Origin of the sequence: Streptomyces sp. CB02400 (assembly GCF_001905725.1) — a bacterium.
In the GTDB taxonomy this organism is placed as follows: Bacteria; Actinomycetota; Actinomycetes; order Streptomycetales; family Streptomycetaceae; genus Streptomyces; species Streptomyces atrovirens.
In genome coordinates this window covers 164247-625619 of the sequence record NZ_LIWB01000002.1, presented here as the reverse complement: position 1 = coordinate 625619, position 461373 = coordinate 164247, and the positions used below count along the sequence as shown (strand labels likewise).

Below are 461373 nucleotides of genomic sequence, written 5' to 3'. Positions count from 1 at the left end.
CACCGCCGAGGACTGCCTGGACGTCGTGTACTCCGACTCCCGCGCCGGCCTGTACAAGAAGCTGGTCATCGGCCGGGACGGCACGCTGCTCGGCGGCATCCTGGTCGGCGACGCGGAGGCGTACGGCACGCTGAAGGCCTTCACCGGCTCCGTCCCGCCGGTCTCGCCCGAGTCGCTGGTGCTGCCGGCCGGCGCCGGGGCGCCCGTGCAGCTCGGCCCGTCCGCGCTGCCGGACGACGCGATCATCTGCTCCTGCAACAACGTCCGCAAGGGCACGATCCGCGAGGCCGTCACCGAGCACCAGTGCACCACCGTGCCCGAGGTGAAGAAGTGCACCAAGGCCGGTACGACCTGCGGCAGTTGCGTCAAGGTCCTCGGCCAGCTCATCAACGCCGAGCTGGAGGCGAGCGGCGTCGAGGTCGACAAGGGCCTGTGCGCCTGCTTCTCCCAGACCCGCGAGGAGCTGTACGAGATCGTCCTCGCCCTGCGCGTCACCTCCTTCCGGGACCTGCTCGACCGCCACGGCCGGGAAGCGGCGCGCGGCGGCGACGGCTGCGAGGTCTGCAAGCCGACGGTCGGCTCGATCATCGCCTCCCTCGCCCCGACGATCGGCGCCAGCACCCACGTCCTGGACGGCGAGCAGGCGGCCCTCCAGGACACCAACGACCACTTCCTGGCCAACCTGCAGAAGAACGGCTCGTACTCGGTGGTGCCGCGCATCCCCGGCGGGGAGATCGCCCCGGAGAAGCTGATCGTGATCGGCGAGATCGCCCGCGACTTCGGCCTCTACACGAAGATCACCGGCGGCCAGCGCATCGACATGTTCGGCGCGCGGGTCGAACAACTCCCGTTGATCTGGGCCCGGTTGGTCGACGCCGGCTTCGAGTCGGGGCACGCCTACGGCAAGTCGCTGCGCACGGTGAAGTCCTGCGTCGGACAGACCTGGTGCCGCTACGGCGTCCAGGACTCCGTCCGCATGGCGATCGACCTGGAGCTGCGCTACCGGGGGCTGCGCTCCCCGCACAAGCTCAAGTCCGCGGTCTCCGGCTGCCAGCGCGAGTGCGCGGAGGCCCAGTCGAAGGACTTCGGCGTCATCGCCACCGCGGGCGGCTGGAACCTCTACGTCGGCGGCAACGGCGGCGCCACCCCGCGCCACGCCGACCTGCTCGCGCAGGACCTCTCGGACGCCGAACTGATCCGCCTGATCGACCGGTTCCTGATGTTCTACATCCGCACCGCCGACCGCCTGGAGCGCACCAGCGTGTGGCTGGACCGCGTCCCCGGCGGCCTGGACCACGTACGGGACGTCGTCGTCCACGACTCGCTCGGTATCTGCGACGAACTGGAGGCCCTGATGGCCGCCCATGTCTCGCACTACCGCGACGAGTGGGCCGAGACCATCAACGACCCGGAGAAGCTGGCCCGCTTCGTGTCCTTCGTGAACGCCCCCGACACCCCCGACCCGGTGGTCGCGTTCGTCCCCGAGCGCGACCAGATGAAGCCCGACCTGCCGCTGCTGAACATCGGCCTGCGCCCTGCCGACGACATCCTGGAAGGAACCGCGACGCGATGACCCTGGCCCTCGAGACCACCGATCTGAAGGTCCAGCTCCGCCTCACCGACGACTGGTTCACGGTCTGCGACCTGAGCGCGCTGCTCCCCGGCCGCGGGGTGGCCGCCCTCCTCCCCGACGGCCGCCAGGTCGCCGTCTTCGCCGACCGCACCGGCCGCCTGTACGCCATCGACAACCGCGACCCCTTCACCGGCGCGGCGGTCCTCTCCCGCGGCCTGACCGGCACCCACCAGGGCCGCCCCTTCGTCGCCTCCCCCCTCCTGAAGCAGCGCTTCGACCTGGAGTCGGGCCAGTGCCTGGACGACGAGGCGGTACGGGTGAGGGCGTACGAGGTGAAGGCCGCCTGACCATCTTTCTTGACTGACCGTTTCAGAAAAGCCTAGGCTGCCTCGCGTGGCCAGGACCAAGGAGTTCGATCCGGACGCCGCGCTGCGGGCAGCCCTGGAGCTGTTCTGGCAGCGCGGCTACGAGGCGACGTCGATGTCCGACCTCGTCACCCGCCTCGGCATCGGACGCGCCAGCCTCTACGCGACCTTCGGCAGCAAGCGCGAGCTGTACCTGAAAGCGCTGGAACACTACGAGCAGGGACTGCTCCCGCAGATGCTGGAGGACCTGTCCCGGCCGGGCCCGGCACTGCCGGGCGTGCGGGCGCTCGTACGGCGCTACGCCGCCGAGGCGATCGAGGACGACCTGCGCGTACGCGGCTGTTTCGTCACCAACACGGCGGCCGAGCTGGCCCCGCACGACGCGACGGCCGCACGGCGGGTCGAGCGCAACTGGGACCAGCTCGAGACCGTACTGCACGCGGCGCTCGTCCGCGCCCGGGCCCAGGACGAACTGCCCGCCGACCGCGATCCGCTCGCCCTCGCCCGCATGCTGCTCGTGCTGCTGCAGGGCCTGCGGGTGGTCGGCAAGGCGTCCGCGGACCCGGCCAGGATCAGGGACGCGGCGGAACAGGCGCTGGCACTGCTCGGCGACTGAACCACCCGACGGGCCACCGGACGGCGGCCTTCGATCCCTGATCTCATAATGAACCGATCGGTCAAGAATTAGGGGAGATCATGACCAGCCGTTTCACCGACCGCACCGCCCTGGTCACCGGCGCCGGCTCCGGCATCGGACGGGCCGTCGCCCTCGCCTTCGCCGCGGAGGGCGCGCACGTCGTCGCCGCCGGACGGCGGCCGGAGCCGCTGGAGGAGACGGTGGCCCTGATCGAGCGGGCCGGCGGCAAGGCGCTGGCCGTCACCGCCGACGTCTCCCGCGCCGCGGACCTCCAAGCCGTCGTGGACGCCGCCGTGGACCACTTCGGCTCGCTGGACATCGCGGTCAACAACGCGGGCGTCTTCCGGGGCGGGCAGCCCCTGGCCGAACTGACCGACGACGACTGGCAGAGCCAGCTCGACATCAACGTCACCGGCGTGTTCCACGCCCTGCGCGCGGAGATCCGCCAGATGCGCACCCAGCCGGCCGGCGGCGTGATCGTGAACATCGCCTCCACCTTCGGCTCGCACAAGCGCACCCCGGGAGCCACCGCCTACGCCGCCACCAAGGCGGCCGTCTCCGTGCTCACCCGGGGCGCCGCCCTGGACCACATCGCGGAGGGGATCCGCATCAACGCCGTCAGCCCCGGCGCCACGGCGACGACCATGTCACTGCGACCGGGCGAGACGGAGGCCGGACGGGCGGAGCGCATGGGGCACGAAGTACCGCTCGGCCGTGTATCGGCGGTCGAGGAGGTCGCGGCGGCGGTGCTGTACCTGGCCTCGGACGACGCGGCGTCGGTGGTGGGCACCGACCTCGTGGTGGACGGCGGCCAGACGGCCTGACCCCCGCACCGGGAGCGGGCACGCGGCTGTCGGATTCCTGTCGGCCCGTGTCATCCATTCCGCGCGGCGGGTTCTTGGGGTTGCATCGGTCCTGCCCCATCGTCTCGAGCCCCATCCCATCCGTAACGGAGGCCCGAACCATGACCCGGAAGCACCCGCAGCACCCCCAGCCCTCCCGGCGCACCCTGCTCGGCGGAGCCGCCGCCACCGCGCTGGCGGTGGCGGCCGGCACCGGCACGGCGCAGGCCGCCGGCCGCCGGCCCGCCTGGCCGACCGAGTTCCCGCTGCCGGACGGCTGGCTGCCCGAGGGCATCACCATCGGCAGCTCTCCGTACGCCTACATGGGCTCCCGCGCCGACGGAGCGGTCCTCCGCACCGACCTGCGCACCGGAAAGGGCGTAGTCCTCCACGAGGGCACCCCCGGCCTCGTGGCCATCGGCCTCAAGCTGGGCCGGGACGGCCTGCTGTACGTCGCCGGCGGCGGGGGCGGCACCGCGCGCATCGTCGACGCCCGCACCGGCGAGCTGGTGCGGACGCACCGACTCACCGCCGACACCGGTCACTTCGTCAACGACGCCGTGCTCTTCCGGGACCGCGCCTGGTTCACCGACTCCCGCGACGCGGTCCTGTACGGCGTCCCCCGCGGCCGGAGCGGCAGCGTCCGCGCCCTGCCGCTCACCGGCGACTGGGAGCAACTGCCCGGCGTCAACAACGCCAACGGCATCGTGAGCACGCCCGACGGGCACGATGTGATCGTGGTCAAGAGCACGCCGGGCGAGCTGTACCGCGTGAGCCTCAGAACCGGACGCGCCATCCGCATCGCCCTGTCCGGCGCGGAGAACGTGGCCAACGGCGACGGCCTGGTCCGCATCGGCCGCACCCTGTACGTCGTACAGAACCGCTCGAACGTCGTCACGGTCTTCGACCTGGACGCCGACTCCACGAAGGCGACCCTGCGCCGCTCGATCACCGACCCCCGCTTCGACGTCCCCGCCACCGCCGCCCGCTTCGGCGACCGCCTCTACCTGGTCAACGCCCGCTTCACCAGCCCGCAGACCCCGGAGACGACGTTCACGGCGGTGGCGGTGCCCCTGTAGACCCCTGGGATGGTCATCCGTCGGTACGCCCCCGGCCATGAGGCGTCCACTCCGCGCCCCTAGGTTCCCTGACCGCACGCCCCCGTCGCCGACCGGTGGCGGGACGGTCACGGCACCCTTGGAGTGGCAGTGGAACGTCGTACCTTCCTTCGTGCGACCGCCGTCGGCGGCACCTCCTCCGTGCTCGGCGGGACCCTGTGGCGCGGCGCGGCGTACGCCGCGCCCGCCCAGCCCGGCAGCGGCCCGTACGGTCCGCTCGGGGCGGCGGACGCCAACGGCATCAGCCTGCCCGCCGGTTTCACCAGCCGGGTCGTCGCCCGTTCCGGCCGGACGGTCACCGGCACCTCGTACACCTGGCACAACGCCCCCGACGGCGGCGCCTGTTACGCGGACGGGTCGGGCTGGATCTACGTCTCCAACTCGGAGATCAACCCCTCCGGCGGGGCGAGCGCGCTGAAGTTCTCGGCCACCGGCGCCATCACGGGCGCGTACCGCGTCCTGGCCGGCACCCGGCAGAACTGCGCGGGCGGGAAGACCCCGTGGAACACCTGGCTGTCCTGCGAGGAGGTGGACCGCGGGTACGTCTACGAGACCGACCCCTGGGGTGTGAAGGCGGCCGTCCGCCGTGACGCGATGGGCCGCTTCAAGCACGAGGCGGCGGCGGCCGACCCGGTGCGCAGGGTCGTGTACCTGACGGAGGACGTCACGGACGGCTGCTTCTACCGCTTCCGGCCCACCACCTGGGGCGACCTGTCCTCGGGCACCCTGGAGGTGCTGGTCGCCGGCAGCGGCACCAGCGGCCCGGTGAGCTGGGCACGGGTCCCGGACCCGTCCGGCGCCACCGCCACCCGCAACCAGGTCTCCGGCGCCAAGCGCTTCAACGGCGGCGAGGGCTGCTACTACGCCGACGACACCTGCTGGTTCACCACCAAGGGCGACAACCGCGTCTGGCAGTACGACGCGTCCGCCCAGACCATCGAACTCGCCTACGACGACTCACTGGTGACGGGCGGCGGCGCTCCCCTGACGGGCGTCGACAACGTCACCGGCGCCGCTTCCGGCGACCTCTTCGTGGCCGAGGACGGCGGCACCATGGAGATCTGCGTCATCACGCCGGCCGACGTGGTGGCCCCGTTCCTCCGCATCGGCGGCCAGTCGGGCTCCGAGATCACCGGCCCGGCCTTCTCCCCCGACGGCACCCGCCTGTACTTCTCCAGCCAGCGCGGCACGAGCGGGAGTTCGTCGGGCGGGATCACGTACGAGGTGCGGGGCCCCTTCCGGTCGTAGCGGCGACGGCGACGGCGACGGCTGCGTCCGGCCGTCCGCCGATCAGCCGGCCCGCACGGGAACGATGGCGCTCGGCAGCGGCCCCGCCACCGCCTGCGGGTCCACCCCCAGGCCGAACTCCCGCTCCACCGCCTCCAGAGCGGCGGCGGGGTCGCTGAACTCGTCGTCGATCTCCTCCTCGTCCTCCTCGAAGAAACCGGCCCGCTCCAGCACCCGGTTGAGCCGGTGCGGCTCCGGCCCGGAGGCGGGCTCGAACCTCCACGAGTCGAACAGAGCGAGGGCCTCCCCGTCCCGGACATGAACCACGCGGGTGGTGCCGTCGAGGAGTTTCCACACCGACACCGCTTCCGTGCCCGCCGAGAGCCTCTTGAGCACCGGCCTCCGGAACACGACGCCGGTCTGCGGGAACGCGTCGAACAACGTGGAAGCCATGCCGTCCCACCCCTCCTGCCGCTAAGGATCACCGGTAGCGGAGAGCTACCCTCCAGTCACGTCACGTTCGCATCACAAGCTTTTCATAAGCCCCACACGGCACGAGCCTCCCAGTAGCTTCGTCACCCTCGTACCAAGCACGCGCAATCGCCCGATCTGGGGGACTCTTCACCATGCACCCGTTCCGCACCTCCGCCGCCGCGGTCCTCGCCGCACTCGCCCTGGCCGCCGTACCGGCCACCGCCGAGGCGCACGGCGGCAACACCCCGTTCGAGAACTGTTCCGAGGCGTACGAGAACGGGCACGCCAACATCCCCGAGACCAGCGACCACTACGGCGAGCACCTGGACCGCGACGGCGACGGCATCGGCTGCGACAAGCCGCCCGCGGACTTCGAGCCCTACGAGGAGACCGAGAGCGACACCGGCACCGAGAACACGGGGAACACCGGCTCCGGCAGCAAGGAGCAGGGCGGCGGCACCGACCTCGCCGAGACCGGCGGCAGCAACGCCACGCCGTACATCGCGGCCGGTGGTGCGGCCGTCGTCCTCCTGGGCGGCGGCGTGATGATCGCGGCCCGCAAGCGCCGCGACGACACCCGCTGACGCCGTTCCGCGCGAAGACCGGCTCCCCTGCTCACAGGGACAGCAGCAGGGAGTCGGCCTTCCCCCGCCGGCGGCGCACATGCCCGCGCCGCCCGGCGAGGACCGCCATCAGCGTCCACGCCACGAGCCCGCCGATCAGACCGCTCAGCCGCCCCGCGGCGTCCACCCTGTCCACCTGCTCCATGGGCGCCACACCCTCCGGGTCGCGGAGGACATCGAGCCGGTCCCCCACTTCCAGGCCGAAGTTGTCACCGTTGTAGGTGAGCCGCTCCTCCAGTTCCTCCCCGTCCGCCGTACGCAGCGTGAACCGGTGGTTGTCGCCGCCCGTCTCGTCCACGCTGTCCGCCACGATCACCACGCTCTCCCGCACCCCTCGCACCTCCAACGCCGCCTCGGGCGCGTACTGGACGGCCCCGACGAGGATGAACAGCCCCGGCACGAAGGACAGCAGGGCGATCCACCCCGCGCGATGGAGCAGCATCAGGAGCGTGACGAACCCCAGACACAGCGGAACCCCCACGGCGATGGGCACCCACACCCACCGCAACGCCAGGTAGGACGCCCCCGCGGTGACGGCCGCGGCGGCCCACCCGAAGAGCACCACCCCGACCGTGCGCCGGAACGACTGCCAGGGGTCGACGGCGTACCCGCCCATGGCGCTCAGCGGTCTGATGGTGCTCCTGCGTATCCGAAACGGCACCGCGTCCCCCGTGTTCCCCGCCGTGGCGGCTGTGCAAGTCCGGCACGGGACACTACATCGGGACCCACCATCGGTGGAGGAACGGACCCTCCGTCGTCGAGCCTGTCATCGATCACCTCGGATCCGATGGGATCGACACCGCCCCGGTGTGGTCCCGCGTGCCGGTCTCGTTCCAGGCAGCCGGGCGGCGCCGACACGTCCTGGCGCGGGGCCCCGTCAGCCCGGGGCGAGGCGGCTGAGGTGCTCCCAGGACCGGTAAAGATCCGCTTGGGCCCGGTCCATCTCCAGGACGTGGTCGAAGGACCGGCTCCCGACTATCAGCCGTCGCGGCGGGTCCGGCAACGCGGCCAGCTCCATGACGACCGGGGCAGCGGTGTCCGGCTCCGGGGCGACGGCATCGCCCCACGTCGCCTCCATCTCGGCGCGCAGGGGCTGATACCGCGCCAGGGGTTCGGTGTGCGTGGTGCCCGCCGTGAACAGGCCGGTGTTGTAGCCGCCCATCTGCACGATGGTGACCTTGACGCCGAACCCCTCGACCTCCATCGCCAGCGCCTCGCTGACCGAGTCCAGCGCGGCCTTGCCCGCACCGTAGAAGCCGACGGTGGCCATGCCGCCGCCGCTGCCCATCGAGGTGACCTGGAGGAGTCGTCCCCCGCCTTGGGCACGCAGGTGGGGAAGGACCGCCTGAGCCACCCACACGGCGCCGAAGAAGTTCACGTCCATATGCGCCCGGATCTGCTCCTCCGTGGCTTCCTCCACCATGCCGTAGAGCATTCCGCCGGCGTTGTTGACGACGACGTCCAGCCTGCCGAACGCGGCTGCCGCCCGCTCCACCCCGTCGAACACGCCCTGGCGGTCGGCTACGTCCAACGGAAGCGGGGCCAGATGGTCGGGGTACTTCCCGGTCAGTTCCGCCAGAGGCCCGACGTTGCGGGCGGCAGCCACCACGCGGTCGCCGTCTGCCAGGGCGGCCTCGGTGAAAGCCCTGCCCAGGCCACGGGAGGCACCGGTGATGAGCCAGACTCTCGCGTCCGTCATGGTGTCCCACTCCCAGTAAATGAAACGGCTCGTCTCGTTTCATTTCAAGCGTAGAGCATCACCCCGACTTCACCAATACGGATCGTCTCGTTTCGTTTCATGGGTAGGCTGGACGCATGTCCAACGAGAAGGGGCCGGACCACTCCCGGCGCAAGGAACGGTCCCGGCAGGCGATCCTCGCGGCAACCCGCTCCCTGGTCGCAGAGGAGGCGTACGAGAAGGTCACGGTCGAAGCCATCGCCGCCCGTGCCGGCGTCGGCAAGCAGACGATCTATCGACGGTGGCCGTCGAAGAGTGCGGTCGTCTTCGCCGCCCTTCTGGCTCTGAGCGAGGATGCGGACGGGCAGTCGGTCACGCTGCCGGACACGGGTGACCTCGAGGCCGACCTCAAGCTCGTCATGCGAGCCACGGCGGAGGAGTTCGCCGACCCGTCCTTCGACAGGCTGATCCGCGCCCTCAACACCGAGATCGCCAACGACGCCGCGCTGGCAGCCGAGTACCGCGAGAAGCTGGCCCGGCCGCTGGACGAGGCGAAGAAGGCGCGCCTGCGCAGCGCCCAGGATGTGGGCCAGCTCGACTCCGGCGCCGACCTCGACCTGGCCCTCGAAATGCTCTACGCCCCCCTCTTCCAGCGGTGGCTGCACCGCAGCGGTCCGCTGACCACCGCATACGCCGACTCGCTCGTCGACGCGACCCTCAGAGCTTTCGGCCCCCGAACGGGTGGGGGTCCGCACCCGCAGAGCTCGGCTCGGTCGGCTCCCCGCTCCTGAGCGCCCGTCATCGAGCGTTCCGGCACGCGGACACAGGTGGTGGCTCCGGGACCGGACGGCGCCGGGCTGCCCGGCCAGGACAGCGTGTGACGGCCGTGTCCACCAGGGATCCCGTCGGGAGAGCCGACGGCTGGACGCCCCCCGGCACCGCAGAAGAGCGGGCTCCCCCGCACGGGCGCCGCCCCGCTCCCCGCGGGACGACGCGACGGACGCCACTACCCGCCTGGGGTACGCCGGTGGACGAACGGGTAAGGGGCGGTCACGGGAACGAGGGGGCGCGGCATGGTGCGGACGGGCAGCGGTGGTGTCGTGGTGCTCACCGCGCTTCCGCTGGAGTTCAGGGCCGTGAGCGCGCACGTCGACGACGTCGTGCCCCGGACCCACCCGGCGGGCACGGTGTTCGACGTGGGCGCCTTCGCCGGCACCCCCTGGCAGGTCGCTCTCGCGGAGATCGGCGAGGGCAACCAGTCGGCCGCCGTCATCACCGAACGGGCCCGCGAGTGGCTGGAGCCGGAGGCGGTGTTCTTCGTCGGGGTCGCCGGAAGTCTCAAGAAGGACGTGGCGCTGGGCGATGTCGTCGTCGCCACCCGGGTGTACGCCTATCACGGCGGCAAGGAGACCGACGACGGCCGGCTCGCCCGGCCCCGCGTCTGGGACGCCCCGCACGCCCTGGAGCAACAGGCCCGCGCCGCTCTGCGCGACGATCGGTGGATCTCCCTGGTACGCGGTACCGCGGACGTACGCCGGCAGGTCGAGGACCTGCGGAGGGACGCGGCCCGGCTGCCCTTCTCCCGCGCCCCCCGCCCGGCGACCGTGCCGAAGGTCCACTTCAAGCCCGTCGCGGCCGGCGAGGTGGTGCTCGGCTCCGACCGGTCGGCCCTGGCCCAGCGCCTCAGGACCGTCTACGGCGATGCCGTCGCCGTGGAGATGGAGAGCGCCGGCGTCTCCCAGGCCGCCCATCTCTCGGGCAGTCTCCCAGTGCTGAGCATCCGTGGGATCAGCGACCACGCCGACGGCGGGAAGGCCAAGGCCGACGCCGCCGGCTCCCAGGAGCGGGCGGCGGCACACGCGGCGGCGGCGCTGGAGGCGGTCCTGGGCCGGATGCGACCGGCGGCCTTCGCGAACACGGGGCAGACGGTCCGAGACGTGGTGCGCCGACCGGACCTCGCTCCGGGGCTGTTCAGGGATACGTCGGCGCTCTCCCCTGCGGAACTGGACTCCGTACGCCACCTGTATCCCACCGAACGCGGCGAGGAGCTGCTGCTGGTGTGGCAGCCCGAGAGGTCGCTCAGCCTGCTGACGGCCCGGGTGGCCACCGCGGTGGTCACCACGTGGGGCGTAAGGTTCCAGCCGCCGCTGCCCGTACCGTTCGGCGTGGCGCACACCGAGCTGTGGTCCTGTGACTTCTCCGTGGAAGCCGAGCTCCGGCACCTCGGGCCCTTGCCGATCGAGGCACACCGGCTGACGGTCCGCAAGGGCAACGGCAAGAGCCTGGTCGCCGCCGACGGCGACCAGGCCTCCGTCAGAGGGCTGCTGCGCTTCCTCGAAGCGCTACGGGACGCCCTCACCCCGACGGGCGCGTGGTCGCCCCGGCACTGACCGGCGCCACCGTCACCAACGCGCCGAGAATCTCCCCGTCTTCTGGGCCTCCAGGTACTTGAAGCAGGCGTAGAAGACGACGAGCCGCTGCCGCTGCTCGCTGCTGTGCTCGTTGACGGTCGCCTCACGCAGGTACTTGTCCATCTTCTCCAGCCCCGTGGGCGTCGCCCCCGCGACGTACTCGGCTATCGCGTCCAGCGCCTCGTCGTCCTCCTTGTACCGCCACTCGGTGATGATGGAGACGAACGGATAGCTGACCGCCATCTCGCCCGCCGCTTCCCCCAGCACCTTCTTGAACTCGCTCCAGCTCATCGGCCCTCCCCCTGAGTGGCATACCGGCTGACCTCTTTCTGCCCGGTAACACACCGAAATAAGCGATATCGGAAGGGGGTTGAGCGCCGTGACATGCCGAAGGGCGGGCCCCCCGCACAGGGGCCCGCCCTTCTTCGTGATCCGGAGCCGCCGCCGATCGGTGAGGGTGGTCGGGTGACAGACGGCGGCTCCGGGGTCCAGGTGCCCCGCAGGGCTCAGCGGTGGTCGCTGCCCGTCGACGTGACGGCCGCGCGGCCGGCTTCCAGGCGGGCGACCGGGATGCGGAACGGGGAGCAGGAGACGTAGTCCAGGCCGACCTCGTGGAAGAAGTGGACCGACTCCGGGTCGCCGCCGTGCTCGCCGCAGACGCCGAGCTTCAGGTCGGGGCGGGTGGCGCGGCCGGCCTTCGCGGCGGCGGCGACCAGCGAGCCGACGCCGTCCTTGTCGATCGTCTCGAACGGTGACACCCCGAAGATGCCCTTCTCCAGGTACGCCGTGAAGAACGAGGCCTCCACGTCGTCGCGGGAGAAGCCCCACACCGTCTGGGTGAGGTCGTTCGTGCCGAAGGAGAAGAACTCCGCCGCCTCGGCGATCTGACCGGCGGTCAGCGCGGCGCGCGGCAGCTCGATCATCGTGCCGATGGCGAGCTTGAGCGAGGTGCCGGTGGCCTGCTCGACCTCGGCGATGACCTGGTCGGCCTCCTCGCGGACGATCTCCAGCTCCTGGACCGTGCCGACGAGCGGGATCATGATCTCCGCGCGCGGGTCGCACTTGGCCGCCCGGCGCTCGGCCGCCGCCTCCGCGATGGCCCGCACCTGCATGGTGAACAGGCCGGGGATGACCAGGCCGAGGCGGACACCGCGCAGGCCCAGCATCGGGTTCTGCTCGTGCAGCCGGTGCACGGCCTGGAGCAGGCGCAGCTCGTTCTCGTGCGGCTCCTGCCGGGACTCGGCGAGGGCCACGCGGACCGACAGCTCGGTGATGTCGGGCAGGAACTCGTGCAGCGGCGGGTCGAGCAGGCGGATGGTGACCGGGAGACCGTCCATCGCCTCGAAGAGTTCCACGAAGTCCCGCTTCTGGAGCGGGAGCAGGGCCTTGAGGGACTCCTCGCGCTCGGCCTCGGTGTCGGCGAGGATCAGGCGTTCGACCAGTTCGCGGCGGTCGCCGAGGAACATGTGCTCGGTGCGGCACAGGCCGATGCCCTGGGCGCCGAAGCGGCGGGCGCGCAGCGCGTCCTCGGCGTTGTCGGCGTTGGCGCGCACCCGCAGCCGGCGCTTGCGGTCGGCGAAGGCCATCATCCGGTGCACGGCCTCGACCAGCTCGTCGGCGTCGTCGGCACCCGGGTGCATCCGTCCCTCGAAGTACTCCACGACCGGGGAGGGGACGACCGGGACCTCGCCCAGGTAGACCTTGCCGGAGGAGCCGTCGATGGAGACGACGTCGCCCTCCTCGACGACCTGCCCGCCGGGGACCGTCATCCGGCGGCGCTTGGTGTCGACCTCCAGCTCCTCGGCGCCGCAGACACAGGTCTTGCCCATGCCGCGCGCGACCACGGCCGCGTGGGAGGTCTTGCCGCCGCGCGAGGTGAGGATGCCCTCGGCGGCGATCATGCCGTCCAGGTCGTCGGGGTTGGTCTCGCGGCGGATCAGGATGACCTTCTCGCCGGAACGTGACCACTTCACGGCGGTGTACGAGTCGAAGACCGCCTTGCCGACCGCCGCACCCGGCGAGGCCGCGATGCCCCGCCCGACCTGCTCGACCTTGGCGTCCTCGTCGAAGCGGGGGAACATGAGCTGGGCGAGCTGGGCGCCGTTGACGCGGGTGAGGGCCTCGGCCTCGTCGATCAGGCCCTGGTCGACGAGCTGCGTGGCGATGCGGAAGGCCGCGCCCGCCGTGCGCTTGCCGACGCGGGTCTGGAGCATCCAGAGCTGGCCGCGCTCGATGGTGAACTCGATGTCGCAGAGATCCTTGTAGTGGTTCTCCAGGGTCTCCATGATCTGCATGAGCTGGTCGTACGACTTCTTGTCGATCGACTCCAGCTCCGCGAGCGGCACGGTGTTGCGGATGCCCGCGACCACGTCCTCGCCCTGCGCGTTCTGGAGGTAGTCGCCGTAGACGCCCTGGTGGCCGCTGGCGGGGTCCCTCGTGAACGCGACACCCGTGCCGGAGTCGGGGCCGAGGTTGCCGAAGACCATGGAGCAGACGTTGACGGCCGTGCCGAGGTCGTGCGGGATGCGCTCCTGGCGGCGGTAGAGCTTGGCGCGGTCGCCGTTCCAGGAGTCGAAGACCGCCTTGATGGCGAGGTCCATCTGCTCGCGCGGGTCCTGCGGGAAGTCCCGCCCTGCCTCGGTCTTGACGATCTTCTTGAACTTGGTGACGAGCTTCTTGAGGTCGGCCGCCTCCAGCTCGGTGTCGACGGTGACCTTCTTGGCCGCCTTCGCCGCCTCCAGCGCGTCCTCGAACAGCTCGCCGTCGACGCCGAGGACGGTCTTGCCGAACATCTGGATGAGGCGCCGGTAGGAGTCCCACGCGAACCGGTCGTCGCCGGCCTGCTTGGCCAGGCCCTGCACGGACTTGTCGGAGAGGCCGATGTTGAGGACGGTGTCCATCATGCCCGGCATGGAGAACTTCGCCCCGGAGCGGACCGACACGAGGAGGGGGTTGTCGGCCTGGCCGAGCTTCTTGCCCATCGTCGCTTCGAGGGCGTCGAGGTGCGCACTCACCTCGTCACGCAGTGCCGCCGGCTCCTCGCCACTGTCGAGGTAGGTCTTGCACGCCTCGGTGGTGATGGTGAAGCCGGGCGGGACGGGAAGGCCCAGGTTGGTCATCTCGGCGAGGTTGGCGCCCTTGCCGCCGAGCAGGTCCTTCAGGTCTTTGTTGCCCTCGGTGAAGTCGTAAACGAACTTCGCTACGTGGGGATCTTTGTTTTCCGACACGGGTCTCGACTCCTCGAGGACGCGGTGGCTGCCCTGACGGCGAGAATGTACCCAGATCAAAGGCTTCTGGGTACGTCCACTTGTGCGTCATGCGCCTGTAACCAGTCGTCCGCCAGCGGATCGAAAGTCAAAGCTTGGCAAGCCGCGACGGCCGAATGTTTTCACTTCTTGAACGCATCAGCCTTCCCGCCAGGCCCTGAGCGCTCACATGAGCGGCAATCTTCACGTCTGATTTCGCTCGATGAACGATCAAGAGATGGCACTGAGTGCCACCCTTTGAGAAGTGCAGTCGCTCAAGATCCGCTCATCTGAGCGCAACCCTTATCAAGGGTGGCGAGAATCACGCTGCCACAGCGGACCGGGTTCCACCATGCGGACCAGGTGAACACACCGTTCCCGCCGCCCGTACGGAAGGACGGCGGACCCGGACCCCCACGCCGGGTCCGCCTCCCACCGGGCTCGGTACGGAAGGAACCTCCGGGTTGCCTGTCTTCACACACCTGCGCGACGCGCGCGTCCGCACACGCCTGCGCGACGCGCGAGACGCGCACCCCGTCACCGCCCGCACCCTCCGCCGGGCGGTCCACGTCCTCGCCGCCGCCCTCGTCGTCGGCGCCCTCCTGATGCCGAACACCGCTCCGGGGCTCCGGCCCGACCGGTTCACCCGGATACCGGCGGAGGCGATCATCGGGGCCGTCCTGCTGCTCGCCCTGCCCCGCCGGCCGCGGATCGTCGTGGCGGCGCTGTACGGGGCGGGCATCGGCGTCCTGACCGTGCTGAACCTGCTGGACATCGGGTTCACCGAGTATCTGGGCCGCGGCTTCAACGTCGTACTCGACTGGGGGCTGCTCGACGACGCCCAGGCCTATGTCGCGGACTCGATGGGCTCCACGGCCGCGACCGCCGCCGCCGTCGGCGCGGTCGTCCTCGCCCTGCTCCTGGTGACCGTCATGGCGCTGGCCACCGTCCGGCTCGGCGACCTGCTGGCCCGGCACCGCGTCCGCGCCACTCGGGGCGCGCTGATCGCGGGGACGGTGTGGGTCACCTGTGCCGCGCTCGGGGTGCAGATCTCCGGTGTGCCGGTCGCCTCCGACCGCGCGGCGGGCGCCCTGAAGGGACAGACCCGGCGCGTGGTGGACACCCTGCGCGACGAGGCGGCGTTCGCGCAGGAGGCGCGGGCGGACACCTTCGGCGCCACTCCCCCCGACCAGCTCGTCCCGGACCTGCGCGGCAAGGACGTCGTCTTCGCCTTCATCGAGAGCTACGGCCGCACCGCCGTCGAGGACCCGCTGATCGCCCCCGGCGTCACCCGCGTCCTCGACACCCGCACCGCCGCGCTCGCGAAGGCCGGCTACCACGCCCGCAGCGGCTGGCTCACCTCGGCGACGTACGGCGGCAGTAGCTGGCTCGGCCACTCCACCGCCCTGTCCGGCCTGTGGATCGACAACCAGCAGCGCTACCGCACCGTCACCTCCGGCGACCACCTCACCCTCACCAAGGCGTTCCGGAAGACCGGCGCCTGGGACACCGTCGGCGTCATGCCGGGTGTGCGGAAGGCCTGGCCGGAGGCGAAGTGGTACGGCCTCGACAAGGTCTACGACGCCTTCGACCTCGGCTACGAGGGGCCGAGGTTCAGCTGGTCGACCATGCCGGACCAGTACGCCCTGGAGGCCTTTCAGCGACTGGAGCACGGCCGAAAGCGCGACCGGCCGCTGATGTCGGAGGTCATCCTCACCTCCAGCCATCAGCCCTGGGCACCGATCCCCGAGCTGGTCGGCTGGGACGAACTCGGCGACGGCTCGGTCTTCGGCGCGATCCGGGAGGCGGGCAGGAAGTCGTCCGACGTCATCGCCGACTCCACCGAGTCCCGGCGGGAGTACGGCAGGTCGATCGAGTACTCGCTCACCTGCCTCACCCAGTGGCTGGAGCGCTACGGCACCGACGACACCGTTCTCGTCTTCCTCGGCGACCACCAGCCCATCGCCCGCGTCAGCGGCAACGGTGCGAGCCGGGACGTACCGGTGTCGGTCGTCGCCAAGGACCCGAAGGTGCTGGAGAAGATCGACGCCTGGAACTGGACGGAAGGGCTCCGGCCGGCGAAGGACGCGCCGGTGTGGCGGATGAGCTCGTTCCGCGACCGCTTCCTGACGGCCTACGGCTCCACCCCGCACCCCACCGAGGGCTGATCAGCCGCCGGAGGTGTCCAGTTCCGCTTCCTCGCCGACGCCCGCGCAGTCGTACGGGTCCTTCAGCCAGCCGTCCGGCAGCACCACCCGGTTGTTGCCGGACGTACGGCCGCGGGGACCGTCGGCGCCGGCCGGCCAGGACTGGCCGAGGTCCAGCTCGTCGAGCCCGGCCCGCAGCTCCTCCAGCGAGGAGGTGATCGCGAGCCGCTTGCGCATCTCGGAGCCGACCGCGAAGCCCTTCAGGTACCAGGCCACGTGCTTGCGGAAGTCGATCACCCCGCGCGACTCGTCGCCGATCCACTCCCCCAGCAGCGTGGCGTGCCGGACCATGACGTCGGCGACCTCGCGCAGGGTGGGCCGTACGAAGGCGTCGGTGCGTCCCTCGAAGGCGGCCACCAGATCCGCGAACAGCCACGGCCGGCCGAGGCAGCCACGCCCCACGACCACCCCGTCGCAGCCGGTCTCGCGCACCATCCGCAGCGCGTCCTCGGCCGACCAGATGTCTCCGTTGCCGAGCACCGGGATCTCCGGGACGTGCTCCTTCAGCCGGGCGATGGCGTCCCAGTCGGCGGTGCCGCCGTAGTGCTGGGCGGCGGTACGGCCGTGCAGCGCGATGGCGGTCACGCCCTCCTCGACGGCGATCCGGCCGGCGTCCAGGTAGGTCAGGTGGTCGTCGTCGATGCCCTTGCGCATCTTCATCGTCACCGGCAGGTCCCCGGCCCCGCTGACCGCCTCGCGCAGGATGGACCGCAGCAGGTTCCGCTTGTACGGGAGGGCCGAGCCGCCGCCCTTGCGGGTCACCTTGGGGACCGGGCAGCCGAAGTTGAGGTCGATGTGATCGGCGAGGCCCTCCTCCGCGATCATGCGGACGGCCTTGCCGACGGTCGCCGGGTCGACGCCGTAGAGCTGGATGGAGCGCGGCTTCTCGGTCTCGTCGAAGCGGATGAGCTGCATGGTCTTGTCGTTGCGCTCGACCAGCGCCCGGGTGGTGATCATCTCGCTGACGAACAGGCCCTTGCCGCCGGTGAACTCCCGGCACAGGGTGCGGAAGGGCGCGTTGGTGATCCCGGCCATGGGGGCGAGCACGACGGGCGGCTGGACCGTGTGCGGGCCGATCTGAAGGGTCGGGTTCATCGGGGGCGTGAGCGTGGGCATTCCCCCATTGTCCCGCATGGCACGGGCGGCCGGTCGCGGACTGTACGACGGCGGCCGGCGGGCTTCCCGGACCCTGCCCCTCGTTGGTCCAGACCTCTTGACGAAAGGTCTGGACCAAAGTCATTGTCATGACTGCGACACCGTGCCCCACTCATGATCACCTCACCGCCCCCACCGGGAGGCCCCATGAACCGCCGGATCCACCACAGGCTGCGTCTGCTCGCGGCCGCCCTCACCACCGCCGTCCTCGCCCCGCTCACCGCCACCGCCGCACCGGCCGCCGCCGCACCCGCCGCCGAGACCTGTGCGGTGAAGTCGAAACCCGCCGGAAAGGTCCTCCAGGGCTACTGGGAGAACTGGGACGGCGCCGCCAACGGCGTCCACCCGCCCTTCGGCTGGACCCCGATCACCGACTCCCGCATCGCCGCCCACGGCTACAACGTGATCAACGCGGCGTTCCCGGTCATCCTCTCCGACGGAACCGCCCTGTGGGAGGACGGCATGGACCGGGGCGTGAAGGTCGCCACCCCGGCGGAGATGTGCGCGGCCAAGGCGTCCGGGCAGACGATCCTGCTCTCCATCGGCGGCGCGACGGCCGGCATCGACCTCAACTCCACCGCTGTCGCCGACCGCTTCGTCGAGACGATCGTCCCGGTCCTGAAGGAGTACAACTTCGACGGCATCGACATCGACATCGAGACCGGCCTGGTGGGCAGCGGCAACATCAACCAGTTGTCCACGTCCCAGGCCAACCTGATCCGCATCATCGACGGCATCCTCGCCCGCATGCCGTCGAACTTCGGCCTGACCATGGCCCCGGAGACCGCCTACGTCACCGGCGGCAGCGTGGTCTACGGCTCGATCTGGGGCGCCTACCTGCCGATCGTCAAGAAGTACGCGGACAACGGCCGCCTGTGGTGGCTGAACATGCAGTACTACAACGGCAGCATGTACGGCTGCTCCCGCGACGCCTACTCCGCGGGCACGGTGCAGGGCTTCGTCGCCCAGACCGACTGCCTCGACAGGGGGCTGGTCGTCCAGGGCACGACGATCCGGGTCCCGTACGACAAGCAGGTGCCGGGCCTGCCCGCGCAGCCGGGCGCCGGCGGCGGCCACATGTCCCCGTCCCTGGTCGCCCAGGCCTGGAACCACTACGGCGGCGGCCTCAAGGGCCTGATGACCTGGTCGATCAACTGGGACGGCTCGAGGAACTGGACCTTCGGCGACAACGTCAAGGCGCTGCAGGGCCGCTGACGCGGAACGCACATCGCCCACCCACCGGGTCGGTGGGTGGGCGAAGGCCGGGTGTCCGGGGGGCGGAGCCCCCTGGTGCGGCTAGGCGCCGATCAGGCGGGAGGCGAGGTACCCCTCGATCTGGTCGAGCGAGACACGCTCCTGCTTCATGGTGTCGCGCTCACGCACGGTCACCGCGTTGTCGTCCAGCGTGTCGAAGTCGACGGTGACACAGAACGGCGTACCGATCTCGTCCTGGCGACGGTAACGGCGCCCGATCGCACCGGCGTCGTCGAACTCGATGTTCCAGTGCTGGCGCAGGGCCTGCGCGAGACCCTTCGCCTTCGGCGACAGCTCCGCGTTGCGGGACAGCGGAAGCACCGCGACCTTCACCGGCGCGAGGCGGTGGTCGAGCCGCAGCACGGTCCGCTTCTCCATCTTGCCCTTGGCGTTGGGCGCCTCGTCCTCGACGTACGCGTCGAGCAGGAAGGCGAGCATCGCCCGGCCGACACCGGCCGCCGGCTCGATGACGTACGGAGTCCAGCGCTCGCCGGCCTCCTGGTCGTAGTAGGCGAGGTCCTGGCCGGAGGCCTTGGAGTGGGCGGTGAGGTCGTAGTCGGTGCGGTTGGCGACGCCCTCCAGCTCGCCCCACTCGCTGCCGCCGAACTGGAAGCGGTACTCGATGTCAGCGGTGCGCTTGGAGTAGTGGGAGAGCTTCTCCTGCGGGTGCTCGTACCACCGCATGTTCTCCTCGCGCATGCCGAGGCCGGTGTACCAGTTCCAGCGCTGCTCCATCCAGTACTCCTGCCACTTCTCGTCCTCGCCCGGCTTGACGAAGAACTCCATCTCCATCTGCTCGAACTCGCGGGTGCGGAAGATGAAGTTGCCGGGCGTGATCTCGTTGCGGAAGGACTTGCCCATCTGGGCGATGCCGAACGGCGGCTTCTTGCGCGAGGCGGTGTGCACCAGGGCGAAGTTGGTGAAGATGCCCTGGGCGGTCTCGGGGCGCAGGTAGGCGATGGAGCCGGAGTCCTGCGTCGGGCCGAGGTGGGTGGAGAGCAGACCCGAGAACTGCTTGGGCTCGGTGAAGGTGCCCTTGTTGCCGCAGTTGGGGCAGTTGAGGTCGGCGAGGCCGTTCTCCGGGGCGTGGCCCTTCTTCTCCTCGTACGCCTCCTCCAGGTGGTCCGCGCGGAACCGCTTGTGGCAGGAGGTGCACTCGGTCAGCGGGTCCGTGAAGGTGGCGACGTGGCCGGAGGCGACCCACACGTCCGGGGCCAGGATCACGGACGAGTCGATACCGACCACGTCCTCGCGCGAGGTGACCATGTAGCGCCACCACTGGCGCTTCAGGTTCTCCTTGAGCTCGACACCCAGCGGTCCATAGTCCCAGGCGGCACGCTGGCCGCCGTAGATCTCACTGCAGGGGAATACGAAGCCACGGCGCTTGCTCAGGCTGACGATGGTGTCGATCTTGTCGGCGGCCACGGTGCTCTCTTCATTACGACGACGGGCGACGAAGCGAGATTGCTTCCAGCGAAGCCCTCAGGCTACCGGCGCGGCCTGCCCCGCGACCAATTCGGTGCCCCCTACAGCGCCCTCACGTGCTTTGTTGACAACGGTTTCCATATTTGTTGAAAATGAGTGTCATGAACGTACGACGACACTACATATCCACGGCCGCTCTGGCCGCGGTCACCGCCCTCGGTCTCGGCACCCTGACCGCCTGTTCCTCCGACAGCGCCGCCGCGGGCAACACCGACAAGTTCGACGTCGTCGCGTCGTTCTACCCGATGGCCTTCCTCGCCGAGCAGATCGGCGGCGAGCACGTCAGCGTCACCAGTCTCACCGAGCCCGGCCAGGAACCGCACGACCTGGAGATCAGCGCCAAGCAGACCGCGCAGCTCGAGGAGTCCGACGCGGCGCTCTACCTCAAGGGCCTCCAGCCCACCGTCGACGAGGCCATCGGCCAGTCCCCGGTGGAGACGAAGATCGACGCGGCGACCCTGACCTCCCTGGAGGAGCACGGCACCGAGGTCGGCGGCCACGAGGAGGAGCACTCCGAGGAGGAGCACGCCGAGGAGGGGCACGCCGAAGAGGAACACGGCCACGAGCACGAGCACGAGGGCGGCAAGGACCCCCACATCTGGCTCGACCCGGTCAAGTACGCCGAGGTCGCCGAGGGCGTCGGCAAGGCCTTCGAGAAGGCCGACCCCGACCACGCCGCCGACTACAAGAAGAACACCGCGGCCCTGGTCGGCAAGCTGAACGACCTCGACGAGAAGTTCAAGACCGGCCTCGCGGACAAGAAGACCGACGTCTTCATCACCACCCACGCCGCCTTCGGCTACCTCGCCGAGCGCTACGGCCTGACCGAGGAGGCCATCAGCGGCCTGGACCCCGAGACCGAGCCCAGCGGGGCCCGCGTGAAGGAACTCCAGGCGATGGCGAAGGCCGACGGCGTCACCACCGTCTTCTACGAGACGCTCGTCAGCGACAAGACCGCCAAGACCCTCGCCGGCGACACCGGACTGAAGACGGACGTCCTCGACCCGATCGAGGGCATCACCGACGCCTCCCGCGGCGACGACTACTTCCAGGTCATGGAAGCCAACCTCAAGGCCCTCCAGACGGCCCTGGGAACCAAGTGACCGACGAACCACCGGAGGACGGCATGACGACCGAGCCCGTCATTTCCCTGCGCGGCGTCCGCGCCGAGCTGGGCTCGCGCCCCGTCCTGCGCGGCATCGACCTCACCGTGCACCGCGGTGAGGTCGTCGCCCTGCTCGGCGCCAACGGCTCCGGCAAGTCGACGGCCGTACGCAGCGTCATCGGCCAAGTGCCCGTCAGCACCGGGGAGATCGAGCTGTTCGGCACCCCGCGGCACCGGTTCCGCGACTGGGCGCGCGTGGGCTACGTCCCGCAGCGCACCACCGCCGCCGGCGGCGTGCCCGCCACGGTCACCGAGGTCGTCTCCTCCGGCCGCCTGGCCCGCACCCGCTTCGGCCTCTTCCGCAGGACCGACCACGAGGCCGTACGCAACGCCCTGGACCTGGTCGGCATGGCGGACCGCGCGAAGGACTCCGTCGACGCCCTCTCCGGCGGCCAGCACCAGCGGGTCCTGATCGCCCGCGCGCTCGCCGCCGCCCCCGACCTGCTGATCATGGACGAGCCGATGGCGGGCGTCGACCTGGCCAGCCAGGAGATCCTCGCCGAGACGCTGCGGCACCAGGTCTCCGAGGGCGCCACGGTCCTCCTCGTCCTGCACGAACTGGGCCCCCTGGAGCCCCTGATCGACCGGGCGGTCGTGCTCCGCGACGGCTGCGTCCTGCACGACGGCCCGCCCCCCAAGGCCGTCGGCCAGCACGCCCTGCCCGGCCACGACCACGTCCACCCGCACGCCCCCGCGGGCGCCGAACCGATCCGCACAGGACTGCTGAGCTGAATCCGATGGACATCCTCGACTACGCCTTCATGCAGCGGGCGCTGCTCGCCGCCGTCCTGGTCGGCATCACCGCCCCCGCCGTCGGCATCTACCTCGTCCAGCGCCGCCAGGCCCTCATGGGCGACGGCATCGGCCACGTCGCCATGACCGGTGTCGGCCTCGGCTTCCTGCTCAGCTGGTCCCCGGTGTGGATGGCGACGCTCGTCTCCGTCCTCGGCGCCGTCTTCATGGAACTGGTCCGCTGGTACGCCAGGACCCGCGGCGACATCGCCCTCGCGATGCTCTTCTACGGCGGTATGGCCGGCGGCGTCATGTTCATCAACCTCGCCCCCGGCGGCTCCACCACCAACCTCTCCTCGTTCCTCTTCGGCTCCCTGTCCACGGTCTCCGAGTCCGACGTGACCGCGATCTGTCTGCTGGCCGCGTTCGTGGTCCTGGTCACCGTCGGCCTGCGCCGACAGCTCTTCGCCGTCAGCCAGGACGAGGAGTTCGCGCGGGTGACGGGCCTCCCGGTGCGGTTCCTGAACCTGCTCACGGCGGTCACGGCCGCGGTCACGGTCTCCGTCGCCATGCGCGTGGTCGGCCTGCTGCTGGTGAGCGCGCTCATGGTGGTCCCCGTAGCGGCGGCCCAGCAGCTCACCCGCAGCTTCGCCGCCACCTTCGCCATCGCCGTCGCGATCGGCGTGAGCGTGACCATCGGCGGCACGGTCACCTCGTACTACCAGGACGTGCCGCCCGGCGCGACGATCGTGCTGCTGACCATCGGCGCGTTCATCGCGCTGACCGCGCTGGCCGCCCCGCTGGCCCGCCGCCGCGCCCGGGCGCTGGCCGCCGCACAACCCGGCGGCGACCCCGCGGAGTGCGCGCTTCCGGCCAGCCGCAAGGTGGCCGACGAGGTCGGCGCCTGACTCGCCGCTGCCCGGGCTGGCACAATGGCCCGGGCAGACGGGGCCAGATGTGAGGAGGCAATCCGGTGACGACCGCAGGACCGCCCGTGAAGGGCCGCTCCACCCGGCAGCGTGCCGCTGTGGCGGCGTGCCTTCAGGAGGTCGACGAGTTCCGCAGCGCGCAGGAACTCCACGACATGCTCAAGCACAAGGGCGACTCGGTCGGGCTCACCACGGTCTACCGCACCCTTCAGTCCCTCGCCGACGCCGGCGAGGTCGACGTCCTGCGCACCGCCGACGGCGAGTCCGTCTACCGCCGCTGCTCCACCGGCGACCACCACCACCACCTGGTCTGCCGCAACTGCGGCAAGGCGGTCGAGGTGGAGGGCCCGGCGGTGGAGAAGTGGGCAGAAGCCATCGCAGCGGAACACGGCTACGTCAACGTGGCCCACACGGTGGAGATCTTCGGCACGTGCGCGGACTGCGCGGCGGTGTAACGCAGCCGCGGGCAGTCGTGCCTCCCCCAGTGCCTTAAAGGCCTGGGAGGTGCCCCCAGGGCGGCACGGGTGGGCGCGACGGCACCCCGCAAGCGCCGGGCTGCGCGAACACCCCCCGCCCGGCCACACCACCGGGCACCCGTCACACACGGGCCAGATGCCGATCGAGCAGCTCCCGCAACCGCTCCACCCCCCGCTCCCCACGAACCCCCTGCTTCACCAGCACCACCGCACAATTCCCCGCCCGGTCGGGGCTGCGCAGTACGAAAACCCGCCCGGACTCCGCGTAACTGCCGAAGTTGGCCCACCCCATGCGCAGATCACTGTGCTCGCTGACCATGCGCACACCCCCGGAGCCGACGGTGATCCGAATCAGACCGTGATGCCTGTTCGCCTCGAGCATGCGGCCGGCCGAGGTACCAGGGCTCAGGAACACCGCCACCGTCCATGCCGTGAGGCCCACACCCCACCCCACCCCCGCCGCCTCGCCGTTCAGGACGCCGAGGACGACGAGCACGATCCCCGCCGACACGACGCAGGCGAGGAAGGCGGGGTGGTTCAGCAGACGCGTGACGCCGCCGCGCTTGCGGATCACCAGCCGCACGGCGTCCGCCATGTCCTCCCGGAGCTGTACGAACTCCAGCTCGACGGTCTCCTCGTCCAGCGTCACGGCCTGTTCCGTCACGGCCCCTCCCCGGTCCTTCGGTGACGAGCCGTGATCGTAACGCCGGCTACTCCTGCCTGCCCTCCATGGCCAGCAGCTCCTCGTTCGGGATCGCCCCACCGAACCGCCGGTCACGGGAGGCGAACTCCAGGCACGCCCGCCACAGGTCACGCCGGTCGAAGTCCGGCCACAGGACGTCCTGGAAGACCATCTCGGCGTACGCGCTCTGCCACAGCAGGTAGTTCGACGTCCGCTGCTCCCCGCTCGGCCGCAGGAACAGGTCCACGTCCGGCATGTCCGGGTAGTACATGTACCTCTGGAGGGTCTTCTCGTTGACCTTCGACGGATCGAGCCGACCGGCCCGCACGTCCTCCGCGAGCGCCTGCGCGGCGTCCGCGATCTCCGCCCGCCCGCCATAGTTCATGCAGAAGTACAGCGTCAGTCGGTCGTTGTCCTTCGTCTGCTCCTGGGCGACCTGGAGCTCCTTGGCCACCGACTTCCACAGCTTGGGCATCCGCCCGACCCACCGCACCCGGATCCCCAGCTCGTCGAGCGTGTCGCGCGTCTTGCGGATGAAGTCCCGGTTGAAGTTCATCAGGAAGCGCACCTCGTCCGGCGACCGCTTCCAGTTCTCGGTGGAGAAGGCGTACAGCGAGATCGCGCCGACCCCCATCTCGATCCCGCCCTGGAGCACGTCCAGCACCCGCTCGGCGCCGACCTTGTGCCCCTCGGTACGCGGCAGCCCCCGCTCCTTCGCCCACCGCCCGTTGCCGTCCATGACGATCGCCACATGCTTGGGGACCAGTTCCCCGGGGATCTTCGGGGGCCGCGCGCCGGACGGGTGCGGTTCCGGCGTCCTGTACTCCTGGCGCTGACGCCCCAGGAACCCGCGTACCACCATGTGTCTCTCGTCTCCTCGTGCTTACTTCTCTACGTATCGGAGCGAGCGCAGCCCGCGCTCCAGATGCCAGTGCAGGTAGGCGGACACCAGCCCGCTCCCCTCCCGGACGTACCGCGCCTCGCACGCGTCCGCGGTCTCCCAGTCTCCCGTAAGCAGCGCTCCGAGGAGTCCCAGGGCCTGCGGCGAGGGTACGACGCTGCCGGGCACCCGGCAGTCGGCGCAGACGACACCGCCGGACGCGACCGAGAAGAACCGGTTCGGTCCGGGCATGCCGCACTTCGCGCAGTCGGTGAAGCTGGGCGCGTACCCGTTGACGGCGAGGGAGCGCAGCAGGAACGCGTCGAGCACCAGATGCGGCGCGTGCTCGCCCCTCGCCAGCGTCCGCAGGGCCCCGACCAGCAGCAGGTACTGCTGCACCGCCGGCTCGCCCTCGTGATCGGTGAACCGCTCGGCGGTCTCCAGCATGGCCGTCCCGGCCGTGTACCGCGCGTAATCCGTCACGATCCCGCCACCGTACGGCGCGATCGTCTCGCTCTGCGTGCACAGCGGCAGACCGCGCCCGATCAGCTCGCTCCCCTTCGAGAAGAACTGCACGTCCACGTGCGAGAACGGTTCGAGACGCGCACCGAACTTCGACTTCGTCCGGCGCACGCCCCTCGCCACCGCGCGTACCCGCCCGTGACCGCGCGTGAGCAGTGTGATGATCCGGTCCGCCTCACCCAGCTTCTGGGTGCGCAGCACGATGCCGTCGTCGCGGAACAGACTCATGGCATCCATTGTCGCCCACGTTCAGGGCACCTCACCGCGACTCCGGGCATTGGCGTACGCCGTCGCCGCGCGCAGCCGCTCGGCGGGGGTCGCGTGCCGTACGACACCCGGGTCGGCGTCCCACTCCCGGCCGCCGCCGTACGGTCTCAGCTGGACGTAGGGCCCCTCATGCCCCATGACCACGCCGATCCGCTCGGTCCTGGTGTCCACGACATACGCGCCGACGGGCGGCTTCACCGCATCACCGCCGCCGCGATCCGCCGCGCCGTCTCCACCGAACACCGCCCCAATTCGATGAGTGGACAGGGCGCCTCCCGCGCGAGACTCACCGGGTCCAGCCCCAGTGACGGCAGGGAAATTCCGGCCTTCGCGAGTGCCGCCCGCAATTCCTTCACCACTTCCTCCGCTTCTTCGACGCAGAGCGCCGAGTGTCGTGCCTTCACCGTGCTCCCCTTTCCTTTCGGCTTTCACTCTTCGTACCCCAAGGGTGACATTCCGTGTCTACACTCGGGAGAGGCCCGCGCTCTACAAGTGCGTGTCAGCACAAGGGGGTTGGTTATGGCCAACGGTTCACGTCAGGCGGCGTGGGAGTTCTTCGGCACGGAACTGAAGCGCCGGCGCGAGGACGCGGGGTTCACGCAGGTGGAACTGGGTGCGCGGGTGTTCGTTTCGGGCGGCTACATCGGCCAGTTCGAACAGGCGATTCGCAAGCCACAATTGGATGTGGCCCAGCGGATCGACGACGCGCTGCAAACCGACGGTATTTTCGAGCGGCTGTGGCGCAAGCTCATCAAGGACCAGACCTATACGGAGTACTTCGCGCACGCGGCGGAACTTGAGCGACTGGCGACGGAAATCTGCGAGTACGCGCCTGCTGTGGTCCCAGGGCTCCTGCAAACACGGGAGTACGCGCAGGCGATGTTCCTGGCGGGAAATCCGTTCGCCGCCGACGAGTACATCGAGGAACTCATCAAGGGGCGCATGGAGCGGACGCGCGTCCTCAAGGACGCCACACGGCCCGTGTATTGGGTGGTACTGCACGAGACGGTGCTGCGCGTCCCCGTGGGCGGTCCGGCAATCATGGCGCACCAGTTGGACCACATCGCGGCCATGGCACGAGAGCGCAAGGTGCTGCTCCAGGTGCTCCCGTTCTCCGCAGGGGCACACCCGGCCATGGGCAAGATGATGTGGCTCATGGAGTTCGAGGACGCACCACCAACCGTCTATACAGAGGGCGTGTTTTCGGGCAGCCTGCTGGACGAACCGGCGCTGGTGAAGCGAGTCCGGGCGTCTTACGATCACATCAGGGCCGCCGCGCTGTCGTCGGAGGCGTCCCTGCCCCTGATCGAGTCGGCTGCGGAGGACTACAGACGATGCGCGAGTTCGACCTGAGCAACGCCCGCTGGCGCAAGAGCAGCTACAGCGGCGGCGACGGCGGCGAGGCCTGCGTCGAAGTCGCCGCCGGACTCCCCGGCGTCGTCCCCGTCCGGGACAGCAAGGTGGACGGCGGTCCGGTGATCGTCGTCGGGGCGGTGGCCTGGACGGAGTTCATGGGCGGCATCGGTCGCTGACCGGCCCTGACCGTAAGCGAATTGATGTGGACGGCCTCTCGCCGTCCGGCGTATCGTGCGTCCGCGCGCGATCTTCCGCGGGTGTCTGCCGTCTTACCGCCCGTGGGGGGCCATCGTCATGCTCACATCCAAGGATGGGCTCAGCCCGCATCCACCGCTGCCCAGCGGCATGCCGCCGCTCGCTTCACGTGGCCTCCTCATCGCCGTGGTGGCGGCGTTCGCGGCCGCCGCGCTCGGCGACCTGTTCGCCGTGTACACCGGTGTCCGGCTCCGCGCGGTGGTCGACGGCGACGTGACCGCCACGACCGCGTCGAGCCTGGAGTCCGCGTACTCGCTGTACGAGAGGGCGGGACAGGTCCAGGTGGCCACAAGCCTGCTCTGCGCGGTGCTCTTCATCACCTGGTTCTTCCAGATGCGCCGCCGCACCGAGCTCCTGGCACCGAACTGGTTCCGCAAGGGACCCGGATGGGCGATCGGCGCCTGGTTCATCCCCGTGGCCAACCTGTGGCTGCCGTACCGCATCGCGTCCGACATGTGGAATGCCTGCGCACCGCTGCCGACCGAGGGGAAATCGCACCGGTTGCCGATGTGGCCGGTGAACCTGTGGTGGGGCCTGTTCGTCGGGACGACCCTGCTCGGCCGGTTCACCGCCGCACGCCTCGACATGACCGACTCGCTCTCCGGGCTCAGCGACGCCGTGACGCTGTACCTGGCCGTCGACCTCCTGTACGCCGCCACCGCCGGGGCCGCCGTGGTGTTCGTGGTACGACTGACAGCTCTGGAACGACTGAGGGTGACCGAGGGACCGTACTGGACGCCGGTCAAGGCGTGACCGCTGTCGGCGTGGGGACGCTCTGCAACGACGTGGCCTGGCCCAGGTCGGCCGCCGTGTACGAGGAGGGCGTCGCGGAGAGCCGCGCCAAGTACCCGCTCACCGCCGGGATGCCGCGCAACGTGATGCCGTGTGCCGCCTGGCCGTACGAGCCCCGCGAGGCACCTGTACGCATCACCGGCCGGGGACCGTCCGACATCCTCCTGGTCCAGAACGAACGGGACGTCGCCACCCCGCTCAGCGGCGCGCGGAAGCTCCGCGAGGCGTTCGGCCGGCGGGCGGTCATGGTCACCGTGAACTCCACCGGCCACGACGCCTACCTCGCCAACGGCAACGAGTGCGGCGACCGCACGGTCTCCCACTACCTGGCCACCGGCGAGCGCCCCGCCCGGGACGTGTACTGCCGCTAGCGACAGGTGTTCAAGCGTTCCCCGGGGCCGTTCGTCCGACCGGACGATGAACTGCCGATGACGCTGTTGGCGTGACGTTTCACCCCGTGCGCAACCGGGGCTCCCGCAGTCGGTCTCCTGTCCTGCAGTACCGACACCTCTCGGTGAGGAGACCGACATGACCGCGACCGCGTTCACGCTGGAGGGCGACTACCTGCTGGCCCCGCCGCGCCCGAACGACCGGATCGGCACCGGCATCGACCCGCGCGACCGGCGTCGGCTGGAGCTCCACGCCGCCCTGACCGCCGCCGGTATCCCGCCCCGGCCCGAGGACCGTGAGGCCATCGAGAGTCTGAGCGCCCTGTCCGGCAGCATCAACAGCACCATCCAGCGCTGGCTGCACCACACGCTCTGAACCCCGGCCGGCTCACGCCCTCCCCGGTGCCACCAGCCCCGACTCGTACGCCACGATGACCAGTTGGGCCCGGTCCCGCACCCCGAGCTTGCCCATGGTCCGGCTGACGTGGGTCTTCGCGGTGAGCGGGCTCAGGCCCAGCGAGTCGGCGATCTCGGCGTTGTTCAGGCCGCGCGCGACCAGCGTGAGCACCTCGCGCTCGCGGTCGGAGAGGCACTCGGGGCCTGCGGCGGCCGGCGCGGACGGGCTGCGCAGGAAGCGTTCGATCAGGCGTGCCGTGGGGCCCGGTGACAGCAGGGCCTCGCCGGCCGCGACCGTGCGGATGGCGTCGAGGAGTTCGGCCGGCCGGGTGTCCTTCACCAGGAAGCCGGACGCGCCGGCGCGCAGCGCGTCCACGATGTTCTCGTCGGTGTCGTAGGTGGTGAGGACGAGGACCTTGACCCCCGCGAGGTCGTCGTCGGCGGCGATCAGGCGGGTCGCCTCGATGCCGTCGAGGTCGGGCATGCGGATGTCCATGACGACGAGGTCGGCGCGCTCGGTGCGGGCCAGTTCCGCCGCCTGCCGGCCGGTGGCGGCCTGGCCGACGACCTCCATGTCGGGCGCCGACTCGACGAGCATCGCGAACGCCTCCCGTACGAGGGTCTGGTCGTCGGCGAGCAGCACGCGGATGGTCATCCGGTTCCCGTTCCTTCCCGAGTCGTCGCGGGCGTCAGCGGCAGGGTCGCCGTCACCTGGAAGCCGCCGTCCGCCCGTGGTCCGGCGTCGAGTGTGCCACCCACGCTGCGGGCCCGTTCCCGCATTCCGACGAGACCGAAGCCGGGGGTGGTGCCGGGGGTGGGGCCGGTGCCGTCGTCGGTGACGGACAGGCGCAGGGCGCCGTCCTCCTCGCACAGGTCGACGCGGACCGCCGGTTCGGGTCCGGCGTGCCGGACCGCGTTGGTCAGCGCCTCCTGGACGAGACGGTAGGCGGCGGCGCCGACGGCGGGCGGTACGGGACCGGCGACCCGGACGGCCGGTTCGACGCGGGCGCCCGCGAGGCGCGCGGCCTCCACCAGGTCGGGTACGCCGTCGAGTCCGGCCAGCGGGCCGCGGGTGTCCGAGGGGCCGCCGCCGTTGTCGCGCAGCACCTCCAGGGTCGTACGGAGTTCGCCGCGGGCCGTCCGGCAGGTCTCGGCGATGTCGTCGAGGGCCTTGGCGACGGTCTCGCGGTCGAGGCGTTCGGGGTCGGCGGCCAGGACGTGCGCGGCGACGGAGGTCTGCACGCCGATGAGGGTGATGCTGTGGGCGAGCAGGTCGTGCAGGTCGCGGGCGATGCGCAGGCGTTCCTCGGCGACCCGGCGGCGGGCCTCCTCCTCGCGTGTGCGTTCGGCCCGTTCGGCACGTTCGACGATGGCGGTGACGTACTGGCGGTAGAAGCGGACGTCGACGCCCAGGAAGAGCACGGCGACGACCCAGCCGGTGATGCGGAGCAGTTCCACGAAGCCGTCGGGGTTGGTGAGGGCGTTCATGGTGAGGGTCGTGCCGATGACCAGGGCGCCGATGGTGAGCGTGCGGCGCGGTGTGCTGGTCGCGGCGACCGTGTAGAGGGCGACCATGGAGCCGGCGACGGGCGCGCCGTGGTTGTTGTCGAGGGCGTGGTACGGCACGACCGGCACCAGGGCCAGCAGGAGCACCAGCAGCGGCCGGCGACGGCGCCACGCGAGCGGTACGTGGGCGGCGAGCAGCAGTGTCCAGCCGAGCGCGTCGGGGCGGCGGCCGTGGTCGACGAGCAACGCGACGGCCGTGGCGAGCACGGCGGTGCACACGGCGAGGATCGCGTCGTTGCGGACGGCGTGCGGGGCGGTCAGGGGGTCGCGGTTGATCGCGGCCATGATCCGCTCGCCTCGGCGGGGGCGTTCCGTCGCCTGCGCTGTCTTCGTGTGCACGGGGTACATCCTCCGGGAGGAGGGCGCCCCTCCGGGAGGGAGGGGCGCCCTTGTCATCGGCACGCGGGTGGCTACACCGGTTCCGGCTGCCGTTCGCGCGGGACGGGCTCCGGGGCCCGGGAGAGCCTGCCGGGCCACCACATCCGGCGGCGCAGCAGCACGCTCGCGGTGGTGACGAGGTAGGTGCGGACGAGGAAGGTGTCGAGGAGGACGCCGACCGCGATGACGAAGCCGAGTTCGACCATCCCCACCAGCGGAAGGGTGGTGAGCACGGCGAAGGTCGCGGCGAGGACGACGCCGGCGGAGGCGATCACGCCGCCCGTGGTGCGCAGCGCGGTGAGTGCGGCGGCCTCGGGTTCGGCGCCGTTCAGGGACTCCTCGCGCATGCGGTGCATGAGGAAGATGCCGTAGTCGACGCCGAGGGCGACCAGGAACACGAAGGACAGCAGTCCGAGTCCGGGGTCGGTGCCGGCGAAGCCGAGCAGCGGTTCGAAGACCAGTCCGCCGATGCCGAGGGCGGCGCCCCAGACGGCGACGACCGCGGCGAGCAGCAGCAGTGGTGCGACGAGGCTGCGGAGCAGGACCATGAGGATCACGAACACGGCGGCGAGGACGAGCGGCACGATCACCTTGCGGTCGCGGGACTCGCTGTCGGCGAGGTCGAGCTGCTGGGCGCTGAGGCCGCCGACGTAGGCGCCGTGGTCGTCGTCGAGGGTGTCGCGCAGGGCTTCGATGGTGCGGGTCTCGCCGGCCGTCTCGGGGGCGGCGGTGGCGAACACGGAGATCTCGGTCCAGCCTTCGCCGCTGCGTCCGGCGGTGGCGTCGGCGACCCCCTCGGTGGTGCGGGCCTCCGCCAGGACGGCGTCCGTCCGGTCGGTGGGTGCCATCACGGTGAGGGGGCGGCTGCTGCGCTCGGGGTACTCCTCGGCCAGGGTCCGCATCGCGGAGATGGACTCGGGCCGGTCGGTGAAGGAGTCCTCCTGCTTGAGGTCGCCGGTGAGGTTGAGGGTGCCGAGGGCGAGGGCGCCGAGGAGGAGCCCGCCGCCCGCGAGGACGGCGGCGGGGCGCCGGGCGGCGGAGGTGCCCATGGCGGCGAACAGCGACCGGCGGGCCTTGGGGGCGCTGCCGAAGGCGGGGATCAGCGGCCAGAACACGCGGCGGCCGAGCAGGACGAGGACCGCGGGCAGCAGGGTCGTCATGGCGACGAGTGCGGCGAGCACGCCGATCATGCCGACCGGGCCCATGCCGCTGCTGCTGTTGAGGTCGGCGGCGAGCAGGCACAGCAGTCCGGCGGCGACGGTGCCGGAGGAGGCGAGGATCGCCGGTCCGCAGCCGCGCAGGGCGGCGCTCATGGCGTCGTACGGCCGCTCGTGGCGGCGCAGTTCCTCGCGGTAGCGGGAGACGAGCAGCAGCGCGTAGTCGGTGCCGGCGCCGAGGACGAGGACGGTCATGATGCCGCCGCTCTGACCGGTGACGGTGACGTCGAAGAGTTCGTGCAGGCCGTATCCGGCGGCCATCGCGACACCGGCGGCGGCACCCGCGACGGTGAGCGGGACCAGCCACAGGAACGGGCTGCGGTAGATCAGCACGAGCAGCACGGTGACGACGCCGAGGGTGGCGAACAGCAGGGTGCCGTCGATGGTCTCGAAGACCTTGCTCATGTCGGTGCCGAGGGCGCCGGGCCCGCCGACCTCGACGCCCAGTCCGCCGGTACCGTCGGCGATCTCGCGCACCCCGTCGACGAAGGCGTTCCGGGCCTCCTCGTCCTGGCCCGGCTCGGTGCTGGAGACGGGGTACATGAGGGTGCTGCCGTCCGCGGAGGGGACGCCCCGGGGGGTGCCCGTCAGCTCGTACGCGCCCTCGACCTCGGCGACCTGCGCGGCGGCGGTCTCCCGGTCGGCGGTGCTCAGTCCGCCGTCCCGGTGGTAGACGAGCACGAGGTCGGTGGACTCGCCGCCGGGCAGCCGGTCCTGGATGCGGGCCACCTGGGTGGAGTCGGCGCTGTCGGGCAGGTAGTCGACGGCCCGGTTCTGCTGGACCTCGCTGAACTTGCCGGCGAGCGGCCCGACGAGCACGAGCGCGGCCAGCCACAGCCCGACCACCGCCCAGGGCACGAGTCGCCGTCGCCGTGCTTGTGTCCTTGCGTCCCCCATGAGACGGGGCTCCCCTCCGGTCGGGTGTCTGGGTCGGTTCCCAGACTCCCGGCGGAAGGGGCGCGGGGCGTCGGACGTGGGATCGAGTTGCGGGGTACTGCGGAGGGCGGCACGGGGGCGCGGTTACTCCCCCGGGAGTAACCGCCCGGAGGCTACGCCCGGTCGACCATCCAGGTGCCGTCCTCCTCGTCGTCGACCCGTACCTCCAGTTCGCGGATGCTCATGCCCGCCTCCCACAGTTCCCGGAAGCGTTTCATCCGGTCCTGGACGTGGTCGCGTCGCGCGATGAGCCGGGTCCTGACGTTGACGTCGCGCAGGTCCTGCTCGATCTCGAAGGAGACCTCCTCGTCGTAGACGATGAAGTCGTCGGTGGTGCCGCGCTGGAGGTGCGGCGGCAGTTCGGGCAGCACCGCCACCCGGACCTCGATGCGCAGCGCCTGCTGTTCGTCGCACAGCCGCAGCAGCCGGTCGTCGAGTTCGCGCGCGCTCGCCAGCAGGAACAGCCGCCGTACCGGCACCCCGTGTTCCTCGATCGCCTCCCGCTGGGCGTCGAGGTAGCGGCTGGCGGGCTCGCTGTTCCAGAACTCGCGGTCGACGGAGGTGCTGATGGCGTCGACGGAGCGCTCCGCGGCGTGGGTGAGGCTGAGCATCCAGTCGTGGTTCTCGCCGTGGCACTCCACGCTCATGCTGGTGAGCGCCGCCATGTGGCCGACCACCCGCTGCATCTCCAGGCGGACGAACGTGTAGAGGATCGACGGTCCGGGTGCGAGGGCCTCGGCGAAGCGCTTGGCCAGTTCCGGTACGCCGTCGGTGCGGACGCGGTCGAGCGGCGGGTAGGACTCGGGGGCCGGGTCCTGCTGGGCGAGGCGGGTCTCGACGAGCTGCCGGATGTCCTCGGTGTGCCGGGCCAGGCCGGTCCGCAGGTCGTCGTCGTGCCGCTCCAGGCCGTCCCGCACGGTGGCGGCGGTCTCGGCGAGGACGCTCTGCGTCCGCAGGGCCTGTTCGACCTGTTCGTCGGGGGTCCGGTCCTGGGCGAAGAGGTACTGGAGGACCACCGTGGCGGCGGCGCAGAGTGCCGCGGCGGAGAGCTGCCGGAGCGCTCCGCCCCCGAGGCTCAGCAGTGCGGCGACGCCCCAGGCGACGAGGCCGACGGTGAGGCCGGTCAGGAGTCTGCGCGTCCACTCGGTCCGGTCGGGCGACTGTGCCCGGGAACGTGCGCCCGCGCCGGGCGGGGGTGCCGTCTCCTCGGGCTGGGGTGACTGTGCCGTGCTCATCTCGCTTCTCCCCCCGTTGGGATGCGCGTCGGATCGGGGTGCGGGGATGTGCGTGGGGCCGAAACCGCGGGGTCAGGGAATCAACTCGGCCTCCCGGTGGGGAATCGCGTGCAGGGCGAGCTGGTCCCGGATGCGCTGCACCAGGGTGCGCCACTGCCGGGTGAAGCCGGGGCGGTCCTCCAGCGCCTCCCAGAGCGGGGCGAGTCCGTGCGCGACGCGGGCCCGTGGCATCCACAGGTGCAGCAGGTGGTCGACGGCGGGCCGCAGCGCCGTGACGACGGCGGGGTGGCTCTCGCCGGTCCGTGGCCGCGGCCGGGCGGAGGGTTCCGCGGCGCCCAGCCGGATGCCGTCCAGGATGCGGACGACGGTGGTGAGCAGCCAGTCGTGCAGGGCGAGGTCGTCGCAGAGCCCGGCGATCTCACCGGCGGGCGTGCCGGCGGGGACGCGGAGCCGTACGGTGCGCAGCTCGTCCTCGGCGAGGGTGAACCGCTCGATCGACGGCCCCTCGTCGCGCTCGGCGGGCAGGGCGACCCAGCGCAGCCGGGTGGGGCGGGACTTCAGGGGCGGGCGGTGGTCGAGCAGGGGGTGGCGCAGCAGGCGGGTGAGGAGTCCGTCGGCGATCAGCCCGACGTCGAGTTCGCCGTGCCGCCCGCCGTTCAGCAGGCCCTGGGCGACCGCCTCGTACGGCAGTTTCCCGAACGGCTCGACCGTCGCGGGCCGTACGAGGTAGTGGCCCCAGGGGCGCCGGTGGTCGGGGCCGGAGGCGGGGACACGGAAGTAGGCGGAGCTCTGCAGGACGCGCCCCTCGGTGAGGGAGGCGCGGGCTGCGACGGTGCCGACGGCGCGGATCCTGGCACCGTTGGCGCTGGGCAGGGGGCAGTCGACGCCGGTGAGGGTGTCCGGGGAGCGGCCGTAGAGGTTGGGGCGCTCGGAGAGCAGGACGCGTTCGTCGGCGCGCAGTCCGAGGAGCTGGGCGGCGGCGCGGCTGTCGAGGGCCTGCAGGGCGGGCAGCAGGCAGGTGCGGACCTCGCCGCAGGCGAGCACGACGGGCGGCTGCGTCTCCCCCGGCGTCGTGCCCCCCGGCCTCATGTCCCCCGGCGTCATGTCACTGCCCCGCGTAAAAAACGTAGGAGATGCGGTCGGCCACCGAGTCGGGGACTGCCGCGTTCTCGCGGGCGGAGCGTTCGGCGGTCTGGGCCAGTGCTCCGGGGTCGACCTCGATCTGGTCGAGGATCACGCGGACGGCGTGCTCGACGGGTAAGAACCGGCTGGGCAACACCGAGCAGGTCCGGTAGGCGGCGAACGGGTCCGCGCGGGGGTTGAGCCGCAGCAGCGGGGGCAGTTCGTCCCAGTCGTCGGGGAAGCCGGACGCGGTGTGCGGCTGGGGTACGAGGACGGCCTCGCCCTCGTTGCGCAGCAGCCCGAGGCGGGCGAGCTGCCACACCGCGGCGAGGAAGGGGCAGGACCAGGTGCGGTGTCCGTCGGGGCCGTCGTCCCAGAGTTCGACGTCCAGGAAGACGGAGTGGCGGCGGGCGGCGGTCTCCTTCGGCTGCTGCCAGGCGGTGGCCTTCTTCATGGCCTGCGGGGCGCGTGCGACGGGGCTGCGCTCGCCGTTGGCCAGCCAGCCGGTCTGCGTGGCCGGGGGGCGCAGACCGTAGCTGCCGGGCGGTGGTTCCTCGACGATCCGTCCGGCCACGGCCTCCGCGACCGGCACCTTGCCGGCGACGGCGCAGCCGGACTCGCGGGCCAGGTAGTCGACGACGAGCCCGGCCCGCTCGGCCTCCTCCAGGAGCATGGGGACGACTTCGGCGGGGGCGGAGAAGCGGGTGAAGTAGTCGTCGATCAGGAAACAGGTGCTGATCCGGGGGCGTTTGCCGCCGGCCGCGGCGGCGGTGGCGCGGGCCGCCTCCGCCCAGGGGCGTACGCGTTCGAAGTGCCGCCGCAGGTGCCCGGGGCCGGCCTCGAAGTCCTCCATGTAGAGGTGGCCGAGTTCCAGGGAGAGGTGGGACAGGGGCACCGCCTGGGTGCGTGGTTCGGCGGCCGTCTCGCGGAACACCGCTTCCGTCATGGCCGCCCCCAGCAGTCGTCGTCGGTGAGCCGTCGCGCGATCTCCTCCAGCGCCTCCAGTGTCTCCTTGTTGGCGATCTGTGTGGAGAGGACGTCCTCTTCGGTGATGAGCTGTTCGCGCCACTGCAGGATGGGTTCCAGGGGTACGACGCCGAGCACCACGCTGTCGCCGATGCGGTGTTCCGCGGCGAGCCGGCGCAGCGCCTCGTCGCAGGACTGCATCCAGGCGGCCTGGGCGGGCGAGCCCTGGGACCACAGCGGCGAGTCCGGATCGGGTACGGCGGCCCGGACGAAGCGGACGGCGCCCCGCAGCGCCTCCTCGTCGTGGCCGCGTTCGACGCCGCCCTTGATGATGCCGTGGTCCGTGTGGACGAGTCCGGCGGCGGCGATCACGTGCTGCCGGGTCCAGCGGTGGAAGACCAGCCAGCGGAACGGGACGTAGCGCATCCGGGGGTGGGCGGTCGCGGCGAGGGCCATGTCGACGGCGTAGCTGCGGCCGGCGCTGAGGTCGACGACGATCAGGTCGAACTCGCCGTGCAGCCGCAGCAGGAGGTCGACGCACCGTTCGAGGGCGTCCTCGCCGATGGCGAACTCGCCGCCGCCGGCGTCGCCGGGGAGCAGCACCAGGCGGCCGGCCTGGTTCGGGCGGGCGCGCAGTTGGGGGTGCTCGGTCTGCCGCCAGACGTCGATCCTGGCCGGTTCGGTGACCGTGCCCTCCAGGTAGGAGTGCAGGCCGCGTTCCTCGGTGCCGCGCATCGCGCCGGGTACGTCGAAGACGGCGGCGGCGGTGGGCGAGCCGAAGTCGAAGTCGACGTAGGCCACGTGGTCGCCGGCGAGGGCACGCTGGTAGGCCAGGTTGGCGCTGGTCACCGAACGGCCGGTGCCTCCTTTGTCGGAAGCGGCGAAGACGAGCACGGCTCACACCTCCTGGGCGGCCGCGCCTCGGGCCTGGGCCAGGGTGTCGAGTTCCCGGAGCACGGGCAGGGCCAGGGCGAACGCGGTCGCGGGCCGGTCGTCGACCAGGCTCCGGGCGTGGTCCAGGCGGCTTTCTATGCTCCGCATGGCCCGGCCCCGGCTTCCGTCGGGGCTCGCGGAGGCCTCCAGCTGTTCCTTGCCGAAGAGGTGGGTGGCCTCGCTGAGCAGGTCGCGGGCGAGCTGGGCGAGTTCGGGGCTGCGGATGGGCTGTTGTTCGTAGAGGTTGCGGGCGGCGACCAGGCACTCGGTGACGCGCTCGGTGATGCTCCAGGAGAGGCGCTCGCTGACGCGCGAGTCCGGGTAGACGGCCCGCGCGTGGTCCCAGAGGCCCGCTCCCTCGCCGTCCTCGATCCGCCGGTTCCACAGGTGCTCGAACGCCTGCTCGCCCAGGCGGAGCAGCCGGTCCTGTGCGTCGATGTTCCGGGAGAGTTCCGCGAGCTGGATGATCCGCTTGAGGAGCTGGGCCGAGAAGTCGGTCATCCGCCACTGCAGTGGGGAGCCGGACCGTTCGGAGCCGGCGAGCGGCATGGTGACGCCCGGGTTGTGCAGCTCGATGGCCGGGTCGTTCCTGGTCATGCGGCTGGTGACGCGGCCCCGGTCGGCCAGGCGCTCCATGATGGCGACGGTGCGGGTGAGGTCGTCGTCGGTGGCCTTCCGGCGGACCAGGTCGTGCACGAGGATGGCCGCGACGGTCAGGGAGAAGTACTCCGACTCCAGTCGCAGTCCGGTGGTCTGCCAGGGCAGGTCCTCCAGGGGCCAGCGCTCGCTGCCGAACCGGGCGATGGCCGACCAGTACTGCTGGCTGAGCTCCCAGCGCAGGCGTAACGCCTCGGCGAGTTTCTGCTGGTCGGCGTCGAGCAGTCCCAGGGTGAGGGTGCGGTCGGAGAACAGGTCCTGGATGCCGTCCAGGGCGATGACGGTGAAGTACACGTACGGCAGCCGGTCGGCGATGCCGTCGGGCTGGCCGGGGACCTGGACGTTCAGGTCGGTGATGGTCGGCGCGTCCTTGACCACGCCCCAGGCCCAGCCGCACTCGAAGAGCTGGCTCTCGTCGCGGATGCTCTCGTCGACCTGGATGCCGCGGCTGAGGCTTTCGATGATCGTGGCGCGCAGCGGGCGGAAGCGGCGGGAGAACTGCTGGAGGGCGGCCCGGTCGGACTGTCTGTCCTGGCCGATGACCTGGATGAGCCGCTGTCCCTGTTCGGACTCGGCGTCGAAGACGTTGACGGTGAAGGAGCGCAGCAGGCTGATCATCGCGGCGGTCAGCCGGGTGTTGGTGGCCTCCCTCAGCTCGGCGAGGGCCTTGCGCACGTCGGGACGGGTGGTGCTGGGCTCGTAGACCTTGAGGAATCCGAGCGTGGCGAGGCAGAGCGTGACGGACATGGAGTAGGAGTCGACCACGCCGAGCTGGTACTGCTCGTGGGTGAGTTTCTGCTGGGGTTCGGCCGGCCTGAAGTAGTGTCCGCCGGCGAAGGTGGGGCTGTCGTCGGGGCCGGTGTGGCTGCGCATGAACTGGGAGAGCGCGGTGATCAGGTTGGGCGGGATCTCCAGCCGGCTGCCGACCCCCTCCAGTGCGCGCAGCACGTCCCGTTCGGTGGTGTCGGGCTGGTCGAGGCGGAACGCGGGGACCTCGGTGGCGGGATAGAGCAGACAGAGCAGCCGCTCGGCGTCGGCGACGCTGCTCAGCCCGTCGGTGTCCTCCCAGACGAGCTTCCCGTCGTCGAACGAATGGCGGGCCATGGCCCGCCAGATGTCCAGCAGATGCTGCCGTGGCTTGATCTGCATCCCCGCACCCCTCGTACAGATCTCGTTGCCCTGTGTTCAGACATGGTCCCCGTTCCTACGGGGTGGCAATCGCCGAATTCCGCCGCCCCAGGGCGAGAATCATTCCCTCGTGACCCGGCCGCACCATGTGGTCCATGTCGTGGATTTCCAGTTCGGCGGCGAAGGGTTCCAGGCTCTCCCGGATCCGGTCCGCGTTGACCCGGTAGGCGGGGTACTTGTGTGCGCCGACCTGGTATCCGATGGATTCCTTCATGAACGCGGCGGCGAAGGGCGCGCCCTCGTTCAGCGCGTCCATGAAGCACTCCACTCCCCGTCGGAACTCGTCGGGGCACTCGGACATCGAGTCGGCGACGAAGAACATCGTGCCGATGTCCCAGCGCCGCTGTCCGTCGAGGTCCAGCAGGTTGGCGCGTTCCACCCGGACGATCTCGCCGAACCGGCTCCGCGGCTCGACGTCCCGGTAGGCGGGAGCCTCACCCAGTACGTCCCAGAACGCGTCCCACGCCGTGTCGTACCCCCCGCCGGACGCCTGTTTCTCCAGGTATTCGACATTCGGAGTCGCGTATTCCAGAAGGAGGACCTTCTCGCACCAGGGCAGCATGGAAAGGGCCGGATAGAGATTCGCGCCGGCGCCCACGTCGACTCCCCGGACCGATGCCGGAACGCCCTGCGCGTAGCAGCGGCTGAAATAGTCGCGCATGAGCCGCACGATCAGCAGATCGACCTCGAGCGGGGTGCGGTAATTGAGGTCGACGTACACCTCCGGATCGAACTGCGCCCATGGCGCGTCGGCGTTGCGATCCATCATCACCCTGCCAAGTTCCATTCAGTGTCGGACAAGACCGTGTGCCCAGCGCACGAGTCCCCAGTGGACGTCGGCGGACGAAGAAGCGGCTCCGGTGCTCGCACGGTAAGCCCGGTCGGCACGCGGAGACAGCCAGGAACACGCCAGTCCGCCGTGACCGGGCGCACATCAGGCGCACGCCAGCACAGTCCTGTCACACCTGAACTCGCCCTTGCACGTGGCGAGTTGGACGCTCACTCTAGCCAGAAGCAGCCACCGGCCGCCACCGGGGTCCCCATTCCCTCCTTCGTGTGAACGGCGGCCACGGCTGCCGTGTTGACGTCTCACGTCCCGACTGGGGGTGGCATGACCGCCGAACCGCTTGAGCGCGCCCTGGACCACGAGCAGCGCCTCACCCGGCCGACACCTCTACCGGAACCACCGCCCCCGCTGCTGCGGCCGGCACGGGAGTCCGACCTGCCCGAACTCCAGCGGCTCGACGGGGAGGTCTTCCGGGAGGTCGCCTATCCGGCGTTCCTGCTGCGGCAGCTCCACGACCTGTACGCCGGTCCCGCCGGTCATCTCCTCGTCCTCGACGACGGTGACGGCCGGCTTCGCGGCTACGTCCTGGCGGCCACCGCGGCGTTCCACCGGGACAGCTGGATACTCGGTCTGTGCGTGGCCGAGGACCGGCGCCGGCACGGGCTGGGCCGGGAGCTGATGGTGGAGGTCCTGGAGCGGCTGCGCCGGTGCGGGACCGAACGGGTCCGGCTGACCGTGGAGCCCGCCAACGACGCCGCGATCCTGCTCTACCGTTCCCTGGGCTTCCGTCCGGAGCCGCCCGACGGGGGAATGCGCCGGGACTACTTCGGTCCGGGTGAGGACCGCGAGGTGATGTGCCTCGTGCTGTGATGCCTCGTGCTGTGATGCGCCCCGTGCCGTCCCGGCGCCGCATCAGGACGGCGTGCGTGCCGCCGCCAGCAGGCGGGTCACGTCGTCCGAGCAGATGGTGAGGGCCGCGCCCACGGTGGCCAGGGCGTCGCGTTCGGCGGGGATGTAGGGGCCGTCGGCGAGGGCGATACGGGCGCCCTGGAGGAGGATCGACTCGCGGCCCGGCGCGGCGAGGTGCGGGGCGAGGGGGTCCAGGGCCTCGTGCAGCTCGATCGCCAGGCCCGCCGTGCAGGGCTCCCCGGTGAAGCGGCCGGTGTCCGCCTCCAGCGCCTCGACGAGCGCGGCGAGCTGCTCCTCCGTGCAGTCGTCGAAGCCGGCGGCGCGCACCCCGGCCGCGGCCGTCTCCAGGGAGGCGCGCGAGCAGGTGCCGCCGGCGGCCAGCACCGCGAGGGCGACGGTGTGGACGGCGTCGCGGAGCATCGCGGAGAAGCGGGTGGTGGTGGGGTGGTCCAGGACGTCGGTGCCGAAGTGGCGGCGGCAGGCCGCGCATTCGACGACCGGTCCGGTCCCGCCGCGCGGCAGCACGGGCACGCCGAGGAGGGCGAAGCGGCGGTGTCCGGTCAGCCGCTGGTAGTTGCGGTCGCCGCCGCAGCCGGGGCAGAAGAACTCCCCGTCACCGACGGCCGTCCACGCGGTGCGGGTGCCCAGCAGGCGCGACAGTCTGGTGGCAGCGGCACGGCCGTTGGGTCCCCGTCCTGGCAGCACGTCGCACCTCCATAACCGCCACAGCGTCGTCGCCGCGCTTGCGTGATGTTAGCCACATCAAGGAGGTGGAGTCAGTACCCAGGACGAGACCTTTCCGTGACCATCACAGATATATGGCCGGTATATGACGGGGCCCCGCCCGCCGATCTCCGGCGAGCGGGGCCTCAAACCGCCGATTCGGCTGGTCAGCGCGATGCGCGGTTGACGGCCGAGACGACCGCCTTCAGCGAGGCCCGCGTGGTGTTCGCGTCGATTCCGATGCCCCACAGCACCTTGTCGCCGATCGCGCACTCGATGTAGGAGGCGGCCTGCGCGGAGGCGCCCTCGCTCATCGTGTGCTCCTGGTAGTCCAGCAGCCGTACGTCGATGCCGATGCCCTGCAGCGCGTGGAAGAACGCCGAGATCGGGCCGTTGCCGCTGCCGACCAGGGTGGTCTCCGTGCCGTCGACCGTGGCCTCGACGGTGAGGGTGTCGATGCCGTCGCGGTCGGTCGTGGTCTGCCCGTTGGCGACCTGGATGCGGCCCCAGGGGTTCTCCGGGTTGGGCAGGTACTCGTCCTGGAAGACGTCCCAGATGGCGGTCGGCGTGATCTCGCCGCCCTCGGCGTCCGTCTTCGCCTGGATGATCTTCGAGAACTCGATCTGCATCCGGCGCGGCAGGTCCAGCTTGTGGTCGTTCTTCAGGACGTACGCGATACCGCCCTTGCCGGACTGCGAGTTGACCCGGATGACGGCCTCGTAGGAGCGGCCGACGTCCTTGGGGTCGATCGGCAGGTACGGGACCGCCCACTCGATGTCGTCGACGGTGACGCCCTTGGCCTTCGCGTCGGCCTCCATGGCGTCGAAGCCCTTCTTGATGGCGTCCTGGTGGGAGCCGGAGAAGGACGTGTAGACCAGGTCGCCCACGTACGGGTGGCGTGGGTGGACCTCCATCTGGTTGCAGTACTCCCACGTACGACGGATCTCGTCGATGTCGGAGAAGTCGATCCGCGGGTCGACGCCCTGGGAGAACAGGTTCATGCCCAGGGTGACCAGGTCGACGTTGCCGGTGCGCTCGCCCTGCCCGAACAGACAGCCCTCGACGCGGTCGGCGCCGGCCATCAGCGCCAGCTCGGCCGCCGCCACCGCCGTACCGCGGTCGTTGTGCGGGTGGACCGACAGGCAGACGTACTCGCGGCGGGACAGCTTGCGGCCCATCCACTCGAAGCGGTCGGCGTGCGTGGACGGGGTGGAGCGCTCGACGGTGGCGGGCAGGTTGAGGAGGATCTCGCGGCCGGGGCCGGGCTGGTAGGTGTCCATCACCGCCTCGCAGACCTCCAGGGCGAAGTCCAGCTCGGTGTCGGTGAAGATCTCCGGGCTGTACTGGTAGCCGAACTCCGTCTCCGGGCCCAGCAGCTTCTCGGCGTACTCCATCACCAGGCGGGTGCCGTCGACGGCGATCTGCTTGATGTCGTCCTTGGAGCCGCGGAAGACCACGCGGCGGAAGACGGGCGCGGTGGCGTTGTACAGGTGGACGGTGGCCCGCTTGGCGCCCTTCAGGGACTCCACCGTGCGCTCGATCAGGTCCTCGCGGGCCTGGGTCAGTACGGAGATGGTGACGTCGTCCGGGATGGCGTCCGGGTCCTCGATGATCGAGCGGACGAAGTCGAAGTCGGTCTGGCCGGAGGCCGGGAAGCCGACCTCGATCTCCTTGTAGCCCATCTTGACCAGCAGGTCGAACATGGCGCGCTTGCGGGCGGGCGACATGGGGTCGATCAGGGCCTGGTTGCCGTCGCGCAGGTCGGTGGAGAGCCAGCGGGGGGCGGTGGTGATCCGCTTGTCCGGCCAGGTGCGGTCGGGGATGTCGACCTGCTCGTAGCGGCCGTACTTGTGGATCGGCATGGGGCTGGGCTGCTGGCGGTTCGCCATGATGCTTCGGGCTCCTCGGTGTGTCCTGATGGACGGCCGACGGCGCAGCGCCGAACTCCGCGGGGAGGGGGTCGGCCTCTACTGCGGACCCTCACCGCGGCAGCTAAGGAGAAGCAGCCCGAAACGCATGATGCGGAGCATGCTAGCCGAGCTTTCCCTGACGCGGGCCGCATGTATCAGTATGCGGGATCGCCACACCCGAAAGGGGTGCGGGGAACTGCGCGATCCGCCACAAACCACCCGCACGGATAACACAGGGCTACCCCCACAGCGGCTGAATCACGGCATTTCACCCAATCAAGGTTGCCCCTAGTGACAGCAGGCCAACGCAGTGTCATCGTGCCGGACATGACCAAGAACGGGGGCTTCGAGCCCGTCTTCTGCACGATCATCCCGCCGCACGTCCTCGACCGTCTCGCGCAGTCCGACGACCCCGCGCTCTCCGGGCGCGCGCGCCGCACCATCCAGCGCGACGCCCACGAGCGCACCCGGCGCCACCTCACCACCGTCGCCGGCGCCCCGGCCGTCGCCCTGCTCGCCGAGGCCGAGCCCGGCAAGCCGCAGCGCACCGTGTACGACGCCCGGCACGGCACCGACCTGCCGGGGACCAAGGTGCGCGGCGAGGGCGACGAGCCCGGCCAGGACGCCACCGTCAACCGCGCCTACGCCGGTCTCGGCGCCACGTTCGAGCTGCTGCTGAAGGCGTACGCCCGCGACTCCATCGACGGCAACGGGCTGCCGATGGACGCGACCGTGCACTACGACGAGGAGTACAACAACGCCTTCTGGAACGGCGAGCAGATGGTGTTCGGCGACGGCGACGGCGAGATCTTCCTCGACTTCACCATCCCCGTCGACGTCATCGGCCACGAACTCGTCCACGGCGTCACGCAGTACACCGCGAACCTGACCTACTTCGGCCAGCCGGGCGCGCTCAACGAGTCGGTGTCGGACGTCTTCGGCGCGCTCATCAAGCAGTACACGCTCGGCCAGACCGCCGACGAGGCCGACTGGCTGATCGGGGCCGGGCTGCTCGCCCCGCGCGTCACGGGCAAGGCGCTGCGCTCCATGAAGGAGCCGGGCACGGCGTACGACGACGACGTCCTCGGCAAGGACCCGCAGCCCGCGACGATGGACGACTACGTCCGCACCGGCCGGGACAACGGCGGGGTGCACATCAACTCGGGCATCCCGAACCACGCCTTCTACCTGGCGGCCACCACCCTCGGCGGGCACGCCTGGGAACGGGCGGGGCAGGTCTGGTACGACGTGCTGACCGGCGGGGAGCTGGAGCAGGACGCGAAGTTCACGGACTTCGCGACGCTGACGGTGAAGGCGGCGCGCGCCCGGTACGGGGAGGGCGAGGAACTCCAGGCGGTGTCGAAGGCCTGGGAGCGGGTGGGGGTGCGGACGCTGTAGTTCCGTACTAGACACGGACCCATGCGTATTCAGGTGCGGCGCACGGGCGGGTTCGCGGGGATCGAGCGGCGGGCCGAGGTGGACACCTCGGGCCGGGCCGACGCCCACGAGTGGCACGCCCTGGCCGAACGGGTCATGGCCACCGGCCGGGGCACACCTCCGGCCGGGGTGCCGGACGGTTTCAGCTACCGGATCACGGTGGACGGGAGGTCGGTGTACTGCGCGGATCCCCGGCTGACGGACGAGCAGCGGGAGCTGATCAGGAAGGTGCTGAAGGAAGGTGCGTAACTTGCTTGTGCCGCACGGACGTTGACTTGGCCTGGCTCGGGTGCGGATGATCCGGGCCATGGCGACGACGAACCCGATCCCCCGTTTCCCGGCCGGTTTCCTGTGGGGCGTGTCGACCTCGGCGCACCAGATCGAGGGAGCGGTGGAGGCGCGCGAGCCGTCCGTGTGGGACGTGTTCTCGGCCGAACCGGGGCGGGTGCGGGACGGCTCGACGGCGGCGGTGGCCTGCGACCACGTCCACCGCCATCGCGAGGACGTGGCGCTGCTGGCCGGCCTGGGCGTGGACGCGTACCGCTTCTCGGTCTCCTGGCCGAGGGTGCGGGCGCGGGGTGGCCTGGACTTCTACGACCGGCTGGTCGACGAGCTGTGCGCGGCGGGCGTACGGCCGGTGCCGACGCTGTTCCACTGGGACCTGCCGGCCGAGCTGGACTGGCTGGAGCGCGGTACGGCACAGCGGTTCGCGGAGTACGTGGCGGAGGTCGCCGGGCGGATCGGCGACCGGGTGACGAAGTGGATCACCCTCAACGAGCCCGCCGAGCACACCCTGCTGGGGCACGCGCTGGGCGTGCACGCCCCCGGCCGGAAGCTGCTGTTCGACGCGCTTCCGGTGGCCCACCACCAGCTCCTCGCGCACGGGCTCGCGGTACGGGCGCTACGGGCGGCCGGGGCGGACGACATCGGCATCGCGAACTCCCACGGCCCGACCTGGCCCGCCTCCGAGGACGAGGCGGACATGGCGGCGGCCGACTTCTACGACCTCCTGCTGAACCGCCTCTTCGCCGACCCGCTGCTGCTCGGCCGCTACCCGGAGGGCATCGGCGAGCTGATGCCGGGCGACGTCGAGGCGGACCTGAAGGTCATCGCGGAGCCGCTGGACTGGTACGGGATCAACTACTACGCGCCGACGAGCGTGGGCGCCCCGCAGGGCACGGAGATCGACTTCGGCGGGGTCCGGATGCCGGCCGAGCTCCCCTTCTCGGTGAGGGAGATCAAGGGTCACCCGGTGACGGACTTCGGCTGGCCGGTGGTCCCGGAGGCCCTGACGGAACTCCTCACCACCTTCCGCGCCCGGTACGGCGACCGCCTCCCGCCGGTGGTCATCACCGAGAACGGCTGCGCGTACGACGGCCTGGACGACCGGGACCGCGTCACCTACCTCGACGGCCACATCCGCGCGCTGCACCGGGCGGTGGAGGCGGGCGTGGACGTACGCGGCTACTTCGTGTGGTCCCTGATGGACAACTTCGAGTGGGCGGAGGGCTACGCCCGCCGCTTCGGCCTGGTCCACGTCGACTTCGACACACTGGAACGGACCCCGAAGGCGTCGTACGCCTGGTTCAGGGAACTGCTGCGCGAGCAGCGCCGGTGATCAGAAGCCCAGGCGCCGCAACTGCTTCGGGTCCCGCTGCCAGTCCTTGGCGACCTTCACGTGCAGGTCCAGGAACACCGGGGTGCCGAGGAGTGCCTCGATCTGTTTGCGGGACTTGATGCCGACGTCCTTCAGGCGCTTGCCCTTGGGGCCGATGACGATGCCCTTCTGGCTGGGGCGCTCGATGAAGAGGTTGGCGTGGATGTCGAGGAGGGGCTTGTCGGCGGGGCGGTCCTCGCGCGGGAGCATCTCCTCGACGACCACGGCGATGGAGTGCGGGAGCTCGTCGCGGACGCCCTCCAGGGCCGCCTCGCGGATCAGCTCCGCGACCATGACCTGCTCGGGTTCGTCGGTGAGGTCGCCCTCGGGGTAGAGGGCGGGGCCCTCCGGCATCAGGGGGATCAGGAGGTCGGCCAGCAGGTCGACCTGCTTGTTCGCGGTCGCCGAGACCGGGATGATCTCGGCCCAGGTGATGCCCAGCTCCCGGCCGAGCTGGTCGACGGCGATCAGCTGCTCGGCCAGCGCCTTGCCGTCCACCAGGTCGGTCTTGGTGACGATCGCGATCTTCGGGGTCTTCTTGATCCCGGCCAGTTCCTTGGCGATGAAGCGGTCGCCGGGGCCGATCTTCTGGTCGGCGGGGATGCAGAAACCGATCGCGTCGACCTCGGCCCAGGTGGTGCGGACCACGTCGTTCAGCCGCTCGCCGAGCAGGGTGCGCGGCTTGTGCAGTCCGGGGGTGTCCACCAGGATGAGCTGCGCGTCCTCGCGGTGCACGATCCCGCGCACGGTGTGCCGGGTGGTCTGCGGCCGGTTCGAGGTGATCGCCACCTTCTGCCCGACCAGAGCGTTCGTGAGGGTGGACTTGCCCGCGTTGGGGCGGCCCACGAAGCAGGCGAAGCCGGCCCGGTGGACAGCTTCGGCGGGCTGCTCGGATGACTGGGTACGAACACTCATGGCGCCCATTGTCCCTGATCCGGGAGACCTCGCCGTACCACCGTCCGGGACGGGGGCCGGACCGGGCCCCCGTGAGGGCCCGGTCCGCCCGCCCGGCGGGATCAGTCGAAGACGAACGGGCCCGGTGCCTGTGGCGCGGTCGCCGTGCAGGTGATGGTGATGAAGCCGAACGCCGTCACCTTCAGCGTGCCGCCGAACGCCTCCAGGCTGTCGCCGGAGGCCACGGTCCCGGTGAGCGGGCCGACCTCGAGCGCGTCGCCGGTCGCCATGGCCGGGTTCTCGGTGCCGCTGAAGGTGACCGTGCCACCGCCGGCCTTCACCAGGGTGAGCCTCGAGACCAGTGAGTCCTGGCCGATCGCGAGGGGCGCGGTCACCGCGGAGGTGGTGATGGTGACGGTGGCGGACGTGCCGCTCTGGGTCGCCGTGAGGGTGGCGTCGCCGCCGCCCCAGCTTCCGCAGTCGGCGTTGACGGTCGCCGACCCGGGGGCGACGGCGGCGGCGGTGGGGGCGAAGGCCAGGCCGCAGACGGCGAGAGCGCCTGCCGCCAGGGACACACCTGTTCCGAATCGCTTGCCTCTCATGGGTTTCCGGTCCCTTTCCGTGTGGGGGGAACTGCTCGGCAGCGTGGGTCCGGACCCGCCGCGATCATGTCGGCTGACGTGCCGTCAGTACCGGCGGGTTCCATTGATGCGCGAGAGGCGGCGTGCGACAAGGTGGGATTCCGGCCTACTTACCGCCGGTAACGGGTGGGTGCGCCGCGTGGTATCAGCCCGCGGTGACCGTCTCCCGGACCGCGCCGTCCGTACCGGCCACCAGGACCGGGGTCGAGGGGCCGCCGAGGTCCCGTACGGCCGCGCGGTCCTCGGGCGACGCCGACTCCGCCTCCGTCACCACGGCCGCCGCCTCCAGCGACTTCGCGCCGGACGCCACGGCCATCGCCACCGCCGTCTGCAGGGCGCTGAGCTTCAGGGAGTCCAGGGCCACGGTCCCGGCGACATACGTCCGGCCGGTCTCGTCGCGTACGGCGGCCCCCTCGGGCACACCGTTGCGGGCCCGGGCGGAACGGGCCAGGGTGACGATCTTGCGGTCCTCGGGATTGAGGTCGGTGCTTTCAGTCATGGGGTGAGCATAAGGAAGGGGGGTGGAGGCCACCTGGTGGCGGGGGCGGACCCCTCACGACTCCGTACGGCGAGCGGACGGCGCTTCGGCGAGGGAGCGGAGGAAGGAGTCCCATACGGCAGGGGTGACGGCGACGATGTCGCCGCATCGGCATTTCGAGCCACGGACGCGGACCTCGACGCCCGTACAGGCCCTCCAGTTCGTCGCCTCCCTCCGCGATGCGCTCCGCGAGACGTCGCAGCACCACGTCGACCCCGTCCTTCAGCGACAGGTCCTCCAGCTCCCAGAAACGCTCCAGGTACTGCCGGGCCTCCTCCGCGGAGGTCGAGGCGGTGGTCAGCCCCCGGGAGTCCTCGATGAACAGAGCGTCCTCCATCCCCTCGGCCTGGAACTCGAACAGCGTGAACGGTCCCTGGACACCGGGATGCGCGCCGATGCTGAACGGCAGGATCCGAATCGCGACGTGCGGACGCGCGGACAGCTCGGCCAGGCGCTCCAGCTGAGCCCGCATCACCCCGCGGCCCCCGGTCACGCGGCGCACCACCGACTCGTCCAGGACGAAGGAGAACTCTCGCTCCTCCCCCTCCAGCACCTCCTGACGCGCGAGGCGCGATTCGACGATGCGGTCGACGCTCCCCTCGGGCATGTCCTTGCCGTACGTGCCGATCACGGCCCGCATGTACTCCTCGGTCTGCAGCAGACTCGGCAGGAGCAGCGACCCGAACTGGCGGTGGGCGGACGCCGCCGACTGCCCCGGGCCATGTCCAGCAGCTCTTCGAGTTTGCGCCGGTCCGTGATCCCGTAGGCCGTGGCGAGCGGGCGCGGGTCGTTGACCGAGATGCCGACCTCTCCCGCCTCGATCCGGATGAGCTCGGACGGACTCCACTCCATCCGGCCGGCGACCTCACCTTGCGTCAGGCCGGCGGCCATGCGGGCCTTGCGAAGTTCAGTGCGCAGCCGCAGGCGCAGCAATGCCGCACTCTTCACGGGCATGTTTGCAGCACCCCCCAGGAGCCGATCACCGATGCCGGACCGTCAGGAGGAGCAGGAAGGAGAGCGCCGCCTCGAGCGGGTCAAGCGCACGTGGGGGAAGCGGGTGGCCCTGGCCCTCCCGCTGATCAACCTCCTCATCGCGATCCACAAGATCGTCGACGAGTGGGTCCTCCCGTTCGTGTGACAGCAGTCAGCCCCGACCTGAGCGGCCGGGGCCGAGAGCGGCGGACGCCCTAGGAAGACGCTTCCGCTCCGAGTTTCCCTGGCAGGCGGCCCGGAGCGGTGGCGTCGTAGCGCACCGTGAGTACCTTCTGCCGCCGCGCCCCGGCATTGGCGAGGGGCCGGTCGGGCCAATTCGGTGTGCGCCGGGAGCACTTCCGCGTACGTCACGCCCGGTCGAGTCTCAGCCGCTCCGCCCTCGGCAGTCCCGCCACGACCAGGTCGTAGGAGTCCTCGACCAGCTCCCGGACCAGACTGTCCGAAAGCGTCCCGCCGACCGTCACCGTGTTCCAGTGGCGCTTGTTCATGTGCCAGCCCGGGACGATCAGGTCCGGGTGCTCGGCGCGGAGCCGGATCGCGTCGTCCGGGTCGCACTTGAGGTTGACCTTGAGGGGCCGCGCCTCCAGGTCCGTCAGGGCGAAGAGCTTGCCCCGGACCTTGAAGACGGAGGTCTCCGGGTTGAAGGGGAACTCCTCCACCGCCGCGTTGAAGGACAGGCACAGGGCGCGCAGCTGCTGCGGGGTCACTCCGGCTTCTCCTCCCCGTCGGCGGGCGGGTCCGCCGGATCCGCCGGGGCCACCGGCTCCACCAGCACCGTCACGATCTTGTTCCGGCGTCCGGCCGCCGCCTCGGCCGTGAGCCGCAGCTCGCGGGCGTCGGGGAGGGCGACCAGGGACGAGGCGCCCGCGATCGGCACCCGGCCGAGGTGCTTGGCGAGCAGCCCGCCGACGGTCTCCACGTCCTCGTCGTCGAACTCCTCCAGGCCGTACAGCTCGCCCAGGTCGCCGATGTCGAGACGGGCGGTGACCCGGTAGCGGTCCTCGCCCAGCTCCTCCACGGGCGGCAGTTCACGGTCGTACTCGTCGGTGATCTCGCCGACGATCTCCTCGAGGATGTCCTCGATGGTGACGATGCCGGCGGTGCCGCCGTACTCGTCGACGGCGACGGCGACGTGGTTGCGTTCCTTCTGCATCTCGCGCAGCAGGTCGCCGGCGTTCTTGGTGTCGGGCACGAAGAACGCGGGCCGCATCGCCGTGGACACCAGTTCGCTCTCGGCGTCCCGGCTGATGTGCGTCTTGCGGGCCAGGTCCTTGAGGTAGACGATCCCGACGATGTCGTCCTCGCTCTCGCCGGTCACCGGGATGCGGGAGAAACCGGAGCGCAGGGCGAGGGTGAGGGCCTGGCGGATGGTCTTGTACCGCTCGATCACCACGAGGTCGGTGCGCGGCACCATCACCTCGCGCACGAGCGTGTCGCCCAGTTCGAAGACCGAGTGCACCATGCGGCGCTCCTCGTCCTCGATCAGCGACTCCGCCTCCGCGAGGTCCACCATCGCGCGCAGCTCCGCCTCGGAGGCGAACGGTCCGCGACGGAAGCCCTTGCCGGGGGTGAGCGCGTTGCCGATGAGGATCAGCAGGTTCGGTACCGGTCCCATGACCCGCGCGAGCGGCACCAGGACGTACGCGGCGGCCGTGGCGGTGTTCAGCGGGTGCTGGCGGCCGATGGTGCGCGGGGAGACCCCGACGGCGACGTACGACACCAGGACCATGATCGCGATGGCGATCAGCAGTGCCTCGGCGGTCCCGTCGAACTCGCGCAGGCAGCCGTAGGTGATCAGGGAGGCGGCGGCCATCTCGCAGGCGACGCGGACCAGCAGCGCCACGTTGAGGTAGCGGGTGGGGTCGCCGGCGATCTGCGCGAGTTTGGCGCCGCCCCGGCGGCCGGAGCGTACGGCCTCCTCGGCGCGGAAGCTGGAGACGCGCGCGATGCCGGCCTCCGCGGAGGCGGCCAGCCACGCGACGACGACCAGGGCGATCGCGCCGAGGACGAGTGTCGGACTCATGACACGGTCGGGGCCGGGGACGGGCCGGTGAGGCCCTTCTCCGCGCGCCAGCCGTCCACGATGGCGGCCTGCAGGCCGAACATCTCGGCCTTCTCGTCCGGTTCCTCGTGGTCGTAGCCCAGCAGGTGCAGCACACCGTGGACGGTGAGCAGTTGGAGCTCCTCGTCCATGGTGTGCCGCGTCTCCGCTTCCTGCCCCTGCCTGGTGGCGACCTCGGGGCAGAGCACGATGTCGCCGAGCAGCCCCTGCGGAGGCTCGTCGTCGTCCTTGGACGGGGGCCGCAGCTCGTCCATCGGGAACGACATGACGTCCGTCGGGCCGGGCAGGTCCATCCACTGGATGTGCAGCTGCTCCATGGCGCCGGCGTCCACGACGATCACCGAGAGTTCGGAGAGCGGGTGGATACGCATCCGCGCGAGCGCGTAGCGGGCGATGTCGAGGATCGCCTGCTCGTCGACCTCGGTTCCGGACTCGTTGTTGACGTCGATCGACATCTGGTGCTCGGTCTACTTCCCCTTGTGCCCGGACTTGCCCCGGCCGCCCTTGTGGGTGCCGTTCTCGGTGCCGTGCTGGCTGTCGTACTGCTCGTACGCGTCGACGATACGGCCCACCAGCTTGTGCCGGACGACATCGTGGGACGACAGCCGGGAGAAGTGGACGTCGTCCAGGCCTTCCAGGATGTCCTGCACCTGCCGCAGACCGGACTTGGTGCCGTTCGGCAGGTCGACCTGCGTCACGTCACCCGTGATCACTATCTTCGAGTCGAACCCGAGGCGGGTGAGGAACATCTTCATCTGCTCGGGGCTGGTGTTCTGGGCCTCGTCGAGAATGATGAACGCGTCGTTGAGCGTGCGTCCGCGCATGTACGCGAGCGGCGCGACCTCGATCGTGCCCGCCGCCATCAGCCGGGGGATCGAGTCGGGGTCGAGCATGTCGTGCAGCGCGTCGTAGAGCGGGCGCAGGTACGGGTCGATCTTCTCGTAGAGCGTGCCCGGGAGGAATCCGAGCCGCTCGCCGGCCTCGACCGCGGGGCGGGTCAGGATGATGCGGTTGACCTGCTTGGACTGCAGGGCCTGCACCGCCTTGGCCATGGCGAGGTACGTCTTGCCGGTGCCGGCCGGGCCGATGCCGAAGACGATGGTGTGCTTGTCGATCGCGTCGACGTAGCGCTTCTGGTTGAGCGTCTTGGGGCGGATCGTGCGGCCGCGCGAGGACAGGATGTTCTGCGTGAGCACCTGGGCCGGGGTCTCCTGGCCGTCGCTCTCCCCGTTGTCGCTCGCCTTGAGCATGGCGATCGAGCGTTCCACTGCGTCCTCCGTCATCGGCTGCCCGGTGCGGAGCACCAGCATCATCTCGTCGAACACGCGCGAAATGAGGGCGACCTCGTTCGCGTCGCCGACCGCGCTGATCTCATTGCCCCGGACATGGATGTCGGCCCCCGGGAAGGCCTTCTCGATCACGCGCAGGAGGGCGTCTCCGGACCCCAGCACGGTCACCATGGGGTGCTGGGCGGGGACGGTGAACTGCACTCTCGCCTGCCCCTGCGCGGGGGTGTGAGCTGTGGGTGTCTGAGTCATGGGCCGGCTCTGAAGGCCTGCGGATCCTCCTAGTCACGGCCGCCTGGCTGAGGGCGACCTCGCGATTCCCAGGGTACGACGGAGGGGTGACAACCCTGTAGGCCTTTTAACGGACCGAGCCGGTTCGGTGACCCGGGCCCGTGGCCCGCGCCCCAGCCGACCGAGCCGGGACCGTGCCCTGGACCCACAGCCCGCCTCCCAGCCGACCGAGCCGGGACAACGCCTCGGGCCCATGGCCACTTCCCAGCCGACCGAGCCGGGAGGGCACCCCGGGCCCATGGCCCACTTCCCAGCCGACCGAGCCGGAACCGTGCCCCAGGCCCACAGCCCGCCTCCCAACCCACCGAGCCGGGACGGCACCCCGGGCCCATGGCCCACTTCCCAGCCGACCGAGCCGGGTGGTGGGCGGGCACAGGCCGGGGGTCCAGGGGGCGGGAGCCCCCTGGCGGGGGCGTGGGGGCGGAGCCCCCGGAGCGGGTCGTGGGGGCGGAGCCCCGACAACGGGGGTGCGGGGGCGGACCCCCGGCGGCAAAAGCGTGGGGGCGGGCCCCCGTTTCAGGCCGACCGGCGGAAGCCGATCGTCGGCACCGCCCGCCGCAGCGGCCACGGCCGCACCAGTTCCCCCGAAATCAGCCCCGCCAGGAACTCGTACCGCCCCAGAGCCGAGGGGTCCTGCCCCTCGACCGACCGCACCCGCCGCCACCACGCCCCGATCTCCGTCCACCCCGGCGCCGACAGCGACCCCCCGAACTCCTGGACGGACAGCGCCGCCGTGAGCCCCGCGAAGGCGAGCCGGTCGGCCAGCGGCCACCCCGCCAGCGACCCCGTGACGAACCCGGCGACGAACACGTCCCCCGCCCCGGTCGGATCGAGCGCCTCCACCTCGATCGCCGGCACCGACGCCGTCTCCCCCGTACGCCGGTCCACCGCGTACGCGCCCTCCGCGCCGAGGGTGACGACCGCGACCGGCACTTGCTCGGTGAGGGCGTGCGCCGCCGCGCGGGGGCAGTCCGTGCCGGTGTACCGCATCGCCTCCTCCGCGTTCGGCAGGAACGCCTCGCAGTGCCGCAGGTCGGGCAGCGCGGCCAGGTCCCACGCCCCGGTGTCGTCCCAGCCGACGTCACCGAAGACGCGCGCCCCCTTGCGCGCGGCCTGCGCGATCCACGGCGCGCTGCGGCCCGGCGTGAGGGAGGCGACGGCGGCACGCGCACGGGGCGGGCAGTCGGGGGCCGGCTCCTCGGGGGGAGGTTCGTGGCCGTGGGAGACCATCGTGCGCTCACCGTCGTACGCCATGGAGACGGTGACCGGCGAGTGCCAGCCGGGGACCGTGCGCGAGAGCGAGAGGTCGATGCCCTCGCCCTGCTCCAGCGCGTCCCAGCAGTACTCGCCGTAGTGGTCGTCGCCGAAGGCCGCCGCGAGGGAGGTGCGCAGGCCCAGGCGGGCCAGGGCGGTGGCCATGTTGGCGACGCCGCCGGGGCTCGACCCCATCCCGCGTGCCCAGGACTCGGTCCCGCGCACCGGGGCGGAGCCGAGCCCGGTGAAGACGATGTCGAGGAAGACGGTGCCGGTGAGGTAGACGTCCCAGGGCGGGTCGTCCGGTGCGCGCAGGGCGGCGAGGGGATCGACCTGGGACGAGCAGTGCGATCCCTCGATGCGTGCCTTCCGGGTGGACGCCATCACGGTGCGCTCCCTGACGTGGTGCGGTTCCAGCCAGTGTGCACCACGCCACCGACAGCGTGATGGCCGTCACTCCATGTTCACCCCTGGAAGGATCACCAGCGCGGCACGGCCGGTGTGACCCACTCCGGGTCGGCGACGCGCATGGCGGCCGCGTCGTCGCGGTCCCGCAGGGAGCCGTCGTCGTCGAGCCACCGCTGGTGGAGCACTTCCAGCCGGTCGCGGTCGAGCTCGACGCCGAGGCCGGGCGCGTCGGAGACCTTCACGGTGCCGTTCTCGAAGGTGAGGCGTTCGGTGAGGACGTCCTCCGACTGCCAGGGGTAGTGGGAGTCGCAGGCGTGGTGCAGGTTGGGCACGGTGGCCGCCACGTGGGTCATCGCGGCGAGGCTGATGCCCAGGTGGGTGTTGGAGTGCATGGAGACGCCGACGCCGAAGGTGCGGCAGATGGCGGCGAGCTGCTGGGTGTTGCGCAGTCCGCCCCAGTAGTGGTGGTCGGAGAGGACGACCTGGACGGCGTCCCGGGTGAACGCCTCCTTGATCTCGGCGAACGTCGTCACGCACATGTTGGTGGCGAGCGGCACGCCGGTACGGGCGGCGACCTCGGCCATGGCGGAGGTGCCGAGCGCGGGGTCCTCCAGGTATTCGAGGACGTCCCCGAGTTCCTCGGCCACCTTCAGCGAGGTCTCCACGGACCAGGCGCCGTTGGGGTCGAGGCGCAGGGGGTGTCCGGGGAACGCGGCGGCGAGGGCGCGTACGGCCGCGATCTCCTCGTCGGGCGGGAAGACGCCGCCCTTGAGCTTGAAGGAGGTGAAGCCGTACCGCTCCGTGAAGGTCCGGGCCTGTTCGACGACGCCGGCCGGGTCGACGGCGGCACCCCAGTCGTCCTTCTCCGCCGGCACGCCCTCGGGGTGGTCGGCCCACTTGTAGAAGAGGTACGCGCTGTACTCGACGGCGTCGCGGACCTTGCCCCCGAGCAGGGCGTGCACGGGCAGGCCGAGGCTCTTGCCGAGGGCGTCGAGGCAGGCGACCTCGAAGGCGGAGAGCACGGACAGGCGCAGCTTGTCGGCGGTCTGCACGCCGCGCAGTCCGCCGACGTCGACCTGCCCGGAGACCTGGGAGGCGTCGACGGCCACCTCGTCGGCCTCGGTGAACAGCCGGTTCAGGTCACCCACCTGGCGGCCGACGAGCCGGTCCGCGAGGGGCCGCGCCAGGTCCAGGTACTTGGTGTCGCCGTAGGTCTCGCCGAGGCCGGTGGTGCCGTCGGCGGTGACCACCTCGACGATCAGGCGGGGGGTGTACGGCTGGTGGACGCCCTGCGTGTTGAGCAGGGGCGGGTCGGCGACGAGGATCGGTGTGAGGCGGACCTCGGTGACGGTCAGGTCGCGGGAGGTCGGCGTGGTCACAGGGCGGCTCCTACGAGGTCGAGTCCGGCGGTGAGCAGGGTGCGCAGGTCGGCGAGGTCGCCGGGCGTGGGGTCGGTGAGGGGGGCGCGCACGGGGCCCACGGGACGTCCGCGCAGCCGGGCCGCCGCCTTCACCAGCGACACCGCGTATCCGGGGACGCGGTCGCGCAGTTCGACGAACGGCACGTAGAAGTCGCGCAGCAGCTTGTCGACGGTGCCGTGGTCGCCGTCGCGCAGCGCGGTGAAGCAGGCGTTCGCGATCTCGGGGGCGAAGGCGTGGACGGCGGAGGAGTAGGCGGGGACGCCGACGGTGGCGTAGGCGCGGGCCTGGATCTCGGCGGTGGCGGCGCCGTTGAAGAAGAGGAAGCCCTCGGGGGCGGCGAGGGTGAGGCGCTGGAGCCGGTCGAGGTCGCTGTGGCCGTCCTTGAGGCCGATGACGTTCGGCAGGGCGGCGATCCGCCTGAGCGAGTCGGCGGTGTAGGCGACCTGGCCGCGCTGGTAGGTGATCAGCGGCAGCCGGGTGCGGGCGGCGACGGCTTCGAGCTGGGCGACGAGGCCGTCCTGCGGGGCGGCGACGAGGTAGTGCGGCAGGACGAGGAGGGCGTCGGCGCCGGCCTCCTCGGCGATGCGGGCGAAGCGGGTGGCCTGCGCCCAGCCGTAGCCGACGCCGGCGACGACCGGCGCCCGGCCCGCGCTCTCCTCGACGGTGATGGTGACGACCTGCCGGTACTCGTCCTCGTCCAGGGAGAAGAACTCGCCGGTGCCGCAGGCGGGGAAGACGGCGCCGGGGGCGGTGGCGATCCGTTCGGCGACGTAGGCGCGGAAGCCGTCCGGGTCGAGGGAGCCGTCCTCGTGGAAGGCGGTGAGCGGGAAGGACAGCACCCCGTTCGCCATCCCGTCCTTCAGGCGTCGCGCCACGGCGGCCGTACCGCTCTGGTCCGTATCGGGACTCACCCTCACTCATCTCCCCATGTAGACGTTATCCATGTATGAAAATGAAGGTTAAGTAGGCGAACGACAACCGTCAATGGCCCGGCACGGACCTCCTCCCGCCGGACTGCGACCGGACTACGATCGGCGCATGTCGGAGACAGGGGGCGTGCGCGAGGTCAAGTCCGCCGCGCGCACGATGGAGGTACTGGAACTGCTCGCCGCGCGCGGCGACCGTCCGGCACGCCTCCAGGAGCTGGCGGACGCGCTGAAGGTGCCGCGCAGCTCGATGTACGCGCTGCTGCAGACCCTGATCGCGCGCGGCTGGGTCCGCACCGACGTCACCGGCTCGCTGTACGGCATCGGCATCCGCGCCCTGCTCACCGGCACCAGCTACCTCGACTCGGACCCGCGCGTGCGGGCCGTACGCCCGTATCTGGACGAGGCGTCCGACGCGCTGGGCGAGACGATCCACATGGGGCGGCTGGACGGCCACGACGTGGCGTATCTGGCGACCCGCGAGTCGCACGAGTACCTGAGGACGATCAGCAGGGTGGGGCGGCGGCTGCCCGCGCACGTGGGCGCGCTCGGCAAGGCGCTGCTGGCGGAGCGGCCGGACGAGGAGCTGCCCGAGGGGCCGTACGAGGCGGCCACACCGAACACGCACACCTCGCGGGAGTCGCTGGCCGCCGATCTGGCCGGGGTGCGGGAGCGCGGTTACTCCGTGGACCGCGAGGAGGGCGTGCCCGGGATCGTCGGCTTCGGCTTCGCCCTGCGGTACGCCTCCCCCGCGCAGGACGCCATCAGCTGCTCGGTGCCCGTGGCCCGGCTGACGCCGGAGCGGGAGGAGCGGATCGTCGCCGTGATGCGGGAGATCCGGACGAAGGTGGAGACGACGATTCCCGCAGGTGGCGGGGCCATTCACTGGCGATAGCGGACGCTGCTACCCGGCTTCGCCGAACCCCAAACGCAAGAGTGGTTTAGATCACACCTCGCGCGCTCCCGTTGCCCTCCCCCCGCTTGATACAAATTGCCCGCGCGCTCCTGTCAGTCGACGGTCGTCGCCCCCTCCTCCCCACGGTCCCCGCACCGTCCCTTCCGCACGCCCTGGGAACGCCCGTGTTCGCCCCCCGCACCGCCCCCTGGCCCCTCGTCGCCCTTTTCACGGCCGGGTACCTCGCCCCGTATCTGCTGCCGACCACCGTCGGCCGGCTGGAACGCGGGCTCGAACTCTCCGCCACCCAGGCGGGAGCCCTCGGCAGCGCGCTGCTGCTGAGCTCGGCAACCGCCGGGTTCCTGCTGGCGTCGCGCGTGGAGCGGGTCGGGGCGCGGACCCTGGCCCGGCTGGGCCTGCTGCTGGCCGCCGTCGGCTACGGCGGGGCCGCCCTCACCACCGCCGTACCGGCCGTCGTCGCCGGCGCGGTGATCGGCGGGTTCGGCTCGGGTACGGCCACGACGGTCGCCGCCACCCGGATCGCCGCGGAACGCGACCCGCACCGGGCGTCCGCCCTCGGGCTGCTCAGCGTCTCCGCGCTCGCGGGGATGGTGTACCTGACGGTGCCGCGGCTGCCGGGACACGGACTCACCCTGGCCGCCATCGCCCTGACCGCGCTGGCCGTGTGGCCGCTGACGTCCCGGCTGCCGGCCGGCACGCCCGGTCCGCGCCGCACCGGGCCCGACGACACCGCCGCCGCCCGGCTGCCGCACCGGCGTTCGGGCGTGGTCCTCGCCGGCACCATGCTGCTGTGGTCGCTCGCGCAGAACGCGCTGTGGGGCGTGAGCGGACGCATCGGGGTCGGCCAGGCGCACCTGTCCGAGCCGACCGTGGGTGTCGTCTTCGCGGTGGCGCTGGGCGCCGGGCTGCTGGGCGTCCTGGGCGCGGGCGCGCTGGGGTCGCGGCTGGGGCGGGCGCTGCCCATCGGCGGCGGCACGGTCCTCATCGCCGGCTGCATCGCGCTCAGCGCCTCCGCGACCGGTCTGGGCAGCTTCGCCACCGGTGAGATCGCCTGGAACGCGATCTACCCGGTGGTGCTGTCGTACCTGATCGGGCTGGCGGCCTCGCTGGATCCGCGCGGGCGGTGGGCGGTGCTGGTCGGTTCGGCGTCGTCGCTGGGGACCGCCGCGGGGCCGCTGACCGGCAGCGTGCTGTCCGCGCAGGCCGGGTTCCCGGTGATGGGTGCGGTGCTCGGGGCCGGTCTGCTGCTGGTCGCGCTGCCGATGACCGCGGTCGCGCTGCACACGGGGGGACGTCCGCTGCTGCCGGGTGCGGTCCGCCGCCGTGGTGGTCACCCGGCGGCGGTGGTCGCGGCGGCGCCGGGCACCCCGACGGGCACGGTCCCCGAGGTCGGCGCCCCGGAACAGCCGGTCGTCGAAATCCCCCTCGACGGCACCCCGGCCCCGGCCCAGCGCACCTACGACACGGCAGCGGCAACCCGGGCGCCCGGCACCCGCTGACTTCGACCGGCCGGGGGTGGGTTCCACTCGCCGGCGCTTACCGGGCGCCGCTGCGCCCACCCGTGCCGCCCCAGCGGCACGACTGCCCGCAGCTTGAGGGGCACCGCCCCCAGCGGCACGACTGCCCGCAGTGACGCGGTCAGGCGAAGTCGTATGCCTCTACCTCGGCGAGGTACCGGGCCCGTAGGTCCTCGTCGTCCTCCAGGAAGGAGGCCAGGAAGGAGTTGCGGGCCAGCTCGCGCAGGCGTTCCGGGCCGAGGCCCAGGGTCTCGCGCACCGCGTCGAAGTTGTCCCCGGCGTAGCCACCGAAGTACGCCGGGTCGTCGGAGTTGACCGTGCACATCAGACCGGCGTCGAGCATCGCGTGCAGCGGGTGGTCGGCGAGGGTGTCCACGGTGCGCAGCCGGACGTTGGACAGCGGACACAGCGTCAGCGGCACGCGTTCCCGCACCAGCCGCTCCACCAGCACCGGATCCTCCACACACCGCAACCCGTGGTCGACCCGTTCCACGCCAAGAACGTCCAGTGCCTCGGTGATGTACTCCGGCGGCCCCTCCTCCCCCGCGTGAGCGACCCGCCGCAGCCCCAGCGCGGCAGCGGCCTCGTACACCTCCCGGAACTTCACCGGCGGATGCCCGACCTCCGCCGAGTCCAGCCCGACCCCGGTGATCCGGTCCAGGTACGGCTTCGCGGCGTCCAGCGTCGCCAGCGCCGACTCGGCGGACTCGTCCCGCAGGAAACACATGATCAGCCGGGTCGAGACACCGTGCGTCTCCTCGCTCCGGCCCAGCGCCCGCCACAGCCCCTCGACCACCGTGCCCATGCCGACCCCCCGCGCCATGTGCGCCTGCGGGTCGAAGAAGATCTCCGCGTGCCGCACACCCTGCGCGGCGGCGCGGGCGAGGTAGGCGTCGGCGAGGTCCTCGAAGTCCCGCTCGGTGCGCAGGACGGCCATGAGCTCGTAGTACAGGTTCAGGAAGGACTGCAGGTCCTCGAAGCGGTACGCCTCACGGAGCGCGTCGGTGTCGGCGTAGGGCAGCTCGACACCGTTGCGCGCGGCAAGGGCGAAGGCCAGCTCGGGCTCAAGGGTGCCTTCGATATGAAGGTGCAGTTCGGCTTTCGGTACGGGCATCGAAATATCGTACGGCGTTTTCACCGACGCTTCGGAAGCGCCACCCGCTCCAGATCGCGCGCCACGGTCAGCTCGCCCTCGTACCCGGCCGCCCGCGCCTGCCGCCCGAACTCCTCCGGGTCGGTGTAGCGCTGACTGAAGTGGGTGAGGACGAGGTGCCGTACGCCCGCCTCGCGCGCCACCCGGGCGGCCTGCCCTGCGGTCAGATGGCCGAAGTCGACGGCGAGCTCCTCGTCCTCGTCGAGGAACGTCGACTCGATGACCAGCATGTCGCAGCCCTCGGCGAGCGCGTACACCCCGTCGCACAGCCGGGTGTCCATGACGAACGCGAACCGCTGCCCGCGCCGCACCTCGCTGACCTCCTCCAGCGGAACCCCGTCGAGCACGCCCTCGCGCTGGATGCGGCCGACGTCCGGGCCCTTGATGCCGTGCGCGGCCAGCCGCTCGGGCAGCATGCGCCGGCCGTCGGGTTCGACCAGGCGGTAGCCGTACGCCTCGACGGGATGGGACAGCTTCCGCGCCTCCAGCGTGTAACCGGGGGTGCGGTCGAGGGGGCCGTCCCTGTCGACCGGGGCCTCGGTGAGGGCGACGGTCTCGCGGTAGGCGGTGGCGTAGCGCAGCCGGTCGAAGAAGCGCTGCCCGGAACGCGGGTAGTGGGCGGTGATCTCGTGCGGCACCTTGTCGAGGTTGACGCGCTGGATCACCCCGGCGAGACCGAGGGAGTGGTCGCCGTGGAAGTGGGTGACGCAGATCCGGTTCAGGTCGTGGGCGGCGACCCCGGCGCGCAGCATCTGTCGCTGGGTGCCCTCGCCGGGGTCGAACAGGATGCCCTCGCCGTCCCAGCGCAGCAGGTAGCCGTTGTGGTTGCGGTGCCGGGTGGGGACCTGGCTGGCGGTGCCGAGCACCACCAGTTCGCGTACGGACAAGGCGGCTTATCCGGGGGGCCACTCGAGACCGCGACCGCCCAGGACGTGGGCGTGCGCGTGCCAGACGGTCTGGCCGGCGCCGCTGCCGGTGTTGAAGACGATGCGGTAGCTCTCCAGCTTTTCCTCGTCGGCGACGGCCTGCGTCTCCCGCAGCACGTCCGCGGCGAGCTCGGGCGCGGCGGCGGCGAGGGCGGCGGCGTCCCGGTGATGCGCCTTCGGAATCACCAGCACATGGGTGGGCGCCTGGGGGTTTATGTCACGGAACGCGACGGTGGTCTCGGTCTCCCGCACGATCGTCGCCGGAATGCTCCCGTCAACGATCTTGCAGAACAGACAGTCGTCCTGAGGCTCCCCAGCCATACACCCTCCTCAAGCCAGCTGATCAAGTACGAAGCATCGTACCCGCGCCCACTCCCGCGGACAGTCGTGCCGCAGGACGGGGGCCGGTCCCGCTCACCGGCGCTCACCGGGCGCCGTCGCGCCCACCCGTGCCGCTGGGGGCACCTCCCAGGCCCTCAAGGCACTGGGGGAGGCACGACTGCCCGCGGGAACTCCGTAGCTGCGGGCAGTCGTGCCGCTGGGGCGGCACGGGTGGGCGCAGCGGCGCCCCGTAAGCGCCGGGCCGCGCGCACACCCCCGCTCACGACAGCGCCGGCGGCACCTTCGCCGGCGTCGACTCCAGCGTCTCCAACGCCAGCCTCACCGCCGCGTCCAACTGCACGTCCCGCCCCGCCGCATGATCCTGCGGCCGCTGCACGACCTCCACGTCCGGATCGACCCCGTGGTTCTCCACGTCCCACCCGTACCCCTCCAGCCAGAAGGCGTACTTCGGCTGGGTGACAAGCGTCCCGTCCACCAGCCGGTACCGGCTGTCGATGCCGATCACGCCTCCCCACGTACGGGTACCGACCACAGGCCCGATCCCCAGCGCACGGATCGCCGCATTGACGATGTCCCCGTCGGACCCGGAGAACTCGTTGGCGACAGCCACCACCGGCCCCCGGGGCGCATCCCTCGGATAGCTCTCCGCCCGCATCCCCCGGGGCAGATCCCATCCCACGACCCGCCGGGCCAGCTTCTCCACCACGAGCTGCGACGTGTGCCCGCCCCGGTTCTCCCGCACATCCACGACGAGCCCCTCCCGCAGCACCTCCACCCGCAGGTCGCGATGGATCTGCGCCCACCCGGGCGCCTGCATGTCGGGAACATGGACGTACCCCAGCCGCCCGCCGGACTTCTCCAGCACGTACGCCCGCCGGTCCGCGACCCACGCGTGGTACCGCAGCGGCTCCTCGTCGGCGAGCGGCACCACCACCGCGTGCCGCGGCTCGCCGCCCCCCGCGGGCGACACCGTCAGTTCCACCGGCTTCCCCGCCGTCCCCACCAGCAGCGGCGCCGGCCCGGTCACCGGATCGACCGGCTGCCCGGCGACGGCGACGATCGCGTCCCCCACCCGTACGGCGACCCCCGGCGCGGCGAGCGGCGACCGGGCGTCCGGGTCGGACGTCTCCGTGGGCAGGATCCGGTCGACCCGCCAACTGCCGTCCTCGTGACGGGAGATGTCCGCCCCGAGCAGCCCCTGCCGCGCCCCGTCGCCGTAGCCGCCGCGCGGGATGACGTAGGCGTGCGAGGTGCCGAGTTCGCCGTGCACCTCCCACAGCAGGTCCACCAGGTCGTCGTGGGTGGCGAGCCGGTCGAGCACGGGCCGGTACCGGTCCAGGACCCCGTCCCAGTCCACACCGTTCATGTCGGGACGCCAGAAGTTGTCCCGCATGATGCGGCCGTTCTCGTCGAACATCTGCCGCCACTCGACGGCCGGGTCGACGAACTGGCGTACGCGGTCCAGGTCGACGGTGATGTTGGTGTCGCTGTCGTCGTCGCCGGAGGCGCGCCGGTCGCTGGGTACGACCTTCAGCCGCCTGTCCGTCCACAGCAGCACCCGCTTGCCGTCGCCGCTGACCTCGAAGTGGTCGGCGTCCACGGCCAGGTGCTCGATGCGCTGCTGAGCGAGGTCGTAGCGTTCCAGGTCGGTCTTGGGGTCCGGGTCGTCGGGCGTGGCGCGGGACGCGCCGAGCACGCCGCGCACCGGGTGCCGCAGCCACAGCACGCCGTCCTTGGCGGCGCGCAGGTTGGTGTAGCGGGCGGCCTCCACCGGGAACGGCACGATGCGGTCGGCGAGGCCGTCGAGGTCGATGCGGGTGGTGGGGGTGCCCTCGCTGTCGGGTGTCTCGTCCCGGTCCGGTGTCTCGAAGGGCCTGCCGTGCCGCTGCGGGCCGAACGGCGACGGGGTGGTCGCCGCGAGGGTGATCAGGTACGGCCGTACGCCCTCGACGAAGGCCAGGTCGAAGACGTGTTCGTCGTAGACCGGGTCGAAGGAGCGGGTCGACAGGAACGCGAGGTGCTTGCCGTCGAGGGTGAAGGCGGGCGCGTAGTCCTGGAAGCGCAGCGGGGTCGCCTCGGTGACCGACAGGTCGGTGGTGTTGGCGAGCTTGAGCTGGCTGAGCGGGCGCGGTCCCGGGTGGGACCAGGCGAGCCAGGAGGAGTCGGGCGAGAAGACCAGCCCGGAGACGTCACCGTCCTCGCTGCGGTCGACCTCGCGGACCTCGCCGGTCTCCCGCTCGACGAGGAGGACCCGGCCGTCGTGGGAGGCGACGGCGGCGCGGCTGCCGTCGGGGGCCATGGCGAGCCCCACGACGCGGCCCAGTCGCCCGGCGGCGATCCGGCGCGGGGTGGCGCCCGGGGCGAGTCCGGTGGCGGGGGCGAACTCCAGGGCGTCGTCGCCCTCGGCGTCGGTCACCCACACCACCCACTCCTCACCGTCCGCACGGAAGGTGCGGGGCCGCCGGGCCCGTACGCCCGGGGTCGCGGCGAGCGCGCGGGCGGGGCCGGCGCGGTGGGTGACCCAGTGGACGGTGCCGCGCACGCAGACGGCGCTGCCGCGCGCGGTGTGGTCGGGGGCCGCGGCGCCGAACCAGCGGGCGGCGTTCACCGGGAACGGCTGGAGGTCGACGCGCTGTCCGCCGAGCCGGATGTCGAGGCGGCGCGGCCCGTCCCCGTCTAGGCCGTCCAGCAGCCACAGTTCACCGGCGCTGGAGTAGACGACGCGGGTGCCGTCGCCGGCGGCGTGCCGGGCGTAGAAGCCGTCGAGGGGGGTGTGCCTGCGGAGGTCCGACCCGTCGGCGAGGGAGGAGTACAGGGCGCCGGTGCCCTCGTGGTCGGAGAGGAACGCGATCCTGTCCCCCACCCACAGCGGGCACTCGATGTTCCCGTCGAGGTCCTCGTGCAGCCGTACGAACTCGCCGTCGCCCTCACGGTCGATCCACAGCTTGCCCGCCGTACCGCCCCGGTAGCGCTTCCACCAGGCGGCCTCGCGGCTCATCGGCGCGGACAGCAGCACGGTGTGCGGGCCCTGGGCGACGTCGCCGACGGGGCCGTAGGGCAGGGTGGTGGCGGGGCCGCCGTCCAGGGGGACGGCGCGGGCCCAGGTGCGGCGGAAACTGGCCTGGCCCTGGGAGCTGGTCACCAGGACCCGGCCGTCCGCCGTCCAGCCGCGCGTCCGGGTGGTGGTGCTGCCCCAGTGGGTGAGGCGTCTGGCGGGGCCGCCGTCGACGGGCGCGATGTGCACCTCGGGGGCGCCGTCGCGGGTGGAGGTCCAGGCGACGGTGGTGCCGTCGGGCGAGATACGGGGCTGGGTCACGGGCACGTTGTCGGCGCTGACCCGCCAGGCCCGGCCGCCGTCGAGCGGGGCGAGCCACACGTCGTCCTCTGCGGTGAAGGCGACCAACTCGCCGTGCAGATGCGGGAACCGGAGATAAGCGGCGGATGCGACCGATGCGGGCTGTGTCACCCGATCACCCTATGCACGGGGGAGCTGCCTGGACAGAGGTTTGGATCACTTGCCCTCGACGGGGCGACAGGAGGGGTACTGCTCGCACCACACGGTCGTCGTGACGGTCACGGTGACGGTGGGGTCGGGGCCGGGGTTCTGTCCGCGCCGAGTGGGTTCGCCCACGCGCGGGGGGCTGGTGGAGTCGCAGTCGCCCAGGCCGTCGACCCGGAACAGCTGCTTCCCGTCGACCTTCGCGATGAGGTTGCCGCGTACGCAGGCGCCGTTGACGGCGTGGGTGACCTTGCCGGTGACGGTGATCTCCTTGCCGTCCTGGGTCTCGCCCTTGCAGTCGACGGAGGCGACGGTGTCCCGGCCCTTCTCGTCCCCGAAGGAGCCGGTGCAGCTGAGCCAGCGCACGTCGGCCTTCTGCCGGTTGAGTTCCTCGGTCACGGTCTCGTCGGTCGTGAACGCGACGGCCGCGGAGCCGAGTCCGCCGCCCTCGCACGCGGTGACCCCGGCTACGGCGGCCACGGCGAAGCCGACGGCGAGCACCTGTCGTCGCCACCGGCGTGGAACCCTTTTCATCGCCCCCATGAACGGCAGCCTGCCACCGTCGCGGGCGGGGCGGTAGGGCGCATATGGTCACTTGTCTCTTCGCCCCCGCCGCCCCTACCCGCCCCATCCCGGGGGCGCTGCCCCCGGAACCCCCGCTCCTCAAACGCCGGAGGGGCTGACCTCCAGCCCCTCCGGCGTTTGAGGAGCGGGGTCTGGGGCGGAGCCCCAGGTTCGGGACGGGAAGGGGCGGCGGGGGCGAAAACCCTCAGGTCAGGACCAACGCCCCGTACGCCCGAGCAGCAGCGCCGCCGCGGCCGTACCGGCCGTGGACGTACGCAACACACTCCGCCCCAGCCGATAGGCCCGCGCACCGGCCGCCTCGAAGAGGGCCAACTCCTCCGGGGAGACACCACCCTCGGGCCCGACGACCAGAACAATGTCACCGGAGGTGGGAAGTTCGGCGGTCGCCAGGAATTCCGTACCGCTCTCATGCAGCACAGCCGCGAACTCCGCTTCGGCGAGAAGTGAGGCAACCTGCTTACTCGTCGCCGCGTCCGCCACCCGCGGAAACCGCACCCGACGCGACTGCTTCCCCGCCTCCCGCGCCGTCGCCCGCCACTTGCCGAGGGACTTCAGCCCGCGCTCCCCCTTCCACTGCGTGATGCAACGCGCCGCCGCCCACGGCACGACCACGTCGACGCCGACCTCGGTCATCGTCTCCACGGCCACCTCGCCCCGGTCCCCCTTGGGCAGGGCCTGCACGACGGTGAGCCGGGGCAACTCCTCGGGCTCCTCCACGACTTCACCGAGCCGCACGATCAGCCGGTCCTTGCCCTCGGCGGCATCCACCTCGCCCTCGGCCCAGCGGCCGGCCCCGTCGGTGAGGACGACGCCCTCGCCGGCCCGCAGCCGCTTCACGGAGACGGCGTGCCGTCCCTCGGGTCCGTCGAGCACGTAGCGGCCGGAGCCGTCCGTGTCGAAGTGGTCGACGACGAACACCGGCGCGGTCATCGGGCACCTCCCGCCGACAACGCCGTCCGGGCGGTGGCCAGTTCGGCGGCCAGCACCTCCACCAGTTGCCCGGCGGGCAGCTCGCGGGCCATCCGGTGCCCCTGCCCCGCCCACAACGCCAGGCCCTGCGCGTCGCCGGCCTTTGCGGCGGCCTTGCGCAGGGGCGCGGTGAGGTGGTGGACGTCCGGGTAGGCGGCGGGCGCGTACGGGCCGTGCTCGCGCAGGAAACGGTTGACCAGGGCGCGGGCCGGGCGGCCGGAGAAGGCGCGGGTCAGCTCGGTGCGGGCGTACAGGGGGTCGGTGAGGGCCCGCTTGTGCAGGGCGTGCGCGCCGGACTCGTGGGCGGCGACGAAGGCCGTGCCGAGCTGGGCCGCGGCGGCACCGGCCGCGAGGACGGCGGCGATCTGGCCGCCGCGCATGATGCCGCCGGCGGCGACGACCGGGATGCCGACCGACTCCCGGACCTGGGCGACGAGGGAGAGCAGTCCGACGCCGGAGCCGTCCGTCTCCGGGACGTCGCGGTGGGTGCCCTGGTGGCCGCCGGCCTCCACGCCCTGTGCGATCACCGCGTCCGCGCCGGCCCGTTCCACGGCCCGGGCCTCCTCCGCGGTCGTGGCGGTGACCAGCGTGAACGTACCGACGCGGCGCAGGGAGTCCAGGACCTCGCGGGCCGGCACACCGAAGTGGAACGACACCACCGGCACCGGGTTGTCCAGCAGCACGGCGAGTTTGGCGTCGTAGCCGTCGTCGCGGCCGCTGTCGGGGTCGCCGAGCTGGGTCTCGTACCAGGAGGCCTCGCCGGCCAGCTGGTGGGCGTAGACGCCGACGGCGGCCGGGTCGGCCGTCTCCGGCTGCGGCAGGAAGAGGTTGACGCCGAAGGGCCGGGAGGTCAGTCCCCGTAGCTGCTTGATCTCCTGGTACATCCCGTCCGCGGTCTTGTACCCGGCGGCCAGGAAACCGAGCCCGCCCGCCTCGGACACGGCCGCGGCGAGCTGCGGCACGGCGACACCGCCCGCCATGGGTGCCTGCACGATCGGGTGCGGGCAGATATCGGTCAGTACGGAGGACATGACGGCATGTTGTCACGTCCCCCGACCAACACCGAATCTGCCCTTCCCCTTGGCATAAGCCACTTTTCGGCAGGGCGGCGGAGAGGGCGTCAGCGTCTGTTGAACACGTGCCTCAACGCCCGTTGAAAGCGTCCTTCAACCGCGAGAACAGCCCTTGCCGCCCCGGCTGACTGTGCCTGCCCGGGGGGGCGCCCCCGGGCCCCCGGCAGCAGACCACCGCCCGCCCGGCACCAGCCGGTCAGCGCCCGTTGAAGGCATCCTTCAGCCTGGAGAACAACCCTTGCTGACCCGGCTGGAACTGCCCCGTGGGCCGTTCCTCGCCCCGCAGCTTGGCCAGCTCCCGGAGCAGGCGTTCCTGTTCCGGGTCGAGCTTGGTCGGGGTCTGGACCTCGACGTGGACGATGAGGTCGCCCCGGCCGCCGCCGCGCAGGTGGGTGACGCCCCGGCCGTGGAGCGGGATCGACTGGCCGGACTGGGTGCCGGGCCGGATGTCGACCTCCTCCATGCCGTCCAGCGTCTCCAGCGGCACCTTCGTGCCGAGGGCCGCCGCGGTCATCGGGATGGTGACCGTGCAGTGCAGGTCGTCGCCGCGCCGCTGGAAGGTGGTGTGCGGGAGCTCGTGGATCTCGACGTACAGGTCGCCGGCGGGGCCGCCGCCGGGGCCGACCTCGCCCTCGCCCGCGAGCTGGATCCGGGTGCCGTTGTCGACACCGGCCGGGATCTTCACCGTGAGGGTGCGCCGGGAACGGATCCGGCCGTCGCCCGCGCACTCCGGGCACGGGGTGGGGACGACCGTGCCGAAGCCCTGGCACTGCGGGCAGGGGCGGGACGTCATGACCTGGCCCAGGAAGGACCGCGTGACCTGCGAGACCTCACCGCGGCCCCGGCACATGTCACAGGTCTGGGCCGTGGTGCCCGGAGCCGCGCCCTCGCCGCTGCACGTCGTGCAGACGACGGCCGTGTCGACCTGGATGTCCTTGGTCGTGCCGAACGCGGCCTCGTCGAGTTCGACGTCGATGCGGATCATCGCGTCCTGGCCCCGGCGGGTGCGCGAGCGCGGCCCGCGCTGCGACGCCGTACCGAAGAACGCGTCCATGATGTCGGAGAAGTTGCCGAAGCCACCGGCCCCGAAGCCGCCCGCGCCACCGCCGCCGGCCTGCGAGAGGGGGTCGCCGCCGAGGTCGTAGACCTGCTTCTTCTGCGGGTCCGACAGCACCTCGTAGGCGGCGTTGATCTCCTTGAACCGCTCCTGCGTCTTGGGATCAGGATTGACGTCCGGATGCAGCTCGCGGGCGAGCCGCCGGAAGGCCTTCTTGATCTCCTCCTGCGACGCGTCGCGGCGCACGCCGAGTACGGCGTAGTAGTCCGTGGCCACTACGACTCCGCCAGGATCTGTCCGACGTACCGTGCCACTGCGCGTACCGCTCCCATCGTTCCGGGGTAATCCATGCGGGTCGGTCCGACCACGCCGAGCTTGGCGAGAGCCTCGCCGCCCGAACCGTAGCCGACCGACACGACGGACGTGGAGTTGAGTCCCTCATGGGCGTTCTCATGACCGATACGGACGGTCACGCCCGGGTCCTTCGCCTCGCCGAGCAGCTTGAGGAGCACGACCTGCTCCTCCAGCGCCTCCAGGACGGGCCGGATCACGAGGGGGAAGTCATGTCCGAAGCGGGTGAGATTGGCGGTGCCGCCGATCATCAGCCGCTCCTCGTTCTCCTCGACGAGCGTCTCCAGGAGGGTGGAGAGCACCGTCGAGACCGTACCGCGGTCGTCCGCCTCGAAGGCCTCGGGGAGGTCCTCGACCAGGCTCGGCACATCGCTGAACCGGCGGCCGGCGACCCTGCTGTTGAGCCGCGCCCGCAGGTCCGCGAGCGACGACTCGCCGAACGGCGCCGGGCAGTCGACCATGCGCTGCTCGACCCGCCCGGTGTCCGTGATCAGCACCAGCATCAGCCGCGCGGGGGCGAGGGACAGCAGTTCCACGTGCCGCACCGTGGAGCGGGTCAGCGACGGGTACTGCACGACGGCGACCTGCCGGGTGAGCTGCGCGAGCAGCCGTACGGTCCTGGCCACCACGTCGTCGAGGTCGACGGCGCCCTCGAGGAAGTTCTGGATGGCCCGCCGCTCGGGCGGACTCATGGGCTTGACGCCGGCCAGCTTGTCGACGAACAGCCGGTAGCCCTTGTCGGTGGGGATGCGCCCGGCGCTGGTGTGCGGCTGGGCGATGAAGCCCTCGTCCTCCAGGGCCGCCATGTCGTTGCGCACGGTGGCCGGGGAAACGCCGAGGTTGTGCCGCTCCGTGAGGGCCTTGGAGCCGACGGGCTCCTCGGTGCCCACGTAGTCCTGGACGATGGCGCGCAGCACCTGGAGCCTGCGTTCACTGAGCATCGCGCACACCTCCAGAAGCCTTCCGCGCGGTACCTTCCCTGTCCGCCTGGCACTCTTCGCACGCGAGTGCCAGACTTCCCCGCCCAGTGTACGGCCGGGGGGTACGCACCGGGCAAGGCCGGTCCCCGCGCCGTCGCGCCGGACGGCGTCGTCCCCGATAGCGTCCCGTCATGACCGTGACTTGGGAAGAGTCGGGATGGGAGCAAGTGGCCGCCGGGGTGGGGCGGTGCCGGCTGCCGGGGTGGGACTGCACGGCGGGGCTCGTCGTGGGCGCGGAGGGCGTGCTGCTCGTCGACGCGGGCTCCGGGCTGGGCGAGGGCGCGCGGTTGCGGGCGGAGGCGCAGGCGCTCACCGGTCGCCGTGTGACGCATCTCGCGCTCACCCACCCCCACTTCGACCACATCCTCGGGGCGGGGGTGTTCGCGGGCGCGGAGGTGTTCGGCGCGGTGGGCATGGACACCGTACTGACGGGGCGCGGGCGTGAGGAGCTGCGCGCGGACGCGGTGCGGTGGGGGCTGGACGCGCGGGCGGCGGAGGAGGCCGTGGACGCGCTGGTGCCGCCGCGGCACGCGGTGTCCGGCGAGTGGACGCTCGACCTCGGCCCGGTCGGCGGCCGGCAGGTGCTGCTGGCGAACGTGGGCCCCGGGCACACCGCCCACGACCTCGCGGTCCTCGTCCCCGGCGACCCGGAGGTGGTCTTCTGCGGCGACCTGGTCGAGGAGTCGGGCGAACCGCAGGCCGGCCCCGACGCCGTACCGTCGCACTGGCCGGCCGCGCTGGACCGGCTCCTCGACCTGGGCGGCGAGGACGCGTTGTACGTCCCCGGTCACGGAGCGGTGGTGGACGCGGCGTTCGTACGGGCCCAGCGCGACGCCCTGGCGGCCCGTTTCGGCGTGTCGGACTGAACCCGGCGGGCGCGCTCCTCGTATCGTCATCAGAATGCGCCAGTACTCCGCCGATCTGACCCCTCCGTGGAAGAGACCGCAGCCGGTTCCCGAGGTCGCGGCCGAGCCCGGCCTGGTGGTGGAGGAGCCCGGCACCGGCTTCTGCGGCGCGGTGATCCGCTGCGAGGCGGGCACGGTGACGCTGGAGGACCGCTTCGGGAAGCACCGGGTGTTCCCGCTGGAGCCGCGGGGCTTCCTGCTGGAGGGGCGCGTGGTGACGCTGGTGCGGCCGGCCGCCGGTCCTCGGCGGCCCGCCCGTACGGCGTCCGGTTCCGTCGCCGTCCCCGGCGCGCGGGCGCGGGTGGCCCGCGCGGGGCGCATCTACGTCGAGGGGCGGCACGACGCGGAGCTGGTGGAGAAGGTGTGGGGCGACGATCTTCGCATCGAGGGGGTGGTCGTCGAGTACCTGGAGGGTGTCGACGACCTGCCGTCGATCGTCGAGTCCTTCGCGCCGGGTCCGGACGCGCGGCTGGGGGTCCTGGTGGACCACCTGGTCCCGGGCTCGAAGGAGTGGCGGATCGCCGAGTCGGTGACGAGTGAGCACGCGCTGGTGGTGGGTCACCCGTACATCGACGTCTGGGAGGCGGTGAAGCCGGCGTCGGTGGGGATCGAGGCGTGGCCGCGGGTGCCGCGGGGGCAGGACTGGAAGACGGGGGTGTGCGCGGCGCTGGGATGGCGGGTGGCGAACACCGGGGAGGCGTGGCAGCGGATCCTCGGCTCGGTGCGGTCGTACAAGGACCTGGAGCCGCAGCTCCTGGGCCGCGTGGAGGAACTGATCGACTTCGTCACGGCCTGATCTCCTCGCCCCCGCCGCCCTTACCCGTCCCATCCCGGGGGCGCTGCCCCCGGACCCCCGCTCCTCAAGAAAATCAGCCCCTCCGGCGTTTGAGGAGCGGGGTCTGGGGCGGAGCCCCGGGTTCGGGACGGGAAGGGGCGGCGGGGGCGCGGAAAGGTCAGTCGACCAGATCCCGCACCACCGCGTCGGCCAGCAACCGCCCCCGCAGGGTGAGGGCGGCACGGCCCTCCTCGTACGGGCCACGCTGAAGCAGCCCGTCCGTCAGGGCCCGGCGAGCGGCCGCAAGCCCCTCCTCACGGAGGAGCGAGAGAGGAACCCCCTCCTCGAGCCGAAGCTCCAGCAGGATCCGCTCCACCCGCCGGTCCTCGTCCGACAGCAGCTCCCGTCCCGCCCCCGGCGACCGCCCCTCCGCCAGCGCCGCCGCGTACGCGCCCGGGTGCTTGACGTTCCACCAGCGCACCCCGCCCACGTGGGAGTGGGCGCCGGGGCCCGCGCCCCACCAGTCGGCGCCGCGCCAGTACAGCTCGTTGTGCAGGCAGCGGCCGGCCTCCGACGTGGCCCAGTTCGACACCTCGTACCAGTCGAAACCCGCCCCCGACAGCATCTCCTCGGCGATCAGGTAGCGGTCCGCGTGGACGTCGTCGTCCGTCATCGGGACCTCGCCGCGACGGATGCGGCGGGCGAGCTGTGTGCCCTCCTCGACGATCAGCGCGTACGCCGAGACATGGTCGGGACCGGCGCCGATCGCCGCGTCCAGGGACGCCCGCCAGTCGTCGTCGGACTCCCCCGGCGTGCCGTAGATCAGATCGAGGTTGACGTGCTCGAAGCCCGCCGCGCGGGCCTCCGCGACGCATGCCTCGGGGCGGCCGGGGGTGTGCGTGCGGTCGAGGACCTTCAGTACGTGCCGCCGGGCGCTCTGCATGCCGAAGGAGATCCGGTTGAAGCCGCCCGCGCGGAGGGTCGCCAGGTAGGCCGGGTCGACCGACTCCGGGTTCGCCTCCGTCGTCACCTCGGCGTCCGCCGCCAGCCCGAACTCCTCCCGGATCGCCCCCAGCATCCGTACGAGATCGTCGGCGGCCAGCAGGGTCGGCGTACCGCCCCCGACGAAGACCGTACGGACCGGCCGCGGGTCGTCCCCCAGCACCTTCCGCGCCAGGCGGACCTCGTCGATCAGGGTCTCGGCGTAGTTGTCGCGGGAGGCCAGTACGCCGCCGCTGCCGCGCAGCTCGGTCGCGGTGTACGTGTTGAAGTCGCAGTAGCCGCAGCGGGTCGCGCAGTACGGGACGTGCAGGTAGAACCCGAGGGGGCGGTCGGCGGCCCCGGCGAGCGCGGACGCGGGCAGCGCGCCGTCGGCGGGGACGGGCTCGCCGTCGGGGAGTGCGGAAGGCATGTGCTCCATTGTCCCGCACCGGCCGTGTCATTCCGCTTGGAGCACCAGCAGGGCGAGATCGTCGGCGGGCGGCCGGGCCCCGAACTCGTGCACGAGCTGCGTGATCCGTTCCGCTATCAACTCGGCGTCCATCCCCGCGCACCCCGACAGGGCCATGGCGAGCCCGTCGCCGTCGTCGAACTGGCGGGAGCCGGAGCGCCGCTCGGTGACTCCGTCGGTGACGCAGAGCAGGGTGTCGCCGGAGTACATCTCGAAGGTCTCGCCGGCGTAGGTGGCGTCCTCGACGACCCCGAGCAGGGTCTGCGGCTGGGCGACCGTACGGACCGAGCCGTCGGGGGCGAGCAGCAGGGGCAGGGGGTGTCCGGCGGAGGCGAGGGTGCAGCGGACGCCGCCGTCGAAGGGGACGAGTTCGCCGTAGAGGAGGGAGAGGAAACGGGTCTGGGGGCCGTCGCCGGGGGCGGTCGGGCGGGCACCGGCGGCCACCAGTGCGCGGGCGGCGGCGTCGGCGGCCTCGGTGGCGTCGTCGAGGAGGAGCTGGTTGAGGCGGTCGAGGACGTCGGCGACGCGGTAGCCCTCGCGGGCGAGCAGGCGCAGCCAGGGCCGGGCGAGTCCGATGACGACGGCGGCTTCCGGTCCCTTGCCCTGGACGTCGCCGACGGCGAAGCACCAGCGGCCCTGGCCGGCCGGGAAGAGGTCGTAGAAGTCGCCGCTGGGTCCGCCCTTGTCGCAGGGTTCGTAGACGAGGGCGCTGCGCACGCCGGGGATCTCGGCGACGGCGCCGGGCAGCAGTCCGCGCTGCAGCACGGCGCTGATGGTGGCCTGACGGGAGTACTGCCGGGCGGCCCCGATGGCGAGGGCGACGCGCCGGCCGAGGTCCTCGACCAGCCCGGTGATCTCGTCGGGGAACCGGTCGATCCCGCCCCGCCCGATCACCAGCGTGCCGAGCGGACGCCCACCGGCGACGAGCCGGTAGGCGAGGGCGGTGCCGGGGGCACCGCCGGCGGAGACGTCGACCGCATCCGCAGACCTGCCGGCCCCCTGGCCCGGCCCGTCGAGCGTCTCGCCCGGCCCGCCACCGGACGACCCACCCGGCACCGCGACCGACCCACCCGGCCCCGTACGCCGCCCGTCGAACACATCTCCCGGTCCGGAGGCCGCGTCGGCTGGCCCGTAGACCGCGTCGCCCGGCCCGTCGAGCGCCCCGCCCGGCCACGGATAGGGCGCGGGTCCCGGGTGTAACGGGTCGCCGGGGTGGGGCGGGTTCTGTTCCAGGGCGCGGCTCAGGTCCTCGATGTGGCCTTCACTGGCGTGCCAGACGCGGGCGAGGCGGGAGCCGTCGGTCCGGCTCCCCTCGCTCCAGCCGCCGCCGTGGCCGGTGGTCTCGTCCTCCAGCCACACCGCGCACCAGTCGGCGAGCCGCGGCACGATCAGCTGGCCGGTGAGCGAGGTGACCAGGTCCTCGTCCAGTTGCCCGGCGAGCAGGTCGGAGGCCTCGGCGAGGAAGGACAGGGCGCCGCGCCCCAGCCAGGTCCCGTCCCGCCCGTGCCGGCGGGCGAGCCAGTCGTCGCCGTACGAGCCGCCGCGCCAGGTGTCACGGGCGGGACCGGGCGTCTCCCGGTGGCCGGGCGAGGTCCGGGAGACCAGCGTGTCCAGTGGACCGGGACCCTTCTGTTCCGTCCGGGGCGGTTCCGGCGCGAGGATCTCCGCCACCCGCAGATCCCGCGCCAGCGTGCGCTCCCCGGCGTACGCCTCGATCTGGTCGCCCGCCGCGCACCCCCCTGCGGCCAGGCGCGCCCACACCGTCTTCGTGCCCGGACGGTAGGTGATGCCCCAGGCCTCGGAGAGCGCGGCGACGAGGCGCAGGCCGCGCCCGTACTCGGGGGTGTCGTACGGCGACCCCTCCGGTTCGTTGCCGCGCGGCGCTCGGGAGGGGTGCTGGTCGGCTACCTCGACGACGAGCGCGCCGGTCTCCTCCTCCAGCCTGCACGCCACCCGCACCTCGGTACCGGCGTGCACGACGGCGTTGGTGACGAGTTCGCTGGCGATCAGCGTGGCGTCGTCGCCGACGCGGCCGGTGAGGTGTTCGGCGCCGGGCAGGACGAGTTCCGCCCACTCGGTGAGCGCCTTGCGCAGCAGGGCGCGCGCGGCGCCCGGTGCGAGGGGGCTCCCGGGCAGGGTCGCGTCCACCCACGCGCACTCCCGCGCGCCGGAGGCGCACGAGGCGGTCTCCCGTTGGGTCGGAATGGCCCCCATGGGCAGCTCCCCGGGCAGTTCGTACGAATAGAACCTCGATCGTTGCCGACAGGGTGACAGACCGGACCCGCCTATAAGCGCCGAGTCACCGAAGTGGACCGCCAAGGGTGAGAACAGCGTCAGGTGTGCGGTCAGGAACGAACAGGAATCCGTTCCCTTCCGGTCATCGTGAAAACGTGAGAAGAGGGGCGGGGTCCCGCGCCGCACCGGCCCGGGACCCCGCCCCCGCAGTCACGCCGTGATGGTCACGCCTCGCGCGCGCCCTCGTACATCTCCTCGATGAGGTGCTTGTACTCGCGCTCCACCACCGGGCGCTTCAGCTTCAGGCTCGGGGTGATCTCGCCGTGCTCGACGTCGAGGTCGCGGGGCAGGAGACGGAACTTCTTGATGGTCTGCCAGCGCTGCAGGCCCTCGTTGAGCTGCTTGACGTAGCCGTCGACCATCTCGACCGTGGCGGGCGCGGCGACGATGTCCGCGTACGCCTTGCCCTCCATGCCGTTCTCGGCCGCCCAGGCCGTGAGGGCGGCCTCGTCGAGGGCGATGAGGGCGGTGCAGTAGTTCCGGTCGGCGCCGTGGACGAGGATGTTGGAGACGTAGGGGCAGACCGCCTTGAACTGGCCCTCGACCTCGGCGGGGGCGATGTACTTGCCGCCGGAGGTCTTGATCAGGTCCTTCTTGCGGTCGGTGATGCGGAGGTAGCCGTCGGGCGAGAGCTCGCCGATGTCGCCGGTGTGGAACCAGCCGTCCTCCTCCAGGACCTCGGCGGTCTTCTCGGGCAGGTTGTGGTAGCCCTGCATGATGCCGGGGCCGCGCAGCAGGATCTCGCCGTCGTCGGCGATGCGCACCTCGGTGCCGGGCAGCGGCTTGCCGACGGTGCCGGTGCGGTAGGCCTCGCCGGGGTTGACGAAGGAGGCGGCGGAGGACTCGGTGAGGCCGTAGCCCTCCAGGATGTGGACGCCGGCGCCGGAGAAGAAGTAGCCGATCTCGGGGGCGAGGGCGGCGGAGCCGGAGACGCAGGCGCGCAGGTTGCCGCCGAAGGCCTCGCGGATCTTGGCGTAGACGAGCTTGTCGGCGATGTTGTGCTTCGCCGAGAGGCCGAAGGGCGCGCTCGCGGTGCCGGTGCGGCGGAAGTTGTCCTGGGTGACCTTGGCGTACTCGCGGGCGACCCCGGCGGCCCACTGGAAGATCTTGTACTTGGCGCCGCCGCCGGCCTTCGCCTTGGCGGCCACGCCGTTGTAGACCTTCTCGAAGATGCGGGGCACGGCCGCCATGTAGGTCGGCCGGACCACCGGAAGGTTCTCGATGATCTTGTCGACGCGGCCGTCGACGGCGGTGACGTGTCCGGCCTCGATCTGCCCGGAGATGAGCACCTTGCCGAAGACGTGGGCGAGCGGCAGCCACAGGTACTGCACGTCGTCGGCGCTGATCAGGCCGGTGGCGGGGATGGCCTTGGCCATGTACGACCAGCAGTCGTGCGGCAGGCGTACGCCCTTGGGGCGGCCGGTGGTGCCGGAGGTGTAGATCAGGGTGGCGAGCTGGTCCTTGGTGATCGCGGCGACGCGTTCCTTGATCAGCTCCGGTTCCTTCTGGAGCCGGGCGGCGCCGAGCTTCTCCAGGTCGGTGAGGGTGATCACGAAGTCGTCGGTGTCGGCGCCGGCCGGGTCGACGACCACGACGCGGGTGAGTTCGGGCAGCTCGGCGCGCTTCTCGACCGCCTTGGCCGCCTGCTCCGCGTTCTCCGCGACGAGTACCCGGCTCTGGGAGTCGGACAGGATGTAGGCGGACTCGTCGGCGTTGGTCTGCGGGTAGACCGTGGTGGTGGCGGCGCCGGCGCAGAGGATGCCGAGGTCGGCGAGGATCCACTCGACCCGGGTGGAGGAGGCGAGCGCGACCCGCTGCTCGGGCTCGACGCCCAGCTCGATCAGGCCGGCCGCGATGGCGTGGACCCGCTCGGCGGTGCCCGCCCAGGTGAGGGACTTCCAGTCGTCCGGGCCCTCGCCGGAGGCCGCCGGGACCGGGTAGCGGTAGGCCTCGGCGTCCGGTGTGGCCGCCACACGCTCCAGGAAGAGGGTCGCCACGCTCGGCGGACGGTTCTCGATCAGTGTCTGTGTGTCGCTCACGACATCCTCCGGGGCCCGCGACGGTGCGGCTGGCTCAGTGCGGCTGGGTTTCCTCGCGCGTTGTTTAACTGGCGAGTAACTATCGAGTGGGGATCAGAGTAAAGGCCGACCGGCGATGGCGTAAGGGCCTGCGGCCTGTCATTTCGTACAGAGGACTACCCGGCGAACGCGCAGGGCCCGCCACGCTTTCACGTGACGGGCCCCCGTTCCGCCCGGTTCGCGGAGTGACCCGCGGTAACCTCCGGGCGCTTACCGGCCGCTTCCCCGGTTACCGCCCCGGCTACTTCTTGCCCTTGGCCGATCCCGCGCTGTCGTCACTGGAGAGGACGGCGATGAAGGCCTCCTGCGGAACCTCCACGGAACCCACCATCTTCATCCGCTTCTTGCCTTCCTTCTGCTTCTCCAGCAGCTTCCGCTTACGGGAGATGTCACCGCCGTAGCACTTGGCGAGGACGTCCTTGCGGATGGCGCGGATGGTCTCGCGGGCGATGACGCGGGAGCCGATGGCGGCCTGCACCGGCACCTCGAAGGCCTGCCGCGGGATGAGCTCCTTGAGCTTGGCGACGAGCCGTACACCGTACGCGTACGCCTGGTCCTTGTGGGTGATCGCGGAGAACGCGTCCACCTTGTCGCCGTGCAGCAGGATGTCGACCTTGACCAGGCTGGAGGTCTGCTCGCCGGTGGGCTCGTAGTCCAGGGAGGCGTAGCCGCGGGTCTTGGACTTCAGCTGGTCGAAGAAGTCGAAGACGATCTCCGCGAGCGGGAGGGTGTAGCGGATCTCGACGCGGTCCTCGGAGAGGTAGTCCATGCCGAGCAGGACACCGCGCCGGGTCTGGCAGAGCTCCATGATCGAGCCGATGAACTCACTGGGCGCCAGGATGGTGGCGCGCACGACCGGCTCGTACACCTCGCCGATCTTCCCCTCGGGGAACTCGCTCGGGTTGGTGACGGTGTGCTCGCTGCCGTCCTCCATGACCACCCGGTAGACCACGTTCGGCGCGGTCGCGATCAGGTCGAGGCCGAACTCGCGCTCCAGGCGCTCGCGGATCACGTCGAGGTGCAGCAGGCCGAGGAAGCCGACGCGGAAACCGAAGCCGAGGGCGGCGGAGGTCTCCGGCTCGTAGACCAGGGCGGCGTCGTTGAGCTGGAGCTTGTCGAGGGCCTCGCGCAGCTCCGGGTAGTCCGAGCCGTCCAGGGGGTAGAGGCCCGAGAACACCATCGGCTTGGGGTCCTTGTAGCCGCCGAGCGCCTCCTCGGCGCCCTTGTGCTGGCTGGTGACGGTGTCACCGACCTTCGACTGGCGGACGTCCTTCACACCGGTGATGAGGTAGCCCACCTCGCCGACGCCGAGGCCGTCGGCGGGCAGCATCTCCGGGGAGTTGGTACCGATCTCCAGCAGCTCGTGCGTGGCGCCGGTGGACATCATCCGGATCCGCTCGCGCTTGTTGAGCTGGCCGTCGATGACACGGACGTACGTCACGACACCGCGGTAGGAGTCGTAGACCGAGTCGAAGATCATCGCGCGGGCGGGGGCGTCCTTGACGCCGACCGGGGCGGGGATCTCGGCGACCACCTTGTCCAGCAGCGCCTCGACGCCGAGACCGGTCTTCGCGGAGACCTTGAGCACGTCGTCGGGGTCGCAGCCGACCAGGTTCGCCAGCTCCTCGGCGAACTTCTCCGGCTGCGCGGCCGGCAGGTCGATCTTGTTCAGTACGGGGATGATCGTGAGGTCGTTCTCCATCGCCAGGTACAGGTTGGCGAGGGTCTGGGCCTCGATGCCCTGGGCGGCGTCGACCAGCAGGATCGTGCCCTCGCAGGCGGCGAGCGAGCGGGAGACCTCGTACGTGAAGTCGACGTGCCCCGGTGTGTCGATCATGTTGAGGATGTGCGTGTTGCCCTCGTCGTGGGAGGGGGCCCACGGCAGACGCACCGCCTGGGACTTGATCGTGATGCCGCGCTCGCGCTCGATGTCCATGCGGTCGAGGTACTGAGCGCGCATCTGCCGCTGCTCGACCACTCCGGTCAGCTGGAGCATCCGGTCGGCGAGCGTGGACTTGCCGTGGTCGATGTGCGCGATGATGCAGAAATTGCGGATCAGCGCCGGGTCGGTACGGCTCGGCTCGGGCACATGGCTAGGGATCGCGGGCACGCAGGGTCCTGATTCTTGAGGCGTCCGCATACGTGTGCTTGTGCGTCTGCGGTCTCGGGTCGGATCGATACGTAGCTTCCATGGTCCCACGGGTGGCGACCGGGGACGGGTTTGGGCCACTGAATGGGCCGCTGGTAGTGTGGGGGGCTGTGTCTCATGCCCTCTCAGCGCGAGGCACACCCCAAGAAATCACCGGTGCGGGCCCCGAGCGGTCCCGTGCCAGAACCTGTAGAGGCTCATTCGTGGCGAACATCAAGTCCCAGATCAAGCGGAACAAGACCAACGAGAAGGCCCGGCTGCGCAACAAGGCCGTCAAGTCCTCTCTGAAGACCGCGATCCGCAAGGCCCGCGAGGCCGCCGCCGCGGGTGACGTCGAGAAGGCCACCGAGTACCAGCGCGTCGCCGCGCGTCAGCTCGACAAGGCCGTCTCCAAGGGCGTCATCCACAAGAACCAGGCCGCCAACAAGAAGTCGGCGCTGGCTCAGAAGGTCGCGGCCGTCAAGGGCTGAACCACCCTTTTGATCTGACCGTCGGCGGGACCCCGGGCGGGCCCTCTCTCATCCGCCCCCGGCCGGCACCCCGAGCTCGTACGCGGCCTGCGTTCGCCACGCGGGTACGGGCTCACACGCTTCAACCGAAGGCCCCGCCCCACGCCCTTCCCCGGGTGGTGGGCGGGGCCTTCGGCCGTGTCTAGGCCCAGAAGTCGTTCATCGCGTCGATGTCGGCGACGCACTCGTCGAGGTCCGTCATCCTGTCCCCGACGATCCGGAAGACGATGCATCCGTCCACGTCCAGGTGCCTGCCCTTGCGGTCCGCCGTGAGGTGGTGCAGGGACACGGCGTGCCCCCGGCCGTCGACGAGGATCTGCCGCAGCTCGACGGTGAACGTCCCGTCGGTCTCCGTACCGAGTCGCCGGTACATGTCGAGGATCTCGTCCCGGCCCTTGAAGTCACCGGCCAGCACACCGGTCCCCGGCACATGATGTGTGGCGTCCGCCGCCAGCATTCCGCGCAGGGCCTCCATGTCCCCGCCGATGAAGGCCTCGTAGCCCTTTCGGACCAGCTGTGCGTTCGGATGTTCAGCCATCGCGCTCGCCACCTCTCCACACCTGAGCGGCCTACGGCTGACACATCCGATTCTCCTCCTCGGGGACCGAGGGGCGACTCGATCACCGCCCGTGCGTACGGGCTACGCCCGTCCCCGCGAGCGGGCCGCGCGGGCGATCGTGACGACCGCCTTCTCCAGGGCGTACTCCGGGTCGTCCCCGCCGCCCTTCACACCCGCGTCCGCCTCGGCGACCGCGCGCAGCGCGACGGCCACGCCGTCCGGGGTCCAGCCGCGCATCTGCTGCCGCACCTGGTTGATCTTCCAGGGCGGCATGCCGAGATCGGCGGGGCGTGCGCCCGGCGACGACTGGAGCTTGCCGATCGCCCGTACGCCCTGGGCCAGCGCGCTGACGATCTTCACCGGCGGTTCTCCGGTGGCGATCGACCAACGCAGCGCCTCCAGGGCCTCCACGACCCGGCCCTCGACGGCCCGATCCGCAATGGTGAAGTTCGACGCCTCTGACCGCCCGGAGTAATACCGCCCGACGGTCGCCTCGTCGATCGTCCCCTCGATGTCGGCAACGAGCTGGGAAACGGCCGAAGCCAGCTCCCGCAGATCACTGCCCAGAGCGTCCACGAGCGCCTGGCACGCCTCCGGGGTGGCCGATCTCCCGGCGGTGCGGAACTCTCCCCGCACGAAGGCCAGCCGGTCCGTGGCTTTCGTCATCTTCGGGCACGCCACCTCCCGCGCCCCCGCCTTGCGCGCCGCGTCGAGCAGCCCCTTGCCCTTGGCGCCGCCCGCGTGCAGCAGGACGAGCGTGATCTCCTCGGCCGGCGAGCCGAGGTACGCCTTCACGTCCTTGACGGTGTCGGCGGACAGGTCCTGCGCATTGCGTACGACGACGACCTTGCGCTCCGCGAAGAGCGACGGGCTGGTCAGCTCGGCGAGGGTGCCGGGCTGGAGCTGGTCCGGTGTCAGGTCGCGTACGTCCGTGTCGGAGTCGGCGGCCCTCGCGGCGGCCACCACCTCCCGCACGGCACGGTCGAGCAGCAGGTCCTCCTGGCCCACGGCGAGCGTCACCGGGGCGAGAAGGTCGTCGGATGCGGTCTTCCTGGCCATCGCGACAAGCATCCCACGCGCCACTGACACCGCCGCCCGGTCGGCGGTCACCGGGCTACGACTCCTCGGCCGGCGGCTGCCGGGCTACGGCTCCTCCCGCCAGCCGTCCCACTCGGCCACGAACTCGTTCAGCTCCCCGGGGTCCAGCCGGGCCGAGGCGTCCCGCAGGACGACGAGCCACTGCGCGTCCTCCGCGTCGTCCTCCCCCGCCAGGGCGTCCCGCACCAGCCGGGGCTCCTCGTCCACGCCGAACCGTTCCCCGAGGGCCTCGGCCACCTCCTCCGCGGCATCACGGTCGGGCAGCACCAGCACATGTCGCACATCACTCACACGGGCCATTGTCCGGTACCGGGGTCAGCCGCCCGTCCCGGTACCGGGTCGGCCACCCGTCCCAGTGCCGGGGTCAGCCGCCCGTCCCCGTGCCGCGCACCGTCGGCACCGTGTCCAGCGCGATCCCGAACCGGTCCCGGTAGAGCGCGAGCACCTCCTCGTCCGTCCCGGTCTCGTGCTCCTGTCGCGTGCCGTCCGGCGCGGTGACCGTGAACCGCCGGCCGCTGAGCGTGATCCTGCCCCCGTCCGGGGTGATCCGCGAGCACACCGGCGACCGCGTGAAGTGGGAGGCCGGTGAGGTGCTGTGCCACCACGCCCCGGCCGTGAAGTCGGCGAGCGCCCTCGGCCGGACCTCCAGGCGGTACACCGGCCGCCCGTTCCGGCTCACGTCCAGGTCCGCCGCCTCCACCCTGTCGTACCCGCCGCGCACCCCGGCCGCGTCGGCGCCCGCCTCGGCGATCCGGAACGTGCCCCCGGGATCCTCCTGCTCCCCGCGCTCCCCGAAGGCGAGCGGCAGGTGGAAGTGGGCGCCGAAGCCGACGTCGGCCAGCCAGTCGCCGCCGTCCACCGTCCGTACCCGCAGCGCGAGATGGTCGTACGGGATGCCGAGCCGGCCCCCGTCGCCGTACACCCGCGCCGCGAGCAGCTGGACGTCGTAACCGAGGGCGGCGAGCAACGCCCCGAAGACGCCGTTGAGTTCGTAGCAGAACCCGCCCCGCCGCGCCTCCACCACCTTGTCCAGCAGCCGCTTCCCGTCCAGCACGATCTCCTCGCCGAGATGGATGGACAGGTTCTCGAACGGCACGGTCTCCAGATGCCGCAGGTGCAGCTCGCGCAGCGCGTCCACGGTGGGCCAGGCGGGCTGTTCGACGCCCAGGCGACGCAGGTAGGCGTCGACTTCCGCGGTGTTCATGTCCCCGGTCATGCCCTCAGTGTCGCGCCACCCACGACTCCTTGCCCCCTGTTCCCGCCGGTGGTGCGGGTACGCTCTCCGGTCCCCGAGTGGCGGAGGAACCAGCCCGTGCACGACTACCAGCGGATCGCCGACCGGATCGCCGCCGACATTCTGAGCGGCCGGCTCAAGCCCGGGCAGCGGCTGCCCCCGCAGCGGTCCTTCGCGCGCCGACGCGGGATCGCCGCGTCGACGGCCGGCCGCGTCTACGCCGAACTCGTCCGGCGCGGGCTGGTGGTGGGCGAGGTCGGCCGCGGCACGTTCGTGCGCGCCGCGCCCGTGCCGTCCGGCCGGGCACTCGCCGAACCCGCCACCACCGCGCCGGTCAATCTGGAGCTCAACTACCCGACGGCGCCGGACCAGGCCGCCCTCCTCGCGCCCGCCCTGGCACCGCTGCTGCGTCCGGACGTACTGTCCGAGGCGACCCGTACCGCTCCGGCCGCCGGCACGCCGGCCGCTCGCGAGGCGGCCGGCGGGCTGCTGGCGACGGCCGGGTGGCGGCCCTCCCCCGGTCAGGTCCTCTTCAGCGGCAACGCCCGCCAGGCGATCGCCGGCGCCTTGGCCGCGCTGGTCCGGCCGGGCGGCCGGGTGGGGATCGACGCCCTGACCTATCCCCTGGTCAAGGAGATCGCGGCCCGGCTCGGCGTCACCCTGGTCCCGCTCGCCGGTGACGCCGACGGCATCCGTCCCGACTCCGTCGCCGCGGCCCACCGCACGGCGCCGCTCTCCGCGCTGTACCTGCAGCCGACCCTGCACAATCCGACGTCGGCGACCATGCCGGAGACCCGTCGTCGCCGGCTCGCCGCGGACCTGCGTCCATGGGGTCTGCCGGTCATCGAGGACCGCATCTGGTCCTTCCTCTCGGACGGCACCGAGCCCTTCGCGGCCTTCGCCCCCGAACTCACCTACGTGGTCGACGGGTTGTCCAAACGGGTCGCGCCGGGCCTCACCGTCGGCTTCCTCGTCGTACCCGAGGGACGGACCGGGCAGGCGGGCGAGGCGCTGCGCTCCGGCGGCTGGACGGCGGGGCGTTTCGCGCTCGAAGCGGCCCTGCGGTGGATGACGGACGGGACCGTCGACCGGCTGACGACGGCCAAGCGCGCCGACGCCTCGCGACGCCAGCGGCTGGTCACCGAGCACCTGCGGGGTTTCGCCGTCCAGGCCGATCCTCGGACGTACTACGCGTGGTGGCGCCTGCCCGCGCCGTGGCGGGCGGACACCTTCACCGCGGCCGCGGCCGCCCGCGGCATCGCGGTGACACCCGGACCGTCCTTCGCGGTGCCGGCCGGGCCGTCCTTCGCGGTGCCGGCGACCGGGCCCGCGCCGGCCCGGTCGCCGGACCCCGCCACGTCCGGCGCCGCCGACTGCGTCAGGCTCGGGCTGGCGTCGGCTCCGCTGGAGGCGCTGGAGCAGGCCCTGCGGACGCTCGCCTCCCTCGCGCACGGCACACCGCAAGGGATCACGGACCTCCCGTCCTGAGTCCGGTCACGGCATCACATTGCACCGAGGGCAATGTTTTGATTGCACCGAGTAGTGGCGCGCTTCTAGGGTCGGCCGCATGGCATCCCGTCTCGCACACCGGGCCGAGGGGAACGCCGGCGCATCCGCGCTGCCCCTCGTCCTCGTCCACGGCCACCCCTTCGACCACACCATGTGGGCCCCGCAGATCGCCGCCTTCTCGCCCGGGCGCCGGGTGATCGCGCCCGACCTGCGCGGCTACGGCGCGTCGCCCGTCACCCCGGGCGTCACGGCGCTGTCCGTGTTCGCGGACGACATCGAGGAACTGCTCGACTCCCTGGACGTGGAGGGGTGCGTCCTCGGCGGACTGTCGATGGGCGGGCAGATCGTCATGGAGTGCTACGCCCGGTTCCCGGAGCGCGTCCGCGGTCTGCTGCTCGCGGACACCTTCGCCGCACCCGAGACCCCGGAAGGGCACCGGGCCCGCAACGACATGGCGGACCGGCTGCTGCGCGAGGGCATGCGGGGCTACGCCGACGAGGTGCTGTACAAGATGGTCGCGCCCCACGCGCCCCCGGCCGTCGCGGCGCACGTCCACCGCATGATGACCGGCACCGACCCGCGGGGCGCCGCGGCGGCCCTGCGCGGCCGTGCCGAGCGGCCCGACTACCGCCCGCTGCTGAGCAGGGTCACGGTGCCCGCGCTGGTCGTCGTCGGCGCCGAGGACGAGTACACCCCCGTCAGCGACGCCGAGTCGCTGCACGCCCTCCTCCCCGACTCCACCCTCGTCGTCGTCGACGGAGCGGCCCACCTGCCCAACCTGGAACGCCCCGACGCGTTCGACGCGGCCCTGGCGGACTTCCTGCGGCGACTCGACACAGCGGCCGGCCGAACGAACCCGTCGGACCGGCCGGGCGGAAGGAGCGCACGCCCGTCGTGACCGCCGCCTCTGGTCATCACACTCGGCCCGGGTCGGTGAACCAGGCGGCCCCGAAGATGGAGTACACCGCGTCGTACCGGGCATCGTCGGCGGCGAGCCACTTGAGCACCTCGCCGTGCTCGATCCGGACACCGAGCGGCGCCCAGCGCTCACCGGCCAACTGCACCATGCGCGGCGACAGGTCCACGCCGGTGGGCTTGACGCCCTGCTGCGCGAGGCGGGCGAGGGCGCGTTCCGCGACCGGGTCCGGGCCGGCCTGGTCGATGTGCGCGCGGTGCGCGTGGATGTCCCAGCCGGGCCCCGAGTTCCCTTCCTCGTGCCCGAGGTGGACGGCGTCGTCCGGGTCCTCGATCGGCTCGCGGCAGGCCCGGCACACGGGCACGGGCGCGTTCACCGGGTGGTCCCGTTCAGCGTCTCGTAGTGGTCGCACAGGGCGTTGAGGGCGCGGGCCAGACGCCGGGCGTAGCCGGCGGCGCCGCCATATCGGGGGGGGGACGGCTGCGTCTCCAGCCTGCTGCGGGCCTCCCATACGCACCCGAGCGCGGTGTAGCGGTGGACGCTGTCCGGCTCCAGCTTCCGGGCCGCCGCCTCCACCTCGGGGACCAGCAGCTCAAGGTGACCGCGCACGAGGACGGTCAGCGTCTGAAGCTCGTCACCGGTCGGCGGCAGGGCTTCGGGGACGGCGTCGGGGTCCAGCAGCCGGTTCACGACCTCGCGCATCGTGGTGAGGCCGACCGGCGTGGTCTGCGTGTCCGGGCGGGTGGCGTTCACCGGACCACCGCCTGGCGGGCGCGGCAGCGGGGGCACCGGCAGGGCGGGAATCCGAAGGAGCCGGGGGCGAGCGCGGCCGGGTCCTCCCCGAACCCGACGACGACCAGCTCGCCGCGGTCCTCGACGACGGTCCCCTGCGCGTTCACGGTGTAGACCTGGATCGTCATCTTGACGCCGGTCCCCAGGGTGACGCCGGGCTTCGGTGGGGTTGTAGCGTTCATGGTGTTGACGCTCCTCAGCAGCGTTGGCCACGCCCCGGGACCGTTCGCGCGGTCGCCGGGGTCCTGGCTTAAGACCGTAGGAGCGCCGCCACTCAACCGCCGACCGTAATCCGGTCGCTACGCTCAGGCAGCGAGAATTCCGATACGTGATGCCAGGTCAGCGGCACGACGCCGACGCGCGGCCTGAGTTGACTCCACCTCCTCCAAGAGGATCACGCGGGCGTAGCCGTTGTAGCGGATCGTCTCGGGAGCGGCCTCAAAAGCTTTCTCCAGCGACGCGAGAGCCGTGTCCAGTTGGTTGTCCAGCCGGTAGCCGCGGGCCTCTTCGATGCGGTGCCGGGCCCGGCGCGGGCGGGACTTGATAACGCTCCGGTCGGCCCGCGCGGCCTGCCGTACGGACTCGCCGCCCTGATGAAGCTCCACCGCCACCGTGACGGCGTGCGCGCCCATGACGGCCCGGCTGAAACTGGTGACCGGGTGGTAGTAGTCGGCAGAAAGCCGCTTGGCCATGTCGTTGGCCTGGTCCCAGTGCCGCCACGCCGTTCCGGTCTCCCGGCGGCGGGCCGCGGTGTAGCCGAGCTCGAACTCCAGCGCGCCAGCGATGGCGAGTACGTCTTCGTCGGCGTCGGAGAGCAAGGGCTTGAGGTAGGCCACGGCTTCACGGTTCACAGCGTCGGCGGCTTCGAAGTGGCGCGGCCCACTGTCGCGGTGGGCTTGTGCGAGCAGCCAGGAGGCGACACCGATGGCGTGCGGGTCCTCGCTCTCCTGCGCGGCGACCATGCCTCGCTCTGCGACCCGCCACAGCAGGGAGCTGTCCGGCTGGTAGGCGATGAAGAACTGGCTCAGGCTGTAGACCTCTGCAAGCAGCGCCTGCGCCCGGCGGCGGTCCGACGCTGAGTCGGCGTGCCGGACAAGAGCCTGCGCGTCCCGGATCAGGTCCGGCAGCAGCTTGCCGAGCACCTCACGGTGGTTCTTCGAGGCGTGCCGCTCCCGCCAGGCCGCATGCAAGCGTGCTTCCAGGTGCGCGACCGGTGGAGGCTCCACACTGTCGGCGAGCGGGAAGGAGTCGACGGCGGCCTTCACCGCGGCCAGGCGCGGATGCCCGGGCCCGACGAACAGGTCAACGTTCCCGTCCGGCCTGCCAGTCAGGTCCGCCAGGTCGCGCACCCGCAGCGCTTCAGCGATGCGCATCACCATGTCAAGCCCCGGCGCCTTCTGCTGCCCGTTCTCGATCTTCCGTAGAGTGTGCGGCGAGATACCGACAAGGTCGGCCATCTGCGCCTGCGTCATGCCGCGCCGTTCACGAAGGATCTGCACTCGCTGCCCGAACCTCAGCGGGTCGGCGTACGGATCCGGGGTAGCGTCTGAAGACATCACGGCCTTGCCCCTCCCAGCAGCTTCGTCACTGCCAGAGTAGGGGGCGAGGCCGGTCCTGGGTGAGCACCTTGTGCGGCTCCCCTCTTCTGCGCATGACGAGAGGTCCCCCGCCGCCCGAAGGAGGCGGGAGCCTGTAGGCGTCTATAGACGGAACAGTTGGGGAAACCGGGGCGGGAGACATCAGTGTCGCGCCACCCGCAGTTCCCTGCTCCCGTTCTCGCCGACGGTCACCGCCAGTGCCCCGTCCCTGTCCGTGCGCAGTACCGTCGCTCCGCCGGTACGGAGGGCGGCGACCGTGTTCGGGGCGGGGTGCCCGTACGTGTTGTCCTCCCCCGTGCTGATCAGCGCCAGCCGTGGGGCCGCGCGGCGTATGAGGTCCGGATCTTGGTATGCCGAGCCGTGATGGGCGACTTTGAGGACGTCCACGTCGGTCAGGCTCCCGGCCGCCGGTGATCTCGCCAGGGCACGCTGGGACGGGGGTTCCAGGTCCCCGAGGAGCAGCAGGCGCAGGCCGGCCGTGCGGACCAGCATGGCGACGCTGGCGTCGTTCGGGCCTTCCGACGCGGAGTGGGCTCTCGGTGGGGGCCACACCACCTCCCAGGACAGCTCTCCCGTGCGCCGCGCCTCACCGGCGGCTGCGTGCGTCACCGGGATGTGCCGGGCGGCGGCGAGTCTTCGGACGAACGCGGCCTGGTCGGCGGGTTCTTCGAAGGACGTCGTCTCGACGGCGCCCACCGCGCGTCCGCGCAGTACGCCGGGCAGGCCCGCCACGTGGTCGGCGTGGAAGTGGGTCAGGACCACGAGGGGGATGCTGGTGATGCCGAGGGAGCGCAGGCAGTGGTCGACGAGGGCCGGGTCGGGGCCGGCGTCCACGACCACGCCGGCGTTCTCGCCCGCCGCCAGTACCAGTGCGTCGCCCTGGCCGACATCGCACATCACCATCCGCCAGCCCGGCGGGGGCCAGCCCGTGATCGTCCGGGTGAGGGGCCGTGGCTGTACCACCACCAGTACCAGCAGGAGTGCGCAGGCGGCGCACCACCAGGGGTGTCTCAGCAGCCGCCGGCCCACGAGCAGCGCGAGCACGGTGAGGGCGCCGAGTGCCGCCGCGCCGGTCCAGCCACCGGGCCAGTCCACTCCCGCGCCGGGCAGTGCCGCCCCGGTTCTGGCGACCTGTGCGAGCCACTCCGCGGGCCAGCTCGCGCACCAGGCCAGTGCCTTCGCCACCGGCATCGCCACCGGCGCCGTGGCCAGGGCCAGGAAGCCCAGCACCGTGGCCGGCGCGAGCGCGAACTCCGCGAGCAGGTTGCACGGGATCGCCACCAGGCTCACCCGCGCCGCCAGCACGGCGACCACCGGCGCGCACACGGCCTGCGCGGCACCCGCGGCGGCCAGTGCCTCCGCGAGGCGGGGCGGCACCCCGCGCCGCCGCAGTCCCGCGCTCCAGCGCGGCGCGAGCGTGAGCAGCGCGCCGGTGGCCAGCACGGAGAGCAGGAAGCCGTAACTGCGGGCCAGCCACGGGTCGTACAGCACCAGGAGCAGGACGGCCGTCGCCAGCGCCGGGACCAGTGATCTGCGGCGGCCGGTGGCGAGCGCGAGCAGGGCGACGGATCCGCAGGCGGCGGCCCGCAGCACGCTGGGGTCGGGCCGGCACACGACGACGAAGGCGAGGGAGAGTGCCGCGCCGAGGAGCGCGGTGGCCCGCAGGGGGATGCCGAGGCGGGGTGCGAGTCCGCGTCGCTCGGCCCGCTGGGCCAGGCCGGGCGGGCCGAGGAGCAGGGCGAGGAGGATGGTGAAGTTGGCGCCGGAGACGGCGAGCGTGTGGGTGAGGTCGGTCTCCCGGAACGCCTCGTCCAGTTCCGGGGTGATCCTCGCGGTGTCGCCCACGACCAGGCCGGGCAGCAGCGCCCGCGCGTCCGCCGGCAGTCCGTCGGTCGCCTCCCGCAGTCCGGCCCGCAGCCGTCCCGCCAGCCGTTGCGGGCCCGACGGCCGGCCCACGGTCTCCGGGCCGTCGCGGCCCTTCACCCGCAGCACGGCCGCGAACCGGTCGCCGCCCGCCCTCGCCGGGGCGAGCCGTGCCTCGACGCGGAGGCGGGTGGAGGGCAGGAGGGCGAGCCAGGGGGAGCGGTTCTCGGCGTCCGGTGCGGTGCGCCCGGACGAGCCCGGGTCGACGATCAGCAGTACGGGCGTGCGGGTCGCCTCCGCCGTGCCGTCGGCCCGCTCCACCCGTCGTACGTCGGCCTCGATCAGTACGGATGCCGGGGCCATGTGGTTGCCGCTGACCCTGGGTCGGGTGAGCCGGGGGTCGGAGGTGATCTCGACCTCGGCGGTCACCGGGGCGTACTCCCGCGCCAGTGCGGGCACGGGGCCCCGTCGCAGGTCCGCGCCGTGCAGCCCCGCCGATCCGGCGGCCGCCGCGACGCAGAGCAGGACGGCGGCGGTGGCGTGGGCGGTGGCCCGTCCCCGCCCGGTCAGGCGGCTGCGCGCCACGAGGAGAGCGCCGGCCGTCAGCAGGGAGACGATCACCGCGCCCGCCGCCCGGCCGGGCGGGGCGTGCAGCATCACGGCGGCCGTGGCCCAGGCGGCCAGTGCGGGCGGGACCAGTCGCAGGTCCGTCGGTCCCTCCTGCCTCGGGTGCGCGGCTCCGAGCCGCCTCCCGGAGGCGGCGTGGACGTGCTGCCGGGCGGTGGGCTCGGCGTTCGGCTCGGTGCTCATGGCCGTACGAGGTTCCGCAGGTCCGCGAAACGACGGTCGCCGATGCCGTTCACCTCGCGGAGTTCGTCCACCGCGCGGAAGCCGCCGTTGCGGGTGCGGTAGTCGAGGATGTGCTGGGCCAGCACGGGGCCCACTCCGGGGAGAGCGTCGAGCTGGTCGAGGGTGGCGGTGTTGAGGGACACCGGTGCGGTGGGACCGGCTCCCGCCGCCGTACCCGTACCGCCGCCGGGTGCCGCCGCGGCCGGTACCGGGCCGCCTACGACCACCTGCTCGCCGTCGACGAGGAAACGGGCGCGGTTCAGGGTGTCGGTCCTGGTGCCGGGCCGTACACCGCCGGCCGCTCGCAGCGCGTCCTCGACGCGTGAACCGGCGGGCAGGCGGTGGATTCCCGGGTCCCGCACCTTGCCGCTGACGTCGACGACGATCTCGGGGCCAGCCGAGGCGCCCGCCTTCGCCGTGTGACCGGCTGATCGGCCTCCCTCGCCGTCCGTGCTCCGCTCCCCGTGAGGCACTGCCGCCCGTACCACCTCCGGCGCCCGTACCGGCTGGGTGCGCCCGGCCCAGAAGTGCTGCACCGCGAATCCCACGGCCAGCACCAGCAGTGCCGACAGCGCGATCACGCTCCGCCGTTCCAGCCCGCAGCGTGTCTGCACCCACAGCGGCAGGCGCTCTCGTAACGCGAGCCCCACCCGCTGCCGGCCCGAGGCCCTCTCGTGCTCTCCTGGCTCCGCGAAGTCGGCGTCGTCGTCCGCCGGACCCGCGTCGCCGCCCTGCCGGGCCGACGGGTGCGCCCCGGTCACCGGCCGGTCCCGGGCGGCCCGCCGGTCCACGGTCACGGCACGTCCCGGCCCTGCCGACCGGCCCGCGTCCGCCACCCGGTCGACAATCCTCGCGCCTCCCACGGCCACCGGCCGGATCACCCCGGACTGCCGGCCCACCACCGCCATCGGGTGGTCCCCGGCCGCCGAACGCCCCGCGTCGGCCGGGGCGTCCTCGACCGCCGGGCGTCCCCCCGGCGCTGAAGGATCCCGTGCCGACGCGCGGCCCGCGGTCGACGCACGGTCGGCGCCGCTGCTCCCCCGGCCCACGGTCACCGTCCGGTCCGCCGTGCCCGGAGCGTCGGACCGGGTGATGCGGCGTGTGCCGGACCGCGTCCAGCTCGGGGGGCGCCTGCCGTGCGCGGACCTGTCGTCGAACAGTGACTCCGCGCGGCGCCGGAGTTCGTCCGCCGTCGCTTCGCGGTTCCGGCCGCGGGGCCCGGTCGGCCTGCGGTGGCGGGCGCGGCCGTCGGAGGCGGGTGGGCGGCCCGGGCCGCTGGTCGCCGTCGCTGTGCGTGAGCGTGATCGAAGTGCCATGCCAGGAGGATCCGGCAGATCGGCCCACTCGCGATGATCTTGCTCGATTTCCGGGGACTACCGCCCGGTTGTGGACAACTCCGTCACCCGTACGAGCACACCGGCCTCACCGGGCCGAGACCACGACCCCCAGCAGTCCGGGCCCCGTGTGCGCCCCGATCACCGCGCCCACCTCGCTGACATGCAGGTCGGCCAGTCCCGGCAGCCGGGTCCGCAGCCGGTCGGCGAGGGCCGACGCGCGCTCCTGCGCGGCGAGATGGTGGACGGCGACGTCGACCTCCGCCCCGCCCGCCCGTTCGGCCGCGATCTCCTCCAGGCGGGCGATCGCCTTCGACGCCGTACGCACCTTCTCCAGCGGTTCGATACGGCCGCCCGCGAGCTGCAGCAGCGGCTTGACCGCGAGGGCCGAGCCCAGCAGGGCCTGCGCGGCGCCGATCCGGCCGCCCCGGCGCAGGTAGTCGAGCGTGTCGACGTAGAAGTAGGCGGACGTGTCCGCCGCCCGCTTCTCCGCGGCCGTGACCGCCTCGTCCACCGTGCCGCCCGCCTCCGCGGTCTCCGCAGCCGCCAGCGCGCAGAACCCGAGCGCCATCGCGATCATGCCGGTGTCCACCACCCGTACCGGCACCGGAGCCTGCCGGGCCGCGACGACCGCCGCGTCGTAGGTGCCGGAGAGCTCGGCGGAGAGGTGGAGGGAGACGATGCCGGTCGCGCCGGACTCGGCGACCCTGCGGTAGGTCTCGGCGAACACCTCGGGGCCGGGCCGTGAGGTCGTGACCGGGCGCCGCTTCTGCAAAGCCTGGGCGAGGGAGCGGGTGGAGATCTCGGTGCCCTCTTCGAGCGCGCGGTCGCCGAGGACCACGGTCAGGGGTACCGCCGTGATGCGGTGCCGCTCCATCGTCCGGGCCGGCAGGTAGGCCGTTGAATCGGTGACGATCGCGACATGGCGGGACATGAGCTGGAGGTTACCTGCCGTGGTGCCCGTGCGGCAGCCCGGCCTCGCGGGGCGGGTCCGACGGTGGCCGGATCAGGGGGTGCTCACGTGGTGCTTTCGGGGCGGGGCTTCTTCTGCCAGGAGTAGGTGGGACGCGGTGCCGGCGGGGTGATGGCGGGCCGGGCGGTCCGCTGTTCCGGTTCCTTCGCCGAGGCGGGCTCCGGGGCGTCGGCGGCGGGGGTCTCGGGCCAGGGCGGGGGTGCCGGGTGCTGCTCCGTGGTGGTCCAGTGGCGCAGGGCCCCGGCCTCCATGTCGATCTGCTCGCTCAGCGAGTCCAGGTCGTCGGAGGCGAAACGGCGGGCGCGGTCGCGGGCCGCCCAGCGCAGGGAGTCCGCGGCGCTCGTGATGCGCTCGGTGCGCTCGCGCAGCTCGGGCAGCCGGGCGGCGAGGGTGGTGCGGTCCGGTTCGGACTCCAGGCGCCTGAGTTCGCCGTCCAGTTCGTGGCCGTGCGCGCTGAGCCGCTGGAAGAGGCCGAGGGACTCCTTGAGGGACTCGTCCTCGGCGACGGCGGCCTCCAGGGCGTCCTGGGTGGCCCGCATGGAGGTGCGCAGTCCCAGCCGGAGCTGGGCGATCTCGCCGGCCGGGCCGGGCTGCGCGAAGGCCTTGGCCCGCAGGGTGTGGTCCTCGACCGTGCGGCGGGCCTGGGTGATGTGGCGGTCCGCGCTGCGCTTGGCGGCGCCGACGACCTTCACCGTGGCATAGGCGCCGAGCACGACGAAGAGCACGAAGAGCAGGGCGACCACTGCGAACACCGCTTCCACGAAGCTCCTCCTCCGGGCCCCTTCGGCCTGTCCCGGCGCACTTCGCGCCGCTCTTCAACGGTAAACGCAGCGGGCAGGTCCGGAGTTCCTGAAGAACCCCGAACCTGCCCGTAGGGGACCACCCGGACCACCCGGACCACCCGGATCACCCGGACGGCCCGGACCACCGGGCTCCCTGAGGCCCGTCCGGCGGATCACCGGACGGGCCCCGAAACGCTCACCTCACGCCGGGACGATGTTCACCAGCTTCGGCGCCCGGACGATCACCTTGCGGATCCCGGCCCCGTCCAGTGCCGCGACGACCCGCTCGTCGGCCAGCGCGACCTTCTCCAGCTCGTCCTCGGCGATGCCCGGGGACACCTCCAGCCGCGCCTTGACCTTGCCCTTGATCTGCACGACACAGGTCACGGTCTCGTCGACCACGTACACCGGGTCGGCGACCGGGAAGTCCCGGTGCACCACCGAGTCCGTGTGCCCCAGCTTGCGCCACAGCTCCTCGGCGATGTGCGGGGCCAGCGGGGCGACCAGCAGCACCAGGGACTCCGCGACGGGGCGCGGCAGCGCGTCTCCCCGCTTGGTCAGGTGGTTGTTCAGCTCGGTGACCTTGGCGATGGCGGTGTTGAAGCGCATGCCCTCCAGGTCGCCGCGCACGCCGTCGATCGCCTTGTGCAGGGCACGCAGGGTGTCCTCGTCGACGTCGTCGGTGTCGACGACGGTGACTTCACCGCTCGCCTCGTCGACGATGTTGCGCCACAGCCGCTGCAGCAGCCGGAACTGGCCGACCACCGCGCGGGTGTCCCACGGCCGGGAGACGTCCAGCGGGCCCATGGCCATCTCGTACAGGCGCAGCGTGTCGGCCCCGTACTCGGCGCAGATCTCGTCCGGAGTGACGGCGTTCTTCAGGGACTTGCCCATCTTGCCCAGCAGCCGGGAGACCCGCTCGCCCTGGTACCAGTAGCCGCCGTCGCGCTCCTCCACCTCGGCGGCCGGTACGGCGATGCCCCGGCTGTCGCGGTAGACGTAGGCCTGGATCATGCCCTGGTTGAACAGCTTGTGGAACGGCTCCGCCGACGACACGTGCCCCAGGTCGAACAGCACCTTGGACCAGAAGCGGGCGTACAGCAGGTGCAGTACGGCGTGTTCGGCGCCGCCGACGTACAGGTCGACGCCGCCGTGCGGCATGCCCTCGCGCGGGCCCATCCAGTACTGCTCGATGGCCGGGTCGACCAGCTTCTCGCTGTTGTGCGGGTCCAGGTAGCGCAGCTCGTACCAGCAGGAACCGGCCCAGTTGGGCATGGTGTTGGTCTCGCGGCGGTACTTCTTCGGCCCGTCGCCCAGGTCCAGGGTGACGTTGACCCAGTCCTCGTTGCGCGACAGCGGCGTCTCGGGCCGGGTGTCGGCGTCGTCCGGGTCGAAGGTGCGCGGGCTGTAGTCATCGACCTCGGGCAGCTCCAGCGGCAGCATCGACTCGGGCAGGGCGTGGGCGACGCCGTCCTCGTCGTAGACGATCGGGAAGGGCTCGCCCCAGTAGCGCTGCCGGCTGAACAGCCAGTCGCGCAGGCGGAAGTTGACGGTGCCCTCGCCGTGGCCCGACCGCTCCAGCCACTCGATGATGCGCGCCTTGGCCTCGGCGACGCCCAGGCCGTCCAGGGAGACCTCGTCGTTCGACGAATCGATGATCTTCGCGTCGTACGAGGAGAAGGCGTTCTCCCACGTGGAGGTGTCCGTGCCTCGGCCGTCGGTCGGCTCGACGATGCAGCGGACGGGCAGCTCGAAGGCGCGCGCGAACTCGAAGTCGCGCTGGTCGCCCGCCGGGACGGCCATGATCGCGCCGGTGCCGTAGCCCATCAGGACGTAGTCGGCGATGAAGACGGGGACCCGCTCGCCGTTGACCGGGTTGGTGGCGTACGCGCCGATGAAGACGCCGGTCTTGTCCTTGGCCTCGGCCTGCCGCTCGACGTCGGACTTGGAGGCGGCCTGCGCGCGGTAGGCGGCGACGGCCTCCGCGGGCGTGGCGTGCCCGCCGGTCCACACCTCGTGGGTGCCCTCGGGCCATTCCTGGGGCGTGAACTTCTCGACCAGCGGGTGCTCGGGCGCCAGCACCATGTAGGTGGCGCCGAACAGGGTGTCGGGGCGGGTGGTGAAGACGGTGATGTTCTCGCCGTCGATCGGGAAGCCGACGCGGGCGCCCTCGGAGCGACCGATCCAGTTGCGCTGCTGCAGCTTGATGGCCTCGGGCCAGTCCAGGGCGTCCAGGTCGTCCAGGAGGCGGTCGGCATAAGCCGTGATCCGCATGTTCCACTGGCGCAGCTTGGCCTTGAAGACGGGGAAGTTGCCGCGCTCGGAGCGTCCCTCGGCGGTGACCTCCTCGTTGGCCAGCACGGTGCCCAGGCCGGGGCACCAGTTGACCGGCGCGTCGGAGGCGTAGGCCAGGCGGTACTCGCCCAGGACGTCGGCGCGCTCGGTCTCGGTCAGCTCGCTCCAGGAGCGGTCGCCGGGGACGCCGCGCTCACCGGACTCGAACTTCTCGACCAGCTCGGAGATCGGGCGGGCCCGCTTCGCCTCGTCGTCGTACCAGGAGTTGAAGATCTGCAGGAAGATCCACTGGGTCCACTTGTAGTAGTCCGGGTCGATCGTGGCGAACGAGCGGCGCTTGTCGTGGCCCAGGCCCAGCCGGCGCAGCTGGGACTTCATGTTCTCCATGTTGGCCTCGGTCGACACGCGCGGGTGCGTGCCGGTCTGCACCGCGTACTGCTCGGCGGGCAGGCCGAAGGCGTCGAAGCCCAGGGTGTGCAGGACGTTGTGCCCGGTCATGCGCTGGAAGCGGGCGAAGACGTCGGTGGCGATGTAGCCCAGCGGGTGTCCGACGTGCAGCCCCGCACCGGAGGGGTACGGGAACATGTCCATGATGAACTTCTTGGGCCTGGCGGCCGTCTCCGGATCACCCGACAGGTCGCCGCTCGGGTTGGGCGCGGCGTAGGTGCCGTCGGCGTCCCAGAAGTCCTGCCAGCGTGCCTCGATCTCGGCCGCCAGGGCGGCCGTGTAGCGGTGCGGCGCGGCCTCCGCGGCTGCGGTGGCAGCGGGGTTCGTCTCGCTCATGATCCTCAATGCTCCATCGATCGTCTCTGCCTGCTGCTGCGAACTTCCCGGAAATGAAAAATCCCCTCGCACAGGAGGGGACGCCGCGCCGATTCCGACCTGCCGGCCACCGGCGGTCGGGACTGATCAGCGCGGCTCGCTAAGCAGAAGGCGTACGGCACGCATGGCGCCAGGGTACCGCAGCCACCGATCCGGCCGCGACGCGCTTCCACGACACGCTGACCCAAGGTCAAAGGTTACTTCGCGTAACGACCGCTAAAGGACATCGCAACGGCCTCATTGTCTTTTGATAACAGCGCAATAACTCAAACCTCGTACTCATCGGTATGACGGCCCTTAGAGTGCGGCAGCGGGACCGCTTTACCGAACCTTCGGAGTCGCCCCATGAACCCTCGTCCAGACAGCAGCCCACCCCCCGCTCGGGGCCGGTCGGCTGCGGCTCCGTCGTGCCCGCTCCGCGTCGGAACGCCGGGAGGCAGGTCGTGAGGCCGGACGACAGCACGGCGGACGACTGGCTCGCCGAGTTCCTCAGTTTCGGTGTGGGCGTCCTGTCCCTGGTCTGCCTGAGCTGCTCGGTGATCTGGGGGCTCGTCGCCCAGGACCGCATCCTGCTCGGCCCCCGTCAGCGGATCCTGGCGCAGGCGGTGCACCGGACGACAGCGGTCGCCTCGATCGTCTTCCTGCTGGTGCACATCGGCATCAAGCTGGGCCAGGAGCACACCACGTGGATCGCCGCGGTGATCCCCTTCGGACTGCTCCTCACCGACGACGAGGCCGTCACCGGCAGGGCCTTCCTCATCGGGCTCGGCACCCTCGCCGGCCTGCTGATGATCTTCGTGGGCATCACCGGTGTGCTGCGCAACCGCTTCGCCTCCCCGGCACCGGTCGCGGCCCGCTGGCGGGCGATGCACATGCTGGCCTATCCGGCCTGGTGCGCCGCGCTGGTGCACGGCCTCTACGCGGGTCGAGCGGCGAAGCCGATCTTCATGATCCTCTACGGGCTGTCCGTGGTCGGCGTCATGGCGGCCCTCGCCGTGCGCGCCTCCCCGCCCCGTGTGAAGCGCAGAATCTCCGACCGGCTCACCGCGCTGCTCGGCGCCGCCGACCAGCAGCGGGCCCGCGAGGAGCGGTTGGAGGAGAGCAGGTCCCGGGCGGCCGGATCCCCCCTGCCGGGATACGGCGGGGGGCGCGGCTCCGCGTGGGGCGACGGGCGTCCGCGCGGGGACGGCGACCGGCGGAGCGAGGGCCCGCGCGGCGGGCGCCCGCTGTACGAGACCGCCGAGCGCGTGCCCGCCCCGGAACCGGCGAACGGCTTCGCGGCCGCCTACCGCGCGGTGTCGGCGCCCGGCCGGCCGCCGGTCGGACAGGCCCCCCTCACCGACGCGACCTCCCGCATGGAACTGCCGCTGGACATGCAGCCCACGGAGGCCATCCCGCGCGTGGACGGCCCCTCCAGCACCTCGGGCAACTGGCCGATCCCGTCCCCGCCGCCGGTCGGCGAGGCCCCGCCGTCGGCGTACGACCCGCTCCAGGACACCGGATACAACATCCCGGCCTATGACAATTCGGCCGCCTCCGGGTTCGGTTCACGTGACGTGCACGACACCGGTGAGACGAACGGCCTCTACGGCACGTACAACCCGAGTGACACGTACAACAGCGGTCCCGCCCCCGCACCGAACCCCGGTGCGTCGTCGTCCTACGACTTCGACGCACCGGGTTCGGGTGAATCCTGGAACACGACGAACACGCCGAACACGCCGTCCGGAGGTTTCAATTGAGCCCTCCCCCAACAACAGCAATGGAAGAGTTGCGCGTGCTTGGTCCTCGCGACGCACGGCAGTCGGGCCACCCGGCCACGTGGTCCGTCTGTCGTCTTCGGGGTGACACCCCGTTTCCCGCCCTGCCACGCAGGAGCCCGATTTCTCTCCCGGCCGAAGCCGGAGGCACCCTCGGAGGTCGCTGGTGAACGAGGCCCTGCCCGACGTACCCGAAGTCCGCGTGGTCGGGCTTCCCCAGCTCACGTCGGGCTTCGACCTTGTCGACCGGCTCGATCTGCCCATGCACCTCAAGGTGCACGGGCCGCTCGAGCCCCTGGGCGGTGAGCAGCTCGCGCAGCTCGCCGAACGCATCAATCTCAGGGGCCGCGGCGGCGCGGGGTTCCCCTTCCACAAGAAGCTGCGCTCGGTCGCCGAAACGGCGATCAAGCGCGGCGTGCGGCCGGTCGTCGTCGTCAACGGCAGCGAGGACGAGCCGGCCTGCCGCAAGGACACGGTGCTGATCAACCGTGCCCCGCATCTCATCCTGGACGGCGCGCTGCTGTGCGCCGAGGCCATGGGTGCCCGCACGCTCGTGGTGGGGGTCACCCGGGAGTCCACCCAGCGCTCCATGGAGGCCGCGCTCGCCGAGCGCGGCCTGAACAACGGCCGCCGCTCCGCGCTGCGCGCCCGCGTGCAGCGCAACCCGGTCCGCATGGTCACGGGCGCGGCGGCCTCCCTGATCCGCTCGATCGACGGCGGCCCGGCGATCCCGCCGGGCCGCAAGACCAGCGCCTCGAAGAACGGCGTCGGCGGCGCGCCCACGCTGCTGTCCAACGCCGAGACCTTCGCCCAGCTCGCCATCGCCGCCCGCATCGGCCCGGAGCGCTACGGCAACACCGGTCTGTACGACGAACCGGGCACCGTGATGCTCACGGTGTCGGGGGCGGTGGCCCGCCCGATGGTGATCGAGGCACCGACGGGTGTGCCGCTGCGCTACATCCTCCAGCTCGCCGGGGCTCCCCCGGTGCCGCAGGGTGTGCTGACGGGCGGCTACCACGGCAAGTGGATCGACGCGGCGACCGTCAACGAGGCGATCGTCTCCCGCAACTCCCTGGATGCCGTGGGCGGTGCGCTCGGCGCCGGGGCGATCCTGCCGATCAGTCAGGACACCTGCCCGCTGGGCGAGTCGCTGCGGGTCGCCCAGTGGCTGGCGGAGGAGAGCGCCGGCCAGTGCGGCCCCTGCTACCTGGGGCTGCCGGCCGCCGCGCGCGGCCTCGAGGACATCCTCAACGGCGGCGGTCCCGCCGCCCTGGAGGCGGTCAAGCAGGTCGCCAAGAACGTGAAGCGGCGCGGGGCGTGTTCGCACCCGGACGGCTCCGCGATGTTCCTGGAGTCGACCATCAAGGCGTTCACCGACGACCTCGCCGCGCATGTCCTCGGCAACGGCTGCGGACGCCCCGTGGCGGGCGTCCTGCCGCTCTTCGAGGGGGGCAGGGCCCCTACGGGCATCCCGGGCGGCGGAGGCGAGGAGAACGGGCCCAGCCGCCAGAAGATCTACGTCGACTGGACGCTGTGCCGGGGCCACGGCCTGTGCGCGGACATCCTCCCGGAGGTGTTCCAGCTCGGCGCGGACGGCTTCCCGACGGTGGCTCAGGCGCAGGTGCCGCGTTTCGCGGAGGCGAAGGCGCTGCGGGCGGTGCGCCGCTGTCCGGCGCTGGCCCTGCGCATCGAGGACGAGTCGCCCCAGGCGAAGGCGCCGTCCCGCAATCTGCCGGTGCTGTCGCAGGGGCGCGGCCGGCGCGCCCTGGGCCGCTGAGACGGGTCCCGGGCCGCTGCGGCGGTCCGGGACAACCAGCGAGGTCCGGAACAACCAGCGAGGGTGGACCATCCGTTCGGATGGTCCACCCTCGACTTCTGTGGAGCTAAGGAGAATTGAACTCCTGACCTCCTGCATGCCATGCAGGCGCTCTACCAACTGAGCTATAGCCCCTTGCTTTCACGCGGCGGAGCCGCGTGTCGTCTGCGTCGCCCGGTTTCCCCGGCGGCGACGCCAACTTTACACGGTCGACCCGGGCCAACACCAAATCGGTTTCGCTTCGCTCACCTATGTCCCGAATTTCCCTCACCGAGGGTTACGCGGTCACGAACGAATAGAAGCGCTTGAGCGTGCAGTGCTCCTCCAGGAGCCGGCCGTAGATCGGCTCCCCCTCGAGTTCGCGGTACGTCTCGATGGGGTCGCCTTTTATGATCAGCGCCCGCGCGCATTCCTCGCACCAGTACTGGTAGTCGGGGTTGAGCGGCTCCATGTCCCGGACGATCGGCGTCCCGCTGCCGCACCAGTCGCACTTCCGCCTGTGTGCACCCATCGGTCAGCTCCAGCTGTGGCCGCAGGCCGTGCACACGTAGGAGATCCCGCCGTTGTCGCCGAGCACCTGGGCGACGTGCGCGGAGCCGCAGGAAGGGCAGCTGAGGCGGGTAGAGGTCCGTCGCGTCGACACCGCTCCGAGGAGGTGGTCGACCTCCTCGAGGATGCTCGCAGGCATCACAACTCCCTCCCGTCGGGCCGCGCCCCCTTCCGGCCGTTTGATTCTGCCACGACCGGGCCGACACGGTCAGCGACGCCGTGGTACCGGTCGGGACACGGCTCGACGCCTCGCAGAGGTATACGCCCGCGAGAGCCGTCCTGCTCAACGGCGGACAACAAAAGATCCCGTCTCCCTGGAGGGAGGCGGGATCTTCGTCATGTGGAGCTAAGGAGAATTGAACTCCTGACCTCCTGCATGCCATGCAGGCGCTCTACCAACTGAGCTATAGCCCCTGGTCGCCGCTGATGCGGCTTCCTGGTGTTCCCTCCCGCTCGGCGGGGCGAACAAGAAGAACTCTAGCCTGTGACCTGCCGGAAAGTGAAATCCGGGTCCCGGGGCGTCCCGGGGCCGGATCGAAGCACTCTCAGTCGTCGTCGCCGAGCACCGGTTCCGGCAGGGTGCCGGCGTTGTGCTCGAGCAGCCGCCAGCCGCGGGCGCCCTCGCCGAGGACGGACCAGCAGCAGTTGGTGAGACCGCCCAGGCTCTCCCAGTTGTGCGGGTCGAGTCCGAGCAGCCGGCCGATGGTGGTGCGGATGGTGCCGCCGTGGCTGACCACGACGAGCGTGCCGTCCTCCGGGAGCTTGTCGACGTGCCGCAGCACCACGGGGGCGGCGCGGTCGGCGACCTCGGTCTCCAGTTCGCCCCCGCCCCGGCGGACCGGCTCACCGCGCTTCCACGCGGTGTACTCGTCGCCGTACCTGGCGATGATCTCGTCGTGCGTCAGGCCCTGCCAGACGCCCGCGTAGGTCTCCCGCAGGGCCTCGTCGAGGGTGACGTCCAGGCCGGTGAGCGCGGCGAGCTCGGCGGCGGTGGCCGCGGCCCGCCTCAGGTCGGAGGCGACGATCGCGTCGGGCTTGAGCCCCGCGAGGAGGCGGGCGGACCGGCGGGCCTGGGCGACGCCGGTCTCGGTGAGGTCCACGTCAGTGGAGCCCTGGAAACGGCGCTCCACGTTCCAGGACGTCTGGCCGTGCCGCCACAGGATGACGCGGCGGCCCCGGCGCGCGGACCCGCTCACCTCACCGGTGGCGCTCACCGCCAGTCACCGCCGGGCTGCGCCGCCTCCTCGGCCTCCCGGAGCTTCGCGTGCTCGGCGGCCTTGCCGCGGGTGGCCTTGGCGTCCTCGGGCAGCTCCAGCTCGGGGCAGTCCTTCCACAGCCGCTCCAGGGCGTAGAAGACGCGCTCCTCGCTGTGCTGGACGTGGACGACGATGTCGACGTAGTCGAGCAGCACCCAGCGGGCCTCGCGGTCGCCCTCGCGGCGGACCGGCTTGGCGCCGAGCTCCTTGCTGAGCCGCTCCTCGATCTCGTCGACGATGGACTTGACCTGACGGTCGTTGGGCGCGGAGGCCAGCAGGAAGGCGTCGGTGATGGACAGCACGTCACTGACGTCGTAGGCGACGATGTCGTGCGCGAGCTTGTCGGCGGCCGCCTGGGCGGCGGTGGTGACGAGCTCGAGGGAACGGTCGGTTGCGGTCACTGCGAGGCTTTCGGTCGGTGGACACTTGCTGTCAAGGGTCTCACGGACCGCCGGGCGCACCCTCCGTAATTACGGAGGGTGCGCCCGGAGCGCGCTACGAGCCGGGGTCGTAGTCCTGGCCGAGGACGACCGAGACGCGGGCGTTCGCGGAGACCTCGCCCTTGGTGACGGAGCCGGCGGGCAGCCCCAGGGTCTTGGCGACCTCGGTGGCGTTCTCCTTCTCGGCTGCGTCGGCGTAGACGACCTTCGAGGTGGTCTCGGCGGCGCCGGCGGTGCCGGCGTCCCGGAAGGTGAAGCCGCCGTTGAGGAGCACCACGCGGGCCTTCTCGGTGTTGTCCTTCGTCCCGGTGGCGTTGCGCACGGAGACGCTGACGGCGGCGTCCTTGTCGGGGCTCTTGGCGGTGCCGCCGAGGACGTCCTTGACGACGCTGTCGCTCGCCTCCGCGGTGAGCGTGCCGTCGTCCTGCACGGGCAGCAGCGCGCTCTTGTGGTCGCCGCCCTTGGCGCGGTCGGAGAGCCGGGCGAGGAAGGAGCCGAGGTCCTTGTCGGTGAGCGGCGGCTCGATGATCTGCCCGAGGGTCTGGATGGTGGTCGTGGCGGCGTCCGGGTCGGAGGTCATCTTGCGCAGGACACCGTGCAGGACCTGCCCGAACCGCTCCAGCTGGGCGTTCTGGGCCTCGCCGGAGCCGCGGTGGGTGGCGTAGGCGACGGCCATCTTGCCGCTGAGGGTCTGGTCCTTCCCCTTCTTGACCAGGGGCGCCTCGCCCTTCTTCTCGGCGTCCGGGTCGGGCACGTCGGTGTCGGTGTCGATCTCGATGTTGCCGACGAGGTCGACGAGGGTGAGCAGGAAGGGGGTGTCCAGCCGCCAGGTGCCCTCGATGTCGGTGCCGAGGACGGTGTCGAGGGCGGTCCTGGTGCCCTCGGAGCCGTCGTCCTCGACCGACTTGGCGAGCGTGGTGGTGGTGCCGTCGTCGGCGGTCAGGGTGAGGGAGTTGGGCAGCAGCACGGTGGTGCCCTGCTCGGTGGTGGTGTTGTCGACGAGCAGGGCGGTGGCGGTGCCGCCGTTGGTGGTGTCGTGCAGGTGTACGACGATGACGTCCCGCTTCTGCGCGCCCGCGGCCGTCGTGGTGCCCGTGCCGGAACCGGAGTCGGACAGGCCCGGCAGCTTCCCGGCGTACCAGAGGTAGCCGACGCCACCGGCCGCGACCAGGGCGAACACCACGACGAGGGCGATGATCCGGCTGCGGGCGCGGCGCTTGGCCTCCTCCCGGCGCTCGGTGCGGTTCTCCGTGAACTTCATCCAGTCGATGACGTCCTCGGAGTCGCCGTCGGGCTCCTCGACGAAGGCGAACTGCTCGGTGCGGTACTCCGGTGCGGGCCCGTCGGGGTCCTGCTCGTCGTCGGCCGGGCCGGGCTGCTGCGGGATGTGCGCGGTCTGCTCGGTGACGCGGGGCTGCTGCCCGGTGTGCGCGGACTGCGCGGTCTGCCCGTAGGGGTCGTACGGGGCGCCCTGGCCGCCCTGGCCGCCCTGGCCGCCCTGCTGGGTGCCGTAGGGGTCGTAGGAGTCGTAGGACGGCGCCTGCGGCTGCTGCGGGGCCCCGGTCCCGGTCCCGTAGGGGTCGTACGAGGGCTGCTGGTGTCCGCCCGTCTGGTACGGGTCGTAGCCGTAGCCCTGCTGCTGGTAACCGTCGTACTGCTGGGCCTGCCGGCCCTGCTGGTCCGTGGCCTGGCGGTAGACAGGCCGGCCGTACTCGTCGTAGCCGACGAGCTCGTACGGGGCGCCGCCCCCGTCGGCCCCGTATCCCGCGTCGTATCGGTCGTTCACCGGTGCCCCTCTCGGCTCACTCGCCGCGGTACAGCTCGCGCTTGTCGATGTAGCGCACGACTCCGTCCGGCACCAGGTACCAGACGGGTTCTCCCTTGGCGACTCTCGCACGGCAGTCCGTGGAGGAGATGGCGAGGGCGGGGACCTCGACGAGCGAGACACCGCCCTCGGGCAGGCCCGCGTCGGTCAGGTGGTGGCCGGGCCGGGTCACGCCGATGAAGTGCGCCAGGGAGAACAGTTCCTCGCTGTCGCGCCAGGTGAGGATCTGGGCGAGGGCGTCGGCGCCGGTGATGAAGAACAGGTCGCTGTCCGGGTTGAGCGCGCGCAGGTCGCGCAGGGTGTCCGTGGTGTAGGTGGGGCCGCCGCGGTCGATGTCGATGCGGCTCACCGAGAACTGCGGGTTCTCGGCGGTCGCGATGACCGTCATCAGATAGCGGTCCTCGGCGGCGGACACCGCGCGGTGGCTCTTCTGCCACGGCTGGCCGGTGGGGACGAACACCACCTCGTCGAGGCGGAACTGCGCGGCGACCTCACTGGCCGCCACCAGGTGCCCGTGGTGGATCGGGTCGAAGGTGCCGCCCATCACGCCGAGACGGCGCCTGCCCTGCCGCGCCGGGCCGCTGCCGGGGCCGGTAGGCATGTCCTGCTCTCCCATGCGTGCAGACCCTACCGGCCCGGCCTGAGCACCCCGTCCGTCAGGGCGGCCGGCGGGGGCTCAGCGGTCGCGGTTGAAGCGGGTGGTGATCCACAGCAGGAGCAGCAGGACGAACAGGGCGCCGCCGCCGGTGAGGTAGGGGTTGAGGCTCTCGTGGTTGCCGCTGTGCTCTCCGCCCTCGGCGGCAAGGGTGGCGAACTGGGCAGCGGTGCTGTGGATGCTCATCTTCGGCAGGACCTATCGCGTGTGGGCGGGATAAAGACGTCGGCTCATCGTATGCGGGCGCCTTCGCGTCGATCACGCCGACTCCGCCGTTGCGGGCCCGGTGGCGGGCGGAAGGAACCTTCCCCGCCGCTCAGTCGTCCTTCCGGCTGTAGCCGCGCAACAGGAACCACGCGGTGAGCGCACAGCCCACCACCATCACGATCAGAAGCACCCGGAGCAAGATCCCCGCACCTCCTCGGCCGTCCCGTCCGTCCGTCACTGCCCGTCCACGGTAACTCCGCCTAGGCTGGGCTTCGCCTCGGGGGAGCGAAGGGCCGTACAAGGGTCCGCGAAGGGTCACTCAGACGCACATGGGGGATACATGTCCGACGGCCATCAGCACAACGGGCACGAGAGCGTGCCGAGCAGGCAGCGCAGGCGCTTCCCCGGGATCTCCACGCGGGCGTACGAGCATCCGGCGGACCGTTCCGCGCTGGTGGCGCTGCGCAAGCTGACCGGTTTCGACACGGTCTTCAAGGCGCTGAGCGGCCTGCTGCCCGAGCGCAGTCTGCGGCTGCTGTTCCTGTCCGACTCGGTGCGGGTCTCGGACCGGCAGTTCGCGCATCTCAACGACATGCTGCGGGACGCCTGCTACATCCTGGACCTGGAGAAGGTCCCGCCGATGTACGTCAAGCAGGACCCGAATCCGAACGCGATGTGCATCGGCCTGGACGAGCCGATCATCGTGGTGACCACGGGTCTGGTGGAACTGCTCGACGAGGAGGAGATGCGGGCGGTCGTCGGGCACGAGGTCGGGCACGCGCTGTCCGGGCACTCGGTGTACCGGACGATCCTGCTGTTCCTGACGTCGCTGGCGGTCCGGGTCGCGTGGATCCCGCTCGGCAATGTCGCGATCATGGCGATCGTGACGGCGCTGCGGGAGTGGTTCCGCAAGTCGGAGCTGTCCGCGGACCGCGCGGGGCTGCTGGTCGGGCAGGATCTGCGGGCCTCGATGCGCGGCCTGATGAAGATCGCGGGCGGCAACCACCTGCACGAGATGAACGTGGACGCGTTCCTGGAGCAGGCCGAGGAGTACGAGTCCGGGGGCGACCTGCGCGACTCCGTACTGAAGATCCTCAACGTGCTGCCCCGCTCGCACCCGTTCACCACGGTGCGGGCGGCCGAGCTGAAGAAGTGGGCGGCCACCCGCGACTACCAGCGGATCATGGACGGTCACTACCCGCGCCGCGACGAGGACAAGGACGCCTCGGTACGGGACTCCTGGCGGGAGTCGGCGAGCAGCTACGCGGACGAGGTGCGCAACTCCAAGGACCCGCTGATGAAGCTGGTCAGCGACATCGCGGGCGGCGCCGGAGACCTGGGCGGCCGGGTCCGCCGCGGCTTCGGCGGCTTCACGTCCTCGGAGCCGAGGCCACCGAAGCAGGGACCCCAGGGTCCGGGTACGCCGTCGGACACGGAGGACGACGGGCCGCCGCGCGACGGCGCGTAGGCCCGGCCGCGGGCCGACGGGCCACGGCGGTCGGCGCCCCGCCACTGACGACGCCGATCGCCCCCGCCGCCCCTTCCCGTCCCGAAACCGGGGCTCCGCCCCGGACCCCGCTCCTCAAACGCCGGAGAGGCTGAATGTCAGCCTCTCCGGCGTTTGAGGAGCGGAGGTTCCGGGGGCAGCGCCCCCGGGGGACGGGAACGGGAAGGGGCGGCGGGGGCGAAGAAACTCCCAGGCCCGAGGCAGCCGCACCGCGCTCACAGCTTCGGCTGGGCACCCGGCGCGAGGGTGCCGCACAGGGCCGGGGCGCTGCCTGTGGCGTACGGGTCGGTGCCGGCGGGGGCGGCCTCCTTCGCCGTCTGGCCCGCCAGCAGTGGGCGCAGCCGGGCGGCGGAGTCCTCGGCGCAGGAGAGCGGGCCGGCCTGGACCTGGGCGACGACGAGTTCCGCCTGGTGCAGGCGCAGGTCGTCGCGGTCGAAGCGGAAGTGCAGTTCGCGCCGGACGGTGAACAGGGACGCCTCGGCGTCCGGGCCCGTGCCGGCCGGGCGCAGCGCGTAGACGAACGTGTGGTCCGTGGTGACCTCGAGGGTGGAGGAGTCGGTCTCGGTGGCCTGCATGGTGCCCTGGACCCGGATCTCGCGGTCGGCCAGCCGCACGCGGGCGGGGTCGAAGCGGACCAGCCAGCCGGTGGGCGCGTGCCGTCCGTCGGCGGTGGGCCGGTCGAAGCTCTGGTCGAACTGGTCGAGCTGCCCGGAGTCGAGCAGCGCCCGCACGGGCCGGGTCTCGCCGCCGGTGAGCACGCCCGGGTCGAGGGCGGACCGCACGAGGTAGTCCTTGGCGGTGAGCAGCGCGGTCACCACCTGGCCGTCGGAGAAGTGCGCGGTGCGCCGGGACGCCGGGAGCGGCACCCCCTCGGCGCCGGGCCGGAACTGCGCCGCCGGACTGTGCGCGTACAGCCGTTCGACGTCGGCGGTGCCGGGGACCTCGCCCTGCGGGGCGAGCGGGACGACGGTCATCCGCAGCGGCTCGGCGGGGTCGTCGGCGGCGGGGTTGCGGTAGGGGTGGCGCAGTCCCATGTAGACGGCGGTGCCGAAGGCCACGGCGATCAGCAGGACCAGGACCAGCGCCTGCCGGGACAGGCCGCCGCGGCTCCGCGGCGGGCGGCGGCGCACGGCGGGCGCGTGGTCGGTGATGCGCTGCTCGGCGGAGTACTCCTGGAGCCGGGCAGCGCGGACGAAGGACTCGTCGAAGACGACGGACCTGTACTCGTCCTCGCCACCTCCGGGGGCTCCCTCGGGCGTCCCCTCGGGTGGGTCCGAAGGCCCTCCCATATCTTCAGGGTAGGTCCGGGAAGGTCCCGGTAAACGCCCGGCCGGGGCGCAAGTTCTGACAGGTTCTCATCAGGCCGGCTGCCGGTCTCAGGGGCCGCCGCGCGGGATCACCGGGACGGTCGGCTGGGAGTAGTCGGCCGACGCGGAGGGCGCCGCGGAGTGCGCCGCCGCGCCGCCCTGCTCCACGCCGGTGGTGGTGGGCGACGGAGCCGGGTCCTGGCGGCCCCCGGAGGCGCCCCGGTAGACGGCCGAGAAGGCGAGCGCGACCATGCCGATGCCCATCACCAGGGCGAGCATCCAGGCGACGGGACGGTGCCAGCGCACCTGCCTGCCGTACGGGCCCGGGGAGCCGTAGTCGTCCTCCAGGACGTCCTCGTCGTCGTCCGGGTCGTCGTAGCCGGAATCGCCCCGGTAGCCGCCGTACCCGTCGTCGTACCGATCACCGCGCGTGCGGGCCCGGTGGGCCTCGGCCTCGGAGGCCTCGGCTCTGGCCTGCGCGGCGGCCAGGAGGCGTTCGACGGCGGTCGGCTCGTGGACCTCGGCCGCCCGCACGAAGGCCTCGTCGAAGACCACGGAGGCGAACTCTTCGTCCGACACCCCGCGGTCGTGGTCGTCGTCGGGCTCCCAGCCGTCAGGGAACGGCGTGCCCCCCACGTCCTCCGGCACAGAACCAGAGTAGACCTGGGGGGTCATTTTGGGCAGACGGTATGGAAATTCATCCGTCTGCTGAGACGGTCCCGCCGCCTCTCGCCCTCCGTTCGCGGGTCAGCGCCGTACGTGACCGTCGCCGGTGACGATGTACTTCGTGCTGGTCAGCTCGGGCAGGCCCATCGGCCCCCGGGCGTGCAGCTTCTGCGTCGAGATGCCGATCTCCGCGCCGAAGCCGAACTGGCCGCCGTCGGTGAACCGGGTGGAGGCGTTCACCGCGACCGTGGTGGAGTCCACCAACTGGGTGAAGCGGCGGGCGGCCTGCTGCGAGGTGGTGACGATGGCCTCGGTGTGGCCGGAGGTCCACAGCCGGATGTGCTCGACGGCCCGGTCGAGGGAGTCGACGACGGCGGCGGCGATGTCGTGGGAGAGGTACTCGGTCTCCCAGTCCTCCGTGGTGGCCTCCACGACGGTGGCGCGGGAGTCCTTGGCGTACGCCATCACGCGTTCGTCGGCGTGCACGGTCACCCCGGCGTCGGCGAGGGCGTCCAGGGCGCACGGCAGGAACTCGGCGGCGATGTCCTGGTGGACCAGGAGGGTCTCGGCGGCGTTGCAGACGCCGACCCGCTGGGCCTTGGAGTTGACCAGGATGTCGACGGCCGTGTCGAGGTCGGCCGCCGCGTCGACGTAGACGTGGCAGTTGCCGGTGCCGGTCTCGATGACCGGGACGACCGACTCCTGGACGACCGTGTTGATCAGGGAGGCGCCGCCGCGCGGGATGAGCACGTCGACCAGGCCGCGGGCGCGCATCAGCTCGCGCACGCTGTCCCGGCTCTCGCCGGGCACGAGCTGGACGGCGTCGGCGGGCAGCCCGGCCCCGTGCACGGCGTCGCGCAGGACGCGCACGAGTGCGGTGTTCGACCGGTACGCGGAGGACGAGCCGCGCAGCAGGACCGCGTTGCCGGACTTCAGGCAGAGGGCGGCGGCGTCGACCGTGACGTTCGGCCGGCCCTCGTAGATGATGCCGACGACGCCGAGCGGCACCCGGACCTGGCGCAGGTCGATGCCGTTGGGCAGGGTGGAGCCGCGGACGACCTCGCCGACCGGGTCGGGCAGCGCGGCCACGTCCCGCACGTCGGCGGCGATCGCGCGCACCCGCTCGGGGGTGAGGGTGAGCCGGTCGATCATGCCCTCGCTGACGCCGGCCTCGCGGGCCCTGGCCACGTCCTGGGCGTTGGCCTCGACGATTTCACTCGTACGGACTTCCAGCGCGTCGGCGATGGCGAGCAGCGCGTCGTCCTTGGTGGCCCGCGGCAGCGGCGCGAGGGTGGCGGCGGCCCCCTTGGCCCGGTAGGCGGCCTGGCTGACCGGGGACATCGAGTCGTACGGCGAGAGCGTGGTCATGGGGGAAGGGTAGTGCGGGCGGCGGGCGCGATCGGCGGTCATCCCGAACCATGAGACACAGGTTCAAAACGGGTGGACGCCGGCAGGGGTCGCCAGGGCCGGCCCGTGGCCCGCCGCGACGCGCTGGTGGTAGGTGGCCCGGTCGATGACCTCCAGGCCGACGATCTCCCAGGGCGGCAGGCCGGCGGTCCGGCGGTGTTCGCCCCACAGGCGCAGCGCCACGGCGGCCGCGTCGTGCAGGTCGCGGGCCTCCTCCCAGTAGCGGATCTCCGCGTGGTCGTCGGCGTAGCGGCTGGTCAGCAGGAAGGGGTGGTCGTGGGCGAGCTGTTCCAGCGCCCGCCGGACCTCCGTGACCGGGGCCGGCCGGCCGGAGACGCTGAGGGTGACGTGCCACAGGCGCGGCAGGTCCCGGGGGTCGCCGCCCTGGAACCGGTCACCGGCCGCGACGCTGCTCAGGGCGCGCTCGTCGCCGGCCGCACGGGAGCCGGCACCGCGAGACGATGTCGTCCCCGGGCGCACTCGTCTCACGACGGCCTCCTTCACGCGCGGACCCACCCGGTGGTCGGGCGGATGTGTCCTCGCAACAAAGTTGAGCAGGCCGCCGGGGCTCGCGGGGCACTTTTGCGGAACGTCCACCACCGAGGGCGGACGTTTCGGCGCATTACGGATGCAGGACCACCAGATCGTCCCTGTGTACGACCTCACGTTCGTACTCCGGCCCGAGATCCCGGGCGAGTTCGTGGGTCGAGCGGCCGATCAGCAGGGGGATCTCCTTGGCGTCGAAGTTGACCAGCCCCCGGGCCACCGCCCGCCCCTCGCCGTCCCGCAGCTCCACCGGGTCGCCCGCGCTGAACTCGCCCTCGACGCCCGCGATCCCGGCCGGCAGCAGCGACTTGCGGCCCTGGACGACGGCGCGGACCGCGCCGTCGTCCAGGGTGAGCGAGCCCTGCGGGGTGGAGGCGTGCTGGAGCCACAGCAGCCGGTCGGCGGAGCGACGCCCTGTGGGGTGGAAGTAGGTGCCGGTGTCACCGCCGGTGAGGGCGTCGGCGGCGTGCACCGCGTTGGTCAGCACCACCTGGATGCCGGCGGCGGCGGCGATCGAGGCGGCCTCGATCTTGGTGACCATGCCGCCGGTGCCGACGCCCGCCTTGCCGGCGCTGCCGATCTCGACGTGGGCGAGGTCCTCGGGACCCCTGACCTCGGCGACGCGGGAGGTGCCGGGGCGGCTGGGGTCGCCGTCGTAGACGCCGTCCACGTCGGAGAGCAGGACCAGCAGGTCGGCGTGGACCAGGTGGGCGACGAGGGCGGCGAGCCGGTCGTTGTCGCCGAAGCGGATCTCGTCGGTGGCGACGGTGTCGTTCTCGTTGACGATCGGGAACGCGCCCATCGCCAGCAGCTTGTCGAGGGTGCGGGAGGCGTTGCGGTGGTGGGCGCGGCGGCTCATGTCGTCGCTGGTCAGCAGCACCTGGCCGACCCGGACGCCGTAGCGCGCGAAGGAGGCGGTGTAGCGGGCGACCAGCAGCCCCTGGCCGACGCTGGCGGCGGCCTGCTGCCGGGCCAGGTCCCGGGGGCGGCGGCGCAGGCCCAGCGGGGCGAGCCCGGCGGCGATGGCGCCGGAGGAGACGAGGACGACCTCCCGTTCCCCGCCGCTTCGCACCTTCGCCAGCACGTCGACGAGCGCGTCCACGCGGTCCGCGTCCAGACCGCCCGCAGCGGTGGTCAGCGACGAGGAGCCGACCTTGACGACGATCCTGCGTGCCTCGCCCACGGCCTGCCTTGCCCCTGCCACCTTGCCGCCCGTCCCTCACATCGTCCGATCGCCCGTCAGGCAATCTACGCGAAGCGGATCGCTCGGCGCTCGGTCGTTCCAGCCTCCGGACACGCGCATCGTGACCGTTCACTCACGCACCGCGCCGAGTGAAAAGGTTGCGCCGGGCACCCATAGAAATCAAACGTTCCGCAAACGTATTTTGAATGGTGTGTCACACAACGTTCGCCGCAAGAAACGCATCCTCCTCAGATCGGGGAAGAGCCCCTACGACGTCCTGTCCGTGGAGGAGGCCCTCCACCGTGACGTCATCGCCACCAACTCCGGCAACCTGATCTTCAGCGATGCCGCGCACAAGATCCTCGAGACGCCCCACACCGAGGTGGTCTCGAACGAGATGCGGACCGAGGTGGCCGCGGCGGCGCGTATCAACGAGGAGTACGACGCCTTCGTCGTCCCGCTCGCCAACGCCTTCCGCCCGTCCTTCGAGCCGGGCCTGAAGCGGCTCACGCGGCTGATCGGCCGGCTGAAGATCCCCGTGGTCGTCCTCGGGGTCGGCGCGCAGACCGGGCTGAGCTACAACCCGGACCGGCTGAAGCCGATGGAGCCGTCCGTGCGCGCCTTCGTCTCCGCGGTGCTCGACCACAGCGCCTCGATCGGCGTGCGGGGCGAGTTCACCGAGAAGTACCTCAAGGACATGGGCTTCCGCGACGTCGAGGTGATCGGCTGCCCGTCGCTGTTCATGTACGGCAAGGAACTCGTCGTGCAGAAGCGGACGCAGGCGCTGACCGCCGACTCGCGCATAGCGATCAACGGCTCGCACAGCGCCGTGCGCAGGCTCGGCATGGGCCGGATCATCTCGCGCACCCACTCCCGCTACCCGAACCTGCGGTTCATAGGCCAGAACCTCAGCGACGCCAAGCAGTTGCACTGGCGGGACCTGTCCGACCCGAACGGGAAGGTCACGGCGATGCCGACGCATCCCGACCACCCGATGTACCGGGAGGACAAGGCCCGCGTCTACGTCGACCCGGTCACCTGGATCGACGACCTGCGGGACTTCGACTACTCCTTCGGCTCCCGCATCCACGGCAACATCGCCGCGCTGCTGGCCGGTACGCCCGCGACCGTGCTGTGCGCGGACTCGCGGACGCTGGAGCTGTGCCGCTACTTCGAGATCCCGCACCGCCGGATCGACAAGCTGCCCGAGGACGTCGACCCGGCGCGGCTGTACGAGGAGACGGACCTCAGCGCGCTGACGGGCAACCACCACGAGCGGTTCGAGCGGTTCACGGCGTTCCTGGACCGCAACGGCCTGGAGAACACCTTCTCGCACGGCGACGGTGGCGCGGCCTTCGAGAAGAAGCTGCGCTCGCTGGACTTCCCGGCGGGCGTGCGCCCCTGGATCGACACCGACCTCGCCTCCCTCGCCTCCCGCATGGGCTGGCTGAACAACCGGGTGGGCGAACTGACCGAGGAGAACACCCGGTTGCGGCGGGACCTGGACCGGGCGAAGTCCGGTGCGCGCGGGTACGCGGCCGGTCCTGCGACCACGTCGGTGTACCGCCGGGCCCGCCGCGTGGTGGGTGCCCCCCTGCGCCGGGCGCTGCAGGGAGGCCGGAACTAGGGTTCCGGGGGCCATAGCACCCCTGGTCACTCCATACGACGAGGACACCCGCGTGTCGTCCGGAGGTGGGCGCGCGTTAACCCGGGCGCCCGTTCTGCGTCGACCCTGGAGTGACCGCAGTGCCCGAACCCTCGTCCCCCCGGCGGCGGACCGCCGCCCAGTTGCTCGTCCTCGCCGCCGTGACGGCCGCCTTCGCCGCGCAGGCCGTCGCCGCGCTGCGCCCCCATGTGCCGCTGCTGCTCGTCTCGACCGCCGTGTCCCTGGCGGTCGAGTGCGTGCTGTACCGGTGGCAGCCCGGCATGGTGTCGCTGTTCGCCAAGTCGCACGCGGACATCACCGTCCGCCACGTGCTGCGCGATCTGCTGCTGGTGGTGGGCCTGCTGCGGCTCGGCGAGCAGCACCGGGAGACGCAGTACGCCCCGCTGGTCGCCGGGCTGCTCGCCTTCTACGCGCTGCACTGCACGGTCCAGGCGGTGTCCGTGCTGGTCCGCCGCACCCGCACGCTGCCGGTGCTGACCCGCAACATCGACGCCTCGGCGCTGCGCCTGTCCCCCGCCCCGGCCTCGCTGCTGCGCCGCCCCGGTCACCGGCTGCTGGTGTTCGGCCTGCCGGCCACGGCCGGGCTGACGGCGACGGCGGTCACCGACGACGCCCGGTACGCGGCGGCCGGTGTCGCGCTGGCGCTGCTGCTCACGGCCGTGGGCCTGTGCGCGCTGCTGCTGCGGCTGCTGCCGGGGCGGCGGCCGGCGGGCGAGCAGGAGGTGCTCGACTGGTTCGACGCGTGGCTGGCCGAGTACCGGCCGACGGTCGGCCTGTACTTCTCCGGCGGCCCGTCCTCCGCCTACCAGGCCAACATGTGGCTGGAGCCGCTGGCCGGGCTCGGCGGGCGGCCGGTGATCGTGCTGCGGGAGCGTTTCATGGTGCAGAGGATCGCGGCGACCGACATCCCGGTCGTGTGCCTGCCGAAGGTGTCCACGCTGATGCGGCTTGAGCAGTCCACGCTCCAGGTGCTCATCCACCCGTCGAACTCCGGGAAGACCTCGCAGGTGCTGCGGATCCCCACGATTCTGCACACCTTCGTCAACCACGGGGAGAGCGACAAGCTGTCGTCCTGCAACCCGTACGCGAAGGCGTACGACGAGGTGTGGGTGGCCGGTCCGGCGGCGCGCGAACGGTACGCGCTGGCCGAGGTGGGGGTCGAGGACAAGGACGTGGTGGAGATCGGCCGCCCGCAGCTGGACGCCGTACGCCCGTACGCGGGTCCGCCCACGGGTGCGTACACGACCGTGCTGTACGCGCCGACCTGGGAGGGCTGGGACGGCAACCCGGGCAACACGTCGGTGGTCGCGGCCGGTGAGAACCTGGTGCGGGCGCTGCTCGCCGACCCGGGGGTGCGGCTGCTGTACAAGCCGCATCCGCTGACCGGCTCGGTGGATCCGCGGGCGGGCGCCGCCGACCGGCGCGTGCGGGAGCTGATCCGGGCGGCGAACCGGGAGCGGTCCGGGGCGCGTCCCGCGCCGTCGGAAGAACTGGCCCGGCGCACCGCGGAGCTGGACCGGCTCACCACGGCGGTGTTCCGGGCGGGCGCCGATCAGGTCGAGCGGATGCTGGCGCAGTCCGCGCCGGAGCCGGGCCGGGCGCAGGCGGTGGCGCGGGCGACGGCGGCCTGGGAGGAGGCGTACTGGGCGTCGCTGCCGGAGTGGGAGCACCAGGTCGTCACGGACGCCCGGCCCGAGCTGTACTCCTGCTTCGACGTCGCCGACCTGCTGATCAGTGATGTGTCGAGCGTGATCAGCGACTTCCTGGCGAGCGAGAAGCCGTACGCGGTGGCGAACACCAGCGGGCTGCCCGAGGAGGCGTTCCGTGCGGCGTTCCCGACGGTGGCGGCGGCGACGGTGCTGACGCCGGACGCGGCGGGGGTGCCGGCGCTGCTGGAGGCGGTCCGTGATCCGGGCAAGGACGGGTTCGTGGGCGCCCGTGCGGAACTGAAGCGGCGGCTGTTGGGGCCGGCCGTGCCGACGTCCCAGCAGCGGTTCGCGGCGGCGGTGGAGGCTCTGTGCGCGGCGGCGCGGGAGCACAGGGCGCGGGCGGCTCGCCGCCTCACCGCGGAGGTTCCCGGCCAGCGTCGCGGCACGCTCATCCCGTAGGGGTTTGCCGCCCCCGCCGCCCCTTCCCGTCCCATCCCGGGGGCGCTGCCTCCGGACCCCCGCTCCTCAAACGCCGGAGAGGCTGATTTTCAGCCTCTCCGGCGTTTGAGGAGCGGGGTCTGGGGCGGAGCCCCAGGTCGGGACGGGAAGGGGCGGCGGGGGCGAATGAAGATTCAGGCCGCCGCCGGGGTCAGCAGGCGGCGGGCCTTGCGGGCGGCTCGGCGCAGTACGGAGCCCGTGCCGCCCGCGCGGTGGCCGGGGACCGCGCGGGCCTCGCGCGGGGTGGCCAGGTACACGGAGTCGGGGATGCCGGCCGCGCGGTCGCGGAAGTGCGGGTAGGCGAGGTAGACGCGGCGGCCCCGGCGCTCCAGCAGGGCCTGCGGCTGCTGCTTCTCCCGGACGAACCGGAGGACGTCCGTGAGGAGTTCCAGCCGCTGCCCGGCCACCAGGTGCAGCCGCAGCCGCTCCTCGACCTTGAGCAGCCGGGCGACGCCCTCGGTCCAGTGGACGTCCATCAGCGGCCGCGCCAGCTCCAGTTTGCGCCGCCGGACGTCGTCGGTGTCCTTGAGGAACCGGGGGCCGAACTGGGGCAGCAGGGTGACGGTGAAGGGCCGCACCATGAGCAGGTCGCGGCGGGGACCCTCGGGGACGAGGCCGGCGATCAGGTTCATCAGGGCGCGGGCGGAGTCGAACCGCAGGGTGTAGCCGCCGCTCCTGGTGACGTGCTTGCCGTCGTCGCGGCCCACCAGGTAGTAGCAGGTGTAGTCGGCGATCACGGAGACGCCGTCGGCCCGCAGATAGGCCTCCATGGTGAACAGCGCGTCCTCGCCGGTGAACAGGGACTCGTCGAACCGCATGCCGTGCCGGTCGAGTAACGCGCGACGGAACAGCTTCTGCGCGCTGAGCGTGAACTTGATGTTGGACGAGTAGACGTCCGTACGCTCCAGTGTCTTGCCCCACATGGACTTCGGCGCGCCCCGGTCGACGCCCTCGATCCGGCCCAGTACGACATCGGTGCCGGCCCGGTCGGCCATGGAGACCATCCGCTCCAGGGCCTCGGGGCCCAGCCGGTCGTCGGCGTCCAGGAAGAAGACGTAGCGCCCGGTGGCCTTGCCCAGGCCCACGTTGCGCGGGCCGCTGGGGCCGCCCGAGTTCTCCTGCCTCAGCACGGTGACGTGCATGGGCGCGCGGGCCGCGAACTCCTCCAGGCACTCCCCCGTGCCGTCGGTCGAGCCGTCGTCGACCGCGATGACCTCGATGCGCTCCGGGTCGATGGTCTGTGCCTCCACTGAGGCGAGGCACTCGACCAGGTACGGCATCGCTTCGTACGCCCCGATGACCACGGTGACATCAGGCTGCGCCATGGTCACATTTCCCCCTGTTCACTTGGATAGCCCCCTGTATCGCCTCATTCGCTACTTGTCAGACGGGTGTTCGAGGCGAGGGGTTGCCCCGGACACCTGTTTTAGTGGTCCACGTCACAGGATCGCCGTCGCCCCCTCGGGTATGCGAAAGGGCTCGGCCCCCGAGGATCAACTCCTCGGGGGCCGAGCCCTGTTGAGCCCGCCGGGCCGGTCAGACGGCGTCGACGCCGTCCGCCTCACCGGCCGCCGACGCCCGCGGTACGGGCACCGCGTCCGCCAGCTCCACGTCGGGGCCGCCGGTGGTGATCCGGGACTCCTGGCCGAGGTTGCGCGTCTCGGCCTTCAGCGCGAGCTGTCCGACCGCGGTGTTGAACTGGTCGATGGACTTCGGCTCGTCCGGGCCGAGCAGATAGCGCTTGAGCTCCGCCCGGTCCCCGGCCAGCGGGTCGGCGGCCGGGTCGCGGACCGCGTCGAGCAGCCCGCCGAGCTCCTTCGCACTGTTGGACAGGATCACCGCGGCGCGCACCGCCGTGTTCTGCCGCTTGAACTCCTCCACACCCAGCTCGGCGGAGTCCGTGACGGCGTACGGCTTGCCGCTGGCGATGAAGTCGGAGACCACGCTGGAGATGTCGGAGACCATCGCGTCGGAGACGTTGAAGCAGTCGTACAGGCGCGGCTCGGCACCCGTGATGACGCGGTGCTCCCAGTCGGGGAAGGAGCGCCAGTACGCGGTGTTCCACTCGGCGCGCAGCCGGGCGGTCTCCTCGTGCCGGGCCACGTCGACCACCCCGTCGCGGGAGACCTCGGCCTCGTCGCCCTTCTCGGTGCCGCCGGTCAGCTCGGCCAGCCGGGCCTCGATGCGCGCCAGCTCGGCCTTGGCCTCGCTCTGGGCGGCCGTGTCGGCGGTGAAGCGCGGATCGGCGGCGCGCGCGGCGGCGGCCTTCTCGATCAGCGCGGTGATCCGCTGGTGGGCGGCCTTCGCCTTCGCGCTGCGGGTGCCGGTGAAGGGGTGCGGCTTGTACAGGACCCGCACCGCCGGGTCGGCCTTGACCAGCTTCTTCACGATGTTCTCGCCGGCCAGCAGGATCGAGGTGTTGCCGGGGTTGTCGTCCCAGCCCTCCCAGGTGGGGGCGTACAGGACCGTGGGCATGCGGTCGCCGGGGACGCCCTGCCAGGTCTGGATCGGGGCCAGCTGCGGGCGGCCGACCTCGACGATGTCGTCGTCGCGGACACCGACGTCGGCGATGGCGTAGCGGTCGCGGCCCGCGCGGCCGGCCGTCCACACCTCGTCGTAGACCTTGCTGAACGGGTTGACGCTGGCGAGCTTGTCGCTGTCGCCGTGGCCGATGAAGACGTGCTTCATGGTGGGCACGCGCAGCATGTGGATGTTCTTGCCGACGTTCGCCGCGTACAGCGCGACCCGCACCGTGGACAGGTCCATGTTCATCAGGTGCACCCCTCCGGGCACGCAGACGACGGGGACCGTGGTGGGCGCCAGGTTCTGCAGGATGACCCGCTCGCGCAGCAGGACCAGCGGACGGGTGTCCAGCTGCTCCATGGTCTCCAGCCACATGTTGACCTGGTAGGCGGAGTCCTTGGAGCCGGAGAAGTACAGCACGGTCTCCGGGCGGTACTCGCGCAGCCAGCCGTCGACCGCGTCCAGCACCTTCTCCGGGCTCGGCGGGGTCTTCCGGCCGCGCACGTAGGGCAGCAGGGCGAGGACGTACAGGACGCCCGCGGCGACCGTGACGCCGATGCCGGTGTAGCCGACGGCGGCCGACTCCAGGGAGGCGCCGACCAGTATGCCGACGACCGCCGCGAGGTCGAGGTGGAGCATCTTCTCCGCGGCGCGGTTCAGCAGCGCCTGCGGCGGCGCGTCCGGGATGCGGATGCGGGAGGCAAGGTCGACGTTGCGGGTGGCGACCGGCATCCGGCGGCGGTTGCGGATCAGCGTGGTGAGCGCGCCGTGCGGGGCCTGAAGACCGTAGAAGGCGATGAAGCAGGCGATCGCCCCGTAGTAGATCAGGTTGTCCGCGAGGGACAGGCGGGCCAGCAGCAGGATCAGCAGCAGCTGTCGGATCAGGAAGCGGATCGACAGGCCGGCCCGCACCTTGCTGAGGCGGCTGACCAGGTAGCTGCCCTTGCGGTGCAGATAGTGGTCCGCCAGGTACGTCACTGCGGCCGCCGCCGCGAAGGCGGGGATGCTCGGGACGAGCGCGGCCAGCATGAGGCAGGGGAAGCCCAGCAACATGAGGACCGCCGCGGCCAGCTCGGCCGCGCTGCCCACCCGGGCGACGCGAATAGCGGTGGATATCACGGATAACCTGCTCTTGGAGGGGGGAGTGCCGGTTTTGTGCCTGTGCGCAATTCGGGAGGTACGGATTCAGGCCCCCGCGAACTCCCGTCGACTGACTACGTGAACAGGAGGCCGTGGAGGCCTGAATTACGGAAGACTATTTAGCGGCAATTATTACATGCCGTCCTGACGGTCCAACACCGAGGCCAGCGCCTGCTCGAACCCGGTGGCCCGCGCCGCGCCCGCCGTCGGGTCCTGCTGCCGTACGTCGATGACATGGCCGGTGAGCTCGGACAACAGCACGTCCAGCGAGGTCCGGGCGACCGCCTCGGAGGAGAGCAGGCTGCCCGCCGGCTCCTGCCCGAAAGCCTTGGTGCGCATCGGCGTGGCGGTGCGCTCCGGGTTGATGCAGTTCACCCGGACGCCGTCACCGGCCCACTCGTCGGACAGGGCCTGGGTGAGGTTCACCATCGCGGCCTTGGTCGAGGAGTACAGGCTGTACTCGGCGCGCCCGCGGGTGTAGCTGCTGGAGGTGTACAGCAGCAGCTGTCCCTTGGTCTCGGACAGGTACTTGTACGAGGAGCGCGCGATCTGCACCGGGGCCAGGTAGTTGACCTTCAGCGCCTCCTCGATGGTGGCGTTGTCGGTCTCGGCGAGCTTGCCGATGCGCAGCACGCCCGCGGTGTTGACGACGTAGTCGATGCGGCCGGTCTCGCCGTACGCCTTGGACAGCGCGTCGTCGACCTCCTCCGGGTTCTCCACGTGGGTGCCGGTGGTGGAGCGGCCCAGCGCGTAGACGGTGGCGCCGTAGGACTCGGCCAGCTCGGCGATGTCCTTGCCGATGCCGTACGAACCGCCGAAGACCACCATGGTCCTGCCGGTGAGCAGCTCGCGGTAGGCCTCCTCGGAGACCTGCTCGGGCGTGGCGGTGGAGGCGAGCTGGAAGAGCTTGTCGGCGATGAAGACGTCGACGGGCTGGGTGACCTTCATGTTGTACTCGTCGCCCGCCACGACGTGGATCGGCACGTCCGGCAGGTACTTGAGCACGACCGAGCAGTCGTCCGTGGCCTGGAAGTTGGGGTCGCCGGCGGCGACCTCGTAGGCACGGCGGATGGTGGACAGCTTGAAGGCCTGCGGGGTCTGGCCGCGGCGCAGCCGGGAGCGGTCCGGGATCTCCGTGATGAACTCGCCGTCCTCGCCGTGCGTGCGCGTGACGATGATGGTGTCGGCGGACGGGATGGCCACGTCGACGGCCTGGTAGCGCTCCAGCGCGCTCACGCAGTCGTCGATGACGCGCTGCGACAGCAGGGGGCGCACGGCGTCGTGGAAGAGGACGTTGCGGTCCTCGCCCTCGGCCAGGCCCTCGCCGAGCGCGGCGATGGCCCGCTCCGTGGTCTCGTTCCGCGTCGAGCCGCCCTCGATGACCTTGGTGACCTTCGTGAACCCGGCCTTGGCGACGATCTTCTCGATGTCGGGCACGTATCCCGGCGCCATCAGCACGATGACGTCGTCGATGGAGTCGGCCTTCTCGAAGGTGGTCAGGGTGTGCTCGATGACTGCCTTGCCGGCGATCTTCAGCAGCTGCTTGGGGATCGAGAGACCCACCCGCTGACCGGTACCGCCGGCCAGGATCACTGCGGTGGTACGGGGCTTGGCTATGTGCTGGGACACAGGTGACCTACCTTGGGGCGACAGGGAACTTCGAAATGGTCCCACTTGGGGTTACCGCAGTGCAAGGTGAGCGACCTCTGCCGCATATGTGCGCGCCACCTGTCATTCACCTAGGACTCCTGGCACCCGGTGGGGGTTCCAGGGACGCACGGTGAATTCTTGTGAGTAACTCCACAGGAGTTATGTCATTGCTGTGCGTGACAGGCGTGACACCACCCGGTCGGCTCAGCGCAGGCGCAGCCGTTTCAGGCAGCGGTGGCCGAGGACCTTCACGAGTTCCTTCGACGATGTCCGGTGAACAGTACGCCCTTTGTCGGTGCCGTTCGTCGCGGCGACCGTGGTGAGCATCCCGAACAGGGCCTGCGCGGCCACCTCGGGAGCGAGCCGCGGCTCACCCGCCTGCCCTCCGGACGCCGGTACGCGGGACAGCGACTCCGGGTCGCCGAGGATCCGTACGCCCAGGGAGCCGATCCGCGCGGCCGCCTCGGCGCCGATCCCGGCGGCGGCCTCCAGGGCCCATTGCGGGGTACGGATCTTCACGTCCTGCGGGGTGGGACTGCACGCGTTCTTCATATGTGCGATCGCACCGTGCCGCACCAGCCTCGAATACAGCTCTTCCGGAAGCTCATTGCCGCGGAATTCCTTATTGAGGTTCCGCAGCATTTCGGTCTCGGCGAGGGTGAGGGAACGGTTCGCGGTCTCCGGGACCGGTCGCAGCAGTCCCCCGGGCAGTCCGAGGAGCGCCTCGAAGGTGCGCATCAGCGCGTCCCGGTCGCGGTCGTCGACCACGACGACGGTCACCCGGTCGGGACCGGTCGCCCCGGCCCACCGCTCGACCAGCCGGTCGTGCCGGTGCCGGCGCCAGAAGCTGGGGGTGGGCCTGTCGTACGGGGCCCGGCGGAGCATGTGCTCCAGCCACGGCTCGTAGCCCAGCCGCAGCCCGTTCTGCACGTACTGCTGCCACTGCGAGGGCATGATCCGCGCCAGGGGCCGCAGGGTGACCAGGACGTGCACGCGGTCGCCGCCGAGCTGCTCGACGATCCGGGCGATCGTCGCGTCGTCCTCGGCGTCGGCGAAGAACTCGCTGCTGATCACGGAGGTGCGCCGCCCGGTGGCCGCCACCTGGTCCAGCAGCCGCCGCCAGTGCTTCTCGGTGGGGACGGTGTCCCCCATCATCGCGGGCCGGGCGCAGGCGGCGAGGACGGCCTCGATCGGGTGCCGGCTGTGCGCCGGGAAGTCGACGCCGTGCCGCGCCATCTCCTCCTTCGCGGCGAACAGCGCGCCCTGGACGGCGGTGGTGCCGGTCTTGTGCGGCCCGATGTGCAGCAGCCGGGTACCGGCGGGGAGGGCGGGGGTGCGGAGCTCTTCTCTCGTACGGTCGGTGTCCATGCCGAGGCACGGTAGGACGCCTCACTGAGGATCCGGTGAGAGAAACCTGGGACCCTCCTGAGTCGGTATGCAACCGCGGGCAATCGTGCCGCCCCCGCCCCCCGCCCACCGCGGGCAGTCGTGCCGCTGGGGCGGCACGGGTGGGCGCGGACGGCACCCCGCAAGCGCCGGGCAGCGCGACCCACCCCCGCCCCGCACCAGCACAGGGCACCCCGCAAACGCGCCGGGCCGCGCGACCCGCCCCCGCCCGGCTCAGACCAGGCGCACGCCCGGCCGACCGGCCTCGACCCGCAGCCTGGCCAGCGTGCTGGGCGTGGCCCGAGGCTTCACCACGGTGTCCACCACCCGCACCCGCGCGTCGATACCGTCACGCCGGATGTCGAACAGGTGGTACCCCCGGTGGGCGTCGAGCAGCTTCCAGTGCGGATTGTCCGCACGCCGCGGATCCCACTGCGCACGGAACGCGGCATGATCCTGGTCACCGTTGCTGGAGATGGACGTACCGACGAACTCCGCGCCCACGACCGCCGACCCCGGATCGGCGAAGTCCGCCTTGAGATCGCTGATCATCGTCAGATGACGGTCACCGGTGAGGACGACGGGGTTGCTCACCCGCCGGAACTCCCGCAGCAGCGCGTTGCGTTCGGCCTGGTAACCGTCCCAGGCGTCGTAGTACCAGAGCTTGCCCTCCCCGATCCGGAGATCGGTCTCGGCCATCATGATCTGGGAGGCGATCAGGTTCCAGCGGGCGGGCGAGTGCCGCAGCCCGTCGACCAGCCAGCGCTTCTGCGCGGCCCCGAGCATGGTCAGCGACGGGTCCTGGGCGCCTTCCTGGCTGGTGGCCTGGTCGCTGCGGTACTGGCGGGTGTCCAGCACGTTGAGCCGGGCCAGCCGGCCGAACTCCAGCCGGCGGTACATCCGGATGTGCGGGCCGTCGGGTACGGCGGTGGCGCGGACCGGCATGTGCTCGTAGTACGCCTGGTAGGCGGCCGTCAGCCGGGCGGTGAACGGGTCGTGCGCCTGCTTGTCGGGGTCCTGCGGGATCTCGCCGGCGAAGTCGTTGTCGACCTCGTGGTCGTCGAAGGTGACCACGAAGGGCGCGTTCGCGTGCATCGCCGCGAGGTCCGGGTCGGAGCGGTACTGGGCGTACCGGTTGCGGTACTGGGTGAGGCTGTACGGCTCACCGGTGCCCTCGTGGCGTCGTACGCCGGTCGCCGAGGGCGTGGACTCGTAGATGTAGTCGCCGACGAACACCACGACGTCCGGGTCCTGGTCCAGCATGTCGGCGTACGGGGTGAAGTAGCCCTGCTGCCAGTTCTGGCAGGAGGCGAGCGCGACCTTCAGCCGGCCGCCGGAGCTGTGCGGGGCGGGCGCGGTACGGGTGCGGCCGACGCGCGAGAGCTGCCCGCCGGCGCGGAAGCGGAACCAGTACGTGGTGTCCGGGCGCAGCCCGCGTACGTCCACGTGGACGCTGTGCCCGTACGTGGGCCGGGCCTGGGCGGTGCCCCGGCGGACTACCTTCCGGAAGCGGGCGTCCAGGGCGATCTGCCACTCCACGGCCACGGTGCGGCCGGGCATGCCGCCGCCGTTCAGCGGGTCCGGGGCGAGCCGGGTCCACAGGACGATCCCGTCGGGCAGCGGGTCGCCCGAGGCGACGCCCAGGCTGAACACGCCGTCGGGCAGCTTTGTTTCGGCCGTGTGCGCGGTGGCCGGCAGCCACAGCTGGGCGGATGCGGCGGCGCCGAGCACGGCGGCACCGGCGGTCAGGACGCGGCGGCGGTCGGGCTGAACTGCTCCGGACATCGGGCGAACTCCCCTGCCTCGTACGACACTCGGACACTGGGAAGCTCGCGGTCCGGGCGGTCCGTCCGCTGAACACCGTGGTTCGCGTGCATGACAAGCAGGGGGACAACAGGAAACCCGCCGCGGCACGGGAACGTCCCGTGGCCACGGCGGGTCCGCCGGGTGAGCGGCGGGCGACGTCCGCCGGAGCCCGTACGGGTCAGTCGGCGAAGGCGGTGCCCAGCCTCGCCCCGGTCGCCACCGTGCCGAGGGTGCCCGCGCCGAAGGTCCCGGCGCTCCCCGCGACGGCCGTCGGGGTGGAGCGGAAGTACCACACCGACCCGGCGCCGGAGTTCTCCCCCGGCGCGCCGACGACGAGGTCGGCGAGTCCGTCGCCGTTGGTGTCGCCGAGGTAGGTGGCGCCGCCGAACCTGTCGTTCTTCTCGGCGGTGCCGGGCACGTCCGCGGTGTTCTGGGTGACCGTCAGGCCACCGGCGCCGGTGAGCCCGTTCGCGGTGCCGCGCAGCACGACGACGGCGCCGGCCGCGGACACGCTGCCGAGGTCCTCGCCGGGCACTCCGGTGACGACGTCCTGGTAGCCGTCGCCGTCGACGTCCCCGATGTGGACGTCGGTGCCGAAGGCGTCGTCGTCCTCGGCGGTGCCGGGCACTCCGGGGCGGTCCTGGTTGAGGAAGACGGCCTTCACCCCGTCGGGGCCCTCGGGGGTGCCGGGGATCCAGGCGACCCGGCCGCCCTTGACGTACGGGTTGTCGAGGTCGCTGTCGTATCCGTCCACGGCCCGGCCGACCACGATGTCGTCGTACCCGTCGGCGTTCACGTCCCCGACGTCGAGGTTCTCGCCGCCCTGGAGGCCCGCGCCGTCGATGTCGTAGACGAGGGTGAAGGGGTTGAGCGCGGTGCGGTCGCCCAGCCAGTACACGACCCGGCGGGCGTCGTACTCGTCGCCGTCGTTCTCGGTGGCGACGATGTCGGTGAGGCCGTCGCCGTTGATGTCACCGGCGGCGAGGTCGAGGATCCGGCTGTCGTACACGTCCCTGACGGTCTGTTCGCCGCCCGCACCGGCACCGTCCCGGCCGAAGGGGCCCTTGAGGATCCGCAGGTCGTGCAGGTTCTCGACCGTCACGACGTCCGGGTCGCCGTCGCCGTCGACGTCCCCGACGGTCAGGTGGCCGAAGGCTCCGAGGCCCTCGTACGCGTTTCCCCCCGAGGCGAGCGCGGCGCCGCCGGACAGCCCCTGGGGGCCGCCCCACACCACCTCCACCAGCCCGGAGTCCTCGCCGCCGTCGGCGGTGTCCTCGCGGCCGACGCCGACGACGAGATCGGCGTAGCCGTCCCCGTCGAGGTCGGCGGTGGTGAGCGCGCTGCCGAACTCGTCGCCCGTCTCCACGCTGCCGGGAATACCGGCGGTGTTCTGGTGGAACACCTGCTTGGTCGCGGTGCGCAGCCCGTTCGCCGACCCGTACACCACGGCGACGTAGCCGGCGCCCTTCTTGCCGGCGACGGTCGCGGTGGGCGCGGCGACGGCGAGGTCGGCGTAGCCGTCGCCGTTGAAGTCGTCGCGCGGCTGCGCGGCGCCGGCGGCCGGGCCCTCGGCGGGCGCCGCGTACGCGCCGGGCACCGCGAGGGTGCCGGCGACGACGAGTGCCACACCGGTCGCGAGCGCGATCCGGGCGGGGCGGGTGAGGTTCCTGTGGCGTGGGGAAGGCGCGGCCATGGCGGGCGTCCTGTCGTAGAACCGGTCGGGTTGCCGTTCAGTACGACCGGCCGGAACACCCGTTGGTTGCCCGGGTGTTCACCACGACCTCACCCGCCGTCACCGCACCGGCTAGAACGGCTCGAAGTCGTCGTACTCCTGCTCGGACTCGTCCCGTTCGGCCTGCTTGTCGCGGCGTCGCTGGGCGGCCGGGCGGGGCGCCTCGAAGCGGTGGTCCTCGCCGCGCCGGCCGAGCATCTCCGCGCCGGCCGTGACGGTCGGCTCCCAGTCGAAGACGACCGCGTTCTCCTCGGGGCCGATGGCGACGCCGTCACCGTTACGGGCGCCGGCCTTCATCAACTCGGTCTCGACACCGAGGCGGTTGAGCCGGTCGGCGAGGTAGCCGACGGCCTCGTCGTTGTTGAAGTCGGTCTGGCGGACCCAGCGTTCGGGCTTCTCGCCGCGCACGCGGAACAGCAGCTCACCGTCGACGTCCTCGCGGGTGACGGTGAAGCCGGCGTCGTCCACGGCCTTGGGCCGGATGACGATCCGGGTCGCCTCCTCCTTGGGCCTGGCCGCCCGCGCCTGGGCCACCAGCTCGGCGAGCGCGAACGACAGCTCCCTCAGCCCCGTGTGGGCGACGGCCGACACCTCGAAGACGCGGTAGCCGCGCGCCTCCAGGTCGGGGCGCACCATCTCGGCGAGGTCCTTGCCGTCGGGGACGTCGATCTTGTTGAGGACGACGATGCGGGGACGGTCGTCGAGACCGCCGTACTGCCGCAGCTCCTCCTCGATGATGTCGAGGTCGGAGACGGGGTCGCGGTCGGACTCCAGCGTGGCGGTGTCCAGCACGTGCACGAGCACGCTGCACCGCTCGACGTGCCGCAGGAACTCCAGGCCGAGCCCCTTGCCCTGGCTGGCGCCGGGGATGAGGCCGGGCACGTCGGCGATGGTGTAGACGGTCGACCCGGCGGTGACGACACCGAGGTTCGGGACGAGGGTGGTGAAGGGGTAGTCGGCGATCTTCGGCTTGGCGGCGCTGAGCACGGAGATCAGCGACGACTTGCCGGCGCTCGGGTACCCGACCAGCGCCACGTCGGCGACGGTCTTCAGCTCCAGGACGACGTCCCGCAGGTCCCCCGGCTCACCGAGCAGCGCGAACCCGGGCGCCTTGCGGCGCGCGGAGGCGAGTGCGGCGTTGCCGAGCCCGCCGCGTCCGCCCTGGGAGGCGACGTACGACGTCCCGTGCCCGACCAGGTCCGCGAGCACGTTGCCCGCCTTGTCCAGGACGACGGTCCCGTCCGGCACGGGGAGGACCAGGTCCTGCCCGTCCTTGCCGCTGCGGTTGCCGCCCTCGCCGGGCTTGCCGTTGGTGGCCTTGCGGTGCGGGGAGTGGTGGTAGTCGAGGAGGGTGGTCACGGACTGGTCGACGGTGAGGATCACATCGCCGCCGCGTCCGCCGTTCCCGCCGTCGGGCCCGCCGAGCGGCTTGAACTTCTCACGGTGGACGGAGGCACAGCCGTGGCCTCCGTTACCCGCGGCGACGTGCAGCTCGACGCGGTCCACGAAGGTGGTCATGGTGGGGTGCCTCCAGAGACGTATCAGGGGTTTCTTGTGTTAACACGCGAAAGGCGGACCCGCCTTCCCGCCCGGGAAGTGAGGTCCGCCTCGCGAAAGCTTCCGATCAGGCGACCGGAACGATGTTCACGACCTTGCGGCCACGGTGGGTGCCGAACTGCACCGCACCGGCCTGCAGGGCGAACAGCGTGTCGTCGCCGCCACGGCCGACGCCGGCGCCCGGGTGGAAGTGGGTGCCGCGCTGGCGGACCAGGATCTCACCCGCGTTGACGGCCTGACCGCCGAAGCGCTTCACGCCGAGCCGCTGGGCGTTCGAGTCGCGACCGTTCCGGGTGGACGATGCGCCCTTCTTGTGTGCCATGTCTCCTCAGTCCCTTACTTCGCAGCCGCGGGGATCTCAGTGACCTTGATCGCCGTGTACTGCTGGCGGTGGCCCTGACGACGGCGGTAGCCGGTCTTGTTCTTGTAGCGCAGAATGTCGATCTTCTGGCCCTTGTGGTGGTCCACGACCTCGGCCTGGACCTTGATGCCGGCCAGCACCCACGGGTCGCTGGTCACAGCGTCGCCGTCGACGACGAGCAGGGTCGAGAGCTCGACCGTGTCGCCCACGTTGGCGGTGGAAATCTTGTCAACCTCAACGATGTCGCCGACAGCAACCTTGTGCTGGCGACCACCGCTGCGCACGATGGCGTACACGCGGATCTCACTCTCACTCGAAGAACGGCATCCCCGCAGGCCAGCCGTCCGGCCAAGAACACGGACGACCTCTCCCGGACACCGGAGCACCCGGAAGGAAGAGGTTTACGGGGACGTGGCGGCCCCGATGGACACGCCGACGGTCAAGGTTACGGGGCCGTGGCCGAACGGGTCAAACCGGCCCCCCGCGGGAGGCCGGCCCGACCCGGACGGTTCAGCGGCCGAGGCCCTCCCGGTAGGCCACGCACGCCTCGTAGGAGGGGAGGAGGCCCTGGTCGCGGGCCTCGGCCAGGGTGGGGGCCTGCTCGTCCTTGGCGGACAGGAGCGGAGTGAGGTCGGCGGGCCAGTCGATGCCGATGGCCGGGTCGAGGGGGTGGATGCCGTGCTCCCGCTCGGGGGCGTACCCCTCGGAGCAGAGGTAGACCACGGTGGCGTCGTCGGTGAGCGCCATGAAGCCGTGGCCGAGGCCCTCGGAGAGGTAGACCGCGTGGTGGTCCCGGTCGTCCAGGCGGACCGCCTCCCACTGTCCGAAGGTGGGCGAGCCGGTCCGGATGTCCACGATCACGTCGAGGACCGCGCCGCGCACGCACTTGACGTACTTGGCCTGGCCGGGCGGCACGTCGGCGAAGTGGATGCCGCGCAGGGTGCCCCGGCTGGAGACGGACATGTTGGCCTGGGCGAGCGTGAGCGGGTGGCCCGCCGCCTCGGTGAAGACCGGGGCCTTGAACCACTCGTGGAAGCTGCCCCGGCCGTCGGGGAAGATCTTCGGCTCGTGCACCCAGGCACCGGAGAGGGAAAGGGGTCGCATCGAAGGTGTCCTCAGCTCTTCTTCTGCTCGTTCGTCAGTGCGCGCTTGACCCGGCCGGCGGCCCGGCGCCACAGCGGGCGGGACTGGGCGGGCTTCTTCGGGGTCTTCTTCCCGGCGGACCCGGCCGGCGGGGTGTGCCGGTCGATCACCCGGGCGGTGCCGTCGGCGGCGACCACCACGTCGACCGGAAGGCGGGTCCACTTCGCCTCGCCGCGGCCGGCCGACGGCACGCCGATCCGGACGGCCCAGCGCTTCCCGGTGAGCTGCTCCAGCGGCAGCGTGGCGGTCACGGTACGGCCGTCGGTCACGGCGTCGGCCGGGTACTTGCCCACGTTCTTGCGCTCGAAGCGGAGCCGCACCGGGTCCCCGGCGTCCGCCGTGCCGTGCAGCGCCAGCGGGAGCCGCACGACGGAGCCCTCGACCACGGCCCGGGCCGGGTCCATCAGGGCCACCGCCTCGCGCTCCAGCTTGTTCGTGTGCTGGTCGACGTCGAGGGAGAGGTTGCCCGGCCCGTCGGTCCAGTACGGCAGCACCAGCCGCCTCGGCTCACCGGTGAGCGCGGCCAGCCGCCCGGCGTCCACGTCCTCGCCGCGCACCGCGCCGAGCCGGGTCTCCTTGCTCCAGCCGCAGGACTTGATGCGCAGGTGCAGGTCCCAGAGGCCCTTGTCCAGGGGCTTGCCCGCGGCCGCCGTCTCCGGGTCGAGGACGGCGCGCGTGGTGATCCGCTGCCGGAAGGAGCCGTCCCCCGCGTCCAGGCGGTGCAGTTCGCACTCGACCGGGAGGTAGTACTGCGTGGCGGTCTCGCGGTGGCGGACCACCAGGTCCACGTCGCTCTTGTCGACCGGGGCGGCCAGGGAGATGTCCTGGCCGGCCAGCGCCGCGAGCGCCTTCTCGGAGAGCGGCAGGCCGAGCAGGTCGCGCCCGCCCTCCCGGCGGAAGGTCATCGGCTCGCCGTCGACCTGGTACTCGGAGGTGAAGCCGACGTTCAGGACGCCGTCCTCCCAGGCCAGGGAGTCCAGGGTGCCGGTGGGCTTGATCCCGGCCTCCCAGCGGGCGAGGGCGCGGACGTCCTCGTAGAGGTCGGCGGCGATCAGTCCGGCCACCACCCGCTGGGTGGGGGCGACCCGCTTGAACACGCCCGGCCCGAAGCGCTCGGTGACCACCCCGCGGATCTCGCGGTACAGCTCCTCGGCGTAGTCCTCGGGGAGCTTGAGCAGCCGGCTGCCGCGCAGCCGCTCGACCATCTCGTTGCGCAGCCAGCGGCTGAACAGCTTGTCGCGCAGCGGGCCGGGCTCGGTGAGCTCCTCGACCACGTCGAGGGCCTCGCGGAGGTTCTTGAAGTAGCCGACCGGGTCGAAGCGCTGGAAGCCGGCGTTGGAGCCGTCGTCGCGGGTGATGTGGTAGTAGCACAGGTAGTCGCCCAGGACGGCGACGCTCTTCGCCCGCAGGTACGCCTCGACGACGAAGACGTGGTCCTCCAGCCGGCGGCGGCCCTCCTTGAAGCGCATGCCGTGCTGCTGGAGGAACTCCCGCCGGAACATCTTGTGCGGGGTGAGGCTGTCGATCAGCGGCGCGTTCTCCACCGTCGCGCGCGGCCGGTTGACCCGGAACAGCTCCTGCGGGACCGGGCGGCCGATGCCCGCCATCTTGCCCACGACCACGTCGGCCTCGTTCGCCTTGCCGTAGTCGTACATCCGCTCGAGGGCCTCGTCGCCGAGCCAGTCGTCGTGGTCGACGAACATGACGTACTCGCCGCGGGCGGCGTCGATGCCGGTGTTGCGGGGCTTTCCGGACCAGCCGGAGGACTCCTGGTGGACGACGTGGAAGTGGGGGTGCTCGGCCGCGAGCTGGTCCAGCCGGGCGGGGGTCTCGTCGGTGGAGCCGTCGTCGACGAAGAAGACCTCGAACTCGTCGGGGGTGAGGCTCTGCCGGAGCAGACCGTTGATGCAGTCCTCGACGTACTTGCCCGGGTTGTAGACCGCGATGACGACGCTGACCTTGACTGTCACGCCGGGTTCTCCTTCTCGTGGACCCGGTGGATCTCCGGGAACGCCTCGGTGAGGGCCGCGCGCCAGTCGCGCAGCGGCTCGATGCCGGCCGCGGCGAAGCGCTCGTGGCCGAGCACGCTGTAGGCCGGGCGGGGGGCGGGGCGGACGAACGCCTCGCTGGTGGTGGGGCGGACCCGGTCCGGGTCGGTGCCGAGCAGGCGGAAGATCTCGCGGGTGAAGCCGTACCAGGTGGTCTCGCCGGAGCTGGTGCCGTGGTAGACGCCCGCCGGGGCGGTGCCGGCCAGGGCGCCGCGCCCCAGCTCGACCAGCAGGCCGGCCAGGTCGGCGCTCCAGGTGGGCTGGCCGCGCTGGTCGTCGACGACGTCGAGGGTGTCCTTGAGACCTTCCAGCTTGATCATCGTACGGACGAAATTGCCTCCGCCCGCTCCGTACAGCCAGGCGGTGCGCACGACGTAGCCGCTGTCGGGGAGGTTCTTCAGGACGGCCTGCTCGCCGGCCAGCTTGGTGCGGCCGTAGGCGCTGCGCGGGGCGGTGGGGGCGTCCTCGGCGTACGGCGTCGTGGCGTCGCCCGCGAAGACGTAGTCGGTGGAGACGTGGAGCAGGACGGCGCCGGTGCGGGCGCAGGCGGCGGCGAGGTGGGCCGGGCCGTCGCCGTTGATCGCGAGCGCCTCGGCCTCACGGGTCTCGGCGTCGTCCACGGCGGTCCAGGCGGCGCAGTTGACGACCACGGCCGGCCGGTGGTGTTCGAGCGCCCGCCGCACGGCGCCGGCGTCCGTGAGGTCCAGCGCCGCCCGGTCCAGGGCGGTGGCCTGCTCCCCCGCCGCGGCCAGCCGGGCCAGCACGTCCTGGCCGAGCATCCCGCCCGCCCCGGCGACCAGCCAGCCGGTCGGCGTGTTCCCCTGTTCCTCTGTCGGGTTCATCCCTCTTCCTGTCCTCCGTGCCGAATGGCGCGGGCCCCGGGCGGGATCCGGGGCGCGCGGGAAATGCCTGAACGGGCCCGGGACGTTCCCGGGCCCGCGCGAGACGGGTGACGCGTCAGCTCAGCGCCGCGCGCTCCTTCAGCGGCTCCCACCAGGTGCGGTTGTCGCGGTACCACTGGACGGTTTCGGCGAGGCCCTGCTCGAAGCTCTTGCGGGGCTCGTAGCCCAGTTCCTCGCGGATCTTCGTGCAGTCGACGGAGTAGCGGCGGTCGTGGCCCTTGCGGTCCTGGACGTACTCGACGCTGGTCTCCCAGTCGGCGCCGCACGCCTTCAGGAGCAGCCCGGTGAGCTCCTTGTTGGAGAGCTCGGTGCCGCCGCCGATGTTGTAGATCTCGCCCGCGCGGCCCTTGGTGCGGACCAGCTCGATGCCCTGGACGTGGTCGTCGATGTGCAGCCAGTCGCGGACGTTGCCGCCGTCGCCGTACAGCGGGACCTTCTTGCCGTCGAGGAGGTTGGTGACGAAGAGGGGGATGACCTTCTCGGGGAAGTGGTGGTGCCCGTAGTTGTTGGAGCAGCGGGTGACGCGGACGTCCAGGCCGTGGGTGCGGTGGTAGGACAGCGCGATCAGGTCGCTGGACGCCTTCGCCGAGGAGTAGGGCGAGTTGGGCTCCAGCGGGTGGGTCTCGGGCCAGGAGCCCTCGTCGATCGAGCCGTAGACCTCGTCGGTGGAGATGTGCACGAAGGTCTTGACGCCGGCCCGGTGCGCGGCGTCGACGAGCGTGTGGGTGCCGACCACGTTCGTACGGACGAACTCCGCGCCGCCGTCGATGGACCGGTCGACGTGGGACTCGGCGGCGAAGTGCACCACCTGGTCGTGCTCGGCCATCAGCTTGCCGACCAGCTCCGGGTCGCAGATGTCGCCCTGCACGAAGGCGAACCCGGGGTGCTCGCGCACCTCGTCGAGGTTGGCCGGGTTGCCCGCGTACGTCAGCTTGTCCAGGACGGTGACCGCGACGTCACCGGGGCCCTGGGGGCCGAGCAGCGTACGGACGTAGTGCGAGCCGATGAAGCCGGCACCGCCGGTCACCAGGATCCTGGTAGTCATGAGGAGATCTGCACCTTGCTGTGATCACCGAGCACGAGCCGGTGGGCCTTGGGGTTACGGGGAGCGGGCGTGACCTCGACGTCGCGCCCGATGAGGGAGGCCTCCACCCGGCGCACGCCGGTCACGGACGCACCCCGCAGGACGATGGAGTACTCGATTTCGCTGTCCTCGATCCGGCAGCCCTCGGACACCGAGGTGAAGGGGCCGATGTACGCGTCGTTGACCACCGTACCGGCGCCGATGACCGCGGGCCCGACGATCCGGCTGCCGCTGACCCGGGCGCCTTCCTCGATGCGCACCCGGCCGATGATCTCACTGGCCTCGTCCACCGTGCCCGCGTGGTGGGGCTCCAGGGTCTCCAGGACGGACCGGTTGACCTCCAGCATGTCGGTGACGTTGCCGGTGTCCTTCCAGTAGCCGGAGATCGTGGTGGAGCGGACGTCCCGCTTCTGGTCGATCAGCCACTGGATGGCATGCGTGATCTCCAGTTCGCCGCGCCAGGACGGCTCGATGGAGCGGACGGCCTCGTGGATGGCCGGGGTGAACAGGTAGACGCCGACGAGGGCCAGATCGCTCTTCGGCTGCTTCGGCTTCTCCTCCAGGCCCACCACGCGGCCGTCGGCGCCGAGTTCGGCGACACCGAAGGAGGTGGGGTTGGGGACCTTGGTCAGCAGGATCTGCGCGTCGGGCCGTTCGGTGCGGAACTCCTCCACCAGGCCGGTGATGCCGCCGACGATGAAGTTGTCGCCGAGGTACATCACGAAGTCGTCGTCGCCGAGGAAGTCCTGGGCGATGAGCACGGCGTGCGCGAGTCCCAGGGGCGCTTCCTGCGGGATGTAGGTGACCTCGGTGCCGAACCGGGATCCGTCCCCCACCGCCTCACGGATCTCGTCCGCGGTGTCGCCGACGATGATCCCGACCTCGGTGATCCCGGCGTCGGCGATCGCCTCCAGGCCGTAGAAGAGCACGGGCTTGTTGGCGACCGGTACGAGTTGCTTGGCGGAGGTGTGGGTGATCGGACGGAGGCGGGTCCCCGCTCCCCCGGAAAGGACGAGAGCCTTCACGTGTGGCGCCCCAATACTATGGACCTTGATAGGGACGGAAAGTCCCTACTTGTCTGATTTCGCAGTCAATCTGTGGGCACATCATAACCACGCGACAGGAACAACGATTCACCGGCCATTCACGTATTCGAACCCCCGGTGGCCGCCTAATGGCAAAAATGATCCGCCCCCGGGTGGGATCGGGGGCGGATCACAATCACCGAACGATTCGGATATCAGTCCTCCGTCGACGCGGTCACCGACGACGACGGCTGCTGGGACGCCGCCGCGGTCTTCTTCGACGCCGCCTTCTTCGCGGTCGTCTTGGCGGTGGTCGTCTTGGTGGCGGCCGACTTGGTGGTCTTCGCCGCCGCCTTCTTGGCCGTCGTCTTCTTGGCGGCGGTCTTCTTGGCCGCCGTCTTCTTCGTGGCGGCCTTCTTCGCCGTGGCCTTCTTGGCCGCCTTGCGGGCGGTCTTCTTGGCCGGGGCGGCCTCGGCCTCGGCCTCCTCGACGGGCGCCGCCTCCGTCGCCGCCGACGGGACGACCACGACGGCCGTCTCCTCGGACGCGGTCGACGTGCTCGGCTTGCGCACCGCGCGGCGGCGCGGGCGGGCCGGGGCCCCGGTCTCGGCCGGCGCCTCGGCGGGTGCCTCGGACGGGGCCTCCTCGGGCTTCGGCCCGGGCGCCTCGGCGACCGGGGCCGCGGGCTCCGCGACCGTCACCACCGTGGCCTCCGCCCCCGCCGGGGAACCGGCCGGCGCGGACACCTTGCGGGTGGCCCGGCGACGCGTACGGCCCTTGGGCGCGGCCTCCTCCGCGGCCGGCTCGGCCGGCTCGGGGACCACCGCGTCCTCGACGGCCGCGGGCTCGGCCAGCGCCTCGGCGGCCGGCTCCGGCCGCACCGGACGCGCGGCCTCCTCGGCGGCCGTCACGTCCTGCGCCGTCGGGACCCCGGCCTCGGCCTTCTCGCTCTCCTCGGCCTTGTACCGGCCGGCCCGGTCCTTGGCGGTCTCCCGCTTCGGCGCGCCCGCCGGAGCGGACACCCGCCGGCTCGCCCGGCGGCGCGTACGCCCACGGGTGGCCGCGGCCTCCGCCTCGGCGGCGCTGCTGTACAGCTCCTCGTCCGGCACGAACTCGGGAGCGGGGAGCGCGACCGGCTCGGCGGCCTCGGCGGCGACCTCGGCCGCCGTCTCCGTCTCCGCCTCCTGCTCGGCCGTCTCCACGCCCGCGACCGCCTCGTGCTCGTGCGGCTGGTCCGCCGCACCGGCCCGCGCCCGCTTCCGGCGCTTGCCGCCAGCACCGGCGGCTGCGGGCTGGTCCAGGTGCACGATGACACCGCGCCCGTTGCAGTGGACGCAGGTCTCCGAGAACGACTCCAGCAGGCCCTGGCCGACCCGCTTGCGGGTCATCTGGACCAGGCCCAGCGAGGTCACCTCGGCGACCTGGTGCTTCGTACGGTCGCGGCCCAGGCACTCGAGGAGGCGCCGCAGCACCAGGTCCCGGTTGGACTCGAGGACCATGTCGATGAAGTCGATCACGATGATGCCGCCGAGGTCGCGCAGCCTGAGCTGGCGCACGATCTCCTCGGCCGCCTCCAGGTTGTTCCTGGTGACCGTCTCCTCCAGGTTGCCGCCCTGGCCGGTGAACTTGCCGGTGTTGACGTCGACGACGACCATCGCCTCGGTCCGGTCGATCACCAGCGAACCGCCGCTGGGCAGCCACACCTTGCGGTCCAGCGCCTTGGCGAGCTGCTCGTCGATCCGGTACGTGGCGAAGACGTCGACCTCGCTGGTCCACCTGGACAGCCGCCCGGCCAGGTCCGGCGCCACGTGCGACACGTACCCGTGGATGGTCTCCCAGGCGTCGTCACCGCTGACGACGACCTTGGAGAAGTCCTCGTTGAAGATGTCCCGCACGACCCGGACGGTCATGTCCGGCTCGCCGTACAGCAGCGTCGGCGCGCTGCCGCCGTTCTTGGACTTCTTCTTGATCTCCTCCCACTGCGCCTGGAGCCGCTCGACGTCCCGGCGCAGCTCGTCCTCGCTCGCGCCCTCGGCGGCGGTGCGCACGATGACGCCCGCGTCCTCGGGGACGATCTTCTTGAGGATGGTCTTCAGCCGGGCCCGCTCGGTGTCGGGCAGCTTGCGGCTGATGCCGGTCATCGAGCCCTCGGGGACGTACACGAGGTAGCGGCCCGGGAGGGAGACCTGGCTGGTGAGGCGGGCGCCCTTGTGTCCGATCGGGTCCTTGGTGACCTGCACCAGGACCGACTGGCCGGACTTCAGCGCGGACTCGATGCGGCGCGGGCCGCCCGACATGCCGAGCGCCTCGAAGTTGACCTCACCGGCGTACAGCACGGCGTTGCGGCCCTTGCCGATGTCGATGAAGGCGGCCTCCATCGACGGCAGCACGTTCTGCACCTTGCCGAGGTAGACGTTGCCGACGTACGAGGTCGCCTGCTCCTTGTTGACGTAGTGCTCGACGAGCACGTCGTCCTCCAGGACGCCGATCTGCGTGCGGTCGCCGTGCTGGCGCACCACCATCACGCGCTCGACGGCCTCGCGGCGGGCCAGGAACTCGGCCTCGGTGATGATCGGCACCCGGCGGCGGCCCTGCTCACGGCCCTCGCGACGGCGCTGCTTCTTCGCCTCCAGGCGCGTGGAGCCCTTGATGGACTGCACCTCGTCCGACGGCTCGGCCTTCGGACGCGGCTCGCGGACCTTGACGACGGTGCGCTCGGGGTCGTCGGCGGTCGCCTCGGCCTCGCCACCGCCGTCACCGGCGCGGCGACGACGGCGACGACGGCGCCGGCTGCTGCTGGACCCGGAGTCCTCGCGGTCCTCGGCCTGCTCGGCCGTCTCCTCGGCGTCCTCCTCGACCTGCTCGGCGGTGTCCTCGGCGTCCTGGACGGCCTGCTCGGCGGAGACGTCCGTCGGCTCGCCGCCCTCGATGTCGGCCTCGGCGGAGTCACCACGCCGACGACGACGGCCGCCGCGGCGACGGCGACGGCGCGAACCGGCGGCCTCGCTGTCGTCCTGGTCGTCGGCCTCGGCGTGGTCCTCGGCCTCCTCGGCCTCCTCGGCCTCCTCCGCCTCGTCCTCGGCGAGGGTCACGGGAGCGGCCTCGGGCTCCTCGCCCCGGCGCCGGCGACGGCGGCGGGCGGCGGGCTGCTCCTCGGCCGGCTCCTCGGTCCGCTCCGGCTCCACCGCCGGTTCGGCGACCTCGGCGGCCGCTTCGGCGGCGGCCCGCTCCGGGGTCTGGAAGCGGGGCTCGGTGAACACCGGCGGCTGGAACACGGCGACGGCCGGACGCGCGGGGCGCCGCGACGGGGTCTCCGCCTCGCCGGACCCGGCGGGCTCGGCGAAACCGGCGGCGGCCTTACGGACCACCCGGCGCCGGCGCCGCGGAGCGGTCGCCTCGTCGGTGACGGGCTCGGGGGCCTGCGCGGGCTCGGGGGCCTCGGTCACCGGGGCCTCCTCGGCGGCGGGCGCGTCGGCACGCCGCGTGGCGCGGCGCCGGGTCCGGCGCGGAGCGGCGTCCTCCGTCGCGGCTTCCCCGGCCTCGGGGGCCTCGGGTGCCTCGGTCGTGGCTTCAGCGGTCTCGGTGGACGCCTCCGGGGAGGTCACACTGCGCGTGGCGCGACGCCGGGAACGGCGCGGAGCGGCGTCCTCCGTCGCGGCTTCCCGGGCCTCGGGAGTGGTCTCCGGGGCCGCAGGGGCGGTCTCCGGGGCCACGGGGGCGGTCTCCGGGGTTTCGGCGGTCGCCGTCGGCGAGGTCACGCTGCGGGTCGCGCGGCGCCGGGTGCGGCGCGGGGCCGCTTCCTCGGCGGTGTCCGCGGCGACGGCGGGCTGCTCGGGGGCCGGGGCGGTCTCGGGCGCGGCGGGCGTCGCCGGTACGACGGTCTCGGCGGCCTCCGCCGACTCGGGTGCCCCGGTCGGCGCGGCCGCGCGGCGGACCACACGGCGACGCCGGGGCGCGGCGGCCGGTGCCTCGACGGGCTCGGCCTCCTTCTCCGCCTCGGCCTCGGTCTCGACGCCCTCCTGCTCCACGAGCTCATCGGGCTCGGGGGCCTCCGCGGCCGGTATGGCCGGCGCGACGGTCTCGGCCGTCGTGTCGGCCGCCCCGGCGGGCGGGCCCGCCGGGCGGGACGCGGCACGGCGCCGCCGCCTCGGCGGCAGGGTGTCGCTGGGGGTGTTCAGTTCGGAGCCCTCGGTGGGCTCGATCGGTTCGAGCATGCGGGCGTTTCTCCCGTCAGGCTCCCGGGCGCCGCACCTGGTCCGGCGATGCCGGTGACGTCCGCGGCTCGCGCGGTGCGCGATCGCCGCCGTCCGGGGCGCGGGCGCCGCACGGGAGCACTCTGTGTCCTGTCTCGCCGGTTCCGTACGCCGAATGCGTACGGCCTGGCGAAAGTCTTCTGGTCGGTGCGCTGCCCGACCCAGGTGGCTCCCGAGTTCGAGGGCGGCGCTTACGACGTCCGTCCCTTCGCGGGACCTTCCTTACGCCGGCGCCGTCGCGGCGGCAGTGGCGCCGGCCGGTTGCGGCTCGGTCGCTGCTGCCTCGCGGTCGGGCGCGAGCGGGTCGGTCACCGTGCCGGTCTCTTCATCGAGCAGCCCCTGCGCCAGCCTGGTCACCGCTGCGGGGACCGGCGGCGCCAGGTCGGCCACGGCGCGGAGACCGGACAGGACGTCGTCGGGTCGTACGGCAGGCGTCACGTGCCGAACAACCAGCCGCAGTATCGCACAGGGCCGGTCGGTCGGCCTATCAGCCTGTGACAAGTCGGTTTCCGTGGCCTCCAGGCCCACGACCGCCGAGCGGGCGTCGAAGGTACGGACGCCGTTCTTGGTCCGGCGCTGGACCTCGACGGTCCCGGCCGCGTTGAAGACGTCCACCGCGCGGCGGGCGTCCTCGGGGCCGACGCCGTCCAGCCGCAGCTCCCACACGGAAGCCGTCAGCCGGTCGGCGAGACCCGAGGTGCGGGCCTCGACCGCCTCGGTGATGTCGAGCCCCGCGGGCATCGACTCGTCGAGGAGGGCCCGGAGCCGCTCCGGGTCACGCGACTCGGTGAGCGCGATCTCCAGATACTCCGCCTCACTGCCCGTGCCGGTGGGTGCGGCATTGGCGTACGACACCTTCGGGTGCGGTGTGAACCCCGCCGAGTACGCCATCGGCACCTCGGCGCGGCGCAGCGCACGCTCGAAGGCGCGCTGGAAGTCACGGTGGCTGGTGAACCGGAGGCGGCCGCGCTTGGTGTAGCGCAGTCGGATGCGCTGCACCGCGGGTGCGGGCGGCGGGCCTTCGGGCTGTCGCTTGCCCAGGGGAACTACTCCTTGTGTACGGCGGTCGGACCGAGGCACACCCCCGCGTCGGCGGGGAGCCCGTTCCGGTTGACGCTTGCCCAGCGTCATACAGTCCGAATCACCCCCGCGTCGGCGGGGACACTTCACTCGGTCCTCTTTTCTAGAGTACGCGTTACCGGCGCCACAGGTTCCCGCCGGTGCGTGAGCTGCGGTTCCTTCGGTTCCGCGGCCGGTTCGCCGAGCAGCGTCCGGCGGAAGTCGGCGCGTGCCTGCCGTACCGACGCGCGGGCGGCGGCGAGGGCCTGCCGGGTGGCCCGGCCCACCGCGCGGGCGGCGTCCCCGACGGGCCGCAGCACCGTGTCGCGCACCACGTGCCCCACCGGTGTCAGCACACTCCGGTACACCCACCGCACCGGCTCCACGAACACCCACCGGAAGAGCCTCCCGAGGAACCGCCCCACGGCGAGCGAGATGTGCCCGGCGACCCGCCAGGCATGCCCGAGGGCGTCCCCGACCTCCCGCGCGACGACCGCGAGCACACGCCCGACGGGCACCAGCACCCACCGCCACACCGCGAGCGCGGGCAGCACCAGCAGGATCCGGGTGATCCAGTACAGGCCCGTGCCGACCCCGGTGACGACCGTCGCCCCCAGCCACACCAGACCCTTCCCGCCCCAGGCAATCGCCCGCCCCACCGGCGTGAGAACCCACCGGTACAGCCACAGCGCGGGCACGACGACGAGGTATCGCCCCAGCCACACCGCACCCGCCCACGCCCCGGCGCCGATCGGTGTCAGCACGCGCGCGTACAGCCATGTGGCCCCATGACCGAGGGGAGTCAGCACATGGCGGTAGAACGCGATGGCCGGAAGGACCAGCAGCACCTTCCCGAGCCACACCAGTCCCTTGCCGGACGGCACGAGGACGTACCGCCACAGCCCCACGAACGGCCACACGAACACCGCACGTCCCACCCACAGCAGTGCCCGCCCGAGAGGCCGCAGCAGCGTGTCGTTCAGGAACCGTCCGGCGACGACCAGCGCGTCCCACGCCATCCGCACCGGCACGACCACCACCAGCGCCACGATCCGCACGGGGATGCGGATCGCCACGACGAGACACCCCTCACCCGCGGGCGCGGCGGCCGGCGGACCGGCCGGCTTCTCGAGATCCATACCTACGGAGACGCAGGCGCGGCCCGCCCGGATCCCACCCTCATGATGTTGTTTACCTCATATGCTGAACGCCGATCGGACATAAGAATTCCGCGACTTATGTAAAGCGATTTTCCCTACGGCCGTTCACTCATTCGCCACGCATCCAAGCGAAACAGCCACCGTTAGTCGCTATATGACGAAGGCAAGCATGTCCGGGCTCATCAGGTCCGACGGGGGGAATTCGTGGAAATCCGACCTCGCCTGTCGTTGGATCGGCGAGGCCGGCTGACATGAATGACGAACGCTACGACCCTCTCGTCTACGCGGAGCCCATGGAATCGTCCGTACCGCACTGGGACCCGGCACCACACTGGGACCCAGCCGAGGAACTCGCCTATCTGCTCCAGGAAGCCCGCGGTGAGGAATCCTCCGGCGTCACCATGCCGGGGCCCCGTGAGGAGACCTCGGTCACCACTCCCCCGGCCGGCAGCCCCATGGGCAACCTGCAGGAGATCACGGCGGAACTGCCACCCCTGCGCGCGTCACCGCACGGCCACCGCAAACCCTCGCGCAGGCGCCCCGACGCGCTGCGCCTCGCCAGCTACGCCATCGCCGCCCTGGCAGCGGTCACCGTGTCGATGGTGAGCGTCTTCAGCGGCGTCGTCACCTACGAACCCCTGCTCCTCGTCACCACGGCCCACAGCAGCGGCAGTTCCTCGGCCTGGTGGCCCGTGCTGGTCTACGGCCCCTGGCTGGCGGGCTCGCTGTCCATCCTCCGCGCGGCACTGCACCAACGGCGCGCCCTGCACTCGTGGTTCGTCGTCCTCCTCTTCTCGTTCGTCGCCATCATGCTCTGCGTGGCCCAGGCCCCCCGGACGATCACCGACACGGCCGCCGCGGCGCTCCCGGGCGTGGCCGCCCTGGCCTGCTTCCAGCAGCTCGTCCGCCAGATCACCCTGACCCGGCCGCCCCGCCGGGCCACCCCCCGCCACCGGCTGCGGTCCACCACGGACCACCCCGCACCGCTCACCGATCCCGGCAAACAGGAACGTTTCCGGGCCCCTGCCCACTCCTACCGGCGTGACACGCCATCCACCCGGCACCCCGGACAGCACACCCCGTAAGCCCCCTGCTGTCGGCGGCCCGCGAGGCGGTCCGTTCCGTCGACTCGGTGAAGCCCGGTGGCTGCGTCGACTTCAGCACGGGCCAGCGGCTCGTGGACGCCGTCGTGGACGTGCCGTGCTCGGGCGCGCACGACGGCAGGATCTTCGCGCAGAGAACACTCGGCACGGGCCCCTACCCGGACGGCACGGCCGCCCGGGAGGAAGCCGCCGCCGCCTGCCGCGCCGCCTATGACACCGCCCCCGGGCGATGGGGCTCCGAGGCGGACCGGGCCGGAGACCACTGGTACATGTGGCCGAAGCAGGAGGAGTGGGAACAAGGCGGAGGACACGCCAGCTGCTTCGTCGTCACCACCAGGGGCGCCGCCTGAAGCAGGTGCCGGAAGTCCGTGACCGGGCGGCCCGGAGCAGGGCCGCCCGGTCACCCGGAAGCGGGGGCGGCCTCGTCACCCGGGCGAGGAGGGCGAGGTCGTGCCCCATCGGCCGCGCACGGCACGGCGGCCACCTCTCCCTCACCCGCCTCCAGGGCCTCGATCCCCCGATCGAGTGCCCCGCTCACGTCAGTGGGCGTGACCGCTCGGTGCCGGCGCGGAGTTCTTGACCGTGAGCGGCAGCAGCTTCTTCCCGGTCGGGCCGATCTGGATGGACGTGTCCATCTGCGGGCACACGCCGCAGTCGAAGCACGGGGTCCAGCGGCAGTCCTCGACCTCCGTCTCGTCGAGGGCGTCCTGCCAGTCCTCCCAGAGCCAGTCCTTGTCCAGGCCGGAGTCGAGGTGGTCCCAGGGGAGGACCTCCTCGTAGGTGCGCTCGCGGGTGGTGTACCAGTCGACGTCCACGCCGAACTGCGCGAGGGACTTGTCGGCGCAGTCCATCCAGCGGTCGTACGAGAAGTGCTCGCGCCAGCCGTCGAAGCGGCCGCCGTCCTCGTAGACCGCGCGGATGACCGCGCCGATGCGGCGGTCGCCGCGCGAGAGCAGGCCCTCGACGATGCCGGGCTTGCCGTCGTGGTAGCGGAAGCCGATCGAGCGGCCGTACTTCTTGTCGCCGCGGATCTTGTCGCGGAGCTTGGCGAGGCGCTCGTCCGTCTGCTCGGCGGAGAGCTGCGGGGCCCACTGGAAGGGGGTGTGCGGCTTGGGGACGAAGCCGCCGATGGAGACCGTGCAGCGGATGTCGTTGGAGCCGGAGACCTCCCGGCCCTTGGCGATCACGCGGGTGGCCATGTCGGCGATCTGGAGGACGTCGTCGTCGGTCTCGGTGGGCAGGCCGCACATGAAGTACAGCTTCACCTGGCGCCAGCCGTTGCCGTAGGCCGTGGCGACGGTCCGGATGAGGTCGTCCTCGGAGACCATCTTGTTGATGACCTTGCGGATGCGCTCCGAGCCGCCCTCGGGGGCGAAGGTGAGGCCGGAGCGGCGGCCGTTGCGGGTCAGCTCGTTCGCCAGGTCGATGTTGAAGGCATCGACACGGGTGGAGGGGAGGGACAGGCCGACCTTGTCCTCCTCGTAGCGGTCGGCGAGGCCCTTGGCGATGTCGCCGATCTCCGAGTGGTCCGCGGAGGAGAGGGACAGCAGGCCCACCTCCTCGAAGCCCGTCGCCTTCAGACCCTTGTCGACCATCTCGCCGATGCCGGTGATGGAGCGCTCCCGGACCGGGCGGGTGATCATGCCGGCCTGGCAGAAACGGCAGCCGCGGGTGCAGCCGCGGAAGATCTCCACGGACATGCGCTCGTGGACGGTCTCGGCGAGCGGGACGAGGGGCTGCTTGGGGTAGGGCCACTCGTCGAGGTCCATCACCGTGTGCTTGGAGACGCGCCACGGGACGCCCGACTTGTTCGGTACGACACGGGCGATACGGCCGTCGGGGAGGTACTCGACGTCGTAGAAGCCGGGGACGTACACCCCGCCGGTCCTCGCCAGGCGGAAGAGGAGTTCCTCGCGGCCGCCGGGGCGGCCCTCCTCCTTCCAGGCGCGGACGATCCGCGTGACCTCCAGGACGGCCTGCTCGCCGTCGCCGATGACCGCGCAGTCGATGAAGTCGGCGATCGGCTCGGGGTTGAAGGCGGCGTGGCCGCCGGCCATGACGATCGGGTCGTCGAGGCCGCGGTCCCTGGCCTCCAGGGGGATGCCGGCCAGGTCCAGGGCGGTGAGCATGTTGGTGTAGCCGAGCTCGGTGGAGAAGCTCAGGCCGAACACGTCGAAGGCCTTCACCGGGCGGTGGCTGTCGACCGTGAACTGCGGGACGCGGTGCTCCCGCATCAGCGCTTCCAGGTCCGGCCAGACGCTGTAGGTGCGCTCGGCGAGGACGCCGTCCTGTTCGTTGAGGACCTCGTAGAGGATCATGACGCCCTGGTTGGGCAGTCCGACCTCGTAGGCGTCGGGGTACATGAGCGCCCAGCGGACGTCGCAGCTCTCCCACGGCTTGACCGTGGAGTTGAGCTCTCCGCCGACGTACTGGATCGGCTTCTGCACATGCGGGAGCAGAGCTTCGAGCTGCGGGAACACAGACTCGGCGGCTTCGGCAGGCATCTCGCGAACCTTTGTGTGCTGAGTGGGGTGACCATTCAGCGTAACGCGGCCGGAGGGGTACTCCCTACGTTGTCCAGGGCCGAAGGTCCTCGGTGATCGACGTCCAGGCTTCGGGGAGGGCGGCCTCGGCGCGCTCCGCGCGGTGTTCCTCGCGGGCGTGGAGGACGCCGTAGGTGAAGGCGCTCTCGCCCGCCGCGTGGGTGACGGCGGCGAGCTCGCGGAGGGTCTGGCGGGCCATGACGCTGTCCTGGTGGTCGCCGAGCAGGCTCTGGAGCGCCTTCATGTCCTTGACGAGGTCGTTCGCCGGTTTGCCGAGTGCGGGGGCGGCGGCCTCGGCGGCGTAGCGGGTGCGTTTGGTCTTCTTGCGGGCGTCGTGCAGGGCGAGGTCGCGGTCGGTGCCGGGCGGGAGGTCGAGGGCGCGGGTGACGAGGCCGGCGAGCTTGTCGAGATCCTTGCGTACGGCCTTGGTGAGGGCCTTCTCCGGCTTGGTTCCGGCCTTCTTGCGCAGGGGCGGGTCGGCGAGCAGGGCGTCCAGGGTGTCGAGGAGGGTGAGGTACCGGCGGGAGTCGAGGATGCCGGTGAGGCGGCCGTGGGCTCCGGCGTGGCGGGCCTCGGCCCAGGTGGTGAGCCGGTGGCCGACGGGGCCTGCGACGAGGGTGTCGGGCAGCTCGGCGAGGGAGGAGCGGAGGCGTTCGGCGAGCACCTCCTGGTCGCGGTCCAGGCCCAGTTCGGCGGCCAGCCACTTCAGGTCGACGCCGACGGGGTCGGTCACCTCGCGGTCGAGGACGGTGCGGAAGGAGCGGAAGGTGCTGCGCAGGCGGCGGGTGGCGACTCTCATGCGGTGCACGGAGTCGGGGACGTCCTGGCGTACGGCGGGGTCGAGCTCGACGAGGGCGTCGCGCTGGGCGCGGACGTAGGCGAGGACGTGGTCGCCGGCGGTGACGGGTTTCCCGGCCGGCCGTGGCCTGTGTTTCCGCTTCGGGGCGGCCTCGGGTGCCGTGGCGGGTGTGCGTGTGGTCGCCGCGGTCGTGGTTCTGTCCGGTGCCGTGTCGGCCAGTGCCCTGGCCAGTTTCGAGGCGGAGGCCGAGGGGCGTACGCCGGCCTTGCGCAGGCGTTTCTCCACCTTGTCGAGGAAGGCGGGGTCGCCGTCGTCGGCGAGTTCGACCTCGATCTCGGTCCACCGGGCGGTGCCGCCGGTGCCGGTGAGGCGTTCGGCGTGGACGGTGTCGACGCTGACCTCGGCGAGCAGCCGGCCGTCGGCGTCGACGAGGTGGCGTACGTCGCGGTCGGAGCGCAGCCGGACGACGGGCAGCAGTTCGCTGTCGCGGACGCGGGAGCGGACGAGGGCGGCGAGCTCGTCCGGGAGGGTGTCGGAGAGCGGGGCGCGGATCTCGTCGCGCACCCCGGGGGCGACGGGGAACTTCAGGTGCCAGCCGGCGTCGGAGCCGCCGGTGCGGCGGCGCAGGGTGACCAAGGAGGCGGCGAGGCGTTCGTCGGCTGTGTCGTGGTAGGTGGCGTCGAGGTGGGTGACGCCCTTGTCGAGGACGGTCGCCACGCCGGGGACGCGGGTCAGGTCGGGCAGTCCGCTGTCGTCGGACTCGTACTTTCGCTCGATCTCGCGCTTGGTGTCCGCCATGAAGCGAATCTAGTCGCCGCGGGTGCGGAGCGGCAGTGGACCGCCGCTCCGCGCCCATGGCGGGTCACGCGGACATCGGCCGTTGTATCCGGATGGACTGCAGCAGGCCCACGGCCAGCCAGACGGCGAACATGGAGGAGCCGCCGTAGGAGACGAACGGCAGGGGCAGACCGGTGACGGGCATGATGCCGAGGGTCATGCCGATGTTCTCGAAGGACTGGAAGGCGAACCAGGCGACGATGCCGGCGGCGACGATCGTGCCGTACAGGTCGGTGGTGTCGCGGGCGATGCGGCAGGCACGCCAGAGGATGATGCCGAGCAGGCCGATGATCAGCGCGCCGCCGACGAAGCCGAGCTCCTCACCGGCGACGGTGAAGACGAAGTCGGTCTGCTGTTCGGGCACGAACTGGCCGGTGGTCTGGGAGCCCTGGAAGAGGCCGGAGCCGGTCAGTCCGCCGGAGCCGATGGCGATGCGGGCCTGGTTGGTGTTGTAGCCGACGCCGGCGGGGTCGAGCTCGGGGTTGGCGAAGGCGGCGAAGCGGTTGATCTGGTACTCGTCGAGGATCCCGAGCTGCCAGACGGTGATCGCGCCGGCCGCTCCGGCGCCGAGCAGGCCGAAGATCCAGCGGTTGGAGGCGCCGGAGGCGAGCAGCACACCGAGCACGATGATGACCATGACCATGACCGACCCGAGGTCGGGCATGAGCATCACGATCAGCATGGGGACGACGGCCAGCCCGAGGGCCTGGAGGACCGTGCGGTGATCGGGGTAGGGCTTGTCGCCGGCGTCGACGCGGGCGGCGAGCAGCATCGCCATGCCCAGGATGATCGTGATCTTCACGAACTCGGAGGGCTGGAGGGAGAAGCCGCCGGGGAGCTTGATCCAGGAGTGGGCGCCGTTGATGGTGGAGCCCAGCGGGGTGAGCACCAGCAGGATCAGGAAGACGGAGGCGCCGTACAGCAGGGGCACGGCCGTGCGCAGGGCGCGCTGGCCGAGCCAGACGGCGGCGATCATCAGGGCCACCCCGATGCCGGTGTTGAGCCAGTGCCGGACCAGGAAGTAGTAGGGGTCGCCCTGGTTGAGTTCGGTGCGGTTGCGGGTGGCCGAGTAGACCAGGAGCGAGCCCAGCAGGGAGAGGGCGAGCGCCGAGAACAGTATCGGCCAGTCGAGGCGCCGGGCCAGGGAGTCACGGGCGAAGACCCGTGTCCAGCCGGCCCGCTCCGGTCCGTATCCGGAGACCTGGAAGCTGTTGACTCCGCCGGTCATGCCGCTGCCCTCCGGAGTCCCTTTCCGGTGCCGGTGCCGCCGCGTCGTCGCCGGTGGCGACGGCGGGTCTGGCGGTTGCCCATCTCCGGTGAGGGCACCGTGCCCGCCTGCTGCGGGTCGGCGGGGTCGTCGCCCTGCGGGGTGGTGGCCTGGGCGTCGGGCGAGGGGGTCACCCGGTCCTTGACGGGGTCCTTGGAGATCTTGGGGGACTTGATGGTGCCGTCCGTGCGGACCTTCGGGAGGCTCTTCTGCGGCGTGGACAGCAGCGCCTTCTTCTTGTCGATCTCGCCGTCCTCGGAGACGCCGTACAGGGCGTTGTAGATGTTGCGCACGGCGGGGCCCGAGGCGCCGGAGCCGGTACCACCCTGGGAGATCGTCATGACGATCGAGTAGTCCTTGGTGTACGTGGCGAACCACGAGGTGGTCTGCTTGCCGTAGACCTCGGCGGTACCGGTCTTGGCGTGCATCGGGATCTCGTCCTGCGGCCAGCCCCCGAACCGCCACGCGGCCGTACCGCGGGTGGCGACTCCTTCGAGGGCTTCGTCTATCTGGGCGAGCGTCTTCTTCGACGTCGGCAGCTTGCCGTGCGCCTTGGGCTCGATCTCCGTGACGGTCTTGCCGTCGGGGCTGATGACGGCCTTGCCGACGGTGGGGTCGTAGAGGGTGCCGCCGTTGGAGATGGCCGCGTAGATGGTGGCCATCTGGATGGGGGTGACGAGCGTGTCGCCCTGGCCGATGGAGTAGTTGACGGAGTCACCCGCGCGCAGCCGGTTGCCTTCGAGGCAGTTCTCGTAGGCGATCTTCTCGGCGTAGGTGCCGTCCTTCTTCCCGTACTTGCACCAGGCGTCCTTGTTGGCCGTCCAGTAGTCCAGCTTCCACTGGCGGTCGGGGACGCGGCCGGTGACCTCGTTGGGCAGGTCGATGCCGGTCTCCTCGCCGAGGCCGAACTGGTGGGCGGTCTTGTAGAACCAGTCGTTGGCGTTCTTCTTCGGCTTGTTGCCGCCGTCGCGCTTCCACTCCTCGTGGGCGAGGGCGTAGAAGACGGTGTCGCAGGACACCTCCAGGGCGCGGCCGAGGCTGATCGGGCCGTGGTTCTGGGACTCGAAGTTCTTGAAGACCTGTCCGCCGATGGAGTACGAGCTGGAGCAGTTGTAGGGGCCTTCGAAGGAGTAGCCGGCCTGTATGGCGGCGGCCGTCGGGATGACCTTGAAGATGGAGCCGGGTGCCGACTGGCCCTGGGTGGCGCGGTTGAGCAGCGGGTAGTTGGACTTCTTGCCGGTGAGGTTCGCGTAGTCCTTGGCGGAGATGCCGCCGACCCAGGCGTTGGGGTCGTAGGTCGGGTTGGAGGCCATGGCGACGACGCGACCGGTCTTGGCCTCCATGACGACGACGGCGCCGGAGTCGGCCTCGTAGTTGCGGTTGGTGTTGCGGTCGTGCTGCTTGCGGGCTTCCTTCATCGCCTCGTTCAGCTCGTACTCGGCGATGCGCTGGACGCGGGAGTCGATGCTGGTGACGAGGTTGGCGCCGGGCTGGGCGGGGTCGGCCTCGGCCTCGCCGATGACGCGGCCGAGGTTGTCGACCTCGTAGCGGGTGACGCCGGCCTTGCCGCGCAGCTGCTTGTCGTACTGGCGCTCCAGGCCTGAGCGGCCGACCATGTCGGAGCGCAGGTAGGGCGAGCTGGTGTCCTGGGCCTTCGTGATCTCCTCGTCGGTGACGGGCGAGAGGTAGCCGAGGACCTGGGCGGTGTTGGCCTTGCCGGGGCTCGGGTAGCGGCGCAGGGCCTGCGGTTCGGCGGTGATGCCGGGGAAGTCCTCGGCGCGCTCGCGGATCTGCAGGGCCTGTTTGGCCGTGGCCTCGTCGGTGATGGGGATGGGCTGGTACGGCGAGCCGTTCCAGCAGGGCTGGGGGGTCTCGGCGTCGCAGAGGCGGACCTTCTGCTGGACCTCCTCGGCGTCCATGCCGAGGACGCCGGCGAGTTTGGTGAGGACCGCCTTGCCGTCGTCCTTCATCTTCAGCAGGTCGGTGCGGGAGGCGGAGACGACCAGGCGGGTCTCGTTGTCGGCGAGGGGCACTCCGCGGGCGTCCAGGATGGAGCCGCGGACCGCGGGCTGGACGACCTGCTGGACGTGGTTGCCGGAGGCCTCCTTGGCGTACTGGTCGCCCTCGCGGATCTGGAGGTACCACAGGCGCCCGCCGAGGGTGCCGAGGAGGGAGAGGACTAGGACCTGGATGACGACGAGCCGGATCTGGACCCGTGGGCTGCGGCCGGTCTCGGGGATGTTGGTCACGCGGCTTCCTCCTCCCTCGGAGCGCGTACGACTGTGCGGGTACGAGTGATGAACGGCCGGGCCATGGGCCCGCGTTCCGTCGCCCTTTCACTCGTTCCGGTGAAGTTCTGGGAGGTCACAGGCGCTTGACCCCCTTGATGCGTCCGGCGCGGGCCACCCGGGCGCGGGCCGCCTTGACCCGCAGTCCGCCCCGCTGCCCTCCGATGCGCAGTCCGGTGCCGCCGGAGAGCCAGCCGGAGGCGATGTCGCCGGACTTGGCGGGGTTGGTCTCGGCGAGCGGGTCGTTCTCGGCGCGCCGGGCCAGGGCCATGACGCCGGGGACGACGAACGGCGCGAGCAGCAGGTCGTACAGGGCGGCGGTGAACAGCAGTCCGCCGAGGCCGACATGGCGGGCGGCGGTGTCGCCGACGAGGGCGCCGACACCGGCGTAGAGCAGGGTGGAGCCGACGGCGGCGGCGACGACCACGACCATCGGGCCGGTCGCCGACTTCACCTGCCCGCTCTCGGGTTTGACGAGTCCGGCGAGGTAGCCGATGACGCACAGCACGAGGGCGTAGCGCCCGGCGGCGTGGTCGGCGGGCGGGGCGAGGTCGGCGAGGAGTCCGGCGGCGAAGCCGATGAGGGCGCCGCCGACGTGGCCGTAGACCAGGGCGAGACCGAGGACGGTGAGCAGCAGCAGGTCGGGGACGGCGCCCGGGAGGTGGAGGCGGGCGAGGACGCTCACCTGGATCACCAGGGCGACGACGATCAGCGAGCTGGAGAGCAGGATCCGGTTGGCGCGCATGGGGTGACAGCTCCTACTGCTCTTGCTGGTTGAGGCCGTCGGCGGGGGCGGAGGGCGTGACGGTCACCGTCACGGTCGGCGTGGGGGTCGGCTTCGGCTTCTTGGGCAGCACCGTGTCGCGCGGGTCCTTCTCGGGGGCCTGGACGACGACGCCGACGACGTCGAGCTTGCTGAAGCTGACGAACGGCGTGACGGAGAGGGTGCGGGTGAGGTCGCCGCCGGAGGGGTCGACGCGGGAGACGACGCCGACGGGGACGCCGGGCACGAACGGCTTGTCGGCCTGCGAGCCGAAGGTGACCAGGCGGTCGCCCTTCTTGATCTCGGCCTTGCCGTTGAGGAGTTCGACGCGCAGCGGGCGGTCGCCCTGGCCGGAGGCGAAGCCGAGTTCGTCGGTGGACTCCATGCGGGTGCCGACGGTGAAGTCGGGGTCGGTGGCGAGCAGCACGGTGGCGGTGCCCGGACCGACGGTGGTGACGCGGCCGACGAGTCCGTCGCCGTTGAGGACGGTCATGTCGCGCTCGATGCCGTCGTCGGCCCCGGCGTCGATGGTGATGGTCCAGGAGAAGCCCTGGGCCGCTCCTATGGCGATGACCTGGGCGCCCTTGATGCCGTACTGGCCCTGGCCGGAGACCTTCAGCAGCTTGTCGAGCTGCTTGAGGCGGCTGCGGCTGCGGTCGTCGCTGCCGAGTTCGGCCTTGAGCGCGGCGTTCTCCCGCTCCAGTTCGGCGAGCCGGTCGTGCCGGTCGCCGGACTCGCGGACGGCGGTGACCGCGTTGCCGATCGGGTCGACCGCGCCGGACACGCCGTTCTCGATCGGGCCGAAGACGGTCGCCGCGGCCTGCCGGGCACCGTCGACCGGTGAATCCTCCCCGCCGCGGATGTCCACCGTGATCAGTGCGAACGCGATGGCGATCAGCAGCACCAGGAGCAGCCGGCTCTCTCGTGTGTCCCTCACGTGCGGCGGCCGTGCCTTCCTCGTCGAGAACGGGTATGAGGTGGGGGTCTGTTCAGGTGTGTCGAAGACGCTTCGAGGGGTGTGTCGAAGGATGCTTCGGGGGTGTGTTCGAGGCGTTGTGTGGCGTTGTGGGGGAGTTTATGCCTCTATATCAACGATCCGCCGTACGGAAGAAGGTCGTCCCGTACGGCGGTATCGAGGAGGTGCGTCATCTGCGCGGCTGGGCGTCGAGCACCTGCTGAAGCGCCTCGAACTCCTCGACGCACTTGCCGGAACCGAGCGCCACGCTGTCCAGCGGGTCCTCGGCGATGTGGATCGGCATGCCCGTCTCCCGGCGCAGCCGCTCGTCGAGGCCGCGCAGCAGCGCGCCGCCGCCGGTCAGAACGATTCCCCGGTCCATGATGTCGCCGGACAGCTCCGGCGGGCACTTGTCGAGGGTCGTCTTGACGGCGTCCACGATGGCGTTGACCGGTTCCTCGATCGCCTTGCGCACTTCGGCGGCGGAGATGACGACGGTCTTCGGCAGTCCGGAGACGAGGTCCCGGCCACGGATCTCGGTGTGCTCGTCGGTGTCCAGGTCGTACGCCGAACCGATCGTGATCTTGATCTGTTCGGCCGTCCGTTCACCCAGCAGGAGGGAGTACTCCTTCTTGATGTGCTGGATGATCGCGTTGTCCAGCTCGTCGCCCGCGACGCGGATGGACTGGGCGGTGACGATGCCGCCGAGGGAGATGACCGCGACCTCCGTGGTGCCGCCGCCGATGTCCACCACCATGTTGCCGGTGGCCTCGTGGACCGGCAGCCCGGAGCCGATGGCGGCGGCCATGGGCTCCTCGATGATGTGCACCTGACGGGCGCCGGCCTGCGACGACGCCTCGATGACGGCGCGGCGCTCGACACCCGTGATGCCCGAGGGCACACAGACGACGACCCGCGGACGAGCCAGGTACCGCCGCTTGTGGATCTTCAGGATGAAGTAGCGGAGCATCCGCTCGGTGATCTCGAAGTCGGCGATGACGCCGTCCTTCAGCGGGCGCACGGCGACGATGTTGCCGGGGGTGCGCCCGATCATCTTCTTCGCCTCGGCACCGACCGCGAGGATGCCACCGGTGTTGGTGTTGATCGCGACGACGGACGGCTCGTTGAGTACGATCCCACGACCCCTGACGTACACCAGCGTGTTGGCGGTCCCGAGGTCGACAGCCATGTCACGGCCGATGAACGACATTGAGTTCCCCATCAGGATTCGACTGGCCTTCCCACGAGCTTTTGAGGGCTTCTCAGGTCGGCGAGGTGGGTACGGTGACGTGAAGGCTTCCATCGTAGACGCGCCTTCGCGAACACCGCGCGAGGGTCTTCGCCATTGTCATCAGATGGCGCGCCCCGCTGCTTGTGGAGACGGTCCATCGGGGGCATCCGTTCCCCCGATCGCCGCGCATATGCCAAAAAAGGTCCGGGGGCAAAGCCCCCAGACCGTCCGACAGGCGGCCAAACGCGCCGGCCGCCGCCGCGATGTGATCGTTATGCGCGGGATTCGCGCACGTCCGAGTGCGCGGGTTACGCGCGACCCGGGAAGAAGATCTTCACCTCGCGCTCGGCGGACTCCTCGGAGTCGGAGGCGTGGATCAGGTTCTCCCGGACGATCACACCGAAGTCGCCGCGGATCGAGCCCGGCGCGGCGGCGATCGGGTCGGTGGGACCGGCCAGTTGGCGCACGCCCTCGATGACCCGCTCACCCTCGACGATCATCGCCACGACCGGCCCGGAGGCCATGAACTCCACCAGCGGCTCGTAGAACGGCTTGCCCTTGTGCTCGCCGTAGTGCTGCTCCAGCGTGTCCTGGTCCAGGGCCCGCAGCTCCAGCGCGGTGATCTTCCAGCCGGCCTTGCGCTCGATACGGCTGATGATCTCGCCGGTCAGGCCACGACGTACGGCGTCGGGCTTGAGGAGGACGAGGGTGCGCTGGGTCACGACGGAGCTCCTTGTGCGGGAAGTGGTGCGGGAGGACGAGATTACCGGGCGTGTCGGGACACCTGTCACGCAGCGTCAGGCCGGCCCGCCTGCGCGGCGAAACGGGCCTTCGCTTCGTCCACCTTTCGCCCGAAGTGCACCGATGCCCACCACAGCAGCGCGAAGAGCGCGCCCATGAAGAACATCATCGGGACGAAGACACCGGAGGCGATCAGGGCGATCTGCAGCGCCCAGCCGAGGGCCACCCCGCCGGGCCGGGTGATCACCCCGCACAGGGCCACGGACAGGAACATCGCGATGCCGCAGACCGTCCACACCGTGCCGGTGGACAGGTCCGGGTCCTTCATCGCGACCAGCCCGGCGAAACCGATGATGAAGAACTCGCCGATCAGCGTCGAAGCGCAGAGCGTACGCACGGGATCTCAGCCCCTCCCCAGGAGCAGTCGGGCCTCGCCGACGGTGATGACGGAACCGGTGACGAGCACACCGCCGCCCGCGAACTCGCCCTCCTCCTCGGCCAGCGTGATCGCGGCCTCCAGGGCGTCCGGCAGCCGCGGCTCGACCTGGACGCGGTCCTCGCCGAACACCTCGACGGCGATGCCCGCCAGCTCGTCGGCGTCCATCGCGCGGTGGCTGGAGTTCTGGGTGACGACGACCTCGGCGAAGACCGGCTCGAACGCCTCCAGCAGTCCGCGCACGTTCTTGTCGCCGCTCGCGCCGACCACGCCGATGAGCCGGCTGAACTGGAACGCCTCCCCGATCGCGGCGGCCGCCGCCCGCGCGCCCGCCGGGTTGTGGGCGGCGTCCAGGACGACGGTCGGCGAACGCCGTACGACCTCCAGCCGGCCCGGGGAGGCGACGGCGGCGAACGCCTTGCGCACGGTGTCGATGTCGAGCGGCTGGGCGTGCTGGGCGCCGACGCCGAAGAACGCCTCCACGGCGGCGAGCGCCACGGCCGCGTTGTGGGCCTGGTGTTCACCGTGCAGCGGCAGGTACACCTCGGGGTACTCGCCACCGAGTCCGCGCAGCGTCACCAGCTGGCCGCCGACGGCGACCTGCCGGGCCACGACCCCGAACTCCAGACCCTCACGGGCCACCGTCGCGTCCACCTCGACGGCCTTCTTCAGCAGCACCTGCGCGGCGTCCACCGGCTGCTGCGCCATGATCACCGTCGCGTCCCGCTTGACGATGCCGGACTTCTCGCCGGCGATCTCGGCGGGCGTGGTGCCGAGCCGGTCGGTGTGGTCGAGGTCGATCGGCGTCACCACGGCGACGCCGGCGTCGATCACGTTCGTCGCGTCCCAGCTGCCGCCCATGCCGACCTCGACGACCGCCACGTCCACGGGCGCGTCGGCGAAGGCGGCGTACGCCATGCCGGTGAGCACCTCGAAGAAGGACAGCCGGTACTCCTGCCGGGCGTCGACCATCTCGACGTACGGCTTGACGTCCTGGTACGTCTCGATGAACCGCTCGGCGGAGACGGGCGCCCCGTCGAGGCTGATCCGCTCGGTGATCGACTGGACGTGCGGGGAGGTGTAACGGCCGGTGCGCAGCTCGAAGGCGCCGAGCAGGGCCTCGATCATGCGGGCGGTGGAGGTCTTGCCGTTGGTGCCGGTGATGTGGATCGAGGGGTACGAGCGCTGGGGCTCGCCCAGGACGTCCATCAGCGCGGCGATGCGGGCGACCGAGGGCTCCAGCTTGGTCTCGCCCCAGCGGGTGGCGAGCTCCGCCTCGACCTCGCGCAGGGCCTTGTCGACCTCGGGGTCCGCGGGGCGGGCGGGCACGTCCGCCTGGGGCGGGCCGCCCTGGGTGCGCAGGGTGCGGCTGCCGGCCTCGATCACCGCGAGGTCGGGGTCGCGGTCGGTCTCCGCGGCGACGATCTCGTCGAAGCCGTCGACGGACTCGGGCTGCTCGCTGTCATCAGGGGGGAGCTCACTCACGGGGACCAGTCTACGTATCCCGGCCCGCACCCCCTCTCGTGCCGCCGCAGCCCGCTGCCCGCAGCCTGTGGGCAGTCGTGCAACCGCAGCAGCCTGCGGGCAGCCGTGCGACCACCGCAGCAACCTGCGGGCAGTCGTGCCGCTGGGGCGGCACGACTGCCCGCAGCTGCGGGGGTGGGCGCCGCCCGAACCGTGCGGCTGCCCGCAGCTGCGTCGGCTGTTGCGGTTACGCCGAGGGGAGGCGGTCGAGTTGGGACTGGATTCGGGTGATGTCCTCCTCCGACTTCGCAAGGCGCGTGCGGATCTTGTCGACCACGTGGTCCGGGGCCTTCGACAGGAACGCCTCGTTGCCGAGCTTCGCCGTCGCCTGGGACTTCTCCTTCTCGGCGGCGGCGAGGTCCTTGGCCAGGCGCTTCCGCTCGGCGGCGACATCGATCACACCGGACAGGTCCAGCGCGACCTCCACGCCCGCGACCGGCAGGGTCGCCGTCGCGGTGAAGGCATCGCCCTCCGGCTGGAGGCGCAGCAGCTGGCGGATGGCCGGCTCGTGCGGGGCCAGCGCCGTACCGTCGAGGGTCAGCCGCGCCGGGACCCGCTGGCCGGGCTGCAGGCCCTGGTCGGCGCGGAAGCGGCGGACCTCGGTGATGACGGACTGCAGCGTCCCGATCTCCCGCTCGGCGTCCGCGTCCCGGAAGCCACTGTCGGACGGCCACTCGGCGATGACGACCGACTCGCCCCCCGTCAGCGTCGTCCACAGCGTCTCCGTGACGAACGGAACCACCGGGTGCAGCAGCCGCAGCGTGACGTCCAGCACCTCGCCGAGGACCCGCTTGCTGACCTCGGCCGGCTCCCCGCCCGCCTGGAACGTCGTCTTGGACAGCTCGACGTACCAGTCGAACACCTCGTCCCACGCGAAGTGGAACAGCGCGTCCGACAGCTTGGCGAACTGGAAGTCGTCGTAGTACGCGTCGACTTCGGCGACGACCGAGTTCAGCCGGGACAGGATCCAGCGGTCGGTCGGCGACATCTTCGACGCGTCCGGCAGCGGGCCGTCCACCGTCGCGCCGTTCATCAGCGCGAAACGCGTCGCGTTCCAGATCTTGTTGGCGAAGTTGCGCGAGCCCTGGACCCAGTCCTCGCCGATCGGGACGTCGACACCGGGGTTGGCGCCGCGCGCGAGGGTGAAGCGAAGCGCGTCGCTGCCGTACTTGTCCATCCAGTCCAGCGGGTTGACCGCGTTGCCGAAGGACTTCGACATCTTCTTGCCGAACTGGTCGCGGACCATGCCGTGCAGGGCGATGGTGTGGAACGGCGGGGTGCCGTCCATCGCGTACAGACCGAACATCATCATCCGGGCGACCCAGAAGAAGAGGATGTCGTAGCCGGTGACCAGGACGGAGTTCGGGTAGAACTTCGCGAGCGACTCCGTCTGTTCGGGCCAGCCGAGCGTGGAGAACGGCCACAGGCCCGAGGAGAACCAGGTGTCGAGGACGTCGGTGTCCTGGTGCCAGCCCTCGCCGGTCGGCGCCTCCTCGTCCGGTCCGACGCAGACGACCTCGCCGTTCGGCCCGTACCAGACCGGGATGCGGTGGCCCCACCACAACTGCCGCGAGATGCACCAGTCGTGGAGGTTGTCGACCCAGTCGAAGTAGCGCTTCTCCATCTCCTGCGGATGGATCTTGACCTTGCCGTCGCGGACGGCGTCACCGGCCGCCTTCGCCAGCGGGCCGACCTTGACCCACCACTGCATGGACAGCCGCGGCTCGATGGTGGTCTTGCAGCGCGAGCAGTGGCCGACCGAGTGGACGTACGGCCGCTTCTCGGCGACGATCCGGCCCTCGGCGCGCAGCGCGGCGACGATGGTCGAGCGGGCCTCCAGCCGGTCCAGGCCCTGGAAGGGGCCGTGGGCGGTGATGACCGCGTGCTCGTCCATCACGGCGATGGACGGCAGGCCGTGCCGCTGGCCGATCTCGAAGTCGTTCGGGTCGTGCGCCGGGGTGACCTTGACGGCACCCGTACCGAACTCGGGGTCGACGTGCTCGTCCGCGACGACCGGGATGGAGCGGTCGGTCAGCGGCAGCTTGATGAGCTTGCCGACGAGGTGCTTGTAGCGCTCGTCCTCGGGGTGGACGGCGACGGCCGTGTCACCGAGCATCGTCTCGGCACGGGTCGTGGCGACGACGATCGTCTCGTCCCCCTCGCCGTACTTCATGGAGACGAGCTCGCCGTCGTCGTCCTGGTACTCGACCTCGATGTCGGAGATCGCGGTCAGACAGCGCGGGCACCAGTTGATGATGCGCTCGGCGCGGTAGATCAGCTCGTCGTCGTAGAGCCGCTTGAAGATGGTCTGGACGGCCTGGGACAGGCCCTCGTCCATGGTGAAGCGCTCACGCGACCAGGCGACGCCGTCACCGAGGCGGCGCATCTGCCCGGAGATCTGCCCGCCGGACTCGCCCTTCCACTGCCAGACCCGCTCGACGAACGCCTCACGGCCGAGGTCGTGGCGGGACTTGCCCTCCTTGGCGAGCTCCCGCTCGACGACGTTCTGCGTGGCGATGCCGGCGTGGTCCATGCCGGGCTGCCACAGCGTCTCGAAGCCCTGCATGCGCTTGCGGCGGGTCAGGGCGTCGATGAGCGTGTGCTCGAACGCGTGCCCGAGGTGCAGGCTGCCGGTGACGTTCGGCGGCGGGATGACGACGGTGTACGGAGGCTTCTCGCTCTTGGCGTCCGCCTCGAAGTAACCGCGCTCTACCCAGCGCTCGTACAGCGGCCCCTCTACATCGGCCGGCGCGTACTGGGTCGGCAGTTCGGTCGTGGGCGCTGGTGGCTCCTGCTGAGCGTTCTCGGTCACGGGGCTCAGTTTAGAGGCGTCACGGGCCTGTCCCGAAACGCGATTCCTCTGTAACGGTGCGACCCCCGCCGGCCTGAACGCATCACTCCTGAGTCAGGATGTCAGCAACGCATAAGCATCTGGAGGGGGAACCCCGTAATGAGCTACAACCAGCCGGGCCCGTACGGCGGGCAGCAGCCCCAGCAGCCCGGACCGTACGGCCAGCCGGGACCTTACGGCCAGCCGCCGCAGGCTCCGCAGCCCGGCTACGGCTACCCCCAGCAGGCCCCGCCGCCCGGCCAGCCCGGATACGGCTACCCGCAGCAGCCCGGCCAGCCCGGCGTCCCGCCGCAGCAGCCCCCGTACGGCCAGCAGCCGCCCTACGGCCAGCCCCAGTACGGCATGCCGCCCCAGCCCCCGACCTCGGGCGGCGGCGGCAAGAAGGCCGGGATCATCATCGGCGCGGTGGCGGTCGTCGCGGCCATCGGCGTGGGCGCGTACTTCGTGATCGGCGGGGGCGGCGGCGCGGGCGGCCTGGAGGACGACGGGGCGCACAAGCTGACGACGCCGGCGACGGTGCTCGGTGGCGAGTACAAGAAGGGCGACGCCGCGGAGAGCGACGGCTTCGACGAGAACGACATCAAGGAAGCCGAGAAGAACGGCGTCAAGAACGCCAAGAACGTCGACGCGGTCTACCAGGCTGGGGACGAGAGCAATCCGCTCGCCACGAAGATGGTCCAGTTCATGGGTGTCTACGGCGAGGTCGACGATCCGGAGAAGGTCGTCGACGCCATGTTCGGGGAGATGGAGAAGAACGCCTCCGAAGACAAGGAGACCGAGGGCGAGCTCGTCGGCAGCCCGAAGGCCTTCGAGCCGAGCGCTCTGGACGGCGCCGTCCTGAAGTGCCAAGAGATCAAGATCAAGAACAGTGAGGCCACACCGGGTGACGTGGCCTCCGGACCCTCAGAGATCAGCATGCCGGTGTGCATCTGGGGTGACCACAGCACGGTGGGCGTCATCATCAACACGGTGGTGGCCGACGTCATGGCGGGCAAGACCGCCGACCTGGAGAAGACCGCCGAGCTGACCGCCAAGTTCCGCAAGGAAGTCCGCGTCAAGGCCTGACCCGCACCACATCGGCATCTGGAGGGGCAGCTCCGGGGCGGTCGAGCCGAGCGGTCTCGACGGCGCCGTCATGCGGTGCCGGACGGCCTCGGTCTCCGAGGACGACGACAAGCTCGAGACGCCGGTGTGCGGGTGGGCCGACCACAGCACCTACGGCGTGGTCAACGGGCTGGACCTGGCCGCCGCGGAGAAGGGCGGCAGCGGCGGTCTCTCCACGGACGACGTCGCCTCGTTCGCCGCCGAACTGCGCTCCGCGGCGCGGGTCAAGGCCTGAACCGTACGGCAACGCGAAGGGGCCCCGGATCGACCCGGGGCCCCTTCGCGTTGCCGCCGTGGTGGCGGCTACGCCGTCTTCTGCTCCCCCGAGCCCCGGCCGCGGGCGTCGCGCGGGATCAGGGTCGGGTTGACGTTGGAGAGGACCACGTCGGCCGTGATGACCACGCGGGCGACGTCCTTGCGGGACGGGACCTCGTACATCACGCCCTGGAGGACCTCCTCCATGATGGCGCGCAGGCCGCGCGCTCCGGTCTGGCGGAGGATGGCCTGGTCGGCGATGGCCTCCAGTGCCTCGCGCTCGAAGTCCAATTCCACGCCGTCGAGTTCGAACAGGCGCTGGTACTGCTTCACCAGCGCGTTGCGCGGCTCGACGAGGATCTGGAGCAGCGCCTCGCGGTCGAGGTTGTGGACGCTGGTGATGACCGGGAGCCGGCCGATGAACTCGGGGATCATGCCGAACTTGACCAGGTCCTCCGGCATGACCTCCTCGAACTGGTCCTTGGACTCCCGCTCCTGCTTGGAGATGATCGTCGCGCCGAAGCCGATGCCCTTGGCTCCCGCCCGGCCCTCGATGATCTTCTCCAGTCCGGCGAAGGCGCCGCCCACGATGAACAGCACGTTCGTCGTGTCGATCTGGATGAACTCCTGGTGCGGGTGCTTGCGGCCGCCCTGCGGCGGGACGGAGGCCGTGGTGCCCTCCAGGATCTTCAGCAGGGCCTGCTGGACGCCCTCGCCCGACACGTCGCGCGTGATCGAGGGGTTTTCACTCTTGCGGGCGACTTTGTCGATCTCGTCGATGTAGATGATCCCGGTCTCGGCCTTCTTGACGTCGTAGTCGGCCGCCTGGATCAGCTTCAGCAGGATGTTCTCGACGTCCTCGCCGACGTATCCCGCCTCCGTGAGCGCCGTGGCGTCGGCGATCGCGAACGGGACGTTCAGCATGCGGGCGAGGGTCTGGGCCAGCAGGGTCTTCCCGGAGCCCGTGGGGCCCAGCAGGAGGATGTTGGACTTCGCCAGCTCGATGGCGTCCTCGCGGCCCTGCGCGCCGCCGTTCTCGCCGGCCTGGACGCGCTTGTAGTGGTTGTACACGGCGACGGAGAGGGCCTTCTTGGCCGCCTCCTGCCCCACCACGTACCCCTCGAGGAACTCGTAGATCTCGCGAGGCTTGGGCAGCTCCTCCCAGCGGACCTCACTGGTCTCGGCGAGCTCTTCCTCGATGATCTCGTTGCAGAGATCGATGCACTCGTCGCAGATGTACACACCGGGCCCTGCGATGAGCTTCTTGACCTGCTTCTGGCTCTTGCCGCAGAACGAGCACTTGAGCAGATCGCCGCCGTCACCGATGCGTGCCACGGTGTGCTTCCCCTTCGCCTGGGAGACGCGGACGCGGGCGTCCGGCGACTCCTGGTGCTGCCTTATGTCCGACGGTACCTTGCCTGGCCCCCCGTTCGGGCCCCCCTTGGCACGGTTCACTTTGACGTGGACCGTGCCAAACCGTGCCAAGGGGCGGCAGACGTCACACTCCCGCCCCGCGTCAGCGCAGGCTGGTGTTGTCCATCTTCCGGGTGGTGATGATCTGGTCGATCAGGCCGTACTCCAGCGCGTCCTCGGCCGTGAGGATCTTGTCGCGCTCGATGTCCTCGCGGATCTTGTCGAGCGGCCGGGTGGAGTGCTTGGCCAGCATCTCCTCCAGCTGGCTCCGCATCCGGAGGATCTCGTTGGCGGCGATCTCCAGGTCGGAGACCTGACCGCGGCCGGTCTCGCTGTACGGCTGGTGGATCAGCACGCGCGCGTTCGGCAGCGCCATGCGCTTGCCGGGCGTACCGGCGGCCAGCAGGACCGCGGCGGCGGAGGCCGCCTGGCCCATGCAGACCGTCTGGATGTCCGGCTTCACGTACTGCATCGTGTCGTAGATCGCCGTGAGCGCGGTGAAGGAGCCGCCGGGGCTGTTGATGTAGACCGAGATGTCCCGGTCGGGGTCCATCGACTCCAGGCACAGGAGCTGCGCCATGACGTCGTTGGCGGAGGCGTCGTCGATCTGCACGCCGAGGAAGATCACCCGCTCCTCGAAGAGCTTCGCGTACGGGTCGTACTCGCGGATGCCCTGGGAGGTGCGCTCGACGAAGCGCGGGATGACGTAGCGGGACTCGGCCGAGGGGCCGGTGTACCGGCCCTCGGAGGCGGCGGGCGTGCGGTCGTACAGGCCGCTGCCGGGGAAGCTGTTCACGGTGTCTCCTGAAAGGGGCTGAGGCGGTCGGCTGGGGCTGCTGGGGCTGTTCACCGGGCCCGGGGGCCCGGTGGGGCGTCCACGGGGCCGCGAGGGCTCCGCGAGGCCGCTCAGGCCCCGGTGCCGCCGCCGCCCGGCATGCCGGCGGCCGTGGCGATCACGTCGTCGATGAGGCCGTACTCCTTGGCCTCGAAGGCGTCGAACCAGCGGTCACGGTCGGAGTCGCGGGTGATCTGCTCGACCGTCTGGCCGGTGTGCTGGGACGTCAGCTCGGCCATGCGCTTCTTGGTGTGCAGCAGCCGCTCGGCGTGGATCTTGATGTCCGAGGCCGAGCCGGCGAGACCGGCGGACGGCTGGTGGATCAGGATCTCGGCGTTCGGCAGCGCGAACCGCTTGCCGGGGGTGCCGGCGCTCAGCAGGAACTGGCCCATGGAGGCCGCCAGGCCCATGGCGATCGTCACCACGTCGTTCTTGATGTACTGCATGGTGTCGTAGATCGCCATGCCGGCCGTGATGGAGCCGCCGGGGCTGTTGATGTACAGGTAGATGTCCTTGTCCGGGTCGGAGGCAAGGAGCAGCAGCTGTGCGGTGATCTTGTTGGCAATGTCGTCGTCGACCGGCTGGCCGAGGAAGATGATCCGCTCGCCGAGCAGCCGGTTGTAGACCTGGTCGCCGAGGCCACCACCGATGGAGGGCTCGCCGGCGGCTGAGGGCATCAGATTCGTCACGTATCCACCTGCTCGTCTTGCGACGGCGCCGGGCCGTCTCACGTATCCCTGTGGGACTGGAGCCGTAATCGGTGACTCGCGTCCCCTGGTATTCATGGACCCTAACGCGGTGGCTCCGTCGGGGAATCCCGGTAACGGGGGTGTTCGCCGGGGGCGTAGAGGGGCGTACTTCGCGGTGTGCTCCGCGGGGAGCGCCGTTCGCCTTTCCGGCGGGGGCCACTGGTTCGTGGGCGGCTGCGGCCCGGTGGGGGCTGGTCGCGCAGTTCCCCGCGCCCCTGGGTGGGCTGCCCCGCCGCCCGACAGCAGGGCCCCGGAGTGACGCACACCCCGGTAGCCGACAGCAGAGCCTCGGAGTGACGCACACCCCGGTAGCCGACAGCAGAGCCTCGGAGTGACGCACACCCCGACAACCAGACACCAAGGCCCTGAGCGACACCCACCCCGACAACCAGACACCAAGGCCCTGAGCGACACGCACCCCGACGACCAGACACCAGGGCCCCGGAGTGTTGTACACCCCGGGGCCCTGGTGATCATGTCAGAGGTGACGTGAGGGTCAGCCCTCGGTCTTCTCCTCGGTGGCCTCGGCCGGCTCGGCGGCGGTCTCGGCGGTGTCCGCCTCGTCCGTCTCCTCCTCGTCCTCGAGGTCGACGATCTCGCCGTTGGTGTCCTTGACCGTGGCCTTCTCGACCACGGAGGCCAGGGCCTTGCCGCGGGCGACCTCGCCGACGAGGAGCGGGACCTGGCCCTGCTCGACGACGGCCTGGGCGAACTGGTCGGGGGACATGCCGGAGGAGGCCGCGCGCCGCATGAGGTGCTCGGTGAGCTCCTCCTGGTTGACGTTGAGCTTCTCCTGCTTGACGAGCTCGTCGAGCACGAACTGGGTCTTGATGCCCTTGACCGCGGCCTCGCGGGTCTCGGCCTCGAACTCCTCCTCGGTCTTGCCCTGGATCTCCAGGTACTTCGCGAGGTCGAGGCCCATCTGGCCGAGCTGGTGGTGCTCGAGGTTGTGCTTGCGGGTGTTGATCTCGTCCTCGAGCAGCTTCTCGGGGACCGGGACCTCGACCAGCTCGAGCAGCTTCTCCAGGACGCGCTCCTGGGCCTGCGTGGCCTGGTCGTACTGCTTCATGTTCTCCAGGCGCTTGCGGCTGTCCGCCTTCAGCTCCTCGAGGGTGTCGAACTCGGACGCGAGCTGGGCGAACTCGTCGTCCAGCTCCGGCAGCTCACGGGCGGCGACCTGGGACACCTTGACGGTGACCTCGGACTCCTTGCCGGCCGCCGAGCCGCCCTTGAGCTCGGAGGTGAAGGTGGCCTCGCCACCGGCCTCCAGGCCCTTCACGGCGTCGTCGATGCCGTCCAGCAGCTCGCCGGAGCCGATGGTGTACGACACGCCGCTCGCGACGCCGTCCTCGAGGACCTCGCCGTCGACCTTGGCCTCCAGGTCGATGGTGACGACGTCGCCGTCCTCGGCGGCGCGCTCCACCGGGGAGGTGGAGGCGAAGCGCTCGCGGAGCTGCTCGACCGACTTCTCGACGTCCTCGTCGGTGACCTCGACGGCGTCGACCTCGACCTCGATGCCGGAGTAGTCCGGGATCTCGATGGTCGGGCGGATGTCGACCTCGGCGGTGAAGTTCAGCGTCTCGCCGTCCTTCAGCTCCGTGATGTCGACCTCGGGCTGGCCCAGCGGGCTCAGCTCGGCCTCGTTGACCGCGTCGGTGTAGAACTTCGGGAGGGCGTCGTTGACGGCCTCCTCCAGCACCGCACCGCGGCCGAAGCGCTGGTCGATGACCCGGGCCGGGACCTTGCCCTTGCGGAAGCCCTTCACCGTGACCTGCTGGTTGATCTTCTTGTACGCCGCGTCGAGGCTGTCCTTGAGCTCCTCGAAGGGCACCTCGACAGTGAGCCGAACCCGGGTCGGGTTCAGGGTCTCCACGGCGCTCTTCACGGTTCGGTCTCCTTGTGGCTGACTTCTCGGGTTCTGCCGGGACCAGAGGGGTCCGGCCGATTCGCCGCCCGGAGGACTTCAGAGACACACAGGGCGTGCAGCTTGCATAGTAACGGCAGCGGCTACGGCACCCAAAAGGCGATCACCGGTGCATGAGCAGGTGGCTGGTCGGGGTGGCGGGATTTGAACCCACGGCCTTCCGCTCCCAAAGCGGACGCGCTACCAAGCTGCGCCACACCCCGTCTGGTGCGACACGTAGGGTACATGCACCCGGGCGGAACGGCCGCCGCGTTTCACGGGCGCGGTGCCGCGCCGGGGCGGTCCGGAAACGGGGTGTGCGACGAGGCCGCACGACCCGCTACGATGCCTGTCAGTGCCGCGGTCACCGACGCGCGGCGTGTTCCGTGCGGGCGTAGCTCAATGGTAGAGCCCTAGTCTTCCAAACTAGCTACGCGGGTTCGATTCCCGTCGCCCGCTCCATACGGCTCAGGGCCGGGCCGGAGGATCATCCCTCCGGCCCGGCCCTGATCGTTTTCCTTCGCGGCGGGCGGTCCGGTCGCGCTGTTCGCGGTGTCGGGCGGCTGGAGCGGGCGGGATCAGAAGCTGATCGAGTTGATCATCTCGGCTATCGAGTCCAGGAACCGCTGGATGTCGTCGGCCATGCCGGTGGAGGCGAGGAAGAAGCCGAAGAGGACGGCGACGACCGCCGGGCCGGCCTTGAGGGAGCCGCCTCTCATCAGCACCACCAGGATGATCGCCAACAGCAGCACCACAGACAGTGAAATGGCCACAACTGATCACACCCTCGGTCGGTTCCGCTTCCCCGGCCCGGGCGACGCGACCCCGCGCACCCCGCCAGAACCATCGTGCCACCAACACGGCCGCCCTATGCGGCGGCTGACGCATCATCCGTCCCGGTGCCGCCGGTCCCACCCGCGCGCGGCCGTCCGCGCGGGCCAACGGCGCCGTGTCGCACGGCAATTCGAAGGAGCACCCGCACAGGGAATTCAACCGGATCGTTTCCGTCTCCACACAACGCGTTCGCAGCTAATTCGAATTGTCGCCGCAAGTGCTCCGACAAGCCTTGGACCGATACGGGAGAGACATACCCAAGCTGGACATATCACCGGAGTCGCCTGCCGTGCTTATGCGTGACTTGGTCCGGAATAATCATGACAAGGACGGCCCGAGTGCCAGCCAAGTACCTTATATGCACAGTGTGTTGGCCATCACGCCAATCATGCCGATCACTTTCCCCAATCCGGGGCACCCGAGCCGAATACCAGGAACGACGTCGGGCGTTTTACGAAATGCCGAGGACGACGCTAGGGTGCCTCAGATGTTCCACGCTGCCTCGTCCCCCGCAAGCGCAGCGAGCTCACCGATCGACTCCCCGAGTCCCCGCCGGGAGGGTCAGTGACGAACTCGCAGCGACCGTACGGCAACCGCAGAACGCCGCTCCCCCCGGCACAGTCACCGGCACCCGGAGTGCCGAGCCCACGCACGAAGGGCCCACGCGCAAAAAGCCCGCAACCGAAGAGCCCGCACGGCAAACAGCGCGACGCGTTCTTCGACAACGCCAAGTACCTGGCGATCGTGCTGGTGGCGGTCGGCCACGCCTGGGAGCCCCTCAAGGGCGACAGCCGGGTCCTGGAGGCGGCGTACACGGTCGTGTACACGTTCCACATGCCGGCCTTCATCATCATCTCCGGCTTCTTCTCGCGCAGTTTCGACATGCGGCCCGACCGGCTGCGCCGGCTGATCACCGGTGTCGCCGTGCCGTACATCGTGTTCGAGACCGCCTATCCCCTGTTCCGGCGGGTCGTCGACCACGCCCCGGAGCAGGAGATCAGCCTGCTCGACCCCTGGTACCTGACCTGGTTCCTGGTCGCGCTGTTCGTGTGGCGGCTGACCACGCCGATCTGGAACGCGGTACGGCATCCGCTGCCGCTGGCCCTCGGCATCGCCGTGCTGGCCAGTGTCACCCCCGGGATCGGCGACGACCTCGACCTGCAGCGCGTGCTGCAGTTCCTGCCGTACTTCGTGCTCGGTCTGTGCATGCGGCCGGAGCACTTCCACATGGTGCGCCGCCGGTCGGTGCGGATCGCGGCGGTGCCGGTGTTCGCGGCGGCGCTGGCCTTCGGCTGGTGGGCGGTGCCGCGGATGGACACCGCGTGGTTCTACCACCGTGACGCCGCGCAGGAGCTGGGCGCGCCGTGGTGGGCCGGCCCGGTCATGGTGCTCGCGATGTTCGGCTGCTCGCTGCTGCTGACCGCCTGCTTCTTCGCCTGGGTGCCGGGCCGCCGGATGTGGTTCACGGCGCTCGGCGCGGGCACGCTGTACGGCTATCTGCTGCACGGCTTCGTGGTGAAGGCCGGCGACTACCAGGGCTGGTTCGAGCACTCCGTGCTGCATCAGCCGCTCGGCGAGATCGCCGTGAGCGTCCTGGCGGCGGCCATGGTGACCCTGCTGTGCACCGCCCCCGTACGGCGGATGTTCCGGTTCGTGATGGAGCCGAGGATGGAGTGGGCGTTCAAGCGGGACGCCGCCGAGCCGGCCCGCGAACGTGAGCGGCAGGAGAAGAAGGAGACCCGCGAGAAGGTCTCCGCCTAGGGGTTCCCCTCCCCCTTCACGAGCCCACGAGACCGAGGAGTGCGCGCATCCGCGCGTACTTCTCGGTCAGTCGTGTGCGGGTCGGTCCGTCCAGTACGGCGAGGCGGGCCGGGTCGGCGTTGTGCGCCAGGTCCGCCTCCTTCACCAGCAGCGCGCCGGGGGTGGCGAGGATCCGGGCCGCGTACGCCTCGGGCGGCTCCCCGGACCGTTTGGTGACCGCGAGGACGATGTCCTTGGTCCGCCGGGTCAGCGTCGCCTCCTCCAGCCACCGCTCCGTGAGCCTGTCGTCCTCGACGGCGTCGTGCAGCCAGGCCGCCGCGATCTGCTCCTCGTCGCCGCCGCGTGCCCGTACCCCCTCGGCGACGGCCCGGAGGTGTTCGGCGTAGGGCCGGCCCGCCTTGTCTCTCTGGCCGGCGTGCGCGGCGCGGGCGGTGGCCTCGATCTCGGCCAGGGGCAGCGGTGTCGTCTCGGTCACCCGCCCAGTGTGCACGGGTCAGCGGGCCGTCGCGGCGGCCGTCGGGCCCTCGCGGCAGATCAGCAGCAGCGCCCGGTCGTCGTTGACGTCCTTGGCGACCGCCTCGATGAGGTGCCAGGCGGCGCCGTGGAAGCCGCCCGCGACATAGCGGTCGGCCTCGCCGGTGAGGCGGTCGATGCCCTCGACGATGTCCCGGTCGGAGGTCTCCACCAGGCCGTCCGTGAACAGCATCAGCACGTCCCCGGGGCGCAGCGAGCCCTTCACCGAGTCGAACTGGGCGCCGTCGTACACGCCCAGCAGCGGGCCGTCGGCCGCCTTCTCCTCCCAGCGTCCGCTGCCCGCGCTGAGCTGGAGGCCCGGCGGGTGCCCGGCGGAGTAGAGCTCGTAGTCGCCGGAGTCCAGGTCGAGCACCAGGTGGATGGAGGTGGCGAAGCCCTCGTCCCAGTCCTGGCGCAGCAGGTAGCCGTTGGCGGCCGGGAGGAAGGCGTGCGGCGGGAGGCTGCCGAGGAGGCCGCCGAAGGCACCGGAGAGCAGCAGGGCGCGCGAGGCGGCGTCCATGCCCTTGCCGGAGACGTCGGTGAGCACGACCTCCAGGGTGCGCCCGCCGTTGGTGCGGGCCGCGACCACGAAGTCGCCCGAGAAGGACTGCCCGCCCGCCGGGCGCAGGGCCATCTCGCGGTGCCAGCCGTCGGGGAGCTTCGGCAGCTTGCTCTGCACCCGGATGCGTTCGCGCAGGTCGAACAGCATGGTGCCGCCGCGCCGCCAGGGCACGCCGACCCGGCTGCGGAACTGGGCGACGAGCAGCCCGAAGAAGCCGCAGGCGGCGACGACGAGGACCACGCCCGGGGTGACCCGGGCCGCGCCCTCGGTGTAGGGGCCGAGCTGCACCGACTCCACGATCAGCGCGGTCGCCGCGGCGGCGTACAGGCCGAGCAGGCTCGCCGGGCGCAGCAGCAGGCCGCCGGCGACGATCGGTATGACCAGTGCGGCGGGCGCGCACCACACCGAGTTGGCGAGTGTCCCGGCCGCGATCAGCGGGACGGTGAGGAACAGTCCGGCGAGCGCGATCCAGTCGGAGCCGTCCCCGCGGAAGTAGTCGACGGCGCTCCGGCGCATGCCGACGCGGGCCCGGTGCCACTGCTTCTTCAACCGGGCCGTGAACGTGTCGGCTTCCGCGCGCCGCTCTCGTCCTGCTGCCATTAGTTCGGGACCCTATCCATCGGACCGGCCACTTGGCACGGGAGGTCCTGGTTGTCCCCTTGCCGGGGCCGACTTCACAGTCAACTTCACCGGACGCCGTCGTGGGGCCGCGCGGGAGAAATTGCCTCGCTCGTCCGGTACGGCACTGGTAGGGATGGCTCATGACGACCGAGGAAACGGGCCCCACAACCGGACTTCACGTGCTACAGCCGGACGATTGGAACAAGTGGTACGCGAACCTGATCCGCGCGTTCGGCGGCGGCGAGGAGGCGGACGAGGAACGCGAACTGTGGAACTCGCTCACCGAGCACGACCGTTTTCTGGGGTTCTGGGACGGCGGCGAGTGCGTGGGGACGGCGGGCGCGTTCTCGTTCCGGCTGACCGTGCCCGGCGGTGACTCCGTGCCGGCCGCGGGCGTCACGGGCGTCGGCGTGGCCGCCACGCACCGGCGGCGCGGCGTGCTGCGGACGATGATGCGGCGCCAGTTGGACGACATCCGGTCCTGGGGCGAGCCGCTGGCGGTGCTCACGGCGTCGGAGCCGGCGATCTACGGCCGGTTCGGGTACGAGGCGGCCACCTTCCAGGTCAACGCCGAGATCGACACGAGTCGTACGAGTCTGTCGGTCCCGTCCGGTACGGATGACGTACGGGTGCGGTACGCGGCCCCCGCCGACGTGCTCGACGCGTGCGAGGCGGTGTACGCCCGGCTGGTGCCGGGCCGGCCGGGGATGCTCGCGCGGCAGCCCGGCTGGGAGCGGCTGGGGACGCTGGACCCGGCGGGCGGCCGGGGCGGGGCGTCGCCGCTGCAGTGCGTCGTCGCCGAACGGGACGGCGAGACGGTCGGGTACGCCCGGTTCCGGGTGAAGGGGGAGTACGGTCCGGCGGGGCACGAGGGTTCGGTGATCCTGAGCGCCCTGGCCGCGCTGGATCCGGCGGCGGACGCGGCGCTGTGGCGGTTCCTGTTCGGCATCGACCTGACGACGACGCTGGTGGCGCGCGGTCGGCCGGTCGACGAGGCGTGGCAGTACCTGGTGTCCGACATCCGCCGGTGCCGGCCGGAGATACGGGACTCGCTGTACGTACGGCTGGTCGACGTCGGCGCCGCCCTCCAGGCGCGGGCGTACCGGGCGCCGGTGGACGTCGTGTTCGAGGTGGAGGACGCCTTCTGCCCCTGGAACGCGGGGCGTTGGCGGCTGAGCGGGGACGCCAAGGGCGCGTCCTGCGAGCGTACAGAGGAAGCGGCCGATCTCGCCCTGTCGGTACGGGAGTTGGGTGCGGCGTATCTGGGCGGGGTGAGCCTCACGGCGCTCGCGGCGGCCGGCCGGGTGGCAGAGCTGCGGCGGGGCGCGCTGGCGGAGGCGTCCCTGGCGTTCGGGAGCGACCCGGCGCCGTGGCTGCCGCACGGGTTCTGACGGCTCAGCGGCGCTGGCAGTCCGGGCACCAGAACAGATTGCGGGCGGCGAGGTCGGCGGTGCGGATCTCGCCGCCACAGATGTGGCAGGGCAGGTGGGCCCTGCGGTAGACGTACACCTCGCCGCCGTGGTCGTCGACGCGCGGCGGGCGTCCCATCGCCTCCGGGGTGTGTTCGGGGCGGACGGTGTCGATGCGGTTGAGGCGGACGCCCTCGCGCATCAGCGCGACCAGATCGGCCCAGATCGCGTCCCACTCGGCCGTGGTGATGTCCCGGCCCGCGCGGTACGGGTCGATCCGGTGCCGGAAGAGGACCTCGGCGCGGTAGACGTTGCCCACGCCCGCGATGACCTTCTGGTCCATGAGGAGGGCGGCGATCGTCGTACGGCTGCGGCCGATCCTGCGGTACGCGAGGGCCGGGTCGGCGTCCGGGCGCAGCGGGTCGGGGCCGAGCCGGTCGTGGACCGCCTGCTTCTCGGGGTCCGTGATCAGGGCGCAGGTGGTGGGGCCGCGCAGGTCGACGTAGGACGTGGCGTCGGCGAGGCGGAGCCGGACGGTGTCCGTGGGCGGCGGCGCCGGGGCCGGGCCGAAGGTGACCTTGCCGAAGAGGCCGAGGTGGATGTGGACCCACTCGGCGGGCTCGGCGTCGCCGAAGCCGAGGAACAGGTGCTTTCCGTGGGCGTCGGTGGTGTGCAGCGGCGTGCGGTCGAGGAGGGCGGCGGCGTCGGCGAACTTGCCCTGGGGGCTGGTGACGCGGAGGGGTGTGCCTGCGGCGAAGGCGGCGGCGTAGTCATCGGCCAGCCGGTGGATGGTGTGGCCTTCCGGCACGGGGATGTCCTTCCAAGCTCGTTCCCACCGTCCGGCCGACCCGGTCGACCGGACGGCCCGACTCGTTCCGGGCGACCCGACTCGTACCAGGTAACCCGCCTGTACCGGACGGCCCGACTCGCACCAGGCACCCGGCTCGTACCAGGTAACCCGCCTGTACCGGACGGCCCGACTCGCACCAGGCACCCGGCTCGTACCAGGTAACCCAGCTCGTTCCAGGAGCCCCGTCCCATTCCGGGGCTCCGCCCCGGACCCCGGCGGGGACCGCGTCTCCCGCGTCCCGCCGGCGCCTCGGCGCGGCGCCACGATGGCTCGGCGCCTCGACGGTGCGCGCCGCGGAGAGGGCGCTCTCCCCCCGAGGCCCGTGCATCGGGGGGAGGGCCTGGCGGCGTTACTGCTGCGGGTGGTGCGGGGGGATGGGCGGGAGGTCGCCGGTGGTCTCGTAGGCGGCGAGCATGTCGATCCGGCGGATGTGGCGCTCGTCACCGGAGAACGGGGTGCTCAGGAAGGTCTCGACGAACTTCGTCGCCTCGTCCTGGGTGTGCATGCGCGCGCCCACCGCGATCACGTTGGCGTTGTTGTGCTGGCGGCCCAGTGCCGCCGTCTCCTCGCTCCACGCCAGGGCCGCCCGTACGCCCTCGACCTTGTTCGCGGCGATCTGCTCGCCGTTGCCGGAGCCGCCGATCACGATGCCGAGGGCGCCCTCGTCCGCGGCGGTCCGCTCGGCGGCGCGGAGGCAGAAGGGCGGGTAGTCGTCCTGGGCGTCGTAGATGTGCGGGCCGCAGTCGACGGGCTCGTGGCCCGCCGCCCCGAGCCACTCGACGAGGTGGTTCTTGAGTTCGTAGCCCGCATGGTCCGAGCCGAGATACACGCGCATGGTCCGAGTGTGACACGGGGGTTCCCGGGAAAGCGCGTCGGGTGCCCCGCGCAAAAAGTGTGAGCAAATCCATAGAAGCCCAGGAAAAGCTCAAGTAACGATCCGGAATCAAAGGTTTCCGAATTCGTTCGCCTCCGTTTCACTGGTCCGGCTCGTACCCCGCTCATACGGGGACTGCTCCACCGGCGCAAAGGAAAACCACCCCATGACTTCGCAGCCGACCCTCACCAAGCCCGAGAACGATCCCGAAAGGCCCGGCGATCCCGGAGCACCGGGAGATTCCGGACTCCAGGCCGGACTCAAGAACCGCCATCTGTCGATGATCGCCATCGGTGGTGTGATCGGCGCGGGCCTCTTCGTCGGCTCCAGCTCCGGCATCGCGACCGCCGGCCCCGGCATCCTCCTGTCGTACGCCCTCGTCGGCACGCTCGTGGTGCTGGTGATGCGGATGCTCGGTGAGATGTCCGCGGCCAACCCGACCTCCGGGTCCTTCTCCGCGCACGCCGACCGGGCGCTCGGGCCCTGGGCCGGGTTCACCATCGGCTGGCTCTACTGGTTCTTCTGGGTCGTCGTCCTCGCGGTCGAGGCGACCGCCGGCGCCGCGATCCTCGAAGGATGGATACCGGCCGTTCCGCAGTGGGGCTGGGCGCTCATCGTGATGGTGGTGCTGACCGCCACCAACCTGGTCTCCGTCGGCTCCTACGGCGAGTTCGAGTTCTGGTTCGCCGGGATCAAGGTCGTCGCCATCGGCGCGTTCATCGTCATCGGCGGGCTGGCCGTCTTCGGTGTGCTGCCCGGCGTCGACAGCGACCGGGCGGGCCTGGCCAACCTCACCGAGCACGGCGGTTTCCTGCCGAACGGCGCCGGCGCCATCCTCACCGGCATCCTGCTCGTCGTCTTCTCCTTCATGGGCAGCGAGATCGCCACGCTGGCCGCCGGCGAGTCGGAGGACCCGCAGCGCGCCGTCACCAAGGCGACCAACAGCATCATCTGGCGGATCGGCGTCTTCTACCTCGGCTCGATCTTCGTCGTGGTCTGTCTGCTGCCGTGGGACAGCGAGTCCATCACCGAGGACGGCTCGTACGTCGCCGCCCTGGACTCCCTCGGCATCGCGCACGCCGGTCAGATCATGAACTTCATCGTGCTGACGTCCGTGCTGTCCTGCCTCAACTCCGGGCTCTACACGGCCTCCCGGATGGCCTTCTCGCTCGGCCGGCGCGGGGACGCGCCGAAGGCGTTCGCCCGGACCACGGGCCGCGGTGTGCCGCGCACGGCGATCCTCGTGTCCGTGGTGTTCGGCTTCGTCGCCGTCTTCTTCAACTACAAGTTCCCCGACTCCGTCTTCCTCTTCCTCGTCAACTCCTCCGGCGCGGTCGCGCTGTTCGTGTGGCTGGTGATCTGCTTCTCGCAGCTCCGCATGCGGAAGATCATCCAGGCGGAGGCGCCGGAGAAGCTGGTCGTGCGGATGTGGCTGTACCCGTATCTGACGTGGGCCAGCGCCGCGCTGATCGTGTTCGTGCTCGGCTACATGCTGACCGACACCGAGCACGACGGGCGTACGACGATGCTGCTGTCGCTGCTGGTCGCCGCGATCGTGCTCCTCATCGCCGTCGTCAAGCAGCGGGTGGCCGGGCGCCGCGCGGAGGACCGGGACGAGATCCCGGCCGGCTGAGGCACCCGTACCTACGGCAAGAGGCTCGGCGGGGGCGCTGTACGGCGCCCCCGCCGAGCCTCTTGCCGCAGAACCCGGGCGATCACCGCTTGTCGGCGAACTTCCAGGCCGTCGGCAGCACGCCCATCGCCAGGGCCGCCTTCAGGGCGTCGCCGATGAGGAACGGGGTGAGGCCGGCCGCGATCGCGGCGGAGGCGGACATGCCGGTGGCGAGGGCCAGGTAGGGCACGCCGACGGCGTAGATGACCGCCGAACCGAGCACCATGGTGCCCGCCATGCGCCAGGCGGAGCGGTCGGCGCCGCGGCGGGCCAGGGCGCCCACGACGACGGAGGCCAGCAGCATGCCGAGGACGTAGCCGAAGGACGGCATGCCCATCCCCGACTTGCCCTCCGCGAACCACGGCACGCCGGCCGCGCCCACCAGCGCGTACACCGCGAGGGAGGCGAAGCCGCGGCGGGCGCCGAGGGCGGTGCCGACGAGGAGCGCCGCGAAGGTCTGGCCGGTCACCGGCACCGGGGAGCCGGGGACGGGCACCGCGATCTGGGCGGCGAGGCCGGTGAGCGCGGCGCCGCCGAGCACGAGCGCGGCGTCCCGGACACGGGAGGCCGGTACGAGGTCCGCGAGGACCTGTCCGGATCGGGCGGACGTGACGGTGGCGGTGCTCATGGGGTCTCCGCGGGGTGAGGGCAGTTGGGGACACCGCGACGCTATACCGGCGCCCGCGCGCCGATCACCGTCAGCGCTCGACAAAGGCGCCGACGCGGTCTTGGTGGGCTCCGGACAAAGGGTGGGGGTGATGAGGGGCATGAGGTGACGCCGGTCACTGAGGTGAGGTGGTTTCGCTGACACCTCCGGGTGGTACGGCGGCTGTAGGGATCCACCAAACGGGCCGTGCGGCTCCTCGCGTCACGTGACGACCACCCAGTAACCGGAACATCACCCTCCGGATGACACGTGTCCATATGCCGGGCGGCCTCCCCGCGCACGCGAGAAAGCCGCCCAGACTGGGTGACGTTTTGCCGTCTCCCGCATTGGACGAGTCGCGCCCATGCCCAGCACCTCTGTCGAGACGCCCCCGAAGGCGGACGGCGTCTCCCTCTCGCACGGCCTGAAGCAACGCCATCTGTCGATGATCGCCCTCGGCGGGGTGATCGGCGCCGGGCTGTTCGTCGGCTCCGGGTCGGCCATCGCCGCCGCCGGTCCGTCCGTCGTCGTCGCCTACACCCTCTCCGGTCTCCTGGTGATGCTGGTGATGCGGATGCTGGGCGAGATGTCCGCCGCGTATCCGTCGTCGGGCTCCTTCTCCGCGCACGCCGAGCGGGCGTTCGGTCCCTGGGCGGGGTTCACCGTGGGCTGGTCGTTCTGGGTGCTGCTGTGCACGGCGGTCGGCCTGGAGGGCATCGGCGCCGCGACGATCGTCACCGGCTGGCTGCCGGGCACGCCCGAGTGGGCGTGGGTGGCGCTGTTCATGGTGGTGTTCTGCGGGACGAACCTCGCGGCGGTGAAGAACTTCGGCGAATTCGAGTTCTGGTTCGCGGCCCTCAAGGTCGGCGCGATCTCCCTGTTCCTGGTGCTCGGCGCGCTGGCGATCGCCGGTGTGCTGCCGGGCACGGACTCCCCGGGCACCTCCCACCTCACCGACTTCCTCCCCAACGGCGGCGAGGGCCTGGTGATCGGACTGCTCGCCTCCGTCTTCGCGTACGGCGGTCTGGAGACGGTGACCATCGCGGCGGCCGAGTCGCAGGACCCGGTCAAGGGCGTGGCGGGCGCGGTCCGTACGGCGATGTGGCGGATCGCGCTGTTCTACATCGGCTCGATGGCGGTCGTCGTCACCCTGGTGCCGTGGGACTCCCCGGCGGTCGTCGAGGACGGTCCGTACGTCGCCGCCCTGAACCGCCTCGACATCCCGGGCGCCGACCAGGTGATGAACGTCGTGATCCTGGTCGCGCTGCTGTCCGCGATGAACGCCAACATCTACGGCGCCTCGCGCATCGGCTACTCGCTGGTGGAGCGGGGGCAGGGCCCGAAGGCGCTCGGCCGGGTGTCGGGCGGGGTGCCGAGGGTCGCCGTACTGGCCTCCTCGGCCTTCGGCTTCCTGTGCGTGCTGCTGAGCTACTGGCGGCCGGACGACGTCTTCGCCTGGCTGCTGAACACCATCGGCGCGGTGATCCTGGTCGTCTGGATCTTCATCGCCGCCTCCCAGCTACGGCTGCGCCGCCGGCTGGAGCGCGAGGCGCCGGAGCGGCTCACGGTGCGGATGTGGGCGTTCCCGTGGCTGACCCGGTTGGCGCTGGCCGGTATGGCGGCGGTCTTCGTCCTCATGGCCCGGGAGCCGGACACGCGGGTGCAGCTCTGCTCGACGGGCGCCATGACGCTGCTCCTGGCGGCCGGGGGATACGCCTGGCAGCGGGCGCGCGCCCGGAGCTGACGCCCGCCCCGACGGCCCTCGCGTGGACACGCGGGGGCCGTTTCGCGTACCGGGGCTCACGGAGGGCCCCTTCCGCTGCTAGCGTGCAGTTGCAATGAATGTGCAACAAGCGTCCTGCCTCTTGATCGTCTTCTCACCGTTCACCCGGCAGGCGGAAAGAAGGAAGCCCCCGCGAGGACAGGACTCGCGGGGGCTTCCGGTATGCGGCAATCCGGGTCATGGTTGCGCAATGGCGACACAGAGGACGATGAGGGACTACTGCTGGACCTGCGACGGGGACCAGCAACACCGTCAGCTGAACAAGAAGGAGGAGGACTGGCTCAAGGAACGGCTCGGCCGGTCCGGGGTCGGCGAGTTCTGGCTCTGTGTGAACGTGCTCGACCCCGACACCGGCAAGCAGTGCCGCAACCTGCGCACGGGCTTCAACAAGAAACCCTTCGCCGCGCCGATCAAGGTACCCGTGATCGAGTGACCGTCACAGGTTGCTGAAGTCCGGCCCCTTCGTCCGGGTGCGCTTGATCTCGTAGAAGCCGGGGACGGAGGCCACCGCGAGGGTGCCGTCCCACAGGCGGGCGGCCTCGTCGCCCTTGGGCGCCGGGGTGACGACCGGGCCGAAGAAGGCGATCTCCTCGCCGTCGGGTCCGGGGACCGCGATGACCGGGGTGCCGACCTCCTGGCCCACCTTCTCGATGCCCTCCTTGTGGGAGGCGCGCAGCTCGGGCTCGTAGGGGGTGGAGTCCCAGTGCTCCATGAGGGACTCGGGCAGGCCGACGTCCTTCAGTGCGGCGGCGACCGTCTCCTTGCCCGGACCCTGGTCCTGGTTGTGGATGCGGGTGCCGAGCGCGGTGTAGAGGTCGCCGAGCACCTCCGCGCCGTGCTCCTGCTGGGCCGCGATGACCACCCGTACCGGGCCCCAGGCCTTGACCTCGAGCATCTCGCGGTACTCGGCGGGGAGCTCGTCGAGCTTGTCCTCGTTGAGGACGGCGAGGCTCATCAGATGCCAGCGGACCTCGATGTCCCGCACCTTCTCCACCTCCCGCACCCAGCGGGAGGTCATCCAGGCCCAGGGGCACAGCGGGTCGAACCAGAAGTCGACGGGCGTGGCGGGAGTCTTGTCCGGCATGTCGCTCCTCGAAGAAGGAAAAAGTGTGTCCGGGGGAACAACGTGAGAGGTCCCGGCCATTCCCGCCCGCCCCGTGTCAGGAGCGCATGGCAGGATCGGTCCTGATCATCCATGTCGACGACGCATGAGGAGTCCGCCCGTGCCCGGTGAGAACCTGACCCGCGACGAGGCCCGGGAGCGGGCAGCCCTGCTGTCCGTCGACGGGTACGAGGTGTCCCTGGACCTGCGTTCGGCGGTCGGCGAGCACAGCGGCGGGGGGCCGCGCACCTTCCGCTCCGTCACCACCGTCCGGTTCCGCTGCGCCGAGCCGGGCGCGAGCAGCTTCGCGGACCTGATCGCGCCGGGCGTGACGGCCGTCTCCCTCAACGGACGCGACCTGGACCCCGGCCAGGTCTTCGACGGCTCGCGGATCGCGCTGGAGGACCTGGCCGCCGAGAACGAGCTCGTCGTCGACGCGCAGTGCGCCTACTCCCGCACCGGCGAGGGCATGCACCGCTTCGTCGACCCCGAGGACGGCGAGGTGTACCTCTACACCCAGTACGAGCCGGCCGACTCCCGTCGCGTCTTCGCCAACTTCGAGCAGCCCGACCTCAAGGCCCCGTACCGCTTCGAGGTGCGCGCCCCCGAGGGCTGGACGGTGTGGAGCAACGGCGCCGGTGAACTCGCCGACGGGGTGTGGCGGTTCGCGGAGACCAAGCCGATCTCGACGTACATCACCTGCGTGGTGGCCGGCCCGTACCACTACGTGACCGACTCCTACGAGCGGGAGTTCGAGGACGGTACGCGGCTGGAGATCCCGCTCGGCGCGATGTGCCGCAAGGGTCTCGCCCCGCACTTCGACGCCGACGACGTGTTCCTGGTGACCAAGCAGGGCCTGGACTTCTTCCACGACCACTTCGACTACCCGTACCCGTTCGGAAAGTACGACCAGGCGTTCGTGCCCGAGTACAACCTGGGCGCGATGGAGAACCCGGGGATGGTGACCTTCCGGGAGGAGTTCATCTTCCGGGGCAAGGTGACGCGGGCGTCGTACGAGGGCCGGGCCAACGTCATCCTGCACGAGATGGCGCACATGTGGTTCGGTGACCTGGTCACCATGGAGTGGTGGGACGACCTGTGGCTGAAGGAGTCCTTCGCGGACTTCATGGGCGCGTTCTCGCTGGTCGGCGCGACCCGCTTCACCGACGGCTGGATCACCTTCGCCAACCGCCGCAAGGCGTGGGCGTACCGCGCGGACCAGCTCCCCTCCACGCACCCGATCACCGCCGACATCCGCGACCTCCAGGACGCCAAGCTCAACTTCGACGGCATCACCTACGCGAAGGGCGCCTCGGTGCTCAAGCAACTGGTGGCGTACGTCGGCCAGGACGCGTTCCTGGAGGGCGCCCGGCGCTACTTCAAGCGGCACGCGTACGGCAACACGCGCCTCGGCGACCTGCTGTCGGTCCTGGAGGAGACCAGCGGGCGGGACATGGCCGCCTGGTCGCGGGCCTGGCTGCAGACGGCCGGCGTCAACTCCCTCACCCCGCAGGTGCTGTTGCGCGAGGACGGCAGGATCGACGAGCTGGCGATCGTGCAGGAGGCCGCCGAGTCGCACCCCGAACTGCGTCCGCACCGGGTGGCGGTGGGCCTGTACCGGCGCACCGAGGACGCCGGGGGGCTGCCGGCGCTGGAGCGGTACGCGCAGGCCGAGACGGACGTCGAGGGCGCGCGTACGGTCGTGGCGGAGCTGGCGGGCGCCGAGGCGCCGGACCTGGTGCTGGTCAACGACGACGACCTGACGTACTGCAAGACACGGTTCGACGAGACCTCGCTGGCGGCGCTGCGGCACGGCCTCGGCTACATGACCGACCCGCTGGCGCGCGCCCTGTGCTGGTCGGCGCTGTGGAACATGACGCGGGACGCGCTGCTGCCGGCGCGGGAGTTCATCGGCCTGGTGGTGAAGTTCGCGGGCCAGGAGACCGACATCGGCGTGCTGCAGATGCTGCACGCGTGGGCGGAGTCGGCGGCGGTGCGCTACACCGCGGCCGAGCGGCGGGCGGAGGCCGGGCGGGAGCTGTGCCAGATCGCCTCCGTCCAGATGTACTCCGCCGAGGCGGGCAGCGAGCACCAGCTCGCGTGGGCGCGGTTCTTCGCGCGCGTGGCCGATGTGCCGGCCGCCTTCGAGCTGCTGACCTCGCTGCTCGACGGCACGGTGACCCTGCCGGGCCTGGAGGTCGACCAGGAGCTGCGCTGGGCGTTCCTGGAGCCGCTGGCCGCGCACGGCGTGGCGGACGAGAAGCGGCTGGACGAGGAGCTGGCCCGCGACGACACCGCGTCCGGCAAGCGGCACCACGTGCGCTGTCTGGCCGCCCGCCCGTCGGCGGCGGTCAAGGCGCAGTGCTGGGCGCAGGTCGTGGAGTCGGACGCGCTGTCCAACGCGCTGGTGGAGGCCACCATCTCGGGCTTCGCGCAGGCGTCCCAGCGGGAGCTGCTCGCGCCGTACGCGGAGAAGTACTTCGCGGCGATCGAGCGGGTGTGGACCGAGCGGTCGATCCAGATCGGCATGGACGTGGTGCGGGGCCTGTTCCCCTCCTACCAGGACTCGCAGGCGACGCTGGACGCGACGGACGCGTGGCTCACGTCCCACGAGGACGCGGCCCCGGCCCTGCGCCGCCTGGTCCTGGAGTCCCGCGACGACCTGGCCCGCGCCCTGCGCGGCCAGGCCTGCGACGAGGCTGCCGCCGACCGCTGAATGCCGCGACCGGCCGTTCCGTCACCGTTACAAGACGCCCGTAACCCCTGGTCCGTACCCGAAAGGACCAGGGGTTTCCGGTATCCGAACACGCGTCCTTCAGTGCGGCCTTGTCCTCATTTGTCGACGAGCCTGTAACAGGGGTTCGGAGACGGCTCGGAGGCGGGAAATTGCCGGACATGAACCACAACACCCCGCTCTCCCCCCGCCCCCTGCACCACCTCTCCACCGGCGCCGGACGCCGGGTGCTGACCCACGCGCAACTGCGCGCCCACGGCGTCTCGGCCGCGAAGGCGAGCGAGCAGTGCCGCCCCGGCGGACCCTGGCTGCAACTGCTCCCGGGGGTCGTCCTGCTCCACCCCGGCCCGCCGACCAGCGAGGAGCGGCTGCACGCGGTGCTGATGTACGCGGCACGGGAACGGACCGTGGGCGTCCCCGTCCAGCCCGGTACGGAGAGCCCTCCCGCGTCCGCCTACGGGGAGGCGATGATCACCGGGCCGGCCGCGCTGACCCTGCACGGTTTCTCCTCCACTCCCCCGCTGCCGTCCCTGGAGGCCTTCGACGTCCTGGTCCCGCGGCTGCGCCGACTGCGCTCGACGGGCTGCGCCCGTATCGTCCGCACCCCCGAGCTGCCCGTCCCGGAGCAGGTCACGGGCCTGCCGGTGGCCCCGGTCCCGCGTGCGCTGGCCGACGCCGTGGCCGGCCTTCAGGACGCGGGCACGGTACGCCGGCTGCTCACCGAGGCGGTGCGCGGCGGCTTCTGCGACCCGGCGGCGGTGGTGCGCGAGCTGACCGCCGCGAAGCTGCTGAACCGGCCGCACGTGGTGGACGCGGTGGACTCGCTGCTGGCCGAGGGGCGGACGCTGGCGGAGTCCCGGCTGTACCGGATGGTGCGCGAGCACGGCCTGCCCGACCCGTGCTGGAACGTCGACCTGCGGCTGCCGGGCGGGCCCCACCTCGGCGGCCTGGACGCGTACTGGCCGGAGCACGCGGTGGCGGTGGAGCTGGACACCCGCGCGCCGCGCCCGGGCCGGCGGCCCGACGACGAGGCCGAGTGGTCGGAGTACGCCCGCAAGCGCGAACACCTGGAACGCCTCGGCATCACGGTCGTCCACATCACCCCGCGCAAGCTCCGGGACGCGATGGAGCAGCAGGCGGCGGTGGTCCGTACGGCGCTGATCGCCTCGGCCGACCGCGACCCGTCGGCGTATGTCGTGGTGCTGCCCCGGTAGGGGGCCGGGGCAGCACTGTCAGGAGGGGGGCGGAGGGGCCGCCGGGAGCCGTCGCCCGGTGGCCCCTCCCGTGTGTCCGGGCCGCGGGCGTCAGTCGCCGCAGAACTCCGCCTCGACCACCGCCTCGGTGCTCCCCGCCCAGTCACCGTTGAAGTTGAACGCCAGGGAGTGCCGGCCGTCCTTCGTCGTGACGGCCTCGGACACGGAGCCGTGGATGCCGCCGCTGTGGCCCCAGACGGCAACGCCGCAGCTCAGCGTGGTCCTCATCAGGCCCAGGCCGTAGGCGCGGGTGGCGTCCACGGGGACCATGGTGGTCATCTCGTTCAGTTGCTCCCGGGGAAGCAGCCGGCCCGACAGCAGGGCGCGGTAGAAGCGGTTCAGGTCCTCGGAGTCGGAGATCATCTCGCCCGCCGAGTGGGCGATGGACGGGTTGAGGCGTGTGACGTCGTACGTGGGGCCGGTCGCGGTCTGCGCCAGCTTGGAGTAGGCGCGGCTGCTGGGGCGGGGCAGGGAGACACGGGTGCCGGGGACCGAGGTGGCGGTCAGGTGCAGGGGGTCGATGACGCGCCGGCGGACCTCCTCGCCGTAGGGGCGGCCGGTGGCCTTCTCGATCACCATGCCGGCCAGGACGTAGTTGGTGTTGGAGTAGTTCCAGGAGGTGCCGGGCTCGAAGTCCGGCTCGTGGGTCAGGGCGATCCGTACGAGTTCCTCCGGGGTCAGGGTGTCGTAGCGGTGCTCGAGGAAGCCGTCCTTCGTGAAGTACGTGCGGCCGAAGTCCTCGTCCGCCGTGACGTTGAAGATGCCGCTGGTGTGGTTCAGCAGTTGCCTGAGGGTGATCCGGGTGCCGTCGTGGCCGTTGCCGGTCACCAGGCCGGGCAGCCAGGTGTCGACGGTGTCGTCCAGGGACAGCTTCCCCTCGGCCTCCAGTTGCAGCAGCACCGTCGCCACGAAGGTCTTGGTGATGCTGCCGACCCGGTAGCGGTCCTGCGGGGAACGCTTCCGTTCCGTGCGGAGGTCGCCCACCCCGGCTGTCGCCGCCCAGGTGCCCCTCCCGTCCCGCGCCGTCGCCGTCACACCGGGCACACCCGCGGCGACCGCGGCCTTCATCGCCCGGCGGGTCGCCTGGTGGTCGCCGGTGCCGGTGGCGGCGGTGGTGTTCCCCGTTCCGGCCCCGGTGTCCGAAGGCGCCGCCACGGCGGGGACCGCCAGGGCCGCCGAAAGGGCCACCGCCACCGCCGCCACCGCTGTCGTCCGCATCCGCATGCTCGTGTCTCCCCTGTTCATCGGGCATGGTCGCGGGGAGGGACCGCGGACGGGCCGGCGGGGTTGCCGCCGGCCGCGGTGGTTGACCGGGTTTCGGCCTTTCTCCAGGGGCGGTTCCGCAGTGCGGTCCTCCGGGCGCCGGCCGGATCCGCACGTGCGCCTCCCTTACGCGGACTCCACCCGCCCCGCCGCCGGACGTTCCCGCCACAGCCGCAGCCCGATGTCGACCATGCGGACGCGGACCAGGTCCGGGACGGTGTCCAGGGGCTGCCAGGCGGCGAGGTCGGTGGAGCCGCCGATCTCGTTGCGCAGTTCGCCGCCGGTGATCCGGCCCTCGTAGACCAGCCGTACGCCGTGGTGGTCGACGGAGCGGCCGAAGCGGGCGGGGAGGGTGCGGCGGCTGGAGTTCACACCGAGCAGGCCGGTGACCTCGATGCGGTAGCCGGTCTCCTCCTCGACCTCCCGCCGCACGGTGTCGTAGGGGTCCTCGCCGTGCTCCATGCCGCCGCCCGGCAGCACCCACTCGGGGACGCCGCCGGGGCCCGGTGACCGGGCGAGCAGGAACTGTCCGTCGCGCACCACCACGGCGTAGGCCGCCACCCTCAGATTCCGTCGCATCCGGGGACGTTAACCCGGCGGCCGGTACCGCGTGGGCCGCGTGGGCGACTTGTCACCTTCCGCGCCCCATCTCCCCATAAGGGCATCGGGGGTTTTCCCCATACATCCATTTCGACTCGGCCAACTCTCGCCAAACGCCCGCCCCTTGCGTAAGGCTCAACGATCGTCCGGAATCACGTTCCGGACCGTCGCGACCAGGGTCGATCGGCTCCGGTCGCTCCACGATCGTTCCTTTACTTACAAGGGATGCCGATGACCCACTCCCCACAGTGCGAACCGATACCGGGCGCCAGACGCGTGGCCCGTATCGCCGTGGCCGCCGGTCTCGTCGCCGCGCTCTCCGCGGCCGGGCCGATCCCCCTGGCCATGGCCGCCGACACGCCACCCGCCGCCCCCGCCGACGCGGACGTCAAGTCCGCGCACGACAAGCTCGGCGCGGACGACGCGGACCTGCTCGCCGAGGCCAAGGCCGACGGTGCCAAGAACGTCACGATGATGATCGCCACAGCTCCCGGAAAGACCGAGCAGGTCGCCGAGCAGCTCGACGCGGTCAAGGGCGGTTCGGTCGGCCGGACCCACGACAAGCTCGGCTACGTCCGGGCCACCGTCCCCACCGGCAAGGCGGACGCGGCGATCGCCGCCGCCACCAAGCTCTCCTCCGTGCACGGCGTCGACCTGCGCGAGGAGATCCCGCTGGACGACCCGACGCCGAGCGCGGACACCGCGAAGCAGGCCGGGGGCAAGGACCGCGGGCACGGCGACCGCACCTACCCGGCTCCCGGGAAGCGGACGCCCGCGGAGAACCCGTACAACCCGTCCTTCGAGACCGGCGCCGTCGAGTTCGTCGAGGACAACCCGAAGGCGGACGGCCGCGGGGTCACCATCGGCATCCTCGACTCCGGCGTCGACCTCGGCCACCCGGCGCTGCAGAAGACCACCACCGGCGAACGCAAGATCGTCGACTGGGTGACGGCGACCGACCCGATCGTGGACAACGACCGGACCTGGCGTCCGATGGTCTCCTCCGTCTCCGGACCGACCTTCACCTACAGCGGCAAGACCTGGGCGGCCCCGGCGGGTTCGTACCGGATCAGCACGTTCCTGGAGTCGTACACCACCGGCGGTGACGCGGCCGGTGACGCCAACCGCGACGGCGACACCACCGACTCCTGGGGCGTCCTCTACGACGCCGCCGCCGGCACGGTCCGCGTCGACCTGAACAACAACCAGGACTTCGGCGACGACACCCCGATGAAGCCGTACAAGGACGGCTTCCAGGTCGGGTACTTCGGCACCGACGACCCGAAGACCGACATCGCCGAGCGCCAGCCGTTCGTCGTGGAGATCCGCGAGGACGTCCCGATGGACCCCTACGGCGGTGACTGGACCGGCAAGACGGCCGACTTCGTCAACATCGGTGTCATCGAGTCCGAGCACGGCACCCACGTCGCCGGCATCACCGCCGCCAACGGCCTGTTCGGCGGGCGGATGGACGGCGCCGCCCCCGGCGCGAAGATCGTCTCCTCGCGCGCCTGCACCTGGTCCGGCGGCTGCACCAACGTGGCGCTCACCGAGGGCATGATCGACCTCGTCACCGAGCGCGGCGTCGACATCGTCAACATGTCCATCGGCGGTCTGCCGGCGCTCAACGACGGCAACAACGCCCGCGCCGAGCTGTACACCCGCCTGATCGACACCTACGGCGTCCAGCTCGTGATCTCCGCGGGCAACTCCGGCCCCGGCGCCAACACCATCGGCGACCCCGGCCTGGCCGACAAGGTCATCTCCGTCGGCGCGTCCGTCTCCCGGGAGACCTGGGCCGCCAACTACGGCTCCGTGGTGAAGACCAAGTACGCCATGATGCCGTTCTCCTCGCGCGGTCCGCGTGAGGACGGCGGCTTCACGCCGACGCTGGTCGCGCCCGGCGCGGCGATCAACACCATCCAGACCTGGATGCCGGGCGCCCCGGTCGCCGAGGCGGGTTACGACCTCCCGGCCGGCTACGGCATGCTCCAGGGCACCTCGATGGCCTCCCCGCAGGCCGCCGGCGCCTCCGCGCTGCTGCTGTCCGCCGCGAAGCGCGAGCACATCGACCTCACGCCCGCCGAGCTGCGCACCGCCCTCACCTCCACCGCCGAGCACATCAAGGGTGTGCAGGCATACGAGGAGGGCGCCGGCCTCATCGACATCGAGGACGCCTGGGACGCCATCCGCGACGGCGCCACGGCCCACGCGTACACGGTGAAGGCGCCGGTCGACACCGCGATCGACCAGTTCCTGGAGACGCCCGGCTTCGGCACGGGCCTCTACGACCGTGAGGGCGGCCTGGAGGTCAGGCAGAAGAAGACGTACGACATCACGATCACCCGTACGTCCGGCCCCGACCGCGCGATCCGGCACGAACTCGACATCGAGAACAACGAGGGCCACACCTTCCGCATCGTCGGCGACGACGACGTCCGGCTGCCGCTGAACGAGCCGGTCACCGTCAAGGTCCAGGCCGCGCCGCGCTCGGCCGGCATCAAGAGCGCGATCCTGGAGGCCGACGACCCGCGCACCGAGGGCGTCGACCAGCAGATCCTCACCACCGTGGTCGTCTCCGAGCCGCTGGAGCACACCTTCTCCACGTCCGGCACGGCCCAGCGCAACAGCACCACCTCCTACTTCGTCACCGTGCCCGAGGGCGCGAAGACGCTGGAGGTCGCGATGAGCGGACTGAAGGACGACAGCCAGACCCGGTTCATCGCCATCCACCCGTACGGTGTCCCGGCCGACCCGACGTCGACGATCAACTGCTACCCGAACTACGACAACCCGGCCAACACCTGCCGCCCCGACGTGCGTTCGTACGCGGACCCGCAGCCGGGCGTGTGGGAGATCGAGGTCGAGGCCCGGCGCACCTCGCCGCTGCTCGACAACCCGTACGAGCTGGACGTCGCCGTCCTCGGCGCGGCCTTCGACCCGGAGACCGTGACCGTGCCCGAGGCGAAGGTCGGCACCCCGGCCGCCGTCTCGTGGACGGTGACGAACGAGTTCGCCGCGCTGGAGGGCGAGCTGGTGGGCGGCCCGCTCGGCTCGTCGAAGACGGACCGGCCGGCCATCGGGACCGGTGACACGCACACGACCACGGTCGAGGTGCCCGAGGGCGCCACCTCCCTCGACGTGGCCATCGGCAACGTCTCGGACACCTCCGCCGACCTGGACCTGACCGTCTACGACGCCGACGGCGACCAGGTCGCCCAGTCCGCCGACGGCGACTCGGAGGAGTCGGTCTCCATCGCCTCCCCGGCGGCCGGCACGTACACCGTGGAGGTCGTGGGCTACTCCGTCCCGGCCGGTTCCACGGACTACGACTACCGTGACGTGTTCTTCTCCGCCTCGCTCGGCTCCGTCACCGTCGACGGCTCCGCGCCGGTGGAGCTCGGCACGGGCGACTCGGCCACCGTCTCCGGCGACGTCACCGTCGCGGCGGCGGCCCCCGAAGGGCGTGCGTTCTTCGGGCGCGTGCAGCTGGTGAACGCGCGCGGCACGGTCGCGGGCGTCGGCAGCGTGGCGATCGAGAAGGTCGCCCCGTAAGGAACAGGCCGACTTTAGGAGGGGCGGGCGTCCGTTGCGGGCGCCCGCCCCTTCGTCGTGCTCAGCCGCAGGTGAGGGTGCGCGACTCGGGGAGCGAGGCGATGATCCGGACCCGCTCGGGGGCGATGTCCGCCTCCCCGACGACGACCATGTCCGGGTGGACGCCGTCGGGGGGCATGCCGATCATCACGAGGTCGCCCTCGTGCAGCGGGAAATCGCCGGCGAGGTCCCGGAGGAAGGTGACCTCGCCCCCGCCCTTGTAGTAGCGGCTCGCCTTCAGCGTGACGCGTTCCGCCCCGGCCCCCGGCACGGGGTCCACCGCCAGCACGGTGCCCTCGGCGACGAGGCGGGCGCAGGCGAGGTAGCGGGGGCTGCCGAAGGCGACCCCGCCCGCGTCCTCCCCGCCCGCCTCCTTGGAGTCGGCCCGTGCGGCGGAACTGCCCGCATCCGAGTCGGACATCCCCCCGGTCTGCGTCACGAGCCACCCCATACCGACGACGACGGTGGCGGCAGCGGCGGCCACGAGGGCACCGAGGGCGGCCTTGAGGGGCCGACGCCGGCCACGGTGCGGCCCACGGGACCCGCGCACGGTACCGGGACGCCCGCCGGCCGGGGGCCGCACCGCCGGCCGGGCGGCCGCCCGGTCCCCGGCCGCCGGTCCGCCCCCGGACACAGACCCGGGCCCGGCTCCCCGCCGACTGCCCGCCGGAGGCCTCACCGCCGGCCGGGCGGCCGTCGGATTCGCGGGCTCGCGCCCGGTCTCCGGGCCGTTTCCGCCCCCGGCCCGCATCCCGGAGTCCGGCCCGTCCCCGGGCTCCGGTCTGTCGCTCGGCCGCCCGGCCCCGACTCGCCCCGCCGACTCACCGGCCCCTTCCCCGTCCGCCGTCTCCTCGCCGGGGGCCGCGAGGGCGTCCCCGATCAGCGCCAGCTGCTCCCTCAGTACGGTGATATCGGCGGCAGCCGCCCGGTGCGCGGCCGTGAACGCCGGGTCCTGTCGGGCCCGCGCGGGCAGCGGCTCGTCGAGGATGGCGGCCATCAGCACGTCCATGCCGTCGTACTCGACGCTCTCGGCGTTCTCGGCGTCCCAGGGTTCGTCGTGGGCGGGCATGTCAGACCACCTCGTCCTCGTGCAGGCGGGTGCGCAGGGCGCGTACCGCCGTGTGCAGCCTGCTCTTGACCGTGCCCTCCGGGACGCCGAGCTGCTCGGCGATGGACCGGACCGGCAGGTCGGCGTAGAAGCGCAGCACGACCACCTGGCGCTGCGCGTCGGGCAGCTCGTCCAGGCCGCAGGCCACGGCGAGGGAGAGCAGGCTGGTCTCCTCGCCGGAAGGGGCCGCCTCCGCCGGGCGGAGCGCGGCGAGGCGCTCGCCGAGCCGCTCCTGGCGGCGCTTGGCCCGGTGCCAGTCCATGGCGAGGTTGGAGGCGACGACCGCCGCCCACGCCGAGACGTCCCGCGGCGCCTCCCGCCCGCTCGCGGCGCGTTCCAGCAGCCTCAGGCGGACCTGCTGCACCCCGTCCGGCAGGTCGGCCTGCGGTACCCCGCCCAGTGCGAGCACCGCCCGCACCCGGCGTTCCTGCGCCGCGTCCAGCGGGTCGTCGTCCGTGGCGACGTACGACGACCCCCGGCCGCGCCGGATCCTTCCGCGCAGCACCGGCCACCCCCCTCACGCTGTTTCCTCTACGACGCCGTTTCCGCCCGGAACGTTCGGCCGGGTTCTCCGGATCCGGCCGAGGCGTACGTCACACCTCCGTGTGACCAGGACCGGACCGGGCAGGGGACCTTGCGGTCCATGGCCCCCGACGGCTGAATTTCTGCAGCTCAGGGGCGTGGCGGCCGAAGGTCCGCAACCGGTGGCCGCCGCCGGTGTGTCCCACTTCGCGGGCAGGGTCCGCAAAGAATTGGACAGGTGGGCCGTGGTCGGCCGCATGATGGAAGAGCCTCGGCCAGGCATTCAGGAACAAACCAGGACGCAGTAGGGAGTCGCCGTGAGGGTCGGAATCGTCGGAGCCACCGGTCAGGTGGGCACGGTCATGCGCAGGATCCTCAAGGAGCGGAACTTCCCGGTCACGGAGCTGCGCCTGTTCGCCTCGGCCCGCTCGGCCGGCTCGGAGCTGGACGGCGTGACGGTGGAGGACGCGTCCACCGCCGACTACAGCGGTCTGGACATCGTGCTGTTCTCCGCGGGCGGCGCGACCTCGAAGGCGCTGGCCGAGAAGGTCGCCGCGCAGGGCGCGGTCGTGATCGACAACTCCTCCGCCTGGCGCAAGGACCCCGAGGTCCCCCTCGTCGTCTCCGAGGTGAACCCGCACGCGATCGCGAACCGCCCCAAGGGCATCATCGCCAACCCGAACTGCACGACGATGGCCGCGATGCCGGTCCTGCGTCCGCTGCACGCGGAGGCGGGTCTTCAGGCGCTGGTCGTCGCCACGTACCAGGCCGTGTCCGGTTCCGGCCTGGCGGGCGTCGCGGAGCTGCACGGCCAGGCGCAGAAGGTGATCGACGAGGCCGACAAGCTGACCCACGACGGCTCGGCGGTCGACTTCCCCGAGCCCGGTGTCTACAAGCGCCCCATCGCCTTCAACGTGCTGCCGCTGGCCGGCAACCTCGTCGACGACGGTCTGAACGAGACCGACGAGGAGCAGAAGCTGCGCAACGAGTCCCGCAAGATCCTGGAGATCCCCGAGCTGAAGGTCTCCGGCACGTGCGTGCGCGTCCCGGTGTTCTCCGGGCACTCGCTGCAGATCAACGCCCGTTTCGCCCGCCCGATCAGCGCCGAGCGCGCGACCGAGCTGCTGGCGGACGCCCCCGGTGTCGTCCTCACCGACATCCCCACCCCGCTCCAGGCCGCCGGCCAGGACCCGTCGTACGTCGGCCGGATCCGTCCCGACGAGACGGTGGAGCACGGTCTCGCGCTGTTCGTCTCCAACGACAACCTCCGCAAGGGCGCGGCGCTGAACGCCGTACAGATCGCGGAGCTGGTGGCGGCGGAGCTGTCCGCCGCGTAGGGCACGGCTTCCCAGGGGCGGTCACCCGGTACGGGGTGGCCGCCCCGTCCTCGTAGGACGCCCCTCGTTGCGGAGTGTGACATTCCGCCCCGCCGCTCGTGCCGATCGTGTGAAGATCGCTTCATGACGCAGATGACGAAGGGCGGCAATCTGCCTGTTCCCTCGACCGCCCTCCAGGTGGCGGTGACCTGGCGGCAGGGCCCCGGAGTGCCGGACGTGGACGTCTCGGCCCTGCTGCTCGACGCGACGGGCCGGGTCCGCTCGGACACCGACCTCGTCTTCTACAACCAGCCGGCACATCCGTCGGGCACCGTACGCCACCTGGGCAAGGGCCAGGGGGCCGACGGGACGGGTGCCGACTGGCTGTGGCTGGACCTCTCGGCCGTCGAGCCCGGAACGGACCGGGTCGTGGTGGCCGCGTCCGCCGACGCGGGAACGTTCGGGCAGGTGCCGTCGCTGGACGTCCGGGTCTCCCTGCCGGACGGGCAGCCGGTCGCGTCCTTCGCGATCGGGGACGCGTCGACGGAGACCGCCTTCGTCTTCGGCGAGTTCTACCGCAGGAACGGCGGCTGGAAGTTCCGCGCGGTGGGGCAGGGATACGCCTCGGGCCTCGCCGGGCTCGCGACGGACTTCGGCATCTCGGTCGCCGAGGACCCGCAGCCGGTCCCCGTGGCCGCGCCCGCCCCCTTCCCCGCCGCCCCGGCCTTTCCTCCTCCGCCTCCCCCGCCTCCCGGCACCGCTCCGGCTCCGTACACATCCCCGGCCCCGGCCGCCCCTCACGCCTCCCCGGCCCCGGCCGTCGGCCGCCTGGCGTCGGAACTGGCGCTCTCCTTCGCGCCGTTCACGCACCAGGCCTCGGGCAAGCAGCGCGTCACCTGCCCGCCGAACCTGCCGCCCGGCGCCCGCGTGGTCGTCGAGATCGAGTGCAGGGACAGCATCTCGGTGCACATCGACTCCTGCGACGCGTACGGCCGCGCCGACCGGGACCTTCTGTCGGCGTACGAGGACGAGGTCCACGCCCGTACGTTCGCCACCGTCCCCGAGGACCGCCCGCTGTCCCTGCTGGTGCGCGCCGACACGCCCTGGACGCTGCGGGTGCTGCCGCTCGCCCACGCCCGGCGTCTGGTGCACGGCCTCGACGGCAGGGGCCCGGACCTGCTGGTGTACGAGGGTCCCGCGGGCGTGCTGTCCTTCGCGCACCAGGGCCGGAGCAACTTCGCCGTCTGGCACTATTTCACCTCGCCCGACCCCGAGTGGCAGGTCGACGACGAGGACCTCCTCGTCAACGAGATCGGCCACCTCGACGTGCTGGCCCCCGTCCAGGCGCCCGGCCTCCTGCGCATCGAGGCCGACGGTCCCTGGCGGGCCGGGGTGGGCGGCTGAGACGGTCCCGGGGAATGCTCAGTCCCGGCGCACCTCGTACAGGAAGCAGCCGTACTCCACGGCCCGCACGTGCACCAGCGCCACCCCGGGGTCGGCGAACGCCTCGGTGAGGGCGGGTCCGAAGTCCTCCGGTGCCTCGACGAGCCGGCCGCCCAGGATGTGGCCGTCGGCGGAGTAGCGGCGGAGTACGCGACGGGAGTTGGTGAAGGGGAGGCCTCCGCCCGCCGGGTCCTCGTCCTCCGGGCCCGCGCACTCCTCGGCGTGGACGAAGACGGGGCCCTGTTCGTCGTAGGCGCCGGGGTCCGCGCCCGTCTCCGCCGCCCAGCGGCGCAGCGGCGCGTAGGAGACGAGGGCGATCAGCTCGCCCGGCTCGCTGCGGCGCAGGCAGCAGCGGAGCGGGGCGCCGCCCTCGTCGTCGGTGCGGGGGACGGCCGGGCGGCCGGCGTCGTCGAGGGTCAGCAGTTCCTTCCGGACGGTCGGGGGGACGGGGCGTGCGGTGTGCGTCGTCATGCCCCCAGACTCGCTCCCGCCCGCCCGGACCGCTGGCGGGTTCCGGACGTCGAGCCCCACCCTCGCCCGCCGGACGACACAGGGGAATCCCCATGGTCCGGCTCGGTCATCGCCTCATCCCGATGTCGCGTGGAAGGATGGCGCAACCCACACATATCGAGGAGATGACCGCGTGCCTGGCACAAACCTGACTCGCGAAGAGGCGCGGCAGCGGGCGAAGCTGCTGACCGTTGACTCGTACGAGATCGATCTCGACCTCTCCGGCGCGCAGGAGGGCGGCACCTACCGGTCCGTGACCACGGTGCGCTTCGACGTCGCCGAGGACGGCGACGGCGCGGAGTCCTTCATCGACCTGGTGGCCCCCACCGTGCACGAGGTGACCCTCAACGGGGACTCCCTCGACCCCGCCGAGGTCTTCGCGGACTCCCGTATCGCCCTGCCCGGCCTGCTGAAGGGCCGCAACATCCTCCGGGTGAGCGCCGACTGCGCGTACACCAACACCGGTGAGGGTCTGCACCGGTTCGTCGACCCGGTCGACGACCAGGCGTACCTGTACACCCAGTTCGAGGTGCCGGACGCCCGCCGCGTCTTCGCGAGCTTCGAGCAGCCCGACCTGAAGGCGACCTTCCAGTTCACCGTGAAGGCGCCGGAGGGCTGGACCGTCGTCTCCAACTCGCCGACGCCGGAGCCGCAGGAGAACGTCTGGACGTTCGAGCCGACCCCGCGCATCTCGTCGTACATCACGGCGCTGATCGTCGGCCCGTACCACTCCGTGCACAGCGTCTACGAGAAGGACGGCCAGTCCGTCCCGCTCGGCATCTACTGCCGTCCGTCGCTGGCCGAGTACCTCGACTCCGACGCTATCTTCGAGGTCACCCGGCAGGGCTTCGACTGGTTCCAGGAGAAGTTCGACTACGCGTACCCGTTCGCGAAGTACGACCAGCTCTTCGTGCCGGAGTTCAACGCGGGCGCGATGGAGAACGCGGGCGCGGTGACCATCCGCGACCAGTACGTCTTCCGGTCGAAGGTGACGGACGCGGCGTACGAGGTGCGTGCGGAGACCATCCTGCACGAGCTGGCCCACATGTGGTTCGGCGACCTGGTCACCATGGAGTGGTGGAACGACCTGTGGCTGAACGAGTCGTTCGCCACGTACACGTCCATCGCCTGCCAGGCCGCCGCGCCCGGTTCGCGCTGGCCGCACTCGTGGACGACGTTCGCCAACTCGATGAAGACCTGGGCCTACCGCCAGGACCAGCTTCCGTCCACGCACCCGATCATGGCGGACATCCGCGACCTGGACGACGTGCTCGTCAACTTCGACGGCATCACGTACGCCAAGGGCGCGTCCGTGCTGAAGCAGCTCGTCGCGTACGTCGGCGAGGACGAGTTCTTCCGGGGCGTGCAGGCGTACTTCAAGCGCCACGCGTACGGCAACACACGCCTGTCCGACCTGCTGGGCGCGCTGGAGGAGACCTCGGGGCGCGATCTGAAGACGTGGTCGAAGCAGTGGCTGGAGACGGCCGGCATCAACGTGCTGCGCCCGGAGATCGAGACGGACGCCGACGGTGTCATCACCTCCTTCTCCATCCGCCAGGAGGCCCCGGCGCTGCCCGCCGGTGCCAAGGGTGAGCCGACGCTGCGCCCGCACCGCATCGCGGTCGGCCTGTACGACCTCGACGAGGCGACCGGCAAGCTGGTGCGCGGCGAGCGCGTCGAGCTGGACGTCGACGGCGAGCTGACGGCCGTACCGCAGCTCGCCGGCAAGCGCCGCCCGGCGGTGGTGCTCCTCAACGACGACGACCTGTCGTACGCCAAGGTCCGCCTGGACGAGGCTTCGCTGGCGTTCGTCACCGAGCACCTGGGCGACTTCGCGGAGTCCCTCCCGCGTGCCCTGTGCTGGGCCTCCGCCTGGGACATGACGCGGGACGCGGAACTCGCCGCCCGCGACTACCTGTCCCTGGTGCTGTCGGGCATCGGCAAGGAGTCCGACATCGGTGTCGTGCAGTCGCTGCACCGCCAGGTGAAGCTGGCGATCGACCTGTACGCGGACCCCAAGGCCCGCGAGGCCCTGCTGGCCCGCTGGACCGACGCCACACTGGCCCACCTGCGGTCCGCCGAGCCGGCCAGTGACCACCAGCTCGCGTGGGCACGGGCGTTCGCGGCGACGGCCCGTACGCCGGAGCAGCTCGACCTGCTGGAGGGCCTGCTGGCCGGTACGCAGACCGTCGAGGGGCTGGCCGTGGACACGGAGCTGCGCTGGTCGTTCGTGCAGCGGCTGGCGGCGGTGGGCCGGTTCGACGAGGCGGAGATCGCGGACGAGTACGAGCGGGACAGGACGGCGGCCGGTGAGCGGCACGCCGCGACCGCCCGCGCGGCCCGCCCGACCGAGGAGGCCAAGGCGGAGGCGTGGGCCTCGGTCGTCGAGTCCGACAAGCTGCCGAACGCCGTCCAGGAGGCGGTCATCGCCGGCTTCGTCCAGACCGACCAGCGGGAGCTGCTGGCGCCGTACACGGACCGGTACTTCGAGGTGCTGGCGGACGTCTGGGAGTCCCGCTCGCACGAGATGGCCCAGCAGATCGCGGTCGGCCTCTACCCGACGGTCCAGGTCTCCGGCGAGACCCTCGACAAGACGGACGCCTGGCTGACCTCCGCCGAGCCGAACGCGGCCCTGCGCCGCCTGGTCTCGGAGTCCCGCGCGGGCGTGGAACGCGCGCTGCGCGCCCAGGCGGCGGACGCGGCGGCGTCCTAGCCGGTACGCGCGTCAGGGGCGCCCGGTTCTGTTTCGGGCGCCCCTGTTCTCCGGCCGCTACCGGCCGTTCCCGGCCAGGAACTCGACGACGGTCCGGGCGAAGTCGTCCGGACCGTCCATCCACGGGTTGTGCGCGGCGCCCGCCTGGACGACGTGCTCGCCGCGCGGGAAGAGCCCCGCCACCTCGGCGGCGGAGTCCGGACGCGGAGAGCCGTCCAGCGCACCGGATATGACGAGGACGGGCGCGTCCAGTTCAGCCAGTGCCGCGCGGGCGGCGTCCGCACCGTCGAAGGCACCCGGAGCCAGGTAGGCAGCCGCCGCTTCCTCGTCGAACCACTCCGCGCACGCGGCGGCGTGCGCGTGCGCGGCGGTGTCCCAGCGGCCGTAGGACAGACGGTCGAGCAGCGCGAAGTCCGCGTCGCCCGCCTCCCCGGACACGGCCCGTTCGAAGGCCGGCCGGACGTCCTCGTACCAGGGCTCGTCACGGCGCAGCTCCAGCGCCTCACGGCGCCGCTCGACGGGGAAGTCGATCCCGGCAGTGCGCGCACGCGCGCAGACCAGGACGAGCGAGCGCACCCGCTCCGGGTACCGGGCCGCGTAGGCCAGCACGAGGTCACCGGAGGCCGAATGGCCGAGAAGGTCCAGTCGCTCCAGGCCGAGGGCGATCCGAAGCGCCTCGATGTCCTCGGCCTGCCTGTCCACGCGGAAGCTCGCGAGATCGGTGGGCCTGGCCGAGTCCCCCGTGCCGCGCAGGTCCAGCAGCACCAGCTCCTGCCGCGCGGCCAGCCCACCGAGGTCGCCGAAGCAGGCGGAGGGCATCATCGGGCCGCCGGGAACGCAGACAAGCGGTTGATCACCCCCGGAGCCCTTCCGGTGGTAGGCGAGTCGGGTCCCGTCGGGCACGTCGAAAGTCGGCATGAGTCGGATGCTCGCAGGCGGGGGCGATGATCCGCCACGCCATTCACCGATCACGCACGGGCGGAGGCTCTCGCCGGTGCGAGCCGGGTGCCGCTCAGCGCGTTGGAAGGACCGTCGTCGGGCCGCTGTGCGCAGGGATGTGCGGAGCGGTATGAGAATGTTCGTTCTTGACTGACTGTTCTCAAACACCTAGGGTCATGGACATGGGACGACCTCGCACCTTCGACACCGACCGGGCCGTCGAGTCCGCGGCCGCCCTCTTCGCCACCCACGGCTACGAGGGCACCTCCGTGGACGACCTGGTCACCGCCACCGGTATCCACCGGGGCAGCCTCTACAAGGTGTTCGGGTCGAAAAGAGGCCTGCATCTGACCGCTCTTCGCAATCACCTCGACCACGAGATCCACCCGACCACCGCCGTCATCGCCGGCCTCACCGACCCGGAGCAGGCGCTGACGACGGCCATCGCCTCGTACGACAACGGCCCGGCCGCCGGGCTCCTCCTGCTCGCCGCCGCCGAACGCGCCCCCCACGACCGGGAGGTCGCCGCCCTGGTCGCGGAAGGCGTCACCGCACTGGAGGACGCACTCCGCCCCTCCCACGGCGACGCCGCCCCCCGGCTCGCCTCCACCGTCCTCGGCGCCCGCCTGCGGCTGCGCGCCGGCCTGCCGACCGCCTCCAAGGAGCACTGAACATGGCCCTGATCTCCATCGACCGCGAACACGGCCTGCTGACCGTCGAGTTCCAGGGCCTCGACAAGCTCTGGACGCTCAAGAGCCGCCTGGAGATCCCCCTCGCCCATGTGCGCGGCGCCACCCACGACCCCGGGATGGCGCGCGAGCCGAAGGGCATACGGGTCGGCGGCACCCACTTCCCCGGCGTCATCACCGCCGGCCGCTTCCGGCGTGACGGGGAGCGTCTCTTCTGGGACGTGAAGAACCCGGACAAGGCCGTCGTCGTCGAGCTGGCCGACGCCGAGACCTACGACCGCCTCGTCATCGAGGTCGACGACCCGCGCGCCACCGTCGCCCTCATCGAACGGTCCGTCGCCCGCGGCTGAAGCGCGGTCCCCGTGCCGGTCAGGTGTCCTGCGGGCGGTCGGCGAGGGGGCGGCCGACGATCTGCTGGAGGGCGTCGACGTACGCGGTGAAGGCCCGGCGGCCCTGGGCGCTGAGCTTGAGCCAGGTGCGAGGACGCTTGCCGACGTAGCCCTTGCGGATCTCGACGTAGCCGGCCTTCTCCAGGGCGGCGGCGTGTTTGGACAGCACCGAGTCGCTGATCTCCAGGCTGTCCCGGACGAAGGCGAACTCCGCCTCGGTCGCCGCCGCCAGGAGCGAGACGATCTGGAGCCGGGCGGGTGCGTGGATCACCGGGTCGAGGTTCACCGGACCACCCTCCCCGCCGAGTGGGCCAGTACCTGGTTCTCCGCCCAGCGGGTGGTGACCGCCGCGTAGAGGGCGGTGACGGCCCCGGCGACGACCTTCTGCCAGACGGCGGAGTCGGTGAACGAGCCGGCGACGAGGGGGACCAGCCCCCAGACGGCGAAGATCGAGACGAGCCACAGGGCCGTCCGGACACCGGCGCTCACGGTCCAGGTGCGCGGCCTCCACCGGACGCGCATCCGGGCGGCCAGCGTGCCGGTGAGCAGGGCCAGACCCACGACGTCCGCCACGGTGAGCACGATCTGAGCGGTGCCGTCCAGCTCCGCGGCGATCGCGGCGACGGTGACCAGGGCGACCGTGCCCGGCAGGTACCAGAGCGGGAGGCGCTGGGCGGCGTAGGCCTTCTGCTGGACCCGCTCGATCTCGGAGAGGGTGTCGGCGGGGTTCGGCGTCACGTCCATGCGGGAGATACCTGCTTCCTCGTGAACTACTTGACGCAATGGAAAGTACCCGCCCACTTTCCGCTGCGTCAAGTAGTTTCCACCGAGGGAGTGGAGGGGCGTCGGCGCAGGTCTTCGGCACCGTCGGACGACGCGGTACGGGAGGGCGCGGGCACCGCAGGGGCCGTCCGGGCGGGCGGGGCGGCGCTCTGCCCCGCCACCGTCGCACCGAACGCCAGCGCCATGCCCGCCAGTTGCAGCGGCGTCAGGCTCTCGCCGAGGGCCGCCCAGCCGACCACCGCCGCCGTGAGGGGGCTGAGCGGGCCGAGGAAGGTGACCTGGGTGGCGGTGAGGCGGCCGATGCCCCGGAACCAGAGCCAGTACGCGATCGCCGTGTTCGCCAGGGCGAGGTAGAGGTAGCCGCCGACCGCCGGGGCGTCCAGGGCCGGCGGGGCACCCTCGGCCAGGAAGGCGACGGGCGCGATCAGCAGGCCTCCGGCCGTCAGCTGCCAGCCCGTCAGGGCGAGCGGGCCGACGCCCTCCGGGCGGCCCCAGCGCTTGGTGAGGACGGTGCCGGCGGACATCGAGGCGGTGGAGGCGAGGGCCGCGGCGACACCCAGCACGTCCAGCGCGCCGGCCGCCTTCAGGACCACCAGGCTGACGCCGAACGCGGCCACGACCCCGGTGACCACGTTGCGGACCGTCGGCCGCTGCCCCAGCAGCAGCGCCGAGAGGCCGACCACGAGCAGGGGGCCCGCCGAGCCGACCACCGCCGCCATGCCGCCGGGCAGCCGGTACGCGGAGAGGAACAGCAGCGGGAAGAAGGCACCGATGTTGAGCGCGCCGAGCACCGTCGCCTTCCACCACCAGGCCCCGCGCGGCAGCACCCGGACGAGTGCGAGCAGGGCCAGTCCGGCGGGCAGGGCGCGCATCAGGCCGGTGAACAGGGGCCGGTCGGGTGGGAGGAACTCCGTGGTCACGGCGTAGGTGGTGCCCCAGGAGACGGGAGCGAGGGCGGTGAGCGCGATGAGGGTGGCACGGTTCGCGGCCATGACGGGCGCACCTCTTCCGAGTAGGTCGACGACAAGTAGCTTAGCCGCAAGCTACTTATCATCGATCCACTTTCTTGCGGGTGACCGATTTTCGACGGATACTCCTGCCCATGACACCGGAGCAGCGCCCCCAGGACCCCGTCGACGCGATCATCGAGCAGTGGGCGCGGGTGCGGCCCGATCTCGACACCGCCGGCATGGAGGTCTTCGGGCGCGTCTTCCGGCTCGCGCGCGCCATGGGCGACCGGATGGAGAAGGAGTACGCCAAGTACGGGATCTCCCGCGGGGAGTTCGACGTCCTCGCCACCCTGCGCCGCTCCGGGGAGCCCTACACCCTCTCCCCCCGCCAGCTCTCGGCCACGCTGATGCTCACCACCGGCGGGATGACCGGCCGCCTCGACAAGCTGGAGCGCGCGGGACTGCTCCGCCGCTCCCCCGACCCGCACGACCGCCGCGGACTGCAGGTCACGCTCACCGAGGCGGGCCTGCGCCTGATCGACGCGGCGGTCGGCGCGGGTCTCACCGTCCAGACGGAGGCCCTGTCCACCCTGGACGGGGAGCGGGCGGGGGAGCTGTCCGACCTGCTGCGGGAGCTGCTGCTCGCGACGGAGAGGTAAGGAACCCGCCCCTCCTCAGCCGACGTGCGTGGCGAGCGCGGCCTCGACGTCGGCCGCACCGGCGGAGTCCGACGCCCAGGCCACATATCCGTCGGGGCGCACCAGCACGGTCGTACGGCGGCTCCCGGACGCCCAGCGTTCCACCGCCAGCCGTTCCTTGCGGGCGCCCCCGTCGTCGTACGGCTCCGGCGTGATCAGTACGAAGCGGCCGCCGCGCAGCGCCTGGCGCAGGCGGCCTCCGCCCCCGAGCGCCACGTCGGGGACGCGCAGGCCGGTCATGCGGTGGGCGCCGAGGGGCGCGGCGTACCGGACGCCGACACCGGTGACCTGGCCGAGCGCCCTGCGGCGGACCGGGGCGGCACGGGTGACCACCGCGGCCAGGGCCGCGCGCAGCGCCAGGGTCGTGGAGCGCCGGGCCATGGCGAGCCGGACGATGCCGCCGCTGCTGCGCAGCACCGCCCGGCCGACCGGGTGCCGTTCGGCGTGGTACGTGTCGAGCAGGGACTCGGGGGCGCGGCCGTCCAGCACCTGGGCGAGCTTCCAGCTCAGGTTGGCCGCGTCCTGCATGCCGGTGTTCATGCCCTGCCCGCCGGCCGGGGTGTGCACGTGCGCGGCGTCCCCGGCGAGGAAGGCGCGGCCCACGCGGTAGGCGGGCGCCTGGCGTTCGTCGCTGTGGAAGCGGGACATCCAGCGGGCGTCGTGCATGCCGTGGTCCCGGCCGAGGGCGAGACGGGCGATCTCCTTGATCTCATCGAGGTCGAGGGGGGTGTCGTCGGGGACGTTCCGGGCCCGGTTCCAGCCGATGACCCGGTGGTAGCCGTCGCCGAACGGCGCGAGGAAGGCGAAGGCGTCCCCGACGGCGTTCACGGTGAGCAGCGTCTCCGGCGGCTCGGCGAGCCGTACGTCCGCCAGGACCACGGACCGGATGACGGAACGTCCTGGGAACGGCAGCCCGACCGCCTCCCGTACGGTGCTGCGCATTCCGTCGGCGCCGACGACGTACGCGGCCCGCAGCTCTCCGCGCTCCCCGTCGGGGCCCTTCGTCCTGACCGTCACGCCGTCCGCGTCCTGGGTCAGTCCGGTCGCCTCGGTCTCGTACCGGAAGTCGGCGCCGGCCTCGACGGCCCGCCGCAGCAGGGCCTTCTCCACCTCGTACTGCGGGATGACCAGGAGATGGGGGAAGCGGGAGGGGAGCGCGCGGAGGTCGAGTTCGAGCCGGTCGAACAGGCGCAGCCGGTCGAGCGGGCGGCCGACCGCCTCCAGCTCGTCGGCCAGGCCCCGCACGTCGAGCTGTTCGAGGGTGCGGGCGTGCAGGACGAAGGCGCGGGAGAGGTTGCTGATGCCGCGGGCGCGCTTCTCGACGACGGTGACGGGGACGCCTGCGGTCGCCAGGTCACCGGCCAGCAGCAGGCCGGTGGGGCCGGAACCGACCACGATCACGGTACGGGTGGTGCCGTTCATCAGGACCTCCTCGGTGCCATCTGTGAGGAGATCGTGCCGGGGCGGAACGCGCAAGGGCGCTTTTCGGCAGCGCTGAGGGCGCCGGCCCCGCGTACGGCGGTGGCGGCGCCCTCTTCAAGAGCGGGTGAGCCCCGGGTCAGGCCTTGGCTTCGGCCTTGGTGCTGATGTTGGAGCTGGTCGTGTCCTTCTTCTTGTGCGACTTGTCGCCGACCATCACCAGGGCGGCGATGATCACGAACAGCGCGATCGGGGCCACGACGTAGAGGCCCAGCGTCTCGATGACGCTCAGGCCGGTGCCGGGGTCGTCGCCGTCGTCGCGGGTGAGCGCGAGCGCGGGGGACGACATGAGCAGCATCATCAGCGTCGTACCGGCTGCCAGGGCGCCGGCGCGCAGGGCGTTCTTCTTGTCCACGGTGCCCAAACTATCCAACACGGTCGAGCTCCGCGCGCGCGGGGTGCCCGATAGGCGCCTCCCGCGTTCCCGCGTTCCCGCGGGCAGTCGTGCCGCAGGGCGGCACGACTGCCCGCGGGAACGAATCAGTCCCTCAGCACGTCGAGCAGTGCTCGTAGCCGAGCCGACCCCGCCAGTTCCTCCAGCGTCACCGGCCTCCCCCGCGCATCCGCGACCGGCAACCGCCAGTTCGGATACTGGTCCCACGTCCCCGGCAGGTTCTGCGGACGCCGGTCCCCCACCCCGTCCGGCAGCCACACCCCGACCATCCGCGCCGGCGTACGCAACAGGCAGCCGTAGACGGCCTGGATCTCGGCCTCCTCGGAGGCCCCCGCCCCCATCAGCCCCAGCCGCACGAACAGCTCCCGCCACTCCGCCGTATCGGCCGCCGCCTCCGCCCGCTCCTCCGCCAGCGACCGCGTGAGCAGCCCCAGGCTGTCCCGCAGTTCCACATGCTCCCCGCTGAGCCGCGCGGCCGTCGGCGGCAGGTCGTGGGTGGTGGCGGTCGCCAGGCAGTCCGCGCGCCAGTCGTCCGGCGGCAGCGGGCGCCGGTCGCCGTCCCAGTCCCGTTCGAACCACAGCACCGACGTGCCGTACACACCCCGCTCCCGCAGCGCCTCACGCACACCGGGCTCGACGGTCCCCAGGTCCTCGCCGATCACCATCGCCCCGGCCCGGGACGCCTCCAGGACGAGGACGGCGAGCATCGCCTCGGCGTCGTAACGGACGTACGTGCCCTCCGTGGGCGGATGGCCCTCGGGAACCCACCAGAGCCGGAACAGGCCCATGACATGGTCGATGCGCAGGGCGCCCGCGTACCGGAACAGCCCTCGGAGCAGGGCGCGGAACGGGGCGTACCCGGAGTCGGCGAGCCGGTCGGGGCGCCAGGGCGGCAGGCCCCAGTCCTGGCCGTGCGCGTTGAACGCGTCCGGGGGCGCGCCGACGGACATGCCGGACGCGAAGTACTCCTGCTGCGCCCAGGCGTCGGCGCCGCCGGGGTGGACGCCGACGGCGAGGTCGTGGACGATCCCGACCGGCATCCCGGCCTCGCGCGCGGCCCGCTGGGCGGCGGTGAGCTGGGTGTCGGTGAGCCAGACGAGCCGGGAGTGGAAGTCGACGCGGTCCGCCAGCTCGCGCCGGGCGCGGGCGGTCTCGGGCGAGCGCGGGTCGCGCAGTGCGGCGGGCCAGCGGTGCCAGTCGGCGCCGTGGGCCTCGGCGAGCGCGCACCAGGTGGCGTGGTCCTCCAGAGCCTGGCCCTGTGCGGCGCGGAAGTCGTCGTAGGCGGCGCGGCGGCCGGGCCCGAGCGGGACCTGGTGCAGCAGTTCCAGCGCCTCCCGCTTGATCTCCCACACGGCGTCCCGGTCGATCAGGGCGCCCTTGTCCAGCACCGCCTCGCGCAGCCGTCCGGCCCGCTCCAGCAGGGCGCGCACGCGGTCGCGGTCGTCGACGTACGCGAACTCGGGGACGTCCTCGACCCGCAGGTGGACGGGGTCGGGGAAGCGGCGGGAGGAGGGGCGGTAGGGGGAGGGGTCGGTCGGCGGGCCGGGGACGGCCGCGTGCAGGGGGTTGACCTGGACGAATCCGGCGCCGAGGGCGCGTCCGGCCCAGCCGGCGAGTTCGCCGAGGTCGCCGAGGTCGCCCATGCCCCAGGAGCGGCGGGAGAGGAGGGAGTAGAGCTGGACCAGGAGGCCGTACGAGCGTCCGGGCGGCGCGGGCAGCTTGGGCGGGGCGACGATCAGGTGGGCGTGGGCGGTGCGGCCGTCGGGGGCGGTGACGGTCACCTCGTGCACGCCGGGCGGGAGGTGCTCGGCCCGGTCGCGGGTCTCGCCCTGTTCGGTGCGGACGAGCAGCCGGGTGTCCTCGGGGAGCGCGGTGAGGGCGGCCGGGGTGCCGGCGCCCCAGCCGACCACGGTGGGGGGCAGCAGCCGCTCGCCGAGTTCCCGTTCACGGGCGGTGAGGGCGGCGCGTACGGCCTCCGGGGTGGCCGTGTCCACGCCGAGGGCGGCCAGCGCGAGGGTGACGGCGGTGGCCGTGGCCGCGACCGTGCGGTCCGGGGAGGGGTGGTACGAGGTGGCGACGCCGTGCAGGGCGGCGAGCCGGGACAGGTCCTCGGAAGGGGGCTCGGCCGGCCGTGGCGCGCCCACCCTAGGGCTCCGGGCGGTACTGGGCCGGGAAGGAGTCGAGTCCGGAGGAGTCCGAGGTGTCCAGGAAGGCGTCGGACTCGCTGGTCAGGGGGGTGGCGTCGGCGAGCGGCGGTTCGCTGGTGAGGGGTTCGGCGTCGGGCAGCGGGGGTTCGCTGGTCAGCGGGACCTCGGCACAGGGGCCTTCCGCGCTGAAGACGCAGAAGTGCGGCTCTTCGAAGTCGGCGGAGGGCTCCGCCGCGGGTTTGGACAGGGCCGGGGAAGGAACGTAAGCCGGTGCAGCCACAGGTGGCCTCCTCGTCGAGCACGGCGCGCGGATCACGCGGGGCGTGCGGGTCGTGCGGGTTATCTCGCAGCCCTACCCAGGGGGCGCGATGCCAGACGCACAAAGTCTTCCAACGTGGTCCTGATCACATTCTTCCCTCTTCCCCTCCCTCGACAGTGGGACAAACGCGCCACAACGACCACCCTCATTGACACGTTCACCACAGAGATGGTGGGCTCGGGCTTTCTCGGTAACGGAATGGACACGGCCGCACCGGCCACCGGGCCGGGTGGCCCGTCGAGCGACCAGGAGGGCCCCGTGCGGCTACGGCGTGGGAGGACGGCGAACGCGACGGTGAACGCCAGGAGGACCGCCCTCGCCCTCGCCGTCCTCGCCGGGGTCCTGGGCGCCGGAGCCCTGGGCGCCGCGCCCGCCGCCGTGGCCGCGCCGCCCGCGCCGGGCGCCACCGCGTCCCCGGCCGCCGACACGGCGCGGGCGGCGGAGCCGTCCGTGTGGCCACGGCCGCACTCCCTGCGCGCGAACGGCGCCCCGGTCGCGGTGACCGAGGAGGTCGCCCTGGTCGCGGACGCGACGGCAGACCCGTACGCCCTCGACGCGCTCCGCGCGCTGCTGCGGGAGGCGGGCGCACTCCGGTTCACCGCCCCCGGCGCACAGGTGCCCGAGGGGGCGCTCGTGGTGCGCGTGGGCAGGGAACGCACCCCGGGCGACCCCCGGCACGCCCTCCCCGCCGGCGGCTACGCGCTGACCGTCGGCAAGGGTGCCGTCTCCCTGTCCGGCGCGGACGGCGACGGCCAGTTCCACGGCGTGCAGACGTTGCGCCAACTGCTGCGCCCGGACGGCGCCACGCTCACCGCGGCCGTCGTACGCGACTGGCCCGGCACCGCCGTGCGCGGCATCACCGAGGGCTTCTACGGCACCCCGTGGACGCACCGGCAGCGGCTGGCCCAGCTCGACTTCATGGGCCGCACCAAGCAGAACCGGTACCTCTACGCGCCCGGCGAGGACCTCTACCGGCAGGCCCGCTGGCGCGAGCCCTACCCGGCCGAACGGCGCGCGGAGTTCCGGGAGCTGGCGGAGCGGGCGCGGCGCGACCACGTCACGCTCGGCTGGGCGGTGGCGCCGGGGCAGGCGATGTGCTTCGCCTCGGGCGACGACCTGCGGGCGCTGACCCGCAAGCTGGACGCGATGTGGGCACTGGGCTTCCGCGCCTTCCAGCTCCAGTTCCAGGACGTCAGCTACAGCGAGTGGCACTGCGGGGCGGACGCCGACCGGTTCGGGTCGGGGCCCGGTGCCGCCGCCCGCGCCCAGGCGCACGTGGCGAACGCGGTGGCCCGGCACCTGGTGGCGCGTCACCCGGACTCCGCCGCCCTGTCCCTGATGCCCACCGAGTTCTACGAGGACGGCCCGACGGCGTACCGGCGTGCCCTCGCCGAGGAGCTGGACGCGGGCGTCGAGGTGGCGTGGACCGGGGTCGGGGTGGTGCCGAGCACCATCACGGGCGGCCAACTGGCGAAGGCGCGGGAGGTGTTCGGGCATCCGCTGGTGACCATGGACAACTACCCGGTGAACGACTACGCCCCCGGCCGGATCTTCCTCGGCCCCTACCAGGGCCGCGAACCGGCCGTCGCCGCGGGCTCGGCCGCGCTGCTCGCCAACGCGATGGAGCAGCCGGAGGCGTCCCGTATCCCGCTGTTCACCGCCGCGGACTTCGCCTGGAACCCGCGCGACTACCGCCCCCAGGAGTCCTGGCGGGCCGCGATCGCCGACCTCGCCGGCGGTGACGCCCGGCGCGGGGAGGCCCTGGCCGCGCTCGCCGGGAACACCGCGTCCTCGGTGCTGGGCGGCGAGGAGTCGGCGTATCTGCGGCCGCTGATCGAGGCGTTCCGGCGGGCCCGTACGACCGCCCCCGGCACGGACGGGACGGAGGAGGCGGCGGCGCGGCTGCGCGCGGCCTTCACCGTCCTGCGCGAGCTGCCGGAACGGCTGTCCGGGACCGGGCTCGCCGCCGAGGTCGACCCGTGGTCCCGGCGGCTGGCCCGTTACGGCGAGGCGGGCACCACGGCCCTGGACCTGTTCCGCGCGCAGCGGGCCGGGGACGCGGGCGCCGCCTGGACGGCGTACCGGCGGCTGGGCGAGCAGCGGGCGGGCCTGGAGTCCTCCCGGGTGACAGTCGGCGCGGGGGTCCTTGACCCGTTCCTGAGCCGGGCGCAGCAGGCGTACGAGAGCTGGGCGGGCATCGACCACGAGCCGCCCGCGCGGTCCGGCGGCGACCGCGTCCTCGACCTCCCGCGCGCCCGCGCGCTGGACGCCGTGACGGTGCTCACCGAGCCGGGCACGCGGGGGGCCGTGGAGGTCCGTGTGCCGGGCGAGGGGTGGCGCCGCCTGGGCGCGCTGTCCGCGTCGGGCGCCACCGAACTGCCGCCCGGCGACCGCCCGGTGGACTCCGTCCGGGTCACCGGCGCCGACGCCTCCCGGGTGCGGCACCTGGTCCCCTGGTTCGCGGACGCGCCCGCCGCCTCCCTGGAGCTGCCCGACGACCGCGCGGACACCGACATCGGCGGCACCCGGCGGCTGACGGCCACGCTCGGCTCGCTGCGCCCCGACGAGGTGCGCGGCCGGCTGACCGCGACGGCGCCGAAGGGGGTCGAGGTCCGGGTGCCGAAGGACGCGCTGACCGCCCCGCGCGGTACGCCGGTGGAGGTACCGGTCGAGGTGACCGTGGAACCGGGCACGCCCACCGGGTCGTACGGCATCCGGCTCGCCTTCGCCGGCACGACCCGCACGCTGACGGTCCACGCCGTCCCCCGCACCGCCGGCCCCGACCTGGCCCGCACCGGCCGGGCGAGCTCCTCGGCCGACGAGACACCCGACTTCCCGGCCCCGGCGGCGAACGACGGCGACCCGGAGACCCGCTGGTCGTCCCCGGTCGACGCCGACGCCTGGTGGCAGGTCGAGCTGGAGCGCCCGGTACGGCTGGGCAAGGTCGCGCTGCACTGGCAGGAGGCGCACCCGTCGGCGTACCGCGTGGAGGTGTCGGCGGACGGCCGCACCTGGCGCACGGCGGCAAAGGTCCGGGGCAGCCGTGGCGGCCGGGAGACGGTCCGCATGGACGAGCCCGGCGTCCGCCACATCCGCGTCCAGGGCGAGAAGCGGGCGACGCGGTACGGCTACTCGCTGTGGTCGGTGGAGGCGTACGCGGTCGCCCGGTGACCGGGCCGGCCGATGCCGTGAACCGGCGTTCCCTCGGCCGTCGATAGACGGGGTGTGAGACTGTTCCGCCCCATGGGGGGCCACCGGGAGAAGGACGAGGGGGACTCCGACGCGGCGCTGCTGAGGGCCGTCGCGGGCGGGGACCCGACGGCGCTGGCCGCGTTGTACGACCGGCACGCGGGCTGGCTGTACGCGCGGCTGAGCCGGCGCTGCGCCGACCCCGAGACCGTGCGGGAGGTGCTCCAGGACACGTTCGTCACGGTGTGGCGGTCGGCGGACGCCCACCGCGGCGAGCAGGCAGGCGGCTGGCTGTGGACCATCGCCGCGCGGCGCCTGGTCGACACGTACCGGGCGCAGGAGCGGGCCGCGCGGCTGCGCACGGCTCCGATGGAGGAGGCGTGGGACGGCCTCCCGCCGGCCGGGGCCGCGGCGCCGTCCGCCGAGGACCGGGTGCTGGCAGGCCTGGAGTACGGGGATGTGGGCACCGCCCTCGGCCGGATCTCGCCCGAACTGCGGGAGGTGCTGCGCGCCACGGTCGTCGACGGGCTGAGCACCCGTGAGGCAGCGCGGCTGCTGGGCATTCCCGAGGGAACCGTCAAGTCCCGCGCGATGCGCGCCCGCGCCGAACTGCGGGCGGTCCTGGCACAGATGAGCCCGTCACCGATGGGAGGTCCGGCATGACCGGCTGGCACGCGTCCGACCACCTCGTCACCCGTTACGCCGACGGCTGCCTGCCGGAGTCGGACGCGTGGTCGCTGGAGAAACACCTGGAGTCCTGCGTCTGCTGCGCGCTGCGCGTCTCGCAGGCGGTACGCGCGACGGCGGCGGGCCCGGCCCTGGCCGGCATCCGTGAAGCGGTACTGGCCGACGTCCGCGAGACGGCCCGGACCGACACCGGCACAGCGGCCCGGACCGACCTCCACGGGACGACACGAACCCACACCGGCACAGCGGCCCGGACCGGGGTACACAAGGCGACGCCGGCCGGTGCGTCCGGAGCAGCCCCGGCGGCCGTATCGGCTGCCTCGCCCGCGCACGGCCCGGTCTCCGGGGTGCCGACTCCCGCGCGCCCCGCCGGATTCCCGGCCCGGGCCCGGCTGGGGGCGCACCGGTGGCCGTCCGCCGGCCCGAGAACCGTGCGCGTGCTGTGGGCCCTGGGGCCGGCCGTGCGCGGTGCCTGGCTGCCGGCCGTGCTGCTCGTCGCCGTCGGCGCCGTCGCGCTCGCCCACGGGGCCGGTTTCGCCGACGCACGGCCCTGGCTGCTGGCCCTCGCCCCGGTCGTGCCGGTCGCCGGGGTCGCCCTGTCCTACGGGCCGCACGCCGACCCGATGCACGAGATCACCGCGGCCACGCCCTCGGCCGGGCTGCGGCTGGTCCTGATGCGCACGGCCGCCGTACTGGCGGTGAGTCTGCCGCTGCTGACCCTAGCCGGGGCACTGCTGCCGTCCACGGACGCCCCGAACGCCGCCGCCTGGCTGCTGCCCGGTCTCGCGCTGACCCTGGCCTCACTGGCCCTCGCCGGATACGTCGGCCTGCGCGCAGCCACCGCCGTGACCGGCGGTGGCTGGCTGTGCGCCGTCCTCGGTCCGGTACTCGCCGCACCTGGCGGGCCCACCTACGAGCTGGGCCTGCGGCTGTCCTCGTACCTCGGCGGCGCCCCGGCGCAGGGAGGCTGGGCGGCCGCGGCCCTCCTGTCCGCCGCCCTGCTGGCCGCGCGCCGCCCCGCCTTCCACTTCCTGGAGAAGAGTTGAGCACGGCTCCGCACACCGCCTCCCGCCCCGTGCCCGAAGCTCCGGCCGCCACCGTCCGGACCACCGGCCTGCACGTCCGGCACCGCAGAACCGTCGCCCTGGACTCGGTGGACCTGGACTTCGGCCCCGGCGTGCACGGTCTGCTCGGTCCCAACGGTGCCGGCAAGACCTCGCTGATCCGTGTCCTCGCCACGGTCGCCGAACCGTCCGGCGGCCGGGTGGAGATCCTCGGCCACGACACCCGCGACCACCGGCGGCGCGGCGAGGTCCGCCGCCACCTGGGCTATCTGCCGCAGGACTTCGGCTACTACCCGGGCTTCACGGTGCGGGAGTTCGTCGCCTACGTGGCCTGGCTGAAGGAGATGCCCGCGGACCGCGTCCCGGCCGCCGTCGAGCGGGCCGTCGCCCGCGTCGGCCTGGCCGACCGCGTCGACACGAAGGTGCGCAGACTGTCCGGCGGCATGATCCGCCGCGTCGGCATCGCCCAGGCCGTCGTGAACGATCCCCGTGTGCTGCTCCTCGACGAGCCGACCGCCGGCCTGGACCCGGAACAGCGCGTGGAGTTCCGCGAACTGCTGCGTGAACTGGGCGCCTCGTCCACCGTCATCGTCTCCACACACCTGGTGGAGGACGTGGCGGCGGCCTGCACGGAGGTCACCCTCGTCGACGCGGGCCGGGTCGCCTACCGCGGGACGCCCCTCGCGCTCGCCGCTCTCGGCGAGTCGGCGGGCGGCCCCGGCGACCACCCGATCGAGCGCGGCTACACGGCGGCGCTGCGGGCGCACCGCGCGCCGGAGGCGCGGGCGGGCCGGCCGTCGGCTTCCGAAGGAGCGGCCCGATGACCCTCCTGACGGAACGGGCGCCCGGGAAACGCGGTACGTCGCCGCGCCCGCCCCGCGCCCGGCACCCCCTGCGGGCGGAGGCCGTGCGCGGTTTCGCCCCCTGGGCCGGAGCGGCGATGACGCTCACGCTCGTGGTGGCGCTGGCGGCCAAATCGGAGCAGTGGCAGGGAGGCTGGACGGAGACCCGTGACCATGTGCACACGGCGGCGATGCTCCTCGGTGTCCCGCTGGCCCTGGCGGCCGGCTGCTGGCAGGGCGGCCGGGAACGCAGACGCGGGACGGGGGAGTTGCTGGCGACGGTCGTGCGCGGCCGGACGGCGGCGTTCCTCGCGTCGGCCCTGCCGGTCGCGCTGTGGCTGGTCGCCGGGTACGCCGTCGCGACGGCGCTCGCGCTGCTCGCCACCTGGTACTGCGCCATGGGGGACCGGCCCCACCCGGGCACGCCGCTCGGGGACGCCGTCGTCCTGGCGTCCACCGCGCTGACCGGCCACCTCGTAGGCCGCCTGGTGGCCTGGCGGCTGGCCGCACCGCTGCTGGCGGCGGCCGGGTACGTCGTGCTCGGTGTCGTCGGGTACGGCGATCGCGGCTCCGCCGGTCACCTGTCGCCCTTCGTCGATCACCCGTTGGACTCCGCACCGGTGTGGTGGCAGCCCCTGGCGATGGTGGCGTGGACGGGCGGCCTCACAGCCGCCGCGGTCCTCGCGTACACCGCGCGCCGCCGCGCGGTCGCCCTGCTGCCGCTGGTGGCCGCGGTCGCGGCCGGGACGCTGCTCGTCCAGACCGGCGACGGTCTGTGGCGCACCGATCCGCTCGCCCGGCGTCAGGTGTGCGACACCTCCACCACCCCGCAGATCTGCGTGAACGCCCGCTACAGAAATCTGCTCCCCCAGATCACCGGGGCCCTGTCCGGGATGACGGGCCGTCTGGAGGGCGTGGAGAACCTGCCGGTGCGCTTCGAGGACCGGCAGGGCCGACCGGGACCGGACGAGGTGGAGCTGCCGATGATCACACCGATCGGCTGGTCCGTCGTACGGGGGCGGCTGACCGATCCCGAGGAGTACGCGTGGGCGGCGGGGATGACGCTGCAGGGCCGCGGGGAGTGCGACGAGGTGGCGCCGCGGGTGGCCGCCGCGGACGACGCCGTCGAGTACTACCTGGCCCCCAGCCCGCTGCGGCGGCAGTTCGACGAGCAGTACGCGCGGGGCAGCGCTGCCGAGCGCGCCAAGCTCGGGGAACGGCTCGCGGCGCGCGAGCGTCTGGCGTCGCTGGGTGAGGAGGAGCGCCGCGCGTGGCTGTCGGCGTACTTCGCGACGCGGAGCGAGTGCGGCCGGAACGGGGTGCCGGCACTGTGACCCACGGCTTCCTGCTGTACGCCCGCGCACGCACCGTTCCGCGCACCGTGCTCGTGCTCGTCGCGACCGCCGCCCTCGCCGTCCTGGGCGCCCGGAACCTGAACGCGTATCTGGACCCGACCCGGCAGGTTCCGGTCGTCGCGCTGGCGCCCCTGTTCGCGGCGGCGGTGATCGGCACGAGCCTGCACAGCGCGTCCGAGGAGCTGGACCGCACCGCCGTACGTCCCTGGTGGCGCCGGCGTCTGGTCCATCTGCTGGCGCTGACCGGCTGCGCCGCGCTACTGCTGGCGGCGACCGTACTCGGTCCCTCGTCCCCGTTCGGTCCGTCGGCGATGATCCGCAACACCCTGGGGTGCACGGGCCTCACCGCCGGCGCGGTCGCCGTGCTGGGGACCCGGCTGAGCTGGCTGCCGGTCTTCGGTTACGTCAGCGCCGTGTACGTGGGCTCCGCGAGTGCACGCGGCACGCTGGTCCCGGTGTGGGCGTGGCCGGTGCAGCCGGCCGGGCAGCACGTCGCCTGGGTGACCGCCGTCGTGCTCCTGGTGGCGGGCACGGCACTGTACGTCGTGCGCGGGGCGCGGCCCGAGGGACGGCGCGACTGACGTGCCGCGCGGGGGCTCGCCACGGTCCCGGGGGAACGGGGGTTCCCCGGGGCCGGAGCGCGGCCTGCCGCGTCCCGGCGGACGGACGAGGACCCGGATCCGCGTCAGGCGGAGATGCCGTCGATCCGGGCCATCGCGTCGTCCGCGCCGTACGGCTGCAGGTAGGGCAGCCAGCGCGGGTCCCTGTGGCCGGTGCCGATGATGCGCCAGGCCAGGCCGGTGGGCGGGGCGGGTTTGTGGTGCAGGCGCCAGCCCAGCTCGATCAGGTGACGGTCGGCCTTCACGTGGTTGCAGCGGCGGCAGGACGCCACCACGTTGTCCCAGACGTGCTTGCCCCCGCGGCTGCGCGGGACGACGTGGTCGACGCTGGTTGCGACGCCACCGCAGTACATGCACCGGCCCCCGTCACGGGCGAACAGCGCCCGGCGGGTGAGGGGAACGGGCCCCCGGTAGGGGACCCGCACGAAACGCTTGAGCCGGACCACGCTGGGTGCGGGGACTGTGATGGTCGCGCTGTGCAGATGGGCGCCGGTCTCCTCGAGGCAGACTGCCTTGTTCTCGAGGACGAGCACGAGCGCGCGGCGGAGCGGTACGACGCCGAGCGGCTCGTACGACGCGTTGAGGACCAGGACATGCGGCACGGACGGCCTCCTTGTACGCCGGCGGCGCGTGGCTCGCGCCGGGACGATCCGTAGTCAGTCTCCCCTCATGCCTGGTGGACGCGCCACCATGTCCCGGTAACGGGCTGGGAGTGTTTTCGACCACATCCCGATTCATCCCCAGGATCATGGCCTGTTCAAGCGCGGGTGAGGACGGTCTCTTCTTCACACATGGTGCCGATCCCCGCACAATGCCCCGTTAGTGTGGTGGTTCTGCCCGTCCGGTGACCCGATCGTGACCTTGAAGACCTTGACCGCCGCATCGGGGGCAGACATGCACCTGGAGGTACCTGCCGTGTCCTTGTCCGCCGTCCTGTCGGCCGCCGATCCGTCGCCGACGCCCTCGGAGTCCGGGACACCGCGGGTGCCCTCGCTCCAGGACGCCCAGGAGAGTGCCACGAACGCCGCCGGCTGGGTCGAGGAGAACTGGTCGACGTGGCTCGCGATCGGGCTCAGGGTCCTGCTGATCCTGGTGATCGCGATGGTGCTGAGAGTCGTGGTGCGGCGGGCGATCACCAAGCTGGTCGACCGGATGTCCCGGACCGGCCAGGCGGTGGACGGCACCGCGCTCGGCGGTCTGCTGGTCAACGTCGAGCGGCGCCGGCAGCGCTCGCAGGCGATCGGCTCGGTGCTGCGTTCGGTGGCGTCGTTCCTGATCATGGGCACGGCCGCACTGATGGTCCTCGGCACCTTCCAGATCAACCTGGCCCCGCTGCTGGCCTCGGCAGGTGTCGCGGGTGTGGCGATCGGTTTCGGCGCGCGCAACCTGGTGACGGACTTCCTCTCCGGCGTCTTCATGATCCTGGAGGACCAGTACGGCGTCGGCGACACCGTCGACGCGGGGGTGGCGTCCGGTGAGGTGATCGAGGTCGGGCTGCGGGTGACCAAGCTGCGCGGTGACAACGGCGAGATCTGGTACGTCCGCAACGGCGAGGTCAAGCGCATAGGCAACCTCTCCCAGGGCTGGGCGACCGCGGGCGTCGACGTCACGGTCCGTTCCGACGAGGACCTGGACCGGGTGAAGGCCACGCTGAGCGAGGTCGCCGAGAAGATGGGCAAGGAGGAGCCCTGGAACGAGCTCCTGTGGAGCCCGATCGAGGTGCTCGGCCTGGACTCGGTGCTGCTGGACTCGATGGTGGTCCGCCTCTCCGCGAAGACCATGCCGGGCAAGTCCCTGACGGTGGAGCGGGAGCTGCGCTGGCGCATCAAGCGGGCCTTCGACGCGCGGGGCATCCGTATCGTCGGCGGCGCCACGGCCACGGAGGACGTGGAGACCCCCGACCCGACGGCGGGCATGGCGCCTCCGTCGGTCTACTCCAGCACGATCTCCCCGCAGTCGGTGGCGGCGTCCCCGCTGCCCCCGCCGAGCACCACGAAGTAACCGCCGGCTCGCGAAGGGCGGCACCCGGAACTCCCCGGGTGCCGCCCTTTCCCGTACCCCCTCTTGACGCCCCTTCCACGCCGGGCTTACGTTCCTCCCCATCCGATAGGAAACTTTCCTAACAGTGATCGCGACCGCCCGGGATGGACGTCCCGCACCGGCCGCTGAGAAGCTGGGCGGTCGAGGAAGGGCAGGTGTCGCATCCCATGGCAGGAACCGCCGGTACGCCGGGCACCCCGCGTGTGCTGCGCGCCATGAACGACCGCACCGCCCTGGACCTCCTGCTGGAGCACGGGCCGCTGTCCCGCACCCGGATCGGCAAGCTCACCGGCCTGTCCAAGCCGACCGCCTCCCAGCTCCTGGCCCGCCTGGAAGCGGGCGGACTGGTCCTCGCCACCGGCACCACCGAGGGCCGCCCGGGCCCGGGCGCCCAGCTCTACGAGGTCAACCCGGCCGCCGCGTACGCCGCCGGGCTGGACGTCAACCCCCGGCGGATACGCGCCGCCGTCGCCGACGTCACCGGCCGCACGGTCGGCCGGCACGAACTGCCCGCCCCCGGCCGCCGCTCCGGCGTCCCCGTCGTCCAGCAGGTCACCGACGCCCTGGACGGCGCGGTGAAGGCGGCGGGACTGTCCCGCGCCGACATCCACCGCCTGGTCATCGGGACGCCGGGCGCCTTCGACCCGAACACCGGCCGTCTGCGGTACGCCTCCCACCTGCCCGGCTGGCACTCCCCCACGCTGCTCGACGAACTGGCCGCCGCGCTGCCGATGCCGTTCGAGTACGAGAACGACGTCAACCTGGTCGCCCTCGCCGAGCAACGTCTCGGCGCGGCCCGCAGCCACTCCGACTTCGTCCTCCTGTGGAACCAGGAGGGACTGGGCGCCGCCCTGGTGCTCGGCGGCCGGCTGCACCGGGGCTGGACCGGAGGCGCCGGCGAGGTCGGCTTCCTCCCCGTGCCGGGCACGCCCCTGGTCCGTCAGGTCACCAAGGCCAACAGCGGCGGCTTCCAGGAGCTGGCCGGCTCCCAGGCCGTCCCGCGACTCGCCCGCGAGCTGGGCATCGAGGACATCCCGCAGGACCCGTACCCCGAGGCGGCCGCCACCCTCCTCACACGCGCGGCGGCGGCCCCCGACGACGACAGGCTCCACCGCCTCCTCCGCACCTACGCCACCCGCCTGGCCACCGGCCTCGCCTCCCTGGTCTCCGTCCTCGACCCCGAACTCGTCGTCCTGAGCGGCACCGGCCTCACCTCCGGCGGCGAGGTGCTGCGCACCCTGATCCAGGCCGAACTGGAGGAACTGGCCGCCTCCCGCCCCCGCCTGGTCGTGGGCGACGTCCATGAACACCCGGTCCTGCGCGGCGCACTGGAAAGCGCGCTGGCGACCACCCGCGACGAGGTCTTCGACACCTCCCGCTAGCCCACCCCTTCCCCTCCTCCTTTCCCTTTCCCCCTCCCACCCCTGCCCCAGGGAGCACAGTCATGCCCGGAATATCCAGAAAAGCGACACTCACGCTGGCCACCGCCGCCTCCCTCGCCGTCCTCACCACGGCCTGCACCGGCCAGTCCGAGACCGGCGCCACGGACGATCCGAACGCCGAGACGACCATCACCTTCTGGCACGGCTGGAGCGCCCCCGCCGAGGTGAAGGCGGTCCAGGCGAACGTGGACCGCTTCGAGAAGGCCCACCCCAACATCGAGGTGAAGGTCGTCGGCAACATCAACGACGACAAGCTCAACCAGGCCCTGCGCGCGGGTGGTTCGAACGGCCCCGACGTGGTCTCCTCGTTCACCACGTCCAACGTCGGCAAGTTCTGCTCCTCGGGCGCCTTCCTCGACCTGAAGCCCTTCATCGAGAAGTCGAAGCTCGACCTCGAGGCGACGATCCCGAAGCCGATGCTGGACTACACCCAGTTCGAGGGCGTCCGCTGCGCCCTCCCCCTCCTCGGCGACGCCTACGGCCTCTACTACGACAAGGACGCCTTCGAGGCGGCAGGCATCACCGAACCTCCCAAGACCTGGTCCGAGTTCGCCGAGGTGGCCAGGAAACTCACCAAGCCCAAGGGCGACACCTACGACCGACTCGGCTTCATGCCGAACTACCACGGCTACGAGACGGTCGTCGACCACTACATGTCCCAGTGGGACCACGCCTACTTCGACGCCGACGGCAAGTCGAACATCGCCAAGGACCCGGCCTTCGCGGAGATGTTCACGTACCAGAAGAAGCTCGTCGACGACCTCGGCGGCTTCGACAGGCTGGAGAAGTACCGCAACACCTTCGGCGACGAGTGGGGCGCCGAGCACCCCTTCCACACCGGCCAGGTGGCCATGCAGCTCGACGGCGAATGGCGCCTCGGCATGGCGAAGGACGCCGGCGTCGACTTCGAGATCGGCACCGCGCCCCTGCCCGTCGCCGACGACGAGGCCGACGAGTACGGCAAGGGCTTCCTCTCCGGCACGATCATGGGCATCGCCCCGCAGAGCAGGAAGCAGAACGCCGCGTGGGAGCTGGTGAAGTACATGACGACCGACACCGAGGCCGTCGTCTCCTTCGCCAACGCCATCCGCAACGTGCCCTCCACCTTCGAGGCCCTGAAGTCCCCCGACCTGAAGACGGACCCGGCCTTCAAGACCTTCCTGGACATCGCCCAGCACCCCGAGTCGAACACCCCGCCGGCCTCCGTCAACGGCTCCACGTACCAGACGACGCTCCAGGACTTCGGCTTCCGGTACGAGTCCGGCAAGGTGAAGGACCTCGAGGCGGGCCTGGCGAAGACCGCCGAGCAGATCGACCGCGACATCGAGCAGGCGAAGTAGCGGTCCATGTCCACGACCACTCTCCGTACGAAGCACCGCACCTCGGCGCTCCGGACGCTCGCCTTCCTCTCCCCGTGGCTCATCGGCTTCGGCGTCTTCTTCGCCTACCCGCTGGTCTCCACGGTGTACTTCTCCCTGATGAAGTACGACGGTTTCGGCGTCCCGGAGTTCCGCGGCCCGGACAACTGGGCGTACGTCTTCCAGGACTACCCGCTGTTCTGGCCGGCCCTGCGCAACACCCTCTGGCTGGTCCTGGTCATGGTGACCTGCCGGGTGGTGTTCGGCCTCGGCATCGGCCTGCTCATCACCAGGATCAAAACGGCCACGGGAGTCTTCCGCACCCTCTTCTACCTCCCCTACCTGGCCCCACCGGTCGCCGCGACGCTCGCCTTCGTCTTCCTCCTCAACCCCGGCACCGGCCCGGTCAACGCCGTACTGGAGGGGTGGGGTGTGCCGGCGCCGGGCTGGTTCACGGACGCCGCCTGGTCCAAACCGGCACTGACCGCGCTCGCGCTCTGGGGCGTGGGCGACCTGATGGTCATCTTCATGGCCGCCCTGCTGGACGTCCCCAAGGAGCAGTACGAGGCGGCGTCACTGGACGGGGCGTCCCCCTGGCAGCGCTTCCGCTTCGTCACCCTCCCCAACATCTCCCCCATCGTGCTGTTCGCCGTGGTCACGGGCGTGATCCAGACGATGCAGTACTACACACAGCCACTGGTCGCGGGAAAGGTCGCCTCGGGCGTCATCGGCGGCTCCGGCCAGCAGTTCGAACCGGGCTACCCCGACAAGTCGACCCTCACGCTCCCTCAACTCGTCTACAACCTCGGCTTCCAGCGCTTCGACTACGGATCGGCCTGCGTGGTGGCCCTGGTCCTCTTCGCCCTGGCGATGGCGTTCACGGCGCTGCTGATGCGCCGCCGGGGCGGACTGATCCAGGCAGGTGACCGATGACCCAACTGCTGGACAAGCCCGTACGACCGACCGCGCCGCCGCCCGGACAACGCACCGCACGCCGCCGGGCCCTGCTGGAATGGATCGCCGTCCACGCACTCGGCGTGGCCGCCGCGCTCTTCTTCACCCTGCCGTTCGTCTTCGTCGTCCTCACCTCGCTGATGAGCGACCAGCAGGCCCTCACCCGCGACCTGGTGCCGGACACCTGGGAGTGGGACAACTACCGCAGGGTGTGGGACACCCCCGGCTTCCTCACCTGGTGGCGCAACACCCTGCTCTACGCCGGTCTCGGCACCGTGCTCACGGTCGTGTCCTCGCTCCCCGTGGCGTACGCGCTCGCCAAGTTCCGCTTCCGGGGCCGCAATCTGTCGGTCATGCTGGTGATCTCGATGATGATGCTGCCGCCCCAGGTGGTCATCATCCCGATGTACCTGTTCTGGGCGAAGCAGCTGGACCTCTCCGGCACCCTCTGGCCCCTGATCATCCCGATGGCGTTCGGCGACGCCTTCTCGATCTTCCTCCTGCGCCAGTTCCTCCTCACCATCCCCGACGAGTACCTGGACGCGGCCCGCGTGGACGGCTGCGGCGAACTCCGCACGCTCCTCAGGGTCGTGCTCCCGATGGCCAAGCCCGGCATAGCGGCCGTGGCCCTCTTCCAGTTCTTCTACGCCTGGAACGACTACTTCGGCCCGCAGATCTACGCCTCGGAGAACCCGGCCGCCTGGACCCTCTCCTACGGCCTGGAATCCTTCAAGGGCGCCCACCACACCGACTGGAACCTCACCATGGCGGCGACCGTGCTGGTCATGGCCCCCGTGATCCTCGTGTTCTTCTTCGCCCAGAAGGCGTTCGTAGAGGGCGTCACCCTCACCGGAGTCAAGGGATGACTATGAAACTCACCGTGGTCGGCGGAGGCTCGACCTACACCCCCGAACTCGTCGACGGTTTCGCCCGCCTGAGGGACACACTCCCGATCACCGAACTGGTCCTCACCGACCCGGCCAAGGACCGCCTGGAGCTGATCGGCGCCCTGTCCCGCCGCATCTTCGCCCGTCAGGGCCACCCCGGCACCATCACCACCACCGCCGACCTGGACGCGGCGGTGGACGGCGCCGACGCGGTCCTCCTCCAGCTCCGGGTGGGCGGCCAGGCGGCCAGGCAGCAGGACGAGACCTGGCCCCTGGAGTGCGGCTGCGTGGGCCAGGAGACGACCGGCGCCGGCGGCCTGGCCAAGGCGCTGCGCACGGTCCCGGTGGTCCTGGACATCGCCGACCACGTACGGCGGGCCAACCCGGACGCCTGGATCATCGACTTCACCAACCCCGTGGGCATCGTCACCCGGGCGCTGCTCCAAGCCGGCCACAAGGCACTGGGCCTGTGCAACGTGGCCATCGGGCTCCAGCGCAAGTTCGCGGCGCTCCTCGGCACCGACCCCGCCGGCATCCACCTGGACCACGTGGGCCTGAACCACCTCACCTGGGAGACGGCGGTACGTCTGGGCGGCCCGGCGGGCGAGGACGTCCTCCCCGGCCTCCTCTCCACCCACGGCGACACGATCGCCGCCGACCTCCGCCTCCCCCGCCCCCTGCTGGACCGCCTGGGCGTGATCCCCTCCTACTACCTGCGCTACTTCTACGCGCACGACGAGGTCGTACGGGAGCAGCGCACCAAGCCCTCCCGGGCGGCCGAGGTGGCCGACATGGAACGCCGCCTCCTCGCCCTCTACGCCGACCCGACGCTCGCCGAGAAACCGGCGCTGCTGTCCCAACGGGGCGGCGCCTACTACTCGGAGGCGGCCGTGGACCTGGCGGCGGCGCTCCTCCGCGGCGCGGGCTCCCCCCACCAGGTGGTCAACACCCTCAACAACGGCACGCTGCCCTTCCTCCCCGACGACGCGGTGATCGAAGTACCGGCGGCAGTGGGCCCGGAGGGCGCCGTCCCGCTCCCCGTCCCCTCCGTGGACCCCCTGTTCACGGGGCTCATGGCCGGCGTCACCGCGTACGAGGACCTGGCCCTGGAGGCAGCCCTGCACGGCACCCGGAACCGGGTCTTCCGTGCGCTCCTGGCCCATCCCCTGATCGGCCAGTACGAGTACGCCGACCGGCTCACCGACGAGCTCGTCGCACACAACCGGGAGCACCTCACGTGGGCCTGACCGCGGGCGTCCTCGCCATCGACGCCGGCAACAGCAAGACGGACGTGGCGGTGGTCGCCCACGACGGGACGGTGCTGGCGACGGCGCGGGGAGAGGGGTTCCGGCCGCCGGCCGTGGGCCTGGAGGCGGCGATGTCCGCTCTCGCCGAGGCCGTCGACCGGGCGCTCGGCGCCGCCGGCACCCCTGCCGTCTCCCATGTCTCGGCCTGCCTGGCCAACGCCGACCTGCCCGTCGAGGAACAGCGGTTGGCGGCGGCGCTGGCGGAGCGTGGCTGGGGCGCGAGTGTCGAGGTGCGCAACGACACGTTCGCGATCCTGCGGGCGGGGGTGGCCGAGCCCCGGGGGGTGGCTGTCGTCTGCGGGGCGGGCATCAACTGCGTGGGGATGCTTCCCGACGGCCGTACGGCCCGCTTTCCGGCGGTGGGACGGATCTCCGGGGACTGGGGCGGGGGATGGGCGCTCGCGGAGGAGGCGCTCTGGTACGCGGCGCGCGCTTGGGACGGGCGAGGAGCGCCCACCGCTCTGGCCCGTGCCCTGCCTTCCCACTTCGGGCTTCCCGACATGCCCGCGCTGATCGAGGCGCTGCACCTTGAGCATGTGCCTGCGGCGCGGCGGCACGAGTTGACTCCGGTGCTTTTCGGTGTCGCGGCGGAGGGGGACGGGGTCGCGCGGGCGATCGTCGACCGGCAGGCCGAGGAGATCGTGACGATGGCTGTCGTCGCGCTGACGCGGCTGGGGTTGTTGGACGAGGAGACGCCTGTGCTGTTGGGGGGTGGGGTGCTGGCGGCGCGGCATCCTCGACTCGACGACCGTATACACGGCCTGCTGGCCGCCCGGGCACCCAAGGCGATACCTCGGGTGGTCACCGCGAGCCCTGTACTGGGGGCGGCCCTGCTGGGGTTGGATCACCTGGACGTGCCCGGGGAGGCACACGAGCGGCTGCGCGGGCGTTACGAGGCTTGACAGCTCCGCGCGTCGGGGTGGGCCGGGGGGTGCGCGGCCCGGCGCGCTTTACGGGGTGCCCCGCGTTGGTGTGGGCCGGGGCGGGTTGCGCGGCCCGGCGCCTTACGGGTGGCTCGCGTTGGTGTGGACCGGGGGGTGTCTGCGCAGCCCGGCGCTCACGGGGTGCCGTCGCGCCCACCCGTGCCGCCCCAGCGGCACGACTGCCCGCGGAGCGCGGGGCGACGGCAGCGACTGCCCGCGGAGCGCGGGGCGACGGCAGCGGCTGTCCGCGGGAGCGCGGGGCGGCGGCGCGGCTGCCCGCGGGAACGCCGCCTACGGCGGGGAGGGGACGGGGCGGGGGTGGCCGCCCGCAGTGGCTGGCGCGTCCGCACCCCGCACCCCTCCGAACAACGTGATCCGCGCCAGTCCGAGGACGGACACCCCCGACCCGGCCCCGACCCACCCACCGCCCGTAGGCGCTACCCAAGCCCCCACCGAACCGAAAGCTGCGCCGCAGGCATCCCACCCACCCGCCGGAGGCACACCGCAGGCACCCGCGTGGGAACCGAACTGATTTCCTGGGCGTGTTCGTGGGCAGGGTGGGGGCGGGGGTTTTCGGCGGTCGCGCTGCGATCGGATCAAGATCGTGCCAAGGCCGGTGCATATGTCAGTCGCGGCGGCGATACTTGCCGCGAGGGATGACCACGGGGGAGGTCACATGACACACACGCCGAACGGCACGGCGCCACCCGGCACCGCCACGCCCATGCCCATGCCCATGCCCACGCTGCCTGCGGTGCCGCCCCAACCCACCCCCACCCCCACCCCCACCCCGCCACCACCGGAGGCCCGCCGCACCGCCTTCGCCGAGGGCGTCGACCGCCTCCGCAGGGCCGCCACCACCGAACCCGGCCGCCTCCGCATCATCGGCGCGCTCCTCGCCGCCCTCGTCGTCGCCTTCGGCGCGGTGACCGCCTGGCAGATGACCGACCGGGCCGCGGCCGCCGACGACGTCCTCACCAGCAGCCAGCCCCTCAGTTCGGACGCCGCCGACATCTACCGCTCCCTCGCCGACGCCAACACCGCCGCGTCCAGCGGCTTCCTGGCCGGCGGCCAGGAGACCGCCGCCTCCAGGGACCGCTACGAGAACGACATCCGCACGGCCGCCGCGAAGCTCGTCAACGCCGCGGCCAACTCGGACCCCGACTCCCCCTCCGCGGAGACGATCACCAAGCTCAACCGTCTGCTCCCCGAGTACAAGGGCCTGGTCGAACGCGCCCGCACCTACAACCGCCAGGGCTTCCCCGTCGGCGGCGCCTATCTGCGGTACGCGAACGAGAAGATGCAGAAGGAGATGCTCCCGGCGGCGGAGGACCTCTACACCAAGGAGAACCAGCGCCTCCGCGACGACTACGCGGACGCGACCCCCTACCCCTGGCCCGCCATGGCCCTCGGTGTCGTCACCCTGGCCGCCCTCGCCTGGGCCATGCGCCGCAACTACCTGCGCACCAACAGGGTCCTCAACCACGGCCTGGTGGCGGCGACAGCGGCAGCCGCGGTCGTCCTCCTCTGGCTGACGGCCGGCCACACCCTCGCCCGCTCGGGCCTCGACGACTCCTACGACCACGGCGTCCGCTCGCTCAACGTGCTGCACGACGCCCGGATCGCCTCCCTGAAGGCGAGGGGCAACGAGAACCTGACCCTGGTGGGCCGGGGCGCCGAGACGACGAAGGTCGGCGACGAGACGTTCGACGCCTACGACTACGACTTCGGACGCGACATGGACACCCTCGCCAAGGGCCTGGCACGGGCGCAGCGCCTCGCGGACGACGACAGCGGCGAGAAGCCGGTCGACTCGGCGGTGGGCAACATGACGGAGTGGAAGAAGCGTCACGCGGCGGCCCGTGAGCAGGACGAGAACGGCAACTACCAGCAGGCGCTGGACATGGTGATCGGCGCGGAGGGCGCGACCGGCGAGTGCTTCGACAGCGTCGACAGGAACCTGGCCACGGCGCTCGCGCACGAGAAGAACGAGTTCGAACAGGCGGCCGGCGACGGCCGGGACGCGCTGACGGGCCTGCCGGCCGGCGCGGCCGTCCTCGCCGTGCTGGGCGCGGCCGGCGCGGTGCTGGGCATCGGCCGCAGGCTGTCGGAGTACCGATGAACGGACGCGTGAACGAGCCGAAGGGGGCCATGACGATGATCGCACGACACCTGCGGGCCCGCCTGAAGGGCTGGGGCGGAGTGGGTGCGATGGCGACCGCCTGCGCCCTGGCCCTGGTCTTCGCGCTGGTACTGGCCTGCACCGGCCCCCCGGCCGGCGGCCCGTCGAGGACCACCGGCCAGACCGTGTCCCACGCCGCACAGACCCGGGCGGACGAGGACTGCACGGCCCCGGAGAAGCAGACCCTCTCCCCCTCCGACGCCGACGGCCCCACCATCGAGGCGATCAAGAACCGTCAGGGTGAGAAGCGCAAGCTGATCGTGGGGGTCGACCAGAACAGCTACCGCTGGGGCTACCGCGACCCCAACAGCGGCGAGGGCGGCACCCTGGAGGGCTTCGACATCGACCTGGTGCACCGCATCGCCGAGGACATACTCGGCGACCGGGACGCGGTCCAGTTCAAGGCGATCCCGACCGACCAGCGCATCCCGGCGATCCAGGCCGGCCGCGTCGACATGGTCGTCCGTACGATGACGATCAACTGCGCCCGCATCAAGGACGTGGCGTTCTCCGCGCCGTACTTCAAGACGGGCCAGCAGGTCCTCGCCCCGAAGTCCTCACCGATCAAGGGGTACGACGAGACGCTCGCGGACCAGGAGATCTGCACGGCGACGGGCTCGACCGCGTACACGAAGCTGGAGACGGACAAGGAGGCGGGCGACCTGCCGGCGTCCACCGACATCCGCACCACCGTCCCCAACCAGCTCGACTGCCTGGTGCGGTTGCAGCTCGGCGAGGTCGACGCGGTGGTCACCGACGGCGCGCTCGCGGCCAGCCAGGCCGCGCAGGATCCGACGGTCCAGCTCAAGGGCGAGGCCTTCACGACCGAGTACTACGGCGTGGCGATGAAGAAGGACGCGGACGACCTGGTGCGCCGGGTCAACCGGATCCTGGTGGACTTCCGCGAGGACACCACGGACGGCTGGCAGGACGCGTACACCGAGTGGCTGTCGGCCACGCTGGGCGCCGACTCCTCCGAGTCGAGGCCCCCGGCCCCGGAGTACCTGCGCGAGAACTGACCCGAAGCAACCCCGGAGCAACCCCGAACCGACCCCAGCCGGACGCACCCCAACCGTCAACAACCCCCCAGCGAGAGGTGATCGATGGCCGACACGGATCCCACCGGGCCGGTGATGGACCGGGACGAGGTGGACCGTGCGCTGGCGCGGCTCGGCGCGGAGCACGAGGCGATCGAGACCTCGCTCCTCGCCCTGCAGGACCACGCGGGCCGAAGACTCCTGGAGGGCGCGCGGCTCACCGGCATCACCGAGGAGCGCTGGACGGCCACGGAGGCGTCGATCACGCTGCTGTGGACGTACTTCGACGCGTACACGGACGCGCTGCGCACGGCCCGGGACATCCGCTCCCGCCGCCGCTGGTCCAGCCGTGAGGACCTGGTGGAGCTGACGGAGCTGCTGCGCGGCGAGTCGGTGACCGTGGCGGGCGGTGCGGCGGCGACCGCCAACGCGCCGACGCTCCACGCCACCCCCGGGAAGCTCAGCGAGCGGTACTCGCTCACCACCCTCGTCGACCGTATGAACGAGCTGTACGCGACCTCGCTGGACATGGTCGTCGCCGCCGACGCGGTGTGGTCGGCGCTGCCCGCCCGGATCGATCTGCTCGCCGCCGAACTCCAGCGCACCGGCCGGCTCGCGCACTCGGTTGGCGTGCGCCCCGGCGAGCACCCGGCGGGCGACGACCTGGAGCGGATCACCCGTACGCTGACGAAGCTGCGCGAGCAGGTGGTGTCGGACCCGCTGGCGTACTGGAACAAGGCGGAAGGCAGTTCGGCACCGGGTGGCGGACGCCCCGACACCACGGTCTACGACCGTGAGGCGCGTGCGCTGGAGGACGTGCGCCGGGAGATCGACGCGGTGCTGACGGTCCGCCAGGACGCCGAGAAGCGGATCGTCAGGCTGCGGGACGTGCTGTCCCGCGCCGACCGCACCCTCGCCGAGGCCCGCACCGCGCGCGGCGAGGTGCTGGCGAAGATCGCCGCGACGGAGGTGCCGGTGGTCAGCGGACCACCGACCGTGCTGCAGGAGCAGCTGTCGACGGCGGCCGAGTACCGCAGACACGCCCAGTGGCACCGCCTGTCCCCGCTCCTGGAGTCCCTCGAACAGAAGGCGGAGGACGAACTGATGCGCGCCCGGGAGTCGTTGACCGCGGTGACGGCACCGCTGGCGGTCCGTGCCGAGCTGCGCGGCCGGCTGGACGCGTACAAGGCGAAGGTGGCCCGGCACGGTCTGGCGGAGGATCCCGTCCTGGTGGAGCGGTACGAGAAGGCGCGCCGCATGCTGTGGAGCGCGCCCTGCGATCTGCGCGCCGCCGACCGGGCGGTGCTGCGCTACCAGCAGGCGGCGGCGGAGGTCCTCGGCACGGCGCCCCGGGTGCCGGGCCAGGGCGTGCCCGACGACCGGAGGGGGCCCGGCGCATGAGCGACGAGGGGGAGGCCGCGTCATGAGCGAACCGGAGAACCGGGCACCCGGGACCGGGTGTCAGCGCCCCGAGTGCGGGGGCGCGTACGAGGACGTCGGCGGCGGCGAGCTGTACTGCGACACCTGTGGCCTCGCCCCGGTGGTGTCGCCGACCGGCATGGTCGGCTCGGCCCCGACCGGTATCACGGCGGGCGGCCGCGACTCGCGCGGTTCGGCGGGCAGCGGACGCTCCAGCGGCCGTAGCGGCCGCAGTTCCCGCACGTCGTCCCAGTCGTCGAAGTCCCGCCGTTCGGTCTCCGGGCGGCTCTCCCGCTCGCTGTCGGGCCGGACCACGGGCCGCTCGGTGTCGGTGCGCGGTTCCGGCGCGGGCGCCGGCTCGTCCGGCCGGGGCCGTCTCGGTGCCGGTCTTGTCGAGGTGCCGCCGATCCCGCGCCCCGACCCGCGCGCGATGGTGCTGGACAACCCCGAGGTGCCCGAGCGGAAGCGGTTCTGCTCGCGCTCGGACTGCGGGGCGCAGGTGGGCCGGGCCCGCGGCGGCCGGCCGGGGCGCACGGAGGGCTTCTGCACCAAGTGCGGCCACCCGTACTCGTTCGTCCCGAAGCTGCGGGGCGGGGACGTCGTGCACGGCCAGTACGAGGTGGTCGGCTGTCTGGCGCACGGCGGTCTGGGCTGGATCTACCTCGCCGTGGACCGGGCGGTCTCGGACCGCTGGGTGGTGCTGAAGGGCCTGCTGGACACGGGTGACCAGGACGCGATGGCGGCGGCGATCTCCGAGCGGCGCTTCCTCGCGGAGATCGAGCACGCCAACATCGTGCGGATCTACAACTTCGTGGAGCACCTGGACCAGCGCACCGGCTCCCTCGACGGCTACATCGTCATGGAGTACCTGGGCGGCAAGTCGCTGAAGGAGATCGCCAACGGCCGCCGCACCCCGGAGGGCAGGCGCGATCCGCTGCCGGTGGAGCAGGCGTGCGCGTACGGCATCGAGGCGCTTGAGGCGCTCGGCCATCTGCACAGCCGCAACCTGCTGTACTGCGACTTCAAGGTCGACAACGCGATCCAGACCGAGGACCAGCTCAAGCTGATCGACATGGGCGCGGTGCGCCGGATGGACGACGAGGAGTCGGCCATCTACGGCACGGTCGGCTACCAGGCGCCGGAGGTCGCCGACGTCGGTCCTTCGGTGGCGTCGGACCTGTACACGGTGGCCCGTACGCTCGCCGTCCTCACGTTCGACTTCCAGGGCTACACGAACGTCTACGTGGACTCGCTGCCCGACCCGGACAACATCGAGGTCTTCCGGCAGTACGAGTCGTTCTACCGCTTCCTGGTCCGCGCCACCGACCCGGACCCGGCCCGCCGGTTCTCCTCCGCGCAGGAGATGGCCGAGCAGCTGACGGGCGTGCTGCGCGAGGTGGTCTCCCTGCAGTCGGGCCGGGCGCGTCCGGCGCTGTCCACGCTCTTCGGCCCGGAACCGCGGGTGACGGACACGGAGTTGTTCCCCGCTCCGGCCGGGGACGTCTCCCGTCTGGGCGCCCGCCCGGACCGTTCCCGCAAGTCCCGCGAGTCCCGTAAGGGCACACCTCACGCGCTCCCGCCCGCCGCCCTCGTCAAGCCCGTCGACTGCGCCGCCGCCGCGCTCGCCCTGCCCGTGCCGCACGTCCATCCGTCCGACCCCAACGCCGGTTTCCTCGCGGGTCTGCTGGCGTCCGCGCCCGGTGAGCTGATCAACGCGCTCGCCGCCGCGCCCGTCCCGTCGGCGGAGACCCGGCTGCGTGAGATCCGCGCCCGGCTGGAGACCGGCGAGTGGCCCACCGCGCTGGCGGCGCTGGGCGCGCTGGAGGAGCAGGACCCCGACGACTGGCGGGTGGTCTGGTACCGGGGGGTGGCCTCGCTGGTCACCGGCGACCACGAGGGCGCCGCGCTCGCCTTCGACGCGATCTACGACGCGTTCCCCGGCGAGATCGCGCCGAAGCTGGCGCTCGGCGTGTGCGCGGAGGTGCTGGGCCAGTTGGACAACGCCGCCGAGTACTACCGCCTGGTGTGGTCGACCGACCCGAGCCATGTGAGCGCCGCGTTCGGGCTGGCCCGGGTGCAGTTGGCGGCCGGGGACCGCAGCGGCGCCGTGCGGACGCTGGTGTCAGTGCCGGAGTCCTCCATCCACTACACGGCCGCGCGGGTGGCGTCCGTCCGGGCGCGGTTGCGCGGGCGTGCGGCCGCCGCCGGTGACGTACCGTTCCTGGAGGACCTGAGCGCCGCCGCCGGGCAGGTCGAGGCCCTGGAGGCGTACGGTCTGGATCCGGCACGGCGCGAGCTGTTGTCGGCCGAAGTCCTCGGTTGCGGGCTGGACTGGGTACTCTCCGGGGGCCAGGGTTCCGCCCCTCCCGCCGCCGGGGGACGGACGCTGCTCGGCAGCGGCCTGGACGAGCGGGGCCTCCGTTTCGGCCTGGAGCGTTCGTACCGCACGCTGGCCCGGCTGGCGCGCAGCGGCGAGGAGAGGATCGACCTGGTGGAACGTGCCAATCGTTACCGCCCCCGGACATGGGTGTAGTTGATGTCGCAGATGCCTCAGCAGGCCGCTCTGTCGAAATGCCCGAGCTGCGAGGAACCCCTCGAGTCGGGTGATCGTTTCTGTGGTGCGTGCGGATACGACCTGTCCGTGGTCCCCGCACGGCCGCGGGACGAGCCGACGGTCGCCGTGAACGGCTCGGTGCCACCGCAGGCTTCGGCCGACCGTGACCGGCCCCGGCCGCCGTCGGCCCCGCCCGCCGCACCGTCCTGGCCCACCGCCCCACCGGCCCACCACCCGGCCCGCACCTCCCTGCCCGACACGTCGGCCGGCCAGGGAACACCGGTCCGGGGGACGCCCGTACCGCCGCCCCCGGCGCCCGGCACCCTGATGCCGCCGTCCACCGCCCCGGACACGCCCGTGCCGCCGTCTCCGGGCCAGGGCACCCCCGTACCGCCGCCCGGCGCCCAAGTGCCGCCGTCCACCGCCCCGGGCGCTCCCGTAGCACCGCCGGCCCAGGGCGCCCCCGTACCGGCGTCCCCGGCGCAGGTGACGCCCGTACCCCCCTCCCGCGCCGAAGGCACCCCCGTGCCGCCCCCGTCGGCGGAGCCCTCCGCGCCGTCGTCCGGGGTGCGGTTCGACCGGCGGGCGCAACAGGAGGAGCGGGCCGCGCAGCCCGACGAGTATCCGCTCCAGGCGCCGGACCCGCGGGTGGCGGCCGAGCAGGGAACGGCCGGCGGTGGTGCCGCGGTGTGCGTGGCCTGCCGTGCGGGACGGGTCGACGACGACGGCTACTGCGAGAACTGCGGCCACGCCCAGCCACGCGAACGGGACCACATGGAACAGGAAAGCGGACCGATCGGCGCGGTCAGCGACCGCGGCCTGCGCCACCACCGCAACGAGGACGCCTTCGCCGTGAGCACCACGGCGCTGCCCGACGGCTCCCCCGCCTCCGTGGCGATCGTCTGCGACGGCGTCTCCTCCGCGACCCGCCCCGACGAGGCGTCACTCGCCGCCTCCCGCGCGGCGAACGAGTCCCTGCTCGCGGCCCTGCCGCGCGGCACGCACCCGCAGCAGGCGATGCACGACGCGATCATCGCCGCCTCCGAGGCGGTCAACGCGCTGGCCGACGAGCCCGCGGCGGCCCGTGAGCACGCCCCGCACCAGAACGCCCCGGCGTGCACGATCGTCGGCGCCGTGGTGACGGCCGGCCTGCTGGTGGTCGGCTGGGTCGGCGACAGCCGCGTCTACTGGATCCCGGTCGACCGCTCCACTCCGGCGGCCCGGCTCACCGAGGACGACTCGTGGGCCGCGCAGATGGTCGCCGCGGGCCTGATGGGCGAGGCCGAGGCGTACGCCGACCAGCGCGCCCACGCGATCACCGGCTGGCTCGGCGCCGACGCGTACGAACTGGAGCCGCACACCGCCTCGTTCAAGCCGGACCGGCCCGGTGTGGTCGTGGTCTGCACGGACGGCCTGTGGAACTACGCGGAGTCGGCCGACGAGATGGCCGAGGCCGTGCCCGCGGACGCGGCCGTACGACCGCTGCACGCCGCCCGGGTACTGGTCGGTCACGCCCTCGACGGCGGGGGCCACGACAACGTAACAGTGGCCCTCGTGCCGTTCCCCGCCGTCCCGCAGGGGGCAGGATCGGCCTGAGGCCGCTTACGGGACGCCTCGCACGGGGAAGCCTCAACGGACCGGAGGGGACCGGTCCGTCATCCGTCGTCGCCCCGCGCCGCCGGGGCATCCAAGGGGGATCGAAACAGGCATGGCCAATTTCTCGAAATCGAACGTGCCGCAGTTCTCGGTGGACGTGTACCAGAACGAGTACCTGCCGGAGGGCGGCCGCGAGGTCAACGCCATCGTCACGGTGACCGCGACCGGCGGTGGCACCATCGGCAGCGCGGTGGCGGCGCCCCACCTCTACCCGCCCGGCCAGGGCCCGTCGGCGGCCGTGGTCCTCATGGTCGACTGCTCGGGCTCGATGGACTACCCGCCGACCAAGATGCGCAACGCCCGCGACGCGACGGCCGCCGCGATCGACGCCCTGCGCGACGGCGTGAACTTCGCGGTGGTCGGCGGCACGCACGTGGCCAAGGAGGTGTATCCGGGCGGTGGCGGCCTGGCGGTCGCCGACGCCTCCACCCGTGAGCAGGCCAAGCAGGCGCTGCGGAAGCTGAGCGCGGGCGGCGGCACGGCGATCGGCACCTGGCTGCGGCTGGCCGACCGGCTGCTGGCGTCGGCGGACGTGGCGATCCGGCACGGCATCCTGCTCACCGACGGCCGCAACGAGCACGAGTCGGCGGAGGACCTGAAGGCGGCCCTGGACGCCTGCGCCGGGCGTTTCACGTGTGACGCCCGCGGTGTGGGCACCGACTGGGAAGTGAAAGAAGTCACAGCCATCGCCTCCGCCCTCCTCGGCACCGCCGACATCGTCGCCGACCCGGCCGGTCTCGCCGCCGACTTCACGCGGATGATGGAGACGGCGATGGGCAAGGAGGTCGCGGACGTCTCGCTGCGGCTGTGGACCCCGGTCGGTACGACGGTGAGGTTCGTCAAGCAGGTCGCGCCGACGGTCGAGGAGCTGACCGGCCGCCGTACGGAGGCGGGTCCGCGCGCGGGCGACTACCCGCTGGGTTCCTGGGGTGACGAGTCCCGCGACTACCACGTCTGCGTCGAGGTGCCGCCCGCGAACATCGGGCAGGAGATGCTGGCGGCCCGGCTGTCGCTGGTGATCCCGCAGCCGTCCGACGGCAGCGTGCGCAACCTCGGGGCGCAGGGTCTGGTCCGGGCCGTGTGGACGGACGACATGACCGCCTCGACGTCGATCAACCCCCAGGTCGCCCACTACACCGGGCAAGCGGAACTGGCGGAAGTCATCCAACAGGGTCTGGATCTGCGCAAAGAGGGAGATATCGACGGAGCGACGGCCAAACTGGGCAGGGCCGTGCAGCTCGCGAGCGCGTCCGGCAACGCGGATACTGCGAAACTGCTTTCGAAGGTGGTGGACGTGGTCGATGCCGCGACGGGTACTGTGCGACTGAAGGCGAAGGTCGAGGAGGCCGACGAGATGACGCTCGAGACTCGGTCGACAAAGACTGTTCGTGTAAAGAAGTGATCCGTAAGTAGTCGAGCCCGACCCCTCGGGGTGGGAGAAACCGGCCGGAACCGGCCGGACAAGGAGAGGGGGAAGCGCCGACATGCCGACCTGCCCGAACGGACACCAGTCGGGTTCCGACGACTGGTGCGAGGTGTGCGGTCACCGCATGGCGGGTGCCGTGCCCCCACCTCCTCCCCCGCCGCCCGCACCCGGTGGCGGCGGTTACGGCTTCCCGCCGCCCGGCGGCCCCGCCGGCGGTCCTGGCGGCCCCGGTGGTTTCGGCGGCGGCCGGACCGAGCTGTGCCCGCAGTGCCGTACGCCGCGCGAGGGCGCGGCGCCGTTCTGCGAGGAGTGCCGGTGGAACTTCCTGACGAACACGGCGACCTCGTACACCCCGGCCGCCCCGCGTCCGCCGGCCCCCGGCCCGGGTCCGGGCGGCCCCTTCCAGCAGCCGCCCGGCGGGCCGTCGTACGGCGGCGGTGACTCGTACGACTATCAGGGCTCACGCCCCTCCCAGATGAACCGCCCCGCCGAACCGATCCCCCCGGGCCCGCCCGGCTTCGGCGGCGACCCCTCACGACCGGTACCGCCGCCTCCGGGCCCGGGCGGGCCCGGGGGTCCGGGCGGTCCGAACGGATCCGGCGGCTTCGGTGGTCCCGGCGGCCCTGGAGGCCCCGGCGGACCGAACGGCCCCGGCGGCCCCGGCGGCTTCGGTGGTCCTGACGGACCTGGTCGACCTGGCGGCCCGAACGGGCCCGGTGGACCGAACGGCCCCGGCGGCTTCGGTGGTCCCGATGGGCCGCCAAGGCCTAACGGTCCCGGCGGGCCCGGCGGCCCTGGCGGCTTCGGTGGTCCCGGCGGACCGAACGGTCCCGGTGGACCCGGCGGCCCGAACGGGCCCGGTGGACCCGGTGGGCCTAACGGTCCCGGCGGTCCTGGCGGCTTCGGTGGTCCTGGCGGACCGAACGGTCCGGGTGGACCCGGTGGTCCGAACGGTCCGGGTGGACCCGGTGGTCCGGGTGGACCCGGTGGTCCGAACGGTCCGGGTGGTCCTGGCGGACCGAACGGGCCCGGCGGTTTCAGTGGTCCCGGCGGCCCTGGAGGCCCCGGCGGACCGAACGGACCCGGTGCTCCGCAGGCGTTCCAGCCCGGATCGTCGGCCCCGCCCGGATTCCCGCAGGAGACCGGCCGCCCCCAGCCGGGCGGGCCGCCCTTCGGCGGCGGTGACGACGACTGGGTGATCTCCCCGCCGACCGGCGGTCCCGGCGGCCCCGGCCCCGGTTCCGGTCCCGGTCCCGGCGGTCCGAACGGCCCCGGTCAGCGCGGCGGTTACGGCTACCCGCAGCCCGGTGCCACCCAGGCGCCGCCCGGACCCGGCGGCTTCCCGCAGCAGCCCCGTCCGCCGCAGGGACCGGCGACCTGGACCGCGACCATCGGTCCGGACCGCGAGTACTTCATGGCGATGATGCAGCGCTCCGGCCCCGAGGCCGCGGGCCTGAACCTGCCCGCGTACTCGCCCGAGCAGCAGCGCACGCTCACCGGCAACCAGATCACCATCGGGCGCCGTCGCCACTCCACCGGCGACACCCCCGACATCGATCTGTCGACCCCGCCGGAGGACCCGGGCGTCTCCCACCAGCACGCGGTGCTGGTGCAGCAGCCGGACGGCACGTGGGCGGTCGTCGACCAGAACTCGACGAACGGCACGACGGTCAACGGCTCGGACGAGCCGATCCAGCCGTTCGTCCCGGTCCCGCTCCAGGACGGCGACCAGGTGCACGTGGGCGCCTGGACGACGATCACCATCCGCCGGGGCTGAGCACGGCCCTAGGCGGCGGGCACCGGCCAGGCGTGCGGCCCTTCGGGGTCGTCCAGCCAGGCTCGGTCGCCCTCGGTGTCGACGGTGAGGCCGTAGCGTTCGCGCTGCGGCCTGCCTTCGCGCTCCCAGAGGTCGTACGCCTCCCGCGGTTCGAGGGCACCGGCGGTCAGCGCCAGCAGGAACCGGAACAGATCGCTTCCCCGGGCGACGGCCGGCAGCCCTTCCAGATCGGGCTGCTCCTGCCACGAGCGGTTCGCGCCGCGCAGCGGGACGAAGTAGGCGGGCGTGTGCAGGAAGCGCCCCTCGGCGTGACCCGCGTCGCGCACGGTGAGCGCGACCAGGCCGGTGGCGAACGGGGCGAGGATCCGGCCGCCCGGACGGCACTGGGCGAGCCAGGCGCGCGGGACGGACGGCAGGGCGCAGGTCGCGATGATCCGGTCGAAGGGGGCGCGTGCGGGCACCCCGCGCGCGCCGTCGCCGGTGACGACGGCCGGACGGTGCCCGGCGGCGGCCAGGTGCCGGGCGGCCGACTCGGTGATGTCCGGGTCGAGGTCGACCGTGGTGACCAGGTCGTCGTCGCCGAGCCGGTGGGCGAGCAGGGCGGCGTTGTACCCGCTGCCGGTGCCGATCTCCAGCACGCTCTGCCCGTCCCGCACCTCCAGGCCGGCCAGCATCAGCGCCATGAGGGAGGGCTGGCTGCTGGAGGAGAGCAGCTCGCCGTCGCGCAGCCGGATCGCCAGCGGGGTGTCCTCGTACGCGCCGCGCAGCCACCGCTCGCGCGCCTCGGGGACGGGGTTCTCGCCCCACCGGCGTTCGTAGCCGCCGACGACGCCCACGTAGTAGTACGGCACGAACAGGTGGCGCGGCACGGCGGCGAACGCCTCCCGCCACACCGGGTCGGCGTCGAAGGCCCCGCTCGCACCGATCTCCCGCACGAGCGCGGCCCGCATCTCACGGTCCTGTCCACCCACGTCTCCACAGTAGGGCGGTCCTAGGCCTCAAGTCCTATGCCGGCGCGTCTGAGACCATGGACGGCGTGACAGAGATTCGGCGCGGCACGCTTCAGGAGCAGACCTTCTACGAGCAGGTCGGCGGGGAGGAGACCTTCCGCCGGCTCGTCCACCGTTTCTACGTGGGGGTGGCCGACGATCCACTGCTGCGGCCCATGTACCCCGAGGAGGACCTGGGTCCGGCCGAGGAGCGGCTCGTGCTGTTCCTCATGCAGTACTGGGGCGGCCCGACCACCTACAGCGAGAACCGCGGTCACCCGCGGCTGCGGATGCGCCACGTCCCGTTCAAGGTCGACCGGGCGGCACACGACGCATGGCTGAAGCACATGCGCGACGCCGTCGACGAACTGGGCCTGCCCGAGGAACACGAACAGACGTTGTGGAAGTACATGACGTACGCGGCGGCATCGATGATCAACTCCCCGGACTGACGACACGGCCCCTTCCGGACAGCCCCTCTGGGGGAGTTCGAGGAGCGGGGTCCGGAACGGAGCCCCGGGTCGGGACGGGAAGGGGCCGCGGGGGCGAAGAAAACCCTCCCTCCCCCGATCGCATTCCGGTGCCCCGTCCCCGATTTCCGATCACGATCCGATCAAACCCACCCCCCGAACGGTTACCCCCACCCCACCCCCTCTGACAACATCACCCGAAGGTCCGGACAACCACGGGGGGTTGCGGTGCCATCCGCAGGGGACTCGGCGAAATTCACACTCGCCCGCGCACACGCGCACAAACCCCTCCTCGCAGCCGCCCTCCTCACCGTCCTCCTCACCACAGCCGTCCTCGCCACCCTCACCGCCTACTCCACCACCATCGGCGACGCCTCCCTGCGCCACGCCCTGACGGCCCCCCGCGACGCCGCCGACACCACACTCACCGTCAAGGCCGAAACCGTCCCGGCGGCCGGCCGCACCGCCGCCGACACCGCCGTACGCGAAGGCGCCCGCGAGGCCTTCGACGGACTGCCGGTGACGCTGCGCACCCTCACCCGCTCCGGCCCGTACGCCCTCCCCGGCTCCCTCCGCCCCCCGGACGAACGCGCGAAGACGGACGAACCCGACCTCACGCACTTCGCCGCACTGGACCGCACCCAGGTGCGGATCAGCGAGGGCCGGATGCCCGCGGAAAGCACCGGTGCGGAGATCGAGGCCGCTCTCCCGGAGACCGCCGCCCGCGCCCTCGCCCTGGAGCCGGGCGCCCGCCTCACCCTGGACAACCGGCTCGACGGGCCGCCGGCGACGGTCCGGATCACCGGCCTGTACCGGCCCGTGGACACCGCCGCGCCCTACTGGCAGCTGGACGACCTGAACGGCCGCGGGATCGTCAAGGGACACTTCACGACGTACGGCCCCCTGCTCGCCGACCCCACCCTGTTCACCGGAGCCGGGGACAAGGTCAGCACGGGCCCCTCGGGATGGCTGGCGTCGGCCGACTTCTCGGCGGTGACGACCGAGCGGATCGACGCGCTGCGCGAGGCGGTGCGCGAGGGCGTCGCCGACCTGCCCGAGGCCGAGGCGCTGGACGGCACGGCGACCGCCACGAGCGAGCTGCCCGCCGCGCTGGACCGCATCGAGCGCTCCCTGCTCGTCTCCCGCTCCACACTGCTGGTCATCGCGCTCCAGCTCGCCCTCCTCGCCGCGTGCGCCCTGCTGCTGGTGGCCCGGCTGCTGAGCGCCGAACGCGCGGCCGAGACCCTGCTGCTGCGGGCCCGCGGCGCCTCCCGCGCCCAGGTGGCCCGGCTCGCCGCCCTGGAGGCGCTGCTGCTGGCCGTGCCCGCGGCGGCCTGCGCCCCGCTGCTCGCGGGACCGCTCGTCCGGCTGCTCGCCGGGCAGGGCGCGCTGGCCCGGATCGGGCTGCGCCTGGACGCCTCCGTCGGCGCGGTCGCCGGACGCGGCGCGGTGTGGCTGGTGGCGGCGGGCGTGGCGCTGGGCTGCGCGCTGGCCGTCACGGTCCCGGCGCTCGTCTCCTCCTTCACGGCCGGCCGTGCCAGGCCGCTGCCGGGCGTGGTGCGCGCGGGCGCGGACGTGGGTCTGCTGGTGGTGGCCGGTGTGGCGTACTGGCGGCTGAGCCGCCGGCCCTCCGGTGCCGTCGGCGAGGACCTCGGCGTCGATCCACTGCTCGTGGTCACCCCGGCGCTGGCGCTGCTCGCCGGTACGGTGCTGACGCTGCGGCTGCTGCCGCCGGTGGCGCGGCTGGCCGAGCGGTGGGCGGCCCGCGGCCGGGGGCTGCCGGGGGCGCTGGCGGGCTGGCAGTTCAGCCGTCGCCCGATGCGCGGGGCCGGCCCGGTGCTGCTGCTGGTGCTCGCCGTGGCGCTGGGCATGCTGGCGATCGGCCAGGGCTCCTCGTGGGAACGCTCGCAGGACGAGCAGGCGGACTTCCGCGCCGGTGCGCCGGTGCGGGTCCTGGCCACCGGGGAGGACGTGTTCGGCCGCGGTCAGGCGTACGCGGCCGTGTCCGGCGTACGCGCGTCCGCTCCCGCCTTCCGTACGACCGTGCCGCTGTCCGGCGGGCGGACGGCGACCGTGCTGGCGCTGGACACCGCGCACGCGGCGGACACGGTGCTGATGCGCTCCGACCTGGCACCGGTGCCGGTGCCGGCGATGGTGTCCGAGCTGCCGCCGAAGGGCGCCGCGGCGGGCGTCCGCGTACCGGCGGGCACCGCGCGGCTGGCGCTGACGGCGGCGCTGCGGGGCGCGGACGCGGCGGCCTCGGTCGACGTCAGTGCCACCGTGGAGGACTCCTACGGCACCCCGTACACGCTCGGCCTCGGCGGGCTGCCCGCCGACGGGCGCCCCCACGACCTCGCCTTCGACCTCGCGGCGGTCACCGAGGCGCCGATGGGCGCGCTGACGCTGACCGGGCTCCGGCTGGAGCTGGTCCAGCCGGTCGGGAAGGCCGAGCGGCACCGCCTCACCCTGGCGGCGCTGACCGCCACGGACACCGGCGGCCGGGAGCGGGAGCTGTCGCTGCCGGACGAGTGGAAGCTGTCCGTCCGTGCCGGTGACGCGGTGTCCTCCCCCGGTGGGGACACCGGCCCTGACCAGCCCCGCGTGGTCTCCGGCGACCCGACGACCGTCGTCTACGGCACCGGCTACCTCCCGGCGGACCTGGCCTGGCGGCCCTCGCCGCTCACCATCGGCCTCCAGGTGCCGCAGCCGTCGTCGTCCGAGGTCACCGCCGTGGCGACGGACCGCTACCTCGCCTCCACGGGCGCGCGGGCGGGGCAGCGGGTGGACGTGCGGATCGGCGGGGTCACCGTGCCGCTGCGGCTCGTGCGGGCGGTGCGGGAACTGCCGTCCACGCCGGTCGGCGGGAAGGACGACGGCGGGGCCCTGCTCGTCGACCTGCGGTCCGTCAACCGGATGATCCAGGCGCGCCAGGGGGAGAGCGTGCTGCCGAACGAGTGGTGGCTGGCGACCGCGCCGGGCGCGTCGGCGCGGGTGGCGGAGGCGCTGCGCGGCCGGCCCGACATCGATCCGTCCCGGGTGGTGGTGCGGGACGAGATCGCCGAGGAGCTGCGCGACGACCCGTTCGGCGCCGGGCCGGGCACCGCGTTCGGGGCGGCGGCCCTCGCGGCGGCGGCGCTGACGGCGGTCGGGTTCGCGGTGAGTGCGGCGGGGTCGCTGCGGGAACGGTCCGCCGAGTTCGCGGTGCTGCGCGCGCTCGGCGCCTCCCGGCGGCGGCTGGCCCGGGTGGTGCTCGTCGAGCAGGGGGTGCTGGTCGGTCTGGCGCTGGCGGTGGGCGTCCTGCTCGGCGCGGTGCTGGCCCGTGCGGTGATCCCCCTGATCATGCTGACCACGGAGGCCACCCGCCCGGTCCCCGGGGTCCTGGTGGAACTGCCCCCCGCCCGGGTGGCCGCCCTCCTGGCCGCCGTGGCCGCGGCCCCCCTGCTGATCACGGCCGTACTGGCCCTGCGCAGGGCGGACCCGGTGACGTCACTGCGGGAACGGGGAGGCGAGTGAGGATGGGCGCCCCGACCACGCACACCCGGCGCCGCGACAGCCCGGCACTCCTCACCACCGTCACCCAGCACGGCCGTACCGCCGCGGAAACGGGGAGGCGATCGAGGACGGGCGCCCCGACCACGCACACCCGGCGCCGCGACAGCCCGGCACTCCTCACCACCGCCGCCCAGCACGGCCGTACCCCTGCCAGAACGGGAGGCGAGTGACGTGAGCGAGCGGAATCCGGGAGGGGTGCGGGTGGGCGTGCCCTGGGTGCGTACCCGGTTGCGGTCGGCGCCCGGTGCGGCTGCGGCGCTCGCGGTGCTGGTCGCGGTGACCGCGTTCCTGGCCGCCGCGCTGCCGCTCGCGGTCGACCGGTACGGCGACGCGGGGCTGCGCCGGTCGGTGGAGGTGGCCGGGCCCGGCCGCACCACCGTCCAGCTGTACGCCTCCCGGCCCGACGGCGTCGTACCCCTCGAAACGTGGGAGGAGCAGCTGCGCGAGGACGCCGTGCGCGGCCCCTACGCGAAGCTCTTCGCGCTGCCCGGCCGTTCCCTCCCGCTCGACCCGGACCAGTCGTCCTACGGTGTGCGCACCACCCGGCGGCTGGCGGCCCCGGACCCGTATCTGTCCCGGCCGGACGGGCTCGCCCCGCAGTTCCACCTCGTCGCCCCGAGCGGGCTCGCCGGCCACTCCCGGCTGCGGGAGGGCCGGCTGCCGAAGGCCCCGGACGACGTCACCGCGTCGACGACGGCGGTCGAGGCCGCCGTCACCGCCGAGACGGCCCGGAAACTGAACATCGAGGTGGGGTCGGTCGTCCACGTGCCCGGTGTGGAGCGCGCCCCGCTCGCGGTGCGGGTCACCGGTGTCGTCGAACCGCGTGCGCCGCGTCAGGCGTACTGGTCGACGACCCCCGTGCTGCGCGGCCCGAACCTGATGACCGTGCCCGGCGATCCGTCGCGCAGCGTGTTCTGGGTCGGCGCGCTGCTGCTGCCCCCGGACGCGGCCCCGGCGCTGCTGGGCACGGGCGGGATCCCGGAGCGGTACTGGATGCTGGCCCCCGAGGTGTCCGCCCTGCACGGCTACGACCTGCCGCGGCTGACGTCGGCCGTCGCCTCCCTGGAAGCGGGCCCGCTGCTCCAGCGGGCCCGTGCGGTCGCCGCGCCGACCGTGGAAGCGGAGACCTCGCTCGACGAGGTGTTCGCCGGGTACACCGGGCTGCGTTCCGTCATCGGCCCCCTGGTGGCCGTCGCCGCCTTCGGCACCGGCACGGTCGCGGCCGTCGTCCTGCTGATGGCGGGCGGTCTCGCCGCCGACCGGCGCCGCGCCGAGCTGACCCTGCTGCGTGCCCGCGGCGCCTCCCTGCGCGGTCTCACCGGGCGGCTGCTGGCGGAGACGGCGGTGCTCGCCGTGCCGGCCGCCGCCCTGGGCCTGGCCGCCGCCCGGCTCACGGTCGACGGGGGCCGGCCGTCGTACGCCGTGGCCGCCGCCGGTGCCGTCGCCCTGCTGGCCTCCGTGGCGCTGCCGCTGCGGGCCGTCGCCGCACACCGCGCGGTACGGGTGCACACCGCCCGTGACGACCTCGCCTCGGCCCGCCCGTCACGGCGTCGCACGGTCGCCGAGCTCACGCTGCTCACGCTGGCGGCGGGCGCTGTCGTGGCGCTGCGCACGCGCGGTACGCCGGACGGCGAGGAGGCGTCCGGGGACGGGCTGGTGTCGCTGGCCCCGGTGCTGGTGGGGATGATCGCCGCGCTGGTGCTGGTGCGGCTGTACCCGCTGCCGTTGCGCGGGCTGGCCCGTCCGGCCGGGCGGCTGCGGGGTGTGGTGGGTCCGCTGTCGCTGGCCCGCGCGGGCCGTACGTCCGGGTCCGCGGTGCTGCCGCTGCTCGCCCTGCTGACGGCGCTGACCACGGCCGCGTTCGGTGGTTCCGTCCTCACCGGTGTGGCCGACGCCCGGGACCGCGCGGCCGTCCTCGGCGTCGGCGCCGACGCCCGTGTCGAGGGGATGCAGCCGTTGCCGTCGGGGCTCGCCGAGCGGGTCCGGCGCGCACCCGGCGTCCGGGACGTCACCGCCGTGAGCGTCTCCTACGAGGGCATGCCCCCGGGTGGCCGGCTGACCGTGCCGGTGGCCGGGGTCGACCCGGCCGGTTACGCGGCCCTCAGCCGGCACACGGACATCGGCGCCTTCGATCCGGAGGTGCTGAAGGCGTCCGGTGCCGGTGCCCTGCCCGCCCTGGCCTCCCCGGAGGTCGCCGACCGCTACGGCACCCGGCCGTTCCGGGTGCGCCTGGAGGACGGCAGTGACATCACCGTACGGATCGTGGAGGTGCGGGAGCGGACCCCGGTGCTGGCCGGGCTGGACTTCCTGGTCGTGGACCGCTCCGGGCTGCCCGACGGCCCCGACCGCCCGACCACGCTGCTGGTGACCGGGGACCGGCCGGACGCGGGGGCGCTGCGCGAGGCGGCGGGCGGTGCCGCGCAGGTGTGGCTCCGGGCGGAACAGTTCGCGCGGTACGTCGACTCGCCCCTGCAGTCCGGCGCCGAGCGCGTCTACACGGCGGCGGTGGCGGCGGGCGCCGGGTACGCGGTGCTCGCCCTGCTGCTGACCCTGCTGCGCGCCGCGCCCGAACGCGCCGCGCTGCTGGCCCGGCTGCGCACCATGGGCCTCACCCGCGCCCAGGGCCGCCGCCTGCTCGTCCTGGAGTCCCTGCCGCAGGCGCTGCTCGCGGCGGCCGGCGGCACCGTCACGGCGTGGGCCGCCATCCGGCTGCTGTCGCCCGGCATCGATCTGACGGCCATCGCCGTCTCCTCGTCCGCGTCCCCTGCGGGGCGGGCGGCGCTGCGCACCGACCCGGTGTCCCTGCTGGTACCGGCGCTGGCGGTGGTGGCCGTCACCGTCGGGATCGCGGCGGCGCAGGCCTGGTGGACGGGGCGCAGAGGGTCGGTGCGGGAGCTGAGGGCGGGCGATGCCCGATGATCCACCCGGCACCCTCCCCGACGCCTTCCCCGGCAGCACTTCCCTCGACGTCCCGCCCCTCACCCGCGACGTACCACTCCACGCCCGCACCCCCTCCCGCCTCACCCCGGCCACCACGGCCACGGCACGGCCACCCCCGTCCCGGGCCCGGGTGGCCGCACGGCGGCCGGGTCCGCCCGTGCGGTGTCGCGGCGACCGACTCCCGCCCAGGAGGCCCCCGATGACCTCGGACCCCACGCTCGCCGAGCTGGCCGGCCGCGTCGCCGCCGACCGCGACCGCCCGGCCTACGGCCATGACGCGCTCATCACCTGCGACCGCCTGGTCCGTGTCTTCACCGCGGACGGGGTGGAGGTGCAGGCGCTCCAGGGGCTCGACCTCCTGGTGCGGGAGGGCGAGTTGATGGCGCTCGTGGGCGCGTCCGGCAGCGGCAAGTCGACCCTGATGAACATCCTGGCCGGCCTGGACACCCCCACGGCCGGTGCGGCGCGCGTGGCCGGCCGTGATCTGCTCACGATGACCGCCAGGGACCGCCTCGCCTACCGCCGTGAGGTCGTCGGCTTCGTCTGGCAGCAGACCTCCCGCAATCTGCTGCCCTATCTGACCTCGGCGCAGAACGTCGCCCTGCCGATGCAGCTCGCCGGCCGCCGCGGCAACCGCGCCCGGTCCGGACGCCGCGCCCGCGCCGAACGCGCCCTGGAACTGCTGGAGCTGCTGGAGGTGGCGGACTGCCGCGACCGCCGCCCGCATCAGATGTCCGGCGGTCAGCAGCAGCGCGTCGCCATCGCCGTGGCCCTCGCCGGCGACCCTTCCGTACTCCTCGCCGACGAGCCCACCGGCGAACTCGACTCCCACACCGCGGAGCAGATCTTCGCCGCGTTCCGCACCGCGAACGAACGGCTCGGCACGACCATCGTGATCGTCACCCATGACCAGGCGGTGGCGGGCGAGGTCCGCCGCACGGTCGCCATCCGCGACGGCCGTACCTCCACCGAGGTGCTGCGCCGCAGCGAGGTCGACGCGGCCACCGGCCACGAGACCGTCGTCGCCCGCGAGTACGCCATGCTCGACCGCGCCGGACGCCTCCAGCTTCCCGCCGAGTACACGAAGGCGCTGAACATGCGTGACCGTGTCGCGCTGGAGCTGGAACCCGACCACATCGCCGTCCGCCCGGACGACAGCGAGGGACGGTGAGCGGGTGCGCGGACCGCTCTCAGCGCACGCTGAGGCCCAGCGCCCCGAGGCCCGCCCGGCGCACGGCGACCGACCCGTAGGGCGTACGCAGCCGGAGCCACGCCCCCGAGGAGAACAGTCCCTGTTCGCCGCCCCGCAGGAACCCCAGTGACTGGGCGGCGTGCACCGCCCGCACCGGAAGCCCGGTCTCCGCGACGGTGCGGGACCAGATCTCCCGCCCGATCCGGTCGAGCTCGGCCCTGGTACGCAGCTCGGGCGCCAGCTCCTCCGTACGGGAACGGAACTCCGCGACCGACGCGGCGACGAGCCCGCGCAGCTCCCCGGGCGCCGGCAGTCCGGGCTCGGCCCGCCAGCCGCCGCGCGGCGGCAGCACCCCGGCCCACGGCGGCCCGGTCACCGCGCCCGGCACGGCGGCCGTGGCGGCGGACTCGTCCACCGACTCCAGCAGCTCACCGGCGGACACGGTCACGTCCAGCATGACGTCCAGCCCGTTCTCGTACGGCTTCGCCAGCCGTACGGCGCGGATGGCGAGCACCTCGAAGGAGGGCGGCCGGCCGAAGACGGCGAGCGCCGTGCCGGCCGCCTGCAACCGCACCGCGGCGGAACGGTCGTAGTGCAGCAGCCGGGAGAGGAAGGCCGCGAGATCCGCGGCCTCCCTCTCGTCGGCGAGGTGGAGCACCGTCATGCGGCGACGGCCTCCTCCTCTTCACCGGCGGTGTCGTCCGTGTACTCCTGGAGGAACTCGCGCTCCTCCGCGGTGATCCGGCGCGGACGCTGCGCCTCGAAGTCGAACGGCACGATCACCGTCGACGCGCGGACGTAGACGAGGTCGTCGTCCTTCACCTCGTAGGTGAGGGTGAAGGACGCCGCCCTGATCTCCGTGACCCACAGCTCGATGTCGACCGGGTGGTGCCGGTGGACGAGCTGCCGCTTGTAGTCGATCTCGTGGCGTGCCACCACGGACCCCTGCTTGAAGTCCTTCTCCGGGCGGAACAGGAAGTCGATACGGGCTTCCTCCAGGTAGCGGAGGAACACCACGTTGTTGACGTGGCCGTACGCGTCCATGTCCGCCCAGCGCAGCGGGCAGCGGTAGATGTGCCGCAAGAGATCAGCCCCGGGTCAGCTTCTTGTAGGTGGCGCGGTGCGGACGCGCGGCGTCCGCACCCAGCCGCTCGACCTTGTTCTTCTCGTAGGACTCGAAGTTGCCCTCGAACCAGAACCACTTGGACTCGCCCTCGTAGGCGAGGATGTGCGTGGCGACCCGGTCCAGGAACCACCGGTCGTGGGAGACGACCACGGCGCACCCGGGGAACTCCAGGAGGGCGTTCTCCAGGCTGGAGAGCGTCTCGACGTCGAGGTCGTTGGTCGGCTCGTCGAGGAGCAGCAGGTTGCCGCCCTGCTTGAGGGTGAGCGCGAGGTTGAGGCGGTTGCGCTCACCGCCGGAGAGGACCCCGGCCGGCTTCTGCTGGTCCGGGCCCTTGAACCCGAAGGCCGAGACATAGGCACGGCTCGGCATCTCGACCTGGCCGACGTTGATGTAGTCGAGTTCGTCGGAGACGACCGCCCACAGGGTCTTCTTGGGGTCGATGTTCTCGCGGCTCTGGTCGACGTACGAGATCTTGACGGTCTCGCCGACCTTGATGGAACCGGAGTCCGGCTCCTCCAGCCCCTGGATCATCTTGAACAGCGTGGTCTTGCCCGCGCCGTTCGGCCCGATGACGCCGACGATCCCGTTGCGCGGCAGCGTGAAGCTGAGGTCGTCGATGAGGAGCTTCTCGCCGAAGCCCTTGGTGAGGTTGTTGATCTCGACGACCACGTTGCCCAGGCGCGGGCCCGGCGGGATCTGGATCTCCTCGAAGTCCAGCTTCCGCATCTTGTCGGCCTCGGCGGCCATCTCCTCGTACCGGGCCAGACGCGCCTTGGACTTGGCCTGCCGCCCCTTGGCGTTGGACCGCACCCACTCGAGCTCTTCCTTGAGGCGCTTCTGCCGCTTGGCGTCCTTGGCGCCCTCGACCTTGAGGCGGGCGGCCTTGGTCTCCAGGTACTTGGAGTAGTTGCCCTCGTAGCCGTGCAGCCGGCCGCGGTCGACCTCGCAGATCCAGCCGGCGACGTTGTCCAGGAAGTACCGGTCGTGGGTGACGGCCACGACGGTGCCCTCGTACTTGGCGAGGTGCTGCTCCAGCCAGTTCACCGACTCGGCGTCGAGGTGGTTGGTGGGCTCGTCGAGGAGCAGCAGGTCGGGCGCCTCGAGGAGCAGCTTGCACAGCGCCACGCGGCGCTTCTCGCCACCGGAGAGGTTGGCGACCGGCCAGTCGCCGGGCGGGCAGCCCAGGGCGTCCATGGCCTGCTCGAGCTGGGCGTCGAGGTCCCAGGCGTTGGCGTGGTCGAGCTGCTCCTGCAGCTTGCCCATCTCGTCCATGAGCTCGTCGGTGTACTCGGTCGCCATCTGCTCGGCGATCTCGTTGAACCGGTCGAGCTTGCCCTTGACCTCGGCGACACCCTCCTGGACGTTCTCCAGGACGGTCTTGTCCTCGTTCAGCGGGGGCTCCTGGAGCAGGATGCCCACGGTGTAACCGGGAGTGAGGAAGGCGTCACCGTTCGACGGCTGCTCCAGCCCCGCCATGATCTTGAGAACGGTCGACTTACCGGCACCGTTCGGACCGACGACACCGATCTTCGCCCCCGGCAGGAAGCTCAGGGTGACGTCGTCGAGGATCACCTTGTCGCCGTGCGCTTTGCGCGCCTTGCGCATGGTGTAAATGAACTCAGCCAAGAGAAACCGTCCGGCAGCTTGAAATCTGGCAGTGGGCAGATACACCCCATCTTGCCGCACCGCCACCCCAGGGACGAAACGCGTTAGCTGCGGGGCCCCTGACCTGGGGTTTCCCGGATGGCTCCTGAGCCCCGCCTGTCACTGTCGGTCACCGTCGGTCGGCCTCGGGCACTCTCGCACGACCCAGGGACGGCCCAGAACTCGACCGGGCGCGGTCGAGCGGCCTCAGCCGTGGCGTTCGGCGAGCAGCCGCTTGCGGTGGCCTCTGCGGCGGAAGGCGGTGACGAGGGCGACGGTGGCGCCGATGCCGATGCCGAGCACCGGGAGAAGAATGGCCAGTATCAGCCAGCCTCCGAGCGTGACGAGGCCTCCGGGGTCCCCGATGGCGTACCGGGACGGCCCTCCTTGAGAGGAACAGGTGACCTTGTAGTCGCCTGCCCGCGGCACGTCGATGGTGTAGAGCGGGTTCCAGGTCTCGTCGCGGGTGAGGAACACGTCGATCCGCGGATCGGTGAGACCGGGGTCGCCCGGACCGGTGATGTCGCACGCCTGGCGGAATGACGGGCCTCGGTCCCTGATCCAGATCGCCTTCTCGTGTTCCGGATCGAGCCGCAGCGTGACGGTGTCGCCGTCGGCGAACTGGTTGTCCGTGTCCACCGCGTCGATCACGTTCTTGAACCGGTACACGCCGATGGCCATGCCCAGCACGATCAGCACGACGGAGATCGCGGCCGCCGTCGCGTACCAGTGACGACCGGGCCGGAGTTCGTTCGCCGGTATCCGCGGCGACGGGAAGGGCTGCATCGACACAACCTAGATCACCTGTGTTGTCCGGCACTCGCCCCGTCTTGCCCGACCACTGCCCCTCGGGCGCCCCGGTCGGCGGCGCCGCTTCCCTTCACCCGAGCGGCACGGGAGCGACCGGGAGCCGCGCTCCTCGAAGGCCTCACGCAGCGAGGAGGGCCTCACGCAGCGCGGTGAGAGCCTTCGCGTGCGCCTACGAGAGATCCGGATCAGGTATCGGAGTCGGCGTGGCCCACTACTTCGGTGAAGTAAGGCCAGCCGTCCGTTTCGAGATTCCGCACCGGTGACGGAATCCCCAGAACAGGTGCCGCGGCGTCGAGCAGGCGCCGGACCGTTCCCGGTTCGTAGAGGTTGAGCCAGGCGCGGTCGGGGAGGCGCACGACCGTACCCGCCTCGAAGTACGAGTTCGAGACGATTCCGCTCGGGCCCGGGGCGAAGACCAAGGACGATCGGCGGCGACCGTTCTGCGCCGGCACCTCCGGGAAGAGGGAGAGTGTCAACCGGCAGTCGGCGTAGTCGGGTCTCACCCGCTGCCGGACCGACCAGTACCAGACAGTCCCGTCCACCACGAGGCGGCGGACACGTCGATCGTTCCCCATCGAGCTGCTCCGGGCACCAGGGGTGTCTCAGTCGCCGGAGGGGGTGTTCCTGCGGCGGGTGATGACCAGGCCCGCTCCGCCGAGGACGACCAGGGCGATCGCGGTGCCGGCTATCCACGGGGTGGCGCTGGAGGAGCCGGTCTCGGCGAGGTTGGTGTCGGTGGGGGTGTCGGTCAGGGGGGTGGGGCTCGGGCCCGTGAGGGTGTGGGTGGTGGTGCCGATCTCGGCGGCCCGGGTGAGGCAGTCGAGCATGCCGGTGAAGCGCTGCTCGAAGCCGTTCGGGCCCGTGACCGTGAAGTCGTAGGGCCGGTCCTCGCTCAGCGGGACCGTCACCGTGCGGGACTCGCCGCCCGCGACGGTGTGCTCCGCGCCCGCCACTTCGAAGGTGAACGGCTCGTCGTCCTGGTTGGCGACGGTGACGTCCACCCCGCCCTCTGCGCAGTTCTCGCGGGCGGACAGCGCGGGTATCGCGCCCTTGAGCGCCCAGGTGGCGCTCGCCGTCGCCGAGACCGTCGACTCGCTGGAGCCGGCCAGGATCTGCGTCTGGCTCCGGCTCTCGGAGACGAAGGCGCGGCCGACCGGCACCGTCGTCGAGGCCTGCGCGGTCAGCTCGGCGGTGTCCGCCGCCGCGTCCTCGGGCACCTCGAAGAAGACCTGGCTGCCGTCGGTGGCGGTGGTGACGGGCTCGCCGTCCTTGTCCACGATCCGTACCCCGGTCGTGGTGGCGTCCGCCGGCGGGGAGACGGTCACGCTGCGCGCGTCGGTGCGCACCGTCACCGGGCCGATCCGCTCACCCGGGCGGCCGGAGACCGCCGGCGGGTCCAGGGCCAGCGACGCCTTCGGCTCCGCCTGGTCGCGGGCGTTCTTCTGCAGGTAGTCGGCGAGCTGCTCGGCCTGGGGGTCGACGGCGTCCACGGAGACGTCGTCGGAGTACCGCCAGATGGCCACCTGCGTGCCGGCCGCCGCGTCCTGCTCGGTGAGCCGGCCGCGTACGCCTGCCTTCTTCGCGAGTGCCGCGAGGTCGTTGACCTGCGGGTAGGAGTTCCGCAGGATCCAGCGGATCCGGCCGGCGTCCTTGTTGGTGCCCAGTGAGGTCCCGCTCCAGGCGGTCTCGTGGTACTTGGCGTCCTTCTGCGTGGGCGTCCGGATGTCGACGCAGTACGTCTGCAGCATGCCGCCGCCCTCGACGGACATCTCGAACAACCCCGCCGACACCTGCTGGTCCCCGGCTGCGCCGTGTATCACTGCCGTGCCGTAGGTCTTGAGTCCGCCTATGGTCGCGGCCGCCCCGCCGTGGTCCGGCGCCGTCTCCTCGTCGGCGGCGGCCACCGTCCCGGCACCGGCCAGTACGGCTGTGGCGACGAGTCCGGACACCAGCGCCCCTGCGGCGAGGCGGGCCGACCCGCGTCCGCGCGCGGGCCCCGCGGAGAACGAAGCAAACACCGAAATCCTTCCCGGGCGGGACCCGTTGACGTGGGGGGGCTGACGGTCCCACCAGCAGAATCACCGGCCCCGGGAGTGCCGGGAGCCATGCCCGGCATCCTAAGGAGGCGGCGATGCGCGCTTGCCGATGATCGCGTCGGAGGAGTGATCCGACTCGGAATCGTTATCGCGGAAGCCGTCGCGAGCAGGGCTTATCGACAAATCCACCCAGGATGTTCCGGTACGCATCTGCCGATAAGCCTCGGTTCGGTCAGCGTCGGTTCGGTCAGCGTCGGTGCCGAGGTCGAATCGCTGACCTCATGTCACCGTCGCCGGTTCCGGCTGCCGTTGGGGCGTGGCTCCGTCCGCGGTCGCCGAATCCTCTGTCCCGTTCTCCCAGTCGGGTTCGGGACGCTCCGGCACGGAGGCCTGCTCCGGTCGCTGTGCGCGCCGGAAGGCGGCCGTGCCCCGGGCGAGGTCGTGGCCGATCGACACCGCGTCGATGTCCGCCGACATCCACCCCTGCTGCCCCTCGCGCGTCTCCGTACGCACCTTCAGCCGGCCCTGCACGATCACCGGCTCGCCCACCGACAGCGACGCCGCCGCGTTGGTGGCGAGCTGCCGGTTCGCCCACACCGTGAAGAAGTTGGTGTGTCCGTCCGCCCAGGCGCTCTTCTCCCGGTCCCAGTACCGGGACGTGACCGCGATCCGGAACCTGGCCGCGGGGCCGGACACCGTCTCCCGGTACACCGGCCGCGTCGCCACGTTGCCCACCACGCACACCATCGTCTCGTTCATCGTGTTCCCTCCCTCGCCCGGACCCGCCGGCCGCGCACGGCGACACCGGCGCCGGGCTGATACGCGCACGGGCCCGTCCCGTACGGCTGCCGTCCGGCAGGGCGACCGCGGACCGTCCCGCGATCGCCGCGAAGCCAGACTGCCTCCGTCGGGCCGGGCCCGCTGAGCGCTGTGGACCACCGCCGGCCTGTGGACATCCCCGCCACCCGAAGGGGGCGCTCCGCCTCAGCCCCGGCCGGCCCCCGCCCCCGCCCCCACGACCCGCCCGTACTGCTCCCGTACCTCCTGGTACCGCAGCAGCTCCGCCGCCACCGGATCCAGGACGCGGGCCCGGCCGCACCCCGAGGCCGCCTCCCGCAGCCGTCTCTCCGCCTCCTGCCCGTACCGCCGGGCGGGCCCCCGGGCCGCCATGCGGCAGCTCCACTCGACGAGCGGGCCGCCGACGATGCCGATCGCCATCAGCAGCACCGGCACCCCGAGGTTCGGCGCCATGACCCCGATGATCTGCGCCAGCAGCCACAGTCCGCCGACGAACTGAAGCACCGTCATCGACACCTGGACGAGTACGGCCAGCGGCCACCACCCGGGCCGCGGCGGCCTCCCCGGCGGCAGTCCCGCGCGTACGGCCAGCTCGTCCAGCGCCTCCGGCAGGCCCTGGGAGCCGCGTACGGCCGCCTCCCGCACCGCCAGCGCCCACGGCGCCGGCAGTCCGGCCGAGGCGCGGTCGGCCACCGTGCGCACCGCCTGTTCCACGCGCTGCCGGGCCGTCGCCTCCTCGTCGGGCCGGCCGCGCGCGGCGACCCGGCCGGTGGACGGCTCGCCCCGCTCCTGGCACCAGCGCCACAGCCGCAGCCAGGGCGTGCCGCACGCGCGGTTCGCGTTGCGCAGCCAGGCGCGTTCGGCCGCCTCGCCCGTGGCGGTGGCCCCCACGGCGTCCGCGAGCCGGTCGGCGAACTCCTCGCGCGCCTCCTCGCTCAGTCCGGTGCGCCGCCGGGTGGCGTACACGGGCCACAGCCGGGCCGCCGCGATGTCCACGTCCGCGGAGATCCGCCGGGCCGGGGCTCCGCGTTCGGCCACGAACCGGGCGAGCGATTCCCGCAGTTCGCCGACCCCGTCCCCGGTGAGCGCGGACAGCGCCTGCACGATCGTGCCGGGTTCGCCGTACTCCCCCAGGACGATGCCGTCCTCGTCGAGCAGCCGCCGCAGATCGTCCAGGACCTGCTCGGCGGCCTCCCCGGGCAGCCGGTCGGTCTGGTTGAGGACGACGAACATGACCTCCGAGTGGGCCGCCATGGGCCGCAGATAGCGCTCGTGCAGCATGGCGTCGGCGTACTTCTCGGGGTCGACGACCCAGATGACCGCGTCGACCAGGCCCAGGACGCGGTCCACCTGCTCCCGGTGCTGGACGGCCGCCGAGTCGTGGTCGGGCAGGTCGACCAGGACCAGCCCGCGCAGCCGCTCGTCGGCGTCCGCGGTCGCCTGGAGGGGGCGCCGCCTGAGCCTGGGCGGGATGCCGAGGCGTTCGATGAGACTCGCCGCGCCGTCGCTCCAGCTGCACGCGATGGGCGCGGCGGTGGTCGGCCGCCGTACGCCGGTCTCCGAGACGGGCACTCCGGCCAGCGCGTTGAACAGCTGCGACTTGCCGCTGCCGGTGGCACCCGCGATGGCGACGACGGTGTGCTGTCCGGAGAGCCGGCGCCGCGCGGTGGACTCCTCGATGACCCGGCCCGCCTGTGCGAGGGTCCGGTTGTCGAGCCGGGTGCGGGAGAGCCCCACCAGCTCGCGCAGCGCGTCGAGCCGCGTCCGCAGCCAGGGGTCGTACGCGAGCGGGGCCACGGCCTGCGGCACGGGTGTGCGGGCCGCCGCCGGCCCGCACTGCTCCTCGTCGGCGCTCCCGTTCACCCGGCGCGCGATCAGCCCGTCGTCCCAGGGGCTCGCGGTGTCCGTACGGGGCGGTCCTCCGGCGTCGCGGTCGGAATGCTCGGGGTGCTCGGGGTGCTCGGTGTGGTCCTGGTCAGTGACGGCGGTCACCGGTCACCTCTCCTTCTGCAGTACGGACAACGCGGCGATGAGTTCGGCCTGGGGCTCCGCGTGCACCTCGAGCGCGTCGAGCGGGGCGAGCCGGCGTTCGCGTTCGGTGTGCATGACACGGTCCACGTGCGCGACGAGCAGCCGTCCGCCCCGGTCGCGCAGCCGCAGCGCACCGTGCGCGCCGATCCGCTCGGCGAGCCCCTCCCCGGCGGTCCGGGCCCGGCGGCCGCCCAGCAGTGCCGTGGCGACCAGCGCGGCGACCGTCTCGGGGTCGGGCGCGGCACTTCGGTCCAGCTCCCGCACCTCGTCCTCGGCGTACTCCTCGAGCTCGCGCCGCCAGCGCCGTACGGCCAGCCCGATGCGGTGCTCGGCGCTCTCGGGCGCGGCGCCGCGGCCGGCGAGCTCGGGGGCGTCCGCCGCGGGCTCGCGCCGCCAGGCGTCGTCGACGCGCTCGTCGGCGGCGGCGACGGCGCACAGCAGCAGCTCGCTCAGGCTCTCCACCAGGGTGTCGAGGAGTTCGCCCGGGGTGCAGTCCAGGGGGAAGGCGCGCCACCGTCTGAGCGCGTCGCCGGCGAGTACGGCTCCGGCCTGCAGCCGGCCCCGCACGCGCGCGTGCTCGCTGTCGTACGCCGCGTCGACGGCGGCGGTGAGCCGCAGCGCGGCCGCGTACTGCGCGGCGGCGGCACCGGCCAGTTCGGGCATGCGGGTGTCGAGGGAGCCGAGGACGCCGTACGCGGTGCGGGCCATCACGTGCTGCCGGGCGGCGGGATCCAGCGTCTGGTGGACCAGCCAGGTCCGCAGCGAGGCCACGGCGGTGGCGGGCAGCAGTCCGCCGCCCCAGGCCGACTCGGGCAGCTCGGGCACGGTGAAGCGCGGTACGTGGCCGAGTCCGGCCTTGGTGAGCAGGGCGCCGTACTGCCGGGACACCTCGGAGACGACCTGGTGGGGTACGCGGTCCAGGACGGTCACCAGGGTGACGTCGTACTCCTTGGCGGTGCGCAGCATGTGCCAGGGCACGGCGTCGGCGTAGCGGGCGGCGGTGGTGACCATGACCCAGATGTCCGCGGCGCTGATGAGTTCGGCGGCGAGGACCCGGTTGTCGGAGACGAGGCTGTCGATGTCGGGCGCGTCCAGGAGGGCGAGGCCGGGCGGCAGGGTGTCGGCGGTCTCGACGTGCAGCACCCGCGCGGGGTCCTCGCCGGGCAGGAGCAGGTCGTCCGCGGGGTCCCGGTGGTGGGGCACCCACACGCGCGTGAGGTCGGGCAGCACCCGCATCCCGCTGAACCAGTGGTGGTCCTCCGGGTGGCAGACGAGCACCGGTGTCCGGGTCGTGGGCCGCAGTACGCCCGCCTCGCTGACCCGGCGGCCCACCAGGGAGTTCACCAGGGTGGACTTCCCGGCTCCGGTGGATCCTCCGACGACGGCCAGCAGGGGCGCTTCGGGGTCTCTCAGCCGGGGCACCAGGTAGTCGTCGAGCTGCGCGAGCAGTTCGTCGCGGTTGGCACGCGCGCGTGCGGCCCCCGCCAGGGGCAGCGGGAAGCGTGCGGCGGCGACACGGTCGCGCAGGGCGGAGAGTGCGTCGAGCAGCTGGGGCCGTACGTCCAAGGTCACCACATGCGAAGAATGCCCAATTTTAGGGGAATTCTGAAGCATATGTGTATGCCTGCGCGCCGACGGGACACAAGGGACGGAAGGGACGACCGCGACGCGCGCACCCCCCAGGCATAACGAGTGCACAACACCCGGTGGCGCGAGGGACCAAAAGCGGTGCACGATTCGTACCTGCCTGCGATTATCAGGACCGCTTCACCGAACCTCCACATCGAGCCACGGAGGCGAGGCAACAGGGACAAGGATGCGGGAGCCCTATCCTTGTCTCCGGCGACGTCACGGACAGGCCCGAACCCGGGCACCACGACGACAGGCCACCACACCGGCCCCCGTAGCTCAGTGGATAGAGCAGGCGCCTTCTAAGCGCTTGGCCGCAGGTTCGAGTCCTGCCGGGGGCGCAATCACCTCCTGACCAGCGGAAACGCTGGTCTTTTTCATTTCCGGCGCGATGCGCATCGCTACCAGGCCAAGCGCCTTGCCCTACTCCGGTCCGCGAGCCCTGTCGTCAGGATCGCCCACCTTGGAGTGATTACACCGGATTTTCCATGATCCTGGTAATCATGGATCGGTTCGCTGTCTTTCGCCCTTTCCGGAGCCGTTCATGCGCACTGCCGTCACCGCCGTCCAGGACTCCGTGGAGGAGCGGGATCTCACCTTCGAGGGGTTCGCGTACACGTGCCGGATCGTCCATCAGGACGCGCCGCGGACGGCTCCGCTGCTGCTGCTCGGAGGCTCGTCACAGGACCGGTACTCCTGGCAGAGCCACGAGAGATGGCTGGCACCGCTGTGCACGCTGATCACCGTGGACCTGCCCGGTTACGGCAGTTCGGACTTCCTGCCGGCCCACTACGGCATCGACTTCCTCGCCGACGCCGTCCAGCACATGCTGACGGAGATCGACGTGCCCGAGGTGAACCTGTTCGGCGGCTGCTTCGGCGAGGTCGTCGGCCTCCGCTTCGCGCAGCGGCATCCGGAGCCCGTCCGGCGCATCGTCTTCGGCGGCGCGGCGATCCGCCTTCCCGACATCTACACCGACGCCGTACCGCGCGTGTCACGCGCGCTCGAACGGGGCGACATCGAGGGGGCCGCCGAAGGGCTGGTCCGGCTGTTCATGTCGAACCCGGGCGCCGGCAAGGTCCGTAGGCACGCGGCGGTGGCGCGCCTCCTCCACCGGCAGTTCATGAACCAGACGCCGGACGAGCTCAGGAAGGCGGTCGAGCACAACACGAGGCTCGTGACACACGGTTGCTACGAGCCCCTGCCCGTGCCCGACGTGCCCTCGCTGGTCTTCACCGGCGAGTACGACACCCTGTGCACCCCGGAGATGGGCCGTGAACTCGCCGCGACGATGCCCTCGGCGCGGTTCACCACCGTCAAGGAGACGGATCATCTGGTCACGGTCGAACGCAGCCAGGAGTCCGCGGACCTGATCGGCCGCTTCTGCACCGACCGCCCCATCGACGGCCTGCCGTACTGCGGCACCGTCGAGTCGCCGTGCGCCGACACCGTCCACGCGACGGCCTGCCGTTGAGGATCCGCCTCCGTCCGGTGACACGGGCCCCGCGAGGGCGCCGTCACCGGGGAGGTGCGTTCTCGCGTCCGGCACCCACGCAACGCGCGACGGCCGGGACCCGATGTCGGGTCCCGGCCGTCGCGGGGTGGCTCACACGCCGGTCGCCGACGCGGGAAGGACGCCTCGGCCGTCTCGGCGGGAAGTCAGGACTTCTTTTCGGCGGGGAGGGTGGCGAAGCTGTTGCAGCTCAACTCACCTGCGCCCGAGCAGGTCACCGACTGCTTGTTGACGACCTGGTACTTCCCGTCCTTGTTGGTGAACACGTACTCGCTCACCTGAACGCAGCGAACGTTGCCGTTGCTTTCCTCAACGCACTTGGCGGGCTCGCTCTCGGCGAAGGCCTGACCGGCACCGACACCAGCGAGCACGATGCCCCCGAGGGCTCCCACCGTCGCTGCGATCTTCTTCGAAATGAACATCTGCTCTTTTCCTTAACGGGCGCCCCTCCACGACTGAACGGAGGGGCGTTCCCAACGCCTGAATCGGCATATAAGCCGAACAGGCCCGGGACTCGAGCACCTGGGCTCCAGTCCCGGGCCTGCCTGGATCAGCTGGTCACAGACCGTCAGCCGCCGAGGCCGAAGGCCGCGTTGCACTCCAGGGCGGAGTCGGCGGACGCGGACGCGACGCCACCGAGCGCGCCGACGGCGATGGCGTTGTCGTTGAGGACGTTGTTGAGGACGTTCAGCCCGACGTTGCTGTTGTCCTCGTCCTGCGAGCACGACGTGCTCTGCTTGTTGTCCAGCTTGACGTGCGGGTCCTCACCGGCGTGGCTGACGCCGGCGCCGAGGAAACCAACACTGCCGAGCATGGCCGCGACGACCGCGGCCTTCTGGAACTTACGCATTACCTCTCCGTTTCTCGTTCATGTCGGCACAGTCCGTTATGGGCTGTTCACCAACAGTCATGACTATAGGTGACACTTTGAGGCGTTTCGCAATCGAAACGCCCAATTGCGTAAGTTCCCTGCGAAGTTGCAGGTCAGCGCGGTGCGAGGGGGTATCAGATGGCCGAACGGGAGACGTGGACGGGTCGTGTCACGCGTAGCGGTACGTCGCGCTGACGTCCTCCAGCTCCCCGGGGGTCACGTCCCACGGCGGCAGCCTCTCGTGGCGGGACACGATCCGGCCGTGCTGCTCGTCGCCGGAGCCCGGCGCGGTCGCGGGCCGGTAGCGGGCCCCGTCGTGCCTGCGCTGCCAGCGGTACCACTGCAGGTCGACGAAGGCGTGGTGGAGCCAGAAGACGGGGTCGTTGACGGAGGCGGCGGAGAGCATGATCCCGCCGACCCAGCGGTGCACCCGGTTGTGGTTGCGCCACGAGACGCTGCCCCGGCCGGTGCCCCAGCCCTCCAGCCGGTTGCGGAAGCCCCGCGTGACCGTCGAGTCCCAGGGCGCCACGTCGTAGGCGGACTCCTTCAGCGCCCACTCCAGATCGCGCTTCCCCGGCAGGTCGAGCGGGTCGGCCCGGCGGCCGAGGTCCCGGGTGAGGAACTCCCCCTCGGTCACGTTCACCCGGATCGTCCATTTCCCTTCCCGGTACGCGAACGGACCCGTCGTCACCTGGCGGTCGGAGCGGCGCCCGTTGCCGCCGAGCAGGTCCGCGGTCCACGGCGCGGAGCGGGCCGTGCGGTCGCGGGTCCAGTCCCAGTACGGGAGGGTCACCGAGGAGTCCACCCGGCGCAGGGCCTCCTCCAGGTCGAGCAGGAACCGGCGGTGCCAGGGCAGGAAGGAGGGTGCCATGTGGGCGGTGCGCAGTCCGCGCTCGCCGTCGGAGGCGTAGTACGCGATGTGCGTGCGCACGAACTCGTCGTACTCGCCCCGCCGCTTGACCTCGAGCAGCGCGTTCACGAACCGGCGCTTCTCGGTCGCCGTGAGGGTGGCGGCGTCCTTACGCACGTACGCCATGGAGGCCTCCCCTGTGCTCGTGCCGCGGTTCCTCGCCCGCGTCGCGCAGCCGCTCGCCGGGGGCGAGGGCGTCCACGGCGGCGCGGGCGGCGTCGAGCGGTGTGGGGTAGGAGCAGTAGTGGTCGACCATGCTCAGCCAGGTGCCGTCGGCCCGGCGCATCAGGTGCAGGGGGCGGCCGTCCACGGTGACGTGCCAGTGGCCGTCCGCGGCCCGCGTCCCCTGGATGCGGCGGCCCCGGTGCGTCCGGTCGAAGGAGGCGCGGCCGGGGGCCTTCCCGGGCGTGGGGCGCGGTGCGCGGAAGGCGGCGAGCAGCGGTGCCAGGGCCGCGGCGAGCGCGCCGGCGCGCAGTCCGCGGGTCACGTCCCGCCGTGTTCTGCCCTCCGAGGCCGGTGCCGGTGGCGGCTGTGTGCCTTTCGGGGTTCCGTCGATGTCGATGACCATCGGTCCAACTCCCTCGTCCATACGATTTTCCGTAGCGGCAAACGGAATCCGGCCCCCAGTGGAAACTGGGGGCCGGATTTCGCAGGGGGTGCTTTTCAGGCGTGCAGCCCGAGGTCGCCGTGGACCGGCTTGGCCTCGTTCACCGTGGCCGCCGCTTCCTTCGTCGTGCCGAGCAGCGATTCGTCGTCGGTGTCGACGAGCGCCTCCGACTCGTGCGCCGGCATCAGCTCGAAGGGGACCGCGGTGTGCAGGCCGGTGTCGACTCCGGTCTGCGCCAGATCGAGGGACACCGCGTACGCGGGCGCGGCGGCACCGGCGGCGATCAGGGTTCCGGCAAGGACGGCGGCAGCCTTCAGGGACTTCATCGTGTTCCTTTCTTCGGCAACGCGGGGGTCGGTCGCCGGAGGGGAATTCTGTCGCCGTGCCTAACGATCCCCGGCCGGAGCGGAAACCGTAAAGCGAGAGATTGGCAAGTCCTCATATGAGAGTTTTTCGAGGACGGCGGGGTTTTACGAGGATGCCGCGGGCGGCAGCAGCAGCGATGTGAGCGCGGGGAACGTGACGCCCGGGAGCAACGGCGTCTGCGCGGGGGCGGCCGGCGCGGGCAGGGTCGACGCCTGGGGTCCGGTGCCGAACAGGGCGTCGACGAGGTCGTGCACCCAGGCCGCCAACTCGCTGCCCAGCGTGGGTTCCTGAGTGGTGCTCCCGTCCGCGTCGGTGTCGGGCCGGAGCAGTTCGAGGAGGCTGTCGAGGGCCTCCCGCAGGCCGGTCAGCTCCTCGCTCGTGAAGTCGTCCCCGGAGACGGTCAGCTGTACGTCGTCCGTCGTCGTGACCGACGGCGACGGCTCGGTCGTAGCGACTTCAGTGGTGGTCTCAGTGGTGGTCGCCTCGGTCGTGTCCACCGGGTCCTCGTCGGCCGCCTTCGCCAGGGCGTCCTTCACCGCGGCGCCCAGCTTCCTGGCCTCACCGGAGGACACCTGGCCGTCGTCCTTCTCGAGCACGGCCTTCAGCAGGTCGACGACCGGGGTGAGTGCGTTCTCGTCCCCGTCGACGGTCCTGACCTGCGCGAGCAGTGCGGCGGAGGACGCCGCGCGGTCGTGCTCGGCGGCCGTGTCGGCCGCCATGGCGGCCGGGCCGGCGAGTCCGGCGAGGAGGGCGGCGCACAGTGCGCCGAGTGCGATGCGCCGGGCAGGCAGAGCGCGCATGGAGGTTCCTTTCGCAGGCTTCGGATCTTGAAGCCCACCGTGGGAGCGCCCGAAGGCTCCCGCAACCGGGGGTGCGCCATTCGGTCACCCGCCCCGCATCCGCCCCGCACCCGTCGCGCGTTCCGCCCGGCGGGTCCCGGGGAGGCGGCGGACCGGACCGGCCAACCCCTTCTCCTTCCCCTGAACAGGCTTCACGATTCCAACACACTTGCCACCTTTCACCGAATTTCGGTGAATTTGTCCGTTTGGTGACTAGAGTTGCGAACCTCCGAAGCACCCTCATGGGCGGCCGCATCGCACTCGTCCCCGCTGCCTGCCACCGCCACCCCGTTCCGAAAGGCTCCGACGGTCATGCGTCAATCCCTGGGTCAGATGCTTCGCCACGCGGCGGTGGGCGTCTTCTCCCTCGCGGCGATGTGGGTCCCCTGCGGCTCCGCGGCCGCCGCGCCGGTCGCGCCCTCCCCGGAGGCCGACGGCCTCGCCTTCTCCCAGCGGTACCGCGCGGTCCAGCACGGCGGCATCGTGCGGGCCGCCAACGCCTCCGCCACCTGCCGCGCCCAGGCGTCCTCCTGCCGGGACGTGCAGGCCGGCGCGCAGGGGGTGAACGGCGACTTCGACATGTTCTACATCGACGTCGACAACGACCCGAACACGTACAACTCCTCCCGCGCGGAGGTCCGGCTGCCGGCCGGCTCCCGGGTGACGTACGCCCGCCTGTACTGGGGCGGCAACCTGCTGGCCGGCGAGCAGAAGCCGTGGCAGGACAACGGGCGGGTGCTGATCGCCGAGCCCGGCGGGGAGTACAAGGAGCTGCTCGCCGACACGGTGGTGGGGCACCGGGTGGCGGACGGCGCGGACGCCTTCCAGGCCTCGGCGGACGTGACGGCGCTGGTGCGGGACAGCGCGCCGGGTCTGTACACGGTGGCCCAGGTCAATGTGGCCATGGGCAGGTCGGCGGCCGGGACCTGGGGCGGCTGGACGCTGGTGGTGGCGTACGAGAACCCGGCGGAGCCGCTGCGGCACCTCGCGCTCTGGGACGGCTTCGCCCCGCTGGGCGGCCGCGCGGGGGTCGAGATGCCGCTGCGCGACCTGCCGTTCCCGGCGGGCGCCGGGGGCCGGGCGGGGCTGGTGGCGTACAACGGCGACCGCGGCACCGCCGGCGACTCGCTCGTCCTCACCGCAGGCCCCACCCCCACCGCGTTCACCGACCGGGCCAACCCCTTCGACGACGTCCTGAACTCCACCATCGCCGACCCCGGCGACGCGCCCCCCGCGCGGGTACCGGCGTACGCCAACACCCTCGGCTACGACTCCGACGTGTTCGACCTCGAAGGAGGCCTGCCGCGCGCCGGTGACCGGGCGGCCTTCCGGCTCACGTCCGAGCGGGACGCGGCATGGGCGGGCGTGCTCTTCGCCGCCGTCGACGCCCGGCGGTGAACGCGTCCGCGCCTGGCGCCTTCGGGAGCGAGGGAACCGTGCCCGCGGACCCGTCGTCCGACGGCCGCCGGCCACGGATCCTGCACCTCACCCAGCCGGTGGACGGCGGAGTGGCGCGTGTCGTGACGGACCTGGTCCGGGCCCAGCTCGCGGACGGCCTGGACGTCACCGCGGTCTGCCCCGACAGCGCGCTCACCGGCCGGCTGCGGTCGCTCGGCGCGCACGTACGGCACTGGGGGGCGACGCGTTCGCCGGGCGTCTCGCTGGCGCGGGAGGTACGGCAGCTTGCCCGGCTGATCGACGAGGTGCGCCCCGATCTGGTGCACGCGCACAGCGCGAAGGCCGGGCTCGCCGGACGGCTCGCGGTGCGCGGGCGCATCCCCACGGTGTTCCAGCCGCACGCCTGGTCGTTCGAGGCGGTGGGCGGCAGCACGGCGGCCCTCGCGCTGCGCTGGGAGCGGTGGGCGGCACGCTGGGCCGCGCGGGTGGTGTGCGTGAGCGAGGCGGAACGCGCCACCGGCGTGCACGCCGGGATCACCGGCCGCTGGACCGTCGTGCCCAACGGCATCGACCCCGACCGTTTCCGCCCGGCGCCCGCAGGACCCGTACGGACCGGACTCGCGCCGCTGGCCGGGCTGGACGCGCAGGCGCCGCTCGCCGTGTGTGTGGGCCGGCTGTGCCGGCAGAAGGGGCAGGACGTCCTGCTGCGGGCCTGGGACGCCGTGCTGCGCCGGGTGCCCGACGCCCGTCTCGTCCTGGTCGGCGACGGCCCGGACCGTGACCGGCTGCGCGCGGCCGCGCCCGAGTCCGTGCTGTTCGCGGGGGCCGTCGCGGACGCCTCCCCCTGGTACCAGGCCGCCGACCTCGTCGTCCTGCCGTCCCGCTGGGAGGGCATGGCGCTCGCCCCGCTGGAGGCGATGGCCTGCGGGCGGCCCGTGGTCGTCACGGACGTCGACGGCGCCCGCGAGAGCCTGCCGCCGTCCTTCGCCGCCCCGTGCGTGGTACCGCCGGAGGACCCCCGGGCCCTGGCGGGGGCGGTCGGCGAGCTGCTGCTCGACCCGGCGCTGCGCGCAGCCCTCGGCGACCGGGGCCGCCGGCACGTGCTGTCCCTCCACGACGTGCGGCACACCGCGCGGGCGGTCGCCGACGTCTACCACGACCTGCTCGGCACCCGGCCCGCCGCGACGAGGACACGCCCGTGCCGGACGGCTCAGGGCGCCGAGGCCGACCGGACGTCATCGCGCGTCGAGCCCTTTGAGCACAGGGAGTCCATCCACTCGTGACCGTCGAACGCACCGTGGCCTCCCCCGGCGTACCGCCGCGGGACCACGGATTCTTCTCGCCCGTCTCCGTCATGCCGCCGCGCGGCACCGACGCCGGCCCCCGGCTGCCCGCCGCGCCGCCCCGGACAGCCTCACCGCTGCCGCTGCTCGTCGCGGACGGTGCCGCCGTCCTGCCCGCCGCGCTGGTGCTGCCCGGGGCCCAGCGCCATCCGCTGCTCGTCGCCCTGCTGATCGCGGTGTCGCTGCTGCTGCGCCCGCGCGCCACCCGGCCGCCGGTGCCGGAGCTGCTGGAGGAACTGCCCTCCGTGTGCGGCCGTGTCGCGGTGGCCTGGCCGGCCGGCGCGGCACTGTGGGCCGCGTACCGGCCGGAGCAGGCGCTGTCCGCCGGCACCGTGCTGACGGGCCTCGCCGTGCAGGCGGCGACGGCCTGTGCGCTGCGCGCGGCCGTGCACGGGCGGCGGCGGGCCGCGCTGCTGCGCCGCCCGCACGCCGCGCTCGTCGTCGGACCGGCCGCGACCGCGCAGCGGGTGGCCGCCGCCGTGCTGCGCCATCCGCGCTGCGGGGTGCGGCCGGTGGGGATCGTCGCCGGACAGCAGGACGGCGCCGAGGGCGTGCCGGTGCTGCGCACGGAGGAGGAGGTCGAGCGGGCGGTCATCCAGAACGGGGTGCGGGCGGTGCTCGCCGTCCACCCCTCGGTACGGGACGAACAGGGGCCGCTGCTGCGGGCGCTGGCCGCGTCGGGCTGCGCGGTCTGGGAGGTCGACGCCGGCCCGGCGCCGTACCCGGCGCGGGAGCGGCTGGCCGGATTCCCCTGCCGGCGGCTGGACTGCGCCCCGGCGCGCGGCGGCGGCCTCGGCAAGCGGCTGCTCGACATCCTGGTCTCGGGGACGCTGTTGCTGCTGGCCGGCCCGCTGCTGCTGGTGTGCGCGGTGACGCTGCGGCTCTGTGACGGGCCGGGAGTGGTGTTCCGGCAGGAGCGCATCGGCCGGGACGGGGAGCCGTTCACGCTGCTGAAGTTCCGCACCCACCGCCCGGTCGACGAGCACGAGTCGGCGACCCGGTGGAGCGTGGCGGGCGAGCACGAGATGCGCTGGTTCTGCCGCATGCTGCGGCGCACCTCGCTGGACGAGCTGCTCCAGCTGTGGAACGTGCTCCGCGGCGACATGAGCCTGGTCGGGCCGCGGCCCGAACGGCCGTACTTCGTCGCGCAGTTCAGTCAGACGTATCCCGGTTACGCGGCCCGGCACCGGATGCGTACCGGCATCACCGGGCTCGCGCAGATCCACGGGCTGCGCGGCGACACCTCGATCGAGGACCGGTGCCGGTTCGACAACGCCTACATCGACGACTGGTCGCTGTGGCGGGACGTCTGCATCCTGCTGCGCACCGCGGCCACGCTGGTCCGCCCGACGGGGAGCTGACGCCACGTGAGTCACGCCCTCGTCCCGCCGCCGCTGCCGCGCCGGGCCGCCGCCGCTCTGGTGCCGGCCCTGCCGCTGGTGGCGGTGGTCGTCCTGGCGGGCCTGCCGCCAACGGGGGACGGCGCGGGGCCCGCCGACGTGGTGTCCGCGCTGGTGGTCGGGTACTGCGTGATCCGGCTGCTGCGGGAACGGCGGCGCCCGCTGTCGCCTGTCGCGGCGGTGGTGCTGGGGCTGCCGGTCGTGGGGCTGGCGCTCGCCGCCATGGGGGCGGCCTCGCCCCAGGATGCGCTCGACGGCCTGTCCCGCTATCTGCAGATCTTCGTGCTCGTCCCGGCCGCCGTGCTGGTGCTGCTCCGTGGCCGCGCCGACTTCCGGGTGCTGGCCTGGTCGTTCGTGGGGCTCGCCCTGTGGCAGGGGGCCGTCGGGGTGCACCAGTACGTCACCGGTACCGGTGCCTCGTACCAGGGCGAGACCGTCCGGGCGGTCGGCACCTTCGGAGCCACGGACGTGATGGGCATGGCGACGGCGGTGTCGCTGGGCGTGGTGTGCGCGGCGGGGATCGCGCTGGGGCGGGCCCCGGTGCGGCAGCGGGCGGCCGCCGCCGGGTGCGCCCTGCTGCTGGTGCTGCCGCTGGCGCTGTCCTTCAGCCGGGGCGCGTGGATCGCGACCGCGCTGGCGTGCACGGTGCAGCTGGCGCTGGCGGGGCTGCGGCGCGCGCTGAAGGTGGCGGCGGCCGTGGTCGCCGCGGGCGTCGTGCTGACGGGCGGGTTCGGGGTCGGTACGGCGATGCTGCAGGAGCGGATCGACAGCATCACGGAGGTCACCGACACGCCCGACCAGTCCGTCGTCGACCGGTACACCCTGTGGGCGGCGGCGACCGGCATGTGGCGCGAACACCCGCTGACCGGGGTGGGGCTGAAGGGCTTCCCCGAGTACCGCGACGGGCACGCCACCCTGGCGCTGTCCTCGGGCAGCGACATCGAGGGCGCGGGCGAGGAGTACCACAAGCAGGCGCTGCTGTCGCCGCACAGCATGTATCTGCTGGTGCTGAGCGAGCAGGGCCTGATCGGGCTGCTGACGCTCGCCGGGGGCTGGCTCGCGCTGCTGGTGTGCGCGCTGCGGCGCCTGCTGCGGGCCCGCCGGGGCCCCGGCCTCGACTGCGCGCTCGTCGCCGTCGGCCTGCTGCTCTGGCTGCTCACCGACTTCGTCTACGGCGACATCGGCGGCCCCTCGACCGTCCTGACCGGCGTGGCCCTGGGCCTGACGGCGTGGTGGGCGCTGTCCCGCGACGACCGGCCGCACACCGCCCGGCGCGATGAGGCATCCGAGCGGGTCGAGGAGGCCGCGACACGATGACAGTGCTGCCGTCCCAGACTCCCGGCTCCGACACCACCGGCCCCGAACCCGGCGGCCTCAAGACCGGCACCCCCGAGCCGAACGGCTCCCGCACCGGCGGCCCCGCCCCTGACCGGCCCACGGACCCCGGACTCACCGGCCCCGCGGCCGACACACGCACGACGACCGACGACCCCACGCCCGACCGGCCCCGGACCGGCGGTCCCGCCCCCGGCCGCCACACGGACCCCGGACTCACCTGCCCCACGGCCGGCAGCTCCACGCCCGGTGGATCCGGGCCCGGTGTATCCGCGTCCGGCGGGCCCACCACCGGCGGTCCCGGGTCCGACGCGGTCGAGCTGAGTGAAGCACCGGGCGGCGGGTTCGAGGGTGCGGCCGGTGACGGGGGTGAGTCGGGCGGGGTGTCGCGGAGGTTTCTCGCGCGGGCCGCGCTGGGGACGGCGGTGCTGTCCATCGCCGGGTCGTTGCTCGGGCTGGTGCGGGACCAGTCGCTGGCGCGGTTGTTCGGGGCCGGGAGCGACACGGACGCCTTCCTGGTCGCATGGACCGTGCCGGAGATCGCCGCGACGCTGCTGATCGAGGACGGGCTGGCGATCGCGCTGATCCCGGCGTTCAGCATGGCGCTGGCGCGCCGGGCCCGGGGCGTGCCCGGCGACCCGGTGCGCGAACTGGTCAGGGCCACCCTGCCCCGGCTGTGCCTGGCCTTCGCCGCGGTGACGGTGCTGGTCGCCGCCGGGGCCCCGTACCTGGTCCACGCCCTGGCGCCGGGTCTGCCCGATCCCCGCCTCGCCGTCGACTGCACCCGGCTCACCGCGCTCAGCCTGCTGGCCTTCGGGCTCGCCGGGTACTGCAGCGCCGCCCTGCGGGCGCACCGCCGTTTCTTCGCGCCGGCGGCGATCTACGTCGCCTACAACACCGGCATCGTGGCGACGATGTTCCTGCTGGGCGGGGAGTGGGGGGTGCGTGCGGCGGCCGTCGGGGTCGCGGTGGGCGGCTGTCTGATGGTGGCGGTGCAACTGCCGTCGCTGTGGCGGCAACTGGCGTCGCGTACGCCCGCGCCCGCCGCCACGGGAGCCGCGGCCGAGGAGCGGCCGGTGCGCCTCGCCCTGATCGCCGCCGTGCTGCTGTTCGCGCTGTGCCGCCAGTCGCAGGTCCTCGTCGAACGGTTCCTGGCGTCCTCCCTGCCCGCCGGGTCCATCTCGCACCTCAACTACGCGCAGAAGGTCGCCCAGATCCCGATGACGCTGTCGCTGATGGTGTGCACCGTCACCTTCCCCGTGGTGGCGCGGGCGCTCGCCGACGGCGACACCCGCCGGGCCCGCGCCCGGGTGGAACGGGACCTGGTGCTGGCGTCCTGTGTGGTGCTGGCGGGCATGTGCGCGGTGATCGCCTGCGCCCCGCAGATGATCGAACTGCTCTTCCAGCGGGGCGCGTTCACCGCGGCCGACACCGCCGCGACGGCGAACGTCATGCGCGTGTACGCCCTCGGTCTGCTCGGCCAGACCCTCGTGGGCGCCCTCGTCCGCTGCTACTTCTCCGCGGGCCGCCCCAGCTGGTACCCCCTCGGCGTGATGGCGGCCGGCATCGTCGTCACGTCCCTGATCGGCGCCGCGACCGTGGGCCGCTGGGGGGTGGCGGGGATCGCCGCCGCCAACGCCTTCGGCATCACCGTCACGGCCGTACTGCTGCTGACCGGCCTGCGCGCGGCCCGCCACGGTGACACGGCCGGCGACCCGGCCGGCGTCTCGATCGGCGTCCGCGAGGTGCTGGGCCGGCTGAGCCGGCCCGTGCTCGCCTCGGTCCTCGCCGTCGCCGCCGGGGCGTTCGCCGCGAGCCGCTTCGAGTCCCCGGTGGCCGCCCTCGCGGCCGGCTGTCCGGCCGTGGCCGCCGTCTTCGTGCCGCTCGCCCTGTCCGTCCCGGTCGCCCGGCGCTCCGTATCCGCATCCGCATCCGCACTGCGCTCCGTACGCACCGTCACACGAAGGCTCACACATGGCCGCTTCCGTTGATTCCGTCGCCACCGGCAGACCCTCCGCGCCCCGTCCGGGCCCCGTCCCCTGGGTGGCGATGTACCACTCGGTGGGCGACTGCTCGGACGATCCGTACCGCATCACCGTCACCCCCGGGCGGCTCGAACGGCAGCTGGCCTGGCTGCGCCGGCGCGGGCTGCGCGGCGTGTCCGTCGCCGAGCTGCTCGCCGCCCGCGCCCGGGGCGAGGGCCGGGGCCTGGTCGGTCTCACCTTCGACGACGGCTACACCGACTTCCTCACCGGCGCCCTGCCGCTGCTGCGCCGCTTCCGCTGCGGCGCCACCCTCTTCGTCCTGCCCGGACGGCTCGGCGGCGACAACGCCTGGGACCCGCTCGGCCCGCGCAAGCCGCTGCTGACCGCGGACGGCATCCGGCGCGCCGCCGCCGAGGGCGTGGAGATCGGCTCGCACGGCCTCACCCACGTCGACCTGACCCGCGCGGACGACGCCACGCTCACCGCCGAGGTCGCCGAGAGCCGGGCCCGGCTGGAGGAGCTGACCGGCGCCCCGGCCGACGGGTTCTGCTACCCGTACGGCACGGTCGACGCGCGCGCCGTCGAGGCCGTACGGAAAGCGGGCTACACCTACGCCTGCGCCATCGACCCCGGCCCGCTGACCGGCCCGCACGCCCTGCCGCGGGCGCACGTCGGGCAGAACGACACGGCGTGGCGCCTGCACCTCAAGCTCCGGCTGCACCGGCTGCGCCGGCGCCCGGTGGAGGGCCTGTGATGAGGGCGCTGCACATCATCACCGGGCTCGGTGTCGGCGGTGCCGAACAGCAGTTGCGGCTGCTGCTGCGTCATCTGCCGGTCGACTGCGACGTGGTGACGCTCACCAACCCCGGCGCGGTCGCCGAGGGGCTCGGCGCCGACGGCGTACGGGTCGTGCACCTGGGCATGGGCGGCAACCGCGACCTGGCCGCGCTCCCGCGTCTGGTCCGGGTGATCCGGGCCGGCGGCTACGACCTCGTGCACACGCATCTGTACCGGGCCTGTGTCTACGGCCGGCTCGCCGCGCGGGTCGCCGGGGTCCGCGCGGTCGTGGCGACCGAACACTCCCTGGGCGACACCCAGATGGAGGGCCGCAGGCTGACGGCCGGGGTGCGCGCGCTGTACCTGGCGAGCGAGCGGCTCGGCTCGGCGACGGTCGCCGTCTCCCCGACGGTGGCCGACCGGCTGAAGCGCTGGGGTGTGCCCGCCCCCCGCATCGAGGTCGTCCCCAACGGCATCGACCTGGACCGTTTCCGCTTCGACCCGCAGCGGCGGGAGCGCACCCGGCGGCGTCTCGGCCTGCCTCAGGGCGCGTTCGTCGTCGGCGGTGTCGGCCGGCTCGCCCGGGGCAAGCGGTTCGACGTCCTCGTCCGGGCGCTGGCCCTGCTGCCGGAGGACCACTGGCTGCTGCTGGTGGGCGGCGGCCCCGAGGAGCACGTGCTGCGTCGCACCGCCCGTGAGGCCGGGGTGGCGGGGCGGGTCCTGTTCACCGGCGAGCGTCCCGGCGTACCCGACGGCTCCCCCGGCCCCGACCTGCCCTCGCTGACCTCGGCGATGGACCTGTTCGCCTCCCCGTCCGCGGAGGAGGCCTTCGGCCTGGCGGCCGTGGAGGCTCTGGCGTCCGGCCTGCCCGTGCTCTACGCCTCCTGCCCGGCGATCGAGGACCTGCCTCCCGGGACCTGCGCCGGCGCCCGGCGGGTGCGCGGCGGTCCCGGGGCGTACGCCCGCGCGATCGCCGAGGTCCGTACGGCGGGCCCCGGACCGCGCACGGCCGGCCGGGCCGCGCACCACTACAGCATCACCCGCAGCACCGCCCGCCTCATGGACGTGTACACGGCGGCCGTCGCCGGTCCGTCGCCGTCCGCCGCCGCACCGTAAGCCTCCTCCGCACTCCGCCGTACTTCGCCGTACCTTCGAGGGAGCAAGCCCGTCATGACCGACACCCCGACCCGTCGGCTCCGTCCGTCCCTGGACCGTGTCAGAAAGCTGCCGGCCTGGTCCGCGCTGGTGGCGGGCACGCTTCTCGGCGGTCTGTCCGGCGGCGCGTACGGCGCGCTCACGCCCCCGGCGTACACGGCCACCAGTTACGTCGTCGCCGTACCGACCGACAAGGCGACCCCGGACGCGGCCCGCGGTTTCGCGCAGGCGTACGGCCGGGTCGCCACCCAGCTCGCGGTGCTCGGTGACGCGCAGGTGTGGGCCGGTGTGCCGGTGCGCACGCTGCGGGACAGCGTCCGTACGGCGACCTCGCCGGACGCGCCGATGGTCGCCGTCACGGCCACCTCCGCACAGCCCGAGCTGGCCGTCGACATGGCCAACGCGGTCTCGCGGGCGCTGACCCGGCACGCCGAGGACACCAAGGGCAGCACCCAGGTCCGGCTCGTGCAGTTCTCGCGCGCGGTGAAGCCGGGCAAGCCGTCGTCCGCGACGTCGGAGGTGACCGCGCTGGTGGGGGCGAGCGCGGGCGGCCTGCTGGGCGGCCTGGTGCTGCTCGCCCGGCCGAGGCGGTCCGTCCGGGACGACGATCCCGCCCCCGCCGCCTCGGTGCCCGGCCCGGCCACCGCCGCCGATGTGCAGCGGTGACGCGGCCGGGGTGGTCCTACCGGGTGCGCGACCACCAGTCGAAGCGGAGGCAGAGCCTTCCGCCGAGCCAGTACTCCACCCACTGGCCCAGGTCCAGCGGCGAGCAGTTCTCCGGCGGCAGCGGTGTCTCGGGCGTGGTCGGTGCGGGAGTGGGTGCCGGGGTCTCCGGCGTGGTGTCCGGCTCCTCCTCGTGGGTGCGGCCGAAGAGGACGGACTTGTAGACGCGGGACGAGTCCGGGTTGTCGTCGCACTGCCACACCCCGTGCGGGCAGTAGTCGGTGAGCGTGTTGTAGAGCGGCTTGTGCTGGTCGATCCACGCGAGCATGCGCCGCATGTACTCGGGATTGTCGCCGTTGCGGAAGAGCCCCCATTCGGGATAGGAGATCGGTTTTCCGTGGGCCTTCGCGAAATCCACGTGGGCCTGAAGTCCGTACGGCTCCTTCACCTGTTCGTCGAAGGAATGCCCGGCCGGCTGGTCGTAGGAATCCATGCCGATGATGTCGACCGTGTCGTCCCCTGGGTAGCACTGGGTCCAGGGAACGGCGTCCCGGCCGCGGCTCGGTGTGAAGTCGAACCGGAATTCCTGGCCCGGTACCGCGCGCATGGTCTTCACGATCCGGTTCCAGTACTTCTTCCAGGATTCCGGGTCGGGACCGCAGCGGTGGGTGTAGGTGACGCCGTTCATCTCCCAGCCGAGCACCAGGACCGTGTCCGGCACCTTCAGCTCGACCAGCCGCTCGGCGAGGGCACGGAAGTGGTGGTCGAACTCCCCGGCGGCGCCCCGCCGCAGCAACTGCCGGACCTCGTGGTCGGAGACGCCCTCCTCGTTGCGCTCCTGCAGGGGGACGTTGAGGACGAGCATCCGGTCGTCCCCGGCGTTGCGCCAGCGCGCCCACGACTCGAGGAAGCCGATGTCCCCCTCGATGTCGCTCCAGTGGTTGCCGGGCAGGTAGGTGTGGCCGACGCGCATCTCGGCACCGCCCAGCCAGTGGCTGAGCTGCCCCATGCGGGCCACTCCGCGCGCGTCGGAGGCGAGGAAGGCGCCGAAGGCCGGGATGTCACGGAGCGACATCGGCGGGGCCGGTACGGGCACCGACGGAAAGCCGACGACCGGGGTGTCCGGAACGTCAAGGGCCTTCGGGGGCGCGGGGACGGCAGGGGTCACGGGAACAACAGGGGTCGTGGGGACCGCGGGGACCGTGGGGGTGACCACGGGCCCGTCCGGGGCCGGCACCGCCGGACGGAAGTCGTCGGTCCGCACCGCCCCCGCCGCGGGACCGGCCGCCAGGGCGGCGGACACGACGACCGCCGCCGCGCCCACGGCCATCCCGCGGGCCCGGACCCGCCTGTGCTGTGGGGCCATTGGCTGCTCCTCTTCCTCACTCGCGTCCGCCTTCTGCCTGATGTCCTCGCTCTTGACGAACAGTCATATGAATTCAGGCACAGGACATACGACGGTGCCAATATCACTGCGGCTTTCGAGTGTCGGTCTCGCCCGTGCGGGTGAGCCGGTACCAGAAGAAAGTGAGTATTCGTGTCGCTGCTCGACACCCGTGTCCCCGCCGTACTGCTGCGGACCGACCGGAATCCCTTTCACCACGGAACACTGGGGGCCGTACGGTCGCTCGGCAGGGCGGGAGTGGAGGTGCATGTCGTCGCCGATTCCACGGGAAGTCCCGTTCGCCGCTCGCGTTATGTCCACCACATGCATTCCCCGCCGCCGCCGGAGGCATCCGCGGGGCAGATCCTCGCCGTACTGCGCCGGGTGGCCGGCCGGGTGGGGCGCCCGGCCGTACTGATCCCGCTGGACGACGCCACCGCGATCGCCGCGGGCCGGCTGCGGGACGACCTCGCGCCCTCCTACCTGCTGCCCGAGATGCCGGCCACGCTGCCCGAACGCGTCGCCGACAAGGCGGAACTGGCCGCCGTGTGCGCCGCCGCGGACGTTCCGCACCCGCTCACCCTCGTCCCGGACAGCCCGCGGCAGGCAGCCGACGACGCCCACCGGCTCGGACTGCCGCTGGTCGCGAAGTGGAGCCGCCCCTGGCTGCTGCCGGCCGGCGGCGGACTGCGCAGCACCCAACTGGTGCACACCGCGCGGCAGGCCCGGGAGCTGCACGCGCGCACCGCGGAGGCGGGCAGCCCGCTGCTGCTCCAGGCGTATCTGCCGCCGGGCGAGGACCGGGACTGGTTCTTCCACGGCTACGCCGACCGTACGGGCACCGTGCGCGCCGGCGGTCCGGGCCGCAAGCAGTTGTCCTGGCCGCGTGGCGCGGGACTGACCGCGGTGGGCCACTGGACCCCCAACCCCGAGGTCCGGTCACTGGCCGAACGGATCACCGGCGAACTCGGCTACCGCGGCGTCTTCGACCTCGACTTCCGCCGCTGCGGCACGACCGGCCGCTACCACCTCCTCGACTTCAACCCGCGCCCCGGCGCCCAGTTCCGTCTCTTCGCGGACAGCGCGGGACTGGACGTCGTACGCGCCCTGCACCTGGATCTGACCGGACGGCCGCTGCCGGACGGGGATCCGGTGGCCGGGCGGTCGTTCGTGGTGGAGAACTACGCGCCGTTCGCCGCGCTGCGTACGGCGTCGGCATCCGGCGGACGCGAACTGGCCTGGTACGCCAGGGACGACCGCGCCCCCGGATGGGCGATGTGGGCCCTGTGGGCCCGTCATGTGTCCGGCCGGCTGCGGCAGCGGCTGGGCACGGCGGCCTCCGTACCGGCGCCCCGCCCCGGGGACCGCCCGGTCCCCCGGGTGGCCGCTCCCTCCCTGACCTCCCCGACCTCCCCGACCGACGACGAGAAAGCGAGCAGCTGATGATGTACGACCTTCTGGTGGTGGGCGCCGGTCCGTACGGTCTGTCGATCGCGTCCCACGCCGCGGACGCCGGACTGAGCCTGCGCGTGTTCGGCCGGCCCATGGCGTCCTGGCGGGACCACATGCCCGGCGGCATGTTCCTGAAGTCGGAGCCGTGGGCGTCCAACCTGTCCGACCCGGGCGGGCGCTGGCGGCTGGACGCGTACTGCGCCGAGCAGGGCCTGACGGCACGTCACGCACACCCGATCCCGGTGGAGGCGTTCGCGTCGTACGGCCTGTGGTTCGCCCGCAACGCCGTGCCGGAGGTGGACGAGCGCACGATCACCCGGATCTCGTCCGGCGCCGACGGGTTCACGACGGTCACCGAGGACGGGCAGGCGCTGCACGCGCGGACGGTGGCGCTGGCGGTCGGGGTGATGCCGTTCATCGAGGTGCCGCCGACCCTGCGCGGGCTGCACCCCACGCTGGTGACGCACAGCAGCCACCACAGCGACCTGGGCCACTTCCAGGGCAAGGACGTCACGGTGATCGGCGGCGGCCAGGCGGCCCTGGAGACTGCGGCGCTCCTCGCCGAACAGGGCACGCGCGTACGGGTGCTGGCGCGGGCGGAGCGGCTGCGGTGGAACGATGTGCCGCCGGCCTGGGAGCGTCCGTGGTGGCAGTCGGTCCGCTCACCGCACAGCGGGCTGGGCCCCGGCTGGCGGAACTGGTTCTACTCCGAGCGCCCCGGCCTGTTCCGGCGGCTGCCGCAGACGTCCCGGTCGCGGATCGCGGCCACGGCGCTGGGTCCCGCGGGCGCGTGGTGGGTGCGGGACCGGGTGGAGCGGGCGGTGGACCTGCTGCCGGGCCAGGAGGTCACGGCGGCCGCCGCGGTGCCGGGCGGGCTGCGCCTGGACCTGACCGGCCGTGACGGTGCCCGGCGCTCCCTGGAGACCGAGCATGTCATCGCCGCCACCGGGTTCAAGGCGCACCGTGACCGGCTCGGCCTGCTCTCCGCCGAGCTGCGCGGGACGCTGGCGGCGCTGCCGGACGGTTCCCCGGTGCTCGGCCACAGCTTCGAGTCGTCGCATCCGGGACTGTTCCTGGCGGGCCTGGTGACCGCGTCCGGTTTCGGTCCGGCGATGCGCTTCGTGCACGGCGCGACGTTCACGGCGCCGACGCTGGTCCAGGGGGTGCGCCGGCGGCTGAGGTCGACGCCGGTGCGCGGGACGGTTCCCGTGCCGGGCGGCGGCAGCCGCAGCGGGGCTCCGTCGCCGGTGAGCGGCTGACAAACACGTACGACGACGCGTCCCCCGGACCGGGACCGGTCCGGGGGACGCGTCGTCGTACGGGCACGGCTGCCGGGTGGGGCGGGCCCGGCAGCCGGCGGCTCAGCGCCTCAGCGGCGGGAGGCGAGGCGGCCGCGACGGTAGACCATCGCGCCGCCGACGATCAGGGCGGTGCCGGCCGCCGAGGCGGCGATCAGGCCGTCGCTGCCGGTCTCGGCCAGGTGCGGCGGGTTGCCGGGCACTTCCGCCTCCTCGGCCGGGGGCTTCTCGACCTCGTGGGCGGGAGGCATCCTGACGTGGGTGGGCGGCGGCGTCTCCTTCTCGGGCTCGTCCTCCTCGCCGTAGCCGCCGTAACCGCCGTCGTTGACGCAGGTGGTGCCGTAGGCGTCGTTGAACAGCCCGATCACGTCGACGTTGTTGTCGCACGCGTTCACCGGCAGGTGGACGGGCACCTGCACGTTGTTCCCGGACAGCACACCGGGCGAGCCCTTGGCAGCGCCCACCGCGTGCGCGTCACCGGAGTCGCCGTGGTCGCCGTAGGAGGAACCGGCGGTCGAGGAGTCGCCGTGCGACCTGTCCGCGGACTTCTCCGCGTCGTCGTGGGAGCCGTAGGAGCCGTTGACGCACGTGTTGTCGGACGCCTCGTTGAACGCCCCGACCACGCTGACGCCGTTGCCGCACGCGTTCACCGGCGCGTGGACCGGCGCCTGCACGTTGTTCCCGGACGCCAGTCCGGGCGAGCCCTTGGTGCCGCCCACCGCGTGCGCGCCGTCACCGGAGTGACCGTACGCGCCGTCACCGGAGTGACCGTGCGCGCCGTCCTCGGATTTGTGGGAGCCGTTGACGCACGTGTTGTCGGACGCCTCGTTGAACGCCCCGATCACGCTGACGCCGTTGCCGCACGCGTTCACCGGCGCGTGGACCGGCGCCTGCACGTTGTTCCCGGACAGCACACCGGGAGAATCCTCGGCTCCGCCCACCGCGTACGAGTCGGCGAGGGCGGGGGTTCCGTACAGGGACAGAATGCCCGTGGCGGCGGCGGCCGCCACGAACACTCCCCTGCTCAGGGTCTGTCGCAATGTGGTTGTCTTCCTGCTTGAAGAAATGGGAGCGGCCACGCGTTCTGGCCCTCCGCTGCCGCATGGCCTACTCCTTCATCAACCCGAATCGGCGGAATCGGTTGCGCAGGTTCACCCGGTTGGACCGCGCGACAGGAGCACGGTCCGGGGGCGTCAGGACACCACGTCCTTGCGGACGAACCCGCGGAACGCCAGCGCGAACAGCACCAGCGCGTACGTCACGGACACCGACGCGCCCTGGATCATGCCGGACCACTCCGGGGTCGGCTGGACGGCGTCCGCCCAGGCGAACTGCCAGTGCGCGGGCAGGAAGTGACGCCAGTCGCCGAGGGCGGTGACGGCGTCCAGGACGTTGCCGACGATGGTCAGGCCGACCGCGCCGCCGACCGCGCCCAGCGGGGCGTCGGTGCGGGTGGACAGCCAGAACGCGAGCCCCGCGGTGACGAGCTGCGACACGAACAGGTACGCCACGACCACCACGAGCCGCTGCGCCGCCGTACCGGGATCGAGCGCGCCGCCGGTGGGGATCTGCAGCGGGCCCCAGCCGTAGGCGGCCGTGCCGACGACGAGCGCCACCACCGGCAGCAGCACCATCGCGGCCAGGCTCAGCCCCAGTCCGACGATCAGCTTGGACCACAGCAGCCGCATCCGGGGCACCGGCGCGGCGAGCAGATAGCGCAGGGAGGACCAGCCGGCCTCCGAGGCGACCGTGTCCCCGCAGAACAGGGCGACGGGGATGACCAGCAGGAAGCCCGCGGACACGAACAGGTTCACGGCGGCGAAGTTGGCGCCGGAGGCGGTGGCCGTGTCCATCAGGTTCACCCGGCCACCGGGACGGTCGGGCTCGCCGCCGATCGCGAAGGCGACCACCAGCACGAACGGCAGGACGGCGAGGATCGCGCCCATCACGAGGGTGCGGCGGCGCTTGAGCTGGCGGACCAGCTCGACCCGGAGGGGCAGGGTGCGGCCCGCGCGGTAGCCGGCGGCGACCTCGACCCGTTCAGTGGGCTCGGCGAGCGTGCTCATGCGGAACCTCCGATCAGGGTGAGGAAGGCGTCTTCGAGGCGGCGGTGCGGGCCCACCGACGCCACGGGCACCTCCAGCCGGACCAGTTCGGCGACCAGACGCGGGGCGGTGCCGTCGGCGTCGAGCCGGACCAGCAGCCCCTCGTCGGTGCGGACGGCCGAGGCGACGCCCGGCAGCGCGGCGATCTTCTCGGCGACCGGCTCGTCCACGGGCGCCTCCGTTCCGACCAGCAGGGTGTCGCCGGAGCCGACGATCTCCCGCACCGGACCGGCCTGGACGAGCTGCCCGCGGTCCATCACCACGAGGTGGGTGCAGGACTGCTCGACCTCCGACAGCAGATGGCTGGAGACGATCACCGTGCGTCCGGCGGCCGCGTACCGGATCATCACCTCGCGCATCTCACGGATCTGCGGCGGGTCGAGTCCGTTGGTCGGCTCGTCGAGGATGAGCAGGTCCGGCAGGCCGAGCATGGCCTGGGCGATGGCGAGGCGCTGGCGCATGCCCTGGGAGTAGGTGCGCACCGCGCGGGCGAGCGCGTCACCGAGCCCGGCGATCTCCAGGGCCTCCTCCAGGTGGGCGTCCTCGGCCGGACGTCCGGTGGCCCGCCAGTACAGCTCCAGGTTCTCCCGCCCGGACAGGTGCGGCAGGAAGCCCGCGCCCTCGACGAAGGCGCCGACGCGGGACAGCACGGGGGCGCCGGGGCGGATGGCGTGGCCGAAGACGCGGATCTCGCCGCCGTCGGGCCTGATGAGTCCCATCAGCATGCGCAGGGTGGTCGTCTTGCCGGCTCCGTTCGGCCCGAGCAGGCCGAGCACCTGCCCCTTCTCCACCCGGAAGGACAGGTCCCGCACGGCGTACCGGTCCGAGGAGCGGGCGTACCGCTTGCTCAGGCCGGTGATCTGGAGCGGGACGTCGGCGAGTTCCGGGTCGGGTGCCGGGGCGGTGGTGCGGCGGCGGCCGGTGAGCAGCAGCCCGAGGGCGATCAGGGCACCGGCGACCGGCAGCCACACCACCCACGCGGGCAGCGGGGCCGCGGCGGTGGTCACGCCGGGGGCGGTGGGCACCGTGAGGTCGCTCTTCAGGGAGACGGTGTACGTCGCCGGGGCGGCCGGGGAGGCGTAGCCGAGGTCGGTGGAGGCGAGAACGAGGCGCAGCCGGTGGCCCTTCTGGACCTCGTGGTCGACGGCCGGGAGGGTGAGCGTCACGTCCTTGCCGGACCTGGCGTCCTCGACGCGGACGGGCGCGACGAGCTGCGAGGGGAGCACCTGCTGCCGTCCGTCCGGGCCGACGTCGTACACCTTGCCGAAGAGGACGGCGTCGTCGCCGGTCGACTCGACGTGGACGGTGACGGTCGGCGATCCGGTGATCCGCAGGTCGTCGGCGACCGGGGCGGACTCGAAGCGGGCGTACTGGCCCGGGAAGTCCAGGGAGACACCGACGCCGAGCGAGGAGAGCTGGGCGAGCCCGCCGGAGCCGCCGAGGCCGGGCAGGGAGGAGATGGCGGGCGGGTTGGCGCCGGCCGGGTTGGCGAAGCTCTGTTCGCGTCCGGTGAGGGGGAAGGACCGGCCGCCGTTCGTCAGCCCCGGGTAGGTGTCGGCGCTCGCGCCGTTCAGCACGGCCTCACCGTCGGTGGAGTCGACGCCTCCGGTGCGGGTGACGCGGAAGGCGGGGCCGGTGTCGACGCCCTTGTCGTCCTTCAGGTACCGGTCGAACCAGGTCCGTACGCGCTGCCGCACGCGGTCCGTCTCCGGGTTGCCGCCGTCGTGGCCGCCCGCGATCCAGTCGACGTCGACCGGGGCGCCGTTGGCGCGGATCGCCTCGGCGGCGGCGTCGGCCTGGCCGAGCGGGAAGAGCGAGTCCGTCTGCCCCTGCATGAGCAGCGTGGGCACGTCGATGCGGTCGGCGACGGCGGCCGGCGAACGCGCCTCGAGCAGCTCGCGCGCCTCGGCGTCCGGGACACCGGACTCGGCGACCCGCTCGTACATCGCGCACAGCGCGGGCTCGAACCGCTCGCAGCCGCCACCGGAGTTGACGAAGACGCCCGCCCACAGCTTCTTGAAGACACCGTTCGGGAAGAGCGCGTCGGCGAGGTCGAAGTAGGTGATCGCCGGGGCGATGGCGTCGACCCGGTCGTCGTACCCGGCGCCGAGCAGGGCGATGGCACCGCCGTACGAGCCACCCGCCATACCGACCCGCGGATCACCGTCCTTGTCGAGCTCGACCTCGGGCCGCTCGGCCAGCCAGTCGATCAGCCGGGAGACGTCGGCGACCTCGCCCTCGGGGTCGTTCAGCCCGATCTTCCCGGTGGACCCGCCGAAGCCGCGCGCGGACCACGTCAGCACGGCGTATCCGTCGCGCGCGAGGTCCTCGGCCTGCTCCCGCACGTCGTCCTTGCTGCCGCCGAAGCCGTGCCCGAGCAGCACGGCGGGCCGGCGCCCGCCGGGCCCGGCGGTGAAGTACGAGGTGTCGATGCGCACCCCGTCGCCCACGCTCATGACCCGGTCGGCGCGGGTGACCGCGGGCGCGTCGTCGGAGGCGACGGCGCTCCACGTACCGGCACCGGCGAGCACGACGACGGCGGCCGCGGCGGCGATGACCCGTCGCGGCCGCCGTGACAGCGGCCGTCGTGACCGCGGCCACCGCGATCCGGGCAGTCGAAGATCCATGCGTCAACGGTACGGGGCGAACCTGTCGGACAGATGTCGACCGGAGACCGAACCCGGGGACCTCCCGGGGGCGTACGGGAGGGCCGTCGCGTACCGCGTCCGTGGTACGCCGGCGGCTCAGGACCGGGCGTCCTCCGGAAGGGTCACCAGCCAGCGGGTGGTGGGGCGGGGGCGGAGGTAGAGGGCCCAGTAGAGGGTGGCGGCCGCCATGATGCCGCCGGTCCACAGGAGGTGTACCGGCTCCTGCTGGGTGAGGACGTAGGCGAGGACCACGATCAGGAGGGCCGGTACGGCGGGCCACAGCGGCATGCGCCAGGCGCGGGCGTGGCGGTGGGCGCCGCGGCGGGAGAGCAGGGCGGCGACGGCGACGAGCAGGTACATGCCGGTGACGGAGACGCCCGTGACCCCGTACAGGGTGTCCAGGTTCACGAAGCACAGGGCCGCGCCGGGGACGCCGACCGCGAGGGTGGCGACCCAGGGGGAGCCGAAGCGGCCGAGCCGGGAGAAGACGGCGTTCACCGGCGCGGGCCAGGCCTTGTCCCGGGCGGAGGCGAACAGGACGCGCGAGTTCTGGATGACCATGACGATGCCGGCGTTGACGATCGCGAGCGCCACGCAGAGGCTGACGAAGGTGCCGACGGCGGAGTTGGACCAGGCGGTGACCATGGCGGAGATGTCGCCGCCGGTCAGCTCGGCGAGGTCGGAGGCGCCGAGGGTGATGGCGACGACCGGGACCAGGATGACGACGGCGGAGATGCCGAGGGTGGCCAGCACCGTGCGGGCGACGTTGCGGCGCGGGTTCTCCAGTTCCTCGGAGAGGTAGACGGCCGAGGCGAAGCCCTGGGTGATGAACAGGGCGATGGCGAGGCCGGAGACGACCAGCAGGGCGGTCACGGCGTCCGGGCGGCCGTCGGCGCCGGCGACCTCCAGGGAGGCCAGGCTGCCGAGGCCGCGCTCGCTGTGGGCGAAGCCCAGCACCGCCACCACGGCCGCCGCGATGACCTCCAGGACCAGGAAGACGCCGGTGATCCAGGCGTTGGCGCGCAGGTCCAGCAGGCCGGCGAGGGTGGCGAGCAGCATGACGGCGGCGCCGGTCCAGGACGGGTCGAGGTGGGCGATCGGGGCGAGGTAGTCGGCCGTGCCCATCGCGATCACCGGCGGCACGATCATCACCACCAGCAGGGACAGCACGAAGACCAGCCAGCCCGCCAGCCGTCCGGCGAGCGTGGAGACCATCGCGTACTCGCCGCCGGCACTGGGGACGAGAGTGCCCAGTTCCGAGTAGCAGAACGCCACGGCGACGCAGAGCAGCGAGCCGATGGCGATGGTGAGGGCGGTGGCGGTGCCCAGGGAGCCGAACAGGTCGGGGACGACCACGAACAGCGTCGAGGCCGGTGTCACGCACGAGAGGGTGAGGAGTGTGCCGCCGACGACCCCGATGGAGCGCTTGAGCTTCTGGGGGCTGTCCGGGGCCGCCGGGGCGACGGCGGTCTCGGCGGGGCGGAGCGTGTCGGTCATGCGGCGGTTCCGATCGACTCGTGCGACAAGAAGTGACGGCCGGGAGCGCTATCGCCTCCGGCGGATCAGGTCGTACGTCGTGTGTCCGCTCCCGGTTTCGCAGAATGGAATCCGACGGAAACCGTGACGTCAATGGGTCTTTGCCTGCGGAATTCGTTGGCCATGAGCCCTGTGAATGCCCATCCGGACACAACGGGGCGCCAAGTAAGCGGCTTTCCCTTCCTGCGGTAACCGCAGGAGAGACCCGCAAAAAAATGGGGCCGTCCGCATAACGGACGGCCCCGGGGGGCGTTCGGTGACGCTCAGTGGTTGCGCGGGAAGCCCAGGTCGACGCCGGTCGGGGCGTCCGCCGGGTCGGGCCAGCGGGTGGTGACGACCTTGCCGCGGGTGTAGAAGTGCGTGCCGTCGTTGCCGTAGATGTGGTGGTCGCCGAAGAGGGAGTCCTTCCAGCCGCCGAAGGAGTGGTAGCCGACGGGGACCGGGATCGGGACGTTCACGCCGACCATGCCGGCCTCGACCTCCAGCTGGAAGCGGCGGGCGGCGCCGCCGTCGCGGGTGAAGATCGCGGTGCCGTTGCCGAACGGGGAGCTGTTGATGAGGTCCAGGGCCTCCTCGTAGGTCTCCGTGCGCAGGACGCACAGGACCGGGCCGAAGATCTCGTCCTGGTAGGCCTTCGCCGTGGTCGGCACCTTGTCGAGGAGGGAGATGCCGATCCAGTGGCCGTTCTCGTGGCCGTCCACCGTGTAGCCGGTGCCGTCCAGGACGACCTCGGCGCCCTCGTCCGCCGCGCCGGCGACGTAAGAAGCGACCTTGTCGCGGTGGACCTTGGTGATCAGCGGGCCCATCTCCGAGGTGGGGTCGTTGCCGGGGCCGATCTTGATCTTCTCGGCGCGCTCACGGATCTTCTCCACCAGGGTGTCGCCGATCGCGCCGACGGCGACGACCGCGGAGATCGCCATGCAGCGCTCGCCCGCCGAGCCGTAGGCCGCCGACACCGCCGCGTCGGCCGCCGCGTCGAGGTCGGCGTCGGGGAGGACCAGCATGTGGTTCTTGGCGCCGCCGAGGGCCTGGACGCGCTTGCCGTTCGCGGAGGCGGTGGTGTGGATGTAGCGGGCGATCGGGGTGGAGCCGACGAAGGAGACCGCCTTGACGTCGGGGTGGGCCATGATGCGGTCGACGGCCACCTTGTCGCCGTGGACGACGTTGAACACGCCGTCGGGCAGGCCGGCCTCCGACAGGAGTTCGGCGATGCGGACCGATGCGGACGGGTCCTTCTCGGACGGCTTCAGCACGAACGTGTTGCCGCAGGCGATGGCGATGGGGAACATCCACATCGGCACCATCGCGGGGAAGTTGAACGGCGTGATGCCGGCGACGACGCCCAGCGGCTGGCGGATGGACGACACGTCGACGCGGGTGGCGACCTGCGTGGACAGCTCGCCCTTGAGCTGCACGTTGATGCCGCAGGCCAGCTCGACGATCTCCAGGCCGCGCGCCACCTCGCCGAGCGCGTCGGAGTGCACCTTGCCGTGCTCGGCGGTGATCAGCTCGGCGATCTCGTCGCGGTGGGCGTCGAGCAGCGCGCGGAACTTGAAGAGGATGGTGGTGCGGGCGGCCAGGGAGCTCTGGCCCCAGCTCAGGTACGCCTCCTTGGCGGCGGCGACCGCGGCGTCGACCTCCTCGACGGAGGCGAACGCGACCTTCGTGGTGACCTCGCCGGTCGCCGGGTCCGTCACCGGGCCGTACGTACCCGAGGCGCCTTCGGCGGTCTTGCCGCCGATCCAGTGGTTGACGATCTTCGTCATGACCGAGAACTCCTTCGCAGATGGCGGCGACGGGTGGAGACGTGCCGTTCGTACAGCTCGTGCGCCTCGGCTGCGGGCGGACGCGCCGCGGCCTCGGCCACGGATCCATACCAACAGGTCCGGGCCGCCGGGCGGGCCCGACACAGTGTCGGCCGTTTCGGGGCCCGCATAGACATGTGGGACTTCGGCGGAACCTCCGGCGCGGGGCCGCGGCGGGCGGGGAGTCGTCGCTCGCTCTTCGCTCCTGCCAAAGCGAAGCGGCCTCCCGCGCCGGAGGCGATCGGTGGGGTGGTGCCGGTGGTACCGATGGTGCTGATGGTGGCGGTGGTACCGGTGGTGACGTCCCGGGGGACGTACGGGTCGGTCATGTGACGGCCCCGGCGGCGAGCGCCGCGTCGATCTCGTCGGGGGTGGGCATCGCGGAGGAGCACTCCAGGCGGGAGGCGACGATGGCCCCGGCGGCGTTGGCGTGCCGCATGGTCTTCTCCAGGTCCCAGCCGGCCAGCAGGCCGTGGCAGAGCGAACCGCCGAAGGCGTCGCCGGCGCCCAGGCCGTTGAGGACGGTCACCGGCAGCGGCGGGACCTCGGCCGACCGGCCGTCACGGTCCATGGCCAGCACGCCCTTCGGCCCCTGCTTGACCACCGCGATCCCGACCCCGGCGGCGAGCAGGGCGCGGGCGGCGGCGTGCGGTTCGCGCTCCCCGGTGGCGACCTCCACCTCGTCCAGGTTGCCGACGGCGACCGTGGTGTGGCGCAGGGCCTCGCGGTAGAAGGGGCGGGCGGCGTCGGGGTCGGTCCAGAACATGGGGCGCCAGTCGAGGTCGAAGACCGTGGTGCCGGACCTGGCGCGGTGGGCGAGGGCGGCGAGGGTGGCGGTGCGGCTGGGTTCCTCGCTCAGACCGGTGCCGGTGACCCAGAAGACGCTCGCGTCGCGGATGGCGTCCAGGTCGAGTCCGTGGGCGTCGATCTCCAGGTCGGGGGCCTTGGGCCGGCGGTAGAAGTAGAGCGGGAAGTCGTCCGGCGGGAAGACCTCGCAGAAGGTGACCGGGGTGGGCAGGCCGGGGACGGGGGTGACCCAGCGGTCGTCGACGCCGAAGTCGCGCAGCGCCTCGTGGAGGTAGGTGCCGAAGGGGTCGTCGCCGGTGCGGGTGATCACGGCGGTACGGCGGCCGAGGCGGGCGGCGGCGACCGCTACGTTGGTCGCCGAGCCGCCGAGGAACTTGCCGAAGGACGTGACCTGCGGCAGTGGTACGCCCGTCTGGAGCGGATAGAGGTCCACCCCGATCCGCCCCATGGTGATCACGTCGTACGCCATCGCGTCCCCTTCGTACGGCTCCACGCCTGTGTGGTCCTCCCCGGTTTCTAGCCCCGGGCACGAAGCCCTGTCAATGTTTTGTCCGGACATTCGGACGAGACTTTGCCGGGGGCCTGCCCGGATCCGCTGCCGCGAGGGCCGGTCCGGCCGTCGCAGGTCCGGTCCGGCCGACACGGAGTCCGGACCGGCCGGCACACGGGAAGTCAACGCGCCCCGCCGACGGACCGGCGTGCGCCTGTGTGGCATCCCTGTCACAAACACTCCCGCGCTGTCACGGGCGTCACACGTGCGCGGGCCTTCCGTCACATCCGGCGCACAACCCCTGCCCTGCCGCCGACGGGCCTCGTTCACCGGGCACAACGCATGCCTGATCACCAGCGCACGCCCGGCTCCCCCTGACGGCCGCCCCCGGCCGTCGCCGTGGTGCGCGCGGGGAGGTGCCACCATGACCGACCGATCGCTGTGGTCCTACAAGGACATCGCGGCCCACATCAAGGTGCAGCCGGACACCGTCCGCTCGTATCGCAAGCACGGGCTGCTGCCCCCGCCCGACCATGTGGAGGCGGGCAAGCCCTACTGGTACGCCGACACCGTCCGGGCATGGGTGGCCTCCCGGCCGGGCAACCGGGGCCGCGGGAACGGCTGAGGTCAGCTCCAGGGCTCGATGACGGTCACGCCCGCTCCCGCCGCCGCCCCGCCCATGGCCGCGAGGGCGGGCGGGGCGGCGTCCAGGGTGATGGTGGAGGTCACCAGCAGATCGGGGCGGAGCACGCCGGCGCGGACCAGTTCCAGCATCGGGGGATAGGTGTGCGCGGCCATGCCGTGGCTGCCGAGGAGTTCGAGGGCGATGGCGCGGGCCATGGGGACGGGCGTGGTGCCCGTCGGGGAGGGCAGCAGGCCGACCTGGACGTGGCGGCCCCGGCGGCGCAGGCTGTCGACCGAGGCGGCGCAGGTGGCGGGTGCGCCGAGGGCGTCCAGGGAGAGGTGGGCGCCGCCGCCGGTGAGGTCGCGGACCGCCCCGGCGGGGTCCCGCACGGCCGCCGCGTCCACACATTCCGCGGCGCCGAACTTCCGTGCCAGGTCGAGGGCGCCCGGTGACACGTCGACGGCGACGACGCGCGCACCGGCCGCCGCGGCGATCATCACCGCCGACAGGCCCACCCCGCCGCAGCCGTGCACGGCCACCCACTCCCCCGCCGCCGCCCGGCCCCGCTGCACCACCGCACGGTAGGCCGTGGCGAAACGGCAGCCGAGCGAGGCGGCCGTCGCGAAGGACATCCCGTCGGGGACCGCGACGAGGTTCACGTCCGCGTGGTCCAGCGCCACGTACTGGGCGAAGGAGCCCCAGTGGGTGAAGCCGGGCTGGGTCTGGCGCTCGCACACCTGCTGGTCGCCGGCCGCGCAGGCGGGGCAGGAACCGCAGGCGCAGACGAAGGGGACGGTGACCCGGTCCCCCGCGCGCCAGCCGGTGACCCGCGCGCCGACCGCCTCGACGGTCCCGGCGAGTTCGTGGCCGGGGACGTGCGGGAGGGTGATGTCCGGGTCGTGGCCCTGCCAGCCGTGCCAGTCGCTGCGGCACAGGCCGGTGGCCTCGACGCGGACCACGACCCCGTGCTCCGCGGGCTCCGGGTCCGCGACCTCCCGCACCTCGGCCGGTTCCCCGTACCGCTCGAACACCACCGCCCGCATGACCCGCCCCGCCTTCCGCTCGGCCCGACCGTCGTGGATTTATACCCCTAGGGGGTATAAGCTGGGCGGCAGGAGGGTCTCAAGGTCCCCCGTGACCCGCGTGGGCCCGCACCGCCCCCACCCATCATCCACACCTCGACGAGGAGCAACGACATGACCTCCCAGACCGACACCCAGGGCTCCGTCACCACGGTCTACAAGGTGAGCGGGATGAGCTGCGGACACTGCGAGGGCGCCGTCTCCGGCGAGATCTCCCAGCTCCCCGGCGTCAGCTCGGTGCAGGCGGTCGCCTCCTCCGGCGAGGTGACCGTCGTCTCCGCGGCCCCGCTCGACGAGGAGGCCGTCCGTGCCGCCGTCGACGAGGCCGGCTTCGAGCTGACGGGCAGGGCCTGAACCTCCGCGCGGCGTGAACCGGGTCGTACCGGCCACCCGTTCCCCGCGGCCCGGCACGCCACCGCTCCCGGAGCCCCGGACTTCGTCCCTGGAGATACGGACATGACCAGCACCACCGCCCCCGAGGCGCCGGCCGCCGGACAGCCGGCCCTCTCGGAGGTCGAGCTGCTCATCGGCGGGATGACCTGCGCCTCCTGCGCGGCCCGCGTCGAGAAGAAGCTCAACCGCATGGACGGCGTCACCGCCACGGTGAACTACGCGACGGAGAAGGCCCGGATCGCCTACCCGCCGGGCACCGAGGTCGCCGACCTGATCAGCACGGTGGTGCGGACCGGCTACACCGCCGAGGAGCCCGCGCCTCCGCGGGACGAGCCGCCCGCCTCGAAGGAAGCCGACCCCGAGCTGGCCGCCCTGCGCCGGCGCCTCACCGTCTCCGCGCTCCTCGCCCTCCCCGTCGTCCTGCCGGCGATGATCCCGCCGCTGCAGTTCGACAACTGGCAGTGGCTCTCGCTCACCCTCGCCGCACCCGTCGTGGTCTGGGGCGCCGCCCCCTTCCACCGGGCCGCCTGGACCAACCTCCGGCACGGCGCGGCCACCATGGACACGCTGGTCTCCGTCGGCACGCTCGCCGCGTTCGGCTGGTCCCTGTGGGCGCTGTTCCTCGGCGACGCGGGCATGCCCGGCATGCGGCACCCCTTCGAACTCACCGTCGCCCGCAGCGACGGCGCATCCACGATCTACCTGGAGGTCGCCGCGGGCGTCACCGCGTTCATCCTGCTCGGCCGCTACTTGGAGGCCCGCTCCAAGCGCCGCGCGGGAGCGGCCCTGCGGGCGCTGATGGAGCTGGGCGCCAAGGACGTGGCCGTGCTCCGCGACGGGCGCGAGGTGCGGATCCCTGCGGAGCGGCTGGCCGTGGGCGACCGGTTCGTCGTACGGCCCGGGGAGAAGATCGCCACCGACGGCACTGTCCTGGAGGGCGTCTCCGCCGTGGACGCGTCCATGCTGACCGGCGAGTCCGTCCCGGTGGACGTCGCCGTCGGCGACACCGTCACCGGCGCCACGGTCAACGCGGGCGGACGGCTCGTCGTCGAGGCGACCCGGATCGGCGCCGACACGCGGCTCGCGCGGATGGCGAAGCTGGTCGAGGACGCGCAGAACGGCAAGGCGCAGGTGCAGCGCCTCGCCGACCGGATCGCCGGGGTCTTCGTCCCCGTGGTGCTGCTGATCGCGGTCGGCACCTTCGGGACGTGGCTGGGCGCCACGGGCGACACCGCCGCCGCGTTCACCGCCGCCGTCGCCGTCCTGATCATCGCCTGCCCGTGCGCCCTGGGTCTGGCCACGCCGACCGCGCTGATGGTCGGCACCGGGCGCGGCGCCCAGCTCGGCATCCTCATCAAGGGCCCCGAGGTCCTGGAGTCCACCCGCAAGGTCGACACCATCGTCCTCGACAAGACCGGCACCGTCACCACCGGCCGCATGACCCTGCTCGCCGTCCACACCGCCGACGGCACCGACGAGCGGCGGCTGCTGCGGCTCGCGGGCGCCCTGGAGCACGCCTCCGAGCACCCCGTCGCGCGGGCGATCGCCGCGGGCGCCGAGGAGCGCGCCGGTGCACTGCCTCGCGCCGAGCACTTCGAGAACGTCCCCGGCCGGGGCGTACGCGGACGCGTGGAGGGCCACGAGGTGGCCGTGGGACGCCTCTTCGACGAGCTGCCGCCGGAGCTGGCCCGGGCCAGGGACGAGGCCGAGCGGGACGGGCGTACGGCCGTCGTGGCCGGCTGGGACGGGGTGGCACGCGGTGTGCTCGCGGTCGCCGACGCCGTGAAGGAGACCAGCGCCGAGGCGGTGCGCGAGCTGCGCGCGCTGGGGCTCACGCCGGTGCTGCTGACCGGTGACAACAAGGCCGTCGCCGAGGCGGTGGCGCGGAGTGTGGGCATCGACCAGGTGATCGCCGAGGTGCTGCCCGAGGACAAGGCCGACGTCGTACGACGGCTGCAGGGCGAGGGGCGCAGCGTCGCCATGGTCGGCGACGGCGTCAACGACGCGGCCGCGCTGGCCGTCGCCGATCTGGGTCTCGCCATGGGCACCGGCACGGACGCGGCGATCGAGGCGGGCGATCTGACCCTGGTCCGCGGTGACCTGCGGGTGGCCGCGGACGCGATACGGCTGTCCCGCAGGACGCTCGGCACGATCAAGGGCAATCTGGTGTGGGCCTTCGGCTACAACGTGGCCGCGCTGCCGCTGGCCGCGGCCGGGCTGCTGAACCCGATGATCGCCGGGGCGGCGATGGCGTTCTCCTCGGTCTTCGTGGTGACGAACAGCCTGCGCCTGCGGGCGTTTCATTGAGGTCTCAAGTTGGGGTGTACCCCTGTCGTCCGGTACGACCCTCACATAAGCTCTTCACACGGCTCGCGCATCTTCCTTACGCTTGAGTCCCGTGAGCGGTTTGCGGACTCTTGCGCCGCTAAGGGACATATGCAAGAGACGCAGATCACAGTGATCTGAACGTAACCATCGAAGGGGTTCGAAGGTCTAAGTTGGCGATGTCGGGCAGCGTCTTGGGGGGCGCTTCCTGACATCTGGGGAATGTCTTGGGGGACCTTCTCCGGAGATTGCGTTGCCGGGGCACGTACCCAGCGGGGAGCTTTGAGCGGCCCTCCCGAACGTGCGCTGTCCCGGCAGACCGCACACACCGACGAGTGCGGCGGGTTCAGGTCCGTCCGTACTCATACAGCGATTCAGGCGCTGTCCTCACAGACGCCCGGCCGGATCCCGTGGGGGGAATCCGCACCGGGACATGGGAAGGCGCCCTGGTTCGTCGGCCCGTGGGGGGACCGTCGGCCAGGGCGCCTTCTTCCTTGCTCATCACGCTTGCGGCTGCGCAGCACACCTAAAGGGGCGCGGGGAACTGCGCGACCAGCCACAGACCGGCCGGCAGCCGCCCACACCCCTTCAGCAACGAGCTACTAGGCGCACCACGCACCCCACCGGCAGGTGTCAGCGCTCCTCGACCGGGACGAAGTCGCGCTCGACGACGCCCGTGTAGATCTGGCGCGGGCGGCCGATGCGGGAACCCGGCTCCTTGATCATCTCGTGCCACTGGGCGATCCAGCCGGGGAGACGGCCGAGCGCGAAGAGCACGGTGAACATCTCGGTCGGGAAGCCCATGGCCCGGTAGATCAGACCGGTGTAGAAGTCCACGTTCGGGTAGAGGTTGCGCGAGACGAAGTAGTCGTCGGAGAGCGCGTGCTCCTCCAGCTTCAGCGCGATGTCGAGCAGCTCGTCGGACTTGCCGAGGGCCGACAGGACGTCGTGCGCAGCCGCCTTGATGATCTTCGCGCGCGGGTCGAAGCTCTTGTAGACCCGGTGGCCGAAGCCCATCAGGCGGACGCCGTCCTCCTTGTTCTTCACCTTGCGGATGAAGGAGTCCACGTCGCCACCGTTGGCCCGGATGCCCTCCAGCATCTCCAGCACCGACTGGTTGGCGCCACCGTGCAGCGGGCCCCACAGGGCGGAGATGCCTGCGGAGATCGAGGCGAACATGTTCGCCTGCGAGGAGCCGACCAGGCGCACGGTGGAGGTCGAACAGTTCTGCTCGTGGTCCGCGTGCAGGATGAGCAGCTTGTCCAGAGCGGCCACGACGACCGGGTCGAGCTCGTAGTCCTGCGCGGGGACCGAGAACGTCATGCGCAGGAAGTTCTCGACGTAGCCGAGGTCGTTGCGCGGGTAGACGAACGGGTGGCCGACCGACTTCTTGTACGCGTAGGCCGCGATCGTCGGAAGCTTGGCGAGCAGCCGGATGGTGGAGAGGTTGCGCTGCTGCTCGTCGAACGGGTTGTGGCTGTCCTGGTAGAACGTCGACAGCGCGGAGACCACCGACGACAGCATGGCCATCGGGTGGGCGTCGCGCGGGAAGCCCTTGTAGAAGTTCTTGACGTCCTCGTGCAGCAGGGTGTGCTGCGTGATCTCGCCCTTGAACGCGGACAGCTCGTCGACGGTCGGCAGCTCACCGTTGATCAGCAGGTAGGCGACCTCCAGGAAGGTGGAGCGCTCGGCCAGCTGCTCGATCGGGTAGCCGCGGTACCGGAGGATGCCGGCCTCGCCGTCCAGGTAGGTGACCCCGGATTTATAGGCGGCGGTGTTGCCGTAGCCGCTGTCCAGTGTCACCAGACCGGTCTGGGCGCGGAGCTTCCCGATGTCGAAGCCCTTGTCGCCGACGGTGCTGTCGATCACCGGGTAGGTGTACTCGCTGCCGTCGTACCGCAGTACTACAGAGTTGTCGCTCACGTCTTCCCTCACCGACCTAGTGCCTCATCTTCGAGGTGCCCTGACTGTCTCCACCATCCCCCACTCGGCGCAGGAGAGTGCACTCGGGGTCGACCATCGGGCCTATCGGCGGCACTGAGTGCCGCCAACTTGCCCATCCTGCCCCCTCTGTCCCCTGTCCGGAAGGGCTCTGTGACCTTCGTGACTCATTTGATCGATCATTTTTTGATGACGGGCCGCTCACAGGGGTGACGCGGGGGCCGAGAGGCGGGAGCCGGCGAGGCGGAAGTCCAGCGCCGTGCACCGGCGGCCCGCCGAGACCGTGCGCACCGCCTGTCCGATCGCCTTGCGGGAGCCGACGAGGACGACCAGCCGCTTGGCCCGGGTGACCGCCGTGTAGAGCAGGTTGCGCTGGAGCATCATCCAGGCGCCCGTGGTCACCGGGATGACGACCGCCGGGTACTCGCTGCCCTGGGAACGGTGGATGGTCACGGCGTAGGCGTGCGCCAGCTCGTCCAGTTCGTCGAACTCGTACGGCACCTCCTCGTCCTCGTCGGTCAGCACCGTCAGGCGCTGGTCGACCGGGTCGAGGGCGGTGACCACGCCCACGGTGCCGTTGAAGACCCCGTTCTCCCCCTTCTCGTAATTGTTGCGGATCTGGGTGACCTTGTCGCCGACGCGGAAGACCCGGCCGCCGAACCGCTTCTCGGCGAGGTCGGGGCGGCCGGGGGTGATGGCCTGCTGGAGCAGCCCGTTGAGCGTGCCCGCGCCGGCCGGGCCCCGGTGCATGGGGGCGAGGACCTGCACGTCACGGCGGGGGTCGAGGCCGAACTTCGCCGGGATGCGGCGGGCGGCCACGTCCACGGTGAGCCGGCCGGCCTCCTCGGTGTCGTCCTCGACGAAGAGGAAGAAGTCCTTCATGCCGTCGGTGACGGGGTGCTGCCCCGCGTTGATCCGGTGCGCGTTGGTCACCACACCGGACTGCTGGGCCTGGCGGAAGACACGGGTGAGCCGGACGGCGGGGACGGGGCTGCCGTCGGCGAGGAGGTCCCGGAGCACCTCCCCCGCGCCGACGCTGGGGAGCTGGTCGACATCGCCGACGAAGAGCAGGTGGGCGCCCGGGGGCACGGCCTTGACCAGCTTGTTCGCGAGGAGGAGGTCCAGCATGGACGCCTCGTCGACCACCACCAGGTCGGCGTCGAGCGGGCGGTCCCGGTCGTAGGCCGCGTCGCCGCCGGGCTTGAGCTCAAGGAGGCGGTGGACGGTGGAGGCCTCGGCCCCGGTCAGCTCGGCGAGGCGCTTGGCGGCGCGGCCGGTCGGGGCGGCGAGGACGACCTTGGCCTTCTTGGCGCGGGCCAGCTCCACGATCGAGCGGACGGTGAACGACTTGCCGCAGCCGGGACCGCCGGTGAGGACGGCGACCTTCTCGCTCAGCGCCAGCTTGACGGCGGCCTCCTGCTCGGGGGCGAGGTCCGTGCCCGTACGCCCCTTCAGCCAGCCGAGCGCCTTGTCCCAGGCCACGTCCCGGAAGACCGGCATCCGGTCCTCGTCGGTACGGAGCAGGCGCTGCAACTGGGCGGAGAGGGCCAGCTCGGCGCGGTGGAAGGGGACTAGGTAGACGGCGGTGACGGGGTCGCCCCCGTCGGGGGCGGGCACCTTCTCCCGTACGACACCGGGGTCCTCGCCGTCCTCCTCGGGCTCGGCGGCGAGTTCGGCCAGGCACTCGATGACGAGGCCGGTGTCCACCTGGAGGAGTTTGACGGCGTCGGCGATCAGCTTCTCCTCGGGTAGGTAGCAGTGCCCCTGGTCGGTGGCCTGCGAGAGGGCGTACTGCAGGCCGGCCTTCACCCGGTCGGGGCTGTCGTGCGGGATGCCGACGGACTGGGCGATCTTGTCGGCGGTGAGGAAGCCGATGCCCCAGACGTCGGCGGCGAGCCGGTACGGCTGGTTCTTCACGACGGAGATCGAGGCGTCGCCGTACTTCTTGTAGATCCGTACGGCGATGGAGGTGGACACCTCGACGGTCTGGAGGAAGAGCATGACCTCCTTGATCGCCTTCTGCTCCTCCCAGGCGTCGGCGATCTTCTTGGTCCGCTTGGGCCCGAGCCCGGGGACCTCGATGAGGCGTTTGGGCTCCTCCTCGATGATCGTGAGGGTGTCGATGCCGAAGTGCTGCGTGATGCGGTCGGCGAAGACGGGGCCGATGCCCTTGACGAGGCCGGAGCCGAGATAACGCCGGATGCCCTGGACGGTGGCGGGGAGGACGGTCGTGTAGTTCTCGACGTGGAACTGCTTGCCGTACTGCGGGTGCGACCCCCAGCGTCCCTCCATCCGCAGGGACTCCCCCACCTGGGCGCCGAGCAGCGCGCCGACGACGGTGAGCAGATCACCGGCGCCCCTGCCGGTGTCGACCCGGGCGACGGTGTAGCCGTTCTCCTCGTTGGCGTAGGTGATGCGCTCCAGGACGCCTTCGAGGACGGCGAGCCGGCGTTCACCGGGGGCGGCGGCTGCGGACTGGTTGGGCATGGTCCGACGGTACCCGCGGGGACTGACAGGGCGGCCGGAGAGTCGCCCCCTCAGTACTCTGGGCTCATGGACTACGCCAAGATGCGCGCCATCGCCGCGGAGCTCGGGGCCTACTCGGAACAGCTCGAGGGGTCGTGGAGTGTCGAGATCGGGCCGTCCGGTCCGATACTGGCGATGATGTGCCCGTCGAAGCGCCACGAGGGGACCGTCCGCCGCATCTGCAAGCAGTTGGACGCACAACTGCTCCGCACCCACCCCGGTCACATCTGTGCGAACGGGCCCGAGATCGAGCACCCGGCCATCGGGCGCATGCGCCGGCCCGATGCCGTCGTGATCCCCGAGGCCACCCTCGACGAAGAGGGCCTGGCCGTCGACGCGACGCAGGTGCTGGCCGCTGTCGAGATCGTCTCACCGTCCAACCCGGGCAACGACTACGACGACAAGTTGGCCGACTATCCGGCCATGGGCATCCCGCACTACATGATCGTCGACCCGCGCACCGGCACGATCGAGGTGCACTCCGAGCCGTGCAAGGGCCGCTACAGCAGCAAGGAGCCGTACATCTTCGGCGACTCGGTGCCGTTCGGGCCGTGGACGGTGGAGACGTCGGAGTTCCGCAGGTACGGCAGGGACGGCTCTAGCAGCCCGGCTCGACGCCGCTGTTCGTGAACGAGTCGGCGTTGACCGAGTAGCCGGCCCCGGTGGTGAGGTCGGGGCGGTCCTCGTGGCCGTCCTCCGCGAGGCCCTCGGCGGTAAGGAAGACGACCCGCAGGGTCATGTCCTCCTTGACGAAGCACAGGTCGCCGGACGGGGCTTCGGGGTCCGGATCCCATCCGTCCCGTACCGCTGCCCTCCGGTAGTGGGCGGTGACCTCGGCCTCCGTGCCGGGGAAGGCGTAGGTCCGGCCGGCGTACACCGAGACGTCACCGCTGTCCGCCCAGCAGCCCGCGTCGACCTCCTCGAAGCCCCGGGCGACGGTGGCCCCGGCGGGCCGGGAGTCGAGGATGCCGAGCGCGGCCATCTCCCTCACCCGGCCGTCGGTCCCCTCGCAGTCCCTGGTGAGCTCCTGCAACGCGCAGCCGGTGAGCGTTCCGGCCGCGAGCACGGTCGACAGGAGCAGGAGCGCGGGGCGGGTGGTGCCTGTCCGTATGGGCAAAGCGGGCTCCAGGATGCGAGTGGGACGGAAGGGGGCCGCCGGGCAGGGCGGCTGTCCGTGAGACCGCGGAACGGTGTGGCCCGGTTCCACGGAATCGCTCCGAGCAGCGGTGCCAACGGAGTTGCCGTCGTGCCGGTTTCCGCCGGTCCGGGTTCCTTCAGCACTTCGAGGAGGTGGGCGAAGGCGGGAGCGGGGCGGTCCGGCGTTCGCCGTACGCGCGGTCCGGCCCGGTCACACGGGTATGAAACCCGGCCACCACGGCGGGACGTTCCCCGGGCACACGGGGTCCGGGTAGGAGTCCGGCACACCGATCCAGGTGACCAGGAACCACGTGCAGCACACGGTGAACAGGAACCCCGCCGCCAGGGCCGCGCGCCGGTGGCGTCCGCCGAGGACGCCGTACAGGACACCGAGCGGGATCGCCGTGGCGATCCAGATCAGCGGGGCGAGGACGAGCAGGGTCAGGGAGTTCGCCGCCGCGCCGACGCCGATGTCGCACGCCGCCCACACCCGCCCGATGACGACTGTGGAGACGAGCGAGGTGAGGCCTCCGAAGAGGACACCGAACGGGAAGGCCCCGGCCCGGTTCGTCGAAGGGCTTGCCCGCCCCGCTTCCACCATCGATCGGCCTCCGTGGTCGTAGGGGCGGAGACTACCAACGCCGGGGGTGCGTCCTGAGGGCTTCGAGGAAGGAGGCGAAGGCATCGGCGGGGAAGGTGAGGGGGGATCGGGCGGGGGCCTTGGAGTCGCGGACGGCGGCATGGGTGGAAGAGGTCGCGATCTCCACGCAGTTGTTGCCGTCGCCGCCTCCGGAGTAGGACGACTTGCGCCAGTTCTCCATGGGTTCCTCAAAGCCTCCCGGCCGTCTCCTTGATCGCTCGCACGAAAGCGCCGAAGGCTTCGGTGGGGAAGGCGAGTGTTCCGTTCGTGGGGGCCTTGGAGTCCCGTATGGCCACGAGGGCGCGGGTGTGCGCGATCTCAAGACACGAGTTGCCGTCACCAGGTCCTGAGTAGGAGGACTTTCGCCAAGTACGGGGGGTGCCCATGAGCTGCCTCACAACTCCTTCGTCAACCTGTGGATGAAGTCACGTGACCGCACCGGGTCGAGCGACACAGCCTCCACTTTACGGAAGAGAGTTCGAAACGAACCGAGTTGGGCCTCTGCGTCAATGAACGCGGTACCGACGGGTGTGTCACGTACCACGGTGTCGAGCTTTGGCACCATGCCTCCGACGTACGCCATGGCGCTCGCAGCGCCCGCGAACCCTTCGAGGTCGAGGGGGATCACGCGCACGGTGATGTGGTCCTCCTCGGACACCTCAAGAAGGCGAGAGAGCTGCGCTCGTGAGGCAGCGCGGTCTCCGACCATGATCCGAAGTGCTGATTCATGAATGACCGCCTCGTACGGAGTGGGCTCGGGGCCCTCAAGGATCACCTTGCGCTGCATGCGGTGTTGAACACGTAGCTCAAGCTCCTGGGTGGGCAACTCGGGGACCCGGTAGGCAAAGACGGAGCGGGCGTACTCCTCTGTCTGGAGCGGGCCGGGAACGTACAGGAACTGGACCTCCTGCAGAAACGTGGCGTGATGCTCCAATTCCGCGAGGTCGAGAAAGGGAGTGGGCAGCAGGGACCTGTACTGCTCCCACCACCCACGTGTCCGGTCGGTCGCCATCGCCACCAAGGCATCCACGAACTCGGGGTCCGTACAGGCGTAGTGGGAAGCGAGGCGGCGCAACCGCTCTTCACTCACTCCCGAAAGACCGGACTCGATATGACTGACCTGCACCGGACTCACCCCGAGCAGTGTCGCCGCCTGCCGTGCGCTCAGACCTGCCGCGTCACGCAGTCGCCTGAGCTCTACCGCCAGGCGCAACTGACGGGCCGTTGGTTCACGCCTGGTCGTCATCGACCACTCCTCATCGAACGGGCAGGAGGACATGACTCGTTCGACGTCAGATTACGGGACAGGCTTGCTTAACCGAAACATTAACCCCTACCGTCAGTGACGCGACGCACACCGTGCGAAACCGGCCCGCCGGAAGCGCACCGCCCCGTCCTGCCGTGACGGCCGCGGCAATGACACCGGGGCCGATTCCAACTCCCCGCACCCGAATTGGAGTCCCGCATGCCCGAAAACGAACCGTGGGAGTACTCCTTGTACATCCCCAACGACCTCCGCGCCGTCACCGTCAGCCGCCGCACCCTCCGCCTGATCCTGACCATGCACGGGCTGATCCGCCTCGTCGACGTCGCCGAACTCCTCGCCACCGAGCTGGTCTCCAACGCCGTGCGGCACACCAAGGGCCCCGCCGGCCTGCGCGTGCACTGGTCACCGCCGGGGACGTTGCGGATCGGGGCGTGGGACGCGGACCCTCAACCTCCCGAGCCGCCGAGGCAGTTCGAAGACGAGGTGGAGGACGGGCGGGGACTGGCGCTGGTGCGGGCCTGCGCCGACGTGTGGGGGTGGCAGCCGCTGGCCAGACAGGGCAGCCGGGGCAAGTACGTGTGGTGCGAGGTGTCGGCGGGCTGACGGGGAGCCGGGCCGCGCGCGAGCCCGTCACGTACGGGCTTCGCCGCCCCGCACGTACGCTCCCGCGCGTGCCGCCGCCGCGGCGGCCTCGGCGGCCCGGTCCGCGGCCGCTTCGTCGAGGGGGGCGCCGGTGGTCAGCAGGCGGTAGTAGAGCGGGGCGGAGACGGCGCGGATCACCTCGTGGACGTCGGTGCCCTCGGGGACCTCGCCCCGGTCGACGGCCTGTTGGACGCAGGGCGCCCACTCCCTGACGCGGATGTCGTAGAAGCGGTGCAGGGCCTCGGCCGTCTTCGCCTCGCAGGTGGCGGCGGCGATCACCGCCTTGAACAGTGCTCCTTGCCGCGGGTCGGCCAAGGTGCGCCGCACGAGCCGGGCGTTGGCCTTGAGGTCACCGAGCAGCGAGCCGGTCTCGGTGCGCGGCAGTGACTGCTCGGCCATGTCCAGCAGCAGATCGGCCACCAGGCCGGTCACCGTTCCCCAGCGGCGGTAGACGGTGGTCTTGCCCACCTCGGCGCGGCGCGCGACGTCGGCGAGGTCCAGGTGGGCGAAGCCGTGTTCCGCCAAGGCGTCCCCGGCCGCCCGCAGCACCGACGCCCGCACCCGCGCCGTGCGCCCACCAGGACGGACGGTCCCCGGATCCGTACCCTCAAACCCCATAACGGGACTCCAGTTCCATTAATCGCTCACACCTGTTACGTTGGGGTCCACACTAACGGAACTCCAGACCCGTTAGCCAGGTCGTGTGATGGGAGAGGAACAGCCATGGAGTACAGGCAGTTGGGCGCTTCCGGCCTCAAGGTCCCCGCACTGAGCTTCGGCGCCGGCACCTTCGGCGGCCAGGGGCCGCTGTTCGGCGCCTGGGGCACCACGGACGCGCGGGAAGCGCGACGTCTCGTGGACATCTGCCTCGACGCCGGGATCACGATGTTCGACACCGCCGACGTCTACTCCGGCGGGGCCTCCGAGGAGGTGCTCGGCGAAGCGATCAAGGGCCGCAGGGACCAGGTGATCGTGTCCACCAAGACCGGCCTGCCGATGGGCGACGGTCCCGGCGACGCGGGCACCTCCCGTTCGCGCCTGATCACCGCGTGCGAGGACGCCCTGCGCCGGCTCGGCACCGACCACATCGACCTGTTCCAGCTGCACGCCTTCGACGCCGGGACGCCGGTCGAGGAGGTCCTGTCCGCGCTCGACGACCTCGTACGGGCGGGGAAGGTCCGCTACCTCGGCATCTCCAACTTCTCCGGCTGGCAGGCGATGAAGTCCCTGGCGAGCGCGGAGAGGTACGGCCACCCGCGCTATGTGGCCCATCAGGTCTACTACTCGCTCGTCGGCCGCGACTACGAATGGGAGCTGATGCCCCTCGGGCTCGACCAGGGCCTCGGAGCCCTCGTCTGGAGCCCGCTCGGCTGGGGGCGGCTCACCGGCAACATCCGCCGTGGCCGGCCGCTCCCGGCCGGCAGCCGGCTGCACCGGACCGCGGACTACGGCCCGCCGGTCGAGGACGAGCACCTCTACCGCGTGGTCGACGCCCTCGACGAGATCGCGCGGGAGACCGGCAGGAGCATTCCGCAGATCGCCCTCAACTGGCTGCTGCGGCGGCCGACCGTCTCCTCCGTCATCATCGGCGCCCGCAACGAGGAGCAGCTCCGCCAGAACCTCGGCGCCGTCGGCTGGACGCTCACGCCCGACCAGACGGCGAGACTCGACGCGGCGAGCGCCAGGACCGCGCCCTACCCGTACTTCCCCTACCAGCGCCAGGAAGGCTTCGCCCGCCTCAACCCGCCCGTCGTCGCACCTCCGTCCGCCGCGTGAGGACCGGCGCGGTCGGTGGTGCTCCGCAGGGCCGGCGCACCTGATCGGCGAAGGAGCGCCGACCATGAAGTCCCCGGCCGGACCGGACGCCGTCCAGTGGCGGACACCGACCCACGTCCACGGCCCGGCCGTGGACGTGCCCGACCTGGTCAGGGCGCTCCACCAGGGCACGGTGTACTCGGCGTCGGCACCCGCCGTTCCCTTCCCCGCGCCGCCCGCTCGGCGCCACACCCTTCTCCGAGGACCACGAGGACGAGGAACTCCGGGCGGTCGCCCGAAGGTTGCTCACACCCTCCTGAAAACCGGGAGCACCTCGATCCGCGGTGTCCACGTTCCGCTCGTCCGAGTGCGCACGTCGCGTTCGCCCGCCGGATGCTCACCCTTTTCAACCGGGAGGCGGCCACCGCCACTCAGCCCGTGATGGAGAAGAAGATCGTGTCCTGGGTGTACCAGTCGATGTTCTTCGTGGCGTACTCCCATTCCGTGTGCTCGAACTCGAGCTTCTCGGCCAGCTCCCGGAGGTCGTACCGGAAGTCCTCGTCCACCCGGTCCAGCACCGCACGGTAGGCGTCGGCGGCCGGCTTGGCCCTGGCCAGCGGGAACATGCCGATGTGCGGCCCGTCCACGGGGAAGGGGACGGGGAAGGGGATCTCCTCGGGCGGCCCGGAGAACAGGTGGTCGTGCAGCAGGAGATCGGCGCTCACGCCCGCACGGCGCAGCTCTTCGTCGAGCAGGCCGAAGAAGGTGGAGGGCTTGGAGTAGACACCGAGGTCGGCGGGGTCGGAGGCGTTGCAGTCGATGATGTGCTGGAGCGCGCGGTAGTAGGCTCCCGCCGCATACTCGGCCCCGGAACGCGCGTGACCGGCCACGAGGTGCTCCAGCGCCTCGGGGACGGTCAGGCCCAGGTCGATGTCCTGACGCTCCAGTTCCCGCTGGCTCTCCCGCGCCTTCTCACGCATGATCCCGAGGCGCCGCGCCTGATCGGGTGTCAGGTCGTCCGCGGCTCCGATGAAGGCCAGGACGTCGGCTTTGTCGGCGGTGCTGTACGAGATGATCCGGCTCATGATCGTCATACTGTCAGCCGCCACTGACACCGAGGGTCGGCCCGCACGTTGACCGCCGGCAGGCCGACGGCAGGGAGGCGGCCGGCCGGAGCCCGGCAGGGAGACCGTTCGGCGGCGCGTCCGGGGTGAGCGACTCGGAGCGGCGGGTGCTCCGAACCGGCTCCGCGGGTCCCCGCCCACCGCCAGGGCGGCGCCACGTCCCGTGCGGCCCTCTCCCGCCTCGTGCTCCTCTCCGGCGGCCGGAACCCTCCAGTCCGGGCACCTCCTTCCGCACAGCCCCGGAAGAAGGCGGTACACAGAACCCGGTCGCCCGGGGTATACCGCCGCCCCCGCGGTCACGATTCGGTTTCGGCCACCCCGCACCCTCTTGCCAGCCGCTCGTGTAATCGATTCCAATCCTCCGTGTAATCGATTCCACGAGGAGGTGGAACGGCGATGGCGAGCATCAAGGACGTCGCCGCGCGGGCCGGGGTGTCCGTCGCCACGGTGTCGCGCGTCCTGAACGACCATCCGTCGGTCAGCGCGGACGCCCGCACCCGCGTGCTGGCCGCCGTCGAGGCGCTCGGCTACCGCCCGAACGCCGTCGCCCGGTCGCTGCGCACCGATCAGACCCGCACCCTCGGGCTGGTCATCAGCGACGTGATGAACCCGTACTTCACCGAGCTGGCCCGCTCCGTCGAGGAGGAGGCCCGCGCGCTCGGGTACAGCGTGATCATCGGCAACGCCGACGAGCGGCCCGATCTCCAGGACCACCATGTGACGACGCTGCTGGACCGCCGTATCGACGGGCTGCTCGTCTCCCCCACCGACGGCGGGTCGCCGGGCATGCTGGACGCCGCCCGCGCGGGCACGCCCATGGTGTTCGTCGACCGGTGGATCCCCGGCGTGGACGTGCCCGTCGTCAGGTCGGACGGGCGCGGCGCCGTACGGGACCTCGTCGCGCACCTGTACGGGCTCGGGCACCGGCGGCTCGCGATCATCGCCGGGCCCGCCGCCACCACCACCGGCCGCGAGCGCGTGGACGCCTTCCGGGAGGCGCTCGGCGCGTACGGGCTTCCCCTCCCCGACGCCTACATCGGCCAGGGCGACTTCCAGGCCGACAGCGGGCGCCGGGTCACCGAGGGCTTCCTCGACCTGGCCGAGCCGCCCGAGGTCGTGTTCGCCGCCGACAACCTGATGGCGCTCGGCGCGCTGGACGCCGTACGCGCGCGGGGGCTGCGGGTGCCCGACGACATCGCGCTGGCCGCGTTCGACGACATCCGCTGGTTCGTGCACACCGATCCGCCGGTCACCGCCATCGCCCAGCCGACCGGCGCGCTGGGCCGGGCCGCCGTACGCGCGCTCGTCGACCGGATCGAGGGCAGACCCGGCGAGTCCGTCACCCTCCCCGCCCGGCTCGTCGTACGCCGCTCGTGCGGTGAGCCGGTACCCCCACAGTCCCCGTCCCCCGTACGAAGGAGTACGTCGTGAGCAACCCGGACGAGTTGCTGCGCATCGAGGGCATCCGCAAGACCTTCCCGGGCGTGGTCGCGCTCGACAGCGTCGACTTCGACCTGCGCCGGGGCGAGGTGCACGTGCTCCTCGGTGAGAACGGCGCCGGCAAGAGCACGCTGATCAAGATGCTCTCCGGCGCCTACACGCCCGACACCGGCCGGATCACGGTCGGCGGCGAGGAGGTGCGCATCCACGGTGCGCAGGACTCCGAGCGGCTCGGGATCGCCACCATCTACCAGGAGTTCAACCTCGTCCCCGATCTGACGGTCGCCGAGAACATCTTCCTCGGGCGGCAGCCGCGCCGGTTCGGGATGATCGACCGGAAGACGATGGACGCCGATGCCGAGGTGCTGCTGAGGCGCGTCGGGGTCGACGTCTCCCCCCGGGCGCGCGTGCGCGAACTCGGTATCGCGCGGCTCCAGATGGTCGAGATCGCCAAGGCGCTCAGCCTGGACGCGCGCGTGCTCATCATGGACGAGCCGACCGCCGTGCTGACCTCCGAGGAGGTCGAGAAGCTGTTCGCCATCGTGCGGCGGCTGCGCGAGGACGGCGTCGGGATCGTGTTCATCACCCATCACCTGGAGGAGATCGCCGCCCTGGGGGACCGGGTCACCGTGATCCGGGACGGGCGCAGCGTCGGGCAGGTGCCCGCCTCCACGCCCGAGGACGAGCTCGTACGGCTCATGGTCGGGCGGTCGATCGAGCAGCAGTACCCGCGTGAGCGTGCCGACGCCGGTGACGCGCTGCTCAAGGTGGAGGGGCTGACGCGGGACGGTGTCTTCCACGACGTGGGTTTCGAGGTGCGGGCCGGTGAGGTCGTCGGCATCGCGGGGCTCGTCGGCGCCGGGCGGACGGAGGTGGTCCGGGCGGTGTTCGGGGCCGATCCGTACGACGCCGGGGCCGTGCACGTCGCGGGGATCCCGCTGCGCCGCCACGACGTGAACGCCGCCATGGCGGCCGGCATCGGGCTCGTGCCCGAGGACCGCAAGGGGCAGGGGCTCGTCCTCGACGCCTCCGTCGAGGAGAACCTCGGCCTGGTCACCCTCCGGTCCGCCTCCCGCGCGGGGCTCGTCGACCTCAAGGGTCAGCACGAGGCCGCCGAGCGGATCGCCGGACAGCTCGGCGTGCGGATGGCCGGCCTCGGGCAGCATGTGCGCACGCTGTCCGGCGGCAACCAGCAGAAGGTCGTCATCGGCAAGTGGCTGCTGGCGGACACCAAGGTGCTCATCCTCGACGAGCCGACGCGCGGCATCGACGTCGGCGCGAAGGTCGAGATCTACCAGCTCATCAACGAACTGACGGCCGCCGGTGCCGCCGTGCTCATGATCTCCAGCGATCTGCCGGAGGTGCTCGGCATGAGCGACCGGGTGGTGGTCATGGCGCAGGGGCGCGTCGCGGGCGAACTCACCGCCGAGCAGGCCACCCAGGACGCCGTGATGGCCCTCGCCGTCAGTACTACTCCCCACAGCAACGGAACGGAGGCCTCCCGTGGCCACTGACACGCTCAAGGGCAAGCCGGGCGCGCAGGGCGGCGCCACGGCCGGCCTGCGCCGCCTGCTCCTCGACAACGGCGCGCTGACCGCGCTGATCGTCCTCGTCATCGCCATGTCGGCGCTGTCCGGGGACTTCCTGACCGCCGACAACCTCCTCAACGTCGGCGTGCAGGCCGCCGTGACCGCGATCCTCGCCTTCGGCGTCACCTTCGTGATCGTCTCGGCGGGCATCGACCTGTCGGTCGGTTCGGTCGCCGCGCTGTCCGCGACCGTGCTGGCGTGGAGCGCGACCGAGGCCGGGGTGCCGGTCGTGCTCGCGGTGCTTCTCGCCGTCGCGACGGGCATCGTCTGCGGTCTGGTGAACGGTTTCCTCGTCTCGTACGGGAAGCTGCCGTCGTTCATCGCGACGCTGGCCATGCTGTCGGTGGCGCGCGGTCTGTCGCTCGTCATCTCGCAGGGCTCGCCCATCGCCTTCCCGGACCCGGTCTCCCACCTGGGTGACACGCTCGGCGGCTGGCTGCCCGTGCCGGTGCTCGTGATGGTCGTCATGGGGCTGCTGACCGCCTTCGTGCTCGGACGGACGTACATCGGCCGTTCCATGTACGCCATCGGCGGCAACGAGGAGGCCGCGCGGCTGTCCGGTCTGCGGGTGAAGCGGCAGAAGCTCGCCATCTACGCGTTCTCCGGGCTGTTCGCCGCCGCCGCGGGCATCGTGCTCGCCTCCCGGCTGGCCTCCGCGCAGCCGCAGGCCGCGCAGGGCTACGAGCTGGACGCGATCGCCGCCGTCGTCATCGGCGGCGCCTCCCTCGCGGGCGGCACCGGCAAGGCGTCGGGCACGCTGATCGGCGCGCTGATCCTCGCCGTGCTGCGCAACGGGCTCAACCTGCTGTCCGTCTCCGCGTTCTGGCAGCAGGTCGTCATCGGTGTCGTCATCGCGCTGGCCGTCCTCTTCGACACGCTGCGCCGCAAGGCGGGCGCGACCACCCCGGCCGCCGGGGCGTCCGGGAACGGGAACAGGGGCAGGCAGGCACTGACGTACGTCATCGCAGCGGTCGTCGCGGTGGCCGTCGTCGGCGCGACCTCGCTGCTGCACAACGGGTCCTCGGCCGGCAGGACGCAGAAGATCGGCCTGTCGCTGTCGACGCTCAACAACCCGTTCTTCGTGCAGATCCGCAACGGCGCCGAGGAGGAGGCGAAGAAGCTGGGTGTGGACCTGACGGTCACGGACGCGCAGAACGACGCCTCCCAGCAGGCCAACCAGTTGCAGAACTTCACCAGCGGCTCCCTCTCTGCGGTCGTCGTCAACCCGGTGGACTCCGACGCGGCCGGTCCCGCCGTGCGCGGCGCCAACAAGGCCGGCATCCCGGTCGTCGCCGTGGACCGCGGGGTCAACGAGGCGGACACGGCCGCGCTGGTCGCCTCCGACAACGTCGAGGGCGGTCAGTTGGGAGCGAAGGCGCTCGCCGAGAAGCTCGGCGGCAAGGGCACCATCGTCATCCTCCAGGGGCAGGCCGGCACCTCCGCCAGCCGGGAGCGCGGGGCGGGCTTCGCGGCCGGGCTGAAGGAGTACCCGGGCATCGAGGTCGTCGCCAAGCAGCCCGCGGACTTCGACCGCACCAAGGGCCTGGACGTGATGACGAACCTGCTCCAGGCGCACCCCGACATCGACGGTGTCTTCGCCGAGAACGACGAGATGGCGCTCGGCGCGATCAAGGCGCTCGGCTCGAAGGCCGGGAAGTCGGTCCAGGTCGTCGGGTTCGACGGTACGCCGGACGGGCTGAAGGCGGTCGAGGCCGGCACGTTGTACGCGTCCGTCGCGCAGCAGCCGTCGGAACTGGGCAGGATCGCGGTACGGAACGCGCTGCGGGCCGCCGAGGACGAGAAGGTGGAGAACATGGTGAAGGTGCCGGTGAAGGTGGTCACCCAGGAGAACGTGGCCGGCTTCGAGGGCTGACCGGCTGACACCGAGATCGGGGAGCGATTCATGTACGACTACGACCTCCTGGTCGTGGGATCGGCCAACGCCGACCTGGTGATCGGGGTCGAGCGCCGGCCCGGCGCCGGGGAGACGGTGCTCGGTTCCGACCTGGCCGTCCACCCGGGCGGCAAGGGCGCGAACCAGGCGGTCGCGGCCGCCCGGCTCGGTGCCCGTACGGCCCTGCTGGCGCGGGTCGGCGACGACGGGCACGGGCGGCTGCTGCTGGACTCGCAGCGGGCGGCCCGGGTGGACACGGTGGGCGTGCTGGTCGGCGGGGCGCCCACCGGGGTCGCGCTGATCACGGTGGACCCGTCGGGGGACAACAGCATCGTCGTCTCGCCGGGCGCCAACGGCCGGCTGACGCCGGCGGACGTGCGGGCGGCCGGGAGCCTGTTCCACGCCTCCCGGGTGGTCTCCGCGCAGTTGGAGATCCCGCTGGAGACGGTGGTGGAGGTGGTGCGGAGCCTGGTGCCGGGCAGCCGGTTCGTGCTGAACCCGTCCCCGCCGCGCCCGCTTCCGGCGGAGGTGCTGGCGGCCTGCGACCCGCTGATCGTCAACGAGCACGAGGCGAGGGTGATCCTGGGCGACGACGCCGGGACGGGTGACGAGCCCGAGGAGTGGGCGCGGCTGCTGCTGGCGAAGGGCCCGCGTTCGGTGGTGGTGACGCTGGGCGGCGAGGGCGCGCTGGTGGCCTCCGCCGACGGTGTCGCCCGCGTCCCGTCCGTCAAGGTGCGCGCCGTGGACACCACCGGTGCGGGTGACGCGTTCACCGCCGCGCTGGCCTGGCGTCTCGGCGCGGGCGAGCCGCTCGCCGAGGCGGCGGCGTACGCGGCCCGGGTGGGCGCGGCGACGGTCACCAAGGAGGGCGCGCAGGTGTCCTTCCCCACGGCGGAGGAGGTCGACGGGCTGCGCCGCGCCGATCCGGGGGGCGGCCCCCGGACCCCCGGCCGGGGGCCGGACGGCGCGTCCGGCGTCGACCCGGAAGGCGGCACCCGGTGAAGAAGCACGGGATCCTGAACCGGCATCTCTCCGGCGCCCTGGCCGAGCTCGGGCACGGCGACGGGGTGCTGGTGTGCGACGCCGGGATGCCGATACCCGGCGGGCCGCGCGTGGTGGACCTCGCCTTCCGCGCGGGGGTGCCCTCGTTCGCGGAGGTGCTGGAGGGGCTCCTCGACGAGCTGGTCGTCGAGGGCGCCACGGCCGCGTCCGAGGTGCGGGACGCCAATCCGGCGGCGGCCGAGCTGCTGGCGGGTCACTTCCCCGGCCTCGGCCTGGTCCCGCACGAGCGGCTCAAGGAGCTGAGCGCCGGCGCGCGGCTCGTCGTGCGCACCGGCGAGGCACGGCCGTACGCGAATGTGCTGCTGCGCTGCGGGGTGTTCTTCTGAACCAGGCCGTACGCACTTGAGGCGTACGCGCTTCGAGGGGGCCCGGTCCGTCGACCGGGCCCCCTCGGTCCCTCCCCCGTCAGAACCCCTCAAGTCCCCCCCGGGTCCCCTCCCAGGAGTCCTGACTCCAAGTACGACCCGCGAGGTGCGGGGAGGGTTGCACGGTCTCTCCGGAATTTTTTCCGGCCCCGGCCCCGGTTCCTTAGGATGTCCTCCTGGGCAGGATGCGGACGTCCGGTACGCGTTGGGGGCGTGTGGCGATGCTGGTGCAGGAGTTCCGGACCGGAGTGGTGCCGCCCGCCGAGCGGTGGGACTTGTGGCAGGACGTCGCCACGCGGACGCACGTGCCCAACCTGCTGCGCAGTGAGCGCAGCGACGACTTCGAGGCCACGATGCGGGTCCTGCCGCTGGGGGACCTGCAGATCGCCGAGCTGGACCTGCCGCACCTGGACACCGTGCGCACACCGCGCACCATCCGGCGTTTCGACCCCGAGGTCCTCCAGATCAACTGCCAGCTCGCCGGTGACGGCGGGATGGCGCAGGACGGCACCGAGGCGGTGTTCGGGACGGGGCAGCTCATCATGGCCGACACCAGCCTCCCGTACGACGTCCGCATCAACAGGACGTCGCAGCGGTCCACGACGGTGGTCGTCAGCCTGCCCCGGGCCCGGCTCCCGCTGCCGCCGCGCGCGGTGCGCCGCCTGCTGGCGGTGCCGGTCCCGGTGGACCGGGGCATGGGCGGCGCGCTGCACCGCTGGCTGGCCGATGTCGCCCGGCGGGCCGACGAGTTCACCGAGGCCGACGCGCCCGCGCTGGCCTCGGTGACCACGGATCTGCTCGCCTCCCTGCTCGGCCGCTGCGTGGACTCCGAGGACGCGCTGCCGCCGGAGTCCCGCCGGCGTGCCCTGCACACCCGGATCCGGGACTTCATCGACCAGAACCTGGGCGATCCGTCGCTGTCCCCGGCGACCGTGGCGGCGGCCCACGGCATCTCGGTACGGCATCTGCACCAGCTGTTCGCGGCGGAGGGCGAGGCCCCGGCGGCCTGGATCCGCCACCGCCGGCTGGAGCGGTGCCGCCGCGACCTGGCCGACCCCCGGCTGCGGGGCCGCTCCGTCCACGCGATCGCCGCGCGGTGGGGCTTCACCGACGCGGCCACCTTCAGCCGCGTCTTCCGCCGCGCGTACGGCATGACGCCGACGGACCACCGCCATCACCACGCGGGCCGCAACTGGTAGGGGCGGCCCGGCGTGTCCTGCCGGAATCGACAAGATCCCTGCACGGACGGTCAAGGATTCAACCGCCCGGTGGGCGCATGCTGGTGCCCGTGCACAGTGGGGGCTGTGCACCAGCGGGGAGCAGGGGGGAAGCAACGTGCGGTGCCGGCGAACGTCGGCGTCCGATCCGGCACCGCACGGCTTGCGCTCCGCGCGAGCCGGAAGGAACCGTTCTCTCGCTCTCGCACGAGCCCGGTCCCGGCTCCGGCCCGCGTGCTCCACGAACCGTGCCGCCGTCCCGGCGAGTACCCCGCACCGACGCGCGCGGGCATCGGCATTGTCCCCACCATGTCCGGATCGCGTCACACCGTGATCAACGGCGTTGCGTCCGCAACGGGTTGTGCGACAACATGTTCGAACAGCTTTGTGATGCGTACGTGACGCACGGGGGTGACACACGTGAAGTTCGACATGGGGTCGACGACCCTGTCGGAACTGGGAAAGAACACGTCCGGTTCGAGCACCGACCTGGGCACGCTGATCCGCATGCTCATCCAGGCGGCCGAGCCGCTGGAGGGCAAGTTCAACGGTTCCGGAAAGGTCGCCTTCGACTCGTTCAAGACGCGCGCGGACGAGATCACCGCCGCGCTGAACGAGTCGCTCGGCGCGATCCTCGAAGGCCAGGGCGGCATGGACACCGCGTTCACCACCGGTGAGACCGAACAGCAGGACAACGCCCAGAAGAACATGGGCGCGGCCAACTTCGACGCGGCCCGCTTCGGCGCGCGCTAGACCGCCGGCCGGGGCAGAGGCCGACAACCACAGGGGGTTTTGACGATGGGCCAGAATCTGGACCGCCGCTCCTACGACACCGGCGCGTCGAGCGAGGTGCAGGGTGGTCTGCAGGGGATCGTCGGACAGTTGGAGCGCGTGCTGGCCGACCGCGACAGGGCCGTGAAGGCCGCCATGGCCGACTTCCAGGCCGACGGGGTCTCCGAGGAGTACCACGGCAAGGAAATGCGCTGGAACCGCGCGGCCGACGAGGTGCGCAACATCATCCGACTGGTGCGCACGACTCTCGAGGAGAACGACGGGACGGCCCAGTCGACGATGGCGAAGGCGCGGGCGGCGGTCGACAACATCGGCTGACGCGGGCGCGTCGGCGGGCGACGGCACACGGGAGTACGGGGAATCCACATGACGGGGTGGGACATATCGCCGTCGGGCGTGCAGCACGTCCTCACGGAGACGGCGAAGGCGGCCGAGGGCCTCTCGAACACCGGGAAGGCCCTGCAGGAGACCATGCCGAGCGCGGCGAAGTCCGCCGGCACGATCCAGCAGGGCGGCGTGGAGAAGAGCGGGGTCCAGGGCCCGGTCGCGGCGGCGCTGGGCGAGTTCTTCACCGCCTACCAGGAGAAGCTGATGTACGTCGCGGTGCGCACGTCGAACTCCCTCAACGGGGCGGCCGGCGCGACCAACGCGTACGTCAAGGGTGACCTGGAGATGGCCGCGCAGGCCCAGGCGAACGCGCTGAAGGAACCGAAGATCGACCTGCCGGGCGCGGGTGGGCAGCAGGGGGGCCAGTGAGCGCGGACCTCATCGATCCGCAGAACATCCCGCAGTTCACCGGAGACCTGGAGCAACTGGGCACGGACCACATGCTGCTGACGGCGGAGGCCATCGCCTTCCGCCAGTCCGGGTCGGACGTGCACACCCGCTTCCAGGGGCTGTCGGCGTGCTACACGGCGCCGGAGGCGGAGCAGTTGTTCGCCACGACGGCGCCGGTGGCGGCCAAGGCCGACGAGTTCGCCGACGACTTGGAGAAGGTGGCGGCGGCCCTCAGCTCGTACGAGACGGAGATCCAGCCGCTCGTGGCCAAACTGAAGAGCCTCAAGCAGCGTGCGGAAACCTTCCGTCAGCAGATCGCGGGGGACGACGACTGGCGCGAGGACGACGACAACGTCCAGCTCAACAACGACCTGGTGTACGACGTCAACGCCACCGCGGAGGCCTTCTGGCTGGCGGAGATCTCCTGCCACAACAAGATCACCGCGCTGGTGGGCGGCTCGACGCTGATCATCGAGGACGGCGCCCAGCAACGGCTGGTGAAGCTCGGCACCAGCACCTACGGCTTCACCGCCGACCTCCTGGACCAGTCCGAGGAACTGCCCTGGGGCAAGACCGTGGAGAAGGAGCGGCACGGGCTCGACTGGCTGGGACACCAGCTGATGGAGTTCGGCAAGGGCTTCGTCGTCGACGGCGTGTGGGGCACGATCCGGGGCCTCGGCACCCTCGTCGGCTTCGACGGCTGGGACGCCGCGGGCGAGGCGTGGAAGGGGCTCGGCAAGCTCGCGACCGGCGTGCTCATCACCGCGGTGCCCGTCGTCGGCGTCGCCTACTGGGCGATGCCCGAGGACAAGCTGCCCTCCTACCTGCGTGACTCCCGCAACGCGGTCAAGGAGACGGGCAAGGCGCTGGTCGCCTGGGACCAGTGGGACGAGAACCCCGCACGGGCGGGCGGCGCGGTCACCTTCAACGTCCTGACGACGGTCTTCACCGGAGGAGCCGGAGCGGCGGCGAAGGGCGGCGCGGTGGCCCGTACGGTCGGCGCGCTCGGCAAGACGGCCCGGCTCGTCGATCCCATGACGTACCTCGGCAAGGCCGCCACGTTCGGCACGGTCAAGGTCACCGACCTGTTCGCCGGCCTGCGGGGCGTGCACGCGGGCGCGTACGCCGACATCCTCTCCGGAACGGGACGGGTCCAGCCCGACGGCAGCGTGGTCCGGGTCGCCGACGACATGCCGGTCATCCGCGACAACGTCGTGGAGTGGCCGGACGGAACCCGGCTGAACCTGGACGACGGCTCGGTCGTACGCGCGGACGGCACGGCGGCGCCGGCGAAGGTGGAACTGTCGGCGGCGGACCGGGAACTGCTGGAGCGGAGCCTGCCGCACGAGGAGGGTGTGCTCGTCGGGGCGGGCGAGCGGGCAGGCGTGCACGCGGCCGGGGAGACGGCGGCCCACGTCGGCGGTGACGCGACGGGCCGGGCCGGCGGGAACACGGCACCGACCGCTCACGCCGGCGAGCACGCCGGGGCGCGCGGCACGGACACGGTGCCCGCACGCGACACCGGGGGCCATGCGGCGGGCGGTGACGGGCACGCGGGCGGCGGGGCCGACAGCGGCTCGGTTCCCGCCCAGCACGGCGGGACCGGTGGCGGTCGCGGTGGCGGAGACGGCTCGGGCGGATCGCCGTCCGGCAGCCGCGATCCGCTGGATGCCGAACGCGAGGTCATGCGCCGGCAGGTCGAGCGGGCCAACAACGACCCCCAGTGGTTCAAGGAGCACTACCGCGAGAACGGATACCGGCGCTCCACGTCCGCCGAGGGCGGGTACGGCCAGGCCGTGCCCCAGCTCACGCGCAACCCGTTCGCGCCGCCCAAGTGGATCGCGGCGAGTGACATGCCTCCGGCGATCAAGGAGGACTACATACGCCCGGATCCCATCCCGGGCAAGGTGTCGGATCTCCCCGACGAGGTTCTGAAGGACCTGAACGAACAGGCCGCCAAGCGGGACGCGGCCGTCAAGGCCGACAGGGCGGCGGAGGACGCCCTCGCAGCCGCGGAGAAGGCCTACGCGGCCAACCCCACGGACGAATTGGCCGCCGCGAGGGATCTCGCCGACAAGACGCACTCACCGCTCCACGGCGACGCCAACCGGCAGGGCGAACTGCTCGGCGAGTACGCGGCCGAGCGCCACGCGATCCCGGAGCACTACGCGGGTGCGGTGCGCCTGGACGACGGGGCGTTCGGGAACAACCGGTTCGACCAGGTGTACCGGACGCCGGACGGCCGGTATGTCGTCGTCGAGGCGAAGGGGTCCACGAGAGCATCCCTCGGAGTGCGCAAGGGGCACAGTGGGCGGTTGGTGACACAGGGGACGCGGGAATACTTCAAGACCATCCTGAAAGAAATGGAAAAAAGAGCCAAGAGGTACGAAAGCAAGGGAATCAAAACCGGAGACGCGGATCTACTCGACGCGGCAAAGGCAGAACGCAAACTGGCCGATGATCTGAGCAAGGCGCTCGCACAGAGGCAAGTAGACTACGTTCTCGTAAAAGCCAAGCCTGACGGAGCTCAGTACGCCGGCTATGAAATGCTGCGTTTCAATATAGAGAAATGAGGAGACCGCACGTGCCGACGAGGATTCCACGGCCCGCGCTGGAGGGCCCCCACCAAATTCCGGACGCATTCCGAGAGGAACTGAACGCCCGCACTCTCTCGAAGATCGAAGACCTCGAGAAGTACCCGGACAGCTTTGATATGGCTTTCAGCAGCGCCCTGAGCACGGCCAAACTGCAGACCCTCGACGACCCCACCGCCGACAAGCTGGAGACGTGGGAAGCCTGGGTCATGGCCATGCAGGTCGGGTCCGCCCTGTTCGCCTCGGCCACCGCCCCGGAGGGGTCCACCGTCGAGTGCATGATCGGCCACGAGGTACGGACGATCCCCGCCGTGGGGATCACGCATTTCGTGGATGCGGGTACCTGGCTGGAAGCCTTCTGGCTGGCCGTCGTCTGCCGGGACCAGGCGCGGATGACGCGGTTGTGCGAGGTGCCGGTCGAGACGCTGCGGGCCTCCGGCGCCGTCTTCGAGGAGTACATCTACCACTGGGTGGACACCCTCCAGACCTACTGGCTGGAGCGGCCGGGGCTCGGCGAGAAGCTGGTCGCCGCGTTCGACGGGACCGACCCGGACCGGCTGCGGTTCATGGACCGCGAGATGATGCTCAAGGTCCTGTATCCGCCGATCAATCTGTTCTACCGCTTCGTCGGCCGGGACGCCGACCAGTTCAACGAGGCCCTGGTGCAGGGGCTGGAGCTTCACAAGGAGTACTGGACGGCGAGCGAGGAGCGTGAGGAATCCGGTGAGGGCGACATCCCTCTCGCGATCCTCGCCCTCGCCTGCCTCGCCCACGACGCCGGACTGCCCGTCGAGGTCGAGTCGGAGTACCTGCCCGAGAACCTGCTCAAGCGCAGCTGGCTGGGCGAGTTCCCCACGTGAGGTAGGTGACCGGTATGACCGCTCAGGACTACGACAGCCAGCTCCTCGAGTCCGTCTCCGTGCGGCGACGGCGGTTGCGGGACGCCCTGGTGTTCGGGGCGCAGCGGCAACGGCGGGCCGTGGACGAGCGGATGGGGAAGGCGGTCGCCGGGGTGGTGATCGCGGCCGTGCTGTGCGCGGGATGCGTGGGGTGGTCGTTCGTGTCCCACCGGTTGATCGGGCAGAGCCCGTACTCCCCTGGCGTTTCCACGCCTTCCGACAGTCCTGCGAGCCGGTGATAGGTTCGCGATCGTGATGTCTACGGGGGCCTTGAGCAGGGAAACGGCCGGTGGGCCGACGGTGTTGAGCCGGGTCACGCTCGTCGGTGAGCGGCGCCGCGTCGACCTGGTGCTTCCGGCGCGGGAGCCGGTCGGGCTGCTGCTGCCCGAGATCATGCGGTTGCTGGACGACCGTGTGGAGGGGCGGCCCGCATCGCGTCACCTCGTCACGGTGGACGGCTCCGCGCTCGATCACGACAGCACACTGGAGACGGCGGGCGTCCGCGACGGCGCCGTGCTGCGTCTCGTCCGCGCGGAGGACGCCCCGCCCGCCCCCGTCGTGCACGACGTCACCGACGAGGTGGCGGAGGATCTCGGTCATCGGGCATGGGTGTGGGGGCCGGCCGCGCGCCGGGTCACGGCGGGTGCCGCGAGCGTGGGCTGGATGGTCGTCGCCGCTCTGTTCGCGCGTGCGCAGTACGACCGGACGGTCGTCGCCGGTGCCCTGCTCGCCGTGGCCGGCCTGGCCGCGGTCACGGGTGCGGTCCTGGGGCGGCTGCGCCGGCACGGGCCGGCCGCGACCCTGCTGTGCGGCGCGGGCGCGCTCGGTGTGCCGGGTGTGTGGAGCCTGGTCGACGTCGTCGGCGGATCCTCGGCGGGCGCCCTGCGGCTCGCCGGGGTGGCCGCCGTGAGTGTGCTGGTCCTCGCCCTGCTCGGGCTGTTCACGCCGCTGGGGCGGGGCGGGGTCGTGGGCGCCGGTGCCGTGGCCGTGGCCGCCGTCGGCTGGGAGGCCGTCGTGGCCGTGCAGTCCGGTGCCGGGACGGCGGAGCAGCAGGCCCGTGTCGGGGCCGTGCTCGGCGTCGTCTGCGTGGTGGTGCTCGGGATGCTGCCGCGGCTCGCACTGATGGCGTCCGGGCTCTCGGGGCTCGACGACCGCCGAGCTAGGGGGATCTCCGTCAGCCGCCACCAGGTGTCCGCCGCCCTGGCCGCCGCCCACCGCGGGTTGGTGCTCGCCACGGTCACCGTGGCCGGATCGGCCGCCGTGGCCGCCGTACTGGCGCTGCGGGACCCCTCCGTGTGGACGGTGCCGCTGGCCGCGGTCGTCGCGGTGGTGCTGGCTCTGCGGGCCCGGGCGTTTCCGCTGGTCGCCGAGGTGGCCGTGCTGTTGGCCGCCGCGGCGGGCGTCGTCGTGCGGTTGCTGACGGTGTGGGCGGAGCGGTCCTCGGCCGCGGCAGCGCCGGCCGTCCTCGTCGTGCTGGCGGTCCTGCCGCTCCTCGTGCTCGCCGTACAGCCGGCCGAGCACGTGCGGGTCCGGCTGCGGCGGGCCGGTGACCTGCTCGAATCGGTGGGGGTCATCGCGCTGCTCCCGCTGCTCGTCGGCGTGTTCGGTGTGTACGGGCGACTGCTCGGCACCTTCGCTTAGGAGGCGCGGCGGTATGGCGCGGGAGCAGGGGGATCAGTGGCGGGAGCAGCCGTCGGCACACGGTGGTGGCGGCGACTGGCAGCGGGACGTGCTGCGGGAGCTGGGCGGCGGCTCCGGGAGCGGCCACCCGGGTACGGATGTCCGGCCCGGCGAGCCCGCGCTGCGGCTCGTGCACCCCGCACCCCCGCAGCCCGCGGCCACGGCGCCGGAAGCGGGGTCGGACACGGGCGGTGACGCGTCCGGCCCGCCCGACGCTCCGGGCGGCCCCGCGTCCCCGGCCCCCATGTCCGGCGCGGGGTCCGCCGACGAGCCGACCCCGGAGCGGCCCTCCCCGCACGCCGCCCCTGCCCCCGCCCACGACCCCCGCCTCCCCGCAGCCCCCGCCCCCGAGTCCTCCCCCACCCTCGACCCCCGTCTCCTCCTCGCCCTGAAACGCCCCCCGCACGGCGACTCCGTGACCCGGCGCACGGGGCGGACCCTGCGCAAACTCACCTCGTCCGTGGCCCAGGACGTCGCCGAACGGACCAGGATCGCCCGCGAGTTGCAGCAGCCCGTCACCACGGGCCGGGTGGTGGCCGTCACCTCCATCCGTGGCGGTGTCGGCAAGTCCACCGTCTCCGCGTTGCTCGGGCGCACCCTCAACCACTACCGGCACGACCCGGTGCTCACACTGGAGGCGGACGCCGCGCTGGGCACCCTGCCGGTGCGCATGGGCGCGGAGGCGGTGCGCTGGACGCTCGCCGATCTCGCACCGATCCTCCACCCGTCCATGCAACTGACGGACGTGACCGGCTACCTGGTGCCGGTGTCGGACGGCGGCTGGCTGCTGCCCGCGAGCCGGGGCCAGGTCGGTCCGCCGCTCGACATGGTGTCGTACCGCAAGGTGACGCTGGCGCTGCGCCGCTACTTCGCCGTGAGCGTGGTCGACTGCGAGACGCTCCCCGGCGAGGTGGCCCGTACGGCCATGGACACCGCGCACGCCCGGGTGGTGGTCGCGCCGGCCACCGCGGAGGGCGTCGGCGCCACCCGCCAGGTACTGGACTGGCTGGCCCGGTTGCCGCACTCCGCCCTGGCCACGACGGTCGTGGCGCTGGTGTCGAACACCCCCGACACGCTCCTCGACGACAAGACGGCCGTCGGGCACCTCAAGGAGGCCGGTGTCACCGTCGTCACCGTGCCGTACGACCGTCATCTGGCCGGTGGCGGCCCCATCCGCACCGACCTCCTGGCACACACCACGCGGCAGGCCGCCCTGCGGCTGGCCGCCGAGGTGATGGAGCGCGCGGTGAGGGTGCGCTGAGTGTCCGGCCGGTGCGCCCCGGCCCGCGCCCGCCCCTCCTCCGCCACGACCCGCTCAGCCCCTTTTCCGTCACGACCCGCTCCGGAGAAGTCCGCCCGTGACCCTGCAGATCGTCCACCGGCCCGCCCGCAGCACCCGCCCCCCGGAACCCGCCCGGCCCCGTACGGTCGAGGCGCCGCCCAACCTGCCCGAGGGGAAGATCGGCAACGCGGCCACCGCGCTGCTGCCGATGGCCGGCGTCATGGGCTCCGTGATCATGATGACCGTGGTCCGCAACAGCCGGTTCGCTGTGGTGGGCGCGGTCGTGCTGGTCTTCGCGCTGCTGGGTGCGGTGGCGCTGTTCCTGTCGCAGCGGGGCAAGGCGCAGCGCACCCGGCGCACGCAGCGTGAGCGCTACCTGGAGTACCTGGAGGAGCTGCGGGAGGAGCTCGGCGCCGCGGAGCGCCGGCTGCGGGACGCGGAGCGGGAGCTGAATCCGCCGCCGGACGCGCTGTACGACCTGGTGCGGGACCCCGCCCGGTTGTGGGAACGGCGCCGCCGGGACGCCGACTTCCTACGGGTGCGGGTCGGTCTCGGTGACGTACCCGTCCAGGAGCCGGCGATCCAGCAGAGCGGCGCCGGCGGGGTGCTGACGCCGCCGGACCCGTTCATGCTCAACGAGGCGCGCGCCCTGCAACGCCGGTTCGCGACGGCCACCGACGTGCCCTTGACGGTGCCGTTGGACCGCGCCGGGAACGTCAGCGTCGTCGGCGACCGGGAGGACGTCCTGCGGGTCGCCCGGGCGCTGCTGGTGCAGACCGCGGTGACGCACGCTCCGGACGACGTCGCGCTCGCCCTGGCCGTGCCCGGCGAGCGGCTGGCCGAGTGGGAATGGGCGAAGTGGCTGCCCCACGTGCTGGATCCGCAGGCACACGACGGTCCGGTGGCCGCCCGTCGTATCGCGCCCGAGGTGCGGCAGCTGGCCGAACGGCTGCGGCACGAGCTGGGCCGGCGGTCCGCGTACGCGGCGGAGGTACGGCGTGGCCTGGCCGACCGGAACGCGTTGCGGCTGGCGGGCCGGCTGCTGGTGGTCGTCGACGCCCACGGTGAGCCGGCCGCCGAACTCCCCCGCCCGGACTCGGCGGTCGGGCTGCCGGACATGGGGGTCACCGTGGTGCACCTCCTCCAGGAGCAGGTCCACGAGCCGGACGAGGTGAGCGTGCGCATCACCGTCCACGGCGAGCGGGTGGTCGTCGAGGACCTGCGCGGTTCCGCCGCCGGGGACGCCTCCGCGCCGGGCACCGCCGAAGGCACCGTCGACCCGGTCACCGCGGCCGGGGCGGAGGGCGTCGCCCGGCTGCTGGCCCCGCTACGGCTGTCCCCGGAGTCCGTCGCCGAGGGAAGCCCCGTCACCGGGCCGGTCGACTTCCCCGCGCTCCTCGGCATCGCCGACCCCGCCGACCTCGACCTGCCCGCCCTGTGGAAGCCCCGCAGCGAACGGGACTTCCTCCGCGTGCCCATCGGGCTGACGGACCGGCACGAGCCGGTCCTGCTGGATCTGAAGGAGTCGTCCCAGCTCGGTATGGGTCCGCACGGACTGTGCGTGGGCGCGACCGGTTCCGGCAAGAGCGAGCTCCTGCGCACCCTCGTCCTCGCCCTGGCCGCCACCCACTCCCCCGAGGACCTGTCGCTCGTCCTGGTCGACTACAAGGGCGGCGCCACGTTCGCCCCCTTCGCCGAACTCCCGCACACCGCCGGCATGATCACCAACCTGGAGAACCGGGCCGGGCTCGTCGAACGCGTCCACACCAGCCTCGCCGGCGAGGTCAAGCGCCGCCAGCAGGTCCTGAAGGACGCCGGGAACGTCGCCGACATCGGTCACTACGCCGTACTGCGCGCGACGGAGAGGCCGGACCTCGAACCGCTCCCGCACCTGTTCGTCGTCATCGACGAGTTCGGCGAACTCCTCACCGCGAAGCCGGACTTCATCGACCTGTTCCTGTCCATCGGACGCATCGGCCGCTCCATCGGCGTCCATCTGCTGCTGTCCAGCCAGCGCATCGAGGGCGGCAGGCTCAAGGGCCTGGACACCTACCTGTCGTACCGGCTGGGCCTGCGCACCTTCTCCGCCGACGAGTCCCGCACGGTCCTCGACACCACCGACGCCTTCCATCTGCCGCCCCTGCCCGGATTCGGCTATCTGAAGGTCGACACCTCCACCTACGAACGGTTCAAGGCCGGGTACGTCTCCGGCGTCCACCGCGGCCCCGCGGTGCTCGAGCAGCGGGACGAGGAGCCGCTCGCCCTGCCCTACCCGGCGTACAACACCGCGGAGCGGACCGAGGAGCCGGAGGAGGAACCCGCCGCCGCCCGTCGGGAGACCGGCCCGGCCGTCCTGTCCCTGATGGTCGGCCGGCTCGCCGGCGCCGCGCCCGCCGTGCGCCGCATCTGGCTGCCCCCGCTGCCGGACGCCGTCACCCTGGACGCGGTCGCCGGACCGGCCCGGGTCTCCGAGCACGGGCTGCGCCTGGCGCGTGCCACGGGCGGTATGCGGGTGCCGCTCGGCGTGCTCGACGACCCGGCCCGGCAGTGGCAGGGCCAGTGGGTGCTGGACCTGACCACGGCCGGCGGTCACGTGGCCGTGATCGGCGGCCCCCAGTCCGGCAAGACCACGCTGCTGCGGACCCTCGTGCTGTCCCTGGCGGTCACCCACACGCCCCGCGACGTCGCCGTGTACGGCCTGGACCTGGTCGGCGGCGGCCTGTCGGCGCTGGCCGCCCTGCCGCACGTCGGCGGGGTCGCCGGACGGGCCGACCGGGAACGCGCGGCCCGTACGGTCGCCGAGGTGCGCGCCATGCTCGACGAGCGCGAGGCGGTCTTCCGCGAGCACGGCATCGACTCCGTCGACCAGCTCCGCCGGCTCCGCGCCCAGGGCCGGCTGCCGCAGCTCGGCTCCACCGACGTCGTCCTCGTGGTCGACGGCTTCGGCGCGCTGCGCGACGACTTCGCCGACCTCGACGAGCCGGTCGCCGACCTGCTGAAGCGGGGCGGCGGCTACGGCATCCACGTGGTGGCGGGCATGCTGCGCTGGAACGACGTCCGCATCGCCACCCAGTCGCTCTTCGGCACCCGCGTCGAGCTGCGCCTGAACGACCCCGCCGACTCCTCCGTCGACCGCAAGCTCTCCGAGACCCTCTCGCCGGACGTTCCCGGCCGGGTGCTGACCGACGGCAGACTGTTCGCGCAGGCCGCCCTGCCCCGTATCGACGGCTCGCCCACGACCGGTGACCTGGGCCCGGCCCTGGACGAGGCGGCCCGGACGGTGCGCGCCACCTGGCACGGCGAGCCCGCCGCCCCGGTGCGGGTGCTGCCGGCCCGGCTGCCGGCGGCCCGGCTGCCCTCGCCGGCCGCCGAACCGCGGCGGATACCGGTCGGCCTCGACCAGGACGCCCTCGCCCCCGTGCTGCTCGACCTCTTCGGCGGCGACCAGCACCTGCTGGTCCTCGGCGACAACGAGTGCGGCAAGACGAACCTGCTGAAGCTGATCGTCGCCGGGCTCGTCGAACGGTACTCCGACGACGAGCTGGTCTTCGGTGTCTTCGACCCCCGTCGCGGCCTGCGCGGCGTCGTCCCGGAACCGTACCGGGGCGGCTACGCCCACAACGCCACGCTCGCCTCCGCCCTCTCCACGGGCATCGCCGCCGAACTCCGGAAGCGGATGCCGGAGACCGCCGACCCGGACGCTCCCGAGACCGGCGAACCCGCCTTCCGGGGCCCGCGGATCGTCATCCTCGTCGACGACTACGACATCCTCACCACCGCCGGACAACAGCCCCTCGCGCCCTTCCTGCCGTACGTGTCCTCCGCGCAGGACATCGGCCTGCACTTCGTGCTGGCGCGCCGCACCGCGGGAGCCTCCCGCGCTCTGTACGAACCGCTCCTGACCACACTGCGCGAGACGGGCGCCACCGCCCTGGTGATGACCGGCGACCGCACCGAGGGACAGCTCTTCCCCGGCCTGTACGCCTCCCGGCAGCCACCCGGCCGCGGCACCCTGGTCCGCCGCGGCCGGAACCACCGGCTCGTCCAGACCGCGCTGGCCGGAGCCGGAGAGGAGAAGTCGTGACCAAGGACGTCATCGCCCTCACCCCGAGGATGCCGGACACCTGGGCCCTGCTGACCGGCCTGTACGCGGGCGGCCCCGGGGCGGGCGTGACCGCCGGCTCCGGAGGCGCCGTGCTGCGGCTGTGCGCCCCGGACGGCAGGCCCCTCGTGTCCGTGGAGGCCCCGCTGCTGGTCCAGGTCCCCGGGGAGGCCGAACGGCTGCTCGGCCGGGACGTGCCCGTGCCGTTCTGGTGGACCGAGGTCCGGGCCTCCGGCGCCGTGCCCGAGGCCGAGCGGCTGGCGGGATCCGTGTGCGGGCGGCTCGCCCTGCTGCTGGGCGGCAGCACCTGGCCCGGGCCGGCGGGCACCGAGGTCGTGGACGTGCGCGCGGCCGTCGCGCCGGACGACGGACAACCGGTCGTGGACGTCCTCACCGACAGCACGTCCGTCGTCCTGGCCGACCGGCCGGTCCTGGCCCTGACCACCTGGCTCTCCGAGGTGCTGCGCGGCACCTCCGGATCGGACCGTGCCCTGCAGATCGTCACCCCGCCGCACGTCCGGCTCAGTGCCCCGGCCCGTGCCACCCTCCTCCAAGTGCCCAACCGCTGGGTCGTCCAGGACCCGGATCAGGGCTATTACGACGGGCTGTCCGGGGCGGTGCTGCGCTGGCGGGACGGGACGTTCGCGCCCGTGCCCGGGGCGGACGGCACGGCCCCGGTCGCCGAGGCGTTCGGCCGGACGTCCCCGTCGGGTGACCGGCAGCTCGTCGTGGCGTTCCGTACGACGCTCCCCGCGCACGAGGACGTCGTCCTGGGCGAAGGGCTCGAGACCGCCTGGCGCGCGCTCACCGGCTCGGCGCCGGCCGGCTGGGGCACCGCGGAACCCGTCAACCTGCCCTGGTCGCCGCGTCGGCTGACCGGTCTGGCCCGTGACCGGGCCCCCGAGCCGACCCATCTGATCGTGACGGGGCATCCCGACCGGCCCGCGCTGGCGTGGATCCGGGTCACGCGGACGACCGCCGGGGTCGAGCAGGACGTGACGCTCGTCCTCGGATACGGGGAGGGTGAGGAACCGCCCCTGGAGGCGATCGCCCCGCTCGCCGAGGTGCTCGTCGCGGAGCACGGTCTGACGACGATGCTGACCTCGGTGCGGCGGGCCTCCCGTGACCTCACCACGGGACCCGTGCTCCAGGCCCCTCCCGTCCCGGTCGCCTTCACCCTGGGCGCGCGGGACGTACGGGGCATCGGCCTCACCCATGCCCGTCGCCCGCCCGTCGAGGTACGGCCCGTCGTCCTGGGGCCCGCGTCCGGACCGGCCCTGCACTACCCGCTGGGGGACGGGTCGGACGCCGGTGCCCTCGTCGAGCTGCACCGCCTGGCGGCGCATCTACGGGCCGGTGTGCCGGGTGCGGGGGCGGAGGCCTGACGGTGTGCTCCACGCGGGACGGGACGACAGGGCACGGGAAGACCTCTCCCCAGAGCTTCTCCCGCGCCCCGCGCCTCCGCGCGCGGCGACCCGGGCCGTGCACAGGACCCGGGACGCCACGCGGGCAGAACCCGGGCCCCGCACAAGACCCGGATCGCCGCGTGCGGCTCCTAGCCCGCGTGCTCCACGAAGCGGGCCGCCGTCTCGGCGAGGACCTCGCGGCCGTCGCGGGCCCAGATCGTGTCGTTGAACAGTTCGACCTCGATGGGGCCGGTGTAACCGGCCGCCTCCACGTGGCCCTTCCACTCCCGCATGTCGACCGCGCCGTCGCCGATCTGGCCGCGGCCGTTGAGGACGCCCTCGGGCAGCGGGGTGGTCCAGTCGGCGAGCTGGAAGGTGTGGATGCGGCCCTGGGCGCCCGCGCGGGCGATCTGGGCGGGGGCCTGGTCGTCCCACCAGATGTGGTACGTGTCGACCGTGACGCCGACCTGGTGGGCGGGGAAGCGTTCCGCGATGTCCAGGGCCTGGGTGAGCGTCGAGACCACGCACCGGTCGGAGGCGAACATGGGGTGCAGCGGCTCGATGGCCAGTCTCACCCCGTGCTCCTCGGCGTAGGGGCCGAGTTCGGCGAGCGCGTCGGCGATGCGCTCGCGGGCGCCGCGCAGGTCCTTGGAGCCGGCCGGCAGGCCGCCCGAGACCAGGACCAGGGTGTCGGTGCCGAGCGTGGCCGCCTCGTCGACGGCGCGGCGGTTGTCGGCCAGGGCCGCCGCCCGTTCGCCGGGATCGATCGCGGTGAGGAAGCCGCCCCGGCACAGGGTCGTCACCGCCAGACCCGCGTCGCGGACCAGTTTCGCGGCCGCCTCCACGCCGTACGCCTGGACGGGCTCGCGCCACAGGCCGACGCCCGGTACGCCCAGGTCACGGCAGGCGTCGACGAGTTCCGGCAGCGAGAGCTGCTTGACCGTCATCTGGTTGATGCTGAAGCGGGTGAGGTCGGCGGTCATGGGGTCACTCCGTACAGGTGCAGCAGGGTCCTCATGCGTTCCTCGGCGAGCTTGGGGTCGGGGAACAGGCCGAGGCCGTCGGCGAGTTCGTAGGCGCGGGCGAAGTGCGGCAGGGAGCGGGCCGACTGGAGGCCGCCGACCATCGTGAAGTGGGACTGGTGACCGGCCAGCCAGGCGAGGAAGACCACGCCCGTCTTGTAGAAGCGGGTGGGGGCCTGGAAGAGGTGGCGGGAGAGTTCGACGGTCGGGTCGAGGAGGGCGCGGAAGCCCTCCGTGTTCCCGGTGTCGAGGACGCGGACCGCTTCCGCCGCGAGCGGGCCGAGCGGGTCGAAGATGCCGAGCAGGGCGTGGCTGAAGCCCTGCTCGTCGCCGGCGATCAGCTCGGGGTAGTTGAAGTCGTCGCCGGTGTAGCACCGTACGCCCTGCGGCAGGCGGCGGCGCAGGTCGATCTCGCGCTGGGCGTCGAGGAGCGAGACCTTGATGCCGTCGACCTTGTCGGGGTGGGCGGCGATGACCTCCAGGAAGGTGTCGGTGGCCGCGTCGAGGTCTTCCGATCCCCAGTAGCCCTCGAGGGCCGGGTCGAACATCGGGCCCAGCCAGTGCAGGATCACGGGCTCGGCGGCCTGGCGGAGGAGGTGGCCGTAGACCTCCAGGTAGTCGTCCGGGCCCTGCGCCGTCGCGGCCAGCGCGCGGGACGCCATCAGGATGGCCTGCGCGCCGGACTCCTCGACGACCGCGAGCTGTTCCTCGTAGGCCGCCCGGACCTCGGCGAGGGTGGCGGCGGCGGTGAGCTGGTCGGTGCCCACGCCGCAGGCGATACGGCCGCCGACGGCCTTCGCCTCGGCGGCGGAGCGGCGGATCAGCTCGGCCGCGCCCGCCCAGTCCAGGCCCATGCCGCGCTGGGCGGTGTCCATCGCCTCGGCGACACCGAGCCCGTGCGACCACAGGTGGCGGCGGAAGGCGAGGGTGGCGTCCCAGTCGACGGCGGCCGGTGAGTCGGGTGACACGTCCGCGTACGGGTCGGCGACGACGTGCGCGGCCGAGAAGACCGTACGGGAGGTGAAGGAGGCTCCGGGCGTGGTGGCGAGGGGCTCGGTGCGGGGCTCGTAGGCGCGCAGGGTGCCGTTCGCGTCGGGCAGGTGGAGGGTCACAGCGCGATCTCCGGCACGTCGAGGCGGCGGCCCTCGGCCGAGGACTTCAGGCCCAGCTCGGCGAGCTGGACACCGCGGGCGCCGGCCAGCAGGTCCCAGTGGTAGGGGGCGCCGGCGTAGACGTGGCGCAGGAACAGCTCCCACTGGGCCTTGAAGCCGTTGTCGAACTCGCCGTTGTCCGGGACCTCCTGCCACTGGTCGCGGAAGACCTCGGTGGCGGGGATGTCCGGGTTCCAGACCGGCTTGGGGGTGGCGCTGCGGTGCTGGACACGGCAGTTGCGCAGGCCGGCGACGGCCGAGCCCTCGGTGCCGTCGACCTGGAACTCGACCAGTTCGTCGCGGTTGACGCGGACCGCCCAGGAGGAGTTGATCTGGGCGACGGCGCCGCCGTCCAGTTCGAAGACACCGTAGGCGGCGTCGTCGGCGGTGGCGTCGTAGGGCTTGCCGTTCTCGTCCCAGCGCTGCGGGATGTGGGTGGCGGTGAGGGCCTGTACGGACCTCACGCGGCCGAACAGCTCGTGCAGCACGTACTCCCAGTGCGGGAACATGTCGACGACGATGCCGCCGCCGTCCTCGCTGCGGTAGTTCCAGGACGGGCGCTGGGCCTCCTGCCAGTCGCCCTCGAAGACCCAGTAGCCGAACTCGCCGCGCACGGAGAGGATGCGGCCGAAGAAGCCGCCGTCGATGAGGCGCTTCAGCTTGAGCAGGCCGGGGAGGAAGAGCTTGTCCTGGACGACGCCGTGCTTGATGCCGGCCGCGTTCGCCAGGCGGGCGAGTTCCAGGGCGCCGTCGAGGCCGGTGGCGGTCGGCTTCTCGGTGTAGATGTGCTTGCCGGCCGCGATCGCCTTCTTGATCGCCTCCTCGCGGGCCGAGGTCACCTGGGCGTCGAAGTAGATGTCGACGCTGTCGTCGGCGAGGACCGCGTCCACGTCCGTCGAGATGTGCTCGAGTCCGTGCCGTTCGGCCAGCGCCTTCAGCGCGTGCTCCCGCCGGCCGACCAGGATCGGCTCCGGCCACAGCACGGTGCCGTCACCGAGGTCGAGGCCGCCCTGCTCGCGCAGGGCCAGGATGGAGCGGACGAGGTGCTGGCGGTAGCCCATGCGCCCGGTCACACCGTTCATGGCGATACGCACCGTCTTGCGTGTCACGTCATTCCCTTCGTACGCGGTTCGCGCGCCGCGTACGCCCCACTGGTGAGCGTGACAGCAAGCGCTTTCTATGTAGAGAGAAGCTAGCCTCTGAACGGTGGTGTGGACAAGACCACGGCGGAGCCGAGTTGTTCGAGGGGGCGAACAACCGCGCGGATGGCCGTAGGGTCTGCTCGGAACCACGGGTGTGGGCGTGGATGTGTACGACGGCGTACGGCGAACGCGCGAGGCGGAGGACGAGACATGACGGTGACCCTGGCGGACGTGGCGGCACGGGCGCAGGTCTCCCCCGCGACGGTGTCGCGCGTGCTCAACGGGAACTATCCCGTGGCCGCGTCCACCCGTGAACGGGTGCTGAAGGCCGTGGACGAGCTGGACTACGTCCTCAACGGCCCCGCGAGCGCCCTGGCCGCCGCCACCTCCGACCTGGTGGGCATCCTGGTGAACGACATCGCCGACCCGTTCTTCGGGATCATGGCGAGCGCGATCCAGGCGGAGATCGGCGGTCCGGGCGGGCGCGCGGGCGGGGAGAGACTCGCGGTCGTCTGCAACACGGGCGGCTCGCCCGAACGCGAACTGACCTATCTCACGCTGCTCCAGCGGCAGCGGGCGGCGGCGGTGGTGCTGACCGGTGGCGCGATCGAGGACGCGCCGCACAAGGCGGCCATGGACGCGAAGCTGCGGAAACTGGCGGACGCCGGGACCCGGGTGGTGCTGTGCGGCCGACCGCCGGCGGCGGAGACCGGGGCGATCGCGCTGACCTTCGACAACCGGGGCGGCGGACGGGAACTCACCGAGCACCTGATCGGGCTGGGGCACCGGCGGCTGGGGTACATCGCGGGGCCCCTGGAACGGACCACGACACGGCACCGGCTCGAGGGGCACCGGGACGCGCTGGCCGCGCACGGCATCGAGGAGGACGCCCGGTGGACCGTGCACGGCCGGTACGACCGGCGGTCGGGGTACGAGGCGACGCTCGAACTCCTGCGGCGTGATCCGTCGTTGACGGCCGTGGTCGCGGCGAACGACTCCGTCGCGCTGGGGGCGTGCGCGGCGCTGCGGGACTCGGGGCTGCGGATTCCGGACGATGTGTCGGTGGCCGGGTTCGACGATCTGCCGTTCAGCATCGACGCGGTGCCGGCGCTGACGACGGTGCGGTTGCCGTTGGCGGAGGCGGGGGCCCGTGCGGGGCGGATCGCCATGGGGCGGGAGGAGGCGCCGCATGGGGGGATCGCGTCGGTGCGGGGGGAGTTGATGGTGCGGGGGTCCACGGCGGGGCCGCGGGACTGATCGGACCTTGGTCCGGGGTTCTGCACCGCCGGTGCGGGCTGTGGGGGGGTATTCGCGCAGTTCCCCGCGCCCCTAGAGAGGTGCGTCGTCGAGTGCGGGTCCGTGGGGGTGCTTGCCGGGGTCTCTGTGGCGTCGGTGCGGGCAACTCCCAGGGGCGCGGGGAACTGCGCGAACGCCCTCACGACCCGCGACGCCGACACCAGCGTGAGGGAGAGGGGTCGGCCCGGGCGGTCGCGGGTAGGGTCCGGTTCCATGAAGCTGGCGTTCTCCACCCTCGGCGTCCCCGGGCTGCCCCTCACCGACGTGCTGGGCCTCGCGACCGCGCACGGCTACCACGGCGTGGAGCTGCGCGCCCACCCCGAGGAACCCGTCCATCCGGGGCTCGGCCCCGCCGAACGTACCGATGTGGCCGCCCGGTTCAAGGCGGCCGGCATCGAGATCCTGGGTCTCGCCGGGTACGCCCGGGTCGCCGCGCCCGGCGAGGACGAACCCGTCCTCGCCGAGATCCGCGCCCTCCTCGACCTCGCCCGGGACCTCGGCGCCCCCTTCGTCCGGGTCTTCCCCGGCGGCGGCACCGAGCAGAGCCCCGAGGAGGCGGACGCGACGGCCGCCCGCCGGCTGGGCACGGCCGCCGAGTACGCCGCCGACCTGGGCGTACGGATCCTGCTGGAGACCCACGACTCGCACCGTACCGGCGCCGACGCGATCAGGGTCCTCGGTCTGGTCGGCCACCGTCAGGTGGGTGCGCTGTGGGACGTGATGCACACCTGGCTCGGCGGCGAACAGCCCGCCGAGAGCTACGCGGCCCTCTCCCCGCACCTCGGCTACGTCCAGGTCAAGGACATCGCCTCCGCCGACGACACGACCCCGCTCCCGCTCGGCGCCGGTGTCCTCCCGCTGACCGACTGCGTGGAGATCCTCTCCCGGCACGGCTGGGACGGCTGGCTCTGCTGGGAGTACGAGAAGCGCTGGTACGCCGACGCCGCCCCGCTGCCCGGCCTGCTCACCCCCGGCCGGGAGCACCTGGCCCGGCTGCTCAGCGAGTCGGCCTGACCGGACGGAAAAACCACTGGCCGGGGCGGGTGGCGGCCGGATAGCGTCCCCGCCGTGCCCCAGCCCGTGCCCCGCCCCGCCGCCCTGCCCTCGTGAGCCTGTCCCGCACGCTGATCGACGTGCGTCCCCTGCGCACCTCACCGGTCTTCAGACGCCTGCTGATCGGGCGGACGGTGTCCCTCCTCGGCGGCTTCATGACCATGGTCACCGTCATGTACCAGGTCTGGGAGATGACGCACAGCGCGGCCTGGAGCGGCGCGGTGGGTCTCGCGCAGGCGCTGCCGCTGGTCTGCTTCGGACTGTTCGCCGGGGCCTGGGCCGACCGGGGCGACCGGCGCCGGATCTTCCTGGCCGCGACGGTCGGCCAGGCGGTCTGCTCGCTGCTCCTTGCGGTCCAGGGATTCACCGGGAACGTGCCGGTGGGCGGTGTGCTCGCCCTGGTCGCCGCCCAGTCCGCCTGCGCGGCGGTCGGCGGTCCGGCGGCCGGTGTGTTCGTGCCCCGGCTGCTGCCCAAGGAGCAGGTGGCCTCCGGACTCGCGCTCTACCAGGTCACCGGTCAGGCGATGATGTTCCTCGGGCCCGCGCTCGGGGGCCTGCTGCTCGGCTGGTTCGGCATCGGCGTCTGCTACCTGCTCGACGCGCTGAGCTTCCTGCTGTCCTTCTACGGCGCGTTCGGTCTGCCCGCGCTGCCGCCCGAGGGCGAGCCGTCCCGCGCCGGGCTGCACGGGGTGCTGGACGGGCTGCGCTTCCTGGCCGGTCACCGGGTGGTGCGCGGCGCGCTCGTCACCGACCTCGCCGCCACCGTCCTGTCGATGCCGGTCAGCCTGTTCCCGCTGATCAACGACGAACGGTTCGGCGGTGATCCGCGCACGCTGGGCCTGTTCCTGTCGGCGGTCGCGATCGGTGGCGTGCTGGCGTCGGCGCTGTCCGGGGCGGTGACCCACCTGGGCCGTCCCGGCCTCGTGATGCTGTTCGGTGCCGGTGTGTGGGGTGCCGCGCTGGCCTCGTTCGGGGTCATGAGCAGCCCCTGGGTCGGTCTGGGGCTGCTGGTCGTGGCCGGTGGGGCCGACGCGCTGTCGGTGCTCTCCCGCACCACGATCGTGCAGACCCGGACGCCTGACGCTTTGTTGGGGCGGGTCACGGCCGCCGAGCAGATCGTCGGGCAGGCGGGGCCGCACCTCGGCAATATGCGGGCGGGGTTGGTGGCCGGGGCGACGTCCGGGGCGGCGGCGCTGGTGGTGGGTGGGGTGTTGTGTGTGGTGGCGGTGGTGTATGTCGGTACGAGTACGCCGGAGTTGCGGGAGGGTTCTCCCTCGCGGGAGGTGCCCTGACCCTCCGGGGGGTGGGCTGGAGAGCTCGGGGTGGTGGCGTCGTGGGGCGGGTGCGGGTGCGTCGTGGTTGGCCGCGCAGTTCCCCGCGCCCCTTTTCGCGCAGTTCCCCGCGCCCCTTTTCGCGCAGTTCCCCGCGCCCCTATACGCGCCCGCGCGGCGGAGCCGCACATGTCACAGCCCCGCGCCCCTGAACGGCGGCCCGGGTCGCCGCCCTCTGTTCCAGTCCGTGGCGGACCTCCGGCCAGTCCTCCCTCGTGATCGAGTAGATCGCCGAGTCGCGCAGGCGGCCCTCCTCGCCCGGGGCCCAGGAGCGGGACCAGTTGCGCAGGACGCCCTCGAAGTGGGCGCCGGTGCGTTCGATCGCCGTGCGGGAGCGGGTGTTGCGGGCGTCCGTCTTCAGGTCGACGCGGGACACTCCCCACTCCTCGAAGGCGTGGCCGAAGAGCAGGAGTTTGGACTCGGCGTTGAGGCCCGTGCCCTGGGCGGAGCCGGCGAGCCAGGTGAAGCCGACCTCGATCGCGTCGAGCCGGTCCTCGTCCAGCCAGGAACGGGGCTCCCAGTACGCGGTGGCGCCCACCGCGCGTCCGGTGGCGAGGGAGATCTGCGCGTAGGGGGCCAGCCGTCCGGTCGCCGCGCGGGCGAGCTGCGCGTCGATGTAGGCGCCGACCTCGCCGGCCCTGGGCACCCAGGTGTAGGTGTAGGTGTCCCGGTTCTCCTCCGCGGCCAGCGCGAGGTCGGCCGTGTGCCGGTGTTCCAGTGGTTCCAGGCGCACCGACGTGCCCTCGAGGACCGGCCCTTCCAGAACAAAACCCATGTGCGCTCTCCCGGTCTCCCGATCTTCCTCATCCGCCGACCGGCGAGTCTTCCGTACGGTTCTCCGCCCGTCGAACGGGTTTCACCACCGGCACCGCCGCCGGCCGCCGCCACGTCACCGACGCCAGCGCCACCCCGCCCACCAGCAGCGCCGCCGCGCACCACCGCAGCGGGGTCACGGACTCGCCCAGGAACAGCGCGGCCGACGACATGCCGAAGACCGGGACGAGCAGGGAGAAGGGCGCGACCGTGGAGGCGGGGTGGCGGCGCAGCAGCCACCCCCAGGCGCCGAAGCCGAACACCGTGGCGACCCAGGCGACGAAGAGCACCGTGCCCGCGCCCTGCCAGTCCAGGCCGCGCAGGGCGTCGAGGTCCCGCGACGGGCCCTCCAGCAGCAGGGAGAGGGCGAGCAGCGGCAGCACCGGCACCGTACTCACCCAGATCATGAAGTTCAGGGCGTCCGGGGGCGCCGCCTTGCGGGTGAGGATGTTGGAGACGCCCCAGCAGGCCGCCGCCGCGACCACCAGGGCGAAGCCGAGCAGCGGCCCGGAGGTGCCCTCGTCGACCGCCGCCACGCCGATCCCGGCCAGCGCCACCGCCATGCCCACCAGCCGGACGCGCGAAGGGCGTTCGCCGAGGAGCGCGAAGGCGAACAGGGCCGTGAACACCGCCTGGATCTGGAGCACCAGCGAGGACAGTCCGCCCGGCATCCCCGCGTCCATGCCGACGAACAGCAGCCCGAACTTGGCCACCCCCAGCGCGAGCCCCACCCCCACGATCCACTTCCACGCCACCTTGGGCCGCCCCACGAAGAACACCGCGGGCAGCGCCGCCACGAGGAAGCGCAGGGCGGAGAAGAGCAGCGGCGGGAAGTGGTCGAGCCCGACCTCGATGACGGTGAAGTTCACCCCCCACACGGCGGCGACGAGGACGGCGAGGAACAGGTGGGAAGGTCGCATACGTCGAGGATCACCGCCCACCACACTTCAGCACCAGCGATGATTCCTGCATGGTTGGATGAAGCATCGCTAACCGATCGGGGAGCCGTCATGCTCGACCTCCAGCGGCTGCGCGCCCTGCACGCCGTCTCCGTCCACGGCACCGTCGGTGCCGCCGCCGTGGCGCTCGGCTACACCTCGTCCGCCGTCTCCCAGCAGATCGCCAAGCTGGAGCGGGAGACGCGGACGGTGCTGCTGGAGCGGGAGGGCCGGGGCGTGCGGCTGACCGACGAGGCGCATCAGCTCGTGCGCACCGCGCGGGAGCTGCTCGCCATCGTGGAGCGGGCGGAGACCGAGCTGGAGGAGCGGCGCGGGGTACCGGCCGGGCGGCTGACCGTCGCCGCGTTCGCGTCGGCGGCCCGCGGGCTGATGCCGCCCGTCCTGGCCGACCTGGCCCGCCGGCATCCCGCGCTCGACACGCGGCTCACCGAGATCGATCCCCATCTCTCCGTGGACCTGGTCGCCAAGGGCGCGGTCGACCTCGTCGTCGCGCACGACTGGGACATCGCGCCGCTGCCCGCCCCGGCCGGCGTGGAGCAGGCGGTCATCGGGAACGACCTGTGCGATCTGCTGGTGCCCGAGGACCACCCCTTCGCGGGGCGTACGGCGGTACGGCGGGAGGAGCTGGGCGGTGAGCGGTGGATCTGCCAGCCGCCGGGGCGGGTCTGTCACGAGTGGCTGGTGCGCACCCTGCGCGCGGCCGGGCACGAGCCGGAGATCGTCCACCAGGCCGACGAGAACCCGACCCTGGTCGCCCTGGTCGCGGCCGGGCTCGGCATCGCGCTGATCCCCCGGCTGGGGCGCGGTCCGCTGCCCGCCGGTGTGGTGGAGGTACCGCTGGACCCCATGCCCGTACGGCGGCTGTACGCGCTGTGGCGCACCGGGGCGGCCCGCCGTCCGGCGATCGCGGAGACCGTCCGCACGCTGTGCGGGCACTGGCCCGAGGTGTCGGCGCACTCGCCCCGCTGACCCCGTACGAACCCCCGGTCCCGATTTCGGGAAATCCGGTCCGGCCGCGGAACCCGTCCCCACCTCCGTCCGTCCCATGTGCAGGCTGCCGGATATGAGTCTCCGTGGTGCGGTGTCGGCCCTCGCTGCTGGCTGCGATCGCTGACCAACCCTCTCCGCCGTGCCGTGGCCGGCAGCACGCCGTCATCGGCGCGCCCCCCTCCCATCGCGCCGATGACGGCCCCCAGGCCTCCAGGCCCCCAGGCCCTGCGTGTCCCCCAGGCCCTCCGGACCCCCGAGCCCTGCGGGTCCCGCCCGGTTGCTGCGCACTCCCTTGACTGGCAGAAACTTCCCGGATATTGGTGACCTCCTGGCAGTTTCCTTCAAGGATGTCCTTCAGTGGATCCCCGGTCCCCGCGGATCACCTTCCAAAGGAGCGCACGTGCCCGACAGCAGCACCGGAAGCACGGGAAGCACCGCACGTCCGTCCAGACGTACCGTCCTCGCCGCGACGGCGGGCGTCACCACCGCCCTCGCGGCCGGCGGCACCGTCCACGCGGCCGGCGGCCGGTCCGCGCACGACGACAGAAAGCTGCGCGCCCTCATCTCCCGCATGACGCTGGAGGAGAAGGTCGGCCAGCTCTTCGTGATGCGGGTCTACGGCCACTCCGCCACCGACCCGGACCAGGCCGACGTCGACGCCAACCTGGAGGAGATCGGCGTCCGCACGGCCGCCGAACTGCTCGCCAAGTACCGGGTCGGCGGCATCATCTACTTCGCCTGGGCGCACAACACCCGCGACCCGCACCAGATCGCGGGCCTGTCCAACGGCATCCAGAAGGCGTCCCTCGGCCTGCCGCGCGGGCTGCCCGTGCTGATCTCCACCGACCAGGAGCACGGCATCGTGGCCCGCGTGGGCGAACCCGCCACCCTGTTCCCGGGCGCGATGGCCGTCGGCGCCGGCGGTTCCCGCTCCGACGCCCGGACCCTCGGCCGGATCGCGGGCCGTGAACTGCGCGCCCTGGGCATCCGCCAGAACTACTCCCCGGTGGCCGACGTCAACGTCGACCCGGCCAACCCCGTCATCGGCGTCCGTTCCTTCGGCTCCGACCCGGAGGCGGTCGCGGGCCTCGTCGCGGCGGAGGTCAGGGGCTACGAGTCGTCCCGCGTCGCCTCGACGGCCAAGCACTTCCCCGGACACGGTGACACGATCACCGACAGCCACGCCGAGCTGCCCTACATCCACCACACCCGCGAGCAGTGGGAGGAGCTGGACGCGCCGCCGTTCCGGGCCGCCGTCGCTGCGGGCATCGACTCCATCATGACCGCGCACATCGTCGTCCCGGCCCTCGACGCCTCCGAGGACCCGGCCACCCTCTCCCGCCCCATCCTCACCGGCATCCTGCGCGAGGAGCTCGGCTACGACGGGGTCGTGGTCACCGACTCCCTCGGCATGGAGGGCGTACGCACGAAGTACGGCGACGACCGGGTGCCGGTGCTGGCGCTGAAGGCGGGCGTGGACCAGTTGCTCAACCCGCCCTCCCTGGACGTCGCCTGGAACGCGGTCCTGAACGCCGTACGCGACGGCGAGCTGACCGAGGACCGGCTCGACGAGTCGATCCTGCGGGTGCTGCGGCTGAAGGCGCGACTGGGTCTGTTCGAGGACCCGTACGTCTCGCACTCCGGAGTCGACCGCACCGTCGGCACCCGTGCGCACCTGGCCGCCGCCGACCGGATCGCCGAGCGCACCACCACCCTGCTGGTCAACGAGGGTGATCTGCTGCCGCTGTCCCGGCGCAGGCAGCAGAAGCTGCTGGTGGTCGGCGCCGATCCGGCCTCCCCGTCCGGTACGACGGGACCGCCGACCGGTGTCCTCGCGGGCGCCCTGACCGAGCTGGGCTTCACCGCCACCGCCCTGTCCACCGGCACCGCACCGTCCGCCGCCACCATCGCCAAGGCGGTCGCGGCGGCCCAGGACGCGGACGCGGTCGTCGTGGGGACGTACAACGTCACGGCGGCCGGCAGCCAGAAGACGCTGGTCGAGCAACTGCTGGCGACCGGGAGGCCGGTGGTCGCGGTCGCGGTCCGCAACCCCTACGACGTGGCCCATCTGCCCGGCGTGGCGGCGTATCTGGCGACGTACTCCTGGACCGACGTCGAACTCCGGGCGGCGGCACGGGTGATCGCGGGCAAGGTGGACCCGCGCGGCACGCTGCCGGTGCCGGTGCAGCGGGCGGACGACCCGGAGACGGTGCTGTACCCGGTCGGACACGGGCTGACGTACTAGCAGGTCGCACACACGCGCCACTCCTACCTTGTTGGACGTAGCGCCCGTACGTCACACACCCGACGCACCGTATCCAAGGTGCGCAAAGCACCCCACATGTCTGGCGTGTCCCGGCTCGTCCGGTCACGCTGGACGGGGGTGTCCGGGGGATGACGATGCACGTGCGAAGTGGGTGGGGGACGCGCGCCGCGTTCGCGGCGGCGGTCGCGGTGCTGCTCACCGGCTGCCAGAGCGCGCCGGGCGGCGCCGAGAAGGACGGCAGGCCGGTCGAGCGGCGTACGGCGTCGCCGACGCCGGCCCGGCAGTCCGGGTACGGGGCGGTGTTCCTCGCGATCGACGAGTGCAGCTCCTTCGGCCGGACCAGTTTCACCGAGGTGTCCTGCGGGAGCGAACGGGCGGCGGCCCGGGTCGTCGCCCGCCACGACGGGGCCGTGCGCGGCGGGCCGCGCTGCCCGGCCACCACCGACTTCGTGCTGCACATCAGCGAGCAGCGCCCCTCCTCCGACGAGGACGGCGACGGGGCGGTGCCGCGCGGCTACGCCTGTATGCGCCACCTCCAGCCGCCGCACCCCGGCGATCCGGGCGGCGGGGGCGGGCCGCGCACCATCGTCGGCGACTGCGTCTACGACCTGGGCGACGGCAAGGTCCGCGAGACCGCGTGCGACGGCAGCGAGAAACGGGAACCGGAGTTCAAGGTGGTGAAGGCCGTGGACGACCGGTCCAAGTGCCCGGCGTCCACGGCCCTCTACGTCCGGCTCGGCGGCACGTCACCGGTGGGCTGCGCCCGCCCGGTGTAGTCCCGCGTCACCCCTTACGGGCGCAGCGTCCGCTCCTGCTCGACGTTCCGCTTGTCCAGCTTGGCGTCGAACTTCGCCAGCGGCTTCGCCGCCGCCGGGTTCTCCCGCACCGTGCTCGGCGTGACGTCCGCCCAGTCCAGGATGCGGGCCGTGGCCAGCGCCTTCTCCTCGGCGACCAGACCGGCCACGTTCGCACCGTGGTTCATGCCGGGCGCGGTGAGGACGTACGAGTCACGCGCGCCGTGCCCGAGACGGAACCGCTCGGCGCCCCACGGGTCGTTCTCGCCGTACACGAACAGCATGTGGTTCGCGTTGTGGCGGACCCAGGAGTCGACGTCCCGCATGGCCCACGGCTCGAACCTCATGCCGATCGAGCGGGGCACGAAGTTGCGCGGCGGCTGGTAGCCGTAGCGGACGTACTTCTTCTCGATGTGCGGGAAGTGGATGGTCGGCGCGCCGAGCTGCGTGCCGGCCTGGTAGTAGTACGGCGTGTACGGGCTCAGGCCCTGGTCCGTGTAGAACGAGAACCCGGAGATCGTGTCGATCGACGTCCAGATCTCGTCGTCGGTGGCGTTCTTGGCGTCCGCCGGGATCTGCTCGCAGTCGGCGAGGGTGCTGTACTGCCAGAAGCCCCACACGTAGTCGAGGACGACGGCCTCGTAGGCCCGGTCCAGGCTGCCGATGGTGTCGAAGGTGTAGCCGTTCTCGGCGGCGACCGCCTCGTACTTCTCCTCCAGCGGTGCCCGGCGCACCAGCGCCTCGCGCTGCACGGCGTTCAGCCGGTCGCGGCACTCCTTGGTGCCGACGGTGCGGAAGAAGCGGTCGTAGGCCGAGTCCTCCCTGTTCACCACGTCGTTGGGGGCGACGTAGGCGACCACGCCGTCCATGTCACGCGGGTAGAAGCGCTCGTAGTAGGTGGCGGTCATGCCGCCCTTGGAGCCGCCGGTGGAGATCCAGTTCTCGGAGTAGATCCTCTTCAGGGCCTTGAAGATGCGGTGCTGGTCGCTGGCGGCCTGCCAGATGTCCAGCTTCGACCAGTCGGCCGGCTCGGGCCGGGACGGGGTGAAGAAGCGGTACTCCATGGAGACCTGGTTGCCGTCCACGATCTGGGTCGGCTCGGCGCGGCGGGGCGTCGTGGAGACGCTGTAGCCGCCGGTGTAGAAGACGGTCGGCCGCGCGGTGTCCTTGTGCAGCACGGTGATCCGCTGCTCGAACGTGCCCTTGGAGGGCCTGCGGTGGTCGACCGGCTGGGTGTAGTTGAGGACGAAGAAGCGGTACCCGGTGTACGGCTTCTCCTCGATCAGGCTCATGCCCGGAATGGAGAGCAGTCTCTCCTTGATGTCAGTGGTGCCGGTGGCCTCCGGCTCGGCGGCGGTGGCCGCCCCGGCCGTACTCAGTGTGCCTATGAGCACCGTGAGCGCCAGCAGCCATCTGAGCGCCTTGCGCATGCGCACTCCCCTGTGAGACAGATGTGCGCCGGAAGCTACTCGACCAACTCCCCGCAGCACCAGGGGACATAGGGATAACCCTCTATCGGCGAGGGGTCAGCACAGGATCCAGCCGGAGCTGACGGCCCCCCCGCCGACCCTGCCCTTCACCCACACGCAGCGGCGGCCGGCGTGCACGGTCACCGGTCCGGCGTGGTGCTTGAAGTTGCCCTCGTCGACGACCGGGCGGCCCCCGCGCGCCTGTACGCTCACCGACATCTTCCGTTTGGTGCCGGGCTTCTTGGCGAGGGTGACGGCGCAGACGTAGCCGCCCCGCTTGTAGACGACCACCGAGCCGGTGGAGAACGGCAGGGTGCGCACCTTGCGCCCGGCACAGTAGGAGGCGGCGTGCGCGTCCCCCGGCGCGGCGACCGCGAGCAGCCCCGAGGCGGTCAGCACCGCAAGGCCGAGCGCGAGTCGCCGGCGTATCGCTCCACTGCCCACAGTCGTCCTCCCGTACCGCGCCTGCCGCGTCAGGCGGCGTACGCGTGTACGGACGCATGACGTAGGTCGGATGGTTGCGCCCACGCCTCACAAGAGCGGGGCCGCCCCTCACGCCGGCGCCGGTACGTCCTCCCCGACGAACGTCCGCCACAGCGCGGCGTACTTGCCGCCGAGCCGCAGCAGTTCGTCGTGCGTGCCGTCCTCCGCGACCCGGCCGTGGTCCATCACGACCACCCGGTCGGCGCGGGCGGCCGTGGTCAGGCGGTGGGCGACGACCAGCGTCGTACGACGTCCTGCCAGGCGGTCGGTCGCCTGGTTGACCTGCGCCTCGGTGGCCAGGTCGAGCGCGGCCGTCGCCTCGTCGAGCAGCAGCACGTCCGGGTCGACGAGTTCGGCGCGGGCCAGCGCGATGAGCTGGCGCTGTCCGGCTGACAGGTTGCGGCCGCGTTCGGCGACCTCGTGGAGGTAGCCGCCGTCCAGTGTGGCGATCATCTCGTGCGCGCCGACCGCGCGGGCCGCCGCCTCCACCTCGGCGTCGCCGGCGTCCGGGCGGCCGTAGGCGATGGCGTCGCGGACGGTGCCGGGGAAGAGGTACGCCTCCTGCGGTACGACCCCGAGCCGGTGCCGGTACGCGGTGATGTCCAGGTCCCTCAGGTCCGTGCCGTCGACGGTGACCCGCCCGCCGGTCGGGTCGTAGAACCGGGCCACCAGCTTGACCAGCGTGGACTTGCCCGCGCCGGTCTCGCCGACGAAGGCGACGGTCTGTCCGGCGGGGACGGTGAGGTCGATGCCGTCGAGCGCCTCCTCGCCGTCCCCGTAGGCGAAGTGCACGTCCTCGAAGGCGATCTCCCCGCGCAGGGACGGCACGTCGAGCGGCTTCGCGGCGGTTCCCGTGGAGGCCGGCTCCCGCAGCAGTTCCTGGATGCGGCCCAGCGAGACGGACGCCTGCTGGTAGCCGTCGAAGACCTGGGAGAGCTGCTGCACCGGCGCGAAGAACAGGTCGATGTAGAGCAGGTACGCCACCAGCGAGCCGATCGCCAGCGTCCCGTCGTCGACCCGGCCCCCGCCCACGACCAGCACGGCCGCGGCCGCGATCGAGGACAGGAACTGCACGAACGGGAAGTACACCGAGATCAGCCACTGGCCCCGTATGCGCGCCTCGCGGTAGTCGGCGCTGCGCTCGGCGAACCGGCGTCCGCCGTCCCGCTCGCGGCGGAACGCCTGCACGATCCGCAGCCCCGCCACCGACTCCTGAAGATCGGCGTTGACCACCGACACCCGCTCCCGCGCCAGCTCGTACGCCTTCACGCTGGCCCGGCGGAAGAAGTACGTGCCGACGATCAGCGGGGGCAGGGTGGCGAAGACGACGAGGGCGAGCCCGACGTCGAGGACCAGCAGGGCGGCCATGATGCCGAAGAAGGTGACGACCGAGACGAACGCCGTGACCAGGCCCGTCTGCAGGAACGTCGACAGCGCGTCGACGTCCGTCGTCATCCGGGTCATGATCCGGCCGGTCAGCTCGCGCTCGTAGTAGTCGAGGCCGAGCCGCTGGAGCTGGGCGAAGATCTTCAGCCGCAGCGCGTAGAGCACGCGTTCGCCGGTGCGTCCGGTCATCCGGATCTCGCCGATCTGCGCCGACCACTGGGCGATCACGGCGAGCAGGCCCAGCAGGGAGGCCGCCCAGACCGCGCCGAGGGCCGCCTGGGTGACGCCCTGGTCGATGCCGTGCCGGATCAGCACCGGCAGCAGCAGGCCCATCCCGGCGTCCACGGCGACCAGGCCGAGGCTGATGAGGAGGGGGGTGCGGAAGCCGCGCAGGAGGCGGCGCAGGCCGTAGGAGTCCTCGGGCCGGACGGCCTGGTCCTCGTCGACGTCGGGGACGTCGTTCGCCGGGGGCAGCGCCTCCACCTGGGCGAGGAGTTCCGGGGTGGCCGGGGTGCCGGCCAGCGCGGCGTCCTTGGGCTCGCGGTCACCGGTCCACAGCCGGGGCGTGACCCCGCGCTCGGCGTCGAACTCGGCGTCCAGCTCCGCGCGGACCGAGGTGTCCTCCTCCTGCGGCCCGGCGGGCGGGGTGTGGCCCGGGGAGACGGCGCCCAGCTCGTCGGGGTCGGTGAGCAGCCTGCGGTAGAGGGCGGAGCGCCGTTGCAGCTCGTCGTGGGTACCGATGGCGGCGAGCCGGCCGCCGTCGAGGACGGCGATGCGGTCGGCGAGGTTGAGGGTGGAGCGGCGGTGGGCTATCAGCAGCGTCGTACGGCCCCGCATGACGCCCTTGAGCGCCTCGTGGATCTCGTGCTCGACGCGGGCGTCCACGGCGGAGGTCGCGTCGTCCAGGACCAGCAGGCGCGGGTCGGTGAGGATGGCGCGGGCCAGGGCGACGCGCTGGCGCTGGCCGCCGGAGAGGGTCAGGCCGTGCTCGCCGACCGTGGTGTCGTAGCCGTCGGGCAGCTCGTCGATGAACCGGTCGGCCTGGGCCGCGCGGGCGGCGGCGGTGATCTGTTCGTCGGTGGCGTCCGGGCGGCCGTACGCGATGTTGGCGCGCACGGTGTCGGAGAAGAGGAAGGAGTCCTCGGGGACCAGCCCGATCGCGGCCCGCAGGGACTCGGTGGTCAGCTCGCGCACGTCGTGGCCGCCTACGAGCACGGCGCCGTGGGTGACGTCGTAGAAGCGCGGCAGGAGCAGGGAGACGGTGGACTTGCCGGAGCCGGAGGCGCCGACGACGGCGAGTGTCTCGCCGGGGCGGATCTCGAAGGAGAGGCCGTCCAGGACCGGCCGGTCGGGGTCGTAGCCGAAGGAGACGTCGTCGAACTCGACGGTCGCCGGGGCGTCGGCGGGCAGTTCCTTGGTGCCGTCGGTCAGGGACGGCTCGGTGTCGATCAGCTCCAGGACGCGTTCGGTGCCGGCGCGGGCCTGCTGGCCGACGGTGAGGACCATCGCGAGCATCCGGACCGGGCCGACGAGCTGGGCGAGGTAGGTGGAGAAGGCGACGAACGTACCGAGCGTGATGTGCCCGCGTACGGCGAGCCAGCCGCCGAGCGCCAGCATCGCCACCTGGCCGAGGGCGGGGACGGCCTGGAGGGCCGGGGTGTACCGGGAGTTCAGCCGGATGGTGCGCAGCCGCCCGGCGTACAGCCGCCGTCCGACCTCGCGCAGCTTGCCGGTCTCCTGCTCCTCCTGCCCGAAGCCCTTCACCACGCGCACGCCGCTGACCGCGCCGTCGACCACCCCGGCCACGGCTCCCGCCTGCGCCTGCGCGTACCAGGTGGAGGGGTGCAGCCGGGTGCGGCTGCGCTTGGCGATCCACCACAGGGCGGGGGCGACGGCGAGGGCGACGGCGGTGAGCGGCAGCGACAGCCACGCCATGATCACGAGGGAGATCAGGAACAGCAGGAGGTTGCCGATGGTCATCGGCAGCATGAAGAGCAGGCTCTGGATCAGTTGGAGGTCGCTGGTGGCACGTCCGACGACCTGCCCGGTGGACAGCTCGTCCTGGCGTCTGCCGTCGAGCCGGGTGATCGTCCCGTACATCTCGGTCCGCAGGTCGTGCTGGACGTCGAGGGCGAGCCGGCCGCCGTAGTAGCGGCGGATGTAGGTGAGGACGTAGACGGCGAGCGCGGCCCCGACGAGCAGACCGGCCCAGGTGGTCATGGACCTGGTCCTGTCGCCGATGACGTCGTCGATGATCACCTTGGTGATCAGCGGGACCAGCGCCATGACGGCCATGCCGCCGAGGGAGGAGCCCAGCGCGAGGACGACGTCCTTCGGATGCCGCCACGCGTATGCGGCCAGTCGCCGTGCCCATCCCCGTTGCGGTGTCACGCGGTGCCCTCCGATCGTCCTGATCTACCGGAAGGCACCAACGCGGCCGACGGCGGATTTCATCCCTCCGCGGTGTTCAGAGGCGTACGCGCAGAGCGTAGAGGCGGGTGGTCTGGTTCTCGTTCTGGTTGTCGTCGCTGACCATGAGCAGGTTCAGGCGGCCCTTGGACCGGCCGGTGACGGTCATGCCCTCGATGTTGTCGAGGAGGGGATTGGTCTGGGGCTGCTCGGCGGTGGCGCCGAGGGTGGGGCAGTCGGCGAGGTCGGCGAGCAGGGTCTTGTCGTACGCGGTGCCGTGGCGGTCGGCCAGGTAGAGCCGGACGGTGTTGCCGACACCGGAGGTGAAGCCGCGCTCCAGGACGAGCAGCCGTCCGTCGGGGGTGGCGGTGACCTCGGAGACGCCGTGGCCCGGGTCGATCCGGTAGGTGTACTGCGCGCCGGGCCGGAAGTCGCCGTGGGCGGTGCGCCGCCAGGTCTGGAGACGGACCTGGTCGTCGGGGTCGCCGGTGAGGGGGTACTCCATCGACGCGATCAGGGTGCGGCCGCCGGGGAGGAGGGTCAGCCCTTCGAAGGTGCCGTTGGCGCGGGCGCGCGTACGGAGTTCCCCGGGTACGGAGAGCCGGTCGAGGATCTTCCCGTCACGGGAGTAGCGGCGCACGGTGGGCTCGGTCTCGGAGGAGACGAGGTACGTCCCGTCCCGGTCGACGACCAGCCCTTCCGCGTCGAGCGCGGCCCCGTTCTCGTCGGCGAGCGGGATCACGCCCTCGGGCCGCAGGGTGCGGGCGTCCAGCCGGAACAGGGCGGAGCGGTCGGAGAGGGCGGCGACCGTGCGGTGACGGTCCGGGGCGAGGGCGGAGAGGTTGCCGACGTAGGTGCCGTCGTACGTCGTCTTGTCGAGGGCGTCGGAGAAACGGTCGACGGAGACGGACGGGGAGCAGGCCCTGCCGCCGTGCGCGGCCGCAGGGCCTGCGGCCGTGAGGCAGGTGGCGGCCGCGAGGGCGGCGGTGAGGGTGGCGAGGATCGGTCGCAGACGCATGGGCGTCACCGTAGGGCAGCCGGGTGACGGCCGGTCACTTCTTACCGACACATGACCGACACCTCTCCTTCACCCCTGTGCATACATGTCCATGTCACGCTTCGATCGGCCTTTCAATCAACCCGCGTAGATCGGACGCCCCCATGCCCGTGACACACATACGCCGCCGCTGGAAGACCCTCGCCCTGGCCACCTCGGCCGTCCTGGTCGGCCTCGCCGTCCCCGCGCTGAACGCCCCCACCGCCGGCGCCGCGACCACCGCGTACGACGACACGTACTACGCCGACGCGATCGGCAAGTCCGGCACGGCGCTGAAGGACTCCCTGCACACGATCATCAGCGACCAGACGAAGCTCTCGTACTCGGCCGTCTGGAACGCCCTGAAGGTCACCGACCAGGACCCGGACAACAGCGGCAACGTGATCCTGCTGTACTCGGGCATCTCCCGCAGCAAGTCCCTCAACGGCGGTGACGTGGGCGACTGGAACCGCGAGCACGTGTGGGCCAAGTCCCACGGCGACTTCGGCACCTCCACCGGTCCCGGCACCGACCTGCACCATCTGCGCCCCGAGGACGTCCGGGTCAACTCCGTCCGGGGCAACAAGGACTTCGACAACGGCGGCAGCTCGTTCACCGACAGCGGCGGCAGCCTGACCGACTCGAACTCCTTCGAGCCGCGCGACGCGGTCAAGGGCGACGTGGCCCGCATGATCCTCTACATGGCCGTCCGCTACGAGGGCACCGACGGCTGGCCCGACCTGGAGCCCAACGACTCCGTCACCAACGGCAGCAACCCGTACCACGGCCGCCTCTCGGTCCTGAAGCAGTGGCACCAGGAGGACCCGCCGAGCGCGTTCGAGGAGAACCGCAACGAGGTCATCTACGACTCGTACCAGCACAACCGCAACCCGTTCATCGACCACCCGGAGTGGGTCGAGGCGATCTGGTAGCCACCAGGCGGGCACCCCGGCTCTCGGCGATCCGACGCACGTCGGTCAGCGACTCGCGCATGCGCGCGAGCAGGGACCGGAGCTGGTCCGAGGTCGCGCGGCGGTCGCCGAGCAGGTCCGCCGCGTGGCCGAGGAGGTCGCCGGCCATGGCGAGTCGCAGCCGTTCGACGGTGTCGGCGCGACGGGAGAGGCAGCCGGTTCCGTCCGTGGCGATGCACTCACAGAGTGGGACGGGCGGGGTCAGGCTCGCCGGAGAGGAGCTGATGACAGAGCTTTTGTCACAAGAGGGCCGGCGGATCGGGCGGCATCCACGACGACTGGCTCAAGGCGCAGCGCGAGGCGGAGGGCCTCACTCAGCAGCAGTTGGCCGACCGGGCGATCACGACCTGCTCGCCCCCTGGACCACCGGCACACGGTAAGGCCCGGTGCGGCCTCCCGACGGTCAGGGACCGAAGGCTCGGACTCGTACCACGGCCCGCCTGTGCCCGGCCGACACCGACGGGACCGCGCAGAACAGCCGGCATCAGCAGAGCCACGCAGGACAGCTGGTACCGACGGGGCCGCGCAGGACGGCCGTGGGCGAGCCGTCCCCGCCCGACGGCCCAGGAGGGTGGATCCGGTGGCGCGGGGTGCCGGGCCCCGGACCCGCACGCCCCGCGCGTGCGGCGCCCGCTGCCCGCCGGGAGGCACCCCCGCCGAGCCTCCGGTTCGCTCCATCAGGTGGTGTGGACGGCGGACCGGACCGATCGCCCCCGCCCCGCCGTGACCCTGGAATCGCCCCGGCACGTCCGCCGGGGCGATTCCATGCCTCCACGACGCCTTACTGGAGAGTGCCGTGAAGACTCGTTCCTGGTCCCTCGCCGCCGCCCTCGCCCTGACCGCCCTCCTGCTGCCGGCCCACGCCGCGTCCGCCGCCCCGGCCGCGCCCCCGTCCTGTCCCGACGGGTCGGTCTGCTTCTGGAGCGAAGAGGGCTTCGACGGCGACTACTGGGAGTGGACCGCGCGCAGCGGCTACCGCGACATGCCGCCCCGCCTCCACGACCACGTCGGCTCGGCCGTGGCCAGTACCCGGGCCTGCTTCGTGAACTGGCAGCCCGTCGAGAAGCGGGACGTCTTCAACGGCGACTGGCGCTCCCGCTACCTCGGCGACTTCGGCGGACGCATCGACGGGGTCGGCCCGGGCGGCTGCTGACCCACCGGACTCACTCCGGGATCGTACGGACTTCCGGTCCCCGAACGCCTCGGGACGCCGCGGTCAGCGGGTACGGCTCCGTCGCTCCGTTCCTCGGGGACCCGCGGGCTGCTCCGCCCGGACCTCGGCGTACCAGGCGCGGGCCGCGACGGTCTCGGGGTGGTCCTCGCCCAGGACCGCGGCCCGCTGCTCGGCCACCTCGCGTGCGCTGTCGGCGGCCTGCTCCCGCTTGCCCTGCGCGTACTGGGCCCGGCTGAGCTGGATGAGCACCCCGAGGACCAGCGGGTGGTCGTCCCCGTACCCGGCCCGCTGTCCGGCGAGCACCCGGCGGAAGAGGTCCTCGGCCTCGGCGCCCCGGCCGGAGCGCAGGAGTCCCCGCGCCAGTGCGTCACGCGCCCACACGGTCACCAGGTGGTCGGGGCCGAGGCGGTGTTCGCAGTCCCCCGCCAGTTCCTCGGCCGCCGTCGTGTAGCCGTCGAACTCGTCCTGCGTGAGGCGGAGTTCCAGCATCTCGCAGCGGGTCTTGAGGGTGGCGACGTGGTCCTCGCCGAGCGTGTGGCGGCGACCGTCCAGGACTGTTTCCAGCAGCGTACGGGCTTGTGTCAGGTCGCCCAGGCGGTGCAGCACCCGCTGCAGTTCGTAGGCCGCGTCCAGGGTGCGCGCGTCATGGGGGCCGAGCGTGCGCAGCGCGTCCTGGTGGACCGGTCGCAGGAGGTCGGCGGCTTCGGCGTACCGGCCGAGTCTGAACAGGACGGTCCCCTGGCCCGACCGGGCCTCGACGGTGGCCGGGTCCTCGTCCCCCAGGTGTTCCGCGGCCGTCTTCGCGGCGGTGGCGGCCAGGGCCAGTGCGGCGGTCCAGTCTCCCGCCTCGTACACCAGTCGCGCGACACGGGCCGCGATCCGTACGGATTCCGCCGTCACCAGGCCGTGGCGGTGGGACCGGTGCAGCAGGCCGGTCGCGTGCGGTGCCAGGAGCCGCACCTGGGAGCGGGCCCGCGGTGACGCGGCGCCCTCCTGCGGCAGCGCCGCCCGCAGCAGCCGGCCCGCCGCTCCCGCCAGGAGTTCGCGCTCCGTGTCGGGCACGCCCGCGGCGACGCTGTCCAGCAGGACCCCGTGGGCCTTCACGCAGCGGTGCCCGTCCGTCTCGACCAGGTCGATCAGCGAGTGGTCGAGGAGCGCGCGCAGGGCCGGTTCGACGCGGGCGGCGGTCAGCGGCGGATCGAGGCGGTCGAGCCCGTCGATCCCGCCCTGTGCCGCCGGCATCAGCAGTGACAGCGGCACGGGGTCCGCCGCCCAGAAGGACAGCAGCCGCAGCAGGGCCGTCGCCTCCGGCAGGCCGCCCTCCGCCAGGCCGTCCAGCGAGAGCTGCCACGTGCGGCCCACGAGGTGGCGGGAGTGTCCGCCGCCGGTCGCCGGAGCCCCCCGGTCGACCAGGGCCGTCGACTCCTCGCTCAGTTTCCGGTCGTACTCGTCCATGGACCACGACTCCAGCAACTGGTGGGCCAGATGTGCCCCGGCCAGGGTCAGTGCCAGGGGCAGGCAGCCCAGGCGGCGGGCGACCTTCCGCGCGGACTCCCGCGTGCCCGCGTCCGGGGCCAGATCACGCAGGACCAGGGTCGCGTCCTCCAGGGGAAGCACACCGAGCCGGTGGCTGCTCGTCCCCGGGGTGTGCCACAGCGGGGAGGTCGCGTGGCGGGTGGTCACCAGCACCGTCCCCGAGGGGCTCGGGCGCAGCCAGGCGCCTTCCTCCAGGATGCCGGGGTCGTCGGCGTTGTCGAGGACCAGCAGCCAGGGTTGTGCCGAGTGGTCCAGGTGGTGCCAGACCAGGTCGGCCGCGGCGCGTTGGCCGCCGGCCGCTGCGGCCAGTTCGCCGTCCGCGGCACCGCGGTCACCGGCGACGGCGAGCATGCCGGCGCGCAGGGACACCCGTTCGGAGGCGTTGACCCACAGGCCGACGCGGCCGTGGTCCCGTACGGCCTCGGTGAACAGGGCATGGGCGACGGCCGTCTTGCCGCAGCCGCCCATTCCGTGCAGGACCTGGATGCCGCCGCCGGGTCCGGCCACGGCGGCCCGTAGGTGCTCCATGAGGTCGGTGCGGTCCCGCAGGACGCCGGGCGTGCGACCGACCAGGGGCATGCGGACGGAGTCGGGGGCGGTCCCGCGGGGTTCGGCCGGGCCCGTCCACGGGTGTCCGAACAGCGGGGCCGAGCCCGGGGCGTAGTGGTGGACGTGTTCCTCGATGTACTGGTCGCCACCGGTCTGGTAGATCCGGGCGCTGCCCGAGGCGTGGCCCTCCATCGGTCCCGGCACGCTCATCGTTCGGTGATGTGCTGGTCGCGCCCGGCCTGGTAGATGCGGGCGCTGCCCGACGCGCGGGCCCGCAGGTGGATTTGGTGCGCGTCCGGTTCCTCCGGGAGCGACGGGCTCAAGTCGTCCAGGATGCGCCGCAGTTCGTCGGCGGCCTCCGGCTGGGCGAGCAGGAACCGCCGTACGCGGCCCTGCCATTCGGCGGTCAGCTCGGTCTCGGCTTCGGCGTCACCGGCCTGGCGCGCGAGGAGCAGTTCCGCACGGCCCGCCTCCAGTTCCTCACCGACGCTCTCGGCTCTGGCGGGCTGGAACCGGCGCCACAGGGCGACCATGCCGTCCCGCGCCGATTCCCAGGCGTTCGTCACCATCAGTGTGACGACGGTCGTGCCCGCCGTCCCCGCCAGCGCGGCGATCTCCGGATCCATGGTCCCCCCTACGGCCGGCTCCCGATCCTAGGGCCCCGGTCCGCTCACGGCACAGGGTTTCATTCCGCGTGCGTCGGCGCGAACATCCGCAGCACGGCGGGGAGTACGACCACCGCGGGGCCCGGTGTCGTCAGGGCCTTCGCGAGGTCCTGTTCCAGGGTCTCGGGGCTGGTCCGCAGGCCGGGTACGCCGAAGGACTCCGCCAGGGCCACGTAGTCGGGGCGGGTCAGTTCCGTCGCCGTGGGCTCGCCGAAGGCGTCGGTCATGTACTCGCGGAGGATGCCGTAGCCGCCGTCGTCGACGATGAGCCAGGTGACGTCGAGGTCGTACTGGCGGGCCGTGGCCAGCTCGGCGACGGAGTACAGGGCGCCGCCGTCTCCGGAGACCGCCAGCACCGGGCGGGTGGGGTCGGCGACCGCCGCGCCGAGGGCGGCCGGGAAGCCGTAGCCGAGGCCGCCGGCTCCCTGGGCGGAGTGGAGGTGGTTGGGGCCCATGGCGTCGAACGCGGACCAGGCCCAGTAGGCCAGGATCGTCATGTCCCAGAAGGACGGCGAATTCGTGGGGAGGGCGCGGCGGACGGCCGTCAGCACCTGCTGTTCCAGGGTGAGTTCCTGGGCGGCGATGCGTTCGCGTACGCGGTTCAGCAGGTCCCGTACGCGCTCCGGGGCCGTCGCGTCCTCGCGCGGTTCCACCGTCTCGAGGAGTGCCTGGAGCGCGAGGCGGGCGTCGGCGTGGATGCCGAGGCCCGGGTGGTTGGACTCCAGTTTGCCGAGGTCGGCCTCGATCTGGACGACCCGGCCGCGCGGCTTGAACGTGTGGTAGTTCGAGGAGAGTTCGCCGAGGCCGGAGCCGACGACCAGCAGGACGTCCGCGTCCTCCAGGAAGTCGGTGGTGTGGCGGTCCTCCAGCCAGGACTGGAGCGACAGCGGGTGCGTCCAGGGGAAGGCGCCCTTGCCGCCGGGGGTGGTGACGACGGGGGCCTGGACGCGCTCGGCGAGCTGCTTCAGTTTGCCGGAGGCGTCGGAGCGGACCACTCCCCCGCCCGCGATGATCGCGGGGCGGGCGGCGTTCGCCAGCAGGTGGGCGGCGAGTGCGGTGAGTTCGGGGCGTGGGGGCAGCTCGTCGGGGGTGGCGTCCATCGCCGTCACCACCGGCAGGACCGTCTCCGCGAGGAGCACGTCCTGCGGGATCTCCACCCACACGGGACCGTGCGGAACGGTCAGCGCCGACTGCCAGGCCGCCGCGATCGCCGACGGGATCTGGGACGCCGTACGCACGCTGTGGACGGACTTCACCACGCCCCGGAACGAGGCCGACTGGTCGGGGAGTTCGTGCAGGTAGCCGTGGCGGCCACCGCCGAGCCCCGCCGTCGGGACCTGGCTGCTGATCGCCAGCACCGGCGCCGAGGCCGCCGCCGCCTCCTGGAGCGCGGCCAGGGAGGTGAGGGCTCCCGGGCCGGTCGACAGCAGCAGCGGGGCGGCCTCGCCGGTGATCCGGCCGTACGCGTCCGCCGCGAAACCGGCGTTGTTCTCCACGCGCAGGCCGATGTACCGCAGGTCGGAGCGGCGCAGGGCGTCGAACACGCCGAGGGCGTGCTGGCCGGGCAGGCCGAAGACGGTGGTCGCGCCGAGCCCGGCCAGGGTCTCCACGACCAGGTCTCCGCCGTTGCGGCCGGGGGGCGGGTCGAGTGCCGCCTCCGTCTGTGCGGCGGTCGGACGGAGCACCAGGTCGTGGTCGTGGGTCACTGCGCGCGGGCCTCCGCAATCTGACGGGACATGATCGTGGTCAGCTCGTACGCCGTGTGGGACGCCGCCACCGAGGTGATCTCGGCGTGATCGTACGCGGGCGCCACCTCGACGACGTCCGCCGAGACCAGGTTGCAGGAGGCCAGTCCGCGCAGGATCTCCAGCAGCTCGCGGGAGGTCATGCCGCCGGCCTCGGGAGTGCCGGTGCCGGGGGCGTGGGCCGGGTCCAGGCAGTCGATGTCGATGGAGATGTACAGCGGGCGGTCGCCGATGCGCTGACGGAGCTGGTCGGCGACCTCGTCGGCGCCCCGGCGGTAGACGTCCGCGGAGGTGACGATGCCGAAGCCCATCTTCTCGTCGTCGGTGAGGTCCTGCTTGCCGTAGAGCGGGCCTCGGGTGCCGACGTGGGAGAGGGCGGAGGTGTCGAGGATGCCCTCCTCGACCGCGCGGCGGAACGGGGTGCCGTGGGTGTACTCGGCGCCGAAGTAGGTGTCCCAGGTGTCGAGGTGGGCGTCGAAGTGGAGCAGCGCCACGGGGCCGTGCTTCTTGGCGACGGAGCGGAGCAGCGGCAGGGCGATGGTGTGGTCGCCGCCCAGGGTCATCAGGCGGGCGCCGGTGCCGAGGAGGTCGTCGGCGGCGGCCTCGACCGTCTCCACGGCCTCGTTGATGTTGAAGGGGTTCACGGCGATGTCGCCGCCGTCCGCGACCTGGGCGAGGGCGAAGGGGGAGGCGTCCTGCGCCGGGTTGTAGGGGCGCAGCAGCCGGGACGCCTCACGGATGGCGTTGCCGCCGAATCGGGCGCCCGGCCGGTAGGAGACGCCCGAGTCGAAGGGCACGCCCACCACGGCGACGTCGGCGCGGCCGACCTCGTCCAGACGGGGCAGCCGGGCGAAGGTCGCGGGACCGGCGTACCGGGGGACGCGGGAGGAGTCGACGGGGCCGCGGGGCGTCTCGTTGCTGCTCATGGGACTGCCTTCTTTCCTGCTCTTCGCCTTGGCTCATGCATCCGCCCGCACCCGCGGGCTGCCGGTCTGTCCCGACCATAGAGCGGCGGAAAGCACCTGCGAAGTGTACGTTTCATCCATTCCCGCCGCACGGAATGGAGGAAGTGTCCAGCATGTCGGACCCCATGGTTCCCCCCACGCCGCCTGTGCGTCTGGACGCACTCCTGGCACGCGAGGACCTCGGACTGCGCCGGGTCGCCGGGCCCGACGACCCCGGCACCGTCGTGCACTGGGCGCACGCCTCCGAGATGGCGGACCCGTACCCGTACCTGCTGGGCGGGGAGCTGCTGCTGTCGGCGGGGGTGCACATCCCGGAGGGGGCGGGCGCGGGCTACTTCGACGCGTATGTCTCCCGGATCGTGGCGGCGGGCGGGGCGGCGCTCGGGTTCGGCGTGGCACCGGTGCACGAGGCGGTGCCGGGGGCGCTGGCGGAGGCGTGCGAGATGCACGGCCTGCCGCTGCTGGAGGTGCCGCCGCGGACCACGTTCTCGGGGGTGGCGCGGGCGGTCTGGCAGCTCATGGCGCAGGCCCGCCTGGCGGAGCTGCGCCGGGTCACGGAGGCCCAGCAGAGCCTCGCCACCGCGGCGTCCCGCCCGGACCCGGTCCGCCCGGTCCTCCACCAGCTGGCCCAACGAATCGGCGGCTGGGCCGCCCTGTACACCCCGGACACCACAGAACTCACCACCGCAGGAACCCCCCCGTCCCCCGAAACAAGACAGTCCCTGGCGAACCTGGCCAAGGTGGTGAGGCCCCCCGCCCCAACTGCGGGCAGTCGTGCCGCCGGGGCGGCACGGGCGGGCGCGGCGGCACCCGGCGAACGCCGCCAAGTGACACCCGCACCCGGCGAGCACCGACAAGCGGCGCCCACCCCCACCTCCGCCAGCGACACGGTCAACGGCACCCACCTCGCCGCCTACGCCCTCGGCACCGGATACGTACTCGGCGTGGCCGCACCCCACCGCACCCCCGGCGACCACACCATCGCCTCCGTCGCAGCCGTACTGCTCTCCCTCCTCACCGGCCAGCAACAGAGCGGCACCACAGCAGCCCGCTCCTCCGCACTCGTACGACTCCTGCTGGGCGCCCCGCCCAAGGACGTGGCCCCCCTGCTCGGCGGAGAGCGATGGCAAGTGGTCCACGCCCGGCCGGACGGCCACACCGCACCGGACCCCCTGTCCACCTCCGCGCTCGGCACAGCACTCGGCTCCACCCTGGTCGACCCGACCGGCGAGGTCGTACGCGTCCTGGTGCCCGCCGACCGCCCCGTGGAGCCACTTCCCGGCTGGACCCTCGGCGTCAGCACCGCCGCCACCCCGCCCGACTGGCCGGACGCCGACACCCAGGCCGCCCGCGCCCTGGCCCGGGCCCGCGCCACCCGCGCCCCACTGCTCCGGCACGGCGACCGCCCCGCCCTCGCCGACCTCGTCCCGCCGCACGACGCGGACGCCCACGCCCGAGCGCTGCTCGCGCCGATAGCGGCCGCTCCCGCCCTGACGGACACCCTGCGCACCTGGCTCTCCCTGCACGGCAGCTGGGACCGTACGGCGGTGGCGCTGTCCGTGCACCGCAACACCGTGCGGCAGCGCGTCGCGCGGTGCGCGGCGCTGCTGGAGGCGGACCTGGACGACCCGGACGTACGGATGGAGCTGTGGTTCGCGCTGCGGCGCACATGAGGCCGTACGGGCGGCACTGAGTAGCCGTACGGAGTCGGCTGAGTACGCGTGACGCACGTCCCAGCGCGCGATACGTCAGGGACGCCCACAGGCCGCTGCCCCACAATGGGGGGCATGCCGATACCCGGGACACCCAGCCGCGCCGAACTCGTCGAACACCTGGTCGCCACGCGCATCGCGGGCGATGTCGCCACGCCGCGCGAGAACAACCTCTCCCACTACCGCAAACTGGCGAACGGCGACCGTCACTTCTGGCTCGGCCTGGAGCTCGGCGACCGCTGGACCGACGAGCAGGACGTGCTGGCGGTGATGGCGGAGCGGGTCGGCGTCAACGACGACCCCGAGTACCGGTACGGGCAGGACACCATCGACCCGGAGCTGACCGTGGCCGGGCTGGAGCGCATGGCCGGGCGGCTGCGCAAGGCGGCGGACGGGCAGCAGCGGGTGCTGTTCGCGACCGGTCACCCGGGCGGGCTGCTGGACGTGCACCGTGCGACGGCCGCCGCGCTGCGGGCCGTCGGCTGCGAGATCGTGGTCATCCCGGACGGGCTGACCACGGACGAGGGTTATGTGATGCAGTTCGCGGACGTGGCGGTGCTGGAGCACGGCGCCACGCTGTGGCACACCCATTCCGGTGAGCCGATGAAGGCCGTCCTGACCGCCCTGGAGCGTGAGGGCCGCCCGCTGCCGGACCTGGTCGTCGCCGACCACGGCTGGGCGGGTGCGGCAGGGCAGTACGGCGTCGACTCCGTCGGCTACGCCGACTGCAACGACCCGGCCCTGTTCGTCGCCGAGGCGGAGGGCACCGTCCAGGTCACGGTCCCCCTCGACGACCACGTCACCAGCCCCCGCCACTACGACCCGATGACGGCGTACCTGCTGGCGGAGGCCGGCCTGGCGCAGTGAAGACGCCCTCGCCGGCCGGGCGCGGGGGACACGCCCGGCCGGCGGGGCAGCCGGTGGACCCGGGGGTCAGCCGGTGAAGGGGACGGCGTCGGCGGGGTCGGCGTGCCAGTTGGTGGCGACGGGCCGGTCGACCGTGGCGGTGTCGGGGAGGCGGAGCGTGACGGCGTTCTCCTCGTCACCGGCGACCGAGAGGTGGAGCCGGTCGAACTGCACGCCGTTGTCGTTGTTGGTGCTCTTGGGGCTGATGCCGGCGTAGGCGGCGGTGGAGCCGGCGAGGACGATGTCGTCGCTGACGCTCTGCTCGGCGGGCGAGACCTCGGTGTCGGGGGAGGAGCCGAAGGAGGCGGAGGGGAACACGCCCTCCAGGTGGCAGATGATGCCGGGCTTGGCCTTGGCGGTGACCAGGTAGTAGCCGCCCGCCTGCGTCTCGGACGTGACCTTGAAGTTCAGGTCGCTGGTCGCGCAGGGCTGGGTGGTGGAGCTGCCGCTGTCGGCGGTGGCCGTGGCGGTGGCGGCGCCGCCGAGGGCGAGCGCGGCGACGGCGGCCAGGACCAGGCGGGCGGAGCGGGTGGCGAAGCGAGAACGCATGGTGGTCTCCATGGTGTGACGTGGTGGATCGGCCGGCGAGCTGCCGGGATGCCGGCGGGCTGCCGGGATGACCGCAGCTTGTGCCGTGATCCGTCCCACCCGCCACACCGGACGCCCATCACGGGACGCCGGAACGCTGGAACGGCCGCTGACCTGCACGGATACCAACCGCATGGAACGGTCCACTGGGACGCGGACAGCCGGCCCCCGTACGCGGGACACGTACGGGGGCCGGCTCAACGGGGGGCGACTCAGGGGCGCGGGACGCGGACCACGCCCTCCTGGATGACCGAGACCGCGAGGCGGCCGTCCTGGGTGTAGATGCGGGCCTGGCCGAGGCCCCGGCCGCCGTGGGCCGTGGGGGACTGCTGGTCGTACAGGAGCCACTCGTCGGCGCGGAACGGGCGGTGGAACCACATCGCGTGGTCCAGGGAGGCGCCGACGACGTCGCCGACGGCCCAGCCGCCGCGGCCGTGGGCGAGGAGGACGGAGTCCAGCAGCGTCATGTCGGAGACGTACGTGGCGAGGACGACGTGCAGCAGGGGGTCGTCGGCGAGCTTGCCGTTGGTGCGGAACCAGACCTGGGAGTGGGGTTCGCGCGGCTCGCCGAAGCGGCCGTAGGGCGGCTCGTCGACGTAGCGCAGGTCGACGGCGGCGCGGGCCTCCAGGAAGCGCTCCACGACCTCGGGGGCGAGGTGGGCGTACCCGCGCAGGCGTTCCTGCGACGTGGGCAGCGTGGCCGGGTCGGGGGACGGCGGCATCGGGTCCTGGTGGTCCAGGCCCTCCTCGTACGTCTGGAAGGACGCCGAGAGGTGGAAGATCGGCTTTCCGTGCTGGACCGCGACCACCCGCCGGGTGGTGAAGGAGCGGCCGTCGCGGATCCGGTCGACGGTGTAGACGATCGGGGCGCCGGGGTCGCCGGGGCGCAGGAAGTACGCGTGCAGGGAGTGGGCGGGCCGGTCCTCGGGGACGGTCCGCCCGGCGGCGACCAGCGCCTGCGCCGCGACCTGCCCGCCGAAGACGCGGGGGACGACGGCGCTGCGGGAGTGGCCGCGGAAGATGTTCTCCTCGATCTGCTCGAGGTCGAGCAGATCGAGGAGTTCCTGTAGTGCCTGACTCATGGGGTCAGTTGTATACGGCAGGGATTTCGGGGGGCTTACAGGCCCATGTCCTTGGCGATGATCGTCTTCATGATCTCGCTGGTGCCGCCGTAGATGCGGTTGACGCGGTTGTCCGCGTACAGGCGGGCGATCGGGTACTCGTTCATGTAGCCGTAGCCGCCGTGGAGCTGGAGGCAGCGGTCGATGACGCGGTGGGCGACCTCGGTGCAGAACAGCTTGGCGGAGGCGGCCTCGGCGGGGGTCAGCTCGCCGGCGTCCAGGGCCTCGGTGGCGCGGTCGGCGACGGCCTCGGCGGCGTCGACCTCGGCCTGGCAGGCGGCCAGCTCGAACTTGGTGTTCTGGAAGTGGGCGACCGGCTTGCCGAAGACGGTGCGCTCCTGCACGTACTGCTTGGCGAACCGGACGGCGGCCTTGGCCTGCGCGTAGGCGCCGAAGGCGATGCCCCAGCGCTCGGAGGCCAGGTTGTGGCCGAGGTAGTAGAAGCCCTTGTTCTCCTCGCCGAGCAGGTCCTCGACGGGGACCTTGACGTCGACGAAGGCCAGCTCGGCGGTGTCGGAGGTCTTCAGGCCGAGCTTGTCGAGCTTGCGGCCGACCGAGTAGCCCTCGGACTTGGTGTCGACGGCGAAGAGGGAGATGCCGTGGCGGCGGTCCTCGGCCGTCGGGGCGGCGGTGCGGGCGCAGACGATCACCTTGTCGGCGTGGACACCGCCGGTGATGAAGGTCTTGGCGCCGTTGAGGACGTAGTGGGAGCCGTCCTCGCTGAGCTTGGCGGTGGTCTTCATGCCCGCGAGGTCGGAGCCGGTGCCCGGCTCGGTCATCGCGATGGCCCACATCTCCTCGCCGGTGACGAACTTCGGCAGGTAGCGCTTCTTCTGCTCGTCGGTGGCGAGCATCTTGAGGTAGGGCAGGGCGAGCAGCACGTGCACGCCGGAGCCGCCGAACTGGACGCCCGCGCGGGCGGTCTCCTCGTAGAGGACGGCCTCGAACTTGTGGGTGTCCATGCCCGCGCCGCCGAACTCCTCGGGCACGCTGATGCCGAAGATGCCCAGCTCACCGAGCTTGTAGTAGAAGTCGCGGGGCGCCTGGCCCGCTGCGAACCACTCGTCGTAGACGGGGACGACCTCGGCCTCGATGAAGGCGCGGATGGTCTCCCGGAACGCCTCGTGATCCTCGTTGAAAACCGTACGGCGCACTGTCCGCCACCCTTCTCTGCGCCTAAACCGGCGCCGCTCTCGCGCACGTGGTTGCTCGCCGTCGGGGTTCCTCAATTGATGGTTGCGGCCCGCATGGCTAAGCGCTTGCTCATCCAAGATACCGGCGAGTATCCACAGCCGTCCAGGGTGGAGGACCCGTAACGCTCGTCACCCCGGCCGGGGTCAGCGCGAGCCCGCCGCCGCGAACGCCCCGCGCGCCATCCGGTGCAGCAGTTCCGCGGTGCCCGCACGGCCCGGCAGGGAGCCGGGGCGGGTGAGGTGGGGGGTGGAGTTGAGCAGGCCGAACACCGAGTGGACCGCCGAGCGGGCGGCCGGTTCGGCCAGCTCCGGGTAGAGCTCGCGCACCACCCCGACCCACAGCTCGACATACTGCCGCTGCAACTGGCGCACCAGCTTGCGGTCGGTGTCCCGGAGGCGGTCCAGCTCACGGTCGTGCAAGGTGATGAGGGGGCGGTCGTCGAGCGCGAAGTCGATGTGCCCCTCGATCAGCGAGTCGAGGACCGCCTCGGGGGCCACCCCGTCGGCCTCCTTCAGGCGCCGCTTCGCGCCGGTCAGGAGCTGGCCGCTGATCCCCACCAGCAGCTCCGCGAGCATCGCGTCCTTGCCCGCGAAGTGCCGGTAGAGCCCGGGGCCGCTGATGCCGACCGCGGCACCTATCTCGTCGACCCCGACGCCGTGGAAGCCGCGGTCGGCGAAGAGCCGGGCGGCCTCCTTGAGGATCTGCTCGCGGCGGGTGGGGGCGTCGGTTCTGGTGGCCATGGAGACGATTCTAGACAGCACGGTTAGCGGTCGTTAACCTGAAGGAAATGCGTTAACGCTCATTAACAAGGTGAGGGGACCCGCAGGATGCATGAGGCACCGGAGCTTCACAGCGCGGCCGATCCCGCGTCGGAGGCCTTTCGGGCCAACGAGGAGGCGCACCGCGTCCTCGTCGAGGAGCTGCGCGGCAAGCTGGCCGCGGCGGCGCTCGGCGGCGGCGAGCGGGCGCGGGCACGGCACACCGCGCGCGGGAAGCTGCTCCCGCGCGAGCGCGTGGACACACTCCTCGACCCCGGCTCGCCCTTCCTGGAGCTGGCCCCGCTGGCGGCCGACGGGATGTACGAGGGGCAGGCCCCGGCGGCCGGAGTGATCGCCGGGATCGGGCGGGTCAGCGGCCGGGAGTGCGTGGTCGTGGCCAACGACGCCACCGTCAAGGGCGGCACGTACTACCCCATGACGGTGAAGAAGCACCTGCGCGCGCAGGAGGTGGCCCTCGACAACCGGCTCCCCTGCGTCTACCTGGTGGACTCCGGCGGCGCCTTCCTGCCGATGCAGGACGAGGTGTTCCCCGACCGGGACCACTTCGGGCGGATCTTCTACAACCAGGCCCGGATGTCCGGCGCCGGCATCCCGCAGATCGCGGCGGTGCTCGGCTCGTGCACGGCGGGCGGGGCGTACGTCCCGGCGATGAGCGACGAGGCGGTGATCGTCCGCGACCAGGGCACGATCTTCCTCGGCGGCCCGCCGCTGGTGAAGGCGGCCACGGGTGAGGTGGTCACGGCGGAGGAGCTGGGCGGCGGCGAGGTCCACTCGCGGGTGTCGGGCGTGACCGACCATCTCGCGGAGGACGACGCGCACGCGCTGCGGATCGTGCGGAACATCGTCTCCACGCTCCCCGCGCGGGGAGCCCTGCCCTGGGGGGTCGAGCAGGCCGTCGAGCCCAAGGTGGACCCGGCGGGGCTGTACGGCGCGGTGCCGGTCGACTCCCGCACGCCCTACGACGTGCGCGAGATCATCGCGCGGATCACCGACGGCTCCCGTTTCGCGGAGTTCAAGTCGGAGTTCGGGCAGACCCTGGTCACCGGCTTCGCCCGGATCCACGGCCACCCGGTGGGGATCGTCGCCAACAACGGCATCCTGTTCTCCGAGTCCGCGCAGAAGGGCGCCCACTTCATCGAGCTGTGCGACCAGCGCGGCATCCCGCTGGTGTTCCTGCAGAACATCTCGGGCTTCATGGTGGGCCGGGACTACGAGGCGGGCGGTATCGCCAAGCACGGCGCCAAGATGGTCACGGCGGTCGCCTGCACGCGCGTGCCGAAGCTGACGGTGGTGGTCGGCGGGTCGTACGGGGCGGGCAACTACTCGATGTGCGGGCGGGCCTACTCCCCCCGCTTCCTGTGGATGTGGCCCAACGCCAAGATCTCGGTGATGGGCGGCGAGCAGGCCGCCTCGGTCCTCGCGACCGTGAAGCGGGACCAGCTGGAGGGTCGTGGCGAGGAGTGGCCGGCGGAGGACGAGGACGCCTTCAAGGCCCCGATCCGTGCGCAGTACGAGCGTCAGGGGAACGCCTACTACGCGACGGCCCGCCTCTGGGACGACGGCGTGATCGACCCGCTGGACACCCGGCAGGTCCTGGGACTGGCCCTGACCGCGTGCGCCAACGCGCCACTGAGTGACCCTCAGTTCGGCGTCTTCCGGATGTGAGGGGACGGACAACGATGTTCGAGACAGTGCTTGTGGCCAACCGGGGCGAGATCGCGGTGCGCGTCATCCGCACACTGCGGTCGATGGGCGTGCGCTCGGTGGCGGTGTACTCCGACGCGGACGCCGACGCCCGGCACGTGCGGGAGGCCGACACGGCGGTACGGATCGGGCCGGCGCCGGCCTCGGAGAGCTATCTGTCGGTGGAGCGGCTGCTCGAGGCCGCCGCCCGCAGCGGAGCGCAGGCGGTCCATCCGGGGTACGGGTTCCTCGCCGAGAACGCCGGTTTCGCGCGGGCGTGCGAGGAGGCGGGGCTGGTGTTCATCGGGCCCCCGGCGGACGCGATCGCCCTGATGGGCGACAAGATCCGCGCGAAGGAGACGGTGAAGGCGGCCGGGGTCCCGGTCGTCCCCGGCTCCAGCGGCAGCGGCCTCACGGACGGGCAGCTCGCCGACGCGGCCCGCGACATCGGTGTGCCGGTGCTGCTGAAGCCGTCGGCGGGCGGTGGCGGCAAGGGCATGCGCCTGGTGCGGGACGCTTCGGTGCTGGCCGACGAGATCGCCGCCGCGCGGCGCGAGGCCCGCGCCTCCTTCGGCGACGACACGCTGCTCGTCGAGCGGTGGATCGACCGGCCCCGCCACATCGAGATCCAGGTGCTGGCCGACGGCCACGGGGGCGTCGTCCACCTGGGCGAGCGCGAGTGCTCCCTCCAGCGCCGCCACCAGAAGATCATCGAGGAGGCGCCCAGTGTGCTCCTCGACGAGGAGACCCGGGCCGCGATGGGCGAGGCGGCGGTCCAGGCGGCCCGCTCCTGCGGTTACCGGGGCGCGGGCACGGTGGAATTCATCGTCCCGGGCGACGACCCGTCGTCGTACTACTTCATGGAGATGAACACCCGCCTCCAGGTGGAGCACCCGGTCACCGAGCTGGCTGTATCCATTGGTGCGGCTGGCGCCGCGGGCGGCCTCGACCTGGTGGAGTGGCAGCTTCGGGTGGCGGCGGGCGAGCCGCTGGCGTTCGGGCAGGACGACGTCCGGCTCACCGGGCACGCGGTGGAGGCCCGTATCTGCGCGGAGGACCCCGCGCGGGGCTTCCTCCCCTCCGGCGGCACGGTGCTGAAGCTGCGCGAACCGCAGGGCGACGGCGTGCGCACCGACTCCGGGCTGAGCGAGGGCACGGAGGTCGGCAGCCTCTACGACCCGATGCTGTCCAAGGTGATCGCGTACGGCCCCGACCGCGCGACGGCGCTGCGCAGGCTCCGGGCGGCGCTGGCGGAGACGGTGACGCTGGGCGTGCGGACCAACGCCGGGTTCCTGCGGCGGCTGCTGGCGCATCCGGCGGTCGTGTCGGGGGAGCTGGACACGGGGTTGGTCGAGCGCGAGGTGGCCGGGCTCGTGGCGGACGAGGTGCCGACGGAGGCGTACGCGGCGGCGGCGCTGCTGCGCCAGGCCTCCCTCCGGCAGCCCGCCGGCGGATCCGGCTGGGCCGACCCGTTCGCCGCCGCCGACGGCTGGCGGATGGGCGGCGAGCGGGCGTGGACGGCGCACCACCTGCGGGTGGCGGGCCACGACCCGGTGACCGTGCGCGTGCGCGGCACGGCGGACGGCGGGACGGAACTGCTGCTGCCGGGCGCCGGCACCCCGGTGCGGGGGTCCGCGGGCCCGGTGGGCGGGCACCGGTTCACCTGCACGCTCGACGGCGTCGCCCACACCTTCGCCGCCCTGCCGGACGGCACCTGGCTCGGCCGCGACGGCGACGCCTGGCACGTACGCGACCACGACCCGGTCGCCGCGTCCCTCACCCGCGCCGGCCAGGCGGGCGCCGACTCGCTGACCGCGCCGATGCCGGGCACGGTGACGGTGGTGAAGGTGGCCGTCGGCGACGAGGTGGCGGCGGGCCAGAGCCTGCTGGTGGTGGAGGCGATGAAGATGGAGCACGTCATCTCCGCCCCGCACGCCGGCACGGTCACCGAACTGGACGTGGCCCCGGGCACGACAGTCGCGATGGACCAGGTGCTGGCGGTCATCGCACCGGTGGAGGAGGAGACGGCGTGAACGCCCCGGAACTGGGCCTGCCCATGGTCGTACCGGCCGAGGGCCTGCCCGCGCGGGTCCGCATCCACGAGGTCGGCGCGCGCGACGGACTGCAGAACGAGAAGGCGACCGTGCCGACGGCCATCAAGGCGGAGTTCGTCCGCCGCCTGGCCGGCACCGGTCTGAGCACCATCGAGGCGACGAGCTTCGTGCACCCCAAGTGGGTGCCCCAGCTCGCGGACGCCGAGGACCTGTACCCGGCGGTGTCCGACCTGCCGATGTCACTGCCGGTCCTGGTGCCGAACGAGCGCGGACTGGACCGCGCGCTCGCGCTGGGCGCCCGGCGGGTCGCGGTGTTCGCCAGTGCCACGGAGTCCTTCGCCAGGGCCAACCTCAACCGCACGGTGGACGAGGCGCTGGCGATGTTCGAGCCGGTGGTGCGGCGGGCGAAGGCGGAGGACGTCCACGTCCGCGGCTATCTGTCGATGTGCTTCGGCGACCCGTGGGAGGGCGCGGTCCCGGTCCCCCAGGTGGTGAAGGTGTGCCGGGCCCTGCTCGGCATGGGCTGTGACGAGCTGAGCCTGGGCGACACCATCGGGGTGGCGACCCCGGGCCATGTGACGGCCCTGCTCACCGCGCTCGGCGGGGCGGACGTGCCCGTGTCCGCGCTGGCCGTGCACTTCCACGACACCTACGGCCAGGCCCTGTCCAACACGCTGGCCGCGCTCCAGCACGGCGTCACCACGGTCGACGCCTCCGCCGGCGGACTGGGCGGCTGCCCGTACGCGAAGTCCGCCACCGGCAATCTCGCCACCGAAGACCTCGTGTGGATGCTGCGGGGCCTCGGCATCGACACCGGAGTCGACCTCGACCGTCTGGTCGCCACAAGCGTCTGGATGGCCGCCCACCTGGGCCGAACCAGCCCGTCCCGCACCGTACGAGCCCTCTCCCACCAGGAGCAGTGAACGACATGGACCACAAGCTCTCCCCCGAACTGGAAGAACTCCGCCGCACCGTCGAGGAGTTCGCGCACGACGTGGTGGCGCCGAAGATCGGTGACTTCTACGAGCGGCACGAGTTCCCGTACGAGATCGTGCGGGAGATGGGCCGGATGGGCCTGTTCGGGCTGCCGTTCCCGGAGGAGTACGGCGGCATGGGCGGCGACTACTTCGCCCTGGGCGTGGCCCTGGAGGAGCTGGCGCGGGTGGACTCCTCGGTGGCGATCACCCTGGAGGCGGGCGTCTCGCTCGGCGCGATGCCGGTCCACCTCTTCGGCACCGAGGAGCAGAAGCGCGAATGGCTGCCCCGGCTGTGCTCGGGCGAGATCCTGGGCGCGTTCGGTCTGACGGAGCCGGACGGCGGCAGTGACGCGGGCGCGACCCGTACGACGGCCCGCCTGGACGAGTCGACGGACGAGTGGGTCATCAACGGCACCAAGTGCTTCATCACCAACTCGGGCACGGACGTCACGGGCCTGGTCACGGTCACGGCGGTGACGGGCCGCAAGCCCGACGGCAAGCCGCTGATCTCGGCGATCATCGTCCCGTCGGGCACGCCGGGCTTCACGGTGGCGGCCCCGTACTCGAAGGTCGGCTGGAACGCGTCGGACACCCGGGAACTGTCCTTCCAGGACGTCCGCGTCCCGGCGGCCAACCTCCTCGGCGAGGAGGGCCGCGGGTACGCGCAGTTCCTGCGCATCCTGGACGAGGGCCGTATCGCCATAGCGGCGCTGGGCACGGGGCTGGCGCAGGGCTGTGTGGACGAGTCGGTGAAGTACGCCAAGGAGCGGCACGCCTTCGGCAGGCCGATCGGCGCCAACCAGGCGATCCAGTTCAAGATCGCCGACATGGAGATGAAGGCCCACACGGCCCGCCTCGCCTGGCGCGACGCGGCCAGCCGTCTGGTGGCCGGCGAGCCGTTCAAGAAGGAGGCGGCGCTGGCGAAGCTGTACTCGTCCACGGTCGCCGTGGACAACGCCCGTGACGCCACGCAGATCCACGGCGGCTACGGCTTCATGAACGAGTACCCGGTGGCCCGTATGTGGCGCGACTCGAAGATCCTGGAGATCGGCGAGGGCACGAGCGAGGTCCAGCGGATGCTGATCGCGCGGGAGTTGGGGCTGGCGGGCTGACCCCTTCGCCGCCGGACGGACCGACCGGTCCTCATCCACCGGTCGGTCCGTCCGGCAGCCGTCCCCGCCGACGCCGGCCGTGAGCGGGATCCGGCCGGGCGGCTCAGGCCGCGATCGGCGGCCCGGCGCCGAGGCGCCGATCCCCGCTCACCGGGTCGTCGAACAGTCCCAACTCCTGCGCCCTGGCTCCCAGAGCGACCCGCCCCGGCACCCCCCAGCGCCTCATCAACTGCTGCACACGCCGCTGCACGGTCCGATGGCCGAGCCCCAGACGGCGGCCTATCGCCGCGTCCCCGAGCCCCTGGTACAGCAGGCGCACAATCTCACGATCCGACTGGCTCAGCGTCATTGCCCTGGTCACCCACACCCCCACGAAACGGAACCGGATCCACCTCTTAGGCGGCTCTCACGGAACCCTAAGCTCTTGATCACCTGGAGGAACGAGCCGTCATCACACAAAGCGGTCACACCCGGCTCGACGAAGCTGGCGCGAATACGCCAAACCTCACAGGAGTCGAACGTTTTCGTCACGTCAACGTCGCAGCGCCTCCACCGGCTCGGTCCGCGCCGCCCTGACCCGGACACAGACCGGCCGGCAGGCCGGCGGCCGGCCCCACGAGCGGTGCCGCCGTGACGGTCGCCGGCGGGATGACGGGCGTCCGCGTCGTCGGGGAACGCCACGTCCACGCACTCGTTCCGCTGCCGGGCACTGTCCTCGACAATCCCCTCCGTCGCACTGAGCTCGTTGAAGCGGTTGTCGATCCGGGAGGAGGCGGTGGCCGTCAGGCCGAGCACCGCCACGAAGCTCCCCACTCCCAGCACGGTGCCGACGGCGGCCAGCAGGGACCGTGCCGGTCGTTGCAGGATGTCCGCCGCCGCCTCGGCGCACAGGGTCCCGCACCCGCAGCACGGAAGGCTCCATACCGGTGCCGCGGCGCCCTGCCCGTCCGGACCCGGTCGTCCGGCTCCCTGCCGGACCCCGGCGGACGCCGGCCCGTCCGGCACGCCGCCCCGGATGGTGACGCGGCGCGAACCCAGGGCCGCGACGGCCGGATCGTGAGTGATGATCACCAATGTCATCCCCTGGTCGTTCAGGTCGCCCAGCAGCGTGAGGACCGCGTCGGAGAGGCCGCCGACATCGACGCCGTCGAGCAGGCACCGCCCCTCGGTCGCGGTGTCGAGCGGCCCGGCGATGTCGAGGAACGTCGACTCGCCCGATCCGGACGGCCCCGGGACGGTGATGAACTCCCCCGTCGGATCGTCAGATCGGCGGGGCGCAGGGCCGTCACGGGCGGCGGGCCCTGATAGGTCAGGGCCACCCCCTGGAATCCCGGCACCGGTGCGGTGCCCGGGGCAGCCCGATTACGAGCCGGCCGTGTCGGAGTCGCAGTACAGCAGGAACTTGAAATTGTTGTCCGACTCGCAGGCCGGCCGGCAGTTGCCCCGTTCCGTGAATTCGTTCGCTTCCGCAGAGGGCGCGGCAGTGAACACCAGAAAACCCGCGGCAACGGATGCCGGTAACATTTCCAAAGGGCGACGCACTTAAATTCCGTAAGAAACCAGGCATTAGACGAACATTGATCCCGGAAGTACGGAATTCCGCTCACAACATTTCTGACGTCTTTACGCCTCCACACCCGTGCACCGGTTCCACGAGTGTCGTAATTACGCCTGCACGTTCGCACCTTTTGGCCATTTCGCACATTATGGAGGGCTGTCGCCGACCGGACAGAACACCTAGTTTCGTACTGGCAACAAGGAGAGCACACCCGCCGGTTCAGTCGCACAGATGTGAGGCGATTCCCTTTGGCTGACGAGATGGTCCTGCAGTCCCAGCGATTTTTCAACAGCACCTACAGCGGCTATTCCGGCACGCCCACGCCGAACGACCGCGTCAAGTCCGCCGTGTCCGATCTCAAGGCGGACACGGACGCCCGCACGACCATCGCAAGCGGAACCGACACCGTCAGGTCCATCCGGCAGTGGATGAAATCGCGTCACATCGACCGAGCCGACTTCTCCCCCTCCCGCTTCAGCCGCCCGCAGGGCACGTTCGCCGCCGCGGCAACAGACGACGGTCGGGGCGTCGCAGGCGCCGGCGACATCGCCCGGGCCGTCTCCGAGACCCGCTGACCGGCTGAACAACGACCGCATTCTCCCCCAGCACTTCATGCAGACAAGGAAAGCCCGTGCGCCTCCTCAAGCGAACGACCACACCAGTGGCTGTCATGCTCGCAGCAATATTTCTCGGTGCATGCTCGTCGTCCGGATCGGGTTCCGGTCCGGCGAAGGACCACACCCCGGTCGACCGGAGCAACTGGCCTGCGGAGACCCCTGCTTCCGGACTGGTCAAGGGCTTGGAGTTGCCGCTCGAGGCCTATATGTCCTCGTACGCGGATCAGGTCACCGTCGACACCGCGCTGCGCACCCTCCAGACGCGGTGCATGGCCGAGTACGGGCTCACCGTCGACCTGCCGCGTCCCGGTGTGAACCCGCCGCCCCACAGCAACGCGATCTCGATCGAGCGCCGTTACGGCATCACCGACCGCACCCGGGCCGAGAAGCACGGGTACGCGCTTCCGAAGGAGCTGACCCGGAGCACCGAACCGGTCGACAAGGGGCTTTCGGGTGTGGAGGTGGAAGTGCTGACCGGGCGCACCAAGCCCGAGTTCCGTCCGCCCGAGGGCGCCGAGGACGACGGGCCGTACATCACCGGTGTGGACTCCGGGCCCGCCCGCGCCGAGTACCAGGGCAAGAAGCTGCACGAGGGCGGCTGCGCCGGATGGTCGAAGCGGCAGCTCGAGCTGAACGAGTCGGACGAGGGCTTCGTCTCGCAGCTCGCCTCCACAAGCCTCTCCGAGTCCCGGCTGCGCAAGCCGGTCGAGAAGGCCATCAAGGACTGGTCGGCCTGCATGAAGAAACGGGGACGGTCCGCCGCGGACCCGTACAGGGCCATGGAGCAGGGCTACGCCAACGGCGACGGCACCACCGAAGACGCGATCGGGCTCGCGCTGGACGACATCGACTGCAAGAAGCAGGCCCGTCTGATCGAGGTCTGGTTCAAGGAGGAGTCGGCGGTCCAGAAGCGGCAGATCGAAGAGAACAAGGACCAGCTCGCCGCCGTCAAGACGCGCATGAGCAAGGTCCTTGCAGCCGCCGAGGCTGTCAAGTAACCAGAAAAGGAAAGAAGTTGAGGAAGAGACGCGTACGTCTGCGCGTGCCGGTCACCCTCGTGGTGACCACCGCGCTGGCGATACCTCTGAGCCTGCCCGCGCAGGCCGAGGAACCAAAGCCGCCCAAGAACGCGGCACAGGGGTGGAACGACGCCACACAGGGGCGACAGGAGCAGAAGAAGCTCTCCCTGAAGCCTTCCGCGATCCCCGCGAAGGACCGCGGCCGTATTCTCGGCAAGAACTACGAGGACTCCGCCGACACCGCCGTCACGACGACCGGCGACGGCACCGGCTTCCACATCATTGCGGGCAAGGAGAAGAACGGCTATCAACTGCGCACGATAGCCAGTCTGTTCGAGGACAGTTTCGCCTCGGACACCTGGATCGGCAACCACTGCGTCACCGAGTCCGGCAAGTACGCGGCCGTCTCGTACGCGCCGCGTATGTTCACCAACAAGCCCGAGCTGATGGTGCGCGGCGCGTTCACCGCAGTGGTCGATCTTCGGTCGGGCAAGGTCACCAAGCTGCCGTTCCAGTCGTCGCTCGCCTACTTCTCGCCCGGCTGCGGCCAGGGCGAGAAGGTGGTGTTCACCCAGCTCAGCCACGACGGTGACAAGAAGCAGCAGACCCGCCTGATCACTGTCGACGCGGCAACCGGCAAGGAGTCCAAGCCGGTCACGCTCGCCGGCCAGGTCACCTCCGCCGTCCCCACGGACGCGGGCATCGTCGCCGCGCACGGCAACAGGCTGGTACGGATCAACGGCACGGCCGAGAAGACCCTGGCCTCCACCACGACGGTGCCGTTCCAGATCACCGCCGACGCCGACGGCGGCATCACCTTCATCGACCGCGAGCTGGACAAGGAGGCGTCCGAAACGCCGACCAGCTGGGCCAAGCACCTCGACCGTGCCAAGGTCGAGAAGGGCGGGAAGACCGAGCCCGTCACCGTGGCCTCCGGCAAGCTCGAGGCCTGGGACCTGACCCGCTCGGCGCGCGGCGAGGTGTTCGTCACCGGTGACGCCACGTCCAGGACGTTGCCCGAGCGGGTGCACAACCCGGGCAAGCTCCCCAAGGGCGCGGCGATCTCCAGCCACGCCCGCGCAGCCCTGACCACCACGTGGTCCGACGGGAAGACCACCCTGGTCAACCCGGAGAACGCCGCCGAGCCCCGCCCCGCGCGTACTGTCCTGCGCATGCTGGAGTCCGACAGGTCCGTGACCCTCGACCTGCGTCCCGGTGCCAACCGCGTGGGCGACGAGGCCCAGGGGCGCGACCTGTCCCCCGCGCTGCCCACCGGCGGCCCGGTCGGCTCCGGCCCGGACACGAGCGAGAAGGACGAGGACGGCCTGTCCACGCAGACCGTCACCACCCGAGCCCTCACCGCACAGGCCGACAACCCCAGCGAAGGCACCGGGGAACGCTACTGCGCGGTGGCCCGCAACGACGTGAAGAAGCAGGCCTTCCAGCCCACTCCGCGTCAGGTCGAATGGGCGGTGGACCAGGCCGTCGTCGGTGAACTGAACTTCTACCGCGGGGCGAACTGGAAGAACACCGGGACCGGTGGCTACCAGCCCCAGGGCCTGTTCCCGCCGACCGTGCTGGCCGGTGACCCGAACGGCACCCTGGACAACGAAGACCCCGACGACACGGATCAGTGGCACATTCCCGCCCAGGTGATGCTCGGCATCACCGCGCAGGAATCCAACATGTGGCAGGCCACCCGCTTCGCCGTCCCCGGTGTCACCTCCAACTCCCTCATCGGCAACTACTACGGCGTCGACTACGCCGCCGATGGTGAGCAGCTCGACCCGTGGCGTATCAACTGGGCGGACGCCGACTGCGGTTACGGCATCACCCAGGCCACCGACGGCATGCGCCTCGCGGGCAAGACCAAGCCCGGCGAGACCGCGCTGTCTCCCCTCGCGCAGGAAGCCGTCGCGCTCGACTACACCGCGAACATCGCAGCCGGCGTGCGGATCCTGTCGGAGAAGTGGAACCAGACGTACAACGCCGGCATGAAGATCAACGGCGGCCACCCCAAGTGGATCGAGAACTGGTTCTTCGCACTGTGGGCCTACAACTCCGGCTTCTACGACACCGCTGACTCCCAGGGCCACTGGGGCGTCGGCTGGACCAACAACCCGGCCAACCCGCTGTGGAAGGCCAACCGTGTGCCGTTCCTGCAGCACGCCACCGACCCGTCCAGGGACGACTACAGCCACGCCGCGCACCCGCAGGACTGGCCGTACCAGGAGAAGGTGATCGGCTGGGCCGCCCGCCCGATCTCGGCGATGTTCGCCCCCGGTGACTTCCAGGCCGGCTACCGCCCCGCGTGGTGGCTGAGCAACCAGGCCCGCTCCGAGGCCAAGCCGCCGGTGGACCTGTTCTGCACCTCGTCGAACTACTGCGACCCGGCCAAGATCGGCGACAACGACTCCAACGACCAGGGGCTGGGTGCCTGTACCGCGGACTCGGGCGACAGTGACACCAACCCGCACTGGCTGCACTGCTGGTGGCACGAGGAGATACCCGTCGGCAAGTGGAAGGACTGTGAACGCCTCGCCGAGTGCGGAAACGCCGTCCACCGCTTCAACACGTCGTACGGCGAGCAGGCGGACGCGGGTTCGTACCCGCCCAACTGCGCCACGACCGGTCTTCCCACCAACGCCTTGGTGGTCGACGACGTGCCCGACGGCGTCATACCGGCGGGCGTCGATGCCAACCGCGGATGCGGGGCGGTGAACTCGAGCGGAACCTTCGAGTTCACCTACGTCCCGTGGGACACCCAGATGGACCTCACCGACGACGGGACGGACAACCCGACCACGGTCACGACGTATCCCGGGAAGATCGACACGCACCAGATCGGCGCGGGCTACGGAAACCACTTCTGGTTCACGCACACCCGTACGGCGGAGTCCTACCCGGCCAACGCCAACCGGATGAAGGTCACCGGTACGTGGAAGCTGAACGCTCCGTTGACCAACACCAGCCGGCAGGCCAAGGTCTTCGCGCACATCCCGGACCACGGGGCGCAGACGTCCAATGCCGTCTACCGGATCCAGACCTCCGAAGGCGAGGTGGAGGCGCCGATCTCGCAGACGGCCAACGAGTCCAACAAATGGGTGGACCTGGGCGCCTACGACTTCGGTGACCTGATCCCCGAGGTGCGGCTCGACAACTTCAACGGCGGCTCCGGGGACGCGGACATCGCCTTCGACGCGCTGGCGTTCGTCCCCGGCACGTACAACGGTCAGAAGATGACCGGCAATATGACAGCCGATCCGACCGCTCCGGAACCGGCGCCGGTCGAGCCGGGTGACGACATCAGCGGCGGTATCTTCCCCTCGGCGACGAGCTTCTCGGAAGCCTCCGCGCCGGCCACCCAGATGGCGGCCTCGAGCACCGCGTCCTGTTCGTTGATCTCGAAGTCCATCACCCGCAAGCGCACCAACAGTTGCGTGCACGACGAGCTGGGGATGCAGCATGAGATCAACAACAGGCCGGACGGGTACGCGTGGTTCGACTTCTACAACACGATCTACCTGGACGCGGAGAGTGACGAGTTCTCCCAGGTCACCACGATCAGCCTGAAGTCGATGTCCGGCGTCGCGACCACGGCCACCCTGGACTACCAGGCCAAGTGCCGTGGCTACTGCTCCGTCACCAGCGTCGACTGGAGCGGCTCGAAGGTCTTCACGAAGGGTGACACGGTCCAGCGGACCGTCACCACGCGGTTCAAGTGGACACCGAGCGGTGCCGACGAGGACACGATCACCCCGTACTGGTACTTCACCGGGACGATCAACGGTACCCCGATCAAGACACCGCTCGAAGCCGAGAAGTCCCAGCTGGACATCCGCTGCGACAAGGTCGTCGCCAACGTGAAACCCGGCTGTGTGTTCTCCGGCTACAAGCCGACGTACGTCATGAACTCCAAGAAGTTCCCCGGGGCCGCCGCGCACATCGACCTGATGTGGCGCAAGACGTCCATCGACTGGGGCAAGCAGAGCAGCGGCAAGCCGCTCACCTACCTGGGCAACAAGATGGCCGGTGACGGCTCGGGCAAGACGCAGCATGCCCGCAACCGTCAGCTGATCTGCGGCAGGCTGTGGAAGACGTACAAGGACACCGGTCTGTTCAGTGACATGTGGACCCTGGACGCGGGAGAGGCTCGTACCGACTCGAAGAGCTGTGACGAGTTCGTCTTCGCCAACGCGCTGCAGAGCGCCGGAAACACCACGGGCCCCAACCCCGTCACGTACAGCGGCAAGGAATGCGTGCAGACGTACGTCCGGCGCAACGCCGACGACACCATGACGCTCCACCTGCGTCCGGACGCCCCGGCACCGACGTGGAAGGAGCCCTGTGGCCGGTCCTCGATGTCGAACTGGCAGAACACCCAGTCGATGCGGCCGTTCGGCGACTTCATCAAGGAGCAGCGGCTGATGGAGGACGACGACTACTGGCTGGACCTCGACGGGTTCACGGCGCCCACGCCGTGACCGCGCGATGAAGGACGCCCCCCGGTTCCAGCCGGGGGGCGTTCCTGTTCCGCGATCGGTCTCATGACCAGACGAGGCGTCCTTCGGCGACCGAGCCGGTCGGATGGCTTCCCTCGGCGATGCTCGTCAGCATCTCCGCCACGGAGTCGAAGTAGTCGGCCAGGGAGGGGTACTCGCCGGTGGTCGTGATCTCGCCCACGAACCAGCTGCCGACACGGCCGTCCCGCGCGTCGATGAACTTTCCCGACCAGCCGTCCTGATCCGACAGGAACGGGATCCACTCGTCGATCCCGTCGGGCAGCGGACGGTTGGCGTAGAGCTTCTCGATCGACCGGATGCCCAGGAAGAAGCTTCCCTCGTCCGGGAACCCGGCGAAACCGGAGCATGCCGCATCGTCGTCCGCGTCCTCCTCGGGGAGGTCGAGGTTGTTCTGCAGCAGCCACGCCCGCAGGTCTTGGGGAAGGGCGATGCCCATTCGTTCCTCGGCGGCCGCGAGCATCTGTTCCGTGGCCGGCCCGGGCAGATCCGCGTGATCGGCCGGGGCGTGCTCCCGAAGGAGACTCATCACGCGGGACCAGCTCTCCACCACACGCATTCTGCACCGTCCTCTCTGCGCGGATTCCCTGTACGGCTGCGCCACCGCGGGGGTCACTGTCCGAAGCGTCGACGCCGGGCGCCGTGATCCCGGAGCGCGCAAGACGGCCACCTCGCGGAGCGCCGGCCGGAGAACCTCGCCGGAATGGTACTCCGAGCGGGCCGACCGCCCCCGCTCGGCGCCTTCTGACGGGAAGTGGAGGACCGTCCGCTCGGCGAGGACGACATCCGGCACGACCGCGGTCGACTCACAGGTGCCGATCGACAGGGCCCCACCCCTGGACAGAGACTGAGGTTAGGCTAACCTACCCTCGAATTGTCCGGCGGGTGATCCACCCCGTTCGAAAGCAGCGTAACCATGTCCAACGCCAGAGCCACCCACCTCACCCGCCGTGGCATCCTCGCCGCCGGCGGCGCGCTCGGCCTCGGTGCCGTGCTCGCAGCCTGCGGAGACGACGACGCGAAAAGCGCTGGTTCGGACAAGGGGACGACCGCCGCGAAGTCCGGCCCCTGGACCTTCGAGGACGACCGCGGCACCACCGTGAAGCTCGACAAGGTGCCGACGAACATCGTCGCGTTCACCGGTGTCGCCGCCGCGCTGTTCGACTACGGCGTCGAGGTCAAGGGCGTCTTCGGACCGACCAAAACGACGGACGGCAAGGCCGACGTCCAGGCCGGCGACATGGACGTCAGCAAGCTGACGATCTTCGGCAACAAGTTCGACAGCTTCAACGTCGAGCAGTACGCGGCCTTCCAGCCCGAGGTGCTCGTCTCCACGACGTTCGACGACGCCGGCACCCTCTGGTACGTCCCGGAGGCCTCCAAGGACAAGATCGCCAAGCTCGCCCCGAGCGTCGCGATCTCCGTCTACGACCTCCAGATGCCCGAGCCGCTGCAGCGCATGGCCGAACTGGCCGAATCGCTGGGCGCCGACATGAAGGCCACGAAGGTCGTCGAGGCGAAGAAGAAGTTCGAGGCCGCCGCCGAGCGGCTGCGCAAGGCCGCGAAGGCCCGCCCGGAGATCAGGGTGCTGGCCGGTTCCGCCGCGCAGGACGTCTTCTACGTCTCCGGCTCCAACTACTCCATCGACCTGGAGTACTTCAAGGCCCTCGGCGTGAACCTGGTGGAGCCCCCGGAGGAGGCCAAGAAGGCGACCGGCGGCTGGTTCGAGACGCTGAGCTGGGAGAACGTCGACAAGTATCCGGCCGACGTCATCATCATGGACGACCGCGCCTCGACCATCCAGCCCGCCGACATCACCGAGGCGACCTGGAAGAAGCTCCCCGCGGTCAAGGCCGGCCAGGTCATCGCCCGCTCCCCCGAGCCGATCCTGTCCTACGACAAGTGCACGCCGCTCCTCGACAACCTCGCCGAGGCCATCGAGAAGGCCAAGAAGGTCGGCTGACCGCACCCGCCGGAACCCCTCCCTCCTCGGAGTCACACGTGACCACCGCCGTAGCCGCCCCGTTCCGTTTCTTCGCCCTCCAGGTCGTGACGACGAGGCGGCTCGGCCCGTCCCTGCTCCGGGTCACCTTCGCGGGTCCCGATCTGCGGGACTTCCGCTCCGACGGGCGTGACCAGTCCCTGTCGCTGTTCCTGCCGCATCCGGGGCAGAGCGAGCCGGTCGTGCCCCTCGAACGGGGCGACAACTGGTGGCAGGGCTGGCGCGAACTGCCCGACGACGTGCGGGCCGTGATGCGCTCGTACACGCTCCGGGGGCTGCGCGCGGACGCCGAGGGGCACACCACCGAGGTCGACATCGACTTCGTGCTGCACGGCGTCGGCGAAGAGGCCGGCGCGTCCGCCGAGGCGGGCCCGGCCTCCCGCTGGGCCGCCCGCGCCGCCGCCGGTGACCGGGTGCTGCTGCTCGGCCCCGCGGTCGCCGACAACCGCGCGATCCGCTTCCGCCCGCCCGAGGACACCGACCTGGTCCTCCTGTGGGCCGACGAGACCGCCCTGCCCGCCACCGCCGCCGTCCTGGAGACCCTCCCGGCCGGCACCCGCGCCCGGGTCTGGCTGGAGGTGCCGCACTCCGGGGACGTCCAGGACCTGGCGACCGGCGCCGACGCCGAGATCACGTGGTTCGTCAGGGACGCGCACGACCAGGGCTCCCCCATGGCCCTGGACGGCATCCGCACCGCCGAACTCCCGCCCGCCGAGCGGCCGTACGTCTGGATCGCCGGGGAGGCGGGCCACGTGAAGCAGCTACGGCGGCACTTCGTGGGCGAGCGGGGGATCGACCGCAGGCGGGTGACGTTCGTGGGCTACTGGCGTCGCGGGCTGACCGAAGAGCAGCTTCGCGAACAGGGGTAGCGCGAAACACGGTTGACCCCGATCGCTCCTGAGGCAGGAGTGATCACGGTCACGGCTGTGGCTGGTTTCATGGCATGTTACTTAGGTTAGGCTAACCTAAGTAACACGTCACCGGCTTTCCCCGCACCGGATCGTCCCCACCGGAGGACCCCCACATGCGCTCGCACCTGCTCAACGACACCACCGCGGAGCACTACCGCCGCTCCGTGACCGAAGGAGTCGAGCGGGTGGCGGCCAAACTCGCCACCACCGAACGGCCGTTCACCGGCGTCACCGTCGACGCGCTCTCCCCCCGCATCGACGGCATCGACCTCGACCAGCCGCTGCACGACACCACCGCCGTGCTGGACGAACTGGAGGACGTCTACCTCCGGGACGCCGTCTACTTCCACCACCCCCGCTACCTCGCCCACCTCAACTGCCCGGTCGTCATCCCGGCCGTGCTCGGCGAGGCCGTGCTCTCCGCCGTCAACTCCTCCCTGGACACCTGGGACCAGTCGGCCGGCGGCACCCTCATCGAGCGGAAGCTCATCGACTGGACGGCGGGCCGCATCGGCCTCGGCCCGGCCGCCGACGGCGTGTTCACCTCCGGCGGCACCCAGTCCAACCTCCAGGCACTGCTGCTGGCCCGCGAGGAGGCCAAGGCCGAGGACCTGGCGGAACTGCGGATCTTCGCCTCCGAGGTCAGCCACTTCAGCGTGAAGAAGTCCGCGAAACTGCTCGGCCTCGGACCCGACGCCGTCGTGTCGATCCCCGTCGACCACGACAAGCGCATGCAGACCGTCGCCCTCGCCCACGAGCTGGAGCGCTGCGCCGAGGCGGGCCTGGTCCCCATGGCCGTCGTCGCCACCGCCGGCACCACCGACTTCGGCTCCATCGACCCGCTGCCGGAGATCGCCGAACTGTGCGCGCAGTACGGCGCCTGGATGCACGTCGACGCCGCCTACGGCTGCGGCCTGCTCGCCTCGCTGAAGTACCGGGACCGCGCCGACGGCATCGAGCGCGCCGACTCCGTCACCGTCGACTACCACAAGTCCTTCTTCCAGCCGGTCAGTTCGTCGGCCGTGCTGGTCCGCGACGCGGCCACGCTGCGGCACGCCACCTACCACGCGGAGTACCTCAACCCGCGCCGCATGGTGCAGGAACGTATCCCCAACCAGGTGGACAAGTCCCTGCAGACCACCCGCCGCTTCGACGCGCTGAAGCTGTGGATGACACTGCGCGTGATGGGCGCCGACGGCATCGGGCAGCTCTTCGACGAGGTGTGCGACCTGGCCGCCGAGGGCTGGAAACTGCTGGCCGCCGACCCCCGCTTCGACGTCGTGGTCGAGCCGAGCCTGTCCACCCTGGTCTTCCGCTTCGTCCCGGCCGCCGTCACCGACCCCGCCGAGATCGACCGCGCCAACCTCTACGCCCGCAAGGCCCTGTTCGCCTCCGGTGACGCGGTGGTCGCGGGCACCAAGGTGGCGGGGCGCCACTACCTGAAGTTCACCCTGCTGAACCCCGAGACCACGACGTCCGACATCGCCGCCGTCCTCGATCTGATCGCCGGCCACGCCGAGCAGTACCTGGGAGAGTCCCTTGACCGCGCTTCCTGAAGCCCATGGAACCACCTACGACTTCGTGGGCATCGGACTGGGCCCCTTCAACCTCGGCCTCGCCTGCCTCACCGAGCCCATCGACGAACTCAGCGGTGTCTTCCTGGAGTCCAAGCCCGACTTCGCCTGGCACGCCGGCATGTTCCTCGACGGCGCCCACCTGCAGACCCCGTTCATGTCGGACCTGGTCACCCTGGCCGACCCGACCTCCCCGTACTCCTTCCTCAACTACCTGAAGGAGAAGGGGCGGCTGTACTCGTTCTACATACGGGAGAACTTCTACCCGCTGCGGGTCGAGTACGACGACTACTGCCGCTGGGCCGCCGGCAAGCTGAGCAGCATCCGCTTCGGCACCACGGTCACCGAGGTGACGTACGACGAGGGCGACGGGCTGTACACCGTGGCGACGGCGGCCGGTGAGTCGTACCGCGCCCGGCACCTGGTGCTCGGCACCGGGACCGTGCCGTTCATCCCCGAGCCGTGCCGCGGACTGGACGGCGGCCTCTTCCACAACGCGCAGTACATGCACCGCAAGGCGGAGCTGCTGCACAAGGAGTCGATCACGGTCGTCGGCAGCGGGCAGAGCGCCGCCGAGATCTACTACGAGCTGCTCTCCGAGATCGACGTCCACGGCTACCGGCTCAACTGGGTCACCCGTTCCCCGCGGTTCTTCCCGCTGGAGTACACCAAGCTGACCCTGGAGATGACCTCCCCGGACTACATCGACTACTTCCGCGCGCTGCCCGAGGAGACCCGCTACCGGCTGGAGAAGCAGCAGAAGGGCCTGTTCAAGGGCATCAACTCGGAGCTGATCGACGCGATCTTCGACCTGCTCTACCAGAAGAACGTCGAGAGCGGCGACCGTCCGGTCCCCACCCGGCTGCTCACCAACTCCTCGCTCACCACCGCCCGCCACGAGGACGGCGGCTACACGCTCGGCTTCCACCAGGACGAGCAGGGCAAGGACTTCGAGATCCGCACCGAGGGCCTGGTGCTGGCCACCGGCTACCACTACGAGCCGCCGGCCTTCCTCGACCCGGTCCGCGACCGGATCCGCTTCGACGGGCACGGCCGCTTCGACGTGAGCCGCGACTACGCCATCGACGTCACCGGCCGCGGCATCTTCCTGCAGAACGCCGGCGTCCACACGCACAGCATCACCAGCCCCGACCTGGGCATGGGCCCGTACCGGAACGCGACCATCATCCGCGAGCTGCTCGGCACCGAGTACTACCCCGTCGAGAAGACCATCGCGTTCCAGGAGTTCGCAGTATGAGCAGTACGAGCAGTACGAGCAGTACGGGTATCGGTACGTTCACCGTCCGGCCCCTGGACCCGCTGAAGGACGCCGAGCTGCTGCACCGCTGGGTCACCGACCCCAAGGCGGCGTTCTGGATGATGCAGGACGCCGGGCTCCAGGACGTCGAGCGCGAGTACATGCGGATCGCCGCCCACGAGCACCACCACGCCTACCTGGGCCTGCACGACGGCGAACCGGCCTTCCTGATGGAGAAGTACGACCCCCGGTACGTCGAACTCGTCGGCCTGTACGACCCCGAGCCCGGCGATGTCGGCATGCACTTCCTGGTCGCGCCGACCGACCGGCCGCTCCACGGCTTCACCCGGGCCGTCATCACCGCCGTGATGGAGGAGCTGTTCGCCGACCCGGACACCCGGCGGGTGGTGGTCGAGCCGGACGTGACCAACAAGGCCGTGCACGCGCTGAACGAGGCCGTGGGCTTCGTGCCCGAGCGTGAGATCGACAAGCCGGAGAAGCGCGCGCTGCTGAGCTTCTGCACGCGCGAACAGTTCCTGGCCGCCCGAGGAGTATCCGTATGACCCTGTCCGACGCCGTGGCGCATCTGTCCCCCCACCGCTGGGCGCGGGCCAACCGCCTGCTGATCCGCAAGGCACTCGCCGAGTTCGCGCACGAGCGGCTCATCACACCGGAGGCCACCGACGACGGCGGGTACGTCGTCCGCAGCGACGACGGCCTGACCCGGTACGCCTTCACGGCGACGCTCCGCGCCCTGGACCACTGGGTGATCGACGCCGACTCGATCACCCGCCGGCGCGGCGACGCCGAACTCGACCTCGCGGCCCTGGACTTCTTCGTCGAGCTGCAGAAGTCGCTGGGCCTGAGCGAGGAGATCCTGCCGGTGTACCTGGAGGAGATCTCCTCCACCCTCTCCGGCACCTGCTACAAGCTCACCAAGCCGCAGGTCCCGGTCGCCGAGCTGGTCGACGCCGGCTTCCAGGCCATCGAGACCGGGATGACCGAGGGCCACCCCTGCTTCGTCGCCAACAACGGGCGGCTCGGCTTCGGCATCCACGAGTACCTGTCGTACGCCCCGGAGACCGCCAGCCCGGTGAGGCTGGTGTGGCTGGCCGCGCACCGCTCACGGGCCGCGTTCACGGCCGGCGTCGGGATCGAGTACGAGTCGTTCGTCCGTCAGGAGCTGGGCGAGGAGACCGTCGAGGGCTTCCACGGCGTCCTGCGCGAGCGGGACCTCGACCCCGCCGACTACCTCCTCATCCCCGTCCACCCCTGGCAGTGGTGGAACAAGCTGTCCGTCACCTTCGCCGCCGAGGTGGCGCGCGGGCACCTGGTCTGCCTGGGCGAGGGTGACGACGAGTACCTGGCCCAGCAGTCCATCCGTACCTTCTTCAACACCTCGCACCCCGAGAAGCACTACGTGAAGACGGCCCTGTCCGTCCTCAACATGGGCTTCATGCGCGGACTGTCCGCCGCCTACATGGAGGCGACCCCGGCGATCAACGACTGGCTGGCCCGGCTGATCGACAGCGACCCGGTGCTGCGGGCCACGGGGCTGTCCATCATCCGCGAGCGGGCCGCCGTGGGCTACCGGCACCTGGAGTACGAGCAGGCCACGGACCGCTACTCGCCGTACCGGAAGATGCTGGCCGCGCTGTGGCGGGAGAGCCCGGTGCCGTCCCTGGAGGACGGCGAGTCGCTCGCCACCATGGCGTCGCTGGTCCACGTCGACCACGAGGGGAAGTCCTTCGCGGGCGCGCTGATCGAGCGGTCGGGGCTGGCTCCGGCCGAGTGGCTGCGGCACTACCTGCGGGCGTACTACGTCCCGCTGCTGCACAGCTTCTACGCCTACGACCTGGTGTACATGCCGCACGGTGAGAACGTGATCCTCGTCCTGGAGGACGGGGTGGTGCGGCGGGCGGTCTACAAGGACATCGCCGAGGAGATCGCGGTGATGGACCCGGACGCGGTGCTGCCGCCGGAGGTCTCCCGCATCCGGGTGGAGGTCCCGGACGACACGAAGCTCCTGTCGATCTTCACGGACGTCTTCGACTGCTTCTTCCGTTTCCTCGCGGCGAACCTCGCCGAGGAGGGCATCGTGGAGGAGGACGTCTTCTGGGGCACGGTCGCGGAGGTGACCCGCGAGTACCAGACGTCGGTCCCCGAACTCGCCGACAAGTTCACCCGCTACGACATGTTCGCCCCCGAGTTCGCCCTCTCCTGCCTCAACCGCCTCCAACTCCGCAACAACAGGCAGATGGTCGACCTGACGGACCCGTCGGGCGCGCTCCAACTGGTGGGCAACCTGAAGAACCCGATCGCGGGTCGGTGACAGCCCCCGCATACGGACGGGCGCTCCGGAGTACGGTCCTCCGGAGCGCCCGTCAGCGCGCACACCTCAGGGGCAGCGCCCCTGAGGAACTGAGGGGCACTGCCCCACCCCCCCCAGGGGCGCGGGGAACGCGCGACCAGCCCCCACGGCGCCGCAGATCCGATGAAACAATCCCCCCATGGCGGAAATCATCCAGAAGGACGGCACCTGGATCTTCGACGGAGACGCCCTGCGCCTGACCCCCGGCCGGGACAAGAACGTCGGCCTGCTCCGCAGAACCCTGGGTGAACTGGTGCTGCCGCTAAAGGCGCTGGCAGGCATCTCCCTGGAGCAAGGCAAGAAGTCGGGACGACTCAAGCTGCGGCTGCGCGACGGCGCCGACCCCCTGCTGCACGCGACCGGCGGCCGGCTCACCGAACCGCACGACCCCTACCAGCTGATCGTCGACTCCGACCGCTACGGCGTCGCCGAGTACTTCACGGAGGAGGTCCGCACCGCCCTGCTGCTGGACCAGATCCCCTCCGACCCGGTCACCGAGTACCTGCTGCCCGGCCCGTCCGTGCCGCTGTCCGTCTCCGCCGGGGACGGCACGGTCAGCTTCGACGGCGAGCGCATACGGCTGGAGTGGAACTGGAAGACGGAGGACGCCAAGGCCGCCGCCGGCACCCGCACCCTCGCGATGGCGGACCTGACCGGTGTGGAGTGGCAGCCGGCGGTCGGACTGGAGAACGGCCACCTCCGTTTCTCCGTGCGGCACTCCCCCACCAAGGCCCCCGCCAAGTACGACCCGAACTCGGTGGAGCTGTGGGGCTTCAAGAAGGACCCGCTGATGGCGCTCGTCGCCGCCGCCGTCCAGGCGCGTCTGCCGCACCCGGCCGCGCCCGCCGACGACCACCCGCGTGAGCCGGCAGCCGCACCCCGGCCCCCGACCGCCCCCACTCCGGCCGAGGACGACCACGACGCCCTGCTGCGCCGGCTGCGGGAGCTGGGCGAACTGCACCGGTCCGGGGTGCTGACGGACGAGGAGTTCACCCTCGCCAAACAGGCGATCCTCAAGCGCATGTGAGCCGATCCTGGGCCCATCCTGTGAGTCCTGCCCGAAATCGGGCACGTTTCTTGCGAAACCGCGGCCGGTACCCCAGGATCATCGAGTGCACGACGAACTCGTTGATCATCTGACGCGGTCCACGCCCCTCAGCCGGGGCGAGGCGCTGCGCGTGGTCCAGGACGTGCTCGCCTACTTCGACGAGACGACCGAGGAGTACGTCCGTCGCCGCCACCGCGAGCTCCAGGCCCAGGGCCTGGTGAACGCGACGATCTTCGAACGGATCGAGGCGGACCTCAGATACCGCGCGGTGGCCCCGCCCGAGCTCTCGCTCCGGCAACTGCGCCGCATCGTCTACGGCTAGGAACATACACATATGTGCGGAATCGTCGGATACATCGGCAGGCGTGAGGTCGCTCCCCTGCTGCTGGAGGGCCTGCAGCGCCTGGAGTACCGCGGCTACGACTCGGCGGGCATCGCCGTCACGTCCCCGAAGGCGTCCGGCCTGAAGACGGTCAAGGCCAAGGGCCGGGTGCGCGACCTCGAGGCCAAGGTTCCGGCGCGCTTCAAGGGCACCACCGGTATCGCCCACACCCGCTGGGCCACCCACGGCGCCCCCTCCGACGTGAACGCCCACCCGCACCTGGACGCCGAGGGCAAGGTCGCCGTCGTCCACAACGGCATCATCGACAACGCCTCCGACCTGCGCCGCAAGCTGGAGGCGGACGGCGTCGAGTTCCTCTCCGAGACGGACACCGAGGTCCTCGTCCACCTCATCGCCCGCTCGACGGCCGAGAAGCTCGAGGACAAGGTCCGCGAGACCGTGCGCCTCATCGAGGGCACGTACGGCATCGCCGTCCTGCACGCCGACTTCCCGGACCGCATCGTGGTGGCCCGCAACGGCTCGCCGGTCGTGCTCGGAATCGGCGAGAAGGAGATGTTCGTCGCCTCGGACATCGCCGCGCTGGTCGCCCACACCCGCCAGATCGTGACGCTGGACGACGGCGAGATGGCGACGCTGAAGGCCGACGACTTCCGCACCTACACCACCGAGGGCACCCGTACGACCTCCGAGCCGACCACCGTGGAGTGGGAGGCGGCGTCGTACGACATGGGCGGCCACGACACCTACATGCACAAGGAGATCCACGAGCAGGCCGAGGCCGTGGACCGTGTGCTGCGCGGCCGGATCGACGACCGCTTCTCCACCGTGCACCTGGGCGGCCTCAACCTGGACGCCCGCGAGGCGCGCCGGATCCGCCGGGTGAAGATCCTCGGCTGCGGCACCTCGTACCACGCCGGCATGATCGGCGCGCAGATGATCGAGGAGCTGGCCCGGATCCCCGCCGACGCCGAGCCGGCCTCCGAGTTCCGCTACCGCAACGCGGTCGTGGACCCCGACACCCTGTACGTGGCGGTCTCCCAGTCCGGTGAGACGTACGACGTGCTGGCGGCCGTGCAGGAGCTGAAGCGCAAGGGCGCGCGGGTGCTGGGCGTGGTCAACGTCGTCGGCTCCGCGATCGCCCGCGAGGCGGACGGCGGCATCTACGTGCACGCCGGGCCCGAGGTGTGCGTGGTGTCCACCAAGTGCTTCACCAACACCACGGTCGCCTTCGCCCTGCTCGCCCTGCACCTGGGCCGCACCCGTGACCTGTCGGTGCGCGACGGCAAGCGGATCATCGAGGGCCTGCGCAGGCTCCCGGGCCAGATCGCCGAGATCATGAAGCAGGAGGAGGAGATCAAGAAGCTGGCCCTGCGGTACGCCGAGGCCCGCTCGATGCTCTTCATCGGCCGTGTCCGGGGCTACCCGGTGGCCCGTGAGGCCTCCCTGAAGCTCAAGGAGGTCTCCTACATCCACGCCGAGGCGTACCCGGCCTCCGAGCTGAAGCACGGCCCGCTGGCCCTGATCGAGCCGGCCCTCCCCACGGTCGCGATCGTCCCGGACGACGACCTGCTGGAGAAGAACCGCGCGGCCATGGAGGAGATCAAGGCCCGCAGCGGCCAGATCGTGGCGGTCGCCCACCAGGACCAGGAGAAGGCCGACCACACCCTCCTCGTCCCCAAGAACGAGGACGAACTCGACCCCATCCTCATGGGCATCCCCCTCCAACTCCTCGCCTACCACACGGCCTTGGCCCTCGGCCGAGACATCGACAAGCCGAGGAACCTCGCCAAGTCGGTAACGGTGGAGTAGGGGCTTTTTGGGGGGCGCGGGGCTGTATCGATATACGGCTCCGCCGCGCGGGCGCGACAAGCCCGGAAACCTCGCCAGGACAGCAACGGCGGAGCAGCGAGCGCCCCACAGGGGCGCGGGGAACTGCGCGTCTTCAGGGGCGCGGGGAACTGCGCGACAAGCCCCCACGCGCCCGCACAGACCGAATCGCAGGACGGGCCCCACGTGTTGCCACCCAACACACGGGGCCCGTCAACGACTTACGGAATAACGACAACCGGCCGCTGCGCCCGCTTGGCCAACCTCCCGGCAACGGACCCGAAAAGCCGCCCCACGATTCCGTGGGTGGAACCCACCACGATCGCGTCGGCGGCATACTCCCGCCCCACCTCCTCGAGCTCATGGCAGATGTCCCCACCACGCTCGACGAGAATCCACGGCACCTCGGCCAGATAATCCGCACAGGCCAGCTCGAGTCCGAGCACCTCCGTGCGATGGTCCGGGACGTCCACGAAGACCGGCGGCTCACAGCCCGCCCACACGGTCGTGGGCAGCCGGTTGGCGACGTGGACGATGATCAGGCCCGAGCCGAAGCGCCGGGCCATGCCGATGGCGTAGGCGAGGGCCCGTTCGCTGGAGGTGGAGCCGTCGAATCCGACGACCACACCGTGCCGGAACGCGGGGTCGCAGGGATGGCGTGGTTCCTCCGCCGCCAGGGGTTCGGCCGCCGTGGGATCGGCGACCGGCCGCTTGCGGTCCGCGGGTTCGAAGAATTCGTGACCGGCCATGGCTGTCTCGGGGTTGTGATCCTTTGTGGGGGACGACAGTGTGCGGCGGAGCTGTGTCCGGGAATTATCTTCCCAACCCCATACCCCCAAGGGTACGGCGGCACGCCTCCTAAGCCCAGATCCCGCACATACCGGCAGGCGGGTTCCCCGGAGCATGCACGAGGGTCCGCCCGTCACGCAATGGTTGCTGTGCTGTACAGGTGATTTGCACAGGGTTCACTTGCCGGTGGGAGTGAGCCGTCGCGGACCCACGGTGACCGACACTCCCGTCCGTACGTCGAGCCCCGTGGGCCACGCCACAGAGCCCTCCGTGCCGGCTGCCGCCCGGGAGGAACCGGAGCCCTTGCGGGGCCGGCACGGACGGTGGCGGGGAGACACCGGTCGGTTGACCGGTTTCCGTGCCCTCTCCCGTATCTTTTCAGCCAACTTCTGGCCGGTGTGCGCCCTCCACCGTAACCACCCCCCAACCCCCGTTCGACCTGCACGAAAAGGGGTCAGCGGGCCCCGCGCGCCCTACGTGGATTGGCCACTGCGGCAAGGCGCACTTCCCCACGCAGCCCACGAGTGCAACGCTTCGTGATCGAATGCTTCACGCCAAGTTGCCAAGTCGACAATGCGCCGGGTGGCGAACCGGCCACCGGCGCGCGACGGGACGCAGTAGATTCGATCTTGATGTCTTACGGCGGGGGACTCGTGCAGGACCGAGGGGAAACGTGCAGGAGCGACACAACCGAGGAGCCGCGACCACCGAGGGGGGCTTAGCAGTATGAGCCACGACTCCACTGCCGCGCCGGAAACGACGGCCCGGAAACTCTCCGGCCGCCGCCGCAAGGAGATCGTCGCGGTGCTGCTGTTCAGCGGCGGCCCCATCTTCGAGAGTTCCATACCGCTGTCGGTGTTCGGGGTTGACCGCCAGGACGCCGGCGTACCGCGCTACCGCTTGCTCGTGTGCGGAGGCGAAGAGGGCCCGCTACGGACGACGGGAGGCCTGGAACTCACCGCACCGCATGGCCTGGAGGCGATATCCCGGGCGGGCACCGTCGTGGTGCCGGCCTGGCGTTCGATCACCTCGCCACCGCCGGAGGAGGCCCTGGACGCACTGCGCCGGGCCCATGAGGAGGGCGCCCGCATCGTCGGACTGTGCACCGGCGCCTTCGTCCTCGCGGCGGCGGGCCTGCTGGACGGCCGTCCCGCGACCACACACTGGATGTACGCGCCGACGCTGGCGAAACGCTATCCGTCGGTGCACGTCGATCCACGGGAACTCTTCGTGGACGACGGCGACGTGCTGACGTCCGCGGGCACGGCGGCCGGGATCGATCTGTGCCTGCACATCGTGCGCACCGATCACGGCAACGAGGCGGCCGGCGCGCTGGCCCGCCGCCTGGTGGTGCCGCCGCGCCGCAGCGGAGGCCAGGAGCGCTACCTGGACAGGTCTTTACCCGAGGAGATCGGCGCCGACCCGCTCGCCGAGGTCGTCGCCTGGGCGCTGGAGCACCTCCACGAACAGTTCGACGTGGAGACGCTGGCGGCACGCGCGTACATGAGCCGTCGTACGTTCGACCGCCGGTTCCGCTCGCTGACCGGCAGCGCGCCGCTGCAGTGGCTGATCACGCAGCGGGTGCTCCAGGCGCAGCGCCTGCTGGAGACGTCGGACTACTCGGTGGACGAGGTCGCCGGCCGCTGCGGCTTCCGCTCACCGGTCGCGCTGCGCGGCCACTTCCGGCGCCAGCTGGGTTCGTCCCCGGCCGCCTACCGGGCCGCGTACCGCGCGCGGCGCCCCCAGTCCGACCGGAACCAGGACACCGAGGGCGCCCCGAGCACCGCGGGAACCCTCCCACCGGGCCAGCCGGGCCACGCGGGACCCCAGGCACCACCCGCCCTGCACCCGGACAACCCGCTCCCGCACCAGTCCCGCCGCACGGCGGCGGCCAGCGCCCTGGGCCCGTCCCTGACGGCCTCGGCCCTCCCGGGCCAGCGCAGCGCGCCGTGAGCTGACAGCGGCAGCCGACGGGCCGGAGGCCATGGCCTCCGGCCCGTCGGCCTGTACCGACGAGACCGGGCCGGCCACTTCCGGCCCGTCCGGCGATCGAGGACAAGGCCCGTCCAAAGCCGAAGCGGGGGCCCGGGGGCGGCAGCCCCTGTGACGTTCACACGAACACCGACACGCCGCCGAAAGCGCAGCGCCCCGTAAGGTTAGACACATGAACGATCGCATGGTGTGGATCGACTGCGAGATGACCGGCCTCTCGCTGTCGGACGACGCGCTCATCGAAGTGGCCGCCCTCGTCACCGACTCCGAACTGAACGTGCTCGGCGAGGGCGTGGACATCGTTATCCGCCCGCCGGAGCGGGCCCTGGAGACGATGCCGGAGGTGGTGCGGGAGATGCACACCGCGTCCGGACTGCTCGCCGAGCTGGAGGGCGGCACGACGCCCGAGGACGCCGAGCGGCGGGTCCTCGACTACGTGCGGGAACACGTCAAGGAGCCCGGAAAGGCCCCCCTGTGCGGCAACTCCGTCGGCACCGACCGCGGTTTCCTGCTGCGGGACATGCCGACCCTGGAGGACTACCTCCACTACCGCATCGTGGACGTGTCCAGCATCAAGGAGCTGGCCCGCCGCTGGTACCCGAGGGCGTACTTCAACAGTCCCGAGAAGAACGGCAACCACCGCGCCCTCGCCGACATCCGCGAGTCCATCGCGGAGCTGCGCTACTACCGCGAGGCCGTCTTCGTACCGCAGCCGGGGCCCGACTCGGACACCGCGAAGAAGATCGCCGCGAAGCACGTCCTGCCTGTTCAGTAGGCGGATCGAGGGGTCGTGGGGGGCCGCCGCGGAAAGCGTGCGCGAGCACCCCTTCGGACCCTGTACACTTTTTCTCGGCCGGTCGGAGAAGTCACTGACCTCGACCGACAAGGCCATGGTGGGTGTAGCTCAGCTGGTAGAGCACCTGGTTGTGGTCCAGGATGCCGCGGGTTCGAGTCCCGTCACTCACCCTCACCAGTTCAGCCGGTGACCTCGTACCGAGGTCACCGGCTGAACTCGTTTCCGGCGATGAGCGCAGGGGCGGGCGCCGGACCGGCGCCCGCCCCTGGCATCACGACGAGGCGCGGCCCACCAGCTCCGTCGCCAGCACCATCTGGCGCCGCTCCAGCTCCCGGGAGGCCGCCGGGCGGCGGTCGGCGACCTCGGCGAGGAGGAGGTCGATCATCGCGCGGCCCATCTCCTCTATCGGCTGGCGCACGCTGGTCAGCGGCGGGTCCAGATGGCGGGCGATGGCGGAGTCGTCGTAGCCGACCAGGGCCACGTCGTCGGGGATGCGGCGGCCCGCGTCGCGCAGGACGTGCCGGGCGCCGGCCGCGGTGACGTCCGAGGCGGCGAAGACGGCGTCCAGGTCGGGGCGTCGCTCCAGCAGGGCCGCCATCGCGCGTCGGCCGCCCTCCTCGGAGAAGTCGCCCGATTCGATCAGCAGGTCGTCCGCCTCGAAGCCCGCCTCGCGCAGGGCGTCGCGGTAGCCGTCGACGCGCCGCTGGGCGCCGTACACGTCGAGGCGGCCGGTGATGTGGGCTATGGTGCGCCGGCCCCGGCCGATGAGGTGCTCGACGGCCTGGCGGGCGCCGCCGTAGTTGTCCGAGTCCACCGAGGCGAGCGTCTCGGTGGCCGAGCGGGGGCCGCTGATCACGGCCGGGATCTCCAGCTGGGACAGCATGTCGGGCAACGGGTCGTCGGCGTGCACCGAGACCAGCAGGACGCCGTCCACCCGGTGGGCGGCGAGGTACTGGGCGAGCCGCTGCCGCTCCCGGTCGCTGCCCGCGAAGATCAGCAGCAGCTGCATCTCGGTGTCGGAGAGCGCCGCGCCGACGCCCCGGAGCATGTCGGAGAAGTACGGCTCGGCGAAGAACCGGGTCTCCGGCTCGGGCACGACGAGGGCGATGGCGTCGGTGCGGTTGGCGGCCAGGGCGCGGGCGGCCGTGTTCGGGACGTAACCGAGTTCGGCGACCGCGGCCTCCACGGCGGCGCGTGTGGCGTCGCTCACCCGGGGCGAACCGTTGATCACACGGGAGACCGTGCCGCGGCCCACACCGGCGCGCGCGGCCACCTCTTCCAGGGTGGGACGGCCGCCGCTCCGGCCCCGCGCTCCGTGGCTTGCCATCGGCTCCGCCTTCCTTCGTATGTCACGCTGGCCTGGAATCTAACAGCCCCGTCAGTGACGGTGGTCACCGCCGGGAGGCCCCCCGGTGGACCGCGGGCTTCCGGGAACGGGTCCCGGGCGTCCAGTTAACAGCCCGATAACTGAAGGCACTTTGCCGCGTCTGTTCCCTTGACACCCTCGCCCGGACCCGCGACTCTTCAACACATCACTTGTGGGAGCGCTCCCACAGTACCTGACACATACACAACCCGCACGTTCCCCGCCCGAGCCGCAACGCGCAAGATACGGGCTCAACCATGCCGTTGGCCGGGGGGTCGGCACGTCAGGGCAACAGGAGGACGCAATGCGAGCACGTACCCTCCCCCTCTCCCGTCAGCGGTCGGGCGGGGGGAAGCCCATCGCCCGTAAGGCGCTGGCCATCGCGGCCGTGGTGTCGCTGGGCACCGGGCTGCTGGCCGGCTGTGCCGACGACGGCGGTAGCGACGGCGACGGATCCTCGTCCGACAGCGAGGGCAAGACCAAGATCACGATGGGTCTGTTCGGCACCTTCGGCTACGAGGAGGCCGGTCTCTACGCCGAGTACGAGAAGCTGAACCCGGACATCAAGATCGAGCAGACGGTCGTAGAGCGGAACGAGAACTACTACCCCGCTCTGCTGAACCACCTCACCACCAACAGCGGTCTGATGGACGTCCAGGCCATCGAGATCGCCAACATCGCCGAGGTCGTCGGCACCCAGGCGGACAAGTTCGTGGACATGTCCAAGGCCGAGGGCGTGGACAAGAAGAACTGGCTCGAGTGGAAGTGGGAGCAGGCCACCACCAAGGACGGCCAGACCGTCGGTCTCGGCACCGACGTCGGCCCGATGGCCATCTGTTACCGCAAGGACCTCTTCGAGAAGGCCGGCCTGCCGACCGACCGCGCGGAGGTCGGCAAGCTGTGGGCCGGTGACTGGAACAAGTTCATCGAGACCGGTGAGAAGTACAAGAAGAAGGCCGGCGACGACACCTTCTTCATGGACTCCCCCGGCGGCCTGCTCAACGCCGTTCTCAGCAGTGAGAAGGAGAAGTTCTACGACGCCTCCGGCGAGGTCATCTACAAGAGCAACCCGGCCGTCAAGGCCGCCTTCGACCTGACCGCCGAGGCCGCCGAGAAGGGCCTGGTCCAGTCGCAGACGCAGTTCCAGCCGGCCTGGGACACGACGATCGCCAACAGCAAGTTCGCCACCGTCGCCTGCCCGCCGTGGATGCTCGGCACCATCAAGGCCAAGTCGCAGCCGGACGCCGCCGGCAAATGGGACGTGGCCGTGGCGCCCAAGTCCGGCAACTGGGGCGGCTCCTTCCTGGGCGTGCCGAAGAGCGGCAAGAACGTCGAGGAGGCGCAGAAGCTGGTGGCCTGGCTGACCGCGCCCGAGCAGCAGGCGAAGCTGTTCAAGGTGCAGGGCAGCTTCCCGAGCACCCCGGGCGCGTACGACAGCCCCGAAGTGACCGGCGCGAAGAACGAGATGACCGGTGACTCCCCGATCGGTGAGATCTTCTCCGAGGCCGCCAAGCAGATCCCGGTCCAGGTCATCGGCCCGAAGGACCAGATCATCCAGCAGGGTCTGACGGACAACGGCGTCATCCTGGTGACCAAGGGCAAGTCCGCCAAGGAGGCCTGGGAGACGGCCACCAAGACCATCGACAACAACCTGGACAAGTGACCGAAATGGCCACCCGCCACGACACCGCCGCGCTCCCCTCCAAGGGGGGCGCGGCCCCGGGCCGTCCGTCCAAGGGCTCCGCGCCCATGGACAAGGACCAGCGACGCCGGGCCAAGCTGTCCCGGCGCTGGCAGCGCGACATGCGCTGGAGCCCGTACGCGTTCGTCTCGCCGTTCTTCCTGCTGTTCATCGCCTTCGGCCTGTTCCCGCTGCTCTACACCGGCTGGGCCTCGCTGCACCAGGTGGAGCTGACCGCCCCGACCGACATGAGCTGGGTCGGGCTGAAGAACTACACCCGGATCTTCGACGACGAGTTCTTCTGGAACGCGGCGCAGAACACCCTGACCATCGGCATCATCGCGACCGTTCCGCAGCTGCTGATCGCGATGGGCATCGCCCACATCCTCAACTACAAGCTGCGGGCCTCGACCTTCTACCGGGTCGCGATGCTCGCGCCGTACGCCACCTCGATCGCCTCCGCCTCCCTGGTGTTCGTACTGCTCTTCGGCTACGACTACGGCATGATCAACTGGGCGCTCGACTTCGTCGGGATCGACCCGGTCGACTGGCAGGGCGAGAAGTGGCCCTCGCAGTTCGCCGTCTCGTCGATCATCATCTGGCGCTGGACCGGCTACAACGCGCTGATCTACCTGGCCGCGATGCAGGCGATCCCGCAGGACCTGTACGAGTCGGCGGCGCTGGACGGCGCCAGCCGCTGGAAGCAGTTCATCCACGTGACGCTGCCCTCGCTGCGTCCGACGATCCTGTTCACGGTGGTGGTCTCCACCATCGGCGCCAGCCAGGTCTTCGGCGAGCCGCTGCTGTTCGACGCCAACAAGGGCGCGTCCGGCGGCGCGGAGCACCAGTTCCAGACGCTCGGTCTGTACCTGTACGAGCAGGGCTGGGTGAACCAGCACCTGGGCCGTGCCTCGGCGATCGCCTGGACGATGTTCGCGATCCTGATCGTCATCGGCATCATCAACCAGCTCATCTCGCGCCGGCTGCGCGCCAGCAGTTAAGGAGTTGTGGCCGTGACGACGACTGTGACGCCCCCCGAGACCACACCCGCCAAGGAGTCCAAGCGCCCGCGCCTGCCGAAGTCGGCGCGGGCCGGCGGGACACTGCACGGCGGTCCGATCGCGTACGCGATCCTGATCGTGTTCACGATCGTGTCGCTGTTCCCACTGGTGTGGACCGCGATCGCCGCCTCCCGGGACAACCAGCGGCTGGCGCAGAACCCGCCGCCGTTCTGGTTCGGTTCCAACCTGTTCAAGAACCTGGAGATCGCCTGGGAGGACGCCAACCTCGGTGAGGCGTTCCTCAACACCACGATCGTGGCGGGCATCTCGGCGGTGACCATCGTCGTGCTGTCGACGATCGCCGGGTTCGCCTTCGCCAAGCTGCGCTTCAAGGGCCGCAACGCGCTGATGCTGATCGTGATCGGCACGATGATGGTGCCGCCGCAGCTCAGCATCATCCCGCTGTACATGATGGTCGCCAAGCTCGACTGGTCCGACCAGCTGCAGGCGGTCATCTTCCCGTCGCTGGTGAGCGCGTTCGGCGTGTTCTTCATGCGGCAGTACCTGCTCCAGGCGCTGCCGGACGAGGTCATCGAGGCCGCCCGGGTGGACGGCGCGAGCAGCTGGCGCGTGATATGGCACGTGGTGTTCCCGGCCGCGCGGCCGGCGATGGCCGTGCTGGGCATGCTGATGTTCGTGCAGACCTGGAACGACTTCCTGTGGCCGTTCCTGGTGCTGACCCAGACCGGCAGCCCGACCGTGCAGGTGGCGGTCGCGGGCCTCGGCCGCGGGTACACCCCGGACCAGTCCCTGATCATGGCGGGTGCGCTGCTGGGTACGCTGCCCCTGCTGCTGGTCTTCACGATCTTCGGCAAGCAGATCGTGGGCGGCATCATGCAGGGCGCCGTCAAGGGCTGACGCCCGCTTCGCCTTCGTACCCCTGGGGGCCGGGTCACCGCCGCCTCGGCCCCTCCCCCCTTCTCTTCGTACTCGTCGGTCTTCCACGACCTCCTATGGGAGCGCTTCCATGTCTGACTCCGCAACGCCGGCGACCCCGGTGACCTTTCCTCCCGCCTTCCTCTGGGGCGCCGCGACCTCCGCGTACCAGATCGAGGGGGCGGTGCGGGAGGACGGGCGCACGCCTTCCATCTGGGACACCTTCAGCCACACGCCGGGCAAGACGGCCGGCGGCGAGACCGGTGACATCGCCAACGACCACTACCACCGCTACCGCGACGACGTGGCGCTGATGGCGGACCTCAACCTGAACGCCTACCGCTTCTCCATCTCCTGGTCGCGGGTGCAGCCGACCGGCCGCGGTCCGGCCGTGCAGCGCGGTCTGGACTTCTACCGCAAGCTGGTCGACGAACTGCTGGCGAAGGGCATCAAGCCGGCCATCACCCTCTACCACTGGGACCTGCCGCAGGAGCTGGAGGACGCAGGCGGCTGGCCGGAGCGCGACACCGCCTACCGCTTCGCCGAGTACGCGCAGATCGTGGGCGAGGCGCTCGGCGACCGGGTGGAGCAGTGGATCACGCTCAACGAGCCCTGGTGCAGCGCCTTCCTGGGCTACGCCTCCGGTGTGCACGCCCCCGGCCGCACCGACCCGGCGGCCGCGCTGAAGGCCGCCCACCACCTGAACCTGGCGCACGGCCTGGGCGCCAAGGCGCTGCGCTCGGTGATGCCGGCCCGCAACTCCGTCGCGCTCAGCCTCAACACCTCGGTGGTCCGGCCGCTCTCGCCGGGCGACCCGGCGGACGTGGCGGCGGCCCGCAAGATCGACGACCTGTCCGGCGGCATCTTCCACGGCCCGATCCTGCACGGCGCCTACCCGGAGACGCTGCTGGAGGCGACCTCGTCGCTCACCGACTGGTCGTGCATCCAGGACGGCGACCTGGACCTGATCCACCAGCCGCTGGACGCGCTCGGCCTCAACTACTACACGCCCACCCTGGTCTCGGCGGCGGACCCGAACGCCAAGGGCCCGCGGGCCGACGGCCACGGGGCGAGCGAGCACTCGCCGTGGCCCGCCGCGGACGACGTCGCCTTCCACCAGTCTCCGGGCGAGCAGACCGAGATGGGCTGGTCCGTCGACCCGACGGGCCTGCACGAGCTGATCATGCGCTACAACCGCGAGGCGCCCGGACTGCCGATCTACATCACCGAGAACGGCGCGGCCTTCGACGACAAGCCGGACGCCGACGGCAAGGTGCACGACCCGGACCGCGTCGCCTACCTGCACGGCCACCTCTCGGCGGTGCGCCGGGCCATCGCCGACGGCGCGGACGTGCGCGGCTACTACCTGTGGTCCCTGATGGACAACTTCGAGTGGGCGTACGGCTACGACAAGCGCTTCGGCGCGGTCTACGTCGACTACGTGACCCAGCAGCGGACCCCGAAGTCCAGCGCCCTGTGGTACGCGCGGGCCGCGAAGGCCGGAGCGCTTCCGGAGCCGGAGGGCATCTGACCGAACTCCGGTTCCGGGAGACGGGGGAGCGGAGAACGGGGGGCGGGGCGCGGCACCCTAGGGGAGTGCCGCGCCCAGTTTCTTTTCGCTTCGAGCGGGTTACTTGTAGGCGGCGAACGCCTTCGAGAAGGCGAACTCGTCCTGGAGGATCGAGCTGCAGGTGGGGTCGGCGGCCGGCTTGGTGCCGCCGGCGCACTGCTGGTCACGGGTGCCGGACCACATGGACAGCCAGCCGAGGCCCTTGGACTCGGCGAAGTCCACGAGCTGGGTGGCGTCGTCGACCTTGAAGACCTCGGTGACGACGTCGTTGACGCCGATCATGGGGGTGACGGCGACCGTCTTCCAGGCGTCGGCGTCGCTCAGCCCGAGGACGCCCTTGATCTGGGCCTGGGTGGCGGTGGCGGCCTGCTCGGCGTAGGTGCCCATGTCGCCGCTGTACGCCGGTCCGTAGTCCATCGCCATGATGTTGACGGCGTCGATCCGTACGCCGTTCTTCTTGGCGTCGGCGAGCAGGTTCACGCCGTCCTGGGTGAGGCCCTCCGGCATCACCGGGAGGGTGAAGGAGACGTCCAGGTCCGGGTGGGCCTTCTGGAGCCCGGCGATCGCCTGGGCGCGGCGGGTGTTGGCCGCCGCATTGGGCAGGGCGCCGCCCTCGACGTCGAAGTCGACCTTGGTGAGCCGGTAGGTGTCGACGACCTTGGTGTAGGCGGCGGCCAGCGCGTCCGCCGAGGCGCAGGTGGTGCCGAGTTCGGAGCCGGCCGCGCCGCCGAAGGAGACCCGGACGTCGCCGCCCTTGGCGCGCAGCGCGCCGATCTGGCCGGCCACGGCGTTGCCGCCGAGGTCGCTGACGCCGCCCCACTTGGGGGTGCAGCCGCCGCCGTCGGTGATGAAGGCGAGGTTGTAGTTCTTCACTCCGGTCGCCTCGGCGCTCGCGACCAGGTCGAAGGCGGGGAAGAGGGAGGTGTCGACGTAGGGCGCGAAGCCCGCGTCGGTGCCGTTGCCGGTGCCGGTGCTCTCGGTGGGCTCGGCGGTCGGCTCCTCGGTCCGCGTCGGTTCCTCGGTGGGGGTCGGCCGGGTGGTGGGGGTGGGGGCGTCGGTGGGACGGCCGCTGGGTTCGGGCGTGGGCGCGGTGTCCGTGCCGCACTCGGTGCCGTCGACCAGGCAGCCGGTCGGGTCGCCGGTGCCCTTGGCGACGAAGCCGACGGTGACGGACTCGCCGGCGGCCAGGCCGTCGGTGTCCCACTTGGCCGACCGCACGGTGACGTGCCGGCCGCTCACACTGGACTCGGCGTTCCACAGCGAGCCGAGTTCGGTGCCGGCGGGCAGGTCGAACTCCAGCTTCCAGTCCTGGTTCCGCTCGCCGCTGTCGTTGGTCACGACGTACTGGGCGGTGTACCCGGTCGACCACTCGCTGGTCCTGGTGTAGGCCGCGCCGACACCGGCCGCCTGGGCGGTGCTGGTGAACAGGAACGCGCCGCCGCCCGCCACGGCCGCGGCGGTCACCGCGCCGATCGCCTTGTTCCTGCCGCTGATCCTGCGCCGGTGCGTGCTCATCGCGTGCCTGCCTTCGTTGCCGTTCGGGGGGTGTGCGGCAGCACGCTAGCGAGCCGGATTCGGACAAAGTTCCTGATCCGGGAGGCCGTCGACGATCTTAGGGTCCGCTTAAGGGAGGGATCGGGGACGGTTAAAGGAGGCCACCAGCCGGCCCGGTCCGCGACGGCGGCGCACGGTCCCCCGGTGCCCGCGCCGCCGGGGTTCCCGCTCGCGTCCGTCGAGCTGGATCCAGATCCGCACCTCGGTCCCGCCGAGCACGGACGAGCCGATCCGTACGTCCCCGCCGGTCGACTCCGCCAGCCGGCGCACGATGTCCAGGCCGAGCCCGGTGGAGCCGTCGCTGCCGGAGCCCCGGCCGCGGGCCATCGCCGCCTCGGGGTCGGGTATGCCGGGGCCCGCGTCGGAGACCAGCACGATCACCGCGTCCTCGCCGTTGTGCACGTCGACCGCGAACGCGGTGCCCTCGGCGGTGTGCCGGAAGACGTTTCCGAGCAGCGCGTCGAGGGAGGCGGCCAGATCGGTGCGGGCCACGGGTATGCGCACCGGCCGGTCGGCGCCGGCCACCCGCCATTTACGTCCCTCGTCCTCGGCGAGCGCCGACCAGAACGCCATCCGCTCCCGCACCACTTCGGCCGCGTCGCATCCGGCGCCGGGTCCGGCGGCGGCCGTCTGCGGCTTGGCGTCGCGGGCGGTGCGGATGATGGTGTCCACCTCCCGCTCCAGCTGCTCGACCGCCGCCCGGGTCTGCTCGGCGGCCGGACCGTCGCCGAGGGAGGCGGCGTTGAGCCGCAGCACGGTCAGCGGCGTACGCAGCCGGTGGGACAGGTCGGCGGCCAGTTCGCGCTCGTTGGCGAGCAGTTGGACCACCTGGTCGGCCATGGAGTTGAACGCCACGGCCGCCAGCCGCAGTTCGGTCGGCCCGTCCTCGGGCACCCGGGCCCCCAGCTTCCCCTCCCCCAGTTCGTGCGCCCCCTCCACCAGCCGCTGCGCGGGCCGCACCATCCGTACGCCCAGCCGGTCGGCGACCGCGACCGAGCCGAGGATCAGCGCGATCCCGACCCCGGCGAGCACCGCCCAGGCCGTGCCGACGCCGTTGGTGACCTCGGACTCGGGGACGAACACCTCGACGACGGCGATCTCGCCGCTGCTCAGCGCGACCGGCTGGAGCAGGGCCGAACCGCCGGTCACGGGGGAGGTGGAGACACGCCCCAGTTCCCGTACGGCCGCGATGTCCTCCTCGGTGGCCCGCCGCTGCCCCATGTCGAGGGCTTCGCTGCCGTCGCCGGCCGGGATGTGCACGGCCATCGCGGCGTCGGAACCGGCGGAGGCGAAGACGCGTTCGAGCTGGTCGCGGTCGGTGGTGATGGACAGCGCGGGGGCGACGGCCGCCGCCTCCCGCTCGGCGTTGGAGAAGGCGCGGTCGCTGGCCATCTCCCGGATGACCAGACCGAGCGGCACCGCGAAGGCGACCACGACCATCGCGGTCACCGCCAGCGACACCTTCACCAGGGCCCATCTCATCGCGGCGGCTCCGCTCCGGGCGTGTGCGGCATGTGCGGCGCCTGCGCGGCCGGGGGCTCCAGCTTCACGCCGACGCCCCGCAGGGTGTGCAGATAGCGGGGACGGGCGGCGGTCTCGCCCAGCTTCCGGCGCAGCCAGGACAGATGGACGTCGATGGTCTGGTCGTCGCCGTAGGACTGCTGCCACACCTCGGCGAGCAGCTCCTTGCGGGGGACGACCACGCCGGGCCGTCCGGCGAGGAAGGCGAGCAGGTCGAACTCGCGCCGGGTCAGGTCGAGCCGTACGCCGTCCAGTTCGGCCTGGCGGCGCAGCGGGTCGACGGTCAGGCCGCCGACCCGGATGACCGGGGAGGGCGCCGCCTCCCCTCCGCCGGCCCGGGCCCGGCGCAGCACGGCCGCCATCCGGGCCGAGAGGTGCTCCACCGAGAAGGGCTTGGTCAGGTAGTCGTCCGCGCCGGCGTTGAGCAGCCGTACGATCTCGGCCTCGTCGTCCCGGGCGGTCGCGATGATCACCGGTACGTCGGTGATGCCGCGCAGCATCTTCAGGGCCTCGGAGCCGTCGAGATCGGGCAGTCCGAGGTCCAGGACGACCACGTCGAAACGGTGGTGGGCGACCTCGCGCAGCGCCTCCAGCGCCGTGCCCACGCTGCGCACGGTGTGCGAGGCGTCGGTGAGCTGCCGGATGAGCGCCGAGCGGACGAACTGGTCGTCCTCGACCACGAGAACACTTGCCATGCGCCGCACCGTACGCCATGCCGGGCGGGCCGGGTGCGGGCCTGTGGACAACTCCGGACACCTCCGCGGGCGCGACACTCCTGAGACGGATGGGGCAGTATGGCCCGACGATGCGCAGAGGATTCGTACACGTACTGGCCTGGCTGCTCGCCACGGGCGCGGCGGTCACGCTGTCGTGGTGGGGTGTCAGCACGGTGATGGAGGGCACCGCCTACGACCCGCCCCGCGCCCTGCCCATCACGGCGGCCGACGGGGAGTCGCAGGCGGTGTCGTCCTCGACGCGGCGGCCGTCGGAGGCGGAGCGGCGTTCGGAGAAACCCGAGGAGACGCGGAAGCCGTCGGCGAAGCCCGACGGGACGTCGTCCCCCGAACCGGATCCGGACCCGTCCCGGACCACCACGCCCCCGCCCTCCCCCGCCGCCCCGGCCGCCTCCGGCCGGGTGAAGGGCTACGACACCAAGGGCGGCCGGGCGGTGTTCGACCTCGGCGAGACCTCCGCGTCGCTGGTGTCGGCGACACCGGGGGCCGGCTGGTCGATGCAGGTGTGGAAGACGGAGTCGTGGATCCGGGTGGAGTTCACCTCGGGCGCGGACCGGGTGTCGGTCTTCTGCACCTGGCACGACGGTCCGCCGCGGGTGGAGATCGGTACGTACTGAGGGGTTCCGTCACGGGTGACGCGGAGGGGTGGTCCCTGCCCCGTGCGCACCTGCCCCGTCACCGGACCGCAGGCGCACGCGGCACCGATGACACGACCGCCCCGGGGCCCGTACGCGCCGACCGGCCCGGTCACCCGAACACGGACGCGGGTGGCGCCGGCGAGGCGACCGCCGCCCGGTCCGTCACGGGGGTGGCCCCGCCGGTGAAGTCGATGAGGTCCCTGCCGTGCTGGACGCGGCCCGGATGCGGGTCGGAGGCGGCCCGGCGGGTCAGCTCGGCGATCGGCAGGGGCGCGTCGGAGGCGACCAGGACGGCGTTGCCGAAGCGTTTGCCGCGCAGCACCGCGGGATCGGCGATCAGCGCGAGTTCGGCGAACCGGGCGGCGGCGGTGGCGATCTGACCGCGCAGATGCGCGAGGGGCGGCCCGTCGGCGAGGTTGGCGGCGTAGACCCCGCCGGGGGCGAGGGCCCTGCGGACGTCGTCGAGGAACTCGGTCGAGGTGAGGTGGGCGGGGGTGCGGGCCCCGCTGAAGACGTCGGCGACGACGAGTCCGGCCCAGCCGTCCGGCACCTTGGCGAGCCCTTCACGGGCGTCCACCGAACGCACCCGGATGCGGGCCTTCGGGTCCAACGGCAGCTCCCGCCGGACCAGTCGCACCAGCGCCGCGTCCCGTTCGACGACCTGCTGGGTGGAGCGGGGCCGGGTGGCGGCGACGTACCGGGCGAGGGTGAAGGCACCACCGCCGAGGTGCACGGCCTGCAGGGGCTTGCCGGGCGGGGCGACGAGATCGACGACATGGCCGAACCGGCGCTGGTACTCGAAGGACAGACACGCCGGGTCGTCGAGATCGACGTGCGACTGCGGCGCCCCGTCGATCAACAACGTCCAGCCCCGCACCCGCTCCCGGTCCGGAACAAGCCGGGCAACCCCACCGTCGACCTGCTCGACAACACCCTCGACGGCTACCTGTTTACGCCCACTGTTCCTGGCCCTTCCCATTCACCCATGATTTCAGCCCCTCCGGCGTTTGAGGAGCGGGGGTCCGGGGGGCAGCGCCCCCCGGGATGGGACGGGTGAGGGCGGCGGGGGCGAAAGCCCTCCCCGGACCCGAACCTCACACACACCCGTCCGCAGCCTCGATCATCCGCTGGGCCTCGTCCAGCGCCTCCCGAAGCGCCACGGGGTCCGTCGCCGGCTCCACCTCCCCCGGCGGCAGCAACCAGTCCGCCCCCTCCCCCACCGGCTCCGGCGCCAGCCTCAACCCACAGCCGTCCGTCTCCGTACAGACACTCCCCGGCACATCCCAGCCCTCAGCCGTCCCCGGAGGCACCAGAAACCCCAACGTGCCGCACCCACCGTCATGCAGCACCGGCCCCACCGCGTCCCCCACCACCCGCCGCAGGATGTCGACCGCCTCCAGACCCTGCCGCGCCGGAACCGTGACCACGTCACAGTCCGCACTCGGCAGCTCAGGCAGCTCTGCCGGCCCTGTCAGCTCCGGCAGCTCTAAAGAATCCTTGCTCCGACTGGTCGCCATCCCGGCCTCCACCGCACGCATAGGGCCCCCGGTACACAGGACCCAACGAGCCGCGACGTCAACGGCTACGACGAAAGTCCGCCGCAAAGGATGGCAGTTCATGGCAGATCACGGATGACATATCCGGATTGTTGCCAAACTCCGCGTAGTGACTCCGTCACAACAGGTACGTTCTAGCCCGCCGGAAACAGGGCAGCACACGCACAAAACGCCCCGATTCCGGCATGGTTCGACGGTTCGCAGAGAGGACCCGGCCATGGCGTCGTCAACGGTGCCCTCGTCCCAGCCCCATCGGCCCCCGCGGCCGAACCTCGTCTTCCGGCAACTGCGCGGACCGCGTTCGCCGGCCGAGTTCGCCGCGGTGGTCCGGCGGGCCGCCCGCGAGATCGGCGAGCGGGTCAGCTGTGACGCGCGGTACGTGCACCGGGTGGAGGCGGGCGAGATCCGCTGCCCCAACTACGCCTATGAACGGGTGTTCCTGCACATGTTCCCCGGCCGCACGCTGACCGACCTGGGCTTCGCGCCCCGCTCGTCGGTGCGCGGGCGCGGAGCGCGGACCGCCGGGGACACGCCCCCGGCCCACACCGAGAACCCGGCGAACGCCACGACTGAGAACAGCGGGGCGTACGAGCCGTATGAGACGCAGGACCGGTACGACACGTACGACACGCACGACCACGAGGAGAGCGACGTGCTGCGTCGCGCATTCATGACCGGCGGGGGCGCCACAGTGGCCTCCGCCTCGCTGAGCCCGTACGGGTTCGCCTCCGACGCCTCGGCGCCACAGCGCGCCGTGCGCCGCGCGGGGGCGAGCGACGCGGGCGCCCTGGAGGAGGCCGTCCGCCGCATCCGGCTGCTGGACGACCGGCACGGGGCGGACGGGCTGTACCGCCGCGCGGCGGCACCCTTGCGTGCCGCCTACGCGCTGCTGGACGCGGGGACGACCCGGCAGCGGACGGCGGACCGGCTGTACTCGGGCGCCGGAGAGCTGGCCATCTCGGTGGGCTGGCTGGCGCACGACTCGGGCCGCTTCGACGACGCGCGCTCGCACTACGCGGAGGCGCTGGCGACCGCGCGGGTGACCGGGGATCCGGGTGTGGAGGCGCACGCCTTCTGCAATACGGCGTTCCTCGCGCGGGACGCGGGCCGGCCCCGGGAGGCGGTACGGGCGGCGCAGGCCGCGCAGCGGGCCGCACGCCCGCTCGGCTCCCCGCGGCTGATGTCGCTGCTGGCGCTGCGGGAGGCGGGCGGCTGGGCGGGGCTCGCCGACCGCACGGGCTGCGAGCAGGCGCTGGCCCGGGCGGGGGCGTACTTCGAGCGCGGGCCGTCGGAGGCGGACCCGGAGTGGATGAGCTTCTACGGGGAGGCCGAACTGGAGGGCCTGGAGGCGCAGTGCTGGTCGACGCTGGGCGACTGGCCGCGCGCGGCCAGGCACGCACGGCGGGCCGCGGAGCTCCAGGACCCGCACTTCACCCGCAACATCGCGTTGTACACGGCGGAGCTGGCGGACGACCTGGCCCGCGGGGGCCGCCCGGACGAGGCGGCGGAAGCCGGAATGCAGGTACTGGACCTACTGACCGAGGTCCAGTCGTCCCGGGTCCGCACCATGCTGGCAGGCACATCCCGCGTACTGCTCCCCCACCGCCGGGCATCAGGCGTATCAGCCTTCCTGGACCGCCACGAATCATTCCCCCGCGCGGTGTGAACGGTCCGACGCCCGACCACGGGCGATCATGCCGCTGAGACGGCGTCCCACCCCCGCAGCCGCGGGCAGTCGTGCCGCTGGGGCGGCGTCCCACCCCCGCATCTGCGGGCAATCGTGCCGCTGGGGCGGCACGGGTGGGCGCAGCGGCACCCCGCAAGCGCCGGGCAGCGCGACCCACCCCCGCCCGGCCCCCGCACAGGGCACCCCACGAGCACCGGACCACGCGACCAGCGGACCGGGCGTCACGCAGCCGCCAGATGCCCCGTCTCGTTCCAGGACTCCACAGCCGGCTCGCCGTACGCCCACCCCAGCACCGACAGGGAGGTCGGATTCAACCGGATACGGGCCGCGAAACCGATCGGCAGACCGAGCCACCGCGCACCGATGGAACGAAGCATGTGCCCGTGCGCGAAGACCAGCACGTCACGGTCGGCGGACCGGGCCCAGGCCACCACCTCGTCCGCACGCGCCGTCACCTCCGCCAGGGTCTCCCCCTCCGGGACCCCGTCCCGCCAGATCAGCCACCCGGGCCGCACCGCCTGTATCTCCGCCGGCGTCATCCCCTCGTACGCCCCGTAGTCCCACTCCATGAGCGCGTCCCAGTTCTCCGCGCGGTCACCGAACCCGGCCAGCTCACACGTCTCCCGCGCACGGACCAGCGGACTGGTACGCACCTCGACACCGGGCAGTCCCTCGTACGGCGCCCGGTGCAGCCGCTCGCCGAGCAGCTTGGCGCCCCGCCGGCCCTCCTCCAGGAGCGGCACATCGGTCCTGCCGGTGTGCTTGCCGGACAGCGACCACTCGGTCTGTCCGTGCCGGGCCAGCAGGATGCGCGGTGCCATGGGAGACCTTCCGGGTGAAAATTCGCAGGCGGAACTCCCCCATCATCGCGCACCCTGGTCGCGGGCAACCCGGGGGGCGATCCATGCGTCTCTCAGGGCCGAGGGCGTGTCACGGGGGACGCGCGCACACCGTAGAGTGGCTGGCCGCTGAACGGAGCGCCGCGCGAGAACAAAGGGGGAGCGATCGGATGCCGCACACCGAGACACCAGGCACCGAGGCTGCCCCGGCGACCCGGCTGCGCTGGTGGAGGGAGCTGCCGCTCATCCTCCTGGTGTACGCCTGCTACTCGGCGGGCCGGCTGGTCGTCCGCGGCGACGTCTCCGACGCCGTCGACCACGGCCTGGCGATCCTGCGCGTCGAGAAGGCGCTGTACCTCAACGCCGAGCACCCGCTGAACCGTCTCTTCACCCGTGAGCCGTGGCTCGGCATACCCGCCGACTTCTGGTACGCGTCGCTGCACTACCTGGTGACCCCGGCGATCCTGGTCTGGCTGTTCCGCTCCCACGCGGTGCGCTACCGCGCCGCCCGCACCTGGCTGATGACGTCCACCTTCATCGGCCTGATCGGCTTCACCCTGCTGCCCACCTGCCCGCCCCGGCTGCTCGACGCGAGCCACGGCTTCGTCGACACGATGGCGCACTACAGCTCGTACGGCTGGTGGGGCGGCGAGGCGAGCGCCCCGCGCGGGCTCGGCGGGATGACGAACCAGTACGCGGCGATGCCGAGCCTGCACGTGGGCTGGGCGCTGTGGTGCGGAGTGATCCTCTGGCGGTACGGGCGCACGCGCCTGACGAAGACGGCCGCCGTCGTCTACCCGCTGGTGACCACGATCGTGGTGATGGGCACCGCGAACCACTACTTCCTCGACGCCGCCGCGGGCGCCGCCGTCATGGGCGCCGGCCTGCTGCTGGCCCCGGTCGTGACGCGGTACGCGGACCGGGCGAGGACCCGCTTCCTGCCCCGCACCGCGGCGGCCCCGGCGGACTCCCCCGCCGCGGGTTCCCCGAATGTCAGTGCCGGATGCCAGACTTCCGCGGGTGAGCGAATTCCACGGCAGCGGCACCCCGAGCCACGGTACGGAACAGGAACCGAACCGGGTGCCTCCCCCTCGGACGCGGGAGAAGGCGCTCCGGCACCGGCTCGCTGAGCTGCGCGGCCCGGAGGTCCCGGCCAAGGCGCTGGACGCACGCGCCCTGGCCGCCCTCGCCGCCAACCCGGGCTGCAGACGGCGCGCGATCCTCGACGGCGCCGGGGTGAACAAGGCGGTGCTGGCCGACGCGTTGGGCTCGCCGTCGGTCTTCGGCCAGTCCCAGTTCGCGTTCGTGCGGGGCAACGCGTTCGAGGCGAAGGTCAAGGCGGACGGCGGTACGGAACTGCTGCGTCTCGCCTACGAGAAGCTGGACCGCGCGGCCGAACCGCCCGCCGACGCGCGCGTGCCCGATCTGACCGCCCAGGGTCCGCGGGGCCGCACGGCCCGTACGGAGCTGGCGCTGCGCGAGGCCACCGAGGCGCCCGGCGCGTGGACGCTGCTCGACCACCCGATGCTCGCCCTCGAGGTCGCGGGCTCCCCCGCCTTCCTGGAGCCGGACGCGGTGGTGGTGCACCCGGACGGCAGTTGGACGGTCGTGGAGATCAAGTCCTTCCCGATGCTGGACGGCGCCGCGGACCCGGCGAAGGTCGGCGCGGCGGCACGTCAGGCGGCGGTGTACGTGCTGGCCCTGGAGCGGGTGGCCGCGCGGCTGGATCCGGCCCCGCGCGTACGCCACCGGATCCTGCTGGTGTGCCCGAAGGACTTCTCCAACCTGCCGACCGCGTCCGCCGTGGACGTGCGCAAGCAGCGCGCGGTGACCGCCCGTCAGCTCGACCGGCTCACCAGGATCGAGGAGATCGCCGACACGCTCCCCGAGGGCACGTGCTTCTCGCCGGAGCTGCCCGCCGAGCGACTGACCCAGGCCGTGGAGGCGGTCCCGGCGACCTACGCGCCGGAGTGCCTGTCCGCGTGCGAGCTGGCCTTCCACTGCCGGGACCGTTCCCGCGCGCAGGACGCGGTGACCCGCCTGGGCCGTCCGGTACGGGCGGAGCTGGGCGGTCTGACGACGGTCGGGGACGTGCTGGCGGCGGCTCGCGGAGAGGCCGGTGACCCCGACGATCCGGCGGTGGCGGCACTGCGCAGGGCGGCGGCCCTGCGCGCGGAGGCACTGGAGACGGCGGCCCTCCTGGAGGTGGCTCCTTGTCCCTGATCGCCACCCTCGCCCGTCTGGAGGCCGTCAGCACCGGCCGCGCCCAGCCCGCCGCCACCGTCCGGCACCGGCACCTGTCGACGCGGCCCCTGGTCTTCGTACCGCTCATCACCGCCGGTGAGGCGGGCGCCCCGCTCGGCGCGCTGGTGGGCACCGACCGGGACGCGCCACGGCTGCTGGTGGTGCCGCAGCCGCGCGACCGTGACCTCCGCTTCGCGTTCCTGGCCGAGCTGGCCGATGTGGTGCTGCCGTACGTCGACGGTTTCGCGGACGCCGTGGAGGCCGCCGAGCGCTCCGAGACCGACCCGGAGACCGGCAAGCGGGTCAAGGTCGAGGTCGAACTGTGCGCGGACGCGCCCCAGCTGATCGTGCCGTCCCGGGCCGGCATCGACCTCGTACGACTCCTGGGCCGGTCCATGCGTTTCCGGCGCACGGCGGAGCAGGACCCGGAGGCCCCGTTCCCGGCGCCGCCCCGGGTGCCGCTGCTCGGGCGGTGGCTGACGCACTTCGGGGAGCGGGCCCGGGTGCCCGGCTCCTCGCTGCTGCTGGCCATGAGCGACGTACTGGCCCGGCACTGGGCGACCGGGCAGTCCTCCCTGGAGGACCAGCACCTGGGGGCGCTGCTCGCCTGGATCGACCCGCCCGAGGGACGCTCGGGGGCGGATGCCGCGCAGGAGGCGGAGCTCGCGCGGGACGCCGACGGCCAGTTGCGGTGCCCGCCCGCGGGCCCGGCGACCGACCCGGCGTTCGACAACAAGCTGCTCGCCCCGGCCATCGAGCGCTACGACCGTGCCCGTACGGCGCTCGCGGCGGCGGAGGACGGTCTGGAGGCCGACGACCGCCTCGGCGCGCTGACAGGGGCCGAGCGGGAGATCCGCGCGCTGGTGGAGAGCCGTACGCGGCCCACCTGGGACGCGGTGTGGCGGGGCCTCGACCTGCTGGCGGAGCTCCCGGAGGGTGCGCGCGTCGAGGAACGCTGGACGCGCGACCGCTGGTCGTTCACCGGTCACCGGGACCGGGTGGCGGCCGGTGAACCACCACAGCCGCGCCGCGACGACGCGGTCACCGCGGCGAACAAGCTCGCCACGCGCGAGCGGGAACAGGCCCGGCTGGAGGCGCAGGAGGCGCTCGACGACCCGCTGGCGATGGCGGCCCGGCGGCTGTCCGGGGAGGCGTTCGCGGGTGAGGTGATCGACGTGGTGATGGCGTACAGCGAGAGCAGGCGTCCGAGTCCCCGCCCACTGGTCACCGTCCGCACGGACGACCGCCCGCACCTCGGCGAGCGGGTACGGACGTACCGCTCGCTGGGCGGGAAACCACAGACGGCGGAGTTCGTCGGCTACGAGGACGGACCGGAGGGCGGCCTGTTGGTCCTCCGCATCATGGACAAGATGGGCCGGGGCAAGGAGCCGGAGGAGGGCTCGGTCCCGGAGAAGGGCGACCGCGTGTGCTTCACGCTGTTCGAGCACGAACCGCGCGGCGGGGCCAAGTTGCCCGACCCGGAGGAGACGCCGTGGACCCATGGCGGACCACCCGGTGAGGAGGCGGCCGTACCGGAGCCCGCCGACCCGGTGACCGAGGAGGACGTGCTGTGACCGCCCCTGCCCGGCAGGCCGTGTTCGACCCCGGCGCGGCGGCCGGCCGCGCCACCGACGCGATCCTCCGCGACACCCTGCGCGGCACCGCGCGCGGTGTCGTCGTCGACTCCCCGCCGGGCGCCGGCAAGTCCACGCTGGTGGTGCGCGCGGCGCTGGAACTGGCGGAGGCGGGCCGCCCCCTGATGGTCGTGGCGCAGACCAACGCACAGGTCGACGACCTGGTCCTCCGCCTCGCCGAGAAGAACCCGGACCTGCCGGTGGGCCGACTGCACAGCAGCGACACGGACCCCTACGACAAGGCGCTCGACGCACTGGAGAACGTCCGCAAGTCGGCGAAGGCGGCCGACCTCGCCGGCCTGGACGTCGTCATCTCCACAGCGGCGAAGTGGGCGCACGTCAAGGGCGTCGAACCGTGGGAGCACGCGATCGTCGACGAGGCGTACCAGATGCGCTCGGACGCGCTGCTCGCGGTGGCGGGACTGTTCGAGCGGGCGCTGTTCGTCGGCGACCCGGGCCAGTTGGACCCGTTCTCCATCGTGGGCGGCGAGCAGTGGGCGGGCCTGTCGTACGACCCGTCCGCGTCGGCGGTCTCCACCCTGCTCGCCCACAACCCGGAACTGCCGCAGCACCGCCTCCCGGTCTCCTGGCGCCTCCCCGCATCGGCGGCGCCCTTGGTGTCGGACGCCTTCTACCCGTACACCCCGTTCCGCAGCGGCACGAACCACGGCGACCGCGGGCTCACCTTCTCCGTCCCGTCGGACGGTTCGGCCCCGGACCGGGTGATCGACGAGGCGGCGGAGTCCGGCTGGGGCCTCCTGGAACTCCCCGCCCGCCACACCCCGCGCACGGACCCGGAGGCGGTCCACGCGGTCGCGCTGGTGGTCCGCCGCCTCCTGGACCGGGGCGGAGCGGCGACCTCCGAACGCTCCCCGGACCCCACCCCCCTCACCGCCGACCGCATCGCCGTAGGCACCGCCCACCGCGACCAGGCGGCAGCGGTACGGGCGGCCCTCACGGAACTCGGCGTGCCGGACGTGACCGTAGACACGGCGAACCGGCTCCAGGGCCGGGAGTACGACGTCACAGTCGTCCTCCATCCCCTTTCCGGCCGCCCCGACGCCACCGCCTTCCACCTGGAGACGGGCCGCCTGTGCGTCCTGGCCTCCCGCCACCGCCACGCCTGCATCGTGGTCTGCCGCGAGGGAGTGACCGACCTGTTGGACGACTACCCGTCCACGGAACCGGTCCAGTTGGGCACGCTGGTGAAGTTCCCGGACGGCTGGGAGGCGAACCACGCGGTGCTGGCGCATCTGGCGGAGCACCGGCTGGTCTGGCGACCTTGACCCCTGTGCCGCTCCCGGGCTGACGACGGCCGTTCGTGTACAGGGCCGTTGACCAGCAGGACTGTTAGGGTGCCCGCCATGTCTGTGAACCTACGCATCGAACTGGACGTCCGTGGACTCGTCTCCCGGTAACAGGCCGAGGAAGCGCGGCAAGCGATCCATGAGGTGATCCGCGACGAGCGCATCGACAACGAGGTGACACTCTCGGTGCTGGAGCGCGACGGGAAGTTCACGGTGCTGGGGCGCACGGGCTTCCATCCGGTCGTCGTCTCGGGTGTCCGGTACTGGGAGCCGGAGTTCAAGAGGGGCATCGAGGTGGCTGTGAGGACGGTGACGGCGGAGGCCGACGTCCGGTTGCTCTGCGTCGACGTCGATCTGGAGCGGGCCATCGAAGCCGGCACGATCTGACCTCGCGCGGTCACGGGTCCCGGACCGGGCCGCGTCGGCGTCGGCCTCGGCCGCGCCCCGGCACCGACGGGGCCACGGCGGCGATCCGGCCGGTCGGCGGCAGGGTGCGACTGGACAGGCCGGTCGACGACGGGTGGACAAGCACGCGAAGCTCCTGGTGGCTGCGGGCGATCTCGGTCGAGAACCCGTCCACCAGGAGCTTCGTCGTTCCGCAGACCCGACCGACACGCGGCCGACGCCGTCAGGCCGGAGAAGGCTCCGTGTCGGCCGTCATCGAGCGGAAGCCGCCACCTGCTTGCGCGCGGCGGCGACTTCCTTGCCGTGCTGCTCCTTGATGCCGGTCAGCCGGCTCTTGTTGTCGGTGATCTGCTTGTTCTGGATCGCGGTCTCCACACCGAACCAGATCTTCACCAGGTCCGTCTGCTCCTTGCAGTCGATGTCGTCGACCGCCAGGGCGATGGACTCCTGCGACGGTTTCCCGTCGATCGTGACACCCTGGTCCATCGCCTTGTACGGATCGGCGAGACCGGGGTGTCCCTTGTCGTCCATGCACGACGACCACGCGGCGACAGCCTTGACGACCTTGTCGTCCTTCATCGACTCCACCAGGCTGTCCCCGGCGAGCTCCGCCACCATGACCGGGTCGGCCTCCTGCACGCCGAGCTGGTCCTTGGACCAGCCGATGCAGCCGCCCGTCTTCAGCTTCTTCCCGTTGTACTCGGCCCGAGCGGGCTTGACGCCCTGGCCGGGGCCGACGAACGACTCCCCCTTCTCGGCCCCCTCGGGGGCCTTGAGCGGTTCGGGCTTGGTGTGGCCGGTCAGGACCTCGACCTCGACACCGGACAGATCACGCATGGTCTGCCTGGTGTGCTCCTGCAGCGCCGGGGGGAGCTCGTAGCCGTACTTCTCGGCCTCGGCCCGGTCGGTGAGGCCGTAACGGCGTTCGATGTTGGCGTCGTTGTCACTGGGGGGCGGGTTGGCGCCCGCCCGCGGCAGCGTCAGGTCGATGCCGTAGTCCTTCATGCAGGACTGCTGGAGGTCGTTGGCGGCCTGCTCGACGGTGACCTGGTCCTCGTAGGAGGCCATGTACGCCTCCAGCGGAAGGGTCAGATCCTTGGTCAGACCACTGGTGGGGACCTTCTTGGGCCAGTTCTCCTTGTTCACGATCGGTCTGTCGTCGGCCACGTTCTCCGCGGTCTCCGGAGTCGTGCCGGAGGAGCAGGCACTGACCAGGAGAGCCGAAGCGGCCAGGGCTACGGCGGTGGCGGTCCGCTTGATGCGCTTCACGGGGGTTCCTTCTTAAGCGAAGTGGGAGGACGCGTTGTTGTTCTTCAGCGCGGAGATCAGGTTGGTGAGGTTGCAGTCCCCGTAGGGGCCGTTCTTCGCGAAATACTGGGAGGTGCCGCCGTAACCGGAGTTGTAGTACACGCGGTAGTTGTCGTCCCGGGCGCAGTTCTGCACGGACGCCGCGTTGTTCTTCATGTACTGGCCGTTGCCGTTGCCGCCGCTGCCGAAGACGTACCGGTAAGTCGTCAGCGACGATCCCTGGTACTGGCTCGTGCCCCAGTGGTCGGACACGTTGCTGTAGAACGTCGTGTACGCCGACTTGATGTAGCCGTCCTGGACGGCGATGTCCTTCGAGTTGTAGAACAACCACAGATCACCGTACGAGCAGGTGATCCATGGAACATTGCAGTTGTCGGAGGTCGTGTACTCCGCTGCACGCGCCGGCCCGGCGGTCGCCATCACGGCCGCGACGGCCGCGAAGGACGCAGCGAGGGCGGTCGTCCTTTTCTTCAAGCGGATACTCTTCATCACATCTCCATCGATAGTTCGTCCGTGTGAGGAGATCTCCACACCATGCGGCCCCCCTGGCAATCATGTACAGGACAAAGGTGGGGCTTCGGCGCGTGACAGCCGGCCTTGATCAGAGGGGCTTTCCGGCTCCCTGACCGCCCACCGGACGGCCCGCTTCACGAAAGCCCGAGGTCAGCCACCACTTCGGCTCCACACCCCCGCCACACCCCGCCCGCACAGTTGCTTCCGGTAGCCAAACTCTCAACAGAGCGTCAGGTCAACGGGCAGCAACCGGACCATGACGTCACAAGATCCACTTAGCGCACGTGATGATCGTTACGTTTGCCGATTGCTATGTGAGTCTTGGTGGCGGTTCACCAAGGAGTGTCGTGTGCCGCTTCCCTGCGCCTCCTCGACCGTCCTCGCGTCGGAATCACCTCTCCGTCCAGCGAAGTCCCCGAGGCGCTCCGTGAACGCCTCCAGGTGGCCATCCGTGATGTGGAGGCACGCGGATACGAGGTGGCCCTCGGGCAACGCATGGACGGCATGCCGATCGTCGACGGGGCGCACGGCCGCCTGATCCACACGTCGACGCGGAACGAACTCACCCAGACCCTGATCTGACACAAGCCTTCTCCGGCGGCGGACGGAGCGATGCATACGGCCCGGACGGCTGGGAAGCCATTCACGCGGTGCCCGAGGGCGTAGCCCTCAGGCCCTCTTGCGGGGGCGCGGGACAATGGACGGTGGCCCGCCCGTCGGGGGGTCGATCGCGACGTATGAAGGAGAAGTCATGGCGGAGCACGCGCCGCGCCGGGAGCAGCCGCGGCTACGCCCCGCGCCCCTGCTGTTCGAGCCCGCGGAGGCGGCCTCGGATCCCGAGCACTTCTTCGACCTGGAGTCGATCGAGGACCCCCGGGCGCTGCTGGAGCGGGCGACCGAGCTGACGCTCGCGTTCCGTGCCGCCGCGGACCGGGCGACGGAGTTCCAGGCGGTGGCGGCGGCCCAGCTCGCCGATCCTCGCCGCTTCGACCGGCTGACGCCGGCGGACATCGCCGAGCGGGCCGAGTGGACCGAGGACTACGCGAAGAAGATGGTCGAGTTCGGCCGGGATCTGATGCGGGGCGGCGAGGGCGGCAGCGTCGGCTCCGGGCACGCCGATCCCGTATAGCGCGTACAGCCCGTATGGCTCGTACGGCCCTGTACAGCTCGTACGGCCCGTACCACCCGCACAGACGCGCATGCGCATATGCCGGGTGGGCAAGATACCCCCTCCCCCGCCCCCGCGTCCCCGATTCCCGCAACCCTACGGAAGCGTTCCCTCACTCACGGTAGATCTGTCCGTCATGAGCAGCACACGGAATGCCTTCGACGTCAGCGGCGTCACCCCCGACGGTGCCGCCTGGCTCGCCTCGGCGGGGACGTATCCGCGCAGCACGCTCTCGCACTGGGGGGAGCGGCCGGACGCGCCGGTCGTGCTGCCCTGCGGTGTGGTCTTCGACGTGGTGAGCGTGCCCGCGATCTTCGGGCGGCGGATGCTGGACCGGATGTGGGACGAGGGTCCGGGGTCGGGGCCGGTGGCGGAGTTCCGGGGGCGGACGCTGCTGTTCGCCGCGCCGGGTACGGCACAGCGGCTCCCGGCCCTCATGGAGTGGGAGGAGTGGGGTGCCCACGGCACGCGGACCGACGGTGTCCCGCCCCTGCTGTGCCACGGCCCCGGCGACGCCGTGACCGTCCCCGCGCCCACCCCCCGTTCCGGCTCCCGCTGGCTCGTCGCCCCGGACACCCGTCACCCCTGGCTGCCGGGCCCGGAGGTGCTGCTGTGGGCGGCCGTGAGGGCGGCCCGCGCGGCCGTGCGGATTTCGATTTTTCCTCCCGCCGACCAGGATGCTAATGTCTACGACGTCAGCAGGCGCCGCTAGCTCAGTTGGTTAGAGCAGCTGACTCTTAATCAGCGGGTCCGGGGTTCGAGTCCCTGGCGGCGCACGACACGATGAAGGCCCCTCGCGGAAGCGAGGGGCCTTCGTCGCATCTACCGTGTGGTGATCCTCACCGTCCACGCCCCCGACGGCGTACGTCCCTCCACCTCCACCCGTACGGACTCCCCCGGCACCGTGAAGCTCTCGCCGAGGGCGACCGGGGCGTCGGCGAGCGGCGGGTAGACCGAGTCCTCCCAGCACGCCTCGGTGTGCGGGTGGGCGTCGACGACCTCGATGGGGCCGCGTCCGGACCGGGTGCCGCTGCTCACCCGGTACACCAGCACCCCCTGCCGGCAGGCCCTCGTGTCGTTGCCGACCGGCCCCCGGGCCTCGAAGGCGAGCACGCTGTCGGGGCCGGTGCGCACCACCGCGAGCTTGGTGCCCCGGCCGAGACCGAAGGACGGCGCCCCGGCGGCACCCGTCACCGGCGTCCCCGGTCCCGCCCCGAGCGGCTCCAGTGTCAGCCGTACCGGCCCCGCGTCCTGCACGCACCGCACCTGCCGGGACTCCAGCCAGCCCAGCTTCCACTTGTGCCAGCCGAAGAGGTCGGGTGCGAGGGCGAACTGGCTGCCCATGAGGTCCCAGTCGCCGACGTGGGTGTCCCAGTCGCCCTTGCCGTCCACGGGCCGGTGGTAGAGGTCCGGCAGGTCGAAGACGTGGCCGGTCTCGTGGGCGAGGACGAGCCGGTCCGGGGGGTGGTTCTCGAAGACCGTGACGACCCGGCGGATGTCGGTGCCGTCGGCGCGCAGCGGGGTGTCCAGGTTGACGACCTTCGTGGCGTCGGAGTCCACGCCCGGCGCGTCCGGGTCGGCGACGAAGTACACGATGTCGTAGCGCGAGAAGTCGACGTGCCGGTCGGTCACGGCGAGCGCGTCCCGCAGGTAGGCGGCCCGGTGGGTGACGGTCCAGTCGCGCTGTATGGCGTACTCCGTGGAGGGGCGCGGCATCCGGAACCACTGCCGCAGGGGGTGCGGACGCAGGGTGAACCTGCCGTAGGAGGCCCGCTCGAAGAAGTGGCTGGTGGCGGGGAAGTGGTCGGCGGCGAGTTCGGCGGGCGTGGTCAGGGGATGGGAGTCGGGGAAGGAGAGGAAGACCATCACCGCGTCCAGGCTCCGCGCGGGGCGGGGGTAGGCGGCGTTCCAGGTGTCCAGGCCCTCGGAGTGGTGGGCGGTGGTGCGGGTGAGGGCGCAGGGCGCCGCGGAGAAGGGCTCGGCGACGGAGGGGACGCTCACCATCGAGGTCGCCGCGAGCGCCGACATGGTGGTGCACATCGCGGCGGTGCTGCGCAGCCGGGGGCGCACGCCCCGTACGCCTGACGCACCCGGTGCACCCGGTGCACCCGATCGGCCCAGTCGCCCCAGCCTCCGCCGAAGAGCCTCACGGCCGAGTCCTCTCGGGGTGAGCTGACGCGGCACGGGGACCTCCGGGAGACGGTTCACGGGACACCGCACCCAGATTGTGTGTATTTGTCGTACTACGCCCTGTTCGGCTGCACCGGACGAGTGAGAAACGCGGGTATTCGGGCGGGACCGGGCGGGACCGACACCTCGCACACTCACGGAACGTCACAACTGGTCGGAGGGGAGCAGAAGCCGTCCACCGGCGGGCAGAAACGGTCGGGCAGGGATGCGGATCCGTCCTGGAGACCGGACAGTGGCTGGAAGGCCCCGGCGTGGGCCCTTATGATCGGCACACTTTCCTGAGACTCTGAGACTTTCTGCACGGACAGCGATCGAGTGCACTGCGGGAGCGAGCGGTGAGCGGAACGTCCGAAGGGCCGGCGCCCGCGGCGGAACTCAACCGGCCGACGGTCACAGAGAGTGAGATCACCACGTCTCCGCGTACGGAATCCCCGCCCCCGCCGTCCCCGTCACCCCCGCCGTCCCCGTCACCCCCGCCGTCCCCGTCGTACCGCTCCGTCTTCACGGCCGCGCCGCTCGCCATGGCCGTCGTCGACCGCGAGGGCATGGTGACCGGCGCCAACGCGGCCCTCGCCACCCTGCTGGGCCGCGATCCGGAGACCCTGGCCGGTGCCGTCGCCGCCGACCTGGTGGACCTGGCCTCCGACGCCCGTACCTGGCACGCCTACCGGGAGCTGCTGCGCGGACGGCGGTCCCGGCTGCGCTGCACCCGCCGGCTGAAGCACCCGGAGGGGCACGCGCTGTGGGTGCGGGTGACGGTCGCCCCGCTGCCCGCCGACGACGGGGGCGTGCTGCTGTCGGTCGCCGACATCGGCGACCACCACGAACTCCAGGCGCAGCTGCGCCACCTGCGGATGCACGACCCGGTGACCCGGCTGCCCAACCGCACCCTGTTCTTCGAACGGCTGACGGCCGCGCTGGAGGCGGAATCGTACGAGGAGGGCGGCACCGGCCGGATCGGGCTGTGCTACCTCGACCTGGACGGGTTCAAGGCCGTCAACGACACCCTGGGCCACCGCGTCGGCGACCAGCTCCTCGCCGCCGTAGCCGAACGGCTCAAACAGTGCGCGAAGGACGCGGCCAGGACCGGCACCCCGCTGGTCGCCCGGCTCGGCGGGGACGAGTTCGCGCTGCTGGTCGAGGACTCCACCGGCACCGAGCAGCTCGCCGACCTCGCCGAGTCGCTGCTCGACGCGATCCAGGCGCCCTTCGACCTCTCCGGGCGCAGGCTGTCGGTGTCGGCGTCGATCGGGGTGGTCGAGCGGCATGCCGCCGGGACCACGCCCACCGCGCTGATGCAGGCCGCCGACACGACGCTGTACTGGGCGAAGGCCGACGGAAAGGCCCGCTGGACGCTGTTCGACCCGGAACGCAACGCCTCCCGCGTGACCCGCCAGGCCCTCGCGTCCACGCTGCGCCCCGCCATCGACCGGGGCGAGTTCGCGCTGGAGTACCAGCCGCTGGTGGGCATGGAGGACGACCGGGTGCACGGCGTGGAGGCGCTGATCCGCTGGCACCATCCACGATTCGGCACGCTGACGCCGAATCGGTTCATCTCACTGGCGGAGGAGGACGGCTCGATCGTGCCGCTCGGCCGCTGGGTGCTGCGCACCGCCTGCCGGCAGGCCCGCGACTGGCAGGTGCAGCACCCGGACGGGCCGCCGATCTTCGTCAGCGTGAACGTAGCGGTCCGCCAGGTGTGGGACTCCGACCTGGTGGCGGACGTCGCCGACACCCTGAAGGAGACGGGCCTGGAACCGGAGCTGCTGCAACTGGAACTGACCGAGTCGGCGGTGATGGGCTCCTCCGGCCGGCCGATCCAGGCCCTGAAGGCGCTCAGCGACATGGGCGTACGCATCGCCATCGACGACTTCGGCACCGGCTACTCGAACCTGGCCTACCTCAGCCGGCTGCCGGTGTCGGTGCTGAAGCTGGACGGCTCCTTCGTACGGGGCTTCCAGTACGAGGAGCGCGCCGCCGCCCCGCCGAACCCGGCGGACGAGGTCATCGTCGAGGCGATGGTGCAGCTCGCCCACCGGCTCGGCCTGACGGTCACCGCGGAGTGCGTGGAGACGTCGGCGCAGGCGACGAGGCTGCGCCGGATCGGGTGCGACACCGGTCAGGGGTGGCTGTACTCCCGTCCGGTGTCGCCGGACCGCATCTCCGAGCTGCTGGGCACGCCCGGGGTTCAGGCGGGCGTGGGCAATCCGTAGGCGTCGGCTACCAGTTCGTAGGAGCGCAGGCGTACGTCGCCGCCGTGGGCGTTGGCGGTGAGCATCAGCTCGTCGGCGCCGGTGCGCTTCTGCAGGTCGTCCAGGCCGGCGCGGACCTCGTCGGGGGTGCCGTGGATGACGTTGGCGTTCCAGGAGTCGACGAACTCCCGCTCCATGGGGCTGAAGTCGTACGCCTCCGCCTCCTGAGGGGTGGGGACCAGGCCGGGACGGCCGGTGCGCAGCCGGACCATGTTGAGCGCGGCGGCCAGCACCTGGCGGCGGGCCTCCTTCTCGTCGTCCGTGGCGAGCGCGGAGACGCCGATGAGGGCGTAGGGCGCGTCCAGGACCTCGCTGGGGCGGAAGGTCTCGCGGTAGAGGTCCAGGGCGGGGACGGTGTTCTGGGCCGAGAAGTGGTGGGCGAAGGCGAAGGGCAGGCCGAGCATGCCGGCCAGCCGGGCGCTGAAGCCGGAGGAGCCGAGCAGCCAGATCGGCGGGCGGTGCGGGGACTGCACACCGCCGGGCGAGGTCGCCTGCACCGGGCCGGGGACGGCGTGGATGCGGCGGTAGGGGTGGCCGTCGGGGAAGTCGTCGTCGAGGAAGCGGGTGAGCTCGGCGAGCTGCTGGGGGAAGTCGTCGGCGCCCTCGTTCAGCCGGTCGCTGCGGCGCAGGGCGGCCGCGGTGGCGCCGTCGGTGCCGGGGGCGCGGCCGAGGCCGAGGTCGACCCGCCCCGGTGCCATGGCCTCCAGCGTGCCGAACTGCTCGGCGATGACCAGCGGCGCGTGGTTGGGCAGCATCACCCCGCCGGAGCCCAGGCGGATGCGCTCGGTGTGCGCGGCGAGGTGCGCCAGGATCACGGCGGGCGAGGAGGAGGCCACCCCGGGCATGGAGTGGTGCTCGGCGACCCAGTAGCGGTGGAAGCCGCGGGACTCGGCGAGGCGGGCGATGTCCACGCTGGTCCGCAGGGCGTCGGTGGCGGTCCGGCCCGCGCCGACGGTCACCAGGTCCAGCACGGAGAGCGGGACGGGTGCGGTGCCGTGGGCGGTGCCCCGGATCTCCTCTGCGGCGTCTGCGGCCATGGTGGGGTGCCTCCTGTGGGGTGTGACGTTCGCTGCGCGACGTAACAGGAGACGGTCCCCGGTTATTCCCTCCCCCCTTTCCCGGCATCCCCCGGCACCCGGCGGTGTGCGCACTCGACGATCATGCGATACGATCATCTTGCTCGCTGAGGGGGTCGCCCCCCGACAGTGGACATGCGTTGGTGGTCCAAGGAAAGACGCCCCACTTCCTGTGGGGAGATGCAGGTGCAAGGCCTGCCCGGCGCTCGAACAGAACCCCGGCCCGCGGAAGCGGGACCGGGGTTCTTCCGTGTGCGGGACGGTCAGACCTGCACGATCGGTTCCCGCGTGAACAGCGCCCCCAGTCCGGGAGCGTTCACCCTGCGGTCCGCCAGCCTGAGGGCCTCCCAGACCGTGACCTGGTTGGCGGTCAGGACCGGCTTGCCCAGCTCCTTCTCCAGGGCGGGGATGTGCGCCACCGTGTGCAGGGCCGTGTCCGGCAGCAGCAGCGCGTCCGCGTCCGGGGTGTCGGCCGCGCGGGCCAGGGCGAACACCTCCTCCTCGCCCCAGGTGCCGACCTCCGCCGCCGTGACGATCCCGGAGCTGCGCACCCCGGTCACCTCCACGCCGCCGGCCCGCAGGAACCCGGCGAAGAGCACGGCCACGTCGTCCGGGTAGGTCGCGCCCACGGCGACCCGCCGCGCCCCGACCTCCTGCGCCGCGTGCATGAAGGCGAACGACGTCGACGACGCCGGCATGCCCGCCGCCCTGGCGAGGTTGCGCACCTGCTCGTGGGCGCCCTCCCAGCCGTGCACGAAGCTGCCGCTGGTGCAGGCCCACACCACCGCCTCGGCGCCCGAGAGGCGCAACTGCTGGAGGCCGGCCGCCAACCGCTCGGGCGCGCCCATCTGCAACAGCGCGTCCACCCGGTGCGCGTCCTCACCGATGTCGGTGTGCACCAGGTCCACCCGGATGTCGCTGCCCAGCAACTGCTCGATACGCGGATAGTCGTCCTCTGCGGAGTGGCCCGGGTAGAGGAATCCCAGTGCGGTCATGTCCAGCCTTCCTGCTGCTTCTCTTCCGGCACGTTCGGCACGTCCGGTACATCCGGAAGTACGGAGCCGGACGCCTGGCCCGGCAGTACGGTCCCGGAGCGCGCCGACGCGTCGATCAGCGCCTGATACGGTCCCACCGCCCGGGTACCCAATCGGCGCAACGCCGCCCACATGGTCACCTGGTTGGCCGAGATGACCGGTATGCGCAGTTCGGCTTCGAGCTGCGGGATGACGTCGTAGGTCGGCAGATTGGTGCAGGAGAGGAACAGCGCGTCCGCCGCGCCGAGCCGGCCGTGGACCGCGGCCCGCCGGGCCATGTCCACCACCTCTCGGTAGGTGACCTTCCAGATCTGCCGGGTCAGCCCCATGTACGCGCACCCGGTGACCGTGACGCCAGCCCGCGCGACATAGCTCTCCAACGCCCGGGTGACCGACACGGTGTACGGCGTGACCAGGGCGACCCGGCGTACGTCCAGTTCCACCAGGGCTTCGAGGAGCGCGCCGGAGGTGGTGACGGCCGGGACCGCGCCGGCCCTGCTCATCGCCTCGCACATCGCGCGCTCGCCGACGATCCCGCCGACGAAGCTGCCCGACGTGCAGGCGTAGGCGACGACCTCGGGCGCGACCGCGGTGAGGGTGCGCACCGCGTCGCCGAGCGTCTCGTGCTCGCTGATCAGCCGGGCCAGGTCGAGACTCACCTCGACCGGCACGTACGGCGTGCGGGTGAGGTGCAGGGACACCTCGTCCGGCACCCAGCGCCACAGCTCGCGGTCCAGCGCGAAGTCGAAGGGGGCGACGACACCGACACCGCGTTGCGGGCCGGGGCCACCGAGAAAGGAGACGTCCATGTCAGCACCGGCCTCACGCTGGGAGACGAGCACACAACGGATCGCGAGAACGCCCGTGTTGACGACGGTAGGTTGGGGTGCGAGCGTGGTCAATCCGCGCATCTCAGACTCCGGCCATTTCCTTCCCGAAGACCCCGCCACCGCCCTCCCGAGAACACCGGCATCACCCTCCCGAAGACCCCGGCCAGCCCGGAGAAACGGCGGCTCATGACCACCCCCACGCTGCTCGTGCTCGACGCCGACCCGCTCCCCCGCCTCGGCAGGCTCACCGGCCGGGTGCGGGTGGAGCACGCGGACGCCTCGACGCTCGCCGGGCGCCTGCCGTCCGCGGACGTGCTGCTGGTGTGGGACTTCACCTCGCACGCGGTGCGCGAGGCGTGGCCGGGCGAGGGGCCCCGGCCACGCTGGGTGCACACGGCGAGCGCGGGCGTGGACCATCTGCTCTGTCCGGAACTCGCCGCCTCCGACACGGTGGTCACCAACGCGCGCGGCGTCTTCGACCGGCCGATCGCCGAGTACGTCGCCGCGCTCGTCCTCGCCTTCGCCAAGGACCTGCCGCGGACGCTGGACCTCCAGCGGGAGCGGACCTGGCGGCACCGGGAGTCCCGCAGGGTCGCCGGGACCCGTGCCGTCGTGGTCGGCTCCGGGCCCATCGGCCGGGCGATCGCCGGCACGCTCGGCGCGCTCGGCGTCAAGGCGGCCCTGGTAGGGCGCACCGCACGGGCCGGTGTGCACGGCCCGGACGATCTCGACCGGCTGCTGGCCCGCGCGGACTGGGTGATCGCCGCGGCGCCGCTGACGGAGTCGACGCGCGGCATGTTCGACGCCCGCCGCTTCGGTGTGATGCAGCCGTCCGCGCACTTCGTCAACGTCGGCCGGGGACAGCTCGTCGTGGAGGACGCGCTGGCCGAGGCGGTGCGGCGGCGCTGGATCGCGGGCGCCGCGCTGGACGTATTCGAGAACGAGCCGCTCACCCCGGACAGTCCCCTGTGGCAGCTCCCGGGACTGGTCGTGTCGCCGCACATGAGCGGGGACACGGTCGGCTGGCGGGACGAACTCGGCGAGCAGTTCGTGGAGTTGTTCGAGCTGTGGGCGGCGGGCCGGCCGCTGGAGAACGTGGTCGACAAGCAGCGCGGGTATGTACCGGGTCACTGACGTCTCCAGGAGGCCGCATGTCCGAGCTCACCGAGCTGACCGCCGTACGACTCCTCGATGGTTACCGCGAAGGCGAGTTCAGCCCGGTGGAGGTGGTCCGGGCGGCGCTGGAGCGGGCGGAGGAGATCCAGCCGGAGGTGAACGCGTTCGTCCGGCTGCTGGCCGAGGAGGCGCTGGAGCAGGCGCGGGCGTCCGAGGAGCGGTGGCGGCGCGGTGAGCCGTGCGGGCTGCTGGACGGGGTGCCGGTCACGGTGAAGGACATCCTGCTGCTGCGCGGCGCCCCGACCCTGAAGGGCTCGCGGACCATCGACCCGGCGGCGGGCCGCTGGGACGAGGACGCGCCCTCGGTTGCCCGGCTGCGCGAGCACGGCGCGGTGTTCCTGGGCAAGACCACGACCCCCGAGTTCGGCTGGAAGGGCGTGACGGACTCGCCGCTGAGCGGTGTCACGCGCAACCCGCACGACCCGACACGCACGGCGGGCGGGTCCAGCGGGGGCGCGGCGGCGGCCGTGGCGCTGGGCGCGGGACCCCTCGCCCTGGGCACGGACGGCGGGGGCAGTGTCCGGATCCCGGCCGCGTTCTGCGGGATCTTCGCACTGAAGCCGACGTACGGGAGGGTGCCGCTGTATCCGGCGAGCGCGTTCGGCACGCTGGCGCACGTCGGTCCGATGACCCGGGACGCGGCGGACGCGGCACTGCTGATGGATGTGATCGGCGGCCCGGACTCCCGTGACTGGTCGGCGCTCGGGCCGGCGTCCGGCTCGTTCTCGGAGGGGCTCGCGGGCGGGGTGCGCGGGCTGCGGGTGGCGTACTCGCCGTCGCTGGGCGGGCAGGTCGCGGTGCGTCCGGAGGTCGCGGCGGCGGTGCGGCGGGCGGTGGAGCGGCTGGCCGGGCTCGGCGCGTACGTCGAGGAGACCGACCCCGATCTCACCGACCCGGTGGAGGCCTTCCACACCCTGTGGTTCGCCGGTGCGGCACGGGTGGCCCAGCACCTCACCCGTGAGCAGCGGGAACAACTCGATCCGGGGCTGCGGGAGATCTGCGGTGCCGGGGCCCGGTACTCGGCGCTGGAGTACCTGGCCGCGGTGGACGTCCGGATGGGCCTGGGCCGCCGGATGGGCCGCTTCCACGACCGCTACGACCTGCTGGTCACCCCGACCGTGCCGATCACGGCGTTCGAGGCGGGCGCGGAGGTGCCGAAGGGGTCCGGGCACCGGCGGTGGACGGGGTGGACGCCGTTCACGTACCCCTTCAACATGACCCAGCAGCCGGCGGCCACCGTCCCGGTGGGAGTCGACGGGGACGGGCTGCCCATCGGGCTCCAGATCGTCGCGGCGCGCCATCGCGACGACCTCGTGCTGCGGGGCGCGCACGCGCTGTACGGGGCGGGGGCGGGTACGTCGGCCGAGTAGTGGCCGGCGCGGGTGTGGGCGCGGGCCGGATCGCTTGCCCGCGTCGGCGGGGTGCCGCTGCGCCCACCCGTGCCGCCCTGGGGGTACCTCCCAGGCCGTTCAGGCACTGGGGGAGGCACGACTGCCCGCAGCTACGGGGGTGGGATGCCGCCCCAGCGGCACGGCTGCCCGCAGTTACGTCGCTCTCCGGCGTCCGTGCGCCCCCGCAGCTACGGCGCCCTGCGGAAGCTGAGTGCCTCTCCGGTCGCGCCCGTGCGCCACAGGTCGTTGCAGCCGGCGGCCATGGCGTCCAGGCCCTCTACCACCTGGCCCCAGACGATGCCGGGGACCCAGCCCACGTCGCCGTTGAGGAGGAGGTTGTTGCGTTCGTAGAACAGGGCCAGGTCCACGACCGTCGTACCGGGGCGGACCTCGCGGTCGTAGCCGTAGGACTTCGTGCCCAACTCGGCGCCCGCGAAGGAGAAATAGCACAGGTCGCCCGGAATGGGGGTGACCGTCGGGTTCTCCAGGGGCGGTTCCGCGTCCGCGAAGGGCGGGAAGAGGGCGTAGATCTCGTTGCGCGCGTACTTGGCGTGGTAGACGTCGCCGGACAACGGGAGGGATTTCCAGACGGCTTCACAGGTGATCGGCGCCCGGTCGTCGAGGAGTCGGGCCGTGCAGCTGATTCCACGCTTGACCAGGGAGATCTCGAGATATCGGTCTGCCATGTCCCCCATCGTCCCGCGCCGGTCAAGACCGCCCGACCGCCGAACGGGGCTGAAACTGGCCGGAATAACTCGCATCGCTTCGGGTAGCCGCGCCGCCATGGCTCCACCACTACAACCACTGAGACGATTCCGAGAAGCCTCCGGGCCCTCACGTCGGTCGCTGCTCGCGGGGGTCGCGGCGCTCGGCGCGCTGGGTGCCGCGGGCTGCTCCCGCGTGCCCACGGCGGCGGCCACGGGCGGCGGTGACCTGCTCGACCGGCTCAAGGCGGCGGGCGTCGTCCGCCTGGGCATAGCCGGCGAGATCCCGTTCGGTTACATCGACAAGAACGGCGATCTGACCGGCGAGGCGCCGGAGCTGGCCAAGGTCATCTTCAAACGGCTCGGCGTGGACCGGGTGCAGCCCGTGCCCACCGAGTTCGGCTCCCTCATACCCGGGCTGAACTCGCAGCAGTTCGACGTCGTGGCCGCCGGGATGTACATCAACCCGGACCGCTGTCAGCAGGTCATCTTCTCCGACCCCGACTACCAGATGCTCGACTCGTTCATCGTGCGCAAGGGCAACCCGAAGGACCTGCACGACTACCAGGACGTCGTCGAGAAGAAGGCGAAGTTCGCCACCGGCACCGGGTACGCGGAGATCGCGTACGCCGTCGAGGCCGGGTACAAGGAGAGCGACATCCTGATCGTCCCCGATCAGGTGGCCGGCCTGAACGCCGTCGAGGCCGGACGTGCCGATGTCTTCGCCGGGACCGCCCTCACCACCCGCGAAGTGGTGAAGAAGTCGAGCAAGGCCGAGGTGACGGAGGCCTTCAAGCCGATCGTCGACGGGGAGCCGCACGTCGACGGCGGCGGCTTCGCCTTCCGGCCGAACGAGACCAACCTGCGGGACGCCTTCAACGCCGAACTGCGCAAGCTGAAGGACAGCGGCGAGCTCCTCCGGATCCTCAAGCCCTTCGGTTTCACCGAGGACGAGATGACCGACATGACCGCGAAGGAGCTCTGCGGCGGATGACATCGGGACTCTGGGAACGCGTACTCGAGGGCGTCTGGGTCACCGTCCAACTGCTCGTGCTCAGCGCGCTGCTGGCGACGGCGGTCTCCTTCGTCGTGGGCGTCGCGCGCACCCACCGGCTGTGGATCGTCCGCTTCCTCGCCGGCTTCTACACCGAGGTGTTCCGCGGGACCTCGGCGCTTGTGATGATCTTCTGGGTGTTCTTCGTGCTGCCCCCGGCCTTCGGCTGGCAGCTCGTGCCGCTGTGGGCGGGCACGCTGGCACTCGGCCTGACCTACGGGGCGTACGGCTCGGAGATCGTGCGCGGTGCCCTCGCCGCGGTCGACCCGGCCCAGCGTGAGGGCGGTATCGCGCTCAGCTTCACGCCCTGGCAGCGGATGAAGCTGATCCTGCTTCCGCAGGCGGTGCCGGAGATGATCCCGCCGTTCTCCAACCTGCTGATCGAGCTGCTCAAGGGCACCGCACTGGTGTCCGTCATGGGCATGGGCGACCTGGCGTTCAGCGCCAACCTGGTGCGCCTGGCACTGCAGGAGAGCGCGGAGATCTACACGTACATCCTGCTGATCTACTTCGCGATCGCCTTCCTGCTGACCCGCCTGATGCGCGGTCTGGAGAAGAAGCTGAAGGCCGGGGTCGGCAAGGCGCCCGCGCGTAAGGCGGACGTGGAGCTGAAGCGGCCCGAGACGACCAACGTGGGGGGTGCCGTCTGATGGAGTGGGACTGGAGCGCGGTCTCCGACTTCATGCCGCACTTCTGGGACGGTCTGCTGGTCACCCTGCAGATCCTGGTCCTGGGCTCGCTGATCTCGTTCGCGCTGGGCCTGGTGTGGGCGCTGCTGATGCGGGTGCCGACGCGCTGGGTGACCTGGCCGGTCGGGGCGGTGACGGAGTTCGTCCGCAACACCCCGCTGCTGGTGCAGCTCTTCTTCCTGTTCTACGTGCTGCCCGAGTGGGGCGTGACCTTCTCGGCGCTGACCACCGGTGTCTTCGCCATCGGGCTGCACTACTCGACGTACACGATGCAGGTCTACCGGGCGGGCATCGAAGCCGTGCCGGTGGGCCAGTGGGAGGCGGCGACGGCGCTGAACCTGCCGCTGCGCCGGACGTGGACCGCGGTGATCCTGCCGCAGGCCGTGCGCAGGGTGGTGCCCGCGCTCGGCAACTACGTCATCTCGATGCTGAAGGACACGCCGCTGCTGATGGCCATCACCGTGCTGGAGATGCTCGGTGAGGCGCGGCTGTTCTCGCAGCAGAACTTCCAGTTCACCGAGCCCCTGACGGTGATCGGCTTCGCCTTCATCGTCATCTCCTACCTGGCCTCCCTTGCCCTGCGAGCCCTGGAGCGACGCCTTGTCCACTGACACCCACGCCCCGTTCGACAAGAAGCCCGAGAGCCCGAGGGGCAACGGCGAGCTGATCCGCCTCGAGCAGGTCACCAAGCGGTTCGGGAACCACACGGTCCTGGACCACCTGGACTTCTCCGTGGACGCCGGCAAGCACGTCACGCTGATCGGTCCGTCCGGTTCGGGCAAGACCACGATCCTGCGGCTGCTGATGACGCTGCTGAAGCCCGACGAGGGCACGATCACCGTCGACGGGGAGCAGCTCTTCCCGGCGCCGGAGAAGCAGGTCCGCGAGGTCCGCAAGAAGATCGGGATGGTGTTCCAGCAGTTCAACCTGTTCCCGAACATGACGGTGCTGCGGAACATCACCGAGGCCCCGGTCACCGTGCTCGGCATGTCCAAGGACGCGGCCGAGGAGCGGGCGCGGGAACTGCTGGAGATGGTCGGGCTGACCGACCACGTCGACAAGCACCCCGCGCAGCTTTCCGGCGGTCAGCAGCAGCGGGTGGCGATCGCGCGGGCGCTGGCGATGCGGCCGCAGGTGCTGCTGCTCGACGAGGTGACCTCGGCGCTCGACCCGGAGCTGGTCGCGGGCGTCCTGGACGTGCTGCGGGACATCGCCCGCTCCACCGACATCACCATGCTCTGCGTGACCCACGAGATGAACTTCGCCCGGGACATCTCCGACCAGGTGCTGATGTTCGACCAGGGCCGGATCATCGAGGCGGGCGCGCCGGAGAAGATCTTCAGCGAGCCGGAGCACGACCGGACACGGGAATTCCTCAGCGCGGTGCTGTAGCCACGGGCCGTGAGCAAGGCAATACCCGAGGTCGACACCCTGGATCATCCCCCTGGCATATGCCAGGGGGTCGGCGTCGCAGATGAGGGGGCCGCGTTCTCGTCAACACCCGCTTCCCCGAGGCCGTTTGACGGCTATCGTGGAAGGGATTCGCTGACCGGATTGCGGCCCCAAGAGCGAGCGCAGGGGGAAACCGTGGCGCTGAGGCACGAGCCGACCGCGTCGTACCACTCGGTCCAGGACGCGCTGCGCGTCCTGGAGACGGTGGCGCGGCACACCACAGGAGTCACCGACACCGACATCGCCCGCGAGACCGGCCTCGGCATGGAGCGGCTGACCACGCTCCTGCGGATGCTGCGCCGCGAGGCCTACGTCGAGCAGATCGCCGACGGCGCGTACGTCACCGGAGCGGCCTTCGCCCGCCTGGGCTCCGCCGAGGGACACGAGGAGGCGCTGCGCGAGAAGATCCAGGGCACCCTGGACCGGCTCCGCGACCGGGTGGGCGCCGCCGTCTACATCAGCCGGTACGTCGACGGAGAGGTCAAGGTCACCCAGTACGCCGACGGCCCGGCCACCCCGAAGGTCAACGAGTGGGTGGACTTCCGTCACTCCGCGCACGCCACCGCGTTGGGCAAGAGCCTGCTCACCCAGCTCGACCACGACGGCCGGCGCGACCATCTCGCCCGGTACCGGATGGCCCGGCTCACCTCGCGCACCATCACCAGTGACACGCTGCTGCTCTCCCGGCTGGCGGCGCAGCCGCCCACCGTGCCGGTCCTCGACCTCCAGGAGTACGCGGTCGGCACGGTCTGCGCGGCCGTCCCGATCACGGCCGGCTCCTCGGTGGGCTGTCTGGCGCTGTCCCTGCCCCTGGCGCACGCCCACCGCCTGCGCCAGGCCGCCGACACGCTCAACCGGAACGCGGCCCCGGTGCTGCTGTCGCTGACGATCTAGCGTGCTCGGGGGTGGTACGGACCACCCTCGTGGACCGGGTAGTATTTTCTCTGTCGCCGCCCGCGAAAGCGGACGGCGGGAGTCATGCGCCGCTAGCTCAGTTGGTTAGAGCAGCTGACTCTTAATCAGCGGGTCCGGGGTTCGAGTCCCTGGCGGCGCACCGAGAAGGGCCTCTCGTGGGAGCGAGAGGCCCTTTGGCGTGCTCGGGCGATGCTCAGACGTTCAGAGCGTTCAGAACGTCACGTCCGAGCAGGCGTAGAACGCGTTGCCCGTGTCGTGGACCGTCCACACCGCGAGGATCACGTGGTGCCCGCTGAGCCCGGACGGCAGTCGGCCGCTGTGCGACAGGGTCCCCGGCGGACGCTGGCCGTTGTAGGGCACGGTGAAGAACGGGGTGAGGTTGAGGTCGGACCGGGACAGCCTGTGGTTCTGGTTCCAGCCCGGCTTGGTGACGTAGTACTTGAAGTCGGTGGTGGCGTGCATGGCCGTGAACTGCCACCGGAAGGTGTAGTTCTGGCCGCCGGACACCCGGGTCGTGGGCCAGGCGCCGCCCGAGGGGGTCTTCGGGCTGTCGAGCTGGGCGAACCGCGTGTTGTTGGCGGAACAGAGCTGTCCGTCGGCGGGGCCCGAGGCGGGGAAGCCCTTCGGGCCCTCGACGCTCTGCGGCTCCCACTGGATGGATCCGCAGTTGGCCACCGAGCCGTTCTGGCAGAGCTTCTGCCGGCTGACCGGCAGATCCGTGTAGCCGTGGCCGCTGGCACCACCGGAGGAGAGCACAAGCGCTCCGGTCGTGGCCAGCCCCACCGCGGCTGCGTACGTCTTGGTCCTTGTGCGCATGCTGCTGCTCCTGGTGAACGTGGGGGAGTTTCCGTGAGCCGTGCAGGTAGGTCTAGACCAAGTCTGAGATTATTGCCGCGGATTGAACATGTCCATACCAATCGCAGGGTCCGTTCCCCCGCCGTTCACGGACCCGCCTCTCCCCGTCCCGCGCAGAACGCCACCGTCAGGTCCTTCACCAGCACCTTGCGTTCGTAGTCGTCCAGTTCCACCAGCCCCCGCGTGGTCAGCCGGGTCACCGTGTCCTCCACCGAGTCCACGACCGAGCCGAGCACGCTCGCCCGGTGCTGGGCGTCCAGCGCGGCGATCCGGCGCCGGTGCATCGCGGCGGCCACCTCGGGCGCGTACTCCACCCGGACCGGCCGCACCGCGAACACCTCCAACCCCACCGGCGCGGTGTCCGTCGCCACCAGCCGGGTCAGCGCGTCCTGCGTCGCCTCCACCGCGCCCTTGCCCGCGCCCGGCGCCGCCACCGGCACCCGCACCAGCGCCGCCTCGACGCACGCGCGCAGGTACGCCTCGTGGTCCTCGACGCCCAGCGTCGCCCGCGCGGTGTCCCGCACCCGCCACACCACCAGTACGGCCACCCGCAGCGCGACCCCGCTGCGGTCGGCCGCCCGCACCGGCTCACCGCGCCAGTGCCGCAGCCGTACGTCGACCCGGCGGCGCAGCAGCAGCGGGTTGATCCACATCAGCCCGGTCCGCCGGACGGTCCCCCGGTAGCGGCCGAACAGGCCGAGCACCCAGGCCCGCCCGGTCCGCCCGCGGGCCAGCCCGCCGAACCCGATCAGACCGAGCGCCCCGGCCCCCGCGTACGCCGCCCACTGCGCGGGGCCGAGCCCCTCCGCACCGGCACGCGCCGCCGGCCCGAGCGCCTCCGCCACCGGCGGCGGCAGTACGCCCGCCCACCACGAGGTGACCGCGCAGCCGGCCACCCCGCACACCCCGGCGAGCACCCCCGCGAGGCCGGGCAGCACCCGCGCGGGCCGCTCCACCAGCTCGGGGTCGACCTGCGGGACGACCGACCGGGCCCGCTTTCCCGTGCCCTGGCTCCGGCCCTGACCCTGGGGAACCTTCCCGTCCGCGTCCGCCCGGCGGGAGACGACCGCCGGACGCAGCCGCACCGGCGCAGGCCCGGGAGCGTCGCGGAACAGCAGGTGGACGGGGATCTCGGTGGTGGACTCGGTATGGATCAGCCGAACCGGCCGGACAGCCGCCGAGCGGTCCGACGGCTCCTCGGACTCGGGAACGTGCTCGGGAATGGGGGACATCGTCGTGGTCATCAGGTCCCTCCGTGGAGACCCCCGCCTCCAGGCGGGGGAGGAGACGAACTCCTGCGAAGCAGGGGAGGCAGCGGGGCTTCGTCCTCAGAGCGAAGGACCGTCCCACCACACAGGGGGAGTCGGGTGGATCGAGCGGCAAGGTCGACTTCGCCCGGCTGGCGAGAGCCGAGCCGGTCGGGTCTGCCGCCGGGCCGGCGGGATGTCAGGTCTGCAGAGCCGGCGTAAGACCGATGGCTGGTACACCGGTCCTTGCCGTTTGTTCGGGTCGGCGGCTGTCGATGAAGCAGAGAGCTCAACCCGCGAGGGCTGAATCTCCCCGCTTCAGCTGGGAGAGATGTCAAGCGTGCCTCCAGCCTCCGTACGCACGCGCGCCAGAAGCGTCACATCGGGGGATGCGGGCGCCAGGGACACCCTGACGCCCGCAGGGGTGGTCAAGAGAAGAGCCGCCGCCAGGTCTCCGGCCCCGGCAGCCCGTCCGCCGCTCCGCCGCGCCAGCCCTGGGCCCGCTGGAAGGCCTCCACGTTGCGTCGGTCGGCCTCGCTCCAGCGCGGCCCCGGGCCCTTCGTGTAGTACCGGCCGAACCCCTTCTTCACCAGTTGTCTCCCGAGCCGCGTGACATGGTCGTTGACGGCGCCCGGCCGGAAGGACGCCCGGCCCGGATAGCCCGGCACCCCGTGCGAGCCGGAAGCGGAATCTCCGCTTTGTACGTCCCGGCCCCCGCCGGTCACCAGCAGCTCCCAGGTCAGCGGCCCCGGCAGCCCGTCCGCCGCCGCGCCCCGCCACCCCTGGGCCTCCTGGAACGCCCGGGTCGCCCTGCGGTCCGCGTCCGTCCAGCGCGGTCCGGAAGGAGCGGTGTAGAAGCGCCCGGCACCGCGGGCGACGAGCATCCGGCCGAGCTCGGCGACGTACTCGTTCTCCGCGCCGGGGCCGAAATACGCCGCTCCGGGGAACGGCGTCCGGCCCGTCGGGAGGGACGCCCCCGCCCCCGCCGCGCCGTCGGTCACCCCCTTGTAGCGGTACGGGACATAGCGCGCGGAGTTGTTCCAGTAGGCGTACGGGGTGGTCTTCCGGCGGGTGTGCGGCGCGGTCTGTTCATAAGCGACGTACTGGGAGCGGACGGTGTCCGTCCAGCCGCCGAAAAGGACCACATGTGATCCGCCGTACGGGTCGGCCGCATTGTGGAACAGCAGTATGTCGCCCGGCTGGAGTTCGTCCTTGGTGATTCTCTCGGCGTATTTCCCGAGGCTGCCGGTCCATTCGTTCCCGGGCAGTCGCCAGGCCATCGAGACATAACCCGAACAGTCCTGCCGGTAACCGTCGGACCAGTAAGAGCCCACGCCGTACGGAACCTTCCGGGTGACCCAGTTCCGGGCCCGCTCGACGATGTCCGCGCGGGTGATCGCGGGCACCCGCGCGGGGCGTGCGAGGCTCGCGGGCCGGGCCGCCTGACCGCCGGGACCGTGCAGCGGGGCCCGTGTCCCCTGCGGGGTGCCCGGCTCGTCACCTGCGGGAACGTCCGGGCCGGCGGGCCGCTGGGTCTGGGGGGCGGCGACCGCGGGTGCGGCGATCGCGGCCGATGCCACGACGGCCACGACGAGAGCGGTCCGGTGCGCCGCCGCCGGATGGCCGGGAAAGCGGCCGGTCCGGGAATGCGGCAGAACGCGTCGCCAGTGCGCGCAGCCGGGGCAGTCGCAGTCGTCCGCCGGATCGATTTCCTCGAATACCGGAGACTCCATGCGATTCCCCTCACACTCCCGGTCGATTTCGCCACGTCCGTGCACGACGGTCAGTTTCGCAACTGTCCTCCGCACGCGCATGTTGACGGTCCGAATGATGTACGGGCGGCGGACCGGGCCCCACCGGGCACGGACCGCGGATGGCGGCCGGACGGCCGGCGGTCGGGAGCACCCGCCGGGGTCCTGTAGAGTTACGCCGTCAGCGCGCGCCGCTAGCTCAGTTGGTTAGAGCAGCTGACTCTTAATCAGCGGGTCCGGGGTTCGAGTCCCTGGCGGCGCACCGACCCGACGGGCTCCTCGTGCACACGAGGGGCCCGTCGGTTTTTGGCCTGATACCCCCTCGCGACCGTTGAACGCAACCCACTCGGCGCACGTATGCAACATCGGCCCCACGGCTCTCCCTCACCGTTCACAATAATCCCGTATGACCGGTGAACACCGTGTTTCGTACCTTGCGATCATGATGGGCACCGTAGAACCTGGGTTCTTCGAGTTGCTGCGGGTTCGCGGCGGTTGGGGGGCAAGAAACCGGTTGCTGGTGATGCGGGGCGAGGGGTCCCGCATCATGAAGCGGTGCCGAGGGGGGCATCATGCAACCGGAACAGCGCTGTGCCGTGTCTATAAGGTGTGGGTGACGTGGTGACAGCGGTCCACCACTGATACGTCTGTGACGGTCGAGGGGCACCGGACCGGACGTGCGGAAGCTACGAAGCACGCGGTGGCAGCCGTGTGTTGGGGGGATGACTCATGACGTCGACGCCGACGGGCGCCCAGAGGGACGACGACCCGTCCCAGACCACCCAGCTCAGGGTGCCCGGCCACCGGAACTGGAACACGGGCGCGTTCCGCCGGATCAGGAAGACGCTGCCGAGATACGACTACGAGCACTACAGCCGGCTCGCGGGTCCCCTCACCCAGCCCGATCCGAACAAGCCGTACAAGGTGCAGTACCGCTCGCTGATCGGCCAGGAGCCGCACCGCATCCGGATCGCGCTGATGCTGGCCGCCGCCCCGGTGCTGTCGCTGGTACTGCTGTTCTGGCTGCTCCAGCCCTCGCACTGGACCGAGCGGGACTACGTGGAGTTCGAGTGGCTGCCCGCCCTCGACGTCGTCATGCTCGTCTCGATCGGTCTGATCGAGTTCTTCCGCTGTATGAACGTGCTGTCGAACGCGCACGCCACGCTGGTCGCCCGTGACCCGATCCCGGTGGTGCCCGAGACCGGCACCCGGGTCGCCTTCCTCACCTCCTTCGTGCCCGGCAAGGAGCCGCTGGAGATGGTGACGAAGACCCTGGAGGCGGCCGTCAAGATCCGCCACCGGGGCCTGATGCACGTCTGGCTGCTCGACGAGGGCGACGACCCCGAGGTGAAGGAGGTCTGCGCCCGTCTCGGCGTGCACCACTTCTCCCGCAAGGGCGTCGCGAAGTGGAACCAGAAGAAGGGCGCGCACCGCGCCAAGACCAAGCACGGCAACTACAACGCCTGGCTGGACGCGCACGGCGACGACTACGACTTCTTCGCCTCCGTCGACACCGACCACGTGCCGCTGCCGAACTACCTGGAGCGGATGCTCGGCTTCTTCCGCGACCCGGACGTCGGCTTCGTCATCGGCCCGCAGGTCTACGGCAACTACGACAACTTCGTCACCAAGGCCGCCGAGTCCCAGCAGTTCCTCTTCCACGCGCTGATCCAGCGCGCCGGCAACCGCTACGGCTCGCCGATGTTCGTGGGCACCTCCAACGCCGTACGCATCAAGGCGCTCAAGCAGATCGGCGGTCTGTACGACTCGATCACCGAGGACATGGCGACCGGCTTCGAGATGCACCGCCACAAGAACCCGGCGACGGGCAGGAAGTGGCGCTCGGTCTACACCCCGGACGTGCTCGCGGTCGGTGAGGGCCCCAACGCCTGGACCGACTTCTTCACCCAGCAGATGCGCTGGTCGCGCGGTACGTACGAGACGATCCTCAAGCAGTACTGGAAGGGCTGGTACTCGCTGCCGCCGAGCAAGCTCTTCAACTACACGATGATGATCATCTTCTATCCGATGTCGGCCCTGAACTGGATCCTGGCGGCGCTGAGCTGTGCGCTGTTCCTGGGCCTGGGCGCCTCGGGTGTGAACATCGACCCGGCGGTCTGGCTGATGCTCTACGGCAACGCCTCCGCCCTGCAGATCGGCCTGTACGTCTGGAACCGCCGCCACAACGTCTCGCCGCACGAGCCGGAGGGCTCCGGCGGTGTGGCCGGCATGGTGATGTCCGCGCTGTCGGCGCCGCTGTACGCGAAGGCGCTGATCGACTCCGTCCTGCGCAAGAAGAGCAAGTTCGTGGTCACCCCGAAGGGTGACTCGGCCAGCCCGGACACCTGGTTCGGAACCTTCCGGTACCACTGGTACTTCATCCTGATCTTCGCCGGTTCCATCGCCGCGGGCTACGTCTACGGGCACTCGCACCCGGCGATGGTGATCTGGGCGACCTTCGCCCTGCTGATCACCGCCGCGCCGATGTTCGCCTGGCGGCACGGCATGCGGCAGGACCGGAAGAAGCCCGGCGCCCACGCCGGGGGCGGGCAGCCGGACGCCGGGCAGGAGCCCCGGACGCAGACGCTGCCGCAGATGCCGCAGCAGCAGCACGCCCCGCAGGAACGGCCCCAGTGGGCCGCCTCGCACGGCGGGCCCGCCGCGGGCACCGGGGGCGCGGCCCCCGGGAACGACCAGACCATGCAGATCGCCCTTGGTGGACTTGGGGGACGTAAGGAATGAAGGACCGTGCAGGCCGCCGTCGCGCCCGTCGGATCGCGATAGGCACGGCGGTGGTGCTGGCGCTGGCCGGAATGAACGGGCCGTGGCTGTACCGCTTCAGCACCGAGAAATACCACCAGTACAAGATCAACCAGCCCGAGTACAAGGCCGAGAACGGCAAGTGGGAGATCGTCGAGTTCCCCGAGGAGTACCGGCAGAACACCATCCACGCGGCGCTGTTGCGCACCGGCAAGGTGCTGCTCATCGCCGGGTCGGGCAACGACCAGGACAACTTCGACGCCAAGAAGTACGACACCCGGATCTGGGACCCGGTCAAGGGCACCATCAAGAAGGTGCCCACGCCGGAGGACCTGTTCTGCACCGGCCACACCCAGCTCGCCAACGGCAACCTGCTGATCGCTGGCGGCACCAAGCGGTACGAGAAGCTCAAGGGTGACGTGAAGAAGGCGGGCGGCCTGATGGTCGTCCACAACGAGAACCCGGACAAGCCGATCACCCTGCCGGCGGGCACCAAGTTCACCGGCAAGGAGAACGGCAAGACCTTCGTCTCGAAGGACCCGGTGCTCGTCCCGCGCGCGAAGAAGAACTTCGACCCGGAGACCGGCGAGTTCCTGGGCAACACCCCGGGTTACGGCCGTACCTACGTCGAGGCGGAGAAGAACGGCAACAAGTACGCCACCGGCACGCAGGACAACTACACCGTGCAGGGGCTGAGCGGCGAGGACGCTCAGAACACGTACGGCATCGCCGAGAAGCTCGCCCTGGACAAGAAGGACTTCCAGGGCATCGACGACGCCTTCGAGTTCGACCCGGTCGCCGAGAAGTACATCAAGGTCGACCCGATGAAGGAGTCCCGCTGGTACCCGACGCTCACCACCCTGAGCGACGGGAAGATCCTCAGCGTCTCCGGCCTCGACGACATCGGCCAGCTCGTCCCGGGCAAGAACGAGGTCTACGACCCCGAGACCAAGGAGTGGACCTACACCGAGAAGGTCCGCCAGTTCCCGACGTACCCGGCGCTGTTCCTGATGCAGAACGGCAAGATCTTCTACTCGGGTTCGAACGCCGGCTACGGACCGGACGACGTGGGCCGCGACCCGGGCGTCTGGGACGTGGAGACCAACAAGTTCGAGAAGATCCCCGGGCTGAGCGACCCGAACATGATGGAGACGTCCGGCACGGTGCTGCTGCCGCCGGCACAGGACGAGAAGTACATGGTGATCGGCGGCGGCGGGGTCGGCGAGTCCCAGCTCTCCAGCGAGAAGACCCGCATCGTCGACCTCAAGGCCGACGACCCGGAGTTCGTCGACGGGCCGTCACTGGACAAGGGCACCCGCTATCCGCAGGCGTCGGTCCTGCCGAACGACGAGGTGCTGGTCACGGGCGGCTCCGAGGACTACCGGGGCCGCAGCGACTCCAACATCCTCGAGGCGCGGATCTACGACACGGAGAAGAACGAGTTCAAGCGGGTCGCCGACCCGCTGGTGGGCCGCAACTACCACTCGGGCTCGATCCTGCTGCCCGACGGCCGCGTGATGGTCTTCGGCTCCGACTCGCTCTACGCCGACAAGGCCAACACCAAGCCGGGCGAGTTCGAGCAGCGCATCGAGATCTACACGCCGCCGTACCTGTACGGGGACAACGAGCAGCCCGATCTGTCGGGCGGGCCGAAGACCATCGAGCGCGGGGAGTCCGGGACGTTCACCTCGGCGGACGCGGCGTCGGTGAAGAGCGTGCGGTTGATCCGGCCCAGTGCGTCCACGCATGTCACCGATGTGGATCAGCGGTCGATCGCGTTGGACTTCAAGACGGACGGGGACAAGATCACTGTGACGGTGCCCAAGGGCAAGAACCTGGTTCAGTCGGGGTGGTACATGTTGTTCGTCAATGACGGGGAGGGTGTGCCCAGTAAGGCGCAGTGGGTGCAGGTGCCGTAGCGCTCCCGCGGGTGCGTCGTTCGGGGGCGGGAGCGCTGTGGCCTGTCGCGCAGTTCCCCGCGCCCCTCAGGTTTCCGACCCTTGCGCCAGTTTCAAGGCGTACTCCGGCCACCACTCGCCGGCCTTCGGGCCGCCCTTGCATTCGCCGTCCGACTCTCCCGGTCGCTTCACCCACAGGTAGGCGTCCACCAGGGGGTCGGACGTCTTCGTCGTCGGGGTTTCGCCGAGGGCGCGGCCCGGAGGGTTGCACCAGCGTTCGTCCTCGGCGCCCTCGGTGTAGGGGCCGTTGCCGTTGCGGCTGGTGTCGATGACGAAGTGCTTGTCGCCGATCTTGGCGGAGAGCTGCTTGCCGTAGGCGATGGAGTCCTCGGTGGAGTAGTAGTTGGAGACGTTCACCGAGAAGCCGTCGGCCCGGTCGATGCCGGCCCACTTGAGCGGCTCGTGGATCTGGTCGGGTTCGCCCCAGCCGGCGTTGCCCGCGTCCAGGTAGACCTTGGTGTTCTTCAGGCCCTTCAGCTTGGCGATGGCGCCCTTGAGGAGGTCGTAGCGCTCCTCGTGGAACTCGCCCGGGGTGCAGCCGTCCACCAGGTGCAGCACCGCGTCGGGTTCGAGGATCACGGTCGCCGGACGGTCACCGATGCCCTTGGCGACACTGTCGACGAAGTCGCGGTAGGCGTCGCCGTCGGCGGCGCCGCCCCGCGAGTACTGGTCGCAGTCGCGGTGCGGGATGTTGTAGAGGACCAGCAGCGCGGTGCGGCCCGCCTTCTCCGCGCCCTCGGTGAAGCCGCGGGCCTGCTCCTCGGGGTTCTCCGGGCTGATCCACTCGGCGACGGGCTGCTGGGCGATCTTGCGGATCTGGTCGGCCTCCGCCTTCTTGCCGTCCTCGACCAGTTGGGCGACCTGCCGTGCGGCGTTGCCGTCCGGGTTGACCCAGAACGGGTCGGACTCCTTCGGCTGCTGGGTGATCCCCGCGCCGGCGTCCGCACCCCCCTTGTCGTCCGAGGACGAACACCCGGTCATCAGTAGCGCTGCCCCCAGCACCACCGCGGACGCCCGCCCCCCGGTGAACGCCCCGACCCCCCTGCTGCCGTACATCAAGCCCCCCTTGGGTGCACTTGTTCCATGTGCTCCGAGCCCCAATCCTGACATACGTCCCGCGACGCCCACGAGGTCGAACCCCACCTTGTCCGCCAGCTGTTACAGCGTGGTGGCACAGGCGCTCCCGGTCATGCCGTACGGGCCGGTGGCGAGGCCGCCGGCGGGGGCCACCTGCGGGGATCACGGACCGCGACCGGACCGGGACCTGGCGTCAATCACCCCTGGGCCCGGCACGTCTTTCGTTCTGGAGTCGTGCGCACCACGGGCCATCGCGGCCTCCCGCGCCGGTCGCCGGGTCACTCCCGCGGCCCGGACCCCGCGCGGTCGAGGACCGGCCCGGTCGGCGGCCTCCGGGGAGCGGGTCGCCGGCCGGACCAGGTGGCGGGCACCGGGGAGCGGGTCGCCGGCCGGGCCAGGCGGCGGGCACCGGGGCTCAGGGTCCGGTCGCGGTCAGATACGCCGAGACGATGACGTCGGCCGTGCAGCCGCCGGTGGTCCGGTCGGGGGGCTCGGCGCAGGCGACCAGCCGGAGTTCGGCCCGTCCCTCGCGGCGCGGCTCAGGGGTCTGCCGGATGTCGAACCGTTCGGGGGAGTGGGAGAGGACCTGGACGTCCTCCACGGTGAACTCGGCGGCCCCGGCGTCCGCGCGGGCCACCCGGATCTCCTGGCCGGGCTCGAGCGCGTCCACGGGGCGGAGGGCGGCCGACCCCACCAGCAGCGCGGTACCGGGCTCCCCCGGTGTCACCCCGTCCGCGGGCCGGCCGACCGTGCCCGGCCGGCCGTGCCCGTCGGCCACCACCGGTACGTGGAGGCCGAGGGCCGGGATGTCGAGGCGCCGCGGCGCCGCGGCGGCCAGGGGGTGGTGCGCGGGCGGCAGTTCGACCCGGGGAGGTCGTCCGGCCGCCGCCATGTCACCGGTGGCGGTCCCGGACATCCCGGCGGGTACGTCGCTCCGCTCACGGCCCCACAGCCACAGCCCGAGCAGCAGCACCACCCAGGCCACACCGGCGAGCAGCCGCCCGGTGCCGGACGGGCAGCGTTCCTCGTCGGAACCCATCGTGCACCTCCAGACATCTGGAGGGTCCCGCGCGGGGTCCGGGGCCGCATCCTCGTGAGCGCGGCAATTACTCCGTACGGGTGAACGTCGGTGTCAGATCAGGTCGACGAGGTCCGCGATGGAGTCCACGACCTTGGACGGCCGGTACGGCCAGTTCTCCACCTGCTCGGTCCGGGTCAGCCCGGTGAGCACCAGGAACGTCTGCATCCCGGCCTCGATGCCGGCCAGCACGTCGGTGTCCATCCGGTCGCCGATCATCGCGCTGCTCTCGGAGTGGGCCCCGATGGTGTTGAGGCCGGTGCGCATCATCAGCGGGTTGGGCTTGCCCGCGAAGTACGGCTGCCTGCCGGTCGCCTTGGTGATGAGCGCGGCCACCGCGCCGGTCGCCGGGAGCGGGCCCTCGGTGGAGGGGCCGGTCTCGTCGGGGTTGGTGCAGATGAAGCGGGCGCCGTCGTTGATCAGGCGGACCGCCTTCGTCATGGCCTCGAAGGAGTACGTACGGGTCTCCCCGAGGACCACGTAGTCGGGCTCGTGGTCGGTGAGGATGTAGCCGATGTCGTGCAGCGCGGTGGTCAGACCGGCCTCGCCGATGACGTACGCCGAACCGCTCGGACGCTGGTCGTCCAGGAACTTGGCGGTGGCGAGGGCGGAGGTCCAGATGTTCTCGATCGGCACCTCCAGACCCATGCGGCGCAGCCGGGCGTGCAGGTCGCGCGGGGTGTAGATCGAGTTGTTGGTGAGGACCAGGAAGGGCTTCCCGGAGTCGCGCAGCTTCTTGATGAACGCGTCGGCGCCGGGGATCGGTACGCCCTCGTGGATCAGCACCCCGTCCATGTCGGTGAGCCACGATTCGATCGGCTTGCGGTCTGCCATGTGCGGGATCTCCTGCCGTACGCGGTCCTGCGTGCGCCTCAGCCTAAACAGACCCGGATCTTGAGGGAATGCCGGATACGGCTCGGCTCGCGGGTGGATGGGCGGACGGACGGTTCGGTGGCGGCGGTGGGGCAGGGACGGTGTTTGCGCCAGGCGGCGCGAAAGTGGCGCAAACACGTGTTGCCGCTGTGGCGTGTGCGCCGCAGCCTGAGATGGCGGGAGCGCTCCCACGACCGCCCGTGCCCCTCACAGCCCCGTTCATCGGTCGCCGACAGCACGCGGAAAGAAGGAGATCGTGGTTTGTCATATACATGCCCTTAGGGTGCGGCTCCGTCTGGCGTTCGTCCTGTGCACCCTGCTCGCGGTGCTGCCGGCCCTCGTCCCGTCCGCCACCGCGGCGGCGGAGGAGGACGCGTCCGTCGTCCCCCTGCCCTCGCTCAAGGCGACCACCACCCAGGTCGCCTTCGGGCTGAGACGGCCCACCGCCATCGCCGCCCCCGACGACGGCACCGACCGGCTGTTCATCACCGAGAAGTCCGGCACCGTCCGCGTCTACCACCCGGACACCGGCCTGGAGCGCACCCCGCTGATCGACATCACCTCGGCCGTCGACGAGTCGGGCAACGAGCGCGGCCTGCTCGGCATCGCGATCCCGCCCGACTTCGCCGACAGCCAGGACCTGTACCTGGCGTACACGGCGCTGCCCGACGGCGCGGTCACCCTCGCCCGCTACCGGCTCGACGACTCCCGCCTGGAGCCCCTGCTCTCCCAGGAGCACGCCGAGTACAGCAACCACAACGGCGGCCAGCTCGCCTTCGGCCCCGACGGCAACCTGTACTGGAGCATCGGCGACGGCGGCGGCTCCGGGGACCCCTTCCGTTCCGGACAGCGGCTGGACACCCTGCTGGGCAAGATCATGCGGATCGACGTGAGCCGCGCGTGCGGCTCACTCGCGTACTGCGTCCCCTCCGACAACCCCTTCGTGGACACGCCCGGCGCCCGCGGGGAGATCTGGCTGTACGGACTGCGCAACCCGTGGCGGTTCTCCTTCGACCGGGCCGACGGCTCGATGTGGATCGGCGACGTCGGCCAGGGCCACTGGGAGGAGATCAACCATCTCGCTCCCGGCCGGGGCGGACTGAACCTCGGCTGGTCCTGCTACGAGGGCCTGGAGAAGTTCACGGACGGGGACTGCGAGCCCGGCGGGGAGTACACCGAGCCGGTCTTCACCTACTCCCCCTACACCGGCGGCTGTTCGGTCATCGGCGGGCACGTGTACCGGGGCCGGGAGTACGCCGACCTGGTGGGCGGCACGTACATCGCCACCGACTACTGCTCGTCCACGGTCTGGGCGCTGCGGCCCGACGGACGGGGCGGCTACGAGCAGGCCGAGATCGGCGAGACGCCCACGCAGGTGACGACGGTCGGCACGACCGTCGACGGGGAGTTCTACATGGTCAACGACCTGCCCGGCGGCCTGCACAAGGTGTCCTTCTCGCGGGAGGAACCCACCTGCCGGGTGGACCGTACGGTGACGGCCTGGGGCACCGGCATGACGGTCGACCTCACCGTCACCAACACCGGCGACACCCCGGTCGACGGCTGGACACTCGAGTTCCCGCTGACCCTGGACCAGACGATCATCTCCGACTGGAACACGACCCTCACCCAGCTGAGCAACACGGTCACGGCGACGAACGCCCCCCACAACGCCACCATCGCGCCGGGCGCGAGCATCACGCTGGGCTACCTCGCCCAACACACAGGCGAAACGATCCCACCACCCCGCTTCATGCTCAACGGCGACGCCTGCGCGGTGACGTAGCTGCGGGCGACGCAGCTGCGGGCAATCGTGCCTCCCCCAGTGCCTTAAGGGCCTGGGAGGTACCCCCAGGGCGGCACGGGTGGGCGCAGCGGCACCTGGCAAGCGCTGATAAGTGACACCTCCGCCCGTCAGCCACGCCAAGGCCGAACCAAGTCTGATACCGGAGGGGGCCGAGGCCCCCTCCGGTCAGGCATCGCCCCGCCCGAACAACGGCGCCAACAGCAACTGAGCCGCCCCCTCCGCAACCCCCTGCACCCCACCGGGCGCGACCCGCACCGGCACACCCCCGTCACCCCCACCCCCACCCTCCCGCCGAGCCCGCGCGGCGAGAACCGCCCCGACCCCCCGCACGAACGCCTCGGGCGCGGCAGCGACGGTACGCCCGCCGAGAAGAACCAGATCGATGTCGAGCAGCCCGACAAGATTCGCCGCCCCCGCCCCCAACACCCTCGCCGCCTCGGCGAGATCGCCGCGAGCGACAGCGTCCAGACACAACACCTCGACGCACCCACGCGCCCCGCAGGTGCACAGCCGCCCGTCCAACTGGATGACCTGGTGCCCGAACTCCCCCGCACCGGTCCTGGCCCCCCGGTACACACTCCCGCCCATCACCAGCCCCGCCCCCAGCCCCGTACCGAGGTGCAGATAGGCGAAGGAACCCCCCTCCCCGCCGACCGCCAGCCCCAACGCCGCCGCATTGGTGTCCTTGTCGACGACCACCGGCACACCGAGCCGCCGCGCCAGCGCGTCCCGGAGCGGAAAGCCGTCCCACTCGGGGAAGCCGGTGACCCGGTGCAGCACACCCTTCTCGTGGTCGAGCGGCCCGGGCAACGCGACCCCGACCCCGAGCGGAGCCCGGTCCGCCCCGGTCGTCCCCGGCACCCGAAGCGCCTCGACGACCCCGGCCACCCGCGCGAGTACCGCCGTCTCCCCCGCGCCCAGATCCAGCGGTGCCCGCCTCCGGTCCACCACCGTCCCGTCCAGGTCGACCAGCACCGCCCGCACCTCGTCCCGGTCCAGGTGGACGCCCACCGCGTGCCCCGCCTCCGGGACCAGCCGCAGCACCGTGCGCGGCTTTCCGCCCGTGGACGCCCGGCGCCCCGCCTCGGCCGCCAGCCCGTCCGCCCGCAGCCTGGTCGTGATCTTGCTGACCGCCTGCGGGGTGAGCCCGGTCCGCTCGGCGAGCTCCAGTCGGCTGATCCCCTCCGCTCCCGCGGTCCGCAGCAGGTCGAGCACGAGCGCGGTGTTGTGGCTGCGCAGGGCGAGCAGGTTCACCCCCAGCGGGGCCCCGTGCACCCCGTGCGCCCCGTACGCCCCGCCGATGCCGTCGTTCGTCCTGTTCACCCGCCCATTCTCTCCGCTGCTTGCACTTTGGCAACAGCGTTGCGAAAGTAGAGCCATGACTGGCACTCCCCTCCGCGTCGGCCTCGTCGGCTACGGCCTCGCGGGCTCCGTGTTCCACGCCCCGCTGATCGCCGCGACCGAGGGCCTCGCGCTCGACACGGTGGTCACCTCGAACCCCGAGCGGCAACGGCAGGCCCGCGACGGGTTCCCGGACGTACGCGTCGCCGCGACCCCGGACGAGCTGTTCGCCCGCGCCGGCGAACTGGACCTGATCGTCATCGCGTCCCCGAACAAGACGCACGTCCCGCTCGCCACGACCGCCCTGAAGGCCGGTCTGCCGGTCGTCGTCGACAAGCCGCTCTCCGGCACGGCGGCCGAGGCGCGCGAACTGGCGGACCTCGCCGAGGAGCGCGGCCTGCTCCTCTCCGTCTTCCAGAACCGCCGCTGGGACAACGACTTCCTCACCCTGCGCAAGCTGATCGACGAGGGCGGACTCGGCGACGTCCACCGCTTCGAGTCCCGCTTCGAGCGCTGGCGCCCGCAGCTCAAGGGCGGCTGGCGGGAGTCCGGCGACCCCACAGAGATCGGAGGTCTGCTCTACGACCTCGGCAGCCATGTCGTCGACCAGGCACTGGTCCTCTTCGGCCCGGTGACCGCCGTCTACGCCGAGGCGGACATCCGGCGCGACGGCGCGCGGACCGACGACGACACGTTCATCGCGCTGACGCACGCGAACGGCGTCCGCTCCCACCTCTACGTCTCGGCGACCACGGCCCAGCTCGGCCCCCGCTTCCGCGTCCTGGGCTCGAAGGCCGGCTACGTCAAGCACGGCCTCGACCCCCAGGAGGCCGCCCTGCGTGACGGCCTGCGCCCCGGTGCCGGCTGGGGCGTGGAACCCGAGGAGCTGTGGGGCCGCGTCGGTGCCGGCGAGTCCCCGGTGACCGGCGGCGGCAGCCCCGTACCGACCCTCCCGGGCGACTACCCCGCCTACTACGCGGCCGTGGCGAAGGCCCTGCTGGCCGGCGCCCCCAACCCGGTGACCGCGCGGGAGGCGGCCGCCGCCCTGGACGTACTGGAGGCCGCGCGGCGTTCGGCCCTGGAGAAGGTGACGGTGACGCTGTGACCACCCCGAAGCAGAACCCGGAACTCACCCCGGGCGTGGAGGAGCTGGAGGCGCAGGAACGCCGCCTGGTCTTCCGGCGGTTCACGCACGACGACGCGTGGGCGCTCGGCTCCCTGCTGGTGGAGATGGCGCGCGAGCGCCAGGCCCCCGTCGCCATCGACATCCACCGCGCGGGCCAGCAGCTCTTCCACGCCGCCCTGCCCGGCTCCGCCCCCGACAACGACGCCTGGATCGCCCGCAAGCGCCGGGTCGTCGAACGCTACGGCTCCGCCTCCTACCTGGTGGGCGCCCGCCACCGCGCCAAGGGCACGACGTTCGAGGATTCCTCGCGGCTCGACCCGGACACCTACGCGGCGCACGGCGGTTCGTTCCCGATCACCGTCGAGGGCGTGGGCGTGATCGGCGCGGTGACGGTCTCGGGCCTCCCCCAACTCCAGGACCACCGCTTCGTGGTGGAGGCCCTGGAGCGGTTCCTGGCCGACCGCGGGCCCGCCGCGTCGGACTGAGGCACTGGGACCGTCCTGCCGCGAAGGGCCCTCGCCGCGACGCGGTGAGGGCCCGGTGTCCGCCCGGGACGGGGAAGGGGCGGGGACGGACGGCTCAGACGCCGGCGACCGACTGGATCCAGGAGCGGTACGCCGTCACGTTGGTGTACGCCGTGGTCGTCTGGCGGTCGCTGGTGGAGGCGACGCCCACCTGGACGCCGTTCGCCATCATCGGGCCGCCGGAGTCGCCGCCGGCGGTGATGCCGTCGCCCCGGCGGGCACAGATGGCGGAGCCGCCGTAGGCGTCGCTGCAGCCGCTGGTGACCGTGACGTTGGCGACCTTCAGGTAGCGGGACTGGCAGTTGGCCTCCGAGCCGCACCGGGAGGTGGCGCCCCAGCCGTACACCTGCACGTTCTGTCCGACGCGCACGGTGCCCGGCTGCCCGAGTCTGGCGTAGGTCGCCGACACGGAACGGTCGAGGCGGACGAGCGCCAGGTCCGCGCCGTGGGTGTAGGTCTGGACGCCGTTGGCCACGGTGCCGCCGCTGTGCTGGTCCAGGCTGCCGATGCGGAACGACAGTCCGCCGCCGGTGACGCAGTGCTTGGCGGTGAGGATCCAGGTCGGGGCGATGATCGTGGCCGAACAGGTCTCCCTGCCGTTGGAGAACAGCCGGGCGGCCCAGGGACCGCTGGAGGCGTATCCGCCGCCGATGATGGGCTGCGGGGCCTTGGTGGTCGGGGGTGCCGGTGCCGCGGTGGCGGTGGCGGTGGGGACGAGAAGCGCGAGGACGGAGACCGCCGCTGCGGCGAGAGCGGGAACGAGCCTTGTTATGCGCAAGGTTCCTCGATTCGGGGAGACACGTCGCCTGGACGTGTGCGTGTGGGGGTCGACGGCCCCATGGGCCGCGCCCATGACGAACCGCCGCCCGCCGACGGCAAGTTCGTCATGAGCACGCCCAGAATCCCGGAGGAACCCCGAACGGGGTACTAACACTTGGCGATAACACAGTGCTATGGATGCGGGAAAAGGGGCGCGGGAAGCCAGTCACCGCCCCGCTTCCCCACTGACGCGAGTCGACCCACCCGAGGGGCGCGGAGCTGTGTCCACATGCGGCTCCGCCGCGCGGGCGCGACCAGCCACGACGCACCCGCGGCCGACGGCGAACCGCAGCTCCCCACCCCGTAGTCGCCCCCCTCCCCAGCGGAGCGCTTACGCGTCCTTGAACTCCTGCCGCTGCCGCCCGAGCCCCGAGATCTCCAGCTCGACCACGTCCCCCGCCCGCAGGAACGGCTTCGGCTCAGGCTTCCCCAGCGCCACCCCCGCCGGCGTCCCGGTGTTGATGACGTCACCGGGATACAACGTCATGAAGTGACTGACGTACCGCACGACCTCGCCCACCGGGAAGATCTGCTCGGCGGTCGTCCCGTCCTGCTTCAGCTCCCCGTTGACCCACAGCCGCAGCGACAGGTCCTGCGGGTCCCCGACCTCGTCCGCCGTCACCAGCCACGGCCCCAGCGGATTGAACGTCTCGCAGTTCTTCCCCTTGTCCCAGGTCCCGCCCCGCTCGATCTGGAACTCCCGCTCGGAGACGTCGTGCGCGACGGCGTACCCCGCGACATGCGCGAGCCCGTCCTCCGCCGACTCCAGATACCGCGCCGTACGCCCGATCACGACCGCCAGTTCGACCTCCCAGTCGGTCTTCACCGACCCGCGCGGCACCAGCACCGTGTCGTCCGGCCCGACGACCGTGTCCGCCGCCTTGAAGAAGACGACCGGCTCGGCGGGCGGCTCGGCCCCCGTCTCGCGGGCGTGGTCGTGGTAGTTCAGCCCGATGCAGACGATCTTCCCGATCCGCGCCACCGGCGGCCCGACCCGCAGCCCCTCCCCGTCCAGCGCGAGCAGCTCCCCGCTGTCGGCGGCGGCCCGGATCCGTCCGAGCGCGGCCTCGTCGGCGAGCAGCGCCCCGTCGATGTCCCCGACGAGACCCGACAGGTCACGCAGGATCCCCTCGTCGTCGAGCAGCGCGGGCCGCTCCTGTCCCACCGTGCCGACTCGCAGCAGCTTCATGATTCACGTCTCCCTCGATCGCGGGCCCGCCCGATGGGCACGGCCCGGTTGCGGCGAGACGCAGCCATCGGAGGACTGGTCGATCCTCCAAGGTGCCGTTCCACTCCGCAATACCCCGTTCACGTACTGGACCGTGCCCGCCCCGCGCTCAGCGGTACAGCACCGCCCGCTCCACCACGCTCCACGTCGTACTGGTCACCATGTACAGCGCGGCCGCCAGCGGCATGACGGCGACGGTGACGAGCGTGAAGAACGACATGAACGGCATCACCTTGGTCACCGCCCCCAGCCCCGGCACCTGCTCCCCCTCACCGGCCGCGGGCATCGCGGGGTTGGCGGCCATCATCCGCCGGGACAGCCGGTACCCGAACCAGGCGACCACGGTGACGACCGCGAACAGCCCGACGTACACGAGCCCGGCCCCGCCGAACACCCCGCCGTCCCCGAGCGCGTCCGCCCACCGGCCGCCGAGCGGCGCCTCGAACAGCCGGTGCCCGAGCAGCTCGTTGGTCCGCCCGCCGATCGTCTCGCTGGAGAACAGGTGGTACAGCAGGAAGAACGCGGGCAGCTGGAGCAGGCTGGGCAGGCACCCGGACAACGGAGACACCTTCTCCCGCGCGTGCAGCTCCATCACGGCCTGCTGCAACTTCTCCGGATGACGGCGGTGCTTGCGCCGCAGCTCGGCGATGCGCGGCTGGAGCGCCGCCCGCGCCTTCTGTCCGCGCGCGGCGGCCCGGGACAGGGGGTGGACGAGGAGTCGCACGAAGGCGGTGAACAGAACGATCGCGGCAGCCGCCGCGGAGACGCCGAACAGCGGCTGGAGCAGGTCGGCCAGGTGCTCGACCAGGCTGGCGAAGACGGACATGGGTGAGCCCTCCGGGGGTCTCGTCGTGCCGGAAGTACGGATGGCGGCATGACGACCCGCAGCGGGGCGTGGTGAACGTACGGAAGAAGCGCCCTACGCGGCGGTCGCCGGGAGGGCGTGTCCCGGTGCCCGGGGTCTGGTGCGTCCCTTGGCGTCGGGGTCGCGCTGGGGCAGGAAGGCCGTACGCCGGTCACGGTCGCGTATCGCCGTACGCACCCGCGTGGGCGCCACGGCGGGCACGCAGCGGGCGGCGAGGAGCGCGCAGACGGCGAGCGCGGCACCGGCCGCGGCGGTCGCGGCGAGCGCGACGTCGACCACGGAGAGCCCACCGGCGGCCGGCAGCAGGAGCAGGACGGCCTGGAGCAGCGGCAGGAGCACGGCGAAGGCGGAACGCACGGTCACCCGATGACGGATCACTCGCCGCCCCCTCCCCTCGTCCCGTCGCACCTACCGTACCGGCGTCGTACCGGGTTACCGGTCGTACCGGATCACCGGTCGTACCGGATCGAGTCCGGCCACCGCAACATCACAACGTCCGGCACGGCACAACGGTTCCGCCGACCGGACATTCGCCGTACGGATCGCAGGGCTCCGCGAGCGGGCCGGGAACAACCCGCGCGCCCCCTGCTCCCTCACCTCTGTCACCCGTCGGCAGTACGGTGTCACCCATGCGCCCCGACACGCCTGCCGAAAACGTCGACCACACCGCCGAAGCCGCCCGCCTGGAGCGGACCGCCGACCTCTACCCCGAGGACGCCGAGGCCCTGCTCCTGCGGGCCGCCGCCCACCGCGAGCTCTCCGGCGACCGCCCCGCCGCGACCGCCCTCTACGACCGCCTGCTGGCCTCCTCCCAGGAGCTGGACGACCCGTACCTGGTACGGGCCCTCAAGGCCTCGAACCTCTGGGAGTACGGCCACGAGGCGGAGGCCCGCGCGATCATCACCGGCATCCGCACGGCCGCCCCGCGCGACGCGGCCCCCTGGGTGATCGTCGCGGAGTCCCTGGAGGCGCACGACGAGCTGGAACAGGCGCACGAGACGTTCACGCAGGCGGTACGCCTCCTCCTGACCGGTGTCGAGGAGCCCCCGCGCGCCACCCACCCGCTCCTCTTCGGCCGCCACCGCGTGCGCAGGATGCTCGGCGCGGCGCACGACGAGTGGGACGCGCTCGCGGACACCGTCCACACCCTCCCGATCACCCTGGACGAACTCCACGACCCGAAGCGCGTGTGGTCCCTGGGCTCGGAGAACCCGGCGGAGCTGGAGGCGGAGATCGTCCGCCTGCGCGCGGAGCTGGGCGCGTACCGGGAGGCGCTGTCCCGCCCGTTCCCGGTGGCGGTGCTCCACTGGCCGGCCGGCGAACTGGCGGAACTGCTGTCGGCGTACCCGACGCTGGCGGAGGAGTACCCGACGCACGAGGAGCACCTGGCCTCGATAGAGGAGGCCCTGCGCGAACTGGCCGGGTCCGGCACCCCGAACCTGGGCATCGTCACGGGCACGGTCCCGTCGTACGAGGCGTTCGCCGCCTCGGAGCTCGCCTCCCCCGCGGACCCGGCCCTGCTCCCGCAGTACGCGACGACGCTGGCGGCCCGGGGCCGGGCGGTGGCGTGGCCGCCGGAGCGGTCGGCGGCGTGCTGGTGCGGTTCGGGACGGACGTACGGCGAATGCCACGGCGCCGGCTGACGGACCGCCGGATCGACGGACTGTGCGCCCGTCCGCCAGGTCCGGGCGTACGGGCACACAGGTGCTGCCACTACCACTGCCACTGCCACTGCCACTGCCGACCACTCGGCGGCGTCTATCGCGCGGCGGCAAGGACGAGGGACGCGGTGGCCAGACCCAGGTAGCCGCCGGGAAACGCGATGTTGTGGTAGACGCGGGCCCGGATGTGCGCGGCGACGGCGCCGATGAAGAACAGGACGAGCCCCGTCGCGGCGGCGACGCCGATGAACCGGACGCCCAGGAGCCCGAGCAGGAGCCCGGCGGCTCCCGCGGCCTTGAGCGCGCCGAGCCAAGGCAGCCAGGGCCGCGGGACACCGGCCTCGGCCGAGTTGGCGAGGACGAACCCGGCCCTCATGAAGTCCGCGACGGAGATCGCGGCGTTGGCGATGACCGTCATGACGGTGACGATCACGTAGGCGGTGGACATATGGCCCCCCTTCGGTACGACTCCCCCTTCGGCCGACCGCGCGGCGGGCGTGGGCGGGCCGCCGCCCGATCGTTGCGTCAAGCCTCCCCGAGCCTCGGAGCCACGGCCAATACCTGCACCTATAACCTGACGGCATGGATGTGGACACTCGGCTGCTGCGCTATTTCGTCGCCGTGGCGGAGGAGGGGACCCTCACCCGTGCCGCGGAACGACTGTTCGTGTCCCAGCCGGCCCTCACCAAGCAGATCAAGCAGTTGGAGACCCGGCTCGGAGTGCGGTTGTTCACCCGGTCCCGCACCGGCATGGCCCTCACCGAGCCGGGCCGGGCCCTGGCGGAGCGGGTGCCCGGCCTGCTGGCCGACTGGGACCAGGTGCTGCGGGAGGCCAAGAGCGCGGCCGGCCGGGCAGCCCGCGTGCTGCGGGTCGGCTTCCTGGCCAGTGCCGCCAACGAGGCGACCCCGCGCATCATCACGGAGTTCGCCCGACGCCGGCCGGGCTGGCGGGCGGACATGCGGCAGGCCACCTGGTCGAACCCGAGCGCCGGACTCGCCGACGGGGACGTCGACGTCGCCCTGCTGCGGATGCCCTTCCCCGGCCAGGACGCCCTGCGGACGGCGGTGCTGTTCACCGAACCCCGCTGGGTCGCCCTCCCCACGGGACACCCCTTGGCGACCTGCGACCTGATCGCCTTCGACGATCTGCGGGACGAACCGTTCGTGGCCGCCCCGCCCGAGTCCGGCTGGTGGCGGGACCACTGGCTGGCCGTCGACGAACGCGACGGCCACCCGGTCACCATCGGCGCCGTCACCGATCAGCCGGACGACTGGCTCAGCGCGATCGCCAACGGCTACGGCATCGCCTTCGCCCCCGCGTCCGCCGCCCGCTTCTACGCCCGCCCCGGCGTGACCTACCGCCCCGTCAGCGGCATCAGCCCCAGTCGGGTCGGCGTCGCGTGGTCCCCCGCCGACGACACCGATCCCGTCGTCCAGGACTTCGTCCGCTGCTGCCTGGACCACGGACCCCGCCCCGGGGAGAACTCCGCCTGATCACACACCCGGAGCCGACCGCCCGACACGTCGCCGCGGGCAGGAGCGGTTCCTCGGCCACGGCGATGCCGACCCGCTGGGCCGTCCGCGGCAGGCGGGTGCCGCGTCCGTGAGTCTTTCGCCTCCTTCCCGCGGCTGGTGGCCGAGGGATACCTCAGGCACCACGACTTCCAGGTCCGGGACGACAACCGGAACGGCATTCACGCACGCCGCGAGGACTACACGGTCTCCCTGCGCTTCGACGACCGGGATCATGTGATCGCGCTGTCCCGGACCGATGCCGGTTCGCCGTGCGCCGGACCGGTGTGAGTCCACGGCGGGGCGGACGGGGCTCTGTCCCGGGGAACCACCGCATGACCGCATCCGTCTCCGAGGAGAGCTGGAGTCGGCTCCGGGGGAGGCCACATGGATCAGCCATGGCTCACGATCACACTCGTCATGGCCATCGGCGCGACGGCCCTGGGCATCGCGATCCTGCGCGGCGCCCTGCGCCGGCGCCGGGCCCTCGGCCGCCTCGGCGTCCGGGGCAAACGCACCCGCGGCGAGGTCGCCCGCAGCGCCCGCCGCGAGGGCCCGACGACCCACCCGCCCCAGGTCCGCTACCAGGCCCCACCCGTGAACAACCTCGACGCCCCACCCACCCAGACCTACCGCCGCGCCCCCCTCAACCACGAGTCCCACCCCCTCCACGCCGGCGTCCCGGTCGTCCTGCGCTACGACCCGGGGGACCCGAGGAGGGTGGTGGTCGTCCACACGAAGGACGGACGCCCGGGAAACGTCTCGTACTCGGCGACCGCCAACATGGCCTGGGGCGTCTTCTTCGTGCTCTTCGGGATGGCCATGGGGGTGGGGGCGTTCCTGTAACGGCCCGCGGGAGCCTCGTGGCCGACGAGGACCCGGCCTGCCTCCGGGCACTGGCCGAGCGCGGCGGACGGGAACGCCGGGGCCGGGCACGGACCTGACCGGCGGACCGTCGCCCGACGTTCACGGCCGTGCTGTCGCACTGACCCGTCCCGTGGGTGGAGACGTGCGGGTCAGGCCGTGGCCCGGGCGCCGACGGTCACCCGCTCCCCCGGGGCGCACCGCACCAGGCGCGCCTGGTGTCCCCGGCGCCCCGCCTCCGCGAGGAAGTCCTCCAGCGGGGAGCGGAAGACCGTGTAGTCGCTGTGGTGCACGGGCAGCGCGCGTCGCGGGCGCAGCAGGTCGAGCAGGTCGGCGCCCTGCCCGGCGTCCATGGTGACCACCAGGCCGCCGGGCAGGGTCGTACCGCCGAGGTGCAGGACGGCCAGGTGGATGTCCGGGTACCGCACGGCGATCTCACGCAGCCCGTCGTACATCAGGGTGTCGCCGGACAGGTAGAGAACCAGCCGGATCTCCCCCGAGCGGTCGCCGAACTCCAGCAGGCTGCCCATCACCGGCGGCAGCAGGGCCCGCAGCGGGCCGGGCGCGTGGCGGCCCGGCAGCGAGGTGACGCGCACGGAGGAGTCCCCGTGCCGCAGGGTGCGGCTCTGCCAGGTACGCAGCCCGGTGGCGCGGCGGAACCCGTACAGCCCCTTCAGCAGACGGGCACCGTGCGGGGTGGTGACGAACGGCAGGCCCCGGTCCAGCCCGCGCCGGGCCACCCGGTCGAAGTGATCGCCGTGCAGGTGTGACAGCACGACGGCGTCCAGGTCCTCGTGGGGCAGGTCCGCCACGTCGACGGCGGGCTCGGTCAGCCGGCGCGAGCGGAGCCCGTAGCCGAGGTGGGCGAACTGCCCGCGGTGCAGGAAGTTCGGATCGGTCAGCAGCGTCAGCTCCCCGTAGCGGATCAGCAGGGTGGCGTTGCCGATGAAGAGGATCTCCGCGGTGCCCTCGGGCGGTTTCTGCCGCACGGCCGACTCCCTCCGTCGTACGTGAGTCCCGTGGGGGCCGGGTGAGCGGTGGGGGCGGTTCTACACCTCCCGGGGCGTGCGGTCCGGGCCCGTCCCGTGTTCAGGGCGGTGGCGTTCCTGTGGCGGCTTCGGGGCGAGGCGTCCAGGACGCGGGCCCGGCTGACCGCCGGACTCCCGGAGTCGCCGCGCGTCCCCGCGCCCTGATCGATGTCGATGGCCTCGGAGTCACCCGGGGTCGCTTTCACCTGGTTCATCCGGTTCGTCCCGGCAAAGACCTCATGGCCCGAACGCGTCCGCCGGGTCCGGTCAGTCGACCGTGCGCAGCACCAGCCGCACAACCCCCTTGACCCCTCGCCAGAGCCAGCCGAACAGCCCTGCCCCCGAAGCAAGGTCAGCGGCGTCCGCGGCAGGCTCCGTCCAGTCAGTCTTCGAGCGGCACCGGGAGCAGGAACGGGGCCAACTACGCTTCCGAGCACCGCACTTCTTGCACTTCGCCATGACCTCATTCTCCCCTGCCGCCGCGCCCCCTTCCCCGTCGCCTCCCCTCAGCCCGGCCTGCCGTGGGAGCCCGCCTCCAAGGTCGCGCGAAGGGCGGCCAGGGTCGAGGCGATGCGGGTCAGGTCGTCAGGGGGAACCGCCTCGGTCAGTGAGGCGAGTTCGCTTTCGACAAGGGGGCGGGAAGCGGCCAGCTGCCGCTCGCCCTCGGAGGTGAGGCGGAGGACGGACGAGCGACGGTCCTGGGGGTGCGCGACCCGCAGGCACCAGCCCGCGGCCACCAGCCGGTCGACCGCCTTGCTGACGGCCCCCACGGTGATCGCCAGTTCGCCGACGATGTCGAGCACGCGGCACCCCGGCACGCGGTCGATGATCTCCAGGAACTCGAACTGCCCCAGCCCCAGTCCTCGTTCGGCGCGCAGCCGGGCGTTCACGGCGTTGTAGAGCCGGGTCTCGACGCGGACGAGATCGGTGAAGATCGAAGTGATGTGACTCACACCAGCCTCCAATAGATTCCTGGGAATCATCTTCCCCGGAATCCGGTTGGGATCGGACAGATGGATTCCCAGGAATCCATCCTCGCATCCGACTCATGGAGGCCCCACATGTCCCGACAGCAGCGCGACGCCCTGGACGCCGTACTCCGTTCCGCCCCGCGCAGCGAGACGCGACCCACTCCCGAGCAGCAGCGCAGCGATTTCAGCGCGGCGCTCACCCGCCCCGCGCCGGAGGACGTGGTCACCCGCAGGACCGTCCTGGGCGGGCGGCCGACCCTGGAGCTGCAGCAGGCCGAGGCCTCCGCCCACGGCCTGCTGCTCTACCTGCACGGCGGCGGCTACGTCATCGGCTCACCGGACACCCATGCGGGACTGGTCGGCGAACTGGCCCGCCGTGCCGGGCTGCGGGCGGTGTCGGTGGACTACCGACTGGCGCCCGAGCACCCCTTCCCCGCGGCCGTCGACGACGGGCTCGCGGCCTACCCCGAGCTGCTGGCAGCGGGTACCGACCCACGGGACCTCGTCCTGGCCGGCGACTCCGCCGGTGGCGGCCTGAGCATCGCCACGCTGCTCGCGGCCCGGGAGGCCGGGCTGCCGCAACCGGCCGCCGTGGTCGTCTTTTCCCCCTGGACCGACCTCACCCTCTCCGGAGCAAGCATCCGGTCCAAGGAGGAGGCCGACCCCATCTTCACCGAGGCCGACGTGCGCGCCTACGCCGATCTCTACGCCGGCGCGGACGACCGGGCGCACCCCCTGGTCAGCCCGGTCTTCGCCGACCTCACCGGACTGCCCCCGCTCCTCGTACAGGTCGGGGCGAACGAGATACTGCTCGACGACGCGGTCCGGCTGGCCGGCCGCGCGGGCGCCGACGGCGTCGAGGTCACGCTCGAAGTCGGGCCCGGCCTCCCCCACGTCTTCCAGCACCACTACGGCCGCCTCGACGAGGCGGACGCCGCACTCGACCGCGCCGCCCGCTTCCTCACTTCCCACCTTGGCGCCGGGCACCCGGGCGCCGACCGCCCCGAACCGGTCCCCTCAGGGCTTCGGCGCAGTCGGCGGGCGTCCGCTTCGTGACCACTCGTTCGTGACCACTCGTTCGTGACCACTCGTTCGTGACCACTCGTTCGTGACCACTCGCGGTGAAGGGAACGCGAGCGGACGGTTCCCGCCTCATGTCCATTGCGCCTCGGCAGCCTGCGTCTCCACGCACCGTCGGGCGGAGCCGGCCGACCGGGTCCGGCGCATGCGTTCCCGACGTTCCCTCAGGCCGAGACGAGAGGTGACGCCACCTCAGATGGTCGGGGTGTCGTCAACAACCGGCTTGTGGATCTCGACGACCGGCTTCCACCCCGCGGAGAACTCGATGAAGTCCGCACGGGTGGGGTAGGTGTCGATCGCGCGACGGTCACGCTTGGGGTTGTCGCCCCCCTTGCGCCCCCGGGGAATCTGCTCCTCGAAGATGTCGACCTTCACGTCGGGAACCTCCTTGAGGCCCTGGCGCCAGATCTGCACGACGTCGGCGCCGAACGCCTGCCGGGCCGCAGCGTAAAGGGCCGAGAGGGACCCCTTGTCCCCACCGGGGACGAAAAGCGCCAGGTCCAGCACGACACCGGCGGACTGGAGGACCTCGATGGTCACCGAGCCGTTCTCGTCGGCCAGGTAGATTCCGGCTTCGTTCTCGTCGTCGGGAAGGCAGGAGACCTCTTCCTGGAATACGGTTCTCGCCGTGATCGAGCCGCCCTCGAAAGCCTCACCGGACTTGGTCAGAAAAGCAGGGACATAGCAGTCGGGAAGTTTGAGTTCTGCCGTGTCGGCGGAAACGAAGATCCTGTCCTTCACACCGAGCTTCGTCACCTCTTCCAGCGAAAGGCGGCGAGCGGCGATCTTCTCCGTGTTCACGATTTCCCTTTCAGGTTGCACTGTCCCTCCGAACAAGAACGCTACCACGAAACCCCGAGGTCAACTGCCCAGTAATCTTTGGGTAGATGGCCTCCGACGAGCCGCACGGGAGGATATTGAAGCGAGTGCCACTCGGCCGGGAACACGCATCGCCGGGCAGTATCCCCCGCCACGGTGTCGGGGATCAACTGACGATTGCATTTCGGTGCGTTGGGTGGCACGAGGGAACCAAAAGAGAGCTTACGGCAGATATCACCCATATCACCTTCGGGAAGGCGGCGCCCGGCGGAAGACGTCAGCCGGGGAAAGCTTTTGAGCGCGAACCGCGCAGCCCGGAGCATCTCACCGGAGGAGAACCAGGTTGTCGACCCGACTGCTCCGGCTGCTCCGGCTGCTCCGGCTGCTCCGAGGTCGAATCACCCGCCGCGTCCGCCAGAAAGTCCCGATTGGCGCCAATCAGGTGATCAAGCGCTTCTCTGGCGGCGGCCAGGCTGTCGATCGCGGACGAAAGACGAATCCGCTCCCGATCCATGACGGCCAAGGCCTGCCGGGCCCTGTCCGCGTCGGGCTGCGCCATGCAGGGGACCAACTGGGCGATGGTCCTGCTGGACATCCCGGCGGCCAGGAACGTCTGGATCAGCGCCACCCGCCGGACGTGATCGTCGTCGTAACACCGCTGGCCGCTGGGGGACCTCGCACTGACCAGTAGACCCTGCTGCTCGTAGTAGCGCAGCGATCGACGGCTCGCTCCCGTCCGGGCGGACAGTTCACCGATCCGCATCCCACCCCCGTGTGCTCCGGGTCACAGCGACTTGCCCCTGACATCGATGTGAGCGCCTAGGTTGACCCCACGGCTCACGCCCCACCGCCGGCGCGTCCGGCCGCCCTCCCTCGCGTCCGTGAACACGAAAAGGAGAAGCCCGTGATCAAGTTCGCCTTCATGATAAACCGCATCGACGGGATGACCTTCGAGGAATTCGTCGAGCACCACCGGGACCGCCACGCCCCGCTGTTCACCTCCATTCCGGAAGCCCAGCGGTACGTGAAGAAGTACACCGTCTCCCACCCGGTCCCCGCCGAAGGCTACCCGGGCCCCGCCTACGACGGCCTCACTGAGATCTGGTTCGAAAGCTGGGCGGATCACGACGCCTTCTTCACGTCCGAGAACTACAGGGAACTGGTGAACCCGGACGAGAGCAAGTTCATCGACATGAATTCGGTGGCGGTCATGGTCACCGAAGAAAGGGCCGTGATCTAGCCCCTCGGACTGCCCGCTTCGTACCGCAGGCGATGCGGCGGTCCGTCGATGCGGCGGCCCGGCCGATCCGGGAACTCGATCTCCGATGCCGTCCGGGGTCGACCGCTACGTCAGGGCCTCGGCGAGGCGGTCCACACCGAATCCGCTGATCAGTAGGCGTTCTTTGCGGTTACCGGTGAGCAGTCGGCTCCATGGGACGAAGCCACCGTCGCCGACTTCCAACCGGTTGCCTCCGATACTGGTGCAGATCTTGAAGCAGACGCCGGTGTAGTAGCCGCGTCCGGTGGCCCGGTCGGGGTCCTCGCACACTTCCACCCGCGGCAGCCCGGCGAGGTCGTGACGCACCCGCTCGAGGGTCGGACCGGGCGCGTCGTCCAGGAAGGTCAGTCCGATCCGTGTGTCCTGTGCCCCGATGCCGGCCATGACCCGGGCGGCGAACCTCAGGTGCTCGGTCAGGTGCTGGTGCTCGAAGAGCCGGTTGCCGGTGTCCCGGCCGGCCGTCACCAGACCGAAGAGCTGGAAGTGGGCGAGGTTCCCCGGGCCCTTGAAGCTCTGGGCGCGCACCACCCGCTGACTGGCCGCCAGCCGGACCGGCACGTTCGAGCGAGGGTCGGCGGCCAGGGCCAGAGCTCGCCGGTGCGATGCCTCCAGCGCGAGTGCGTTCGTCGGATCGGCGGCCACCTCACTGCCCCGGACAGTCGCGATCACCTTGCGCGGATCGACGGTCGCCACGGCCGAGTGCGTGGCCAGTGGCACCACCGGGGCGAGCACGAGGACCTCGAAGCCGTCGGGCAACGCCGACACCAGCACGTCCTCGGCGCGACGCAGCGCGGCGAACCCGACCGGCGCCGGGGCCACGAACCGGTCACTGCGATAGCGCCGCATCACGTCGGCCGGCGAGAGCCGGTCCGCCCGGCGCCGGAACACCTCCAGCAGCAAGGTGGTCAGATCCGCGCCCGACAACCCGTCGGCCAGCAGTTCCAGCAGCTCCGGCCCGTCGGCCCGCGCCAGAATCCGGCGTAACGCCGGATTGACCGGGATGTCTCCGGTGGTGTCATCACGCGTCATGGACGTCGAGTATTACGGTTCAGAGATCGGCAGGACCACCGGGTTTCCGTCGCTCACCGGCCGTACACCAAGGACGGACGGCCGGGGAAGGTGCCGTACCCGCCGACCGCCGTCTGCCACACGGCCGACGCCCGCTACGCGGCATGCGGCCGGTGGGCGCCCGGCCGCACCCGCCCCGCCCCGTCGTGACGCCGCCGCGGGCGGGACGGTCGCGCCCGGGCAGCGGTCGCCGCTACAGGGTGATGACGATCTTCCCCTGGGTGTGGCCGCGTTCGGCCTCCCGGTGCGCTTCGGCGATCTCGTCCAGCGGGTGGGTCGCGGCGAGGTGGGGCGTGAACCTGCCCTGGCCGCCCAGCGCCGCGCCCTCCGCGAGCACCGTGGCGTCGTTCTCCGCGTAGAGGTGCCGTACTCCGAGTCGGTCCTCGCGTGCCGCGTCGGCGACCGTCACGACGCGGTCCGCGTCGCCGGCGATGGCGACGAGGTCGGGGAGCGAGCCGGAGGCGGCCATGTCGAACACGGCGTCCACTCCCGCCGGGGCGAGTTCGCGGACTCGATCGGCCAACCCTTCGCCGTAGGTGGTGGGCAGGGCCCCCAGCGTGCGCAGATAAGCGTGCTTGCCCGTGCTCGACGTGCCGATGACGGTGGCGCCGCGGGCCACCGCCATGGCGACGGCGGCACTGCCCACACCACCGGCGGCTCCTTCGATCAGCAGCGTGCGGCCGGACAGGTCGCCGAGCGCGTCGAGCCCCCGGCCCGCGGTGGCGACGGCCAGCCCGGCTCCGGCGGCCTGCTCCAGCGTCCACGGTTCCGGCACCGGGGCCCAGGCGGTCAGCGTGGCGTACTGCGCGGTCGCTCCGAAGATGCCGCCGAGGCCGAAGACCCGGTCACCGACGGCGACATCGGTGACGCCCTCACCGACCTCGTCCACCACACCGGCGGCGTCGCGACCGGGGATCGCCGGGAAGTCGACCGGGAAGTGGGCGCGGACCTCCCCCGAACGCAGCTTCCAGTCGACCGGGTTGACGCTGGCCGCGGTGACCTGGATACGGATCTCACCGGGACCGGCGTGCGGCTCCGGGACGTCCTCGATGACGAGTACGTCGGCGGGGCCGTAGTCGTGGTAGCGGGCAACACGCATCAGTCGCTCCTTGCTCGGCATTCACTTGCAGCGGAAATTAACTTAGAGTTCAAAACTTTCCATGGCAAGTACCTGTGAGTCACTTACTGCGGAAAGTGCCCTCGCGCTACGATCGCGAGCGTGGAAGCGAATCATGAGCTCGTCCCGGCCGAGGCGGAGACGTGGGAGTCGCTGCTGTCGGTGCTCCTCTGGCTTCCGGCGGCACTGGACGGACGGCTCAAGCAGCAGGGACTGAGCCATCACGAGTTCCTGATCCTGTGGTGCCTGACGCAGCACCGGGGCCGCGCGCACACCATGAGTTCCCTCGCCGAACTGTCCCGGGTCACCCCGTCACACCTGTCCCGCATCGCCTCCCGGCTGGAGAGACAGGGCTGGCTCGTGCGCGAGCAGGACCCCTCGGACGCCCGCGTCACGATCGCGTCGCTGACCGAGGCGGGATCCCTGAAGTACGCGCAGGCGGCACCCGGCTACTACGCGACCCTGCGCGAACACGTCTTCGACCAACTCACCGAGGAACAGGCCGGACAACTCGGCGGCATCGCCGCGCTCATCGCACGGTCCCTCGATCCCCGCGCGGACTGAGTCGGTCATTCCGCCTGAACCACGGGCGAGGCGTTCGAGGGTGTCCCCCCTGCACGCCGGCATCCCGATCGCCCTCCGGTACGACCCGGGGAACCGCGCCGGATGGTGGTCGTCCACACGAAGGATGGGCGGCAGGGGGAGGTGTCGTATTCGGCGACGGCAAACATGACCTGGGGGTCTTCATCGTGCCGCTCGGCATGACCATGGGAGTGGCGGCGTTTCTGTGAGATGCCACAACGAACACTCGGAGGTGTGGCATGACTCCGAAGCCAGTGCTCCCTCACCCTGACCCGGAGCGAGTTGAAGTCGATACCGACAGAGGCAGTGATCCGCTGAGCTGTGAACGAGCACGATAGTCCCAGATACACAGTGCAGACTCGACAGTTGAAGGCTCCCTAGGCACCTGGCAAGGTGTGCACATGGCCTTGATCAAGGAGTTCCAGCAGGTCCCCTCTGACACCCAGAAGATCCACGGCCCGGTCACATGCGGTTACCGGACGTTTACCATCGAGGGGCGTCGCGTCCTTCAGCTAGACACCTACGGATCCGCCGACCGTGAAATCCCTAACAAGATCAGTCAAAGTGTTCAGCTCGACGCCGAAGGCGCTCGCGCACTGATCGAAATCATCACCGAGGCCTTCCCAGACATCATTCACTGACCTCTTCCTAATATATTCATGCTTCAGGCTAACAACGGCTAACACAATGAGATGGATCGCTCCCGGTTGCCGTGTCCGGGGCGGGAGTTGAGCGTTCGGTCCGGTGTGGGGACGTCGCCGTGGATCGTGTCGAATGAGCTGTGGGACCGTCTGGAGCCGCAGCGAGAGCGGCGCTTTCGCTATCCGGGTCACAAACCGTTGCCGGACCGGGAGGTGCTGTGCGGGATCTTGTACGTGCTGCACACCGGGATCTAGTGGGAGTACCTGCCGCAGAACCTCGGTTTCGGCTCAGGCATGACGTGCTGGCGCCGACTGCGGGACTGGAACGAGGCCGGTGTCTGGCAGCGGCTCCACGAGGTGCTGCTGGCAGAACTCAACGCGGCCTCACGCCTGGACTGATCCCGCTGCGTGGTCGACTCCTCCCACGTCAGGGCCCTAAAAAGGGGACAGCAACACGGGCCCCTCGCCGGTCGACCGGGGCAGGGCCGGCTCGAAACACCATCTGATCACCGACGGGCACAGCACCCCGCTCGCAGTGCTGCTGACCGGCGGCAACCGCAACGACGTCACCCAGCTCCTGCCGCTACTCGATGCGATCCCGCCGGTCCACGGCCGGGTCGGGCGTCCCCGTCGCAGGCCGGATTCCCTCTTCGCCGACCGCGGCTACGACCATGACGTCTACCGCGACCAGGTCCGCGCCTGCGGCATCGTGCCAGCCATCGCCCGCTGCGGCACCCTGCACGGCACGGGACTGGGCACCTACCACTGGGGCGTGGAGAGGAGTTTCGCGTGGCTGCACGGCTTTCAACGTCTGCGCATCCGCTGGGAACGCAGGGCCGACATCCATGGAGCGTTCCTCAAACTCGCCTGTTGTCTCATCACTCATCGACAACTCAGGGCATTGCGCTGATCCTGGGAGGGCTGGTCACGCCGTGAATGTCCTTGGCTCATGCCATGATCCGGTTTCATGAGTGACCGATCGCTTTCGCCCGCCTGGCTGGCCTCGTGGGCGGACAGAGTCTCCGAGGCTCTCACGGCCATGACAGGCGGGTTCGAGGATCGGCACGGCTTCCCTCCTGGGACCAACGAGGTCCGGCCGGCTGACGACGATGATCAAGTCGCGGCTCGCAGGCTTGCCCAAGTCGCCCCTGCATCGGCTGACCTGGTCACCTTCTACGACAGCATCGGCGATGTCACCTGGGCGGACGTCGGCAACGGCTATTTCCTCGGGCCAGCCGTTGACGTCCTGCAGCGACTCCAGGAGGACGGCATCGTCGATGCCGGCACAGAACGAAAGGTCCATGGCCTGGTCATCGGCTCGAACGGCGGTGGCCTGGCCTACGTCGCGGGTCCTAATGGGGCGGTTTACCGGACGCGGACGGCGTCGCTGGACGAACCAGAGCTCGACAAGGTGGCCGATGACCTACGGCAGTTCCTGGAGCTGCTGGAGCACTCCCTGACACGGTTCATCGCCGACGGCGAGACGGGAAACCTGTAACCGCAGGTACCAAGCGCCCATTCTGTTAGGCGCTGTAAAGCCGTGTCCTACATGGCCAGTTTGAGGAACCACTTGTAGCAGCAGAGGGCTGCTACAAGCCCAAGAAAGGCCAGGTAGTTACCCGGTTTCCGATCGTAACGGTGGTTGAGACGACGGTAGCCGGTCAGCCAGGACACAGTTTGTTAACTTGACTCCCGAGTAGCCCAGTTGCCCGATAGTGTGATCATCACCCAGTCGCCGTCTCCCGCATTCGGGAGCTGACATGTGTCGCCGTCACCCCCACTGGGGTGCTGACACAAGAGGAGATGCCTTGCCCAGCAAGGACTACAGCTACGACATTCCGGACCACTCGATCGAGTACATCAAGGTGGATCCGAGGACCATCAAGTTCGACCCCCGTGCGCAGCGCAACCTCAACAAAGCCCGTGCGCAGGCCATCGCCGAGAAGCTGGTTCCGACCGCCCTCGGGACGCCGATCCTCTCGCAGCGTGAGGATGGTCTGTACGCGGTGGACGGCATGCACCGCGTCTACGCCTGCCAGCTCATCCTGGCCGGGAAGGTCTTGGTCTCGGGGGAGGTTCGCGAGGCTGTCCAGACCATCATCTGTGAGGTTCACTCCGGCCTCTCGATGGCTAACGAGGCGTCGCTGTTCATCATCAAGAACAAGGAGTCCTCGAAAGTCGGCCCGAACGATGAGTTCAGGATCGGTGTGCTGGCTGGGCACCCGCTCTTCCAGGACACCAACACTGTCCTGGAGAAGCACCAGCTCAAGGTTGGTAGCAGCAGCGTCAACGGCGTGCGCGGCATCAAGGGGATCCTCAGTATCGTCATGGAGCACGGTCCCGAGATCCTGGACCTGTCACTCACCATCGCCGAGGACGCCTGGGGCCGAACCCCCGACACCTGGCACTCCGTCACTATCGGAGGTATCGCCACGGTGATGTCCAAACACTCCGATGTGGTGAACCCCCAGGAGTTGGCGCAGAAGCTCAAGCGCCAGGGTGATCCCACGTCCTTCAGAGCCAAAATCCAGACCACCGCCACCAACAACAACACACGTCACGATGGCACCAAGGGCCGCCTCAAGGCCGCTCATTTGGCGGTTGCCTCCGCCTGGAACGCTCATCGCCGCGTCAACCGTATCCCCGTCCCGAACATCTTCGAGTAACCCCGAAACCCGCAATGCCCCGCGCCTTACCGCAACGCGGGGCACTGCGCCCTTTTTGTTAAGTGTTGCCCCGCAGATGATTTACAGGGGAACGCTTAAGCCGCCTCGGCCTCGTAGTGCATCTGCGCCCGGTCCAGCACGTCATCCGGGTCCAGGCCGCGTGCGGACGTCCAGTGCAGGAGGTCGGCGATCAGCTCGACCGCTGATTCCTCCAGGACCGCTTCGCACCGACCGTGCAGAACAGACCCGCCGCGCTCCCGGTAGTTCTCCAGTGCGTCGATGGCCCGCTCCATGCGCAGGCACACGGCGTCCGAGCCCAGTTCGATCTCGCACCACACCGCTTTGCCCAGCGCCGTGACGGCAGTCCCCCAGTCCACGGCCATGGCAGCAAGCATGTGCAGGCCGCGGCCGCACTCCGCCTCACAGTCAGCGGTGCGCAGTGCGGGCAGCGCGCTGCTCTTGTCGTGCATCTCGACGCGCAGCCGCTCGCGCTTCCACTCCAGGATCAGGGTGGCCGGCGAGCCCTCACCCACGTGCTTGATGACGTTCGTCGCCAGCTCCGTCACGACGAGCTGCGTCGCGTCGTCGGCGGTCGGCACGCCCCACTGGCCGAGCTGTGCGGCGGCGGCCCGCCGCAGCAGACGCACTTCCGCCGGCAGTGCCTCGAAAGGCAGGACACAACGGCGCTGACGGTCCTTGATGTCGGTCCCGGGCATAAGCGGTTCTCCCTCCCGTGCCACGCGCATGCTGCGCCTGCCGTGTCCGAACGGCTGCATTGCGTAGCGGTCCGTCACCGAGAATGACACAGAGAAGTCTCGCCATGTAACTTCTCACAAACCTCGATCGAGTGAATCGCTTAGGAGCCGACTGCCGCGCTACCTAGCCTGTTCACACCCCGAGCGCCTGCTCGGCTGAGCGCTTGAGGAGTTCCATGTCCGTACGGACCACCACACGCCGCCGTCAACTCGGCTCGATGCTGCGCAAGTTGCGTGCTCGCAAAGGGATGACCCTGGAAGAGGCCGGCGGCCTGGTCGGCGTGTCGAAGGCGACGGTCAGCCGGTACGAGACGCAGGCGGGCCCGGTGAAGTGGATCGTCGTGGACGCGCTGTGCCGTGAGTACGGAGCCACGGATGCCGAGCGGGAAGCCGTGGTTCGGCTGGCGAAGGACGCCAAGCAGCAGGGGTGGTGGAGTTCCTTCGCCGACTCCATCCCGGAGAGCATGAACCTCCTGCTCACCCTTGAGGATGAGGCTGTACGCGAGGACCACTTCTCCTGCGTCTACGTCCCGGGTCTTCTCCAGACCCGCGCCTACAGCATCGCTCTGCAGAAGGCCAACGAAATCCCCCTGGAACCAGCCGAGATCGAGCGACTGGTGGACATCCGCATGAAGCGCCAGGAGATCCTCACCCGGCCGAAGCCGTTCCGGCTGTGGGCCATCCTCGACGAGTCCGTGATCCGCCGGGTCGTGGGCTCGCCGGAGATCATGAAGGAGCAGCTCGGGCGGCTTCTCGAAGTCAACGAGTCACCGCACATCACCCTGCAAGTGCTGCCGTTCTCGAACGGGGCCCACGGTGCCGCTCTTGGCAGCTTCGTGATCATCGGTGGCACGGAGTCAGCCCTTGACGTGGTCTATGTGGACTTCCACACCGGCTCCCTCTTCCTGGAGAAGGACGAGGAGCTGGAGCGATACAGGCTTGCGTTCGAGTACCTCCGCGCACAAGCGTTGGACATGGAGGCTTCCTCCGCCTTGATCCATCACGCACGCAAGGAGCTGTAGATGCCCTCCCGTTCCCCCGCCTCCCATGAGCTGGCCTGGTTCAAGTCGTCTTACAGCGGCGCGAACACGACCGAATGTGTGGAGTGCGCCCATGTCCCGTACGGCGTACTCATACGTGACTCCAAGGACGCGGACGGTTCTGTCGTCTCTGTCGAAGCCGGTGCATGGCGTTTCTTCGTGGCGGGGTTGAGACGCGAGCGACCGGCCGTGTGCGCCTGACACTCCCAAGCCATCTACTCCACCATGCGCTCCGCATCCCCCGGAACCCAGGGAAACGGCACGTCAGGCCACCGTACGGAGGCCCACGCATCGACGTCGACCGCGAGGACGGCGTCGATGAAGACCTGGGGCGGGCAGTAGCCGTGGGCAGTCACGTAGTGCGTGATGAGGAACGGGGCGGCATAGGCGGTGCCGGGGTCGCCCGGGATGCGTAGCTCCCCGTTGCCCTCCGGGGCCGGCTCGTCCCCCGCCGGGCACAGGTCGCACTCGTGCACGCCCAGGCAGACGTTCATCCACTGGACCCGCTGGACGGCCTTCAGTTTCTCCACGAACCCGTCGGGGACCGGACCCGTCGGGTACGGCTTGCCGGTCTCCAGCCAGCCGACGTTCAGGCGGGTGTACACGGGGCGGTACCAGAGCCCGTAGAAGCCGGACTCCTGGTCCGTGAAGGTGTCGTCGTCCATGTAGTCGTACTCGCTGAGATCCTCGTAGAACACCCGCACATCTTCGTCCACGCCGGGTGACGGCACGCGAGAGGCAGGCGCACCGCTCGTCGGGACGGCTACGGTGGTCGGCCGCTCCCTTGGAACCGTCCCCGATGGGACCACTCCCTTCAGCGCTGGGCGATAGCTGTACAGGATGCGGACATGTAGAACACTCGTCGTAGGACGGGGAGATCAAGGAGCGGAAGACCGTGGGCGCGGAGCTCGCAGAAACGCCCATTCCTGCGCCGTTGTCATTGGAGACCATCGGCGACATCCGGGCCGCTCTGCGGTCCGGGCATAGCTTCCCTGGTGATCAGGAAACCTTCGAAGCGGATCTCCAGCGTGCCCTGGAGGCCTCCTCGGAGACAGACCTCAAGGCAGTCGCCGCAGTGATCGTCGACCACCGGGGCGGGTTCGTCTCCACCAGGACCCTGACTTCGACATCGCCGTACAGGAAGGTCTCGACCTGGCGGCACGGATGGAGCAGGAGGTTCCGGGCTCGTGGGCGGTGTGATCGCGGCAGGTTGCCGTACAGGCCGCCCAGCGAGCGAAGGATCTGGGAGCTGCAACGCCGACTGGCGGAGCCCGTGAGAAGTAGGAGCTCGCACAAATAAGTGCGGCGAGGTGCGCGGCGGTAGTGTGAAGATCCGTGACAGAACATGCAGGCCAGCACCGGGTCCCTCCGCTCCCCTCGCGTCCGATACGCATAGCTGCCGCGCAGGCTCAGGCCGAGGCCGGTGACGTCGAGGCCAATGTGGCCACCGTGGCAGCCATGGTCCGTGACGCTGCGCGGGCCGAGGCCCGGCTCGTGGTCTTCCCGGAGAAGTTCCTCAGCGGCTACGAGCCCGATCTCGTCCAGGCCGACCCGCACAGGTGCGCCGTGCAGCCCGGCGACCCGCGGCTGGGCCCCATCGTCGACGCCTGCCGGGAGACCGGCACGGCTGCCGTTGTCGGCGCCGCGTTCCACGATCAGGGTGATCTGTACGTCTCGGCACTGGTCATCGACACGAACGGGGAGCTCGTCACCCGCTACGACAAGCAGCACCTGTTCAAGTCGGAGCGCGAGATCTATCGCGAGGGCACGGCCGGGTGCACGCTTCAGCTCGACGGCTGGCGCCTGGGGCTGGGCATCTGCTACGACTCCGGCTTTCCGGAGCACGCGCGTGCGGCGGCGCTGGACGGCTGCCACGCCTATGTCGTCGGCGCCCTGTTCAGCGTCGGCAACGGATACCACGAGTCGCGCACGTGGTTCCCGGCACGGGCCCTGGACAACACCTGCTACGCCGTACTGGCCAATCACATCGGTACGACGGGAGGCTGGAACGCCTGTGGTTCCAGCGCCATCTGGGGTCCGGACGGGCGGCGGCTCGCCGAGGCCGGCGCGGATCGAGCGGAGCTGATCACCGCCGACCTCGACCCGCGGACCTTGCTCACGGCCCGCGCTTCGGAACCCATGCTGCGCGACCTGCGGGACACGACCACTTACGCACGCGCCTGGCACCGACTCGGCTGATTCACTTCCAGCTCCCAGGACAGAGCACGACCTGCACGGCTGCTCCCGCAGCCGGTGGATGTCGGCGTTCCGGGACCTCCGGCAGCACGGGACACAGTCGTGGCGACACCGCCGAACAGGACACCACGCGTCAGCGGTTGGAGCAGGTGACACAGGAGCAGGAGCAGGACGACTTCATCGAGCAGGCGCGCCTGGGGCTGGAGCAGGCACGCGACCGTTGGCGGTCGCTCACCGGCCGTCGGCCCTGCTGAGCCGCCCGCCACGAGTGCGGCCCGGGGCGCGAGAGCGTCATCCGGTCGACGCCCGGTCGCGAGGCCGGGCTCGGGGCATGGTCACTGTCCCGTTCGTCGGTCCAGGGCGTCCGCCCGTCTCGTCAGGTCCGCCGCGATGTCGTCCCAGTCCGGGCCGTGGACCCACAAGTTCTCGGCGGCTTCACGCATCAGGGGCATGTCGTCGGGGCGTTGCAGCAGCGCCAGTCGGTAGGCGAGGTTGCGGATCCGGACGGGGAGGTGGCCGTCGACGAGGTGGGGACAGAGTTCGCGCAGCATGGTGAGGATCGCGTCCGCGTCGGCGAAGGTCAGCTCCTCGACGAAGTGGTGCTCGTCGTGGTCGAGGCCGCACTCCGGTGTGGGGCGGTACTCATCGCCGTAGAGGCACCGGGCGTGCTCCGTCAAGGTGCTGTGCATGAGTCCTGACCCTACGGTCCCCTGGTCCGCCGGGCGGGAGCCGGTGCCGTGGCCGGGATGGTCCTCCGTGTCCGGAAGACAGGTCGTGGGACGGACTTCGCCGCGGAGAGGCTGGTATGACTGGCGCATGCATGAAGAGACCGCGCAGTCCGCGATCGACACGTTCATCTCCGCGTTCAACGCCTCGGACGACAGCTATGTGACGGGGCTGCTCTCCCAGGCCCTGACCTCGGACGTCGTCTTCTGGGGGCCGTTGGGGCGCAGCGAGGGGATCGAGGCGGTCGAACGGTTCGTGCTGGACATCCGGCAACACCCGGCGGGGACCGGCACGATGGTGCGCTGCTCGGCGGTGGACATGCCGGACGAGTGGGCCCGGTACCAGTGGGTCTTCACCACTCCGGACGGAGGCCCCCGCCTGGCGGGAACGGACGTCGTCCACCTGCGGCGGAGCCTCATCGACCAGATCATCGTCTTCGCGGGAGAGATCGGGTCCTCCGCCTCCTGAGCCACCCTTCGCCCGCCCTGCCCCCGTTCGCGGTGGGGGCAGGGCGCGCCGGTCCTCCGGGGCGGTCACCAGCAGGGGCTGCCGTCGTCCTCGCGCCAGGCGATGTCGGTGACGTACATGGGCATCGTGAAGTAGCTGCCGCTGTTGCTGGAGACGCATGCCGTCCTGGGCCCCTGCTCCTCCTGCCCGGCGATGACGTACGTCATCGTGACGTCCTGGGACGTCCTGTTGTAGAAGATGTGGCCGGGAGCGCTGCCCGACCATTCACCGTCGGTCACCAGCGACGGCGGCATGTCCGTGTCGCCGTACCAGAACTCGGGCCAGACGCAGAACGTACCCGTCTGGCAGTTCCCGGGAGACCAGGCCGACGCGCTGGGCGCGGAGGCCATGACACCGAGGAAAGCCGCGGGTATCGCCGCGAGGGCGAGGGACTTCAGACGCATGAGGGCTCCGATCTCAGGAGGTCACGCGCATGCTCACAACAAGTATGTTGAATCGTCAAGCATTACTTTTCGGCCTTCCCCGGCCGGTTCGAAGCCGACTCGACGCGATTCCACCGACCGGCACGAGCACCGGGGTCCGCCTCGGTCCCTCCCCGCCGACCGGGCGTCCCAGGGGGCAGGGCCGACGCGCGTCATGCCGCCCCGGCGGCCACCCGGTACACGATCTCCCCGCCGAACCCGGCGAAATCCGGCGTCCGGCAGAGGGCCCGTGCCCGGGGGTCGTCCTGGTCCGTTTCCGAGGCGGCCGCACCGGCCGCGGTCCTCGACACACGGCTGTGAGCGGTGCCCTGCCGCAGGCCCCGGCCGTCAGCTCGTGGCGGCCGGCGGGTGGTCGGCTGCTCGCTGGAGGCGAAGTTGGCCGATTTCCGCAACGTTCTTCATCAGTTCGGCGTTCACCCAGGCGACCATGTCCGCGACGGTGTGCCGGGGATCGTTCTGCCACGGGAACGGGGCGGTCGAGTCCAGGTCGGTGGCGGTGAGCCGGTCCAGTGCCTCCAGCCAGTCGGCGCGCAGACCGCGCAGCCACTCGGCGGTCGGCTCGCCCGCACCCGGCCAGGTGATGTCGCCCCGCTCCCGGGGCGCCCTGCTCCGGGCGTGGTCGATGGCCACGCTCCACCACCAGCCGATGTGCCAGCTCAGCCAGCCGATCGTCGGCAGGGGAACCGGGTCGGGCTCGTTCTCCGCCCAGTCCGGCGCCCACGTCCCGTCGTCGGTCCGGCGCACCGTCCAGCAGTTGCCGACGGGCTCCCACAGGAAGTCGTCGGGTTCGAGCCTCTCCAGGTGGTACTCGAACAGCGACCACGTCAGGTCGAACTGCCGGCGCAGCAGGTCGAGGGCGTACCGCGAGGCGGGTTCGTTTCGGGAGACGGACACCTGCCGACCCTCGCACACCACCGATGCCGTCGGGAATCGAATAAACGGACCTCCCGGACGGCGGGGCCCGCGAGATGGCCGTACCGGCCCGAAGGAGCCCTACGCCGGCGCCCCGGACAGGCGGTCGAGGCGCTCGCGGTGTTCCGGGAGCAGATCGAGACGGTCCGCGGCGAGGTTCTCCTCCAGGTGGTCGATCCGGGCGGTGCCGGGGATCGGGAGGACGACCGGTGAGTGGGCGAGGAGCCAGGCGAGGGCGACCTGGGTGGGGGTGGCGTCGAGTTCGGCCGCGATCGCGGTGACCTCCGGGTGCGCTCCCGATTCGCCCCAGGCGACCGTGCGCCACGGCAGGAACGCGATCCCCGCCGCCTCGCAGGCCGCCAGTACGGGCTCGTGCTCGCGGTCGAGCAGGTTGTACCGGTTCTGGACGCTCGCGATGTCGGTGATCCGCCGTGCCTCGTCGAGCTGGCCGGCGGTGACCTCGGAGAGGCCGATCCTGCCGATCTTGCCCTCGGTCCGCAGGTCCCGCAGCGTGCCCACCTGGTCGGCGAGCGGTGTGTCGGGGTCGACGCGGTGCAGTTGGAGCAGTTCGATCCGCTCGACGCGCAGTCGGCGCAGGGCCTGCTCGACCTGGTCGCGCAGGACGGCCGGCCGCCCGTCGAGCTTCCACTCGCCGCCGGGGCCCGTTCGGGCGACGCCGACCTTGGTGGTGACCAGCAGCCCCTCGGGGTAGGGGTGCAGGGCCTCGGCCAGAAGCTCCTCGTTGGCTCCCCCGCCGTACAGGTACGCGGTGTCGATCAGCGTGACGCCCAGTTCGACGGCCCGCCGGGCGACCGCGAGAGAGGTCTCGCGGGCCGGGCCCGGTTCCGTGGACAGGTGCATGGCCCCGAAGCCCAGCCGCCGTACTGCGAAATCCTCACCGATGGAGAATGCGGTCGATGTCATGTGTCGTCTTCTCCCCCTTCACCGGAGGGGAACGCTAACAGCGCGACACGCGAGCGGCGGGCTCGTCGGTGGGCTCCGGGCCGTTGCCGGTGGCCGCTCGGCCGCTGTTCTCCTCCAGCACCGCCCGGCACACGTCGCTCCCCCACAGGAAGGACGGTCGGCCGGGGCTAGCCGTCGATGTCGAGCGCCGTCCCGTACAGCCGGTCCGCCTTCAGGCGGATGACCAGCCGGCGCTCGGCCACGAGTTGTTCCAGGAAGGCCTGCTCGTCCTCGGGCCTCGCCTCTTCCGGGATCATTCCGAGGAGTTCGCGGCCGATCGCGTCGCCGGGCACCGTCGTGATCTCGGAGGCCTCGGCCTCGCCCTCGGCGACGGCGAACGACCACACGTCGCCGCCGGGCACGTGCAGCGCCGCACGCGGGTCGTGCCGCAGGTGCTTGGGCTTGACGCGGTCGGCCGTCGTCGAGAAGCGGGCGATGCGGGCCTCGGGATCCCAGCTGTACACCATGGTGGTCAGGTGGGGGTGGCCGCTGCGCTTGACGGTGGCGAGCGTGCCGAACCGCTGCGTGCCGAGCAGGTCGGAGAGGGCTTCGTCGGACAGGGCGCGGGGCGCGGGTCGATCGGTCATGGTGTGATCAACAGCCTTGGAGGCCCGGTAATTTCGTGAACGTCGCAGCGGAACATCGTTGGCTGGAGTGCTACGCCGTCCCGGACAGGCGTTCACGGTGGGCCGGGGACAGGTCGAGGCGCTCCGTGGCCGGGTTTTCCTCCAGCCGCAGGCCGTGAGCACCGGCTTCCCCCGGCTTCGGCCCGAGGGAAGCCGGCGGACGCGGCACTACGTGAGGGCGTGGGACCAGAAGCGCGCCTTGTAGAACCTCGCGCCGGTACGGACCGAGTCGGCGCGGCCCGAGAAGCCGACCGTGTCGTTCCACCAGGTCGACGCGGTCGGGGCGTCGACCCAGAATTCCGTGCCGTCGGGGAGCCGGCTGAAGGACTTCGTGAAGTACCAGTCGTGCAGTCGGGTCGGGGCGGCGAAGCTCCATCCCCCGGAGGAACCCTCGTACACGAGGCGGGTCTTCCAGATCCCGTGGTCGGGATTGCCGGAGTCCCCGCCCACCGTGTAGAGGATGTCCGAGGAGGCGTAGTCGGGCTGGAGGTCGTGGCCCGTGCCCTCGAAGGTCAGCGTCGCCACCCGCGAGAGGCCGGTGATGATGTCGTTGCCGTTCGTCACCAGTCGATAGGCGCGGAGTTCGTGGTAGCCGATCGCCAGCAGGAGTTCGTTGACGTCGTCCCACATCACGCCGTGCGCGCCGGGGAAACCGGTGCTGATGCTGTCGGCGAACGACGTCGGCGGCACGCCGCCGTGCGTGCTCGGCACGAACAGGTTGATGCCGCCACCGGACTCGTACTTGTCGCCCGTGACCCTGGCCTTGGACGAGGCGGTGACGATCGCGCCGTGTCCGTCGATCCGCTCCACCGAGTGCGGGTTGCCCGGGACGACGGCCGTCCAGACGACCGCCTTGTCGCTCTCGCGCACCATGGCGGCGCGTCCGCCCGTAGGCGACGTGCCGTTCGCGCAGCACACCAGGACGTCGTCCCACCTGGCGGTGAGGCGGCGCTTGGCGTCGGCCAGGTACTTCCACGTGTCCGTGTCCGGTGCGCTCCAGTACCAGCCGGGCGTGCCGTTCCAGTTGGTCGTGCCGTTGCTGAACCGCTGGATCTGGTTGGCGGCTTGCTCGACGACCACGACCAGGTAGTCCGTGGCGGCGGCCGCCGGCCGTGCCGTGGCCGCGCCGCCCGCCGCCGCCAGTCCCGCGGTGACCGCCCCTCGCAGCAGGGTTCTCCGCTTCAACTTCCGCCCCCTCAGCTTCTGTTAGGCCGAAGTGATCACCTTGGCACGGGGTGGATGGGAGCACCAGGTCGTGGGCGGCGTCGGTTGTGCGGTCGCGGTGATGCGGGGCCGGGCCCTCGATGGCTTCCGGGCCGGGTCAGGGCACCACGCGCAGGTGGGTGGGCCAGCCGATGTGGTCGAGGAGACGGAACAGTTCCTTGATGTCCGTCGGGTTCAGCTTCACGCAGCCGTTGGACTCGTAGTCACCCGGGCCGTCCCAGCGGCGGGCTTCGGACGTGCCCTCGCTGCCGTCGCGGTTCGTTTCGGAGTGGATGAACATCTCCGTGCGCGTCATCGTGCCCCGGGAGCACGGCATGTCCTGGAGGTGGACGGCGTACCCCTTGATGAGGTTGCCGTCGTAGGTGCGG

General features: G+C 71.7%; 401 protein-coding genes, 9 tRNA genes and 5 pseudogenes (2 of these 415 running past the window's edge). 189 read left to right on the top strand and 226 right to left on the bottom strand.

The genetic code is table 11. From position 1 onward, the window contains the following. The 6 genes from nirB to AMK33_RS07885 form a co-directional block, all read left to right on the top strand. A protein-coding gene (gene nirB / locus AMK33_RS07910) for a nitrite reductase large subunit NirB (RefSeq protein ID WP_107425043.1) crosses the window boundary here: on the top strand, window positions 1-1573 show its 3' portion. 1025 nt of this gene lie to the left of the window's left edge; the window shows 1573 of its 2598 coding nt (coding positions 1026-2598); the start codon falls outside the window, past its left edge; its stop codon occupies window positions 1571-1573. Continuing rightward, on the top strand, window positions 1570-1920 hold the full coding sequence (gene nirD / locus AMK33_RS07905) for a nitrite reductase small subunit NirD (RefSeq protein ID WP_073932002.1): 351 nt from the start codon (window positions 1570-1572) through the stop codon (window positions 1918-1920). The genes nirB and nirD overlap by 4 nt, the downstream gene beginning before the upstream one ends. A 46-nt stretch (window positions 1921-1966) precedes the next feature. Further along, on the top strand, window positions 1967-2554 hold the full coding sequence (locus tag AMK33_RS07900; RefSeq protein ID WP_073932001.1) for a TetR/AcrR family transcriptional regulator: 588 nt from the start codon (window positions 1967-1969) through the stop codon (window positions 2552-2554). Between the two features lie 80 nt (window positions 2555-2634). Beyond that, window positions 2635-3399 (top strand): SDR family NAD(P)-dependent oxidoreductase, encoded by a 765-nt coding sequence (locus AMK33_RS07895; protein ID WP_073932000.1) that lies wholly within the window; start codon window positions 2635-2637, stop codon window positions 3397-3399. 140 nt (window positions 3400-3539) lie between these two features. Then, the gene (locus tag AMK33_RS07890; protein WP_073931999.1) at window positions 3540-4496 is read left to right on the top strand and encodes an SMP-30/gluconolactonase/LRE family protein; all 957 of its coding nucleotides are present in this window, start codon (window positions 3540-3542) and stop codon (window positions 4494-4496) included. Between the two features lie 129 nt (window positions 4497-4625). Further along, on the top strand, window positions 4626-5783 hold the full coding sequence (locus AMK33_RS07885; protein WP_073931998.1) for an alkaline phosphatase PhoX: 1158 nt from the start codon (window positions 4626-4628) through the stop codon (window positions 5781-5783). Between the two features lie 42 nt (window positions 5784-5825). On the opposite strand, the gene AMK33_RS41220 is transcribed toward AMK33_RS07885, so the two are convergent. After that, window positions 5826-6215 (bottom strand): DUF6461 domain-containing protein, encoded by a 390-nt coding sequence (locus tag AMK33_RS41220; RefSeq protein ID WP_073931997.1) that lies wholly within the window; start codon window positions 6213-6215, stop codon window positions 5826-5828. Between the two features lie 173 nt (window positions 6216-6388). Between AMK33_RS41220 and AMK33_RS07875 the strand changes: the two genes are divergently transcribed. Next, the gene (locus AMK33_RS07875) at window positions 6389-6820 is read left to right on the top strand and encodes an LAETG motif-containing sortase-dependent surface protein (protein ID WP_073931996.1); all 432 of its coding nucleotides are present in this window, start codon (window positions 6389-6391) and stop codon (window positions 6818-6820) included. A gap of 31 nt (window positions 6821-6851) precedes the next feature. On the opposite strand, the gene AMK33_RS07870 is transcribed toward AMK33_RS07875, so the two are convergent. Continuing rightward, the gene (locus AMK33_RS07870; protein WP_235618005.1) at window positions 6852-7520 is read right to left on the bottom strand and encodes a hypothetical protein; all 669 of its coding nucleotides are present in this window, start codon (window positions 7518-7520) and stop codon (window positions 6852-6854) included. Window positions 7521-7736: 216 nt separating this feature from the next. Beyond that, the gene (locus AMK33_RS07865) at window positions 7737-8558 is read right to left on the bottom strand and encodes an SDR family NAD(P)-dependent oxidoreductase (protein WP_073931994.1); all 822 of its coding nucleotides are present in this window, start codon (window positions 8556-8558) and stop codon (window positions 7737-7739) included. 116 nt (window positions 8559-8674) lie between these two features. On the opposite strand from AMK33_RS07865, the gene AMK33_RS07860 reads away from it, so the two are divergent. Together AMK33_RS07860 and AMK33_RS07855 are read left to right on the top strand one after the other, a co-directional pair. Beyond that, window positions 8675-9328 (top strand): TetR/AcrR family transcriptional regulator, encoded by a 654-nt coding sequence (locus AMK33_RS07860; RefSeq protein WP_073931993.1) that lies wholly within the window; start codon window positions 8675-8677, stop codon window positions 9326-9328. Between the two features lie 282 nt (window positions 9329-9610). After that, window positions 9611-10927, top strand: coding sequence for a 5'-methylthioadenosine/S-adenosylhomocysteine nucleosidase (locus AMK33_RS07855; RefSeq protein ID WP_073931992.1), 1317 nt, complete (start codon window positions 9611-9613; stop codon window positions 10925-10927). 12 nt (window positions 10928-10939) lie between these two features. On the opposite strand, the gene AMK33_RS07850 is transcribed toward AMK33_RS07855, so the two are convergent. Further along, window positions 10940-11239 carry a hypothetical protein gene (locus tag AMK33_RS07850; protein WP_073931991.1) on the bottom strand — a complete coding sequence of 100 codons (300 nt, stop codon included), beginning with the start codon at window positions 11237-11239 and terminating at the stop codon, window positions 10940-10942. A gap of 215 nt (window positions 11240-11454) precedes the next feature. Next, window positions 11455-14175, bottom strand: a complete 2721-nt coding sequence (gene ppdK / locus AMK33_RS07845; RefSeq protein WP_073931990.1) for a pyruvate, phosphate dikinase — start codon at window positions 14173-14175, stop codon at window positions 11455-11457. 482 nt (window positions 14176-14657) lie between these two features. Between ppdK and AMK33_RS07840 the strand changes: the two genes are divergently transcribed. Beyond that, on the top strand, window positions 14658-16361 hold the full coding sequence (locus AMK33_RS07840; protein WP_073931989.1) for a CDP-alcohol phosphatidyltransferase: 1704 nt from the start codon (window positions 14658-14660) through the stop codon (window positions 16359-16361). Here AMK33_RS07840 and dusB read toward each other — a convergent pair whose 3' ends face one another. Then, complete coding sequence (dusB, locus tag AMK33_RS07835; protein ID WP_201262974.1) at window positions 16362-17534, bottom strand: tRNA dihydrouridine synthase DusB; 1173 nt, start codon at window positions 17532-17534, stop codon at window positions 16362-16364. Window positions 17535-17702: 168 nt separating this feature from the next. Between dusB and AMK33_RS07830 the strand changes: the two genes are divergently transcribed. After that, entirely contained in the window at window positions 17703-18770 is a 1068-nt protein-coding gene (locus AMK33_RS07830) for a chitinase (RefSeq protein WP_073931987.1), read from the top strand. A gap of 81 nt (window positions 18771-18851) precedes the next feature. On the opposite strand, the gene AMK33_RS07825 is transcribed toward AMK33_RS07830, so the two are convergent. Then, the gene (locus tag AMK33_RS07825; RefSeq protein ID WP_073931986.1) at window positions 18852-20234 is read right to left on the bottom strand and encodes a glycine--tRNA ligase; all 1383 of its coding nucleotides are present in this window, start codon (window positions 20232-20234) and stop codon (window positions 18852-18854) included. Window positions 20235-20395: 161 nt separating this feature from the next. Here AMK33_RS07825 and AMK33_RS07820 point away from each other — a divergent pair, with 161 nt between their 5' ends. The 4 genes from AMK33_RS07820 (at window position 20396) to AMK33_RS07805 (ending at window position 23575) form a co-directional block, all read left to right on the top strand. Further along, entirely contained in the window at window positions 20396-21397 is a 1002-nt protein-coding gene (locus AMK33_RS07820; protein WP_073931985.1) for a metal ABC transporter substrate-binding protein, read from the top strand. Between the two features lie 23 nt (window positions 21398-21420). Beyond that, window positions 21421-22191 carry a metal ABC transporter ATP-binding protein gene (locus AMK33_RS07815; RefSeq protein WP_073932091.1) on the top strand — a complete coding sequence of 257 codons (771 nt, stop codon included), beginning with the start codon at window positions 21421-21423 and terminating at the stop codon, window positions 22189-22191. A gap of 5 nt (window positions 22192-22196) precedes the next feature. Next, entirely contained in the window at window positions 22197-23099 is a 903-nt protein-coding gene (locus tag AMK33_RS07810) for a metal ABC transporter permease (protein WP_073931984.1), read from the top strand. 65 nt (window positions 23100-23164) lie between these two features. Beyond that, on the top strand, window positions 23165-23575 hold the full coding sequence (locus tag AMK33_RS07805; RefSeq protein ID WP_073931983.1) for a Fur family transcriptional regulator: 411 nt from the start codon (window positions 23165-23167) through the stop codon (window positions 23573-23575). A 142-nt stretch (window positions 23576-23717) separates the two neighbouring features. On the opposite strand, the gene AMK33_RS07800 is transcribed toward AMK33_RS07805, so the two are convergent. From AMK33_RS07800 to AMK33_RS07780, 5 genes are read right to left on the bottom strand one after another with little or no spacing between them, the layout of a single operon-like run. After that, window positions 23718-24260 carry a hypothetical protein gene (locus AMK33_RS07800; RefSeq protein ID WP_073931982.1) on the bottom strand — a complete coding sequence of 181 codons (543 nt, stop codon included), beginning with the start codon at window positions 24258-24260 and terminating at the stop codon, window positions 23718-23720. Window positions 24261-24306: 46 nt separating this feature from the next. Next, complete coding sequence (locus AMK33_RS07795; protein ID WP_073931981.1) at window positions 24307-25140, bottom strand: isoprenyl transferase; 834 nt, start codon at window positions 25138-25140, stop codon at window positions 24307-24309. Between the two features lie 21 nt (window positions 25141-25161). Next, the gene (recO, locus tag AMK33_RS07790) at window positions 25162-25908 is read right to left on the bottom strand and encodes a DNA repair protein RecO (protein WP_073931980.1); all 747 of its coding nucleotides are present in this window, start codon (window positions 25906-25908) and stop codon (window positions 25162-25164) included. A gap of 21 nt (window positions 25909-25929) precedes the next feature. After that, complete coding sequence (locus tag AMK33_RS07785) at window positions 25930-26145, bottom strand: hypothetical protein (protein ID WP_073931979.1); 216 nt, start codon at window positions 26143-26145, stop codon at window positions 25930-25932. After that, complete coding sequence (locus AMK33_RS07780) at window positions 26142-26351, bottom strand: hypothetical protein (protein ID WP_073931978.1); 210 nt, start codon at window positions 26349-26351, stop codon at window positions 26142-26144. The genes AMK33_RS07785 and AMK33_RS07780 overlap by 4 nt, the downstream gene beginning before the upstream one ends. 115 nt (window positions 26352-26466) lie before the next feature. On the opposite strand from AMK33_RS07780, the gene AMK33_RS07775 reads away from it, so the two are divergent. The 5 genes and pseudogenes from AMK33_RS07775 to AMK33_RS07755 all read left to right on the top strand — a co-directional run bounded on the left by AMK33_RS07775 (window position 26467) and on the right by AMK33_RS07755 (window position 29115). Continuing rightward, the gene (locus AMK33_RS07775; RefSeq protein ID WP_073932090.1) at window positions 26467-27300 is read left to right on the top strand and encodes a helix-turn-helix domain-containing protein; all 834 of its coding nucleotides are present in this window, start codon (window positions 26467-26469) and stop codon (window positions 27298-27300) included. Then, complete coding sequence (locus tag AMK33_RS07770; protein ID WP_073931977.1) at window positions 27282-27479, top strand: DUF397 domain-containing protein; 198 nt, start codon at window positions 27282-27284, stop codon at window positions 27477-27479. The genes AMK33_RS07775 and AMK33_RS07770 overlap by 19 nt, the downstream gene beginning before the upstream one ends. A 118-nt stretch (window positions 27480-27597) precedes the next feature. Next, complete coding sequence (locus tag AMK33_RS41215) at window positions 27598-28311, top strand: DUF4328 domain-containing protein (RefSeq protein ID WP_107425054.1); 714 nt, start codon at window positions 27598-27600, stop codon at window positions 28309-28311. After that, window positions 28302-28721 (top strand): annotated as a pseudogene (locus AMK33_RS41210) (alpha/beta hydrolase); the annotation flags it as partial. The gene AMK33_RS41215 and the pseudogene AMK33_RS41210, both read left to right, overlap by 10 nt. A gap of 157 nt (window positions 28722-28878) precedes the next feature. Continuing rightward, window positions 28879-29115: a hypothetical protein gene (locus AMK33_RS07755; protein WP_073931975.1), complete on the top strand. Its 237-nt coding sequence runs from the start codon at window positions 28879-28881 to the stop codon at window positions 29113-29115. Window positions 29116-29127: 12 nt separating this feature from the next. Here the strand turns inward: AMK33_RS07755 and AMK33_RS07750 are convergent, their stop codons facing one another. The 9 genes from AMK33_RS07750 to AMK33_RS07710 form a co-directional block, all read right to left on the bottom strand. After that, window positions 29128-29790: a response regulator gene (locus AMK33_RS07750; protein WP_073931974.1), complete on the bottom strand. Its 663-nt coding sequence runs from the start codon at window positions 29788-29790 to the stop codon at window positions 29128-29130. Further along, window positions 29787-31049: a sensor histidine kinase gene (locus AMK33_RS07745; protein ID WP_235618004.1), complete on the bottom strand. Its 1263-nt coding sequence runs from the start codon at window positions 31047-31049 to the stop codon at window positions 29787-29789. Before AMK33_RS07745 ends, AMK33_RS07750 begins: the two co-directional genes overlap by 4 nt. A 62-nt stretch (window positions 31050-31111) precedes the next feature. After that, window positions 31112-33193 (bottom strand): MMPL family transporter, encoded by a 2082-nt coding sequence (locus AMK33_RS07740; protein ID WP_073931972.1) that lies wholly within the window; start codon window positions 33191-33193, stop codon window positions 31112-31114. A 152-nt stretch (window positions 33194-33345) separates the two neighbouring features. Further along, a complete protein-coding gene (locus AMK33_RS07735; RefSeq protein WP_073931971.1) occupies window positions 33346-34467 on the bottom strand; it encodes a hypothetical protein in 1122 nt (373 codons plus the stop codon). Between the two features lie 72 nt (window positions 34468-34539). After that, window positions 34540-35556 carry an SCO2521 family protein gene (locus AMK33_RS07730; RefSeq protein WP_073931970.1) on the bottom strand — a complete coding sequence of 339 codons (1017 nt, stop codon included), beginning with the start codon at window positions 35554-35556 and terminating at the stop codon, window positions 34540-34542. A gap of 16 nt (window positions 35557-35572) precedes the next feature. Then, the gene (locus AMK33_RS07725; RefSeq protein ID WP_073931969.1) at window positions 35573-36535 is read right to left on the bottom strand and encodes an SCO2522 family protein; all 963 of its coding nucleotides are present in this window, start codon (window positions 36533-36535) and stop codon (window positions 35573-35575) included. Continuing rightward, window positions 36532-37449: an SCO2523 family variant P-loop protein gene (locus AMK33_RS07720; RefSeq protein WP_073931968.1), complete on the bottom strand. Its 918-nt coding sequence runs from the start codon at window positions 37447-37449 to the stop codon at window positions 36532-36534. The genes AMK33_RS07725 and AMK33_RS07720 overlap by 4 nt, the downstream gene beginning before the upstream one ends. A gap of 3 nt (window positions 37450-37452) precedes the next feature. Then, the gene (locus AMK33_RS07715) at window positions 37453-39294 is read right to left on the bottom strand and encodes an SCO2524 family protein (RefSeq protein ID WP_073931967.1); all 1842 of its coding nucleotides are present in this window, start codon (window positions 39292-39294) and stop codon (window positions 37453-37455) included. 55 nt (window positions 39295-39349) lie between these two features. After that, window positions 39350-40102: an SCO2525 family SAM-dependent methyltransferase gene (locus AMK33_RS07710; protein ID WP_073931966.1), complete on the bottom strand. Its 753-nt coding sequence runs from the start codon at window positions 40100-40102 to the stop codon at window positions 39350-39352. Between the two features lie 342 nt (window positions 40103-40444). Here AMK33_RS07710 and AMK33_RS07705 point away from each other — a divergent pair, with 342 nt between their 5' ends. Beyond that, window positions 40445-40990, top strand: a complete 546-nt coding sequence (locus AMK33_RS07705; protein ID WP_073931965.1) for a GNAT family N-acetyltransferase — start codon at window positions 40445-40447, stop codon at window positions 40988-40990. 42 nt (window positions 40991-41032) lie between these two features. Here AMK33_RS07705 and AMK33_RS07700 read toward each other — a convergent pair whose 3' ends face one another. Further along, on the bottom strand, window positions 41033-41734 hold the full coding sequence (locus AMK33_RS07700) for a TerB family tellurite resistance protein (RefSeq protein ID WP_073931964.1): 702 nt from the start codon (window positions 41732-41734) through the stop codon (window positions 41033-41035). A 185-nt stretch (window positions 41735-41919) separates the two neighbouring features. After that, window positions 41920-43641 carry a 2-isopropylmalate synthase gene (leuA, locus tag AMK33_RS07695; RefSeq protein WP_073931963.1) on the bottom strand — a complete coding sequence of 574 codons (1722 nt, stop codon included), beginning with the start codon at window positions 43639-43641 and terminating at the stop codon, window positions 41920-41922. 348 nt (window positions 43642-43989) lie between these two features. On the opposite strand from leuA, the gene AMK33_RS07690 reads away from it, so the two are divergent. The 3 genes from AMK33_RS07690 to AMK33_RS07680 are packed head-to-tail and all read left to right on the top strand — an operon-like array spanning window position 43990 to window position 46717. Further along, a complete protein-coding gene (locus tag AMK33_RS07690) occupies window positions 43990-45060 on the top strand; it encodes a M4 family metallopeptidase (RefSeq protein WP_073932089.1) in 1071 nt (356 codons plus the stop codon). A gap of 21 nt (window positions 45061-45081) precedes the next feature. Further along, window positions 45082-45348: a protealysin inhibitor emfourin gene (locus AMK33_RS07685; protein WP_073931962.1), complete on the top strand. Its 267-nt coding sequence runs from the start codon at window positions 45082-45084 to the stop codon at window positions 45346-45348. A gap of 58 nt (window positions 45349-45406) precedes the next feature. Beyond that, on the top strand, window positions 45407-46717 hold the full coding sequence (locus AMK33_RS07680) for a GH1 family beta-glucosidase (protein WP_073932088.1): 1311 nt from the start codon (window positions 45407-45409) through the stop codon (window positions 46715-46717). Here the strand turns inward: AMK33_RS07680 and era are convergent, their stop codons facing one another. From era to AMK33_RS43705, 5 genes are all read right to left on the bottom strand, one after another. Continuing rightward, window positions 46718-47671 (bottom strand): GTPase Era, encoded by a 954-nt coding sequence (gene era / locus AMK33_RS07675; RefSeq protein WP_073931961.1) that lies wholly within the window; start codon window positions 47669-47671, stop codon window positions 46718-46720. 101 nt (window positions 47672-47772) lie between these two features. Beyond that, window positions 47773-48252 (bottom strand): hypothetical protein, encoded by a 480-nt coding sequence (locus tag AMK33_RS07670; RefSeq protein WP_073931960.1) that lies wholly within the window; start codon window positions 48250-48252, stop codon window positions 47773-47775. Window positions 48253-48436: 184 nt separating this feature from the next. After that, a complete protein-coding gene (locus AMK33_RS07665; protein ID WP_073931959.1) occupies window positions 48437-48790 on the bottom strand; it encodes a cytidine deaminase in 354 nt (117 codons plus the stop codon). Continuing rightward, a complete protein-coding gene (locus AMK33_RS43710) occupies window positions 48783-49487 on the bottom strand; it encodes a DUF5753 domain-containing protein (protein ID WP_235618015.1) in 705 nt (234 codons plus the stop codon). The genes AMK33_RS07665 and AMK33_RS43710 overlap by 8 nt, the downstream gene beginning before the upstream one ends. After that, a complete protein-coding gene (locus tag AMK33_RS43705; protein ID WP_235618003.1) occupies window positions 49457-49783 on the bottom strand; it encodes a helix-turn-helix domain-containing protein in 327 nt (108 codons plus the stop codon). Before AMK33_RS43705 ends, AMK33_RS43710 begins: the two co-directional genes overlap by 31 nt. Before the next feature lie 31 nt (window positions 49784-49814). Here AMK33_RS43705 and AMK33_RS42390 point away from each other — a divergent pair, with 31 nt between their 5' ends. After that, on the top strand, window positions 49815-49967 hold the full coding sequence (locus AMK33_RS42390) for a hypothetical protein (protein WP_158075113.1): 153 nt from the start codon (window positions 49815-49817) through the stop codon (window positions 49965-49967). Between the two features lie 202 nt (window positions 49968-50169). Here AMK33_RS42390 and AMK33_RS07655 read toward each other — a convergent pair whose 3' ends face one another. The 7 genes from AMK33_RS07655 to AMK33_RS07625 all read right to left on the bottom strand — a co-directional run bounded on the left by AMK33_RS07655 (window position 50170) and on the right by AMK33_RS07625 (window position 57461). Continuing rightward, on the bottom strand, window positions 50170-50529 hold the full coding sequence (locus AMK33_RS07655) for an MmcQ/YjbR family DNA-binding protein (RefSeq protein WP_073931958.1): 360 nt from the start codon (window positions 50527-50529) through the stop codon (window positions 50170-50172). Then, entirely contained in the window at window positions 50526-51845 is a 1320-nt protein-coding gene (locus tag AMK33_RS07650) for a hemolysin family protein (protein WP_073931957.1), read from the bottom strand. Before AMK33_RS07650 ends, AMK33_RS07655 begins: the two co-directional genes overlap by 4 nt. Next, entirely contained in the window at window positions 51842-52339 is a 498-nt protein-coding gene (ybeY, locus tag AMK33_RS07645) for an rRNA maturation RNase YbeY (RefSeq protein WP_073931956.1), read from the bottom strand. Before ybeY ends, AMK33_RS07650 begins: the two co-directional genes overlap by 4 nt. Window positions 52340-52351: 12 nt before the next feature. Continuing rightward, window positions 52352-53422, bottom strand: a complete 1071-nt coding sequence (locus tag AMK33_RS07640; RefSeq protein WP_073931955.1) for a PhoH family protein — start codon at window positions 53420-53422, stop codon at window positions 52352-52354. Window positions 53423-53977: 555 nt separating this feature from the next. Further along, window positions 53978-55099 carry a carbohydrate kinase family protein gene (locus tag AMK33_RS07635; RefSeq protein WP_073931954.1) on the bottom strand — a complete coding sequence of 374 codons (1122 nt, stop codon included), beginning with the start codon at window positions 55097-55099 and terminating at the stop codon, window positions 53978-53980. Window positions 55100-55194: 95 nt separating this feature from the next. Further along, window positions 55195-56502: a glucarate dehydratase family protein gene (locus AMK33_RS07630; protein WP_073931953.1), complete on the bottom strand. Its 1308-nt coding sequence runs from the start codon at window positions 56500-56502 to the stop codon at window positions 55195-55197. Continuing rightward, on the bottom strand, window positions 56499-57461 hold the full coding sequence (locus tag AMK33_RS07625; RefSeq protein ID WP_383460985.1) for a 5-dehydro-4-deoxyglucarate dehydratase: 963 nt from the start codon (window positions 57459-57461) through the stop codon (window positions 56499-56501). Before AMK33_RS07625 ends, AMK33_RS07630 begins: the two co-directional genes overlap by 4 nt. 121 nt (window positions 57462-57582) lie before the next feature. Between AMK33_RS07625 and AMK33_RS07620 the strand changes: the two genes are divergently transcribed. Together AMK33_RS07620 and AMK33_RS07615 are read left to right on the top strand one after the other, a co-directional pair. Further along, window positions 57583-58365: an IclR family transcriptional regulator gene (locus AMK33_RS07620; RefSeq protein WP_073932087.1), complete on the top strand. Its 783-nt coding sequence runs from the start codon at window positions 57583-57585 to the stop codon at window positions 58363-58365. A gap of 185 nt (window positions 58366-58550) precedes the next feature. Continuing rightward, entirely contained in the window at window positions 58551-59885 is a 1335-nt protein-coding gene (locus AMK33_RS07615) for an MFS transporter (protein ID WP_073931951.1), read from the top strand. A 139-nt stretch (window positions 59886-60024) separates the two neighbouring features. On the opposite strand, the gene AMK33_RS07610 is transcribed toward AMK33_RS07615, so the two are convergent. From AMK33_RS07610 to hrcA, 9 genes are all read right to left on the bottom strand, one after another. Continuing rightward, window positions 60025-61017 (bottom strand): adenosine deaminase, encoded by a 993-nt coding sequence (locus AMK33_RS07610; protein ID WP_073931950.1) that lies wholly within the window; start codon window positions 61015-61017, stop codon window positions 60025-60027. Window positions 61018-61037: 20 nt separating this feature from the next. Further along, on the bottom strand, window positions 61038-61943 hold the full coding sequence (locus tag AMK33_RS07605; protein ID WP_073931949.1) for a ribonuclease Z: 906 nt from the start codon (window positions 61941-61943) through the stop codon (window positions 61038-61040). Between the two features lie 6 nt (window positions 61944-61949). After that, window positions 61950-62303, bottom strand: coding sequence for a histidine triad nucleotide-binding protein (locus tag AMK33_RS07600; RefSeq protein ID WP_073931948.1), 354 nt, complete (start codon window positions 62301-62303; stop codon window positions 61950-61952). Between the two features lie 280 nt (window positions 62304-62583). Continuing rightward, on the bottom strand, window positions 62584-65790 hold the full coding sequence (locus AMK33_RS07595; RefSeq protein WP_073931947.1) for a S41 family peptidase: 3207 nt from the start codon (window positions 65788-65790) through the stop codon (window positions 62584-62586). A 45-nt stretch (window positions 65791-65835) separates the two neighbouring features. Next, on the bottom strand, window positions 65836-66366 hold the full coding sequence (locus AMK33_RS07590) for a hypothetical protein (RefSeq protein ID WP_073931946.1): 531 nt from the start codon (window positions 66364-66366) through the stop codon (window positions 65836-65838). A 231-nt stretch (window positions 66367-66597) separates the two neighbouring features. Further along, a complete protein-coding gene (locus AMK33_RS07585) occupies window positions 66598-67338 on the bottom strand; it encodes a 16S rRNA (uracil(1498)-N(3))-methyltransferase (protein ID WP_073931945.1) in 741 nt (246 codons plus the stop codon). Then, window positions 67335-68408, bottom strand: a complete 1074-nt coding sequence (locus AMK33_RS07580; RefSeq protein WP_073931944.1) for a nitronate monooxygenase — start codon at window positions 68406-68408, stop codon at window positions 67335-67337. Before AMK33_RS07580 ends, AMK33_RS07585 begins: the two co-directional genes overlap by 4 nt. A gap of 238 nt (window positions 68409-68646) precedes the next feature. Beyond that, window positions 68647-69783, bottom strand: coding sequence for a molecular chaperone DnaJ (gene dnaJ / locus AMK33_RS07575; RefSeq protein ID WP_073931943.1), 1137 nt, complete (start codon window positions 69781-69783; stop codon window positions 68647-68649). Then, the gene (gene hrcA / locus AMK33_RS07570; protein WP_030858250.1) at window positions 69783-70799 is read right to left on the bottom strand and encodes a heat-inducible transcriptional repressor HrcA; all 1017 of its coding nucleotides are present in this window, start codon (window positions 70797-70799) and stop codon (window positions 69783-69785) included. Before hrcA ends, dnaJ begins: the two co-directional genes overlap by 1 nt. A 170-nt stretch (window positions 70800-70969) precedes the next feature. Here hrcA and AMK33_RS07565 point away from each other — a divergent pair, with 170 nt between their 5' ends. Continuing rightward, on the top strand, window positions 70970-71704 hold the full coding sequence (locus AMK33_RS07565; protein ID WP_073931942.1) for an MBL fold metallo-hydrolase: 735 nt from the start codon (window positions 70970-70972) through the stop codon (window positions 71702-71704). 34 nt (window positions 71705-71738) lie between these two features. Beyond that, entirely contained in the window at window positions 71739-72539 is an 801-nt protein-coding gene (locus AMK33_RS07560) for a DUF3097 domain-containing protein (RefSeq protein ID WP_073931941.1), read from the top strand. Window positions 72540-72696: 157 nt separating this feature from the next. Here the strand turns inward: AMK33_RS07560 and hemW are convergent, their stop codons facing one another. From hemW to lepA, 4 genes are all read right to left on the bottom strand, one after another. Beyond that, window positions 72697-73929, bottom strand: coding sequence for a radical SAM family heme chaperone HemW (hemW, locus tag AMK33_RS07555; RefSeq protein ID WP_073932086.1), 1233 nt, complete (start codon window positions 73927-73929; stop codon window positions 72697-72699). A 27-nt stretch (window positions 73930-73956) separates the two neighbouring features. Continuing rightward, on the bottom strand, window positions 73957-76182 hold the full coding sequence (locus tag AMK33_RS07550) for an ATP-binding SpoIIE family protein phosphatase (RefSeq protein WP_079194774.1): 2226 nt from the start codon (window positions 76180-76182) through the stop codon (window positions 73957-73959). Window positions 76183-76427: 245 nt separating this feature from the next. After that, window positions 76428-78302: an AMP-dependent synthetase/ligase gene (locus tag AMK33_RS07545; RefSeq protein ID WP_073931940.1), complete on the bottom strand. Its 1875-nt coding sequence runs from the start codon at window positions 78300-78302 to the stop codon at window positions 76428-76430. 280 nt (window positions 78303-78582) lie between these two features. After that, window positions 78583-80451 (bottom strand): translation elongation factor 4, encoded by a 1869-nt coding sequence (gene lepA, locus AMK33_RS07540; RefSeq protein ID WP_073931939.1) that lies wholly within the window; start codon window positions 80449-80451, stop codon window positions 78583-78585. A 242-nt stretch (window positions 80452-80693) separates the two neighbouring features. Here lepA and rpsT point away from each other — a divergent pair, with 242 nt between their 5' ends. Then, window positions 80694-80960: a 30S ribosomal protein S20 gene (gene rpsT, locus AMK33_RS07530; protein WP_073931938.1), complete on the top strand. Its 267-nt coding sequence runs from the start codon at window positions 80694-80696 to the stop codon at window positions 80958-80960. A 181-nt stretch (window positions 80961-81141) separates the two neighbouring features. Here rpsT and AMK33_RS07525 read toward each other — a convergent pair whose 3' ends face one another. The 4 genes from AMK33_RS07525 to AMK33_RS07510 all read right to left on the bottom strand — a co-directional run bounded on the left by AMK33_RS07525 (window position 81142) and on the right by AMK33_RS07510 (window position 83860). Next, window positions 81142-81537: a nuclear transport factor 2 family protein gene (locus AMK33_RS07525; protein ID WP_073931937.1), complete on the bottom strand. Its 396-nt coding sequence runs from the start codon at window positions 81535-81537 to the stop codon at window positions 81142-81144. A gap of 102 nt (window positions 81538-81639) precedes the next feature. Further along, complete coding sequence (gene holA, locus AMK33_RS07520) at window positions 81640-82617, bottom strand: DNA polymerase III subunit delta (RefSeq protein ID WP_201262973.1); 978 nt, start codon at window positions 82615-82617, stop codon at window positions 81640-81642. Between the two features lie 84 nt (window positions 82618-82701). After that, on the bottom strand, window positions 82702-82947 hold the full coding sequence (locus tag AMK33_RS07515) for a hypothetical protein (protein WP_073932082.1): 246 nt from the start codon (window positions 82945-82947) through the stop codon (window positions 82702-82704). A 73-nt stretch (window positions 82948-83020) separates the two neighbouring features. After that, window positions 83021-83860 carry an arylamine N-acetyltransferase family protein gene (locus tag AMK33_RS07510; protein WP_073932081.1) on the bottom strand — a complete coding sequence of 280 codons (840 nt, stop codon included), beginning with the start codon at window positions 83858-83860 and terminating at the stop codon, window positions 83021-83023. Window positions 83861-83968: 108 nt separating this feature from the next. Here AMK33_RS07510 and AMK33_RS07505 point away from each other — a divergent pair, with 108 nt between their 5' ends. Next, entirely contained in the window at window positions 83969-85378 is a 1410-nt protein-coding gene (locus tag AMK33_RS07505; RefSeq protein ID WP_073931936.1) for an aminotransferase-like domain-containing protein, read from the top strand. 79 nt (window positions 85379-85457) lie between these two features. Continuing rightward, window positions 85458-86297, top strand: coding sequence for an alpha/beta fold hydrolase (locus AMK33_RS07500; RefSeq protein WP_073931935.1), 840 nt, complete (start codon window positions 85458-85460; stop codon window positions 86295-86297). Window positions 86298-86313: 16 nt separating this feature from the next. Here AMK33_RS07500 and AMK33_RS45145 read toward each other — a convergent pair whose 3' ends face one another. From AMK33_RS45145 to leuS, 9 genes are all read right to left on the bottom strand, one after another. Continuing rightward, window positions 86314-86691 (bottom strand): class I SAM-dependent methyltransferase, encoded by a 378-nt coding sequence (locus tag AMK33_RS45145; RefSeq protein ID WP_073931934.1) that lies wholly within the window; start codon window positions 86689-86691, stop codon window positions 86314-86316. Continuing rightward, window positions 86688-87068, bottom strand: coding sequence for a DUF6415 family natural product biosynthesis protein (locus AMK33_RS07490; protein ID WP_079194773.1), 381 nt, complete (start codon window positions 87066-87068; stop codon window positions 86688-86690). The genes AMK33_RS45145 and AMK33_RS07490 overlap by 4 nt, the downstream gene beginning before the upstream one ends. After that, on the bottom strand, window positions 87065-87289 hold the full coding sequence (locus tag AMK33_RS07485) for a hypothetical protein (RefSeq protein ID WP_073931933.1): 225 nt from the start codon (window positions 87287-87289) through the stop codon (window positions 87065-87067). Before AMK33_RS07485 ends, AMK33_RS07490 begins: the two co-directional genes overlap by 4 nt. Window positions 87290-87412: 123 nt before the next feature. Next, window positions 87413-88663 (bottom strand): helix-turn-helix transcriptional regulator, encoded by a 1251-nt coding sequence (locus tag AMK33_RS07480; RefSeq protein WP_073931932.1) that lies wholly within the window; start codon window positions 88661-88663, stop codon window positions 87413-87415. A 183-nt stretch (window positions 88664-88846) separates the two neighbouring features. After that, entirely contained in the window at window positions 88847-91378 is a 2532-nt protein-coding gene (locus AMK33_RS07475; protein WP_073931931.1) for a ComEC/Rec2 family competence protein, read from the bottom strand. Next, complete coding sequence (locus tag AMK33_RS07470) at window positions 91375-92325, bottom strand: ComEA family DNA-binding protein (RefSeq protein WP_235618002.1); 951 nt, start codon at window positions 92323-92325, stop codon at window positions 91375-91377. Before AMK33_RS07470 ends, AMK33_RS07475 begins: the two co-directional genes overlap by 4 nt. A gap of 514 nt (window positions 92326-92839) precedes the next feature. Then, window positions 92840-93685 carry a DegV family protein gene (locus AMK33_RS07465; RefSeq protein WP_073931930.1) on the bottom strand — a complete coding sequence of 282 codons (846 nt, stop codon included), beginning with the start codon at window positions 93683-93685 and terminating at the stop codon, window positions 92840-92842. 83 nt (window positions 93686-93768) lie between these two features. Then, window positions 93769-94485: a hypothetical protein gene (locus tag AMK33_RS07460; protein WP_073931929.1), complete on the bottom strand. Its 717-nt coding sequence runs from the start codon at window positions 94483-94485 to the stop codon at window positions 93769-93771. A gap of 222 nt (window positions 94486-94707) precedes the next feature. Beyond that, window positions 94708-97584, bottom strand: coding sequence for a leucine--tRNA ligase (gene leuS / locus AMK33_RS07455; RefSeq protein WP_073931928.1), 2877 nt, complete (start codon window positions 97582-97584; stop codon window positions 94708-94710). A gap of 482 nt (window positions 97585-98066) precedes the next feature. On the opposite strand from leuS, the gene AMK33_RS07450 reads away from it, so the two are divergent. Both AMK33_RS07450 and AMK33_RS07445 read left to right on the top strand, forming a co-directional pair. Continuing rightward, window positions 98067-99365, top strand: a complete 1299-nt coding sequence (locus AMK33_RS07450; protein ID WP_073931927.1) for a ferric reductase-like transmembrane domain-containing protein — start codon at window positions 98067-98069, stop codon at window positions 99363-99365. Between the two features lie 184 nt (window positions 99366-99549). Continuing rightward, on the top strand, window positions 99550-101160 hold the full coding sequence (locus tag AMK33_RS07445; RefSeq protein ID WP_073931926.1) for an NADH-quinone oxidoreductase subunit NuoF family protein: 1611 nt from the start codon (window positions 99550-99552) through the stop codon (window positions 101158-101160). Between the two features lie 101 nt (window positions 101161-101261). Here the strand turns inward: AMK33_RS07445 and AMK33_RS07440 are convergent. The 9 genes from AMK33_RS07440 to AMK33_RS42780 all read right to left on the bottom strand — a co-directional run bounded on the left by AMK33_RS07440 (window position 101262) and on the right by AMK33_RS42780 (window position 106110). Next, window positions 101262-101334, bottom strand: a tRNA-Ala gene (locus AMK33_RS07440). A 142-nt stretch (window positions 101335-101476) separates the two neighbouring features. Next, entirely contained in the window at window positions 101477-101710 is a 234-nt protein-coding gene (locus tag AMK33_RS07435; protein ID WP_019523121.1) for a hypothetical protein, read from the bottom strand. 3 nt (window positions 101711-101713) lie between these two features. Continuing rightward, the gene (locus tag AMK33_RS41195; protein ID WP_006136075.1) at window positions 101714-101887 is read right to left on the bottom strand and encodes a hypothetical protein; all 174 of its coding nucleotides are present in this window, start codon (window positions 101885-101887) and stop codon (window positions 101714-101716) included. Between the two features lie 202 nt (window positions 101888-102089). Continuing rightward, a tRNA-Ala gene (locus AMK33_RS07430) sits at window positions 102090-102162 on the bottom strand. Window positions 102163-102293: 131 nt separating this feature from the next. Beyond that, window positions 102294-102962, bottom strand: coding sequence for a histidine phosphatase family protein (locus AMK33_RS07425; protein ID WP_073931925.1), 669 nt, complete (start codon window positions 102960-102962; stop codon window positions 102294-102296). Further along, entirely contained in the window at window positions 102959-103405 is a 447-nt protein-coding gene (gene rsfS, locus AMK33_RS07420; protein ID WP_073931924.1) for a ribosome silencing factor, read from the bottom strand. Before rsfS ends, AMK33_RS07425 begins: the two co-directional genes overlap by 4 nt. A gap of 94 nt (window positions 103406-103499) precedes the next feature. Next, window positions 103500-105230: a LytR C-terminal domain-containing protein gene (locus tag AMK33_RS07415; protein WP_073931923.1), complete on the bottom strand. Its 1731-nt coding sequence runs from the start codon at window positions 105228-105230 to the stop codon at window positions 103500-103502. Between the two features lie 16 nt (window positions 105231-105246). Next, the gene (gene nadD / locus AMK33_RS07410) at window positions 105247-105885 is read right to left on the bottom strand and encodes a nicotinate-nucleotide adenylyltransferase (protein ID WP_073931922.1); all 639 of its coding nucleotides are present in this window, start codon (window positions 105883-105885) and stop codon (window positions 105247-105249) included. 60 nt (window positions 105886-105945) lie between these two features. Beyond that, window positions 105946-106110, bottom strand: a complete 165-nt coding sequence (locus AMK33_RS42780) for a hypothetical protein (protein ID WP_167748553.1) — start codon at window positions 106108-106110, stop codon at window positions 105946-105948. A 361-nt stretch (window positions 106111-106471) separates the two neighbouring features. Here AMK33_RS42780 and AMK33_RS07405 point away from each other — a divergent pair, with 361 nt between their 5' ends. Then, entirely contained in the window at window positions 106472-107599 is a 1128-nt protein-coding gene (locus AMK33_RS07405) for a M48 family metallopeptidase (protein WP_073931921.1), read from the top strand. A 254-nt stretch (window positions 107600-107853) separates the two neighbouring features. On the opposite strand, the gene AMK33_RS07400 is transcribed toward AMK33_RS07405, so the two are convergent. The 5 genes from AMK33_RS07400 to proB form a co-directional block, all read right to left on the bottom strand. Further along, window positions 107854-108927 carry an SCO2583 family membrane protein gene (locus AMK33_RS07400; protein WP_073931920.1) on the bottom strand — a complete coding sequence of 358 codons (1074 nt, stop codon included), beginning with the start codon at window positions 108925-108927 and terminating at the stop codon, window positions 107854-107856. A gap of 87 nt (window positions 108928-109014) precedes the next feature. Beyond that, a complete protein-coding gene (locus tag AMK33_RS07395; protein ID WP_443030906.1) occupies window positions 109015-109593 on the bottom strand; it encodes an SCO2584 family spore wall biosynthesis protein in 579 nt (192 codons plus the stop codon). 99 nt (window positions 109594-109692) lie between these two features. Then, window positions 109693-110979: a glutamate-5-semialdehyde dehydrogenase gene (locus tag AMK33_RS07390; RefSeq protein WP_073931918.1), complete on the bottom strand. Its 1287-nt coding sequence runs from the start codon at window positions 110977-110979 to the stop codon at window positions 109693-109695. 63 nt (window positions 110980-111042) lie between these two features. Next, entirely contained in the window at window positions 111043-111507 is a 465-nt protein-coding gene (locus AMK33_RS07385; RefSeq protein WP_073932078.1) for a hypothetical protein, read from the bottom strand. 133 nt (window positions 111508-111640) lie between these two features. After that, on the bottom strand, window positions 111641-112747 hold the full coding sequence (gene proB / locus AMK33_RS07380; RefSeq protein ID WP_073931917.1) for a glutamate 5-kinase: 1107 nt from the start codon (window positions 112745-112747) through the stop codon (window positions 111641-111643). A gap of 211 nt (window positions 112748-112958) precedes the next feature. On the opposite strand from proB, the gene AMK33_RS07375 reads away from it, so the two are divergent. Together AMK33_RS07375 and AMK33_RS07370 are read left to right on the top strand one after the other, a co-directional pair. Beyond that, window positions 112959-114374 carry a polysaccharide pyruvyl transferase family protein gene (locus tag AMK33_RS07375; protein ID WP_073931916.1) on the top strand — a complete coding sequence of 472 codons (1416 nt, stop codon included), beginning with the start codon at window positions 112959-112961 and terminating at the stop codon, window positions 114372-114374. 119 nt (window positions 114375-114493) lie between these two features. Further along, the gene (locus tag AMK33_RS07370) at window positions 114494-116521 is read left to right on the top strand and encodes a hypothetical protein (RefSeq protein ID WP_073931915.1); all 2028 of its coding nucleotides are present in this window, start codon (window positions 114494-114496) and stop codon (window positions 116519-116521) included. A gap of 173 nt (window positions 116522-116694) precedes the next feature. On the opposite strand, the gene AMK33_RS07365 is transcribed toward AMK33_RS07370, so the two are convergent. The 17 genes from AMK33_RS07365 to AMK33_RS07285 form a co-directional block, all read right to left on the bottom strand. Then, window positions 116695-117891: a glycosyltransferase family 2 protein gene (locus AMK33_RS07365; RefSeq protein WP_073931914.1), complete on the bottom strand. Its 1197-nt coding sequence runs from the start codon at window positions 117889-117891 to the stop codon at window positions 116695-116697. Window positions 117892-118096: 205 nt separating this feature from the next. After that, entirely contained in the window at window positions 118097-120172 is a 2076-nt protein-coding gene (locus tag AMK33_RS07360; protein WP_073931913.1) for a hypothetical protein, read from the bottom strand. Window positions 120173-120355: 183 nt separating this feature from the next. Beyond that, window positions 120356-121852, bottom strand: a complete 1497-nt coding sequence (locus tag AMK33_RS07355) for a bifunctional cytidylyltransferase/SDR family oxidoreductase (protein WP_073931912.1) — start codon at window positions 121850-121852, stop codon at window positions 120356-120358. Between the two features lie 225 nt (window positions 121853-122077). Beyond that, complete coding sequence (locus tag AMK33_RS07350) at window positions 122078-123241, bottom strand: hypothetical protein (protein WP_073931911.1); 1164 nt, start codon at window positions 123239-123241, stop codon at window positions 122078-122080. A gap of 252 nt (window positions 123242-123493) precedes the next feature. Next, the gene (locus AMK33_RS07345; RefSeq protein ID WP_073931910.1) at window positions 123494-125044 is read right to left on the bottom strand and encodes an alkaline phosphatase D family protein; all 1551 of its coding nucleotides are present in this window, start codon (window positions 125042-125044) and stop codon (window positions 123494-123496) included. Between the two features lie 199 nt (window positions 125045-125243). Further along, window positions 125244-126758, bottom strand: a complete 1515-nt coding sequence (locus AMK33_RS07340; RefSeq protein ID WP_073931909.1) for an FG-GAP-like repeat-containing protein — start codon at window positions 126756-126758, stop codon at window positions 125244-125246. A gap of 111 nt (window positions 126759-126869) precedes the next feature. After that, the gene (gene obgE / locus AMK33_RS07335) at window positions 126870-128315 is read right to left on the bottom strand and encodes a GTPase ObgE (protein WP_073931908.1); all 1446 of its coding nucleotides are present in this window, start codon (window positions 128313-128315) and stop codon (window positions 126870-126872) included. A 106-nt stretch (window positions 128316-128421) separates the two neighbouring features. Beyond that, on the bottom strand, window positions 128422-128676 hold the full coding sequence (gene rpmA / locus AMK33_RS07330) for a 50S ribosomal protein L27 (protein ID WP_003976205.1): 255 nt from the start codon (window positions 128674-128676) through the stop codon (window positions 128422-128424). A gap of 14 nt (window positions 128677-128690) precedes the next feature. Continuing rightward, window positions 128691-129011, bottom strand: a complete 321-nt coding sequence (rplU, locus tag AMK33_RS07325) for a 50S ribosomal protein L21 (protein ID WP_033525816.1) — start codon at window positions 129009-129011, stop codon at window positions 128691-128693. 214 nt (window positions 129012-129225) lie between these two features. Further along, complete coding sequence (gene rfbC, locus AMK33_RS07320; RefSeq protein ID WP_073931907.1) at window positions 129226-129819, bottom strand: dTDP-4-dehydrorhamnose 3,5-epimerase; 594 nt, start codon at window positions 129817-129819, stop codon at window positions 129226-129228. Window positions 129820-129830: 11 nt separating this feature from the next. Next, complete coding sequence (locus AMK33_RS07315; RefSeq protein WP_073931906.1) at window positions 129831-131828, bottom strand: glycosyltransferase family 2 protein; 1998 nt, start codon at window positions 131826-131828, stop codon at window positions 129831-129833. Continuing rightward, window positions 131825-132748: a dTDP-4-dehydrorhamnose reductase gene (gene rfbD, locus AMK33_RS07310; RefSeq protein ID WP_073931905.1), complete on the bottom strand. Its 924-nt coding sequence runs from the start codon at window positions 132746-132748 to the stop codon at window positions 131825-131827. Before rfbD ends, AMK33_RS07315 begins: the two co-directional genes overlap by 4 nt. Before the next feature lie 115 nt (window positions 132749-132863). Further along, window positions 132864-133853 carry a dTDP-glucose 4,6-dehydratase gene (gene rfbB / locus AMK33_RS07305; RefSeq protein ID WP_073931904.1) on the bottom strand — a complete coding sequence of 330 codons (990 nt, stop codon included), beginning with the start codon at window positions 133851-133853 and terminating at the stop codon, window positions 132864-132866. After that, window positions 133850-134917, bottom strand: a complete 1068-nt coding sequence (locus AMK33_RS07300) for a glucose-1-phosphate thymidylyltransferase (RefSeq protein ID WP_073931903.1) — start codon at window positions 134915-134917, stop codon at window positions 133850-133852. The genes rfbB and AMK33_RS07300 overlap by 4 nt, the downstream gene beginning before the upstream one ends. Before the next feature lie 215 nt (window positions 134918-135132). Continuing rightward, the gene (locus AMK33_RS07295; RefSeq protein WP_073931902.1) at window positions 135133-139131 is read right to left on the bottom strand and encodes an Rne/Rng family ribonuclease; all 3999 of its coding nucleotides are present in this window, start codon (window positions 139129-139131) and stop codon (window positions 135133-135135) included. 261 nt (window positions 139132-139392) lie between these two features. Further along, complete coding sequence (locus AMK33_RS07290; RefSeq protein ID WP_073931901.1) at window positions 139393-140169, bottom strand: TIGR03936 family radical SAM-associated protein; 777 nt, start codon at window positions 140167-140169, stop codon at window positions 139393-139395. A 167-nt stretch (window positions 140170-140336) separates the two neighbouring features. Continuing rightward, window positions 140337-141368, bottom strand: a complete 1032-nt coding sequence (locus AMK33_RS07285) for a hypothetical protein (RefSeq protein WP_073931900.1) — start codon at window positions 141366-141368, stop codon at window positions 140337-140339. A gap of 272 nt (window positions 141369-141640) precedes the next feature. Between AMK33_RS07285 and AMK33_RS07280 the strand changes: the two genes are divergently transcribed. After that, window positions 141641-142474, top strand: a complete 834-nt coding sequence (locus AMK33_RS07280) for a DUF2637 domain-containing protein (RefSeq protein WP_073931899.1) — start codon at window positions 141641-141643, stop codon at window positions 142472-142474. Then, entirely contained in the window at window positions 142441-142842 is a 402-nt protein-coding gene (locus AMK33_RS07275) for a septum formation family protein (protein WP_079194771.1), read from the top strand. Before AMK33_RS07280 ends, AMK33_RS07275 begins: the two co-directional genes overlap by 34 nt. A gap of 189 nt (window positions 142843-143031) precedes the next feature. Here the strand turns inward: AMK33_RS07275 and AMK33_RS07270 are convergent, their stop codons facing one another. The 11 genes from AMK33_RS07270 to AMK33_RS07220 form a co-directional block, all read right to left on the bottom strand. Further along, a complete protein-coding gene (locus AMK33_RS07270; protein WP_073931897.1) occupies window positions 143032-144996 on the bottom strand; it encodes a TIGR03960 family B12-binding radical SAM protein in 1965 nt (654 codons plus the stop codon). Window positions 144997-145060: 64 nt separating this feature from the next. Continuing rightward, on the bottom strand, window positions 145061-146632 hold the full coding sequence (locus AMK33_RS07265) for a CYTH and CHAD domain-containing protein (RefSeq protein WP_073931896.1): 1572 nt from the start codon (window positions 146630-146632) through the stop codon (window positions 145061-145063). A gap of 64 nt (window positions 146633-146696) precedes the next feature. After that, window positions 146697-147899 carry a rod shape-determining protein RodA gene (rodA, locus tag AMK33_RS07260; protein ID WP_073931895.1) on the bottom strand — a complete coding sequence of 401 codons (1203 nt, stop codon included), beginning with the start codon at window positions 147897-147899 and terminating at the stop codon, window positions 146697-146699. Continuing rightward, on the bottom strand, window positions 147896-150187 hold the full coding sequence (gene mrdA, locus AMK33_RS07255) for a penicillin-binding protein 2 (RefSeq protein WP_073931894.1): 2292 nt from the start codon (window positions 150185-150187) through the stop codon (window positions 147896-147898). The genes rodA and mrdA overlap by 4 nt, the downstream gene beginning before the upstream one ends. A gap of 115 nt (window positions 150188-150302) precedes the next feature. Next, entirely contained in the window at window positions 150303-150971 is a 669-nt protein-coding gene (gene mreD / locus AMK33_RS07250) for a rod shape-determining protein MreD (RefSeq protein WP_073931893.1), read from the bottom strand. Between the two features lie 13 nt (window positions 150972-150984). Continuing rightward, the gene (gene mreC / locus AMK33_RS07245) at window positions 150985-151926 is read right to left on the bottom strand and encodes a rod shape-determining protein MreC (RefSeq protein WP_073931892.1); all 942 of its coding nucleotides are present in this window, start codon (window positions 151924-151926) and stop codon (window positions 150985-150987) included. Between the two features lie 208 nt (window positions 151927-152134). Continuing rightward, window positions 152135-153154 carry a rod shape-determining protein gene (locus AMK33_RS07240; RefSeq protein WP_006133575.1) on the bottom strand — a complete coding sequence of 340 codons (1020 nt, stop codon included), beginning with the start codon at window positions 153152-153154 and terminating at the stop codon, window positions 152135-152137. Between the two features lie 329 nt (window positions 153155-153483). Next, the gene (gene ndk, locus AMK33_RS07235) at window positions 153484-153897 is read right to left on the bottom strand and encodes a nucleoside-diphosphate kinase (protein WP_073931891.1); all 414 of its coding nucleotides are present in this window, start codon (window positions 153895-153897) and stop codon (window positions 153484-153486) included. 65 nt (window positions 153898-153962) lie between these two features. Continuing rightward, window positions 153963-154313 carry a DUF4233 domain-containing protein gene (locus AMK33_RS07230; RefSeq protein WP_073931890.1) on the bottom strand — a complete coding sequence of 117 codons (351 nt, stop codon included), beginning with the start codon at window positions 154311-154313 and terminating at the stop codon, window positions 153963-153965. A 6-nt stretch (window positions 154314-154319) separates the two neighbouring features. Next, window positions 154320-155837 (bottom strand): bifunctional tetrahydrofolate synthase/dihydrofolate synthase, encoded by a 1518-nt coding sequence (folC, locus tag AMK33_RS07225; RefSeq protein ID WP_073931889.1) that lies wholly within the window; start codon window positions 155835-155837, stop codon window positions 154320-154322. Window positions 155838-156063: 226 nt separating this feature from the next. Beyond that, on the bottom strand, window positions 156064-158688 hold the full coding sequence (locus AMK33_RS07220) for a valine--tRNA ligase (RefSeq protein WP_073931888.1): 2625 nt from the start codon (window positions 158686-158688) through the stop codon (window positions 156064-156066). A 138-nt stretch (window positions 158689-158826) separates the two neighbouring features. Here AMK33_RS07220 and AMK33_RS07215 point away from each other — a divergent pair, with 138 nt between their 5' ends. Next, on the top strand, window positions 158827-159792 hold the full coding sequence (locus AMK33_RS07215) for a hypothetical protein (RefSeq protein WP_073931887.1): 966 nt from the start codon (window positions 158827-158829) through the stop codon (window positions 159790-159792). 70 nt (window positions 159793-159862) lie between these two features. After that, on the top strand, window positions 159863-160066 hold the full coding sequence (locus tag AMK33_RS07210; protein WP_073931886.1) for a hypothetical protein: 204 nt from the start codon (window positions 159863-159865) through the stop codon (window positions 160064-160066). Window positions 160067-160134: 68 nt separating this feature from the next. Here the strand turns inward: AMK33_RS07210 and clpX are convergent, their stop codons facing one another. From clpX to AMK33_RS07185, 5 genes are all read right to left on the bottom strand, one after another. Then, window positions 160135-161421: an ATP-dependent Clp protease ATP-binding subunit ClpX gene (clpX, locus tag AMK33_RS07205; RefSeq protein ID WP_073931885.1), complete on the bottom strand. Its 1287-nt coding sequence runs from the start codon at window positions 161419-161421 to the stop codon at window positions 160135-160137. 181 nt (window positions 161422-161602) lie between these two features. Beyond that, a complete protein-coding gene (locus tag AMK33_RS07200; protein WP_073931884.1) occupies window positions 161603-162295 on the bottom strand; it encodes an ATP-dependent Clp protease proteolytic subunit in 693 nt (230 codons plus the stop codon). A gap of 110 nt (window positions 162296-162405) precedes the next feature. Next, window positions 162406-163011 (bottom strand): ATP-dependent Clp protease proteolytic subunit, encoded by a 606-nt coding sequence (locus AMK33_RS07195; protein WP_024887530.1) that lies wholly within the window; start codon window positions 163009-163011, stop codon window positions 162406-162408. A 568-nt stretch (window positions 163012-163579) separates the two neighbouring features. Beyond that, window positions 163580-164968, bottom strand: coding sequence for a trigger factor (tig, locus tag AMK33_RS07190; protein WP_073931883.1), 1389 nt, complete (start codon window positions 164966-164968; stop codon window positions 163580-163582). 165 nt (window positions 164969-165133) lie between these two features. Next, window positions 165134-165210: transfer RNA gene (locus AMK33_RS07185), tRNA-Pro, on the bottom strand. A gap of 164 nt (window positions 165211-165374) precedes the next feature. On the opposite strand from AMK33_RS07185, the gene AMK33_RS07180 reads away from it, so the two are divergent. Beyond that, window positions 165375-165448 (top strand) — tRNA-Gly (locus AMK33_RS07180). A 116-nt stretch (window positions 165449-165564) separates the two neighbouring features. Here AMK33_RS07180 and AMK33_RS07175 read toward each other — a convergent pair. Further along, window positions 165565-165759 carry a hypothetical protein gene (locus AMK33_RS07175; RefSeq protein WP_073931882.1) on the bottom strand — a complete coding sequence of 65 codons (195 nt, stop codon included), beginning with the start codon at window positions 165757-165759 and terminating at the stop codon, window positions 165565-165567. A 625-nt stretch (window positions 165760-166384) separates the two neighbouring features. Between AMK33_RS07175 and AMK33_RS07170 the strand changes: the two genes are divergently transcribed. After that, a complete protein-coding gene (locus tag AMK33_RS07170) occupies window positions 166385-167581 on the top strand; it encodes an acyltransferase family protein (protein ID WP_073931881.1) in 1197 nt (398 codons plus the stop codon). Window positions 167582-167597: 16 nt separating this feature from the next. Here the strand turns inward: AMK33_RS07170 and AMK33_RS07165 are convergent, their stop codons facing one another. Both AMK33_RS07165 and AMK33_RS07160 read right to left on the bottom strand, forming a co-directional pair. Then, on the bottom strand, window positions 167598-168056 hold the full coding sequence (locus AMK33_RS07165) for an HD domain-containing protein (RefSeq protein ID WP_073931880.1): 459 nt from the start codon (window positions 168054-168056) through the stop codon (window positions 167598-167600). 18 nt (window positions 168057-168074) lie between these two features. Next, on the bottom strand, window positions 168075-169256 hold the full coding sequence (locus tag AMK33_RS07160) for a PP2C family protein-serine/threonine phosphatase (RefSeq protein WP_073931879.1): 1182 nt from the start codon (window positions 169254-169256) through the stop codon (window positions 168075-168077). 161 nt (window positions 169257-169417) lie between these two features. On the opposite strand from AMK33_RS07160, the gene AMK33_RS07155 reads away from it, so the two are divergent. Then, a complete protein-coding gene (locus AMK33_RS07155; RefSeq protein WP_073931878.1) occupies window positions 169418-170668 on the top strand; it encodes a GNAT family N-acetyltransferase in 1251 nt (416 codons plus the stop codon). 4 nt (window positions 170669-170672) lie between these two features. On the opposite strand, the gene AMK33_RS07150 is transcribed toward AMK33_RS07155, so the two are convergent. Continuing rightward, a complete protein-coding gene (locus tag AMK33_RS07150) occupies window positions 170673-171494 on the bottom strand; it encodes an Fpg/Nei family DNA glycosylase (RefSeq protein ID WP_073931877.1) in 822 nt (273 codons plus the stop codon). Between the two features lie 391 nt (window positions 171495-171885). Then, on the bottom strand, window positions 171886-172371 hold the full coding sequence (locus AMK33_RS07145) for a ribose-5-phosphate isomerase (protein ID WP_073931876.1): 486 nt from the start codon (window positions 172369-172371) through the stop codon (window positions 171886-171888). 205 nt (window positions 172372-172576) lie between these two features. On the opposite strand from AMK33_RS07145, the gene AMK33_RS07140 reads away from it, so the two are divergent. Continuing rightward, the gene (locus tag AMK33_RS07140; protein WP_073931875.1) at window positions 172577-174043 is read left to right on the top strand and encodes an amino acid permease; all 1467 of its coding nucleotides are present in this window, start codon (window positions 172577-172579) and stop codon (window positions 174041-174043) included. An 82-nt stretch (window positions 174044-174125) separates the two neighbouring features. Here the strand turns inward: AMK33_RS07140 and AMK33_RS07135 are convergent, their stop codons facing one another. Continuing rightward, window positions 174126-174710, bottom strand: a complete 585-nt coding sequence (locus AMK33_RS07135; protein WP_073931874.1) for a biotin transporter BioY — start codon at window positions 174708-174710, stop codon at window positions 174126-174128. A gap of 382 nt (window positions 174711-175092) precedes the next feature. Here AMK33_RS07135 and AMK33_RS07130 point away from each other — a divergent pair, with 382 nt between their 5' ends. Then, a complete protein-coding gene (locus AMK33_RS07130) occupies window positions 175093-176472 on the top strand; it encodes an amino acid permease (protein ID WP_073931873.1) in 1380 nt (459 codons plus the stop codon). A gap of 229 nt (window positions 176473-176701) precedes the next feature. Continuing rightward, a complete protein-coding gene (locus AMK33_RS07125; RefSeq protein ID WP_073931872.1) occupies window positions 176702-176944 on the top strand; it encodes a hypothetical protein in 243 nt (80 codons plus the stop codon). A gap of 3 nt (window positions 176945-176947) precedes the next feature. On the opposite strand, the gene AMK33_RS07120 is transcribed toward AMK33_RS07125, so the two are convergent. Next, window positions 176948-177595 (bottom strand): mycothiol-dependent nitroreductase Rv2466c family protein, encoded by a 648-nt coding sequence (locus tag AMK33_RS07120; RefSeq protein WP_073931871.1) that lies wholly within the window; start codon window positions 177593-177595, stop codon window positions 176948-176950. A 139-nt stretch (window positions 177596-177734) separates the two neighbouring features. Here AMK33_RS07120 and pepN (AMK33_RS07115) point away from each other — a divergent pair, with 139 nt between their 5' ends. Both pepN (AMK33_RS07115) and AMK33_RS07110 read left to right on the top strand, forming a co-directional pair. Beyond that, window positions 177735-180329, top strand: a complete 2595-nt coding sequence (pepN, locus tag AMK33_RS07115; RefSeq protein ID WP_073931870.1) for an aminopeptidase N — start codon at window positions 177735-177737, stop codon at window positions 180327-180329. A gap of 179 nt (window positions 180330-180508) precedes the next feature. Continuing rightward, on the top strand, window positions 180509-181561 hold the full coding sequence (locus AMK33_RS07110) for a hypothetical protein (RefSeq protein ID WP_073931869.1): 1053 nt from the start codon (window positions 180509-180511) through the stop codon (window positions 181559-181561). A 90-nt stretch (window positions 181562-181651) separates the two neighbouring features. On the opposite strand, the gene AMK33_RS07105 is transcribed toward AMK33_RS07110, so the two are convergent. Then, on the bottom strand, window positions 181652-182824 hold the full coding sequence (locus AMK33_RS07105; RefSeq protein ID WP_201262972.1) for a serine hydrolase domain-containing protein: 1173 nt from the start codon (window positions 182822-182824) through the stop codon (window positions 181652-181654). Window positions 182825-182989: 165 nt separating this feature from the next. Then, window positions 182990-183442: an NUDIX hydrolase gene (locus tag AMK33_RS07100; RefSeq protein ID WP_201262971.1), complete on the bottom strand. Its 453-nt coding sequence runs from the start codon at window positions 183440-183442 to the stop codon at window positions 182990-182992. A gap of 252 nt (window positions 183443-183694) precedes the next feature. On the opposite strand from AMK33_RS07100, the gene AMK33_RS07095 reads away from it, so the two are divergent. Next, entirely contained in the window at window positions 183695-187018 is a 3324-nt protein-coding gene (locus tag AMK33_RS07095) for a S8 family serine peptidase (protein WP_073931867.1), read from the top strand. Between the two features lie 61 nt (window positions 187019-187079). Here AMK33_RS07095 and AMK33_RS07090 read toward each other — a convergent pair whose 3' ends face one another. Further along, on the bottom strand, window positions 187080-188126 hold the full coding sequence (locus tag AMK33_RS07090) for a hypothetical protein (protein WP_079194770.1): 1047 nt from the start codon (window positions 188124-188126) through the stop codon (window positions 187080-187082). A gap of 1 nt (window position 188127) precedes the next feature. Further along, the gene (locus AMK33_RS07085; RefSeq protein WP_073931866.1) at window positions 188128-188670 is read right to left on the bottom strand and encodes a sigma-70 family RNA polymerase sigma factor; all 543 of its coding nucleotides are present in this window, start codon (window positions 188668-188670) and stop codon (window positions 188128-188130) included. Window positions 188671-189004: 334 nt separating this feature from the next. On the opposite strand from AMK33_RS07085, the gene AMK33_RS07080 reads away from it, so the two are divergent. After that, window positions 189005-190024: an aspartate-semialdehyde dehydrogenase gene (locus tag AMK33_RS07080; RefSeq protein WP_073931865.1), complete on the top strand. Its 1020-nt coding sequence runs from the start codon at window positions 189005-189007 to the stop codon at window positions 190022-190024. 123 nt (window positions 190025-190147) lie between these two features. Continuing rightward, the gene (locus AMK33_RS07075; RefSeq protein ID WP_073931864.1) at window positions 190148-191407 is read left to right on the top strand and encodes a TerD family protein; all 1260 of its coding nucleotides are present in this window, start codon (window positions 190148-190150) and stop codon (window positions 191405-191407) included. A gap of 18 nt (window positions 191408-191425) precedes the next feature. Here the strand turns inward: AMK33_RS07075 and AMK33_RS07070 are convergent, their stop codons facing one another. Further along, the gene (locus AMK33_RS07070; RefSeq protein ID WP_073931863.1) at window positions 191426-191917 is read right to left on the bottom strand and encodes a DUF1203 domain-containing protein; all 492 of its coding nucleotides are present in this window, start codon (window positions 191915-191917) and stop codon (window positions 191426-191428) included. A gap of 172 nt (window positions 191918-192089) precedes the next feature. Here AMK33_RS07070 and pepN (AMK33_RS07065) point away from each other — a divergent pair, with 172 nt between their 5' ends. Further along, window positions 192090-194669, top strand: a complete 2580-nt coding sequence (gene pepN / locus AMK33_RS07065) for an aminopeptidase N (protein ID WP_073931862.1) — start codon at window positions 192090-192092, stop codon at window positions 194667-194669. A gap of 57 nt (window positions 194670-194726) precedes the next feature. On the opposite strand, the gene AMK33_RS07060 is transcribed toward pepN (AMK33_RS07065), so the two are convergent. After that, window positions 194727-195587, bottom strand: a complete 861-nt coding sequence (locus AMK33_RS07060) for an alpha/beta fold hydrolase (protein ID WP_073931861.1) — start codon at window positions 195585-195587, stop codon at window positions 194727-194729. Between the two features lie 203 nt (window positions 195588-195790). Here AMK33_RS07060 and AMK33_RS07055 point away from each other — a divergent pair, with 203 nt between their 5' ends. Both AMK33_RS07055 and AMK33_RS07050 read left to right on the top strand, forming a co-directional pair. Further along, window positions 195791-196279, top strand: coding sequence for a TetR/AcrR family transcriptional regulator (locus AMK33_RS07055; RefSeq protein ID WP_079194786.1), 489 nt, complete (start codon window positions 195791-195793; stop codon window positions 196277-196279). 2 nt (window positions 196280-196281) lie between these two features. Then, window positions 196282-196647, top strand: a complete 366-nt coding sequence (locus tag AMK33_RS07050) for a hypothetical protein (RefSeq protein WP_073931859.1) — start codon at window positions 196282-196284, stop codon at window positions 196645-196647. 19 nt (window positions 196648-196666) lie between these two features. On the opposite strand, the gene AMK33_RS07045 is transcribed toward AMK33_RS07050, so the two are convergent. The 3 genes from AMK33_RS07045 to AMK33_RS07035 form a co-directional block, all read right to left on the bottom strand. Then, window positions 196667-196972 carry a winged helix-turn-helix domain-containing protein gene (locus AMK33_RS07045; protein WP_073931858.1) on the bottom strand — a complete coding sequence of 102 codons (306 nt, stop codon included), beginning with the start codon at window positions 196970-196972 and terminating at the stop codon, window positions 196667-196669. After that, complete coding sequence (locus AMK33_RS07040) at window positions 196969-197430, bottom strand: hypothetical protein (protein WP_073931857.1); 462 nt, start codon at window positions 197428-197430, stop codon at window positions 196969-196971. Before AMK33_RS07040 ends, AMK33_RS07045 begins: the two co-directional genes overlap by 4 nt. Window positions 197431-197498: 68 nt before the next feature. Then, window positions 197499-198461, bottom strand: a complete 963-nt coding sequence (locus tag AMK33_RS07035) for an EamA family transporter (protein WP_073931856.1) — start codon at window positions 198459-198461, stop codon at window positions 197499-197501. Window positions 198462-198571: 110 nt separating this feature from the next. Between AMK33_RS07035 and AMK33_RS07030 the strand changes: the two genes are divergently transcribed. Then, window positions 198572-199078 (top strand): MarR family winged helix-turn-helix transcriptional regulator, encoded by a 507-nt coding sequence (locus tag AMK33_RS07030; RefSeq protein ID WP_073931855.1) that lies wholly within the window; start codon window positions 198572-198574, stop codon window positions 199076-199078. 15 nt (window positions 199079-199093) lie between these two features. Here AMK33_RS07030 and AMK33_RS07025 read toward each other — a convergent pair whose 3' ends face one another. The 4 genes from AMK33_RS07025 to AMK33_RS07010 all read right to left on the bottom strand — a co-directional run bounded on the left by AMK33_RS07025 (window position 199094) and on the right by AMK33_RS07010 (window position 203417). Then, window positions 199094-200539, bottom strand: a complete 1446-nt coding sequence (locus tag AMK33_RS07025) for an FAD-dependent monooxygenase (protein WP_073931854.1) — start codon at window positions 200537-200539, stop codon at window positions 199094-199096. A 136-nt stretch (window positions 200540-200675) separates the two neighbouring features. Further along, complete coding sequence (locus AMK33_RS07020) at window positions 200676-200951, bottom strand: hypothetical protein (protein WP_030858058.1); 276 nt, start codon at window positions 200949-200951, stop codon at window positions 200676-200678. Window positions 200952-201076: 125 nt separating this feature from the next. Next, complete coding sequence (gene malQ / locus AMK33_RS07015) at window positions 201077-203134, bottom strand: 4-alpha-glucanotransferase (protein WP_073931853.1); 2058 nt, start codon at window positions 203132-203134, stop codon at window positions 201077-201079. Window position 203135: 1 nt separating this feature from the next. After that, window positions 203136-203417, bottom strand: coding sequence for a hypothetical protein (locus AMK33_RS07010; protein ID WP_073931852.1), 282 nt, complete (start codon window positions 203415-203417; stop codon window positions 203136-203138). Window positions 203418-203714: 297 nt separating this feature from the next. Between AMK33_RS07010 and AMK33_RS07005 the strand changes: the two genes are divergently transcribed. The 6 genes from AMK33_RS07005 (at window position 203715) to AMK33_RS06980 (ending at window position 211174) form a co-directional block, all read left to right on the top strand. After that, window positions 203715-206627 carry a beta-N-acetylglucosaminidase domain-containing protein gene (locus AMK33_RS07005; protein ID WP_073932075.1) on the top strand — a complete coding sequence of 971 codons (2913 nt, stop codon included), beginning with the start codon at window positions 203715-203717 and terminating at the stop codon, window positions 206625-206627. 72 nt (window positions 206628-206699) lie between these two features. Beyond that, window positions 206700-207308: an RNA polymerase sigma factor gene (locus tag AMK33_RS07000; RefSeq protein WP_073931851.1), complete on the top strand. Its 609-nt coding sequence runs from the start codon at window positions 206700-206702 to the stop codon at window positions 207306-207308. Further along, window positions 207305-208378, top strand: coding sequence for a zf-HC2 domain-containing protein (locus AMK33_RS06995; protein WP_073931850.1), 1074 nt, complete (start codon window positions 207305-207307; stop codon window positions 208376-208378). The genes AMK33_RS07000 and AMK33_RS06995 overlap by 4 nt, the downstream gene beginning before the upstream one ends. Before the next feature lie 29 nt (window positions 208379-208407). Beyond that, window positions 208408-209220, top strand: a complete 813-nt coding sequence (locus tag AMK33_RS06990) for an ABC transporter ATP-binding protein (protein ID WP_073932073.1) — start codon at window positions 208408-208410, stop codon at window positions 209218-209220. Then, window positions 209217-210572 (top strand): hypothetical protein, encoded by a 1356-nt coding sequence (locus AMK33_RS06985; protein ID WP_073931849.1) that lies wholly within the window; start codon window positions 209217-209219, stop codon window positions 210570-210572. The genes AMK33_RS06990 and AMK33_RS06985 overlap by 4 nt, the downstream gene beginning before the upstream one ends. Next, complete coding sequence (locus tag AMK33_RS06980; protein WP_073932074.1) at window positions 210569-211174, top strand: hypothetical protein; 606 nt, start codon at window positions 210569-210571, stop codon at window positions 211172-211174. Before AMK33_RS06985 ends, AMK33_RS06980 begins: the two co-directional genes overlap by 4 nt. 104 nt (window positions 211175-211278) lie before the next feature. Here the strand turns inward: AMK33_RS06980 and AMK33_RS06975 are convergent, their stop codons facing one another. Further along, window positions 211279-211815: an HNH endonuclease gene (locus AMK33_RS06975; RefSeq protein WP_073931848.1), complete on the bottom strand. Its 537-nt coding sequence runs from the start codon at window positions 211813-211815 to the stop codon at window positions 211279-211281. 313 nt (window positions 211816-212128) lie between these two features. On the opposite strand from AMK33_RS06975, the gene AMK33_RS06970 reads away from it, so the two are divergent. The 14 genes from AMK33_RS06970 to AMK33_RS06905 all read left to right on the top strand — a co-directional run bounded on the left by AMK33_RS06970 (window position 212129) and on the right by AMK33_RS06905 (window position 232175). Further along, window positions 212129-213214 (top strand): mechanosensitive ion channel family protein, encoded by a 1086-nt coding sequence (locus AMK33_RS06970; RefSeq protein WP_073932072.1) that lies wholly within the window; start codon window positions 212129-212131, stop codon window positions 213212-213214. Between the two features lie 206 nt (window positions 213215-213420). After that, the gene (locus AMK33_RS06965; protein WP_073932071.1) at window positions 213421-214635 is read left to right on the top strand and encodes an ROK family transcriptional regulator; all 1215 of its coding nucleotides are present in this window, start codon (window positions 213421-213423) and stop codon (window positions 214633-214635) included. A 62-nt stretch (window positions 214636-214697) separates the two neighbouring features. Then, on the top strand, window positions 214698-216035 hold the full coding sequence (locus AMK33_RS06960; RefSeq protein WP_073931847.1) for an ABC transporter substrate-binding protein: 1338 nt from the start codon (window positions 214698-214700) through the stop codon (window positions 216033-216035). 6 nt (window positions 216036-216041) lie between these two features. Beyond that, the gene (locus AMK33_RS06955) at window positions 216042-216986 is read left to right on the top strand and encodes a carbohydrate ABC transporter permease (protein ID WP_073931846.1); all 945 of its coding nucleotides are present in this window, start codon (window positions 216042-216044) and stop codon (window positions 216984-216986) included. Beyond that, entirely contained in the window at window positions 216983-217873 is an 891-nt protein-coding gene (locus tag AMK33_RS06950) for a carbohydrate ABC transporter permease (RefSeq protein WP_073931845.1), read from the top strand. The genes AMK33_RS06955 and AMK33_RS06950 overlap by 4 nt, the downstream gene beginning before the upstream one ends. Window positions 217874-217875: 2 nt before the next feature. Next, window positions 217876-219141 (top strand): 6-phospho-beta-glucosidase, encoded by a 1266-nt coding sequence (locus AMK33_RS06945; protein WP_073931844.1) that lies wholly within the window; start codon window positions 217876-217878, stop codon window positions 219139-219141. Beyond that, window positions 219132-220103, top strand: a complete 972-nt coding sequence (locus tag AMK33_RS06940; RefSeq protein ID WP_073931843.1) for an N-acetylglucosamine kinase — start codon at window positions 219132-219134, stop codon at window positions 220101-220103. The genes AMK33_RS06945 and AMK33_RS06940 overlap by 10 nt, the downstream gene beginning before the upstream one ends. A gap of 697 nt (window positions 220104-220800) precedes the next feature. Next, window positions 220801-222246 (top strand): hypothetical protein, encoded by a 1446-nt coding sequence (locus AMK33_RS06935; RefSeq protein ID WP_235618001.1) that lies wholly within the window; start codon window positions 220801-220803, stop codon window positions 222244-222246. A 35-nt stretch (window positions 222247-222281) separates the two neighbouring features. Further along, the gene (locus tag AMK33_RS06930; RefSeq protein ID WP_201262969.1) at window positions 222282-223325 is read left to right on the top strand and encodes a glutamate ABC transporter substrate-binding protein; all 1044 of its coding nucleotides are present in this window, start codon (window positions 222282-222284) and stop codon (window positions 223323-223325) included. A gap of 84 nt (window positions 223326-223409) precedes the next feature. Then, window positions 223410-224744 carry a hypothetical protein gene (locus AMK33_RS06925; RefSeq protein ID WP_073931842.1) on the top strand — a complete coding sequence of 445 codons (1335 nt, stop codon included), beginning with the start codon at window positions 223410-223412 and terminating at the stop codon, window positions 224742-224744. A gap of 22 nt (window positions 224745-224766) precedes the next feature. Beyond that, the gene (locus AMK33_RS06920; RefSeq protein WP_073931841.1) at window positions 224767-227295 is read left to right on the top strand and encodes a serine/threonine-protein kinase; all 2529 of its coding nucleotides are present in this window, start codon (window positions 224767-224769) and stop codon (window positions 227293-227295) included. 3 nt (window positions 227296-227298) lie between these two features. Continuing rightward, window positions 227299-228912, top strand: a complete 1614-nt coding sequence (locus AMK33_RS06915; RefSeq protein ID WP_073931840.1) for a PP2C family serine/threonine-protein phosphatase — start codon at window positions 227299-227301, stop codon at window positions 228910-228912. A 112-nt stretch (window positions 228913-229024) separates the two neighbouring features. Beyond that, window positions 229025-230374, top strand: a complete 1350-nt coding sequence (locus AMK33_RS06910) for a vWA domain-containing protein (protein WP_073931839.1) — start codon at window positions 229025-229027, stop codon at window positions 230372-230374. Window positions 230375-230456: 82 nt separating this feature from the next. Continuing rightward, window positions 230457-232175 (top strand): FHA domain-containing protein, encoded by a 1719-nt coding sequence (locus AMK33_RS06905; protein WP_073931838.1) that lies wholly within the window; start codon window positions 230457-230459, stop codon window positions 232173-232175. 8 nt (window positions 232176-232183) lie between these two features. Here AMK33_RS06905 and AMK33_RS06900 read toward each other — a convergent pair whose 3' ends face one another. Then, the gene (locus tag AMK33_RS06900; protein ID WP_073931837.1) at window positions 232184-233125 is read right to left on the bottom strand and encodes a methyltransferase domain-containing protein; all 942 of its coding nucleotides are present in this window, start codon (window positions 233123-233125) and stop codon (window positions 232184-232186) included. Between the two features lie 77 nt (window positions 233126-233202). On the opposite strand from AMK33_RS06900, the gene AMK33_RS06895 reads away from it, so the two are divergent. The 5 genes from AMK33_RS06895 to AMK33_RS06875 all read left to right on the top strand — a co-directional run bounded on the left by AMK33_RS06895 (window position 233203) and on the right by AMK33_RS06875 (window position 241297). Next, window positions 233203-233616, top strand: a complete 414-nt coding sequence (locus tag AMK33_RS06895; RefSeq protein ID WP_073931836.1) for a globin — start codon at window positions 233203-233205, stop codon at window positions 233614-233616. 246 nt (window positions 233617-233862) lie between these two features. Next, the gene (locus AMK33_RS06890; RefSeq protein WP_073931835.1) at window positions 233863-237147 is read left to right on the top strand and encodes an FtsX-like permease family protein; all 3285 of its coding nucleotides are present in this window, start codon (window positions 233863-233865) and stop codon (window positions 237145-237147) included. Window positions 237148-237149: 2 nt separating this feature from the next. Then, on the top strand, window positions 237150-237356 hold the full coding sequence (locus AMK33_RS42125; protein WP_073931834.1) for a hypothetical protein: 207 nt from the start codon (window positions 237150-237152) through the stop codon (window positions 237354-237356). A 1-nt stretch (window position 237357) separates the two neighbouring features. Further along, entirely contained in the window at window positions 237358-240105 is a 2748-nt protein-coding gene (locus AMK33_RS06880) for an ABC transporter permease (protein WP_073931833.1), read from the top strand. Window positions 240106-240325: 220 nt separating this feature from the next. Continuing rightward, on the top strand, window positions 240326-241297 hold the full coding sequence (locus tag AMK33_RS06875) for an ABC transporter ATP-binding protein (RefSeq protein WP_073931832.1): 972 nt from the start codon (window positions 240326-240328) through the stop codon (window positions 241295-241297). 19 nt (window positions 241298-241316) lie between these two features. On the opposite strand, the gene AMK33_RS06870 is transcribed toward AMK33_RS06875, so the two are convergent. The 9 genes from AMK33_RS06870 to AMK33_RS06830 all read right to left on the bottom strand — a co-directional run bounded on the left by AMK33_RS06870 (window position 241317) and on the right by AMK33_RS06830 (window position 251338). Next, complete coding sequence (locus tag AMK33_RS06870) at window positions 241317-241982, bottom strand: hypothetical protein (RefSeq protein ID WP_073931831.1); 666 nt, start codon at window positions 241980-241982, stop codon at window positions 241317-241319. Next, entirely contained in the window at window positions 241979-242401 is a 423-nt protein-coding gene (locus AMK33_RS06865) for an acyl-CoA thioesterase (RefSeq protein WP_073931830.1), read from the bottom strand. The genes AMK33_RS06870 and AMK33_RS06865 overlap by 4 nt, the downstream gene beginning before the upstream one ends. A 4-nt stretch (window positions 242402-242405) precedes the next feature. Beyond that, window positions 242406-244070, bottom strand: a complete 1665-nt coding sequence (gene ettA, locus AMK33_RS06860; protein WP_073931829.1) for an energy-dependent translational throttle protein EttA — start codon at window positions 244068-244070, stop codon at window positions 242406-242408. Window positions 244071-244295: 225 nt separating this feature from the next. Beyond that, a complete protein-coding gene (locus AMK33_RS06855; RefSeq protein ID WP_143203809.1) occupies window positions 244296-244874 on the bottom strand; it encodes a hypothetical protein in 579 nt (192 codons plus the stop codon). Between the two features lie 209 nt (window positions 244875-245083). Then, window positions 245084-245374 carry a hypothetical protein gene (locus tag AMK33_RS06850; protein WP_235618000.1) on the bottom strand — a complete coding sequence of 97 codons (291 nt, stop codon included), beginning with the start codon at window positions 245372-245374 and terminating at the stop codon, window positions 245084-245086. Between the two features lie 126 nt (window positions 245375-245500). Beyond that, on the bottom strand, window positions 245501-246916 hold the full coding sequence (locus tag AMK33_RS06845; protein ID WP_073931826.1) for a Cys-Gln thioester bond-forming surface protein: 1416 nt from the start codon (window positions 246914-246916) through the stop codon (window positions 245501-245503). A 297-nt stretch (window positions 246917-247213) separates the two neighbouring features. Beyond that, window positions 247214-247693: a single-stranded DNA-binding protein gene (locus tag AMK33_RS06840; protein ID WP_073931825.1), complete on the bottom strand. Its 480-nt coding sequence runs from the start codon at window positions 247691-247693 to the stop codon at window positions 247214-247216. A 225-nt stretch (window positions 247694-247918) separates the two neighbouring features. After that, a complete protein-coding gene (locus tag AMK33_RS06835; RefSeq protein ID WP_073931824.1) occupies window positions 247919-249724 on the bottom strand; it encodes a YfjP family GTPase in 1806 nt (601 codons plus the stop codon). 3 nt (window positions 249725-249727) lie between these two features. Continuing rightward, window positions 249728-251338, bottom strand: coding sequence for a dynamin family protein (locus tag AMK33_RS06830; protein ID WP_073931823.1), 1611 nt, complete (start codon window positions 251336-251338; stop codon window positions 249728-249730). Window positions 251339-251660: 322 nt separating this feature from the next. Between AMK33_RS06830 and AMK33_RS06825 the strand changes: the two genes are divergently transcribed. Together AMK33_RS06825 and AMK33_RS06820 are read left to right on the top strand one after the other, a co-directional pair. After that, window positions 251661-251733 (top strand) — tRNA-Arg (locus tag AMK33_RS06825). A 203-nt stretch (window positions 251734-251936) separates the two neighbouring features. After that, window positions 251937-252866: an alpha/beta fold hydrolase gene (locus tag AMK33_RS06820; protein WP_073931822.1), complete on the top strand. Its 930-nt coding sequence runs from the start codon at window positions 251937-251939 to the stop codon at window positions 252864-252866. A gap of 185 nt (window positions 252867-253051) precedes the next feature. Here AMK33_RS06820 and AMK33_RS06815 read toward each other — a convergent pair whose 3' ends face one another. The 6 genes from AMK33_RS06815 to AMK33_RS06790 all read right to left on the bottom strand — a co-directional run bounded on the left by AMK33_RS06815 (window position 253052) and on the right by AMK33_RS06790 (window position 256459). Further along, window positions 253052-253327 (bottom strand): hypothetical protein, encoded by a 276-nt coding sequence (locus tag AMK33_RS06815; protein ID WP_073931821.1) that lies wholly within the window; start codon window positions 253325-253327, stop codon window positions 253052-253054. Window positions 253328-253473: 146 nt separating this feature from the next. Then, entirely contained in the window at window positions 253474-253755 is a 282-nt protein-coding gene (locus AMK33_RS06810) for a hypothetical protein (RefSeq protein WP_073931820.1), read from the bottom strand. A gap of 190 nt (window positions 253756-253945) precedes the next feature. Continuing rightward, window positions 253946-254812: a tyrosinase family protein gene (locus AMK33_RS06805; protein WP_073931819.1), complete on the bottom strand. Its 867-nt coding sequence runs from the start codon at window positions 254810-254812 to the stop codon at window positions 253946-253948. Further along, the gene (locus AMK33_RS06800) at window positions 254796-255254 is read right to left on the bottom strand and encodes a tyrosinase family oxidase copper chaperone (protein ID WP_073931818.1); all 459 of its coding nucleotides are present in this window, start codon (window positions 255252-255254) and stop codon (window positions 254796-254798) included. The genes AMK33_RS06805 and AMK33_RS06800 overlap by 17 nt, the downstream gene beginning before the upstream one ends. Window positions 255255-255349: 95 nt before the next feature. Beyond that, window positions 255350-255619: a hypothetical protein gene (locus AMK33_RS06795; RefSeq protein WP_073931817.1), complete on the bottom strand. Its 270-nt coding sequence runs from the start codon at window positions 255617-255619 to the stop codon at window positions 255350-255352. Window positions 255620-255763: 144 nt separating this feature from the next. Continuing rightward, the gene (locus AMK33_RS06790; RefSeq protein ID WP_073931816.1) at window positions 255764-256459 is read right to left on the bottom strand and encodes a hypothetical protein; all 696 of its coding nucleotides are present in this window, start codon (window positions 256457-256459) and stop codon (window positions 255764-255766) included. A 351-nt stretch (window positions 256460-256810) separates the two neighbouring features. On the opposite strand from AMK33_RS06790, the gene AMK33_RS06785 reads away from it, so the two are divergent. From AMK33_RS06785 to AMK33_RS06750, 8 genes are read left to right on the top strand one after another with little or no spacing between them, the layout of a single operon-like run. Beyond that, complete coding sequence (locus tag AMK33_RS06785) at window positions 256811-257896, top strand: DUF3344 domain-containing protein (protein WP_073931815.1); 1086 nt, start codon at window positions 256811-256813, stop codon at window positions 257894-257896. A 38-nt stretch (window positions 257897-257934) separates the two neighbouring features. Further along, a complete protein-coding gene (locus AMK33_RS06780) occupies window positions 257935-259179 on the top strand; it encodes a glycosyltransferase (RefSeq protein WP_235617999.1) in 1245 nt (414 codons plus the stop codon). After that, window positions 259176-260600, top strand: coding sequence for an exopolysaccharide biosynthesis polyprenyl glycosylphosphotransferase (locus tag AMK33_RS06775; protein WP_073931813.1), 1425 nt, complete (start codon window positions 259176-259178; stop codon window positions 260598-260600). Before AMK33_RS06780 ends, AMK33_RS06775 begins: the two co-directional genes overlap by 4 nt. Window positions 260601-260606: 6 nt before the next feature. After that, window positions 260607-261956 carry an O-antigen ligase family protein gene (locus AMK33_RS06770; RefSeq protein WP_073931812.1) on the top strand — a complete coding sequence of 450 codons (1350 nt, stop codon included), beginning with the start codon at window positions 260607-260609 and terminating at the stop codon, window positions 261954-261956. Next, window positions 261953-263965 (top strand): murein biosynthesis integral membrane protein MurJ, encoded by a 2013-nt coding sequence (gene murJ, locus AMK33_RS06765; RefSeq protein WP_235617998.1) that lies wholly within the window; start codon window positions 261953-261955, stop codon window positions 263963-263965. The genes AMK33_RS06770 and murJ overlap by 4 nt, the downstream gene beginning before the upstream one ends. Beyond that, the gene (locus AMK33_RS06760; protein WP_073931811.1) at window positions 263949-264713 is read left to right on the top strand and encodes a polysaccharide deacetylase family protein; all 765 of its coding nucleotides are present in this window, start codon (window positions 263949-263951) and stop codon (window positions 264711-264713) included. The genes murJ and AMK33_RS06760 overlap by 17 nt, the downstream gene beginning before the upstream one ends. After that, complete coding sequence (locus tag AMK33_RS06755) at window positions 264713-265852, top strand: glycosyltransferase (RefSeq protein WP_073931810.1); 1140 nt, start codon at window positions 264713-264715, stop codon at window positions 265850-265852. Before AMK33_RS06760 ends, AMK33_RS06755 begins: the two co-directional genes overlap by 1 nt. Before the next feature lie 54 nt (window positions 265853-265906). After that, window positions 265907-266557 carry a lipopolysaccharide biosynthesis protein gene (locus tag AMK33_RS06750; protein ID WP_073931809.1) on the top strand — a complete coding sequence of 217 codons (651 nt, stop codon included), beginning with the start codon at window positions 265907-265909 and terminating at the stop codon, window positions 266555-266557. A 16-nt stretch (window positions 266558-266573) separates the two neighbouring features. Here the strand turns inward: AMK33_RS06750 and AMK33_RS06745 are convergent, their stop codons facing one another. Further along, complete coding sequence (locus AMK33_RS06745; RefSeq protein WP_073931808.1) at window positions 266574-267920, bottom strand: glycoside hydrolase family 26 protein; 1347 nt, start codon at window positions 267918-267920, stop codon at window positions 266574-266576. A 171-nt stretch (window positions 267921-268091) separates the two neighbouring features. On the opposite strand from AMK33_RS06745, the gene AMK33_RS06740 reads away from it, so the two are divergent. Beyond that, window positions 268092-269381 carry a carboxylate--amine ligase gene (locus AMK33_RS06740; RefSeq protein ID WP_073931807.1) on the top strand — a complete coding sequence of 430 codons (1290 nt, stop codon included), beginning with the start codon at window positions 268092-268094 and terminating at the stop codon, window positions 269379-269381. Between the two features lie 2 nt (window positions 269382-269383). After that, window positions 269384-270649 carry an NAD(P)-binding domain-containing protein gene (locus AMK33_RS06735; protein ID WP_073932067.1) on the top strand — a complete coding sequence of 422 codons (1266 nt, stop codon included), beginning with the start codon at window positions 269384-269386 and terminating at the stop codon, window positions 270647-270649. A 110-nt stretch (window positions 270650-270759) separates the two neighbouring features. On the opposite strand, the gene AMK33_RS44875 is transcribed toward AMK33_RS06735, so the two are convergent. The 7 genes and pseudogenes from AMK33_RS44875 to iolC all read right to left on the bottom strand — a co-directional run bounded on the left by AMK33_RS44875 (window position 270760) and on the right by iolC (window position 280058). After that, window positions 270760-271728: a chaplin gene (locus AMK33_RS44875; protein ID WP_073931806.1), complete on the bottom strand. Its 969-nt coding sequence runs from the start codon at window positions 271726-271728 to the stop codon at window positions 270760-270762. A gap of 153 nt (window positions 271729-271881) precedes the next feature. Continuing rightward, window positions 271882-272754: an ABC transporter permease gene (locus AMK33_RS06725; protein WP_073931805.1), complete on the bottom strand. Its 873-nt coding sequence runs from the start codon at window positions 272752-272754 to the stop codon at window positions 271882-271884. Then, on the bottom strand, window positions 272751-275420 hold the full coding sequence (locus AMK33_RS06720; RefSeq protein WP_073931804.1) for an alpha/beta fold hydrolase: 2670 nt from the start codon (window positions 275418-275420) through the stop codon (window positions 272751-272753). The genes AMK33_RS06725 and AMK33_RS06720 overlap by 4 nt, the downstream gene beginning before the upstream one ends. A 117-nt stretch (window positions 275421-275537) precedes the next feature. Continuing rightward, window positions 275538-276938, bottom strand: coding sequence for an APC family permease (locus AMK33_RS06715; RefSeq protein ID WP_073931803.1), 1401 nt, complete (start codon window positions 276936-276938; stop codon window positions 275538-275540). A gap of 302 nt (window positions 276939-277240) precedes the next feature. Further along, on the bottom strand, window positions 277241-278743 hold the full coding sequence (mmsA, locus tag AMK33_RS06710) for a CoA-acylating methylmalonate-semialdehyde dehydrogenase (RefSeq protein WP_073931802.1): 1503 nt from the start codon (window positions 278741-278743) through the stop codon (window positions 277241-277243). 188 nt (window positions 278744-278931) lie between these two features. Further along, window positions 278932-279024, bottom strand: a pseudogene (locus AMK33_RS43695) (5-deoxy-glucuronate isomerase); the annotation flags it as partial. An 83-nt stretch (window positions 279025-279107) separates the two neighbouring features. Continuing rightward, window positions 279108-280058 (bottom strand): 5-dehydro-2-deoxygluconokinase, encoded by a 951-nt coding sequence (iolC, locus tag AMK33_RS06700; protein WP_073932066.1) that lies wholly within the window; start codon window positions 280056-280058, stop codon window positions 279108-279110. A 445-nt stretch (window positions 280059-280503) separates the two neighbouring features. Between iolC and AMK33_RS06695 the strand changes: the two genes are divergently transcribed. Further along, entirely contained in the window at window positions 280504-280704 is a 201-nt protein-coding gene (locus AMK33_RS06695) for a helix-turn-helix transcriptional regulator (RefSeq protein ID WP_073931800.1), read from the top strand. Between the two features lie 2 nt (window positions 280705-280706). On the opposite strand, the gene AMK33_RS06690 is transcribed toward AMK33_RS06695, so the two are convergent. Continuing rightward, on the bottom strand, window positions 280707-281747 hold the full coding sequence (locus AMK33_RS06690) for a zinc-dependent alcohol dehydrogenase family protein (protein ID WP_073931799.1): 1041 nt from the start codon (window positions 281745-281747) through the stop codon (window positions 280707-280709). Between the two features lie 153 nt (window positions 281748-281900). On the opposite strand from AMK33_RS06690, the gene AMK33_RS06685 reads away from it, so the two are divergent. Together AMK33_RS06685 and AMK33_RS06680 are read left to right on the top strand one after the other, a co-directional pair. Then, on the top strand, window positions 281901-282140 hold the full coding sequence (locus AMK33_RS06685) for a heavy-metal-associated domain-containing protein (RefSeq protein ID WP_073931798.1): 240 nt from the start codon (window positions 281901-281903) through the stop codon (window positions 282138-282140). Window positions 282141-282242: 102 nt separating this feature from the next. Beyond that, entirely contained in the window at window positions 282243-284486 is a 2244-nt protein-coding gene (locus AMK33_RS06680; protein WP_073931797.1) for a heavy metal translocating P-type ATPase, read from the top strand. A gap of 651 nt (window positions 284487-285137) precedes the next feature. On the opposite strand, the gene AMK33_RS06675 is transcribed toward AMK33_RS06680, so the two are convergent. Together AMK33_RS06675 and recD2 are read right to left on the bottom strand one after the other, a co-directional pair. Further along, window positions 285138-286427, bottom strand: a complete 1290-nt coding sequence (locus AMK33_RS06675) for a citrate synthase (protein WP_073931796.1) — start codon at window positions 286425-286427, stop codon at window positions 285138-285140. Window positions 286428-286646: 219 nt separating this feature from the next. After that, window positions 286647-288932, bottom strand: a complete 2286-nt coding sequence (gene recD2 / locus AMK33_RS06670; RefSeq protein ID WP_073931795.1) for an SF1B family DNA helicase RecD2 — start codon at window positions 288930-288932, stop codon at window positions 286647-286649. Between the two features lie 66 nt (window positions 288933-288998). Between recD2 and AMK33_RS06665 the strand changes: the two genes are divergently transcribed. Next, window positions 288999-289601, top strand: coding sequence for a Uma2 family endonuclease (locus AMK33_RS06665; RefSeq protein ID WP_073931794.1), 603 nt, complete (start codon window positions 288999-289001; stop codon window positions 289599-289601). On the opposite strand, the gene AMK33_RS06660 is transcribed toward AMK33_RS06665, so the two are convergent. From AMK33_RS06660 to AMK33_RS06640, 5 genes are all read right to left on the bottom strand, one after another. After that, entirely contained in the window at window positions 289570-290088 is a 519-nt protein-coding gene (locus tag AMK33_RS06660) for a hypothetical protein (RefSeq protein WP_073931793.1), read from the bottom strand. The two genes, AMK33_RS06665 and AMK33_RS06660, sit on opposite strands and share 32 nt — an antisense overlap. Window positions 290089-290319: 231 nt before the next feature. Next, the gene (locus AMK33_RS06655; protein WP_073931792.1) at window positions 290320-290709 is read right to left on the bottom strand and encodes a hypothetical protein; all 390 of its coding nucleotides are present in this window, start codon (window positions 290707-290709) and stop codon (window positions 290320-290322) included. A 31-nt stretch (window positions 290710-290740) separates the two neighbouring features. Then, complete coding sequence (locus AMK33_RS06650; RefSeq protein WP_073931791.1) at window positions 290741-290929, bottom strand: DUF397 domain-containing protein; 189 nt, start codon at window positions 290927-290929, stop codon at window positions 290741-290743. Window positions 290930-290936: 7 nt separating this feature from the next. Then, window positions 290937-291134, bottom strand: a complete 198-nt coding sequence (locus AMK33_RS06645) for a DUF397 domain-containing protein (RefSeq protein WP_073932065.1) — start codon at window positions 291132-291134, stop codon at window positions 290937-290939. Window positions 291135-291142: 8 nt separating this feature from the next. Further along, entirely contained in the window at window positions 291143-291994 is an 852-nt protein-coding gene (locus tag AMK33_RS06640; RefSeq protein WP_073932064.1) for a helix-turn-helix domain-containing protein, read from the bottom strand. A gap of 219 nt (window positions 291995-292213) precedes the next feature. On the opposite strand from AMK33_RS06640, the gene AMK33_RS06635 reads away from it, so the two are divergent. Beyond that, entirely contained in the window at window positions 292214-292618 is a 405-nt protein-coding gene (locus AMK33_RS06635; protein WP_073931790.1) for an ATP-binding protein, read from the top strand. A gap of 27 nt (window positions 292619-292645) precedes the next feature. On the opposite strand, the gene AMK33_RS06630 is transcribed toward AMK33_RS06635, so the two are convergent. Next, complete coding sequence (locus tag AMK33_RS06630; RefSeq protein ID WP_073931789.1) at window positions 292646-293275, bottom strand: TetR/AcrR family transcriptional regulator; 630 nt, start codon at window positions 293273-293275, stop codon at window positions 292646-292648. Between the two features lie 105 nt (window positions 293276-293380). Between AMK33_RS06630 and AMK33_RS06625 the strand changes: the two genes are divergently transcribed. Then, the gene (locus tag AMK33_RS06625) at window positions 293381-294433 is read left to right on the top strand and encodes an aldo/keto reductase (RefSeq protein ID WP_073931788.1); all 1053 of its coding nucleotides are present in this window, start codon (window positions 293381-293383) and stop codon (window positions 294431-294433) included. Between the two features lie 410 nt (window positions 294434-294843). On the opposite strand, the gene AMK33_RS06620 is transcribed toward AMK33_RS06625, so the two are convergent. Next, window positions 294844-295497, bottom strand: coding sequence for a DUF7691 family protein (locus AMK33_RS06620; RefSeq protein WP_073932063.1), 654 nt, complete (start codon window positions 295495-295497; stop codon window positions 294844-294846). 435 nt (window positions 295498-295932) lie between these two features. On the opposite strand from AMK33_RS06620, the gene AMK33_RS06615 reads away from it, so the two are divergent. The 16 genes from AMK33_RS06615 to AMK33_RS06540 all read left to right on the top strand — a co-directional run bounded on the left by AMK33_RS06615 (window position 295933) and on the right by AMK33_RS06540 (window position 316614). Then, window positions 295933-296967, top strand: a complete 1035-nt coding sequence (locus AMK33_RS06615) for a LacI family DNA-binding transcriptional regulator (protein ID WP_073931787.1) — start codon at window positions 295933-295935, stop codon at window positions 296965-296967. Further along, window positions 296964-298490, top strand: a complete 1527-nt coding sequence (locus AMK33_RS06610) for a sugar ABC transporter ATP-binding protein (protein ID WP_073931786.1) — start codon at window positions 296964-296966, stop codon at window positions 298488-298490. Before AMK33_RS06615 ends, AMK33_RS06610 begins: the two co-directional genes overlap by 4 nt. Continuing rightward, window positions 298480-300438, top strand: a complete 1959-nt coding sequence (locus AMK33_RS06605; RefSeq protein ID WP_073931785.1) for an ABC transporter permease/substrate-binding protein — start codon at window positions 298480-298482, stop codon at window positions 300436-300438. The genes AMK33_RS06610 and AMK33_RS06605 overlap by 11 nt, the downstream gene beginning before the upstream one ends. 30 nt (window positions 300439-300468) lie before the next feature. Further along, complete coding sequence (locus AMK33_RS06600; RefSeq protein ID WP_073931784.1) at window positions 300469-301461, top strand: ribokinase; 993 nt, start codon at window positions 300469-300471, stop codon at window positions 301459-301461. Then, window positions 301458-301847 (top strand): D-ribose pyranase, encoded by a 390-nt coding sequence (gene rbsD, locus AMK33_RS06595; protein ID WP_073931783.1) that lies wholly within the window; start codon window positions 301458-301460, stop codon window positions 301845-301847. The genes AMK33_RS06600 and rbsD overlap by 4 nt, the downstream gene beginning before the upstream one ends. Window positions 301848-302107: 260 nt before the next feature. Continuing rightward, complete coding sequence (locus tag AMK33_RS06590) at window positions 302108-303085, top strand: helix-turn-helix domain-containing protein (RefSeq protein WP_073931782.1); 978 nt, start codon at window positions 302108-302110, stop codon at window positions 303083-303085. Window positions 303086-303523: 438 nt separating this feature from the next. Continuing rightward, window positions 303524-303856, top strand: coding sequence for a hypothetical protein (locus AMK33_RS06585; RefSeq protein WP_030857924.1), 333 nt, complete (start codon window positions 303524-303526; stop codon window positions 303854-303856). Between the two features lie 45 nt (window positions 303857-303901). Beyond that, a complete protein-coding gene (locus AMK33_RS06580) occupies window positions 303902-304213 on the top strand; it encodes a pore-forming ESAT-6 family protein (protein WP_030857922.1) in 312 nt (103 codons plus the stop codon). A 48-nt stretch (window positions 304214-304261) separates the two neighbouring features. Beyond that, window positions 304262-304651: a DUF6507 family protein gene (locus AMK33_RS42385; protein WP_073931781.1), complete on the top strand. Its 390-nt coding sequence runs from the start codon at window positions 304262-304264 to the stop codon at window positions 304649-304651. Beyond that, window positions 304648-307245 (top strand): hypothetical protein, encoded by a 2598-nt coding sequence (locus AMK33_RS06570; RefSeq protein WP_073931780.1) that lies wholly within the window; start codon window positions 304648-304650, stop codon window positions 307243-307245. The genes AMK33_RS42385 and AMK33_RS06570 overlap by 4 nt, the downstream gene beginning before the upstream one ends. A gap of 140 nt (window positions 307246-307385) precedes the next feature. Beyond that, window positions 307386-308126, top strand: coding sequence for an immunity 49 family protein (locus AMK33_RS06565; RefSeq protein WP_235617997.1), 741 nt, complete (start codon window positions 307386-307388; stop codon window positions 308124-308126). Window positions 308127-308140: 14 nt separating this feature from the next. Then, window positions 308141-308404, top strand: coding sequence for a hypothetical protein (locus tag AMK33_RS06560; protein WP_073931778.1), 264 nt, complete (start codon window positions 308141-308143; stop codon window positions 308402-308404). Between the two features lie 31 nt (window positions 308405-308435). Next, window positions 308436-309806 carry a type VII secretion integral membrane protein EccD gene (gene eccD, locus AMK33_RS06555; protein WP_443030905.1) on the top strand — a complete coding sequence of 457 codons (1371 nt, stop codon included), beginning with the start codon at window positions 308436-308438 and terminating at the stop codon, window positions 309804-309806. A 13-nt stretch (window positions 309807-309819) separates the two neighbouring features. Further along, on the top strand, window positions 309820-311106 hold the full coding sequence (locus tag AMK33_RS06550) for a MinD/ParA family ATP-binding protein (protein WP_073931776.1): 1287 nt from the start codon (window positions 309820-309822) through the stop codon (window positions 311104-311106). Between the two features lie 97 nt (window positions 311107-311203). Then, a complete protein-coding gene (gene eccCa / locus AMK33_RS06545) occupies window positions 311204-315211 on the top strand; it encodes a type VII secretion protein EccCa (RefSeq protein ID WP_073931775.1) in 4008 nt (1335 codons plus the stop codon). After that, window positions 315208-316614 carry a DUF6177 family protein gene (locus tag AMK33_RS06540; protein WP_073931774.1) on the top strand — a complete coding sequence of 469 codons (1407 nt, stop codon included), beginning with the start codon at window positions 315208-315210 and terminating at the stop codon, window positions 316612-316614. The genes eccCa and AMK33_RS06540 overlap by 4 nt, the downstream gene beginning before the upstream one ends. Window positions 316615-316784: 170 nt before the next feature. On the opposite strand, the gene AMK33_RS06535 is transcribed toward AMK33_RS06540, so the two are convergent. Genes AMK33_RS06535 through AMK33_RS06525 form a run of 3 tightly spaced genes read right to left on the bottom strand, consistent with a single transcriptional unit; the run spans window position 316785 to window position 319917 of the window. Further along, window positions 316785-317618: a sugar phosphate isomerase/epimerase family protein gene (locus tag AMK33_RS06535; RefSeq protein WP_073931773.1), complete on the bottom strand. Its 834-nt coding sequence runs from the start codon at window positions 317616-317618 to the stop codon at window positions 316785-316787. Beyond that, window positions 317615-318769 (bottom strand): dihydrodipicolinate synthase family protein, encoded by a 1155-nt coding sequence (locus AMK33_RS06530; RefSeq protein ID WP_073931772.1) that lies wholly within the window; start codon window positions 318767-318769, stop codon window positions 317615-317617. The genes AMK33_RS06535 and AMK33_RS06530 overlap by 4 nt, the downstream gene beginning before the upstream one ends. Then, on the bottom strand, window positions 318766-319917 hold the full coding sequence (locus tag AMK33_RS06525; RefSeq protein ID WP_073931771.1) for a Gfo/Idh/MocA family protein: 1152 nt from the start codon (window positions 319915-319917) through the stop codon (window positions 318766-318768). Before AMK33_RS06525 ends, AMK33_RS06530 begins: the two co-directional genes overlap by 4 nt. A gap of 243 nt (window positions 319918-320160) precedes the next feature. Here AMK33_RS06525 and AMK33_RS06520 point away from each other — a divergent pair, with 243 nt between their 5' ends. The 3 genes from AMK33_RS06520 to AMK33_RS06510 all read left to right on the top strand — a co-directional run bounded on the left by AMK33_RS06520 (window position 320161) and on the right by AMK33_RS06510 (window position 323591). After that, complete coding sequence (locus AMK33_RS06520; RefSeq protein WP_073931770.1) at window positions 320161-321207, top strand: LacI family DNA-binding transcriptional regulator; 1047 nt, start codon at window positions 320161-320163, stop codon at window positions 321205-321207. A gap of 252 nt (window positions 321208-321459) precedes the next feature. Further along, window positions 321460-322260, top strand: coding sequence for a sugar phosphate isomerase/epimerase family protein (locus AMK33_RS06515; protein ID WP_073931769.1), 801 nt, complete (start codon window positions 321460-321462; stop codon window positions 322258-322260). Window positions 322261-322352: 92 nt separating this feature from the next. Continuing rightward, entirely contained in the window at window positions 322353-323591 is a 1239-nt protein-coding gene (locus AMK33_RS06510) for an MFS transporter (RefSeq protein ID WP_073931768.1), read from the top strand. Between the two features lie 139 nt (window positions 323592-323730). Here AMK33_RS06510 and AMK33_RS06505 read toward each other — a convergent pair whose 3' ends face one another. Next, window positions 323731-324405: a GNAT family N-acetyltransferase gene (locus tag AMK33_RS06505; protein WP_073931767.1), complete on the bottom strand. Its 675-nt coding sequence runs from the start codon at window positions 324403-324405 to the stop codon at window positions 323731-323733. 28 nt (window positions 324406-324433) lie between these two features. After that, on the bottom strand, window positions 324434-325363 hold the full coding sequence (locus AMK33_RS06500) for an EamA family transporter (RefSeq protein WP_073931766.1): 930 nt from the start codon (window positions 325361-325363) through the stop codon (window positions 324434-324436). 90 nt (window positions 325364-325453) lie between these two features. Between AMK33_RS06500 and AMK33_RS06495 the strand changes: the two genes are divergently transcribed. From AMK33_RS06495 to AMK33_RS06485, 3 genes are all read left to right on the top strand, one after another. Continuing rightward, complete coding sequence (locus AMK33_RS06495; RefSeq protein ID WP_073931765.1) at window positions 325454-326371, top strand: LysR family transcriptional regulator; 918 nt, start codon at window positions 325454-325456, stop codon at window positions 326369-326371. A gap of 421 nt (window positions 326372-326792) precedes the next feature. Beyond that, the gene (locus AMK33_RS06490; RefSeq protein ID WP_073931764.1) at window positions 326793-328637 is read left to right on the top strand and encodes a glycoside hydrolase family 3 N-terminal domain-containing protein; all 1845 of its coding nucleotides are present in this window, start codon (window positions 326793-326795) and stop codon (window positions 328635-328637) included. Between the two features lie 155 nt (window positions 328638-328792). Continuing rightward, window positions 328793-329434, top strand: a complete 642-nt coding sequence (locus AMK33_RS06485) for a hypothetical protein (RefSeq protein ID WP_073932062.1) — start codon at window positions 328793-328795, stop codon at window positions 329432-329434. Between the two features lie 14 nt (window positions 329435-329448). Here the strand turns inward: AMK33_RS06485 and AMK33_RS06480 are convergent, their stop codons facing one another. From AMK33_RS06480 to AMK33_RS06465, 4 genes are all read right to left on the bottom strand, one after another. Continuing rightward, a complete protein-coding gene (locus tag AMK33_RS06480; protein WP_073931763.1) occupies window positions 329449-330882 on the bottom strand; it encodes a S28 family serine protease in 1434 nt (477 codons plus the stop codon). 96 nt (window positions 330883-330978) lie between these two features. Further along, complete coding sequence (locus AMK33_RS06475) at window positions 330979-331365, bottom strand: hypothetical protein (protein WP_073931762.1); 387 nt, start codon at window positions 331363-331365, stop codon at window positions 330979-330981. A 108-nt stretch (window positions 331366-331473) separates the two neighbouring features. Then, window positions 331474-335181 carry an ABC transporter ATP-binding protein gene (locus tag AMK33_RS06470; RefSeq protein WP_073931761.1) on the bottom strand — a complete coding sequence of 1236 codons (3708 nt, stop codon included), beginning with the start codon at window positions 335179-335181 and terminating at the stop codon, window positions 331474-331476. Window positions 335182-335257: 76 nt separating this feature from the next. Continuing rightward, window positions 335258-336217, bottom strand: coding sequence for an esterase-like activity of phytase family protein (locus tag AMK33_RS06465; protein WP_073931760.1), 960 nt, complete (start codon window positions 336215-336217; stop codon window positions 335258-335260). 143 nt (window positions 336218-336360) lie between these two features. On the opposite strand from AMK33_RS06465, the gene AMK33_RS06460 reads away from it, so the two are divergent. Both AMK33_RS06460 and AMK33_RS06450 read left to right on the top strand, forming a co-directional pair. Continuing rightward, window positions 336361-337167 (top strand): endonuclease I family protein, encoded by an 807-nt coding sequence (locus AMK33_RS06460; protein WP_073931759.1) that lies wholly within the window; start codon window positions 336361-336363, stop codon window positions 337165-337167. An 835-nt stretch (window positions 337168-338002) separates the two neighbouring features. Continuing rightward, window positions 338003-338359: a peptidase inhibitor family I36 protein gene (locus tag AMK33_RS06450; RefSeq protein ID WP_073931757.1), complete on the top strand. Its 357-nt coding sequence runs from the start codon at window positions 338003-338005 to the stop codon at window positions 338357-338359. A 63-nt stretch (window positions 338360-338422) separates the two neighbouring features. Here AMK33_RS06450 and AMK33_RS06445 read toward each other — a convergent pair whose 3' ends face one another. The 4 genes from AMK33_RS06445 to speB are packed head-to-tail and all read right to left on the bottom strand — an operon-like array spanning window position 338423 to window position 343801. Then, a complete protein-coding gene (locus AMK33_RS06445; RefSeq protein ID WP_073931756.1) occupies window positions 338423-340675 on the bottom strand; it encodes a tetratricopeptide repeat protein in 2253 nt (750 codons plus the stop codon). Then, a complete protein-coding gene (locus tag AMK33_RS06440) occupies window positions 340672-341091 on the bottom strand; it encodes a hypothetical protein (RefSeq protein ID WP_073931755.1) in 420 nt (139 codons plus the stop codon). The genes AMK33_RS06445 and AMK33_RS06440 overlap by 4 nt, the downstream gene beginning before the upstream one ends. A gap of 59 nt (window positions 341092-341150) precedes the next feature. After that, window positions 341151-342836, bottom strand: a complete 1686-nt coding sequence (locus AMK33_RS06435; protein ID WP_073931754.1) for a thiamine pyrophosphate-binding protein — start codon at window positions 342834-342836, stop codon at window positions 341151-341153. After that, window positions 342833-343801: an agmatinase gene (speB, locus tag AMK33_RS06430; RefSeq protein WP_004931144.1), complete on the bottom strand. Its 969-nt coding sequence runs from the start codon at window positions 343799-343801 to the stop codon at window positions 342833-342835. The genes AMK33_RS06435 and speB overlap by 4 nt, the downstream gene beginning before the upstream one ends. A gap of 152 nt (window positions 343802-343953) precedes the next feature. Between speB and AMK33_RS06425 the strand changes: the two genes are divergently transcribed. Both AMK33_RS06425 and AMK33_RS06420 read left to right on the top strand, forming a co-directional pair. After that, entirely contained in the window at window positions 343954-345513 is a 1560-nt protein-coding gene (locus AMK33_RS06425; protein WP_107425030.1) for a PucR family transcriptional regulator, read from the top strand. A gap of 114 nt (window positions 345514-345627) precedes the next feature. After that, on the top strand, window positions 345628-346419 hold the full coding sequence (locus AMK33_RS06420; protein WP_073931752.1) for a phosphatase: 792 nt from the start codon (window positions 345628-345630) through the stop codon (window positions 346417-346419). A 66-nt stretch (window positions 346420-346485) separates the two neighbouring features. On the opposite strand, the gene AMK33_RS06415 is transcribed toward AMK33_RS06420, so the two are convergent. From AMK33_RS06415 to AMK33_RS06400, 4 genes are all read right to left on the bottom strand, one after another. Next, window positions 346486-347007: a DUF4232 domain-containing protein gene (locus tag AMK33_RS06415; protein WP_073931751.1), complete on the bottom strand. Its 522-nt coding sequence runs from the start codon at window positions 347005-347007 to the stop codon at window positions 346486-346488. Window positions 347008-347258: 251 nt separating this feature from the next. Then, a complete protein-coding gene (gene tesB / locus AMK33_RS06410) occupies window positions 347259-348128 on the bottom strand; it encodes an acyl-CoA thioesterase II (RefSeq protein WP_073931750.1) in 870 nt (289 codons plus the stop codon). A 35-nt stretch (window positions 348129-348163) separates the two neighbouring features. Beyond that, complete coding sequence (locus AMK33_RS06405) at window positions 348164-349321, bottom strand: acyl-CoA dehydrogenase family protein (RefSeq protein ID WP_073931749.1); 1158 nt, start codon at window positions 349319-349321, stop codon at window positions 348164-348166. A 183-nt stretch (window positions 349322-349504) separates the two neighbouring features. Then, a complete protein-coding gene (locus AMK33_RS06400; protein ID WP_073931748.1) occupies window positions 349505-350101 on the bottom strand; it encodes an SACE_7040 family transcriptional regulator in 597 nt (198 codons plus the stop codon). A gap of 87 nt (window positions 350102-350188) precedes the next feature. On the opposite strand from AMK33_RS06400, the gene AMK33_RS06395 reads away from it, so the two are divergent. From AMK33_RS06395 to AMK33_RS06380, 4 genes are read left to right on the top strand one after another with little or no spacing between them, the layout of a single operon-like run. Next, entirely contained in the window at window positions 350189-351805 is a 1617-nt protein-coding gene (locus AMK33_RS06395) for a carboxyl transferase domain-containing protein (RefSeq protein ID WP_073931747.1), read from the top strand. 14 nt (window positions 351806-351819) lie between these two features. Next, window positions 351820-353856: an acetyl/propionyl/methylcrotonyl-CoA carboxylase subunit alpha gene (locus AMK33_RS06390; RefSeq protein ID WP_073931746.1), complete on the top strand. Its 2037-nt coding sequence runs from the start codon at window positions 351820-351822 to the stop codon at window positions 353854-353856. Beyond that, on the top strand, window positions 353853-354800 hold the full coding sequence (locus AMK33_RS06385) for a hydroxymethylglutaryl-CoA lyase (RefSeq protein WP_073931745.1): 948 nt from the start codon (window positions 353853-353855) through the stop codon (window positions 354798-354800). Before AMK33_RS06390 ends, AMK33_RS06385 begins: the two co-directional genes overlap by 4 nt. A 5-nt stretch (window positions 354801-354805) precedes the next feature. Further along, complete coding sequence (locus AMK33_RS06380; protein WP_073932061.1) at window positions 354806-355966, top strand: acyl-CoA dehydrogenase family protein; 1161 nt, start codon at window positions 354806-354808, stop codon at window positions 355964-355966. Window positions 355967-356069: 103 nt separating this feature from the next. On the opposite strand, the gene AMK33_RS06375 is transcribed toward AMK33_RS06380, so the two are convergent. Together AMK33_RS06375 and AMK33_RS06370 are read right to left on the bottom strand one after the other, a co-directional pair. After that, window positions 356070-356315, bottom strand: a complete 246-nt coding sequence (locus AMK33_RS06375) for a response regulator transcription factor (RefSeq protein ID WP_073932060.1) — start codon at window positions 356313-356315, stop codon at window positions 356070-356072. 302 nt (window positions 356316-356617) lie between these two features. Continuing rightward, a pseudogene (locus AMK33_RS06370) lies at window positions 356618-356888 on the bottom strand (ABC transporter permease); the annotation flags it as partial. A gap of 884 nt (window positions 356889-357772) precedes the next feature. On the opposite strand from AMK33_RS06370, the gene AMK33_RS06365 reads away from it, so the two are divergent. From AMK33_RS06365 to AMK33_RS06355, 3 genes are all read left to right on the top strand, one after another. Continuing rightward, window positions 357773-358099 carry a hypothetical protein gene (locus AMK33_RS06365; RefSeq protein ID WP_143203808.1) on the top strand — a complete coding sequence of 109 codons (327 nt, stop codon included), beginning with the start codon at window positions 357773-357775 and terminating at the stop codon, window positions 358097-358099. 224 nt (window positions 358100-358323) lie between these two features. Then, window positions 358324-359139 carry a hypothetical protein gene (locus AMK33_RS06360; protein WP_235617995.1) on the top strand — a complete coding sequence of 272 codons (816 nt, stop codon included), beginning with the start codon at window positions 358324-358326 and terminating at the stop codon, window positions 359137-359139. 17 nt (window positions 359140-359156) lie between these two features. Then, a complete protein-coding gene (locus tag AMK33_RS06355) occupies window positions 359157-363644 on the top strand; it encodes a hypothetical protein (RefSeq protein WP_235617994.1) in 4488 nt (1495 codons plus the stop codon). Between the two features lie 61 nt (window positions 363645-363705). Here the strand turns inward: AMK33_RS06355 and AMK33_RS06350 are convergent, their stop codons facing one another. After that, on the bottom strand, window positions 363706-364209 hold the full coding sequence (locus tag AMK33_RS06350; protein ID WP_235617993.1) for an SMI1/KNR4 family protein: 504 nt from the start codon (window positions 364207-364209) through the stop codon (window positions 363706-363708). Window positions 364210-364596: 387 nt separating this feature from the next. Between AMK33_RS06350 and AMK33_RS06345 the strand changes: the two genes are divergently transcribed. The 9 genes from AMK33_RS06345 (at window position 364597) to glmS (ending at window position 374996) form a co-directional block, all read left to right on the top strand. After that, a complete protein-coding gene (locus tag AMK33_RS06345; RefSeq protein WP_073931741.1) occupies window positions 364597-365643 on the top strand; it encodes an ABC transporter substrate-binding protein in 1047 nt (348 codons plus the stop codon). A 38-nt stretch (window positions 365644-365681) separates the two neighbouring features. Further along, window positions 365682-366551, top strand: a complete 870-nt coding sequence (locus tag AMK33_RS06340) for a siderophore-interacting protein (protein WP_073931740.1) — start codon at window positions 365682-365684, stop codon at window positions 366549-366551. Between the two features lie 155 nt (window positions 366552-366706). Further along, on the top strand, window positions 366707-368149 hold the full coding sequence (gene desA, locus AMK33_RS06335) for a lysine decarboxylase DesA (protein ID WP_073931739.1): 1443 nt from the start codon (window positions 366707-366709) through the stop codon (window positions 368147-368149). Next, window positions 368133-369425 carry a lysine N(6)-hydroxylase/L-ornithine N(5)-oxygenase family protein gene (locus AMK33_RS06330; RefSeq protein WP_073931738.1) on the top strand — a complete coding sequence of 431 codons (1293 nt, stop codon included), beginning with the start codon at window positions 368133-368135 and terminating at the stop codon, window positions 369423-369425. Before desA ends, AMK33_RS06330 begins: the two co-directional genes overlap by 17 nt. Beyond that, window positions 369422-369988 (top strand): GNAT family N-acetyltransferase, encoded by a 567-nt coding sequence (locus AMK33_RS06325; RefSeq protein WP_073931737.1) that lies wholly within the window; start codon window positions 369422-369424, stop codon window positions 369986-369988. The genes AMK33_RS06330 and AMK33_RS06325 overlap by 4 nt, the downstream gene beginning before the upstream one ends. Further along, a complete protein-coding gene (locus tag AMK33_RS06320; RefSeq protein WP_073931736.1) occupies window positions 369985-371757 on the top strand; it encodes an IucA/IucC family protein in 1773 nt (590 codons plus the stop codon). Before AMK33_RS06325 ends, AMK33_RS06320 begins: the two co-directional genes overlap by 4 nt. A 178-nt stretch (window positions 371758-371935) precedes the next feature. Then, window positions 371936-372823 (top strand): DUF4429 domain-containing protein, encoded by an 888-nt coding sequence (locus AMK33_RS06315; RefSeq protein ID WP_073931735.1) that lies wholly within the window; start codon window positions 371936-371938, stop codon window positions 372821-372823. Window positions 372824-372908: 85 nt separating this feature from the next. Beyond that, entirely contained in the window at window positions 372909-373166 is a 258-nt protein-coding gene (locus AMK33_RS06310; RefSeq protein WP_030217181.1) for a hypothetical protein, read from the top strand. 12 nt (window positions 373167-373178) lie between these two features. Continuing rightward, a complete protein-coding gene (glmS, locus tag AMK33_RS06305; RefSeq protein ID WP_073931734.1) occupies window positions 373179-374996 on the top strand; it encodes a glutamine--fructose-6-phosphate transaminase (isomerizing) in 1818 nt (605 codons plus the stop codon). A gap of 239 nt (window positions 374997-375235) precedes the next feature. On the opposite strand, the gene AMK33_RS06300 is transcribed toward glmS, so the two are convergent. After that, complete coding sequence (locus tag AMK33_RS06300) at window positions 375236-375763, bottom strand: universal stress protein (RefSeq protein ID WP_073931733.1); 528 nt, start codon at window positions 375761-375763, stop codon at window positions 375236-375238. 766 nt (window positions 375764-376529) lie between these two features. On the opposite strand from AMK33_RS06300, the gene AMK33_RS06295 reads away from it, so the two are divergent. The 3 genes from AMK33_RS06295 (at window position 376530) to AMK33_RS06285 (ending at window position 378761) form a co-directional block, all read left to right on the top strand. Next, window positions 376530-377756 carry a helix-turn-helix domain-containing protein gene (locus AMK33_RS06295; RefSeq protein ID WP_073931732.1) on the top strand — a complete coding sequence of 409 codons (1227 nt, stop codon included), beginning with the start codon at window positions 376530-376532 and terminating at the stop codon, window positions 377754-377756. Window positions 377757-377967: 211 nt separating this feature from the next. Next, window positions 377968-378570 (top strand): oligoribonuclease, encoded by a 603-nt coding sequence (gene orn, locus AMK33_RS06290; protein ID WP_073931731.1) that lies wholly within the window; start codon window positions 377968-377970, stop codon window positions 378568-378570. 118 nt (window positions 378571-378688) lie between these two features. Next, window positions 378689-378761, top strand: a tRNA-His gene (locus AMK33_RS06285). A 101-nt stretch (window positions 378762-378862) separates the two neighbouring features. Here the strand turns inward: AMK33_RS06285 and AMK33_RS06280 are convergent. Further along, window positions 378863-379918 carry a LacI family DNA-binding transcriptional regulator gene (locus tag AMK33_RS06280; protein ID WP_073931730.1) on the bottom strand — a complete coding sequence of 352 codons (1056 nt, stop codon included), beginning with the start codon at window positions 379916-379918 and terminating at the stop codon, window positions 378863-378865. A gap of 343 nt (window positions 379919-380261) precedes the next feature. Between AMK33_RS06280 and AMK33_RS06275 the strand changes: the two genes are divergently transcribed. From AMK33_RS06275 to AMK33_RS06260, 4 genes are all read left to right on the top strand, one after another. Next, on the top strand, window positions 380262-381620 hold the full coding sequence (locus AMK33_RS06275) for an ABC transporter substrate-binding protein (protein ID WP_073931729.1): 1359 nt from the start codon (window positions 380262-380264) through the stop codon (window positions 381618-381620). 5 nt (window positions 381621-381625) lie between these two features. Continuing rightward, window positions 381626-382639 (top strand): carbohydrate ABC transporter permease, encoded by a 1014-nt coding sequence (locus tag AMK33_RS06270; RefSeq protein ID WP_073931728.1) that lies wholly within the window; start codon window positions 381626-381628, stop codon window positions 382637-382639. A 12-nt stretch (window positions 382640-382651) separates the two neighbouring features. Beyond that, on the top strand, window positions 382652-383557 hold the full coding sequence (locus AMK33_RS06265; protein WP_073932058.1) for a carbohydrate ABC transporter permease: 906 nt from the start codon (window positions 382652-382654) through the stop codon (window positions 383555-383557). Between the two features lie 109 nt (window positions 383558-383666). After that, window positions 383667-385106, top strand: coding sequence for a GH1 family beta-glucosidase (locus tag AMK33_RS06260; protein WP_073931727.1), 1440 nt, complete (start codon window positions 383667-383669; stop codon window positions 385104-385106). Window positions 385107-385205: 99 nt separating this feature from the next. Here the strand turns inward: AMK33_RS06260 and AMK33_RS06255 are convergent, their stop codons facing one another. From AMK33_RS06255 to AMK33_RS06245, 3 genes are all read right to left on the bottom strand, one after another. After that, window positions 385206-386660, bottom strand: a complete 1455-nt coding sequence (locus AMK33_RS06255; RefSeq protein ID WP_073931726.1) for a glycoside hydrolase family 18 protein — start codon at window positions 386658-386660, stop codon at window positions 385206-385208. Window positions 386661-386768: 108 nt separating this feature from the next. After that, entirely contained in the window at window positions 386769-388181 is a 1413-nt protein-coding gene (locus tag AMK33_RS06250) for a sensor histidine kinase (RefSeq protein ID WP_073931725.1), read from the bottom strand. Next, window positions 388178-388915, bottom strand: a complete 738-nt coding sequence (locus AMK33_RS06245) for a response regulator transcription factor (RefSeq protein ID WP_201262968.1) — start codon at window positions 388913-388915, stop codon at window positions 388178-388180. The genes AMK33_RS06250 and AMK33_RS06245 overlap by 4 nt, the downstream gene beginning before the upstream one ends. A 110-nt stretch (window positions 388916-389025) precedes the next feature. Between AMK33_RS06245 and AMK33_RS06240 the strand changes: the two genes are divergently transcribed. Beyond that, on the top strand, window positions 389026-389571 hold the full coding sequence (locus AMK33_RS06240) for a hypothetical protein (RefSeq protein ID WP_073931723.1): 546 nt from the start codon (window positions 389026-389028) through the stop codon (window positions 389569-389571). Between the two features lie 130 nt (window positions 389572-389701). Here the strand turns inward: AMK33_RS06240 and AMK33_RS06235 are convergent, their stop codons facing one another. Next, window positions 389702-390571 (bottom strand): spermidine synthase, encoded by an 870-nt coding sequence (locus tag AMK33_RS06235; RefSeq protein ID WP_073931722.1) that lies wholly within the window; start codon window positions 390569-390571, stop codon window positions 389702-389704. A 115-nt stretch (window positions 390572-390686) separates the two neighbouring features. Then, window positions 390687-391109, bottom strand: coding sequence for a hypothetical protein (locus AMK33_RS06230; protein WP_073931721.1), 423 nt, complete (start codon window positions 391107-391109; stop codon window positions 390687-390689). Between the two features lie 256 nt (window positions 391110-391365). On the opposite strand from AMK33_RS06230, the gene AMK33_RS06225 reads away from it, so the two are divergent. Beyond that, window positions 391366-392814: a hypothetical protein gene (locus AMK33_RS06225; protein ID WP_073931720.1), complete on the top strand. Its 1449-nt coding sequence runs from the start codon at window positions 391366-391368 to the stop codon at window positions 392812-392814. 242 nt (window positions 392815-393056) lie between these two features. On the opposite strand, the gene AMK33_RS06220 is transcribed toward AMK33_RS06225, so the two are convergent. Further along, window positions 393057-393656: a histidine phosphatase family protein gene (locus tag AMK33_RS06220; protein ID WP_073931719.1), complete on the bottom strand. Its 600-nt coding sequence runs from the start codon at window positions 393654-393656 to the stop codon at window positions 393057-393059. Between the two features lie 188 nt (window positions 393657-393844). Here AMK33_RS06220 and AMK33_RS06215 point away from each other — a divergent pair, with 188 nt between their 5' ends. From AMK33_RS06215 to AMK33_RS06195, 5 genes are all read left to right on the top strand, one after another. Continuing rightward, window positions 393845-394804: a phosphatase PAP2 family protein gene (locus AMK33_RS06215; protein WP_073931718.1), complete on the top strand. Its 960-nt coding sequence runs from the start codon at window positions 393845-393847 to the stop codon at window positions 394802-394804. Continuing rightward, window positions 394755-395897 carry a hypothetical protein gene (locus tag AMK33_RS06210; RefSeq protein ID WP_073931717.1) on the top strand — a complete coding sequence of 381 codons (1143 nt, stop codon included), beginning with the start codon at window positions 394755-394757 and terminating at the stop codon, window positions 395895-395897. The genes AMK33_RS06215 and AMK33_RS06210 overlap by 50 nt, the downstream gene beginning before the upstream one ends. Then, complete coding sequence (locus tag AMK33_RS06205; protein WP_073931716.1) at window positions 395888-397492, top strand: hypothetical protein; 1605 nt, start codon at window positions 395888-395890, stop codon at window positions 397490-397492. The genes AMK33_RS06210 and AMK33_RS06205 overlap by 10 nt, the downstream gene beginning before the upstream one ends. Continuing rightward, window positions 397489-398838 carry an AAA family ATPase gene (locus tag AMK33_RS06200; protein ID WP_073931715.1) on the top strand — a complete coding sequence of 450 codons (1350 nt, stop codon included), beginning with the start codon at window positions 397489-397491 and terminating at the stop codon, window positions 398836-398838. Before AMK33_RS06205 ends, AMK33_RS06200 begins: the two co-directional genes overlap by 4 nt. 165 nt (window positions 398839-399003) lie before the next feature. Next, window positions 399004-399246, top strand: coding sequence for a hypothetical protein (locus AMK33_RS06195; protein ID WP_073931714.1), 243 nt, complete (start codon window positions 399004-399006; stop codon window positions 399244-399246). A gap of 270 nt (window positions 399247-399516) precedes the next feature. On the opposite strand, the gene AMK33_RS06190 is transcribed toward AMK33_RS06195, so the two are convergent. Beyond that, window positions 399517-400533, bottom strand: coding sequence for a hypothetical protein (locus AMK33_RS06190; protein WP_073931713.1), 1017 nt, complete (start codon window positions 400531-400533; stop codon window positions 399517-399519). A 12-nt stretch (window positions 400534-400545) separates the two neighbouring features. Beyond that, the gene (locus tag AMK33_RS06185) at window positions 400546-401061 is read right to left on the bottom strand and encodes a hypothetical protein (protein WP_073931712.1); all 516 of its coding nucleotides are present in this window, start codon (window positions 401059-401061) and stop codon (window positions 400546-400548) included. Window positions 401062-401526: 465 nt separating this feature from the next. Between AMK33_RS06185 and AMK33_RS43685 the strand changes: the two genes are divergently transcribed. From AMK33_RS43685 to AMK33_RS06170, 4 genes are all read left to right on the top strand, one after another. Next, complete coding sequence (locus AMK33_RS43685; RefSeq protein ID WP_235617992.1) at window positions 401527-401667, top strand: hypothetical protein; 141 nt, start codon at window positions 401527-401529, stop codon at window positions 401665-401667. A 169-nt stretch (window positions 401668-401836) separates the two neighbouring features. Further along, a complete protein-coding gene (locus AMK33_RS06180) occupies window positions 401837-402214 on the top strand; it encodes a hypothetical protein (RefSeq protein ID WP_073931711.1) in 378 nt (125 codons plus the stop codon). A gap of 175 nt (window positions 402215-402389) precedes the next feature. Further along, window positions 402390-402965 carry a bifunctional DNA primase/polymerase gene (locus AMK33_RS06175; protein WP_073931710.1) on the top strand — a complete coding sequence of 192 codons (576 nt, stop codon included), beginning with the start codon at window positions 402390-402392 and terminating at the stop codon, window positions 402963-402965. Continuing rightward, window positions 402956-403029 (top strand) — tRNA-Lys (locus tag AMK33_RS06170). The genes AMK33_RS06175 and AMK33_RS06170 overlap by 10 nt, the downstream gene beginning before the upstream one ends. Before the next feature lie 46 nt (window positions 403030-403075). Here the strand turns inward: AMK33_RS06170 and AMK33_RS06165 are convergent. Beyond that, window positions 403076-404293: a M6 family metalloprotease domain-containing protein gene (locus AMK33_RS06165; protein ID WP_073932056.1), complete on the bottom strand. Its 1218-nt coding sequence runs from the start codon at window positions 404291-404293 to the stop codon at window positions 403076-403078. Between the two features lie 485 nt (window positions 404294-404778). On the opposite strand from AMK33_RS06165, the gene AMK33_RS06155 reads away from it, so the two are divergent. Continuing rightward, window positions 404779-406656, top strand: a complete 1878-nt coding sequence (locus AMK33_RS06155) for a putative bifunctional diguanylate cyclase/phosphodiesterase (protein ID WP_073931709.1) — start codon at window positions 404779-404781, stop codon at window positions 406654-406656. Here AMK33_RS06155 and AMK33_RS06150 read toward each other — a convergent pair. From AMK33_RS06150 to AMK33_RS06140, 3 genes are all read right to left on the bottom strand, one after another. Next, window positions 406632-407732: an LLM class flavin-dependent oxidoreductase gene (locus AMK33_RS06150; protein WP_073931708.1), complete on the bottom strand. Its 1101-nt coding sequence runs from the start codon at window positions 407730-407732 to the stop codon at window positions 406632-406634. The genes AMK33_RS06155 and AMK33_RS06150 overlap by 25 nt on opposite strands. A 302-nt stretch (window positions 407733-408034) precedes the next feature. Next, on the bottom strand, window positions 408035-408766 hold the full coding sequence (locus tag AMK33_RS06145; protein ID WP_073931707.1) for a maleate cis-trans isomerase family protein: 732 nt from the start codon (window positions 408764-408766) through the stop codon (window positions 408035-408037). Next, window positions 408763-409614: a maleate cis-trans isomerase family protein gene (locus tag AMK33_RS06140; protein ID WP_073931706.1), complete on the bottom strand. Its 852-nt coding sequence runs from the start codon at window positions 409612-409614 to the stop codon at window positions 408763-408765. Before AMK33_RS06140 ends, AMK33_RS06145 begins: the two co-directional genes overlap by 4 nt. Window positions 409615-409821: 207 nt before the next feature. On the opposite strand from AMK33_RS06140, the gene AMK33_RS06135 reads away from it, so the two are divergent. Both AMK33_RS06135 and AMK33_RS06130 read left to right on the top strand, forming a co-directional pair. After that, on the top strand, window positions 409822-410769 hold the full coding sequence (locus AMK33_RS06135; RefSeq protein ID WP_073931705.1) for a D-2-hydroxyacid dehydrogenase: 948 nt from the start codon (window positions 409822-409824) through the stop codon (window positions 410767-410769). A 17-nt stretch (window positions 410770-410786) separates the two neighbouring features. Beyond that, window positions 410787-412181, top strand: coding sequence for an amidase (locus AMK33_RS06130; RefSeq protein ID WP_073931704.1), 1395 nt, complete (start codon window positions 410787-410789; stop codon window positions 412179-412181). A 209-nt stretch (window positions 412182-412390) separates the two neighbouring features. Here AMK33_RS06130 and AMK33_RS06125 read toward each other — a convergent pair whose 3' ends face one another. Beyond that, entirely contained in the window at window positions 412391-412888 is a 498-nt protein-coding gene (locus AMK33_RS06125) for a DUF3830 family protein (protein WP_073931703.1), read from the bottom strand. Window positions 412889-412985: 97 nt separating this feature from the next. On the opposite strand from AMK33_RS06125, the gene ehuB reads away from it, so the two are divergent. The 6 genes from ehuB to AMK33_RS06095 all read left to right on the top strand — a co-directional run bounded on the left by ehuB (window position 412986) and on the right by AMK33_RS06095 (window position 417155). Beyond that, entirely contained in the window at window positions 412986-413900 is a 915-nt protein-coding gene (gene ehuB, locus AMK33_RS06120) for an ectoine/hydroxyectoine ABC transporter substrate-binding protein EhuB (protein WP_073931702.1), read from the top strand. Beyond that, complete coding sequence (gene ehuC / locus AMK33_RS06115; protein WP_073931701.1) at window positions 413897-414610, top strand: ectoine/hydroxyectoine ABC transporter permease subunit EhuC; 714 nt, start codon at window positions 413897-413899, stop codon at window positions 414608-414610. Before ehuB ends, ehuC begins: the two co-directional genes overlap by 4 nt. After that, window positions 414610-415260 carry an ectoine/hydroxyectoine ABC transporter permease subunit EhuD gene (gene ehuD / locus AMK33_RS06110; protein ID WP_073931700.1) on the top strand — a complete coding sequence of 217 codons (651 nt, stop codon included), beginning with the start codon at window positions 414610-414612 and terminating at the stop codon, window positions 415258-415260. The genes ehuC and ehuD overlap by 1 nt, the downstream gene beginning before the upstream one ends. Continuing rightward, the gene (gene ehuA / locus AMK33_RS06105) at window positions 415250-416041 is read left to right on the top strand and encodes an ectoine/hydroxyectoine ABC transporter ATP-binding protein EhuA (RefSeq protein ID WP_073931699.1); all 792 of its coding nucleotides are present in this window, start codon (window positions 415250-415252) and stop codon (window positions 416039-416041) included. The genes ehuD and ehuA overlap by 11 nt, the downstream gene beginning before the upstream one ends. Before the next feature lie 195 nt (window positions 416042-416236). Beyond that, window positions 416237-416995, top strand: a complete 759-nt coding sequence (locus AMK33_RS06100; protein WP_073931698.1) for an IclR family transcriptional regulator — start codon at window positions 416237-416239, stop codon at window positions 416993-416995. 86 nt (window positions 416996-417081) lie between these two features. Beyond that, window positions 417082-417155 (top strand) — tRNA-Lys (locus AMK33_RS06095). Between the two features lie 71 nt (window positions 417156-417226). On the opposite strand, the gene AMK33_RS06090 is transcribed toward AMK33_RS06095, so the two are convergent. From AMK33_RS06090 to AMK33_RS06080, 3 genes are all read right to left on the bottom strand, one after another. Beyond that, window positions 417227-417832: a lytic polysaccharide monooxygenase auxiliary activity family 9 protein gene (locus tag AMK33_RS06090; protein WP_073931697.1), complete on the bottom strand. Its 606-nt coding sequence runs from the start codon at window positions 417830-417832 to the stop codon at window positions 417227-417229. A 125-nt stretch (window positions 417833-417957) separates the two neighbouring features. Further along, window positions 417958-419115: an SPFH domain-containing protein gene (locus tag AMK33_RS06085; protein ID WP_073931696.1), complete on the bottom strand. Its 1158-nt coding sequence runs from the start codon at window positions 419113-419115 to the stop codon at window positions 417958-417960. Window positions 419116-419546: 431 nt separating this feature from the next. After that, window positions 419547-420851: a peptidoglycan-binding protein gene (locus tag AMK33_RS06080; RefSeq protein WP_073931695.1), complete on the bottom strand. Its 1305-nt coding sequence runs from the start codon at window positions 420849-420851 to the stop codon at window positions 419547-419549. Between the two features lie 206 nt (window positions 420852-421057). Between AMK33_RS06080 and AMK33_RS06075 the strand changes: the two genes are divergently transcribed. From AMK33_RS06075 to AMK33_RS06065, 3 genes are all read left to right on the top strand, one after another. Beyond that, window positions 421058-421131 (top strand) — tRNA-Lys (locus tag AMK33_RS06075). A gap of 467 nt (window positions 421132-421598) precedes the next feature. Further along, window positions 421599-423611, top strand: coding sequence for a glycosyltransferase family 2 protein (locus AMK33_RS06070; RefSeq protein ID WP_073931694.1), 2013 nt, complete (start codon window positions 421599-421601; stop codon window positions 423609-423611). Beyond that, on the top strand, window positions 423608-425548 hold the full coding sequence (locus AMK33_RS06065; RefSeq protein WP_073931693.1) for a kelch motif-containing protein: 1941 nt from the start codon (window positions 423608-423610) through the stop codon (window positions 425546-425548). Before AMK33_RS06070 ends, AMK33_RS06065 begins: the two co-directional genes overlap by 4 nt. 66 nt (window positions 425549-425614) lie before the next feature. Here the strand turns inward: AMK33_RS06065 and AMK33_RS06060 are convergent, their stop codons facing one another. From AMK33_RS06060 to AMK33_RS06050, 3 genes are all read right to left on the bottom strand, one after another. Further along, window positions 425615-426643, bottom strand: coding sequence for a glycoside hydrolase family 6 protein (locus AMK33_RS06060; RefSeq protein WP_073931692.1), 1029 nt, complete (start codon window positions 426641-426643; stop codon window positions 425615-425617). A gap of 436 nt (window positions 426644-427079) precedes the next feature. Continuing rightward, complete coding sequence (locus AMK33_RS06055) at window positions 427080-427703, bottom strand: sortase domain-containing protein (RefSeq protein ID WP_073931691.1); 624 nt, start codon at window positions 427701-427703, stop codon at window positions 427080-427082. Window positions 427704-427796: 93 nt separating this feature from the next. Continuing rightward, complete coding sequence (locus AMK33_RS06050; protein WP_073931690.1) at window positions 427797-428576, bottom strand: HAD-IIA family hydrolase; 780 nt, start codon at window positions 428574-428576, stop codon at window positions 427797-427799. Window positions 428577-428898: 322 nt separating this feature from the next. On the opposite strand from AMK33_RS06050, the gene AMK33_RS06045 reads away from it, so the two are divergent. Beyond that, window positions 428899-430401 (top strand): PQQ-dependent sugar dehydrogenase, encoded by a 1503-nt coding sequence (locus tag AMK33_RS06045; protein WP_235617991.1) that lies wholly within the window; start codon window positions 428899-428901, stop codon window positions 430399-430401. A 186-nt stretch (window positions 430402-430587) separates the two neighbouring features. Here AMK33_RS06045 and AMK33_RS06040 read toward each other — a convergent pair whose 3' ends face one another. Then, complete coding sequence (locus AMK33_RS06040; protein ID WP_073931689.1) at window positions 430588-431745, bottom strand: ROK family transcriptional regulator; 1158 nt, start codon at window positions 431743-431745, stop codon at window positions 430588-430590. Window positions 431746-431800: 55 nt separating this feature from the next. Between AMK33_RS06040 and AMK33_RS06035 the strand changes: the two genes are divergently transcribed. Next, the gene (locus tag AMK33_RS06035; protein WP_073931688.1) at window positions 431801-432868 is read left to right on the top strand and encodes a Gfo/Idh/MocA family protein; all 1068 of its coding nucleotides are present in this window, start codon (window positions 431801-431803) and stop codon (window positions 432866-432868) included. After that, window positions 432865-433374: a heme-degrading domain-containing protein gene (locus tag AMK33_RS06030; RefSeq protein ID WP_073931687.1), complete on the top strand. Its 510-nt coding sequence runs from the start codon at window positions 432865-432867 to the stop codon at window positions 433372-433374. The genes AMK33_RS06035 and AMK33_RS06030 overlap by 4 nt, the downstream gene beginning before the upstream one ends. Window positions 433375-433468: 94 nt before the next feature. Here AMK33_RS06030 and AMK33_RS06025 read toward each other — a convergent pair whose 3' ends face one another. The 4 genes from AMK33_RS06025 to AMK33_RS06010 form a co-directional block, all read right to left on the bottom strand. Beyond that, the gene (locus AMK33_RS06025) at window positions 433469-434191 is read right to left on the bottom strand and encodes a S1 family peptidase (protein ID WP_073931686.1); all 723 of its coding nucleotides are present in this window, start codon (window positions 434189-434191) and stop codon (window positions 433469-433471) included. Window positions 434192-434563: 372 nt separating this feature from the next. Beyond that, a complete protein-coding gene (locus AMK33_RS06020) occupies window positions 434564-435421 on the bottom strand; it encodes a fumarylacetoacetate hydrolase family protein (protein ID WP_073931685.1) in 858 nt (285 codons plus the stop codon). 148 nt (window positions 435422-435569) lie between these two features. After that, window positions 435570-436286: a YidC/Oxa1 family membrane protein insertase gene (locus AMK33_RS06015; RefSeq protein ID WP_073931684.1), complete on the bottom strand. Its 717-nt coding sequence runs from the start codon at window positions 436284-436286 to the stop codon at window positions 435570-435572. Window positions 436287-436379: 93 nt separating this feature from the next. Continuing rightward, window positions 436380-436703 carry a DUF6412 domain-containing protein gene (locus AMK33_RS06010; protein ID WP_073931683.1) on the bottom strand — a complete coding sequence of 108 codons (324 nt, stop codon included), beginning with the start codon at window positions 436701-436703 and terminating at the stop codon, window positions 436380-436382. A gap of 251 nt (window positions 436704-436954) precedes the next feature. Here AMK33_RS06010 and AMK33_RS06005 point away from each other — a divergent pair, with 251 nt between their 5' ends. Continuing rightward, a complete protein-coding gene (locus AMK33_RS06005) occupies window positions 436955-437968 on the top strand; it encodes an SEC-C domain-containing protein (protein WP_073931682.1) in 1014 nt (337 codons plus the stop codon). A 115-nt stretch (window positions 437969-438083) separates the two neighbouring features. Here the strand turns inward: AMK33_RS06005 and AMK33_RS06000 are convergent, their stop codons facing one another. After that, entirely contained in the window at window positions 438084-438434 is a 351-nt protein-coding gene (locus AMK33_RS06000) for a DoxX family protein (RefSeq protein ID WP_073931681.1), read from the bottom strand. A gap of 134 nt (window positions 438435-438568) precedes the next feature. Between AMK33_RS06000 and AMK33_RS05995 the strand changes: the two genes are divergently transcribed. The 3 genes from AMK33_RS05995 (at window position 438569) to AMK33_RS05990 (ending at window position 440344) form a co-directional block, all read left to right on the top strand. Then, complete coding sequence (locus tag AMK33_RS05995) at window positions 438569-439480, top strand: LysR family transcriptional regulator (RefSeq protein WP_073931680.1); 912 nt, start codon at window positions 438569-438571, stop codon at window positions 439478-439480. A 138-nt stretch (window positions 439481-439618) separates the two neighbouring features. Beyond that, a complete protein-coding gene (locus tag AMK33_RS42380; RefSeq protein ID WP_158075112.1) occupies window positions 439619-439789 on the top strand; it encodes a hypothetical protein in 171 nt (56 codons plus the stop codon). Window positions 439790-439885: 96 nt separating this feature from the next. Continuing rightward, window positions 439886-440344 carry a DUF3592 domain-containing protein gene (locus AMK33_RS05990; RefSeq protein ID WP_073931679.1) on the top strand — a complete coding sequence of 153 codons (459 nt, stop codon included), beginning with the start codon at window positions 439886-439888 and terminating at the stop codon, window positions 440342-440344. 170 nt (window positions 440345-440514) lie between these two features. On the opposite strand, the gene AMK33_RS05985 is transcribed toward AMK33_RS05990, so the two are convergent. Further along, the gene (locus tag AMK33_RS05985; protein WP_073931678.1) at window positions 440515-441351 is read right to left on the bottom strand and encodes an MBL fold metallo-hydrolase; all 837 of its coding nucleotides are present in this window, start codon (window positions 441349-441351) and stop codon (window positions 440515-440517) included. A 545-nt stretch (window positions 441352-441896) separates the two neighbouring features. Then, entirely contained in the window at window positions 441897-442343 is a 447-nt protein-coding gene (locus AMK33_RS05975) for a MarR family winged helix-turn-helix transcriptional regulator (protein ID WP_073931676.1), read from the bottom strand. A 108-nt stretch (window positions 442344-442451) separates the two neighbouring features. Between AMK33_RS05975 and AMK33_RS05970 the strand changes: the two genes are divergently transcribed. Then, the gene (locus tag AMK33_RS05970; RefSeq protein WP_073931675.1) at window positions 442452-443417 is read left to right on the top strand and encodes an alpha/beta hydrolase; all 966 of its coding nucleotides are present in this window, start codon (window positions 442452-442454) and stop codon (window positions 443415-443417) included. 216 nt (window positions 443418-443633) lie between these two features. Here the strand turns inward: AMK33_RS05970 and AMK33_RS05965 are convergent, their stop codons facing one another. Then, the gene (locus AMK33_RS05965) at window positions 443634-444242 is read right to left on the bottom strand and encodes a hypothetical protein (protein WP_073931674.1); all 609 of its coding nucleotides are present in this window, start codon (window positions 444240-444242) and stop codon (window positions 443634-443636) included. Window positions 444243-444537: 295 nt separating this feature from the next. Further along, window positions 444538-445023: a MerR family transcriptional regulator gene (locus AMK33_RS05960; RefSeq protein WP_079194762.1), complete on the bottom strand. Its 486-nt coding sequence runs from the start codon at window positions 445021-445023 to the stop codon at window positions 444538-444540. Between the two features lie 141 nt (window positions 445024-445164). Between AMK33_RS05960 and AMK33_RS05955 the strand changes: the two genes are divergently transcribed. Then, a complete protein-coding gene (locus AMK33_RS05955; RefSeq protein ID WP_073931673.1) occupies window positions 445165-445500 on the top strand; it encodes an EthD domain-containing protein in 336 nt (111 codons plus the stop codon). 105 nt (window positions 445501-445605) lie between these two features. On the opposite strand, the gene AMK33_RS05950 is transcribed toward AMK33_RS05955, so the two are convergent. After that, entirely contained in the window at window positions 445606-446568 is a 963-nt protein-coding gene (locus tag AMK33_RS05950; RefSeq protein ID WP_073931672.1) for a hypothetical protein, read from the bottom strand. A gap of 232 nt (window positions 446569-446800) precedes the next feature. Continuing rightward, window positions 446801-447706: an NADP-dependent oxidoreductase gene (locus AMK33_RS05945; RefSeq protein ID WP_073931671.1), complete on the bottom strand. Its 906-nt coding sequence runs from the start codon at window positions 447704-447706 to the stop codon at window positions 446801-446803. Window positions 447707-447826: 120 nt separating this feature from the next. On the opposite strand from AMK33_RS05945, the gene AMK33_RS05940 reads away from it, so the two are divergent. From AMK33_RS05940 to AMK33_RS05920, 4 genes and pseudogenes are all read left to right on the top strand, one after another. Next, window positions 447827-448288 (top strand): MarR family winged helix-turn-helix transcriptional regulator, encoded by a 462-nt coding sequence (locus AMK33_RS05940; protein WP_079194761.1) that lies wholly within the window; start codon window positions 447827-447829, stop codon window positions 448286-448288. A gap of 419 nt (window positions 448289-448707) precedes the next feature. Beyond that, entirely contained in the window at window positions 448708-448947 is a 240-nt protein-coding gene (locus AMK33_RS05935) for a hypothetical protein (protein WP_073931669.1), read from the top strand. Between the two features lie 123 nt (window positions 448948-449070). Next, window positions 449071-449857: pseudogene (locus AMK33_RS40305) on the top strand (IS5 family transposase). Window positions 449858-449986: 129 nt separating this feature from the next. After that, window positions 449987-450445 (top strand): SMI1/KNR4 family protein, encoded by a 459-nt coding sequence (locus tag AMK33_RS05920; RefSeq protein ID WP_073932053.1) that lies wholly within the window; start codon window positions 449987-449989, stop codon window positions 450443-450445. 47 nt (window positions 450446-450492) lie between these two features. Here the strand turns inward: AMK33_RS05920 and AMK33_RS43680 are convergent. Further along, window positions 450493-450627, bottom strand: a pseudogene (locus tag AMK33_RS43680) (IS5/IS1182 family transposase); the annotation flags it as partial. A gap of 128 nt (window positions 450628-450755) precedes the next feature. Between AMK33_RS43680 and AMK33_RS05910 the strand changes: the two are divergent. Beyond that, window positions 450756-451613: a DUF6551 family protein gene (locus AMK33_RS05910; protein ID WP_073931667.1), complete on the top strand. Its 858-nt coding sequence runs from the start codon at window positions 450756-450758 to the stop codon at window positions 451611-451613. A gap of 95 nt (window positions 451614-451708) precedes the next feature. Here the strand turns inward: AMK33_RS05910 and AMK33_RS05905 are convergent, their stop codons facing one another. Beyond that, window positions 451709-452329 (bottom strand): ATP-binding protein, encoded by a 621-nt coding sequence (locus tag AMK33_RS05905; protein WP_073931666.1) that lies wholly within the window; start codon window positions 452327-452329, stop codon window positions 451709-451711. Between the two features lie 215 nt (window positions 452330-452544). Here AMK33_RS05905 and AMK33_RS05900 point away from each other — a divergent pair, with 215 nt between their 5' ends. Then, window positions 452545-453390 (top strand): helix-turn-helix domain-containing protein, encoded by an 846-nt coding sequence (locus AMK33_RS05900; protein WP_073931665.1) that lies wholly within the window; start codon window positions 452545-452547, stop codon window positions 453388-453390. Continuing rightward, window positions 453391-453609: a DUF397 domain-containing protein gene (locus tag AMK33_RS05895; RefSeq protein ID WP_073931664.1), complete on the top strand. Its 219-nt coding sequence runs from the start codon at window positions 453391-453393 to the stop codon at window positions 453607-453609. Window positions 453610-453623: 14 nt separating this feature from the next. Here AMK33_RS05895 and AMK33_RS05890 read toward each other — a convergent pair whose 3' ends face one another. Further along, the gene (locus AMK33_RS05890) at window positions 453624-454124 is read right to left on the bottom strand and encodes a DUF7919 family protein (RefSeq protein WP_235617989.1); all 501 of its coding nucleotides are present in this window, start codon (window positions 454122-454124) and stop codon (window positions 453624-453626) included. A gap of 619 nt (window positions 454125-454743) precedes the next feature. Here AMK33_RS05890 and AMK33_RS05880 point away from each other — a divergent pair. After that, entirely contained in the window at window positions 454744-455607 is an 864-nt protein-coding gene (locus AMK33_RS05880; protein ID WP_073931663.1) for a carbon-nitrogen hydrolase family protein, read from the top strand. Window positions 455608-455939: 332 nt separating this feature from the next. On the opposite strand, the gene AMK33_RS05875 is transcribed toward AMK33_RS05880, so the two are convergent. Then, the gene (locus AMK33_RS05875) at window positions 455940-456293 is read right to left on the bottom strand and encodes a hypothetical protein (RefSeq protein ID WP_073931662.1); all 354 of its coding nucleotides are present in this window, start codon (window positions 456291-456293) and stop codon (window positions 455940-455942) included. Window positions 456294-456420: 127 nt separating this feature from the next. Between AMK33_RS05875 and AMK33_RS05870 the strand changes: the two genes are divergently transcribed. Beyond that, window positions 456421-456798, top strand: coding sequence for a hypothetical protein (locus AMK33_RS05870; protein ID WP_073931661.1), 378 nt, complete (start codon window positions 456421-456423; stop codon window positions 456796-456798). 65 nt (window positions 456799-456863) lie between these two features. Here the strand turns inward: AMK33_RS05870 and AMK33_RS05865 are convergent, their stop codons facing one another. The 6 genes from AMK33_RS05865 to AMK33_RS05840 form a co-directional block, all read right to left on the bottom strand. Further along, window positions 456864-457241, bottom strand: a complete 378-nt coding sequence (locus AMK33_RS05865) for a hypothetical protein (RefSeq protein WP_073931660.1) — start codon at window positions 457239-457241, stop codon at window positions 456864-456866. A 366-nt stretch (window positions 457242-457607) separates the two neighbouring features. Next, window positions 457608-458174 carry a DinB family protein gene (locus AMK33_RS05860; protein ID WP_073932051.1) on the bottom strand — a complete coding sequence of 189 codons (567 nt, stop codon included), beginning with the start codon at window positions 458172-458174 and terminating at the stop codon, window positions 457608-457610. A gap of 99 nt (window positions 458175-458273) precedes the next feature. Next, window positions 458274-459116 (bottom strand): aldo/keto reductase, encoded by an 843-nt coding sequence (locus AMK33_RS05855; protein WP_073931659.1) that lies wholly within the window; start codon window positions 459114-459116, stop codon window positions 458274-458276. 167 nt (window positions 459117-459283) lie between these two features. Further along, on the bottom strand, window positions 459284-459742 hold the full coding sequence (locus AMK33_RS05850; protein ID WP_073931658.1) for a TIGR03618 family F420-dependent PPOX class oxidoreductase: 459 nt from the start codon (window positions 459740-459742) through the stop codon (window positions 459284-459286). A 207-nt stretch (window positions 459743-459949) separates the two neighbouring features. Further along, window positions 459950-460966: a DUF6528 family protein gene (locus tag AMK33_RS05845; RefSeq protein ID WP_073931657.1), complete on the bottom strand. Its 1017-nt coding sequence runs from the start codon at window positions 460964-460966 to the stop codon at window positions 459950-459952. A 136-nt stretch (window positions 460967-461102) separates the two neighbouring features. After that, window positions 461103-461373: the 3' end of a L,D-transpeptidase family protein gene (locus AMK33_RS05840; protein ID WP_073931656.1), read on the bottom strand. The gene runs 308 nt beyond the window's last position; only the last 271 of its 579 coding nucleotides appear in the window; its start codon lies off the right edge, out of view; it ends in the stop codon at window positions 461103-461105.

Bases quoted from the DNA above. Each gene is read 5' to 3' on its own strand.
- AMK33_RS06815 (WP_073931821.1), bottom strand. From the start codon at position 253,327: ATGTTCATTTCGAAGAAGATCGCAGCGACGGTGGGAGCCCTCGGGGGC.
- AMK33_RS07210 (WP_073931886.1), top strand. From the start codon at position 159,863: ATGCGGTGCCGGACGGCCTCGGTCTCCGAGGACGACGACAAGCTCGAG.
- AMK33_RS07145 (WP_073931876.1), bottom strand. From the start codon at position 172,371: ATGCGCGTGTATCTCGGCTCGGACCATGCGGGCTACGAACTCAAGAAC.
- AMK33_RS06065 (WP_073931693.1), top strand. From the start codon at position 423,608: ATGAAGGACCGTGCAGGCCGCCGTCGCGCCCGTCGGATCGCGATAGGC.
- AMK33_RS05865 (WP_073931660.1), bottom strand. From the start codon at position 457,241: ATGCGTCTGAAGTCCCTCGCCCTCGCGGCGATACCCGCGGCTTTCCTC.
- AMK33_RS06295 (WP_073931732.1), top strand. From the start codon at position 376,530: ATGAGCCACGACTCCACTGCCGCGCCGGAAACGACGGCCCGGAAACTC.
- AMK33_RS06685 (WP_073931798.1), top strand. From the start codon at position 281,901: ATGACCTCCCAGACCGACACCCAGGGCTCCGTCACCACGGTCTACAAG.
- AMK33_RS06895 (WP_073931836.1), top strand. From the start codon at position 233,203: ATGGACGGCGTGACAGAGATTCGGCGCGGCACGCTTCAGGAGCAGACC.
- AMK33_RS06240 (WP_073931723.1), top strand. From the start codon at position 389,026: ATGCGCAGAGGATTCGTACACGTACTGGCCTGGCTGCTCGCCACGGGC.
- AMK33_RS06515 (WP_073931769.1), top strand. From the start codon at position 321,460: ATGAAGCTGGCGTTCTCCACCCTCGGCGTCCCCGGGCTGCCCCTCACC.
- AMK33_RS07480 (WP_073931932.1), bottom strand. From the start codon at position 88,663: ATGTCTTCAGACGCTACCCCGGATCCGTACGCCGACCCGCTGAGGTTC.
- AMK33_RS07875 (WP_073931996.1), top strand. From the start codon at position 6,389: ATGCACCCGTTCCGCACCTCCGCCGCCGCGGTCCTCGCCGCACTCGCC.
- AMK33_RS41215 (WP_107425054.1), top strand. From the start codon at position 27,598: ATGCTCACATCCAAGGATGGGCTCAGCCCGCATCCACCGCTGCCCAGC.
- AMK33_RS05870 (WP_073931661.1), top strand. From the start codon at position 456,421: ATGCATGAAGAGACCGCGCAGTCCGCGATCGACACGTTCATCTCCGCG.
- AMK33_RS06000 (WP_073931681.1), bottom strand. From the start codon at position 438,434: ATGTCCACCGCCTACGTGATCGTCACCGTCATGACGGTCATCGCCAAC.
- AMK33_RS07710 (WP_073931966.1), bottom strand. From the start codon at position 40,102: ATGATGGATCGCAACGCCGACGCGCCATGGGCGCAGTTCGATCCGGAG.
- AMK33_RS06985 (WP_073931849.1), top strand. From the start codon at position 209,217: ATGACCCTCCTGACGGAACGGGCGCCCGGGAAACGCGGTACGTCGCCG.
- leuS (WP_073931928.1), bottom strand. From the start codon at position 97,584: ATGAGCGAGACGAACCCCGCTGCCACCGCAGCCGCGGAGGCCGCGCCG.
- AMK33_RS07610 (WP_073931950.1), bottom strand. From the start codon at position 61,017: ATGCCCGTACCGAAAGCCGAACTGCACCTTCATATCGAAGGCACCCTT.
- AMK33_RS07475 (WP_073931931.1), bottom strand. From the start codon at position 91,378: ATGAGCACCGAGCCGAACGCCGAGCCCACCGCCCGGCAGCACGTCCAC.
- AMK33_RS06810 (WP_073931820.1), bottom strand. From the start codon at position 253,755: ATGCGTAAGTTCCAGAAGGCCGCGGTCGTCGCGGCCATGCTCGGCAGT.
- AMK33_RS06870 (WP_073931831.1), bottom strand. From the start codon at position 241,982: ATGACGGTGCTCCACCTCGCCGACGAGAGGGAGGCCGCGGATCTCGCG.
- ybeY (WP_073931956.1), bottom strand. From the start codon at position 52,339: ATGTCGATCGACGTCAACAACGAGTCCGGAACCGAGGTCGACGAGCAG.
- AMK33_RS06690 (WP_073931799.1), bottom strand. From the start codon at position 281,747: ATGCGGGCGGTGGTGTTCGAGCGGTACGGGGAACCGGCCGAGGTGCGG.
- AMK33_RS06535 (WP_073931773.1), bottom strand. From the start codon at position 317,618: ATGACCGCCGACCTCACCCGCTTCAGCATCAACCAGATGACGGTCAAG.
- AMK33_RS05990 (WP_073931679.1), top strand. From the start codon at position 439,886: ATGGATCAGCCATGGCTCACGATCACACTCGTCATGGCCATCGGCGCG.
- AMK33_RS06620 (WP_073932063.1), bottom strand. From the start codon at position 295,497: ATGAGCCGGATCATCTCGTACAGCACCGCCGACAAAGCCGACGTCCTG.
- AMK33_RS07820 (WP_073931985.1), top strand. From the start codon at position 20,396: ATGAACGTACGACGACACTACATATCCACGGCCGCTCTGGCCGCGGTC.
- AMK33_RS07125 (WP_073931872.1), top strand. From the start codon at position 176,702: ATGGCGACACAGAGGACGATGAGGGACTACTGCTGGACCTGCGACGGG.
- AMK33_RS06580 (WP_030857922.1), top strand. From the start codon at position 303,902: ATGGGCCAGAATCTGGACCGCCGCTCCTACGACACCGGCGCGTCGAGC.
- AMK33_RS07650 (WP_073931957.1), bottom strand. From the start codon at position 51,845: ATGAGTCCGACACTCGTCCTCGGCGCGATCGCCCTGGTCGTCGTCGCG.
- murJ (WP_235617998.1), top strand. From the start codon at position 261,953: ATGACAGTGCTGCCGTCCCAGACTCCCGGCTCCGACACCACCGGCCCC.
- AMK33_RS07740 (WP_073931972.1), bottom strand. From the start codon at position 33,193: ATGGGGGACGCAAGGACACAAGCACGGCGACGGCGACTCGTGCCCTGG.
- AMK33_RS06350 (WP_235617993.1), bottom strand. From the start codon at position 364,209: ATGAGTCTCCTTCGGGAGCACGCCCCGGCCGATCACGCGGATCTGCCC.
- AMK33_RS07705 (WP_073931965.1), top strand. From the start codon at position 40,445: ATGACCGCCGAACCGCTTGAGCGCGCCCTGGACCACGAGCAGCGCCTC.
- ehuD (WP_073931700.1), top strand. From the start codon at position 414,610: ATGGAGTGGGACTGGAGCGCGGTCTCCGACTTCATGCCGCACTTCTGG.
- AMK33_RS06280 (WP_073931730.1), bottom strand. From the start codon at position 379,918: ATGGCAAGCCACGGAGCGCGGGGCCGGAGCGGCGGCCGTCCCACCCTG.
- AMK33_RS07070 (WP_073931863.1), bottom strand. From the start codon at position 191,917: ATGACGACGCACACCGCACGCCCCGTCCCCCCGACCGTCCGGAAGGAA.
- AMK33_RS07590 (WP_073931946.1), bottom strand. From the start codon at position 66,366: ATGGGGGCGATGAAAAGGGTTCCACGCCGGTGGCGACGACAGGTGCTC.
- holA (WP_201262973.1), bottom strand. From the start codon at position 82,617: ATGGCCAGGAAGACCGCATCCGACGACCTTCTCGCCCCGGTGACGCTC.
- AMK33_RS06955 (WP_073931846.1), top strand. From the start codon at position 216,042: ATGTCCACGACCACTCTCCGTACGAAGCACCGCACCTCGGCGCTCCGG.
- AMK33_RS07105 (WP_201262972.1), bottom strand. From the start codon at position 182,824: ATGCGGATGCGGACGACAGCGGTGGCGGCGGTGGCGGTGGCCCTTTCG.
- AMK33_RS05935 (WP_073931669.1), top strand. From the start codon at position 448,708: ATGGCCTTGATCAAGGAGTTCCAGCAGGTCCCCTCTGACACCCAGAAG.
- AMK33_RS06910 (WP_073931839.1), top strand. From the start codon at position 229,025: ATGGCCAATTTCTCGAAATCGAACGTGCCGCAGTTCTCGGTGGACGTG.
- AMK33_RS07035 (WP_073931856.1), bottom strand. From the start codon at position 198,461: ATGGCCGCGAACCGTGCCACCCTCATCGCGCTCACCGCCCTCGCTCCC.
- rfbB (WP_073931904.1), bottom strand. From the start codon at position 133,853: ATGACTACCAGGATCCTGGTGACCGGCGGTGCCGGCTTCATCGGCTCG.
- AMK33_RS06725 (WP_073931805.1), bottom strand. From the start codon at position 272,754: ATGAGCACGCTCGCCGAGCCCACTGAACGGGTCGAGGTCGCCGCCGGC.
- AMK33_RS07195 (WP_024887530.1), bottom strand. From the start codon at position 163,011: ATGCCCTCAGCCGCCGGCGAGCCCTCCATCGGTGGTGGCCTCGGCGAC.
- hrcA (WP_030858250.1), bottom strand. From the start codon at position 70,799: ATGCTCAGTGAACGCAGGCTCCAGGTGCTGCGCGCCATCGTCCAGGAC.
- AMK33_RS07435 (WP_019523121.1), bottom strand. From the start codon at position 101,710: ATGGGTGCACACAGGCGGAAGTGCGACTGGTGCGGCAGCGGGACGCCG.
- AMK33_RS07285 (WP_073931900.1), bottom strand. From the start codon at position 141,368: ATGGATCTCGAGAAGCCGGCCGGTCCGCCGGCCGCCGCGCCCGCGGGT.
- mmsA (WP_073931802.1), bottom strand. From the start codon at position 278,743: ATGACGAAGATCGTCAACCACTGGATCGGCGGCAAGACCGCCGAAGGC.
- AMK33_RS06590 (WP_073931782.1), top strand. From the start codon at position 302,108: ATGCTGGTGCAGGAGTTCCGGACCGGAGTGGTGCCGCCCGCCGAGCGG.
- AMK33_RS07685 (WP_073931962.1), top strand. From the start codon at position 45,082: ATGCGTATTCAGGTGCGGCGCACGGGCGGGTTCGCGGGGATCGAGCGG.
- AMK33_RS06225 (WP_073931720.1), top strand. From the start codon at position 391,366: ATGGCGTCGTCAACGGTGCCCTCGTCCCAGCCCCATCGGCCCCCGCGG.
- AMK33_RS06215 (WP_073931718.1), top strand. From the start codon at position 393,845: ATGCCGCACACCGAGACACCAGGCACCGAGGCTGCCCCGGCGACCCGG.
- AMK33_RS06965 (WP_073932071.1), top strand. From the start codon at position 213,421: ATGGCAGGAACCGCCGGTACGCCGGGCACCCCGCGTGTGCTGCGCGCC.
- ehuC (WP_073931701.1), top strand. From the start codon at position 413,897: ATGACATCGGGACTCTGGGAACGCGTACTCGAGGGCGTCTGGGTCACC.
- AMK33_RS07850 (WP_073931991.1), bottom strand. From the start codon at position 11,239: ATGAGCTGGAGCGAGTTCAAGAAGGTGCTGGGGGAAGCGGCGGGCGAG.
- AMK33_RS06345 (WP_073931741.1), top strand. From the start codon at position 364,597: ATGTCCAACGCCAGAGCCACCCACCTCACCCGCCGTGGCATCCTCGCC.
- AMK33_RS05855 (WP_073931659.1), bottom strand. From the start codon at position 459,116: ATGACATCGACCGCATTCTCCATCGGTGAGGATTTCGCAGTACGGCGG.
- AMK33_RS06460 (WP_073931759.1), top strand. From the start codon at position 336,361: ATGCCCGTGACACACATACGCCGCCGCTGGAAGACCCTCGCCCTGGCC.
- AMK33_RS06745 (WP_073931808.1), bottom strand. From the start codon at position 267,920: ATGGCCCCACAGCACAGGCGGGTCCGGGCCCGCGGGATGGCCGTGGGC.
- AMK33_RS06125 (WP_073931703.1), bottom strand. From the start codon at position 412,888: ATGGCAGACCGATATCTCGAGATCTCCCTGGTCAAGCGTGGAATCAGC.
- AMK33_RS07855 (WP_073931992.1), top strand. From the start codon at position 9,611: ATGGTGCGGACGGGCAGCGGTGGTGTCGTGGTGCTCACCGCGCTTCCG.
- AMK33_RS07240 (WP_006133575.1), bottom strand. From the start codon at position 153,154: ATGTCGTTCATCGGCCGTGACATGGCTGTCGACCTCGGGACCGCCAAC.
- AMK33_RS06380 (WP_073932061.1), top strand. From the start codon at position 354,806: ATGGACCACAAGCTCTCCCCCGAACTGGAAGAACTCCGCCGCACCGTC.
- era (WP_073931961.1), bottom strand. From the start codon at position 47,671: ATGAGTGTTCGTACCCAGTCATCCGAGCAGCCCGCCGAAGCTGTCCAC.
- AMK33_RS07215 (WP_073931887.1), top strand. From the start codon at position 158,827: ATGAGCTACAACCAGCCGGGCCCGTACGGCGGGCAGCAGCCCCAGCAG.
- AMK33_RS05960 (WP_079194762.1), bottom strand. From the start codon at position 445,023: ATGCGGATCGGTGAACTGTCCGCCCGGACGGGAGCGAGCCGTCGATCG.
- AMK33_RS06805 (WP_073931819.1), bottom strand. From the start codon at position 254,812: ATGGCGTACGTGCGTAAGGACGCCGCCACCCTCACGGCGACCGAGAAG.
- AMK33_RS42390 (WP_158075113.1), top strand. From the start codon at position 49,815: ATGCCGGACCGTCAGGAGGAGCAGGAAGGAGAGCGCCGCCTCGAGCGG.
- obgE (WP_073931908.1), bottom strand. From the start codon at position 128,315: ATGACCACCTTCGTGGACCGCGTCGAGCTGCACGTCGCCGCGGGTAAC.
- AMK33_RS06855 (WP_143203809.1), bottom strand. From the start codon at position 244,874: ATGCAGCCCTTCCCGTCGCCGCGGATACCGGCGAACGAACTCCGGCCC.
- AMK33_RS07350 (WP_073931911.1), bottom strand. From the start codon at position 123,241: ATGGACACCGACCGTACGAGAGAAGAGCTCCGCACCCCCGCCCTCCCC.
- AMK33_RS41220 (WP_073931997.1), bottom strand. From the start codon at position 6,215: ATGGCTTCCACGTTGTTCGACGCGTTCCCGCAGACCGGCGTCGTGTTC.
- speB (WP_004931144.1), bottom strand. From the start codon at position 343,801: ATGAGCAGCAACGAGACGCCCCGCGGCCCCGTCGACTCCTCCCGCGTC.
- AMK33_RS07060 (WP_073931861.1), bottom strand. From the start codon at position 195,587: ATGCCGACTTTCGACGTGCCCGACGGGACCCGACTCGCCTACCACCGG.
- AMK33_RS06750 (WP_073931809.1), top strand. From the start codon at position 265,907: ATGACCGACACCCCGACCCGTCGGCTCCGTCCGTCCCTGGACCGTGTC.
- AMK33_RS07510 (WP_073932081.1), bottom strand. From the start codon at position 83,860: ATGAACACCGCGGAAGTCGACGCCTACCTGCGTCGCCTGGGCGTCGAA.
- AMK33_RS06930 (WP_201262969.1), top strand. From the start codon at position 222,282: ATGATCGCACGACACCTGCGGGCCCGCCTGAAGGGCTGGGGCGGAGTG.
- AMK33_RS07140 (WP_073931875.1), top strand. From the start codon at position 172,577: ATGACTTCGCAGCCGACCCTCACCAAGCCCGAGAACGATCCCGAAAGG.
- AMK33_RS07390 (WP_073931918.1), bottom strand. From the start codon at position 110,979: ATGACCACGCTCTCGCCGTACGACTCGATGTCCCCGGTCAGCCAGGCC.
- AMK33_RS06050 (WP_073931690.1), bottom strand. From the start codon at position 428,576: ATGGCAGACCGCAAGCCGATCGAATCGTGGCTCACCGACATGGACGGG.
- AMK33_RS06550 (WP_073931776.1), top strand. From the start codon at position 309,820: ATGGCGCGGGAGCAGGGGGATCAGTGGCGGGAGCAGCCGTCGGCACAC.
- AMK33_RS07095 (WP_073931867.1), top strand. From the start codon at position 183,695: ATGACCCACTCCCCACAGTGCGAACCGATACCGGGCGCCAGACGCGTG.
- AMK33_RS06235 (WP_073931722.1), bottom strand. From the start codon at position 390,571: ATGGGAAGGGCCAGGAACAGTGGGCGTAAACAGGTAGCCGTCGAGGGT.
- AMK33_RS06445 (WP_073931756.1), bottom strand. From the start codon at position 340,675: ATGAGCGTGCCGGGACCGATGGAGGGCCACGCCTCGGGCAGCGCCCGG.
- AMK33_RS06905 (WP_073931838.1), top strand. From the start codon at position 230,457: ATGCCGACCTGCCCGAACGGACACCAGTCGGGTTCCGACGACTGGTGC.
- AMK33_RS07670 (WP_073931960.1), bottom strand. From the start codon at position 48,252: ATGAGAGGCAAGCGATTCGGAACAGGTGTGTCCCTGGCGGCAGGCGCT.
- AMK33_RS05895 (WP_073931664.1), top strand. From the start codon at position 453,391: ATGCCCTCCCGTTCCCCCGCCTCCCATGAGCTGGCCTGGTTCAAGTCG.
- AMK33_RS07580 (WP_073931944.1), bottom strand. From the start codon at position 68,408: ATGTCCTCCGTACTGACCGATATCTGCCCGCACCCGATCGTGCAGGCA.
- AMK33_RS06715 (WP_073931803.1), bottom strand. From the start codon at position 276,938: ATGACCGACACGCTCCGCCCCGCCGAGACCGCCGTCGCCCCGGCGGCC.
- AMK33_RS06275 (WP_073931729.1), top strand. From the start codon at position 380,262: ATGCGAGCACGTACCCTCCCCCTCTCCCGTCAGCGGTCGGGCGGGGGG.
- AMK33_RS07665 (WP_073931959.1), bottom strand. From the start codon at position 48,790: ATGACTGAAAGCACCGACCTCAATCCCGAGGACCGCAAGATCGTCACC.
- AMK33_RS06820 (WP_073931822.1), top strand. From the start codon at position 251,937: ATGCGCACTGCCGTCACCGCCGTCCAGGACTCCGTGGAGGAGCGGGAT.
- AMK33_RS06420 (WP_073931752.1), top strand. From the start codon at position 345,628: ATGCCGATACCCGGGACACCCAGCCGCGCCGAACTCGTCGAACACCTG.
- dusB (WP_201262974.1), bottom strand. From the start codon at position 17,534: ATGCGGGACAATGGGGGAATGCCCACGCTCACGCCCCCGATGAACCCG.
- AMK33_RS06950 (WP_073931845.1), top strand. From the start codon at position 216,983: ATGACCCAACTGCTGGACAAGCCCGTACGACCGACCGCGCCGCCGCCC.
- AMK33_RS06020 (WP_073931685.1), bottom strand. From the start codon at position 435,421: ATGAAGCTGCTGCGAGTCGGCACGGTGGGACAGGAGCGGCCCGCGCTG.
- AMK33_RS06465 (WP_073931760.1), bottom strand. From the start codon at position 336,217: ATGCGTCTGCGACCGATCCTCGCCACCCTCACCGCCGCCCTCGCGGCC.
- AMK33_RS06165 (WP_073932056.1), bottom strand. From the start codon at position 404,293: ATGTGCACCACCATGTCGGCGCTCGCGGCGACCTCGATGGTGAGCGTC.
- AMK33_RS06425 (WP_107425030.1), top strand. From the start codon at position 343,954: ATGTCGGACCCCATGGTTCCCCCCACGCCGCCTGTGCGTCTGGACGCA.
- AMK33_RS07295 (WP_073931902.1), bottom strand. From the start codon at position 139,131: ATGCTCGAACCGATCGAGCCCACCGAGGGCTCCGAACTGAACACCCCC.
- AMK33_RS07470 (WP_235618002.1), bottom strand. From the start codon at position 92,325: ATGGCGGTGGTGGGCCGGCAGTCCGGGGTGATCCGGCCGGTGGCCGTG.
- AMK33_RS06625 (WP_073931788.1), top strand. From the start codon at position 293,381: ATGGAGTACAGGCAGTTGGGCGCTTCCGGCCTCAAGGTCCCCGCACTG.
- AMK33_RS06840 (WP_073931825.1), bottom strand. From the start codon at position 247,693: ATGAACGAGACGATGGTGTGCGTGGTGGGCAACGTGGCGACGCGGCCG.
- AMK33_RS07565 (WP_073931942.1), top strand. From the start codon at position 70,970: ATGACCGTGACTTGGGAAGAGTCGGGATGGGAGCAAGTGGCCGCCGGG.
- AMK33_RS07525 (WP_073931937.1), bottom strand. From the start codon at position 81,537: ATGGCTGAACATCCGAACGCACAGCTGGTCCGAAAGGGCTACGAGGCC.
- AMK33_RS07735 (WP_073931971.1), bottom strand. From the start codon at position 34,467: ATGAGCACGGCACAGTCACCCCAGCCCGAGGAGACGGCACCCCCGCCC.
- AMK33_RS05875 (WP_073931662.1), bottom strand. From the start codon at position 456,293: ATGCACAGCACCTTGACGGAGCACGCCCGGTGCCTCTACGGCGATGAG.
- rfbD (WP_073931905.1), bottom strand. From the start codon at position 132,748: ATGAACCCGACAGAGGAACAGGGGAACACGCCGACCGGCTGGCTGGTC.
- AMK33_RS07550 (WP_079194774.1), bottom strand. From the start codon at position 76,182: ATGGGGGCCATTCCGACCCAACGGGAGACCGCCTCGTGCGCCTCCGGC.
- AMK33_RS06480 (WP_073931763.1), bottom strand. From the start codon at position 330,882: ATGCGCAAGGCGCTCAGATGGCTGCTGGCGCTCACGGTGCTCATAGGC.
- AMK33_RS07830 (WP_073931987.1), top strand. From the start codon at position 17,703: ATGAACCGCCGGATCCACCACAGGCTGCGTCTGCTCGCGGCCGCCCTC.
- AMK33_RS07485 (WP_073931933.1), bottom strand. From the start codon at position 87,289: ATGAACGCTACAACCCCACCGAAGCCCGGCGTCACCCTGGGGACCGGC.
- AMK33_RS06735 (WP_073932067.1), top strand. From the start codon at position 269,384: ATGTACGACCTTCTGGTGGTGGGCGCCGGTCCGTACGGTCTGTCGATC.
- AMK33_RS06300 (WP_073931733.1), bottom strand. From the start codon at position 375,763: ATGGCCGGTCACGAATTCTTCGAACCCGCGGACCGCAAGCGGCCGGTC.
- AMK33_RS43705 (WP_235618003.1), bottom strand. From the start codon at position 49,783: ATGCCCGTGAAGAGTGCGGCATTGCTGCGCCTGCGGCTGCGCACTGAA.
- AMK33_RS07465 (WP_073931930.1), bottom strand. From the start codon at position 93,685: ATGTCCCGCCATGTCGCGATCGTCACCGATTCAACGGCCTACCTGCCG.
- AMK33_RS06785 (WP_073931815.1), top strand. From the start codon at position 256,811: ATGCGTCAATCCCTGGGTCAGATGCTTCGCCACGCGGCGGTGGGCGTC.
- AMK33_RS05850 (WP_073931658.1), bottom strand. From the start codon at position 459,742: ATGACCGATCGACCCGCGCCCCGCGCCCTGTCCGACGAAGCCCTCTCC.
- AMK33_RS07635 (WP_073931954.1), bottom strand. From the start codon at position 55,099: ATGGCGTCCACCCGGAAGGCACGCATCGAGGGATCGCACTGCTCGTCC.
- AMK33_RS06900 (WP_073931837.1), bottom strand. From the start codon at position 233,125: ATGCGGGCCGCGCTCGTGCGGGAGATCGGTGCGAGCGGGGCCTTCGAC.
- AMK33_RS07755 (WP_073931975.1), top strand. From the start codon at position 28,879: ATGACCGCGACCGCGTTCACGCTGGAGGGCGACTACCTGCTGGCCCCG.
- AMK33_RS06795 (WP_073931817.1), bottom strand. From the start codon at position 255,619: ATGAAGTCCCTGAAGGCTGCCGCCGTCCTTGCCGGAACCCTGATCGCC.
- AMK33_RS06875 (WP_073931832.1), top strand. From the start codon at position 240,326: ATGACCTCGGACCCCACGCTCGCCGAGCTGGCCGGCCGCGTCGCCGCC.
- AMK33_RS06180 (WP_073931711.1), top strand. From the start codon at position 401,837: ATGGCGGAGCACGCGCCGCGCCGGGAGCAGCCGCGGCTACGCCCCGCG.
- AMK33_RS05995 (WP_073931680.1), top strand. From the start codon at position 438,569: ATGGATGTGGACACTCGGCTGCTGCGCTATTTCGTCGCCGTGGCGGAG.
- AMK33_RS07600 (WP_073931948.1), bottom strand. From the start codon at position 62,303: ATGGCTGGGGAGCCTCAGGACGACTGTCTGTTCTGCAAGATCGTTGAC.
- AMK33_RS07400 (WP_073931920.1), bottom strand. From the start codon at position 108,927: ATGGGAGGGCCTTCGGACCCACCCGAGGGGACGCCCGAGGGAGCCCCC.
- AMK33_RS06650 (WP_073931791.1), bottom strand. From the start codon at position 290,929: ATGGAGAACTGGCGCAAGTCGTCCTACTCCGGAGGCGGCGACGGCAAC.
- AMK33_RS07155 (WP_073931878.1), top strand. From the start codon at position 169,418: ATGACGACCGAGGAAACGGGCCCCACAACCGGACTTCACGTGCTACAG.
- AMK33_RS06395 (WP_073931747.1), top strand. From the start codon at position 350,189: ATGCATGAGGCACCGGAGCTTCACAGCGCGGCCGATCCCGCGTCGGAG.
- AMK33_RS07270 (WP_073931897.1), bottom strand. From the start codon at position 144,996: ATGCCTGCCGAAGCCGCCGAGTCTGTGTTCCCGCAGCTCGAAGCTCTG.
- AMK33_RS06645 (WP_073932065.1), bottom strand. From the start codon at position 291,134: ATGGGCACCCCCCGTACTTGGCGAAAGTCCTCCTACTCAGGACCTGGT.
- AMK33_RS07110 (WP_073931869.1), top strand. From the start codon at position 180,509: ATGAACCACAACACCCCGCTCTCCCCCCGCCCCCTGCACCACCTCTCC.
- AMK33_RS07055 (WP_079194786.1), top strand. From the start codon at position 195,791: ATGGGACGACCTCGCACCTTCGACACCGACCGGGCCGTCGAGTCCGCG.
- AMK33_RS06320 (WP_073931736.1), top strand. From the start codon at position 369,985: ATGACCCTGTCCGACGCCGTGGCGCATCTGTCCCCCCACCGCTGGGCG.
- AMK33_RS07120 (WP_073931871.1), bottom strand. From the start codon at position 177,595: ATGCCGGACAAGACTCCCGCCACGCCCGTCGACTTCTGGTTCGACCCG.
- AMK33_RS07265 (WP_073931896.1), bottom strand. From the start codon at position 146,632: ATGGCGGACACCAAGCGCGAGATCGAGCGAAAGTACGAGTCCGACGAC.
- AMK33_RS07100 (WP_201262971.1), bottom strand. From the start codon at position 183,442: ATGCGACGGAATCTGAGGGTGGCGGCCTACGCCGTGGTGGTGCGCGAC.
- AMK33_RS07075 (WP_073931864.1), top strand. From the start codon at position 190,148: ATGACGCAGATGACGAAGGGCGGCAATCTGCCTGTTCCCTCGACCGCC.
- AMK33_RS06175 (WP_073931710.1), top strand. From the start codon at position 402,390: ATGAGCAGCACACGGAATGCCTTCGACGTCAGCGGCGTCACCCCCGAC.
- AMK33_RS06485 (WP_073932062.1), top strand. From the start codon at position 328,793: ATGCACGTGCGAAGTGGGTGGGGGACGCGCGCCGCGTTCGCGGCGGCG.
- AMK33_RS07030 (WP_073931855.1), top strand. From the start codon at position 198,572: ATGACACCGGAGCAGCGCCCCCAGGACCCCGTCGACGCGATCATCGAG.
- recD2 (WP_073931795.1), bottom strand. From the start codon at position 288,932: ATGCCCAACCAGTCCGCAGCCGCCGCCCCCGGTGAACGCCGGCTCGCC.
- AMK33_RS07895 (WP_073932000.1), top strand. From the start codon at position 2,635: ATGACCAGCCGTTTCACCGACCGCACCGCCCTGGTCACCGGCGCCGGC.
- AMK33_RS06600 (WP_073931784.1), top strand. From the start codon at position 300,469: ATGTACGACTACGACCTCCTGGTCGTGGGATCGGCCAACGCCGACCTG.
- AMK33_RS06935 (WP_235618001.1), top strand. From the start codon at position 220,801: ATGACACACACGCCGAACGGCACGGCGCCACCCGGCACCGCCACGCCC.
- AMK33_RS06130 (WP_073931704.1), top strand. From the start codon at position 410,787: ATGTCCGAGCTCACCGAGCTGACCGCCGTACGACTCCTCGATGGTTAC.
- AMK33_RS06925 (WP_073931842.1), top strand. From the start codon at position 223,410: ATGGCCGACACGGATCCCACCGGGCCGGTGATGGACCGGGACGAGGTG.
- orn (WP_073931731.1), top strand. From the start codon at position 377,968: ATGAACGATCGCATGGTGTGGATCGACTGCGAGATGACCGGCCTCTCG.
- AMK33_RS05970 (WP_073931675.1), top strand. From the start codon at position 442,452: ATGTCCCGACAGCAGCGCGACGCCCTGGACGCCGTACTCCGTTCCGCC.
- leuA (WP_073931963.1), bottom strand. From the start codon at position 43,641: ATGGCGAACCGCCAGCAGCCCAGCCCCATGCCGATCCACAAGTACGGC.
- rfbC (WP_073931907.1), bottom strand. From the start codon at position 129,819: ATGCGACCCCTTTCCCTCTCCGGTGCCTGGGTGCACGAGCCGAAGATC.
- AMK33_RS07620 (WP_073932087.1), top strand. From the start codon at position 57,583: ATGTCGGAGACAGGGGGCGTGCGCGAGGTCAAGTCCGCCGCGCGCACG.
- AMK33_RS07860 (WP_073931993.1), top strand. From the start codon at position 8,675: ATGTCCAACGAGAAGGGGCCGGACCACTCCCGGCGCAAGGAACGGTCC.
- AMK33_RS07795 (WP_073931981.1), bottom strand. From the start codon at position 25,140: ATGGTGGTACGCGGGTTCCTGGGGCGTCAGCGCCAGGAGTACAGGACG.
- desA (WP_073931739.1), top strand. From the start codon at position 366,707: ATGCGCTCGCACCTGCTCAACGACACCACCGCGGAGCACTACCGCCGC.
- AMK33_RS06755 (WP_073931810.1), top strand. From the start codon at position 264,713: ATGAGGGCGCTGCACATCATCACCGGGCTCGGTGTCGGCGGTGCCGAA.
- AMK33_RS07680 (WP_073932088.1), top strand. From the start codon at position 45,407: ATGGCGACGACGAACCCGATCCCCCGTTTCCCGGCCGGTTTCCTGTGG.
- AMK33_RS06640 (WP_073932064.1), bottom strand. From the start codon at position 291,994: ATGACGACCAGGCGTGAACCAACGGCCCGTCAGTTGCGCCTGGCGGTA.
- AMK33_RS06080 (WP_073931695.1), bottom strand. From the start codon at position 420,851: ATGGAGTCTCCGGTATTCGAGGAAATCGATCCGGCGGACGACTGCGAC.
- AMK33_RS05905 (WP_073931666.1), bottom strand. From the start codon at position 452,329: ATGCCCGGGACCGACATCAAGGACCGTCAGCGCCGTTGTGTCCTGCCT.
- rpmA (WP_003976205.1), bottom strand. From the start codon at position 128,676: ATGGCACACAAGAAGGGCGCATCGTCCACCCGGAACGGTCGCGACTCG.
- rodA (WP_073931895.1), bottom strand. From the start codon at position 147,899: ATGACCGGCGGAGTCAACAGCTTCCAGGTCTCCGGATACGGACCGGAG.
- AMK33_RS06630 (WP_073931789.1), bottom strand. From the start codon at position 293,275: ATGGGGTTTGAGGGTACGGATCCGGGGACCGTCCGTCCTGGTGGGCGC.
- AMK33_RS06015 (WP_073931684.1), bottom strand. From the start codon at position 436,286: ATGTCCGTCTTCGCCAGCCTGGTCGAGCACCTGGCCGACCTGCTCCAG.
- AMK33_RS06325 (WP_073931737.1), top strand. From the start codon at position 369,422: ATGAGCAGTACGAGCAGTACGAGCAGTACGGGTATCGGTACGTTCACC.
- AMK33_RS06800 (WP_073931818.1), bottom strand. From the start codon at position 255,254: ATGGTCATCGACATCGACGGAACCCCGAAAGGCACACAGCCGCCACCG.
- AMK33_RS06790 (WP_073931816.1), bottom strand. From the start codon at position 256,459: ATGCGCGCTCTGCCTGCCCGGCGCATCGCACTCGGCGCACTGTGCGCC.
- AMK33_RS06250 (WP_073931725.1), bottom strand. From the start codon at position 388,181: ATGAGATGGGCCCTGGTGAAGGTGTCGCTGGCGGTGACCGCGATGGTC.
- AMK33_RS07025 (WP_073931854.1), bottom strand. From the start codon at position 200,539: ATGAACGGCACCACCCGTACCGTGATCGTGGTCGGTTCCGGCCCCACC.
- AMK33_RS42780 (WP_167748553.1), bottom strand. From the start codon at position 106,110: ATGAGCATCCACAGCACCGCTGCCCAGTTCGCCACCCTTGCCGCCGAG.
- AMK33_RS06500 (WP_073931766.1), bottom strand. From the start codon at position 325,363: ATGCGACCTTCCCACCTGTTCCTCGCCGTCCTCGTCGCCGCCGTGTGG.
- AMK33_RS06270 (WP_073931728.1), top strand. From the start codon at position 381,626: ATGGCCACCCGCCACGACACCGCCGCGCTCCCCTCCAAGGGGGGCGCG.
- AMK33_RS07775 (WP_073932090.1), top strand. From the start codon at position 26,467: ATGGCCAACGGTTCACGTCAGGCGGCGTGGGAGTTCTTCGGCACGGAA.
- AMK33_RS05950 (WP_073931672.1), bottom strand. From the start codon at position 446,568: ATGACGCGTGATGACACCACCGGAGACATCCCGGTCAATCCGGCGTTA.
- AMK33_RS06915 (WP_073931840.1), top strand. From the start codon at position 227,299: ATGTCGCAGATGCCTCAGCAGGCCGCTCTGTCGAAATGCCCGAGCTGC.
- AMK33_RS06945 (WP_073931844.1), top strand. From the start codon at position 217,876: ATGAAACTCACCGTGGTCGGCGGAGGCTCGACCTACACCCCCGAACTC.
- AMK33_RS06090 (WP_073931697.1), bottom strand. From the start codon at position 417,832: ATGCGCACAAGGACCAAGACGTACGCAGCCGCGGTGGGGCTGGCCACG.
- AMK33_RS07690 (WP_073932089.1), top strand. From the start codon at position 43,990: ATGACCAAGAACGGGGGCTTCGAGCCCGTCTTCTGCACGATCATCCCG.
- AMK33_RS07160 (WP_073931879.1), bottom strand. From the start codon at position 169,256: ATGGCAGCAGGACGAGAGCGGCGCGCGGAAGCCGACACGTTCACGGCC.
- AMK33_RS06255 (WP_073931726.1), bottom strand. From the start codon at position 386,660: ATGAGCACGCACCGGCGCAGGATCAGCGGCAGGAACAAGGCGATCGGC.
- AMK33_RS07340 (WP_073931909.1), bottom strand. From the start codon at position 126,758: ATGGCCGCGCCTTCCCCACGCCACAGGAACCTCACCCGCCCCGCCCGG.
- AMK33_RS06720 (WP_073931804.1), bottom strand. From the start codon at position 275,420: ATGGATCTTCGACTGCCCGGATCGCGGTGGCCGCGGTCACGACGGCCG.
- AMK33_RS06035 (WP_073931688.1), top strand. From the start codon at position 431,801: ATGACTGGCACTCCCCTCCGCGTCGGCCTCGTCGGCTACGGCCTCGCG.
- AMK33_RS05900 (WP_073931665.1), top strand. From the start codon at position 452,545: ATGTCCGTACGGACCACCACACGCCGCCGTCAACTCGGCTCGATGCTG.
- AMK33_RS06185 (WP_073931712.1), bottom strand. From the start codon at position 401,061: ATGAAGAGTATCCGCTTGAAGAAAAGGACGACCGCCCTCGCTGCGTCC.
- AMK33_RS06495 (WP_073931765.1), top strand. From the start codon at position 325,454: ATGCTCGACCTCCAGCGGCTGCGCGCCCTGCACGCCGTCTCCGTCCAC.
- AMK33_RS06055 (WP_073931691.1), bottom strand. From the start codon at position 427,703: ATGGGTTCCGACGAGGAACGCTGCCCGTCCGGCACCGGGCGGCTGCTC.
- AMK33_RS06005 (WP_073931682.1), top strand. From the start codon at position 436,955: ATGCGCCCCGACACGCCTGCCGAAAACGTCGACCACACCGCCGAAGCC.
- AMK33_RS06070 (WP_073931694.1), top strand. From the start codon at position 421,599: ATGACGTCGACGCCGACGGGCGCCCAGAGGGACGACGACCCGTCCCAG.
- recO (WP_073931980.1), bottom strand. From the start codon at position 25,908: ATGAGTCTGTTCCGCGACGACGGCATCGTGCTGCGCACCCAGAAGCTG.
- AMK33_RS06960 (WP_073931847.1), top strand. From the start codon at position 214,698: ATGCCCGGAATATCCAGAAAAGCGACACTCACGCTGGCCACCGCCGCC.
- nadD (WP_073931922.1), bottom strand. From the start codon at position 105,885: ATGGGAGAGCAGGACATGCCTACCGGCCCCGGCAGCGGCCCGGCGCGG.
- AMK33_RS07745 (WP_235618004.1), bottom strand. From the start codon at position 31,049: ATGTACCCCGTGCACACGAAGACAGCGCAGGCGACGGAACGCCCCCGC.
- AMK33_RS06995 (WP_073931850.1), top strand. From the start codon at position 207,305: ATGACCGGCTGGCACGCGTCCGACCACCTCGTCACCCGTTACGCCGAC.
- AMK33_RS07280 (WP_073931899.1), top strand. From the start codon at position 141,641: ATGAATGACGAACGCTACGACCCTCTCGTCTACGCGGAGCCCATGGAA.
- AMK33_RS07640 (WP_073931955.1), bottom strand. From the start codon at position 53,422: ATGACTCAGACACCCACAGCTCACACCCCCGCGCAGGGGCAGGCGAGA.
- AMK33_RS06315 (WP_073931735.1), top strand. From the start codon at position 371,936: ATGGCGGAAATCATCCAGAAGGACGGCACCTGGATCTTCGACGGAGAC.
- AMK33_RS06760 (WP_073931811.1), top strand. From the start codon at position 263,949: ATGGCCGCTTCCGTTGATTCCGTCGCCACCGGCAGACCCTCCGCGCCC.
- AMK33_RS42125 (WP_073931834.1), top strand. From the start codon at position 237,150: ATGGGCGCCCCGACCACGCACACCCGGCGCCGCGACAGCCCGGCACTC.
- AMK33_RS06400 (WP_073931748.1), bottom strand. From the start codon at position 350,101: ATGGCCACCAGAACCGACGCCCCCACCCGCCGCGAGCAGATCCTCAAG.
- AMK33_RS06145 (WP_073931707.1), bottom strand. From the start codon at position 408,766: ATGACCGCACTGGGATTCCTCTACCCGGGCCACTCCGCAGAGGACGAC.
- AMK33_RS06415 (WP_073931751.1), bottom strand. From the start codon at position 347,007: ATGCGTTCTCGCTTCGCCACCCGCTCCGCCCGCCTGGTCCTGGCCGCC.
- AMK33_RS06085 (WP_073931696.1), bottom strand. From the start codon at position 419,115: ATGACCACGACGATGTCCCCCATTCCCGAGCACGTTCCCGAGTCCGAG.
- AMK33_RS06440 (WP_073931755.1), bottom strand. From the start codon at position 341,091: ATGGATCCGGAGATCGCCGCGCTGGCGGGGACGGCGGGCACGACCGTC.
- ehuB (WP_073931702.1), top strand. From the start codon at position 412,986: ATGGCTCCACCACTACAACCACTGAGACGATTCCGAGAAGCCTCCGGG.
- AMK33_RS06655 (WP_073931792.1), bottom strand. From the start codon at position 290,709: ATGGTGGAAGCGGGGCGGGCAAGCCCTTCGACGAACCGGGCCGGGGCC.
- AMK33_RS06695 (WP_073931800.1), top strand. From the start codon at position 280,504: ATGACCGACCGATCGCTGTGGTCCTACAAGGACATCGCGGCCCACATC.
- AMK33_RS07725 (WP_073931969.1), bottom strand. From the start codon at position 36,535: ATGACGGAAGCGGTGTTCCGCGAGACGGCCGCCGAACCACGCACCCAG.
- AMK33_RS07810 (WP_073931984.1), top strand. From the start codon at position 22,197: ATGGACATCCTCGACTACGCCTTCATGCAGCGGGCGCTGCTCGCCGCC.
- AMK33_RS06560 (WP_073931778.1), top strand. From the start codon at position 308,141: ATGACCGCTCAGGACTACGACAGCCAGCTCCTCGAGTCCGTCTCCGTG.
- AMK33_RS06245 (WP_201262968.1), bottom strand. From the start codon at position 388,915: ATGGCAAGTGTTCTCGTGGTCGAGGACGACCAGTTCGTCCGCTCGGCG.
- AMK33_RS42385 (WP_073931781.1), top strand. From the start codon at position 304,262: ATGACGGGGTGGGACATATCGCCGTCGGGCGTGCAGCACGTCCTCACG.
- AMK33_RS06150 (WP_073931708.1), bottom strand. From the start codon at position 407,732: ATGGCCGCAGACGCCGCAGAGGAGATCCGGGGCACCGCCCACGGCACC.
- AMK33_RS06505 (WP_073931767.1), bottom strand. From the start codon at position 324,405: ATGGGTTTTGTTCTGGAAGGGCCGGTCCTCGAGGGCACGTCGGTGCGC.
- AMK33_RS06680 (WP_073931797.1), top strand. From the start codon at position 282,243: ATGACCAGCACCACCGCCCCCGAGGCGCCGGCCGCCGGACAGCCGGCC.
- mreD (WP_073931893.1), bottom strand. From the start codon at position 150,971: ATGCGCGCCAACCGGATCCTGCTCTCCAGCTCGCTGATCGTCGTCGCC.
- AMK33_RS06260 (WP_073931727.1), top strand. From the start codon at position 383,667: ATGTCTGACTCCGCAACGCCGGCGACCCCGGTGACCTTTCCTCCCGCC.
- AMK33_RS06665 (WP_073931794.1), top strand. From the start codon at position 288,999: ATGGACTACGCCAAGATGCGCGCCATCGCCGCGGAGCTCGGGGCCTAC.
- nirD (WP_073932002.1), top strand. From the start codon at position 1,570: ATGACCCTGGCCCTCGAGACCACCGATCTGAAGGTCCAGCTCCGCCTC.
- AMK33_RS07815 (WP_073932091.1), top strand. From the start codon at position 21,421: ATGACGACCGAGCCCGTCATTTCCCTGCGCGGCGTCCGCGCCGAGCTG.
- AMK33_RS06060 (WP_073931692.1), bottom strand. From the start codon at position 426,643: ATGTACGGCAGCAGGGGGGTCGGGGCGTTCACCGGGGGGCGGGCGTCC.
- AMK33_RS07770 (WP_073931977.1), top strand. From the start codon at position 27,282: ATGCGCGAGTTCGACCTGAGCAACGCCCGCTGGCGCAAGAGCAGCTAC.
- AMK33_RS06230 (WP_073931721.1), bottom strand. From the start codon at position 391,109: ATGGCGACCAGTCGGAGCAAGGATTCTTTAGAGCTGCCGGAGCTGACA.
- AMK33_RS07750 (WP_073931974.1), bottom strand. From the start codon at position 29,790: ATGACCATCCGCGTGCTGCTCGCCGACGACCAGACCCTCGTACGGGAG.
- AMK33_RS07130 (WP_073931873.1), top strand. From the start codon at position 175,093: ATGCCCAGCACCTCTGTCGAGACGCCCCCGAAGGCGGACGGCGTCTCC.
- AMK33_RS06390 (WP_073931746.1), top strand. From the start codon at position 351,820: ATGTTCGAGACAGTGCTTGTGGCCAACCGGGGCGAGATCGCGGTGCGC.
- AMK33_RS07500 (WP_073931935.1), top strand. From the start codon at position 85,458: ATGGCATCCCGTCTCGCACACCGGGCCGAGGGGAACGCCGGCGCATCC.
- AMK33_RS06615 (WP_073931787.1), top strand. From the start codon at position 295,933: ATGGCGAGCATCAAGGACGTCGCCGCGCGGGCCGGGGTGTCCGTCGCC.
- AMK33_RS06135 (WP_073931705.1), top strand. From the start codon at position 409,822: ATGACCACCCCCACGCTGCTCGTGCTCGACGCCGACCCGCTCCCCCGC.
- hemW (WP_073932086.1), bottom strand. From the start codon at position 73,929: ATGCCTTCCGCACTCCCCGACGGCGAGCCCGTCCCCGCCGACGGCGCG.
- iolC (WP_073932066.1), bottom strand. From the start codon at position 280,058: ATGGCGTACGACGTGATCACCATGGGGCGGATCGGGGTGGACCTCTAT.
- AMK33_RS05920 (WP_073932053.1), top strand. From the start codon at position 449,987: ATGACAGGCGGGTTCGAGGATCGGCACGGCTTCCCTCCTGGGACCAAC.
- AMK33_RS07040 (WP_073931857.1), bottom strand. From the start codon at position 197,430: ATGGACGTGACGCCGAACCCCGCCGACACCCTCTCCGAGATCGAGCGG.
- tesB (WP_073931750.1), bottom strand. From the start codon at position 348,128: ATGAGTCAGGCACTACAGGAACTCCTCGATCTGCTCGACCTCGAGCAG.
- AMK33_RS07000 (WP_073931851.1), top strand. From the start codon at position 206,700: ATGGGGGGCCACCGGGAGAAGGACGAGGGGGACTCCGACGCGGCGCTG.
- AMK33_RS07135 (WP_073931874.1), bottom strand. From the start codon at position 174,710: ATGAGCACCGCCACCGTCACGTCCGCCCGATCCGGACAGGTCCTCGCG.
- AMK33_RS07715 (WP_073931967.1), bottom strand. From the start codon at position 39,294: ATGCAGATCAAGCCACGGCAGCATCTGCTGGACATCTGGCGGGCCATG.
- AMK33_RS05945 (WP_073931671.1), bottom strand. From the start codon at position 447,706: ATGCGTGTTGCCCGCTACCACGACTACGGCCCCGCCGACGTACTCGTC.
- AMK33_RS06520 (WP_073931770.1), top strand. From the start codon at position 320,161: ATGACGGTGACCCTGGCGGACGTGGCGGCACGGGCGCAGGTCTCCCCC.
- AMK33_RS06140 (WP_073931706.1), bottom strand. From the start codon at position 409,614: ATGGACGTCTCCTTTCTCGGTGGCCCCGGCCCGCAACGCGGTGTCGGT.
- AMK33_RS07050 (WP_073931859.1), top strand. From the start codon at position 196,282: ATGGCCCTGATCTCCATCGACCGCGAACACGGCCTGCTGACCGTCGAG.
- AMK33_RS07090 (WP_079194770.1), bottom strand. From the start codon at position 188,126: ATGCCCGCCCACGACGAACCCTGGGACGCCGAGAACGCCGAGAGCGTC.
- AMK33_RS06565 (WP_235617997.1), top strand. From the start codon at position 307,386: ATGGCTTTCAGCAGCGCCCTGAGCACGGCCAAACTGCAGACCCTCGAC.
- AMK33_RS07865 (WP_073931994.1), bottom strand. From the start codon at position 8,558: ATGACGGACGCGAGAGTCTGGCTCATCACCGGTGCCTCCCGTGGCCTG.
- AMK33_RS07890 (WP_073931999.1), top strand. From the start codon at position 3,540: ATGACCCGGAAGCACCCGCAGCACCCCCAGCCCTCCCGGCGCACCCTG.
- AMK33_RS06920 (WP_073931841.1), top strand. From the start codon at position 224,767: ATGAGCGAACCGGAGAACCGGGCACCCGGGACCGGGTGTCAGCGCCCC.
- AMK33_RS07730 (WP_073931970.1), bottom strand. From the start codon at position 35,556: ATGAGGCCGGGGGGCACGACGCCGGGGGAGACGCAGCCGCCCGTCGTG.
- AMK33_RS41195 (WP_006136075.1), bottom strand. From the start codon at position 101,887: ATGCCTGCGAGCATCCTCGAGGAGGTCGACCACCTCCTCGGAGCGGTG.
- AMK33_RS07405 (WP_073931921.1), top strand. From the start codon at position 106,472: ATGTCCGACGGCCATCAGCACAACGGGCACGAGAGCGTGCCGAGCAGG.
- AMK33_RS06220 (WP_073931719.1), bottom strand. From the start codon at position 393,656: ATGGCACCGCGCATCCTGCTGGCCCGGCACGGACAGACCGAGTGGTCG.
- AMK33_RS07585 (WP_073931945.1), bottom strand. From the start codon at position 67,338: ATGACCGCGCCGGTGTTCGTCGTCGACCACTTCGACACGGACGGCTCC.
- AMK33_RS07345 (WP_073931910.1), bottom strand. From the start codon at position 125,044: ATGTCCGGAGCAGTTCAGCCCGACCGCCGCCGCGTCCTGACCGCCGGT.
- AMK33_RS07560 (WP_073931941.1), top strand. From the start codon at position 71,739: ATGCGCCAGTACTCCGCCGATCTGACCCCTCCGTGGAAGAGACCGCAG.
- AMK33_RS06375 (WP_073932060.1), bottom strand. From the start codon at position 356,315: ATGACGCTGAGCCAGTCGGATCGTGAGATTGTGCGCCTGCTGTACCAG.
- AMK33_RS06635 (WP_073931790.1), top strand. From the start codon at position 292,214: ATGCCCGAAAACGAACCGTGGGAGTACTCCTTGTACATCCCCAACGAC.
- glmS (WP_073931734.1), top strand. From the start codon at position 373,179: ATGTGCGGAATCGTCGGATACATCGGCAGGCGTGAGGTCGCTCCCCTG.